The 450,295-nt window shown below is 66.3% G+C and carries 416 protein-coding genes, 4 tRNA genes and 4 pseudogenes (1 of these 424 cut by a window edge); 198 read left to right on the top strand and 226 right to left on the bottom strand.

Annotation, left to right across the window (positions count from 1 at the left end; genetic code table 11):
- Window positions 1-1,005: pseudogene (locus VXJ37_RS02120) on the top strand (MFS transporter); it begins 234 nt to the left of the window's first position.
- Between the two features lie 19 nt (window positions 1,006-1,024).
- Here the strand turns inward: VXJ37_RS02120 and VXJ37_RS02115 are convergent.
- From VXJ37_RS02115 to VXJ37_RS02095, 5 genes are all read right to left on the bottom strand, one after another.
- On the bottom strand, window positions 1,025-1,579 hold the full coding sequence (locus VXJ37_RS02115; RefSeq protein ID WP_331321417.1) for a dihydrofolate reductase family protein: 555 nt from the start codon (window positions 1,577-1,579) through the stop codon (window positions 1,025-1,027).
- 150 nt (window positions 1,580-1,729) lie between these two features.
- A tRNA-Met gene (locus tag VXJ37_RS02110) sits at window positions 1,730-1,803 on the bottom strand.
- Window positions 1,804-1,863: 60 nt separating this feature from the next.
- Window positions 1,864-1,935, bottom strand: a tRNA-Thr gene (locus VXJ37_RS02105).
- A 300-nt stretch (window positions 1,936-2,235) separates the two neighbouring features.
- Window positions 2,236-4,221, bottom strand: coding sequence for a DEAD/DEAH box helicase (locus tag VXJ37_RS02100; RefSeq protein WP_331321416.1), 1,986 nt, complete (start codon window positions 4,219-4,221; stop codon window positions 2,236-2,238).
- 394 nt (window positions 4,222-4,615) lie between these two features.
- On the bottom strand, window positions 4,616-5,269 hold the full coding sequence (locus tag VXJ37_RS02095) for an MOSC domain-containing protein (RefSeq protein ID WP_331321415.1): 654 nt from the start codon (window positions 5,267-5,269) through the stop codon (window positions 4,616-4,618).
- Window positions 5,270-5,448: 179 nt separating this feature from the next.
- Here VXJ37_RS02095 and VXJ37_RS02090 point away from each other — a divergent pair, with 179 nt between their 5' ends.
- Genes VXJ37_RS02090 through VXJ37_RS02075 form a run of 4 tightly spaced genes read left to right on the top strand, consistent with a single transcriptional unit; the run spans window position 5,449 to window position 9,988 of the window.
- Window positions 5,449-6,051: a Tat pathway signal protein gene (locus VXJ37_RS02090; RefSeq protein ID WP_440589765.1), complete on the top strand. Its 603-nt coding sequence runs from the start codon at window positions 5,449-5,451 to the stop codon at window positions 6,049-6,051.
- Window positions 6,052-6,054: 3 nt separating this feature from the next.
- Window positions 6,055-7,266 (top strand): glutathionylspermidine synthase family protein, encoded by a 1,212-nt coding sequence (locus tag VXJ37_RS02085; protein WP_331321414.1) that lies wholly within the window; start codon window positions 6,055-6,057, stop codon window positions 7,264-7,266.
- Window positions 7,263-8,756: an APC family permease gene (locus tag VXJ37_RS02080; protein WP_331321413.1), complete on the top strand. Its 1,494-nt coding sequence runs from the start codon at window positions 7,263-7,265 to the stop codon at window positions 8,754-8,756. The genes VXJ37_RS02085 and VXJ37_RS02080 overlap by 4 nt, the downstream gene beginning before the upstream one ends.
- A 26-nt stretch (window positions 8,757-8,782) precedes the next feature.
- Window positions 8,783-9,988 carry an acyl-CoA dehydrogenase family protein gene (locus tag VXJ37_RS02075; protein ID WP_331321412.1) on the top strand — a complete coding sequence of 402 codons (1,206 nt, stop codon included), beginning with the start codon at window positions 8,783-8,785 and terminating at the stop codon, window positions 9,986-9,988.
- 10 nt (window positions 9,989-9,998) lie between these two features.
- Here VXJ37_RS02075 and VXJ37_RS02070 read toward each other — a convergent pair whose 3' ends face one another.
- Genes VXJ37_RS02070 through VXJ37_RS02050 form a run of 5 tightly spaced genes read right to left on the bottom strand, consistent with a single transcriptional unit; the run spans window position 9,999 to window position 15,312 of the window.
- On the bottom strand, window positions 9,999-10,769 hold the full coding sequence (locus VXJ37_RS02070) for an SDR family oxidoreductase (RefSeq protein WP_331321411.1): 771 nt from the start codon (window positions 10,767-10,769) through the stop codon (window positions 9,999-10,001).
- A 35-nt stretch (window positions 10,770-10,804) separates the two neighbouring features.
- On the bottom strand, window positions 10,805-12,181 hold the full coding sequence (locus VXJ37_RS02065; protein ID WP_331321410.1) for an MFS transporter: 1,377 nt from the start codon (window positions 12,179-12,181) through the stop codon (window positions 10,805-10,807).
- On the bottom strand, window positions 12,178-12,684 hold the full coding sequence (locus tag VXJ37_RS02060; RefSeq protein WP_331321409.1) for a winged helix-turn-helix transcriptional regulator: 507 nt from the start codon (window positions 12,682-12,684) through the stop codon (window positions 12,178-12,180). The genes VXJ37_RS02065 and VXJ37_RS02060 overlap by 4 nt, the downstream gene beginning before the upstream one ends.
- Before the next feature lie 51 nt (window positions 12,685-12,735).
- Entirely contained in the window at window positions 12,736-13,899 is a 1,164-nt protein-coding gene (locus VXJ37_RS02055) for a cystathionine gamma-synthase (protein WP_331321408.1), read from the bottom strand.
- Window positions 13,900-13,926: 27 nt separating this feature from the next.
- Window positions 13,927-15,312, bottom strand: a complete 1,386-nt coding sequence (locus VXJ37_RS02050) for a cystathionine beta-synthase (RefSeq protein WP_331321407.1) — start codon at window positions 15,310-15,312, stop codon at window positions 13,927-13,929.
- Window positions 15,313-15,371: 59 nt separating this feature from the next.
- Between VXJ37_RS02050 and VXJ37_RS02045 the strand changes: the two genes are divergently transcribed.
- Window positions 15,372-16,559, top strand: coding sequence for an SLC13 family permease (locus VXJ37_RS02045; protein WP_331321406.1), 1,188 nt, complete (start codon window positions 15,372-15,374; stop codon window positions 16,557-16,559).
- A gap of 12 nt (window positions 16,560-16,571) precedes the next feature.
- Here VXJ37_RS02045 and VXJ37_RS02040 read toward each other — a convergent pair whose 3' ends face one another.
- On the bottom strand, window positions 16,572-16,976 hold the full coding sequence (locus tag VXJ37_RS02040) for a VOC family protein (RefSeq protein WP_331321405.1): 405 nt from the start codon (window positions 16,974-16,976) through the stop codon (window positions 16,572-16,574).
- A 156-nt stretch (window positions 16,977-17,132) separates the two neighbouring features.
- Here VXJ37_RS02040 and VXJ37_RS02035 point away from each other — a divergent pair, with 156 nt between their 5' ends.
- The 3 genes from VXJ37_RS02035 (at window position 17,133) to VXJ37_RS02025 (ending at window position 20,339) form a co-directional block, all read left to right on the top strand.
- Complete coding sequence (locus VXJ37_RS02035) at window positions 17,133-18,119, top strand: DNA-3-methyladenine glycosylase family protein (protein ID WP_331321404.1); 987 nt, start codon at window positions 17,133-17,135, stop codon at window positions 18,117-18,119.
- Between the two features lie 151 nt (window positions 18,120-18,270).
- Window positions 18,271-19,341, top strand: a complete 1,071-nt coding sequence (locus VXJ37_RS02030; protein ID WP_331321403.1) for a glucose 1-dehydrogenase — start codon at window positions 18,271-18,273, stop codon at window positions 19,339-19,341.
- Entirely contained in the window at window positions 19,338-20,339 is a 1,002-nt protein-coding gene (locus tag VXJ37_RS02025; RefSeq protein ID WP_331321402.1) for an aldose 1-epimerase family protein, read from the top strand. The genes VXJ37_RS02030 and VXJ37_RS02025 overlap by 4 nt, the downstream gene beginning before the upstream one ends.
- Window positions 20,340-20,439: 100 nt before the next feature.
- Here VXJ37_RS02025 and VXJ37_RS02020 read toward each other — a convergent pair whose 3' ends face one another.
- On the bottom strand, window positions 20,440-20,934 hold the full coding sequence (locus tag VXJ37_RS02020) for a MarR family transcriptional regulator (RefSeq protein ID WP_331321401.1): 495 nt from the start codon (window positions 20,932-20,934) through the stop codon (window positions 20,440-20,442).
- Window positions 20,935-21,028: 94 nt separating this feature from the next.
- Here VXJ37_RS02020 and VXJ37_RS02015 point away from each other — a divergent pair, with 94 nt between their 5' ends.
- The 7 genes from VXJ37_RS02015 to VXJ37_RS01985 all read left to right on the top strand — a co-directional run bounded on the left by VXJ37_RS02015 (window position 21,029) and on the right by VXJ37_RS01985 (window position 29,371).
- On the top strand, window positions 21,029-21,496 hold the full coding sequence (locus VXJ37_RS02015) for a hypothetical protein (RefSeq protein ID WP_331321400.1): 468 nt from the start codon (window positions 21,029-21,031) through the stop codon (window positions 21,494-21,496).
- The gene (locus tag VXJ37_RS02010) at window positions 21,493-22,134 is read left to right on the top strand and encodes a gluconate 2-dehydrogenase subunit 3 family protein (protein WP_331321399.1); all 642 of its coding nucleotides are present in this window, start codon (window positions 21,493-21,495) and stop codon (window positions 22,132-22,134) included. The genes VXJ37_RS02015 and VXJ37_RS02010 overlap by 4 nt, the downstream gene beginning before the upstream one ends.
- Window positions 22,131-23,786 carry a GMC family oxidoreductase gene (locus VXJ37_RS02005; RefSeq protein WP_331321398.1) on the top strand — a complete coding sequence of 552 codons (1,656 nt, stop codon included), beginning with the start codon at window positions 22,131-22,133 and terminating at the stop codon, window positions 23,784-23,786. Before VXJ37_RS02010 ends, VXJ37_RS02005 begins: the two co-directional genes overlap by 4 nt.
- Before the next feature lie 2 nt (window positions 23,787-23,788).
- Window positions 23,789-25,579: a thiamine pyrophosphate-requiring protein gene (locus VXJ37_RS02000; RefSeq protein ID WP_331321397.1), complete on the top strand. Its 1,791-nt coding sequence runs from the start codon at window positions 23,789-23,791 to the stop codon at window positions 25,577-25,579.
- Between the two features lie 3 nt (window positions 25,580-25,582).
- Complete coding sequence (locus VXJ37_RS01995) at window positions 25,583-26,701, top strand: enolase C-terminal domain-like protein (protein ID WP_331321396.1); 1,119 nt, start codon at window positions 25,583-25,585, stop codon at window positions 26,699-26,701.
- A gap of 31 nt (window positions 26,702-26,732) precedes the next feature.
- The gene (locus VXJ37_RS01990; RefSeq protein WP_331321395.1) at window positions 26,733-28,532 is read left to right on the top strand and encodes a glycoside hydrolase family 15 protein; all 1,800 of its coding nucleotides are present in this window, start codon (window positions 26,733-26,735) and stop codon (window positions 28,530-28,532) included.
- A 230-nt stretch (window positions 28,533-28,762) separates the two neighbouring features.
- The gene (locus VXJ37_RS01985; protein WP_331321394.1) at window positions 28,763-29,371 is read left to right on the top strand and encodes a hypothetical protein; all 609 of its coding nucleotides are present in this window, start codon (window positions 28,763-28,765) and stop codon (window positions 29,369-29,371) included.
- Here the strand turns inward: VXJ37_RS01985 and VXJ37_RS01980 are convergent.
- Window positions 29,368-31,044, bottom strand: coding sequence for an AMP-binding protein (locus VXJ37_RS01980; RefSeq protein WP_331321393.1), 1,677 nt, complete (start codon window positions 31,042-31,044; stop codon window positions 29,368-29,370). The two genes, VXJ37_RS01985 and VXJ37_RS01980, sit on opposite strands and share 4 nt — an antisense overlap.
- A gap of 102 nt (window positions 31,045-31,146) precedes the next feature.
- Between VXJ37_RS01980 and VXJ37_RS01975 the strand changes: the two genes are divergently transcribed.
- Window positions 31,147-31,425 (top strand): putative quinol monooxygenase, encoded by a 279-nt coding sequence (locus tag VXJ37_RS01975; protein WP_331321392.1) that lies wholly within the window; start codon window positions 31,147-31,149, stop codon window positions 31,423-31,425.
- A gap of 68 nt (window positions 31,426-31,493) precedes the next feature.
- On the opposite strand, the gene VXJ37_RS01970 is transcribed toward VXJ37_RS01975, so the two are convergent.
- Both VXJ37_RS01970 and VXJ37_RS01965 read right to left on the bottom strand, forming a co-directional pair.
- Window positions 31,494-31,931, bottom strand: a complete 438-nt coding sequence (locus tag VXJ37_RS01970) for a thioredoxin family protein (protein WP_331321391.1) — start codon at window positions 31,929-31,931, stop codon at window positions 31,494-31,496.
- 93 nt (window positions 31,932-32,024) lie between these two features.
- A complete protein-coding gene (locus tag VXJ37_RS01965; RefSeq protein ID WP_331321390.1) occupies window positions 32,025-32,579 on the bottom strand; it encodes an acyl-CoA thioesterase in 555 nt (184 codons plus the stop codon).
- Window positions 32,580-32,651: 72 nt separating this feature from the next.
- Between VXJ37_RS01965 and VXJ37_RS01960 the strand changes: the two genes are divergently transcribed.
- Entirely contained in the window at window positions 32,652-33,440 is a 789-nt protein-coding gene (locus VXJ37_RS01960) for a potassium channel family protein (protein ID WP_331321389.1), read from the top strand.
- Between the two features lie 291 nt (window positions 33,441-33,731).
- Window positions 33,732-34,709, top strand: coding sequence for a LysM peptidoglycan-binding domain-containing protein (locus tag VXJ37_RS01955; RefSeq protein ID WP_331321388.1), 978 nt, complete (start codon window positions 33,732-33,734; stop codon window positions 34,707-34,709).
- 201 nt (window positions 34,710-34,910) lie between these two features.
- On the opposite strand, the gene VXJ37_RS01950 is transcribed toward VXJ37_RS01955, so the two are convergent.
- Window positions 34,911-34,992 (bottom strand) — tRNA-Tyr (locus tag VXJ37_RS01950).
- Window positions 34,993-35,158: 166 nt separating this feature from the next.
- A complete protein-coding gene (locus VXJ37_RS01945) occupies window positions 35,159-35,413 on the bottom strand; it encodes a hypothetical protein (protein ID WP_331321387.1) in 255 nt (84 codons plus the stop codon).
- A 186-nt stretch (window positions 35,414-35,599) separates the two neighbouring features.
- On the opposite strand from VXJ37_RS01945, the gene VXJ37_RS01940 reads away from it, so the two are divergent.
- The 4 genes from VXJ37_RS01940 to efeB all read left to right on the top strand — a co-directional run bounded on the left by VXJ37_RS01940 (window position 35,600) and on the right by efeB (window position 39,744).
- Window positions 35,600-36,091: a YajQ family cyclic di-GMP-binding protein gene (locus tag VXJ37_RS01940; protein ID WP_141942870.1), complete on the top strand. Its 492-nt coding sequence runs from the start codon at window positions 35,600-35,602 to the stop codon at window positions 36,089-36,091.
- 211 nt (window positions 36,092-36,302) lie between these two features.
- Window positions 36,303-37,163 carry an iron uptake transporter permease EfeU gene (gene efeU / locus VXJ37_RS01935; protein ID WP_331321386.1) on the top strand — a complete coding sequence of 287 codons (861 nt, stop codon included), beginning with the start codon at window positions 36,303-36,305 and terminating at the stop codon, window positions 37,161-37,163.
- 29 nt (window positions 37,164-37,192) lie between these two features.
- Window positions 37,193-38,392, top strand: a complete 1,200-nt coding sequence (efeO, locus tag VXJ37_RS01930; protein WP_331321385.1) for an iron uptake system protein EfeO — start codon at window positions 37,193-37,195, stop codon at window positions 38,390-38,392.
- Window positions 38,389-39,744 (top strand): iron uptake transporter deferrochelatase/peroxidase subunit, encoded by a 1,356-nt coding sequence (efeB, locus tag VXJ37_RS01925; RefSeq protein WP_331321384.1) that lies wholly within the window; start codon window positions 38,389-38,391, stop codon window positions 39,742-39,744. The genes efeO and efeB overlap by 4 nt, the downstream gene beginning before the upstream one ends.
- A gap of 188 nt (window positions 39,745-39,932) precedes the next feature.
- Here the strand turns inward: efeB and htpX are convergent, their stop codons facing one another.
- Window positions 39,933-40,799 (bottom strand): zinc metalloprotease HtpX, encoded by an 867-nt coding sequence (htpX, locus tag VXJ37_RS01920; protein WP_331321383.1) that lies wholly within the window; start codon window positions 40,797-40,799, stop codon window positions 39,933-39,935.
- 28 nt (window positions 40,800-40,827) lie between these two features.
- Complete coding sequence (locus VXJ37_RS01915; protein ID WP_331321382.1) at window positions 40,828-42,099, bottom strand: MFS transporter; 1,272 nt, start codon at window positions 42,097-42,099, stop codon at window positions 40,828-40,830.
- Between the two features lie 80 nt (window positions 42,100-42,179).
- On the opposite strand from VXJ37_RS01915, the gene VXJ37_RS01910 reads away from it, so the two are divergent.
- From VXJ37_RS01910 to VXJ37_RS01900, 3 genes are all read left to right on the top strand, one after another.
- Window positions 42,180-42,665, top strand: coding sequence for a Fur family transcriptional regulator (locus VXJ37_RS01910; protein ID WP_142133005.1), 486 nt, complete (start codon window positions 42,180-42,182; stop codon window positions 42,663-42,665).
- 7 nt (window positions 42,666-42,672) lie between these two features.
- The gene (locus VXJ37_RS01905) at window positions 42,673-44,169 is read left to right on the top strand and encodes a catalase (RefSeq protein WP_331321381.1); all 1,497 of its coding nucleotides are present in this window, start codon (window positions 42,673-42,675) and stop codon (window positions 44,167-44,169) included.
- 140 nt (window positions 44,170-44,309) lie between these two features.
- Window positions 44,310-44,945, top strand: a complete 636-nt coding sequence (locus VXJ37_RS01900; RefSeq protein ID WP_331321380.1) for a DUF2461 domain-containing protein — start codon at window positions 44,310-44,312, stop codon at window positions 44,943-44,945.
- Between the two features lie 139 nt (window positions 44,946-45,084).
- Here the strand turns inward: VXJ37_RS01900 and VXJ37_RS01895 are convergent, their stop codons facing one another.
- The 9 genes from VXJ37_RS01895 to VXJ37_RS01855 all read right to left on the bottom strand — a co-directional run bounded on the left by VXJ37_RS01895 (window position 45,085) and on the right by VXJ37_RS01855 (window position 55,892).
- Window positions 45,085-46,638: an amino acid permease gene (locus tag VXJ37_RS01895; RefSeq protein WP_331321379.1), complete on the bottom strand. Its 1,554-nt coding sequence runs from the start codon at window positions 46,636-46,638 to the stop codon at window positions 45,085-45,087.
- Window positions 46,639-46,812: 174 nt separating this feature from the next.
- Complete coding sequence (locus tag VXJ37_RS01890) at window positions 46,813-47,220, bottom strand: DUF779 domain-containing protein (protein ID WP_331321378.1); 408 nt, start codon at window positions 47,218-47,220, stop codon at window positions 46,813-46,815.
- The gene (gene adhP / locus VXJ37_RS01885; RefSeq protein ID WP_331321377.1) at window positions 47,220-48,242 is read right to left on the bottom strand and encodes an alcohol dehydrogenase AdhP; all 1,023 of its coding nucleotides are present in this window, start codon (window positions 48,240-48,242) and stop codon (window positions 47,220-47,222) included. The genes VXJ37_RS01890 and adhP overlap by 1 nt, the downstream gene beginning before the upstream one ends.
- Before the next feature lie 39 nt (window positions 48,243-48,281).
- Window positions 48,282-49,805, bottom strand: coding sequence for an acetaldehyde dehydrogenase ExaC (exaC, locus tag VXJ37_RS01880; protein WP_331321376.1), 1,524 nt, complete (start codon window positions 49,803-49,805; stop codon window positions 48,282-48,284).
- A 169-nt stretch (window positions 49,806-49,974) separates the two neighbouring features.
- On the bottom strand, window positions 49,975-51,354 hold the full coding sequence (locus tag VXJ37_RS01875) for a GAF domain-containing protein (protein WP_331321375.1): 1,380 nt from the start codon (window positions 51,352-51,354) through the stop codon (window positions 49,975-49,977).
- Window positions 51,355-51,435: 81 nt separating this feature from the next.
- The gene (locus tag VXJ37_RS01870) at window positions 51,436-52,710 is read right to left on the bottom strand and encodes a glycosyltransferase (protein ID WP_331321374.1); all 1,275 of its coding nucleotides are present in this window, start codon (window positions 52,708-52,710) and stop codon (window positions 51,436-51,438) included.
- Complete coding sequence (locus VXJ37_RS01865) at window positions 52,710-53,330, bottom strand: TetR/AcrR family transcriptional regulator (protein WP_331321373.1); 621 nt, start codon at window positions 53,328-53,330, stop codon at window positions 52,710-52,712. The genes VXJ37_RS01870 and VXJ37_RS01865 overlap by 1 nt, the downstream gene beginning before the upstream one ends.
- A gap of 60 nt (window positions 53,331-53,390) precedes the next feature.
- Window positions 53,391-54,851, bottom strand: a complete 1,461-nt coding sequence (locus VXJ37_RS01860; protein WP_440589764.1) for an FAD-dependent oxidoreductase — start codon at window positions 54,849-54,851, stop codon at window positions 53,391-53,393.
- Between the two features lie 45 nt (window positions 54,852-54,896).
- On the bottom strand, window positions 54,897-55,892 hold the full coding sequence (locus VXJ37_RS01855) for a DNA topoisomerase IB (RefSeq protein WP_331321477.1): 996 nt from the start codon (window positions 55,890-55,892) through the stop codon (window positions 54,897-54,899).
- A gap of 118 nt (window positions 55,893-56,010) precedes the next feature.
- Here VXJ37_RS01855 and rarD point away from each other — a divergent pair, with 118 nt between their 5' ends.
- Window positions 56,011-57,036, top strand: a complete 1,026-nt coding sequence (rarD, locus tag VXJ37_RS01850) for an EamA family transporter RarD (protein ID WP_440589763.1) — start codon at window positions 56,011-56,013, stop codon at window positions 57,034-57,036.
- Window positions 57,037-57,115: 79 nt separating this feature from the next.
- Here the strand turns inward: rarD and gabT are convergent, their stop codons facing one another.
- Window positions 57,116-58,486 carry a 4-aminobutyrate--2-oxoglutarate transaminase gene (gabT, locus tag VXJ37_RS01845; protein ID WP_331321372.1) on the bottom strand — a complete coding sequence of 457 codons (1,371 nt, stop codon included), beginning with the start codon at window positions 58,484-58,486 and terminating at the stop codon, window positions 57,116-57,118.
- 76 nt (window positions 58,487-58,562) lie between these two features.
- Entirely contained in the window at window positions 58,563-59,993 is a 1,431-nt protein-coding gene (locus VXJ37_RS01840) for an aminobutyraldehyde dehydrogenase (protein ID WP_331321371.1), read from the bottom strand.
- Between the two features lie 167 nt (window positions 59,994-60,160).
- Between VXJ37_RS01840 and VXJ37_RS01835 the strand changes: the two genes are divergently transcribed.
- Window positions 60,161-61,597 (top strand): PucR family transcriptional regulator, encoded by a 1,437-nt coding sequence (locus VXJ37_RS01835; protein WP_331321370.1) that lies wholly within the window; start codon window positions 60,161-60,163, stop codon window positions 61,595-61,597.
- Between the two features lie 29 nt (window positions 61,598-61,626).
- Here the strand turns inward: VXJ37_RS01835 and VXJ37_RS01830 are convergent, their stop codons facing one another.
- Window positions 61,627-63,228, bottom strand: a complete 1,602-nt coding sequence (locus VXJ37_RS01830) for a CYTH and CHAD domain-containing protein (RefSeq protein ID WP_331321369.1) — start codon at window positions 63,226-63,228, stop codon at window positions 61,627-61,629.
- A 135-nt stretch (window positions 63,229-63,363) separates the two neighbouring features.
- Here VXJ37_RS01830 and VXJ37_RS01825 point away from each other — a divergent pair, with 135 nt between their 5' ends.
- Both VXJ37_RS01825 and VXJ37_RS01820 read left to right on the top strand, forming a co-directional pair.
- Window positions 63,364-64,650 (top strand): MFS transporter, encoded by a 1,287-nt coding sequence (locus VXJ37_RS01825; protein WP_331321368.1) that lies wholly within the window; start codon window positions 63,364-63,366, stop codon window positions 64,648-64,650.
- Between the two features lie 4 nt (window positions 64,651-64,654).
- Window positions 64,655-65,335 (top strand): FadR/GntR family transcriptional regulator, encoded by a 681-nt coding sequence (locus tag VXJ37_RS01820; RefSeq protein WP_331321367.1) that lies wholly within the window; start codon window positions 64,655-64,657, stop codon window positions 65,333-65,335.
- Between the two features lie 73 nt (window positions 65,336-65,408).
- Here VXJ37_RS01820 and VXJ37_RS01815 read toward each other — a convergent pair whose 3' ends face one another.
- A complete protein-coding gene (locus VXJ37_RS01815) occupies window positions 65,409-65,948 on the bottom strand; it encodes a hypothetical protein (RefSeq protein WP_141942913.1) in 540 nt (179 codons plus the stop codon).
- A gap of 159 nt (window positions 65,949-66,107) precedes the next feature.
- Here VXJ37_RS01815 and VXJ37_RS01810 point away from each other — a divergent pair, with 159 nt between their 5' ends.
- The 3 genes from VXJ37_RS01810 to VXJ37_RS01800 are packed head-to-tail and all read left to right on the top strand — an operon-like array spanning window position 66,108 to window position 68,496.
- On the top strand, window positions 66,108-66,398 hold the full coding sequence (locus tag VXJ37_RS01810; protein WP_331321366.1) for a hypothetical protein: 291 nt from the start codon (window positions 66,108-66,110) through the stop codon (window positions 66,396-66,398).
- Window positions 66,399-66,401: 3 nt separating this feature from the next.
- Window positions 66,402-67,229: a DUF1206 domain-containing protein gene (locus tag VXJ37_RS01805; protein WP_331321365.1), complete on the top strand. Its 828-nt coding sequence runs from the start codon at window positions 66,402-66,404 to the stop codon at window positions 67,227-67,229.
- A gap of 28 nt (window positions 67,230-67,257) precedes the next feature.
- A complete protein-coding gene (locus VXJ37_RS01800) occupies window positions 67,258-68,496 on the top strand; it encodes an SRPBCC family protein (RefSeq protein WP_331321364.1) in 1,239 nt (412 codons plus the stop codon).
- 94 nt (window positions 68,497-68,590) lie between these two features.
- Here the strand turns inward: VXJ37_RS01800 and VXJ37_RS01795 are convergent, their stop codons facing one another.
- The 7 genes from VXJ37_RS01795 to VXJ37_RS01765 form a co-directional block, all read right to left on the bottom strand.
- Window positions 68,591-70,057, bottom strand: coding sequence for an FAD-dependent oxidoreductase (locus VXJ37_RS01795; protein WP_331321363.1), 1,467 nt, complete (start codon window positions 70,055-70,057; stop codon window positions 68,591-68,593).
- An 87-nt stretch (window positions 70,058-70,144) separates the two neighbouring features.
- Window positions 70,145-71,407, bottom strand: coding sequence for a uroporphyrinogen-III C-methyltransferase (gene cobA / locus VXJ37_RS01790; RefSeq protein WP_331321362.1), 1,263 nt, complete (start codon window positions 71,405-71,407; stop codon window positions 70,145-70,147).
- Between the two features lie 74 nt (window positions 71,408-71,481).
- On the bottom strand, window positions 71,482-71,940 hold the full coding sequence (locus tag VXJ37_RS01785; RefSeq protein WP_331321361.1) for an SRPBCC family protein: 459 nt from the start codon (window positions 71,938-71,940) through the stop codon (window positions 71,482-71,484).
- Window positions 71,941-72,146: 206 nt separating this feature from the next.
- Complete coding sequence (locus VXJ37_RS01780) at window positions 72,147-73,106, bottom strand: ABC transporter permease (RefSeq protein WP_331321360.1); 960 nt, start codon at window positions 73,104-73,106, stop codon at window positions 72,147-72,149.
- Complete coding sequence (locus VXJ37_RS01775) at window positions 73,096-73,821, bottom strand: ABC transporter ATP-binding protein (RefSeq protein WP_141942926.1); 726 nt, start codon at window positions 73,819-73,821, stop codon at window positions 73,096-73,098. The genes VXJ37_RS01780 and VXJ37_RS01775 overlap by 11 nt, the downstream gene beginning before the upstream one ends.
- 27 nt (window positions 73,822-73,848) lie before the next feature.
- The gene (locus VXJ37_RS01770) at window positions 73,849-74,979 is read right to left on the bottom strand and encodes an ABC transporter substrate-binding protein (RefSeq protein WP_331321475.1); all 1,131 of its coding nucleotides are present in this window, start codon (window positions 74,977-74,979) and stop codon (window positions 73,849-73,851) included.
- Between the two features lie 130 nt (window positions 74,980-75,109).
- Complete coding sequence (locus VXJ37_RS01765) at window positions 75,110-76,276, bottom strand: RtcB family protein (RefSeq protein WP_331321359.1); 1,167 nt, start codon at window positions 76,274-76,276, stop codon at window positions 75,110-75,112.
- A 75-nt stretch (window positions 76,277-76,351) separates the two neighbouring features.
- Here VXJ37_RS01765 and VXJ37_RS01760 point away from each other — a divergent pair, with 75 nt between their 5' ends.
- Complete coding sequence (locus VXJ37_RS01760) at window positions 76,352-76,789, top strand: SRPBCC family protein (protein ID WP_331321358.1); 438 nt, start codon at window positions 76,352-76,354, stop codon at window positions 76,787-76,789.
- 82 nt (window positions 76,790-76,871) lie between these two features.
- Here the strand turns inward: VXJ37_RS01760 and VXJ37_RS01755 are convergent, their stop codons facing one another.
- The 5 genes from VXJ37_RS01755 to VXJ37_RS01735 are packed head-to-tail and all read right to left on the bottom strand — an operon-like array spanning window position 76,872 to window position 82,661.
- Window positions 76,872-78,281: a sulfate adenylyltransferase subunit 1 gene (locus VXJ37_RS01755; protein ID WP_331321357.1), complete on the bottom strand. Its 1,410-nt coding sequence runs from the start codon at window positions 78,279-78,281 to the stop codon at window positions 76,872-76,874.
- Window positions 78,281-79,249, bottom strand: a complete 969-nt coding sequence (gene cysD, locus VXJ37_RS01750; RefSeq protein WP_331321356.1) for a sulfate adenylyltransferase subunit CysD — start codon at window positions 79,247-79,249, stop codon at window positions 78,281-78,283. The genes VXJ37_RS01755 and cysD overlap by 1 nt, the downstream gene beginning before the upstream one ends.
- Window positions 79,246-80,040: a phosphoadenylyl-sulfate reductase gene (locus tag VXJ37_RS01745; protein ID WP_440589762.1), complete on the bottom strand. Its 795-nt coding sequence runs from the start codon at window positions 80,038-80,040 to the stop codon at window positions 79,246-79,248. The genes cysD and VXJ37_RS01745 overlap by 4 nt, the downstream gene beginning before the upstream one ends.
- Window positions 80,004-81,749 (bottom strand): nitrite/sulfite reductase, encoded by a 1,746-nt coding sequence (locus VXJ37_RS01740; protein ID WP_331321355.1) that lies wholly within the window; start codon window positions 81,747-81,749, stop codon window positions 80,004-80,006. Before VXJ37_RS01740 ends, VXJ37_RS01745 begins: the two co-directional genes overlap by 37 nt.
- Before the next feature lie 54 nt (window positions 81,750-81,803).
- Window positions 81,804-82,661: a sirohydrochlorin chelatase gene (locus VXJ37_RS01735; RefSeq protein WP_331321354.1), complete on the bottom strand. Its 858-nt coding sequence runs from the start codon at window positions 82,659-82,661 to the stop codon at window positions 81,804-81,806.
- 61 nt (window positions 82,662-82,722) lie between these two features.
- On the opposite strand from VXJ37_RS01735, the gene VXJ37_RS01730 reads away from it, so the two are divergent.
- Both VXJ37_RS01730 and VXJ37_RS01725 read left to right on the top strand, forming a co-directional pair.
- Window positions 82,723-83,376, top strand: a complete 654-nt coding sequence (locus tag VXJ37_RS01730; protein ID WP_331321353.1) for a trimeric intracellular cation channel family protein — start codon at window positions 82,723-82,725, stop codon at window positions 83,374-83,376.
- A 52-nt stretch (window positions 83,377-83,428) separates the two neighbouring features.
- Entirely contained in the window at window positions 83,429-83,857 is a 429-nt protein-coding gene (locus VXJ37_RS01725) for a hypothetical protein (protein WP_331321352.1), read from the top strand.
- 111 nt (window positions 83,858-83,968) lie between these two features.
- Here the strand turns inward: VXJ37_RS01725 and VXJ37_RS01720 are convergent, their stop codons facing one another.
- The 4 genes from VXJ37_RS01720 to VXJ37_RS01705 all read right to left on the bottom strand — a co-directional run bounded on the left by VXJ37_RS01720 (window position 83,969) and on the right by VXJ37_RS01705 (window position 88,461).
- Entirely contained in the window at window positions 83,969-84,808 is an 840-nt protein-coding gene (locus VXJ37_RS01720; protein WP_331321351.1) for a type IV toxin-antitoxin system AbiEi family antitoxin domain-containing protein, read from the bottom strand.
- Window positions 84,809-85,198: 390 nt separating this feature from the next.
- On the bottom strand, window positions 85,199-86,299 hold the full coding sequence (locus VXJ37_RS01715) for a polyprenyl synthetase family protein (RefSeq protein ID WP_331321350.1): 1,101 nt from the start codon (window positions 86,297-86,299) through the stop codon (window positions 85,199-85,201).
- The gene (locus VXJ37_RS01710; RefSeq protein WP_331321349.1) at window positions 86,296-87,681 is read right to left on the bottom strand and encodes a geranylgeranyl reductase family protein; all 1,386 of its coding nucleotides are present in this window, start codon (window positions 87,679-87,681) and stop codon (window positions 86,296-86,298) included. The genes VXJ37_RS01715 and VXJ37_RS01710 overlap by 4 nt, the downstream gene beginning before the upstream one ends.
- A 3-nt stretch (window positions 87,682-87,684) precedes the next feature.
- Entirely contained in the window at window positions 87,685-88,461 is a 777-nt protein-coding gene (locus VXJ37_RS01705; RefSeq protein ID WP_331321348.1) for a demethylmenaquinone methyltransferase, read from the bottom strand.
- 124 nt (window positions 88,462-88,585) lie between these two features.
- On the opposite strand from VXJ37_RS01705, the gene VXJ37_RS01700 reads away from it, so the two are divergent.
- From VXJ37_RS01700 to VXJ37_RS01685, 4 genes are all read left to right on the top strand, one after another.
- Window positions 88,586-89,986 (top strand): isochorismate synthase, encoded by a 1,401-nt coding sequence (locus VXJ37_RS01700; protein ID WP_331321347.1) that lies wholly within the window; start codon window positions 88,586-88,588, stop codon window positions 89,984-89,986.
- Window positions 89,987-90,175: 189 nt separating this feature from the next.
- On the top strand, window positions 90,176-91,129 hold the full coding sequence (locus tag VXJ37_RS01695; protein ID WP_331321346.1) for an ABC transporter substrate-binding protein: 954 nt from the start codon (window positions 90,176-90,178) through the stop codon (window positions 91,127-91,129).
- A gap of 35 nt (window positions 91,130-91,164) precedes the next feature.
- Window positions 91,165-92,121, top strand: coding sequence for an amino acid ABC transporter permease (locus VXJ37_RS01690; protein ID WP_331321345.1), 957 nt, complete (start codon window positions 91,165-91,167; stop codon window positions 92,119-92,121).
- Window positions 92,118-92,894, top strand: a complete 777-nt coding sequence (locus VXJ37_RS01685; RefSeq protein ID WP_331321344.1) for an amino acid ABC transporter ATP-binding protein — start codon at window positions 92,118-92,120, stop codon at window positions 92,892-92,894. The genes VXJ37_RS01690 and VXJ37_RS01685 overlap by 4 nt, the downstream gene beginning before the upstream one ends.
- Window positions 92,895-92,992: 98 nt before the next feature.
- On the opposite strand, the gene menD is transcribed toward VXJ37_RS01685, so the two are convergent.
- From menD to VXJ37_RS01635, 10 genes are all read right to left on the bottom strand, one after another.
- Window positions 92,993-94,726 carry a 2-succinyl-5-enolpyruvyl-6-hydroxy-3-cyclohexene-1-carboxylic-acid synthase gene (gene menD / locus VXJ37_RS01680; RefSeq protein ID WP_331321473.1) on the bottom strand — a complete coding sequence of 578 codons (1,734 nt, stop codon included), beginning with the start codon at window positions 94,724-94,726 and terminating at the stop codon, window positions 92,993-92,995.
- A gap of 153 nt (window positions 94,727-94,879) precedes the next feature.
- Window positions 94,880-96,946 (bottom strand): PhoX family protein, encoded by a 2,067-nt coding sequence (locus VXJ37_RS01675; RefSeq protein WP_331321343.1) that lies wholly within the window; start codon window positions 96,944-96,946, stop codon window positions 94,880-94,882.
- Window positions 96,947-97,035: 89 nt separating this feature from the next.
- Entirely contained in the window at window positions 97,036-97,392 is a 357-nt protein-coding gene (locus VXJ37_RS01670) for a hypothetical protein (RefSeq protein ID WP_331321342.1), read from the bottom strand.
- Between the two features lie 78 nt (window positions 97,393-97,470).
- Window positions 97,471-98,502 (bottom strand): o-succinylbenzoate synthase, encoded by a 1,032-nt coding sequence (locus tag VXJ37_RS01665; RefSeq protein ID WP_331321341.1) that lies wholly within the window; start codon window positions 98,500-98,502, stop codon window positions 97,471-97,473.
- A gap of 31 nt (window positions 98,503-98,533) precedes the next feature.
- Window positions 98,534-99,994: an aminotransferase class I/II-fold pyridoxal phosphate-dependent enzyme gene (locus tag VXJ37_RS01660; protein ID WP_331321340.1), complete on the bottom strand. Its 1,461-nt coding sequence runs from the start codon at window positions 99,992-99,994 to the stop codon at window positions 98,534-98,536.
- 85 nt (window positions 99,995-100,079) lie between these two features.
- A complete protein-coding gene (locus VXJ37_RS01655; RefSeq protein ID WP_331321339.1) occupies window positions 100,080-101,432 on the bottom strand; it encodes an Nramp family divalent metal transporter in 1,353 nt (450 codons plus the stop codon).
- 111 nt (window positions 101,433-101,543) lie between these two features.
- Window positions 101,544-102,560 carry a magnesium/cobalt transporter CorA gene (gene corA, locus VXJ37_RS01650; RefSeq protein ID WP_331321338.1) on the bottom strand — a complete coding sequence of 339 codons (1,017 nt, stop codon included), beginning with the start codon at window positions 102,558-102,560 and terminating at the stop codon, window positions 101,544-101,546.
- Entirely contained in the window at window positions 102,557-103,051 is a 495-nt protein-coding gene (locus VXJ37_RS01645) for a GbsR/MarR family transcriptional regulator (RefSeq protein ID WP_331321337.1), read from the bottom strand. The genes corA and VXJ37_RS01645 overlap by 4 nt, the downstream gene beginning before the upstream one ends.
- Entirely contained in the window at window positions 103,048-104,670 is a 1,623-nt protein-coding gene (locus tag VXJ37_RS01640; protein ID WP_331321336.1) for an ABC transporter permease, read from the bottom strand. The genes VXJ37_RS01645 and VXJ37_RS01640 overlap by 4 nt, the downstream gene beginning before the upstream one ends.
- Window position 104,671: 1 nt before the next feature.
- Window positions 104,672-105,661, bottom strand: coding sequence for an ABC transporter ATP-binding protein (locus VXJ37_RS01635; protein WP_331321335.1), 990 nt, complete (start codon window positions 105,659-105,661; stop codon window positions 104,672-104,674).
- A 53-nt stretch (window positions 105,662-105,714) separates the two neighbouring features.
- Between VXJ37_RS01635 and VXJ37_RS01630 the strand changes: the two genes are divergently transcribed.
- Together VXJ37_RS01630 and VXJ37_RS01625 are read left to right on the top strand one after the other, a co-directional pair.
- Window positions 105,715-106,899, top strand: a complete 1,185-nt coding sequence (locus VXJ37_RS01630) for an MFS transporter (RefSeq protein WP_331321334.1) — start codon at window positions 105,715-105,717, stop codon at window positions 106,897-106,899.
- Between the two features lie 36 nt (window positions 106,900-106,935).
- On the top strand, window positions 106,936-107,841 hold the full coding sequence (locus VXJ37_RS01625) for a phosphatase PAP2 family protein (RefSeq protein ID WP_331321333.1): 906 nt from the start codon (window positions 106,936-106,938) through the stop codon (window positions 107,839-107,841).
- Between the two features lie 185 nt (window positions 107,842-108,026).
- Here the strand turns inward: VXJ37_RS01625 and VXJ37_RS01620 are convergent, their stop codons facing one another.
- The 3 genes from VXJ37_RS01620 to VXJ37_RS01610 all read right to left on the bottom strand — a co-directional run bounded on the left by VXJ37_RS01620 (window position 108,027) and on the right by VXJ37_RS01610 (window position 111,176).
- Window positions 108,027-108,410 (bottom strand): VOC family protein, encoded by a 384-nt coding sequence (locus tag VXJ37_RS01620; protein ID WP_331321332.1) that lies wholly within the window; start codon window positions 108,408-108,410, stop codon window positions 108,027-108,029.
- 464 nt (window positions 108,411-108,874) lie between these two features.
- Entirely contained in the window at window positions 108,875-109,543 is a 669-nt protein-coding gene (locus VXJ37_RS01615) for a response regulator (protein ID WP_331321331.1), read from the bottom strand.
- Window positions 109,536-111,176, bottom strand: coding sequence for a sensor histidine kinase (locus VXJ37_RS01610; protein ID WP_331321330.1), 1,641 nt, complete (start codon window positions 111,174-111,176; stop codon window positions 109,536-109,538). Before VXJ37_RS01610 ends, VXJ37_RS01615 begins: the two co-directional genes overlap by 8 nt.
- 186 nt (window positions 111,177-111,362) lie before the next feature.
- On the opposite strand from VXJ37_RS01610, the gene VXJ37_RS01605 reads away from it, so the two are divergent.
- The 3 genes from VXJ37_RS01605 to VXJ37_RS01595 all read left to right on the top strand — a co-directional run bounded on the left by VXJ37_RS01605 (window position 111,363) and on the right by VXJ37_RS01595 (window position 114,292).
- Window positions 111,363-112,217, top strand: a complete 855-nt coding sequence (locus VXJ37_RS01605; RefSeq protein WP_331321329.1) for an ABC transporter ATP-binding protein — start codon at window positions 111,363-111,365, stop codon at window positions 112,215-112,217.
- Window positions 112,214-113,098, top strand: coding sequence for an ABC transporter permease (locus VXJ37_RS01600; RefSeq protein WP_331321328.1), 885 nt, complete (start codon window positions 112,214-112,216; stop codon window positions 113,096-113,098). The genes VXJ37_RS01605 and VXJ37_RS01600 overlap by 4 nt, the downstream gene beginning before the upstream one ends.
- Window positions 113,099-113,176: 78 nt before the next feature.
- Window positions 113,177-114,292 carry an ABC transporter substrate-binding protein gene (locus tag VXJ37_RS01595; protein WP_331321327.1) on the top strand — a complete coding sequence of 372 codons (1,116 nt, stop codon included), beginning with the start codon at window positions 113,177-113,179 and terminating at the stop codon, window positions 114,290-114,292.
- An 83-nt stretch (window positions 114,293-114,375) separates the two neighbouring features.
- On the opposite strand, the gene VXJ37_RS01590 is transcribed toward VXJ37_RS01595, so the two are convergent.
- The 4 genes from VXJ37_RS01590 to VXJ37_RS01575 all read right to left on the bottom strand — a co-directional run bounded on the left by VXJ37_RS01590 (window position 114,376) and on the right by VXJ37_RS01575 (window position 117,640).
- Window positions 114,376-115,077, bottom strand: coding sequence for an esterase/lipase family protein (locus VXJ37_RS01590; RefSeq protein ID WP_331321326.1), 702 nt, complete (start codon window positions 115,075-115,077; stop codon window positions 114,376-114,378).
- Between the two features lie 107 nt (window positions 115,078-115,184).
- The gene (locus VXJ37_RS01585; protein ID WP_331321325.1) at window positions 115,185-116,402 is read right to left on the bottom strand and encodes an MFS transporter; all 1,218 of its coding nucleotides are present in this window, start codon (window positions 116,400-116,402) and stop codon (window positions 115,185-115,187) included.
- Window positions 116,403-116,505: 103 nt separating this feature from the next.
- Window positions 116,506-116,952, bottom strand: a complete 447-nt coding sequence (locus VXJ37_RS01580) for a hypothetical protein (protein ID WP_331321324.1) — start codon at window positions 116,950-116,952, stop codon at window positions 116,506-116,508.
- 73 nt (window positions 116,953-117,025) lie between these two features.
- Entirely contained in the window at window positions 117,026-117,640 is a 615-nt protein-coding gene (locus VXJ37_RS01575) for an ANTAR domain-containing protein (protein WP_331321323.1), read from the bottom strand.
- Window positions 117,641-117,827: 187 nt separating this feature from the next.
- Between VXJ37_RS01575 and VXJ37_RS01570 the strand changes: the two genes are divergently transcribed.
- Window positions 117,828-118,169 carry a hypothetical protein gene (locus VXJ37_RS01570; protein ID WP_331321322.1) on the top strand — a complete coding sequence of 114 codons (342 nt, stop codon included), beginning with the start codon at window positions 117,828-117,830 and terminating at the stop codon, window positions 118,167-118,169.
- Between the two features lie 51 nt (window positions 118,170-118,220).
- Here VXJ37_RS01570 and trxB read toward each other — a convergent pair whose 3' ends face one another.
- The gene (gene trxB, locus VXJ37_RS01565; protein ID WP_331321321.1) at window positions 118,221-119,198 is read right to left on the bottom strand and encodes a thioredoxin-disulfide reductase; all 978 of its coding nucleotides are present in this window, start codon (window positions 119,196-119,198) and stop codon (window positions 118,221-118,223) included.
- 317 nt (window positions 119,199-119,515) lie between these two features.
- On the opposite strand from trxB, the gene VXJ37_RS01560 reads away from it, so the two are divergent.
- On the top strand, window positions 119,516-119,839 hold the full coding sequence (locus tag VXJ37_RS01560) for a hypothetical protein (protein ID WP_331321320.1): 324 nt from the start codon (window positions 119,516-119,518) through the stop codon (window positions 119,837-119,839).
- Between the two features lie 174 nt (window positions 119,840-120,013).
- Here the strand turns inward: VXJ37_RS01560 and VXJ37_RS01555 are convergent, their stop codons facing one another.
- Window positions 120,014-120,454 carry a hypothetical protein gene (locus tag VXJ37_RS01555; RefSeq protein WP_331321319.1) on the bottom strand — a complete coding sequence of 147 codons (441 nt, stop codon included), beginning with the start codon at window positions 120,452-120,454 and terminating at the stop codon, window positions 120,014-120,016.
- A gap of 62 nt (window positions 120,455-120,516) precedes the next feature.
- Window positions 120,517-121,035: a MarR family winged helix-turn-helix transcriptional regulator gene (locus tag VXJ37_RS01550; RefSeq protein WP_331321318.1), complete on the bottom strand. Its 519-nt coding sequence runs from the start codon at window positions 121,033-121,035 to the stop codon at window positions 120,517-120,519.
- 226 nt (window positions 121,036-121,261) lie between these two features.
- Here VXJ37_RS01550 and VXJ37_RS01545 point away from each other — a divergent pair, with 226 nt between their 5' ends.
- Both VXJ37_RS01545 and VXJ37_RS01540 read left to right on the top strand, forming a co-directional pair.
- Complete coding sequence (locus VXJ37_RS01545; protein WP_331321317.1) at window positions 121,262-122,014, top strand: ANTAR domain-containing protein; 753 nt, start codon at window positions 121,262-121,264, stop codon at window positions 122,012-122,014.
- A 325-nt stretch (window positions 122,015-122,339) separates the two neighbouring features.
- The gene (locus tag VXJ37_RS01540; RefSeq protein ID WP_331321316.1) at window positions 122,340-122,486 is read left to right on the top strand and encodes a hypothetical protein; all 147 of its coding nucleotides are present in this window, start codon (window positions 122,340-122,342) and stop codon (window positions 122,484-122,486) included.
- Here the strand turns inward: VXJ37_RS01540 and VXJ37_RS01535 are convergent.
- Entirely contained in the window at window positions 122,483-123,754 is a 1,272-nt protein-coding gene (locus VXJ37_RS01535; protein WP_331321315.1) for an MFS transporter, read from the bottom strand. The two genes, VXJ37_RS01540 and VXJ37_RS01535, sit on opposite strands and share 4 nt — an antisense overlap.
- Complete coding sequence (gene ftsW / locus VXJ37_RS01530; protein ID WP_331321314.1) at window positions 123,744-125,024, bottom strand: putative lipid II flippase FtsW; 1,281 nt, start codon at window positions 125,022-125,024, stop codon at window positions 123,744-123,746. The genes VXJ37_RS01535 and ftsW overlap by 11 nt, the downstream gene beginning before the upstream one ends.
- 202 nt (window positions 125,025-125,226) lie before the next feature.
- Here ftsW and VXJ37_RS01525 point away from each other — a divergent pair, with 202 nt between their 5' ends.
- The 3 genes from VXJ37_RS01525 (at window position 125,227) to VXJ37_RS01515 (ending at window position 127,896) form a co-directional block, all read left to right on the top strand.
- Entirely contained in the window at window positions 125,227-126,762 is a 1,536-nt protein-coding gene (locus VXJ37_RS01525) for an LCP family protein (RefSeq protein ID WP_331321313.1), read from the top strand.
- Window positions 126,763-126,850: 88 nt separating this feature from the next.
- The gene (locus VXJ37_RS01520) at window positions 126,851-127,177 is read left to right on the top strand and encodes an ArsR/SmtB family transcription factor (protein ID WP_331321312.1); all 327 of its coding nucleotides are present in this window, start codon (window positions 126,851-126,853) and stop codon (window positions 127,175-127,177) included.
- A complete protein-coding gene (locus VXJ37_RS01515; protein ID WP_331321311.1) occupies window positions 127,174-127,896 on the top strand; it encodes a cation transporter in 723 nt (240 codons plus the stop codon). Before VXJ37_RS01520 ends, VXJ37_RS01515 begins: the two co-directional genes overlap by 4 nt.
- A 17-nt stretch (window positions 127,897-127,913) precedes the next feature.
- On the opposite strand, the gene VXJ37_RS01510 is transcribed toward VXJ37_RS01515, so the two are convergent.
- Window positions 127,914-129,119 carry an acyltransferase family protein gene (locus VXJ37_RS01510; RefSeq protein WP_331321310.1) on the bottom strand — a complete coding sequence of 402 codons (1,206 nt, stop codon included), beginning with the start codon at window positions 129,117-129,119 and terminating at the stop codon, window positions 127,914-127,916.
- 142 nt (window positions 129,120-129,261) lie between these two features.
- Between VXJ37_RS01510 and VXJ37_RS01505 the strand changes: the two genes are divergently transcribed.
- Both VXJ37_RS01505 and VXJ37_RS01500 read left to right on the top strand, forming a co-directional pair.
- Window positions 129,262-129,999, top strand: coding sequence for a GAF and ANTAR domain-containing protein (locus VXJ37_RS01505; protein ID WP_331321309.1), 738 nt, complete (start codon window positions 129,262-129,264; stop codon window positions 129,997-129,999).
- A 633-nt stretch (window positions 130,000-130,632) separates the two neighbouring features.
- Window positions 130,633-131,049, top strand: a complete 417-nt coding sequence (locus VXJ37_RS01500) for a VOC family protein (protein WP_331321308.1) — start codon at window positions 130,633-130,635, stop codon at window positions 131,047-131,049.
- A 46-nt stretch (window positions 131,050-131,095) separates the two neighbouring features.
- Here VXJ37_RS01500 and VXJ37_RS01495 read toward each other — a convergent pair whose 3' ends face one another.
- On the bottom strand, window positions 131,096-132,553 hold the full coding sequence (locus VXJ37_RS01495) for an FAD-dependent monooxygenase (RefSeq protein ID WP_331321307.1): 1,458 nt from the start codon (window positions 132,551-132,553) through the stop codon (window positions 131,096-131,098).
- 200 nt (window positions 132,554-132,753) lie between these two features.
- On the opposite strand from VXJ37_RS01495, the gene VXJ37_RS01490 reads away from it, so the two are divergent.
- From VXJ37_RS01490 to VXJ37_RS01480, 3 genes are all read left to right on the top strand, one after another.
- Window positions 132,754-133,089, top strand: coding sequence for a YciI family protein (locus VXJ37_RS01490; protein ID WP_331321306.1), 336 nt, complete (start codon window positions 132,754-132,756; stop codon window positions 133,087-133,089).
- On the top strand, window positions 133,065-134,363 hold the full coding sequence (locus tag VXJ37_RS01485) for an RNA polymerase sigma factor (protein ID WP_331321305.1): 1,299 nt from the start codon (window positions 133,065-133,067) through the stop codon (window positions 134,361-134,363). The genes VXJ37_RS01490 and VXJ37_RS01485 overlap by 25 nt, the downstream gene beginning before the upstream one ends.
- A gap of 283 nt (window positions 134,364-134,646) precedes the next feature.
- Window positions 134,647-135,753, top strand: a complete 1,107-nt coding sequence (locus tag VXJ37_RS01480; RefSeq protein ID WP_331321304.1) for a glycosyltransferase — start codon at window positions 134,647-134,649, stop codon at window positions 135,751-135,753.
- A gap of 103 nt (window positions 135,754-135,856) precedes the next feature.
- Here VXJ37_RS01480 and VXJ37_RS01475 read toward each other — a convergent pair whose 3' ends face one another.
- Window positions 135,857-137,248, bottom strand: coding sequence for a polysaccharide biosynthesis tyrosine autokinase (locus VXJ37_RS01475; protein WP_331321303.1), 1,392 nt, complete (start codon window positions 137,246-137,248; stop codon window positions 135,857-135,859).
- Window positions 137,249-138,318: 1,070 nt separating this feature from the next.
- Between VXJ37_RS01475 and VXJ37_RS01470 the strand changes: the two genes are divergently transcribed.
- Window positions 138,319-138,897, top strand: coding sequence for a sugar transferase (locus VXJ37_RS01470; protein ID WP_331321302.1), 579 nt, complete (start codon window positions 138,319-138,321; stop codon window positions 138,895-138,897).
- 46 nt (window positions 138,898-138,943) lie between these two features.
- Here the strand turns inward: VXJ37_RS01470 and VXJ37_RS01465 are convergent, their stop codons facing one another.
- Genes VXJ37_RS01465 through VXJ37_RS01450 form a run of 4 tightly spaced genes read right to left on the bottom strand, consistent with a single transcriptional unit; the run spans window position 138,944 to window position 143,276 of the window.
- Window positions 138,944-140,326, bottom strand: coding sequence for a hypothetical protein (locus VXJ37_RS01465; RefSeq protein WP_331321301.1), 1,383 nt, complete (start codon window positions 140,324-140,326; stop codon window positions 138,944-138,946).
- Window positions 140,323-141,264, bottom strand: coding sequence for a glycosyltransferase (locus VXJ37_RS01460; RefSeq protein WP_331321300.1), 942 nt, complete (start codon window positions 141,262-141,264; stop codon window positions 140,323-140,325). Before VXJ37_RS01460 ends, VXJ37_RS01465 begins: the two co-directional genes overlap by 4 nt.
- Window positions 141,261-142,154, bottom strand: a complete 894-nt coding sequence (locus VXJ37_RS01455; protein ID WP_331321299.1) for a glycosyltransferase — start codon at window positions 142,152-142,154, stop codon at window positions 141,261-141,263. The genes VXJ37_RS01460 and VXJ37_RS01455 overlap by 4 nt, the downstream gene beginning before the upstream one ends.
- Before the next feature lie 27 nt (window positions 142,155-142,181).
- Window positions 142,182-143,276 (bottom strand): glycosyltransferase family 4 protein, encoded by a 1,095-nt coding sequence (locus VXJ37_RS01450; protein WP_331321298.1) that lies wholly within the window; start codon window positions 143,274-143,276, stop codon window positions 142,182-142,184.
- Between the two features lie 445 nt (window positions 143,277-143,721).
- Here VXJ37_RS01450 and VXJ37_RS01445 point away from each other — a divergent pair, with 445 nt between their 5' ends.
- Both VXJ37_RS01445 and VXJ37_RS01440 read left to right on the top strand, forming a co-directional pair.
- Window positions 143,722-144,114: a GntR family transcriptional regulator gene (locus tag VXJ37_RS01445; protein ID WP_331321297.1), complete on the top strand. Its 393-nt coding sequence runs from the start codon at window positions 143,722-143,724 to the stop codon at window positions 144,112-144,114.
- Window positions 144,111-145,193 (top strand): DUF1648 domain-containing protein, encoded by a 1,083-nt coding sequence (locus VXJ37_RS01440; protein ID WP_331321296.1) that lies wholly within the window; start codon window positions 144,111-144,113, stop codon window positions 145,191-145,193. Before VXJ37_RS01445 ends, VXJ37_RS01440 begins: the two co-directional genes overlap by 4 nt.
- 173 nt (window positions 145,194-145,366) lie before the next feature.
- On the opposite strand, the gene VXJ37_RS01435 is transcribed toward VXJ37_RS01440, so the two are convergent.
- From VXJ37_RS01435 to VXJ37_RS01425, 3 genes are read right to left on the bottom strand one after another with little or no spacing between them, the layout of a single operon-like run.
- Window positions 145,367-146,884, bottom strand: coding sequence for a dihydrolipoamide acetyltransferase family protein (locus VXJ37_RS01435; RefSeq protein WP_331321295.1), 1,518 nt, complete (start codon window positions 146,882-146,884; stop codon window positions 145,367-145,369).
- Between the two features lie 2 nt (window positions 146,885-146,886).
- A complete protein-coding gene (locus tag VXJ37_RS01430; RefSeq protein WP_331321294.1) occupies window positions 146,887-148,011 on the bottom strand; it encodes an alpha-ketoacid dehydrogenase subunit beta in 1,125 nt (374 codons plus the stop codon).
- Window positions 148,008-149,234 (bottom strand): thiamine pyrophosphate-dependent dehydrogenase E1 component subunit alpha, encoded by a 1,227-nt coding sequence (locus tag VXJ37_RS01425; protein ID WP_331321293.1) that lies wholly within the window; start codon window positions 149,232-149,234, stop codon window positions 148,008-148,010. The genes VXJ37_RS01430 and VXJ37_RS01425 overlap by 4 nt, the downstream gene beginning before the upstream one ends.
- A gap of 160 nt (window positions 149,235-149,394) precedes the next feature.
- Between VXJ37_RS01425 and VXJ37_RS01420 the strand changes: the two genes are divergently transcribed.
- Window positions 149,395-149,856 (top strand): Lrp/AsnC family transcriptional regulator, encoded by a 462-nt coding sequence (locus VXJ37_RS01420; protein ID WP_141946154.1) that lies wholly within the window; start codon window positions 149,395-149,397, stop codon window positions 149,854-149,856.
- A 28-nt stretch (window positions 149,857-149,884) separates the two neighbouring features.
- Here VXJ37_RS01420 and VXJ37_RS01415 read toward each other — a convergent pair whose 3' ends face one another.
- On the bottom strand, window positions 149,885-151,381 hold the full coding sequence (locus VXJ37_RS01415) for a DHA2 family efflux MFS transporter permease subunit (protein ID WP_331321292.1): 1,497 nt from the start codon (window positions 151,379-151,381) through the stop codon (window positions 149,885-149,887).
- A 41-nt stretch (window positions 151,382-151,422) separates the two neighbouring features.
- Between VXJ37_RS01415 and VXJ37_RS01410 the strand changes: the two genes are divergently transcribed.
- The 3 genes from VXJ37_RS01410 to VXJ37_RS01400 are packed head-to-tail and all read left to right on the top strand — an operon-like array spanning window position 151,423 to window position 153,845.
- Complete coding sequence (locus tag VXJ37_RS01410; RefSeq protein WP_331321291.1) at window positions 151,423-151,941, top strand: MarR family winged helix-turn-helix transcriptional regulator; 519 nt, start codon at window positions 151,423-151,425, stop codon at window positions 151,939-151,941.
- 37 nt (window positions 151,942-151,978) lie between these two features.
- The gene (gene lgt / locus VXJ37_RS01405) at window positions 151,979-152,872 is read left to right on the top strand and encodes a prolipoprotein diacylglyceryl transferase (RefSeq protein ID WP_331321290.1); all 894 of its coding nucleotides are present in this window, start codon (window positions 151,979-151,981) and stop codon (window positions 152,870-152,872) included.
- Window positions 152,873-152,930: 58 nt separating this feature from the next.
- The gene (locus VXJ37_RS01400) at window positions 152,931-153,845 is read left to right on the top strand and encodes a DMT family transporter (RefSeq protein ID WP_331321289.1); all 915 of its coding nucleotides are present in this window, start codon (window positions 152,931-152,933) and stop codon (window positions 153,843-153,845) included.
- A 48-nt stretch (window positions 153,846-153,893) separates the two neighbouring features.
- Here the strand turns inward: VXJ37_RS01400 and VXJ37_RS01395 are convergent, their stop codons facing one another.
- The 4 genes from VXJ37_RS01395 to VXJ37_RS01380 all read right to left on the bottom strand — a co-directional run bounded on the left by VXJ37_RS01395 (window position 153,894) and on the right by VXJ37_RS01380 (window position 159,399).
- Entirely contained in the window at window positions 153,894-156,122 is a 2,229-nt protein-coding gene (locus VXJ37_RS01395) for a transglycosylase domain-containing protein (protein WP_331321288.1), read from the bottom strand.
- Between the two features lie 176 nt (window positions 156,123-156,298).
- Window positions 156,299-157,126 carry a hypothetical protein gene (locus VXJ37_RS01390; protein WP_331321287.1) on the bottom strand — a complete coding sequence of 276 codons (828 nt, stop codon included), beginning with the start codon at window positions 157,124-157,126 and terminating at the stop codon, window positions 156,299-156,301.
- Window positions 157,127-157,137: 11 nt separating this feature from the next.
- On the bottom strand, window positions 157,138-158,733 hold the full coding sequence (locus VXJ37_RS01385) for a hypothetical protein (protein ID WP_331321286.1): 1,596 nt from the start codon (window positions 158,731-158,733) through the stop codon (window positions 157,138-157,140).
- Window positions 158,734-158,739: 6 nt separating this feature from the next.
- Window positions 158,740-159,399, bottom strand: coding sequence for a peptidoglycan-binding protein (locus VXJ37_RS01380; protein WP_331321285.1), 660 nt, complete (start codon window positions 159,397-159,399; stop codon window positions 158,740-158,742).
- Window positions 159,400-160,291: 892 nt separating this feature from the next.
- Here VXJ37_RS01380 and VXJ37_RS01375 point away from each other — a divergent pair.
- Window positions 160,292-161,911: an alkaline phosphatase family protein gene (locus VXJ37_RS01375; protein WP_331321284.1), complete on the top strand. Its 1,620-nt coding sequence runs from the start codon at window positions 160,292-160,294 to the stop codon at window positions 161,909-161,911.
- A gap of 32 nt (window positions 161,912-161,943) precedes the next feature.
- On the opposite strand, the gene VXJ37_RS01370 is transcribed toward VXJ37_RS01375, so the two are convergent.
- Window positions 161,944-162,456, bottom strand: coding sequence for a hemerythrin domain-containing protein (locus VXJ37_RS01370; RefSeq protein WP_331321283.1), 513 nt, complete (start codon window positions 162,454-162,456; stop codon window positions 161,944-161,946).
- Between the two features lie 168 nt (window positions 162,457-162,624).
- Between VXJ37_RS01370 and VXJ37_RS01365 the strand changes: the two genes are divergently transcribed.
- Window positions 162,625-163,689, top strand: coding sequence for a sodium:calcium antiporter (locus VXJ37_RS01365; protein WP_331321282.1), 1,065 nt, complete (start codon window positions 162,625-162,627; stop codon window positions 163,687-163,689).
- Window positions 163,690-163,829: 140 nt separating this feature from the next.
- A complete protein-coding gene (locus VXJ37_RS01360; protein WP_331321281.1) occupies window positions 163,830-165,257 on the top strand; it encodes an FtsW/RodA/SpoVE family cell cycle protein in 1,428 nt (475 codons plus the stop codon).
- Here the strand turns inward: VXJ37_RS01360 and VXJ37_RS01355 are convergent.
- Window positions 165,168-165,665 (bottom strand): DUF2127 domain-containing protein, encoded by a 498-nt coding sequence (locus VXJ37_RS01355; protein WP_331321280.1) that lies wholly within the window; start codon window positions 165,663-165,665, stop codon window positions 165,168-165,170. The two genes, VXJ37_RS01360 and VXJ37_RS01355, sit on opposite strands and share 90 nt — an antisense overlap.
- 121 nt (window positions 165,666-165,786) lie before the next feature.
- Here VXJ37_RS01355 and VXJ37_RS01350 point away from each other — a divergent pair, with 121 nt between their 5' ends.
- Window positions 165,787-166,338, top strand: coding sequence for a phosphatase PAP2 family protein (locus VXJ37_RS01350; RefSeq protein WP_331321279.1), 552 nt, complete (start codon window positions 165,787-165,789; stop codon window positions 166,336-166,338).
- Between the two features lie 122 nt (window positions 166,339-166,460).
- The gene (locus tag VXJ37_RS01345; protein ID WP_331321278.1) at window positions 166,461-167,174 is read left to right on the top strand and encodes a hypothetical protein; all 714 of its coding nucleotides are present in this window, start codon (window positions 166,461-166,463) and stop codon (window positions 167,172-167,174) included.
- Window positions 167,175-167,195: 21 nt separating this feature from the next.
- Here VXJ37_RS01345 and VXJ37_RS01340 read toward each other — a convergent pair whose 3' ends face one another.
- The 5 genes from VXJ37_RS01340 to VXJ37_RS01320 all read right to left on the bottom strand — a co-directional run bounded on the left by VXJ37_RS01340 (window position 167,196) and on the right by VXJ37_RS01320 (window position 172,781).
- A complete protein-coding gene (locus VXJ37_RS01340) occupies window positions 167,196-168,065 on the bottom strand; it encodes a class II glutamine amidotransferase (protein ID WP_331321277.1) in 870 nt (289 codons plus the stop codon).
- A gap of 24 nt (window positions 168,066-168,089) precedes the next feature.
- Window positions 168,090-169,490 (bottom strand): glutamate decarboxylase, encoded by a 1,401-nt coding sequence (locus VXJ37_RS01335; RefSeq protein WP_331321276.1) that lies wholly within the window; start codon window positions 169,488-169,490, stop codon window positions 168,090-168,092.
- Between the two features lie 384 nt (window positions 169,491-169,874).
- Window positions 169,875-170,879, bottom strand: coding sequence for a glycoside hydrolase family 26 protein (locus tag VXJ37_RS01330; RefSeq protein ID WP_331321275.1), 1,005 nt, complete (start codon window positions 170,877-170,879; stop codon window positions 169,875-169,877).
- Window positions 170,880-170,991: 112 nt separating this feature from the next.
- Entirely contained in the window at window positions 170,992-171,330 is a 339-nt protein-coding gene (locus VXJ37_RS01325) for a hypothetical protein (protein WP_331321274.1), read from the bottom strand.
- Between the two features lie 23 nt (window positions 171,331-171,353).
- Window positions 171,354-172,781 carry a glycosyltransferase family 2 protein gene (locus tag VXJ37_RS01320; protein ID WP_331321273.1) on the bottom strand — a complete coding sequence of 476 codons (1,428 nt, stop codon included), beginning with the start codon at window positions 172,779-172,781 and terminating at the stop codon, window positions 171,354-171,356.
- A gap of 612 nt (window positions 172,782-173,393) precedes the next feature.
- On the opposite strand from VXJ37_RS01320, the gene VXJ37_RS01315 reads away from it, so the two are divergent.
- The 5 genes from VXJ37_RS01315 to VXJ37_RS01295 all read left to right on the top strand — a co-directional run bounded on the left by VXJ37_RS01315 (window position 173,394) and on the right by VXJ37_RS01295 (window position 177,346).
- Entirely contained in the window at window positions 173,394-173,849 is a 456-nt protein-coding gene (locus tag VXJ37_RS01315) for a hypothetical protein (RefSeq protein WP_331321272.1), read from the top strand.
- 75 nt (window positions 173,850-173,924) lie between these two features.
- Window positions 173,925-175,061: a COG1470 family protein gene (locus VXJ37_RS01310; protein WP_331321271.1), complete on the top strand. Its 1,137-nt coding sequence runs from the start codon at window positions 173,925-173,927 to the stop codon at window positions 175,059-175,061.
- A 1-nt stretch (window position 175,062) separates the two neighbouring features.
- Window positions 175,063-175,566, top strand: coding sequence for a hypothetical protein (locus VXJ37_RS01305; protein WP_331321270.1), 504 nt, complete (start codon window positions 175,063-175,065; stop codon window positions 175,564-175,566).
- On the top strand, window positions 175,563-176,828 hold the full coding sequence (locus VXJ37_RS01300; protein ID WP_331321269.1) for an OmpL47-type beta-barrel domain-containing protein: 1,266 nt from the start codon (window positions 175,563-175,565) through the stop codon (window positions 176,826-176,828). Before VXJ37_RS01305 ends, VXJ37_RS01300 begins: the two co-directional genes overlap by 4 nt.
- Window positions 176,829-176,902: 74 nt before the next feature.
- A complete protein-coding gene (locus VXJ37_RS01295; RefSeq protein ID WP_331321268.1) occupies window positions 176,903-177,346 on the top strand; it encodes a YdeI/OmpD-associated family protein in 444 nt (147 codons plus the stop codon).
- A 6-nt stretch (window positions 177,347-177,352) separates the two neighbouring features.
- Here VXJ37_RS01295 and VXJ37_RS01290 read toward each other — a convergent pair whose 3' ends face one another.
- The 3 genes from VXJ37_RS01290 to idi form a co-directional block, all read right to left on the bottom strand.
- On the bottom strand, window positions 177,353-177,565 hold the full coding sequence (locus VXJ37_RS01290) for a hypothetical protein (protein ID WP_331321267.1): 213 nt from the start codon (window positions 177,563-177,565) through the stop codon (window positions 177,353-177,355).
- 890 nt (window positions 177,566-178,455) lie between these two features.
- The gene (locus tag VXJ37_RS01285) at window positions 178,456-179,388 is read right to left on the bottom strand and encodes a lipid kinase (RefSeq protein WP_331321266.1); all 933 of its coding nucleotides are present in this window, start codon (window positions 179,386-179,388) and stop codon (window positions 178,456-178,458) included.
- 165 nt (window positions 179,389-179,553) lie between these two features.
- The gene (gene idi / locus VXJ37_RS01280) at window positions 179,554-180,120 is read right to left on the bottom strand and encodes an isopentenyl-diphosphate Delta-isomerase (protein WP_440589761.1); all 567 of its coding nucleotides are present in this window, start codon (window positions 180,118-180,120) and stop codon (window positions 179,554-179,556) included.
- Window positions 180,121-180,283: 163 nt separating this feature from the next.
- On the opposite strand from idi, the gene VXJ37_RS01275 reads away from it, so the two are divergent.
- The 3 genes from VXJ37_RS01275 to VXJ37_RS01265 all read left to right on the top strand — a co-directional run bounded on the left by VXJ37_RS01275 (window position 180,284) and on the right by VXJ37_RS01265 (window position 182,294).
- The gene (locus tag VXJ37_RS01275) at window positions 180,284-180,868 is read left to right on the top strand and encodes a hypothetical protein (protein WP_331321264.1); all 585 of its coding nucleotides are present in this window, start codon (window positions 180,284-180,286) and stop codon (window positions 180,866-180,868) included.
- Window positions 180,869-180,989: 121 nt separating this feature from the next.
- Window positions 180,990-181,724 (top strand): YcnI family copper-binding membrane protein, encoded by a 735-nt coding sequence (locus VXJ37_RS01270; protein ID WP_331321263.1) that lies wholly within the window; start codon window positions 180,990-180,992, stop codon window positions 181,722-181,724.
- Between the two features lie 12 nt (window positions 181,725-181,736).
- The gene (locus VXJ37_RS01265) at window positions 181,737-182,294 is read left to right on the top strand and encodes a copper resistance CopC family protein (RefSeq protein WP_331321262.1); all 558 of its coding nucleotides are present in this window, start codon (window positions 181,737-181,739) and stop codon (window positions 182,292-182,294) included.
- A gap of 279 nt (window positions 182,295-182,573) precedes the next feature.
- Here the strand turns inward: VXJ37_RS01265 and VXJ37_RS01260 are convergent, their stop codons facing one another.
- The 13 genes from VXJ37_RS01260 to VXJ37_RS01200 form a co-directional block, all read right to left on the bottom strand.
- Window positions 182,574-182,696, bottom strand: a complete 123-nt coding sequence (locus tag VXJ37_RS01260; RefSeq protein WP_331321261.1) for a hypothetical protein — start codon at window positions 182,694-182,696, stop codon at window positions 182,574-182,576.
- A gap of 834 nt (window positions 182,697-183,530) precedes the next feature.
- Complete coding sequence (locus tag VXJ37_RS01255; RefSeq protein WP_440589768.1) at window positions 183,531-184,793, bottom strand: MinD/ParA family ATP-binding protein; 1,263 nt, start codon at window positions 184,791-184,793, stop codon at window positions 183,531-183,533.
- Window positions 184,794-185,136: 343 nt separating this feature from the next.
- Window positions 185,137-185,289: a hypothetical protein gene (locus VXJ37_RS01250; protein ID WP_331321259.1), complete on the bottom strand. Its 153-nt coding sequence runs from the start codon at window positions 185,287-185,289 to the stop codon at window positions 185,137-185,139.
- A 349-nt stretch (window positions 185,290-185,638) separates the two neighbouring features.
- On the bottom strand, window positions 185,639-186,778 hold the full coding sequence (locus VXJ37_RS01245; RefSeq protein ID WP_331321258.1) for a glycosyltransferase family 4 protein: 1,140 nt from the start codon (window positions 186,776-186,778) through the stop codon (window positions 185,639-185,641).
- 587 nt (window positions 186,779-187,365) lie between these two features.
- Window positions 187,366-188,193 carry an MBL fold metallo-hydrolase gene (locus tag VXJ37_RS01240; protein WP_331321257.1) on the bottom strand — a complete coding sequence of 276 codons (828 nt, stop codon included), beginning with the start codon at window positions 188,191-188,193 and terminating at the stop codon, window positions 187,366-187,368.
- 551 nt (window positions 188,194-188,744) lie between these two features.
- Window positions 188,745-189,917, bottom strand: coding sequence for a glycosyltransferase family 4 protein (locus tag VXJ37_RS01235; RefSeq protein ID WP_331321256.1), 1,173 nt, complete (start codon window positions 189,915-189,917; stop codon window positions 188,745-188,747).
- A 537-nt stretch (window positions 189,918-190,454) separates the two neighbouring features.
- Window positions 190,455-191,510, bottom strand: coding sequence for a glycosyltransferase family 4 protein (locus VXJ37_RS01230; protein WP_440589767.1), 1,056 nt, complete (start codon window positions 191,508-191,510; stop codon window positions 190,455-190,457).
- Window positions 191,511-191,994: 484 nt separating this feature from the next.
- The gene (locus VXJ37_RS01225) at window positions 191,995-193,041 is read right to left on the bottom strand and encodes a glycosyltransferase family 4 protein (RefSeq protein WP_331321255.1); all 1,047 of its coding nucleotides are present in this window, start codon (window positions 193,039-193,041) and stop codon (window positions 191,995-191,997) included.
- Between the two features lie 5 nt (window positions 193,042-193,046).
- A complete protein-coding gene (locus tag VXJ37_RS01220; RefSeq protein WP_331321254.1) occupies window positions 193,047-194,507 on the bottom strand; it encodes a hypothetical protein in 1,461 nt (486 codons plus the stop codon).
- Window positions 194,508-194,515: 8 nt separating this feature from the next.
- Window positions 194,516-196,006 carry a lipopolysaccharide biosynthesis protein gene (locus tag VXJ37_RS01215; protein WP_331321253.1) on the bottom strand — a complete coding sequence of 497 codons (1,491 nt, stop codon included), beginning with the start codon at window positions 196,004-196,006 and terminating at the stop codon, window positions 194,516-194,518.
- Window positions 196,007-196,123: 117 nt separating this feature from the next.
- Complete coding sequence (locus VXJ37_RS01210; RefSeq protein WP_331321252.1) at window positions 196,124-197,221, bottom strand: glycosyltransferase; 1,098 nt, start codon at window positions 197,219-197,221, stop codon at window positions 196,124-196,126.
- The gene (locus VXJ37_RS01205; RefSeq protein WP_331321251.1) at window positions 197,218-198,204 is read right to left on the bottom strand and encodes a GDP-mannose 4,6-dehydratase; all 987 of its coding nucleotides are present in this window, start codon (window positions 198,202-198,204) and stop codon (window positions 197,218-197,220) included. Before VXJ37_RS01205 ends, VXJ37_RS01210 begins: the two co-directional genes overlap by 4 nt.
- Before the next feature lie 9 nt (window positions 198,205-198,213).
- Window positions 198,214-199,197 (bottom strand): GDP-mannose 4,6-dehydratase, encoded by a 984-nt coding sequence (locus VXJ37_RS01200; protein WP_331321250.1) that lies wholly within the window; start codon window positions 199,195-199,197, stop codon window positions 198,214-198,216.
- 463 nt (window positions 199,198-199,660) lie between these two features.
- Here VXJ37_RS01200 and VXJ37_RS01195 point away from each other — a divergent pair, with 463 nt between their 5' ends.
- From VXJ37_RS01195 to VXJ37_RS01170, 6 genes are all read left to right on the top strand, one after another.
- Window positions 199,661-201,139 (top strand): polysaccharide biosynthesis tyrosine autokinase, encoded by a 1,479-nt coding sequence (locus tag VXJ37_RS01195; protein WP_331321249.1) that lies wholly within the window; start codon window positions 199,661-199,663, stop codon window positions 201,137-201,139.
- A 67-nt stretch (window positions 201,140-201,206) separates the two neighbouring features.
- Entirely contained in the window at window positions 201,207-202,640 is a 1,434-nt protein-coding gene (locus VXJ37_RS01190) for a sugar transferase (protein WP_331321471.1), read from the top strand.
- 44 nt (window positions 202,641-202,684) lie between these two features.
- Complete coding sequence (locus tag VXJ37_RS01185) at window positions 202,685-203,998, top strand: UDP-glucose dehydrogenase family protein (RefSeq protein WP_331321248.1); 1,314 nt, start codon at window positions 202,685-202,687, stop codon at window positions 203,996-203,998.
- Between the two features lie 32 nt (window positions 203,999-204,030).
- Entirely contained in the window at window positions 204,031-205,869 is a 1,839-nt protein-coding gene (locus tag VXJ37_RS01180; protein WP_331321247.1) for a DUF4012 domain-containing protein, read from the top strand.
- Between the two features lie 169 nt (window positions 205,870-206,038).
- A complete protein-coding gene (locus VXJ37_RS01175) occupies window positions 206,039-206,632 on the top strand; it encodes an LPXTG cell wall anchor domain-containing protein (protein WP_331321246.1) in 594 nt (197 codons plus the stop codon).
- 359 nt (window positions 206,633-206,991) lie between these two features.
- Window positions 206,992-207,393, top strand: coding sequence for a VanZ family protein (locus VXJ37_RS01170; protein WP_331321470.1), 402 nt, complete (start codon window positions 206,992-206,994; stop codon window positions 207,391-207,393).
- Window positions 207,394-207,403: 10 nt separating this feature from the next.
- Here the strand turns inward: VXJ37_RS01170 and galU are convergent, their stop codons facing one another.
- The 7 genes from galU to paaA form a co-directional block, all read right to left on the bottom strand.
- Window positions 207,404-208,294: a UTP--glucose-1-phosphate uridylyltransferase GalU gene (gene galU / locus VXJ37_RS01165; RefSeq protein ID WP_331321245.1), complete on the bottom strand. Its 891-nt coding sequence runs from the start codon at window positions 208,292-208,294 to the stop codon at window positions 207,404-207,406.
- Window positions 208,295-208,367: 73 nt separating this feature from the next.
- Window positions 208,368-209,156 (bottom strand): enoyl-CoA hydratase/isomerase family protein, encoded by a 789-nt coding sequence (locus tag VXJ37_RS01160; RefSeq protein ID WP_331321244.1) that lies wholly within the window; start codon window positions 209,154-209,156, stop codon window positions 208,368-208,370.
- 27 nt (window positions 209,157-209,183) lie between these two features.
- Window positions 209,184-210,410 carry a 1,2-phenylacetyl-CoA epoxidase subunit PaaE gene (gene paaE / locus VXJ37_RS01155; protein ID WP_331321243.1) on the bottom strand — a complete coding sequence of 409 codons (1,227 nt, stop codon included), beginning with the start codon at window positions 210,408-210,410 and terminating at the stop codon, window positions 209,184-209,186.
- Between the two features lie 9 nt (window positions 210,411-210,419).
- Entirely contained in the window at window positions 210,420-210,950 is a 531-nt protein-coding gene (paaD, locus tag VXJ37_RS01150) for a 1,2-phenylacetyl-CoA epoxidase subunit PaaD (RefSeq protein ID WP_331321242.1), read from the bottom strand.
- Entirely contained in the window at window positions 210,947-211,867 is a 921-nt protein-coding gene (gene paaC / locus VXJ37_RS01145) for a 1,2-phenylacetyl-CoA epoxidase subunit PaaC (protein ID WP_331321241.1), read from the bottom strand. The genes paaD and paaC overlap by 4 nt, the downstream gene beginning before the upstream one ends.
- Window positions 211,864-212,244, bottom strand: coding sequence for a 1,2-phenylacetyl-CoA epoxidase subunit PaaB (gene paaB / locus VXJ37_RS01140; protein ID WP_331321240.1), 381 nt, complete (start codon window positions 212,242-212,244; stop codon window positions 211,864-211,866). The genes paaC and paaB overlap by 4 nt, the downstream gene beginning before the upstream one ends.
- The gene (paaA, locus tag VXJ37_RS01135) at window positions 212,241-213,236 is read right to left on the bottom strand and encodes a 1,2-phenylacetyl-CoA epoxidase subunit PaaA (protein ID WP_331321239.1); all 996 of its coding nucleotides are present in this window, start codon (window positions 213,234-213,236) and stop codon (window positions 212,241-212,243) included. The genes paaB and paaA overlap by 4 nt, the downstream gene beginning before the upstream one ends.
- A 300-nt stretch (window positions 213,237-213,536) precedes the next feature.
- Here paaA and VXJ37_RS01130 point away from each other — a divergent pair, with 300 nt between their 5' ends.
- The 13 genes from VXJ37_RS01130 to VXJ37_RS01070 all read left to right on the top strand — a co-directional run bounded on the left by VXJ37_RS01130 (window position 213,537) and on the right by VXJ37_RS01070 (window position 224,253).
- Entirely contained in the window at window positions 213,537-215,120 is a 1,584-nt protein-coding gene (locus VXJ37_RS01130) for a S53 family peptidase (protein WP_331321238.1), read from the top strand.
- Between the two features lie 79 nt (window positions 215,121-215,199).
- Complete coding sequence (locus VXJ37_RS01125; protein WP_331321237.1) at window positions 215,200-215,961, top strand: phosphatase PAP2 family protein; 762 nt, start codon at window positions 215,200-215,202, stop codon at window positions 215,959-215,961.
- A 9-nt stretch (window positions 215,962-215,970) separates the two neighbouring features.
- Window positions 215,971-216,666, top strand: coding sequence for a DedA family protein (locus tag VXJ37_RS01120; RefSeq protein WP_331321236.1), 696 nt, complete (start codon window positions 215,971-215,973; stop codon window positions 216,664-216,666).
- 5 nt (window positions 216,667-216,671) lie between these two features.
- Window positions 216,672-217,343 carry a response regulator transcription factor gene (locus VXJ37_RS01115; RefSeq protein ID WP_331321235.1) on the top strand — a complete coding sequence of 224 codons (672 nt, stop codon included), beginning with the start codon at window positions 216,672-216,674 and terminating at the stop codon, window positions 217,341-217,343.
- Window positions 217,340-218,353, top strand: a complete 1,014-nt coding sequence (locus tag VXJ37_RS01110) for a sensor histidine kinase (protein ID WP_331321234.1) — start codon at window positions 217,340-217,342, stop codon at window positions 218,351-218,353. The genes VXJ37_RS01115 and VXJ37_RS01110 overlap by 4 nt, the downstream gene beginning before the upstream one ends.
- Window positions 218,354-218,523: 170 nt before the next feature.
- Complete coding sequence (locus tag VXJ37_RS01105) at window positions 218,524-219,339, top strand: alpha/beta fold hydrolase (protein ID WP_331321233.1); 816 nt, start codon at window positions 218,524-218,526, stop codon at window positions 219,337-219,339.
- Window positions 219,340-219,610: 271 nt separating this feature from the next.
- A complete protein-coding gene (locus VXJ37_RS01100; protein ID WP_331321232.1) occupies window positions 219,611-220,213 on the top strand; it encodes a signal peptidase I in 603 nt (200 codons plus the stop codon).
- A 48-nt stretch (window positions 220,214-220,261) separates the two neighbouring features.
- Window positions 220,262-220,936: a TasA family protein gene (locus tag VXJ37_RS01095; RefSeq protein WP_331321231.1), complete on the top strand. Its 675-nt coding sequence runs from the start codon at window positions 220,262-220,264 to the stop codon at window positions 220,934-220,936.
- A 5-nt stretch (window positions 220,937-220,941) separates the two neighbouring features.
- Complete coding sequence (locus VXJ37_RS01090) at window positions 220,942-221,541, top strand: hypothetical protein (protein WP_331321230.1); 600 nt, start codon at window positions 220,942-220,944, stop codon at window positions 221,539-221,541.
- 39 nt (window positions 221,542-221,580) lie between these two features.
- A complete protein-coding gene (locus VXJ37_RS01085; RefSeq protein ID WP_331321229.1) occupies window positions 221,581-221,976 on the top strand; it encodes an Hpt domain-containing protein in 396 nt (131 codons plus the stop codon).
- 274 nt (window positions 221,977-222,250) lie between these two features.
- Window positions 222,251-222,631 (top strand): hypothetical protein, encoded by a 381-nt coding sequence (locus tag VXJ37_RS01080; RefSeq protein ID WP_331321228.1) that lies wholly within the window; start codon window positions 222,251-222,253, stop codon window positions 222,629-222,631.
- A gap of 218 nt (window positions 222,632-222,849) precedes the next feature.
- On the top strand, window positions 222,850-223,215 hold the full coding sequence (locus VXJ37_RS01075; RefSeq protein WP_331321227.1) for a DUF7793 family protein: 366 nt from the start codon (window positions 222,850-222,852) through the stop codon (window positions 223,213-223,215).
- A 66-nt stretch (window positions 223,216-223,281) separates the two neighbouring features.
- The gene (locus tag VXJ37_RS01070; RefSeq protein ID WP_331321226.1) at window positions 223,282-224,253 is read left to right on the top strand and encodes a type IV toxin-antitoxin system AbiEi family antitoxin domain-containing protein; all 972 of its coding nucleotides are present in this window, start codon (window positions 223,282-223,284) and stop codon (window positions 224,251-224,253) included.
- Window positions 224,254-224,392: 139 nt separating this feature from the next.
- Here the strand turns inward: VXJ37_RS01070 and VXJ37_RS01065 are convergent, their stop codons facing one another.
- From VXJ37_RS01065 to VXJ37_RS01045, 5 genes are all read right to left on the bottom strand, one after another.
- Entirely contained in the window at window positions 224,393-225,157 is a 765-nt protein-coding gene (locus tag VXJ37_RS01065; protein ID WP_331321225.1) for an SDR family oxidoreductase, read from the bottom strand.
- Between the two features lie 207 nt (window positions 225,158-225,364).
- Window positions 225,365-226,255 carry a helix-turn-helix transcriptional regulator gene (locus VXJ37_RS01060; protein ID WP_331321224.1) on the bottom strand — a complete coding sequence of 297 codons (891 nt, stop codon included), beginning with the start codon at window positions 226,253-226,255 and terminating at the stop codon, window positions 225,365-225,367.
- 94 nt (window positions 226,256-226,349) lie between these two features.
- The gene (locus VXJ37_RS01055) at window positions 226,350-227,636 is read right to left on the bottom strand and encodes an ABC transporter permease (protein ID WP_331321223.1); all 1,287 of its coding nucleotides are present in this window, start codon (window positions 227,634-227,636) and stop codon (window positions 226,350-226,352) included.
- Window positions 227,633-228,331, bottom strand: a complete 699-nt coding sequence (locus tag VXJ37_RS01050) for an ABC transporter ATP-binding protein (protein ID WP_331321222.1) — start codon at window positions 228,329-228,331, stop codon at window positions 227,633-227,635. The genes VXJ37_RS01055 and VXJ37_RS01050 overlap by 4 nt, the downstream gene beginning before the upstream one ends.
- Before the next feature lie 70 nt (window positions 228,332-228,401).
- Window positions 228,402-228,992, bottom strand: a complete 591-nt coding sequence (locus VXJ37_RS01045; protein WP_331321221.1) for a TetR/AcrR family transcriptional regulator — start codon at window positions 228,990-228,992, stop codon at window positions 228,402-228,404.
- A gap of 125 nt (window positions 228,993-229,117) precedes the next feature.
- Here VXJ37_RS01045 and VXJ37_RS01040 point away from each other — a divergent pair, with 125 nt between their 5' ends.
- From VXJ37_RS01040 to VXJ37_RS01015, 6 genes are all read left to right on the top strand, one after another.
- Window positions 229,118-230,662 (top strand): MDR family MFS transporter, encoded by a 1,545-nt coding sequence (locus VXJ37_RS01040; protein ID WP_331321220.1) that lies wholly within the window; start codon window positions 229,118-229,120, stop codon window positions 230,660-230,662.
- Window positions 230,663-230,677: 15 nt separating this feature from the next.
- On the top strand, window positions 230,678-231,262 hold the full coding sequence (locus tag VXJ37_RS01035; RefSeq protein WP_331321219.1) for a hypothetical protein: 585 nt from the start codon (window positions 230,678-230,680) through the stop codon (window positions 231,260-231,262).
- A 77-nt stretch (window positions 231,263-231,339) separates the two neighbouring features.
- On the top strand, window positions 231,340-232,221 hold the full coding sequence (locus VXJ37_RS01030; protein ID WP_331321469.1) for an aldo/keto reductase: 882 nt from the start codon (window positions 231,340-231,342) through the stop codon (window positions 232,219-232,221).
- A 9-nt stretch (window positions 232,222-232,230) separates the two neighbouring features.
- A complete protein-coding gene (locus tag VXJ37_RS01025) occupies window positions 232,231-233,259 on the top strand; it encodes an aldo/keto reductase (RefSeq protein ID WP_331321218.1) in 1,029 nt (342 codons plus the stop codon).
- 47 nt (window positions 233,260-233,306) lie between these two features.
- Window positions 233,307-234,134: an oxidoreductase gene (locus VXJ37_RS01020; protein ID WP_331321217.1), complete on the top strand. Its 828-nt coding sequence runs from the start codon at window positions 233,307-233,309 to the stop codon at window positions 234,132-234,134.
- A 137-nt stretch (window positions 234,135-234,271) separates the two neighbouring features.
- The gene (locus tag VXJ37_RS01015) at window positions 234,272-234,706 is read left to right on the top strand and encodes a hypothetical protein (RefSeq protein WP_331321216.1); all 435 of its coding nucleotides are present in this window, start codon (window positions 234,272-234,274) and stop codon (window positions 234,704-234,706) included.
- 172 nt (window positions 234,707-234,878) lie between these two features.
- Here the strand turns inward: VXJ37_RS01015 and VXJ37_RS01010 are convergent, their stop codons facing one another.
- Genes VXJ37_RS01010 through VXJ37_RS00995 form a run of 4 tightly spaced genes read right to left on the bottom strand, consistent with a single transcriptional unit; the run spans window position 234,879 to window position 237,714 of the window.
- The gene (locus VXJ37_RS01010; RefSeq protein WP_331321215.1) at window positions 234,879-236,246 is read right to left on the bottom strand and encodes an FAD-dependent oxidoreductase; all 1,368 of its coding nucleotides are present in this window, start codon (window positions 236,244-236,246) and stop codon (window positions 234,879-234,881) included.
- Between the two features lie 12 nt (window positions 236,247-236,258).
- Window positions 236,259-236,669, bottom strand: coding sequence for an arsenate reductase ArsC (locus VXJ37_RS01005; protein WP_331321214.1), 411 nt, complete (start codon window positions 236,667-236,669; stop codon window positions 236,259-236,261).
- Complete coding sequence (locus tag VXJ37_RS01000) at window positions 236,666-237,367, bottom strand: aquaporin (protein WP_331321213.1); 702 nt, start codon at window positions 237,365-237,367, stop codon at window positions 236,666-236,668. Before VXJ37_RS01000 ends, VXJ37_RS01005 begins: the two co-directional genes overlap by 4 nt.
- Entirely contained in the window at window positions 237,364-237,714 is a 351-nt protein-coding gene (locus tag VXJ37_RS00995; RefSeq protein WP_331321212.1) for a metalloregulator ArsR/SmtB family transcription factor, read from the bottom strand. The genes VXJ37_RS01000 and VXJ37_RS00995 overlap by 4 nt, the downstream gene beginning before the upstream one ends.
- Window positions 237,715-237,856: 142 nt before the next feature.
- On the opposite strand from VXJ37_RS00995, the gene map reads away from it, so the two are divergent.
- Window positions 237,857-238,630: a type I methionyl aminopeptidase gene (map, locus tag VXJ37_RS00990; RefSeq protein WP_331321211.1), complete on the top strand. Its 774-nt coding sequence runs from the start codon at window positions 237,857-237,859 to the stop codon at window positions 238,628-238,630.
- Between the two features lie 58 nt (window positions 238,631-238,688).
- Here the strand turns inward: map and VXJ37_RS00985 are convergent, their stop codons facing one another.
- Window positions 238,689-239,588, bottom strand: coding sequence for an SGNH/GDSL hydrolase family protein (locus tag VXJ37_RS00985; protein WP_331321210.1), 900 nt, complete (start codon window positions 239,586-239,588; stop codon window positions 238,689-238,691).
- Between the two features lie 97 nt (window positions 239,589-239,685).
- Window positions 239,686-240,204, bottom strand: coding sequence for a GNAT family N-acetyltransferase (locus VXJ37_RS00980; RefSeq protein ID WP_331321209.1), 519 nt, complete (start codon window positions 240,202-240,204; stop codon window positions 239,686-239,688).
- 158 nt (window positions 240,205-240,362) lie between these two features.
- Here VXJ37_RS00980 and VXJ37_RS00975 point away from each other — a divergent pair, with 158 nt between their 5' ends.
- Window positions 240,363-240,821 carry a hypothetical protein gene (locus VXJ37_RS00975; protein WP_331321208.1) on the top strand — a complete coding sequence of 153 codons (459 nt, stop codon included), beginning with the start codon at window positions 240,363-240,365 and terminating at the stop codon, window positions 240,819-240,821.
- Here VXJ37_RS00975 and VXJ37_RS00970 read toward each other — a convergent pair.
- Window positions 240,790-242,766 carry an amino acid transporter gene (locus VXJ37_RS00970; RefSeq protein WP_331321207.1) on the bottom strand — a complete coding sequence of 659 codons (1,977 nt, stop codon included), beginning with the start codon at window positions 242,764-242,766 and terminating at the stop codon, window positions 240,790-240,792. The genes VXJ37_RS00975 and VXJ37_RS00970 overlap by 32 nt on opposite strands.
- A 176-nt stretch (window positions 242,767-242,942) precedes the next feature.
- Window positions 242,943-243,521: a TetR/AcrR family transcriptional regulator gene (locus tag VXJ37_RS00965; RefSeq protein ID WP_331321206.1), complete on the bottom strand. Its 579-nt coding sequence runs from the start codon at window positions 243,519-243,521 to the stop codon at window positions 242,943-242,945.
- Window positions 243,522-243,653: 132 nt separating this feature from the next.
- Here VXJ37_RS00965 and VXJ37_RS00960 point away from each other — a divergent pair, with 132 nt between their 5' ends.
- On the top strand, window positions 243,654-244,331 hold the full coding sequence (locus VXJ37_RS00960; RefSeq protein WP_331321205.1) for an NADPH-dependent F420 reductase: 678 nt from the start codon (window positions 243,654-243,656) through the stop codon (window positions 244,329-244,331).
- A 36-nt stretch (window positions 244,332-244,367) separates the two neighbouring features.
- Here VXJ37_RS00960 and VXJ37_RS00955 read toward each other — a convergent pair whose 3' ends face one another.
- Both VXJ37_RS00955 and VXJ37_RS00950 read right to left on the bottom strand, forming a co-directional pair.
- Window positions 244,368-245,051, bottom strand: a complete 684-nt coding sequence (locus tag VXJ37_RS00955) for a response regulator (protein WP_331321204.1) — start codon at window positions 245,049-245,051, stop codon at window positions 244,368-244,370.
- Window positions 245,048-247,624 carry a DUF4118 domain-containing protein gene (locus tag VXJ37_RS00950; protein ID WP_331321203.1) on the bottom strand — a complete coding sequence of 859 codons (2,577 nt, stop codon included), beginning with the start codon at window positions 247,622-247,624 and terminating at the stop codon, window positions 245,048-245,050. Before VXJ37_RS00950 ends, VXJ37_RS00955 begins: the two co-directional genes overlap by 4 nt.
- 167 nt (window positions 247,625-247,791) lie before the next feature.
- Between VXJ37_RS00950 and VXJ37_RS00945 the strand changes: the two genes are divergently transcribed.
- Window positions 247,792-247,992, top strand: a complete 201-nt coding sequence (locus VXJ37_RS00945; protein WP_331321202.1) for a DUF2795 domain-containing protein — start codon at window positions 247,792-247,794, stop codon at window positions 247,990-247,992.
- 47 nt (window positions 247,993-248,039) lie between these two features.
- Window positions 248,040-248,786 (top strand): ABC transporter permease, encoded by a 747-nt coding sequence (locus VXJ37_RS00940; RefSeq protein ID WP_331321201.1) that lies wholly within the window; start codon window positions 248,040-248,042, stop codon window positions 248,784-248,786.
- Between the two features lie 27 nt (window positions 248,787-248,813).
- Here the strand turns inward: VXJ37_RS00940 and VXJ37_RS00935 are convergent, their stop codons facing one another.
- Window positions 248,814-249,359 (bottom strand): YceI family protein, encoded by a 546-nt coding sequence (locus VXJ37_RS00935; protein WP_331321200.1) that lies wholly within the window; start codon window positions 249,357-249,359, stop codon window positions 248,814-248,816.
- 144 nt (window positions 249,360-249,503) lie between these two features.
- Between VXJ37_RS00935 and VXJ37_RS00930 the strand changes: the two genes are divergently transcribed.
- Together VXJ37_RS00930 and VXJ37_RS00925 are read left to right on the top strand one after the other, a co-directional pair.
- Window positions 249,504-249,932: a hypothetical protein gene (locus tag VXJ37_RS00930; RefSeq protein WP_331321199.1), complete on the top strand. Its 429-nt coding sequence runs from the start codon at window positions 249,504-249,506 to the stop codon at window positions 249,930-249,932.
- A 42-nt stretch (window positions 249,933-249,974) separates the two neighbouring features.
- Window positions 249,975-250,718 (top strand): CDP-alcohol phosphatidyltransferase family protein, encoded by a 744-nt coding sequence (locus VXJ37_RS00925; protein WP_331321198.1) that lies wholly within the window; start codon window positions 249,975-249,977, stop codon window positions 250,716-250,718.
- Between the two features lie 32 nt (window positions 250,719-250,750).
- Here VXJ37_RS00925 and VXJ37_RS00920 read toward each other — a convergent pair whose 3' ends face one another.
- From VXJ37_RS00920 to VXJ37_RS00905, 4 genes are read right to left on the bottom strand one after another with little or no spacing between them, the layout of a single operon-like run.
- A complete protein-coding gene (locus VXJ37_RS00920) occupies window positions 250,751-251,422 on the bottom strand; it encodes a haloacid dehalogenase type II (RefSeq protein ID WP_331321197.1) in 672 nt (223 codons plus the stop codon).
- Between the two features lie 54 nt (window positions 251,423-251,476).
- Entirely contained in the window at window positions 251,477-251,863 is a 387-nt protein-coding gene (locus tag VXJ37_RS00915; protein ID WP_331321196.1) for a DsrE family protein, read from the bottom strand.
- Window positions 251,863-252,279, bottom strand: coding sequence for a DUF302 domain-containing protein (locus VXJ37_RS00910; protein WP_331321195.1), 417 nt, complete (start codon window positions 252,277-252,279; stop codon window positions 251,863-251,865). Before VXJ37_RS00910 ends, VXJ37_RS00915 begins: the two co-directional genes overlap by 1 nt.
- A 56-nt stretch (window positions 252,280-252,335) precedes the next feature.
- Window positions 252,336-252,593 carry a metal-sensitive transcriptional regulator gene (locus VXJ37_RS00905; protein WP_331321194.1) on the bottom strand — a complete coding sequence of 86 codons (258 nt, stop codon included), beginning with the start codon at window positions 252,591-252,593 and terminating at the stop codon, window positions 252,336-252,338.
- Between the two features lie 124 nt (window positions 252,594-252,717).
- Here VXJ37_RS00905 and VXJ37_RS00900 point away from each other — a divergent pair, with 124 nt between their 5' ends.
- The 7 genes from VXJ37_RS00900 (at window position 252,718) to VXJ37_RS00870 (ending at window position 258,148) form a co-directional block, all read left to right on the top strand.
- Window positions 252,718-253,335: a rhodanese-like domain-containing protein gene (locus VXJ37_RS00900; RefSeq protein WP_331321193.1), complete on the top strand. Its 618-nt coding sequence runs from the start codon at window positions 252,718-252,720 to the stop codon at window positions 253,333-253,335.
- Complete coding sequence (locus tag VXJ37_RS00895; protein ID WP_331321192.1) at window positions 253,332-254,090, top strand: sulfite exporter TauE/SafE family protein; 759 nt, start codon at window positions 253,332-253,334, stop codon at window positions 254,088-254,090. The genes VXJ37_RS00900 and VXJ37_RS00895 overlap by 4 nt, the downstream gene beginning before the upstream one ends.
- A gap of 22 nt (window positions 254,091-254,112) precedes the next feature.
- Window positions 254,113-254,454: a rhodanese-like domain-containing protein gene (locus tag VXJ37_RS00890; protein WP_331321191.1), complete on the top strand. Its 342-nt coding sequence runs from the start codon at window positions 254,113-254,115 to the stop codon at window positions 254,452-254,454.
- 44 nt (window positions 254,455-254,498) lie between these two features.
- On the top strand, window positions 254,499-254,795 hold the full coding sequence (locus VXJ37_RS00885) for a rhodanese-like domain-containing protein (protein WP_331321190.1): 297 nt from the start codon (window positions 254,499-254,501) through the stop codon (window positions 254,793-254,795).
- Between the two features lie 61 nt (window positions 254,796-254,856).
- Window positions 254,857-255,219 (top strand): thioredoxin, encoded by a 363-nt coding sequence (gene trxA, locus VXJ37_RS00880; RefSeq protein WP_331321189.1) that lies wholly within the window; start codon window positions 254,857-254,859, stop codon window positions 255,217-255,219.
- Between the two features lie 110 nt (window positions 255,220-255,329).
- Window positions 255,330-256,730, top strand: coding sequence for an MBL fold metallo-hydrolase (locus VXJ37_RS00875; RefSeq protein WP_331321188.1), 1,401 nt, complete (start codon window positions 255,330-255,332; stop codon window positions 256,728-256,730).
- Between the two features lie 140 nt (window positions 256,731-256,870).
- The gene (locus VXJ37_RS00870; protein ID WP_331321187.1) at window positions 256,871-258,148 is read left to right on the top strand and encodes an MFS transporter; all 1,278 of its coding nucleotides are present in this window, start codon (window positions 256,871-256,873) and stop codon (window positions 258,146-258,148) included.
- A 5-nt stretch (window positions 258,149-258,153) separates the two neighbouring features.
- Here the strand turns inward: VXJ37_RS00870 and VXJ37_RS00865 are convergent, their stop codons facing one another.
- The 9 genes from VXJ37_RS00865 to VXJ37_RS00825 are packed head-to-tail and all read right to left on the bottom strand — an operon-like array spanning window position 258,154 to window position 267,221.
- Complete coding sequence (locus tag VXJ37_RS00865) at window positions 258,154-258,396, bottom strand: acyl carrier protein (RefSeq protein ID WP_331321186.1); 243 nt, start codon at window positions 258,394-258,396, stop codon at window positions 258,154-258,156.
- 43 nt (window positions 258,397-258,439) lie between these two features.
- Complete coding sequence (locus VXJ37_RS00860; RefSeq protein ID WP_331321185.1) at window positions 258,440-259,906, bottom strand: 2-oxo acid dehydrogenase subunit E2; 1,467 nt, start codon at window positions 259,904-259,906, stop codon at window positions 258,440-258,442.
- On the bottom strand, window positions 259,899-260,879 hold the full coding sequence (locus VXJ37_RS00855; RefSeq protein WP_331321184.1) for an alpha-ketoacid dehydrogenase subunit beta: 981 nt from the start codon (window positions 260,877-260,879) through the stop codon (window positions 259,899-259,901). Before VXJ37_RS00855 ends, VXJ37_RS00860 begins: the two co-directional genes overlap by 8 nt.
- Entirely contained in the window at window positions 260,876-261,943 is a 1,068-nt protein-coding gene (pdhA, locus tag VXJ37_RS00850; RefSeq protein WP_331321183.1) for a pyruvate dehydrogenase (acetyl-transferring) E1 component subunit alpha, read from the bottom strand. Before pdhA ends, VXJ37_RS00855 begins: the two co-directional genes overlap by 4 nt.
- The gene (gene acsA, locus VXJ37_RS00845; protein WP_331321182.1) at window positions 261,940-263,790 is read right to left on the bottom strand and encodes an acetate--CoA ligase; all 1,851 of its coding nucleotides are present in this window, start codon (window positions 263,788-263,790) and stop codon (window positions 261,940-261,942) included. The genes pdhA and acsA overlap by 4 nt, the downstream gene beginning before the upstream one ends.
- Before the next feature lie 19 nt (window positions 263,791-263,809).
- Complete coding sequence (locus VXJ37_RS00840; protein ID WP_331321181.1) at window positions 263,810-265,156, bottom strand: erythromycin esterase family protein; 1,347 nt, start codon at window positions 265,154-265,156, stop codon at window positions 263,810-263,812.
- A complete protein-coding gene (locus tag VXJ37_RS00835; protein ID WP_331321468.1) occupies window positions 265,153-266,493 on the bottom strand; it encodes a phosphoribosyltransferase family protein in 1,341 nt (446 codons plus the stop codon). The genes VXJ37_RS00840 and VXJ37_RS00835 overlap by 4 nt, the downstream gene beginning before the upstream one ends.
- Before the next feature lie 5 nt (window positions 266,494-266,498).
- On the bottom strand, window positions 266,499-266,849 hold the full coding sequence (locus tag VXJ37_RS00830; RefSeq protein ID WP_331321180.1) for a CU044_2847 family protein: 351 nt from the start codon (window positions 266,847-266,849) through the stop codon (window positions 266,499-266,501).
- Between the two features lie 15 nt (window positions 266,850-266,864).
- Window positions 266,865-267,221, bottom strand: a complete 357-nt coding sequence (locus VXJ37_RS00825; protein ID WP_331321179.1) for an SPW repeat domain-containing protein — start codon at window positions 267,219-267,221, stop codon at window positions 266,865-266,867.
- Between the two features lie 254 nt (window positions 267,222-267,475).
- Between VXJ37_RS00825 and VXJ37_RS00820 the strand changes: the two genes are divergently transcribed.
- Both VXJ37_RS00820 and VXJ37_RS00815 read left to right on the top strand, forming a co-directional pair.
- Entirely contained in the window at window positions 267,476-268,732 is a 1,257-nt protein-coding gene (locus tag VXJ37_RS00820) for an alkaline phosphatase family protein (protein ID WP_331321178.1), read from the top strand.
- Between the two features lies 1 nt (window position 268,733).
- Window positions 268,734-270,416 carry an alkaline phosphatase family protein gene (locus tag VXJ37_RS00815; RefSeq protein WP_331321177.1) on the top strand — a complete coding sequence of 561 codons (1,683 nt, stop codon included), beginning with the start codon at window positions 268,734-268,736 and terminating at the stop codon, window positions 270,414-270,416.
- A 38-nt stretch (window positions 270,417-270,454) separates the two neighbouring features.
- Here the strand turns inward: VXJ37_RS00815 and VXJ37_RS00810 are convergent, their stop codons facing one another.
- A complete protein-coding gene (locus VXJ37_RS00810; RefSeq protein WP_331321176.1) occupies window positions 270,455-271,600 on the bottom strand; it encodes a carboxylate-amine ligase in 1,146 nt (381 codons plus the stop codon).
- Between the two features lie 298 nt (window positions 271,601-271,898).
- On the opposite strand from VXJ37_RS00810, the gene VXJ37_RS00805 reads away from it, so the two are divergent.
- Window positions 271,899-272,156: a hypothetical protein gene (locus VXJ37_RS00805; RefSeq protein WP_331321175.1), complete on the top strand. Its 258-nt coding sequence runs from the start codon at window positions 271,899-271,901 to the stop codon at window positions 272,154-272,156.
- Between the two features lie 58 nt (window positions 272,157-272,214).
- On the opposite strand, the gene VXJ37_RS00800 is transcribed toward VXJ37_RS00805, so the two are convergent.
- Complete coding sequence (locus tag VXJ37_RS00800; protein WP_331321174.1) at window positions 272,215-273,576, bottom strand: phenylacetate--CoA ligase family protein; 1,362 nt, start codon at window positions 273,574-273,576, stop codon at window positions 272,215-272,217.
- Window positions 273,577-273,755: 179 nt separating this feature from the next.
- Between VXJ37_RS00800 and VXJ37_RS00795 the strand changes: the two genes are divergently transcribed.
- The 8 genes from VXJ37_RS00795 to VXJ37_RS00760 all read left to right on the top strand — a co-directional run bounded on the left by VXJ37_RS00795 (window position 273,756) and on the right by VXJ37_RS00760 (window position 282,329).
- Complete coding sequence (locus VXJ37_RS00795; RefSeq protein ID WP_331321173.1) at window positions 273,756-274,478, top strand: VIT1/CCC1 transporter family protein; 723 nt, start codon at window positions 273,756-273,758, stop codon at window positions 274,476-274,478.
- Window positions 274,478-274,963: a hypothetical protein gene (locus VXJ37_RS00790; protein ID WP_331321172.1), complete on the top strand. Its 486-nt coding sequence runs from the start codon at window positions 274,478-274,480 to the stop codon at window positions 274,961-274,963. The genes VXJ37_RS00795 and VXJ37_RS00790 overlap by 1 nt, the downstream gene beginning before the upstream one ends.
- Window positions 274,964-275,226: 263 nt before the next feature.
- Window positions 275,227-276,084 carry an aa3-type cytochrome oxidase subunit II gene (ctaC, locus tag VXJ37_RS00785; protein WP_331321171.1) on the top strand — a complete coding sequence of 286 codons (858 nt, stop codon included), beginning with the start codon at window positions 275,227-275,229 and terminating at the stop codon, window positions 276,082-276,084.
- A gap of 14 nt (window positions 276,085-276,098) precedes the next feature.
- Entirely contained in the window at window positions 276,099-277,853 is a 1,755-nt protein-coding gene (gene ctaD, locus VXJ37_RS00780) for an aa3-type cytochrome oxidase subunit I (RefSeq protein WP_440589760.1), read from the top strand.
- Window positions 277,854-278,144: 291 nt separating this feature from the next.
- Window positions 278,145-279,197: an iron ABC transporter substrate-binding protein gene (locus VXJ37_RS00775; RefSeq protein ID WP_331321170.1), complete on the top strand. Its 1,053-nt coding sequence runs from the start codon at window positions 278,145-278,147 to the stop codon at window positions 279,195-279,197.
- A 4-nt stretch (window positions 279,198-279,201) separates the two neighbouring features.
- On the top strand, window positions 279,202-280,791 hold the full coding sequence (locus VXJ37_RS00770; protein ID WP_331321169.1) for an ABC transporter permease: 1,590 nt from the start codon (window positions 279,202-279,204) through the stop codon (window positions 280,789-280,791).
- A complete protein-coding gene (locus tag VXJ37_RS00765; RefSeq protein WP_331321168.1) occupies window positions 280,788-281,945 on the top strand; it encodes an ABC transporter ATP-binding protein in 1,158 nt (385 codons plus the stop codon). Before VXJ37_RS00770 ends, VXJ37_RS00765 begins: the two co-directional genes overlap by 4 nt.
- 120 nt (window positions 281,946-282,065) lie before the next feature.
- Window positions 282,066-282,329: a hypothetical protein gene (locus VXJ37_RS00760; RefSeq protein ID WP_331321167.1), complete on the top strand. Its 264-nt coding sequence runs from the start codon at window positions 282,066-282,068 to the stop codon at window positions 282,327-282,329.
- 46 nt (window positions 282,330-282,375) lie between these two features.
- Here the strand turns inward: VXJ37_RS00760 and nhaA are convergent, their stop codons facing one another.
- Window positions 282,376-283,728, bottom strand: a complete 1,353-nt coding sequence (gene nhaA, locus VXJ37_RS00755) for a Na+/H+ antiporter NhaA (protein ID WP_331321166.1) — start codon at window positions 283,726-283,728, stop codon at window positions 282,376-282,378.
- Window positions 283,729-283,813: 85 nt separating this feature from the next.
- On the bottom strand, window positions 283,814-284,494 hold the full coding sequence (locus VXJ37_RS00750; protein WP_331321165.1) for a PAS and ANTAR domain-containing protein: 681 nt from the start codon (window positions 284,492-284,494) through the stop codon (window positions 283,814-283,816).
- Window positions 284,495-284,762: 268 nt separating this feature from the next.
- Between VXJ37_RS00750 and VXJ37_RS00745 the strand changes: the two genes are divergently transcribed.
- The 9 genes from VXJ37_RS00745 (at window position 284,763) to VXJ37_RS00705 (ending at window position 294,283) form a co-directional block, all read left to right on the top strand.
- On the top strand, window positions 284,763-285,119 hold the full coding sequence (locus tag VXJ37_RS00745) for a heavy-metal-associated domain-containing protein (protein WP_331321164.1): 357 nt from the start codon (window positions 284,763-284,765) through the stop codon (window positions 285,117-285,119).
- Window positions 285,120-285,189: 70 nt separating this feature from the next.
- A complete protein-coding gene (locus VXJ37_RS00740) occupies window positions 285,190-287,334 on the top strand; it encodes a heavy metal translocating P-type ATPase (RefSeq protein WP_331321163.1) in 2,145 nt (714 codons plus the stop codon).
- 32 nt (window positions 287,335-287,366) lie between these two features.
- Entirely contained in the window at window positions 287,367-287,792 is a 426-nt protein-coding gene (locus tag VXJ37_RS00735; protein WP_331321162.1) for a hypothetical protein, read from the top strand.
- A 54-nt stretch (window positions 287,793-287,846) separates the two neighbouring features.
- Window positions 287,847-288,470: a DUF305 domain-containing protein gene (locus VXJ37_RS00730; protein WP_331321161.1), complete on the top strand. Its 624-nt coding sequence runs from the start codon at window positions 287,847-287,849 to the stop codon at window positions 288,468-288,470.
- A 140-nt stretch (window positions 288,471-288,610) separates the two neighbouring features.
- On the top strand, window positions 288,611-289,339 hold the full coding sequence (locus tag VXJ37_RS00725) for an arsenate reductase/protein-tyrosine-phosphatase family protein (protein WP_331321160.1): 729 nt from the start codon (window positions 288,611-288,613) through the stop codon (window positions 289,337-289,339).
- Between the two features lie 141 nt (window positions 289,340-289,480).
- The gene (locus tag VXJ37_RS00720) at window positions 289,481-290,614 is read left to right on the top strand and encodes an LCP family protein (RefSeq protein WP_331321159.1); all 1,134 of its coding nucleotides are present in this window, start codon (window positions 289,481-289,483) and stop codon (window positions 290,612-290,614) included.
- A gap of 91 nt (window positions 290,615-290,705) precedes the next feature.
- Complete coding sequence (locus VXJ37_RS00715) at window positions 290,706-292,388, top strand: alkaline phosphatase D family protein (protein ID WP_331321158.1); 1,683 nt, start codon at window positions 290,706-290,708, stop codon at window positions 292,386-292,388.
- 172 nt (window positions 292,389-292,560) lie between these two features.
- A complete protein-coding gene (locus VXJ37_RS00710) occupies window positions 292,561-293,352 on the top strand; it encodes a histidine phosphatase family protein (protein ID WP_331321157.1) in 792 nt (263 codons plus the stop codon).
- Window positions 293,336-294,283, top strand: coding sequence for an NAD(P)H-hydrate dehydratase (locus VXJ37_RS00705; RefSeq protein WP_331321156.1), 948 nt, complete (start codon window positions 293,336-293,338; stop codon window positions 294,281-294,283). Before VXJ37_RS00710 ends, VXJ37_RS00705 begins: the two co-directional genes overlap by 17 nt.
- Before the next feature lie 175 nt (window positions 294,284-294,458).
- Here the strand turns inward: VXJ37_RS00705 and VXJ37_RS00700 are convergent, their stop codons facing one another.
- The 3 genes from VXJ37_RS00700 to VXJ37_RS00690 all read right to left on the bottom strand — a co-directional run bounded on the left by VXJ37_RS00700 (window position 294,459) and on the right by VXJ37_RS00690 (window position 297,678).
- Window positions 294,459-294,881, bottom strand: coding sequence for an Hsp20/alpha crystallin family protein (locus VXJ37_RS00700; protein WP_331321155.1), 423 nt, complete (start codon window positions 294,879-294,881; stop codon window positions 294,459-294,461).
- A gap of 573 nt (window positions 294,882-295,454) precedes the next feature.
- Window positions 295,455-297,101, bottom strand: coding sequence for an FAD-dependent monooxygenase (locus VXJ37_RS00695; protein WP_331321154.1), 1,647 nt, complete (start codon window positions 297,099-297,101; stop codon window positions 295,455-295,457).
- Window positions 297,102-297,114: 13 nt separating this feature from the next.
- A complete protein-coding gene (locus VXJ37_RS00690; protein WP_331321153.1) occupies window positions 297,115-297,678 on the bottom strand; it encodes a hypothetical protein in 564 nt (187 codons plus the stop codon).
- A gap of 145 nt (window positions 297,679-297,823) precedes the next feature.
- Between VXJ37_RS00690 and VXJ37_RS00685 the strand changes: the two genes are divergently transcribed.
- The 3 genes from VXJ37_RS00685 (at window position 297,824) to VXJ37_RS00675 (ending at window position 301,593) form a co-directional block, all read left to right on the top strand.
- Window positions 297,824-300,040 (top strand): S9 family peptidase, encoded by a 2,217-nt coding sequence (locus VXJ37_RS00685; protein WP_331321152.1) that lies wholly within the window; start codon window positions 297,824-297,826, stop codon window positions 300,038-300,040.
- A gap of 145 nt (window positions 300,041-300,185) precedes the next feature.
- Window positions 300,186-300,392, top strand: coding sequence for a DUF2945 domain-containing protein (locus tag VXJ37_RS00680; RefSeq protein WP_331321151.1), 207 nt, complete (start codon window positions 300,186-300,188; stop codon window positions 300,390-300,392).
- 4 nt (window positions 300,393-300,396) lie between these two features.
- Window positions 300,397-301,593 carry an NAD(P)/FAD-dependent oxidoreductase gene (locus VXJ37_RS00675; protein WP_331321150.1) on the top strand — a complete coding sequence of 399 codons (1,197 nt, stop codon included), beginning with the start codon at window positions 300,397-300,399 and terminating at the stop codon, window positions 301,591-301,593.
- Here the strand turns inward: VXJ37_RS00675 and VXJ37_RS00670 are convergent.
- Together VXJ37_RS00670 and VXJ37_RS00665 are read right to left on the bottom strand one after the other, a co-directional pair.
- A complete protein-coding gene (locus tag VXJ37_RS00670; protein ID WP_331321149.1) occupies window positions 301,590-302,156 on the bottom strand; it encodes a GNAT family N-acetyltransferase in 567 nt (188 codons plus the stop codon). The genes VXJ37_RS00675 and VXJ37_RS00670 overlap by 4 nt on opposite strands.
- 5 nt (window positions 302,157-302,161) lie before the next feature.
- On the bottom strand, window positions 302,162-303,322 hold the full coding sequence (locus VXJ37_RS00665; protein WP_331321148.1) for an acetate kinase: 1,161 nt from the start codon (window positions 303,320-303,322) through the stop codon (window positions 302,162-302,164).
- 139 nt (window positions 303,323-303,461) lie between these two features.
- On the opposite strand from VXJ37_RS00665, the gene VXJ37_RS00660 reads away from it, so the two are divergent.
- Window positions 303,462-303,752 carry a hypothetical protein gene (locus tag VXJ37_RS00660; protein ID WP_331321147.1) on the top strand — a complete coding sequence of 97 codons (291 nt, stop codon included), beginning with the start codon at window positions 303,462-303,464 and terminating at the stop codon, window positions 303,750-303,752.
- Window positions 303,753-303,820: 68 nt separating this feature from the next.
- Here the strand turns inward: VXJ37_RS00660 and VXJ37_RS00655 are convergent, their stop codons facing one another.
- The 4 genes from VXJ37_RS00655 to VXJ37_RS00640 all read right to left on the bottom strand — a co-directional run bounded on the left by VXJ37_RS00655 (window position 303,821) and on the right by VXJ37_RS00640 (window position 308,801).
- On the bottom strand, window positions 303,821-305,029 hold the full coding sequence (locus VXJ37_RS00655) for a fumarylacetoacetate hydrolase family protein (protein ID WP_331321146.1): 1,209 nt from the start codon (window positions 305,027-305,029) through the stop codon (window positions 303,821-303,823).
- Window positions 305,026-306,570 (bottom strand): aldehyde dehydrogenase (NADP(+)), encoded by a 1,545-nt coding sequence (locus VXJ37_RS00650; RefSeq protein ID WP_331321145.1) that lies wholly within the window; start codon window positions 306,568-306,570, stop codon window positions 305,026-305,028. The genes VXJ37_RS00655 and VXJ37_RS00650 overlap by 4 nt, the downstream gene beginning before the upstream one ends.
- Window positions 306,567-307,913, bottom strand: a complete 1,347-nt coding sequence (locus VXJ37_RS00645; protein WP_331321144.1) for an L-fuconate dehydratase — start codon at window positions 307,911-307,913, stop codon at window positions 306,567-306,569. The genes VXJ37_RS00650 and VXJ37_RS00645 overlap by 4 nt, the downstream gene beginning before the upstream one ends.
- Before the next feature lie 165 nt (window positions 307,914-308,078).
- Window positions 308,079-308,801 (bottom strand): GntR family transcriptional regulator, encoded by a 723-nt coding sequence (locus VXJ37_RS00640; protein ID WP_307308435.1) that lies wholly within the window; start codon window positions 308,799-308,801, stop codon window positions 308,079-308,081.
- Between the two features lie 243 nt (window positions 308,802-309,044).
- On the opposite strand from VXJ37_RS00640, the gene VXJ37_RS00635 reads away from it, so the two are divergent.
- Entirely contained in the window at window positions 309,045-310,376 is a 1,332-nt protein-coding gene (locus VXJ37_RS00635) for an MFS transporter (protein WP_331321143.1), read from the top strand.
- 117 nt (window positions 310,377-310,493) lie between these two features.
- Here VXJ37_RS00635 and pta read toward each other — a convergent pair whose 3' ends face one another.
- The gene (gene pta / locus VXJ37_RS00630; protein ID WP_331321142.1) at window positions 310,494-312,581 is read right to left on the bottom strand and encodes a phosphate acetyltransferase; all 2,088 of its coding nucleotides are present in this window, start codon (window positions 312,579-312,581) and stop codon (window positions 310,494-310,496) included.
- 269 nt (window positions 312,582-312,850) lie between these two features.
- Here pta and VXJ37_RS00625 point away from each other — a divergent pair, with 269 nt between their 5' ends.
- From VXJ37_RS00625 to VXJ37_RS00605, 5 genes are all read left to right on the top strand, one after another.
- The gene (locus VXJ37_RS00625) at window positions 312,851-313,321 is read left to right on the top strand and encodes a hotdog fold thioesterase (protein ID WP_331321141.1); all 471 of its coding nucleotides are present in this window, start codon (window positions 312,851-312,853) and stop codon (window positions 313,319-313,321) included.
- 7 nt (window positions 313,322-313,328) lie between these two features.
- The gene (gene paaK / locus VXJ37_RS00620; RefSeq protein ID WP_331321140.1) at window positions 313,329-314,714 is read left to right on the top strand and encodes a phenylacetate--CoA ligase PaaK; all 1,386 of its coding nucleotides are present in this window, start codon (window positions 313,329-313,331) and stop codon (window positions 314,712-314,714) included.
- 61 nt (window positions 314,715-314,775) lie between these two features.
- Window positions 314,776-315,447 (top strand): TetR/AcrR family transcriptional regulator, encoded by a 672-nt coding sequence (locus tag VXJ37_RS00615; RefSeq protein WP_331321139.1) that lies wholly within the window; start codon window positions 314,776-314,778, stop codon window positions 315,445-315,447.
- 102 nt (window positions 315,448-315,549) lie between these two features.
- A complete protein-coding gene (locus tag VXJ37_RS00610; protein WP_331321138.1) occupies window positions 315,550-316,692 on the top strand; it encodes a S1C family serine protease in 1,143 nt (380 codons plus the stop codon).
- Between the two features lie 13 nt (window positions 316,693-316,705).
- A complete protein-coding gene (locus VXJ37_RS00605) occupies window positions 316,706-317,011 on the top strand; it encodes a hypothetical protein (protein WP_331321137.1) in 306 nt (101 codons plus the stop codon).
- Window positions 317,012-317,097: 86 nt separating this feature from the next.
- Here the strand turns inward: VXJ37_RS00605 and VXJ37_RS00600 are convergent, their stop codons facing one another.
- From VXJ37_RS00600 to paaZ, 3 genes are all read right to left on the bottom strand, one after another.
- On the bottom strand, window positions 317,098-317,466 hold the full coding sequence (locus VXJ37_RS00600) for a hypothetical protein (RefSeq protein WP_331321136.1): 369 nt from the start codon (window positions 317,464-317,466) through the stop codon (window positions 317,098-317,100).
- Window positions 317,467-317,499: 33 nt separating this feature from the next.
- On the bottom strand, window positions 317,500-317,895 hold the full coding sequence (locus VXJ37_RS00595; protein WP_331321135.1) for a VOC family protein: 396 nt from the start codon (window positions 317,893-317,895) through the stop codon (window positions 317,500-317,502).
- Between the two features lie 159 nt (window positions 317,896-318,054).
- Window positions 318,055-320,166: a phenylacetic acid degradation bifunctional protein PaaZ gene (gene paaZ, locus VXJ37_RS00590; protein WP_331321134.1), complete on the bottom strand. Its 2,112-nt coding sequence runs from the start codon at window positions 320,164-320,166 to the stop codon at window positions 318,055-318,057.
- A 144-nt stretch (window positions 320,167-320,310) separates the two neighbouring features.
- Here paaZ and VXJ37_RS00585 point away from each other — a divergent pair, with 144 nt between their 5' ends.
- Entirely contained in the window at window positions 320,311-320,754 is a 444-nt protein-coding gene (locus VXJ37_RS00585) for a PaaI family thioesterase (RefSeq protein WP_331321133.1), read from the top strand.
- 23 nt (window positions 320,755-320,777) lie between these two features.
- Here VXJ37_RS00585 and VXJ37_RS00580 read toward each other — a convergent pair whose 3' ends face one another.
- The 3 genes from VXJ37_RS00580 to VXJ37_RS00570 all read right to left on the bottom strand — a co-directional run bounded on the left by VXJ37_RS00580 (window position 320,778) and on the right by VXJ37_RS00570 (window position 324,856).
- A complete protein-coding gene (locus VXJ37_RS00580) occupies window positions 320,778-323,366 on the bottom strand; it encodes a S1 family peptidase (protein ID WP_331321132.1) in 2,589 nt (862 codons plus the stop codon).
- A 59-nt stretch (window positions 323,367-323,425) separates the two neighbouring features.
- Window positions 323,426-324,136: a tyrosine-protein phosphatase gene (locus tag VXJ37_RS00575; protein WP_331321466.1), complete on the bottom strand. Its 711-nt coding sequence runs from the start codon at window positions 324,134-324,136 to the stop codon at window positions 323,426-323,428.
- A gap of 99 nt (window positions 324,137-324,235) precedes the next feature.
- Complete coding sequence (locus tag VXJ37_RS00570) at window positions 324,236-324,856, bottom strand: GNAT family N-acetyltransferase (protein ID WP_331321131.1); 621 nt, start codon at window positions 324,854-324,856, stop codon at window positions 324,236-324,238.
- A 72-nt stretch (window positions 324,857-324,928) separates the two neighbouring features.
- On the opposite strand from VXJ37_RS00570, the gene VXJ37_RS00565 reads away from it, so the two are divergent.
- Window positions 324,929-325,162, top strand: a complete 234-nt coding sequence (locus VXJ37_RS00565) for a DUF6480 family protein (RefSeq protein WP_141940277.1) — start codon at window positions 324,929-324,931, stop codon at window positions 325,160-325,162.
- Window positions 325,163-325,171: 9 nt separating this feature from the next.
- Here VXJ37_RS00565 and VXJ37_RS00560 read toward each other — a convergent pair whose 3' ends face one another.
- From VXJ37_RS00560 to VXJ37_RS00545, 4 genes are all read right to left on the bottom strand, one after another.
- On the bottom strand, window positions 325,172-326,044 hold the full coding sequence (locus VXJ37_RS00560; RefSeq protein ID WP_331321130.1) for a 3-hydroxyacyl-CoA dehydrogenase family protein: 873 nt from the start codon (window positions 326,042-326,044) through the stop codon (window positions 325,172-325,174).
- Between the two features lie 4 nt (window positions 326,045-326,048).
- Window positions 326,049-326,852, bottom strand: a complete 804-nt coding sequence (locus VXJ37_RS00555) for an enoyl-CoA hydratase/isomerase family protein (RefSeq protein WP_331321129.1) — start codon at window positions 326,850-326,852, stop codon at window positions 326,049-326,051.
- Window positions 326,852-328,078 carry a thiolase family protein gene (locus VXJ37_RS00550; protein ID WP_331321128.1) on the bottom strand — a complete coding sequence of 409 codons (1,227 nt, stop codon included), beginning with the start codon at window positions 328,076-328,078 and terminating at the stop codon, window positions 326,852-326,854. Before VXJ37_RS00550 ends, VXJ37_RS00555 begins: the two co-directional genes overlap by 1 nt.
- Before the next feature lie 118 nt (window positions 328,079-328,196).
- Window positions 328,197-328,871, bottom strand: coding sequence for a pentapeptide repeat-containing protein (locus VXJ37_RS00545; protein ID WP_331321127.1), 675 nt, complete (start codon window positions 328,869-328,871; stop codon window positions 328,197-328,199).
- Window positions 328,872-329,002: 131 nt separating this feature from the next.
- Here VXJ37_RS00545 and VXJ37_RS00540 point away from each other — a divergent pair, with 131 nt between their 5' ends.
- Entirely contained in the window at window positions 329,003-329,179 is a 177-nt protein-coding gene (locus tag VXJ37_RS00540) for a CsbD family protein (RefSeq protein ID WP_331321126.1), read from the top strand.
- Between the two features lie 177 nt (window positions 329,180-329,356).
- Here VXJ37_RS00540 and VXJ37_RS00535 read toward each other — a convergent pair whose 3' ends face one another.
- The gene (locus tag VXJ37_RS00535; RefSeq protein ID WP_440589759.1) at window positions 329,357-330,427 is read right to left on the bottom strand and encodes a DNA polymerase IV; all 1,071 of its coding nucleotides are present in this window, start codon (window positions 330,425-330,427) and stop codon (window positions 329,357-329,359) included.
- A gap of 99 nt (window positions 330,428-330,526) precedes the next feature.
- On the opposite strand from VXJ37_RS00535, the gene VXJ37_RS00530 reads away from it, so the two are divergent.
- A complete protein-coding gene (locus VXJ37_RS00530; protein ID WP_331321125.1) occupies window positions 330,527-331,252 on the top strand; it encodes a dienelactone hydrolase family protein in 726 nt (241 codons plus the stop codon).
- 88 nt (window positions 331,253-331,340) lie between these two features.
- Here VXJ37_RS00530 and VXJ37_RS00525 read toward each other — a convergent pair whose 3' ends face one another.
- On the bottom strand, window positions 331,341-332,801 hold the full coding sequence (locus VXJ37_RS00525; protein WP_331321124.1) for an amino acid permease: 1,461 nt from the start codon (window positions 332,799-332,801) through the stop codon (window positions 331,341-331,343).
- A 207-nt stretch (window positions 332,802-333,008) separates the two neighbouring features.
- Here VXJ37_RS00525 and VXJ37_RS00520 point away from each other — a divergent pair, with 207 nt between their 5' ends.
- The 5 genes from VXJ37_RS00520 to VXJ37_RS00500 all read left to right on the top strand — a co-directional run bounded on the left by VXJ37_RS00520 (window position 333,009) and on the right by VXJ37_RS00500 (window position 337,423).
- Window positions 333,009-333,770, top strand: a complete 762-nt coding sequence (locus tag VXJ37_RS00520) for a CPBP family intramembrane glutamic endopeptidase (protein WP_331321123.1) — start codon at window positions 333,009-333,011, stop codon at window positions 333,768-333,770.
- A gap of 54 nt (window positions 333,771-333,824) precedes the next feature.
- Window positions 333,825-334,265, top strand: coding sequence for a VOC family protein (locus VXJ37_RS00515; RefSeq protein WP_331321122.1), 441 nt, complete (start codon window positions 333,825-333,827; stop codon window positions 334,263-334,265).
- A 22-nt stretch (window positions 334,266-334,287) separates the two neighbouring features.
- Window positions 334,288-335,241 carry a 1,4-dihydroxy-2-naphthoyl-CoA synthase gene (locus VXJ37_RS00510; RefSeq protein WP_331321121.1) on the top strand — a complete coding sequence of 318 codons (954 nt, stop codon included), beginning with the start codon at window positions 334,288-334,290 and terminating at the stop codon, window positions 335,239-335,241.
- A gap of 12 nt (window positions 335,242-335,253) precedes the next feature.
- Window positions 335,254-336,465, top strand: coding sequence for an AMP-binding protein (locus VXJ37_RS00505; protein WP_331321120.1), 1,212 nt, complete (start codon window positions 335,254-335,256; stop codon window positions 336,463-336,465).
- Window positions 336,466-336,541: 76 nt separating this feature from the next.
- Window positions 336,542-337,423: a 1,4-dihydroxy-2-naphthoate polyprenyltransferase gene (locus VXJ37_RS00500; protein ID WP_331321119.1), complete on the top strand. Its 882-nt coding sequence runs from the start codon at window positions 336,542-336,544 to the stop codon at window positions 337,421-337,423.
- Here the strand turns inward: VXJ37_RS00500 and VXJ37_RS00495 are convergent.
- On the bottom strand, window positions 337,420-337,728 hold the full coding sequence (locus VXJ37_RS00495) for a DUF4229 domain-containing protein (RefSeq protein ID WP_331321118.1): 309 nt from the start codon (window positions 337,726-337,728) through the stop codon (window positions 337,420-337,422). The genes VXJ37_RS00500 and VXJ37_RS00495 overlap by 4 nt on opposite strands.
- Before the next feature lie 64 nt (window positions 337,729-337,792).
- Between VXJ37_RS00495 and VXJ37_RS00490 the strand changes: the two genes are divergently transcribed.
- Both VXJ37_RS00490 and VXJ37_RS00485 read left to right on the top strand, forming a co-directional pair.
- On the top strand, window positions 337,793-338,182 hold the full coding sequence (locus tag VXJ37_RS00490; RefSeq protein ID WP_307308498.1) for a PLDc N-terminal domain-containing protein: 390 nt from the start codon (window positions 337,793-337,795) through the stop codon (window positions 338,180-338,182).
- A gap of 4 nt (window positions 338,183-338,186) precedes the next feature.
- Window positions 338,187-338,753: a hypothetical protein gene (locus VXJ37_RS00485; RefSeq protein ID WP_331321117.1), complete on the top strand. Its 567-nt coding sequence runs from the start codon at window positions 338,187-338,189 to the stop codon at window positions 338,751-338,753.
- A 10-nt stretch (window positions 338,754-338,763) separates the two neighbouring features.
- On the opposite strand, the gene VXJ37_RS00480 is transcribed toward VXJ37_RS00485, so the two are convergent.
- The 10 genes from VXJ37_RS00480 to VXJ37_RS00435 all read right to left on the bottom strand — a co-directional run bounded on the left by VXJ37_RS00480 (window position 338,764) and on the right by VXJ37_RS00435 (window position 352,660).
- Window positions 338,764-340,257 carry a dynamin family protein gene (locus tag VXJ37_RS00480; RefSeq protein ID WP_331321116.1) on the bottom strand — a complete coding sequence of 498 codons (1,494 nt, stop codon included), beginning with the start codon at window positions 340,255-340,257 and terminating at the stop codon, window positions 338,764-338,766.
- The gene (locus VXJ37_RS00475; protein WP_331321115.1) at window positions 340,254-342,161 is read right to left on the bottom strand and encodes a dynamin family protein; all 1,908 of its coding nucleotides are present in this window, start codon (window positions 342,159-342,161) and stop codon (window positions 340,254-340,256) included. The genes VXJ37_RS00480 and VXJ37_RS00475 overlap by 4 nt, the downstream gene beginning before the upstream one ends.
- A gap of 26 nt (window positions 342,162-342,187) precedes the next feature.
- Complete coding sequence (locus VXJ37_RS00470) at window positions 342,188-343,225, bottom strand: IniB N-terminal domain-containing protein (protein ID WP_331321114.1); 1,038 nt, start codon at window positions 343,223-343,225, stop codon at window positions 342,188-342,190.
- A 164-nt stretch (window positions 343,226-343,389) separates the two neighbouring features.
- Complete coding sequence (locus tag VXJ37_RS00465; protein WP_331321113.1) at window positions 343,390-345,477, bottom strand: LuxR C-terminal-related transcriptional regulator; 2,088 nt, start codon at window positions 345,475-345,477, stop codon at window positions 343,390-343,392.
- 1 nt (window position 345,478) lies between these two features.
- Entirely contained in the window at window positions 345,479-347,557 is a 2,079-nt protein-coding gene (locus VXJ37_RS00460; RefSeq protein ID WP_440589766.1) for an Hsp70 family protein, read from the bottom strand.
- A gap of 183 nt (window positions 347,558-347,740) precedes the next feature.
- Window positions 347,741-348,829 (bottom strand): c-type cytochrome biogenesis protein CcsB, encoded by a 1,089-nt coding sequence (gene ccsB / locus VXJ37_RS00455; protein WP_331321111.1) that lies wholly within the window; start codon window positions 348,827-348,829, stop codon window positions 347,741-347,743.
- Window positions 348,829-350,592 (bottom strand): cytochrome c biogenesis protein ResB, encoded by a 1,764-nt coding sequence (resB, locus tag VXJ37_RS00450; RefSeq protein ID WP_331321110.1) that lies wholly within the window; start codon window positions 350,590-350,592, stop codon window positions 348,829-348,831. The genes ccsB and resB overlap by 1 nt, the downstream gene beginning before the upstream one ends.
- On the bottom strand, window positions 350,592-351,347 hold the full coding sequence (locus VXJ37_RS00445) for a cytochrome c biogenesis CcdA family protein (protein ID WP_331321109.1): 756 nt from the start codon (window positions 351,345-351,347) through the stop codon (window positions 350,592-350,594). The genes resB and VXJ37_RS00445 overlap by 1 nt, the downstream gene beginning before the upstream one ends.
- A 15-nt stretch (window positions 351,348-351,362) precedes the next feature.
- Window positions 351,363-351,923, bottom strand: a complete 561-nt coding sequence (locus VXJ37_RS00440; RefSeq protein WP_331321464.1) for a TlpA family protein disulfide reductase — start codon at window positions 351,921-351,923, stop codon at window positions 351,363-351,365.
- A gap of 56 nt (window positions 351,924-351,979) precedes the next feature.
- On the bottom strand, window positions 351,980-352,660 hold the full coding sequence (locus tag VXJ37_RS00435) for a histidine phosphatase family protein (RefSeq protein ID WP_331321108.1): 681 nt from the start codon (window positions 352,658-352,660) through the stop codon (window positions 351,980-351,982).
- Window positions 352,661-352,860: 200 nt separating this feature from the next.
- On the opposite strand from VXJ37_RS00435, the gene VXJ37_RS00430 reads away from it, so the two are divergent.
- Both VXJ37_RS00430 and VXJ37_RS00425 read left to right on the top strand, forming a co-directional pair.
- The gene (locus VXJ37_RS00430) at window positions 352,861-353,409 is read left to right on the top strand and encodes a YceI family protein (protein ID WP_331321107.1); all 549 of its coding nucleotides are present in this window, start codon (window positions 352,861-352,863) and stop codon (window positions 353,407-353,409) included.
- 220 nt (window positions 353,410-353,629) lie between these two features.
- Window positions 353,630-354,454: a hypothetical protein gene (locus VXJ37_RS00425; protein WP_331321106.1), complete on the top strand. Its 825-nt coding sequence runs from the start codon at window positions 353,630-353,632 to the stop codon at window positions 354,452-354,454.
- A gap of 74 nt (window positions 354,455-354,528) precedes the next feature.
- On the opposite strand, the pseudogene VXJ37_RS00420 reads toward VXJ37_RS00425, so the two are convergent.
- Both VXJ37_RS00420 and VXJ37_RS00415 read right to left on the bottom strand, forming a co-directional pair.
- Window positions 354,529-355,232 (bottom strand): annotated as a pseudogene (locus VXJ37_RS00420) (redox-sensing transcriptional repressor Rex).
- A 9-nt stretch (window positions 355,233-355,241) separates the two neighbouring features.
- A complete protein-coding gene (locus VXJ37_RS00415; protein ID WP_331321105.1) occupies window positions 355,242-355,496 on the bottom strand; it encodes a glutaredoxin family protein in 255 nt (84 codons plus the stop codon).
- A 78-nt stretch (window positions 355,497-355,574) separates the two neighbouring features.
- Here VXJ37_RS00415 and VXJ37_RS00410 point away from each other — a divergent pair, with 78 nt between their 5' ends.
- Complete coding sequence (locus VXJ37_RS00410; RefSeq protein ID WP_331321104.1) at window positions 355,575-356,393, top strand: HAD family hydrolase; 819 nt, start codon at window positions 355,575-355,577, stop codon at window positions 356,391-356,393.
- Between the two features lie 102 nt (window positions 356,394-356,495).
- Here the strand turns inward: VXJ37_RS00410 and VXJ37_RS00405 are convergent, their stop codons facing one another.
- The 8 genes from VXJ37_RS00405 to VXJ37_RS00370 form a co-directional block, all read right to left on the bottom strand.
- Window positions 356,496-356,594, bottom strand: coding sequence for a 30S ribosomal protein bS22 (locus VXJ37_RS00405; protein ID WP_003792170.1), 99 nt, complete (start codon window positions 356,592-356,594; stop codon window positions 356,496-356,498).
- A 151-nt stretch (window positions 356,595-356,745) separates the two neighbouring features.
- Window positions 356,746-356,958 carry a helix-turn-helix domain-containing protein gene (locus VXJ37_RS00400; RefSeq protein ID WP_043452394.1) on the bottom strand — a complete coding sequence of 71 codons (213 nt, stop codon included), beginning with the start codon at window positions 356,956-356,958 and terminating at the stop codon, window positions 356,746-356,748.
- A gap of 156 nt (window positions 356,959-357,114) precedes the next feature.
- On the bottom strand, window positions 357,115-358,236 hold the full coding sequence (locus VXJ37_RS00395) for a 3-deoxy-7-phosphoheptulonate synthase (protein ID WP_331321103.1): 1,122 nt from the start codon (window positions 358,234-358,236) through the stop codon (window positions 357,115-357,117).
- Window positions 358,237-358,478: 242 nt separating this feature from the next.
- Window positions 358,479-359,498 carry an acetylxylan esterase gene (locus VXJ37_RS00390; RefSeq protein ID WP_331321102.1) on the bottom strand — a complete coding sequence of 340 codons (1,020 nt, stop codon included), beginning with the start codon at window positions 359,496-359,498 and terminating at the stop codon, window positions 358,479-358,481.
- 73 nt (window positions 359,499-359,571) lie between these two features.
- A complete protein-coding gene (locus VXJ37_RS00385) occupies window positions 359,572-360,996 on the bottom strand; it encodes a rhamnulokinase (protein ID WP_331321463.1) in 1,425 nt (474 codons plus the stop codon).
- Between the two features lie 26 nt (window positions 360,997-361,022).
- Window positions 361,023-363,059 (bottom strand): bifunctional aldolase/short-chain dehydrogenase, encoded by a 2,037-nt coding sequence (locus tag VXJ37_RS00380; RefSeq protein ID WP_331321101.1) that lies wholly within the window; start codon window positions 363,057-363,059, stop codon window positions 361,023-361,025.
- A gap of 7 nt (window positions 363,060-363,066) precedes the next feature.
- A complete protein-coding gene (gene rhaI / locus VXJ37_RS00375; protein WP_331321100.1) occupies window positions 363,067-364,233 on the bottom strand; it encodes an L-rhamnose isomerase in 1,167 nt (388 codons plus the stop codon).
- A gap of 66 nt (window positions 364,234-364,299) precedes the next feature.
- Window positions 364,300-364,653 carry an L-rhamnose mutarotase gene (locus VXJ37_RS00370; RefSeq protein WP_331321099.1) on the bottom strand — a complete coding sequence of 118 codons (354 nt, stop codon included), beginning with the start codon at window positions 364,651-364,653 and terminating at the stop codon, window positions 364,300-364,302.
- A gap of 151 nt (window positions 364,654-364,804) precedes the next feature.
- On the opposite strand from VXJ37_RS00370, the gene VXJ37_RS00365 reads away from it, so the two are divergent.
- Window positions 364,805-365,827, top strand: a complete 1,023-nt coding sequence (locus VXJ37_RS00365; protein WP_331321098.1) for a LacI family DNA-binding transcriptional regulator — start codon at window positions 364,805-364,807, stop codon at window positions 365,825-365,827.
- Between the two features lie 16 nt (window positions 365,828-365,843).
- Here VXJ37_RS00365 and VXJ37_RS00360 read toward each other — a convergent pair whose 3' ends face one another.
- Window positions 365,844-366,221, bottom strand: coding sequence for a DUF7793 family protein (locus VXJ37_RS00360; RefSeq protein ID WP_331321097.1), 378 nt, complete (start codon window positions 366,219-366,221; stop codon window positions 365,844-365,846).
- A 275-nt stretch (window positions 366,222-366,496) separates the two neighbouring features.
- Here VXJ37_RS00360 and VXJ37_RS00355 point away from each other — a divergent pair, with 275 nt between their 5' ends.
- From VXJ37_RS00355 to VXJ37_RS00310, 10 genes are all read left to right on the top strand, one after another.
- Entirely contained in the window at window positions 366,497-367,063 is a 567-nt protein-coding gene (locus VXJ37_RS00355) for an ABC transporter substrate-binding protein (protein WP_331321096.1), read from the top strand.
- Between the two features lie 645 nt (window positions 367,064-367,708).
- A complete protein-coding gene (locus VXJ37_RS00350) occupies window positions 367,709-369,010 on the top strand; it encodes an ABC transporter substrate-binding protein (protein ID WP_331321095.1) in 1,302 nt (433 codons plus the stop codon).
- Entirely contained in the window at window positions 369,007-369,948 is a 942-nt protein-coding gene (locus VXJ37_RS00345) for a carbohydrate ABC transporter permease (protein WP_331321094.1), read from the top strand. The genes VXJ37_RS00350 and VXJ37_RS00345 overlap by 4 nt, the downstream gene beginning before the upstream one ends.
- Entirely contained in the window at window positions 369,938-370,888 is a 951-nt protein-coding gene (locus VXJ37_RS00340) for a carbohydrate ABC transporter permease (RefSeq protein WP_331321093.1), read from the top strand. Before VXJ37_RS00345 ends, VXJ37_RS00340 begins: the two co-directional genes overlap by 11 nt.
- A 36-nt stretch (window positions 370,889-370,924) precedes the next feature.
- A complete protein-coding gene (locus VXJ37_RS00335; RefSeq protein WP_331321092.1) occupies window positions 370,925-372,130 on the top strand; it encodes a Gfo/Idh/MocA family protein in 1,206 nt (401 codons plus the stop codon).
- Window positions 372,127-375,444, top strand: coding sequence for a family 78 glycoside hydrolase catalytic domain (locus VXJ37_RS00330; protein ID WP_331321091.1), 3,318 nt, complete (start codon window positions 372,127-372,129; stop codon window positions 375,442-375,444). Before VXJ37_RS00335 ends, VXJ37_RS00330 begins: the two co-directional genes overlap by 4 nt.
- 62 nt (window positions 375,445-375,506) lie before the next feature.
- On the top strand, window positions 375,507-377,531 hold the full coding sequence (locus VXJ37_RS00325; protein ID WP_331321090.1) for a beta-galactosidase: 2,025 nt from the start codon (window positions 375,507-375,509) through the stop codon (window positions 377,529-377,531).
- A gap of 100 nt (window positions 377,532-377,631) precedes the next feature.
- Window positions 377,632-378,753, top strand: a complete 1,122-nt coding sequence (locus VXJ37_RS00320) for an acetylesterase (RefSeq protein ID WP_331321089.1) — start codon at window positions 377,632-377,634, stop codon at window positions 378,751-378,753.
- Between the two features lie 34 nt (window positions 378,754-378,787).
- Window positions 378,788-380,827: a DUF6807 family protein gene (locus VXJ37_RS00315; protein ID WP_331321088.1), complete on the top strand. Its 2,040-nt coding sequence runs from the start codon at window positions 378,788-378,790 to the stop codon at window positions 380,825-380,827.
- Complete coding sequence (locus VXJ37_RS00310) at window positions 380,824-381,939, top strand: M24 family metallopeptidase (protein ID WP_331321087.1); 1,116 nt, start codon at window positions 380,824-380,826, stop codon at window positions 381,937-381,939. Before VXJ37_RS00315 ends, VXJ37_RS00310 begins: the two co-directional genes overlap by 4 nt.
- Window positions 381,940-382,016: 77 nt before the next feature.
- On the opposite strand, the pseudogene VXJ37_RS00305 reads toward VXJ37_RS00310, so the two are convergent.
- The 5 genes and pseudogenes from VXJ37_RS00305 to VXJ37_RS00285 form a co-directional block, all read right to left on the bottom strand.
- Window positions 382,017-383,477 (bottom strand): annotated as a pseudogene (locus tag VXJ37_RS00305) (aldehyde dehydrogenase (NADP(+))); the annotation flags it as partial.
- A 28-nt stretch (window positions 383,478-383,505) separates the two neighbouring features.
- Window positions 383,506-384,609, bottom strand: a complete 1,104-nt coding sequence (locus VXJ37_RS00300; protein WP_331321086.1) for a mandelate racemase/muconate lactonizing enzyme family protein — start codon at window positions 384,607-384,609, stop codon at window positions 383,506-383,508.
- On the bottom strand, window positions 384,609-385,514 hold the full coding sequence (locus VXJ37_RS00295) for a 5-dehydro-4-deoxyglucarate dehydratase (RefSeq protein WP_331321085.1): 906 nt from the start codon (window positions 385,512-385,514) through the stop codon (window positions 384,609-384,611). The genes VXJ37_RS00300 and VXJ37_RS00295 overlap by 1 nt, the downstream gene beginning before the upstream one ends.
- On the bottom strand, window positions 385,511-386,470 hold the full coding sequence (locus VXJ37_RS00290; RefSeq protein ID WP_331321084.1) for an NAD-dependent epimerase/dehydratase family protein: 960 nt from the start codon (window positions 386,468-386,470) through the stop codon (window positions 385,511-385,513). Before VXJ37_RS00290 ends, VXJ37_RS00295 begins: the two co-directional genes overlap by 4 nt.
- Window positions 386,471-386,480: 10 nt before the next feature.
- A complete protein-coding gene (locus VXJ37_RS00285) occupies window positions 386,481-387,893 on the bottom strand; it encodes a Gfo/Idh/MocA family protein (protein WP_331321083.1) in 1,413 nt (470 codons plus the stop codon).
- Window positions 387,894-388,177: 284 nt separating this feature from the next.
- Between VXJ37_RS00285 and VXJ37_RS00280 the strand changes: the two genes are divergently transcribed.
- Complete coding sequence (locus VXJ37_RS00280; protein WP_331321082.1) at window positions 388,178-389,212, top strand: LacI family DNA-binding transcriptional regulator; 1,035 nt, start codon at window positions 388,178-388,180, stop codon at window positions 389,210-389,212.
- A 63-nt stretch (window positions 389,213-389,275) separates the two neighbouring features.
- On the opposite strand, the gene VXJ37_RS00275 is transcribed toward VXJ37_RS00280, so the two are convergent.
- Window positions 389,276-389,995 (bottom strand): FadR/GntR family transcriptional regulator, encoded by a 720-nt coding sequence (locus VXJ37_RS00275; protein WP_331321081.1) that lies wholly within the window; start codon window positions 389,993-389,995, stop codon window positions 389,276-389,278.
- A gap of 66 nt (window positions 389,996-390,061) precedes the next feature.
- Between VXJ37_RS00275 and VXJ37_RS00270 the strand changes: the two genes are divergently transcribed.
- Complete coding sequence (locus tag VXJ37_RS00270) at window positions 390,062-391,399, top strand: alpha-hydroxy acid oxidase (protein WP_331321080.1); 1,338 nt, start codon at window positions 390,062-390,064, stop codon at window positions 391,397-391,399.
- A 65-nt stretch (window positions 391,400-391,464) separates the two neighbouring features.
- On the opposite strand, the gene VXJ37_RS00265 is transcribed toward VXJ37_RS00270, so the two are convergent.
- On the bottom strand, window positions 391,465-392,100 hold the full coding sequence (locus VXJ37_RS00265; RefSeq protein ID WP_331321079.1) for an ArsR/SmtB family transcription factor: 636 nt from the start codon (window positions 392,098-392,100) through the stop codon (window positions 391,465-391,467).
- Window positions 392,101-392,175: 75 nt separating this feature from the next.
- Window positions 392,176-393,387 carry an acetoin utilization protein AcuC gene (locus VXJ37_RS00260; protein ID WP_331321078.1) on the bottom strand — a complete coding sequence of 404 codons (1,212 nt, stop codon included), beginning with the start codon at window positions 393,385-393,387 and terminating at the stop codon, window positions 392,176-392,178.
- Window positions 393,388-393,492: 105 nt separating this feature from the next.
- Between VXJ37_RS00260 and VXJ37_RS00255 the strand changes: the two genes are divergently transcribed.
- Window positions 393,493-394,926, top strand: a complete 1,434-nt coding sequence (locus VXJ37_RS00255) for a TrkH family potassium uptake protein (protein WP_331321077.1) — start codon at window positions 393,493-393,495, stop codon at window positions 394,924-394,926.
- Window positions 394,927-394,966: 40 nt separating this feature from the next.
- Complete coding sequence (locus VXJ37_RS00250; RefSeq protein ID WP_018761823.1) at window positions 394,967-395,605, top strand: potassium channel family protein; 639 nt, start codon at window positions 394,967-394,969, stop codon at window positions 395,603-395,605.
- Between the two features lie 44 nt (window positions 395,606-395,649).
- Here the strand turns inward: VXJ37_RS00250 and proC are convergent, their stop codons facing one another.
- The 5 genes and pseudogenes from proC to VXJ37_RS00225 all read right to left on the bottom strand — a co-directional run bounded on the left by proC (window position 395,650) and on the right by VXJ37_RS00225 (window position 402,744).
- Entirely contained in the window at window positions 395,650-396,483 is an 834-nt protein-coding gene (proC, locus tag VXJ37_RS00245) for a pyrroline-5-carboxylate reductase (RefSeq protein ID WP_331321076.1), read from the bottom strand.
- 255 nt (window positions 396,484-396,738) lie between these two features.
- Entirely contained in the window at window positions 396,739-397,728 is a 990-nt protein-coding gene (locus VXJ37_RS00240; protein WP_331321075.1) for a Ppx/GppA phosphatase family protein, read from the bottom strand.
- Between the two features lie 7 nt (window positions 397,729-397,735).
- Window positions 397,736-398,155 (bottom strand): SseB family protein, encoded by a 420-nt coding sequence (locus VXJ37_RS00235; protein ID WP_331321074.1) that lies wholly within the window; start codon window positions 398,153-398,155, stop codon window positions 397,736-397,738.
- A gap of 52 nt (window positions 398,156-398,207) precedes the next feature.
- Complete coding sequence (gene topA / locus VXJ37_RS00230; protein ID WP_331321073.1) at window positions 398,208-400,934, bottom strand: type I DNA topoisomerase; 2,727 nt, start codon at window positions 400,932-400,934, stop codon at window positions 398,208-398,210.
- Window positions 400,935-401,057: 123 nt separating this feature from the next.
- Window positions 401,058-402,744, bottom strand: a pseudogene (locus VXJ37_RS00225) (DUF7059 domain-containing protein).
- Window positions 402,745-402,788: 44 nt separating this feature from the next.
- Here VXJ37_RS00225 and VXJ37_RS00220 point away from each other — a divergent pair.
- Both VXJ37_RS00220 and VXJ37_RS00215 read left to right on the top strand, forming a co-directional pair.
- Window positions 402,789-403,274 carry a hypothetical protein gene (locus VXJ37_RS00220; protein WP_331321072.1) on the top strand — a complete coding sequence of 162 codons (486 nt, stop codon included), beginning with the start codon at window positions 402,789-402,791 and terminating at the stop codon, window positions 403,272-403,274.
- Between the two features lie 51 nt (window positions 403,275-403,325).
- Window positions 403,326-403,889, top strand: a complete 564-nt coding sequence (locus tag VXJ37_RS00215; RefSeq protein WP_331321071.1) for a hypothetical protein — start codon at window positions 403,326-403,328, stop codon at window positions 403,887-403,889.
- A 75-nt stretch (window positions 403,890-403,964) separates the two neighbouring features.
- On the opposite strand, the gene trhO is transcribed toward VXJ37_RS00215, so the two are convergent.
- Complete coding sequence (trhO, locus tag VXJ37_RS00210) at window positions 403,965-404,861, bottom strand: oxygen-dependent tRNA uridine(34) hydroxylase TrhO (protein WP_331321070.1); 897 nt, start codon at window positions 404,859-404,861, stop codon at window positions 403,965-403,967.
- Between the two features lie 131 nt (window positions 404,862-404,992).
- Here trhO and VXJ37_RS00205 point away from each other — a divergent pair, with 131 nt between their 5' ends.
- Window positions 404,993-405,685: a GNAT family N-acetyltransferase gene (locus VXJ37_RS00205; protein WP_331321069.1), complete on the top strand. Its 693-nt coding sequence runs from the start codon at window positions 404,993-404,995 to the stop codon at window positions 405,683-405,685.
- 85 nt (window positions 405,686-405,770) lie between these two features.
- Entirely contained in the window at window positions 405,771-408,146 is a 2,376-nt protein-coding gene (locus VXJ37_RS00200; RefSeq protein ID WP_331321068.1) for a DEAD/DEAH box helicase, read from the top strand.
- A gap of 54 nt (window positions 408,147-408,200) precedes the next feature.
- Here VXJ37_RS00200 and VXJ37_RS00195 read toward each other — a convergent pair whose 3' ends face one another.
- The 7 genes from VXJ37_RS00195 to ssd all read right to left on the bottom strand — a co-directional run bounded on the left by VXJ37_RS00195 (window position 408,201) and on the right by ssd (window position 413,485).
- Window positions 408,201-408,641 (bottom strand): Rv3654c family TadE-like protein, encoded by a 441-nt coding sequence (locus tag VXJ37_RS00195; RefSeq protein WP_331321067.1) that lies wholly within the window; start codon window positions 408,639-408,641, stop codon window positions 408,201-408,203.
- Window positions 408,638-409,015: a TadE family type IV pilus minor pilin gene (locus tag VXJ37_RS00190; RefSeq protein WP_331321066.1), complete on the bottom strand. Its 378-nt coding sequence runs from the start codon at window positions 409,013-409,015 to the stop codon at window positions 408,638-408,640. The genes VXJ37_RS00195 and VXJ37_RS00190 overlap by 4 nt, the downstream gene beginning before the upstream one ends.
- 158 nt (window positions 409,016-409,173) lie before the next feature.
- Window positions 409,174-409,584, bottom strand: coding sequence for a DUF4244 domain-containing protein (locus VXJ37_RS00185; protein WP_331321065.1), 411 nt, complete (start codon window positions 409,582-409,584; stop codon window positions 409,174-409,176).
- Between the two features lie 169 nt (window positions 409,585-409,753).
- Window positions 409,754-410,356 carry a type II secretion system F family protein gene (locus tag VXJ37_RS00180; protein WP_331321064.1) on the bottom strand — a complete coding sequence of 201 codons (603 nt, stop codon included), beginning with the start codon at window positions 410,354-410,356 and terminating at the stop codon, window positions 409,754-409,756.
- On the bottom strand, window positions 410,353-411,150 hold the full coding sequence (locus VXJ37_RS00175; protein ID WP_331321063.1) for a type II secretion system F family protein: 798 nt from the start codon (window positions 411,148-411,150) through the stop codon (window positions 410,353-410,355). Before VXJ37_RS00175 ends, VXJ37_RS00180 begins: the two co-directional genes overlap by 4 nt.
- Window positions 411,147-412,448, bottom strand: coding sequence for a TadA family conjugal transfer-associated ATPase (locus VXJ37_RS00170; protein WP_331321062.1), 1,302 nt, complete (start codon window positions 412,446-412,448; stop codon window positions 411,147-411,149). The genes VXJ37_RS00175 and VXJ37_RS00170 overlap by 4 nt, the downstream gene beginning before the upstream one ends.
- Window positions 412,445-413,485 (bottom strand): septum site-determining protein Ssd, encoded by a 1,041-nt coding sequence (gene ssd, locus VXJ37_RS00165; RefSeq protein ID WP_331321462.1) that lies wholly within the window; start codon window positions 413,483-413,485, stop codon window positions 412,445-412,447. Before ssd ends, VXJ37_RS00170 begins: the two co-directional genes overlap by 4 nt.
- Window positions 413,486-413,759: 274 nt before the next feature.
- Between ssd and VXJ37_RS00160 the strand changes: the two genes are divergently transcribed.
- Both VXJ37_RS00160 and VXJ37_RS00155 read left to right on the top strand, forming a co-directional pair.
- Window positions 413,760-415,496: a bifunctional 3'-5' exonuclease/DNA polymerase gene (locus VXJ37_RS00160; RefSeq protein ID WP_331321061.1), complete on the top strand. Its 1,737-nt coding sequence runs from the start codon at window positions 413,760-413,762 to the stop codon at window positions 415,494-415,496.
- A gap of 160 nt (window positions 415,497-415,656) precedes the next feature.
- Window positions 415,657-415,845: a YegP family protein gene (locus tag VXJ37_RS00155; protein WP_141945963.1), complete on the top strand. Its 189-nt coding sequence runs from the start codon at window positions 415,657-415,659 to the stop codon at window positions 415,843-415,845.
- Window positions 415,846-415,848: 3 nt separating this feature from the next.
- Here the strand turns inward: VXJ37_RS00155 and VXJ37_RS00150 are convergent, their stop codons facing one another.
- The 3 genes from VXJ37_RS00150 to VXJ37_RS00140 are packed head-to-tail and all read right to left on the bottom strand — an operon-like array spanning window position 415,849 to window position 418,806.
- On the bottom strand, window positions 415,849-416,526 hold the full coding sequence (locus tag VXJ37_RS00150; protein WP_331321060.1) for an NUDIX hydrolase: 678 nt from the start codon (window positions 416,524-416,526) through the stop codon (window positions 415,849-415,851).
- Entirely contained in the window at window positions 416,523-417,317 is a 795-nt protein-coding gene (gene nth, locus VXJ37_RS00145) for an endonuclease III (RefSeq protein ID WP_331321461.1), read from the bottom strand. Before nth ends, VXJ37_RS00150 begins: the two co-directional genes overlap by 4 nt.
- Before the next feature lie 43 nt (window positions 417,318-417,360).
- Window positions 417,361-418,806 (bottom strand): NADH-quinone oxidoreductase subunit J, encoded by a 1,446-nt coding sequence (locus tag VXJ37_RS00140; protein ID WP_331321059.1) that lies wholly within the window; start codon window positions 418,804-418,806, stop codon window positions 417,361-417,363.
- Window positions 418,807-419,211: 405 nt separating this feature from the next.
- Between VXJ37_RS00140 and acs the strand changes: the two genes are divergently transcribed.
- The 7 genes from acs to aroQ all read left to right on the top strand — a co-directional run bounded on the left by acs (window position 419,212) and on the right by aroQ (window position 428,417).
- Window positions 419,212-421,233: an acetate--CoA ligase gene (gene acs / locus VXJ37_RS00135; protein ID WP_331321460.1), complete on the top strand. Its 2,022-nt coding sequence runs from the start codon at window positions 419,212-419,214 to the stop codon at window positions 421,231-421,233.
- Window positions 421,234-421,439: 206 nt separating this feature from the next.
- The gene (locus VXJ37_RS00130; protein WP_331321058.1) at window positions 421,440-422,750 is read left to right on the top strand and encodes an ABC transporter substrate-binding protein; all 1,311 of its coding nucleotides are present in this window, start codon (window positions 421,440-421,442) and stop codon (window positions 422,748-422,750) included.
- Window positions 422,751-422,837: 87 nt separating this feature from the next.
- Window positions 422,838-423,803, top strand: coding sequence for a carbohydrate ABC transporter permease (locus tag VXJ37_RS00125; RefSeq protein ID WP_331321057.1), 966 nt, complete (start codon window positions 422,838-422,840; stop codon window positions 423,801-423,803).
- The gene (locus tag VXJ37_RS00120; RefSeq protein WP_141945954.1) at window positions 423,800-424,714 is read left to right on the top strand and encodes a carbohydrate ABC transporter permease; all 915 of its coding nucleotides are present in this window, start codon (window positions 423,800-423,802) and stop codon (window positions 424,712-424,714) included. Before VXJ37_RS00125 ends, VXJ37_RS00120 begins: the two co-directional genes overlap by 4 nt.
- A gap of 58 nt (window positions 424,715-424,772) precedes the next feature.
- Window positions 424,773-425,561, top strand: a complete 789-nt coding sequence (locus VXJ37_RS00115) for a DeoR/GlpR family DNA-binding transcription regulator (RefSeq protein ID WP_331321056.1) — start codon at window positions 424,773-424,775, stop codon at window positions 425,559-425,561.
- A 99-nt stretch (window positions 425,562-425,660) separates the two neighbouring features.
- Window positions 425,661-427,871, top strand: a complete 2,211-nt coding sequence (locus tag VXJ37_RS00110; RefSeq protein WP_331321055.1) for an alpha-galactosidase — start codon at window positions 425,661-425,663, stop codon at window positions 427,869-427,871.
- 81 nt (window positions 427,872-427,952) lie between these two features.
- Complete coding sequence (gene aroQ, locus VXJ37_RS00105; RefSeq protein ID WP_331321054.1) at window positions 427,953-428,417, top strand: type II 3-dehydroquinate dehydratase; 465 nt, start codon at window positions 427,953-427,955, stop codon at window positions 428,415-428,417.
- Window positions 428,418-428,428: 11 nt separating this feature from the next.
- Here the strand turns inward: aroQ and VXJ37_RS00100 are convergent, their stop codons facing one another.
- Window positions 428,429-429,613: a MarP family serine protease gene (locus VXJ37_RS00100; protein ID WP_331321053.1), complete on the bottom strand. Its 1,185-nt coding sequence runs from the start codon at window positions 429,611-429,613 to the stop codon at window positions 428,429-428,431.
- A 196-nt stretch (window positions 429,614-429,809) separates the two neighbouring features.
- Between VXJ37_RS00100 and VXJ37_RS00095 the strand changes: the two genes are divergently transcribed.
- Window positions 429,810-430,487 (top strand): Crp/Fnr family transcriptional regulator, encoded by a 678-nt coding sequence (locus tag VXJ37_RS00095; RefSeq protein WP_013602309.1) that lies wholly within the window; start codon window positions 429,810-429,812, stop codon window positions 430,485-430,487.
- Window positions 430,488-430,548: 61 nt separating this feature from the next.
- Here VXJ37_RS00095 and VXJ37_RS00090 read toward each other — a convergent pair whose 3' ends face one another.
- The 3 genes from VXJ37_RS00090 to VXJ37_RS00080 are packed head-to-tail and all read right to left on the bottom strand — an operon-like array spanning window position 430,549 to window position 432,169.
- Window positions 430,549-431,460: an NUDIX hydrolase gene (locus tag VXJ37_RS00090; RefSeq protein ID WP_331321052.1), complete on the bottom strand. Its 912-nt coding sequence runs from the start codon at window positions 431,458-431,460 to the stop codon at window positions 430,549-430,551.
- A 15-nt stretch (window positions 431,461-431,475) separates the two neighbouring features.
- A complete protein-coding gene (locus VXJ37_RS00085) occupies window positions 431,476-432,012 on the bottom strand; it encodes a RidA family protein (protein ID WP_331321051.1) in 537 nt (178 codons plus the stop codon).
- Between the two features lies 1 nt (window position 432,013).
- Entirely contained in the window at window positions 432,014-432,169 is a 156-nt protein-coding gene (locus tag VXJ37_RS00080; RefSeq protein WP_009359196.1) for a DUF4177 domain-containing protein, read from the bottom strand.
- Between the two features lie 37 nt (window positions 432,170-432,206).
- Here VXJ37_RS00080 and VXJ37_RS00075 point away from each other — a divergent pair, with 37 nt between their 5' ends.
- The 5 genes from VXJ37_RS00075 to VXJ37_RS00055 all read left to right on the top strand — a co-directional run bounded on the left by VXJ37_RS00075 (window position 432,207) and on the right by VXJ37_RS00055 (window position 439,511).
- Window positions 432,207-434,564 (top strand): transglycosylase domain-containing protein, encoded by a 2,358-nt coding sequence (locus VXJ37_RS00075; protein ID WP_331321050.1) that lies wholly within the window; start codon window positions 432,207-432,209, stop codon window positions 434,562-434,564.
- A 6-nt stretch (window positions 434,565-434,570) separates the two neighbouring features.
- Window positions 434,571-435,515, top strand: coding sequence for a metallophosphoesterase (locus VXJ37_RS00070; RefSeq protein ID WP_331321049.1), 945 nt, complete (start codon window positions 434,571-434,573; stop codon window positions 435,513-435,515).
- 194 nt (window positions 435,516-435,709) lie between these two features.
- On the top strand, window positions 435,710-437,518 hold the full coding sequence (locus VXJ37_RS00065) for an ABC transporter ATP-binding protein (RefSeq protein WP_331321048.1): 1,809 nt from the start codon (window positions 435,710-435,712) through the stop codon (window positions 437,516-437,518).
- Window positions 437,515-439,341 (top strand): ABC transporter ATP-binding protein, encoded by a 1,827-nt coding sequence (locus tag VXJ37_RS00060; protein ID WP_331321047.1) that lies wholly within the window; start codon window positions 437,515-437,517, stop codon window positions 439,339-439,341. Before VXJ37_RS00065 ends, VXJ37_RS00060 begins: the two co-directional genes overlap by 4 nt.
- A 93-nt stretch (window positions 439,342-439,434) precedes the next feature.
- Window positions 439,435-439,511: transfer RNA gene (locus VXJ37_RS00055), tRNA-Pro, on the top strand.
- Between the two features lie 135 nt (window positions 439,512-439,646).
- On the opposite strand, the gene VXJ37_RS00050 is transcribed toward VXJ37_RS00055, so the two are convergent.
- On the bottom strand, window positions 439,647-439,874 hold the full coding sequence (locus VXJ37_RS00050) for a hypothetical protein (protein WP_141945931.1): 228 nt from the start codon (window positions 439,872-439,874) through the stop codon (window positions 439,647-439,649).
- Between the two features lie 128 nt (window positions 439,875-440,002).
- Between VXJ37_RS00050 and VXJ37_RS00045 the strand changes: the two genes are divergently transcribed.
- On the top strand, window positions 440,003-441,268 hold the full coding sequence (locus tag VXJ37_RS00045) for a helix-turn-helix domain-containing protein (RefSeq protein ID WP_141945930.1): 1,266 nt from the start codon (window positions 440,003-440,005) through the stop codon (window positions 441,266-441,268).
- Between the two features lie 51 nt (window positions 441,269-441,319).
- On the opposite strand, the gene VXJ37_RS00040 is transcribed toward VXJ37_RS00045, so the two are convergent.
- Together VXJ37_RS00040 and purD are read right to left on the bottom strand one after the other, a co-directional pair.
- Complete coding sequence (locus tag VXJ37_RS00040; RefSeq protein WP_331321046.1) at window positions 441,320-442,258, bottom strand: phosphoribosylaminoimidazolesuccinocarboxamide synthase; 939 nt, start codon at window positions 442,256-442,258, stop codon at window positions 441,320-441,322.
- 1 nt (window position 442,259) lies between these two features.
- The gene (gene purD / locus VXJ37_RS00035; RefSeq protein WP_331321459.1) at window positions 442,260-443,576 is read right to left on the bottom strand and encodes a phosphoribosylamine--glycine ligase; all 1,317 of its coding nucleotides are present in this window, start codon (window positions 443,574-443,576) and stop codon (window positions 442,260-442,262) included.
- A 99-nt stretch (window positions 443,577-443,675) separates the two neighbouring features.
- Here purD and VXJ37_RS00030 point away from each other — a divergent pair, with 99 nt between their 5' ends.
- The 3 genes from VXJ37_RS00030 to VXJ37_RS00020 all read left to right on the top strand — a co-directional run bounded on the left by VXJ37_RS00030 (window position 443,676) and on the right by VXJ37_RS00020 (window position 446,776).
- Entirely contained in the window at window positions 443,676-445,271 is a 1,596-nt protein-coding gene (locus tag VXJ37_RS00030; RefSeq protein ID WP_331321045.1) for a molybdopterin-dependent oxidoreductase, read from the top strand.
- 73 nt (window positions 445,272-445,344) lie between these two features.
- Window positions 445,345-446,361: an asparaginase gene (locus tag VXJ37_RS00025; protein ID WP_331321044.1), complete on the top strand. Its 1,017-nt coding sequence runs from the start codon at window positions 445,345-445,347 to the stop codon at window positions 446,359-446,361.
- A gap of 37 nt (window positions 446,362-446,398) precedes the next feature.
- Complete coding sequence (locus VXJ37_RS00020) at window positions 446,399-446,776, top strand: sterol carrier family protein (protein WP_331321043.1); 378 nt, start codon at window positions 446,399-446,401, stop codon at window positions 446,774-446,776.
- A gap of 24 nt (window positions 446,777-446,800) precedes the next feature.
- On the opposite strand, the gene VXJ37_RS00015 is transcribed toward VXJ37_RS00020, so the two are convergent.
- Genes VXJ37_RS00015 through VXJ37_RS00005 form a run of 3 tightly spaced genes read right to left on the bottom strand, consistent with a single transcriptional unit; the run spans window position 446,801 to window position 449,938 of the window.
- On the bottom strand, window positions 446,801-447,562 hold the full coding sequence (locus VXJ37_RS00015; protein WP_331321042.1) for an SDR family oxidoreductase: 762 nt from the start codon (window positions 447,560-447,562) through the stop codon (window positions 446,801-446,803).
- A gap of 13 nt (window positions 447,563-447,575) precedes the next feature.
- Window positions 447,576-448,319, bottom strand: coding sequence for an aspartate/glutamate racemase family protein (locus tag VXJ37_RS00010; RefSeq protein WP_331321041.1), 744 nt, complete (start codon window positions 448,317-448,319; stop codon window positions 447,576-447,578).
- A gap of 50 nt (window positions 448,320-448,369) precedes the next feature.
- Window positions 448,370-449,938 carry an NCS1 family nucleobase:cation symporter-1 gene (locus tag VXJ37_RS00005; protein ID WP_331321040.1) on the bottom strand — a complete coding sequence of 523 codons (1,569 nt, stop codon included), beginning with the start codon at window positions 449,936-449,938 and terminating at the stop codon, window positions 448,370-448,372.
- Between the last annotated feature and the right edge of the window lie 357 nt (window positions 449,939-450,295).

Below are 450,295 nucleotides of genomic sequence, written 5' to 3'. Positions count from 1 at the left end.
ACGGACAAGTACGGGGGCCGGGCGATGTTCACGTTTGTGCTGCTGGCCGCCATCCCGCCCATTCTGTTGGTGTCCGTGGGCGGCCTCCTCAGTTCCTTCGCCCTGGTGCTGGGCGCCGGGCTGCTGCTCGGCGTGGCAGGGACCGTCTTCGCCGTCGGGATTCCGTTCGTCAGCGCCTGGTACGTACCCGCCCGGCGCGGCTTCGCCACCGGCGTCTTCGGGGCGGGAATGGGCGGGACGGCGCTGGCGGCGTTCCTCAACCCGCGGCTTGTCGCGGGGATCGGCTACTTCCCCACCCACCTGCTCATCGCCGTGGTCCTGGCCCTGATGGCGGCACTGGTCTGGTTCCTCATGAAGGAGCCCCCGGACTGGACACCCAACCACTCGCCGGTGCTGCCCAAGCTCCTGGACGCCGCCAGGACAGCAGTCACCTGGAAGATGTGCTTCCTGTACGCGGTGGTCTTCGGCGGCTTCGTGTCCTTTGCCACCTACCTGCCCACCTACCTGCGCGACGTCTATAGCTTCGACCCCGCCGGTGCCGGTGCCCGGACGGCGGGGTTCGACCTTGCCGCCGTCCTCGCCCGTCCCGTGGGCGGGGTGCTGGCCGACAAGCTCGGCCCCAAGCCCGTGGTGCTGCTTGCCCTGGGCGCCGTGGCCCTCCTGGGCTGGCTGGTCACCCTGCGGCCCGACGGCGAGGTTCCGGCAGGTGCCACCTTCGTTGCGATGGCTGCCGCGCTGGGGCTGGGAACGGGCGGCGTGTTCGCATGGGTCGGCGTCCTCTCGCCGGCAGGAAAAGTGGGCAGCATCACTGGCATCGTGAGCGCCGCCGGCGGCCTGGGCGGCTACTTCCCCCCACTGGTCATGGGCGCCACGTACGACGCGGCGACGCGCAGCTATTCCATCGGGCTGCTCCTGCTGGTGGGCACCGCACTGGTGGCCCTGGTGTTCACCCTCTTCGCAGTACAGCCCCGGGCCGGGGCGCCCGCGGTCCAGCGGGCCCACTGATGCCCCGGGGTCGGGGGGCTTAGCGGGTGCGGTAGCGCAGGTACACCACACCGTTGCCGAACCGCCGCTCGTCCAGCAGGTCCAGCCGGTACTCCAGCCCCTCCGGCAGGAAGCGGAGGCCGCCGCCCACCGTGACGGGATTGATGAACAGCTGGCACTCGTCCACCAGTCCGGCCTTGAGGGCGTGCGCGGCAAGGGTGGGGCCGCCAATGCTGATGTCCTTTTCTGCGGACTCCTTCAGCTTCCGCACCCGGTCCGGAAGGAACTGCCGTTCCAGCCGGGTCCGGGCGGTGGCCACGCTCCCCAGCGAGCCGGAGTACACCAGCTTCTCCGCCCCACGCCAGATGGCGGCGTAGTCCTTGATCACCGGGGGCTCATCCTGTGTCTCCATGGTTTCCCAAACGGACATGACCTCATACATCCGGCGCCCCAGCAGGTACGTGCCCACGTCCCGCTCCAGGTCGTTCACGAAGGCGTGGATCTCCTCGTCCGGCGCCGACCAGTTGAAGTTGCCGTCCCTGTCCGCCGTGTAACCGTCCAGGGACATGATTGCGGAGTAAATCAGCTGTGCCATGGGCCCATTCTTCCGCCGGGCATCGCGTCTGGATAGGTGTCCGGCGCCGCCGACCTTGTTCGCCGCCTGCTGGCCGGGTGAGAGGAAGGACAGTACGGGAATCAAACAGGAAAGCCCCCGGAACCAATGTGGTTCAGGGGGCTTTGCCTGTAGCGGTGGGGAGGCTCGATCTCCCGACCTCACGATTATGAGTCGTGCGCTCTAACCAACTGAGCTACACCGCCACGAATGAGAAAAACCTGTGTCAAGCCGGTCAAACCGCCTTGACACAGGCCCTCACTCAGAGCCCCCCACCGGAATCGATCCGGTGACCTCGTTCTTACCAAGAACGCGCTCTACCACTGAGCTAGGGGGGCAACGAGTAAATACTCTACCGGAAGATTTACGCACCAACAAATCGGCGCCCCAAGCATTGAGAGGGCCGCCTTATGCCGGGTTCCGCCTGGCGCGGGGAGCGCATTTTCCCCGGAATTCCGGGGCTTTAGGGGCCGCGCAAGGGGAACGCACGACGCCGGGGGGCGCCTTCATTGGGTCCCCCGCCACCCTGCCGGGCAAAGAATGTGTCCAGCCCCACATTCCCGCCCGGGTTAAACGCCGATGGGCCGGCTCGAAAGCCGGCCCATCGTCGTCGTCAGTTGGTCAAACTGCGCGGAGGTTTACCACTTGTTCTTGCGGCTGAAGTCGCCGCCGGTGCGTGGCTTGCGGGAACCGTCCCCGTGGCCGCTGAAGGAACGCTCGGAACGGTCGCTGTACGAACGTCCGCCGCGGTCGGCGGAGGACCGCTCGCCGTCGTTCTTCCGGAATTCCTTCTTGAACCCGCCGTTGCCCTTGAAGTTGCCGCCGCGGCTGCCCTGGTAGGCGCCACGGTCACCGGAAGGCCTGCGGCCGTTGTCCAGTTCGAGGTGGATCAGCTCGCCGCCAATCCGGGTGCGGGACAGGGCACGCAGCTGGTCCTGGCTCAGGTCCGCGGGCAGCTCCACCAGGGAGTGGTCCGAGCGGATGTCGATGCCGCCGATCTGCGAGGAGGAAATGCCGCCCTCGTTGGCGATGGCGCCCACGATCGAGCCGGGCATGACGCGCTGGCGCCGGCCCACGGCGATGCGGTAGGTGGCGTTGCCTTCGGTCAGCTGGCGGCTGGGGCCGCGTGAGCCAAAGCCGTCCTTGGCGCGCTCGCGCTTCTGGAACTCGGGAGCAGCGGGCAGTTCCTTGACCAGCAGCGGCTGGCCGCCCTGGGCCATGACGGCAAGTGCCGCAGCGATTTCTGCTGCCGGCACCTTGTGCTCTTCTTCGTAGGAAGCGATGAGGTCGCGGAACATCGCGACGTCCTCGGAGGCGAGGGTCTCGGTGATCCGGTCCGCGAACTTGCCCAGGCGCAGCGTGTTCACGGTCTCCGCGGTGGGCAGGTGCATCTGCTCCACCGGCTGGCGGGTAGCCTTCTCGATGGCACGCAGCAGGTACTTCTCACGCGGCGTCATGAACAGGATGGCGTCACCGTTGCGGCCCGCGCGGCCGGTACGGCCGATGCGGTGCACGTAGGACTCGGTGTCGTGCGGGATGTCGTAGTTCACGACGTGGCTGATGCGCTCCACGTCCAGGCCGCGGGCGGCGACGTCGGTGGCCACGAGGATGTCGATCCGGCCTTCCTTCAGCGCGTCAACGGTGCGCTCTCGCTGCTGCTGCGGGATGTCGCCGTTGATGGCGGCAGCCTGGAAGCCGCGGGCCTTCAGCTTGTCCGCGAGGTCCTCGGTGGCCATCTTGGTACGCACAAACGCGATGACGCCGTCGAACTCTTCCACCTCAAGGATGCGGGTCAGCGCGTCCAGCTTCTGCGGGCCCATGACCTGCAGGTAGCGCTGGCGGATGTTGGTGCCCGTGGAGGTCTTGGTCTTGACCGAGATCTCGGCGGGATCGTTCAGGTACTGCTTGGACATGCGGCGGATCTGGCCCGGCATGGTGGCGGAGAACAGCGCCACCTGGCGGTCCTCGGGGGTCTGCTGGAAGATCTGCTCAACGTCCTCGGCGAAGCCCATGCGCAGCATTTCGTCGGCCTCGTCCAGCACCAGGTACTGGAGCTCGGACAGGTCCAGGGAACCCTTGGAGATGTGGTCGATCACGCGGCCGGGGGTACCCACAACCACCTGGGCGCCGCGGCGCAGGCCGGCGAGCTGGGGACCGTAGGCGGATCCGCCGTAGACCGGCAGGACGGTGAAGTCGTCGATGTGCTTGGCGTAGGAGGTGAACGCCTCCGCCACCTGGAGGGCCAGCTCGCGGGTGGGGGCCAGCACCAGGGCCTGCGTCTTGCGGGAGGGGCCGTTGAGGTCGTGGAGTTCGGCCAGGCGGGACAGTGCCGGCACTGCGAATGCTGCAGTCTTGCCGGTACCGGTCTGCGCCAGGCCCACTACGTCGCGGCCTTCGAGCAGCAGCGGGATGGTGGCTGCCTGGATGGGGGACGGCTTTTCGTACCCAACATCCTGCAGGGCGGCCAGGACGCGGCCGTCAATGCCGAGGTCGGCGAACTTCACAGTGTTTTCGTCGTCGTTCTGCTCTGCGGCAGGGGCGGCAGCTTCAGCGGCAGCGTCCGTCGCGGCAGCGGCGGGTGCTTCCTCAATGACGGCGGTGGTTTCGTTCAGGTTTTCGGGCATAGGGATATTCCTCATCCATAGGGGGCCAGGCGGCACTACCCAAGGTGAGCGGAGCCGCAGTACACGTGCCGATGGTGCCGGGCAAACGTTGACCGGCCGGTCACAGAAGTCCGGCGCTTTCGCAATCCCATGGCAGGACTTCGCGCTGCATCTCTTGGCTGCTATCCCAGCAGTCTGTACAGCGTTTTCTTTAGCCGGCTCTCCCTATGAAAATGCCCGCATCGCTTGCGCGGGCCCCAACACTTGCCAGTCCTGCCTCAAAAATTGGGCAGGAATAAGGGATTTCCGGAGTGGGGGATGTTTCCAGTGTAGGGCACGGAGGTGCTGGAGCGTTAATCGGAACGGCCGACTGCGGCGGTGAGCTTGCGCACACGGGCCCGCCACGGCCGCGCTGCTACTGCCCCAGGCGCCGCAGCAGTGCCTGGAACTTGGTGTGGTATTCCTCCTGCAGCCTGATCTCGCCGTCGGCCTCTGCACGGCGGAGCGCCTCGATGACGCCGGCGTCCGGCTCGCTGAACCACTTTCCGATGGTGATGCCGTGGCGCGGAACGAAGGTGCGTTCAATGGTGTCCCCGGCCTGGATGCTGCCGGTACGTATGACCCGCAGGTACGCCCCCACCCGGCCCTCCTCCGTGAACCGCTTCACCCACTGCGGTTCCTTCATCCGCCGCTGGAACGTGGCGCAGGGGGTTCGCGGGGACGTGACTTCGAGTTCGACGCCGGATCCCACCTTCCAGCGCTCCCCAATTACCGCGTTGGTGGCCTCGATACCGGATACCCGCAGGTTCTCACCGAAGATGCCCGGCGGCAGGTCCCGTCCCAGGGCGGCCGCCCAGAAATCGGCGTCTGCCTGGGAGTAGGCATAAACGGCCTGGTCCAAACCGCCGTGGTGGGCCCGGTTGGCCTGGATGTCCCCGCGCAGGCCCAGCTTGTGCACCTTCACCGGACCAGCGGCCGGACGCTTGTCGATGGCCGTGACGCCCACGTTTCCCTGGTCCCCGACAAGCTGGTGGACGCGGCAGACGGCAAGGACGGAACCTGTTTGCATGGCATCAGTCTAGGGTTCTTCCGGCAGGGTGCCCGGGCACCGGGTGATGGGCAGTTCTCCCCCACCGCAGGGAAGGGTTTGGGCTCGCAGGCGGAACCCGCAGGGACTACGCTGATTCGAGACTTGCATTGGGGGTGCAGCGCTGCGCCCAGTTCGCGTGGACAAATGAGGGGGACGCCGTGGACTCGAACCAGAAAGACCCGGAAGAAGGTCCCGGGAATGGGGCGTTGCCCGGGCCGGCCGGCGCCGGCAACACTGCCAAGCCGCCGCCCTGGCAGGTACCCAAGCCGGTCCTGCGTCCTGAGCTCCTCAATGAACCAGTTACCCCTGTAGACCCGTTTGCCCGTGAACGGGAGAAACAGCTCAACGATGCAGCGGCCCGGAAGAAGCGGTCCCAGCGGCGGACAGTGGTGGTGGGCCTGGGTGTCACCGCGCTCCTGGCCGGCACCATCACCGCGGTGGTGGCCAGCACCGGGGACGACCCCGAATACGCACAGGTGTGCTTCAACGACGACACCGGCGAGCGCGTGGCGGACACCAACTGCGACAGTTCCGCCGGCCGCAGTGGCGGCATCTACGCCTGGTACTTCTACTCGCGCGGCGCCAGCGTTCCGTCCATCGGCCAGAACCGGGCCTCAGCCCCCAACTACACAAGGACCATCCCCAGCGGGGCCAAGGCCGCCACGGGATACAGCAGCAAGGGCGGCACGGTCAGCCGCGGCGGGTTCGGCACCAGCGCAAAGAGCGGCTCCAGCGGCGGCGGCAAGGTTTCGGGAGGCTGACGGATGAAGAGACTCTTGTCTGAGCCCCGTCCGGGCTGGAAACAAAAGATCGAAGAGCAGGGCCTGGTCTTCTCCACCACGACCATGGATGACGGCCGCCGCATCGAGTACTGGAACGAGTCGGCGTACTACGAGTTCACCATGGATGAGGTGGAGACCCTCGAAGTGGTGGCCGAGGACATGCACCGGATGTGCCTGGAGGCTGCCAGGTTCCTGGCCACCGGGGCCATGGGCAGCATCGGCATCGGGCCCCAGGCCCTGGAGCTCGCGGCAGCATCCCTGCAGGCCGGGGACGTGGACGTGTACGGCCGGTTCGACTTCATCTATGACGGCCAGGGCGGCCCGGCCAAGATGCTCGAATACAACGCCGACACCCCCACCGGCCTCATCGAAGCCGCCGTCGCCCAGTGGTTCTGGCTGCAGGACGCCTTCCCGGAAAAGGACCAGTGGAACGGCATCCACGAGGCGCTGATCCGGCAGTGGAAGAAATTCCAGTACCGCACCGGCATGAGCACCCTGCACGTTGCCCACTCCGAGGTGGAGGAGTCCGGCGAGGACTGGATGACCGCGGCGTACATGCGGGACGTGGCAAGCCAGGCGGGCTGGACCACCATCGGCATCAACATGTCCGATATCGGGTGGGATCCCAACCTGAACCGCTTCGTGGACCTGGACAACTTTCTGATCAGCACCATCTTCAAGCTCTATCCCTGGGAGCTGATGATGAAGGAGCCCTTCGGCCAGCGCCTGCTGCAGCGCGCCCACAACCCGCGCTGGGTGGAACCTGCCTGGAAGATGCTGCTCTCCAACAAGGCCCTGCTCGCCGCGCTGTGGCACCTCTACCCCAACCACCCCAACCTGCTGCCGGCCTACCTGGGGGACCCGGGTCCGCTGAAGGAATGGGTAGGCAAGCCCCTGCATGGCCGCGAGGGCGACAACATCCGCATCCACGCCAACGGCATCAACCTGGAACAGCCCGGCGGGTACGGCCGCGAGGGCTGGTGCTACCAGCAGTACCAGCCGCTTCCGGACTTCGACGGCAACCGCCCGGTCCTGGGCCTCTGGGTGGTGGACGGCGAATCCGTGGGCTGCGGCATCCGTGAATCGGACGGGCCGGTCACGGACTACTACTGCCGTTTCGTCCCCAACACCATCGACGCGCCGGCGCCGCTTTCAGCGGTGGCCGGCTCCACCAAGGCAGGTATCGCCCTATGAGCACAGACATGACGACGACGGGAGGCTCCGGAGGCGGTCCGGGCACCCCGGTGCCGGCCAAGGGGTTGCGGTCCGGGATCCTCGACCTGGGTGACTCGGTCATGCTGGGGCTGGCCTCCACCGCACCCGTGTACTCGCTGGCGGCCACCCTGGGCCTGATCGTTGCGGTCAACGGCAACTACACGCCCCTGATCCTCCTGCTGGGCTTCATCCCTGTCCTGTTCATCGCCTACGCCTTCCGGGAGCTCAACAGCGCCATCCCGGACTGCGGCACCACGTTCACGTGGTCGCGCGAGGCCTTCGGCCCCTGGGCAGGATGGCTGGGCGGCTGGGGCGTGGCGCTCGCCGGCATAGTGGTCCTGGCCAACCTGGCGCAGGTGGCCGGCCAGTACCTGTGGCTGCTGGTGGGCGATGGATCGCTGGCGCAGAACAACGTACTGGTCACCGGCACCGGCCTGCTGTTCATCGTGCTCATGACGCTGGTGAACTACCGCGGGATCCGGCTGGGCGAGCACGTTCAGCGGGTCCTGACCTACGTCCAGTACATCGCGCTGGGCATCTTCGCACTGGCCATTGTGGTGCGGATCGTGGCTGGTGCACCGGAAGGCCAGGCTTTCGACTTTGAGTGGTTCAACCCCGTGGGGGCCTTTGCGGACCCGGGAGCAGTGGTGCACGGAGCACTCCTGGCCCTGTTCATCTACTGGGGCTGGGACACCTGCCTGGCCGTGAACGAAGAGACTGAGGAACCGTCCAGGACGCCGGGCCGCGGCGCTGTGATCTCGGCCTTCATCCTGGTGGCGATCTATGTTTCCGTGGCGCTGCTGGTGATGATGTACGCCACCGTGGGCTCGGAGGGTATCGGCCTCGGTAACGAGGCGAACAAGGACGATGTCTTCCTGGCCATGAAGGACGTGGTGCTGGGCCCATGGGGCTGGCTGATCGTCGTCGCGGTTTTGGCGTCCGTGCTGTCCTCCACGCAGACCACCATCCTGCCCACCGCCCGCGGCACGCTGTCCATGGGCGTCCACGGCGCACTCCCCGCCAAGTTTGGGGAGGTGCACCCGAAGAACCAGACCCCCGGATTCTCCACGCAGGTGATGGGCGGCGCGGCCGCCGCCTACTACGTGGCCATGAGCTTCCTGAGCGAAAACCTGCTGGCGGATTCCATCAGTGCCATCAGCCTGTTCATCGCGTTCTACTACGCCCTGACCGGCTTCGCCTGCTTCTGGTACTTCCGCGGGACGCTCCGGGATTCGGCACGCAACCTGTGGTTCCGCGGCATCCTTCCCCTCGCGGGTGCATTGCTGCTGACCGCCGCATTCTTCATCTCGGCGATACAGATGTGGGACCCGGCGTACGGTGACACCCGGATCTTCGGCGTCGGGGGCGCCTTTGTGAGCGGCGTGGTGCTGCTGGCGCTGGGCGTGGTGCTCGCCGCCGTCTGCCGGTTTCTGCCTGCCACCCGGGGCTACTTCCTGGTGACCAAATGAGCAGCGAAGAAATGAAGGATGGCAAAGTGACTGCTGAAGAAGTGACCGTTGACGTCCTGGCCGCGGGCCCGTCGGACGTCCTGGACCTGGACTCCCTGCTGTCGGCGGAGGAACTGGAGCTCCGGCAAAAGGTCCGCGACTTCACCCGGCAGCGGATCAAACCCGGCATCGCCCGCTGGTATGAGGATGCCGTCTTCCCCCTCGACCTGGCGACGGAACTGGGTGAGCTGGGCGTCCTGGGCATGCATCTGGAGGGCTACGGCTGCCCGGGCCGGTCCGCCGTCGAATACGGCCTGGCAGCCATGGAGTTGGAGGCCGGCGACTCCGGAATCCGTACCTTTGTGTCGGTTCAGGGATCCCTGGCCATGACCGCTATCCACACCTGGGGCTCGGAGGAGCAAAAGCAGGAGTGGCTGCCCCGGATGGCCGCGGGCGAGGTGATCGGCTGCTTCGCGCTGACTGAACCGACCGCCGGTTCAGACCCTGCCTCCATGGCCACCTTTGCGCGGCGGGACGGCACCGGGGACGACGCCGGCTGGGTGCTGAACGGGGCCAAACGCTGGATCGGGCTGGCCTCCGTTGCCGGCGTGATGGTGGTGTGGGCCATGACGGACGACGGCGTGCACGGTTTCCTGGTACCGGCCGGAACCCCGCGCGTCACCGCGACGCCCATCGCGCAGAAGCTGTCCATGCGCGCATCCATCCAGTGCGATGTGGTGTTCGACGACGTCCGGCTGGGTCCCGAGGCCCTGCTGCCGGCGGCGCGGGGGTTGCGCGGCCCGTTCACCTGCCTGAATGAGGCGCGGTACGGCATCGCGTGGGGTGCCATGGGTGCGGCCCGGGATTCCTACGAGGCCGCACTGGCCTACTCGATGGACCGGCTGCAGTTCGGCAAGCCGCTGGCCGGCTACCAGCTCACTCAGGAGAAGCTGGTGAACATGCTGCTGGAAATCCAGAAGGGCACCCTGCTGGCGCTGCACCTGGGCCGGCTGAAGGACGCTGGAACCATCCGTCCGGAGCAGATTTCGCTGGGCAAGCTGAACAACGTCAGGGAGGCCATCGCGATCGCGCGGGAGGCGAGGTCCATCATGGGCGGCAACGGCATCACCACCGACTACTCACCCCTGCGGCACGCCGCAAACCTCGAGTCGGTCCGGACCTACGAGGGCACCGACGAAGTCCATACCCTGATCCTGGGCCGGCACATCACGGGCCTCGACGCCTTCCACTGACGCCGGGCACTCAGGCGGAGAAGCCGCCGTCGGCCTTGATCAGTTGGCCGGACACCCAGCGGCCGGCCGGCGAGAGCAGGAAGGCCACGGTTCCGGCGACGTCGGCAGGGGTGCCCAGCCGGCCGGTGGGCTGCTGCCCGGTGAGCTCGTCCCGGACCTCCGGGGTCATCCACCCGGTGTCCACGGGGCCCGGGTTCAGGACGTTCGCGGAGATGCCCTGCGGTCCCAGTTCGCGGGCGGCCGCAATCACGATCCGGTCCAGGGCTCCCTTGGAGGCGCCGTAGGGAAGGTTGAACGCCGTGTGGTCACTGGTCAGCGCTACGATCGCACCGCCGTCGTCCGTGGCCTGCCGTGCGAAGGCGGCGATCAGCTGCCAACTGGCGCGCGTGTTCACCGCAAAATGCCGGTCGAAGGATTCAACGGTGGTGTCCAGCACTCCGGAATCCACCGACTCGGCATGGCTGAGCACCAGGCCCTGCAGGGCGCCGGCCGCCTGCGCTGCCTCCGCCACGAGCCGGTCCGGCACGCCCGGATCCTGCAGATCGGCCGACAGGACGTGGACCTTGGCGCCGATGGCTTCGAGCTCCGCAGTCAGCCGGACCACGTCTTCGGGTTCACTCCCCCACGGCATCCGGGCGTCGTAGTCGGACCAGTAGGACAGCACCAGGTCCCAGCCGTCGGCGGCGAGTTGGCGGGCGATGCCCGCGCCGATGCCCGCCATCCGACCTACGCCGGTGACCAGGGCAACGGGGCGCGCGGGGGCAGGTGCGTCGGGTTCCATCGGACCAGCCTAGCGGCCGGCCGGAGCCCCGGCGCTCAGGCGGCCGCCGGCTCCGCGTCCCCCGCCGTGGCAGCCTCTGACCGCTGCCTGCGGATGGTGGCGCTGATGACCGCGGCGATGGTGCACATGGCCGCAGCACCGAACCAGGCGTACGTGTAGTGCCCGGTGGCGTCGCGCAGGGCCCCCGCGGCGATGGCGGCCGCCGCGGCTCCGAGCTGGTGGGCCGCGAAGACCCAGCCGAAGACCACGCTGCCGTCCGCGCCGAACGTCTCGCGGCAGATGGCGGCAGTGGGGGGAACGGTGGCCACCCAGTCCAGGCCGTAGATCACCACGAACACGATCATGCTGGGCTGCACCTCGGCGTTCAGCAGCAGCGGGAGCACCAGCAGGCCGATCCCGCGGAACTGGTAGTAGACGGCCAGCAGGACCCGGGGGTTGAAGCGGTCGGTCAGCCAGCCGGAGGCGATGGTGCCGATGATGTCGAAGATCCCGACGACGGCGAGCAGCCCGGCAGCTGTGGTTTCGGGCATGCCGTGGTCGTGTGCCGAGGGGATGAAGTGGGTGCCGATCAGGCCGTTGGTGGTGGCGCCGCAGATGGCGAACCCGGCGGCCAGGGCCCAGAAGGTCCGGATTTTGCTGGCGCGGCGGAGTACCTGGAGGGCGCGGACGGCTGCGTTGGTGCGCGGCTGGTCGTCCGGAACGGCCGTGGTGGCTCGTGGCTGCTCCTCAGGGCCGGCCTCCACGGGCGCACCGTAGGGCAGCACCCCGACGTCGGCGGGCGAGTTCTTGAGGAACTTCAGCACCAGCGGGACAACGGCCAGGGCGCCGGCGGCGATCAGCAGGGACGCCTGCCGCCAGCCGGGGTCCTGGGCCAGCAGGGCGATGAACGGGAGGAAGACGAGCTGCCCGGCGGCGCTGCCGGCGGTAAGGATGCCAATGACGAGCCCGCGGCTTTTGGTGAACCAGGTATTGGCGATCGTGGCGGCGAAGACCAGGGCCATGGAACCGGTCCCGAGTCCGATCAGCAGCCCCCACGTCAGCAGGATCTGCCAGGACTGGTTTACCAGCACAGTGAGGGCGCTGCCCATGCCGATCAGGACCAGGGCGGTCGCCGTCACTGCCCTCACCCCGAATCTTTCCATCAGGGCCGCGGCGAATGGGGCGGTCAGGCCGAAGAGCACCAGGTTGATGCTGACTGCCGCCGACAAAACGGTGGTTGACCAGCCAAACTCCTGCTGGAGCGGGACCATGAGGACGCCGGGGGCGGCACGGAAGCCGGCGGCGCCTACGAGGGCCAGGAACGCTACGGCGGCGACGATCCAGGCAGGATGGAGCCGGCGGCGGGAAGTGCGAGGGCCGCCTGTTTCGGCCTGGCGGGCGGGGACTGCTGCTTCATCGGGCAACGTGCTCATGCGGCGGGCTCCTTGCCGGATGCGGTGGACAACGGGATGGGCTGTTCTGACCTGGAGCGGCTGTGCCAGCTGGTGTTCGCGGCGGTCAGCCGTTCCCCGCACCAGGAGCAGGTGTCGGCCGAGGTGGTGGACTTCCCGCAGCCCGAATGGATGACGTACAGGTGGGCCTGGGCCGAGGGCGCGGGCAGGTGCTTTTCCGCCCAGATGGTGACCGCATTCAGGACCGGGAGGGCATCTTCGCCCATGGGAGTGAGGACGTATTCCTGGCGGGTGCGGCCGCCGTCGTCGTACGCCTTCTTCTCCAGGAGCCCGGACTCCACCAGGCCCGCAAGGCGTTTGGTGAGGACCGAGTCGGCCACCTCGAGGCGCGCCTTCATGGCGTCGAAGCGCCCGTTGCCGAAGAAAACCTCGCGCAGGACCAGGACGGACCAGGGGTCGCCCAGGATGTCCAGGCCACGAGCCATGCTGCAGCTGCGTTGGGACCAGTCGGATCGAAGAGGCATAGGGGAACCCTAGCTGACTTCTTTCAAGAAAGCCAGGGGTCCGGGGTGACGTTACGGGATGTTGGAGAAGGCCTGGTCCAGGTCCGCGATGAGGTCCTCGGCGTCCTCGATGCCGCAGGAGAGCCGCAGCAGGTTGACCGGGACGGCCAGCTCGGTGCCTTTGACGGACGCGTGGGTCATCTCCGACGGGTAGTTCATCAGCGATTCGATCCCGCCCAGGGACTCCGCCAGCGTAAACACGGAGGTGGACTCGGCCACCTTGCGGGCAGCTGCTTCGCCTCCCTTGAACTGCACGGAGACCATGCCGCCGAACTTCCGCATCTGGCGCTTGGCCAGCTCATGGCCAGGGTGGGTGGGCAGCCCCGGGTAGAGCACGGCCTCAACCTCAGGGCGTTCCAGCAGCCACTCGGCCACCGCCTGGCCGTTCTCGCTGTGCCGGTCCATGCGGACGCCCAGCGTCTTCAGTCCGCGGGTGGTGAGGAACGCGTCCATGGGACCGGACACTGCCCCAACGGCGAACTGGACGAAGCCGATCTTCTCCGCCAGCTCTGAATCCTTGACCACAACGGCGCCGCCCACCACGTCGGAGTGGCCGCCGATGTATTTGGTGGTGGAGTGGACCACAACGTCGGCACCCAGGGCGAGCGGGTTCTGCAGGTAGGGGGACGCAAAGGTATTGTCGACCACCAGGAGGGCGCCGGCGTCGTGCGCTATGTCAGCGAGCGCCACGATGTCGGTGATCTTCATCAGCGGGTTGGACGGCGTCTCCACCCAAACGAACCGGGTCTTGTGCGCTGCCACGGCGTGGCGGACCCGGTCCAGGTTCGCCATGTCCACCGGGGTGTTGCCGATCCCCCAGTCCCCCAGCACCCGGCTGATCAGCCGGTAGGTCCCGCCATACGCGTCGTTCCCCAGCACGATGTGGTCTCCGGGGCGGGTCAGTGCACGGATGAGGGCGTCCTCGGCGGCAAGGCCGGAGCTGAAGCTGTACGCGTGCGTACCGAGTTCCAGCGCGGCGAGCTGTTCCTGCAGGGCATCACGGGTGGGGTTGCCGCCGCGGCCGTACTCGTAGCCGCTGCGCAGGCCACCGATGCCGTCCTGGGCATACGTGGAGCTGAAGTGCAGCGGCGGGACCACGGCGCCGGTACGGGGCTCGAACGCCTGGCCGGCGTGCACGGCGCGGGTGTTGAAACCCTGATTTTCAGAGGCAGTCATGGGTGCTCCTTTACGGGGTAGCGCAAATTAGTTGCTGAGGTAGGCCAGCAGGTCGTGCCGGGTGAGGATACCCACGGGCGCGCCCACGAACGTGACCATCAGGGTGTCCGCGTCAGAGAGCAGTTCCCTGGCCGCGGAGATGGTTTCCAGCGATCCGATCACGGGCAGCTTGGGGCCCATATGCTCGGAAATCTTGTCTGTCAGCTTCGCTTCGCCGCGGAACAGCTTGGCGGTCAGCGTCCGCTCATCGACTGCGCCGAGGACTTCGCCCATGACCACCGGCGGCTCCTGCGACAGGACCGGGATGTGGCTGACGCCGAACTCGTTCATGATGTTGATGACGTCGCGGACGGATTCGTTGGGGTGGATGTGCACCAGGTCCGGCAGTTCGCCGTTCTTGGATTTGATGACCTCCCCTACCGAGGTTTCCTCGCCCCCGGAGAGGAAACCATAGGAGCGCATCCACTGGTCGTTGAAGATCTTGGCCAGGTAGCCGCGGCCCGAGTCGGGCAGGATGACGACGACGACGGCGCTTTCCGGCAGGTCGCGCGCCGCCTGCAATGCGGCTACTACGGCCATCCCTGAGGAGCCGCCCACCAGGAGGCCTTCTTCGCGCGCCAGCCGGCGCGTCATGGTGAAGGAGTTGGCGTCGCTGACGGCGATCACTTCGTCAGGGACGGACTTGTCATAGTTCGCCGGCCACATGTCCTCTCCGACGCCCTCGACAAAGTAGGGGCGCCCGGTGCCGCCTGAGTAGACCGAACCTTCGGGGTCCGCGCCGATGATCCTGACCACCCCGCCGTCGGACTCCGGCCGGTCAGCCGAAACTTCCTTGAGATACCGGCCAGTGCCGGTGATGGTGCCGCCGGTGCCGGCGCCGATGACCACGTGCGTGACTTTGCCATCGGTGTCCCGCCAGATCTCGGGGCCGGTGGTCTTGTAGTGGCTGCCCGGTGCTGCCGGGTTGGAGAACTGGTCCGGCTTGTAGGCGCCGGGCGTCTCCCGGGTAATCCGGTCCGAGACGCCGTAGTAGCTGTGCGGGCTCTCCGGCGGGACTGACGTAGGGGTGACCACCACTTCGGCGCCGTAGGCCTGCAGCACGGCCCGTTTGTCCTCGCCCACCTTGTCAGGGACCACGAAAACGCACTTGTAGCCCTTCTGCTGCGCCACCAGCGCCAGCCCCACACCGGTGTTGCCGGAGGTCGGTTCCACGATGGTGCCGCCCGGCTTCAGCTTGCCCTCGCGTTCGGCGTCCTCGATCATCTGCGCCGCGATGCGGTCCTTGATGGAACCGCCCGGGTTCAGGTACTCCACCTTGACCAGGACGGTGGCCTTGATGCCTTCCGTCACGTGGTTGAGTTTGATGAGCGGGGTGTTGCCGATGAGGTCCAAAATGGACTGGGCGTACTTCATAGGTACAAAGCTACCGCTTCCTGCACACGCTTCCCCGTCCGGGGTGCGAGGATAGGCCGGTGAAGCAGTTCGCATGGCTGAAAGCCGCCCGGAGCTACCTGCTGCCTGGCGTGACCCTGGCGGCAGGTTTGGCCACCCTGGCCGTCGGCGCCCTCCCCGTCCCGGCCTTCAGCGAGTTGGCCGGGCGCACCATTCCCATCCTGGCCTTCGTCCTGGCCATGTCCTTGGTCACGGAACTGGTGGATGAGGCCGGACTGTTCCGGGTGGTAACCGACAGGCTTGCCGCCCTGGGCCGCGGACGGGTCTTCCTGCTGTGGCTCCTGGTAGTTGCGGTGGCCACGGTGTCCACGGTGTTCCTGTCCCTGGATACGACGGCGGTGCTGGTGACGCCGGTGGTGGTCCTGCTTGCCGTCCATGCCCGGATCCCGCCGCTGCCATTCGCGATGACCAGCATCTGGCTGGCCAATACCGCCAGCCTGCTGCTGCCGGTGTCCAACCTCACCAACCTCCTGGCACAGGACCGGCTGGGCCTGAGCCCGTGGAGCTTCGCGGGACTGGTGTGGGCTCCAGCCCTGGTTGGCCTTCTGGTTCCCCTTGTCCTGCTGTGGGCGGCGTTCCGGGGCGACCTGCGCGGGACCTACGGGCCGCAGCCGGCGCGCCCCGTCCGGGACCGCACCCTGCTGAAGGCTGCGGCAGTCACACTCCTTGTCCTGTTGCCTGCCCTGGTGTCCGGCTTGCCGGTCCAATATCCGGCCCTGGCAGCCGCCGCCGTCCTGCTGGCGGTCTTCCTGCGCCGCCGGCCCTCCGCCCTGCGGTGGTCCATGGTGCCCTGGCGGCCGCTGATGCTGACGGTGGGCCTGTTCATGCTCATGGAAGCCCTGCACTCACATGGCCTGACGGCGTTGCTGGCAGGCGTGGCGGGAACCGGGGACGGGCTGCCAGCCCTGCTGCAGCTGGCCGGCCTGGGTGCGGGCGCGGCCAACGCAGCAAACAACCTTCCCGCCTACCTGGCGCTGGAACCCGTGGCGGGGTCACCGGCCAGGCTCGCCGCCCTTCTGATCGGGGTGAACCTCGGCCCGCTGGTGACTCCGTGGGCGTCCCTGGCCACGCTGCTGTGGCATGAGCGGCTCCGCGTGCTGAACGTCCCCATCAGGTGGGGCGGGTTCGCGGTTGCGGGGATGGTGGCCGTGACACTGACGCTGCCGCTCGCCGTCCTGGCTCTTTGGGCGGCATCCGGTATGCCCTGACGGGGCCGCGGGTCAGCTGCCTGCGGCCTGGTCGCCGCCGGCAGGCAGGTTCTGCCAGAGGCCCATGACGTTGCCCTCGGGATCCCTGAAGTAGGCGGTGTAACCCATGCCCGGAATTTCGTTCCTGGGCATGACCACCGAGCCGCCCTGCTCCTCCACGCTTCTAAGCGTGGCGTTGATATCCGGCACATCGACCGTCACAACCGGGCCGGTGATCTGTCCTTCCCTGGCCATCATGCCGCCGTTGATGGCACCCGGCGCAGTGGGCTGGCCGGCATCATCCATGTCCGTGGTGATGACCATGCTGTAGTCCATGCCCGGGACGGGCTCAATCCGCCAACCGAGCACCTCCCGGTAGAACTTCCTGGCCCGTTTCTGGTCGTCCGCGGGGATCTCGAAATGCACTACGCCGCCCATGGCTGCCCTCCGTGTTTCTGTGGGTCGCGGTTCTTTTGGAGCACCCCTGCGTGCCGGCTGCCCGGGTGCCACACGCGGCGATCCTAGCGCGGGGACGGGATGCGAATAAGGGCCCATGGTCCCGGCGCTGTCACGGGGCGTGGGACGATGGAAGGCATGACGATCGCAGAGGCACCTCCCCGGCTGGCAGCCGCGGCGGACATGTCCCTGCGCTGGTATCCGGAGGCGCCGTACAGCCTTTCCCGCACCCTGGCGCCCCTCCTGCGGGGCCACAGCGATCCTTCTTTTTGCGTGCAAGGGGACGTCATCTGGAATGCGTTCACCACGACGGACGGTCCGGCCACCATGCGGCTTGCGCCCGCGGGCGGCGGGGACGCGGGTGGCCCGTTCGTGGACGTCCAGGCGTGGGGCCCGGGTGCAGCAGCCGCCACCAGGACGGCGCCCCGGCTGTTGGGATCCGACGACGACTGGCAGGATTTCGATGATCCGGCTTTCCATGCCACGCTGCCGCGCATGGTCCGCGAAGCCCGGCGCCGCAGCCTGGCCGTCCGGCTGCCGTCCAGCGGCCGCATGGTGGACCAACTGGTGCCGATCATCCTGGAGCAGAAGGTGACGGTCATTGAGGCGCGGCGCGCCTACCGCTACCTGGTGCACCGGTTCGGGACCCCCGCACCCCGCGCCGGAATATCCACGCCGCCCGGGCTGGTGGTGGCACCAACGGCTGCGCAATGGCTGCAGGTCCCCAGCTGGGAGTGGCACAAGGCGGGCGTGGGACCCCAGCGCTCGGCCACGGTAATGCGTGCGTTGCGCTCCGCCGCGGCGCTTGAACGCCTCGCTGCGGTGCCTGCGCTGGAGGCAGCTGCGAAGATGCAGGTGATCCCGGGCATCGGGGTCTGGACCGTGGCCGAAGTGGTGCAGCGTACCCACGGCTGCCCCGATTCGATTTCGGTGGGCGACTACCATCTCGCGGCCTACGTGGGGGCTGCGCTCACCGGGCGGCGGACCGACGACGCCGGGATGCTTCGGCTGCTCGAACCCTGGCGCGGGCACCGGCAGCGCGTGGTCCGGATGATCCAGGCCACGGGCTTCCGCAAACCCACGTTCGGCCCGAGGATGACCATCCAGGACCACCGGGCGCACTGACCTGCTTCCGGCGCGTTGCCGGAGCGGGCACCCCCGGACCATGCATCCACCCCTCCCATGAATGCCGGGCCGCCCCAACCCTCCCGAAACCGTTGCGTCTGCGCAAGTAATGAAAGAGACTGGCAGTACGGCTTCTGCTTGAGGAGAAACGATGCGTGCATTGACGGTAACTCCCGGAAAGAAAGACTCACTCAACCTGCGCGAGGTTCCGGAGCCCACAGAGGGCGACGGCGGCGTGCTGGTGGAGGCGCTGGCCGTGGGCCTGTGCGGAACCGACAGCGAAATCATCGCTGCGGATTACGGTGAGGCGCCCCCGGGCCAGGACTATCTGGTGCTGGGGCACGAGAACCTGGGCCGGGTGCTGGACGCTCCCCCGGACTCGGGACTGGCCAAGGGGGACCTGGTGGTGGGCATCGTCCGCAGGCCGGACCCGGAGCCCTGCAAAGCCTGCGCCGCCGGGGAATGGGACATGTGCCTCAACGGCAACTACACCGAGCACGGCATTAAGGGCCTCGACGGTTTTGCCCGGGAACATTGGCGGGCGGACGCGGAAGCAATGGTGAAGCTGGACCCGGGCCTGGAGGACGTGGGCGTCCTGCTGGAGCCCACCACCATTGTGGCCAAGGCCTGGGAGCAGATCAACCGGATCGGGAAGCGGGCCTTTTTCGATCCCCATACTGCCGTGGTGACCGGGGCCGGACCTGTGGGGCTGCTCGCCGCCCTGCTGGGGGTCCAGCAGGGCCTGGACGTCCACGTCTTCGACGTCGTCACGGACGGACCCAAACCGCAGCTTGTCCGGGACCTGGGCGCCACCTATCACAGCGAACCGCTGCCGGATTCCGGAATCAAGCCCAACGTCCTCGTGGAGTGCACCGGCGTCACTCCGGTGGTGCTGGAGGCACTGACGTGCCGGGCCCAGGACGCCGTCACCTGCCTGACCGGAGTGTCCGGAACGGGCAAGCAGACAGGGGTGGACGTGGGCGCGCTCAACCGTGAGGAAGTGCTGATGAACGGTGTGGTGTTCGGCAGCGTCAACGCCAACCGCCGCCACTACGACGCGGCCGCACAGGCACTGGCGGCGGCGGACCGGGACTGGCTTCGCCGCCTGATCAGCCGCCGCCTTCCGCTGGAAAACTACGCGGATGCTTTCAAACACCAGTCCGACGACGTCAAGGTGGTCCTGGACCTAAAGGCCCCCGGCCTTGGAAACCAGCAGCCATGACCACCCCGGCCGACTCCCGGCAGACCGGCGGAACGCCCCTGCTCCCCTCCGGCCGGCAATACCGCATTGCCTTTGGCAGCCAGACCGCCACGGTGACGGAAGTGGGCGGCGCACTGCGGGAATACCGGCAGGACGGGAGGGACCTGGTGGACGGATACGGCCCGGAGGACGTCTGCACCGGTGCCCGGGGGCAATCGCTGATCCCCTGGCCCAACCGGATCAGGGGCGGCAGCTACCAGTGGGAAGGCCAACGCCTCCAGCTGGACCTGAGCGAACCGGACAAGGGCGGGGCGATCCATGGACTCACCCGCTGGCGGAACTGGAGCGTCCTGGAACATACCCCTGACGCCATTTCCTTGGCGTACACCCTGCATGCCTGCCAGGGCTGGTCCTGGGTGCTTGACTGCCGGCTGGACTACCGGCTTGGCCCCGAGGGGCTCAGCGTCCGGACGACCGCGGTGAACCGGAGCCCCACGCCCTGCCCCTACGGCACAGGCGCGCATCCATATTTGAGCCTGGGTGTGCGGGGCGGGACCCCAGGCCCCGCTGCAGTCACCGGAGCGATCGACGCCGGCCTGGTGCAGGTGCCGGGGCGCACCTTCCTGCCGGTGGACGGGCGCGGCATTCCAACGGGACACGAGCGGGTGGACGGCACGGAATACGACGTGAGGGAACTGCAGCAGCTGGGTGGCCGGCACATCGATGTGGCCTACACGGACCTGCTGCGGGACGAGGACGGGGCCGCCCGGGTGAAGCTGGTACACGCAGACCGGTCGGCAGGCGTGGAACTCTGGGTGGACAGGGCCTACCCCTACCTGGAAATCTTCACCGGCGATACCCTGCCGCAGCCGGACCGGCGGCGTACCGGGCTGGGAGTGGAACCCATGACCTGCGCCCCGGATGCCTTCAACTCCGGCGAAGGCCTGATCACGCTGCAACCCGGCCAGTCCCACAGCGCGGCCTGGGGCATTAACCCCAATCCGGCGCTCCAGCCGTAAACGAACTTCGCTCCGTTCCGTAGCACCATAACTATTGCGCTAACGCAACTGCAGGCGTTGAATGATGGGTATGGGGTTGCCGCACCGGATGCCGGGCAGTTTAAATCCCGGCTCCCAACGTAAAGCGACCGTCGGAGGTCCCCTGACCCCCGGCGGCGGCCGCGAAGGCCTCCAGGGCCGCGGCCAGCGCAGGGCGGCGGCCGGCAGGCATCCTCGACACCACCTCGGCAATAGCCTGCCGGCGGTGCTCCAGCACGGTATTCACCAGATCCCTGCCCTTCCTGCTCAACTCCAGCCGGATGTACCGGCGGTCAGCCGGGTCCTCCCGCCGCTCGAGCAGCCCGGCCATCACCAGCCGGTCACAAATGCGGGTGGCATTGGACGCATGCACGCCGAGTTCGGCGGCCACTCCGCCAAGGTTCTGCGGACCCCGGGAGTGAATCAGCACCAGCACCCGCAGTTGCGGGGTACTCACGACGTCCTCCACCTCAGCAACCGAGTGGGCCACAACCCGCAGGAGGACATCCGCCGCGCCCATCACTGCTTCGACCTCGCGGCTGGAGGGCACTCCGTTGGTTGCTGGGGAAATATCCATGACACCAGTTTCCTCCGATAGTTGATGCTCCGCAAAGGTTGCGGGTGCGCACGCGGTCTGCGGTAACGGGACCGCCCGGCAGAAAGGGAAAATCGTGAGAACACACCCCGCACAGCGAACCGTGGCGGAGACCGTCCACGGTGTCGACCGGCTGGTCAGGAACGTTCAGACGGGCCGGTTTGAACGCTCGCTGTCGGCCCTGACCGCCGTCGGAGCCTTGGTCACGGCGGCGGAAATCTTCCTTGAGCATGACAAGGCGAGCTTCGGCAACAAATGGATGTGGGCCCCGGTTGCCCTGGGCCCATTGGGTGCAGCAGCGGGGGTGGCCGGAGTTTTCAGCCGCCGTATGGCCAAGACAGCCCTGCCGCTGGCCAGCGCGGCGATCGTGGCCAACGGGCTGCAGGGCACGTGGCTGCACCTGCGGGGCATCCGGCAGAAGCCGGGTGGCCTGTCCAACCTGCGCTACAACCTGGAGATGGGGCCGCCGCTGTTCGCACCGCTGCTGGTCACGATGGTAGGCGGCATGGGCTTGCTGGCGTCGGTGCTGAGGAGGGAACCGTGACCGGCCTCCCCCTGGCAGATGCCGATGGCGGCGGCCGCTACCCTGGCTTCAGTGCCCTCGCCCAGGCGCCGCACTGGGACCCGGTGACGGCCGCCGTCGTGCAGGGCAGGATGGCCCTGCCTCCGGACGTCCGCTTCTTCACCCCTGCGGAGGAAGCCGCGGCGCGGGCCCTCTTCGACCAGTTGCTGGACCAGCATGCCGAACCAAGGGTGCCGGTGGTGAACATGGTGGACGCGCGGCTGGCGGAAGATGAAACCGACGGCTGGCACTACGACAACATGCCGCCGGACGGTGCGGCCTGGCGCGCATCCCTCGGTGCACTCGACCGGGAGGCGCAGTCGCGGGAAGGCTGCACGTTCGCGTTGCTCGCACTGGACGGGCAGGCCAGGCTGCTGCAGGACATCTGCGACCTCGGCCAGGACCTCTGGCACGGCCTGCCGGCTGACCGGGTGTGGGGGTTGTGGACGCGGTACGCCTGCACCGCGTTCTACTCCCATCCCCTGGCGTGGGACGAGATCGGCTTCGCCGGTCCGGCCTATCCCCGCGGCTACAAGAACCTGGGTGTGGACCGGCTGGAACCGTTCGAAGTGCGGGACGTGCGGCCTGAAGCGGATCCGACCCGTGGGGCTGACAGATGAGCAGCCTCCGTGAGCGGAACGAGTCTGCCTGGCTGCTGCCCGCGGGTCCAGGCACGAACCCGAAACTGCGGGACCGGATGCGCCGGTATGCCGACGACGATGAGGTGGACGTGGTCATTGTGGGCTGCGGTGCCGGGGGCGCCACCTTGCTCCAGCGCCTTGCACGGGCAGGCTGGCGGGCGGTGGGCCTGGACGCGGGCCCGTTCTGGGACCCCGAGCAGGACTGGGTGAGTGACGAAGCGGGCTCGCACCACCTGTACTGGACTGAGCCGCGGGTGATCGGCGGCTCAGACCCCGTGCCCCTGGGGTCGAACAATTCGGGCCGGGGCGTGGGCGGATCCATGGTGCATTTCGCCGGCTACACACCACGGTTCCATCCCAGCGATTTCCGTACCTTCAGTTGGGACGGAGTCGGGGCCGACTGGCCGCTGGAGTACGGGGAACTCCGGCCGTTTTACGAGGACATCGAGGCCGAGCTTCCAGTCTCGGGCGAACGCTGGCCCTGGGGCGATCCGCACGGCTATCCCCACCGGCCGCACCCCGTCTCCGGGAACGGGGAACTCTTCCTGAGGGGCGCCAACGCCTGCGGGATCACCGCAAAGGTGGGTCCGGTGGCCATCGCCAACGGCCGGTTCGGCAACCGGCCGCACTGCATCTACCGGGGCTTCTGCCTCCAGGGCTGCAAAGTCAATGCCAAGGCGTCGCCGCTGATCACGCACGTCCCGGACGCCCTGGCCCACGGCGCCGAAATCCGCCCCGACTCCATGGCCACGCGGATCGGGTTCGACGAGCGTACCGGCCTGGCCACCGGCGTTGAATATGTCCACGAAGGAATAAACAGGTTCCAGCGCGCCCGCATTGTTGCCGTGGCAGGGTATTCGATCGAAACACCACGGCTCCTGCTCAACTCCACCTCGCCGCGCTTCCCGGAGGGCATGTGCAACGACTTTGACCAGGTGGGCCGGTACCTCATGGTGCAGGGCGCACCCCAGACCGCCGGGCGGTTCCAGGCCGAGGTGCGGATGTGGAAGGCCCCGCCACCTGAAGTCAGCACGGAGGACTTCTACGAAACTGACCCGGCGAAGCCTTACAAGCGGGGATTCTCCATCCAGTGCGTTTCCCCGCTTCCCATTACGTGGGCGGAGCACGTGGCAGCACAGGGACACTGGGGCGCCGCGCTTCGGCGCTACATGAGCGACTACCCGCACTGGGCCTGCCTGGGCGCCCTCTGCGAGTTCCTCCCCCTTGGGGAGAACAGGGTGACGCTGGCGGAGGAAACGGACCGCCATGGCATTCCCGTGGCCCGCTTCAACTACACCCAGTGCGACAACGACAGGCAGCTGATGTCTGCCGCGCAGCAGGTCATGGAGCGGATCCTCACCGCCGCGGGGGCCCAGGAAGTGATCACGATCAACCGCTACGCGCACCTGGTGGGCGGTGCACGGATGGCCACGGGCGAGCAGGACGGGGTGGTGGACCGCAACCTGCGCAGTTTCGCCGTACCCAACCTCCTGGTCACCGACGGCAGCGTGCTGCCCACCCAAGGCAGCGCAAATCCCGCCCTGACCATCATGGCGCTTGCGGCCCGTGCCGCGGGCGTCCTGGTCCAAGGCGCCCGCAGGGGCACCCCGATGAGCACGAAGGAAGACTGATCATGGCAACTACAGTGGCTGACTACCTGCTTTCCCGGCTGGGTGAGTGGGGCGTGGACAAGGTCTTCGGGTTCCCCGGAGACGGCATCAACGGCATCCTCGCAGCCTTCGGCAAAGCGGGAAACCAGCCGAAATTCATCCAGGCCCGGCATGAGGAAATGGCCGCGTTCGAAGCAGTAGGTTACGCCAAATTCGGCGGGCGGCCGGCCGTCTGCATGGCCACCTCCGGCCCCGGGGCAATCCACCTGCTCAACGGGCTGTACGACGCCAAGCTGGACCATGTCCCGGTGGTGGCCATCGTGGGACAGACAGCCCGCAGTGCCATGGGCGGCTCCTACCAGCAGGAGGTTGACCTGCTGACCCTGTTCAAGGACGTGGCCTCCGACTACGTCCAGATGGTCACGGTCCCGCAGCAGCTCCCCAACGTCATAGACCGCGCCATCCGGATTGCCGATGCGCAGCGGGCCCCCACCGCCATCATCATCCCGGCCGATGTGCAGGAACTCGAATACGCCGCACCCACCCACGAATTCAAGATGGTCCCCTCCAGCCTCGGCATCAAGTGGCCCGATATCGAACCCGACAGCGCTGCCATCCGCGGGGCCGCCCAACTCCTCAACGAGGGCTCCAAGGTGGCCATCCTGATAGGCCAGGGTGCCCGGGAGGCGGCCGCCGAGGTGCGGGAGGTGGCGGAACTGCTGGGCGCGGGCGTAGCCAAGGCCCTGCTGGGCAAGGACTCCCTCCCCGATGACCTGCCGTACGTCACGGGCTCCATCGGGCTGCTCGGCACCAGGCCCAGCTACGAAATGATGCGTGACTGCGACACCCTGCTCACGGTGGGATCCAGCTTCCCCTACACCCAGTTCCTTCCCGAGCCGGGACAGGCCCGGGGCGTGCAGATCGACGTGGACCCAAAAATGATCGGGCTGCGGTACACGAACGAATTCAACATCGTGGCCGACGCCCGCACAGCGTTGCGGGCACTGATCCCGCACCTGGACCGGAAGCAGGACCGCTCCTGGCAGGAGGGCCTGCAGTCCTCCATCAGCCGGTGGTGGGAAACCATGCATGACGAGGCCATGGTCAGCGCGGATCCCGTCAACCCCATGCGCCTCTTTGCCGAGCTCTCCACCCGCCTGCCCATGAATGCCATGCTGAGCGCGGACTCGGGGTCCTCGGCAAACTGGTATGCGCGGCAGCTGAAGTTCCGCGGCGAAGTCCGGGGTTCACTCTCCGGAAACCTGGCCACCATGGGCCCCGGCGTTCCCTATGCCATCGGGGCGAAGTTCGCCCACCCCGGCCGCCCCGCCATCGCTTTCGCAGGCGACGGGGCCATGCAGATGAACGGCCTTGCCGAGTTGATCACCGTCAAGCACTACTGGCGTGAGTGGGACGATCCCCGCCTGGTGGTGGCCGTCCTCCACAACAACGACCTCAACCAGGTCACCTGGGAAATGCGGGCCATGGGCGGGGTTCCGGCCTTCCGTGAATCCCAGGCCCTCCCGGACGTGGACTACGCCGGGTTCGCCGAAAGCCTGGGCCTGCAGGGCATCCACGTGGACAACCCCGACGACGTCGGCCCGGCCTGGGAGAAAGCCCTCGCCGCTGACAGGCCAACCCTCCTGGACGTCCGGACCGACCCCGACATCCCGCCCATCCCGCCGCACGCCACCCTGGAGCAGGCACGGAAGACGGCAGAAGCCATGGTCAAGGGCGATGACAGCGCCTGGGGCGTGGTGAAGGAAGGGGTCAAGACCAAGATCCAGGAATTCCTGCCGCACAAGGAGGGCTGAACCATGAGGCCGGCCAAGGCCACTGCGGAGGCTCCCGTGACCGCCATCCAGGCGGCCGCTTACACGGTCCCCACCGACGGTCCCGAAGCGGACGGAACCTACAGCTGGGACTCCACCACCATGGTGCTGGTGCAGGCCGCCGGCGGCGGGAAGACCGGCCTGGGCTGGACCTACGCGCCGGCCGCGGCGGCAGGCCTGGTGGAAGGCCTCCTCGGTCCCGCCGTCCGCGGCGTGGATGCCCTTGACGTCCCGGCTGCTGCCGCCGCCATGGCCAGGGCGGTCCGCAACCCCGGAAACACGGGGCTGGCCTCCTACGCGGTGTCCGCCGTCGACTGCGCCCTCTGGGACCTCAAAGCCCGCCTCCTGGACCTGCCGCTGCACAAGCTGCTGGGCAGCGTCCGGGACAAGGTGGCGGTCTACGGCAGCGGCGGCTTCACCACCTACACGGCCGACCAGCTGCGCAGCCAGCTCGAAGGGTGGGCCCATCGCCAAGGCATCCCGCGGGTGAAGATCAAGATCGGCCAGGACAACGGAACGAACGTCCCTCGCGACCTCGAACGCATCCGCCAGGCCCGTGCCGCCGTCGGACCCGGAACTGAACTGTTCGTCGACGCCAACGGCGCCTACACCGCAAAGCAGGCGGTCCGCGTCATGAGAGAGGTGGGCGCCGAAGCCGTGACGTGGTTCGAGGAGCCCGTCTCCAGCGACCACCTGGCCGGCCTGCGGGTGGTGCGGGACGCGGTGGACGCGGACGTGGCAGCCGGTGAATACGGCACGGGCCTCCCCTACTTCCAGCGCCTGTGCGCGGCCGATGCCATCGACTGCCTCCAGGCCGATGTCAGCAGGTGCGGCGGGATCACTGAATGGCTGCGCATCGCCGCGGTGGCCGCAGCCCACGGCCTGGAACTCTCCGGCCACTGCGCGCCCCAACTCAGCGCCGCCGTCGCCGCCGCCACACCCAACTTCCGCCACCTGGAATGGTTCCACGACCACGTCAGGATCGAGAACCTGTTTTTCGACGGAACGCTGGACCCCGACGGCGGGTGGCTGCGGCCCGGTGCTGCGCCCGGAAACGGGCTGTCATTCCGGACCTGGGAGGCCGACAAATACCAGGTCCGCTAATGCTGACCACAACGGATCAGGAAGGGGAACAATGTCAGAGATCAGTGATTACGCACTCGTGGGGGACCTGCACACGGCCGCGCTGATCGGCACCAGCGGGTCAATCGACTGGATGTGCCTGCCGAGGTTCGACTCCCCCGCCTGCTTCGCTGCCTTGCTGGACTCTCCCGCCGCGGGCCGGTGGCTCCTGGCGCCGGCCGGCGCACAAAAGTGCACCCGCCGGCGGTATCGGCCCGGCACGCTGATCCTCGAAACCGAATGGGAAACATCCCAAGGCAGTGTCAAGGTTACGGATTTCATGCCCATCCGCGACGACGCTGCCGACATGGTGCGTATTGTGGAAGGCCTTACCGGCACCGTTCAGATGTACGGGGAATTATGCCTGCGCTTTGACTACGGGCGCATCGTGCCATGGGTGAGGCGCGGTGAGCACGGCCTCAGCGCCATCGCCGGCCCTGATGCGGCCTACTTCAACACCGCGGCGCCGCTCGAGGGCCGGGACATGCGAACCATCAGCGAGTTCACTGTCCGGGCCGGGGACCAGGTGCCTTTCGTGCTGAGGTGGTTCCCCAGCAGCAAACCGGCCCCGCAAAAGACCGACCCCCACCAGGCGCTGCAGGTAACCGAAGAGTTCTGGCAAGGCTGGAGTGCCCGCAGCAGGATTGAAGGTGAATACAAGGATGCCGTAGAGCGTTCCCTCATAACCCTCAAGGGGCTGATCTATGCGCCGACCGGCGGCATCGTGGCAGCTCCCACCACTTCCCTGCCGGAGGATCCGGGAGGAACACGGAACTGGGACTATCGGTTTTGCTGGCTCCGCGACGCGACGCTGACGCTTCAGTCGCTGCTCGCCGCGGGCTATGTCGATGAAGCGGCGGCCTGGCGGGAATGGCTGCTGCGGGCCGTCGCGGGCGACCCGGCCGACCTGCAGATCATGTATGGGATTGACGGCACCCGCCGCCTTCCCGAAACAGAACTGCCCTGGCTCGCCGGATTCGAGGGATCCAAACCCGTCAGGACAGGAAACGCCGCGGCTCCGCAGCTGCAGCTGGATGTATGGGGCGAGGTCCTGGACGGGCTTTCCCTGACCCGCGCCGCCGGGCCGCACGGAGCGGGAGACGATTCCTGGGATATCCAGGTCGCCTTGATGGAATACCTCGAGGGGGCCTGGGACCAGCCCGACAACGGACTCTGGGAAATGAGAGGTCCCCGCCGCCACAACACCCACTCAAAGGTCATGGCCTGGGTGGCAGCAGACCGCATGGTCAAGGGAGTCCAGCATTACGGCCTGCCCGGCCCGGCGGATCGCTGGTCCAAGTTGCGCGACACCATCCATAAAGACGTTATGACACATGGCTTCGACAGCGACCGCAACACTTTCGTCCAGTCCTACGGGAGTAAGGAGCTTGACGCCAGCCTCCTGTTGATTCCCCGTGTGGGATTCCTGCCGCATGACCATCCGAGAGTGATCGGTACCGTGGACGCCATCCAGAAGCACCTCACGGAGGATGGCTTCGTCCTTCGGTACCGTCCGCAAGCCAGTAACGACGGCCTGCCCGGGACGGAAGGCGTCTTCCTCGCCTGCTCCTTCTGGCTTGTCGACGCCCTGCTGGGCATAGGACGCCAACGTGAAGCCGAGGAACTCTTCGAGCGCCTGCTGGGCCTCCGCAACGATGTCGGTTTACTGAGCGAAGAATGGGATCCCAAGAACCAGCGCCAACTCGGCAACACTCCCCAGGCCTTCAGCCACTTCCCCCTTATCCACTGCGCCCTGCAGCTCCAGCACGGGCGGTCCAAACAAAGCAACAAGCCCCTTCCCAGCCCAACCTGACGCCCGCCGCCACGGCCAACTTCCGCCACCTGGAATGGTTCCACGGCCACGTCAGGATCGGTAACCTCTTCTTCGACGGAGCGCTTGAGCCGGACTGTGGATGGGTACGGCCCGAAGACAGACCCGGTAACGGACTGAGCCTGCGGGCCGCCGACGCTGACCCGTTCCGGGTCCGCTGACATTGGCCTCATGCCCGGCCACCCGGGGCATGACGTACTGAAAGGGATCCATTGAGCACCAACGAACGCAACGCAGATCCGGCCGCTTCGGAGCTGCTGTCTGTCACACCCGACGCACAGGATCCCACCGGGCAGGACGTCACAAGCCTGGACCCGTCAGCCACGGACCCCATGGCGGATGAAAAGGTGCGGCTTCAGCTGGCCATCTTCGAGGTCACCCGGGACGCCGACGGCAGAAGCCTGGACGAAATCCAGGAGATGCTCCGCGCCGCCTTTGCCCGGCACCGCGTGGCGACACCCCCGGGCACCTGGCTTCAATCAGTGGCCTCCTCGGCGTACTACGGCGAGCCCTACATCGTTGACCTTTCGGTCGCGGTCATCGCTGACACCATCGTGCCCGCGCCGAACGATGAGGTCCGCGAGCGCCTCGCTGCACGGCGGCAGCTGCAGCAGGAAAAGCTTCCGGCAGGCATCTTTCCCGCCCCGTCCGATTGGAACATTCCGGGCAATGACGCGGCCGTCGGCAGCAGCCGGAACCCATCCCAGGACCGGCGGAAGGGAAGCACTGTCCTGGCCGTGGCGGCGCTGGCTGCGGTTGCCCTGGCCGCCGTCCTGGTGGCCAGGGCGGGGACGGGCCGGCGCCGCCGGCTGGATACCTAGAGTCCCAGCCGGGCCACTGCTTCCTCGCGCATCTGGACTTTGCGGATCTTCCCCGAGACCGTCATGGGGAAGCTTTCGCGGACCTCCACATAGCGGGGGATCTTGTAGTGCGCCAGCCGCCCGCGGCAATACTCGGCAAGCGCCCCGGCGTCCAGCGGTTCCGCGCCGGGCTTGAGGATGATGCACGCCATGAGTTCCTCGCCGTACCGGGGATCCGGTACGCCAATGACCTGGACGTCCTGGATGGAAGGGTGGGTGTAGAGGAACTCCTCGATCTCGCGCGGGTAGATGTTCTCGCCGCCGCGGATGACCATGTCCTTGATCCTGCCTTCCACCACCACATACCCGTCCTGGTCCATCCTGGCGAGGTCGCCGGTATGCATCCACCCGTCGGCATCGATCGCCTCGGCCGTTTTCTCCGGCTGGTTCCAGTAGCCCGCCATGACGGCGTAGCCACGGGTGCAGAGCTCGCCGATCTGCCCGCGCTCCAGTTCCTCCCCGGTGGCGGGGTCCACAATGCGGCTCTCCAGCTGCGGCATGGTGCGGCCCACGGTCTCGGTGCGCTGCTGGAGGGTGTCCCCCTTGCGGGTCATGGTGGACACCGGAGAGGTCTCCGTCATGCCGTAGCAGATGGCCACGTCCACCATGTGCATCTCGGAGATCACCCGGTTCATCACCTCGATGGGACACAGCGAACCGGCCATCACCCCGGTGCGGAGGGTGGACAGGTCATACGAGCCGAAATCGGGCAGCGCCAGTTCGGCGATGAACATCGTGGGCACGCCGTACAGGGACGTCCCGCCGAAATCCTGCACTGCCTCCAGCGCGGCGGCGGGTGAGAAGCCCCGCCCGGGGATGATGGTGGCGGCGCCGTGGCTGAGCGCGTTGAGGTTGCCGATCACCATTCCAAAGCAGTGGTAGAACGGCACGGGTAGCACCACCCGGTCATGCTCGGTGTAGCCGAGCAGCTCCCCGATGGCGTAGCCGTTGTTCAGGATATTGTGGTGCGTCAGCGTGGCGCCCTTGGGGAAACCGGTGGTGCCGGAGGTGTACTGCAGGTTGATGGGATCATGCGGCCGGAGTTCGGCCATGCGGGCTTTGAGGACGGAATGTGCCACGCCGTCCGCCCGCCTGAGCAGCTCGGCGTAGGTCAGTTCCGCATCGCTTTGGGGGTTGCCGGCATTCAGTGCGTCCAGTCCGTGGTCCGGCAGGAACACGAGCCCGCGCAGGTCCGGGCAGGTCAGGAGCGCCTGGCGTGCCATGGACACGTAATCGCTGTTGGCATCTGACGGCGCCGTGACCAGCATGCGCATCCCGTTCTGCTTGACCACGAACTCAAGTTCATGGCTGCGGTAGGCCGGGTTGACGTTGACCAGGATGGCGCCGATTTTCGCGGTGGCGTACTGGAGCAGCGTCCATTCGGCGCAGTTGGGACTCCAGATGCCCACCCTCTCCCCTTTGCCGACACCCATGGCGAGCAGTGCGCGTGCCAGCCGGTCGACGTCGTCGTTCATCTTGGTGTAGCTCCAGCGGCGGGCATCACCGCCAGGCACCGGCGCGGCCTCGATCAGTGCGTCGTGGAGCGGGAAGCGCGCAACAGTGCGCTCAAAGTTCTCGCCAATGGTTTCCGCCAGGAGCGGGACGTCAGTGTCCCCGGCTGTATAAGCACGCATGATGGCACGCTACCAACAGGAACGGCGCTGGAGAAGGAGGACGGGGCCGGGAACGGGCGCAGCGGAACGGGACGGCAGGCGGCGCCCGGTATTGTGACATCCATGAGTGCACCCATTGACCTGATAGCAATGTTCATCCCCAACGAAGGCGAGTTCCACCGCGTCAAGCTGGCCCTGGAAATCGCGATCGATGAGGTGGTGAAGGAACCAGGCTGCATCCAGTACGAACTGACTGAAGCCACCGAGGAAAAGCTGGTCCTGACCGAACAGTGGGCGTCCGAGGAAGACCTGGACAGGCACTCCAAGGGCATCGCCGTCCAGGACCTGAACGAGTCTCTGAGCGCGCTGCTGGCCGAACCCGTCAAGGTGGAACGCGTCTAGCCCACCCGTTAAGCGCAAAATGCGGGGCCTCCCTGTCGGAGGCCCCGCATTTTTGCGTCTACTGGGTTTTAGAAATCGGGGATCTGCGTGCCGTCCTGGGCACCGCCCTGGGGGCTGGCCGGCTTGCCCGCTGCCGCGGCTGCTTCTTCCTGCTGGCGGGCCACGTGGGCGTGGACCTCATCCATGTCCAGGGCCTTCACCGCGTCCACGACCTGCTCCAGTTGCTGGGCGTTCAGCGCGCCGGGCTGGGAGAACACCAGCACCTTTTCACGGAACGCCATCAGCGTGGGGATGGAGGTGATACCGGCCTCCGCCGCGAGCTGCTGCTCCGCTTCCGTGTCCACCTTGGTGAAGAGGACGTCAGGGTGCTTTTCGGAGACTGCGGAATACGTGGGGCCGAACTGCTTGCAGGGGCCGCACCATTCTGCCCAGAAATCGACCAGGACAATGTCGTTGCCTTCGATCGTGGATGCGAACTTTTCACCTGTGATGTCAAGGGTAGCCATGTGTCCACGCTACGCGCCGCGGCCCCGCCTGTCGCCCCTGTTCGCTCCCCGCGTCATTAGGAATAGCGGGGAGTACGACGGCGCCACACGGCTTCAGGCGTTGGTTCCCCACAGGTGCGGGGCCGGGGTGCGGGTGCCGGGAAGGGCGCTGGAGGCGCGCCACCCGTGGATCCACTCGGGAAGCACAAGGTCCGCCGGCGGAGTCCCGAACTCGGTGAGGATGTCCTCCTGGCTGACCGGCCCGGCCTTGGTGACCAGCCGGGTGGCGATGTAGGCACGGGCGTAAATTTCGCCGTCGGCCACCATGCGCTGCTCGAAGAAGATCGCCTTGGTGTCCAGTCCTATGATCCGCGTCTCAATGGTGTAGTCCTGCCACAGCTGCAGCGATTTACGGAAGGAGATGGTCTCGGCCGACACGACAGGGCTCCAGCCGCGGCGGCGCATCCGCTGCCAGATGCCGCTGCGGACCATAAGGTCGAACCGGCCCAGGTCCATGAGGGACAGGTACATGCCGTTGTTGACGTGCATGGCAATGTCGATGTCCGTGGGCAGGACGCGCAGCGGCAGCGACGACGCCTCCCACACCGTGAGGGCCGGCCGCCGTTTCGACCGGAAGAGCAAAAGCAGGGTTCTCAGTAGCAGGTGCATGGACCAATGCTACCCGCGGGTAACATCCTGCAGGCTGCTGGCCGGCACGCCAACCGCCGTAGGATTTCCTCCATGACGCAGCAACGCTACCGGGCCCTCGCAGAGTGGCCCTTGATGGCTACCGCGCTGGTGTTCCTGGGCGCGTACGCATGGCAGGTCATCGGCAGGGTTGAAGGCAGCGGGGCTGACTGGCTTGAGACCGTCATGTGGGTGACGTGGTGCGTCTTTGTCCTGGACTACGTGGCGAACCTGTGGCTGGCCGAGAACCGCCGGCAGTGGTTTGTCCGGAACCTGCACGAGCTGGTGATCGTGGCCCTGCCGTTCTTCCGGCCCCTGCGGCTGCTGCGGCTGGTGACGCTGCTGTCAGTCCTGCACCGGACCGTGGGCGAAACGCTGCGCGGCCGGGTGGTGACGTATGTGGCGGCGTCCGCGGCGCTCCTGGTCTTTGTGGGCTCACTGGCCGTGCTGGATGTGGAACAGTGGGCGCCGGATGCCAAAATCACCACGTTCGGTGATGCCCTCTGGTGGGCCACGGCCACCATTACCACTGTGGGCTACGGGGACATGTATCCGGTCACGCCCATAGGCCGGCTGGTGGCCACGGCGCTGATGATGAGCGGCATCGCGGTGCTCGGTGTGGTCACCGCCTCCATCGCGTCCTGGCTGGTCCAGCGGGTTGAGGATACCGCCGAGACGGTGGCGGAGGCCGTGGAGGAACCTGTCCGGGTCGAGCTTGCGGAGCTCGTGGCCGAGATCGCACTGCTGCGTCGTGAGATCGCAGACCTGCGGGAACACCGTACGCAGTCGCCGCAAGTATCGGGCCGCCCTGGCTTGAGTAGCGGGGCCGGGGCCAGCGAGTAGCGGACCGCAAAATTCGGGTAATTCCTACTGGTGCCGCCTGCTTGGCGTGATTCCTAGACTCGGGATTCCTAGGACCGACACGTCTGGCAGGTTCTCCCGGGTGGCTTCCGGGAAACCGGCCTTCATGCGGAGCTCCGTATCTTCTGGGTATGCGGAGGCCTCCATCCAACGCCGCCTGCGGCCACCGGCAGCTGTGCCGGTGCCCGCGGCGCCATAACATCTCGATCCGTCCGGCGACCTGGCGTGCCCTGAAGGCAGCGCCTGGCCGGACCGTCCCCGGATGGGCTACCCATGAACCAGAAGATTTCCACCTCCCCCGACGGCTCCAGCCGGAGTTTCGTCACCGACGAACCTCGCACGGACCTCAGCACCGGCCGTCCACTCATCAGCAACAAATTGTGGGCCGGCATGGCCACGGCGGCGGTTGTGGCCGCTGTGGGTGTGGGCGCCATCGCCGCACCGCCTGCCTCCCTCAGCGCAAGCACGACGCCGGCAGCCCAGGTTGCAGAGACCGCCGCACCACCGGCGCCAAGTTCCGCCGCCCGCGACGACGCCGTGGCCGCGGTGGCGGCCCAGGGAGCCGCGCCAGCTGCCGCACAGGCTGCCGAGGCAGCCCCTGCGCCGGCGGTCGAAGCGCCACCCGCGCCACCGGCACCCGAACCCGCTCCGGCACCTGCGCCGGCACCCGAACCTGCAGGTGATCCAAACCTGTACACCGTGGTGCCCGGCGATACCGTTGGTGCGATAGCCGCCAGCCATGGCGTGGACATGAACGGCATGCTTGCCGCGAACGGGCTCTCCGCCTACAGCATCATCTATCCCGGCCAGACCCTCCTGCTGACCGGCCCGGCTGTCGCCATGTCCGCGCCCGACCCCGCCCCGGCTCCGGCTCCCGCTGCTGCGCCGGCTCCGGCTCCCGCGGCCGTGCCCGCGGCGCCAACGGTACGGACCATCTACGTGGCGGGCTCCGGCGGCCAGTCCATGGTGGACGCCTGCATCGGGCCCATCCATTTCACCCCCAATGACGGCTACTCGCTGTTCATCACCGAGCATGATTTCTGCGGCGGATGGGCCCGGTTCTCCGGAATCAGCGTGGGTGAGACCGTGAGCATCCCCGGCTACGGAACCTTCACGGCCACCGGCCGCGGCACCGTCCCCAATCCCGGCACCACCAACGACGTGATCAGGGTCTTCGGCGGCTTCCCCCGGGCAATCCTGCAGACCTGCATCCCGGGCACCAGCCAGATGCTCCTGATCGCACTGAACTGACCCGGATGGGATGAAGCCGGCATTCCCAAGCGTGGCCGCGGGCCCGGACCTTCAAGGCCTGGATCCGCGGACATGGCCATGACGCGCTGCTCGGAGCAGTTGCGGGCAATGTCGCCCTGGCTTACGCCAAGTAGGTGATGGCGGGTCGCCGGGCAACGAAAAAACCTCCGGAACCTTATGGTTCCGGAGGTTTTCCGTGGGTGGCAGATGAGGGATTCGAACCCCCGTAGGCGTTGCCAGCTGATTTACAGTCAGCCCCCTTTGGCCGCTCGGGTAATCTGCCGAACTTCAAAAGAAGTACCCGCCGATGCAGTGTTGGGAAGCATCCGTTTCCGGCGCTTTCCGCTTCAGTAACCGCGGGCAAGACAACTTTACAGAACTTCCGGCGAAGAATCGAATCGGGCCCCACACCGTGCCAAATGCCCCGGAATGTCGGCCAAAGTCAGGCCCTACGCCCCTCCAAGAATGCGCCCGGCCAGCTTGGCTTCGAAACTGATCGCCTGCTCCTGGGTGATCTGGTTCAGCTGGACCGCCCTCTGCAGGTCTGCCCGGACGCCATCCAGCCGGGAAGAGGCATCGGCCACCGGGCTGAGAACGATGGAGGCCGCCACCGCTGCCGCCGCCACCGAGGTTGCTGCCGTGGCCATCACTCCCGCCGCTGCGGTTGTGGTCCGGGTGACGTAGTGGGCGGCTTTGCGGTGCATGGGGTTCCCTTCAACTGCGGTACTGCTGGTCCAACTCTCGCCACCCCTCCTTCATTCCGCCCTTGCGTCCGCTGAGAGGGAACTGTGAATCCTGCACCCCCGCGCGGCAGGGCATCCGTACTAGGCTGGATGGCAGAGATCCCGGCCCTGTCCCCGCACAGGGCTCCCATCAACGAAAGGAGAGTCATGGCAGGCGAGTCAACGTTCGACGTCGTAAGCAAAGTGGACAAACAGGAGGTGGCCAACGCGCTCAACCAGTCGCAGAAGGAAATCGCCCAGCGCTATGACTTCAAGGGCGTGGGCGCCGAGATCGACTTCAGCGGCGAGAAGATCCTGATGAAGGCCAACTCGGAGGAGCGCGTCAAGGCTGTCCTGGACGTCTTCCAGTCCAAGCTGATCAAGCGTGGCATCTCACTGAAGTCCCTGGACGAGGGCGAGCCCTACGCCTCCGGCAAGGAGTACCGGCTGGAGGCCTCCATCAAGGAAGGCATTGCCCAGGACCTGGCCAAGAAAATCAACAAGCTGATCCGCGACGAAGGCCCCAAGTCAGTCAAGTCCCAGATCCAGGGCGATGAACTCCGGGTCTCCTCAAAGTCCCGCGACGACCTGCAGGCCACAATGGCCCTCCTCAAGGATTTTGACGAAGCAGACCTGCAGTTTGTGAACTTCCGCAGCTAGCCTCTGCCTCCGCCGTCGTTTTCGACGCGCGCGAGGATTCCCGCTACGTAGAAAGGCTGGCGCACCTGAAATCCCAGGTGCGCCAGCCTTTTTGCGTGTCGCGGGCGTAACGGAAGACAATTACGGCACAGTTGTTTTGCGTAATAGCCGACGCCGGGTAATCTCTTTCTTAGGCCTTCCTAAGTAAGGCTTACCTGAGTGAAAGAACACCATGACTGCCAACTTCCTGATCGGCCTGCGCGAAGGACTCGAAGCCACCCTGGTGGTGGTCCTCCTCATGGCCTACCTGGCGAAAACGGACCGCCGCCACCTCATCCCCCGGCTCTGGGTGGGCGTGGCAGCAGCGGTTGCAGTGTCCGTTGCCTTCGGCGCCCTCCTCACCTTCGGGCCCCGGGGCCTCACGTTTGAAGCGCAGGAGGCGATCGGAGGCACCCTGTCCATCGCCGCCGTCGGCCTCGTGACATGGATGGTCTTTTGGATGGCCCGCACAGCGAAGACCCTCGGCAGCGACCTGAAGACGCGGGTCGACAGATCCGCCGGTGGGGCCGGTTGGGGCCTGGCATTGGTGGCTGCCATCGCAGTGGGACGTGAAGGTTTGGAGACAGCGCTCTTCCTCTGGGCGGCAGCCAAGGCCACGGGCGAATCAACGCAGCCGCTCGCCGGCGCCCTCCTGGGCCTGGCCGCCGCCGCCGGCTTTGGCTACCTGCTGCACCGTGGCGTCCTGAAAGTGAACCTTTCCCGGTTCTTCACCTGGACCGGGGCCGCCCTGATCGTCATCGCCGGCGGCGTCCTGTCCTACGGCGTCCATGATTTGCAGGAGGCCGGGCTGCTTCCGGGCCTGCATTCCCTGGCTTTCGACATCAGCGGCGCCGTCCCGCCGTCGTCCTGGTACGGCACGCTCCTCAAGGGCACCCTCAACTTCTCCCCCGCCACCACGTGGCTGGAAGCCGCGGCTTGGCTCCTCTACGTGCTGCCAGTGCTCTTCCTGTACCTGCGCACCAACCGCAAAGCACCGTCTGCCCCTGCCGGCTCCGCCACCACGGCTCCCGTCAAGCCTGTGGCCGCCGCCTAAATCCCCTCACCCGCACCAAAGGAATCCCCATGCCTGGCCTCACCCTGCCCAAAATTAGCCCCTACGCCTTCAGCACCAGGCTTCCGGCCCTGGCTGCCGCCGCCGTCGTCACCGTCCCGCTGGTCCTTACCGGGTGCACTGACAACACCAAGGCGGCGGACACCTCCGGAGGCACCATCGGCGTGGTCAGCTCAAACACCGAATGCAAGGCCTCCGCCACGACCGTGCCCAGCGGCAACCTCACGTTCTCGGTCAAGAACGAAGGCACCGAGGTCACGGAGTTCTACCTCCTGGCGGCGGACGGGCTGCGCATCCTGGGCGAGGTGGAAAACATCGGCCCGGGACTGAGCCGCAACCTGGTGGTCACCGCCCCGGCCGGGACGTACACCACCGCCTGCAAGCCGGGCATGGAGGGCGACGGGATCAGGGCGGCGCTGGAAGTGACCCCGTCAAAAGACCAGCCGACGGCGGACGCGGACTTCCAGAAACTCCTGGACACGGCCAGCACGCAGTATGCGTCCTACGTCAAGGACCAGGGCGAGCAGCTGCTTGCAGGCACCGGGCAGTTCGCCGCGGCCTTCGCCGCCGGCAACGCCGACCAAGCCCGCTCCCTGTACGCGGCAACGCGGCAGCACTGGGAACGGATCGAACCGGTCGCCGAGTCCTTCGGCGACCTCGACCCGAAACTTGACGCACGTGAAGCGGACCTGGAACCCGGCCAGGAGTGGACCGGCTGGCACCGCGCCGAAAAGGACCTGTTCCCGCCGGCCGGCTACACCGCCCTCACCGCCGCCGGGCGCTCGGCCATCGCGGACCAACTGGTGGCCGACACCAAGGACCTGGTGGAACGCACCCGCACCGTGGAGATCTCCGCTGACATGCTGGGCAACGGCGCCAAGGAACTCCTGGACGAGGTCGCCACCGGAAAAGTGACGGGCGAAGAGGAAATCTGGTCCCACACGGACCTCTGGGACTTCCAGGCGAACGTGGACGGCGCCCGCATCGCGTTCGAGAACCTCAAGCCGGCCCTGCAGCAGAAGGATGCCGCTCTTGCCGCCTCGCTGGACGGGAAGTTCGCCGCGCTGCAGGCCGAACTCGCCACGCACGCCCAGGGGGCGGGCTTCACGTCCTACGACAAGCTGTCCCCGGAGCAGGTCCAGCGGCTCGCCGCAATGGTGGACGCCCTCGGAGAACCGCTGTCCCGGCTGACCGCGGCGGTGGTCCTATGACCGGCTGCCCCTTTGGCGCTCGACCGCCGGAGGCACAGGCTGAGGCACCTACGGACGCTTTGAAAGGGGAAAGCCCGACGCCGGGAGGCCGCCTGAGCAGGCGCGGCCTGTTTGGAATCGCCGGGCTGGGCGGCGCCGCCGCCGGGCTCGCCGCGGGCTTCCTGGGGCATGACGCCGTCGCGGCTTCTGCCGCCCCGGCGCCAGACGGGGACAGCCCTGTTGTCCCCTTCCACGGTGACCATCAGGCGGGCATCACCACTCCCGCCCAGGACCGCCTGCACATTGCCGCGTTCGACGTCACCACCACCAAGCGTGAAGAGCTTATCCAGCTGCTCAAGGACTGGACGCAGGCGGCCGAAGCCCTGACGGAGGGCCGCCCGGCCGGAGCAACCGGCGCCGTGGATGGCCCCTACGGCGGCCCTCCCGAGGACACGGGCGAGGCCCTGGACCTGAACGCCGGGAAACTGACCCTGACGTTCGGATTCGGCGCCGGCCTGTTCGAGCAGGACGGAGTGGCCCGGTTCGGCCTGGACGGCAGGCGGCCCGAGGCCCTGATCGACCTGCCGCACTTCCCCGGCGACGATCTGGACCCCGCGCGCAGCGGCGGCGACCTGGTGGTCCAGGCCTGCGCCGACGACCCACAGGTGGCCGTCCACGCCATCCGGAACCTTGCCAGGATCGGTTTCGGAAAGGTCCGGGTCCGCTGGTCCCAGTTGGGCTTCGGCCGGACATCCTCCACCTCCCGCGCGCAGCACACCCCGCGTAACCTCTTCGGCTTCAAGGACGGCACCGCCAACCTGAAAGTGGAAGATGAGCGCCTGCTGGACCAGCACGTGTGGGCCCGGGCGTCCCGGCCGGAGGACGCCTGGATGACGGACGGCAGCTACCTGGTGGCGCGCCGGATCCGGATGCACATCGAAACTTGGGACCGGACCTCGCTGGGCGAACAGGAAGGGCTGATCGGCCGGACCAAGGGCACAGGAGCACCACTGTCCGGCGGCGAGGAATTCACCGAGCCGGACTTCAACCGGCAGGGCAAGGGCGGCAAACCGCTCATCCCCCTTGATTCCCACGTCCGGATGGCCCACCCCACCCAGAACAGCGGCGTCCGCATGCTGCGCCGGGGCTACAACTACACCGACGGTTCCGACGGCGTGGGCCACCTCGACGCCGGGCTGTTCTTCATCGCCTTCGTCACCGATCCGCGGACCCACTACGTCCCCATGCAGATGGCGATGGCAAAGGGCGACACCCTGGCCGTGGAGTACCTGAAGCACACAGGCTCGGGGCTCTTTGCGGTGCCGGGCGGCGCGAAGCCGGGCGGTTTCGTCGGCGACGGCCTTTTCGCGTGACGCCGGGGCCACGCTGCCCGGGCCCGAGCCGCCGTCGTTCCCGACGCGCAAAAGATCCATCGCGGCGCAAATAACCCGGCGCACCCGGAATACCAGGTGCGCCGGGGATTTTGTGCAGCGAAAGCGAAGATGCGCGTCGCAGGAGAGGGGGCGCGTCGCCACGCAGGCGTCCGACGGCGGGATCCCGCCTACACCTGCCGGCCGGCCATCCGCTCCAGACGGACGATGCGGTCCCGCATGGGCGGGTGGGTGGCGAACAGCCTGTTCATGGCGCCGCCGCGGAACGGGTTGGCGATCATCAGGTGCGAGGCGTTGACCAGCCGCTGGTCCTGCGGCAACGGCGCAAGGCTGACGCCGCGCTCAATCTTGCCCAGGGCTGAGGCGAGTGCCAGCGGATCCCCGGTGAGCTGCGAACCGTCCTCGTCGGCGTCGTACTCCCTGGTGCGGGAGATGGCCATCTGGATCAGCGACGCCGCGAAGGGCGCCAGCAGGGCCATGGCGATCATCGCCAGCGGGTTGGCGTTGCGCCGGTCCCCGCCGCCGAAGAACAGCAGCATCTGGCCAACCGAGGTAATGACGCCGGCGACGGCGGCCGCAACAGATGAGGTGAGGATGTCGCGGTTGTAGACGTGCATCAGTTCGTGGCCCAGGACGCCGCGGAGTTCCCGGGCGTCCAGGAGCTGCAGGATGCCTTCCGTGCAGCAGACGGCAGCGTTTTTCGGATTGCGGCCGGTAGCGAAGGCATTGGGGTTCATGGTGGGCGAGACATAGATGCGCGGCATGGGCTGGTTGGCGCGCATCGAGAGCTCGCGGACGATCTGGTAGAGCTGCGGGGCCTGGGCTTCGGTCACCGGGAAGGCCTGCATGGACCGGATGGCGATCTTGTCGCTGTTCCAGTAGCCGTAGAAAGTGGTGCCGACGCCGATCAGCGCCATGATCCAGATGGGCGCGGAGCTGCGGGTACCGACGCCGATGAGGCCGCCGAGGCCGAGCAGTACGGCCCAGAGCACCCCGAACAGTGCTGCGGTCTTCAGGCCGTTGTGATGGTTGTGCACGTTTCCTCCTTACTAAGGGAACGGCCGGCTAGGGCACCGGGTTCCGGGCATCGTATTTCCGGAAGCCCGGCTGTAGCTTCGCCGCCAGCCACGCCCCCGCGATGCACAGCACACCGCCGACCAGCAGGACCCAGCCCTCACTCAAAATCTTAGTCGCGCCGCCGGCCAGCAGGTCGCCGATCCGCGGTCCGCCGGCCACCACCACGATGAACACGCCCTGCAGCCGTCCGCGCAGGTGGTCCGGGGCTGCCGCCTGCAGGATGGTGTTCCGGAAGACGCTGCTGATCGAGTCGGCGATCCCGGCCAGGGCGCAGCAGAGTGCTGCGGGCAGCAGCCACACTGTCACCGTGCCGTCCGGCGCGCTGCCGGCAAGCAGCACCACCAGGCCGAACGCCGCAATGGACCCGCCCCAGCCCATCACGGAGATGACCACGGCGGTCCCCTGGCGGCGCACCATGCCCAGCGGACCGGAGAACAGGCCGGCCAGGAAGGCCCCGACGGCGGTGCTGGCCAGCAGGATGCCCACGGTTGCCTCGCCGCCGCCGATCATGAGTGCGGCCACGGCGGGAAGCAGCGCCCGCGGCTGGGCAAGGACCATGGCCACGATGTCGATGATGAAGGTCATGCGGAGGTTGGGCCGGGTCCCCAGGAAACGGAACCCCTCAATGACGGAGCGGAGCCCTACCTTGCTGCGCATGCCCGCGGGCGGCATGGGCGGGAGGCGGTAGACGGCCCAGAGGACGAAGGCGAAGCTCACAAAGTCGACGGTGTAGGTCCAGCCGAACCCGACCCACGCCACCAGGAGCCCGGCCAGCAGCGGCCCTGCCGTCATGGCAAGGCCCATGGAGAGCATGCTCAGCGCGTTGGCGGCCGGCAGGAGTTCCTTGCGGATGAGCGTGGGGATGATGGCGCTGCGGGCGGGCTGGTTGATGGCCTGGGCGCCGCTTTGCAGTGCCACCAGGAGGTACAGCACCCAGATGTTGCCCAGCTGCAGCCAGGCCTGGAGCGCAATCAGCCCTGTGGTCAGCCACAGCACCAGGGAGGCCAGCAGGGCGATGCGGCGGCGGTCGTGGGCGTCGGCGATGGAGCCGCCCATCAGTCCGCCGATCACCAGGGGAACCAGCGCGAAGATGCCCAGCAGGCCCACGTAGAAGCTCTCCGAGGTCAGGCGGTACACCTCGAGGCTGACTGCCACCAGAGTGAGTTGGCTGCCGACGGCGGACACTGCCGATCCGAGCCACAGCCGGCGGAATGCGGGGCTTTCCTTGAGCGGCGTGACATCGGCAAGTAGTTTTCCCACCCGGTAACACTAGCGGGCGACACGGGAAGGTAAGCCAAGCCTTATTGTGAGTTAGTAATAATAAGTGCTTCAATGGTGCCATGACGGAGCACTTTGACGGCCAGGAAGCATGGGCTGCAGCCCTGCGCGCCCACGGCCGCAGGGTGACCAAGCAGCGGCTCGCTGTCCTCGCCGCCGTCGAACGCCACCCGCATTCCCCTGCCGAAAGCATCCTTGCCGCCGCCCGCGCCGAGCTGCCGGAGCTGACGGCCCAGTCCGTGTACGTGGTCCTCGGCGACCTGACGGACCTGCACATGCTGCGCCGCTTCGAGCCGCCGCACTCCCCCGCCCTGTATGAGACGCGCGTGGGCGACAACCACCACCACGCCATCTGCATCAGCTGCGGCCGGGTGGAGGACGTGGACTGCGCCGTCGGCCATGCCCCGTGCCTCACGCCGCACTGGAACCCCGACGCCAAGCCCATGACCATCCAGATCGCGGATGTCATGTATCAGGGCATCTGCCAGGAATGCCAGCAGGCCCAGCAACTTCCTCCCCACAGTCCCTCGCAAGAAAAAGAGAAATAGGAGAACAATGACTGCCGTTTCCACAACCCAGTCAGGCGCGCCGGTTACGTCCGACGCACACTCGAAGTCAGTTGGTGCCGATGGTGCCATCATTCTGACCGACCACTACCTGGTGGAAAAGCTCGCCCAGTTCAACCGTGAGCGGGTCCCGGAGCGCGTAGTGCACGCCAAGGGCGGCGGTGCATTCGGCACGTTCAAGACCACCGAGGACGTCTCCAAGTACACCAAGGCAGCATTCCTGCAGCCCGGCGTCGAGACCGAAATGCTCATCCGCTTCTCCTCCGTGGCCGGCGAGAACGGCTCCCCGGACACCTGGCGCGACCCCCGCGGTTTCGCCGTGAAGTTCTACACCACCGAGGGCAACTACGACCTGGTGGGCAACAACACCCCCGTCTTCTTCATCCGCGACGGCATCAAGTTCCCGGACTTCATCCACTCCCAGAAGCGCCTGCCGGGCACCCACCTGCGCGACGCCGACATGCAGTGGGACTTCTGGACCCTGTCCCCCGAGTCCGCACACCAGGTCACCTGGCTCATGGGCGACCGCGGCCTGCCCGCCTCCTGGCGTGAAATGCAGGGCTACGGCTCGCACACCTACCAGTGGATCAACGCCGAGGGCGAGCGGTTCTGGGTGAAGTACCACTTCAAGTCCAACCAGGGCGTGAACTCCATGAGCTCCGAGCAGGCCGAACAGCTTGCCGGCTCGGACGCGGACTTCTACATCCGCGACCTGTCCGAGAACATCGAGGCCGGCAACTTCCCGTCCTGGGACCTGCACGTCCAGGTGATGCCCTACGAGGATGCCAAGACCTACCGCTTCAACCCGTTCGACCTGACCAAGGTGTGGCCGCACAGTGACTACCCGCTGATTAAGGTTGGCACCATGGAGCTGAACCGCAACCCGGAGAACTACTTCGCGCAGATCGAGCAGGCCACCTTCGCGCCGTCGAACTTCGTGCCCGGCATCGCTGCCTCCCCGGACAAGATGCTGCAGGCCCGCATCTTCTCCTACGCGGACGCACACCGCTACCGCGTGGGCACCAACCACGCCCAGATCCCGGTGAACCAGCCCAAGAACCAGGTGAACAACTACAGCCAGGACGGCCAGGGACGTTTCCTGTTCAACGCCCCCTCGGTTCCGGTCTACGCCCCCAACACCTTTGGTGGACCGGCTGCACTTGAGCCGCAGAACCCGGCCGGCGGCTGGGAGAACGACGGCGAGCTGACCCTTTCCGCGCACTCCCTGCACGCCGAGGACGGCGATTTCGTCCAGGCCGGTGCGCTGTACCGCGAGGTCTACAACGAAGCCGAGAAGGCCCGGTTCCTGGAGACCATCACCGGCGCCGTGGGCGGCGTGAAGCGCTCCGACATCAAGGAACGCGCCATCCAGTACTGGACCAATGTCGACGCCGAACTGGGCGCCAAGCTCCGCGCCAACCTGGGCGCAGCCGATGCACCCTCGGCTCCCACCTCGGACGCTGAGTCCGCCAACAAGGTTGGCTGACCAGGCTTCCTGTCCGTTGAACTGAAAGACCACCCCGTCACGGGTTTTCCGTGGCGGGGTGGTCTTTTTGCTGCCGTGTTTTTGCACATACGGTCCAGGTTCCCTGGCCTGCCCCCGGGCCCGGTCCTAGGCTCCATTGCATGGACACATTTGCAGGCATTCCCCCGGAAGCCTTCCGCTTCTATGAGGAGCTGGAAGGCAACAACAACCGCGAGTGGTGGCTGGCGCACAAGGACACGTACCAGGCCGCCGTCAAGGAGCCCCTTGTCCGGCTGCTTACTGGACTGGAGCCGGAATTCGGGCCGGCCAAGCTGTTCCGCCCCTACCGCGACGTCCGGTTCTCCCAGGACAAGTCGCCTTACAAGACCGCCCAGGGCGCCTTCGCCACCCGGCAGGAAGGGGTGGGCTATTACCTTCAGGTCAGCGCCGACGGCCTGCTGGTGGGCGGCGGCTACCGCTCCCACACGCCGGCGCAGCTTGCCCGGTTCCGGGCTGCCGCCGATGCGTCCGCAAGCGGCGCAGCGCTGCAGGAAATCGTGGACTCGATCGCGGCCGCGGGGTTCAGCATTGAGGGCGAAAAACTCAAGACTGTTCCGCGCGGGTTCGACCCCCACCACCCCCGCGCCGAACTCCTCAAGCACAAGACCCTGTACACCGGATCGCACTTGGGCGTGCCCGGGTGGGTGTCCTCCGCTGCGGCCACGGAGGAGATTGCTGCCCGCTGGCGGCAGGTGCGTCCGCTGGTGGAGTGGGTGGGCCGGAATGCGGCGCCGTGACCGCCCCGGAACGCTGAATCAGCGGGAACACCGCGGGGGCGAACTGCGCGGCCGGGCCGGCACTGCGGACCGGCCGGAGATGCTGCTGCCCGCCCGGCACAAGCCGGACGGGCAGTTCAACAGCAGGAGCTGCGGGCCGTCAGGTGCGGCTCAGCTCATCCTCGTCCTCAGACTCGGCGGCCGCGCGGGGAGCGGTGCCGTTGACGCTGGCCTTGGCGCCGGCGAAGCGCTCATTGAGCCGTGAGTGGCGCTGGCCGTAGGCGAAGTAGATCGCCAGGCCCAGGACCAGCCAGAAGGCAAAGAAGATCCAGGTCTCCACGGCCAGGTTGGTCATCAGGTACAGGCACAGCACGGCAGAGACGATGGGGAGCACCTTGCCGAACGGTACGCGGAAGGCAGGCTTCAGGTCCGGCCGCTTCTTCCGGAGCACCAGGATGCCCAGGCTGACCACCACGAACGCGGAGAGGGTGCCGATGTTGATCATTTCCTCGAGCAGGTCCACGTTGGTAAGGCCGGCCACCAGCGCAACTGCGGCACCGCAGATGATCTGCAGGCGCACGGGGGTCGAACGCTTGTCGCTGGTCTTGGACAGCGCCCGCGGCAGCAGGCCGTCGCGGCTCATGGCCAGCACCACGCGGGACAGGCCCATGAGGAGCACCATGATCACGGTGGTCAGGCCCACCAGGGAACCAAAGGCGATGACCTTGGCGGCGGACGTGTCACCCACGGCTTCGAAGGCGGTGGTGAGGGTGGGGCTCTTGGCTTCGGCCAGCTTGGTGTAGGAGACCATGCCGGTCAGGGCCAGGGAGACGAGGATGTACAGCAGCGTCACCAGGGCCAGGCCGCCGAAGATGCCGCGCGGCAGGGTTTTCTGCGGGTTCTTCACTTCCTCGGCTGAGGTGGCCACCACGTCGAAGCCGATGAAGGCGAAGAACACCAGTGCGGCACCGGCGAAGATGCCCATGGTGCCGTACTGTGCGGGGGCTGCGCCGGTGAGGAAACCGAAGAAGGACTGCTTCAGGACGTCCGCGGCGCCGGTGCCGGCGGTGGGCTCGGCAGCGGGAACGAACGGCGTGTAGTTCTCGAACTTCACGTAGGTGAAGCCCACCACGATCACGAACAGCACCACGGCGATCTTGATCAGGGTGAAGATGTTGCCCACGCGGGCGGACAGCTTGGTGCCCAGCACCAGCAGCACGGTGAAGATGGCCACGATCAGGAAGGCGCCCCAGTAGAGGTCCACCCCGCCCAGCGAGATGGACGGCGGGACGTCGAGTCCGGTGAGGGCGAAGACCTTGCTCAGGTAGATGCCCCAGTACTTGGCGATCACGGCCGCGGCGGTGAACAGCTCAAGGATCAGGTTCCAGCCGATGATCCAGGCAAGGAGTTCGCCCATGGTGGCGTACGTGAAGACGTAGGCGGAGCCCGCCACGGGGATGGCGGTGGCAAACTCGGCGTAGCACATGATGGCCAGCGCACAGGTTACAGCTGCGATGGCAAAGGAGAGCGTCACGGCAGGGCCGGCGAAGTTGGCCGCGGCCTTCGCGCCAACCGAGAAGATGCCGGCACCGACAGCAACGGCGACGCCCATGATCATGAGGTCCCAGGTGCTGAGGGAACGCTTGAGTTTGCGTCCGGGCTCATCGGCGTCGGCGATCGACTGCTCGATGGATTTTGTCCGCAGAAGATTCATAGGGGGTCACAATCCTGGTTTGTGAGGGAAACAGACCTATCAACGATAGTGTCCATCCACTGGACGGCCCCAATCGTCCCGAATAGTGAGACGGTCCCTTTGCCGAACATTCTTCTGCCAGCGCACTCGGGGCCCTCCGAATGGAGAGCCCCGAGTGGCCGTTGATCGAACTTCCTAGGCAGGCCAGTCCATCAGTGTTGACCGGATCAGGAAGCGTTTACCTTCAGGCGCTTCAACGGAAAAGCCGCTCCCCCTGCCGGGCACCACGTCAACCGTGAGGTGGGTGTGGCTCCAGTAGTTGAACTGCTCCCTGGACATCCAGAACTCAAGCGGCATGGGCTGGATGCCGCCGGACAGGTCGAACAGCCCCAGCAGGACATCCGAGTCGCCCGTGATGAACTCCCCGGCCGGGTAGCACATGGGCGAGGACCCGTCGCAGCAGCCGCCGGACTGGTGGAACATGAGCGGGCCGTGCCGGTCCCACAGCATCCGCAGCAGGTGCACCGCGGCCGGCGTGAGCGCAACCCGGGAAAAATCTTCCCCGGTCAGCGTCACGGCGGCGTCGAGTCCTTCCGCCGGCATCAGAACCTCAGCACCACGCGGCCGTCGATCTTGGCGTGCTTCATCTCATCGAGCACGGCATTGACCTCCGACAGTTCCCGCACGGACACGGTGGGGTGGATCTTCCCCCGGGCATAGAAGTCCAGGGCTTCCTCCATGTCCTGCCGGGTGCCGACGATCGAGCCGCGGACAGTCAGTCCCTTGAGCACAATCTCGAAGATCGGCGCCGGGAAATCCCCCGGCGGCAGTCCGTTGAACACGATGGTGCCGCCGCGGCGGGCCATCCCAATGGCCTGTCCGAACGCTGACGGGTGCACCGCAGTGACCAGAACTCCATGGCAGCCTCCTGTCTCCCGCTGGATCACCTCCGCCGGGTCCTCATGCAGGGCGTTGACCGTGAGTTCAGCACCGTGGGCCTTGGCCAGGGCCAGTTTGTCGTCGGCGATGTCCACGGCCGCAACCCGGAGTCCCATGGCCACGGCATACTGGACGGCGATGTGGCCCAGGCCGCCGATGCCGGAAATGGTGACCCACTGGCCCGGCCGGGCCTCGGTCATCTTCAGGCCCTTGTAGACGGTGACGCCGGCGCAAAGCACCGGCGCCACTTCGACGGGGTCGGATCCCGCCGGTATGCGCGCCGCGAAACGGGAGTCCACCAGCATGTACTCCCCGAAGGAGCCGTCCACGCTGTACCCGCCGTTCTGCTGCGCCTCGCAGAGTGTTTCCCATCCGGTGCGGCAGTACTGGCAGTCGCCGCAGGCTGACCACAGCCACGCGTTGCCCACCAGGTCGCCGACGGCGAGGCCGGAAACCCCCTCACCCAGGGCCACCACTTCACCCACGCCCTCGTGCCCGGGCACGAACGGAGGGGAGGGTTTGACCGGCCAGTCGCCTTCCGCCGCATGGAGGTCGGTGTGGCAGACCCCGGTGGTCAGGACCTTGACCAAGGCCTGACCCGGCCCCGGCGTGGGGACGTCGAGGGTCTGGACCTGCAGGTCCTTGCCGAATTCGGTTACTACTGCTGCTTGCATTGTCGTCGTCATTGGCGAAATCCTTGCGTCGTTGTAGTGGTACGGGCCGGCCTAGAAGAAGCCGAGCTTGTTTTCGTCGTAGCTGACCAGGAGGTTCTTGGTCTGCTGGTAGTGGTCCAGCATCATGGCGTGGTTCTCACGGCCGATGCCGGAGGACTTGTAGCCGCCGAACGCGGCTCCTGCCGGGTAGGCGTGGTAGTTGTTGACCCAGACGCGTCCGGCCTGGATCTCGCGGCCGGCGCGGTAGGCCACGTTGCCGTTGCGGGACCAGACGCCGGCGCCCAGACCGTAGAGGGTGTCGTTGGCAATGCCCATGGCGTCGTTGTAGTCGCTGAACTTCGTCACCGCCACCACCGGGCCGAAGATCTCCTCCTGGAAGATCCGCATCCTGTTGTGGCCTTCGAACACGGTGGGCTGGACGTAGAAGCCGCCGGCGAGGTCGCCCGGCAGTTCTGCACGCGCGCCGCCGGTGAGCACCTTGGCACCTTCCTGCTTTCCGATGTCGATGTAGGACAGGATCTTTTCCAGCTGGTCGTTGGAAGCCTGCGCACCCACCTGGGTCTCGGTGTCCAGGGGGTTGCCCTGGATCATCTTCTCCACCCGTGCCACGGCGTCGGTCATGAAGGACTCGTAGATGTCCTCCTGCACCAGCGCCCGCGACGGGCAGGTGCAGACTTCGCCCTGGTTGAAGGCGAACAGCGCGAAGCCCTCCTGCGCCTTGTCATAGAAGGCGTCGTTTTCCTGGGCAACGTCGTTGAAGAAGATGTTGGGGCTCTTGCCGCCCAGTTCCAGGGTGACGGGAATGAGGTTCTGGCTGGCGTACTGGCTGATGAGACGGCCGGTGGTGGTTTCACCGGTGAAGGCAATCTTCCGGATCCGGGAGCTGGACGCCAGCGGCTTGCCGGCCTCCACACCGAACCCGTTGACCACGTTGATGACGCCGGCGGGCAGCAGGTCCCCGATCAGTTCCATCAGCACCAGGATGGACGACGGCGTCTGCTCTGCGGGCTTGAGGACCACGGTGTTGCCGGCGGCGAGCGCGGGCGCAAGCTTCCAGACGGCCATCAGGATGGGGAAGTTCCAGGGGATGATCTGGCCCACCACGCCGAGCGGTTCGTGGAAGTGGTAGGCGGTGGTGTTGTCATCGAGCTGGGACAGGCTGCCCTCCTGGGCGCGAACCGCTGAGGCGAAGTAGCGGAAGTGGTCCGAGGCCAGCGGCAGGTCGGCGTTGAGGGTTTCCCGGATGGGCTTGCCGTTGTCCCACGTTTCGGCCACGGCGAGCATCTCGAGGTTTTCGTCGATGCGGTCGGCGATCTTGTTCAGGATGGCGGCGCGTTCCGCCACGGAGGTCTTGCCCCAGGAGGGTGCGGCCTTGTGTGCCGCGTCCAGGGCGAGCTCGATGTCCTCGGCCGTGCCACGGGCCACCTGGCAGAACGCCTTGCCCGTCACGGGGGTGACGTTTTCGAAGTACTCGCCCTTCACCGGGGCCACCCATTCGCCGCCAATCCAGTTTTCGTACCGGTCCTTGAAGGTGACCTTCGAACCGTCGGTTCCCGGCTGTGCGTAAACGGTCATTGCTTAGCTCCTTTGCTGTGCAGAAGGCTGGCCCGTAGGGGCGCTCGCCAATGAAGCCAGCGTAGGAGCGGGGAGGTTGCAGCAAGGTTGCAACGGTGAGAGCTGAATCACAACACGTGGTTGAGCGTGCCGGAACCTGGTCCCTACAAGCTCAAGCACCGGTCGCCGGTCAGGCGCGCTGTTCGGCTTCCAGCCGTTCCAGGTCGGCCACGACGGCGGCCCGCTTGGGTGAGCGCGGCGGCAGGAGGCGGAGCGCCGCACGGCGGATCCCGACGTCGTCCCTTGCCTCGGGCAGCGCGGCGAATTTGAGCAGGGACTCGGCACTGCCGTCGGTGAGGACCGCTTCCCGGAGCAGGGATGAGACCCTCCTCCGCAGCTCCACGATGCCAGGCGCCTCAGAGCGGGGCAGCACCTCGCCGCGGTAAATCTCCAGGGCGATCCGGTGCGCGCCGCGCTGCAGGCAACTGAGCACCTGGCCCGTGTCCGGCACCAGGTCCAGCGGCAGCCGGTACGGCCGCGAACCGGGAACCGCGTCCGGGCTCAATTCCTGGATGACTTTGCGGAGGCGCACCATCTCGGCCCGGAGCGTGATGGTGGAGCCCTCCCCCGGGTACAGCAGCGTGCCAAGCTCCTCGGCGCTAAGCCCTTCCGGGTGCGTGCTGAGCAGGGCAAGGATCTCACTGTGCCGGGCGGACAGGGACACTGTCCGCCCTCCCAGGCTCAACAGCGCCTGGTCGCGGCCCAGCAACTGCAGGCTGTTCCGGTACAGGCTGCCTTCCCTGGCACGGCTGCCTGCCCCGGCACTCCTGCCCTGCGTGCCGGCGGCAGCCGGGGTCCGGCGTCGTACGGGCTTCCTGGCCAGCTCCGCAGCGTGCTGCAGCCGCTCCACCCGCAGCTGGGCCTGGGCTGCGGCCACTGTGGCCTCCACCAGCGACAGGGTGTGCGGCGCCACCGCCGTGGCCGTCCCGGTGATGTCCACGACGCCGAGGACCGCACCGGAATCCGGATCGTGGAAGGGGACGGCGGTGCAGCTCCAGGGATGGACAGCCCGCTGGTAGTGCTCCGCTCCGGCGATCTGGATTCCCCGGCCAAGGGCAAGGGCGGTGCCCGGCGCGCTGGTGCCTACGCTGGCCTCGGACCAGTCTGCCCCGGGAACGAACATCATGCCTTCTGCCCGGCGCTGGAGGGCGGGGTCGCCGTCCACCCACAACAGCCTGCCCACTTCATCACCCACGGCAACCAGGAGCCCGCTGTCATGGCTGGGCTGGACCAGGAGTTTGTTGATGACCGGCATGATCGCAGCCAGGGGGTGGCGCCGGCGGTAGTCCTCCAGCTCGTCCCAGTCGAAGGCGAGCGGGGCGGCCGCGTTGTCCGGGTTGGCTTTGAAGCGTGCGGAACGCTGCCAGGACTCCCGGATGAGGTTACGGAGGCCGGGGATTTCCGGGGTGGCATCGCCACGGCCCGCAGGTTCGTAAATGGCACCGTCCAGGCGCTCATGGCCCGCCAGCGCGGCGCGCTGGCGGGGTTCAGGATGGAGCAGGTTCGTCATCGAACTCCCGGTCCGGAATTTTTGCCCTGCTTTGCAGGGCTGGGGGTGGCCAAGCAAGCATAGCCGGACAAAAACCCGGTGTCATGGGTGTACGCCAACCAGCGCCTCCAAGGCATCCGCTCCTGCTGCCGCACCGCCTGCCGCAGAGTAGCCCCGGGCAACCCGCCGCGCGCCCGGGGCTTTGGTCCGCGCCTGGTGAACGGCGGCCCGGAGCCGCTCGGGAGTGAGGTGTTTCCGGTTGAGCCGTACCCCGGCGTCTGCGGCCACCACCCGTGCCGCAACCTCGTGCTGGTCGCGGCCGAAGGGAACCACCACCACGGGCACCCCTTTGGAGAGTGCCTTCTGCGTTGCCCCCATCCCGCCGTGGGTGATGGCGACAGCGGCATGGTCCAGGACCGGGCCGTGGGAAACGAAATGCTCCAGCCTGGCATTGGAGGGAACCGGCCCGAAGCCGTCAGTCCCCGATGCCCGGTTCGCACCGGCCGATCCGGCTTCCGCCGCCGGCACGGTGGCAACCACGGTGAAGGGTTCGGCAGCAAGGCCGGCCAGCGCGGCCCTGACAATGGCTTGGTCCGCCTGGTATTCGGAGGAGGTGGTCACCAGCACGAAAGGCTCCGCTCCCTCCCGCAGCCACGCGGGAGGTTCCCCGGCCGGCTCCCACTGGAGCGCGCCGATCATGCGCACGTCCGGACCCCAGTCCGGATGCGGGTACTCGAATGGTTCGGATGTGGCAACGAGCATGAGCGGGGCAGTCCGGAACATGTCATCCGCACCGCTGACCGGACGAAGGCTGCCGCCGGCCAGGTCCGCCCGCAGGGAGTTGATGCGCGGCAGCATCAACTTTTCGACGGCGCCAATCACCAGGCGCCGCACCACCGCATCGCGGACCATGCCCAGCGGACCGGACATGGGGGCGAGCCCGGGGCCAAACGGGGGTGTCCCCCGTGACTGCAGCGGCGGCGTGTACGGACTGAAAGTGGCCCATGGCAGGCCGGAGGACTCAGCCTGGATGCGGGCACCCCAGGCGTTGATGTCCACCAGGAGCAGGTCCGGACGAACAGCGTCGATGGCCCTTTGGAGGTCAGGTGCATCAAAGCGTGCGCGGGCCGTGAACGTTTCCACACTGGAAGCGAGCGCCGCCTTGGAGTTTCCGGCACGGTAGTCGGTGGCTTCGATCGCCAGGATGCGCTCATCCACGGGTTCGGCCTGGAACCCTTCCTTCCGGAGCACGGGAACCTGCCGGCGGAGGGTGCGGACGTGGACTGCGTGGCCCCGGGCCTTGAGCTCCTGGAGCAGCGGAACCATCGGGAACAAGTGGCCGATGGCGGGTGAGGTGTAGGCAAGGACGGTGGACATCAGGACCTCCGGGTGAAGGGTTCCAGCATTTCGAGCAGGGACTGTTCCACCTGGTCGCGGCTGAGCCCTGCGTCGAGGCGGAGCAGCTTCCAGGTGTAGACGTCGCAAAGCGCGACGAACTGGGCCAGCCGGCGGTCGCGGTCCGGACTGCCCTCCGGGCTTGCCAGGAACACGGGGTCCAGGAAGGGGGCGAAGACCCGTGCGCACCACTGGCGGTGCAGGTTGCGGCCGCCCTCGGTGATCTGCGCCAGCTCGGGTGAAGCCTGCTCCTCGGCCAGGAGCTTGAGGGCCAGGCTCCCGGTGGTTTCGTAGTGTTCCAGGAGATTGTCGACGGCGGTGGGCACGTCGCCGGGAGGAGCAGCGTTGCGCTGGCTGCCCACCCGGTCCATCGCGGCCTTGGCGCAGGCGCCGATAAGGCCTGCCCGGTCACCGAACCTGCGGATGACGGTCTGGACCGTCACGCCGGCCCGTTCCGCCACTGCATTGAGCGTGACCTCGCTCAGCGGCCGCTCAACGAAGAGGTCTTCGGTGGCCTGCAGGATCCGGCGCCCGGTTTGGGCGGCGGAAGAAGCCCGCTTGGGCGAATCGTAGGCTCGGCTCTTTGCCGCGGCCATATTCATGTTAATCAGATTAACTCGAATACGGCTCACGGGACAGGGCACAAAGTCCCGGGATAGGGCTCAGTCGCGCGAGATGCGGATCATGTCCTCGCGCGGCACCACCTTGATGCGTTCGCGCACCACATGGTCCAGGCCCTCAGGCCCGGTCCAGGCCGCGCCGAGCCCTGCCTCATGGGCATCAAGCTTGTTCCAGCCTTCCCAGGTGGTGTACTGGATGCCGCGTTCCTCGAGCAGGTCGATAATGGCCTGCGGGTCCGGGTTCTGCGCGGCCGGGAGGTTCAGCCGGTCCTCCAGCAGGAAGCCGATGGTCTCCAGCGCATCACCCTTGGTGTGGCCGATCAGCCCGACCGGACCGCGCTTGATCCACCCCGTGGTGTAGATGCCGGGAACCGGGTTGCCCTCGGCGTCCAGGACGCGGCCGCCCTGGTTCGGGATGACGCCGCGCTTGGCGTCGTACTCCAGTTCATCAAGGGCCGAGCCATGGTAGCCAATGGCACGGTATACGGCCTGGACCGGATACTCGACGTACTCACCCGTCCCCTTCGCATTGCCGGTCCCGTCCAGTTGCATGCGCTCAAACTTGATGCCGCCCACCTTGCCCGCGCCGTCGTCGAGCACTTCAACGGGGCTGTGCAGGAAGTGCAGGTGCAGCCTGCGGGAGGAAGGGTTTTCAGACTCGGCGTGTTCCTCCACCAGCCAGTTGGTGAGGGTGTTCACCATGGTCTTGACCTGGTTGTTAGTGCGGATGGCCTCGTCCGAGGCCTCGTCGAATTCAAAATCCTCCGGATACAGGACGATGTCCACGTCATCCATGTGGCTGAGCTCGCGCAGCTCCAGCGGGGTGAACTTGACCTGGGCCGGCCCGCGGCGGCCGAAGACGTGGACATCGGTGACCGGCGAGGCCTTCAGGCCCTGGTAGACGTTGTCCGGGATCTCCGTGGTAAGCAGTTCTTCGGGGTGCTTGACCAGCATGCGGGCCACATCCAGCGCCACGTTGCCGTTGCCGATGACGGCAATTTCCCTGGCCTCCAGGGGCCATTCGCGCGGGACATCCGGGTGGCCGTCGTACCAGGACACGAAGTCCGCGCCGCCGAAGGAGCCCTGCAGGTTGATGCCCGGGATATCAAGGTCCGCGTCCTTGATGGCGCCGGTGGAGAAGATCACGGCGTCATAGAACGCGCGGAAATCGTGCAGCGTGAGGTCCCGGCCGTAGGTCACGTTGCCCAGGAAGCGGATGTCACCCCGGTCCAAAACCTTGTGCAGGGCGTTGACGATGCCCTTGATCCGGGGATGGTCCGGGGCAACGCCGTACCGGATCAGGCCATAAGGCGCCGGATAGGCCTCGAAGAGGTCGATGCTGACCTGGAAGTCGCCGTCCTTCACCCCGCTGGATTTGGTGAGGATGTCCGCAGCATAGACTCCTGCCGGTCCCGCGCCGACAATGGCGACGCGGAGGGGACGGTTGGCGGCGGTTTCGCTGTGGTTGGACACCGGGAGCCCTTCTGAACTGGTCCTGCTCATGATCCATGAGGGTGCGCAGCATGGTGCCCCGCACAGTCCCCCATTCTAGTTGGCGGCAAGCGCCACCACCTTGCCTTCGCGGTACAGCAGCGCCCGCAGTTCCGCTTCCGCCGAGTCAAGCCGTTTCGGATCAATGGTTTCGCCGTCCTGGTAGTGGTCCACCACCCGCGGGTCCACGTAGCTCTTGCGCGCAATGGAGGGCGTGTTTCCCAGCGTCTCCGCGGCGTCGTACATGGCGCGGCTGATGGCCCGCTTCCGCTTGGCCGCCGTCCGCTGGACTCCGGTCCGCGCCAGGCTTTCCGCGGCCGCGACGGTCCCGCGCAGGGTCCGGAAGTCCTTGGCCGTGAAATCGGAGCCGGTACGCTCCTTCACATAGGCATTGATGTCCGCGCTGGTGACCGGCCGCCACCTCCTGCCCTCCTTGTAGGCAAGAAGCCGGGCGTTGGGCCCGCGGCGCTTGAGCAGCCGCAGCAGGACGGCGAGGTCGGGGTCGCGGATTTCGGATTCCCAGTCCTTGCCGCTCTTGGCCGGGAACCGCAGCGTAATCCGGTCCTTCCGCACCTGGACGTGTGCGCACAACAGGGTGGCCAGCCCGCGGCTGCCGTTCTCATTGGTGTACCGTTCCGACCCCACCCGGAGGGAGCCACTGTCCAGCATCCGGAACGCCCCGGCCAGGACGCGCTCCCGGGTGAACCCGTCGCTGCGAAGGTCCATCGTGACGCGGCGGCGGGCTGCGGGCAGGGATTCGGCCAGCTGGAGGGACCGGTCGAACTTCACCCGGTCCTTACGCTCGCGCCATTCCGGATGGTAGATGTACTGGCGCCTGCCCACGGCATCCACGCCCGTGGCCTGGATGTGGCCGTTCTCGAACGGGGCAATCCAGACGTCGGTCCATGCCGGTGGAATCCCGATGCTTTCCAGCCTGTCCCGGACGGGGCCCGGCGGCAGGGTGGACCCGTCCAGGTCCCGGTAGCTGAACCCCGTGCCGGCCGGCACCCTGCGGTAGCCGCGGCCGGAGGCGTTGCTGCGCCGGAGCCTCATGGGGTGGGCTCCGGGAAAGGCGCACATGTCATGAAAGCAAGCCTACTGATTATTTTCCGGATTGCCGCCTGCCTGGTGGAATACCTGCCCGCCGGATGCTGTTATTGAGAGCGTGCCCATGCCAGAAGGAACCTCCCCAGCCACCCGCGTCGCCACATCCGCAGCCTCCTCCCCTGCGGCCACCTCCAGGGCAGGCGGGCCGGCTTCGGGCCCCAAGCCCGCGGGTGGGGACACGACGACGGGAATGCTGTTCGGCATCGGCGCGTACGTTTTGTGGGGGCTGCTGCCCCTGTACTTCTTCATCCTCATGCCCGCAGGCGCCGTCGAAATTGTCGCCAACCGCGTGGTGTGGTCCTTGCTGTTCTGCGCGCTCCTGATCACAGTCACCAGGACGTGGCGGGTGCTGGCCGCGGCGCTGAAGGACCGGCGGGTCTTTGGTTCCCTGGCGCTGGCCGCCTTCCTGATCGCCATCAACTGGCTGACCTACACCTATGGGGTGACCACCGGCCAGGCCGTGGAAACGTCACTGGGCTACTTCATCAACCCGCTCGTCTCGGTCCTGCTGGGCGTACTCGCCCTGAAGGAAAAACTCCGCCCGCTCCAGTGGGCCGCGGTCGGCGTCGGCTTCGTGGCCGTGGGCGTCCTGACCTATTCCTACGGAAAGCTGCCCTGGATCGCCCTGACGCTGGCGTTCAGCTTTGGCCTGTACGGTTTCGTAAAGAACCGGGTGGGGTCGAAGGTGGATGCCATCACCAGCCTCAGCGTGGAGACCATGGTGCTCGCCCCGCTGGCCGCCGTGGCCATGGTGGTCCTGGCGGCCGGGGGCACTTCAACCCTGACGTCGCAGGGTGCGGGACACTTCTGGCTGCTGCTGGCCTCGGGCGTGATCACCGCTGTGCCGCTGCTCTTCTTCGGCGCGTCCGCACGGCGGCTGCCCATGACCACTATCGGGCTCCTCCAGTATTTTGCTCCCGTCCTGCAGTTCCTGGTGGCCCTGCTGGTGTTCCGAGAGTCAATGACCGTTGAGCGCTGGATCGGGTTCGGGGTGGTGTGGCTGGCGCTGTTGCTGCTGACCCTCGACATGCTGGGGGCCGCCCGCAGGAACTCCCTGGCGCGCAGGGCCGCGCTGCGCCGGGCCGACTGAATAGAAGCGCTTAGAGCAGGAGGGCGGCCCCGCATCTGCGGAGCCGCCCTCCTTATGCTGCCGGGAGGAGTCGTCCCGGTTAGGCGTGGGCCTTGATGGCGGCGGCGAGGACTTCCAGGCCGTCGGAGAGCAGCTCATCGGTGATGACCAGCGGCGGCAGCAGGCGGATGACGTTGCCGTAGGTGCCGCAGGTGAGGATGATGACGCCTTCCTTCAGGCAGGCGGCGGCCACGGCCTTGGTCAGGTCCGGGTTCGGTTCCTTGGAGCCGGCCTGGACGAGTTCGACGGCGAGCATGGCACCGCGGCCGCGGACGTCACCGATCACAGCGGTACCGGCGCCGGCCAGTTCTGCCTGCAGGTCGCGGAGGCGGCCCAGTGCAAGTTCCTCGATGTGGCGGGCGCGGCCGTTGAGGTTGTACTCCTCCATGGATCCGATGGCGGCCAGCGCAGCGGCGCAGGCTACCGGGTTGCCGCCGTAGGTGCCGCCCAGGCCGCCCGGGTGGACAGCGTCCAGCAGGTCGGCGCGGCCGGTGATGGCGGACAGCGGCATGCCGCCGGCGATGCCCTTGGCCATGGTCATGATGTCCGGGACGACGCCTTCGTGGTTGACGGCAAACCATTCACCGGTGCGGCAGAAGCCGGACTGGACCTCGTCGGCGATGAAGACGATGCCCTTTTCCTTGGCCCAGGCGGCCAGTGCGGGCAGGAAGCCCTCGGCCGGGACGATGAAGCCGCCCTCGCCCTGGATGGGTTCGATGATGATCGCGGCAACCTGGTCGCCGCCGATCTGCTTCTCGATCATGGTGATGGCGCGCTTGGCTGCCTCGGCACCGGTGATGGCCGGGTTTTCCTCGCGGTACGGGTAGCTCATCGGCATCCGGTAGACCTCAGGGGCGAACGGGCCGAAGTTGGTCTTGTACGGCATGGCCTTGGCGGTCAGCGCCATGGTGAGGTTGGTGCGGCCGTGGTAGGCGTGGTCGAAGGCGACGACGGCGTCCCGGCCGGTGGCCAGGCGGGCCACCTTGACGGCGTTCTCCACTGCCTCGGCGCCGGAGTTGAAGAGGACGGTGCGCTTTTCGTGGTCGCCCGGGGTGAGCCGGTTCAGCTGCTCGGCGACGGCCACGTAGCCTTCGTACGGCGTGACCATGAAGCAGGTGTGGGTGAAGTGCTCCACGGCTTCCTTGACGGCGCCCACGACGGCGGGGTCGGAGGCACCCACGCTGGTCACGGCGATGCCTGAGCCGAGGTCGATGAAGGAGTTGCCGTCGACGTCGTGGATGATTCCGCCGTCGGCGTCCGCAACGTAGACCGGGACGCTGGAGGCGACGCCGGCTGCCACCACGGACTTGCGGCGTTCGGTCAGTGCCACGGACTTGGGGCCCGGGAAGTCGGCCTGGACGTTGCGCTTCTGCTCCAGTCGGTACGTGATGTCTGATGCTGTGGTGGTCATTGCGGTTACTTTCTTTTGCTGGTGGCTGGGATTGCCGGAACCCCGGGTTTCGACAGGCTCAACCGGCGGGAAACGGTCAGGCGTCGAGGGCGGACATGACGTGCTTGATGCGCGTGTAGTCCTCCACGCCGTACATGGAGAGGTCCTTGCCGTAGCCGGACTGCTTGAAGCCGCCGTGCGGCATTTCGGCGGTGAGGAGGATGTGGGTGTTGATCCAGACGGCGCCGAAGTCCAGGTCGCGGCTGAGCCGCATGGCGGTCCCGTGGTTGGTGGTCCAGACGCTGGAGGCCAGGGCGTAGTCCACGTCGTTGGCCAGGGCCACAGCTTCTTCCTCGGTGCTGAACTTCTGGACGGTGATGACGGGGCCGAACGTCTCCTTCTGGACGACGTCGTCGGTCTGCTTGGCACCGGTGATGATGGTGGGTTCGAAGAAGAAGCCCTTCTCCCCCGCCCGGTGGCCGCCGGTTTCGATCCGGCAGTTGGCGGGCAGGTTCTCCACCACGGAAGTGACGGCGTTGAAGTGGTTGACGTTGTTCAGCGGGCCGAAGTAGTTGTCTTCGTCGTTCTGCGAGCCGGTGTGCAGGGTCCGGGTGTGCTCCACCATGGCGGCCACGACGTCGTCGTGCACGGATTCCTCCACCAGCACGCGCGTGATGGCGGTGCAGTCCTGGCCGGCGTTGAAGAACGCGAACTCGGCGATGGCCGCGGCGCTCTTCTTGATGTCGGCGTCGGCGAACACGATGGCCGGCGCTTTGCCGCCCAGCTCCAGGTGTGCGCGCTTGAGGCCCTTGGCTGCACCGGAGGCCACGGCGATGCCGGCCCGGACCGACCCGGTGATGGATACCAGGCCGGGAACCTTGTGCTCCACCATCATCGCGCCGGTTTCGCCGGTCCCAAGCACCACGTTCAGGACGCCGGCCGGCAGGATCTCCCCGGCCAGGCGGGCCAGCACCAGGGTGGATTCGGGGGTGGTGTCGGAGGGCTTGAGGACCACGGTGTTGCCGGCTGCCAGGGCGGGGCCGATCTTCCAGATGGCCATCAGGAACGGGTAGTTCCACGGGGCCACCTGGGCCACCACGCCGATGGGTTCGCGGCGGACGTAGGAGGTGTGGCCCTCGAAGTATTCGCCGGCGGACTTGCCTTCCATGATGCGGGCAGCACCGGCGAAGAAGCGCAGCTGGTCGGCGCCGGCGGCCACTTCCTCGGAGGCGATGAGGGACCGGACCTGCCCGGTGTTCCGGTGCTGGGCCTCGACGATTTCGTCGCTGTTGGCCTCGATGGCGTCCGCGAGCTTGAGCAGCATCAGCTGCCGCTGGCCGGGAGTGACGTGCTTCCAGGTCCTGAAGGCGTCCTTCGCCGCGGCCATGGCCGCGTCCACGTCGGCCTGCGCCGAGACGGGGGCGTGTGCCACGACCTCGCCGTTGGTGGGGTTGACCACGTCCAGCAGGGCGGTGCCGGAGGGGGTGACAAACTCCCCGTTGATGAAGTTCTGCAAGGTTTGGACCACGGTGTGCAACCTCTTTCGTAAGGGCCATCGGGGCCGGGCGGAGACCGGGACGGATGGATGGAACTGCCTTGAGCCTATGCCAGCGCCCAAGCCGGGTGAATAGCCACCTGCACACCCTTGCCAAAGGGGTTTAGTGCGGTTGCCCAGCTCACGTTTATCCTTGCTTCATGGCCATTTCCCTTGCTGCCCTGGTGGGCGTGACCTCCTTGAAGCTGTCCAAGGCGGGCGTGGCGGAAACCACCTGGAACCAGGACATCAACTGGGTGGCGGTGACCGAACTGGAGGATCCACAGCGGTTCCTCAATGGTGGTGAACTGGTCCTCACCACCGGCCTGCGGCTGCGGTCCGCCCCTGAGCAGCGCCGTTTTGTCCGCCAGGTGCAGCGCGCCGGCGCGGTAGGCATCGGGTTCGGTGTGGGCCTTTCGCACGAGACGGTACCCCCCGCCCTCCTGGCCGAGGCCAACCGGTGGGGCCTGCCAGTGGTGGAAGTGCCCTACGAAACCCCCTTCATCGCCATTACCAAGCTGGTGGCGGATGCCCAGTCGGCGGACCACTATGCCAAGCTGGAGCGGTTGATCGCCGGGCACCAGGTGCTGGCCCGGGCACTGCTGACCGGCGGCGGGCTGGCGGAGCTCCTCAAGAACCTGGGCGGCATGCTGCGCACGGACATTGCCCTCACCCAGTTCACGGCGCAGCTGTACAACAGCAGCACCGCCCACCCGTCGGCGGATACCTGGTCCAGCTACCCAGTGCCCACGGGACGCCGCGACGCCTGCACCCTGTGGGTGCGCCAGCCTTTCGAGGACACCGGCATCATCGGCTACGCGCAGAACCTGATCAGCGTGGAGCTGAACAACATGGTCAAGCAGCGGCAGGCCCAGCGCGCACTGTGCGGCCAGGTGCTGGAGGACGTCATCCACGGCGCGCTGGAAACCAGCGAGGCGCAGCGCCGCCTGGCAGGCGTGGGGGTGAACAGCACCCGGAAGAACGTGGTGCTGCTGGCCGTGTCGGCCGCCCACGGCAAGGCCCTGGGGAGCACCTCGGTGCCGCAGGAACTGGAGAAGGCGGTTGCCGCCGTCGTGGGCAAGGACCTGGTGCTGGTGGTCAATGACGACGGCGGGACGGCACCTGCGCTGGCACGCAAGCTCAGCGACCACCTCGCCGAAGCCGGCATCCATGCCACGATCGGCATCGGCGGGGCGTACACGAAGCCGAACGGCCTGCGCTGGAGCTACTTCGAGGCCCGCGACGCCGCCAGCCATGGCCTGCCGGTCAACGAACCGGAGCGGCTGAGCCTGACGTCGCTGCTGCTGGCCAGCGAGGATGTCCCGCTGGCCGACATGGCGCACGAGTCCCTGAACCCTTTGCGGGCCTTCGATGCCGCGCACGGCTCGGAACTGATGGCCACGCTGGAGAGCTACCTGAACAACAACGGGTCCGTGGCGGCGGTGGCGGAGGAACTCACCCTGCACCGCAACACCGTACGGTACCGGCTGGCGCAGATCACCGAACTCACCGGCTACGACCCCGCCGTCACCGCGGACCGGGTGCAGCTGTGGCTGGCCCTGGCCGTGGCCCGGTTGTCCGCGCGGCAAGGCAAGTAGGCCCTGCGCCCGGGGCGAAACCCGCCGGCTCAGATAACGCCGTGGCCCAGCAGGTCGCGCGACTTCTTCCATGCCTTTCGGTGCCCGGCCTGTGCGGCCACCATCCGTTCCTCCTGCTGGTTGAGCAGTTGCGCGTAGATGCCCGCGGTGGCCGGGTCGCTGTACTCGCCGGCGATGGCGGCCAGCAGGTCGCGGGCCACCACTGCGTCCTGGAACCTGCCCAGGATTTTTTGCTGCCGGCGGGCGGCCTTTGCCACCTTGCCGGCGCGCTTGCCATGGACCATTGCTGCGGACTCGGCCACGTAGCGGAGCCGCTTTGCATCCTTGCGCACCCGGTGGAGGGCCAGCTCCTGATCCGTGCCCCGCCGCGCCGCCTTGGCCGCCTTGTGCGAACGCCGCAGCCGCTTGGCGGCCTTGTCCACCGGTTTCGCTGCCACCCGCCGTCCCTGCGCCACCGCCTCAGCCCGCACCGGCGGGTTGTCGCGGAAGTCCTCGAGCTTGTCCAGGAGCCGGAAGTAGCGCGGCGACTGCAGCGCTTCCTGCAAAAGCCGGTAGCCACCGTCGTAATCCCCGCCGGCGCGCTCTTCAATCCTTGCCGTGGCAGCGGCAACGCCGTCATCGCCCGGCAGCAGTCCAGCCAGTTGTTCGCGCAGCTCCACCCGCAGGACCTCGGCGTCCCGCGGCTGCCCGAGCAGCTGGCCCAGCCACTTCAGCTCGCTCCGCAGCTTCCGTACCGGAGAGGCTCGGTAGAGCTTGCCGTAGGCGGCCAGGACGGAGCGGATGCGGCGGGTGGCGGACCGCATGGCGTGCACGGCGTCCAGTTCCTCCAGCCGGACGGCGGCGTCTCCGGCGAGGATCTGGTCGATCTGCGCGGCAACATAAACGGTGACGACGGCGGCTGCGGGGGCACGTTTTCCCGCCAGGAGCCCGGGGCTGCCTTCGTCCTCGGCAGCGCCGTTGCCGTCCCCGCCGGGCGCCCCCAGTTTCCGGGATGCCTTTCCGGTGCCCAGGGCACGGGCCAGCTTGGAGGCGTGCCCGGCGGGCCGGGCCCCGGCGGCGGCCAGCAGTTCCTCCACCGGCCCGAAGATTTCCGGGTCACCGTGGACCAGCTCCAGCTCCCATTCGCGCCATTCCTGCCGCGTTGCCTCGTCGTTGTGCCCGTCCTCCAGCCGCACGGCGGTGACCTGGTCGTCGGCAAGGTCGGCGAGGTGCACGCCGTCATCACCGTAGAGGGGGTAGGTGGTGCGGCGCGTTTCCAGGCGTACCACCGGCACCGGGTCCGCCCCCCGGAGGTAGGCATGAAGGTGCAGGAGCAGGCTGTCCGGGACGACGTCGGGCCGGCCAAGGGGTGCGTGCAGTTCCGTCCGCTGCTGGGGCCCCTCCCCCGGGACGGGCACCAACGGCGGCAGCTTCAAGTGCCATCCGGCGTCTTTGCCGCCGGTGCGCCGGCGGAGCGTGATGCGGCGGGCAGCCAGGCCATGCTTGGGCGTGTCGAAGTACACGGCCTCGAGGAGGTCGGTGTGCGGATTGCCGGCGCGGGCCACGCCTGCGGCCTGCTCCAGGGCCGGCACCTCGGCGCCGGTGTCGACGTCGTACTTCTTCTCAATCTCGAGTCCCCGGGAAGCCTCCACAGCCGTCCTTCCGCCCTGCCTGGTCTGCGCCAGGCCCTCTGACAGTCCGTTGGCAGTCTATTCCAGGAGGGGAACCTGCGAGAGGTTGCCCACAAAACCCGAAACATCAAACGTCTAACCTTTAGGGTGGAGGGTATGCCTGCAACTCCCCCCGCCTCCGCGCCCGCATCAGTGGCAGCCCACGCCGCCCCCGCGCCGGCGGCCACCGCCAAGCCCCGGTCTGCCGTCGTGTCCGCAGTGGTTGCGCTGGTGCTGATCGGGCTGAACCTGCGTGCCGGCATCACTGGAGCCTCCGCCCTGCTGCACGACCTCCAGGAAGTGCTGGGCTACGGGGCACTGGTGGCAGCAGTGATCCCGTCCATCCCCACGCTTTGCTTTGCCGTTGCCGGCGCTGCCACCTCCTGGCTGACCGGCAAGCTCGGCGTGGAGAAGGCCATCCTGCTGTCCCTGGCGATGCTGGCCGGCGGGCTGCTGCTGCGCGGCATTCCCGCCACCGGGATGCTCGTGGCGGGCAGCGTGGTGGGGATGTCCGGACTGGCCATCTGCAACGTGGCCATGCCCTCCTTCATCCGCGAGCACTTCGCCGCCCGCACCTCGCTCATGACCGCCGTCTACACGGTGACCATGACCACCGGCGGCACCCTGACCTCGGTCATGGTGGTACCGCTGGCACAGGCACTGGGCTCCCCGTCCGCCGCAGTGGGCGCCGTGGGCATCGCGGCGGTGGCAGCCTTCCTCGGTTTCCTGCCCGTGGCGCTGCAGGCGCACCGCAGCACCGTACCGGGTCCGGCCACGCACGTGTCCCCGTGGCCGCTGCTGCGCACCCGGAAAGGCCAGCTCCTCACCGCAATCTTCACCCTTCAGGCCCTGCTGGCCTACGCCCTGCTGAGCTGGTTTCCGTACATGCTGACCACCATGGGGATGGACGCGTCCTCGAGCGGGCTGATGTTCGGCCTGATGCAGCTGGTGTCCGTTCCGGCAGGAATGGTCTTGATCGCCATCGGCGCCCGGCCGGGAATGCTGCGCCCCGCGTTCTACCTGGTGAGCATCACCATGGTCCTGGGGATCGCGGCACTGCTGGCCCTCCCCGTGGCGCTGGCCGCCATTCCCGCTGTCCTCCTGGGCTTTGGGCTGGGCATCTTCCCGCTGGTGATGGTAATGATCAGCCGGAGCGGTACCAGCACCGCCGAGACCACCGCCCTGTCCACGCTGGCCCAGTCCTCGGGTTACCTGCTGGCCACCGCCGGACCGTTCGGCATGGGCCTGCTGCACAGCGCCACCGGCGGCTGGGCCCTGCCGCTGGTGCTGCTGCTGGTGCTGTCACTGGCCCAGGTGGTGGTCTCCCACTTGATCACCGGGCCCCTGATGCCCGGCAGGCCCGCGGGCGCCGCTCCCGGCCGTACTGCTTCGAAGGGGAAATAGCGCCATGTCCCTAAGTCCTTCCGTCCGGCCGCCGCTCGCCGCCGAAGTAACGGCAAAGCTGCGGGAAATGGTCCATTCCGGCGAGTGGCCGCTGGACCAACGCATCCCGCCCGAACCCGAGCTCGTGGCCACCCTGGGCGTCTCCCGGGGCACCCTCCGCGAGGCAGTCAAAGCCCTCGCCCACGGGGGCATGCTGGAGGTACGGCGCGGGGACGGCACCTACGTTCGCGCCACGAGCGAGATGTCCGGCGCGGCCCGCCGCATGTACCAGGACCACACGGAGCAGCACATCCTGGAGGTGCGTCTGGGCCTGGACACCCAGGCCGCTAGGCTCGCCGCCCGGGCTGCTACGGACGACGACGTCACGGCCCTGCGCGCCCTGCTCACCGCCCGGGACCAGGCCTGGAACAGCGGGGATTTCGAGGCCTGGGCGGACGCCGACTGGCACTTCCACGAAGGGGTGGCCCGGGCGTCCGGCAATCCGCTGCTGCACGAGCTCTACGCGAGCTTCGGAACGGTGTTCCACCAGGACCTGCTCAAACAGCAGCGCCGGCCCGGCTTCAACGGGCTGCCCCGGGACGGCCACGAAACCCTGCTGGCGGCCATCGAACAGCGGGACCCGGAAGCTGCCGTGGCCACCGTGAACCGGAACCTGAACTCCTGCGCGGAGTGGCTGGCGGAGTAGCCCCGGGGACACGACGGCGGCCCGGCACTTTCGTACCGGGCCGCCGTCGTAAGCGCTGTGTTCCTGACCCGCCCTAGTCGCGGCGGAGGCCCACCAGGACGTTCTTGGGACGCTGCATCTCGCCGTGCTTGGCGCCAAGGATGATCACCAGGGCAGCGAAGCCGGGGATGGCCCACTGCAGGAGCTTCAGCTGCTGCTGGGCGCTCTTCAGCTCATCCGAGGCCGCGGCGTGCGGCTCCGTTGCACCTTCGGCGCCTTCACCGGCAAGCTTGTCCACCTTCTTGCCCAGGATGCCCGAGTACAGGGTCACTGCGGCTCCCACCACGGTCACCGCCGTCTTGATGACGGTATCGCGGGCAACGCCTTCCTGCTTGGCGATGCGGCCCTTGTTCTCCCATGCGATGGCGAGGTCCGCCACCAGGTGGGAGGCGAACGCCGCGGTCTGGATCGGTGCCCACTTCATCCAGCCGGCGCTGGACAGCCGGGTGCGCTCGGCGGGGTCCTTGGCCTGGGCCGCTGCCCCGTTAAGCCCAATGGCGCCCATCAGGGATCCACCAAACCATGCTGCCGCCGTCAGGTCGTGAACTGAACGGGCAATGAGATTTCCTGCCATGATGTGCATTCCTAACGTAGTGAACTGGATCCGGTTGCCGCTGTGCTGCGGACTTCGCTTGCCGTGTTCCATCGAGGTATGGTGCGCCCATGGTAAGCACACTTACTAATATTACGAAAGCCCGCCCCCGCGCCGGGCGCAACGCGTAATATCGTCGCCATGGGAAACACAGGGACATTGTTCGGCTGGGCTTTCGGCAACCCGGCCCGGGAAAGCGACAGCGGCTACGTGGACGGCCTGGAGCGCGAGGCGCTGCGGAATGCCCGGGAAACGGCGAAGGCCAAGGGCGTGGAAGTGGTGGCAGGGTCCGAGGTGTTCACCGTCCTCAGCGCGGACGAGTCCCTGGTGGAGCTGGACAACGCCCCCGGGCAGCTGGTGGTCCGCTGCACCGTGCACGTCCAGGGCCCCGGAGCGGAGAAGCTGCGGGCCGAAGGGCCCATGAACGGCTAAGAGATGTCCGACGGCGAATCCACCCTCAGCCAGGCAGCGGACGTTGTCGAGGAGGCGTCCAACGCGAAGGCCCTGGACATCCTGGCCCGCGCGGGATTTGCCGTCATGGCACTGCTCCACATCATTGTCGGCGCCATCGCCGTTGCCATCGCTTTCGGCCATCCGGGCGATGCGGAACCCACCGGTGCCATTGCCCAGCTGGCAGACAACGCGTGGGGCCCCGCCGTGATGTGGTTCTGCGTGGTCTCGTGCCTCGGCCTGGCAGTGTGGCAGGCCAGCGAAGCCACGTTGCGCGCCCGAAGCCTTCCGCGCAAGGAGCGGCTGGCCAAGCTGGTGTCGTCAGGGTTCCTCGCCGTCGCCTATGGCAGTGTGGGGCTGACCTTCGGGGGGTTCGCCCTGGGGCAGCGCAGCGACTCCGGCGAGAACACACGGGACTTCAGCGCGCGCCTGATGGCCAACCCCTTGGGGCCGTGGGTCCTCGTGGCCCTGGGCCTGACCGTCCTGGGCATTGGCATCTACTTCGTGGTCAAAGGATTCCGGCGGGGCTTCAAGGAGGAACTGTTCCGCTTCGAGGGCACCCGGCGCGGCAGGCTTATCGACACCCTGGGGGTCACCGGCCACGTGGCCAAGGGTCTTGCGCTGGACCTCACCGGACTGCTCTTCATCGTTGCCGCCGCCAAGCACCGGCCGGATGAGTCCACCGGGCTGGACGGCAGCCTCAAGGCCCTGCAGGGCCACCCTTTCGGGCCACCCCTGTTGACGCTGATCGGCGCCGGTTTCATCGCCTACGGCATCTTCGCACTGATCCGGGCCCGGTTCGGCCGCATGTAGTCCCGGGGTTTGTGGGTAGGAAGGAAGTATGACCCAGCAGCTGCGCGTGAATTCCGCCGTCACCGGAAGTGCCGGGCAGGCTTTTGCTGCCCTCTTCCGGCTTTTGAAGATTGTCAGGCCTGACCGGCCGATCCATCCGCAGGGCCTGGGTCTCACCGGGACCCTGGACAGGACCGGAAACCCTGCGGTGGCCAGCGGCATCGACTGGCTGGACTCCCCCGGCACCGACCAGGTGGTGGCGCGGTTCTCCAGGTCTTTGGGTTTGCCGCAGGCGCTGCCGGACATCCTGGGCCTGGCCCTCCGCGTTTCGCCGTCGGGCGCTGCATCCGTAGGCCCTGGCTCCCCTGGCTCCGGGTCCGATGGTTCCGGGTCCGCAGACGTCCTTTTCGCCTCCACCGGGTGGGGGCTGCCCGGCCGGTTCCTGCTGGTGCCGCGGCTGGATGTCGCCGGAGCCACCATGACCACGCTCATGCCGTACCGCGGCCGGCGGGGTCCCGTGCTGCTGGGCCTGCGCACGCGGAGCCTCCCGGCAGGGTCACTGGCTTCCGGGGAGTGGGTCCTTGGGCTGCATTGGGCCACGCCAGGCGGCGCCTGGCGGGAGTGCGGCGAGCTGCGGCTGCACGCGGGCCCCCATCCCGGTGACATCCCGCTGCGCTTCGATCCGCTGGCGAACCAGCCGGCCGGCGCAGAGACCTACGGGTGGACCCGGCGCCTGCGGAAGCCGTCCTATCGGGCGGCCCGGCAGCCCGCACCTCCAGCCGTCGTACCCCACCCGGGCTCCCCTGCGAAGCACGGGGAAAGCACACCCGGAACCGGAAGGAAGCCCATGTCCACTGTCTCGCTGCTGTTCAATTCCTCCGCCGCCGACGTCTGGCGCGTCATCGCCGACGGCTGGCTGTACTCCGGGTGGGTGGTGGGCGCGTCCCGGATCCGGGACGTGGACGCCGAGTGGCCAGGGACCGGAGCGCAGCTGCACCACTCCGTGGGTGCCTGGCCGCTGGTCATCAACGACAGCACCCGCGTCACGGCCGTCGAACCGGGCCGTTCCCTTGAGCTCGTGGCGCGCGGCTGGCCGATGGGCGAGGCCAAGGTGGACATCAGGCTGGAGGACCGGGGCAACCAGTGCCGGGTAACCATTGCCGAGGACGTCATCCGCGGGCCCGGCAAGCTGATGCCCAAGTTCCTGCGCGACCCCGTGATTTCGGCCCGCAACCGCGAGACATTGCGGCGCCTGGAACTCATGGCCATCGGGGGCGCGGGCAAATAGCGAGGTCGGGTTAACTAGCCGTCAAAGCGAAGGAACCCCGGGACCATCGGCCCCGGGGTTCCTTCGCTTTTAGCTGCTGACCGGCTTTCAGGTCCTAGACCTGGGCGGAGACGCCGTCGCGGGAGATGTCCACCATGTCCCCGCGCGGCACCACCTTGATGCGCTCACGCTTGACCTCGACGCCGTGCGAGCCGCCGGCCTCGGTGGCCGCAGCACCCAGGGCGAGCTCGTGGGCATCCAGTGCCAGCCAGCCTTCCCAGCTGGTGAACTTCACGCCGCGGGCATCGAGCAGTTCAACGACGGAGTCCTCCTGCGGGGCGGAAGCCACCGGAAGGTTTTCGCGGTCTTCCAGCAGGTAGGTCACGGTTTCCAGGGCGTCGCCCTTGGTGTGGCCGATCAGGCCGACCGGTCCGCGCTTGATCCAGCCGGTGGCGTAGAGGCCGGGCACGTGCTGGCCGTCGGCATCCAGGACGCGGCCGCCGTCGTTCGTTACCACGCCCTTCTTGTGGTCGAACTCGACGTCCGGCAGGGCGGAGCCGAAGTAGCCGATGGCGCGGTAGACGGCCTGGACGGGGTAGTCCACGAATTCGCCGGTGCCACGGGCGTTGCCGGTGCCGTCCAGTTCGGTGCGCTCGAACTTGATGCCCGCCACCTTGCCGGGGGCCTCGGCGTCGTCGTAGATCTCCACCGGGCTGTGCAGGAAGTGCAGGTGCAGGCGGCGGGAAGCCTTCAGCTCGGAGAGGTCCTCCGGCTGCTCGGCGATCCAGTTGGTGAGGGTGCCCACCATGGTCTTGGTCTGGTTGTTGGTCTGGATCTGGCGGTCCGATTCCTCGTCGAACTCAAAGTCCTCCGGGTACAGGATGATGTCCACGTCCTTGGAGTGGGACAGTTCGCGCAGCTCCAGCGGGGTGAACTTGACCTGGGCGGGCCCGCGGCGGCCGAAGACGTGCACGTCGGTGACCGGCGAGTTCTTCAGGCCGGCGTAGACGTTGTCCGGGATTTCGGTGACCAGAAGGTCATCGGCGTGCTTGGACAGGACGCGGGCCACGTCCAGTGCCACGTTGCCGTTGCCGATGACCGCGATTTCCTTGGCCTCCAGCGGCCATTCGCGTGGGACGTCCGGGTGTCCGTCGTACCAGGAGACAAAATCAGCGCCGCCGAACGAGCCCTCCAGCTCCACGCCGGGGATGTTCAGGTCAGCGTCCTTGATGGCGCCGGTGGCGAAGATGATGGCGTCATAGTGGGTGCGCAGGTCCTCGATGGTGAGGTCAGTGCCGTAGTCCACGTTGCCGAAGAAGCGGATGTCGCCGCGGTCCAGCACCTTGTGCAGGGCGTTGACGATGCCCTTGATGCGGGGGTGGTCCGGGGCCACGCCATAGCGGATCAGGCCGTAGGGTGCCGGGTAGCGGTCAAAGAGGTCGATGCTGACGGTCAGCTCGCCGCTCTTGACGGCCTCGCTCTTGGTGAGGATGTCAGCGGCGTAGACGCCGGCCGGGCCGGAGCCCACGACGGCGACGCGCAGCGGACGTTCGGCAGAACCTACGGTAGTGCTGGATGACACGGCTGTGTTCCTTTTCTTCTGCATCGATTGCTGAGTATTTGTCGTTTTGAACGCTCATAACGACAAATACGGAGCAGTCGATGGGTTTCAGGGGGTAAGGGCGGTCTTGCGGGGGCTGTTCGGGGTGGTGGTGCTGTAGTCAGCGGTTTTGAAGTGCGCCGGCGCGAACGGGCTTACGCGCACCACGTCACCGATGACAATAACGGCAGGATTTGCGACGCCGGCGGCCTGGGCCTGGTCGGCGATGGAACCGAGCGTGCCGATGGTGACGCGCTGGTCCGGCAAATAGCCGTTTTCCACGATACCAACAGGGGTGTCCAGGGGCAGTCCGGCTTCGCCCAGCGCGGACGCGGATTCGCGGAGCTGGCCGACGCCCATGAGCAGGACGATGGTGTGGTCTGCGCGGGCCGGAATTTCGGACAGTTCCTCGTGGCCCGTGACCACGCTGAAGCCCTTGGCCAGGCCGCGGTGCGTGACCGGAATTCCGGCAGCGGCGGGAACGGAGATGGCTGAGGTGACCCCAGAAACCACTTCCACTTCGACGCCGTGCTGCCGGCAGTATTCGGCTTCCTCGCCGCCGCGGCCCAGGACGTAGGGGTCCCCGCCCTTGAGCCGGACCACACGGTGGCCATGAAGGGCCTCCTCAACGAGGATCCGGTTGATCTCCGCCTGCGGCACAGGATGGTGGCCGGGCGTCTTGCCGACCTCGATGACGCGGACGTCGGGGGCGAGTTCGTTCAGGAGTTCACGGGGGCCAAGGCGGTCGGCCACCACGACGTCCGCCTGGCCGAGGAGCCGGCGGCCGCGGACGGTGATGAGGCCGGTATCGCCGGGACCGCCGCCCACGAGCGCCACGCTTCCCTGGTGGGCGCGGCGGCGGCGCAGCGGGAGATCGCCGGTTTCCAGGGCGGTGGCCACCGCGTCCCGGACGGCCATCGCCCGGCGGGGGTCTCCCCCGGCGTTGACGGCGATCTTGACGTCGTCCACCTCCGCGACGGCGGGGGTCCAGGCGGCTGACGCTTCATGGTTGGAGGCGTTGACGCACCAGACCCGCTGGGCCTCGGCGTCGGACGAGACCTGCGCATCGACCTCCGCGTCGCCGGTGGCGGTCTGGACGAACCAGGCGCCGTCGATGTCAGTTGAAAGGTAGGGGCGCGCTTCCCAGGCGAGCAGGCCGGCGTCGGCCATCTCCTGGACCGCGGGCGAGGCAACCGGGGCCACGACGGTGACCACGGCACCGGCGTCGAGCAGTCCCTTGGCACGGCGGGCAGCGACGGGGCCGCCGCCCACCACCAGCACCGGGCGGCCGAGCAGCCGCAGCGCGGTGGGATAAATGTCCTGAATTGCCATGGATCAACGGTATGGCCGCGTCACATTGGCCAACAAAGGCCGAGCAACACCAGTTCACGTAAGGTAACGCTGCGTCACAAAGGGTTTCCTGCTCCCCCGGCGAGGAACCGGCCCCTGGTGGTGATGAGCCGTTCCAGGTAACGGGCCAGGACCAGGCGTTCGACGGCGGCGCCCACGACTCCCAGCGGGGCGGTGAACTCCACCCGGTCCGTCATGACGCTGCCCGTAGCTGTTGGTTCGAACTCGTGGACATGGCGGAAGGCCTTGAACGGGCCACTGACTTGTTCGTCCGTGAAGTTGCGGGGGAAGTCCAGCTGGGTGATCCGGCTGGTCATGATGAGCGGGATGCCGAAATGCCTGGCCCGCCACGTGACCTCCTGGCCGTCCCCGATCAGGCCGCTGGTCACCCCTGCCACGGCCCGCTCCCCCGAGTCCTTCTGGGAGTCCAGGTGCAGGTCGATGCTGCGCGCCCTATCGAACAGCTCTTCCATGGGCAGCGGAGACTCGGTGCGGCATACGAAGCTGGCGGTCATGCGGCCAGTCTGCCACGGGGACGGTGTGGCCTGCCCCGGGCAGCCGTCGCGGGGCACTTTGGCTAGCGCCGTCGTCGTACACGCCTCGTCCCCCGGCGTGTCCGCGTCGAAGTGCCCCGGGACCGCCCCTGACGCGCCAGGGACGGCAAAGGCCCGACGGCGGAAGGTCGCCGTCGGGCCTTAGCGGTTCGTTTGGAGGGGCTGGCTCAGCGGGTGCTGCCGGCCAGCAGGCCGCGGCGGCGCAGGAGGCGCTTCTCGATGGGCCCGAAGACCAGCAGCTCAATGAGGATGCCAACGCCGAGGATCAGCAGGATGGCGGCCATGACGATGGTCATGTCGGACAGATCGCGGCCCTGGTCCAGCAGGGAGCCCAGTCCGAAGCCGATGGTGCCGCCCACCGCGATGATCTCCGCCGCCATCAGGGAGCGCCACGAGAAGGCCCACCCCTGCTTCAGCCCGCTGAGGTAGCCCGGCAGCGCCGCGGGAAGGATCACCTGGAGCGCCATCTGCAGCCTGGACGCACCCAGGACTGTCCCTACACGCCGGTACTGCGGCGGGATCTGGTCCACGCCGGAGATGAGGCCGTTGATGATGGACGGGATGGCTCCCATGAACACCACGAAATATACAGTGGCGTCCGTGAGGCCGAACCAGATGATGGCAGCCGGAACCCACGCCACGGAGGGCAGGACCTGGAGGCCGGAAATCAAGGGGCCAAACGCACGCCGCAGCGGCGCGACCTGGGCCAGCAGCAGGCCGACGGGGGTGGCGATCGCCACCGAAATGAGGAAGCCCACCACGCCGCGCTGCAGCGAGGTCCACATGGCTCCCTGCAGTTTGCCCTCGCCCCAGAGCAGCCCCATCTGACCGACCACGTCCAGCGGCCCGGGAACCAGGTCCCGCCGCTTCACCCCGAGGGACACGTAGAACTGCCAGACGAGCACCAGAACCACCAGCGCAGCCACAGGCAGGAGGATGCGGCTCCAGTCAATGCGGTGCTTGCGGTCGGCGTCGGACTGCAGCGAGTCCAGGCCGGATTCGAGCTCCCGCAGGTCCTCGGTCCCGGTGGAGGTGCGGGTCAGCGCGGCATGGACATGGGCGGCAGGTTTGGTATCGGCGGGCTGAACCACCGGCTCCTCCTCAACCAAAGGCGGGTTACTTGGCATGGCGGCGAATCTCCTCCCGCAGCCGGGCGGTGATGACCCCGGTCAGCTGGCCGGCGAGCCCGGCGTCGGTTCGGTGTTCCTCGGTGACGGCCCATTCCTGGACCACGCGGCCGGGCCGGGAGGACAGCAGCAGGACGCGCTGGCCCAGGCGCACGGCCTCGCGGACGTTGTGGGTGACGAAGACGATGGTGCGCCCGGTTTCCTTCCAGATGCGTTCGAGTTCGTCGTGCAGCAGGTCGCGGGTGATGGCATCGAGCGCGGCAAAGGGTTCGTCCATGAGCAGCAGCTGCCGGTCCTGGGCCAGTGAGCGGGCCAGGGACACACGCTGCCGCATGCCGCCGGACAGTTCGTGCGGGCGCTTGTCCCCGGCGGAACCCAGATGCACCAGTTCCAGGAGCTCTTGCGCTTTGGCGCGGCGTTCGGCCTTGCCCACGCCGCGCAGCTTCAGGGCCAGCTCGATGTTCTCCCGGGCGGTCAGCCAGGGAAACAGAGCCGCGTCCTGGAACATGAAGGCCGCACCGTCGCTGGGCACTTCCAGGGCGCCCGACGTCGGCGCTTCAAGTCCCGCGATGATGTTCAGGAGGGTGGACTTGCCGCAGCCGGAGGCACCGAGGAGGGCAACGAACTCGCCCTGCCGGATGTTGGCGTTGACGTCGTCCAGGACCGGGGCGCCGTCGCCGAAGCGCTTGCCCAGGTGTTCCAGTACCACTGGCATGGTGGCGTCCTTAGCTAGTTGGGTGGGTCAGTCCTGGCCGAGGCCGGCTGCTGAAATCTTGTTGGCGCTGCCGGTTACCTGGTTGAGCGCGCGGAGGTCGAAGAGGCCGTTGATGTCGGCCTTTTTGGTGGTGCCTGCGTCCACGCCGTCCTGCAGCAGCTTGGAGTAGCTGCCGGCCAGCGGGTCGAGGGTGAAGGTGATGTTGGCGAGGGACCGGGCCAGGACGTCGCCGGGCAGGGCTGCCCCGGCGGACTCCTGCAGGGCCGCGTTGATGATTTCGGCTTTCTCATCCGCGGGCGCCGAGTTGAGCCAGGCCACGGAGTCAGCGTTGCCCTTGATCAGAGCCTTGACGGCGTCCGGGTGCTCCGCGGCGAACTTCTGGTTCACGATCAGGATGGTAGTGGGGAACTCGCCGGGCTTGCCCGTTCCGGTCCCGTCCCACAAGTCCTTTTCGTCCACCAGCACCTTCGCTCCGGCCTGGAGCACCAGGCGGGAGGCCCACGGCTCAGGCAACCACGCGCCGTCGATCTTTCCGTCCTGGAACAGCTTCAGGGTCTGGGCGTTGTCCGTGGGGTTGATGGCAACGTCGCCGCTGCCGTCCACGCCGGTCTTGTAGCCCTGTTTGGTGAGCCAGGCGCGGAGGGCGACGTCCTGGGTGCCGCCCAGCTGCGGCGTTGCGAGGGTCTTGCCCCGAAGGTCCGCGGCCGAGGCGATCCCGGGTTTGACCACCAGCTGCGCACCTCCCGCAGCGGCACCGGCAACGACGCGCACCGACTGGCCCTGGCTCTTGGCGAACGAGTTGATGGCCGGGTTGGGGCCGATGTAGGCGGCGTCGATGGCTCCGGCGTTGAGGGCTTCGATCGCGGCCGGTCCGGCGTTGAAGGTCTCGGTGCTGAGTTTGGTGCTCCCCAGGGCTTCGGCCAGGAAGCCCTTCCTGACGCCCACCAGGGCAGGGGCGTGCGTGACGTTGCCGAAGTAGCCAAGTTTCAGCTCCGCTGCCGGGGTGGGCTCGGCGGCCTGGGCTTCAGAGTTGCGCGAGATATTCGAGGCCACAACCGCACCGACGGCGATCAGCAGGACAAGCCCGAGGGCCAGGGCAGCCTCGATGGCGCGCTTGCGCTTCGGGACCGCGCTTTCGCCTGCCACGATGCGGGTCATCCCGGGCTTGGAACTAGTCATTGTTTCACCATAGGGAGTGGTCCAAACCCGTTCAATGACGCGGAAACGGGGGGTCACGCACGTTCATCTAGCGTCACATTTGGCCGCGCTGCCATCCGGTTTCATGCCTTCAGTTGCCTTTGACGTTGACCAGCTGCCGCAGCTTGTGCCGCACGGTGACCAGGTCCGCGGCGTCCTGCATGACCTGGTCGATCGGTTTGTAGGCGGCCGGGATTTCATCGATGAAGGCCTCGGACGCGCGGAACTCGATCCCCCGCATGGCGCGCTTCAGTTCCTCCAGCGTGAAGGTCTTCCGGGCGGCGTTGCGGGAGTACTCCCGGCCGGCGCCGTGCGGGGAGGAATTCAGGGACGCCGGGTTGCCGCGGCCTTCCACCACGTACGACGCCGTCCCCATGGACCCGGGGATGAGCCCGGGATCGCCGGGGCCGGCTTTGATGGCTCCCTTGCGGGACACCCATACCGGCTTGCCGTAATGCGTCTCCTGCTCCGTGAAGTTGTGGTGGCAGTTGATCCGTTCCAGTTCATGGACCTTTCCGCCCACCCAGCGGCTGAACTGGGCAGTCACGCGGTCCACCATCTCCTCCCGGTTCAGGAGCGCAAAGTGCTGGGCCCAGCGCAGCTCCGCGATGTAGCGCTCGAACTGGGGCGTGCCTTCGTCCAGGTACGCGAGGTCCGGGTCCGGGAGGTAAACCTGGTTCTTCCGGCTGACGTGCCGGGCCACCCCGATGTGGTGCTGGGCGATCCTGTTGCCGATGCCCCGCGAGCCCGAATGCAGGAAGAGCCACACGCCGTCGTGCTCATCCGCAGAAACTTCGATGAAGTGGTTGCCCGAGCCCAGGGACCCCAGCTGCAGCTCCCACTTGGCCACGTACTGGGCGGGATTGAAGCCGGCTTTCGCGGCGCGCCGCTTCAGCTCGGCGATGCGGGGCTCCGCCGTGGGCAGGACGGTCCTGTTGTTGTGCCCTGCGGACAACGGAATGACCCGCTCGATATCCTCGCGGAGGCCCTTGCGGTCCTTCGGCAGGTCCTTCACCGAGTACTGGGTCCGGACCGCGATCATGCCGCAGCCGATGTCCACGCCCACCGCGGCCGGGATGATGGTGCGGAGCGTGGGGATGACCGACCCCACGGTGGCGCCCTTGCCCAGGTGCGCGTCCGGCATCAGCGCCAGGTGCGGGTAGATGAACGGCAGGGCCGCCGTCCGGACCGCCTGTTCCCGGGTCTTGTCATCCAGGATGGACGCCCAGTTGAGGAGCGTTGGGGTGATGGTTTCCATTGCCGCCTCCCGCGCCGGTGACCAGGACTAGGGTAAGTCCTAGGCTAACCCCCGCCTTCGAGAGGAGATGCAGCCATGGTCAATGTCCAGACGGAGATCCACATCAACCGGCCGCGCGCGGAAGTGGCGGACTTTGCAGCGAACCCGGAAAATGCGCCCCGCTGGTACGTCAACATCCACAAATCGCAGCGGCTGGACAGCGGCCCCCTTGGCCCGGGCTCGAAGGTGGCGTTCACGGCGAAGTTCCTGGGCCGGGAGCTCAAGTACACCTACGAGTTCGTCGACTACGTCTCCGGCGAAAAGCTGGTGATGCGGACCGCCCAGGGGCCCTTCCCCATGCAGACCACCTACACCTGGACGGACGACGCCGGCGGGACGCGCATGACGCTTGGCAACAGCGGGAGCCCCTCAGGTTTCTCCCGGCTGGCCGGCCTGGTCATGGAACCTATTATCCGCCGCGAAACCGGCCGCGACCTGGAGAAGCTCAAGTCCATCCTCGAGGCGCGACGGTAAGCCGTTAACCACGAAATCGCCGTAAGAGTGCGAGGCAGCCGTAGCGGCTGCCTCGCATCGTTTCCGGCGACTTCGGCGAAGACTAGATGCTGTAGCGCTCGTCCTCGTGGTCGCCCGGGTGGTCCTTGACCAGGCCCGCGGCCAGCGTGTTGCCGTCCAGCGGGTCGATGACCAGGAACGCGCCGGTGCGGCGGTGGTGCAGGTAGTTCTCCAGCGGCAGCGGCGCGGCGAGCCGGAGCTGCGCGTGGCCGATGTCGTTGAGCTCCAGGCTGGAGGCGGCCTCCAGCTTGAAGGTGGCCAGATCCAGCTTCCCGGACACGCTGCGGACCATCGCCTGGACGGTGCGGGTGCCGTGCTTGACCAGGACCTTCTGGCCTTCGCGCAGCGGCTTGGGCGAGAGCCAGCACAGGGCGGCGTACAAATCGGCGGAGGCTTCGCGGACGGTGCCGGCGGCGGCGATGGTGTCACCGCGGGCGACGTCGAACTCGTCTGCGAGGCGGATGGCCACGGACTGCGGGGCGGCGGCTTCCTCCAGCGAGGCACCGGCAAAATCGATGCCCACTACGGTGGTGGTCCGCGGCGCCTGGCCGGGGGTCAGCACGGAGACCTGGTCCCCCACCTTCACGGAGCCTTCAGTGATCTGCCCGGCGTACGCGCGGTAATCGCGGTACGCTTCCACGTCCAGGCCTGCGGCGACGGCGTCGGGAGCCAGGGCGCCCTGCGGCCGGATGACCAGCTGGACGGGGAAGCGGAAGCTTTCCAGGTGGCTTTCGAGTTCGTCGGCAGCGGGCAGGGTCTCGAGGACTTCCAGCAGCGCGGGCCCGGTGTACCAGGGGGTGCGTTCCGAGCGTTCCACCACGTTGTCGCCGTCGAGCGCGGAGACGGGGATCACCAGCAGGTCGCTGATGCCGTCGGAGCCGAGGCCCAGTTCACGGCCCACCTGCTGCACGTCGGCTTCGATGTCGCGGAACACGGACTCGCTGAAGTCCACCAGGTCGATCTTGTTCACGGCCACGATCACGTGCGCCACGCGCAGCAGCTGCAGCACGGACAGGTGGCGGCGGGTCTGCTCAAGGACACCCTTGCGGGCGTCAATGAGTACGACGACGGCATCCGCAGTGGATGCGCCCGTCACCGTGTTCTTGGTGTACTGCACGTGCCCGGGGCAGTCGGCCAGGATGAAGCTGCGCCGGTCGGTGGCGAAGTAGCGGTAGGCCACGTCGATGGTGATGCCCTGTTCGCGTTCGGCGCGCAGGCCGTCGGTCAGCAGGGCCAGGTCGATGCCGCCCTTTTCGCCGCCGAAGCCACGGTCCGCGGAGGTGCGGGCGACGGCGTCGAGCTGGTCAGCCAGGATGGCCTTGGAGTCGTGAAGGAGGCGGCCCACCAAGGTGGACTTGCCGTCGTCGACCGATCCTGCGGTGGCAAAACGGAAGAGGGTGGTGGGCAGGGCTTCGTTGATGGAGCCCGCCGGGCTCTCGGAAATCGTGGTCATTAGAAGTACCCGTCCTTCTTTCGGTCTTCCATGGCGGCCTCGGAGATGCGGTCATCTGCACGGGTGGCGCCACGTTCGGTCAGGGTGGAGGCGGCAACTTCAACCACGACGTCGGACACCGTGAAGGCGTTCGACTCGACCGCGCCGGTGCAGGACATGTCACCCACGGTGCGGTAGCGGACGGTCTTGGTGATGACCTCTTCGCCCTCGCGGGGCTGGGAGACTTCACCAACGGCCCGCCACATGCCGTCGCGGGCGAAGACCTCGCGCTGGTGGGCGTAGTACAGGCCGGGCAGTTCGATGTTTTCGCGCTCGATGTAACGCCAGATGTCCAGCTCGGTCCAGTTGCTGATGGGGAATGCGCGGACGTGCTGGCCCACGGTGTGGCGCCCGTTGTAGAGGTTCCACAGCTCGGGCCGCTGGTTGCGCGGGTCCCACTGGCCGAATTCGTCGCGGAGGCTCAGGATGCGCTCCTTGGCGCGGGCCTTGTCCTCATCGCGGCGGCCTCCGCCGAACACGGCGTCGAACTTGTTCTGCTGGATGGCGTCCAGCAGCGGGACGGTCTGCAGCGGGTTGCGGGTGCCGTCGGCGCGCTCTGCCAGCTCGCCGCGGTCGATGAACTCCTGCACGGAACCCACCACGAGCTTCAGGCCCAGGCGCTCAACGGTGCGGTCGCGGAACTCGATGACCTCGGGAAAGTTGTGGCCGGTATCCACGTGCAGCACGGGGAACGGAACCTTCCCGGGCCAGAACGCCTTGGTGGCCAGGTGCAGCATGACCACGGAGTCCTTGCCGCCGGAGAACAGCAGCGCAGGCTTCTCGAACTCGGCAACCACCTCGCGGATGATGTGGATGGCCTCGGACTCAAGGGTGTCCAGGGAGGAAAGGCGGGTTGGGATTTCGACCGGCTCAATCACCGGAACGTTGGCTGAGCGTGTCGAAACCAAAGTGTCATTAGGAGTGCTCATACGTGAAGTCCGCATTCTGTCTTGTCGGATCCTGCCCAGCGGCCGGCGCGGGGATCTTCGCCGGGCGCCACCTTGCGGGTGCAGGGCTGGCAGCCAATGGAGGGGTAACCCTGGGAAAGCAGCGGGTTGACGGGCAAAAGGTTGTCGTCCGAGTACTGGACCAGCTGGTCGAACGTCCACGCAGCCATCGGGTTGACCTTGACCAGGCCGTTCTTCTCGTCCCAGCTGACCAGCGGAGTGTTGGTGCGGGTGGGCGCCTCGTCGCGGCGGACGCCGGTGAACCAGAGTTCGTAGCCGGCCAGGGTGCGCTGCAGCGGTGCCACCTTGCGGAGGGCGCAGCACTGGGCGGCATCGCGGGCGAAAAGGTCCTTGCCCAGGAGCCGGTCCTGCTGCTCCACGGTGGTTTCGGGCAGCACGTCCACCACGTTGACGCGGAGGTTTGCTGCCACCTCGTCGCGGGTGGCGTAGGTTTCGGGGAAGTGGTAACCGGTCTCCAGGAACAGGACGTCGACGCCGGGCATCTGGTCAGCCACCAGGGCCGGCAGGACGGCGTCGGCCATGGAACACGCGACGGCGACGGCGGACAGGTCGAAGTTGCGCGCCGCCCAGGCGATCACGTCGCGGGCGGGAGCGTCCCAGCCGAGCTCGGCGGCGCCGGATTCAGCCAGGGCCTTTAGCTCTTCCTTGGAACGGAGGGTTCCGTTGGTCGGGCTTGCGGGGGCTTCGACAGGCTCAACCACCGGGGTTTCGTTGCTCACTGGAGTGCCTCCTCGTCTGCTGCGTGGGCCCATTCGGCGAAGGTCTGGCCGTCGGCGCGGTCGGCCACGAACCGGCGCACCACGCGCTCCACGTAATCGGGCAGGTCGTCGACGTACACCTTCAGGCCGCGGACGGTGCGGCCCAGGCCTGCTTCCTCGCGGTCATTGTTCGCCAGCCCGCCGCCCAGGTGGACCTGGAAGCCCGGGGAGGGATCGCCGTCGGGCGTTGGCAGCATCATGCCCTTCAGGCCGATGTCCGCCGTCTGGATGCGGGCGCAGGAGTTGGGGCAGCCGTTGATGTGCAGGGACAGGGCTGCGGGCAGCTGGCCGGAGTCGGCGAGGTCGGCCAGGCGGCGCTCCAGCTCGGCAACGGCGCTGGCGGCGGTCATCTTGGTTTCGACGATGGCCAGCTTGCAGTACTCGATTCCGGTGCAGGCGATGGTGCCGCGGCGGAACACGGACGGCCGGGCGGACAGGCCCAGGGCGTCCAGCTCGGCGATGAGCGGCTCCACATGCTGCTTGTCGACGTCCAGCACCACGATCTTCTGGTGCGGGGTGGTGCGCAGCCGGTAGGAGCCGCGGGCCTCCAGGGTGTCCGCGAGCTTGACCAGGCCGGAGCCGGACAGGCGGCCGCCCAGCGGGGTGGCGCCGATGAAGAACTTGCCGTCCTTCTGTTCGTGCACGCCCACGTGGTCGCCGGGGGTAGCGGGCTTGGGCGCGGCCGGGCCGTCGGCCAGCTTGTAGCCCAGGTATTCGTCCTCCAGGACCTGGCGGAATTTCTCCGTGCCCCAGTCGGCCAGGAGGAACTTCAGGCGGGCCTTGGTGCGCATGCGGCGGTAGCCGTAGTCCCGGAAGATGCTGGTGACGCCCAGCCAGACGTCGGCGGCCTGGTGGGGTTGGACGAAGGCGCCAAGGCGCTTGCCGAGCATCGGGTTGGTGGACAGTGCGCCGCCCACCCACAGGTCATAGCCTGCGCCGAGTTCCGGGTGGCGGACCCCTACTAGGGCGATGTCGTTGATCTCGTGGACCACATCCTGGCTGGGGTGGCCGGTGATGGCGGTCTTGTACTTGCGCGGCAGGTTGGACACGATCGGGTTGCCGATGAACCGCTCCCCCAGCTCCGCGATGAGAGGGGTGGGGTCGATGATCTCGTCCTTGGCGATGCCGGCCACGGGCGAACCAAGGATCACGCGCGGGACGTCGCCGCAGGCCTCGGTGGTGGACAGGCCAACCGCTTCGAGCCGGCGCCAGATTTCGGGGACGTTTTCCACCTCGATCCAGTGCAGCTGGATGTTCTGGCGGTCGGTGACGTCGGCGGAGTCGCGGGCAAAGTCCACGGAGATCTGGCCGATGACGCGCAGCTGCTCGGTGGTGAGCGCACCGCCGTCGATCCTGACGCGGAGCATGAAGTACTTGTCTTCAAGCTCGTGCGGTTCCAGCGTGGCGGTCTTGCCGCCGTCGATCCCCTGCTTGCGCTGGGTGTACAGGCCCCACCAGCGGAACCGGCCGTGCAGGTCCTGGCTGGGGATGGCGTCGAAGCCTTCCTTGGCGTAAATGGACTCGATACGCTCGCGGACGTTCAGGCCGTCGTCTTCCTGCTTCCAGGTTTCGTTGGCGTTCAGCGGCGTCTTTCCGTCCACTTTCCACTGCCCGTGCGGCTTTGCGGCGGGGCGGGACGGGCGGGCGGGGCGCTTGGGAGCAGCGGAGTCCGCGGACGCTCCGGCTAGAGCTGTATCAGTCATGCATCGACTGTAGGGCGGCGCCGAATACCGTCACAAAGGCCCGGAAACGCTAAGTCACCTAGGGAAATATTTCGTCACGAAACGCCGGACGGCCTTGAAGAACCCACCCTGCTGTGCATCGGCAGGGGCTTGGTTTTGGGGCGCGGAAGGCACATCCGGAGCCGGGGCCACGGGAGCCTGGTTCATGGTGGCGACGGCGGCGTCGTACCTGTCCAGCGCAATCTCCGCGAGTGCGGGGGACGGCAGCAAGGGTTCGGTCACGACGTCGGCACCCGCCTTGGCCAGCTGGTCGTGGAAGAAGCCCGGCGCCAGGAGGTACGAGGCAATCACCACACGCCCGCCGACGTCGACCGCTCCGGCGGACTCCCCCGCGCCGGCACCTCCGGCGAGCTCCTCGCGGAGCATGGCGACTGCGTCGGGCACGGACGGCTGGGCGGAGGCACCATAGGCTGCCACTATCCGGTTGGACCGGAGCTGCTGAAGCTGGCCCAGCAGCTGCTCGACGCTGATGGCAGCGTTGGGGTTGGACGAACCCGCTGCAGCCAGGACAATCACGTCATTGTCCGTGGTGCCGGCCTCGCTCAGCCGCTGGTCCAGGAGTTTGGCAAGGCGCGGGTCGGGGCCGAGCGGCGCGGCGGCGGCGCTGCCCGGCCGGCTCTTCACCGCACGGGCGATGTCCACCTTCACGTGGTAGCCCACGCTCAGGAGGAGCGGAACAACAACGGCGGCCTCCCCCTCAGGCAGGCCTGCCACCACATCCACCAGGTCCGGCTGCTGGACGTCCACGTAGGCTTCGCGGACATCGAGCCCGGGGCGCAGTTCCGCAATGGCGGCCCGCAGGGCGTTGACCTCGGCAGCTCCTTGTGTGTTGGACGTCCCATGGGCGCAGGCGATCATGATGGGGCTGTTCATAGGGGCTAGCGTAACGTTGGAGCCGCCCTGTCCGCCCTCTTTGAAATACCCGGGACGCCCCATGACATTCGCCTTTGACAACTCCCCGGTGTGGCTGGATCTGCTGGGCGTGTTCTTCTTTGCCGTCTCGGGCTCGCTGCTGGCGGCGCGGAAGCAGATCGACATTGTCGGATCCCTGCTCCTGGCCTCCCTGGTGGGCCTGGGGGGCGGCGTGATCCGCGATGTCATCCTCGTCATCGTTCCGGCGGCCTTCACCAATCCCGCATACCTGGCACCGCCGCTGCTGGCCACGGTCCTGGTGTTCTTCCTCTTCTCCAGCGTCCAGCGGTACACGTCCCTGCTGATCCTGTTCGACGCCGCAGGCCTGGCCCTGTTCTGCATGACCGGCACCCTCAAGGCCCTGGCCACCGGACTCAACCCTGTGGCGTCGGTGCTGCTGGGAGTGACCACGGCCGTGGGCGGCGGGCTGCTGCGCGACATCACGGCCAACGAGGTTCCGGAGCTGTTCAACCCAAAAGACATCTACGCGGTGCCGGCGTTCCTGGGTGCCACCTTGACCGCGGTGCTGTGGGTCCTGGGCGTGTTCAACGTGCTCACCGCAGCCGGTATCGCGGCACTGGTGTTCACGTTCCGGGTCCTGGCATGGCGCCGGTCCTGGCAGGCACCGCTTGCCGTCCGGGGCTGGCACCGGCGGGCGACCGATTCGGGGCTCTGAGAGTTATCCTCCCTGTCATTTTGGGGTGGTCCGGATTGGCTAGGATATGAGCATGACTGACATGTTCCTCGAGAAGTTCAAAGCGCTTGTTCCGAAGTATCTCGAGGATGAATGGCAGGAAGAGGACGGCCTGACCCCCGAGGAACTGGACAAGGCCCTTGCCGACCACCAGTTTGAGATTCCCCTGGTTCTGCGCGAGTTCTACCTGGCCCTGGGCGGCTGCGAGGACCTCATGGAGGCGTACCACTACTTCTGGGACCCCGAGGAACTCGAAGTCGATGACGAAGGCTTCCTCATGTTCCTCGAGGATGAAGAGGAACAGTTCACCTGGGGCTTCCGCATAGGCGACCTCAGCGTCCCGGACCCCATCGTGTACCGCCGCAACAATGCCCGCGGCCAGTGGAAGTCCGAGGAAGGCACTTTCTCCGAGTTCGTGTTCGACATGTTCGAGTGGGCGTTCGAGGACGAAGAGGAAGAGTAGGCCCCGCTGCCTTCCGGCGCCTACCGTCGTGGGGCACATTGACACGGACACGCCGCAAACCGGGCTGTGAGCCGCGGCTGCGCGGTCCAAAGTACCCCACGACGGCGGCACTCACCCGGCGCTGAACGCTCCCCGCCGGCTGTGCTCAAGTACCGCCAGGACCTGGGCCACCATCTGCCCGGGGTGGTGGACGACGTCGGCATAGCCGAACCTGAGGCACAGGCGCCCGCCAACCACTGTGGCGTTATTGCGGGCCCGGTCCTTCTTGACCTGCTTCGGCTCCAGGTGGGTCTGACCGTCAGTTTCCACCACCAGGCAGTCCTCAATCAGGAAGTCCACCTCGCCCACACCGTCGAGTTCCACGTGCCGGCGGACACTCAGCCCGGCATGGCGGAAGTTGTAGTTGGCCAGTACCTCCAGCACAGAGTCGGCCCGGGGGATGACAAAGTCCAGGACGGACCTGGCGCGGGCGTTGCGGTTCCCCGGGAGTTTACTGCGGAGGAAGTCCAGCGTGATGTCTCCCCTCTGCGTGGCGCACTGGACCATGACCAACGCTTCCAAAGTTGGGAGGCAGTGCAGGGCGTGGATCAGGACGTCCGCCAGGCCGGCCACGGGCAGTGAAGGGTGGACCTGGTGGCGGATCCTGCCATGCGTCAGGGTTCCCGGCACAGTCCTCTTGTGGCCAGGGGTGAGGTGCACCAGGGCGGCCTTCTGCAACGTCCACAGTTGATACACCGGGGCGGCTGAGGCGCAGGTCAGGAGCGCGTTGTGCTCCAGCGCCAATCTGACCTCCCCCGTTTGATGCGGCAGCCCATACACACCCCGCCGCACCCGGACAATGCGCCCGTCGGCCAGTGCCCTGTCCAGCCGAGAACGCGGGAATCCCGCCTTACGGAGGCTGGCGGTACGGGCCGTGCCTCCCCTGTAGCGAAGAAAAGCCTCGATATCCATGGCTCCACGGTGGCGCGGGCCTGCTGGGACAGGCACTTCGTGGCTTCGCTATGTGGAGAACACCGCCAAACTGGGGCACTTTGGCACGACTCGCCGGACCGCTGGGACAGTGAGGGCCGCATACTGCGCCAATCTGCCCCACGACCGGGCATGCGCGCCCCGAAAAGCCGATGACACGTCCGGTAAAGAGGGACTTGCACATTGTGACAAAGCTGTCATAAGCTATTCACGGATCCGCTAAACGCCTCCGGCGGGTCTGATGCGAACGGAGAGATAGCCCCGGTTCACAGCAACTTCGGATGCTGGGAACCGGGGCTATCCCGTTAAAGCAGGAAGCCCGGCACCGGGCGGCAAACTCCCACCAGCGGCACCGGGCTCCCTGCCTGAAAATCAGCTGGCGCGGTCCACCACTGCCATCGCGAAGTTGGACAAGGACTCCTTGACCACGCCGTCGGGCAGCGGGGCAAGGGCGTCGATGGCTTCCTTGGCCCACTGCCGTGCCACTACCCAGGATTCGGCAGTGACAGGGTGCTCGCGCAGGCCCGCAACGGCGGCAGCCAGGGCTTCGTCGGAGGAGAGGTCACCGTCGATGAGCGTCAAAAGGTCGACGGCGGACTGGTCGCCATCCTCGGCGGCCTTACGCAGGAGCAGCACCGGCAGGGTGGGCACCCCTTCGCGGAGGTCCGTCCCCGGCGACTTGCCGGACTTGACCTTGACGCCGGTGACATCAATGACGTCGTCCGCCAGCTGGAACGCCACGCCCACCTTCTCGCCGTACTCCACCAGCACGTCTTCATACGCGGCGTCGGCCCCGGAGAAGATGGCTCCGAACTGTCCGGAGGCAGCCACCAGCGAGCCGGTTTTGTCAGCGATGACGGACAGGTAGTGCGCCACCGGATCCTCGCCGGGGCGGGGACCGACGGTCTCGTGCAGCTGGCCCAGGCACAGCCGTTCGAACGTGCGGGCCTGGATGCCGAGCGCCCGGCCGCCCAGTTCTGAGACCAGGATGGAGGCGCGGGCAAAGATCAGGTCACCGGTGAGGACAGCCACCGAGTTGCCCCACACCTCGTGCGCCGTGGGGGCTCCGCGTCGCAGCGGGGCGGAGTCCATGACGTCGTCGTGGTAGAGGGTGGCCAGGTGGGTCAGTTCCACCACGACGGCGGCCTGCACCACGGCGGGCAGCGACGCGTCACCGAGGTGGGCGCAGAGCAGGGTCAGCAGCGGGCGGATGCGCTTGCCCCCGGCTTCCACCAGGTGGCGCGACGTTGCGTCAGCCAGGGGATCCGAGTTGGCGATGGCTTCGCGGAGTTTCTTCTCCACCTTGGCCAGGTTGGTGGTGATGGCCGGGCCCAGCTCGGCATCCCCCGCGATGGCCGCGAAGCCGGCCGGCAGCTGGAGTCCGGTGGCGATCGCCGTGGTGTTGAGGCTGGGTTCGGAGTCCGGCAGGCCGTGCCCGGCGTGCGTCCAGCTGTGGTCTGCGGATTTGGTCACGGGTTAACCCTAACTTTTTGTTGCGGATACCGCTGGTTCGGAGCTGACGGGGTATTGGATGTGGCTGGAACCAGCGCTTCCAGGACCCGGATCACCCGGTCCTCGAAGCCCTTCGCGGCGGGGTCCGTGAGGTTGGCCAGCAGCCGCACCACGAACTTCATCAGCACCGGAATCGGCATGCCGGTCCGCAGTGCGAGTTTCATGACGGCGGGCTTCCCGATCAGCACGGCGAAGGCCCGGCCAAGGGTGAAGTGGGATCCCCACTGGTCCCGCACGTAGTCCGCGTAACGCGCAAGGTGCGCGTCGGCGTCGTACGTTCCGCCCGAAGCAGCCGTGCGCGAGGAGGCGTCGATGATGAATTCCGCGGCGAAGCGCGCCGATTCCATGGCGTAGGAGATGCCCTCGCCGTTGAACGGGGACACCATGCCGCCGGCGTCGCCGAGCAGGAGCAGGCCCGGCGAGTAGTGCGGGGTGCGGTTGAAGCCCATGGGCAGGGCGGCGCCGCGGATCTCGCCCACCTGGTTCTCCGGCGTGAAGCCCCACTCGGCCGGCATGCCGGCGGTCCACTCGCGCAGGACCTGCTTGTAGTCGAGCTTGCCGAATTCCTTGGAGGAGTTCAGGATGCCCAGGCCAACGTTGGAGGTGCCGTCGCCAACGCCGAACACCCAGCCGTAGCCGGGCAGCAGCTTGCCGTCGCGGCCAAGAGAGCCGGCGCGGGTCCCGCGCCGAGCTTGCGAGGCGTGGGGAGCCGGCGAACGCAGCTCGAGCCAGCCTTCCATCCAGTCGTCGTCGGTCCGTGGCGAGGTGAAGTAGGTGCGGATGGCGACGCCGAGCGGGCGGTCGTCACGCTTCTGGATGCCCAGCGAAACGGCGGTGCGGGTGGAGTTGCCGTCGGCAGCGAGGACGACGTCGGCGGGAAACTCGTGCGTCTCCCCCGTCTTGCGTCCGGACTCGTCAAGGAGCGCTGCGCGGACTCCCGTGACGCGGCCGGCGTCGTTCCTGAGGGCCTCGGTGACGCTGTGCCGCTCGAGGATGGTGGCGCCGGCGGCCTGCGCGTGGCGGGCCAGTTCCTCGTCAAAGCCCAGCCGGGTCCGGATGAGCCCGTACTGCGGGAAATCGGACACCTCGGGCCAGGGCAGCTCGATGGTGCGGCCGCCGGCGATCAGGCGCAGGCCCTTGTTCCGCCGCCAGCCGTCGTTCTCAGGGTGCGGCAGGCCCAGCTTCTGGATCTCGCGGACGGCGCGCGGGGTCAACCCGTCGCCGCACACCTTCTCGCGCGGAAACGAGGTTTTCTCCAGGACCGTGACGTCGATGCCGGCCTTGGCCAGGTAGTACGCGGCGGTGGATCCGGCCGGACCCGCGCCAACAATCAGTACCTTCACAGGTCAGCGGACGATGTTACGGCGCAGCTTGGCCACCGGGCCCTTGTGCGCGGCGATGGCGGCAGCGGCGCCGTTGGCCGCGGAATCGGCGGGTTTGAACGCGCGGTGGACGGCCACGATGCCGCCGGTGAGGTTGCGGTACGTGACCTTCTCCCAGCCGCTCTCCTGCAGCCACGCGGCCAGGTGGTCCTGGTCCGGCCACGCGCGGATGGATTCGGCGAGGTAAACGTAGGCGTCCGGGTTGGAGGCTACCTTGGTGGCGATCGCGGGCAGCGCGCGCATCAGATATTCGGTGTACATGGTGCGCCACAGCGGAACCACGGGCTGCGAGAACTCGGCAATGACCACGCGGCCGCCGGGCTTGGTGACGCGCAGCATCTCCTGCAGCGCCTTCCTGGGCTCGTTCACGTTACGCAGGCCAAACGAGATGGTGCTGGCGTCAAAGGTGTTGTCTGCGAAGGGGAGGTTGGTGGCATCCCCCGCGACGAAGTTGATGTCCGGGCGGCGGCGCTTGCCCACCTTGAGCATGCCCAGGGAGAAATCGCAGGCCACCACATCTATGCCGGCATCGGCATACGGCTCGCTGGAGGTGCCGGTTCCGGCTGCGAGGTCCAGGACCCGCTGGCCTTTGGAAACTTCCATGGCGTCCACCACGATCTTCCGCCAGCGGCGGGTCTGTCCCAGGGACAGGACATCGTTGACGACGTCGTATTTCGGTGCGACGTCGTCAAACATCGTGGCTACTTCGTCCGGACGCTTATCCAAGGATGCTCGGTTCACCATGACATTGTCTCAAATCTTCGGCAGCCTGCTGACCAGCCCTGCTTCACGGCGGAGGCACCGTGCGGGCGTGCCGGAGGCACAGGGAAGGCCGCGGTGTACGCGGGAGTAGTGTTGTCTCATCATGACGAGCACGTTCCGCACCCTGACGGTCCCCCTGGATGGCAAAGCATTCCCCGGGGGACTGCCTTCGTTTCTGGTCCGGGACGATGTCCTCTGCTGGACCCGCCGCGAAGCCGGACTGGCGGGTTTCGGAGAGATCGCGCGCTTCACGTCCACGGGGCCGGAACGCTTCCTGGAGGCCGACATCTGGTGGCGGCACCTGGTCCTTGAAGCCGAGGTGGCGGACTCAGTGGAGCTCCCCGGCACGGGTCCCGTGGCTTTCGGCTCCTTCGCTTTCTCAAAGACGTCCGCCCACGAATCACGGCTGATCGTCCCCGAGATCGTGGTGGGCGTGCGGGACAACCAGGCATGGCTCACCCAGTTAACGTTCGACGGCGGCCCGCTCACCGGAGAGACTGCCCACGCCGCGCTGGACCGCTGGCTGGGCAGCAGTTCCGCCGGCGCCTCCGCCACGGAAGGCACGACGACGGCAGCGGGCCCCGCCGGGGACGCTCCCGCTGGTGACGTCCCCGGCCAGGTGGGCGGCGCCGTCGTGCGACCCCTTCCGCTGGCTGCCGGCGCAACCCTGCATACGGGCTCCCTGAGCGAGGAAGCCTGGATGGAGGCCGTTGCCGCGGGTGTTGCCGAGATCCGCACGGGCGCCCTGGAGAAACTGGTGCTGGCGCGCGACGTCGTGGCAACTATTCCTTCCGGCGTCCATGCCGCAGACGTGCTGCGCGAGCTCGCCGCCAGGTACCGGGAATGCTGGACCTATGGCGTGGACGGGCTGGTAGGGGCCACGCCCGAGATGCTCATCCAGGTGGAGGGGCGCACCGCCCAGGCCCGCGTTTTGGCCGGCACCCTGGACCGCCGGGACGCGCATGGCGAGGACGGGCCGCCGATGGACTACGCAACGCGCGTGCTGGCCGGCTCGGAAAAGCAGCGGCACGAACATGAGATCGCCATCCAGTCGCTGACAAAGCAGCTGGCACCGTTCTCGGAGGCGATGAATGCCCACGATGAGCCCTTCATCCTGGAGCTGCCCAACGTGTGGCACCTGGCGTCGGACGTCAAGGCCGAACTCACCGAGGTGGAAGGCCACGTGCCCACCTGCCTGGCCCTGATCAACGCCCTGCACCCCACCGCGGCGGTCTGCGGTACCCCGACCCTGGTGGCGGGCGAGCTGATCCGCAAGCTGGAGCATCTGGACCGCGGCCCGTATGCAGGGCCGGTGGGCTGGCTGGACGCTGCAGGAAACGGTGAGTGGGGCATCGCGCTGCGCGGCGCCGTGATTGAAGCTGCGGACACCGTACGGCTGTATGCCGGCTGCGGCATCGTGGATGGCTCCCAGCCGGAGGCCGAACTTGCGGAGACCTGGGCCAAGTTCCGGCCGATGCTCGAGTCCCTGGGCATCAGCAGCTGACGTTCCCTTCTTGCCCAATTGGGCAAGAAGTCCGGGATGCCAGACAAGTCTGTCGCGGAAAGGGTTGATTTTCACCCCGCTACAGTTATCCAATAGTGAAACTTAGTTGCGTGTGACGTACCTCTCTTGTTGAGCGTTACACTATAAGCCGCGTTAGTACCTCATAGCCCCTGCAACAAAAGGTAAGAAATGCAGACTCCCCGTACCCTCCTGGGCACCACCAAGCTGACTGCCGCCACTATGATCGCCATCAGCGCCCTGGCCCTCTCAGCGTGCACCAACGCCTCGGAAACGGGTCCCTCCAGCGCGGCCTCCTCATCGGCCAGCGCCAGCACCAGCTTTGATCCCAGCACGGTCAAGAAGGACGATGCCCTGGCCGCCATGGTCCCGGACGCCATCAAGTCCAAGGGCACCATCACCGTTGGCTCCGACACCAGCTACGCCCCCGCCGAATTCCTCGGTCCGGACGGCCAGACTCCCGTCGGCTACGACGTTGACATCGCCAAGGCCATCGGCGCCACCCTGGGCCTGAAGGTACAGGTCCAGACCGCGGAGTTCACCGGCATCCTCCCGGCACTGGGCCCCAAGTACGATCTGGGCATCTCCTCCTTCACCATCAACCCGGAGCGCCTGGGCGCGGTGAACATGGTCAGCTACTTCAACGCGGGCACCGCGTGGGCCGTGAAGAAGGGCAACCCCAACAAGTTCTCCCTCGACGACGTGTGCGGCAAGTCCATCGGCGTGCAGACCGGCACCGTCCAGGAAGACCCGGACCTGGCCGACCGCAACAAGAAGTGCGTCGCTGACGGCAAGAAGCCGATCGACATCGTCACCCTGAAGAACCAGACGGACGTCACCACCCGCCTGGTGAACGGCAGCATCGACGCCATGGCCGCCGACTCCCCCATCATCGGCTACGCACTCACCCAGACCAACGGCCAGCTGGAGAAGCTGGGCGACGTCTACGACTCCGCTCCGCAGGGCATTGCCGTGGCCAAGGCTGACACCGCCTGGGCAGACGTCATCCAGAAGACCGTCACCAAGCTGATGCAGGACGGCTCCTACAAGAAGATCCTGGACGGCTGGGGCAACTCCGAGGGCGCCATCAGCAAGTCCGAGGTCAACCCGGCGGTTAAGTCTTGAGTTTTCGCGTTACCGACGACAAGTCAGGCGTGCACATGGAACACCAACATCGGGATGCACCGGTACTGAACAACCCGGTACCGGTGCGCCACCCCGGCCGGTGGGTCAGCGCCATCATCATCCTTCTGCTGGTTGCAGGATTCCTGCAAAGCCTGTTCACCAACCCCAACTTCCGCTGGGACGTTGTGGGGACCTACATTCTGGACGTAAAAGTCGTCCAGGGTGTGGGATGGACCCTCCTCCTGACGGTTGCGTCCATGGTGCTGGCCATCGTCCTCGCCATCCTGCTGGCCGTCATGCGGCAGTCGGACAACCCCGTGTTCCGCTGGACCAGCTGGGTGTGGGTGTGGTTCTTCCGGGGCACGCCTGTCTACACACAGCTCGTGTTCTGGGGCCTGGTGACGGTTCTCTACCCCGCCATTACCCTGGGCATCCCGTTTGGACCGGAGCTCTTCAGCTACGCGCTGTCGGATCCCAGCAAGGGGCTGATCCCCGCGATCCTCGGCCTGGGCCTCAACGAATCCGCTTACCTCGCGGAGATTTTCCGGGCCGGCCTCAAGTCCGTGGACAAGGGCCAGCAGGAAGCCGCCGAGGCGCTGGGCATGTCCAAGGGCAAGATCATGTGGCGGATCATCCTGCCGCAGGCCATGCGGATCATCGTTCCCCCCACCGGCAACGAAACCATCGGCATGCTGAAGACCACCTCGCTGGTCCTCGCGGTTCCGTTCACGCTGGACCTGACGTTCGCCACCAACGCACTCGCCAACCGTATCTACCTTCCCATCCCGCTCCTGATCGTTGCGGCGTTCTGGTACCTCCTGGTCACCAGCGTCCTGATGGTGGGCCAGCACTACCTTGAGGCCTACTACGGCAAGGGCGTGGACAACGCCGCCCCCGCAGCGGTGAACCCGGCTGCGGCGAAGGCGGCAGGTGCCGGCGCCGACGCACAACGCTCAATGAAGACGGATTTCCCCGAGGAGAGTGCACGATGACGATCACAGCAGTAAAGCCGCTGGTCAAGATCGAAGGCCTCCACAAGTACTACGGGCACCACCATGTGCTTCGGGGCATCGACATGACCGTCAACCAGGGCGAGGTGTCGGTGGTGATCGGACCTTCGGGTTCCGGCAAGTCCACCATGCTGCGCTGCGTGAACCTCCTGGAAACCATCAGCGCCGGCCGGATCTCAGTGGGCGGTCAGCTGATCGGCTACCGCGAGGTTAACGGCAGGCTCCACGACCTGAAGACCAAGGAGATCGCCGCCCAGCGCCGCGAGATCGGCATGGTCTTCCAGCGCTTCAACCTGTTCCCGCACAAGACCGCGCTGCAGAACGTCATGGAAGCACCCGTGCACGTGAAGGGCCAGTCCAAGTCGGAGGCACAGAAGCGTGCCCTCGAGCTGCTGGACCGGGTGGGGCTCGGCGACCGTGCCGGACACTACCCGTCCCAGCTCTCGGGCGGCCAGCAGCAGCGTGTTGCCATTGCCCGGGCACTGGCCATGGAGCCGGAGCTCATGCTCTTCGACGAGCCCACATCGGCGCTCGATCCGGAGCTGGTAGGCGATGTCCTGAACGTAATGAAGGACCTGGCAAAGTCGGGCATGACCATGATCGTGGTGACCCACGAGATCGGCTTCGCCCGCGAAGTCGGCGATACCCTGACCTTCATGGACGGCGGTGTGGTGGTGGAATCGGGCGATCCGCGCGAGATCATCGCCAACCCGCAGCACGCACGCACCAAGGAGTTCCTGAGCCGCGTGCTCTGACGCCGTTCCACACTCGCGACGTGCAAATGCCCTGTCGCTGCCGGTATTCCGGCAGCGGCAGGGCATTTCCGCGTCATGGGGAGTTTTGCGCCTCGCCGCTACTGGCCGGAAAGCACGGCCCCCACGGCGGCGGAAACGGCATCCTTGATCCTGGCGTGCAGCTGCCGCAGCGACTGGCGGTCCGTGCGGACCTCCACAATGCTGCGCCCCCGGACGGGGAGGGCCAGCGCTTCGGCGAGGCCCGCCGTCGTACTTACCAGCGAATGTCCGACGCCGTACGCTGCAGCGAGTGCCGCGATGTCCACGGAGTGCGGGGTGCCAAAGAGGCGTTCGACGGCGTCCCCGTAGCGTCCGCCTTCCTCCACTCCCCCGTGTTCGAGCAGCCCGAAGATGGCGCCGCCGGCATCGTTGAGGACCACGATGCGCAGGTCCGGCTGCTCCTCCCCCGCGCCGAGGAGGAGGCCGCCCGCGTCATGCAGGAAGGTGACGTCGCCCATCAGGACGGTGGTCTCCTGCCGGCCGCCCAGCGCAATGCCGGTGGCGGTGGAAATGGTGCCGTCGATCCCGGCCAGGCCCCGGTTGGCGTAGACGGTGGCGGCGGGATCCGGGGCGGGCAGGCCGGCCAGGTCCACGTCGCGGATGCCGTTGGAGGAACCGAGCAGCAGCTGGCCGCGTGCGTGCTTCCACACCAGTGAAGCGACGGACGGCCCCGTGGCGGCGGCTTCGGCGGACAGCACCTGGTCCAGCGCATGCTGCGCCGCAGATCCGGCCAGGAGCCACGTGTCCAGCCACTCCGAGGTCCCGCGTCCGGCAAAATCTGAGAGGTCGGCGAGGTTCTCCAGCGGCAGCTCGGTGCGGCGGCCGGGCTCATACCAGGCGACGGGAACCGGCTGGTACAGCGCTGCCTCCACATCGGCGCGGGCCAGGAGGTGGGCTACGGGCCGGGACAGTGTGGGCCGGCCGAACAACACCACGCGTTCGATCGGCTGCTGCGAGCCCGGCCCAAAATGCTCCAGCAGCAGCCGGTACGGGCCTACCGCGTTTGGGCCGAAGCGGGAATTGGAGGACGGTTCGGCCAGCAGCGGGAGGTTATGGGCGCGCGCGAACGCTTCGGCGACCGGGCCGGCATCATGCCCTGCCAGGACTACGGTCCGCCGCTCAGGCAGGGTCTCCGGTGCCGGCGGCAGGTTCATGACCAGCGGCTCGGAGCCAACCCGGTAGTGCTGCCGCTCCACGGCCTCCGGCAGGCCCTCTTCCGGAGCAGGAACCAGGGGGTCGCGGAACGCGAGGTTCAGCTGGACCGGGCCCGGGGGCAGGTCGGGGAACGCGCCTGTGGCCGCGGATAGCCCGGTCTGGATGGCCCGCTCGGGGCTGCTCCCGGCGGGAACATCCGCGGCGAACCTCACCTGCTCACCGAACAGGTCCGGCTGCACCGTGGTCTGGTTGGCACCCGTCCCCCGCAGTTCCTCGGGCCGGTCCGCAGAGAGGACGATCAGCGGAACGGCGGCGTGGTTGGCCTCCATCACCGCCGGCATCAGGTTCCCGACGGCGGTCCCGGACGTGGTGAGGACTGCCGCCGGGGAGCCGGTGGACAGGGCGAGGCCCAGGGCTGTGAAACCCGCGGACCGCTCATCGATCCGGACCAGCAGGTCCACCCGGCCGCCGGTGGACGCCTCGGCCAGGGCGTAGGCCATGGGGGCCGACCGGGAACCGGGAGACACCACCACGTGCCGCACGCCGCCGTCGAGCAGGACTTCGACGGCGATCCGCGCCGCAGCAAGCGCGCTCAACTCAGGCGCGGCGCCGGCAGGTTCGGTGGAGCTTCCGGGCACGGTGTCGGCGGGGGCGTCCGGTACAGGTTCGTTCGGCAAAGTCACCCAACCAGTCTGCCACCCCCGGCGCCCGCCCCCGCCCCTGATGCCCTATCACTTATGGTCCCTAAACCGGGGTTTTGGGGACCATAAGTGATAGAGCAACGAAGGGGACTAGGCGCGGAACACCTGGACCACCGAGGGACGGGGCGCGCGCACCTTGCCCGGAGCCGGCGTCGTACCTGCCGGGACGTAGTCCGGGAAGAAGGAATGCGGCGCCTCGAAGGTGCCTTCCTCGCCGGGATGCTGCACGGAGACGAACACGGTCCGCTCGTCGTCGTGGATGACCGGGCCGCAAGTCTCGGCGTCGCGCGGGACGGAGAGGAACTGCTCCACCTTGCCGCGCTCGGCGCCGTCCAGCGTGACCTTGAAGAGGCCGTCGTTGTAGCCGATGCCGGAGGGGGCGCCGTCCGTGGAGATCCAGAGGTTGCCCACGGAGTCGAAGGCCACGTTGTCCGGGCAGGAGATGGGCGAGACCTTGTCCACCGGGTAGCCGGAGAAGTAGGTGGCGTCGCCCTGCGCCGGATCACCGCAGACCATGAGGAGGGTCCAGTTGAACTTGGTGGAGGCCTGGTCCCCGGTTTCGGTGATCTCAACGATGTGCCCGTCGCGGTTCTGCGTGCGCGGGTTGACCTCGGTGGGGCCTTCCTTGGTGCCGGTGCCGCGGTCCGAGTTGTTGGTGCAGACCACGTAGACCTTGCCGGTGTGCAGGCTGGGCTGGACGTCCTCGCAGCGGTCCATCTTGGTGGGGCCCACCTTGTCAGCGGCCAGGCGGGTGTACACCAGGACCTCTTCGACGGACATGCCGGGAACGGCGGACTTGCCGCCCACCACCAGGGGCAGCCATTCGCCGGAGCCGTCAAACGCGCCGTCGGAGGGCAGCGCGCCGGTTCCGGTGATCTCCGCGGCCGGTGAATTGCCGCTGAACTTGGCGACGTACAGGTCGCCCTCGGACAGCAGGTTCATGTTGTGCCTGCGGTCGCCCTCACGGTACTTCTCCGCCGAGACGAACTTGTAGAGGTAGTCGAACTTCTCGTCGTCGCCCATGTAGGCCACCACGTGTCCGGATTCGGCCACGATCACGTTGGCGCCCTCGTGCTTGAAGCGTCCCATCGCGGAGCGCTTCCTGGGGGTTGAGGTGGGGTCGAACGGATCCACCTCCACGATCCAGCCAAAGCGGTTGGACTCGTTCTCGTAGCCGGGGTTGCGGGTGTCGAAACGGGGGTCGTCCAGTTCCCACTGCCGGGCCGTGGGCTTGGCGGTGAGGCCGTAGCGCTTGTCGCCTGCGGAGGTGCCGCCGGAAACGAAGTAGCCGTTGAAGTTCTCCTCGCCGGAGAGGATGGTGCCCCAGGGGGTGGTGCCGCCGGAGCAGTTGCCGAACGTGCCCTTGATGAAGCGGCCGGAAGGGTCCGCCACGGTCTTGACCAGGGCGGAGCCGGCGACGGGGCCGGTGAGCTCGTAGGTGGTGTCGGAGAGGTAGCGGCGGTTCAGCGGCGCGCCCTTGACGTAGCTCCACGGCTTGGTGGTGTTTTTGCGCTCCAGTTCCACGACGGCAAGGCCGTGGGCGGCGCGGCCGATGGCCCGGGTTTCGGCGGCGTCGTAGCCGGCGGGAACCATGATGTTTTCGTTGGTGTACTCGTGGTTGGTGAACAGCACGGCGCGGCGGCCCTTGCTGCCGGGGATTTCCACGATGTCCGTGTAGTCGTTGTTGTAGCCGAACTGGCGGGCCTGCGCTGCCGCGGTCTGCTTGTTCAGGTCGAAGTCCGGGGAATCGTTGAACAGCGGGTCGCCCCAGCGGATGATGGGCTGCCAGGTGAAGCCTTCCGGCACCGTGAACGCGTCAACGGCCTTGTCCACCGGCTTGATGGCCGTGAACTGCAGCTTGGAATTGCCGAAGCCTTCCTTGGCGGCCTTGGACAGGCCCGCGGCGGAGGCAGGTTCCGCGGAGGACACCGCTGAACCGAGGGCGACGGCGAGGGCACCGGCGGCGCCCAGGCCCAGGGCGGCGCGGCGGGACAGGGTGGCGGAGGCGATGTCGCGGAAGTAGCTGTTGGAGCTGGTGTTGCAGACCTCGCCGGCGCAGGCGTTGTCGCATTTGAGTGCGCATGTGACGGGGCTGCGCTTGCCCTTGGTATGGCCGAGCATGGGCAGCAGGGTGAATTTGCGGGCAGTTTCAGACATGGGGAACCTTTCGAAGGAATGTCTTTTGGGTGCCCGTTCACCCTTCCAGCCCGTTCCTACCGAAAACCGTCCGTTCGGTGAAGTTACGGTTAACCGCCTGTGACCTGCGGGAAGAACGCGCGGGCCGGCAGCAGGAGGCCGATCAGTGAGAGCGCGATGAAGACCACCTGATGGATGTGGTCATTGCCCGGAGGGAGGTTCCCCAGCAGGTGCAGTGCCCAGAAGAGCGGGTAGAACCAGAGCGCATACCAGGCCCACCGTTCGCGCCGCCGGTAGGGCACCAGCACCATCAAAGTACCGAAAAGGCCCAGCCCTGCCGAGGCCAGTCCGTCCGCGCGGTAGAGGGCGGCATCCCCGTCGGGCGGGAACACGGCCACCAGCACACCGAATCCCAGGATGCCCAGGCTGACGGCGGCGAGGCAGAGCCACCCTATCCGCATTGACATCTTCATCCCCCGCACGAGGCCACCCTACCGCCTCATCGATTGCCGGGTAATTGTCGTTTTGGGGCCTGAAAACGACAATTACCCAGCAATCGATGGGGTGAGGAGGGCGTGGACGCGGCGGAGCCGGTCCAGCCACCAGTCCCGGCGTTCCGCGGGAGCCGCAAACCGCTCAAGCAGCCCGGCGTCGGCCGCCACGTCCCGGAGGCGGATGGCGCCGTCGTCGGCCACCAAGGGGTCCAGGGTGATGTCCGATTCGAACAGGGAGACCGTTCCCAGGCCGCAGGCGTAAGGCAGGTCGGGCAGGGCGGCGGCGAGCGCCAGGCCGGCGCGGATGCCCACGGACGTGTCCAGGGCAGAACTGACGACGGCGGGAAGTCCGGCCTGTGCCACGATGTCCAGGGCGCGCCGCACTCCCCCCAGCGGTGCCACCTTCACCACCAGAAGGTCGGCGGCGCCGGCCCGGGCCACCTTGAGGGGGTCGGTTTCCTTGCGGACGCTCTCGTCCGCCGCGATCAGGACGGGAGTCCCGGCGGCCCGCAACCGGGACCGGACCTCTGCCAGGCCCTCAATGGACGGGACCGGCTGCTCGGCGTACTCAAGCCCCGCGGGCGCCAGCCGGGTCAGGGCCGCCACGGCGCCGGGCACGTCCCAGCCCCCGTTGGCATCCACCCGGATGGCGGCCGCCGGCAAAGCGGCACGGACCGCGGTGACCCGGGCGACGTCGTCGTCCAGTGACTGTCCCTGCTCGGCCACCTTGACCTTCACCGCGTCCACCCTGCCGAACCTGGCCAGAACCTCCGGCACCCGGTCCGCGGAGACGGCGGGCACCGTGGCATTCACGGGAATGCTGTCACGCAAAGGGACGGGGAAGCCCAGCCACCCTGCCTCGATGGCGGCGGCCAGCCAACGCGAGGCCTCGGCGTCGCCGTACTCGGGGAACGGGCAGAACTCCCCCCACCCCACCGGGCCGCGGAGCAGCAGGGACTCGCGCTGCATGATGCCGCGGAACTTTACGCGCATGGGCAGGCTCACCACGTGCGCGCCCGCCAGCAGTTCCTCGAGCGGCGGGGCGGGCAAACCGGGAGCAGGCGGAAGACCGGTGTTGGGCATGCCGTTTACTGTACGCCGGGGACGCCGGCCCCTACTCCCGCACCACCCGGATGGTGCCCAGCGACGGATCGGCAGGGTCGGGCAAAACCATGCCCGCCTTCAGCCCCGATTCCAGGTATTCCACGATGGCCTCGTTGATCCGCTCCCCCGGCACGACGACCGGGATGCCCGGCGGGTACGGGGTGATCTGCTCCGCGGCGATCCGTCCCACAGCCTCCCGTGCCGGCACATCCTCCCGGGGCCCGAAGAAGGCGTCCCGCGGCAGGGCCACGGTTTCCAGTTCCAGGTCCGACGGCGAGGGCAGGGAAACCTGCGGAGGGGCCGGAAGTGACGGGGCGGCGTCGATGAGCGCGCGCAACGCCCCCATCAGGCGCTCCGCCGAGGCGTCATCGTCGGCCATGGACATGGTGGCCATGATGCGGCGGTGGTCACTGAGCCCCATGTCGATCCGGCAGTTTTCCCGCAGCCAGTCCGCCGCCTGGTAGCCGCTGATCCCGAGTCCCGAAACGTCCATCAGGATCTGCATGCGGTCCAGGTCGTGGGAGGACTCGGCGGCGAGGAGCTCATCCTCCAGCACATGGATGCCGGGGAGCGCGTCGATGTCCCCACGCAGCCGCCGGGCCAGGTCCAGGGCGTTGCCAAGCAGTTCGGTCCCGTGCTGGACCATCTGGCGGCGCCAGCCATCGATGGCCGAGTACAGGATGGCGTTGGGGCTGGTCGTCATCAACAGGTCCGCGCACTGGGACAGGTGCGCGGCGTCCACCAGGTCCCCCTGGAGGTGGTAGACCGAGCCCTGCTCAAAACCGGCACCCATTTTGTGCACCGACACCACGCATACGTCGGCGCCGGCGCTCATCGCCCAGGTGGGCAGGCCTTCATGGAAGGGCAGGTGTGCGCCCCAGGCCTCATCAACGATCAGGGGTTTCCCGCGGTCGTGGCAGATCTTGGCGATGGCGGCGATGTCCGCGCACGTGCCGTAGGGTGTGGGGCTCACGATCAGCGCGCCGGCGGCATCCGGATACCGCTCCCACATTTCCTCCACGTCCGCGGGGGACGGCGGGTGGGCAATGTGCAGGTTGGGGTCACAGCGCGGCCGGATCCAGCGCGGCTGGATGCCGGAGAACACCAGCCCGGCGGTGATGGATTTGTGTGCATCGCGGCTGACCAGCAGATCACCTTTGCCGGCGGCCACGGCAATGACGGCTGCCTTCACCGACAGTGAGCTGCCGCAGGTGGAGAAGAAGGCCTGGTCCGCACCCACGGCATCGGCCATGAGCTGTTCAGCCTTCTTCAAATACCCGCCGGATGACGAACGGTCATCCAGGCCCGCCGAGGCGAGGACGTCGGCACGGAAGGTGTCCGGCCCCAGGATGTCCCGGACGCGCGGGTCAGCCCCGCGCCCCTGCCGGTGGCCGGGCGGGGTGAAGCCGTAGCGGTCCAGCTGGTGGTAGCGGTCCAGGGCATCCAGCAAGGGAGCTTCATTGTGGTCCACGGTCTCTCACTTTCGGTAGGGGTAGGTCGGGTTTCGTTGTGTGCTGCTCGTAAAGGCGGACGACGACGGCAGTTCCGCCAGGCGGTCAGGCTCCGGTAAGGGTGGTCCAGACGCCGACGCTGCCGGCCACCAGCATCACTGCCGCCGTGAACCAGCCCAGGGTGGCGGCCAGCCGGCCGTTCCTGTAATCGCCCATGATCTCCTTGTCCCTGGAGATCAGCATGGTGACCACCAGGAAAGGGGCAGCAGCGATGCCGTTAACGGTGGCGCTGAAGACCAGGAGCCCGATGGGGTCGTTTGAGAAGAAACTGATGAGGACGCCGGCAACCATGCCCACGCCCAGCAGGGTGTAGAACAGCGGAGCGCGCCGGGGGCTGAGGTCCAGGCCCCAGTCCTTGCCCAGCAGGCCGGCAAGTCCCGCGGCGCCGGAGGCTGCCAGCACCGGCACGCCAAGGATGCCGGTTCCGATGAACCCGGCTGCAAAGAGGAACGTGGCGGCCGGCCCCACTACCGGTTGCAGGGCTTTGGCAACATCGGCCGCGGTATTGACGTCCGTGCCGTCCTTGCCCAGGGTGGCTGCCGTGGCCGCCATGATCGAGAACATCACCAGGACGGAAAACACCATGCCGATGAACACGTCAGCCCGTGCTTTCCGCAGGGTATGGGCAGCGGCAGCTGCGTCCGGCCGCTCCTTCAGCCCCACCGCCTCCTCGCCGCCATGGTCCTCGGCCCGCAGTTCCTGGACGCGGTGGGCACTTTGCCAGAAGAACAGGTACGGCGAGATGGTGGTGCCCAGGACAGCCACGATCAGCCCCAGGTACTCCGGGGCGAAACTGAACTTCAGTCCCAGCAGGCCTTCCAGGACGTCGGGCCAGTCGACGTTGGCGACGAACAGTACCGCCACATACGCCAGCAGCGTGACGCACAGCCATTTGAAGACTTTGGCGATGGCGGCAAACGATCCGCTCATGAGCGCAACCGCGATCCCAACCCCGGCGATGGCGCTCCACAGGTGGTCGGGCCCGGCGCCGAGCATCTGCATGCCCTGCCCGATCGCCATCAGGTCCGCCGCCGCGTTGAGGATGTTGCCTACCAGGAGGGCGACGATCAACACGGCAATCACCACCCGGGGGCGGCGGGAGAACTTGCGCCGCGCCAGCTTGCCCAGGCTCTCGCCGGTGGCCAGCGCCGTGCGGTCGCAGATCTCCTGGACTGCCATCATCATGGGCAGCGTCACCGGTACGGTCCACAGCATTCCGTTGGAAAACGTTGCACCGGCTTTTGCGTAGGTGGCAATACCCGACGGATCGTCGTCAGCGGCGCCCGTCACCAGTCCGGGACCGAGCAGCGACCCGAAGCGGCGCAGGCGGGACTTCCGCACTCCGCCGGCTGCGGCCCCGGCGGGTTGGGGCGGTCGGGTCGTTTCGGCCTTGCTCATGCAGTTTCTCCACTCACAGTCGGCTGCTCCACCTGCCCAACTAATAAGCAAGCTTAGGATTAACAGCCCATGGTAGGGCATGAAACTGGGAGGACGGCTCCGGAGGGCGGCTCAGATCCACTTGTTGTGCTTGAACGCCAGGTAGAGGACCACTCCCATGGCCACCATCACGCCCAGCGCATACGGGTAGCCGTAGGTCCAGGCCAGCTCCGGCATATTGGTGAAATTCATGCCGTAAATGGAGGCCACCAGGGTGGGGGCGAACAGGATGGCCGCCCAGGACGAGATGCGCTTGGTCTGTTCGTTCTGTTCCAGGCTGGACTCGGTCATGCGCTGCATCTCATCGTTTTGCCGCTGGGCCACCAGGGCCGCGTTGACGGCGAGCGCGTTCTGGAGCAGTGCCCGGAAGGAGGCTACGCGCTCGTTGAGCCGGATCACGTGGTCCAGGACATCCCGGTAATGGTCCCTGAGCTCGTGGGCCTGCTCGCGGTCCGGGGCTCCGGCCATAAGGGCCTGAAGGATTCCCGAGAGCGGACTCGTGGCCCGCTGGAAGGTGATGACCTGCCGGGACAGTTCGTAGATCCTTCGGGAAACGTCCGGATCGGCCCCGAACAGGTCGTCCTCGATTTCGTCGATGTCGTTTTCCAGGCCCGCCACCACCGGCTCGTATTCATCCACCACCTGGTCCAAAATCCCGTAGAGCACGGCGTCCGGCCCCAGGGCCAGGAACTCCGGCATGGACTCCATGCGGCGGCGGACCTTGGCCAGGTCCGGGGATTCGGCGTGCCTGACGGTGACCACGTACTCGTCGCCGGCAAAGACGTGGATCTCGCCGAAGTCCACTTTCTCCTCGTCGTCGCGGTACCGGGCGGGGCGGAGCACCAGGAACAGGCACCCGCCGTAGTGCTCCAGCTTGGCCCGCTGGTGGCCGGCAAGGGCGTCTTCAATGGCCAGGGCGTTGAGATCGAATTCCTCACCCACGGACTGCAGCTCCTCGGGGTCAGGCCGGTACAGGCCTATCCATGCCATTCCCTCACGCTGGCGGAGCAGGAAGTAGGTCTCGTCCAGGTCCTCCGGGTCCTCGGTGCGCAGCCCGTTGACGTAGACGGCGTTGTCGATGATGGTCATGGTCCGGCCTCCCGCTCGTGTTCCCAGTCGTCCAGCAGTGCCGGCAGCCGGGAGTTGAGGAAACGGTAGAACCGCGCCATTTCCGCTACCCGTTGGCGTGCCGGCGAGCCTTCCGGGAGGGTGCCTGCCGTGGCGTCGGTCAGTTCCGCGAGTTTGTCGTAGATGGGACTGTTCCGCATGGACGCCACGTACCACTCATCCTCGTGCAGGGCGTAGAGGTCACGGCGGCTGCCCGGCCGGGAGACCCGGTGGATGAACCCCACAGTCTGCAGGTAGCGCACGGCTCCCGACACGGCAGCGGGGCTGGCGCCCAGCCGCTCCGCGAGGTCCGCGGCCGTGAGGCTCCCCTGTTCGGAGGACACCAGCGCCAGCAGCGCCCGTGCCGGCATCTTGGGGAAGCCGGCCGCGGCGAAGGCAGCCGCGGTCCTTTCGGCAGCGGCGGCGGTCAGTTCCGGAGCCTGCGTGTCGGCGACGCCCGTGTCCGTGCTCATTCCGAGGCAACCTCCCGCCGCCGCATTGCTGCAACCGCCAGCGCGGCAGCAGCCGCGGCAATCAGCAGCATCCACCACGCACCGCTCCAGTCCGTGGCGTCACCGCGCGGGACCGGCGTATGGGCGAATGGGGACAGGTCGCGCAGTCTTTGGTCAATGCCCAGCATGGCCCCCAGGATTCCCAGCACCACGCCAAGGGACAGCAGCGCCCAACTGGCCGGAATGGTGGCGGCGGGCCAGAGGACAAACACCAGCGCCGGAACCGAAAGATAGATCAGCGCGGCAGGCAGTTGGGCCACGGCGGTCTGCCAGAGCGCGTCTGCCGGCATGCTTTCGTCGCCGGAGCCGGCGAGCGTGGCCCAGGCCCCGACGCCGGCCAGGCCCACCACCAGCACCACGGCTGCCGCGCCCAGCACCAGGTACCCCGCCAGCCACCGCACCCGCCCCACCGGGGCGGACAGCAGGAGTTCGGCGGTTCCGGCCGCTTCCTCCTGGCGCAGCCTGATGACGGCCTGGAGTGCGCAGGCCGCGGCCAGGACTCCGGCCATGGAGAACAGCACCGAAACCATGAGCTGGGTGAGCGAGGTCCCCTGGGACTGGAGCATGGCGCGCAGCATGGCGGTGATGTTGGTGTCCGGGGTGTCGACGGCGGCAATGGCCTTTCCCAGTGAGCCCGCCAGCAGCCCCAGGGCCAGCCCGCTCAGGCCCCAGCCGATGATGGATCCTGCTTGCAGCCGCAGGGCAAGGGCCACCGGGCTTCGAAGTCCGGAACGTGCGGCGGGCCGTCCCGGCCTGGTTCCCCACACGCTGGCCGCGCTGTCCCGGGCGCGGAGGATAACCCACGCTCCCCCCATGCAAGCGGCGCCCAGGGCGAGGGGCAGCAGCAACGGCCAAACCCTGTCTCCCGAGAAGGCGAACGTCTGCTGGCCCCAGCCAATGGGAGAGAACCAGCTGGCAGCCCCCTCGGTCATGGTGGTCCCGGCGGCGCCCGGCGTGCCCGTCGCGTCGCCGATCCCGCGGAGGACGTAGGCCAGGACCACCAGGGCGGCCGACACGCCGTTGGCACCACGGGAGGTCCCCATGAACTGGGCCACCAGCAGCCCCACGCCAAGGAAGGAGAGGCCGACGGCGCCCGTTGCGGCTCCGGCGATCAGGGAACCCTGGGGATCCAGCCCCTGCGACATGAAGCCGGCGTAGACCGCGAGTGCCACGAGGAGGTTGGCGGTGATGCCATGGAGCAGGGTGGCGGTGTTGGGCAGCAGGCGGCCCGCGGGAGTAGAAGCGACCAGTTCCGCTGCACCGGATTCCTCGTCCGCCCGTGTGTGGCGCACCGCCAGGAAGGTGCTCATCAGGCCGGCCAACAGTGCCAGGAACGCATAGATCAGGAAGAAGGTGAAGGCCCCCTGGTCCGCGCCGCGGGGCAGGCCGCGCAGCATCAGGATGGCGGGGGTTGCGATGGCCACCTGCAGGATCTCGGTGCGGCTGGCCACGCTGCCGTAGGTCTGGGTGACAGCGGCGGCCGCGAACAACGCGAAGGCTCCGATGGCCACCGCCCAGCTGAGCAGCTGCCAGCGGTCCCGGCGCAGCCGTTGCCCCCACAGGACCAGGAGGACCGTCATGTCAGCTCCGCCCCCTTGCGCCCAGCAGGTGCCGGCGGCCGCCATGGTTGCCTTCAGCCACCGGTTCGGCGGGGGCTTCAGCGCTGACGGACCCGTCGCCGTAGTGCCGCAGGAACAGCTCCTCCAGCGACGGCGGCACGATGGTCAGGCCCTGCACGCCCAAGGCGCCCAGGGCGGGGAGCACTTCCGCAATCCGGTCCGAATCGGCACTGAACCGGACCCTGCCGGCGTCGACCGCCAAGTCGTGCACCGCGGCAAGGCGGGCCAGGGCCTCCGGATCCAGGCCGTCCGCGGCGAAGGAGACCTCCGATCTGGTGAGGTGGCGCAGGGACTCCAGCGTGCCGCCGTCGACGATCCTGCCGGCACGGATGATGCTCACCCTGTGGCACAACACTTCCACCTCGGAAAGGATGTGGCTGGAGAGCAGCACGGTGGCCCCGCGGTCGACGGCGGCCAGCAGCTCCCCGCGGAAGACCTCCTCCATCAGGGGGTCAAGGCCGCTGGTGGGCTCGTCCAGGAGGTACAGCTCGGCTTCGGTGGCAAGGGCTGCGATCAGGGCCACCTTTTGCCGGTTGCCCTTGGAATAGGCGCGCCCCTTCTTGGCGGGGTCGAAGTCGAACACCCGGCAGAGGCGGTCCTTGCGGCGCCGGTAGGCGGGGCCGTCCGCCGTCCCGCCGCGCAGCCGGGAGAGCAGGTCAATGGTTTCGCCGCCGGAAAGATTGGGCCAGAGCCGGACGTCGCCGGGAACATAGGCCAGCCGCCGGTGCAGCTCTGCCGCCTGTGTCCACGGCTCGAAGCCAAGGACGCTCACCGACCCGGAGGTCGCCCTGGCCAGGCCCAGGAGAACGCGGAGGGTGGTGGACTTCCCCGCCCCGTTAGGCCCCAGGAAGCCATGGATTTCGCCGGCCTTGACCTCCAGGTCCAGTCCGTCCAGGGCCCTGACGTGGCCGAAGTGCTTGTGCAGGTTTGCTGTCTGGACAACCGTGTTCATCCTTCAAGTCTTCGAAGTTTTCACAATATTGTGAAGGTACTAAAGTCCCACCTATGACCCCCGACAAACCGATGCCCGGCGCACAGGCCACCCGTCAGGCCACGGCGCCGCTCTATGCGGCAGGGTTCGTCACCGCGTTCGGTGCCCACAGCATCGCCGCAGGTCTGGGCGCGCAGAGCGGCAACATCGGCCTGACCCTGCTCAACCTCGGTATCCTGCTGGCCCTCTACGACGTGGCGGAGGTGTTCCTCAAACCAGTCTTCGGAGCACTCAGCGACCGCATCGGGACCAAACCTGTCGTCGTCGGCGGACTCGCTGCCTTCGCCGTGCTGTCCCTGATCGGCCTGGGGGCGGCGGACCCCCTGGTCCTTGCCCTGGCCAGGCTGGGACAGGGGGCGGCCGCCTCGGCGTTCTCGCCGGCGTCGTCAGCGATGGTGGCCAGGATGGCGAGGGGCGGCAAGGCGGGGACCTACTTTGGCCGCTACGGATCGTGGAAGAGCCTGGGCTACATCATCGGGCCCCCGCTGGGGGCCGGCCTGATCCTGGCGGGCGGCTTCCCGCTGCTGTTCGGCACGCTGTCGGCGGTGGCAGCCGCGACTGCGCTGTGGGTGCTGGTGTCCGTGCCGCACCTGGCGCCGCTGCCCCGGAAACGGTATACGGTGATGGACCTCGCCCGGCAGGTGGGCGAACGCCGGTTCCTGGTGCCCACGCTGGTACTGGCCGCCTCCACTGGCGCCCTGGGTGCCGCCGTCGGCTTCCTTCCGGCGCTGGCCACCCGGCACGGGATGGACGCCCTGGCGGGGACTGCCGCGGTGAGCGTGGTGGCGCTGGGCTCCGTGCTGACCCAGCCGTGGATCGGCAGGCTGCGGGACCGGAACGCCGTCACCGACAATAAAGGCACGACGACGGGCCTGCTGCTGATTGCCGCCGGCATCGCCCTGGTGGCCGCCGCCCCCGGCGTGGTCACCATCTTCGTCGCCGCAGCGTGCATAGGAACCGGCATCGGCGCGGTCACGCCCCTCGGCTTCGCCCACCTGGCGGACACCACGCCGCCCGACCGGATGGGCCGCACCATGGGCTCCGCGGAACTGGGCCGGGAACTGGGCGACGCCGGCGGACCCCTGCTGGTGGGCGGCATCGCCACGGCCACGGCGCTGCCGTTCGGGCTGGGCGTCCTGGCGCTGCTGGTGGCCGCGGCAAGCATCCCCCGCCTGGACCCCATCAAGCCCGCTTCCTGAGCGGCCTTCCAGTTTTTTGTGTCACCCTTAACCGCGATGACTTCTTCACGGCAACTGCCCACCAGGACTCCGGCCCGGCCCGCCCCGGGCTCGGCGTTCCTGTTCGTGCTGTCCACCGTGGCGTGCGTTGCGGGCCTGGTTGCCACCTATTGGTTCTTTGTCCAGACGGCCACCGGACAGTTCATCGATGAGTCGGCCCTGGTGGAAGCCGTGGACATCCATGGGCCTGCCGGCAAGGCTGCCACCCAGTTCCTCGATTGGCTGCCCACCATCTCTCTGGTGATGGCCGCCGTCGTGGTGCTGTTCGTCACGGTGATCCGGCGGCACTGGGCCGAGGCAGGGATTGCCGTGGCCGCCTGCATAGCGGCCAACGTGGCCACCCAGGTGCTGAAGGACCTGCTGCCGCCGCGCCCGGACAAAGGCGTGCTGACGCTGGAACTGAATTCGCTGCCCTCCGGGCACACCACCCTGGCGGCGTCGGCTGCGGCCGCCGTGTTCCTCATGGCGTCCCCGCGCTGGCGCCCGATGGCGGGCTTCGTCGGGGGGACCTTCGCCATCGCCTCGGGAGCGTCCACGCTGATCAACCAGTGGCACCGTCCGGCCGACGTGGTGGCCGCTTTCCTGCTGGTGGGGGCCTTCATGATTCCGGCCGGCTGGCTGATCCTTCGCCGCGGTTCCTGGAACGAGTGGGACGGCTTCGGCCAACACCTCGGCTCCGCCCGGATCTGGCTCGCGCTGCCGGTGCTGATCGGGCTCGCCTCGGCCGGCGTCGCGGTGTATTCGCTGATCCGGATCGCGCCAAGCCCCTGGCAGGAGACCAGCACCACCAACTACTTCTGGGCCGGCATCTCACTGATTGTGATCGCGGGATACCTGGCCACCGTTGCCACTACGTCGCTGTTTGCGTTCGCGGCGCGACGGCGGGACGCACCGCGCCGCTGACCGGTCCAGCTATGTGCCACCGATGTAACACGAAAATACCCGGCGCAGGGAAAGCTTGATCAGACCTTGAGCAAATCGAACCCCATAGCTTGAGCCGCGGTCTGGATAGTTGCAGGTGCCCGGGCGGCGTCTTGAAGCAGGCGCCGCCGGGTACTCCCTCCCGCTTCCCGGGCTTCCTTCCTGCCTTACGGCAGGGGATCCAGCCGCTTGCGCAGGAGGCAGAACTCATTGCCTTCCGGATCCTGCAGGACGTGCCACTGCTCGTCCCCGGTCTGCCCCACGTCAGCCGGCCGCGCTCCAAGAGCCAGCAGGCGTTCCAGCTCGGCGTCCTGGTCCCGGTCCACCGGGTTGACGTCGATGTGCAGCGGAAGCCGCCCCGTCCGCGGATTGCTGCTGGGGCTCAGGAAGATCGTTGCCTGCGCTCCCCCGAATCCGGCGTCCGGCGGCCCGATCTCGATCCCGCCGTCCTCCCGGTCGAGTTCCACGTAGCCAAGGACCCCGCACCAGAACCGCGCGAGCAGTTCGGGGTCGGCGCAGTTCAGGACCAGTTCGCTGATTCGGCATGACATGGTGCCAGTGTACGGAGGGGCTGCTGGTGGCCGCCGCCGGACACGGAAGCAACGTGCACCAGCCCCGCCGACGCAGATATTTGAACTCGAGCCGCGTGTTACTTTTCGTGGCCCGCATGCCGGCAGCGGAAATGCATCGGCGCGTCGGAAATGAAGATGCGGGTCGCCAGCTCGGCGGGAGACGGTGCCACTGCATGGGGGGAGGCAGCGGCACCTTCTTCCGCCGAGCTGGCCGGACGGGTCACGGGCTACCGATTTGCCCGCCTGTGCCTGCGGTGCTGTTCTTCATCGTGGGTACCCCGGACTTGTGGGTTGGGTTTGTCCAGCTGCGGACAACAATGCCCGGGCAACCTCAGGAAGCGCGGGGGTAAAGAGTCAACAAACGCTCAAGGTATTTGAAAGTTAAACCAGTCCTGGGCTGGGCTGATACCGGAAGCCTGGACTGGCCAGGCCTGCCTCCGCCGTCAGGAAACCGTGTAGGAGTTCAGCGGCCGGCCCGTGCTGCCGTAAGTGAGGTCCAGGACCAGGAGGCCCTTGCGTTCCAGGGCACTTAGGTAGCGCTGGGCCGTTGGCCGGCTGACCCCGAGCTGCTCCGCAATTTCGGCGGCGTTGACGGGCTTGCGTGCTGCCCGGACCGCGTCGAACACTTTCTGCATGGTTGGCTGCAGGCGTGGTGCCGGGGCCGCTGCCTTGATCCCTGCAAGCCGCGCTTTGTACAGGTTGTCGATGGTTGCCTGGTTTGCCGTCGACACCGAATCCAGCTCTTCCCGCCACCTCCGGTAAGCCTCCAGCTGGGTGCGAAGACGCTCGAAGCCGAACGGTTTGACCAGGTAGTAGACGGCTCCGCTGGCCATCGCGGACTTTACCGTGGCCAATTCCTGGGCGGCCGTGATCACGATGCAGTCAACCTGCGTGCCGGCCGCCTGCAAAGACCGCAGGAGGGAAAGCCCGTCCTCGTCCGGCAGGTGGATGTCCAGCAGGAGCAGGTCCGGGGCCAGGCGTCCAATTGCCTCGCGCGCTGCGGCCGCGCTGTACACCTGGCCGACGCACTCGAACCCCTCCACCCGCGCCACCCGGGACGCATGAATGCCCGCAACCCGGAAATCGTCGTCCACTACCAGCGTTTTAATCAACGCCTGCGCTCCTGTCATCAACCGTTGCCTGCGTCTTTGCCGGCAGCCATACCTCAAAGTTACCGCCCGGCCCCGGGAACACATCCAGCGTCCCGCCTGCCCTGCGCACAATCCTGCTCACCAGGGCAAGCCCGATGCCCCGCCGCATTCCCGGCCGGGAATCCTTGGTGGAGTAGCCGTCCACCATCACCTGGTCGATCTTGTCCGCCGGGACGCCGGGCCCATTGTCCCTGACGGCAATGAAGACTCCGTCCGCGTCGTCGAACTGCACCGTCACCACGCGCGGCCTGGGCGTATTGGCGAGCGCATCCACGGCATTGTCCAGGAGGTTCCCCACAATGGTCACCAGCTCTGCATGGTCCACTTCCGGATGTTCCAGACGGGAGTCCTCGGTCACGTCCATCTGCACGTCCTGCTCGGCGGCAACCGCCACCTTGGCCAGCAGCAGCGCGGCGAGCTCCGGCGGGGCGATCGTGGCGCGCAGCCGTTCACCCAGCGACCTGGACATCGCCGACACCTGCGAGACATACCTCTTGGCCTGCTCCAGGTCCCCCATCTCCAGCAGCCCGTCAACGATGTGGAGCCGGTTGGCGTACTCGTGTTCCAGGGCACGCATCGCTTCCATCAGGCCTTGGATGGAATGCAGGTCCCGCACCAGGCTTTCGATCTCGGTGCGGTCCCGCAGCGTGACCACGGAACCGATGCTGCGGCCCGCGGTGGAGACAGGCATGCGGTTGACAACCAGCAGGGCGTCATCGGTCAGCGCCACCTGGTCGGCCCCCGGAAGCCCGCCCGCGAGCAGGTCCCGGAGCCGGCCGTGCGGCAGCAGATCTGCAATGGGCTTCCCCAAAGCTTCCCCCTCCAGGTGGAGGAGGCGCCGGGCCTCCTCATTGATCACCGTCACCTTGCCGTGGTCATCGAGCCCGACGACGGCCTCCCGGATACCGTGCAGCAGCGCCTCACGTTCCTGCAACAGGGAGGCGATCTCGGCCGGCTCCAGGTCGAAGGTGACACGTTTGATCCGGCGTGAAAGCAGCAGCGACCCCGCCACCCCCAGGGCCAGGACCAGCGCGGAGAATCCCGTGATCAGCCAGATGTTCTGCAACTGGTTGCTGAGGACCTGCGTGTCCTCGATACCCACGGACACCTGGCCTATCACTGAGCCGTCCGAACCGAAGACGGGAGCCTTGGCGTTGGCGGACCGGCCCAGGCTGCCGGGGTCGAAACCAACGTGGGTTTGGCCATCCAGGACCGCCACCGGTTCCTCCAGCCTGCGCCCGATCAGGCTGGGGTCGGGGTGCGAGAACCGGATGCCCTCCGTGTCCGTCACCACCACGTAGTCAGGGCGGGCGGCGGTCATGACCTGGCTGGCGATTCCATTGATGACGTGGTCGGGATCCCCTGCCGGGAGGGCGGAGCGGATTTCCGCCATCTGTGCGGTGGTTGTCGCAATGCCCAGCGCCCGCAGCTGGTACTGCTGGTCCAGGGTCTGGTTGCTGACCATCGAAAACAGGAAGCCGCCCAGGGCCACCGTGAAGAGAAGCAGCGACAACGAGGCCAGGAGGATTTGGGCCGTCAATGTGGAAAATCGCCGGCCGGTCCGGAACCGCCGGGCCCAGGATCCCTGGCTCATTCCGGCCCCTGCCGCCGGGTCTTGATTGGGGAGCAGAAAATGCACAAAACGTGCACTTTTGCGGCTAAAGCACACATCTTACTGAAGTCTTTCTGGCCGGAATGATCACTTCCTAAGCTTCACACAGTTCCAGTGATGCACATCACGAACCTGAACTACATGAACAGAAGACAGCGAGGTCTTGCGATGAAGACACCCCACACAGCCCGGCCGCCCGGCCTGCCCCATATAGCCGGGGAAGGAGCCCGCATTGAGGTCGCCGGCCTGACCAAGCGCTACCTCACGCCGAAGGGCGAAACCTTCACCGCCATCACCGACGTGAGCATGTCCGTCGAAGCCGGTCAGTTCTGCTCCATCGTCGGACCGACGGGCTGCGGCAAATCCACCACCCTGGCCCAAGTCTCGGGCCTTGAGCACCCCAGCGCGGGATCGGTGAAGGTCGGCGGAAACCTGGTCGAAGGCATCACCAACGGTGTGAGCTATATGTTCCAGGCAGATGCGCTGTTTCCCTGGAAGAGCGTCCTCAGCAACGTCATGATGGGACCCATCCTGCTGGGAATGCCAAAGCGGGAGGCCACCGACCTTGCCCGGGACTGGCTGCGCCGTGTCGGCCTGGCCGGATTCGAGGACCGCTACCCGCACCAACTCTCGGGCGGCATGCGCAAGCGCGTCGCCATGGCGGCTGCCCTGATCAACAATCCCCGGATCCTGCTCATGGATGAACCGTTCGGAGCATTGGATGTGCAGACCAAGGCCATCATGCAGAACGAACTGCTCAAGCTGTGGGAGGAACTGCGCCCGTCGGTCCTGTTCATCACCCACGACCTGGACGAGGCCGTGGCCCTCTCCGACCGGGTGGTCATCATGACCAGCAGCCCCGGCTCGATCAAGGACGTCTTCGACATCGATCTCCCCCGGCCCCGCGGCAACGTCCAGGAAATCCGCCACGAGGAGCGGTTCCTTGAACTGCAGGGCCGCATTTGGGAATCCCTCAAGGATGAGGTCACACGCGCGTACGCACTGACGGCAGGTGCGGCATGACGGCCCTTACCCACAATGAAACCCGCAAAGGCGAAAAGGCAGTGGACACAGAGGCAGCAGCGAAGGATGCGGGCCGGCTGAAAGCGCGCCGACGCGCCACGTCCATCTGGATTGGCCGGATAGCCCTCGCCGTCGCAGTGGTCGGCGGCTGGCAATGGTTCACCACTGAAGGGTGGGTGGATAAGTTCTTCTTCGGCCAGCCCTCCGAAATCTGGGACAGCCTGGTCCGGCTCTTCACTGAGGGCACGGCCTTCGGCACCATCTGGGAGAACCTGGGGGTCACTGCACAGGAGGCTTTCCTGGGTTTCCTGCTCGGAACCACCGTGGGCGTGGTTCTCGGCATCCTCCTGGGTTCCAACAAATACCTGTCCGCCGTCGTGGGCCCCTACATCAGGATCGTGAACTCCATTCCGCGCATTGTGCTCGGCTCGATCTTCATCGTGGCATTCGGCCTGGGCGTCTTCCCGAAAATCCTGCTCGCGGCCGTACTGGTCTTCTTCGTCGTGTTCTTCAACGCCTTTCAGGGCGTCCGTGAGGTGGACCAGAACCTGGTGGCGAATGTCCGGGTGCTGGGCGCCTCGCCCTACCAGGTGGCGATGCACGTGACTATCCCATCCGCCATGACGTGGATTATCGCCAGCCTCCACACGGCCTTCGGGTTCGCGATCATCGGCGCCCTCGTTGCCGAGGTGCTCGGCGCGCAGAAAGGAATCGGCCTCATCATCAGCCAGGCACAGGGAACGTTCGACCCCAACACTGTCTTTGCCTGCATGGTGATCATCGCCGTCGTCACCCTGTTTGCCGAATCCCTGATCAACATGCTTGAGCACAGGCTCCTCAAGTGGCGGCCGCCGAACCGTTCCGAGGCCCAGGCGATTTGAACCCGGAACAGCCTTTCCACCGCAGTACCAACAAAACCCATGTCCCTGACGGGGACCAACACAAGGATGCGTACAACAATGATGATGAAGCGCCCTATCTTTGCCGCCGCAGCTGCCGGAGCCGTAGCCCTCAGCCTGGCAGCGTGCGGCAACAGCTCCACCCCCGCTTCCAGCGGCAGTTCAACTGGCGGCAGTGCGTCCGCCGACACCAGTTCGATGCCCACGGTAAAAATGATGGTGGGCGGCATAGACAAGCAGATCTACCTCCCCTACCAGCTGGCGCAACAGCTGGGCTACTACGAGAAGTATGGGGTCAAGATGGAACTCTCCACCGAGCAGCAGGGCGGCGTTGGTGCTGAGGAAGCCATGGCGTCCGGGCAGGTGGACATGGCCGGAGCGTGGTACATCCACACCGTGGACTTCCAGGCCAAGGGCAAGAAGGTCACCAACCTTATCCAGCTCTCCGGCGCCCCCGGCGAGCGCATCATGTGCAGCCCCAACGCCAACGTCCACTCCGGCGCCGACCTCAAGGGCAAGACTGTCGGGGTGACGGACCTCGGCTCAGGGACGGATGAACTCACCCAGTTCATTGCTTCAAAGGCCGGCCTGTCCAAGAACGACTACCACACCATTGCCGTGGGCGCCGGTGCCACGGCCATCGCCGCCATCCAGCGCGGCTCGGCGGACTGCGTGATGACCACCCAGCCGACGGTCGGCGCGTTGGAATCGAAGAACCTGGCAGTCCCGGCCATTGACCTTGCGTCGGCGGACGGCGCCAAGGCGGCCCTCGGCAGCACGCTGCCGTCGGCGGGTTTGCTCGCCCAGACTGACTGGGTGAACAGCCACCAGGATGAAGCCCAGAAGGTAGTGGACGCACTGGTGGACACCATGCACTGGATCAGCACCCACTCAGCCCAGGAGATTGCGGACAAGCTGCCGCCGGCCTTCGTCCAGAACAGCACCATCAGCAAGGACGATTACGTCAAGGCCCTCGACCAGGACAAGGGCCAGTTCCTCCCGGACGGCATCATGCCCGCCGGCGGCCCGAAGACGGTCTTCGATGAGGAGAAGACCATCGGGGTGGACACGTCCAAGGTCAACATCGCGGACACGTTCGACCAGAAGTACGCGCTGGCGGCACTCAAGCTTGAGGGCTACCCGGCCACCACCACCCCCGCAGGTGCTGACGGCTAGGAAACTATATGCCATGCTCCCCCGGTAAGCCCGCGCTTTCGGGGGAGCCTGGCTTTTAACGCGCGCCCGGCCAAGCGGCGCCGTCAGGCAGGAAGGTCCAGCTGCTCCACGATGATCCGGGCCGTCCCGGGGTCCCCCAGGATACGAAAGTGCCCCGCTACCGGCAGTTCGATGTTCGTGGCACCGGTAAGGACGCTGCCTTCCGGGATGTGGGGATCGAACGGACCGTACAGGGACGTGATGCGGCTGTTGATGGTCAGTTCGCGGGACATCTGGAGCGTCAGCGGGTTCCGGGGGGAGAAGATCCGCAGGCTCGGCAGCAGCATGTAGCGGGCGTAGCGTGACCCGGAAAAGGGGGCGCACACGGCAATCATCCGGTCGATCCGGTGCTCGGGGTCCAGGGACAGCATGGTGTATTTGCCAATCAGGCCGCCCTTGCTGTGCGCCACCAGGATGGCATCGTGCAGCCCGGCCTCCTCCACGTGCTGGGCCACCAGCTTGGCGGCGTCCGGCACCTTGAGCTTGTTCCGCTGAAGCACCGTCACCACGTGCACGGGATGTCCGGCATCGTGGATTGCCTGGATGAGCGGCATCATGAACTGCCAGTTTTCGTACACCCCGGGGATGATCAGGACGGGCGCCTTGGTGCCGTTGCGGAAGGACTCCGGCTGCACGCGCGACAGGAATCCACGGACTTGCCAGCCCGCGGCGTACACATAGTCCTGTGCCCACCACACAGCCTTCTGCAGCGGACTGATGCGGGCGGCGGCGCCGGGATCACTCATGAGTCGAGAATAGCCTCGGCCAACGCACTACCCACCGAACACGCCCGGTTGCTCTATCAGATATGGTCCCTAAGACGCCCGCTTAGCGGCCATATCTGATGGAGCAACTAGTAGTTGCGGCGGTGCTTCAGGCGGGGAATCACGACGGCGAACACGGCCGCCGCGGCGAACCCCAGGATGCCCGTGGCTGAGATCCCCGGGCCCAGGGAGGCGAGCGCCGTCACCCCGGAGAGCAGGACTGGGCCGCCGGTGGAGCCCGCGTCCGCCATGAACCGCCAGAGGCCCAGGAACTGGCCACGGCCCCTGTCGGGTGAGAAGTCGGCGCCGAGGGTCATCACCAGCCCGGAGCTGATGCCGTTGCCGAAGCCGATCAGCAGCGCCGCCAGCAGCAGCCCCACAAAAGAGCCGGTGAGCGGGATCAGGAGCAGCGCGGTGCCCATGATCAGCGTCGACGGCACGGCCACCCACTGCCGCCCCTTGCGGTCCATCAGTCTTCCGGCCGGATAGAACACCAGCATGTCGATGGCGCCGGACAGCCCGTAGATAAGGGACGCGGAGGTGGCGTCCATGCCCAGGTGGTCGGACCAGAGCGGAATCACCACCTGGCGCGAGGACCGCAGCGCGCTGAGCAGCAGAATGCCCATGCCGAGCGAAAGGAACACGCCCGCATGTGAGACGGCGACGCTCCGCAGCGTGGGCTGGGGGCCGGCGTCCCCGCCTGGCTGGACATCCGGCGTCGTAAGATCGGGGATGGTGAGGGACAGCAGCGCGGCGGCCGCCATCGCCGCCACCCCCACCCAGTAGGCACCCGCGATACCAAGGAACTGCATCGCAGCGGCCCCTGCGAACGGGCCGATGAACACACCGATCCGGTTCACGCCGCCCAGGGTGGACAGCGCCCGGGCGCGGAAGGGCACGGGCACGGCCTCGGTGAGGTACTTCTGCCGGGCCAGGCCAAACACCGCCCCGGACATCCCGACGACGGTCATCGCCGCGGCGAGCAGCCACAGCCCGTTCGGGGCCAGGGCTGACACGGCGGCGGCGGCCAGGGCCAGGCCGGCTGCCACGGCGGCGCCCACGATGGACCAGCGCTCACCGAAACGAAGGGTCACCAGGGACGCAGGGAGGTTGAAGAACCAGGACCCCAGTCCGATCAGGGTGACGATCAAAGCCGCGACGGCCACGGAGGCACCCAGCTCACGGGCAGACAATGCCACAACCGGGAGGATGGCACCCTGCCCAATGCCGAACAGGAGCGTGGGACCAAAAGCGGCCACGGCAATTCCGCGCAGGCTGAAGGGCTGTGAGTCATTCGGGGAAGTCATCAGATTTATCCTATGGCCGCCCGTCGTGGACCCCCTGCATCAGGGAGGGGGTCCCACCCGGGGTGGCTCCAGGCACCGCGGAAAGGCCGCCATGGAGAGGTGGTCAGTTGCGCCGTTGCTGCCGCGGGCGCGGCCCGAAACCGGCAAGGGCGCGGAACAGGTTGATAACCTCCACCACAGCACCGATGATCGAGCCCACGATTCCAAGCACCAGGAAAACCCGTACCAGCACCGGCCAGCCTGACCAGCCGGCGCCGAAGTCAAAGGGAAAAACCTCCCACAGCCGCAGGAGCGCGGCCAGGCCAATGCCCATGACCACCAGGTTGCCTAAAGCGAGGAGAGCCCTGGAACGGATCACCGCGCAGACCAGGTTCACGATGATGCCCGCGATCAGGGAGGCGTTGATGAGGTCCAGCACGCGGGGCATGCCTGCCGTCAGGAAAGGCAGCACCTGCCAGCCGGGCCAGACGTTGATCCCGACGAGCAGCAGGGCGTTGACCACGGCGGAGCCAACGCTGCCGCGGGGGCTCGCCGGGGTCCTGTCCACCATGGCAACCAGCCTCACCTGCGGCCATGCAGGACGGAAAGTGCCGAAGGTCCTGCCGGCACGGGCCGGCCGGGCCTCAGTAGCCTGCCAGGACTTCCTGGACTTTGCCGTTCGCTGCGGCGTTGACCAGTTCTTCTGCCACCAGGTGCAGTTTGACGTTTGCGTGCTGGCTCCTGGTGGCCAGGACCTGGAAGGCTGCCGGCCCGTCCACGCCCCGCAGTGCCATCACTATCCCCTTGGCCTGCTCGATCAGGGCTTTATGCTCATACACGCCCTCGATTGCCTCGGAAGCCGCGTGCTGGGACTCGATGCGCAGGCTTTGGGTCACGTCCACCATGAAGCCGCTGATATGTTCCACCGCATCTGAGGCCCGGGCCACGGCCTGGACCGCCGAAAACACACGCCGTTCCCTGCCCCTGACATCGATCACCCGGTGCAGCAGTGCGCCCTGGCCGCCGCCAATCAGAAGGTCGGCCCAGAGAGCCCGCACGGGCTCACGGTCCAGCGGGTGTTTGTGGGCCATGAACAGCTCGAACGTGGGCACCACTTCGCCCCGTTTCAGGCCGTGGATGCCGAACATGCCCTCGGACCACTCCATTTGCCCGGTCACCACATTCAGGTCGAAGGTCCCGGACGGACACACCGTAGAGGGCTCAAGTGGAAACAGGTACGTATCCAGCTTCGACCACATATTTTTCTCCAAAGTCGGCTACACCCCCAGTCGGCTATCGGCATCACAATAGCTCAACTTTTCCGGGGAAAGCAGCCGGAAACTATGGTAGGAAAAGACCGGGGGTCACAAACCCGCCGCCGAGGAGTAGCGTTCGCCTTATGGGGCGTCTATGATCTGCGCCCCCAGCCAAGGGGAGGTCATTTGTATGGGTGAAGTGTGGATCCGCACGCTGGGCAACGGGCTGGTCCGGGCAGACCGAATCACCGAAATTTCATCGACCCGGGGGTCCCTCTACGAGGACCGCGGGTATTCACTGAAGGTCATCGTGGACGGCAAGGGCCACGTATTGATTGACGACGGCGACCTGCAGGGTTCGCTGCCCGAGCGCCTGGAATACGCGAGGCACATGGAGGACGCCCTGCTCCTGGCCATCGACGAAGCACGCGGGAACGAGGCCTCCATAGTGATCTCTTACGAGCCCGAGCGCGAGCGGTGGTCGGCTGCACCCGTTTCCGTATTAACGGGAAGACTCCCCGAGGTCGTCTGAACCGGGGAGTCTTCGTCCAGCCCGGGTGCGGTTGGTACCCGGGCAAGCACCCTAGCTGTGCGTCGGTTCCTCCACCAGCGCGGTGGCGATGCTCGCGGCATCCTCCAAAGCCGCGAGGAACCGCTCGGCATCCAGGGCCGCAGCGCAGCCGGTACCGGCGGCGGTAATGGCCTGGCGGTACCGGTGGTCAACGGCATCGCCGCAGGCAAAGACTCCGGGCAAGTTCGTGCATGTGGTGGGCGAATCCACCTTGATGTAGCCTTCCTCATCCAGGTCCACCTGGCCGGCAACCAGCTCGGTGCGCGGCAGATGGCCGATGGCAACGAAGATGCCGGTGGCGTCCTGGTGCCGGGTTTCGCCGGAGCGGGTGTCCGTGAGGGTGACGCCGGTGACCTTTCCGTCGCCGTGGATGGCGGTGACGGCGGAGTTCCAGGCGAAGCGGATCTTGGGGTTGTCCTTGGCGCGTTGGGCCATGATGCGGGAGGCGCGCAGTTCACCCTTACGGACCACCACGGTCACGGACTTTCCGAAGCGGGTCAGGAAGGTGGCTTCCTCCATGGCGGAGTCGCCGCCGCCCACCACGATGATGTCCTGGTCGCGGAAGAAAAACCCGTCGCAGGTGGCGCACCAGGAAACACCGTGGCCGCTGAACTTCTTCTCCTCCGGCAGCCCCAGTTCCTTGTACGCGGACCCGGTGGCCAGGATGACGGCCGGGGCCTCGTAAGTCTCCCCTCCCCCGGTGACCACGCGCTTCACGGGACCCTTGAGGTCAACGGACGTGGCGTCGTCGTACTCGATCCGCGCGCCGAACTTCTCGGCCTGCTGCTGCAGGCCGTCCATCAGTTCCGGGCCCTGGACTCCGGCGGGGAAGCCGGGGAAGTTCTCCACCTCGGTGGTGTTCATCAACGCGCCGCCGGCCGTAACGGACCCCGCCAGGACCAAGGGGTTCAGGCCGGCGCGGGCGGCGTAGATGGCGGCGGTGTAGCCGGACGGGCCGGAGCCGATGATGATCAGCTGTTCTTTGCTCATTGGGTGTCCTTCGGTGGCGGTACTGCGGGGGCGTGCCCGCGCTGCTCGGGCGGGGGTTCGATGACTAGTCAATCACCAGGTCCGATTCTTTCACTGCTTGCCGGTGGACGCCCCTGCAAGCTGGGCGGTGAAAGCGGCCCGGGATCGTGGTTCCAACCCATCCAAGGCTGGCCAACTGAGAGGAAACTGCACTCGATGTAATAAACGTCACTGTGTTGCGCACATCACATTGGTTGCCTAATCTAATGGAGGCTTAAGCAAACAGGCCATGCAAGAAGCTGCAGCGTCGCAGCCAATGCCGGGGAAGGCTTTACAACTTGAATTCCAAGCTAAACATCGTGGTCCGGGTTGATCTGGACCACAGCAAGGCCCAGGTGATTGCAAAGGGGCATATCACCATCCACAGCGTCAACGCCCTCTATGTCGTGGCTAAGCGTGCCAACTCCCTCAAGGGAGGACTGGACCTGGAACTTGATGTCTCCAGCGCCCTGGTGGACCAGGAGGCGCTGGACATGCTCCGCGCCGCCTCGGAAACAAGGCACCTGCCCGCCAAAATCGATCCGGCCCAGGCGCCCTGCACCATCAGTGTGCTGGCCGGGCGCCGACATCCTCGTCCAACGGCAGGCCGCCTGGCCGCCTAGAAGTCCCGGCCACTCGCCGCGCCCACTTTTCGGGCCAGAGCCGGCCGTCCACTCTTTCCTTATCCACTCCAGACGACCCGGAGTGCCGCTGCATCTGAACAGACGGATGGCTGCACTTCGGGGACAAGCGGACGCTGCAGTCCCCGGCCCGCCGGCCGGGGGCTGCAGCCTCATTTAGGCCAGCGGGCCGCCGGCCAGGAATTCCTGGAGTTCCAGTGCACTGAGGCCGGCCGCCCTGCCCAGGGCCTCCTGCCCTGCGCCTGCGCGGGAGGCGCCCCGGACAGCGGATTCGAACCGTTCCTGCGCCGCGTCAAGCTCCCATTGAAGGCTCTCCAGCCGGGCCGAGGCCAGGCGGACGGCTTCGAGGGGCTCACCGGCGGTCTCCCCGTCCACCCTGTGGCCGCACGGGCAGATCCATTCGGCTGAGCCCAGCTCCAGCGGCGCCCAGCCCAGTTCGGCTATGGGAACCGGGGCGGCAGTCATGGCCGCGCCGCAGTGGAAGGGAGCATCCGGGTCCTCAAGCGCCATGGGCGCTGATGACTGGGGCGAAACTTCATCATGCCCCAGGAGGGGGAGGGACTCTCCCGGTGCCTGGGGTTCAAGTACTGCAGTCATGCGGGCCGCCATCCGATAGTTAAGTAACAATGTAGCTAGTCTAACTAGGATTACGGTCTTGTCTACCTGCGGGTAGGTCCAGACGCGGCATTGACGGCCTCCACCGCTTCCCGCATCCGCATCAGGAAATTCAGCACCGCTTGGATCTCGTCCGGAGTCAGCGACTCGGCTGCCTCCAGCATGCGTTTGTGCATTTGGTTGAGGTTGTGCCGGACCTCCTCCTCCGCACCGGGAGTGGGACGGAGAATGACGGCCCGCCGGTCCGAGGGGTGGGGCTCACGGGTCACATGGCCACTGGCGACCAGCCGGTCCACCAGGCTGGTCATGGACGCGGACGTAACGCCGAGGCGGGCGGCGAGCTCCGTGGGACGGATGCCTGCACCGGAAGCATCTGCATCGATGAGGTAGCGCAGCGCCAGGAGATCGGTCTCCCCCATGGCAACAGAGGAACGCGTGCGCCTGCGCATGGCGCTTTCTGACGTACGGAACTCCCGGAGGGCGTTGATGATATCGACGGGCCCTGGCTGGGCGCCTTCCACAGGTGGGTAGCTGTGGCCTTCGCTTGCACCGTGCGGGTTCATGCGAATTCCTTCGATATCCTACTTGCTTGGCTGTCTAACAAACCTATGGTAGCTCATTCGGAGGGAACCAACCTCCACAACGGTGAAAAGCCCGTACAGGTACTCGCGCAGGGCCCGGGGAAAAGTAGAGTACCTGCTACTCGTGCCGCCACCACCCGCTCGCCAATAAGTTTCTAGGAAACCCGCGGCAGACGGCTGACGGGGTATGACCGGACGGGGGTGCAGGGTGACGGTTGGCCCGGTAAACAACAAGGGGCCCGAGCGGCAGGGTTTCCTGCTGGACCTGGTGACAGGGGCCGACGGGGAGGCAGGATCATTGCAAAAGCTCGCCGACGGTGCCGCTCGCTGGATCAGTACCACGGCCGGCACGGCCGTCGAGTGTGCCGCGGTGCTGCACAGGCAACGGTCATTCCCTTCCACCGCCGGAAGCACCCCGCAGGCCGCAAGCTTTGCATCGGCCGAGGACGAGCACGCGGACGGACCGTCGGCGCTCGGCACGGCACTCGCTGCACCCGCCGTAATCAACGCGGCCGGTTCACGCTGGCAGGCGTACCGCCGGCGACTCCTGGAAAAAGGCTTCGGTTCGGCACTCGCCGTTCCCCTGGAACTCCAGCCGGGCTCCGCCGGCGCCATAATCTTCCTTGGTCCGCCAAACTTCGGCTTCAACGCCAGGGTGGTCCATGAGGCGTCCTGGTTCGCGGGAGTCGCCTCACAAAGCCTGAAACTGGCCCTTGACGTGCATGGCGTCATCCGTGCCGGGGACAACCTCAAACAGGTGCTGGAAAGCAGGACAAGCATTGACGTTGCCTGCGGAGTGCTGATGGCGCAGAACCGCTGCTCCTATTCCGAGGCATTCGGCAAGCTCGCAGGTACCTCCAGGAACCGGAACCTGAAGGTACGCAGTGTGGCGGACAGCATCCTGAAGGCGATGCCCAGCGGCGCTCCCGGAACCCGGTTCGAGCCTCCGGCAATCGCCTGATACAGCGCCGCGATGCCTTAGTCGCCTGATACAGCGCCGCGATGCCTTAGTGGCGTGCCCGCGCCCGGATAAGGCCGGCCGCCACCAGTCCTGCACACCCGAGTGAAGCCAGCATGCCGCCGAGAGCCATGAAGTAGTCGGTAATGGTCATTGTCCTGCGCTCCTTCCGTCCTGCCTGATGAGCCCAAGCTACGCGGCGAAACTCAGTGTTGGCTGAAGGATCGCCAGCAGGTTCGGTCAAGATCCGGTAAAGGAAGAATGCGGGGATCCACATATTTGGTCACTGTGATCTTTCCTTTGTCATGGCGTTCCGTATTATTCATGCATGTGGACTAAACAAAGCCAGAGTTTCTGCCCCACCTGCGGCAGGACCACCAATCACGTCACCCACTTCCAAAAGGACGACGCCGGCTCCCTGGTTGCGGACGTCCACTGCGCCGAGTGCCCCGAGGCTGCGGCGGCTGTTGCCTAGGCAGTTCCGGTGGACGGAGCGTGCGGACGGAGGACCGCGAAGACTCCCAGTGCGGCTGCCTGGATGACCGTGATGGTGATGGCCAGTGTCGGAATTGAGCGCTCGTAGAGCAGCCCGATGACAAAGCTTCCGGCCAGCCAGGCCAGGCCGTAGCAGGCGGTGAACATCCCGTAGGCGCTCCCCCGCCGCGCTGCGGGGGCGAGGGCCGCTACCCCAGCCCGCATGGTGCTTTCCTGCACCCCCATAGCGGTTCCCCACACCAGGACCCCCGCGACGGCTGCCGCGGTGTTGTTGCTGAAACCGAGCCATGGGACCGCTGCGGCCAGCACCGGCAGCGCCAGCAGGACCTTCAGCCCGATGCGGTCGAAAAGCCAACCGGATACCAGTGCTGCCACCGCGTCAACCGCCATGGCACCGGCGTAGAGGACCGGGACCAGCGCCGGCGGCAGGAGCCCGGCAGCCACCAAATGGAACGACAAAAGCCCGAACGTTGCGTACCCGAACATGGTCAGGCTGCTGAACGCGGCGTAGACCCAGTACTGGCGCGGCATGGGCGGAACGTCCCCGGGGACGGCCTGGGCAGGATCGGTGCCGGGCGTTGCCGGCTGCGGGCCGGAGGACGCAGCGGCGGACTGCACGATGGCGGACTCGTACACAGCAGGATCAGGGGCTCTGCGGCGAAGCCAGAACAGAATGAGCATGGCTGCGATCCCGGGAACGGCCAGCAGCAGGAATCCGGGCCCATAGCTGCCCGAGAGCGCCAGGGCAAGCCCCACGAGCAGCGGCCCCACCAGGGCCCCCACCTGGTCCAGCGCCTCATGCAGGGCGAATGCCTTTCCCTGGCCCAGCGCGGAACCGGCCTCCGCGAGCATGGTGTCCTTCGCCGGGCTCCGCACCGCCTTGCCCAGCCGCTCGGCCAGGACCAGGAGGCAGGCAATCCACAGGGCATCTGAAATTCCCAGCAAGGGGACGGAAACGGCGGTCAAGGCATACCCGCTGATGGCCAGCGCCCAGCGCAGCCCGGGACGGTCGGCCAGCCGTCCGAACACCAGCCGGAGAACCAGTGCAACCGCTTCGCCGGCACCGGTGACCACGCTGATCAGCAGTGCAGACGCCCCCAGGGCACCAAGGTAGGGTCCGGTGACACTCCGGGCGCCCTCGTAGACCATATCCATGAGCGCACTGACAATCCCGAAAACCAGGATGAAGCGGATGGCAGTCAGGGACGACCCGGGAATCGTCCTGCCGGCGCTGCCGCTAGTGCGCATGCTCGCGTGCCTGTTTCGGGACGGCGTTGGGGACGGCCGGCCCCGGCAGGCTGCGGCGACGGCGGAAGACACGGAAACGGAGAGGGTGCGGAACCTCGCCTTCAGGGCGGGTGACCGCCAGGATCACCCCAATTCCTGCGAGCGAGGACACCATGGCCGAGCCGCCATAGGAGATGAATGGCAGTGGCACGCCGATGACCGGAAGCAGCCCGCTCACCATGGCGATGTTGACCACGGCCTGCCCAAGGATCCATGTGATCACACTGCAGGCGACGATCCGGGAGAAGGTGTCAGTGGTCCGGGCGATGGTCCTGAACACCGCAACGGCCAGGGTGGCGAACAGGCCCAGCACCAGGAGTGTGCCGGCCAGGCCAAGCTCCTCGCCGAGGATGGAGAAGATAAAGTCGTTGTGGGCTTCCGGGATCCAGTTCCACTTCTGCCGGCTCTGTCCCAGGCCCACGCCGAACCAACCGCCGGAGGCCAGGGCATAGGCACCGTGCTGGGCCTGGTAACCCATGCCCTGCGCGTCCTCGTCGGACCCCATGCCCAGCCAGGATGAGATGCGCCCCATTCTGTTCCCACTGGTAGCCGCGAGCGCCAGGGCCGCTACCGCGCAGATCAGGCCCGCAACGGAGAACACCTTCATGCGCACTCCGCCATAGAACATGGTGGCGGCAAGGATCATCATGATGATCATGGTGGTGCCCAGGTCATGCCCCAGTGCCACGATGATCATGATCAGCCCACCGGCGGGCCCCAGCGGAATGACTGCGTGCTTCCACTGGCCCAGCAGCGCCTGCTTGCGGTCCAGGATTGCGGCAGCCCAGACAATCAGCGAGAGTTTGGCAAACTCGGACGGCTGCGCAGTCAACCCACCCACGCTCAACCAGTTCCGGTTGCCGTTCACTGACATGCCCAGGGGTGTGAACACCAGCACCAGGGCAACCAGGGAAGCGATCAGCAGCGGCCAACCCAGCTTCCGGATCCGGGGGACGGGCATCCGCGCCAGCACCAGCATGATCACCACGCCGGCCACGGTCCACATGGCCTGCTTCAGGGGAAGATCGTACGGATTGTTTCCCGCCGCCACCGATTCCACTGACGACGCCGAGGCCACCTCCACCAGTCCGATCGCCGAGAGCGTGAGGACCACCGCGACGATCAGCGGCCGGAGGCGTCCGGGCGAATCATCTTCCAGCCACACCGCCAGCTTGCCCAGCCCGCGGCGGGCAGGACGTCCCCCCGCGCGCTGCTTTTGTCCTGTTTTCATCCGTCCGTTCCTCAGCCTGCACACCCGGGCTTCCCGCATGGTCGGGTCCGTCGCCGGGGGCGGGTACCGCCGAGAAAAAACAGTACGCCTCCGCCGGCGCATAGGGCGTCGGCACACGCGCCGCGCCCCCAGTTCTAGGGAAATTGCCAGCTTCGGCATGTAGGGTATCGGAAACCTGTCCCCTTCCGAAGGTCATTTTGTCGTGTTCGGTTCCAGAAAATCCCCAAGCCCGGAACAGGAAGGCGCCAGCCCCGCAGCCTATCCGGGCCAAGGCCAGCTGTACGCCGCCAGTTCGCGCCACCTCCGGTCTTCCCGCCGTGCCCCGCGGTGGGTCAAGATCATCACCGGGGTGGTGTCCGTGCTGCTCCTGGGCGTGCTGGCGTTCGGCGGTTATTGGGTGTGGCGGCTGCAGTCCAACATCAGCACCTCCCAGCTCTCGGCAGGCGGACAGCGGACCGAAGGGGCCGTCAATGACAGCACGGACCGTCTGCAGATCCTGGTCCTGGGCTCGGACACCCGCAGTGGCAACAACAGCCAGTACGGTTCGGCGGACGACTCCTCCGGATACGGACAGTCGGACGTGATGATGCTGCTGGACATCTCAGCGGACAACAAGCACGTCAACGTGGTCAGCTTTCCCCGGGACCTGCTGGTGGACGTCCCTGCGTGCACGGACTCCAAGACCGGCCAGAAGTACCCGGAACAGCAGGATGCCATGATCAACAGCGCCATGAAGCAGGCTGGCATCGGCTGCGCCGTGGATACCGTTAACAAGCTCACCGGGTTGGAAGTGGACCACTTCATGATGGCGGACTTCAACGCCGTCAAGGAGCTGTCCAACGCCGTGGGGGGCGTGGATGTGTGCGTCAGCTCAGCGGTGGACGATCCCGATTCCGGGCTGCACCTGCCGGCCGGCACGTCGCAGGTGCAGGGGGAACAGGCCCTGGCCTTCCTGCGCACCCGGCATGCGTTCACCAACGGCGGGGACCTGGGCCGGATCAAGGCCCAACAGGGCTTCCTCGCCTCGCTCACCCGCAAACTGAAGTCCGAGGGCACGCTGGGCAACCCGGAGAAGGTCCTGACCATCGCCGATGTGGTCACCAAGAACCTGACGGTGGATCCGGGACTGTCCTCGGTTCCCTCGCTGCTGACCATCTCCAACCGGCTGAAGAACATTGATCCCGCCAGCGTCAACTTCATCACCGTACCCACGGTTCCGGCGCCGCAGGACCCCAACCGGCTTGCCTTGGATGAACCGGCGGCGTCCAACTTCTTCAAAGCGCTGCGCAACAGCCCGGACCTGAGCCAGCCCGCCCCTGAGGCCCCCGCCAGCACGCCTGCAACACCCGCGGCGCCTGCCTATGACAAGGCACTGCAGCCGGTTTCCATTGCCAACGGCACAGGCGTATCGGGCCGCAGCAACGCGATCGCCGGAATGCTGTCCGACGCCGGATTCACCAAGCTGACCAAGCTGCCGGCCCAGACGCAGGGCCAGACCATGGTCTACTACTCCGCCGGGTTCGAAGATGTCGCCGCGGACGTGGCGTCGCTGTTCGGCCTGCCGGCCAGCAGTGTCCAGAAGGTGGCGAACATCCAGGGCGTGCAACTGTACGCCGGCACGGACTTCGCCACGGGCACCAAACCCGCCGCTCCGCCGTCGCCCGCAGACTCCTCCGGCGGCGTGGTGGCGCAGACAGGCAGTGACCAGACCTGCGAGTCCACCAACCCGCTGGGATAGAAAACCGCTCGCGGACTGTGGATTGTGGGCCCCCGGCGGCCCACAATCCAGGTTTGCGTGAATACAGCATCAGCTGTACTTTCGATTCATGCAAACCCTCACCCATGCCCCGGTACTGGCCCGCTTCGGCCACGCCGTCGCGGATCCCACCCGCGCCCGCGTGCTCCTGGCGCTGGCAGAGGGCGCGTCCTATCCCTCCGATCTTGCAGAGAGCGTGGGAGTGTCAAGGCAGAGCATGTCCAACCACCTCACCTGCCTGCGGGGCTGCGGGTTGGTGGTTGCCGTTCCGGACGGGCGCCGCAGCCGGTATGAACTCGCTGATGCCGCGATCGGCCACGCCATAAGGGACCTGATCACCGTTGTCCTTGCCGTGGACCCGGCCTGTTGCGCCCCCGATGGAGAGTGCCTGGCATGACCGCAATGCATGCACCTGCCACGCGGCGGCAGGTGCTGACACGGCGGATCAGGATTTTTGCGGCAGCCACCATCAGCTACAACATCATCGAGGCGGTTGTGGCGTTGTGGGCGGGAGGCACTGCGGACTCCTCGGCGCTGGTCGGGTTTGGTCTGGATTCGGTGATCGAGGTGGCCTCCGCGGTGGCCCTCTCCTGGCAGTTTTCGGCCAAGGATCCCCAGCGGCGGGAGCATCTGACGCTCCGGATCATCGCCGTGTCGTTCTTCGCCCTGGCGGCCTTCGTCGCCGCGGACTCCATCCGTTCCCTGGCCGGCGGCGGTGAAGCGCAGCACTCGGCGCCGGGCATCGTCATCGCAGCACTGAGCCTGGCCGTCATGCCCGTCCTGTCCTGGGCCCAGCGCCGGGCCGCCCGCGAAATGGGTTCCAGAACTGCAGAAGCGGACTCGAAGCAGACCCTGCTGTGCACCTACCTGTCCGCCGTACTGCTGGTGGGACTGGTCCTGAACAGCACCCTGGGCTGGTGGTGGGCCGATGCGGGAGCGGCCCTGGTAATTGCGGCCATCGCCGTCCGCGAGGGCATCAACGCGTGGCGCGGCGATGCCTGCTGCGGTGTTCCAGGGGCCGCCGGCAGCGACACGGAGGATGCTGCGTGCTGCCCGGGATGCTCAGCGACGGCGTCTCCGGACGGGGTCGGCATGCCCGGCATCAGGGAGGGCTAACGGGCAGGCTGCTTGTATCAGCTGGCCAGTTGTCCCTCAGGCTCACGTTCCGGCGTTGCCGGTTTGGCTGGCCCGGTGCCTGCCTGCGGGGAAGGCACGACGGCGGGATCCAGCCTTTTGTTCGCCCAGCGCCGGAGTGGCCGCTCCACAAAACGGAAGGACGCGTAGGCCAGCAGCACGGTAAGCGCTGCAGTCAGGGCGATGCGAACGGGCAGGGACGGAATCAGCCGCATCAGCAGCAGGTAAACGGGCAGGTGCCACAGATACATGCCGTAGGACAAGTCCCGGCCAGGACGGGACAGCCAAGGGTGGCTGAGGAACCGCGAGAGGAACCCGGCGGGCTGCAGGACCAGGGATCCGATCAGCACGGCGGCCAGCATGGCCAGCGCCGTGGGACCCACGCTCCAGAACGTGTTGAACCAGGCACCCGGGGCGTCCGGTTCCTTGAGCAGGAACAATGCTGCCACGAGGGCGGCGCCCGCAACCGGGGCGGCCCAGCGGGCGGCGGACGCCAGGGCGTTGTGGAGCCGGGAGCCCTTCCGCACCGCGGTAAACAGCAGGGCCAGCGCGCAACCGGCCAGCAGTTCGTCGGCCCTGGTGTCCGGTCCGTTGTAAATCCGGGCCAGCGGCTGGCCGGCATTGACCAGCAGGAACCGGTTCAGCACGAAAACGGCGGCCACGGCTGCAGTAGCCACCGCTGCGGTGCGGACCCTCCAGAAGCGGAGCATCGCCAGCAGGAGCAGCGGCCACACAAGGTAGAACTGCTCCTCGACGGCGAGCGTCCAGGTTGGGCCGAGGGTTTCACCGGCGATGGACTGGCCGAATGCGCCGAAGTGCGCCAGATTCATCACGTAGCCGGCGGCCGGAAGGACGAACCCCGCCTGGCCGGCCCAGCCTGAGGCCGGGAACACGAGGCCAACGGCCACGATCACCGCACAGAGTGCCAGCAGCGCGGGCCAAAGGCGCGCCAGGCGCTTGGCGTAGAAGATGCCCAGGTGGAGCCGGCCGGTAGCCGTCCATTCCTTCATGATCAGCAGGGTGATGACAAAACCGCTCAGCGTGAAGAAGACGTCGACGCCGATGGAGCCACCCGGCATCGACTCGGTCGCCGTGTGAAAAAAGAAGACGCCTGCCACGGCGATAGTGCGCAGGCCGTCCAGGGCGTGCTTCCGCCCCGCGATGAGTCCTGTTCCGGGCATAGCCTCGCCGTCCGGTGCTGACATAGTTCCACTGCTTGACCTCAAAACCACTACGCAAGCATATATAACGTTTCCATAACCGGGCTGTGTGCCGGCTGGGAGAAACGTGGGTGTGGGCACTGAACTGCCGCTTGTGGGAGGTCCCCGGCGCTCCTAGATTGAAGACATGCTGGAACCACAGATCACGGACGATTTTGAAGGCATTGTCGACCTGATCGCCCGCACGGAGGACATCAAATCTGTGCTGGACGGCATCACGGACTATGCGGCTGCCACAATGACCGGCAGCATCGGTGTAGAGATTGAATGCGCCATAACGCTGCACCGGCGCAAGCACACAGCCACTATCGGAGGCAGCAGCGGCAAGGCCGTGGTACTGGACCGGATCGAGCAGACGCTGGGTGACGGCCCCTGCGTGGAAGCCCTGCAAACCGGTGTCCCCGTCCTCATGGGCGATGTGTCATCAGACCGGCGCTGGCCCGAGTACCGCAGCGCGCTGGCCACCGCCGGCGTCGCCAGCGCCCTTGGCATCCCCATGGCACTGGACGGTGATTCTGGTGCTGTCCTGGATTTTTTCGCCCCCGTCGGAGGACTGTTCGATGAGCAGGCGGTGGCCAGCGGAGTGAGGTTTGCCGACATGGCGGGCAAAGCGCTGCGCCTTGCCATCCGGATCGCCTCCGCGGACCAGCGCGCCGAGAACCTGAAGGCGGCCATGGACACCAGGACCGTCATTGACCTGGCCTGCGGCATCATCATGGCCCAGAACAAATGCAGCAAAGACGCGGCCTTCGACCTGCTGCGCAGCGCTTCGAACACCCGTAACCAGAAGCTCAACGAGCTTGCCCAATCGTTGGTAAACCGGTTTTCAGGCCCCGCCGACGCGACGGCGCACTTCGAAGACTGAACGGTTGCGCGGGACGGCTGCATCTACTGAACGGGCTCCGGGAGCCAGCGACGCTGGTGGCTCCCGGAGTATGGGGCGCGGATGTGGCCCACCCCCGAAATATGGTTTCCCTGGGCCACACCCGAGCCAGCTAAAAGGGCGGCGGCGCGCCAGAGGGAAGTTGAGGTGGGGATGGGGCTGTCAAGGGGCGGTTTCCTCCGAAGGCAAAATTCGGGCCACCTGCCTGACCTTCAGCCAGCCTAACAGTGGCCTGCCATCCCGCGTAGGGACTAACTACCCAATTTTGCTCAATTTCCCCCATTTAATGGATTTGTAGCGTGAGGCGCTTGACCGCGGGGCGGAACGGGTTTGTATCGTCGACGCAGGTCAGACAGCAGGCTCCTGGATACAAGATGCGCGAGCGCCTACCGGCACCGGCTTGAGCAGCATGAGCAGGCAGCGGCCCACCGTGGCCGGAAAGTCGGTACCGGCCACAGCCGCCGGCTACGGGACCACAGGAGGCACTGAGGAGGCAGCTGAAGGCGCATCCTGCAGGAACAGCGGGGGTCAGTGCTCTGCCCCCTTCTATGTCCGCACATCGCGCTGCTAGCATGGCCGGTGCCGACACCGACGTCAGTTGAAAAAGGAGCCCCCATGGCCACGCGTCTCAACCCGTACCTGAGTTTCCGCAACAACGCCCGGGAGGCGATGCAGTTCTACAAGGACGTCTTTGGCGGCGAGCTGAACGTCAGCACCTTCGCCGATTTCCACGCAAGCCAGGATCCCTCCGAAGACAACCTGGTCATGCATGCCCAGCTCGACAGCCCGTCGGGGCTCACCCTGATGGGCTCGGACACGCCGGCGCGCATGGACTACACCCCTGGGAACACTTTCAGCGTTTCCCTCAGCGGCGACGACGAAGCCGAACTGCGGGGGTACTGGGACAAGCTGTCCGACGGCGGCACGGTCACCATGCCACTGGAAAAAGCCATCTGGGGCGATGCCTTTGGCATGTGCACGGACAAGTTCGGCATTCCCTGGCTGGTCAACATCGCGGGCCCGAAGCAGTAGCGCGGCAGCAGCTGTCCGTACCGGCGCGTCCGCAGGATGGCGGCGTTCAGGGGATCCGCGGCGGCACGTCGCCACACCATGATGTGAGTGCCTCGGCAAGGCCGTCCGCCGAGCCTTCACCCACCCAGGCGACGTAGCCGTCGGGCCGCACCAGGACCGCCGTCGGTGCCACCACCGACCCCAACACCGGAAGCTGCCATTCGCCGTCGTACGCTGCCGGCAGGTAGCGCGCGTGTCCGGCCCGGCCAACTTCCAGGGCCGGAAAGCCGAAATCCAGCAGCACTGGCCGGCCCTGGTGCAGCAGCGAATACACCCGGACCGGGCCATCATCAGTGGTGATGTCCAGATCCGGCATGCGCCGGCCCAGCAGCGGATGGCCCGGTCCAAAGTAATAGGCCACGTCCAGCCCGGTGATGAGTGCGGCGATGGGCGTGCCGGCAGCATCAATGCGGAGCACTTCGTCAAGCAGGTCACGCAAGGCTTCCTGCCGCGGGTCCGACTTCTGGAACAGGGACTGCGCCATGGTGTATTTGAGGGCCCGCGCCCCTGCCGGGTGGCGCTCGGCGTGGTAGGTGTCCAGCAGCTCCTCTCCGGAGCCGCCCCGCACCACTTGCCCCAGTTTCCAGCCGAGGTTGACGGCGTCCTGCAGCCCGAGCCCGATGCCCAGGCCGCCCGTGGGTGAGTGGACGTGCGCGGCATCGCCGGCCAGCAGCACCCTGCCTTTCCGGTAGGACTCCGCCTGCCGGGTGCCGTCCGTGAACCGCGAGAGCCAGACCGGACTGTGCACGCCGAAGTCCGTCCCGAACACGTCGGTCAACGCCTGCCTCAACTCCGCCAGGGTGGGTTCGGACGCCTGCCCAAGCGAGGCCTCCGTGACCACCACCCGGACCACACCGTCACCCATCGGGTAGAGCCCATGGATCCCCCGGCTGTCCACCTTCCCCTGCTGGACCGGCTCCCCCGCCACCCTCACCTCCGCAATGAGGCTGCTGCGGGTGGCACCCGGGCCCGCCATCGCAATTCCTGCCGAGCGCCGCACCACGCTGCGGCCACCGTCGGCGCCCACAACATACCTGGCCCGCACCGCCCCGCCGCCTGCGAGCCGCACCTCCACGCCGGCGTCGTCCACTGAAATTCCCGCGACCTCCACGCTGCGCCGGATCTCCACCCCCAGCTCCTGGACCCACTCCAGCAGCAGCCGCTCGATGTGGTTTTGGAAGAGCGCCAGCGTATAGGGGTGGCGCGTGGGCAGGCCGGCCAGGTCCAGCTGGGTGCCGCCGAAGGTCGCCGTCTGGATTGTCCTGCCCTCGGCCAGGAACCGGTCCGCGATGCCGCGCTGGTCCAGCAGCTCAATGGTCCGCGAATGGATTCCGCCGCCCCGGGACCCGGCCAGCTCCTGGGACCGGCGCCGCTCCAGGACCAGCGCGTCCACACCCGCCAGCCGCAGTTCCCCGGCCAGCATCAATCCCGTGGGCCCGCTGCCCACAATCACTACATCGTGCATGTTGTCCCCGTCGCCCATCTGTTGTGGACCGCCAGTATGGGGCAGCCCGTGGGGCTTGCGGCAAGGCCCCCACTGCGCGGTATCTTGAAAATGCAGGAGGAATCCGCGGGCTGATGTCGATTTCCGCTTCCCGTGTGCGTCGTATGGGTAGGAGCTTCTTTCGATGAGGAGCCCTTGACCACGACAGAAGGGAGCATGACATGTCCAAGTACCTGATCCTGATCTACCAGGACGAGGCGGTGGCCAGGCAGGCCGAAGGGGAATCCATCAGCGCCAGCTACCAGGAGTTCCAGCGGCGGCACGGCTCTTCCCTGCTCGGCGGAGCCGCCCTGCACCCGTCCTCCACGGCGACGTCAATCCGGCGTGATGGGTCCGGCGGATTCACGGTGACGGACGGACCCTTCGCGGAGTCAAAGGAGACCTTGGGCGGCTACTACCTGATCGAAGCAGTCGACCTTGACGAGGCCCTTGAGATCGCCAAGGAGGTTCCCGCCGGCGTCGGAGTCGAAGTATGGCCGGTGCGGGTGGCCAGCTGATGCCGGGGGCCGCCAGGACAGAAGTTGCTGCCGCGGTTGCGGATGCGCACCGCCGGGAGTGGGCGTTCGTGCTGGCGGCAACGGTACGGGTTGCCGGTGACATCGACGCCGCGGAGGAGGCTGTGCAGGACGCGTACGCCAGTGCGTTGTCCACGTGGGGCAGGAGCGGGATCCCGAGGAACCCCGGGGCATGGCTTACGGTGACTGCCCGACGGCGGGCGCTGGACGTTCGACGTCGGGCAGCCACGGCCGAGCGTGCCCTGCCCAAGCTGGTCAGCACCGGAGAGCCCGGCGTTGACCAGGCCGTTGTGGAAGGAGCCGGCCCGGAAAGGGAGGACATCCCGGACGACCGGCTCCGGCTCATTTTCACCTGCTGCCATCCGGCCCTGGCACTCGAGGCCCAGGTGGCCCTGACGCTGCGGCTCCTGTGCGGGCTCTCCACCGCCGAGGTGGCCCGGGCGTTCCTCGTCCCGGAGGCCACCATGGCGGCCCGTCTCACCAGGGCCAAGAAAAAGATCGCGGCCGCGCATATCCCATACCGCGTGCCGGGGGCGTCGGAGCTGCACGAGCGGGTTGATGGGGTGCTGGCGGTGGTGTACTTGGTCTACACCACGGGGCACACGGCTCCGTCCGGAGAAGACTTGATGCGCAGGGACCTGGCCGGGCGCGGGCTCGAGCTGGCCCGGATGCTGCGCGTTCTCCTCCCCGGGGACCACGACGTGGCGGGGCTGCTGGCGCTGATCCTGCTGACGGAGGCGCGCGCCGGCGCCCGGTTGGACGGACAACGGGATCTGGTCCTGCTCGAGAACCAGGACCGGTCGATGTGGGACCGGCAGGCCATCGAGGAAGGGGTGCGGCTGCTGCGTGCGGCCCTGGCTTCACGGCCGCCGGGCCGGTTCGCACTGATGGCGGCAATCGCGGCGGTGCACGATGAGAGCCCGTCCTGGACCGGCACCGACTGGCGCGAGATTCTGGGCCTTTACGATTTGCTGATGGAGAGGTGGCCCTCCCCCGTGGTCAGGCTCAACCGGGCCATCGCCCTGGGCTTCGCGCTGGGCCCCGCGGAGGCCCTCGGGGAACTGGACGCCCTCGGGGCCGACCCACAACTGGCCCGGTACCCGTACTTGGCCGCGGCCCGGGGCGATTTCCTGGCGCGGCTAGGCCGTGAAGAGGAGGCCCGGCTGGCTTTTGAAGAGGCCCTGATCCTCACCGACAACCAAGCGGAACGGCGGTTCCTCCGGTCCCGCCTGGATGAACTTGCAGGCAGTCCCTGAACAGCGCCGTTGGGTGTACGACGGCGGGGCCGGCCCCCTTCCCGAGTGTCTGCAGAATGCGGGACTACGCATGGCAGATGTGGGGACCCGCATTTCTGGGCCGGGACAAACGCTTACCCGGGTTCGCCCCGATAGCCTTCCCCTAGGCCGGCGGGGCAGTTTCGCGATGGGGAGTACGCGGAGATGCAGATTCCTCCGGGAACTGGGCAGTCATGGCAAAGGTTGAACCGGACATATGCGTGCGGGGTCTCTTCAGCTGAATTTCAGCTTAGTGAGGACGATCTTGGCCGGTTTGATTGTGCAGGAATGGATATCGCCGCATGGCGGCTCCGAAAAGGTGGTGGAGGCCATGCTTTCCGCCTTTCCCGCGGCCAAGCTATTGACACTGTGGAATGACGCGCCGGACAAATACGCTGCCACAGACGTCCAGGAGTCGTGGCTGGCGAAGACACCGCTGCGGCGCAGCAAAGCAGCTGCCCTGCCGTTCATGCCTTATACGTGGAGGCATCTCAAGCCCAGGGATTCAGTGGAATGGCTCCTTGTGAGCTCCCACCTTTTTGCACACCAAGCCCGCGCGTGTTCCCCCTACAGTGACGTCGAAAAGTATGTGTATGTGCACACTCCGGCGCGCTATATCTGGACTCCGGAACTGGACGCCCGGGGGCAGGGACCCATCCCTGCGCTGGCTTCCTCGGTATTGCGGCCGCTGGACCGCAAACGTGCCTCGGAACTTCGGCATGTGGCGGCCAACAGCGCATTCGTGCGCCAGCGGATACGTGACACGTGGGGCATCGACGCGGAGGTGATCTATCCGCCCGTCAACGTGGACCCCATCGAGGCGAAGGAAGAATGGGGCGCGGAACTGACGCCCGGCGAAGCTCAGATACTGCGCTCGCTGCCGCGACCTTTCATCCTGGGCGCTTCCCGCTTTGTCCGCTACAAGAGGCTGGATGCCGTCATCAGGATTGGGGCCGCCGCCGGCCTGCCCGTGGTCATTGCGGGCAGCGGCCCCGACGAGGCCACACTGCGGGCTATGGCAGACAGCGCCGGCGTACCCGTGACCTTCATTCCCAGCCCGGGCGACAACCTTCTCTACGCGCTGTACCAGTCCGCGTACGCTTTCGTTTTCCCTCCCGTTGAGGACTTTGGAATTATGCCGGTTGAGGCAATGGCCACCGGCACTCCTGTCCTGGTCAACCATGTGGGGGGCGCGTCCGAGTCCGTGCTCCACGGGAAGACGGGGATGCATATTGATCCCGACGATTTGGATTCCGCGGTAAAGGCGCTGGAATGCGTCTCGGGCATGGACAGGGAAACCGTCGCGGCCAGGGCCAGGACCTTTTCAACGGACGTATTCCAGCAGAAGCTGCACGCGTGGATGGAGCGCTGACGCAACGGCGCCGGCGGAAGCAGCATGCCGGGCATCAGGCCTGCGGGCGCTTCAGGTCCGATACCGGTTACTGGCCTGGCCGGGGTACAGGCCCAGTGGGGCTTTAAGCGCGTTCCGGTGCCCTTGCCTGGGAACCGAGGCTGATTTTGGACGAACCTCCCACGTTGTACTGGTAGGCGTCCGGCCCCTTTGCCGGGAGTCGGTTCAGAATCACGCCCAGAAGCGTTGCGTCCACCATGACAAGCATCCTGAGCGACTTGGCAAGCTCCTGATGCTTGATCTTCTCAGCCCCGATGACAAGTGCCACCCCGTCCACATGCTGCGAGAGTACAGCAGCGTCCGTCACCGGCAGCAGGGGCGGCGAGTCGATGATCACGGTCTGGAAGTCCCGCCGGAGGCGGACCACCAGGTCCTTCATTTCCTCGGATCCGAGCAGTTCGCTGGGGTTTGGCGGAACCTGGCCTGAGGTGAGGACAAAGAGTCTGTCGCTGCCCCACGACTGAATCGCTTCCGCCAGCGGCGTTGTCCCCATCAGCGCGGTGGTGAGTCCGATGTCTTTGGGAAGGCCCAGATAGTCATGGATCATGGGACGGCGAAGATCAGCGTCAACAAGGCAGACCCTTTGGCCGACCTGCGCAAGCGTGATGGCCAGGTTTATGGCCGTGGTGCTTTTGCCTTCCCCGGGCACGGAAGAAGTTACCAGTACGGCGGTCCTCTGTCCGGACACATTGGTGAACTGGAGGTTGGTTCGAAGCTGCCTGTAGGCCTCTGCCCGGGAACTTTGGCCCCCGACTTCGGTAAGGAGCGGTTTCTTGACCGCCTGGTGATCAAAGGGAATGGCTCCCAGCAGGGGGGCATCCGTTGTCTTCCTCAGGTCGGCTTCGCTGTGGACCAGGTTGTCAAGTGCCGCCCTCAGGAACGCGGCCGCGAGTCCAGCCAGGAGGCCCAGGAACAGCCCAAGGGCCAGGTTCCTTTTGGTGTCCGGCGCGGTGGGCGCATCGGGCGGAACGGCAGGGGTGACCACGGACAGGTTTACGGGTGAGCTTCCCGCATTTTTGGGTTTCTCCAGTGCGTCCACCGCAGCTATTAGGCTCTCACCCACCCCTTTGGCAATGGCAGCTGCCTGATCAGGCGACGAATCAACAACCGAAATGTTGATGATCACCGTGTTTAGGTCCGCACCGGCCGTGACTTTCTTGGCCAGTTTTTCCGGCGTGGTGTGCAGTCCCAGCCGATCAATGACCGGTTGCAGCACAATAGGGGTTTCGACGGTCCGGACATAGGACTGCACGCGGGCCTCAGCGAACGTGTTTCCCTGCTGCAGCTCCTGCACGGACCCGGAGTTCTGCATCGAGGCGAACAGTTGGGTGCGTGCCGTGTAGGTGGGCTGTATCAGCATGGATAAGCCGCCGCCAACCATCAGGCCTAAAAGGGCGCCGGCCACAATCAGGATCCATTGACGACGGAATATTCCCAGGTAATCAGTTGTGGTCAAGTCGGCACCTTTAAATCAAACGGCAGAAGGTTGTCCGCAGACGGTTCTAGCCATATTGCAAGGTATGTGCGGGCGGGTCAACGCGATTGCGGATTTTATGTGGAAATTGCGGAGCGGCTGAGTCGGCAGGAGGGATCACGGCCTTAAACCCAGCGTTGAAGCTTGTAAGAACTGAGTACCTGGAAGGGCATGGGGTAGGTGAACATCCGGTGAATTGGGGGGTTTTAAGCAGTACCCGCATCGGTTGATCGCCCATGGCCGTGGTGACAGGATTTCACTCCAAGCAAGTACGGAACACAGCCAGGAATTACTACGGCCAGCGTTCCTGTCGGATATTTTAGAGCTTTTTGGTAAACCGACTGATTTCAGGACTTAGGTCCCTAGTATAAACCCACTTTTGCCGCCGCATAAAGCCTGGAGATGCTCATGAGCGAACGCGCCGCCGGTAGGAAAAGTATTACAAGAAACAATACCGGGAGCTCCGCAGACCCGGGCGGCCGGCAAACAGGGCAACGTCCGGATGGTCGTCCCTGAGGGCGACTGCAACTGGGGTTATGCAGCCGCATTCATAGAAAGCGTTTGGTCAACGCCATGGGCCCATCGGGCCTGCCGCTTCGTCGTGCCACCCGCGCAAGGAGTCATGTCCGGGTCCCGAATCGGAACCCGCTGCCGCAGCGCGCACTTAGGCCGGCAGGCAACGCCTAATTCACTGCGGGAAGAGATGAGGCATTCCATGCCCTCGACCGCCGCGGTGACCTCTCACCCAACACCCCCGAAGCCGCCGAACGCGACGGCCAACCCACGAGTGCCATGAAGGGCAGGGAACTATGACCAGAGGAATGACGAGGGCCGCTTCCACGACTCAACTCAAGTCAACAGTGCGAAGCTGGAAATTCCCCCCAGGAGGACCCCACCACACAGCACGCCTGGCTCCACCGCGCAGGTTCTATGTAGCCGCGCTGCCAAGAGGAACCGCCAGGCTGGGCAGGCATCCACTGGCCCGGGCCACTCCACACGCCATTCTGCCGTCCGCCGGCTACAGCCCCCTGGCCATGTTGGGCAAGAGGGCCATGGACATCTGTTTCGCACTGCTTTTGCTGATTTTGCTGTCGCTGCCGCTCCTCATGCTGGCGCTGCTGGTCAAGCTCACCAGCGAAGGACCGGTCTTTTACCTGCAGGAGCGGGTGGGCCAGCACGGCCACCCATTCCGGATGTACAAGTTCCGTTCCATGAAGCTGAATGCGGACGCCGAGCTTATGGCGCTTCTCCAGGCCCAAGGCACTGACAAGACGCCGTTCTTCAAAGTCCACAAGGACCCCCGGCTGACTTCCATCGGGGGTTTCCTCCGCAGGTACTCCCTCGATGAACTTCCCCAGCTGCTGAATGTCCTGGCCGGGAGCATGAGCCTGGTGGGCCCCCGCCCCCAACGCCCGCATGAGGTGGCCCTGTACGACGACCACGCCAGGCGCAGGCTTACTGTTCCCCCCGGTATGAGTGGACTTTGGCAGGTCAGCGGACGCTCCAGCCTCAGCTGGGAGGAGAGCCTGCAGCTTGATCTCCGCTACGTAGACAACTGGTCCTTGCTGGTGGACATCCTGATCCTCCTGCGGACGTTCAAGGCAGTCTTCGCATGCACCGGCGCGTTATGAAGCGCTACGCTCCCTGAGCTGTTCGACGGATGCCGGCTCCCTGCGCTCACACCGGGTGGGCGCGGGGAGCCGGCGTTTTGAAGTTCGAGGGCAGGGCGGTGGAAAAGTCCACGAAGATCTTGACCAGCAGCGAGACGTAGACGCCGAAGAACGCCATGGTCCAGAAGTCGCTCCGGCCGTAGACGAGCATGAGACCGTAAAAAATGCAGGTCATGAGGGGAAGTCGCTTCGACGCCAGGACCATAATGGCGGCCAGGAGGACGTACAGCAGGACAAATGACAGGTAGGGGCTGCCGAAGAAATTGTTCAGTTCCGCTTCCGCGAAAGGACTCGCCCCAACGCCAACGCCGGTGATGTGGAGGGCGAAAAATTCGCGCCCGATGTCCGTGATGCGGCTGAGGCGGAGAAAACTGGGGAGGAGGAACTGCGCCCTCTCAATGAATGATCCGCCCAGGCCGGGCGGGACCAGACCCATTCCGATGGCGAAATGCATGTACTGGGGCAGGATGAATTCATGCAGGGATGCATACCAGTTTCCGGTTTTCAGCGCGGGCAGTCCGAGGCTTCCCAGAAACCCCAGACTCAGGACCACCGCACCTCTTACGTTGATTTTCGTAGCCAGAATCACCACACTGATGGCTGCCACCGTTATGGCCTCCTTGCGGCTCCCCACAAGAAGGAACGGCAGCCACGCCGCGGTCAACGCAACCACCGGGAGCATTCCGGTCCTGACGAGGACAACCCGGATAATCAGGAAGACGCTCGCCGCGATGCCAAAGACCTGCACGTTGTGGTTGGAAGCAAGCAGCAAATCCTTGGCATACTCGCGCCGTTCCCCTGACAGCACGGTGCCAAGTCCGATGGTCAGGATTTTGTAGGAATCAAGCATGCCGATGCCCAGCATGGCAAAGGACAACAGCGCATCGGGTACCGGGGAACTAAGGTTTGAGAAAGCGTCCTGAACGGCCTTCGCGGAGCGGCGGACCGCTCTGTCAATCGCCTCGGAACCAATAAGTATTTCAGTGGCAAGACCCGCGAGGAGGACGCAGGTGACGTCCATGAGGGTGACCTTTTGAACGACATCAAGCTGCGGCCAGGGATCGAAGTTCTGCCTGCCGTATTTCATCGCCAGCCAGGCGGTGGAGGCATACAGCGTCAGGGAAAACAGCAGGAGCGAGGAAAGCCTGACTTTTCTGAAGAGGACCGCCTGGGCAAGGGGCACCAGGAGGGTGCAAAGTACCAGGACCTCAAGCGAAACCGTATCCCGCAGCAGGAGCAAAGCGCTGTAGGCGACTATCGCCGCAACGCGCCGCAGCACTGTACCCAGCGGATCAGCCCGCCTGTCCCGGCGTCGAGGGAGACCTCTGGCCGGGGCAGGGATGTTGCCCTGAACTGAGAAGTACCCGCCGCTCATTCGGATATTTGTCATCGGTGTTCCGTTCCCGTCCCAGGCTGGGTGCGCCCGCTGTCTGGGCGGCGGCGGCGCTCGCGTGCGCCTCCGATAACGCCCTCCAGGCGTCCGGTGGAAGCGTAAAGCGAGTCGAACAGCGCTTTCCCCGAGTTATTCAAGGCGGCCCTCAGGATGGGGCCCCCGATGGCTTTTACCCGTCTGGTCAAGGGGTAGTTCCATGTGGACAGCACGTATCCGTAGCCGCGTCCGTAGGCCCTCAACTTTGCCCGCCGTTCGGTTGCGGTGAGGGAATAATCCTCCGGGACGCCCAGGACTGCCAGGCCAGGGTCCCAGTGGACCGTGAGTGGCCTGCCGCGCAGACCCAGCAGCAGATGGGTTCCTTCACCCGACTGCCAAGGAGAGGGGGCGCCCGTTCCCAGATCCTCATCGAAAGGGCCGCCAATTTCGAGGGCGGTCCGCGAAAGAACCATGCCCGGTTCGATAATCTGCCACACGTTTTCCGCATCCAGAGCCGCATGGGAGACCGAGAAAGCGCGCCTCGGGACCCCGCCGTCCAGATAGCTCACCGCCAACACATCGGCGTCCTGGTGGCGCTCGTACAGATCCGCCACAAACGTTTTGGGGAGAGTTGATGTGTCATTCGGAAACATGAAATGGGTGACGCGGGGATCAGCGTGCCGTATCACCTCATTGCGGCCGCGCGAGAGGCCCCTGCCGCTGGCCACCGTGAACATTATGAGGTCCCCGCCGAACTCCCGGACGGCAGCGGTGACTGACCCGTCCGAGCTCTGATCGCAGACCCCTACCACGAAATCGTGTCGCGTTTGGGCTGCCAGCGAAGCCAGGAGCAGCCGGAAACGGTCCGTCTTTCCCAAGCTGGAAATCACCACGCACAACAGCATGTTGCCGCCCCCTGCCGCAGCTCCGCTCCCGGAGCCCCCGGTAGTCCGCTTCATATCGCCCACTTCCTGTACTGGACCGATCCCCGGACCCTTCCCACGAACATGCCGGCACGTACCGCCACCTTCCGGACCAGGCTCGGCTGAAGAGGGGTCCGCAGCAGTGCCAGGACGATCGCCGCTGCTTCTGCCACGGTGTCAGCCAAAGGGCGGCGTGCACCGAACCGGGCGTGCCGGCGGAGCAGCAAGGCGTCGCTGGTTCCATAGGCCACCGATTGTTTCCAAATCGACTTCACGTCCGCCCGCAGCCGGTATTCCACCCGTGCCTCCGGCACAAATGCCACGGTAAACCCGTGGTACTGGGCACGCCAGCAGAAGTCGATGTCCTCCCCGCAGGTGAGCCGCTCATCAAAGCCGCCCATTTGCTCCAGGACATGCCTCCGTGCGCCGAAATTGCTGGACGCCACGAACTGCAGGTGCCGGAACTTTCGCGGAAGCGCAACGGTGGACTGACGGTTCCAAGCCACATCCTGCGCATCGTTCAGCGCCTCGTAGCACAAACGGCCACCTACAAGAGGGCTCGCTTGAAGCCCCCCAACCATAGCGCCAACCCAGTGCGGATCAACCCGGTCATCCGCATCACAAAACAGGACGGTATTCGTGGAACAGTGCCGCCACCCGATGTTCCTGGCGTGCGAAGGTCCCTTAACGGATGTGGCATCGAGGACGGTGAGGGCTGTCCGGGGCGGCAGTTCCGGAAGGTCCAGGCCGGCGAGGTCCATCATCTTGGAATTGCAGGCGATGACCACCTCAACCTGCCCCGGATAGTCCTGGTCCAGGAGCGCCAGAAGCTGCACGCGGAGGAGGTCTGGGTTGCCTCCGAATGGGACCACAACGGAAGTGGCCTCTGCACCAGAAAGCAGAGGGTGATCCGGGAAAGAGCTCATGGGTCCACAACTTCCTTCACTCAGGCACTACACGCGCTCCTTGGCAGCCACACGCGCGGCGGAAGCGGAAGACAACGTTTCGATGCCTTCGACTATCGCGTTGACTGTCATCTCCCAGGAGAAACGGAAGGCCACATACTGTCGGCGCGCTGCGCGGTCCTCCGCGCTTCCCGGGGAGACAGAAATGGCCTGCTGAAGCCCCCGTGCTATCCCATCCACGGACAAAGGGTCAACGTAAGAGGCAAACTCCCGGCAGACCCAGTGCATGACCGGGATGTCGGAGACCAGGAGGCTGGCACCTGCCGCGAGTGCCTCCACGGCAGGGAGCCCGAATCCCTCATCAAGGGTGGGGAAGGCAACCAGGGAGGACGTCGCATACAACGTGGCAAGTTCCTGGTCACTGATACGGCCCAGCAGCCTGATGTCCGGAACTTCGGGCAGCGACACCTCTCCCGTGGCAGGGTTCCTGCCACCCACGATGACCAGTGGATGCGAGGCCCGCACCCGGGCCGGCAATGTCATGTGGGCTTCAACCAACCGCTCCAGGTTCTTTCGCGGGTCAAGGCTTCCCACGGCCAGAATAAACTGACCGGCTTTGAGCCCCAGCCGGTCCAGCGTCGGTTGGGGGTCGTCGTGCGGAGTGAGGTCCTGCAGGAAGACTTCCGAGGGTGCATTGGGCGCGACAAATACTTCCTTCCGGCCTTTGGTGAGCGCCTGCACCTGCTCTGCTACGGGACCGCTCACGGCCACAATCGCGTGGGCCGTGAAAATCTGCAGCCAAAGAACCGGGATGTGGGACCACACGTAACGGCGGGAAAACCATTCCGGGTGCGTGAAGACAAACAGGTCGTGCACCACTATGACGTGCCGCCGCGCAGCCAGGGGGCCGCGGCTGCTGAGGGTGAGGAGCAGTTCTCCGCTACTGCGGCCCACCCCCACTGTTTGGGACCACAACCAGGCCCGGAGGGACTTGGCGGACCACCAGGGCCCGGGCCATCGCTCGTAGGCAGAGCCCGCTTTCACGGTAACCAATTGCCGGGCCACTTCAGTGGCATACCGCTGCTGGCCTGTGACAGTTTGTCCGTGGAAAGCGCCGTTGATGCGGATGCGCGCCGGGGTCACGGGCCCGCCCCCCGTTGCGGCGCCAGGAACGGTTCGACGGTTGCTTGCAAGGTAGACCTCCCCAATCCCCGTATGTCGGCCCAGTCTAGGAACCGGTGGCGGGTACGTCTTGAGTAGGGAGTACTCGCTTTTTGAAAGGACCAACCCTCGGTAGTTCTGCTGGCAAGGGGAAAGCCCCTCCTAGGAGGGGCTTTCAACGTAGTTGTCAATTGTCATCAGGTAACGGTCAGTGGTGATGCACTCCCCCTTCCCGGACGCTCCCCGGCGCCCATCCGGACTATGACGCCTATCACTTTAATAACCTGCAGCTTGGGCGTAAAGACCCTGGCGAAAAAAACCGGACCCAGCACCGGCCTCCAGTCGTTTCCCTCCATTCTGAGACCTCTGGCGGCAGCCCCAGCTTTGTTCTATAACTAATAGAACAAAGGCAAGGGTTGGAGGTGCGTTGATCCTCAACGTGGACCTGGGCGCCGACGTCCCGATCTACCAGCAGATCCGGGACCAGATCGTGGAAGCGATCGCGCACGGCGCCCTGACGGAAGGCAGCCCGCTGCCGCCCACCCGCACGCTCGCCGCTGATTTCGGCGTCAACTTCCATACGGTCAACAAGGCCTACGACCTCCTTCGGCAGGAAGGGCTGATCCGCCTTAGCCGCGGGACCGGGGCGGTGGTAACCGCGGCTGCCACGGATCAGGTCCTCCCCTCCGACTGGACCGCCAGAGCCCGGACCCTCCTGGCCGAGGCCGTGGCCCGCGGAATACCTCCCGACGAGGTGCTCAGGACCTGCCAGGCACTGCTCACTTCCTTTGGTCCCGCAACGCAGGAGGACACGCGATGATTGTTTCCGTCATTCTGGGTTTCGTGCTGCTGGGACTGGTACTGCTGCTGGCCCTGGTGCTGCCATCGGTCACCAGTGACACCATTCCCTTCGGGGTCCGCGTCCCGGCACAATACGCTGCCGACCAGGTGGTCACCAAGCAAACGCGCATCTACCGGCGGCGGGTCCTGCTGTGCGGTGGTGTCATCGCCGCGGCCGGTGTGGGCAGCGTGGCAGTAACCGCGCAACCATTGCTGCTGCCGTTGTCAGTGCTGGTGCTGGTTGGTACCTGGTACGGCTGCTTCTTCCTGGCCCATCAGGCAATCCGGGCAGCGAAGCTTGCCGGTGGCTGGTTCGAGGGGCTGCACCAGGGCATTGCGGTGGACACGGAGCTGCGGACCAGTCCTCCGCGGTTCCCCTGGCGCTGGGTGGCACCGGCGGGGATCATCACGGCAGCGACGGCCGTCATCGGCGTTGTGATGTACCCGTCCATGCCCCAAACCCTCGCAGTGCATTATGGGGCCAACGGTCTCCCCAACAGGCTCGAAGTGAAGTCAGTCGGCTCGGCTTTTTCGCTGGTCTTCCTGCAGCTTGGCCTCACAGCGCTGATGGCAGGAATTGCGGCGGCGATCGTCCGCAGCAGACCCGATCTGGACCCGGCCCGCCCCGTGGGATCCTCGCGCTGGGCCCGGCACTACATGACGCTAAGTGCCAAGGCGCTGCTCGGGCTGGTCGCCATGATCGATCTGGGCTTGATGGGGTCGTCGCTGTTGATGTGGACCGGGACAGTTACCCGGTGGGCGCCCCTGGTGGTCGTGGTCCCCGTCCTGGCTTCCGTGGCGGCAGCCGTCGCGGTGCTGGCCAGGAACAACAGGGACCGCGGCGGAAACGGGGAGGACACGGGGCTTACGCACCGCGACGATGACAGGTACTGGCGCGGCGGGGTGATCTACATCAACCGGGAAGACCCGGCACTGCTGGTCCCCCGCAGGTTCGGCATCGGGTGGACCTTGAACTTCGGTGACCCCCGGGCAGCGATGCTGCTCTCAGGAATAGTCGCGCTGATCGGCTTGGTGATCACGCTCCGCTTTGAAGGATGAGCACGTACGACGGCGGCAGGCGTCCGCCGTCGTTTTCCTGCCAACCGCAGGGCGGGCTACCCGGGCGATACCCCAACGAAGTTTCGAGGCGCAAAAAGGCCGGCGCTGCCCGCATTTGGGTGCGCCGGCCGCTTTGCGCCTCGGGAACAGTTATGTGCGTCGGCAGGACGAGGTTAGATGTCTGCCAGGAGCGACGTGGGGTTTTCAATGGCGTCGGCAACGAAGCGGAGGAAGCCGCCGGCCGTGCCGCCGTCGCAGACCCGGTGATCGAACGTGAGCGTCAGCTCGGTGACCTTTCGGACAGCCAGTTCACCGTTGACCACCCATGGTTTGTCGATGATCCGCCCCACACCGATGATGCCCACCTCAGGGTGGTTGATGATCGCCGCTGAGCCGTCGACGCCGAACACGCCATAGTTGTTCAGCGTGAACGTGCCGCTGCCCAGCTCGGCCGGGCTCGCCTTGCCGTCGCGGGCCACCTGGGTGAGCCGGCGGATCTCCGCGTCCAACTCCCTGGCGCTGAGCTTTTCTGCCCCGCGGACGGAGGGAACCACCAGGCCCCGGTCGGTCTGCGCCGCGAAACCCAGGTTGATCCCGTCGAACGACACGATCTCCTGGGACCCATCCTCCGCCGTCTCGATGCGGGTGTTCAGCTCCGGATACTTCTTCAGGCCTGCCGTGACGAACCGGGCAATGAACGCCAGCAGGCCGGGGACCGCGGTGCCGCTCGCCTTCAGCCCCTCGCGCAGTTCCATCAGCGCGGTGGCATCCACGTCCACCCACACGGTGGCTTCCGGGATCTCGGAACGGCTGCGGACCATGTTGGTGGCCACAGCCTTCCGGACCCCGCGGACCGGGGTGCGGGCCGAAACGGCAAGGCCCGTGCGGGCATCGCGTCCCTGGGGTGCGACGGACTCAACAGGACGCTCCGGCGCTTCAACCGGCTTGGCTTTCGGAGCTGCAGCCGGCTCAACTTCCGGTGCAGCACTCCGCAGGGCAGCCTCGACATCGCGCCGCATGATGAGTCCGCTGTCACCGGACCCGGAGATGTCGCCCAGGTCCACGCCGTGCTCGCGCGCCATCCGCCGGACCAAGGGAGAGATCACAGCACCAAGCTTGCCGGGGACGCGGGTGCGCAGGAGGGTGAGGTCGTCCTCGGTGGGCTTTGGTGCAGCGGGCTCAGCCAGCCCGACGGCGGCCTTCGGGGCACGGGTGCGCCGGGCAACACCGTGCCCACCGGGCGTGCCGTAACCGATCAACACATTCCCGGACCCGGCCTTCTCCTCTTCGCGGTAAGCCTCGGCTTCCGTCGACGCAGCCGACGCGGATGATGCCGCCCCGGGAGTGGCTTCGGGCCTTCCTGAGCCGGCAGCATCGTCCGCAGGACGAATGCTGTCCGGCGAAGGTGCGGGGGCGGCATCATCCGCGGCACCCACGGGAGCGGAACCAAAGGGCGTCACCGAGATCAGCGGCTTCCCCACGTCCAGGGTCTCCCCCGGCTTCCCGTGCAGCTCGGCCACGATCCCGGCGTAAGGGGACGGCACCTCCACGGCGGACTTGGCGGTCTCCACCTCCGCGATGGGCTGATCGACGGAAATCTCGTCACCGACGGCAACATGCCAGGACACCAGCTCGGCTTCGGTGAGGCCTTCGCCGAGGTCCGGCAGCAAAAACACGCGTGGTTCGCTCATGGTCAGTTCTCCCACTGAAGATCGTCAACGGCGTCGAGGATGCGGTCCACGCCGGGCAGGTAGTACTTCTCGAGTTTGGGTGCGGGGTACGGGACGTCGAACCCGGTGACGCGCCGGATGGGGGCAGCCAGGTAGTGGAAGCAGCGCTCCTGCACCCGGGCCACAATCTCGGAGGACACGGACGCGAACCCGTGCGCCTCGGCGATCACCACGGCCCGGCCGGTCTTCCGCACCGACTCGCAGACAGTCTCGTCGTCGAACGGAACAATCGTCCGCACGTCGATGACTTCCAGCGATCGCCCCTCCAGAGCTGCAGCCTCGGCGGCAGCCAGCGCGGTGGGGACGGACGGACCGTACGCAACCAGCGTGGCGTCGGTGCCGGGACGCGCGACGGCGGCACGGCCCTCAGTGCCACGTCCCGCCGTCGCGCCTTCCGCACGGGGGTCCTCGTGGAGGCGCCGGAGCTCCGAAAGGTCCACGGAGTCCTTGGTCCAGTACATTTTCTTGGGCTCCATGAAGACCACCGGATCGTCGGAGTCGATGGCCTCGCGAAGCATCCGGTATCCGTCCGCAACGGTGGCCGGGGTGTAGACCTTCAGGCCGGCGGTGTGGGCGTAGTAGGACTCTGAGGAGTCGCAGTGGTGCTCTACTCCCCCGATGCCGCCGCCGTAAGGGATGCGGATGACCAGGGGCAGCTTCACGGCGCCCTTGGTGCGGTTGTGCATCTTGGCCACGTGGCTGACGATCTGTTCAAACGCGGGGTACGCGAAGGCGTCGAACTGCATTTCGATGACCGGGCGCATGCCGTTGATGGCCATGCCCACGGCCATGCCCACGATGCCGGATTCGGCCAGCGGGGTGTCGAAGCAGCGCTGCTCACCGAACGTGGCGGTGAGGCCGTCGGTGATGCGGAAGACGCCGCCCAGCATGCCCACGTCTTCGCCGAACACCAGGACGGAGGAGTCGGCGGACATGGCGTCGGCGAGCGCGGTGTTCAGTGCCTTGGCCATGGTGACCGGCTGCGGGCCGGTGGCTTCGGCGGACGCGGCGGCTGAAGCTGCCGCGCGGGCGGTGGCGGCGGAGACGTTGCCGTTGGCCTCGGACGAGGTGGTGATGGTGGGGCTCACTTGCCGGCCTCCTTCGAATCAGTAGCTGCGGCATCGCGGGCCAGCTCGTCGGCGAGCATGGCGGACTGTTCCTTCAACTGGGGCGTCTGTACGGCGAACACATGCCGGAAGAGCTCCTGCGGGTCCACGGGCACGTCCTCGCCCAGGCCCTCGCGCAGCTGCGCGGCAACCGCCTCGGCGTGGTCGCGGATCCGGGCCTCGCCGTCGTCGTCCAAAAGCCCCCGCCCCGTCAGGTAAGTGCGCATCCGGTTGACCGGGTCCTTGGCCCGCCACTCCACAACCTCACTGTTTTCCCGGTAGCGGGTGTCGTCGTCGGCGTTGGTGTGGGCCTGCATACGGTAGGTGTTGGCCTCCACCAGCAGCGGTCCGGAGCCTTCACGGGCCAGCTTCACGGCCCGGTCCAGGACGGCGAGGAGCGCCACCACATCGTTCCCGTCCACGCGTTCGCCCGCCATGCCGTAGCCCACGGCCTTGTGCGCCAGCGACGGCGCCACGGACTGGTGCGCCAGCGGCACCGAGATGGCGTACTTGTTGTTCTGGACGAAGAAGATGACCGGCAGGTGGAAGACGGCGGCGAAGTTGAGCGCCTCGTGGAAGTCGCCTTCGCTGGTGGCGCCGTCACCGCACATGGCCAGCACCACGGTGTCCTCGCCGCGGAGCTTGGCGGCATGGGCAACGCCGACGGCGTGCAGCAGCTGGGTGGTCAGCGGCGTGCACTGGATACCCACCTTGTACTTGAGGGGGTCGTAGCCGCCGTGCCAGTCGCCGCGGAAGATGGTCATCACCTGGACGGGGTCAACGCCGCGGGTCATCACGGCCACAGCATCGCGGTAGGTGGGGAACATCCAGTCACCCTCGGAGAGGCACAGCGCGGCCGCGACCTGGCACGCTTCCTGGCCATGGCTGGACGGATACACCGCCATGCGTCCCTGCCGGACCAGAGCGGAGTTTTGGTCGTTGACCCGGCGGCCGACGACGAGCTGCTCGTACGCTGCCAGCAGTTCCTTGTCGCCGGGCACGGGGTATTCGTGGCCGGGCTGGGTGCCCTGCTCCCCCTCGGGGATGAGCCGGCCGTCCGGGTCCACCATCTGGATCTGGTGCCGGGCGGGGAGCATGTAGTCCTCCACCGTGATGCCGAACTTCTTCACAGCCTCCGTGAGCGCATTCTCTGCCCCTGCGGTGCTGGTGGTGTCCGGCGCGGTGTGGTCTGCGGAGATCGTCATTGGTCCGTCCTTCGGTAGCCACTATTCCCTCCCAGTATTGTCCCGGCGGCTGTTTCGTATCCAGTACCTGCGCGAATCGTGGAGAAGCTGTTCCGAAGCACCTAATATGGAAGACGATTTGTAACTGTGACGTGGATTACCGACGGGAGTCGTGGACAAAATGCCGGGCAAGGATGCTGCTGCCGAGGTTCCGCTGGATGAGATTGACCGCCGCATTATTTCGGAGCTGACCAGGGACGGCCGGATGTCCGTGACGCAGGTGGCGGAAAACGTGCATATTTCGAGGGCGCACGCCTACTCCCGGATTTCCCGGCTGACTTCTGACGGGGTGCTGACCCGGTTTACCGCTCTGGTGGATCCCATCAAGGCGGGGCTGAAATCCTCCGCCTACGTCACGCTGAAGCTGAAGCAGGATTCCTGGCGTGAACTGCGCGACCAGCTCGGAGCCATTCCCGAGGTGCACCACATCGCGCTGGTGGGCGGCGACTTCGACGTCATCCTCCTGGTCCGCGCCGTGGACAACATCGACCTGCGCCGGGTCATCTTCGACCAGCTGCAGACCATGCCGGGCGTGCTGGACACGCAGACGTTCCTGGTGTTCGAGGACGTGGATACGCGGTAGGAGGCGGTGCCGCCGCTGGCCGGCTCCCTTACTTCCTGGGACGTGACGAGGCCGGCGCGGAGGGCCGTCCGAGTAATGACAGGACAGCCGCCACGGCAGCAAGGACGGCCAGGAGTGCGGCGGCCATCTGGAAACCGAGCCCGGACCCTCCCTGCACGCCTGCACTGTCTGCAAGGGCAGGGGCGAGCGAATATGCTGCTGCCCCCAACGCCACGCCCAGAGAGGTTCCCACTCCCCGGGTCATGTTCATCACGCCGCTGACCATGCCTGCCTGGTGGTCCTGTCCGGCTGCCGCCACCGCAGCGTTGTTTGCCGGCGTGAAAAGGCCCAGTCCCAGGCCCAGGGCAGCCAAGCCGGCCGCAGTAATCCACAGACCCGAGGAAGGCCAAACCAGGATGGCCAGGGCGGCCGCGGCCAGCCCCATACCAGCCGAAGTGGGCAGCCGGGCTCCGGAACGGTCCGCCGCAAAGCCCGCAACGGGAGCCACGAGTCCAAGAGCCACTGGAAGCACCGTCAGCAGCAAACCTGCCTGGGCCGGCGGCAGGGAATACTCGGACTCCAGGTGCAGGGGCGTGACGAACAAAACCCCGAAGAGCACGAGATAGCTCAGCAGGCCGGTCGCGATGCCCCGGCTGAAGGTCCCCGCGCGGAACAGTGAGAGATCCACCAAGGGATGCCGCGCGCGGCGTTCGAGCAGGACGAACACGACGAGCAGAACAGCTGATGCTGCCAGCAAGCCCAGAACAGGGGGGTTGCCGAAACCGGACCTGGAGGCCTCGGACAATGCCAGGAGGAGGGCACCAACGGCCGGCATCAGGGCCAGGAGTCCTGGCCAGTCCAACCTCACCAGGGGAGCCTTGACCCGGGTTCGGGGCAGCAGCAAACAGCCCAGCACCACTCCGATGACACCTGCTGGAATATTGACGAAGAAAACCCACCGCCAGCCGCCCAGGCCAATGAGGATGCCGCCCACGGAAGGACCCAGGGCCAGGCCAACGGCCTGCGCGGCGCCTTGAAGCCCGATGGCCTTGCCGAGCTTCCCGGCGGGCATGCTGGTCCGGATCAGCGCGACACTGTTCGCCTGAAGCATGCTCGCCCCTACCGCCTGAATCCCCCTGGCCACCAGGAGCCATGTTATGTCCGGCGCCAGCGCGCAGCCCAGGGAAGCGAGGGTAAACAACGCGAAGCCATAGGTGTAGAGCAGCTTCCGCCCCACCATGTCTGCGAGCCGGCCTACGGCCGAGATGCTGCCCACCAGCACCAGCAGGTAGATCAGGGCAACCCATTCCACCTGCGCGAGCGAAGCGTTCATTTCGGTTCTGATGCTTGGGACCGCCAATGTCACGATGCTGGCGTCCAGCTGGCCCATGAAAGCACCAATGCACACGGTGGCAACCACCAGCCAGGCAGCCCGCGGCCGCCTTCGGACCCAGTCCGGCCGGGCCGGTTCCCGCAACAGTTTCCCCCACCCGACGGCTGAACCCGGGGCTAAGGCGGCTCCCTTATGGGCCTCTTGTTCTGACACAGAACTATTCTAAGGCGGAACTAAAAGGATAAGCTCACGGTATGAACACGACGGGTGTCCCCTCCTCCCCCGCTGCGGCACCGGCGCCTGACCCTTCCGGGGCGGACGCGTGGTCGCTGACGGGCGTGATAACGCGCCTTCGCCGGGTCCTGCGCTCGAGCGTCCGGCAGGATTTCCCCTGGGAGTCTTTGCCCATGGCACAGGTGGAGGTCCTTCAGCGGCTGGCCGATGAGCCGGGCATCGGAGTCCGCGACCTGGCAGAGCGTCAAAGGCTGGCCACCAACACCGTCAGCAGCCTCATCCAACAAATGGTGACATCAGGGCTGGTCACCCGAACCCCACGGCCCGGAGACCGCCGGGCCGTGGCCCTCAAACTCACCAGCGCCGGAGCGGAAGTCCTCTCGGCGTGGCAGGCAGCGAACCACCGAAGGCTGGGACAGGCACTGCGGCAACTCACTCCAGCAGAGCAGCAGGCCATAGAAAACGCCGTCCCTGCCCTCGCCGCCCTCGCCGCGCTGCTGGAATTGGAGGACGAACTCCAAGGCCAGAACCACAGCTGAAAAGAACTACCGCAGCAGACCCCCAGAACAGGACTCCATGACCGACAACGGCTCATTCATCCCCTCCCCGACCGTTAGCGCTTTTCACGTCGGCCCGCTGACCATCCATTTCTATGCGCTCTGCATCATGGCCGGCATCGTCTTTGCTGTCTGGCTGACGTCCCGGCGCTGGCGCGCGCGCGGCGGCCATGCCGAGCAGGTCCTGGACATCTGTGTGTGGGCGGTCCCGGTCGGGATTATCGGGGGGCGCGCCTACCACGTCATCACCGACCCCGAGCTGTACTTCCAGCCAGGCAGGAATCCCTGGAACGCCTTTGCGATCTGGGATGGTGGACTGGGGATTTGGGGTGCCGTGGCGTTGGGTATCGTCGGCGCCTGGGTTGGCTGCCGCAGCAAGCGCGTCTCCTTGGTGGCATTCATGGACGCTGCGGCGCCGGGCCTGGTGTTCGCCCAGGCCCTGGGCCGATGGGGAAACTGGTTCAACAACGAACTGTACGGGGACCCCACCACACTCCCCTGGAAGCTTCAGATCCATCAGATGGATCCCGCTACCGGTTCCGCCGTTATGGGCCCCGCGGGGACTCCCGTGGTCATCGGCTATTTTCAGCCGACCTTCCTTTACGAATCGATCTGGTGCGTAGCGGTCGGAGCCGCCCTGCTGTATCTGGACCGGCGCTTCGTTCTGGGTGCGGGCAGCGTGTTCGCACTCTACGTTGCCGGCTACACAGCGGGACGCTTCGCCTTTGAATTGATGAGGTCCGACTACGCCAACGTGATTCTGGGCCTGCGGGTGAACACCTGGGTGGCAGGACTGATATTCCTGGCCGGCGCTGCTGCCTTCGCCCTGTTGTTCCGGCGCAGACGGTCGACGGCCGTGAATACAGTGCCCGTTCCGGCGCCGGGAAGAATTTCCCACAACGAACTTTCCTAGACTTTCAGCGGGCCCCGGGATACCGATGTGACCCCGCAGGCTTGGGTAAGGTCTGATCATGATCCAGGCAGCGTCGGTGTCCGCCCTCACGTCCTACCACTGGCTCGGGATCCCCATCGCGGTGGCCGGCGCCATCCTGCTTGCGCTCGGAACGTTGTTCCAGCACCGGGCTGTGGAAGACCAGCCCGCCGCTTCCGGGCGTGCTGTCGGAAGCATGGGCGGAGGACGCCTCCATGCCCTCATTCGAAATCCAAAGTGGCTTGCCGGGACAGCGATGCTGGGCGGCGCCATCCTCCTCCAGCTCACCAGCCTCCGGTTCTCCCCCCTGATCGTGGTCCAGCCCATCGGTGCGGTGGCCCTGGTGGTCACCACGCTGGCCACGGCGCGGATAACCCGCAGATCCCCCGGGCGCCGGTCCCTCACCGCCGTCGGGTTGTGCATGGGCGGTGTAGGGGTGTTCGTTGCGGTAGCGGCGCTGTCAGCACAGGACGTGGAGATCAGCGACCGGCACCTGGTCACCATCCTCATCGTTTTGGCCACGGTCCTTGCCTGCGTGGCCGTCGCCTTTATGCTGTGGCGCCACCGGGCGGGCGCGGTGGTCTTTACTGCCGGCGCCGGGATCCTGTTCGGGTTCGTCGCGGCCCTGGCAAAGACCGTGATCGGCCGGCTGTTCCAGGGCGATTTCGAGTGGCTGTCCCTGACATGCCTCGCAGGGCTGGTCGTTGCCGGCCTGGCAGGCAGCTTCCTGGTCCAGAACGCCCACAGCCGGGGAACGCCAGAACTTGTGGTCGCCGGGCTCACCGTCATCGACCCCCTGGTTGCCGTGGCGATCGGTGTCACGATCCTCGGCGAGGCGGACACGGCACCCCCGCTTGCGATTGTCCTGTTCCTCCTGTCCGGTGCAACCGCGATCGCCGGGGTCTTCCTGCTCGCGGGGGTCAAGAAGCCGGCGAGGCCGGGAGTGAAAAGGTAACGCCGACTTCAAGCCGGCCCGTCAACCGGGCAGGCTACCGACCGGCGTTTAGTGGCCTGCCGCCGGTGAAGCAGTCTTCCCGCGCTGGTCTGACGGGCCACTGATGAGGTTCTGCGGCGGTGCGTCGAAGTTGCCATGGTCGTAGAGGCCCACGGCCGCCTGCATGTACTGGGCCCACTGCGGGCCCGCGATGAAGGCTCCATCGACTGCCGGGTAGAACTTGCCGTTGATTGTGACGTTCCGTCCCAACCGGTCCGGTCCACCGCTGAAGGGGTCCCCGAAGAAGGACGCAGTGGCCAGGCCCTTGGTGTAACCCACCACCCAGGTCTGGTTGTTCCATTCGTTGGTACCGGTCTTGGCGGCATCCGGCACCCCGAGTTTCTGCGGAATCAACAGGCCGGAGCCTTTCGTGAGGACGTCCTGGAGCACGTTGGTGACCGCCTTGGCCACATCCGGTTTCAGGGCGCCGGCCTGGCAGGAAGATGTTTGGCCGCCGATCTTGTTGCCCTGGGCGTCATCGACTTCCGTGATGGACATGGGGGCGCAGTAGGTGCCGTTTGCCGCGAACGTAGCGAATGCGTTGGCCATGGTCATCGGGGCCACGTTTTGGCTGCCCAGGATATTTCCCAGGGTTGAGAGGTCGATCTTTTCGTCTTTTCCGCTGCCCAGGTGCAGGCCGATGGCATCTGCGGCGCGTTGGACGTCGCAGACATCGTTGAGCCCGGCGAGCGAGGCGAACGTGGCCGTGTTGATGGACTGGTAGATGCCTTCACGGACCGTCATGGGCCGGTACCAGTTGGGCTCGTCGTTTTGCAGGTCCGCCGATTGCGGCACGGTGCTGTCGAACCAGCCCTGGACGGGATGGCAGGTGGTCTTCCACGGATAGTTGATGCCATAACGACGGCGGGAAGCGTCAACAACCTGGTTGGTGGACTTCCCCTCACCAAGCCAGGCGGCCAGCGTGACGGGTTTCATCGTCGAGCCCGGCTGCATGCCACCCACACCGCCCAGGCTGTTGCCGGCCGCGTCAGCGCTGTCCACGTTGAAGTTGTAGTCGGACACAAAATCGGTGCCTTCGCCCGGCAGCTTCCGCGAGTTCTGTGCCATGGCGAGGACTTTCCCGGTGCCCGGTTCAATGGTTACCAGCGAGGTGCCCCACTTGTCCGGGTTCGCGCCTGTCGTGGCGTCCACCTGGGTCTGGGCCGGCCCCTCCAGGCGCGGGTCCAGCGTGGTCTTGATGGTCAGGCCGCCGGCCATGATCTTCTGGTCCCGCTCGTCCTGGGTGGCCCCGTAGGACGGGTCATTTTCGATCTGGTGCAGGACGTAGTCACAGAAGTACTGCGCCTGGGAAGCGTAGGCACAGCCCTGTTTCGGCGGATTGACTTTGAGCTGGATGGGGGTGTTCACAGCGTCGTCGTGCTGCCGCTGGTCGATGTAGCCGTGTTCCAGCATTGCGTCCAGCACCAGGTTCCGCCGGGATTTGGACGCTTCCGGATGCACTGTCGGATCGTAGAGCGAGGGGCCGTTCACCAGGCCGGCCAACAGCGCGGCCTGGGGCAAGGTGAGATCCTTGGCATCCACGGAAAAGAAGTACTGGCTCGCCGCCTGGATCCCGTAAGCGTTGGCGTTGAAACCGACCACGTTCAGGTATCCGGCAAGGATCTGGTCCTTCGAGTACTGCTCCTCCAAACCGATGGCGAGCTTCATCTCCTGGATTTTTTTGTTCATGCTCTTCTGCCCATTGAGCACTACCTGGGCGTCCTTGCCCTGGGCGATCAGGTTCTCGTTGAGCATGTTGGTCACATACTGCTGGGTCAGTGTCGAAGCTCCCTGGTGGCCGCCGGCGGCGTCAATCATCGCGGCCCGCAGGATGCCCGCAGGGTCAATACCGCCGTGCTGGTAGAAGCGGTAGTCCTCGATTGCCACGATCGCATTTTTGATGTTGGGGGACATCTGATCCAGCGTTATCCGGGTCCTGTTCTCGCTGAAGAGAGTGGCAATCTGGGACCCGTCCGCTGCAAGCACACGCGTCATCTGGGCCGGCGGCGCCGCGAACACATCCTTGGGGAGGTTGGTGGACAGCGCAGCAGTGCTGCCCGTAACCGCCGTCTCCGCCAGTGCTGCGGCCGGAACCATCAAACCAGCCACAAGGGCGCCGCACAGTGCGCTCACACCAATGAAGCCCAGGAACCACCCCAGCGTTATGCCGGTGGCACGGAACAGGTTCCGGCCCCGCTGCGAGTTTGGCGTGGATGTGGAAGAGACTCCCTTGGACATGCGTATCTCCGGTTCCCGACGTCGTATTACTGCAACGGTTGCCTTTCCCGGACTTGTCCCCGTCACGGGCGTCGCACACCTGCGTCCATGCCGGCAACCGTGCCTTCACCCTACTCTTCGAACCTGATAGGCCCCGGTTAGGCTCCCCGCAGACGGGCACCGGCGGGTCATCCTGCTTAACCTGCCCCGGATGACGGCGTCGCCGCGAGGGTCTGCTCCGTACCGGTATCTGATGTAGGCGCCGGGGTGTCAGAGTCAACAGACGACGTCGGTTGCCCCCCTTCCATGCTCCCGCCCGCCGGGGCAGTGCCCATGTAGGTCTCTGCCGGAGCAGATGCCTCGGCGGGAGCGGACGGCCCATCCTGAACAAGGGACGAGGTGGGACCAGGAGTCGGTCCACCGCTGGGACCATTTGTGGCGGGGGACGTCGCTACAGAGGTACCCCCGGACGCCGAAGAGCCCTTGACGATGGCCGCGATCTGTTCCTTGTACCGATTAAGGGTGGACTGGATGTCAGAGAGCGGAACGTTCTGGATATTCCGCCCGTATTCGGCGATTTGCGCCCACAGGGCCTCGAGTTGCTGCTTACTGTCCCCGTCCAGCGGCCCGTCGAGGGTCAGGACCAACTGGCTGGCCAAGGCGTACGTGAGGCAGTCCAGGCAGTTGTAGTTGGCCGCCGCGGAGAGGTTCTGCGGCACGATCACGTCAGTTTGCCCTACCACCAGGACCACTTGGAACCCCACGGCCACCGCCGCGCAGCCCGAACAGCTGGCGAATGCGTAGGCCTCATTATCGGTGGTGACAGGCCCGCCGTCGTCCGCCCACACCAGCGCGAAGGCCACGCTGTACTTCACCGAGCCGTCGGTGGTGTTGACGGCAAGCGCCTGGTTTCCGTCCGCGGCCGGGGCAGCCGGCCTATCGAACGGGAACACCCAGGACGGAGCGGCAGCAGGAGGGGTGTTGCCACCACGGGAGGCGCCAGGCGATGCCTCCTCAGCAGGCACCAGCACCATGCTCAACTGCGGGTTCTCCCGCGTAGGCTTGGGGGCGCCGGCCGGCCACAGCGCAACGGTCCGTCCAGCAACACCCTGGCGCAACGCCCCGCCGTCGCGAGCGGGAAGAATTGCCCAGGTGGCATCCCCCAGCGTCCCGCGTTCGTAGGCCTGGACGGGACGGTAGGTCCCGCCGTCGGGCCACCACGCCCAGGCGAGCCCCGCCAGCAGGACCCCCACGGCCCCATTGCAGTGATCCGCTGGGCAACCTTCCCCCGGGTCTTTTGCCAGACTCCGGTGACCAGCTGCCGCAGCAAGCGGACCACAATGTACAGCACACCAAGCACTGGAACCGCCACGACCACCATCGCCAGCGCCCGCACGGCCACACCCAGGACATCCCCGGACGCAAGGCTCGACGCCAGAGCTTCCTGCTGTTTCCCCACGCCGGCCCAGCCGGTAGCCAGCAGCCGCGGCAGTGACAGCACCATCATCACCATGCTGAACAGCAACACCGGGACTGTCACCAGGACCCAGGCCGTGACCACAGCCCGGGCCCACGGCTTAAGCACCTTGTTTTCCGGGTTTCCCCAACGCCAGGGAAGAATCCCCAGAAGGGTGGGCTTTATCCGCTGGAACAGGTCCGGCACCCCGGTGGCGTCGGCCAGGATGTGGTAGCCGTCGTACTTCACCAGCGGGATGAGCTGGCGGACCATCTGCAGGATCTGCGTGACCACCACCAGCAGGAGCGCATCAAAGCCGGTGGCCCACCACAAGCCCATGATGGCCACAGCCACGATGGCGTTGAAGTACAGGCCGCCCAGATCCGTCCGGATCCGCCCGCCCCGGCCCAGCCGGTAGGAGTCGGTGACATCCGTGAAGAACGCCGGCCACAGCAGGTACAGCCCCGCACCCATGGCCCCGGGGGTCGCCCCTCCCCTGCGGGTGGCGGCGGCGTGGCCGAACTCGTGGAAGCCCGCGGAGAGGATGGTGACGGCGAGGATCAGCAGCAGGAGGGCGGGCTGGGCAAAGGCCTCGTGCGTTGCCGAGCCCAAGCCCTTGACCATCAGCACCCACCAGCAGGCCGCCAGGAACGCCGCCGTCACAGCCGCCACGATCAGCGGATTGAACAGCACCGCGAACGGCGCCGTGATCCTGCGGGTCCGCTCGGGATCGGACACGATATAGCGGAACCGCAATCCCAGGAGCGGATTCGACTTCTTGACCTCGGGCTGGGTGCCGTCGGCGAGCCGAAGCAGGCCCATGGGCAGCAGCTGGGAGTCCATCAGGGTACGCACGTTGTCTGCGCTGACCAGCCGCCCGTATTCCTGGCTGACGTGCCGGGCGATGCCTTCAAGACCGTTCGTGCCGTCGGTGGCCTCCAGCACCAGATACAGGAGCCTGGTCAGTTGGAGGGTCTGGCCGTCTGCGCGGCGCACCAGCGACGGCGGCTCGCGATATCCGGAGCCTTCTGCTGCGCCGAGCAGCTGTACGCCGTCAGCCAGCGCTGGAATGTTGGCTTCCGCCGTCGTACTGCCTTGGCCCGCTTCCTGTGCAAGGGAAATGCGTGACGACGGCGGGGCCGCCTCAGGAGGCGGCCCGCCGTGGGTTTGGGTCATCTTGGTTTACTGCTGCAGGTTGGACTGCTGGCCGGCTGTGGCGTTGGCCGCACCGTCGATGTGCTGCGATATAGCGGCACTCTGGTCCGAGATGGCGTAGGACTGGCTGTCGATCGAACCGATGTTCGCGGCAACGGCTGCGTCGATGGGAGCGGCTACGTTGGCGTTTGCGGCCACGGCACCGTTGATCGGGGCGGCGATGGCGGCGTCGGCGTTCAGGTTCACGTCCACGTTCAACAGGTTGCCGTTCAGGGCACCCGCTGCGTCCGTCACGCCACCGGTGCCCGTGGGAGCCGGAGCCGTTCCGGTGGTTGCATCGGTGGTTCCGGTGTCCGTGGTTCCAGCGCCAGTACTGCCGTCGCCCTGTCCGATCACGCTGTCCTGTGCAGAGTTGGCATTGGCGTCGGCCACGATCCCCTGGTCAATGGCAGCATCCTGGTGGGAAAGTGCCTGCGCGTCAGAGCCAAAGGAGAGGATGTTGGCCGAGGCCGCGGCGTCGATGGGGGCCGCCACGTTCGCGTTGGCGGCGACGGCCAGGTCGATCGGAGCCGCTGCGTTGATGCCCAGGTCCAGGTCGGCGTTCAGGTCCAGGACGGACGCCACTTCCTTGTCCGGCAAGGCAGTGGCCTGCTCCGACATCAGTTCTTCGTCAGTAAGGGGACGCATGTCATTGTCCATGGTTGAGACCTCCGGTGCGGCGCGGGTGCTCTGCCCCCAGCGGACAGCCCGCGCCACACAATAGTAAGCATGATTAGTAATTTTGCGAAGCATTATGTGGCCGGCGGCCTTGCCGATACAGCACCTGGGTCGGGAGGAGGGACGCAGCACCGAAAGCGGGCGTTAATCTTGGTGGCATAACTTGGATCCATGAGCCTTCTGCCCCTGGTGCCCCGGCCTCTTCCGTCCGTCCAGTGACCGGCCTGCTGCCCGCGTGGATGGATCCAAACGGGATCCTGCGTGATCCGGCCCTGGCCCCCTGGCTCGTCTTAGTCATGTGCGCCTTCCTTTTTGTGGAGACAGGCCTTCTGGTGGGGTTCTTCCTCCCCGGGGACTCCCTGTTGTTCACGTCGGGTCTGCTGGCAGCAACAGGCACTATTCAGGTCCCCATCGGGGTGTTGGCTGGCGCTGCGTTTCTTGCCGCGTTTGGGGACCAAACCTGGGTGCCCTGCTGTGGGGCACAGGCGTTACGCTCCTCGGTTTCTGGTAGGGCAGGTCTGCCTGGATCGGGGCCAACATCGACCTGATTTTCGTAATGATCGTCGTGGTTCCATTCGTCCCGGTTGGCGTTGAACTTCTGAAGACCCGGCGGCAGAAACGCGGCCAGTAGGCCTGCCTGCCAGAGTGATGCAGCGAGCCGGAAGCATTAATGGCATTTTCCAAGCCAATTCCCATGGCGCTCCCCAGCGGCACCTGCAAGAGTATGCGCAGTTGGCCGCCCGGAAGGAGAACGTCATGTTCAGCAGGCGCCAAGCCTACCGAAGCGGGATCCAGCCAGCGAGTGCCGAGGGCCATGCCTAGCGCCGGCCGCAGGCACGGCCGGCGCGGTTACACAGCCTGGTTGTTGCAGCGGAAGTTCGCGGGCGGCCCGGCGGGCTGGGTCGCTTTGGCCATCGGCATGCTCTTCGCCTTTGCCGGCAGTATTTCAGGAGGGGGCCCTGTCAGCGCAGGGTCAGGGATTTCCAAAATTCGGCACGTTGTTATCATCACGCAGGAAAACCGGTCCTTCGACACCTACTTCGGCACTTACCCCGGGGCGGACGGCATCCCCATGAAGAACGGGCAGCCCTCAGTATGCCTTCCCGACCCCGCCCACGGCGGATGCGTCAAGCCGTTTTACAACCCTGCCGACAGCAACGTCGGTGCACCCCACACCCACAATGACGAAGTTGCCGACCTGGACAACGGAGCGATGGACGGCTTCGTGACGCAGGCTGAAAAAGGGGCGGCCGGTTGCGCCGCCAAACAACCCCATTGCTCCTTCGTCGCCACCAAAACGGACGTCATGGGCTACCACGACGGACGGGACCTGCCCAACTACTGGGACTACGCCCGCAATTTCACCCTCCAGGACCATATGTTTGCGTCTGCCTCGGCCTGGAGCCTGCCCGCCCACCTCTACTTGGTCTCGGAATGGTCAGCCAAGTGCGCCACCCCGGGTAACCCTGCATCGTGCACCAACGAACTGCAAAACCCGGACTCGGGACCGGATCCGGAAGTCATCGCCGGCACCCTTATTGGCAAATGCCAAACAGCGGCAGATCTCGCTCCCTGCCAGCAGGCACTCAACGCCGCAGGCATCAGTGCGGACCTGGCTGCCGACGTCGACAACATCATCAACGCCAGCTGCAAACCTACTGACACCTACCCCGCCTGTCAGGCCGCCGTTGATGCCGCGAAAGTCCCCACGGCGCTGAAACAACAACTCGCCGAGGCAGCCAAACACCTCCGCCAGCCCGACTATGGCTGGACAGACCTCACCTACCTGCTCCATCAACAGCATGTCTCCTGGGCTTATTACGTCTTCAAGGGCACGGAGCCGGACTGCCGCAACGATGCAGCCACCTGCGCACCCGTCAAGCAGGACGCGAAGACGCCGGGCCTGTGGAACCCACTACTCGACTTCGATACCGTCAAACAAGACGGGGAGCTGGGCAACATCCAACCCCTTACCAACTTCTACGACGCCGCCAGGCGGGGCGCCCTTCCCGCCGTGACCTGGATCGCTCCCACCGACAAAGTCAGTGAGCATGCGCCCGCGAAAATCAGCACGGGGCAGCAATACGTGGCCGGACTCATCAACGCAATCATGAGCGGCCCCGACTGGAACAGCACCGCGGTCCTCCTGAACTGGGACGACTGGGGCGGGTTCTACGACCACGTAAGGCCCCCCACTGCGGACAGCAACGGGTACGGCTTCCGGGTCCCGTCCCTGATCATCAGCCCCTACGCCAGGAAGGGCTACATTGATCACCAAACCCTGAGCCAGGACGCCTACATCAAGTTCATCGAGGACGACTTCCTCCACGGGCAACGCATCGACCCCGCCACCGACGGCAGGCCCGATCCGCGTCCCGACGTCAGGGAAAACAGCCCGCTTCTGGGCGACCTCAGCCAGGCCTTCGATTTCAACCAGGCACCCCTGCCTCCAGACATACTGGCCAACGCCAGCACCTACTGACGCCGGCGGTGCCGTACAGGCCGGTCCTGGCCCTATTCGTGCTCGCGGACGTACTCTTCCGGGTTGACATCCTCGGGTTCAATCCCCGCGGCATGCCTGGATTCAAAAATGCTGAATGACAGGCCAAGGCGATGCCGCAGCTCAAGGGACGCGTGCTGCCGAAAGTCGGTCAGGCCTTCGCGTTCCTCCTCCGCCATGTGGTCGCCGTTGGCTTCGTTGAGCTTCGCTATCCCGGCCCACCAATCGGGCGTGCCTGCCGCGTGCCGGTCCACCTCGCTGACAGCGTCCCGGATCTCGTTGTGGTCGTGGATCGCGTCAGTGGTTTCGTCCGCGGCGGAATCCTTTCCGCCTGCGCCCTTCCCCAGTTCCATCAGCTCGGGATAGAAGAGCTCTTCTTCTGCCTTGGCATGGACTTCCAGCAGGATGCGAAGCTGCTTCCATACGGCTTCCAGGCTGGACGGTTCGCTGCCGTGCATCTCATCAAGCAAGGCGAACCGGCGCCGCTGCTCGTGGTGGTCGCTCAAAATCACTTCGACAATGTCCATGGTGGTCCTTTCAGCAGGGGCGGTATCCCTATAACCCTTACCCTCAAAGCGGCCATCCACCACCACAGCAACTGCCAGACCTCGATTCCCAGCTTGGATTCAGGGTTCCACCCCCGTTACTGGGTAGGGGTTTTCTTGGAAGAGGACAAATACCCAGGAGGGGAAGGCATGGAGACTCTGCCCGTGGCAGTTCTGATCCTTATTTTCGCGGCTGCCGCGGCGGTGATCTGGGTGGCCGGAATCCAACTCTCCAAACAGACTGACGTTCTTGATGACAGACTGCACCTGGGTTCGGCGCTGGGCGGCCTCATCCTGCTTGCCCTCGCCACCAATCTGCCGGAGATCGCCATTACGGTCAGCGCGGCGGCATCCAACAACATCGGGGTGGCCGTGGGCAACATCCTGGGTGGTATCGCCATCCAGACCGTCGTGCTGGTCATCCTTGATGCGTTCGGCACCAGGGGGAAAGATCCCCTCAGCTACAAGGCCGCGTCCCTGACCCTGGTCATCGAAGCCGTCATCGTCATCGCAGTCCTGGGCGTGGTGATCGCCGGCAGCCAGATGCCCGGCTCGCTCGTAGCCTGGCGCCTGACTCCCGCCGCAGTGCTGATCGCCGTCATCTGGGTGCTCGGGCTGATCCTCGTCCAACGTTCGCAGAAGGGCCTTCCATGGCACCAGCAAGGGGACGCGCCTGGAGGCCAGGACAAGCCCCAGGGCCATTCCAAAAAGAAGTCCGGTCAACAGAACCGGCACATCAGCACGGGCAAGTCCGTCCTGATCTTCAGCCTCGCGGCCCTGGCAACCCTGGCCGCCGGCGTCGTACTGGAGCGCAGCGGGGACGCGATCGCCGGGCACATCGGCTTGTCCGGGGTCCTCTTCGGGGCGACCTTCCTGGCCCTGGCCACGTCCCTGCCCGAAATTTCCACCGGCCTGGCCTCCGTAAAACAGGGCGACTACAAACTGGCCTTCAGCGACATATTCGGCGGCAACGCCTTCCTTCCCGTCCTGTTCCTGGTGGCGGTACTCATCACCGGCAAGCCGGTCCTGCCCCAGGCACAGGCCACCGATATCTACCTCACCGCCCTGGCGATCCTGCTGACCCTGGCCTACCTCCTGGGCCTCCTTTTCCGGCCAAAAAAGAAACGCCTCGGCATGGGCACGGACTCTCTGGTGGTCCTGGTCCTTTACCTCGTTGGCGTCGCCGGTCTTTTTGCCGTGGCCACGATGTCCTGAGGCACCGCGGGTGCAATTCACAGGTCTTTTTTCGGTTATTCCACGCTTTTTCCCAGACTGCGGGCGTGAAGTGGACAATCGGTTCCCGTGCGCCGTTCAAGGCCAGAACCACCCCGGGATCTATCTGAAGAGAGCATGCAATGAGCGGTGGCCAGGCTGGGAACGCAACCCGTAGCCGGGACGTAGAGGCACTGCTCCTGGTACTTGCCCTGATGATCGGTGCGGGGGCCAGTGCAACCGTTTCCCTGGACAGGAATCAGCCGCTGGGGCAGGACTTCTGGGTCCAGGTTGCCATCCAGGCAGTCCTCGCGGCCGGAATCCACATAATTCTGCGGCTGCGCGCCAAATACGCTGACCCGCTGATCCTCCCCATCGTGGTGGCTTTGAACGGGGTGGGCATCGCCGCCATCCAAAGCCTTGACCAGGCAGCCGGAAGCGACGCCGGCACGAACCAGCTCAGGTGGACAGCGCTTTCGATGCTGGTCGCGGCCATCGTGGTGTGGTTCCTGCGGGATCACCGGAAGCTGGGCCGGTACACCTTCATCGCGCTGGCCGTCAGCGTCCTCCTGCTGGTCCTGCCGCTGGTGCCCGGCATTTCCGCCGGCGATATCAACGGTGCCAGCGTGTGGATCCGGCTTGGCCCCATGACGTTCCAGCCCGGCGAGATCGCCAAGATCACGCTGGCGGTGTTCTTCGCAGGCTACCTGTCCACCCACCGGGACTTGATTCTGCTCGCCGGCCGGAAGATCGGGCCCCTGCAGTTCCCCCGGATGAAGGATCTGGGGCCGATGGTGACCGCCTGGGCCGCTGCCGTGGGTCTGCTGGTCTTTCAGCACGATCTGGGCATGTCCATCCTGTTCTTCGGGCTGTTCATGGTCATGATCTATGTCGCCACCAGCCGCGTCACCTGGCTCGGGCTGGGCCTCGTCCTGATGGCCGCCGGCATGTACGGGGCTGCGAAGATCTTCCCGCACGTCGCGCTGCGCATCGACGCCTGGCAGAACGCGTTCGATCCTGCCGTGTACGGGCGCTTCCCCGGCGGAAGCTCCCAGGTAGTCCAAGGCCTGTTCGGCATGGCCTCGGGGGGTCTGGTAGGTGAAGGACTGGGCCTGGGCCGGCCGGACCTGGTGCCGTTTGCCAACAGCGACATGATCGTGGCATCACTGGGTGAAGGGCTGGGCGTGATCGGGCTCTTCGCCATCGTGCTGCTCTACCTGTTGCTGTTCACCCGCGGGTTCCGGGCAGCGCTGGGAACAAAGGATGCGTTCGGAAAGCTGCTGGCCTGCGGACTGTCCTTCGCCATGGCGCTGCAGTGCTTCATCATTATTGCCGGGGTGACACGCCTGATCCCGCTCACGGGGCTGACCACTCCCTTCCTCTCCGCCGGCGGCTCCTCCCTGCTGGCCAACTGGGTCATCGTGGCGCTGCTGCTGGGCATCAGCCATTCGGCCCGGGAACCGGGGCCGCAGGGAACCGGATCAGCCCACGGGCACCCGGCTCTGCGCGCGCCTGAGCCGGTACTCGTGCCACGTAATCCACACGATAAAGATGTCAAACGCGGTGAGTAGGACCATGCCCCATGAGAAGGCCACTGAAATCCTGTACGCCTGGTACACGATGAAGACGAGCAGGAACGCAATCATCCACGGGTAGGCCCAGAGCTTTTCCTTCAGGACAGCCCAGACCAGGACAATCTTCACCACGCCGTGCAGAAGCAGGTAGACAGCGCCGAACAACGACGCCGACCCCGAGAGTTTGGCGGTCAGGTGCAGCACGCTGTTGGCCACGACGTCGCGCGGATCCTGGGCGAGTTCGTGCTGGGTGAGGAACCTCGCCAGGGCTCCGATCTGCTCTGGGGTGACCAGCAGGAGAAGGAGGCCCCCGATCAGTTCCAGGACTCCGTCCAGCCCTTTGAGGATGAGGGAGACACGGAATGTCCTGCCAAGCGCAGTGTTTTCCGGTCGTGATTCTTCCATTGGCTCTCCCTTCGACGCGCCCCGTGCAGTCTATGCGGGTGACCGGCACGGCCGAAGGGTTACCGGAATATTCCCCACCTTTTCAGCCGTCGCACCCAGCATCGTTGCGTAGGATTCCCGGATGCAGCGCAGCGGACAGCGTGCCGGTCTCGAGTTCCTGGACAGAAGCATTGTCAAGGGCGTTAACCGCCACTCACCCAGGACACTTGATTCCGGACTGCACGGGCTTTCCGTCAGCGCCAATAAGAGCCTGCTCTGGCTGGGCCTTGCAGGCGGTATGGCCATGTTCCGCGGGACTCCGCGGAACGCCGCCTTGCAGGGGCTCGTAGCGCTTGGGACTGCGGCAGCGGTCAACGGAAGCCTCAAGGTCCTCCTTCCTTTCAGGACGCGCCCGCAACAGTTGCCCGCCTTTCTTTCCTGGGCCCCCGAATACGATGGTTCGTCCTTGCCCTCCGGCCATTCGGCCGCGGCAGGAGCATTTGCCACCGGGGTGGCCCTTGCCAGCCCGGCCCTGGGCGCCGTCGTGGTACCACTGGCCGCCGGCGTGGCCTATTCACGGGTGCATATCGGAGCCCATTGGCCTACGGATGTTGTCCTGGGAACGGCGCTTGGCATCGGAGCCGCCCTCTTGAGCAGGAACTGGCTCAAGGACCTGGCGGGCAGCCGGACCTGATTGGCATCCAGCTTTTCCCCAGCCTGAGCTTCTACAGTGAACGCGTGCCCGTCCATGCGGTCAGGTGTGGAGGCACGGGATCTTTGGAAGGACACACCGTGGTGAAGCCATCAATTCCGTCAATGAAAACCCGCATCGGCGTCGGCGCGGCAGCTGTGCTGGCGGCCGGTGCCATGGCCGTTGCGGGCGTGGGCGCAGCATCCGCATCATCGAACGCGACACCGGCCTCGGCAACCTCGCCCTCCCCCACCGCCACCGCGAAGGCCCACACGGCGAAGGGCTTCGGCGGCCTGCAGGCTTTCCTCAGCCTGACGGCGAACAGCCCGCAGGCTGCCGGGGACCGCGCGGCGAAGGCAGCTGCAGCCCTGGTCAACCACCCGCAGGTATTCGCCAAGCTACCCGCTGCCCTCCAGGCGGACGTGACCACCCTCAAGGATGCGGCTCCGGCTGACAGGGTGAAGGACGCATACAAGATCAAGACCACGGCACTGTCCGGCGGTTACGGCGCGGAGATCCAGAAGCGCGGGGATGCCGTGGAGAAGGCCGCCACCAGCATGGCCGGCCTGCGCCAGGAACTGCGCACCGCTTTCAACTCGGGTAACCCGGGGGCAGGTCTCCAGCAGGTGGCGGACCAGCTCATCAGCCACCCGAAGGTATTCGCCAAGCTGCCCGCAAACCTGCAGTCGGACCTGACGGCCCTGAAGAACGCCGCCCCGGCCGACCTGGATGCCCAGGCGAACAAGATCAAGGACACCGCGCTGAACGGCGGCTACGGTGCCAAGGTGCAGAAGATGGCCGAGGCGCTGCAGAAGAAGGCTGCAACGCCAGCCACGTAAGCACCAGCCGGACGCGTGCCGTCAGGACATTTGCGACGCCGCCGCGGATGGTTCCAGGTCAGCGAGCGTGAGCAGGTGTTTGGGTTGGTCCGGGAAGGGAAAGGTGCAGGCCACCTCCAGGTCCGGACCAACGTGCACCAGCTCCCCCGGCGCCATGGGCCGCCATCCGGGGTTGTGGTTCATGGGTTCGGTGGCAAAGAGGACGGAACGGGAAACGGACAGTTCGGTGCTTCGAGACCGGATCCGGTGGCTCCTCGCGTCAAGGGGCGCGGCCGGGGCAGGCTCGTCTGAGGGATCCCTTTCCAGGATGTACAGCGGGTGGGTGGCCGGGTAGCGGAGCGCCCAGAGGTCTGTTGCTGTTGTCACGATGATGTTCAGTGCCAGGACGGGCAGTTCGGCGGCCACCCAGCCCACCGCACGGGTGATGGCCTCGCCAACGTCCCCGTCCGCCCGCCGGCTCTCCGCCGTGATGAGGGCGAAGAGGCGTTCACTGTCGGTTTGGCCGCGCACCAGTCCGGCCACGCCCAGCTCCTCCAGCCGCTGGTCGATCCGGTCCAGCCCGTGGAAGGCGCCGTTGTGGGCGAAAAGCCGCCCGTCCTGATCGAAAGGGTGGGTGTTCACCATGGTGTGCGCGCCCGTGCTCGCATACCGGACGTGGGCCAGGAAAGTGGTGCTGGTCAGCTGCCGCGCCTCCCGGGCGAAGGCGTGGTCTTCCCACGCGGCGAGTGGACGCTTGGTGACCCGGGCGCCGCCGTCGTCATCAAACGTGCCGATCCCCGCGCCGTCGGGTTCCCGCCTGCTTTGCTCGGACAGGCTGTCCGGGGCGTCCAGGAGCCAGAAGGTGGCACGGACCGGGCGGGACCCGGCGTGGAGTCCAAACAATCGACACACGGGACACTCCCTCTGCAGGACCGGCTAGTGGTGGAACGCCTGTTTCTGTTTTCCGTCGGGCATGGGCGCTGTCAGGGCATCCAGGTAAGCCACTTCCTTCTGAAGATCGGCCAGGAAGCTGGAGGCCAGGTCCCGGGTGAAGCCATTGCGGACCACGATCCGTTGCACCGTGATGTCGCTGAGCCCTTCGGGCAGAGGGTAAGCCGGGACCAGCCAGCCGCTCATGCGCAGCCGCTCCGAGAGGTGGTGCAGGTTCCAGTTCCGGGTGTGGCCGTCGGTAAGCTGCCACGCAAAGACCGGAATGTCTGACCCGTCGCTCCAGAGGGTGAACGCGTCCATGGCACCGATCTCGTGCGAGAGGTACCGGGCCACGTCGCGTGAGCTTGTCTGCACCGATTTGTAGCCGGCAAAGCCCAGCCTAAGGAACAGGTAGTACTGCAGCAGCACCTGGGCCCCGGGCCTGGAGAAGTTCAGGGCGAAAGTGGGCATGTCACCGCCCAGGTAACTGACGTGGAACACCAGGTCTTCCGGCAGGGCGTCCGCGTCCCGCCATACGATCCAGCCAAGCCCCGGATACACCAGCCCGTACTTGTGGCCGGAGGTGTTGATAGATGCCACCCTGGGGAGCCGGAAGTCCCACGCCAGTTCCGGCTGCAGGAACGGCGCCACCATCGCCCCGGAGGCGCCGTCCACGTGGATGGGGATGTCCAGTCCTGTTTCGTCCTGGATCCCGTCCAGCGCGGCGGAGATCAGCTCCACGGGCTCGTAGGCGCCGGTGTAGGTGACCCCCATGATGGCCACCACGCCGATGGTGTTCTCATCCACGTAGTGGCCGAGGTTGTGCCCGTCCAGGGTGGGATGGTCGGTGGAGACGGGCACGTAACGGGCTTCCACCTCCCAGTAATTGCAGAACTTCTCCCAGCAAACCTGCACGGCGGAGCTCAGGACGATGTTCGGCGCGTCCGTGGGTTTTCCCTCAGAACGACGGCGGTGTTGCCACCGGCGCTTCAGCGCCAGGCCGGCGAGCATGCACGCTTCAGAGGAGCCCACGGTTGACGTGCCGATGGCCTCCGATGGATCCCGCGCGTTCCACAGATCCGCCAGCATCCGCCAGCACCGGGTCTCGATCAACGCTGTCTGAGGGTATTCGTCCTTGTCGATCATGTTCTTGTCGAACGTTTCCGCGTACAGCTGGGAGGCCTCCTTTTCCATCCAGGTCCCCACGAAGGTTGCCAGGTTCAGGCGGGAATTGCCGTCCAGCATCACCTCGTCGTGGACTACCTGGTAGGCGGTGGCGGGCAGGGATTCGCCGTCCGGGATGGTGAAGCGCGGAAAGATGGTGGACTCCCCCGGCCGGCTGAACAAGGGGTTTAGCTCAATGCTCGTTTCGGGCTCGTGCCGCATGCTCCGGTGTGACCTCTTCATGTCCCGTTCCTTAGCTGTCATAGGGGCGCGCGCCTGCGCTGGGCTCCACGGTCCAGCACTCCGTATTATTCATGCACCAGGGACAAACGGCACCAGTCGTTAACAGGATGGGGCCGATTGCTCTCCGGGCTAAGGTATTCCTTGGCCCGGGGAGCAATCGGCCCGCCCTTTACCTGCCGGTCCGTGACCGGTTCGCCGGCGGCGGCCATGCCGCCGGACGTTTTCACGCGCTGGATTTGTAGCTTTCCGGGGGACTTGCGGCGGCTGTGGCCTCTCGCCTTCCGCATGCCGGGAGCACTATCCAACAGTTACGCCTGTTCGTGGACAGGCACAAGGCCCTTTTTGAAAAACGGTTTGCAGGTTGGGGCATGGTTCACGTCGGCGTCAGTGCAGGGGCGCGGTCATGAAGCTGCGCGGGATCGCCTTGGTGAAGCTGTCCTTGATGCCAGGACTCACTGTGGTCCGCCAGTCGATCACTGGGGTGCCCGGTTGGTTCTCCTCTTTGGAAAATTCGAACCAGAGTGCCATTTTGAGTCGTGGGAACCTCTGCTGAAGCCCCGGATCGAAAAGCTGGTTCCACCAGGCTTCCTTGATCGCCAGTTCGGATGCACCGTCGCTTCGGGAGGGGTTGTAGAACGCCCCTGTTTCCGAGATGGCGAAGGGTTTTTGGTGGCCCTCCGCGTATTCCTGGTAGAAGTTTGGGACAGCTTTATCGTCCACCAGGTCGTTTTTGAAGTCGCCGGTGATCTTGTCCGCCAGCTTTCCGGGTTCCGGCACCACGTTCTCGCCCCACGGATATGCCTGGCCGAAGTGGTAGACGGAAAGCCCCACCCAGTCCACGGCGTCATCTCCCGGCCAGTAGGGCGCGTAGGGATCGTCCTCCTCCGTGAGTTGGCCGTCATGGTTGGTGTCCATGGCCGCCGCATCAGCACTGCCCTTCTGTACTTCGTGTTCCCCGCCGGCGAAGGGATACCCTGACCCTTCGTTCGGCGACCACAGCATTGCCGCTTGTGGGGCCTTATGGACCGCCGCGGCCACCTGACGGAATTTCTGCACGTACAAGGCCGGTTGCTGGCCCCAGGGATACCAGGCGCCGTTCATCTCATGCGCGAACCGCACCATTACGGGGACGCCAGCCTTATTCCATGCGATGAGGTTCTCGGTCAGCACCTGCAATGACCCATCATCGACCGCCTGGAGGTCCTCCCGCGGTTCCAGGGTGAGCATGAGGGATGACTTCTGCGTCGAGAGTTCCTTGACGTCGGCAGCTATGACGCCCTGGTCGGCCTGGGATAAGGGGAAGTCCACGTAGCGCCCGTAGATGGCGGGCGTGAAACCGATGCGGCCCGCGTAGCCGGAGATGTCATCAAATTCGTGGTCCAACTGCACGCCGAAGAGGGTATCCCCGGAGGCCGGAAGCGGAAAACGTGGGGGTGGATTGTGGAACGCAGCGAGTGACGCTCCGGCTGCCACCGCCGTGGCCGCCATCAAGAACCTGATGCTACGGAACAACCCGGCGCGCTGCACTGCCACCCTCCTGGCCTTCGGTCTTGAGCACAATGAATGCGGTAAGGAGGAAGATCTCGAGCAGGATGGCGCCGGAAACTCCCCACGCCAGGGCCGCAGCGGACACTACGGTTTCGACGGCGACGGCCAGGGGAACCAGTACGTATGCCGCCACCAGGATCAGGGCGGCTAAGCTCAGGGCCAGGCAGCGCACCATGGACCGCACCGCTGAGGGGTAGATGCCGGCGCGTACTGCACCAAGGGATGTATGCGTTCCGCCGAGCCGCCATGTTGGGCGGCCTGTCTGTGCCGGTGCCAGAGCGTCCTCTGTCACCGCGGTAATGCTGTTTGTCACTCTTATTCACCGCTCTCAATGGTTGCCAGATCTGCTTGTTTGGTTTTGGGCGTTGGAACCCACGCCACCTCGCGTTTGCCGAGGGCCCAATCTTTGACCGCCCACAGTGCAGCGGAGCTCTCGATGATGCCTGCCACGGGGGCGACGAGGACGGCGAGGGCAATTTCCGCCGCGCGGTTCCACCGGTCCAGCCCGGAATCCGCAAGGTTGTGCCATGCCCCGATGAAGGTTGCCCCCAGCCACATGGCCCCGAGGAAGGCCAGCCACGCACTGCCGAGGCCCATCAGCGGAGCCTCACGCCCTGCCACCAAGTAGTCCAGCGCCTGGCTGAGGAACACCGGAAACACCAGTGCGGAGAGAACTCCGGCAACCGATCCAAGTGCGAAGGTGCCAATCCTGAACCGGGTCCCCCATTCAAGGCTGAGCCTGGTCCGGCGTGGAAGGGACAGATAAATCAGGTTGGTATTCATGGCGCTTAGACCCTGCAGGACGCCGAAGATCCAGCGGTAGCGCTGCTTGAATGCGCTCCGGACCGAAAATGGCGGCTGTTCCAGCATGACGCACCCGTGCCAGCCGAACACTTCTTTCCCGTACTTGACGAAGGCCTTCATTCCAAAGACGTAGTCCTCTGCGATGAAGGGCTGCCCGTCCAGGCACCCGATATCCCAACCGATGTCGTTTTCGAGTGATTCCTCAATCACCAGGTTGGAACCGTGCAGGTGCAGCGGGGCCCCGGATTCCATGACGTGGCGGCATTCGTAGCAGCCGATCGGCCTGTTCGCTTCCATCGCCCGGCAAAGCGACGAAGCATCCATGTACTCCAATGGGTAATAAATCGGACCTTCGAGGATTTTCTTGGTTGTCAGGGAAAGGCAGTGAATGAGCTTGCGCATTTCAGCCGGGGCCATGACGCTTTCCTCGTCGTAATGCACGATGAAGGTCCGGCGAAGCTTTTGGTTCCACCCGTTGCGCCGCTGCTCCACCGCGTAGTGAAGGCCGCGTGCCTTCAGCATGGTGGCGTTGGGCGGCCGGTAGCCCTCAGGCACAATCAGCGCATCCACGGGGATGTCCGATCCCAGAAAGCGCTCCTGGAGAATATGCCCCTGGGCTGCGGACTCCGTCACCACCTCTACGGACAAGACCCGGGAGTAAAATCGGGGATCTTCACTCGCCAGGGCCAAAACATTATTGATTCCGCGTTCGATGACTTCCGTGCTGCCAGCCGACCCGCGGGTGGTTATTTGGACCTTGATAAATGGCACATCCAGGCGCTGCAAATCACTTGTAGAGATCGCGTTCAGAACTCGGTAACGCTTCCAGTGAAAGAGAAAGCTCCACCAGTAAAAAGCCATGCGGATGCCGATGAGGGACACCGCGATGAAAACAATTGGACCTAAAATGGACAGGACAGTATGGACTGAAGTGGGCATACAAAAACCGTTCGGGACGCAGGCAGGTTACAGGGCGGATACAGACTCCTGCGCCACAGCCGGATGGCCGCCGGCTGCGGTAAGAATCAGGAATCATGGATCATGGGTGGCGCTGCCAAAGAAGGAGCAATCGCATCTTGCAGCCGCTTTCACGCGCGGCGAAGCTGCCCACCAACTTTGGTCGGGCGTTTGCTTAACCCAGTGCCCTAAACCCTAAAAAGACCCTGTGGATCCCACACCAGTAGCCACTACTCGAATAATCCATTCGGTAGTACTTACATAACGCCGGCCCGTATGGGCCAAAAGTCCCTAGGGATCCTTTGAGTGGTACAGGGGCCGCACCCACCGCGACTACTTGTTCCGGCCCTCTCCGCCGCGATTTCCCGCGCTTCAGCAATATCTACGCAGGTCAAGCGCGTGGGAATTTGCTGAGTAATGGCGCCCCAATCCAAGTAGCGGATATCGCAACGCATCTGAAAATCGGGTACCGGTACGTGTTGTTGGGCCGGCCAGCAGCCGAAAATATTGGCTCATCGATCCACCGGAAGGCACCTCGATGGAGCCACCTATGGGGGAACGGGTTCTCAAACACATTTCGAAGGAGTCTTTTCCATGCGCAAAATGACGAAGAAGTCCAAGATCGCAGCCGTTGCCGCTTCCGCCGCCCTGCTGGCTGCCGGTGGCGGAGCGGCGTACGCATACTGGACCACGACGGGTTCGGGCAATGGATCGGCTGCCGCATCTGCCGGCACCTCGCCGATCACGATCAACGTGACAGTCGCGCCAGGCGTTGCCCCCGGCGCCCCCGTTGGCATTATTTACACCGCCGACAACCCCAACTCCAGCAAAACTCCAGTGACGCTGTCCGCCCCCGTTGTGACAACCGACGTTTCGGGTTGCATGCCGGGATGGTTCACCGCAACGGGGCCAACCGGCACCACTACCATCGACGGCAATTCCACCGGTACCTCTTTGGGCACCGGAACCCTCACCCTGAATGACAGCGCGACCGTCAACCAGGATGCCTGCAAGGGCGCCAACGTCACGGTAAGCGTCACCAGCAAGTAGGAAGCGGGCGGGCCGGGGGCGGCAGCAAACCGCCCCCGGCTTGCCGTCATCTGCACCAAAAAGAGGGGGTCCAGGGTGCACAACCAGGACGGACAGCCACAGCGCGCTACACGCATCGGCTTCAAGGCGACGATCATCGCACTGATGCTGGTGCTGGCGAGCGCAGGGGCGCTGATCGCTGCGGCGAGCAATCCAAAACCGGGCATTACCGTGCAGGTCTCCCCTGCCAGCCAGTCGGTCCAGCAGGGGCAGTCAGCCTCCTTCACGGTGACCGTCACATCGGCGGGCGGCTTCAGTGGTGCCGTCAACCTGACCACGGCGGGACTGCCGGCGGGGGCAAGCGGTGCCTTCTCGCCGTCGTCCGTCACCCTCAGCTCCGGGACCAGCGCAACCAGTGCCCTGACCGTTACCACTGCGGCGGGCACCCCTGCCGGCACCAGCACCCTGACCATCACGGGCACCGGCGGCAAGGTCTCCGGCAGCACCACCGCCAGCCTCACCGTGAATTACAAGGTCTCCGCCTCGTTTTCCGTCAGCGCCACCCCGGACTCGGTCACCATGCCGCCGGGCGCCACCGCCGTCTATACCCTGCAGCTGAGCCGCAACAACTTCACCGGACCTGTCAGCTTCAGTGTCATGGGCGGGTTGCCGGCCGGTGCGACGGCGTCGTTCTCGCCGAACCCCGCAACGGGTAACTCCACCACGCTGCAGGTAGCCACCACGGCGGCCTCCCCCACCGGAACCTCCAGCCTGTACCTGGTGGGAAGCGGCACGGACTCCACCGGGAAAACACAGTACGCCTACGCCAACGTCCAACTGGTCCTGGACTCCACCATCAAGCAGTTCACGCTCTCGGGGAACGTCCCGGGAACGCTGTCCCCGGGCACGTCGGCCGGGCTGGACCTGCAGATCAGCAACCCCACCGGCAAGTCCCTTTCCCTCACCAACCTGTCCGTAGCCATCACGGGGGTTGCCAGGACGGCGGACGCCGTGGCGAAAAACCTCGCCTGCACCGCGCAGGACTTCACCGTCACGCAGTTCAGTGGCGCGTACCCGGTGGCTGTTCCGGCCGGAAGCAGCTCCCTTTCCAGCCTGGGCGTCGCCCGGGCGGCGTGGCCGCGGGTGGGCATGCTGGACACCTCCACCAACCAGGACGGCTGCAAGGGCGCAACCCTCCAGCTCGCATACTCCGGATCAGGACAGGGGAACTGAGATGACCAGCACCGCAAGGACGGTCCGCACCAAGCGCGGCATCGGGGGTGCAGCCCTGGCCGCACTCCTGGCGACGGCGGGCACCGGAACCGCGTATGCCTACTGGAGCGTGGCAGGGTCCGGGGCCGGGTCGGCAACAGCGGGCACCATGCAGACCGTCACCGTGAATGCCCTGGTAGCCGGAGACACCCCCAAGACGACGCTCATCCCGGGCGGGAGCGCCGACGTCGTCCTCCGCCTCACCAACCCCAACCCCTACGACGTCCAGGTCTACAGCGTTGCCCCCAACGGCCCCGCTGCCGCGGATGCAAACCACCCCGGCTGCACCACCACCGGCGTCAGCTTCACAGGGACCGCTGCCCCGCTGTCGCCCGCAACGTACGTTGCCGCGAACTCGTCAGCACTCATCACCCTCCCCGGAGCGGCCGCCATGGACACCACCTCTCTCGCAGCCTGTCAGGGCGCCACCTTCAGCCTGCCCGTCACTGTGGAGGCACGGAAATGAGCTCAACCACCCGAAGCCAGCAGTCCACGTGCGGCCGCCGGCAGCGCAGGCTGCCGTGGATCGCCGCCACCCTGACGCTCCTGCTCGGCGCGGGCACCCCGGCCTACGCCTTCTGGGCTGCCACCACCAGCAGCAACAACGCAGCCGCCGTTGCCGACGCCCTCCTGGCGGGCTCCAAGCCAACCGCGGCCGCCACCGGCACGTCCGTGGCCGTCAGCTGGCCCGCCGGGAGCACCGGCAACGGCCGTCCGGCCACCGGATACCTGATCTCCCGCTACTCCACGGCCACGGGCGGAACCGCGACGGCGGCCACCGGCGGCTGCGCGGGGACCGTCACCACGCTGAACTGCACCGAATCGAACGTGCCCGGCGGCGTCTGGTACTACACGGTCACCCCCACCATCGGCCTTTGGACCGGCGCGGAAAGCCCGCGGAGCACCGGTGCCAGCATCGACACCACCGCGCCGACGGCAACCGCGTCGGTCTCCCCCGCGCCCAACGCCGCGGGCTGGAACAACACCAGCCCGGTCACCGTCACCATCACGGCCGACGACGGGACGTCAGGTTCCGGCGTCGCCTCCATTTCCTACACGGTGGACGCCAACCCGCAGCAGACAGTGAACGGCGCCATTGCCTCTGTCCCGGTGACCGGACAGGGGACACACACCGTCTCCTACTTCGCCACCGACAAGGCGGGCAACTCAGGGACTCCCCAGAGCCAGGCGGTCAAAATCGACACCGTCCCACCGGCGACGAAAGCAGTGACTTTTGCGAGCGCAACCACCGGCGGGGCGAAACTTGGCACCATTGACCCTGGTGACACAGTCAACATCCCGTTCACCGAGGCCATGGACCTCACCAAATTCTGCCCGGGCTGGACCGGCTCAGCCATGAACGGCACGGCCACGATCACCAACGGTACGGATGCCACCAAGGACACCATCAGCTTCACCACCACCGCTTGCGCCGGGCTTACCATCGGGACCATCAACCTGGGCGCGGATTATGTTGCCGGAACGGCCGCCGTCTTTGCCGGCACCTCCAACGGCAACAGTTCCACCATCAAGAACCCGTCCACGCTCAGCTGGGATTCCACAACCAACTCGCTGGTCATCACCCTCGGAGCCCTGTCCACAGGGTCGGTGCCTGCGTCCTCTCCGCAGAGCTTCCCGGTTTACACTCCCTCCGCGGGCCTGGCCGACCCCGCAGGGAATGCACTGCCCACGACGGCCAGCCCCGCCTCACCGGGGACACGCTTCTGACGGGACTGGCGGCGCGGAACCCGCATCCGCGCCGCCTGCTCCACCCCCGAAAGGCAGGGCTGCATACTGTGGGAATGAAGTTCACCACCACGATCCAAGGCAGCGGCAACAAGACAGGCATCGAGGTACCCGAGGACGTTGTCCAGGCCCTTGGCGCCGGACGCCGGCCGCCGGTGATCGTCACGATGAACGGCGAAAGCTACCGCAGCAGCGTGGCCGTGATGGGTGGCAGGAACATGGTCAGCGTGAGCGCCGCGAACCGGGAGCTTACGGGAGTAGCCGCCGGGGACACCGTTGAGGTGGACCTGGAACTGGACACGGAACCGCGGACCGTCGAGATTCCCGACGACCTCGCCGCCGCCCTGGACGCCGAACCCGAAGCGAAAGCCTTCTACGGAACCCTGAACTACAGCAGCCAGCGCCGCTACGTGGAGCCCATCACCGATGCGAAAACGGCGGAAACCCGTTCACGGCGGATCGCCAAGGCGGTGGAAGACCTCAAAGCGCAAAAGAAGTAGGACGCGCTACTTCTGCTCAGGTATCCAGAACGGCGCCTCCACTCCGGCGCCGGTGAGGTTGTCGCAGCGGACCAGTTGGGTGCCGATGCGCTCCAGCTGGCAGTCCACGTAGGTGTTGAGGGCCTCGTCGTCAGACGCGGCGGTGGCGGTTGCCGGTGCTGCCGAAAGAAAGAGTGCGGGGAAGACGGCGGCAAGGACCGGGAGGTTGCGCTTAAACACGGTTGGCTCCTTGGATAGGGCAAGGAAGGGAGGAGGGCAGCCAGCCCAGGACCTGGGCGGGCGCAACTGGGTCCCCCAGCCGATTCCCCAAAATGTGGGTCCCGCCAGCACGGAACTCTCCGGCAGTTCCACACGCTACGCCGGCGCCGGCAGCGGCATAAGGGTAGCCGTTACCCCTCGGGCCACTGCGGCTACCCAATTGCGGAGCCGGCCCAGGCAGGGGCACGCACCCCAGGCATCCCCCATAGGCCCGCCCCGGCAGCGAGGGCGGGTGGCCGGGGCCTCCCCTGCGCTGAGGTGCAGCCGGTTCTCTGGGCGGGGAGGCTCGGCGTTGGCGACGCGCAAATCAGCGCGGGACACGCAAGTGCATTTTCGCGGCCCGGATAATAGCCGCGCCAAGGAATGTGCGTGTCGGGAATGCAGCAGCGCGTCGAGAATCCAGAAGCCCATAGATGCCGGCAACCAAATTTGCGCCGACCTTGATGCATTCTTGATCGAATCCGGGCAGGACCTTGAGGTGGTCCATCCAAAGTGATGCGTGAAGGACGGGACGCAGCCTTAATGCACCTGGGAACTGGGCCCAGTCAACCCGCGCCTGCATCGGATAATACCGATGGTCTCAGACGCCTGGCGGCGCTAAGAAGCGGCGCCGCCAGGCGACCCCTTCCACACTTCCTCACAGACCAGGGGCCGACGGCGGAGGCACGGATCAGCGTCGATCCGAAAAAAGCCGTCGGTCCCCTTATCTTTAAGAAAAGTACGACGCCGGCAAGCCTCAGCCGTCGAAGGCGCGGCTTGGTTGCAGGGTTTAGGAACACCCCCGGTGGGTAGGGATGCACCTGAGGAGCCCCGCGGACGAGATATCCCCCGTGGGGCTTTTCATTTGCCCGCTACGCGTCGAGCCGCGCGGCGTTGCTGTGGTGCGGCACCACGACGCGCACGGCGTTGCGCTCGATGGTGAAGTCCGTGGGCGTGACCGTGGCGATCTCGCCGTCGAGGTTCACCGGCAGCGGCGGCTCGGTCACCAGCCGGACATGCTGCGTGCTCAGGTGGTACACGCCGTCGCGCTCAACAAAGCTGCCGTCCTTCAGCATGCGGGCGATCCTTAGATGCTCACGCAGCGGCGCGCCCGGGATGGCATTAATATCGAGGGTGTGGTCGTCGATTCCCGCGGTGGGCGAGACCGCGTTGCCGCCGCCGTAATGCCGGCCGTTGCCCACGGCCACCTGCAGCATGTTCTCCAGCTCGAGCGTCTGGTGGTCCCCCGCCGGAAACTCAAGCCTTGCGCGGAACGGTTTGTGCCGGGCGTAGGCGCGGACTGCGGCAACGCCGTAGGCCAGCGGACCCAGGGACCGCTTCAGGCGCGGGCTCAGGCTCTCGGTCACGCCGACTGACAGCCCGACCGACGCAACGTTGAGGAACGGCTCTCCGTTGGCCCGTCCCAGGTCGATGTCCACCACTTTTCCCTCCGCCAGCGCAGCACAGGCCGCGTCCAGGCCGGACGGGATCTCCAGGGTCCGGGCAAGGTCGTTGGCCGTCCCCAGCGGCAGGACCCCCAGCACGGTTCCGGTTCCAGCAAGCCGCCCGGCAGCGTAGGACACGGTGCCGTCACCGCCGCCTACAACCACCAGGTCATATTCCGCGGCAAGCACCCGGTCCAGTGCCCCGGTCAGTTCCGTGCCCGTCCCCACGTAGTGCACGGAGGAGATGGGCAGCCCGGCCTTCTGCAGCTTGCCCACAGCCAGCTCCGGGCCGGCCGCGGCAAGGCGCGCGCCGGCGTTGATCACCAGCGCAACGGAGTGCGCGTCCCGGGCAGCCTTCATGGGGACCATCCTAGGTGGCGGACCGGGAGCGGCACCGGGGCTCACTTCCTGCGGCGCACCACCAGCACGATGTACAGGGCAACGCCCACTGCCACCAGCGCCCCAATGTTGATACCTATGTTTGAACCGTTCAGCACGCCATCAGCTTACGTCCGGCGTCGTACATCAACCCAGGGGTAAGGGCGCCGCGCCGAACCGGTCCGGGTAGAGCAGCGGCAGCTGCAGGGTCAGCCAGGGACTGAAGGCCCAGGGTGTTGCGGCCACGGCGGCGGTGATGAGGGCCGGGTCGGTCCACTGCCACTCCATGACCTCGTCGGCGCGGGGGTTCAGCGCTGATGCAGCCAGTGCCGTGAAGACCGGGCAGATCTCGTTCTCCACCATGCCGGAGGCATCAACGGCGCGGTACCGGAAGTCGGGTACCTTCAGTTCCACCTGCTCCAGGCGGAGGCCCAGCTCGTGCTCTCCCCGGCGCCGCACGGCATCCTCGAGGTCCTCGCCCGGGCCGGGGTGGCCACAGAAGGAGTTGGTCCAGACGCCGGGCCACGTGAGCTTGGTGAGGGCACGGCGGGTGAGCAGGATGCGGCCGTCGCGGTCGAACACGTGGGCAGAAAACGCCAGGTGCAGCGGTGTGTCCGCCGAGTGCACTGTGGCCTTGTCCTGGACGCCTACGGGTGTCCCGTCAGCGGCCGCCAGGACCACCTGCTCTGCGTTCCGGTTCAATTGCCCTCCCATGGTGCCCGTGTTTACTCTACCTACGGATATGGGGAGCCACGCTGGCGGGACTGCGGTCCGCCGTGGACTTTCCTGCAGATCACCACCTGCCGGATTACCTGCTGCCGCCCGGCTTTCCCTAAAGTGGAAGGTGGCAACAGCGGATGGAAGGGCGGCGAGTGGCATGAGTGCACCGTTCCGCCTCCCCCGCGCCGTGGCCTTTACCGCCGCGATGTTCGCCCTGGCCGCCTGGGCCCACGTGCTTGCCGGCGGGATACTGCCGCAGCCGGCCATCGTGGCAGGAATCGCGGCCCTGGTGCTGGCACCGGTTACCATCCTCTCGAAAACCAGGATCAGCGCGCCGGCGATGATCGGGCTCCTGGGGTCCAGCCAACTGGTCCTCCACTGGGCCTTCGACGCGCTCTCGGTGTCCGCAACCTTCACTCCCGCCGCGAACACCCACGTCCACGATGCATCCCCGGTTTCTGCCGCGGCCCTGATGCCTGAGCATGCCGCCGTTCCCGGGGCCCTGATGCTGGCCCTGCACGCGGCGGCAACCCTGGCCACCGCCCTGGTCCTTGCCAAGGGCGAGACTGCCGTGTGGGCGCTGGCCGCCTGGCTCCGCCCGCTGGTCCGCATCCTGACGGCCACCGCCGTTCCGGAATGGCCGCAAATTCCCGCGCCGGCCGCCGTCGTTATTCCTTTCCGGTGGCGGAACCTGCGCCTGCCTGCCCTGCGCGGGCCACCGGCCTTCCACGCCGCGCCCTAGCGGCTGCCGCTCTCTCCGCGCCGCCCCACCTGCCGACAGCAGGCAGGGGGCCGCCGCGTTGTCCCCATTTCTGCGCCGCCGCACACGCGGCCCTTGTGGCGCACCCCTTGGAAGGCTTGCTTTGAACACCTCATTCCGCCGTACCCTCAAAACCCTGTCAGCCGCCGCTGCCGCCGCGGGGCTGGTGGCCGCCGGCGCCACCGCCGCGTCCGCGCACGTCAGCGTGAACCCGGACGATACCGGCGCCAACGGCTACTCCCACCTGACGTTCAACGTCCCCAACGAGTCCCCCACCGCAAAGACCAGCAAGCTCGAGGTCACGCTGCCCACCGACACCCCCTTCACCTCCGTCTCCGTGAAGCCCGTGGAGGGCTGGACCGCTCAGGTGATCACCGGCGAGCTGCCCAAACCCGTCACCGTCGCCGGCACCACGGTCACCAAGGCGCCCACCTCCGTGGTCTGGACTGCCGATGAAGCCCACCAGCTGGGCCAAAACCAGTACCAGGCGTTCTCACTGTCCGTGGGCCGGCTTCCCGCCGAGGGCACAAAGGTCACCCTGAAGGCGGCCCAGACCTACACCGACGGCAGCGTGGTGAAGTGGGACGAGGAGAGCGCCGAGGGGCAGCCGGAGCCCCAGCATCCGGCGCCGGCGTTTGTGACAACGGCCGACGACGGCGCTGCCGCCGCGACAGCGTCACCGTCACCCAGTGCCGAGGCAGTGACCCGGACGGCCCAGGATTCCAGCAACGCAGCGTCCGTTTGGGGCGTGGTGCTGGGGGCCGCAGGCTTTGTGCTCGGTGCTGCGGCACTGGGCCTGGTTCTTGCAGGCCGCCGGACCCGCGCTGCCGGAAAGTAGGAGGGACGACTCGTGAAGAAGATTCAATCCCACAGCCCGACGGCGTGGCTGGCCCGCGTGCTGCTGCCGCTGGCCACCGCCGGTTTCCTGCTGTTTTCGTCGGCGCCGGCGCAGGCTCACGACGCCCTGGAGTCCAGCAACCCGGCCAACGGTTCCACGGTCAGCACCATGCCCGAGAAGATCGAGCTGACCTTCGACCACACCCCGATCGCCATCAACTCGATCGTGCGCGTGGAGGATGCCAGCGGTACCGACCAGGCGGACGGCCCGGTTTCGATCGTTGACAACCAGGTCAGCCAGGCGGTGAAGCCGGGCGCTCCGCAAGGAAAGTACACGGTGGTGTGGCGCGTGGTGTCCTCGGACGGGCACCCCATCGACGGGACCTTCACCTTCACCGCCGGCGGCCCGAACTCGGCGCCGTCGGCCGCGCCTGCTGCAGCCGCCGCTGACACCGGGCTTCCGGGGCAGCTGGTTTTAGCGGGGGTTGTTGGTGCGGTCCTGCTCGTCGGGCTGGTGGTGGTCGGGCTGCTGATCCGGCGCCGGCTGCGGAACTCGGAGGGCGAGGGGTAACACCCAATACGGTTGACGCCGGGACCCGATTAGCAACGGTTCTCCCCGGGGCTCCGCTCATGACCAACATGAGCGAAGCCCCGGAGTTTATCTCGCGTCCTTTACGCCAGGTCTTCGAAGCTGTCCTCGCGGGGGCGCTGAGCTCGGCAATTTCGACGAAGACCCCTTCCCTGGCAGGGTGGATACGATCGTGCGGTGTCGAGTTCGATGCGGATACCTTCGCACTTCTTTTCAGTAGTCGAAACCACGGTGCCCGTTTTGCTGAACGATGGGCCACACTTAGCTGTTGAACATGACGCGGCTTAGGCTCTCATCCCCGTCGAACCGGAACTGCGCGTAGTCATTGAGGACAAACTCCATGGAGCCGTGCTGCAAGGCGCTCCCGCCCCTCACTTCCATCATGATGGCAAAAAGTCTGGGGACCGGAGCCCAGTCACATGTACGGACCACCCATACCTGTGTCTGAGCACTATCGTGGCCGCAAGACACCATCTGCGATGGCACGTGGCAAACGCGCCCGCTCATTGTCGCTGCGAAGGTTCTTCGGCGCAGCCAGTATCGCGCGTCGGCTACCTCCTTGTAAGCCAAAGCCTCGGACTTTGAGCACCCCAGATCTGCCCAGCAACGAAGGGACAGCCGAGTCGAGAGCTCATCCGCAGACTCGAGGGGGCGTTAAACACTTGGTGTCGCGTAACTGAAATCTTCGGTGACATGATCGGGGTAGTCGGAGTTTTAACTCCGGGTTCTACGTCATAGCCACCCTCAAACAGGTCGCCCGTCTCTGCTGCCAGGAGCCAGACCGGTGGCATCACGGTGCCCGCCGGCGTCAAGAAGCCGATCCGGCCCGAGGCAACTGAAGGAGACTCTAGCGTCCGCGGTGGCGATGAGAGATGCAAAACCGGAAGCAATATCCACGTGACGTAGCTCCAGCTATTTCTGTCCTTGTTCTTCATGCGTCTGCTCGACTGCATCAGCGGCAAGTCTCAATAGCGCGCGTGCGCGTTTGCGGTACGCGTCCCTTACTTGGTCAGCGGGTGGCGAAGCGTCGTACTCGTCCTCACCGTACAGCGCCCGTGCTACCGCCTCCACTGCGTTCTCAGAAAGCGCTAACATCTCCAGATCACTGACACCCTCAAATTGTTCTTGTTCCCGCACAGATCTGACACTACGTACCAAGTACGCTTACTTAGCTCAAGACTAGATCAAGATACCGGAAGTTTTCTCGTATGCGCACGTCTACCGGTACCCGTCCACGATCGCTGCGGCGATCTCCTTGTAGGCCCGCCGCGTCTCTGGCTTCAGTACGTCCAGCGTGACCAAGTCGCCGTCCGCGACGCCACGGTCGTGCGGCACCGCGATCAGATCGCGGCAGATCCCAGACAGGTGTTCCTCGATGGCGTCCTTATCCACCCGGGAGGACACCTCGTCTTTGTCCGTGATGACCACGATCGCGTTGCGGGCCAAGTCGTCGTAGCCGTGGCTGGCCAGCCAGTGCAGGGTGCTCCGGGCACGCTTGGCGCCGGACACCGCGTACCCGGCGGCGATCACCAGGTTGTCGGCCGACTGAAGGATTCCGCTCATCGCGTTGTGGGTCACGCCGGTACCGCAGTCAGTCAGCACTACGGAGTAGTAGCTGGAGATAAGCTTGCGGATCCGCAGGTACTCTTCCGCCGTCAAAGAGTCCGAAACCTCTGGGTCTTGCTCCCCCGCGATGAGGTGAAGGCGTCCGGCATGGTGCATGTACCGGGCAAGCGAGGTCAGGGAATCGATTGATTCGATGTTTTCCAGAAGGTCGGTGATCGTCCGGGGGATCGACTGCTGGTAGATTCCCTCACCGAGGGCGCGTTCCACGAGGTCGCCGGAGTCCGGATTGGCATCGATGGCGCATGGAGCATCCCCACGGTATTCAGCGAGGGTAAGGCCAACACCCACAGTGGTGGACGTCTTGCCGATACCGCCCTTGAGACTCAGGACCGCAGTGTTGTAGCTGCCCTGGAGCTGTCGGGAAATGCGGCGCGCAAGTTCGTCCTCCTGGCGCTGTTTCGGTCCTGGGCCGAGGTTCCAGGCGCCGCCGGTCAGGTTGTAGAGCGCACCACGGAAACCGCCTACCGGCCGCGGCTTCTGTTCCTTGACGAACAGGCCCGGCGAGCTGATGAAGTCCGGCATGGGACTGTCGGCGATCTCGTCGGCCACGGTGGGCCGGCTGCGGCGAAAAGACGGAGTTTCGGCGGGAGCAGCAGCCGGCGGAACTGCAGTCTTGGAGGCCGTCTCACCGGGCGCGGGGGACGGAACAGATGCGATGGGTTCCGGCCCAGAATGAGGTCCGGGTTGTCTGGCTGGTGGCACAGGCTGCGCGGGAGCCGACGGTGCAGCAGTCGAAGGTGCGCGCGACGGTTTGGTGGCGTCAGCCGCAGCAGCCGCTTCTGCCCAAGAGGATCGGCGAGTCACTGGCTTGTCAGCGTCGTTGGATATGGACGTTTCGGGAGTTACGGCTGGCATGGTTCCTGTCCAGGCATCCTGAACTGAGCCGTCGGCACGACGAAGGTCGCGGCGCCGGCGCAGTTGCGGCTGCCCTGCATCCTCTGCTTGGGCGCCGGCATTCTGATCCGCCGGATCTGGCATGTCTGTCCCCTCGGACGTTTCGGCAAACGGTTCTGCGGCACTGGTTCAGTCTGTAAGTCTAGGGGGTCCAGAGGTAACTCGTGAGGCGTGGCCGTTGCTCAGCGGTGGATGAGTGCGGCAGAAACGACTGCGGCGGTGAGCACCAAGAGAACGGCAAGAATGGCGTAGCCAACCCATTTGGGGCGGCCTTTATGGGGGTTGATATCGACATACGGCATGGTCAGCGTTGCTTACCTCTGGGTGCGGGTGCGGGCCGGATGGGAATCCGGAGTGCGCGGCGCTTGAGCCGCAGCATTTGGTACAGGACGGCGAAGGGAACCAACAGGGTGCCGAGTAGCGCGCACAGCGCCAGAGCGTAGTCAGAAAAAGCCACAATAGCCTCCATTGATGATTGCGGGCCCCTGAACAGAGCCAACCACGAGTCAACAAAATTGACAAATCAAGTCAAAAGAAAGACTTCCTCAGACGGCTCCTTCTTCCTGCCTCGTCCTGAACAGACGCCAGTACAAGCCCCCGATAGGACGTAAGGGTGACACCATGCGGGCGTGTTGCGAGCAGATGTGTCCATGCTCAAACCGCATCGGTCCCTTAATCTCAGAAATGGCGGGACGGGTATCCGCTCCACCGCTACGGCCCGAGCGCACTGCTTTAGCAGCCTACTGCGCAAGTCATCCCGTGCAATGCCACGAGCCAGGTAGACGCCACCGCGACTCAAATTCTACTTACTGACCGCCGCCGTGCGCTTGGGCATTTTCGTTGGGTGAGGCGCGGTTCAACAACTCTTCCCACGCTCGGGCAACTACGGGCCAGGCGAAATTTGCAGCGAAGAGCTCCCGGCCAGCAGAATTTACCCGATTCCGAGCATCCTCGTCCAGGGCAAGACCGAGCACCATGTCTGCGAACCCTTGCGCGTCCCCGGCAGGCGACAGGGCAACCCCCTCAGATCCAAAGAGCTCGAAGTCTGTGTCCGGCCCTGCCGTGGTGGCTACGGTGGCGCCCATGGCCAACGCAGAGATCGCAGAGCTTCGCCGACCCGACATGCCGTCAGACAGCGGCAACGCGAATATGTCACCGGCCGCGAGCAATTGGGCCGCATCCTTGGAGGTCACATAGCCGAGATGGGTCGCTTGCGAGTGCTCGACCTTAAGGCGACCGGCTGTGACAAGCCGCGCGTCGATTCCCGCTTCACTTAGCGTGTCCAACACTAGCGGGAGCTGCCCAACCTCCTGTGTTGGGTGACCCAGGCCGAACGACGTCAGCAGAAACGCATCGGCTGGTACGTCGTGGCGCTCGCGCCACGACGGGTCCCCCTCGCGGGCCGCAACGGTGGGGCCAATCTGGATCACGTGGACCCTGTCAGCCCAAGGGAACGCGAGTCGCTGAAGGTCCTGCTGTCGACGCTTCACGGTCACAACAAATGCTGCCGTGGAAGAAACCAACAAGACGGCCCCCATGCGCTGCGCGATGTGCCAGGGCGCCCGTCTTATTGACTCACTCCACGCACCATATATCTCGTGGGCGTTGATGATGACCGGTGCTTCGATAGAGCGAGCCAGTCTACTCAGCATGGCTGCCACGGGAAGGCCGCTACCACGCGGGCCGTAAGCGTGAGGCACGTATTGCACCACGACAGAGTCGGGCTGTGAATCGAGAATCATGCGTCGAAGTTCGCGGGCACCAGCAAGAGACCACTTGCCAGGGAATGGCTGGACGGTAATTCCGGGCTCAAAAGCACCAGTCGCGGACGTTATGAGAGTCAGCTCGTGCCCCAGTTCGCGCATGGCCAAACACCAAGCCTGCGCGTAGTCCGCGACTCCGCCTGGCGTTGGCGGGTAGTGAGAGCTGACTACCGTAATCCTCACTGCGGGGTCTCAGACATGGCAAACGCCGGGTCAGCGTGCTCGGGGTTGCAGAAGGCAACGCCCTGCCGACCGGTGTTCTTATCGACGGCTCCCCATCCACGGCAGCCCTCATAGTCGCAGCGAGTCGGAAAGCGTTGCAAGAGTATCCCCATGGGGCAAGTATAAGTGCTCCCGCGCCCACTTCGCAGGCCGAAGAACATCCCATGCTTCCCACTGTTGCAAGAGCGACTATCAGTTATTGCGCGGATCCTTGCTGTCGAAATAACTGGCATATTCGTCATCTTTGAGCACCCCTCCACCATAAATCCGCCGGCTGCATGATTCGCCAGCGAGCTTCGACTCCTCAAACGACACGAGCGCCTCGTTAGGAGGCATCGAGCGCCTCTTATGAGGCATCGAGCGTATTGGGTGAAGGACTCAAGTACCCAGCAGAGCAGACAACGTGCGTTGGCGGGCACGCAGGAGTAACAGCGCCAATAATCTACAGCGGCAACAACGCCATGTTAGAAAAGCAGACTGGAATGACAAAGAGGGCAAGCACGCCAGCAACTCGCAGCTGAATACGCAGCCTCATCAATCTGGCTGCCCTACGAGTCAGGGCTCGTTTCCCCGCGGGTCTCCTGTAGGCGCTTGATGAACCAGCGGGATTGTTCAGGCCCGTATGGTAAAACGGGAATCGCCTTGGTGGCGTCGTTTGGTGTCTCCCGGATGGACCCAAGAGCCTGTCGAACGGCAGTAGTCATCGTGTTGGCCATGGTTTTGATGTACTCGTCGCTGCACGGCTGGCCATGACCGGGGATCAGGAATTCGTAGCGGTGGCGCAAAGCGGAAATGTGCCGGAGGGAGTCGGCCCACTCCTCAGGGTAGGAGTCCTCGAACGAGGGGCGGCCGCCCTGTTCCACTAGGTCACCCACGAAGAGAGTCGTGGGTGTTCCCACAAGGAGATCCCCATCAGTGTGGCCCCGGCCAAGGTAGAACAGGGTGGCTGTGAGTCCACCAAGGTCCACTAGGACAGGCTGGTCTTTGACAATAGCGTTGGGAACAACAAGGTTCACGCCTTCACCTTCACCCGCCGACATCTCAGGTTCGATTGTTCCGACGTGCCGGCGCTGCAAATCACCACGCTTGTCAATCTCCGCAGCACAGTTCTGGTGCGCCCAAAATTCCGTTACGCCGGATTTGGCGAAGACGGCGTTCCCGAAGAAATGATCATAGTGGGCATGGGTGTTGACGACGACAAGGGGAAGGTCAGTCTTCTCCCGGATCGCATACAGAATTTCGCGTCCCTGGCGGGGACCACAGCCCGTGTCGAGTACCATAGCACGCTTCGAGCCGACGATCAGGCCTGTATTCAGCCGGCATCCCTGAGTAACGAGAACATAGTTGTCCGCGCCCACTTCACGCCATTCCGACATTATTTCTCCGTCCCTTCGGCAAAGGAGTGTGCGTTAGTCTTGGTGACCGATTCTACCCATGCTGTGTGATCGCTCCATTGGAGTTGGCTCGATTCCATATGGAGGCCAGACAAACTGTTCCCGCTACCCGGAAAATTATCGGACCAGCCGAGTGCTTGCATGCTACGAAACGTTACAGAAAACAGAGCACCGACAGCGACCCGGTAACCGGAGTATTCTCCGTGGCAGAACCGCCTCGCTCAGCGCCGCGAGGCCTTCTACTCACGCTAAAGCCAAAAACCGCAGCTAGGGCCAGTACGCGGACGCGTAAAACCAACATTTTGGTTGTCTCGCGACCGCCCGCTTTCGCTGCGAGTGTCCGGTGCCGCCGGCGGACGAGAGAGGACGGTGAAGCATTGGCAGTTGTGGCCCCAGAGTGAGGCTCGACGCGGCCGCCTTCTCATTCAACACAACTAGTCTTCAATATAAGTAGGACGCAAGGTTGTTTTGAGGGCCCTCACCTCGACGGAAGAGCCAACGGACGCCCCTGTGAATCCACCTCGATAGAACAGTCAGCCTGTTTTGGGAGGGATACCCGATGTCACTTTGGGTAAAGGGCTGCGTGCTTGAACGCCGTCCAACCAGAGACTCATAGACTCTGCCAGGCGTTTGACGTCGAAGTCTCTAGATCGAATCGGGCCATTTCGTGCGAGCTTTTTGCGGAGTTCAGGATCTTCGTCAAGCTTTATTAAAGCAGACTCAAGGGAAACAGCGTCGTCACAGGGAATAAGAAGTCCGTCGTGACCGTGACTAATGACTTCCGATGGACCTCCCGGGCAGGTAGCAATAACCGCGCAACCTGCATCTAAACCTTCAACTACCACACTTCCAAAGGGTTCAGGGATAGTAGAGGCATGGACTAAGATTTGCGATTCCAACAGCACGGACCGGACGTCCGTTATAGCCCCGGTGAAACTGATCTGGTCAGAACTTTGACCTAGCTTCACCTTATCTCGCAATGCGTTAGCGTAATCTGCTTCTCCGAACAACGCATCACCGACTATCACGGCTTTCACCGAGGTGCCAGAGAAAGCTCGGTCGAAGGCCTCAATAAAGTGATGCTGGCCTTTCCATGGTGAAAGACGGCCGACCATTACTACCTGTTCAACACTTTCTTGCCGCTCAACCAACTCCACAGGACTGCCCACGTCTATGCCCGGAGGGCTAATTAGTACGGGCTTTCCTCCAGGCCAAATAGTCTCTAATGTGGCTCGACTGTTAACGATGTAGGCAGAGGCAACAAAGCGCCCAAGCAATCTAATTAGAAGGGCATGTGAGCGCCTAAAATAGTCATCAGAAATTCTGTCATGTACGCTCCAGACGATAGGCACTCGTGCTCTTGCCGCAGCCACGGCACCGTAGACCAAGGACTTTACAGAATTAGCAACCACAAGTGATATCTCGTTGCCTTTTACGTAGCTACCCAGCTGCCAACCGTAGCGGATATAGCTCACGATGGCGCCTGCTGCGCGGAGCACCGAGCGCTCGCCGCGTCCAACATTCTCAGCGGTGACTTCCCGTACCAAAACCTCCACCCCCGCCAGGCGATAGCGGTCTATCAATGGACCATCTTCAGCGAACATCACAACTGTCTTGGCTGCTGGTAGCTGCCGCGCTAACCTCAGCAAAGCAAGTTCTGCCCCCGAGGGGGCTGCCGAATGAGCCAAAAATAGATGCTTTTCCATAAGACTTTCCGTATCGCTGAACCGTGGATTACGGCGGTTCGGATCTTGCTATACATATCAGCGAGAGTCCTTCCGACCGTAAGGCAAGGACCGTTTCTCCGCTAGTTTATTGCACTTCGACTCCTAGTGCATTGATAGGCAGCTTTTACTGCAGTACATGCCGGCCAGCCTGGGGCTTCGCGACTCGAAGTCACTGACAACCCAGGCCTTAACGGCGTGCAAACTACATGCATATCCGACAGCACGGGGTCGGCGCGCTCGCGGTATTTGCCACACCATCAGCCTCAGCGAACCAAAAAACCGTTAGCTATGCGGGCCAGAAAAAGCTGGGACCCAAGGCAACCAAGCATCCCTTGATGCTAACGAAGACTTCGGGCAGCCACAGCTGGAAGTAACCGTGTTGGTCAGGCCGAAAAGATCCGCGGCTATGTCACCTGTGATTTCATAAAGTTGGGGTAAAAACTTAAGTCACTGTTCAGGTGGATGGCGAGCAGGGTGACAAACTGCATAGTTCAATTACTCAAGCAATCCGGGGATCTATTGAATACCTCGATATAACACTTCATGCTGCCGAGCGACCTCACTCCAGGAGAATTTTTCCGCATGGCGTCGGCATGCTTCCGCGCTGGGCCTCTTACCAGCAATGGCTGAAATTATCCGCTGTGCGAGTTCGTCTCTATTGTCAGGCTCAACAACAAGAGAGGGGTCCAACCCCAGAACCGCGTCAGGGAGACCCCCGCAGTCAGTCACGATCGGAGGTGTTCCAGTGGCTAGCGACTCCAACGCAATGAGCCCAAACCCCTCCAAGCTTATGGTCGGTACAACGGTCAACATGGAATCTTGATACAACTCGGCCAACTTCGAGTCCGACAGTCGCCCTTTGAACTCCACCGAGTCAGCTAATCCAAGCCTGCTAGATTGCTCCTTTAGTCTCAGCTCCTCGTTACCGGTCCCGACAATGCTTAGCCTCGCTTCCGGGACCGCCGAGACGACCTGGGCCCAAGCATCTAGTAGTACATGTATGCCCATCCGCCGCTCCAACCGACGTACGCACAAAACATTGGGATGGTCTGGAAGCACGGGCCCTACCCTGAACCTCTTCAAATCCACACCCGGAGGTACAATGCTTACCTTATCCGGGTCAACGCCGTAATCGTTGACGAGGATGCCTTTAAACTCGCCGCAGAGGACTACATAAGCCGACGCATCACGGTACCTAAATTTCTCGAAAGAACGCTTTAAGCGCACCCTTATCTCGGCTTCACCAGCAACAGCACTCTCTCGTGCCCACGGGCCCTGAAAGTGAACAAGCATAGGGGCCTTCTGCCACCCTTGAGACGGACGTGCTCCGTACAGGCAGAAATGACGGTCCATCACCAGCCCGGGTCGCCAGACAGGCCCAGTCCTCGAACGGACGGCCCTCTGAAGTGTTGATCCCGCAACCGAACCCCAAGTCGAGCCACCAGAGGGCGGAGCACCAAAGGCGTAAGCGGAAATATCGATTTGATCCGACGCAGCAAGAGCAACGAAGAGGTCCTCAAAATAACGATTGAGACCGCCAGCTCTCGTGTTGAACCACTCGCTGCCGGCCATGTAGACGCTAATCGAATCGTTACTAGAAGATCTCGGAGATCGATTCATACAAAATTCCATTTCAGATAAACTCACCAAAACCTGGTACCGATACTACAACACGAACAACGGTGAGTGATCAACAGGGTAGGAGCGGGGTTCAAGAAACTAGAAAAAATTAGACCCAGCGCATGAACAGATAGACGCCATCCACAATATGACGACCAATAGTCAAACCGTTGTTTCGACACCTACTGCTTCCACGCAGGCCGAACCCACTACCACGACACTTTGAACAGGCGTAAAAAGGGAACGAAATGGGCAGCTCTAAAGTCCGTTAGGCGCTCGCACACATCAAAACAGTACTGCCCTGAACACCTCAACTATTCGAACCTTTCAAAAATGCCAAGGCCAGAGCCGCCAGAATGAAGATCAGTAAATGCCGTAGATGTCAGAAACAAAACTCTGAGAAACCGAGCGGCCGAGTCGCGAAAATTACCAATCATTAACTGTTGATAATAAGGGGACCATAAACGTCGCGTACGAGTCGAGGAACCGACGCCATATTCAACAGCGCATCGACAGCCGTGCGAGCGGCTGCACTAGCCTCGTCAGTAAGCATGGGACCGCGAGATATACGTTGTTCCAGCATCAACATAAAGTCATGGTCAGATTCTGCGAGCGCAAGCGCGTCCCCTTGTCTGACAAGGCCAGCTAAGTAGGAACTCCCGGGGTTAGCTGTCGCGAGAGTTGGAACACCCAGAGATAGGGCCTCAAACATTGGAATGCCAAAGCCTTCGTACGAGGACGGAGACACGAGCACCCACGACTTGCTGATGAGTCGTTGCACCTCGATATCGGATGCATTGGAAAGGTGAACTGTACTCTTGTGCCAATACTTCTTGTCGTCCGCAGGTCCCACAACTGTAAAAGTGACGTCCCGACCAAGCCTGTGACTCACTTCTCTAACCGCTTGTTCCGCAAAACTTCCTCGTTTTCTTCCGTTGAACGATCCAATAAAGACCACACTGGGGGAACGAGTAGGCTCGCGGACAAGCTGGGGGACAGGAGAAACCGGAGGCATAAGCATATGGCAATTGAAAACATCTACAGTTTCAGGAGCAATAGCAATACGGAATGAGCTTCGAGCCTCTGTATACTTTTCCGTCAGAGCGAGAACGGAATGATTAATCCGACGAAGCCCTCTCGATGACTTCGCCTCCGACCAACTGCTTCCGAAGAAGGAACGAACAATTGGAGTGCCATCCCGCTTAATGAGAAAATCATCACCGAACGAATGTATCAAGTCAGGCGACTGACGCTTCACGATATCCCGCAGCACGGCGGGAAGTAAGTAAAACCTATCAATGCGGGATCTAGGCTTTCGGACTGGAACGATTCTTGCACCCGGCAAATCCCGCCCCCCTTCAGGCGTGACAATTGTCAAATCGACTAGTTCAGCCAGCTGAGATGCCATGCGATAGGCGTACCTCGCGACACCCCCCGTATGAGTATCACTCGGCCACTCCAAACAGAGCATAGTGATGCGCATCGTAGTTAATCTCCTTCTGTAACTCTAATAATTTTACCCATACCCCGCGAAACCGGTAACGGCGCCAGCGGGTAGGTGAATCGAAGGCCGGTCTCTATTGGTGGTTGAGCATCAGAATTGGACCTTGATTGACGATCGTCTCCCGAAAGGCGCAATAGAGCGCCGAAAGCGAGACCAACAATAATTCCGAAGGATGACAAGAACAAATTTCCGGCAATCCCGAGAAATATCAAATACAAGACCACGAAGGCCAAGGGCGACTTAGAACCGCTTCTAAGAAACTTTAGACACCGAAGTAACAGAAACACGATAAAAGCACTAAACAGAACAAATGGAACAAGTCCGTAAGCGCGCATAATATCGACCAGCAAGTTATCAATAGTTGGTCCCGAAGGGTTTCCAAGAACATGGGGCAAGGGGTTGGTTAAGTAGTCAAGGATCCCCAGACGCGCTTGAATGGAATTATCCTGGCTCGGATCGAAGGAAGTATAACGATCGGCCGTCAAAATTGTGGAGCTACCGCCGAAAGTGCTCACGATCTTATCAACGCCTACACCCACGAGGACGAAGAACAGAACCGGAAGCACACGCCCCATGCCTCTTCCCCTAACCAGAACGGCCAAGGCAGCACAAACAAGCACGCTCAATAGTGACGAGCGTACACCGGAAAGCAGCAGGGGTACGGTCATTAAAGCACAAAAGAGAAAAAACAAAACGCGTGATATCCCATGGCTATTGATTCCGCGAACAAAGCACACGATAACCACAAGGCCCATAAAGGCCGCATAGGGACCAGGCGACTCGGACGCTCCAAATACCCGCACAGCCATCGGAAGCGCTTGGCCGATGCTCTCTAGCCCGGAATTCAACATCCAGCTTCTATCCCACTGCGGCAGGAAGAAAAACTGATAAACGCCATAGCAGCCCACAACTAGGCCAATTCCGGGGAGGAGTCGCTCGAAAGTTTCCCATATATCGGGCACGGAAGCGATCGCGATAAATACGGTGAGCAACACGGGAACAATGAGAGCCATCGCAAAGTAAATCACGTTTGGGCTAAAGGCTCCATTGGCAGCCAAAGCTAAACCGACGAAAATGGAAAAAATGACAGCGAACCAAAGCAAACGCCGGTCCGTATCCGACCTCCGCTGACCTCCTACCGAATCAAAGCGCGCAAGGCAAATAAGAAGGGCAACAACGACGAGGACCATAGGAAAGAGGATCAATGGATCGAAGTCGACGCGGGCATCGGGACCGGCAGAAAGTCGGCGGATCAAGCCGAGCACCGGGGCGCTGCAACCAGCTATTATAAGTATGAACGGAACGGATTTGGCACTAAAAGACAGAATTAGCATGCAGACTAGCAATGTCATCTGAATAGCGACATGCGCTGCAGTATAAGCTGAAACCATAACGAAAAACGCCAAAAAACAAACAACACTCGAGCGAATGATGTTAGGACTCAAAACCAATCTCATCGATTACCAGCTATCCATGCCACAGAAATAACTAAGACTAAAGCTAACGCCGCTGGCCAAAATATCCTGGCTGAGGCGTAAAGGCCAAGATCAGAACGCATAATCGGCCCCCATATGACTACGAACGTGAGTAATGAGGCAGCGGCAAGAGCCCATATTGCTCCTGCAACTCCCAGCTGAGGTAGTAGCGTGAGGTTCAGCAGGATACTTACCGCTGCAGCGAATATTGACACGACCCCAATTGCCATGCTCTTACCTCGCGTGATTGAAAGATACTCAACCCCGAGACTATTCAGACCAGAGAAAACCAATGGAGCCGTCATAAGGGCACTAAGAAGACCCAAACCAGCAAATGCGTGACCAAAAACCATCGGTGCAACGAAAGCTCCTAGCACGGCGGTCAGGGTAGAAACAAGAGAAATCAGAATTACCTGCCGCGGCGCAACAGACCTGATAATTTGAGAGGAATCGGTTTCCGGTGCAGGCGCCAAGTGCGGCTGAATATACTTAGTTAACTCAGTGATTACTACGCTGCCAAGGGTGACCACTTGAGCGGCCAACGCATATCTCCCTGCCATAGCAGTTCCCAAGAACGCCGCTATCAAAATTCTGTCGAATGAGCCCGTCGCCCATAGGGAGACAGAGTTAACAACCAAGGGGGCGCCCAGTCTAACTGCAGACCGAAAAGGAGCGGCCTTGCGATCAGGAGGAAGACAACGTTTCAGAAAGGGAAGAAAAACAGGAAAGGTAAGCGCTAATAGAACGAGGGAACCCGCCAGGTCGGCCATAACCCACCCAAGAACGCCAAGGTCAAGAATCAAAACGAACACCAACTTAAATGCAGCCAGAAAGGAACTGTAGGTGATCGCATAAACAACATAACTTTGGAACTTGCCCTTAACTCGCGCCAATGCTGCAGGAAGCTGCCAAGCGGAGCAATAGATCGACGCAGAAACTACAGCCATACCAATGTGGAGTGGTGCTGCCCCGCCGATGCCTATATTCAGAACGTAAACAGCCCCGGCAATCCCGAGCCCGAGGAAGACGGGGAAAAAGCGCTGGATTAAGGCCACGCCGGTCAAGCGATTGAGGGAGTCTTCATCATCTCCTTTACCGTATCTATAGATAATCGTCTCGAGACCGAGCCCGAAAGTCATGGAAACGAGTGTAAAACAGGAAATGAGAACCGCGACTTCACCATATCTTGCCGCACCCAATGTCGCGGTCAGAAAGGGCAAGATAATAAACGGCAGGGCCTTCTGGATTGCCGAGACACCAAGGTAAGCAAAACGTCCGTTGATAAAGCGGTGGACCAGAGTTTTAGTTGTAGCTTTATTGGTCAGTGCCGCGCTCGTCCCAACATGATCGCTGCTAAAAAGCGATGACCTAAATCTCGCACTAGGGCATGGGCGCAGCGGCTTCCGCCTAGTGGAGCGATAGTGGCGACCGATCATGTCTCCGGCTCGTTTTCGAGTTATCTGCATCATGCCAATATCAGCCGATAACTCTTCAGGATTGATTCAAACATCAGCTCACCATCCATTTTCGGAGCCGAGATGCATTATTGTACATTTTCAATGCCTCACGCAGCGTTGCTACGGCAGTCAGCTACCAATCCAGTTTAGGATCCTCATACGGAAGATAGAGTTGTCAAATTCATGGGCGCGCCGTACGCAGTCCTCAGGGAGGTAACTCTGGACCGCTTGCAACGCATCCTTCGCTTCGCCTCGACTTCGAAAGTCAATCAAGCGTCCAGTTCTACCACCTACGACGGTTTCCGCAGCGCCACCTATTCTGCCAGCGATAACAGGTGTACCGGCGGCCATAGCCTCGACGGGCATGATCCCGAAGTCTTCCACTGCTGGGAAAATGAAGGACATCGCACGCACATATAATTCTCTGAGCATTGCCCTCGAGGGATTGTTAATGAAGATCACCGGTACCTTCGTTTCGGCCGCTAACCCTCGAAGCATCCCCTCCTCAGGCCCTCCACCCGCAAGAACAACCGGGACGCCGGCTGCTTCTCCGAGTTCGATAACTTGATCTAAGCGCTTGTATGGAATGAAGCGCGAGGCACCCAGAACATAGTCTGAGGGCAGGGAATCTAAAGTCGCCTGTTCACTACCAGTGAGATCTGCCATGTGACTTTTCGTATAGAATTTAACATCGACTGGCGGATAGATTACATCACAAGATCTTTCCCAGTGCTGTTGGATCCGCTCGCGGACAAACTGGCTGATGGCCACAACGGAAGTTGCTTCTTGAGCCCGTCGTCGGTCAATCTTTTGAATGCTCCTGGACGCGGCGCGGGCAAACCAAGTGTCACCCCTTTGATCAAGCTCGGGATTCCATATATACCTTGCAGGGGTGTAAGCGTAGACGTATTTTCTGACGTCTTGATTTGGAGAACGAAAGCTCGCATGGTGCGCAAAAAGATGAGAACTGCACAAGACCCAGTCTATTTCAGAGAAAGTCAATGAGCGCCACGCTTGCAACATGAAGGGTATGGCTAGGGCCTTATGCCGCCTAAGCGGCGTTTTTGAAATCCAAGTTTCAAGCACTCGATCCGAGTCAAACCGATCAGGAGCATCGTTCCATGCCGCGAGAATTAGTTCTTCGGGAAAGATATCCGCTAGCTGCTCAACTACCTTCTCGGCGCCACCAAGCGGCTCTAGCCACTCGTGCACTATGAGCCCACTCATTGAAGCTGCTCAGTACTCGGTTCACTGCCATTAACTTCCTGCAGCAGGTGGAGGTCGTAATAAACCATTTTCTTTACAATCTCCTCAAAAGGCATTAGCGGCTGCCACCCTGTGGCTTCATGCAAACGTGAGTTATCGCCGCATGTTTCTACGGCGTCAACCGGACGGAGGAAACGATCATCTACCTCGATATGTTCTTCCCAATCAGGTATTCCAGCAGCTTGTAACGCTGCCTTCGCAAATTCCCTTACAGAATGCATGCGCCCCGAGGAGATTACGAAGTCCGAGGGGTCAGCGAGTGCAGACACCCTAACCATGGCATCGACATAGTCCGGCGCCCAACCCCAATCTCTCCTACTGTCCAAGTTACCCAGGTAAATCTTGTCCTGTCGCCCAGAAGCAATACGCGCAGCTCCCATTGTGATCTTGCGCGTAACAAAGGATTCCGGGCGCCTCGGAGATTCATGGTTGAAAAGAATCACATTAGATGCCCAAAGGCCGCGCGACCTATAGACGCTCGTAAGTTGGTGGGCGAGCGCTTTAGCAACGCCGTATGGGTTCGTGGGAGCAATGGGTGTCAGCTCATTTTGCGGGGTTTCTTTTGCGTGACCAAATATCTCCGAGCTGGAGGCCTGAAGAAACCGGACCCTATGGCCTTCCTTCTCTTGAAGCTGCCACGCCGCCTCCAAAAGTGTACCCACCGCTGCCCCGGACACAGATGTAGTCAGTTCAGGGCTCTTCCAAGACTGAGCTACCGAACTTATACCGCCCAAATTGAAGATAACGTCAGGCATCACCTCGGATACGACAGATCTCAGTCGATCCGCATCCCCCAAATCGCCATAATGAACTAACATCTCCGAAACGGCCAATATCTTGTCCGGCCTGCGGGTTAGACCGTGGACTTCCCAGCCCAGGCTTAAAAGTTGCTCAGCAAGGTAACTGCCGTCTTGTCCGGTCACACCTGTGACTAGCGCACGCATTCTATGCCTCTACTTGGAGAACTGAGACTCGGCCTTCAAATCACTTTCCACCATCATCCCCACCAGCTCAGGGAATGAGACCTGCGGCTTCCAATCCAAAACATTTTGGGCCTTGGTTGGATCGCCGATGAGCAGGTCGACTTCTGCAGGGCGCATAAATCTCGGGTCTTGACGGACGTACGGAGACCAATCGCTAATACCAACAGCGTGAAAGGCAATATCCAAAAGATCACGAATAGAATGGGTTTCACCTGTAGCGATGACGTAGTCGTCAGCCACCGGTTGCTGCAGCATCCGCCACATTGCTTCCACGTAATCGCCCGCGAATCCCCAGTCGCGCTGCGCATCCAAATTTCCGAGTGAAAGCTCTTTTTGCCGACCAAGCTTAATCCGCGCAGCCGCACTGGTGATCTTCCGCGTTACAAATTCGGGGCCACGTCGAGGCGATTCATGGTTGAAGAGAATTCCGCTGGATGCATGCATTCCATACGACTCGCGGTAGTTGATGGTCATATAGTGACCGAATACTTTGGCAACTCCATACGGTGAGCGAGGCCAGAGTAGCGTGTCTTCTCTCTGGGGAACTGCCTGCACCTTCCCAAACATCTCCGAACTTGATGCTTGATAGAAACGGACTTTCCCTAAGTCCTCGCCGGCCCACAAACGTATCGCTTCCAGGATATTCAGAACACCTTTACCGGTGACATCGGAAGTAACTTCGGCATTATCCCAGGAATAGGCAACGAAGGAAATTGCCCCCAGGTTGTAAACCTCGTCAGGATTTGAATCGTTCAAAGCTCGAACTAGACTCGAAATATCCGTGAGGTCGCCAGTCAAAAGCTGCACGCCCGGCACTTCCCTTTGCACCATTGCATACTTTGGATTATTTTGGCCACGAATAAGGCCAAAAACTTCGTAGCCTTTCTTCAGCAACAATTCGGCCAGATAAAGTCCATCCTGCCCAGTAATGCCAGTGATCAGTGCGCGCTTCATATAGTTATCCTTTACTTTGTGCCAAGCTGGCTGCTGGGCGAAGCGCGAGACCGCAAGTGCGGTCCTTGGCCGACGTTGATGACTAGCCGCGCCCCCAGACGCTGGACCAAGAGTACTAGGTGTACGCGTCTGCTAGCGAAACCGCGAATTGTTAGATTGTGCCGTCGCTGCGGGGGTCTCTATTACTAGCCGACCGGCTGCTGTGCTACAGCCTGCATTCAGCAGCAGGCCGTCGCCCCTGCTCCAGCGGATCGAGGCCACAACCGTAACCTTTGACCAAAGTAGTGTGGCCTTAGCGCCTGCCCAACTTCAGGCGTAGATTGCGTTGAGTCTCGAAAGTCCGGGTAGCATTACCCTGACCCGTACAGGTTCGTGCAATGCCACCATCGGGTTTTAAGTGTTGTCTCATCTGCCCTAGTCCGCTACGTCGCTCTAGGCTGGCCATAAGCGAGAGGTATCGAAGTTGGATCTGAGCGACTATGTGCGAATCATTAGACGAAATTGGATTGTGATAGTTGCCTGCTGCTTGCTCGGGCTTCTCGGCGGAGCTGCAGCGTCCATGCTGACAACACCTACCTATAATGCTAAAACAAGGCTTTTCGTCGCAATCCAGAGCTCCGGTTCGGCCTCTGATCTCCAGCAGGGCAACACATTCAGCCAAGCCCGCATGGAGTCATATGTCGAGACTGTGGGTACGCCCGCGGTTCTTCAACCTGCGATTTCAAGTTTGGGACTAAAACTTTCGCCGGACGAGCTGGCGAAAAAAGTCCAAGCCAGCGCAGATCTCCACACAGTGATCATCACGATATCCGCTGCAGACCCTTCTCCCGTCCAAGCGGCCGCTATAGCCCAGGCGGTCAGTGACAGCCTGATCCAAGTTGTTAACAAGCTAGAAAGCCCCTCTCAGGGCGGATCGTCGCCTGTAAAGCTTTCCGTTGTTACGCCAGCGAGCGCCCCTGAAATACCGTCGGCTCCTAATACACGACTAAATATTGCTTTAGGCGGTGTTATCGGACTCTCTCTCGGTATAGGTCTGACGGCCTTGAGGACTGTGCTCGATACCAAAGTCCGTGGTGAAGCCGACCTGGTAAGGCTTACACCCATTGCTGTTCTAGGGGGCATCTCATTCGACGCTGACGCGGCGAAAAAGCCCCTGATAACTCAAACCCCAGCACAAAGCCCACGTGCAGAATCCTTTCGACAGGTTCGAACCAACCTGCAGTTTGCTAACGTGAGCAAACAGTCCAAGTCAATTCTGATTACGTCTTCCTTGCCTGGGGAGGGAAAGAGCACTACAGCAGCCAATCTAGCCATTTCCCTGGCAGAAGCAGGCCAAACAGTTGCCCTTGTGGACGCTGATCTTCGTCGACCTCGGATCAGTGAGTATCTGGGACTGGACCGGAACGCCGGCCTTACCACGGCACTGATAGGTCACGGAGAAACGGAGGACCTCCTACAGCCTTGGGGCGAACACAATCTCTACGTCCTGACCTCGGGGCAGCTTCCGCCCAACCCGAGTGAACTTCTTGGCTCGGAGTCAATGAAGGGAGTCGTACATGAACTTGAACGTTCCTTCGATGTCGTTGTAATTGATGCCCCCCCTCTGCTCCCCGTAACGGATGCGGCGGTGCTTGCCCAGCAAGTGGGGGGCGTCGTGATGGTTGTGGGATCTTCTAGAGTCAAGGTGCCGGATCTCCAAAAAGCGCTGAAAGCGCTCGAGCTGGTTCAGGCGAACGTTCTTGGCGTCGTGCTCAACCTTCTTCCGGTCAAAGGTTCCAATGCCTACTCCTATAGCTACTATGGCCAAGAAACGACCGGTCAGCATGCGATAGATTCGGCAGGTCTTCCCTCATCAGAGAACAAGTCAACCGCTCTTGACTTCGATTCCATTGTTTACAACGAGCACCCGTTGAGGAATAACAGCACATTTGACCGTCGTTAGAATTTTATTAGCAGTCTGGAATCATTAGCTTGGCGCATCAGCTTTTGCGTAGAAGGGTGCGGTTGTGTTGGGGGCAAACGAAGATTGGCGAGTTCGCGCTTCTCGCCTGCTGAAGGCTGTGGACCTACTTGTCATTCTATGGGCGGTGGTTGGTGCGTATGTGGTGCGCTTCGGAGTAGAAGCAGGCGGTTCGGAAATAGGCGGCCAGAATGCTTACCTACCGCTTTCTATTTTCCTGGTTTTTGCATGGTGGATTATGCTCGGTGCGTGGAACAGTAGGCAGAGCCGAGTCCTTGGTGCCGGCCCAGACGAGTACAAGAGGGTTGCCGCCGCCTCGCTATGGCTTTTTGGCTTGATAGCTATTGTCTCGTACGTGTTCAGGGTGGACACCGCGCGCGGCTACGTTGGTGTAGCTCTGCCCTCAGGTCTTGTTGGGCTGCTTTTGGCGCGATGGCTTATTCGGCAGCATCTCAACGTCAACCGACAATTGGGCCAAAGCATGTCTCGTCTTCTTCTACTGGGTGGTCCAAGTGCTGTGGCGCATCTTGCCGGGTCCCTGCGAACCGCCAAATATGCTGGCTATCTTCCCGTTGCCGTGTACATACCGAACACCTCGCACCTTGACATAGAGCCCGAGTCCGGGCTTCCGGTCGTGGGCAATTCACCAGATGCAAACTCCATCGTGGAGGCTATACAGGCGTGCCGAGCTGATGCTGTAGCTATATCCGCGGGCGTTCAATTGCACCCCCAGACGATCCGACATCTTGGGTGGGAATTGGCCTCGCGAAACATCGGTTTGATAATGGCCCCAGCTCTGACTGACATAGCCGGGCCGAGAATTCACACCCAACCAGTTGCGGGCCTTCCCCTTATTCACGTGACTACACCGACTCTAGAAGGAGGTCAACGAGTAGCGAAACGTCTTTTTGACTTAGTCATTTCCGGCGTGCTTATCATCTGCTGTTTGCCTGTCATGAGCATCGTCGCCCTAATCATAAAGTTGGATGATCAAGGCCCCGTCCTATTCAAACAGAGCCGTGTGGGAATAGAGGGTATCCCTTTTCAAATGCTGAAGTTTCGATCGATGGTGGTTCATGCAGAGGAGATACTGGAAGATCTCCGGCACCAGAGTGACGGAAGCGGATTGCTTTTCAAGCTCAAGGATGACCCTAGAGTCACCAGAGTTGGCCGGGCCCTTCGAAAATTCAGCTTGGACGAGTTACCACAGCTTTTCAATATCTTTTCCGGGTCGATGAGTCTAGTCGGGCCTCGTCCTCCGCTTCCTTCCGAAGTTGAGGCTTACGAGCACGACGTTCGACGCCGTCTTTTGGTGAAGCCCGGACTAACCGGTCTGTGGCAGGTTAGTGGTCGATCTGATCTATCTTGGCAGGACTCGGTCCGCCTCGATTTGTACTACGTGGAAAACTGGTCATTGGCCGGTGACATGCTCATCCTAATAAAGACATTCCGCGCCGTCTTCAAAGGTGCGGGAGCGTACTAACTCCCGACCAGCCTATTGACAGCTTGGGCGCAAGAAGGACACACATGCAAATCACCGTTATCGGGTGCGGCTACTTGGGCGCTGTTCACGCCGCTTGTATGGCTAAGCTCGGACACGAGGTACTGGGGGTCGATGTTGATGCGAGAAAGATTGCCCAACTTTCGACTGCTCGCGCCCCATTCTTTGAGCCTGGCTTGGAACAATTACTTGGGGAAGTACAGGGAGCCGGGCGCTTAGCATTTACAACGGACATGGCGAGAGCCAAAGGACGAAGCGTACATTTTATCTGCGTTGGTACCCCCCAGAAGAAGGGCGAAAACGGCGCGGACATGACATACGTCGATGAAGCCGTCGCCGCCCTGCTGCCATATTTGTCGCCCAACGATCTCGTTGTCGGTAAATCCACAGTGCCAGTCGGTACCGCAACTCGGCTACATAAAGTCATCAAGGAAGCTGAGCCCACGGCAGAATTATTGTGGAATCCAGAGTTTCTTCGTGAAGGTCACGCGGTGTCAGACACGCTGCAGCCTGACAGGCTCGTGTACGGCGTTCTCGGCGGGGCTGTCGACCATCCTGCAGTCGACACACTGGACACAGTTTACGCCGCACCTCTGAGGACTGGCACCCCGCGCCTGGTCATGGACCTGCCAACCTCAGAATTGGTGAAGACAGCTGCAAACTCCTTTCTTGCAACGAAAATTTCTTTCATCAACGCAATGGCCGAACTCTGCGATGCTGCCGGAGCGGATGTCACCCTCCTGGCGGACGCCATCGGTATGGACGACCGAATTGGGCGCAAGTTCCTAAACGCCGGAATCGGGTTCGGGGGTGGCTGCCTTCCAAAGGACATTCGGGCGTTCATGGCACGAGCCGGCGAACTAGGTGCCGATCAAGCCTTGACTTTTTTACGGGAGGTCGACGCGATCAATATGCGTAGGAGGACGCGGGTGGTCGAGGTGACCCGTGAACTTTGTGGCGGTTCGCTCTTGGGGCAGCGCATCACAGTCCTCGGGGCTGCGTTTAAACCTGAAAGCGATGATGTTCGCGACTCTCCTGCGCTAAGCGTCGCAGCGCAGTTGCAACTACAAGGTGCGGTTGTGACGGTCACGGACCCGCAGGCTCTGACCAATGCCGCGCGCCGCTTCCCCGAGTTGCAGTATGACACTTCCACTGATGGCGCTTTGCAGGCAGCGGATGCCCTTCTGCTCTTAACGGAGTGGCAGGAGTATCGAGACCTAGATCCGTACGCGGTTGCAGCACTTGTGGCTACGCCGAGAATATTGGATGGCAGAAACGTCTTGGACTCAACCAAATGGCGAGCAGCCGGTTGGACATACTACGCACTCGGCCGTCCCTGACTATGGCTACTCAGAAACGCGAGGGGAAAACAATGTCGGCGAAGCCAGACAAAGCCGGGCAAAGGCCAAGGAAGAGGCTAAGACCGCTTTTTGCGGTCCCAACTATCCTAGTGGTTTCCATCGTCGGTATAGGAACTACTTGGTTCGCAACCAGAGCCAACACGGTAAAGACCGAACTGGAGGCGGCGGCAGCACTTATCCCCCAGCTCAAGCAGGAGATACTGGTCTCGGACGAAGGATCTGCCGCCAGAACAGTCGTAAGTCTCCAGAAGCACACCTCCAACGCTCGCCAGGCTGCGAACGATCCAATATGGACGCTGGCTTCGGGGCTACCACTAATCGGCCCTAATGTGAGTGCCATTGCCGAAGTAGCAAGATCGGCCGACGACGTCGTGAACCTCGGCTTATCCCCTCTAGTAAGCGTCTACAAATCCCTGAACTGGGACACCTTGTTGCCCAACAGTTCGGGCAGCAACCTTGACCCTTTAAGGACCGCGGCGCCTGATGTCGTCTCAGCGGCCTATGCGGTTCGAAGCTCGTCAGCGCGGCTCGATTCAATCGATACTTCACAACTCCTGCCACAAGTTGCGGCGCCACTGACCGAAGCAAACTCAGAACTGAAACAAGCAGCGGACGCTCTTGACTCGGCGGCAGATGCAGCCAAGATTGCGCCAGCAATGCTTGGGGCGGACCGCACTAAGAACTACTTACTCGTTATACAGAATAATGCGGAAGCGCGTGCATCAGGCGGCATACCCGGTGCTCTCGCTATTCTGGCTCTCCAAAACGGTAAATTGTCCCTGGGTGCACAGAGTAGCGCCAGTGAGATTGGACCTATGTCTCCGCCTGTCGCAGTTGAAAGCGAACAGCAGCAGATCTACACTTCACGGCTTGGTAAGTACATGCAGGACGTCAATCTGACACCAGACTTTCCGACCGCTGCTGCCACTGCAAAGGTAATCTGGGAAAAGAAGACCGGGCAGCATGTCGACGGTGTCATCTCAATTGATCCCGTAGTTCTCAGCTACATTCTTGAGTCGACAGGACCCGTATCGGTCAATGGGCCTGAACTGGCAGCAGTCAAGGCGGCAGGTCTGCCGACGAATCTCACTGGCGACAATGTGGTCTCCACTCTGCTCTCGGACGTCTACGCTAAGATCCAACAGCCGAAACTGCAAGACGCATACTTTGCCGGCGTGGCCAAGGAAGTTTTCTCTGCCCTTTCCAGCGGAAAGGGAGAAGCCAAAGGCCTCATCACCGGTATTACGCGGGGAGCGGAAGAAGGACGTGTGCTTGTTTGGTCCGCCGACACTTCCGAACAGTCCGTAATTGCAAAGTACGCCTTGGGGGGCTCGATATCCGGGCCGAGCGTGTCTCCCGCCCAATTTGGCGTGTACTTCAACGACGGGACGGGCGCGAAGATGGACTACTACGTCAAGCGCTCAGTCCAGCTTGTCAAAGAGTGTGCTGCAAACGGATACGAACAAACAATTGTCCGGGTGACTAGCACCAACACGGCTCCGATTGACGCCGCCACCTCTCTGCCGACGTACGTCACCGGAGGAGGCGCCTTCGGTGTTGCTGCGGGAACCGTACAAACCAACATAGTCGCTTACGGACCTTCACAAGCAGATGTGGAATCAGCCGCTGTTGATGGTCAGAAGACTTCCTTTGCCTCATACTTGCATGCCAGCAGACCAGTGGGCGTGGTTGCTCAGCAACTTGCACCCCACGAGACTGGAACGGTGGAGTTCACTTTCGGAAAGATCGTCCAGCGTGCCGAACCTAACGTTGTTGTCACACCCACTGTTCAGCCTGTAAAGGACGTTGTCCTTCCAACGCAGAATGCGTCCTGTGAACAAGTACAGTGACTGTCGCGTTAACACTATGTAAACCGACTGGATAGAGGTTGGTTACAAGGCAAGCCGGATGATATCTTCTATCTGGGATATCTATCCGTAGTTCTGCACACGGTCTCGTGCGGAGGGGGCATCTCCCTAAATCGGGTATCAAAACTTAAACGTCTCCGGGGGGACACAAATGAAAAAAACACTCGCTGCACTTGCACTCGCAGGCTCGATCGCACTCGTTGGTTCCGCACCTGCTGTCGCCGCAACCTACCCGGCACTTCCGCCGCAGGCCGCTGTGTCCGACGGCACCGTTGGCCCGGGTGAAACTTTCGTCTTCCGCGGCCAGGGCTTCCTTGCAGGGGAACGGCTGATCATCCGTGTCACGCCCGGCCAGGCACCGGCCTCCAACGGCGCCAACATTGCCGGTAGCCGCGCTGTGGCAGGGCGCATTGCTGTCGTGGCCGAAGCTCAGACCCTGTCAGCAGTTGCTGACGCGCAGGGTGCCGTCGCTCTGCCGATCGCTATCAACGAACCAGGGACCTACTCCATCACGGCGACCGGTGAAACGTCCGGCGTGACGGTTGGCCCAGTCATCGTCAAGGTCACGCCTGCAGCACTGGTTGCTAACGGGAATTCGGCTCTCGCCAACACGGGCAGCCTGGCCAGCACCGGCGTTGACTCCGGTCTGATCCTGTGGACCCTGGTGGGCGCAGGCGCACTGGCCGCCGGCGCAACCTCCGTTGTGGTGGTTCGGCGCCGCGCCAAGGCTGAGGTTTCCGCCTAAGCAGAAGGCTTCATAGCACCAGCGAAGGTGGGTGCATCTCCGGAAGCGGAGATGCACCCACCTTTTGCTTTGGGGTTGATGCTGCGGGTTCCCGCAACCTTGATGCCGGCAAGCTCAATCACCAGCGCATTTGTGGTAACTATTAGGGCTATGGGGAGACATTGGCGCAGAACACCACGCGAGTACGACTTTTCCGTACCACTCCCCCGGCCACAGGTGCTCGCCTATGCCCTCCTGATCCTCCTGGCGGTAAGCGCCCTGGCAACAGCCGCATTCGCCCTTCTCCGCACGTCCTGAGGCCCTTTTTGAGACACCTTCACAACCACCGGCTGTGGCGGCTGATCCTCGCAGCCATGGCGGTGCCCTTGGCCCTGATCGCATTCTGGCCAACGCCCGTGGACCAACCCGTCTCCGGGCAGCTCGGCGCCGTGTTGAATTTCCTCCACCACCACGGAATTCCGTGCTGGTTTAACTACGACTTCGTGGAAAGATCCGCCAACGTGGGCCTATTCCTTCCCGTTGGCTTCGTGGCCGCACTGGCATTTCCCACCAAAAAATGGTGGCAAATCGGCGCCTTTGGAATGCTTGTGTCCGCCTGCATCGAGCTGGGGCAGTTTCTGTTTCTTCACAGCCGTTTTGCAAGCCCGTCAGATGTCATGACCAACACGTCAGGTGCTGTCATCGGCGCCCTGGTGGCCCTCTTAGCCACCAAAAAAGGGAGGCCTGCCGCCTTCCGGCAACGGGCCTCCCAAAGTCAATAGAGCGTCAGGGCTACCCCACGAAGCCCTTCATCCAGGTCTTCAGATCCTCGCCAAACTCCACGCGCTCAGAAGCCAGAGTGATCACGGCCTTGAGGTAGCTCAGCTTGTCACCGGTGTCGTAGCGGCGGCCCTTGAAGACCACGCCGTACACGCCGGAGCCCTCGCCCTCGCCGGCAGCGAGGGTCTGCAGGGCGTCGGTCAGCTGGATCTCGTTGCCGCGGCCGGGAGCGGTGTTCTCCAGGACGCCGAATACCGAGTGGTGCAGCACGTAGCGGCCGATAACGGCCAGGTTGGACGGTGCATCAGCCACGGCCGGCTTCTCCACCAGGCTGTTGACGCGGACGTAGTCCTCGCCTTCAACAACCGAGATGTCCGCACAGCCGTAGGCACTGATCTGCGACGGATCAACCTCGATCAGGGCGATAACCGAACCGCCTGTCTTCTGCTGCACCTCCATCATGGTGCTCAGCAGGTCCTCCGCCTCGTCGATGAGGTCGTCGCCCAGGAGTACGGCAAACGGCTCGTCGCCCACGTGCTGCTTGGCGCACAGGACCGCGTGGCCCAGGCCCTTGGCCTCGCCCTGTCGGACGTAATGGATGGGACCCAGGTTGGAGGCGTACTCCACCAGGCCCAGCTTGTCCTTGTCGCCCTTGGCCTCCAGTGCAGCCTCAAGACCGGGCTCGCGGTCGAAGTGGTCCTCCAAAGCGCGCTTGTTGCGGCCAGTGATCATCAGCAGGTCCGAGAGGCCGGCATCGATCGCTTCTTCCACCACATACTGGATGGCAGGGCGGTCGACCACCGGCAACATTTCTTTCGGCATTGCCTTGGTGGCGGGCAGGAAGCGTGTTCCCAATCCGGCAGCAGGAATGACGGCTTTGGTGATAGCTTTCCCCATAGTCATAGCTGAACCTTAACAAATTTGGTGGGCTAAACGGCAATTGGGATGGACTGGAGCGGTCCAGGTTTCGATGAGCTCAACCGACGTTTCCCGTGAACTTCGGCTCGCGCTTTTCCTGGAACGCCCGGAAGCCCTCCGCGTAGTCCTCTGTCTTGCAGAGGCGCGCCTGCTCGTCGTTTTCCTCCTGCATGGCCTGCCACAGGCCCAGGCGCTGGTCGCGGATGTGCGCCACCAGCTCCTTGGAGGCAACGAACGCGCCGGTCGCGCCGGCAGCCACCCGCGAGACGATGGCCCGCGTCGATTCGAGCAAAGACTCTGCAGGCATCGCCCGGCTGAACATCCCCTGCGCCACCGCCTCGGCGCCGGAGATCAGGTCTGCCGTGTAAATCAGGTCCAGCGTCCGGTGCATTCCCAGCCGCTCCGTGAAGTACCAGTGGCCGCCCGAATCCAGTGTGGCCCCCAGCTTGGCGAACGGCGAGCCGAACTTCGCGTTCTCCGCCACGTACACCACGTCCGTGGCGAGCAGGAGCCCCAGCCCCACGCCCAGGCAGGCGCCCTGGGCCGCGGCGAAGGTCGGCGCCGGGAATGCAGCCATCTTCTTCAGCAGCGGCTCCACCAGCCCGCCCAGGTACGCTGCGGCGTCGTCGTTCTCCGGCGTCACCCCTGCGATGTCCCGGCCCGCGCAGAAGGCCCGGCCCTCTCCCCTCAGCAGCAGCGCCCGCACCTCACCGCGTGAGGCGGCGGCAGCAGCGTCGTCGTACGCCTGTGCTAAATCCCGCAGCGCCTGCTCATCCAGCGAGTTCAGCTTGTGCGGGGCGTCCAGCACTACCTTGGCGATGCCGTTGCTGATGGAAAGGGAAATCATGGGGCTCCTTGCGTAAGAGGGAAAGACTTAGACGTCGAAGTCGACCGTGACTTCCTTGCTGGTCGGGTGGCTCTGGCAGGTCAGGACGTAGCCCTTGTCCAGCTCATCCTGCTCCAGCGCGTAGTTCTCGTCCATGGTCACGCTGCCGGTGACCACCTTGGCCCGGCAGGTGCCGCACACTCCCCCGGCGCACGCGAACGGCACGTCCGGGCGCACCCGCAGCGCCGCGTTCAGGATCGACTCGCGGGCGTGCGTGGGGCTGGCCACCTCACCCTGCAGGCCGTCCAGCTTGAACGTGATCTTGTACGTCTCCTTGGACTCGTCCACCACCACGGGACGGCCGGCATGCCCCTCCGGACGGTCCGGCTTGCCGGAGGTGAACAGCTCGAACCGGACGTTCTCCGGCTTCACCCCGCGCTCGGCCAGGGTGTCCCGGCACAGCTGCACCAGCTCGAACGGCCCGCACAGGAACCACTCATCCACATCGTCCGCGTGCAGGGCGGTGCCCAGCAGCTGCTGCAGCTTCTCCGAATCAATGCGCCCGGACAGTAGCGGCGCGATCCGTTGCTCGCGGCTCAGCACGTGGTGGATGGCCAGCCGCTGCGGGTACTTGTCCTTCAGGTCCGCAAGCTCCTCCAGGAACATCACGTCCATGGCGGCCTTGTTGGCGTAGATCAGGTCGAACCGGGTGTCCGGGTTGGCGGCCAGCAGCGTCCGGGCGATCGCGATCACCGGGGTGATGCCGGACCCCGCCGCGATGGCCACGAAGTTGCCCGCCTCCCCCGCGAGTTCCTCCGGGTGGTTCATGGAGTTCATGACGTTCTGCTCCACGGCCTGCCCGTCCCGCCCGTGCTTGGACACGAACGCGCCCATGGGGCTCATCACGTCCAGGGTGTCCCCGGCCTTCAGCTCGGCGTTGGCCCACGTGGAGAACAGCCCGCCCAGGTCCTTCTTGATGGCCACGCGGATCTCGCTGGTGCCGTCCGGGAAGCTGCGCGGCTCGGCGCAGATGGAGTAGCTGCGGCGGATTTCCTTCGGCTCGCCGTTCTCATCCGGCAGCGTGGTGCGGAGGGCCACGTACTGGCCGGGAAGGTAGTCGAACTTGCCGGCGAGCTCGGCCGGCACATGGAAGCTGACCTCGATGGCATCGTCGGTGAGCCGGCGCACCTCCTTCACCTCGAGGGTGTGGAAGGACGGACGACGGCGGCCGGTCACCTCAGCCTCTTCGGCGGCGGTCTGGCGGACAACAGGCATGGGGTTTCCTTACAGGACTTTGAAGTAGTCGAACGGTTCCTTGCAGTCCTGGCACACATAGAGCGCCTTGCAGGACGTGGAACCGAAGCGGGTGAGTTCCTTGGTGTTGAGGCTGTTGCACTGCGGGCACTTCACGGCCAGGCTCAGCCGGATGGGACCGGAGTGGCCGCCGGCTTTGGAGTGGCCGCTGGGCGGGGCGATGCCGTACTGCTGCAGCTTCTGCTTGCCGGCCTCGGTCATCCAGTCCGTGGTCCATGCCGGGGCCAGGACCAGGTCCACGTGCACGTCCCCATAGCCTTCCTTCTCGAAGGCCTTGTAGAGGTCGTCCCGGATGGCGTCCATGGCCGGGCAGCCCGAGTATGTGGGCGTGATGGTGACCGTAACGTGCTGGCCCGCGACGTCCACCTTCCGGAGGATGCCCAGGTCCGCGATGGTGAGCACCGGGATCTCCGGATCCACCACGGTGGCCGCGACGTCCCACGCCTGCTGCTCCGGGGTGCGGGTCCGGGACTCGAAATCCGAGATGTACACGGCAGTCACCAGCTGGCGCCGGGATGCTCGCGGGCCAGCACCTGCATCTCCGCGAGGATGTAGCCCAGGTACTCCGAGTGCTTGCCCTGCCGGCCGCCGCCCGGTGCTGCGGGCACGTCCGGGACCTCCAGTTCGGCCTCTTTGAGGACGTCTGCGACCAGGCGGTCAAAGTCTTCCCGCAGGCTGGAAGGCGCGACGGCGGCACCCGCCTCAGCGAGGCGCTGCGTCAGGTCATCGTCCTGGAACAGTTCGTTGACGTACGGCCACATGGTGCGCAGGCCGTGGATCATCCTGGTGCGCGATTCCTCGGTGCCGCCGGCCAGGCGCAGGATCCACTGGACGCTGTGGTCGCGGTGGTAGTCCACTTCCTTCACGGCCTTGGCGGCGATGGCGGCCAGGGTGGCGTCCGTGGACCCGGTGAGGCGGCGGTAGAGCTCGTACTGGTAGTAGCTCACCACGAACTGGCGGGCGATGGTGGCCGCGAAGTCCCCGTTGGGCTGTTCGAACAGCTGGACACTGCGGAACTCGTGCTCCCGGCGGAAGTAGGCCAGGTCATCTTCGGATTTGGCCGTGCCGTCCTGGTTGGGCATGCCGGCACCGGCGTAGGTGAGGAAGCTGCGGGCGTGGCCCAGTTGGTCCAGGGCAATGTTGCCCAGGGCGATGTCCTCCTCCAGCTCCGGGGCACGGGAGATCCAGTGGCCCAGGCGCTGCGCGAGGATGAGGGCGTCGTCACCGAGCCGCAGGGCGTACTCTGCGACGTCCTCTGACGGCTTGGCCAGGCCGGTCCGGACCTCGAGGGCGATGTCCTCCGGGCGGAGGGCGTTGCCCGGGGTGATGCGGGTGGCGCTGGCGTTGGAGTCGCCGCCGGCCACGCCGGTGGAGATGTCGCCGTGGCCTGTTGTTTCCGTTGCTTCGGGGGTGCTCACAGGTGCTTCACTCCCTCGCTCTTGGTGTAGTACGTGGCGTGCCGGTAGTCCTTGCCCTGCGGGCTCTCGAAGAAGGAGCCCTTGGAGTCGGGGTCGCTGGCGGCGATGGCGTCCGCCGGGACTACCCAGATGGAGACGCCCTCGTTGCGGCGGGTGTAGAGGTCGCGCGCGTTGCGGAGGGCCATGGCGGCGTCCGGGGCGTGCAGGCTGCCCGCGTGGACGTGGCTCAGGCCGCGGCTGGACCGGACGAAGACCTCCCAGAGGCCCCAAGCGCTCCTGTCATGGTGCTGTTCGGGTGCCGGGGAAGCCTTCGGGGCTTCGCGGTTGATCTCGGTGGCCGAGCTGGCCGGGGTTTCCGGGTTGCCGTGCGGGCTCATGCTGCGTATTCCTTCTGCTGCTTTGCTGACTGTTTTGCTGCGTAAGCCGCCGCTGCCTCGCGGACCCAGGCGCCGTCGTCGTGCGCCGCCCTCCGGCGCTCCAGGCGCTGGGCGTTGCAGGGACCGCGGCCGGCCAGGACTTCCTGGAACTCGTGCCAGTCCAGGGGGCCGTGCTCCCACTTCTTGGTGTCCTCGTTGAAGCGGACCTGGTCATCGGGGAGGGTGAGGCCCAGGACCCGGACCTGCTCCACCATCATGCCCACGAAGCGGCTGCGGAGCTCGTCATTGCTGAACCGCTTGATGTTCCAGGCCATGGACTGCTTGGAGTTGGGGGAATCGTCATCCGGCGGCCCGAACATCATCAGGGCCGGGGCGTACCAGCGGTTCACGGCGTCCTGGGCCATCTGCTTCTGCTCGGGGGTGCCGTTGGAGAGCTCCAGCAGGATCTCGAAGCCCTGGCGCTGGTGGAAGGACTCTTCCTTGCAGATGCGGACCATGGCCCGGCCGTAGGGGCCGTACGACGCGCGGCACAGCGGGACCTGGTTGCAGATGGCCGCGCCGTCCACCAGCCAGCCGATGGCGCCCATGTCCGCCCAGGTCAGCGCCGGGTAGTTGAAGATGCTGGAGTAGCGGGCCTTGCCGGCGATGAGGTCGTCCATCATCTTGTCCCGGGACTGGCCCAGGGTTTCGGCGGCGGAGTAGAGGTAGAGCCCGTGGCCGGCCTCGTCCTGGACCTTGGCCATGAGGATGGCCTTGCGCTTCAGGCTGGGCGCGCGGGAGATCCAGTTGGCCTCCGGCTGCATGCCGATGATCTCCGAGTGTGCGTGCTGGGAGACCTGGCGCAGGAGGGTCTTGCGGTAGGCGGCGGGCATCCAGTCGCGGGGCTCGATCCGTGAGTCCTCGGCGATGATCCGGTCGAAGTGGGCCTGGCCTGCCGCATCCTCTTCCGGGGTTAGCTCAGCCGGCACTGACTGCAAGTTCTGCGCTGCCATGGTTGCTCCTATGCAAAGACCTGATGGGCGGCTCGGAATTATTTACCGACCGTTCGTTCAGGATATGTTGGCGCGCCGGACCTCGTCAAGCTTGCCGCCCACACCCCTTCCGACGCGCAAATCGGTTTTCGACGCAGGTGCTCCCCTACGCACCCCATATAACGGGCGCGGCAAGGAAAGTGAGCGTCGGAAGGGAATGTGCGCGTCGCCAGCCACACGGCGGGCAAGCAATGTCCCCTGTTCATTGTCAGTCCTCCGGAGCACAATGGGCCTTCCCAGCACCAGGAACGGAGCCGTCCCATGTCCGAGCACCCCAACGCCACCCCTGAGCAGGCCGAACGCAGCGTCCCCCTCCCCGGCTCAGACCGTCCCACCGCGGCAAGGATCCAGTCTGTCCTGGGCCCCGCCGATCCCTCGCACCGGATCCAGGTCACCGTGATCCTGCGCCGCCGGGAGCCGCTGTCAGAGCCCCCCACCCAATTCCTGACCCGCGAAGAACTGGCGGCGCAGCATGGCGCCTCCGACCAGGACCTGCGTCTTGCCACCGACACTTTCACACGGCTCGGGGCCGAAATCGTCGACGCCGACGCCGCCTCCCGACGCATCCGGCTCGCCGGGACGGTGGAGCAGCTGAGCCGGATCTTCGGCACGTCCCTGGAGGAAGTCACCAGCAGCGGTCCCCACGGCCACGATGTCACCCACCGGCACAGGACCGGCGGACTGCAGGTCCCTGCAGAGCTGGACGGAGTGGTCACGGCAGTCCTGGGCCTTGATGACCGCCCCCAGGCCCGCACCCAGTTCAGGCTGATCCCGCTGGCTGCAGCCCCTACCAGCTACACGCCACCCGAGCTTGCCCGCATCTACAAATTCCCCGCCGGGACTGACGGCACTGGGCAGGGCATTGCCATCATCGAACTCGGCGGTGGCTTCGCCCAGGCCGACCTCGACGCCTATTTCTCTGGACTTGGGATCGCCGGACCCACAGTCCGGGCCGTGGGGGTTGACGGCGGCGCGAACCACCCCGGACAGGACCCGCAGGGAGCGGACGGCGAAGTGCTCCTCGACATCGAAGTGGTGGGCGCGCTGGCGCCACGGGCGGACATTGCCGTCTACTTCGCGCCCAACACCGACGCCGGCTTCCTCGACGCCGTCATCAACGCCTCCCACGCAACCCCGGCACCCGCGTCGATCAGCATCAGCTGGGGCCAGAATGAGGACGAATGGACCGCCCAGGCCCGGACTGCATTCGATCAGGCCCTGGCCGACGCATCGGCGCTCGGCGTGACCGTCACGGCAGCAGCAGGAGATAACGGCAGCGCAGACGGCGCCACGGATGGCAAGGACCACGCCGATTTCCCTGCCTCCAGCCCCCACGCCCTGGCCTGCGGCGGAACGCGCCTTGATGCGGACCCCGCCACGGGAACAATTGCATCCGAAACCGTCTGGAATGACGGACCGCATTCCTCCACCGGAGGCGGCTACAGCGACACCTTTCCGGCCCCCACCTGGCAGTCCGGCAAGTTGTCCCACACCGGCGGCCACAAGCCAGTCCACGGAAAGGGCCGCGGCGTGCCGGACGTCAGCGGCGTGGCGGATCCCCAGACCGGCTACAAGGTACGGGTTGACGGCAAAGACATGGTCATCGGAGGCACCAGCGCCGTCGCACCGCTCTGGGCGGCACTCATCGCCCTCATGACCCAGTCCACGGGGCGCCCTTTCGGACAAATCCAGCCACTTCTCTACAGCAACAAGGCGGCCTTCCGGGACATCACCCAGGGAAACAACGGTACGTATAAGGCCGCTCCCGGCTGGGACCCGTGTACCGGCCTGGGCAGCCCGGACGGAACGGCACTCCTCCAAGCGCTCAACGGACGAAATTCTTAAGCCTTTCTTAAAGCCCGGCGGGGAGAGTGGAAGTACGGGCCGAACAGCGGCCCCATGCCACGCCTCCCCAAAGGAAGAAATGCACGGATCAGCCCATGATGACCGCCTGAAGCAGTACACAGCACCCGCGGCTCCCCCGGCCGCCGGCACCCAGTTCAGGGCACTCCCCCAGCCCCGACACTGGCTGCCGCTGGGCATTTTGCTGTGTGCCGCCGTCGTGGCGCTGGGCCTGACCGTGCAACTGGTCCCCGGCGACGCGGCCGCAGAGCTGGGTGTTGACCAAAACCTCAGCCTGCACCACGTTGCCGCACTGACCGCCGTGGCCATGGGGATCAACCTGCTGTTCGGCCCGGTAGTGGGCCTGGCCCTCATCGCCGCCGCAGCCCTGGCCATCTGGCTGTTCCGGCGCGACCTGGTGACCGCCGTGGCGTTCGGGCTCACCGCGTGCTCGGGCTGGGTGGCGAGCGAGGCCTTCAAGCTCCTGTTCGCCCGGCAGCGGCCAAACCCCGCGCTGCTGTTCGACCCCCTGGCCCCGGAAACAGGCTCCAACAGTTTCCCCAGCGGCCACGTCAGCTTCGCGGTAGCCCTGGCCTTCGCACTGTACTTCCTGGCCCGCGGCACCCGCTGGGCCAAGCCTGTCGTGGTGGCGGCCGCCCTCATCGCGCTGATCGTCGCATGGTCCCGGCTGTACGTGGGGGTCCACTACCCCACCGACGTGACGGCGTCCTTCTTCGCCGCCAGCGCTGCCGCCATCCTGCTCGCCGGGCTCTGGAACCGGTTCGCGCCCGCGCTGGTGGAACGCGTTCCCGCCAGGATCCTCCGCCCCTCCCGCCGGGCGTAAGGAGCAGTCATGCACACCCTTCTGATGTCCCTGGCACCGGCCGCCGGTCCGCCGTCGCTGCTTGACCCCGCAGGCCTGCTGGAGGGCTTTGGCCCGGCCGCACTGGGGGTCATCGCCGCGATGGTGTTCATCGAATCCGGTGTCCTGTTCCCCTTCCTGCCCGGCGACTCCCTCCTCTTCACCGCCGGCCTCCTGCACCAGCAGCTGAACCTGGCGCTCCCCCTGCTGATTGGCGTCATCACCGCGGCTGCGATCGGCGGCGACCAGGTGGGGTACCTGCTGGGGCGCAAGTTCGGCCGCCGCTGGTTCAAGGACGATGCCCGCATCCTCAAAACCTCCCACCTGACCGTCACGGAGGAATTCTTCCGCCGCCACGGGGGCGCCGCCGTCATCCTGGCCCGTTTCGTGCCCATGGTACGGACCTTCGCGCCCGTCACCGCCGGCATAGCCCGCTACGAATACAAGGCGTTCACGCTCTGGAACATGGTGGGGGCTTTGGCGTGGGCGACGTCGGTGACCCTCCTGGGCACCTGGCTGGGACACTACGAGATCATCGCCAGGAACATCGACGTGATTGCCGTGGTGATGGTCCTGGTCTCCGTGGTGCCGTGGATCGTGGAGTATCTGAAGCGCCGGCGGAAGAACCGGCTGGCGGCCGCGGAACAGCCCGTGGACGAAGGTGTTGAGGCGCCTGCGGAAGAATAGGTGGCATGACGACAGGTGAGGGGCTGGCCCTGCTGCTGGTGGAGGACGATCCGGTCCTGGGCCCGCTGATTGCCGAGCTGCTGGAGCCCGATTTCACGGTGCGGCTCGCGGCTAACGGGCAGGAGGGCCTGCACCTTGGGCTGACGCAGCCGTGGGACGCGATGGTGATCGACCGAGGCCTGCCCGTCATGGACGGCATCAGCGTCATCACCGCCCTGCGGGCCAAGGGCATCGGCACCCCCATCCTGATCCTCACCGCGCTGGGCGACACCGCAGAAAAAGTCCGCGGCCTGGATGCCGGTGCCAATGACTACCTGGCTAAACCGTTCGACGGCGGCGAGCTGGCTGCGCGCCTGCGCGCACTGACGCGAACCTATGGGCCGCCCGCGGGGACGGTGGGCATCGGCACCTGGGAATTCCACCCGGCGTCGCGCGCTGTCCGTTCCCTGTACGGCGCCACCGTCACGCTGACCGCAAAGGAAACCGAACTGCTGGCCGCGCTGGCGTCGGAGCCGGACCGGGTGTTCACCAGGGACGAACTGCTCGTCGCGCACTTTCAGGAGACGGACCAGCCCGGCGTGATCGACACCTACGTCCACCACCTGCGCCGCAAGATCGACAGGAGCGTCATCCGCACCGTCCACGGCGTTGGCTACCAGATCGGCGACCCCTCATGACTGCTTCCGGACCAGGCACCTCCCCTGCTGCCGCCGGCGACCCGGACCGGGAAATCCTGCGCCGCGCCTCGCTGAAGGTGGCACTGCGGATCAGCGCCGGCGTGGCTGCACTGGTACTGATCCTCCTCGCCGCCGCCACCGCCTTCCTGATGTACAAACTCGCCCACCCGGTCCCGCCCGGGGCCACCGAGTCCGGAAAACCGTACACCTACCTCGACTCGCGGGACCTGATCGAGGGGATGATCCTTGCCGGCCTTGGCGGCGTGGTGCTGGCCGGGCTGGTGGGGTGGCTCAGCGCGCGCAGCGCCATCCGGCCCCTGGGGGAAGCGCTGGCCCGGCAACGGCGGTTCGTCCAGGACGCCAGCCACGAACTGCGCACCCCCCTTGCCATCCTCGACACCCGCATCCAGCTGGCCCAGCGCAAAGCCGAACCGGGATCCGAACCGGCGCAGGCCCTGGCGAAGATCCGCGAGGACGCGTCCACGCTGACCGGAATCGTCAACGAGCTGCTCCTGGCGGCGACCGCGTCGGCGGGAGTGCCGGACCTGGAGCCGGTGGACGTCGCCCAGGCTGCCGGGTCCGTGGCGGGGAGCCTACAGGACCTTGCCCGCCAACAGGGCGTCCAAGTCGCGTTCGACGGCGGCGGCCCGGCTTTGGTGCGGATCGATCCCAGTTCGTTGCGGCGGGCGGTGCTGGCCCTGGCGGACAACGCGCTGGGGCATACGCCCCCGGGAGGGAGCATCACCATCACCGCCCTTACCGAGGGCTCCCGGGCGGTCATCAGGGTTTCCGACACCGGATCCGGGATCACCGGCGTAGACCCGGACCGGATCTTCGACCGCTTTGTCCGGGCCGGCGGGACGGGCGAGGCGCAGGGCCGGCGGAGCTTCGGGATCGGCCTGGCCCTGGTCCGCGAGATCGCGTCCGCGGCCGGCGGCACCGTGAGAGTGGTCCACACCGGGCCGGACGGAAGCACCATGGAGCTCGCGTTGCCCCTGGCCCGGGACTGACCGCCTCTGTTTGGTGCGGACAGGGACGCCTCCTGCACCGTTTTGCCGACACGTTCCACCTGGCGGCCTGACACGGTTTTCCACACCCCTGACCCGAAAACCCTTGACTCGGCACGCATGACCCGGGAAGCTGGGCTGCGCCTTGACCCACCGTTGAATGGAGCGCCGCCATGACCAAAACCCAGGAAACGGGCACCGTGACCACCGTGCTGTCGCCCGACGGCACCTCCCTCAGCGTCGAGCGGATAGGTACCGGACCCAGCCTGGTCCTGGTGGACGGAGCCTTCTGCGGCCGGAACTTCGGGCCTGCACGTGCCCTGGCGAATGAACTGAAGGACGCCTTCACGGTCTATTTTTACGACCGCCGCGGACGCGGTGGCAGCAGCGAAACTCTGCCCTACGCCACCGAACGCGAGATCGAGGATCTCCAAGCCGTGCTGAATGAGGCCGGCTCCAGCCCCTACGTTTACGGGATCTCCTCCGGCGCCGCCCTGGCCCTCGAGGCCGCCGCCGCGGGAGTTCCCATGCGGCGGCTGGCCACCTACGAGGTGCCCTACACCGGCGTCCAGGGCGCGGACGGCACACCGGGAAGCCACCGGGAGCACCTGGAGGCCCTTCTCAGGGAAGGCAAGCGAGGCGGCGCGGTGTCCTATTTCCTGGTCAAAATGGTCGGCGCGCCGCCCTTCCTCCCTTACCTCCTGCGCCTCATGCCCGGAGTGTGGAAGAAGCAGGTGGCGGCAGCGAACACCCTGCCGTACGAAACCCGGGTGACCAACAACTTCACGGCCCCGCTGGAGAGGCTCCGCACCATTACCGTGCCCACCCTCGTCATGGTGGGCGAAAAAGCCGCCGCCCCTATGGTCGAAGGGCAAAAGGCGATCGCCGGAGCCATAGCGGGCAGCGAATACCGCGTCCTCGACGGCCAAACCCACCAGGTCTCCGCCGCCGCCATAGCCACCCAGCTCAGGGGTTTCCTCACCGCCTGAACCGGCCCCACGCCGTCGGCCTTCCCTGAGGGGAGGTTGACGAGGCAGCTTTGCTCTCTTTTGGAGAGTTTGGGCTGCCGGCCTCGGAGTTTGCCGGTGGCTTTCCAGTCACCTCACTTTTCAGCATTCCTCAAGTTTCGCTCAAGCTTTCCGTGAGGTCTTGACTAATTCTTGTCGTGAGAAGCGGGCTTCTCTTGAGATTGGTCCGGCACTGTGGGCGTTGTTCCTGCTGCAGGGTCTCAAACGAAACGGCAACGTCATGGACGCTCCATTGAACTCAAGCACGGGTCCCCGCCGGGGGGCGGTGGCCCGTCGATCTCTCTCCGCACTGCGTGTGCTGGGCACGGTCACCGCCGCTGCCGCAACTCTGGTGTTCCTGGCTGTCGGCGTCGTGGCTCCGCTGCTCCACGTTGGCTTCTCCCCGGTGCTGACCGGCAGCATGCGCCCGGCTTATGCCCCCGGCGACCTCCTCATCACGGTCCCCGCGGATGTGTCCAGCCTGCAGCCGGGCCAGATCCCCGTTTTCACTCCGCCGGGTGAATCCGTCCCGTTCGCCCACCGGATCACTTCAATTGCCGGCACTCCGGACCATCCGGCGCTCACGACCAAGGGCGATGCCAATCCGGCCCCCGATAGCTGGCGGGCGGTCCTGAACCAGGCCCAAGTACCCGTGGTTGTCCTCACGGTCCCCTCGCTCGGCATCCCTCTGCTCTGGATCCAGAACCCGTTCCAGCGGGCTCTGCTCACCGGTGTGTTCGGCCTGAGCATTACCGGATCCGCCGTCCTATGGATCCTTCGCAGCGCCTCGGCTTCCACCGGACGCCGTGCAGTATCAGGCGCTTCCGGGCGCCGCAGCGCCGCCGCCACCAACTAGAACCACCCCTCACCGCTCATGTACTACTACCTTCGTAAAGGATCCGTCATGTCTGCAATCACTTCCCGCCGCGCCGCCCGTCCCGTCCGCCGCCCGGCCCCGGCACTGTTAGCCGCGGGCGCCGTCGCCGCTGCCGGTCTGGCGATCACCGGCGCCGGCGTATTCGCTGCATTGAACGCCACCGCAACCAATACAACTGCCCAGGCCGCCACCTCAGGAGTCCTGAGCCTGCAGATGAGCCCTAACGGTGCCGGCTTCACCCAGGCCGTCTCCAACCTCGCCCCGGGCGACACCGTCAACCGTTACGTCACCTTGACCCAAGGCGCGGACCTGGACGGGAAGGCCCTGACCCTGGCCGTCACCGACGCGACCCCGACGCTCCTCACCACCAGTGCCACAAAGGGCCTGAAGGTCACTGTCACCCAGTGCTCCGTTGCTTGGACGGTCAGCAGCGGAACCTGCGGAAGCGGGGGCACCTCCACCGTCCTGGGCACCGCTGGCACGGCGCTCAGCGCCATCCCCACCGCAACTCCGGAACAGCTGGTTGCTGGCGCTGTAGCGGCCGGTTCCACCCTGAACCTGCAAATCTCCCTGGCCCTGCCGGACCAGACGGAGACCACGGTCAACGGCAGTGCCCCCACCGGTACGATCCAGGGTCTGGCCTCGGCACTGACCTGGACCTTCAGCGAAACCCAGCGCACCGCCACCACCACCGGAAGCTAATCCGGGTGAACGTGCTCTCTTACACCGGCAGGGCCGCCGTCGCCATCGCGGCCGCAGCCCTGCCGGTGTGCACGTTCACGGCCGCCCACGCCGCCACTACTGCCACCGCCCCGTCGGCGTCCCAGTCCGTGGGCAGCGGCTCCTGGGGAGCCGTCGCAACACTGAGCACCGCCGCCCCGTACGGCACCGGCGCGCTGAAACTCACGTTCACGAACCAAGGCACGCCCGGGCAGCCCACGTTCGCACCCCAGTTCTTCACCGTCGGGAACACAGGCACCCTGCCCATCACCCAAGCCACGTACACCGGCACAGCGGTCGCCCCATCCACCGTGCAGTACATCGTCGAATCCTGCAGCACCACATGGAATGAATCCACCGGCGCATGCACCAGCGGAACGACGACACAAGTCCTGGCAACACCTGCTGGATCCTCCACCGTCTCAGTGACTTCCGCAACCGTCCCGACAAAGCCCGGCGCCAACCTCCGGCTCCGCGCAAGACTCGCCAGCACAGGCAGCGTCCCCAATAACTCCACAACTACGCTGACCGTAGGCATCGCGGTCGACCGCACCCAAGTCCGGACCGCGACGACCACCAGCGGGTGACCGGCGATGAACCGGACAACCCCATAAAAGGCTCGAATCATGAAAGAACACATGGCAATCCACGCCGGCGGACAGGTCTTTGACACCGCCGCCCTTACCAACCTCGCCGAGCAGCTGCAAAGCGTCACCGCCGCCAGAAACTATGCCGAGGCATTCGTGGACCTGCTCCCGGAACGGTACGAACACATCCTCGACGCCCTCGGCAACGACGACATCCCCGCGTCCCTGAACGCCGTCTTGAGCCTCAAGGCCAATGCACACATGGTCGGATCCCTCGCCATGGAACAGACATGCCAGACCCTTTACAGATACGTCCGCGCCGGCGATACCTCAGCCGCAGCACAATATGCGCCGTTACTGTCAGCGGACATCCACGCCGCTACAGAAGCCATTGCGGAATTCCTCAACGCAGTTCCCCGCTGGCACGACAAATAGCGCCATCAAAAGGCCGCCGATCACCGCCGAAAGCCACACTTCTTTGCGATTGTGGCTTCAATCTCGGGCGTCACCCGGACCAGTTGACAATCTGGGCATTTTCATGCTACGCCGAAATTGTCCTTGGGTAACAGTCCGAAACCCGACCGACGGGCGGCCCTGCAACGGCGCCCGATTCCGCAGGCACGGAGCCGCGTTCCGCCCGACGGGCGGCACCCCGGCAGGCTCCGAATTGCACCTTAGGGACGTGGAGTTCGTTCGGAAAGGCACGACCATGAACGACAACGGCACCATTGAAAACACCCCGAACGCCGCCGGTCCGGAACACACGCCCGAGGAATCCGACCTGCGCGGGCGGTACGTCAAAGGCAACTTTGGCAAAGCAGGGGCACAGCGCGGCCGCCATGCGGAGGACGAGGAAGGCCAGTACATCGCCGGCAACTACGGCGGGGCCGGCAGTGAAGGCGGACTGCCCGAACCCCTGGGCGACAAGACCGTAGGATCCGGACGGTACGTCAAGGCCGACTACGGCGAAGCAGGTGAAACCACAGGCCGGACAGCCCAGTCCGAAACCGGGCGGTACCCCAAAGGTGATTACGGCAAGACCGGCACCGTGGATCCCACGCGCAAGCCAGGCACCGGTGCTGGGCGCTAGGCCCGCACGCACGGTGGCGGCCTCACTGAGGTGGGCCGCCACCGTGCGTGCTTTTGCGCGCGGAATCGCGGGGCGTTGGCGAAGCGCTTGTGCACCCTGGACGCGCACCCTCCCCGCGCGGCCCAAATCCGCGCAGCGAAATGGAACCTGCGCAGCGGAAAGAAGAATGCGCGTCGTGCTTTTGGCGTGTTCCGGGAAACGGAAGCAAAGTAGGAGTCATGGAAGACGTCACCGGGACCATCGAGCTTTCCGGGGAGATGCTGCACCTGAAGTGGGCGCCCGGGGACGTGGTGACGGAGCACGATGCGGTGGCGCTGATGGAGCGCGCCAGGGCCCTTAGCGGTGGGCGGCCCCTTCCGCTGCTGGTGGAAATGACCGGTTTGGCGTGGGTCGACCAGGGGGCGTTCACCGCGTTCGCCGGTTACTGGCCGCTGACGCGAACGGCCGTGGTGGGCACGTCGCCCGTGGACCAGACGCTCGCCGATTTCTACAGGGGACGGCACAAGCCGATGCATCCCACCCGGTTCTTTACGTCCGTGGACGAGGCGACGGCGTGGCTGATGGAGGATCCGGCGGTCCCGTAGGCGGGGTTTTCCACATAGGAGTGGTCGCCTCTTCAGGTGCCGGAACGCCGGGGGCACCGTGGATGCATGGCCGACCTTCCGCCGCTTTTGTTGTCCCGCGAGCGTCTGCTGCATGGGTTGAGTGCCAACGATCTCGCCAAGCGGGTGCGGGCAGGTGCGTTGGTGCGCGTCCGGCACGGTGTTTACATCGACGGGCCCACGTGGCGGGAGCTGAAGCCATGGGAGCAGTACCGTATCGGCGTGCAGGCGGCTGCGGAAACGTTCGAAAAACCGGTCATCTTCGCCCGGCATTCCTCAGCGAGCGTGTGGGGAATCCCCACTGTTGGAAGCCACCCAGTGCGGGCCCTGACATTGAAGAACGACGGCGGCCGCTCGCGTGCCGGGGTCAGCCGCCACTTCGCGGCGCGGGCCGGCTTGAATGTGGTCAGGTTGGAGGGGCTCCTTGTCACGGACCGCGTCCGGACCGTTTTGGACCTGGTGGCCTTCAGCCCGTTCACCGAGGCGGTGGTGCCGCTGGATCATGTGCTGCGGCCCGACCCGCATCGGCAGTTGCCGGCGCTCACCAAAGCTGAGCTGGAGGCCGGGATCGGCGCCCTGTACTCGGCTGCTGCTGCGCAGCGGATCCGGGCAGCAATCGCCTTTGCCGATCCCGCTTCGGGCTCGCCCGGAGAGTCGTGGAGCAGGGCCCTGATCCATGTGGCGGGGTTCGAAGCCCCAGTCCTTCAGCAACCCTTTACCGATTCCAGGGGGCTGGTGGGCTACACAGACTTCTATTGGAAGGAGTCCAGGGTGGTGGGCGAATTCGATGGCGAGGAGAAGTATGTGAAGCCCGAGTTCCGCGGCGGTAGGACCGCTTCGCAGGTGGTTGTGGAGGAGAAGAAGCGCGAGAACCGGATCCGCGCTATGGGAATCAACGTGGTGCGGTGGGACTGGGCTGAACTCACGGCGCCGGGGACCCTGGAACGGAAGCTGACAGCGGCAGGGGTGGCCCGGCGTCGTACGCGTTCTGCCGTCCTCGACGCGCAAAACCGCCTGTGACGCGCATGGTCCCTCTCGCGGCCGAGATACCAGTAGCGGCAGGGAATGTGCGCCGCGACAATGAATTAGCGCAGCGCGGATCCCAGTCCTTCGATGGGTGGCACGGTTCCTGAAGCCTAACTGGCCCGGGTTCCGGGAGTTACGGCCAGCCCTTTTCGAGCAGCGGCGTGACCGTGACTTCGTTGAGGACCATCTCCCGCGGCGACTGCGCTATCCAGGCAATCAGGTCCGCCACGTGGCCCGGTGGCAGCGACTCGTTGGCCGGTGCGGCGGCTGCGGTCTCCTGGTCCCGGTCATCAGGAGTCCATGCTCCCCACTGCGTGTCCATTGCTCCCGGGTAGAGCAGGCAGGCCCGGATGCCATGGTCCTTGCCCTCGGCTGTCAGCGACTGGGTCAAGCCGGTCAGCGCGAACTTGGAGGCGCAGTATGCTCCGGCGTTGGCCCAGCCGCGGCGCCCGGCCACCGACCCGATATTGATGATGGTTCCCCCGCCGGCCCGGCGCATACCGGGAAACACCGCCTTGGCCAGGAGGAAGACCGCCCGGAGGTTGACGTTCATGACCCTGTCCCATCCGGCGGCGTCGATGTCCTCGACCGAACCGGGAACATCGGTTCCGGCGGCGTTCACCAGGATGGTGACCGGTCCAAGATCCTCCTGGACCTCATCCACCGCGCGCGCCACTTCGGGCGCGTCGGCCAGGTCAAGTGGCAGGGCCACTGCACGAACGCCGTCACCTGAAGCATTGATCTCGGAGACAGTGGCCTGCAGGTCATCAGCCGACCGGGCAATGACCGCGACGTCGGCGCCTGCCCCGGCCAGCGCCAGTGCCGCTGCCTTGCCAAGTCCGCTGCTGCCTCCGGTAACCAGTGCCACCTGCCCGCGTAAGGGCTTGTTGTTTGCCATGCCATCTCCCCGAGCTCACACGCCGCCGGAAGGGCGGCCTGTTGTGGCTCCATGGTAAGCAGGGCACCCTACCGTTGGCCCGGCGTCGTACGCGTTTGCCATCCTCGACGCGCAAAACCGCCTGTGACGCGCAGACTCCGTCTCGCGGCCGAGATACCCGCAGCGGCAGGGAATGTGCGCCGCGAAAATGAGTTCGCGCAGCGCCGGTCAGCCCTCCCGGGCGGGTACCTCTGCGGCCGTCTGCCCGGTTTCACGCTGCGTGGCCGCCCAACTGGCCAGCATCTTCAGCGCATCCCCGGACGGCGTGCCCGGCTCGGCGGTGTAGATGTTGATCCGCAGGCCCGGGTCCGCGGCGAGCTCCAGCGCCTCGTAGGTCAGGTCCAGGTCCCCCACCACCGGATGGTGCAGCCGTTTCCGGCCGGTGCGGTGGTACTTCACGTCGTGCCGGGCCCATCGGACGCGGAACTCCTCGCTGCGGGTGGACAGCTCACCCACCAGGTCGGAGAGGTCCTTGTCGAACGGGTTCCTCCCGGCGGTGGAGCGCAGGACCGCCACAATGTCATCCGCGCTGCGCTCCCAGTCCCGGAAGAACTCCCGCGCCTTGGGATTCAGGAACGTGAACCGCGCGCTGTTGGGCGGCGTGACGGGCTCGGCCATCATGTCCTGGTACAGCGCCCGGCCCAGCTCGTTGGCGGCCAGCACGTCACCGCGGTCGTTGCGGACCCAGGCCGGCGCCGTCGTAATCGCATCGATGACCCGCTGCACGCTGGGGCGGACTGTCAAGGGGCTCCGCTTCCGGCGCACGCGCGGTGCAGCCGTGGCCGCGCGGGCCAGGTCGAAAAGGTGGGCCGTCTCGGCGTCGTCCAGCTGCAGGGCCCGGGCCAGCGCCTCCAGGACGCTGTCCGACGCGGCGGACAGGTTCCCCCGCTCCAGCCGGATGTAGTAGTCGATGCTCAGGCCCGCGAGCATGGCCACTTCCTCGCGCCGAAGCCCGGCCACCCGCCGGTTGCCGCCGTAAACAGGCAGCCCGGCGTCCTCGGGCGTGAGCCGGGCGCGGCGGGAGGTAAGGAACTTCCGCACGTCGTCACTGTTGGTCATGCCTCCACGCTACGCCGCCGCCACCCAGCGGAGGAGGCACTGGCAGTACCCGGCAGGAGCGGGTACTGCCAGTGCCTCCGGGGGCCGGCGTCGCCTATTCGTAGCGGAGGGAGTCGATCGGGTTTTGACGGGCAGCGCGCCATGCCGGAAGCGTTCCGGCGATGAACGCGATGGCCATTACCAGGACGATGACCACCGCAACGGATCCAGGGGCGAAGCTCAGGATCTGCAGGCCGGCCAGGTCGCTCAGGGGGCCGCGGGCCAGGGCGTGGCTGACCACGGTACCCAGGGCTATGGCGGCGCCGGACCCAATCAGGCTGCCGAGCAGGCCGATGAACGCGGCCTCGGTGCTGAAGAGGGCAAAGACCGATCCGCTGCCCATGCCCATGGCCTTCATCAACCCGATCTCGCGGGTGCGTTCCTGCACGGACATCAGCAGGGTGTTCACGATGCCGAACCCAGCGGCCACCAGGGCGATGACCGCGAACGCATCGAGGACGCCGATGATGCCGTTGATGACGGTCTTCACGGTCCCGATCCGGTCATCAAGTGTTTGCGCCGTGTAGCCCGCCGCGGAGAGCTGGCTCTTCATCCCGGATATCTGCGAGTCCGATGAGGGGGCGAAGGTGGCGGTGGCCGCGGTGTACACCGGGGTGGAGCTGGCGGGGGTCCCGGTGGCCTGGGCCTGGGTGAGGGCGGTGGAGAGCGCCTTGTTGATGAACGCCCCGCCCGAGCTGAGGAGCGCGCTTTGTTCGATGCCGTTGATTCTGGCAGTCACGGTCCGCATGGTGCCCGTGGCGTCCGGGATGCCGATGGTTGCGTCCTGGCCCACCGCCTGGGCGCTGTCACTGAACCCCAAGGGGGCCACGTAGCTTGAGGGAAGGATGATCTGCGGCGCTGGGGACCCGTCGTCGAGGTTCTGGCCCGCGTCCAACTGCGGCTGGGCACCCGCCAGCACACTCACGGACAGCTGGTACTTGTCCTGGTTGTTCCACTGGATGTAGGCCGTATTCAGCCGCGTGACCGGGGAGACCCCTGTGATTCCGGGGACGGCCCCGATTTTGTCCAGGTCGGCCTGGGTGAGGGCCACCTGGGTGGAGCCCGGGCGGCCGCCGCCGGCGAGCACCTTGGTGTTGGGGTCGTACTTCTGCGGTCCGGAGCCCAGGCCGGAGCCGGTGTCGGTCCTGGTTACCGTGAAGGCATTGCTTGCCCCGACGGCTGCCACCTGGCTGTCGATGTAATTGGAGATTCCCGTGCCCAGCCCGTTGGTGATGGTGAGGGTGAAGGCCCCGACGAAGATGGCCAGCACCGTCAGGGTGGTGCGCAGCTTGCTGCGGAAGCTGTTGGTGATGGCGGTTTTCAGGGTTTCCAGCGGTTTCATGCCGCGTGCTCCTCGTCGGTGGTGATGAGCTGCCCGTCCCGGATGTAGACGCGGCGGTTGAAGCGGGCGGCAAGGTCGTGGTCGTGCGTGACCGTGATCAGGGTGATTCCGTGGTTTTGGTTGAGGTCGAAGAGGATGTCCTCCACGATGCGGCCCGTGGCGGAATCAAGGTTCCCGGTCGGTTCGTCGGCGAAGAGAACGCGCGGGTTGTTGGCAAGCGCGCGGGCGATGACCACGCGCTGCTTCTGGCCGCCGGAGAGGTTCCCGGCCTTGTTGCGCGCCTTGTCCGCCAGCTCCAGCTGTTCCAGGACGGCCATGCCGCGGGTCCGGCGTTCCCGGGCGCCCATGCCGGCGATCTTCAGCGGAAGCACCACATTGTCCAGCACGGTGGTGGAGTGGTTGAGGAAGAACTGCTGGAAGACGAAACCGAACATCTGGTTGCGCAGGGCGTTCAGCTTGCGCCCGCTCAGGCTTCGGGCATCGGTTCCCTCCACCTGGACGGAGCCGCTGCCCGGGGTGTCCAGGAGCGCCAGCAGGTGCATGAGGGTTGACTTGCCGGACCCGCTTTTACCCACGATTGCCACGGAGTCACCGCGGTCAATCTCCAGGGAAACACCCCGGAGGGCGTCAAAGCGGTCGGGGCCGCGGCCGTAGGTTTTTGTCAGGTCGCGGGTGGACAGGATCGGCACAGGCATTTGGAGTTCCCATCAGGAATTACGGAAGCGGGACGTGCGGGACGGTGAGGGGAGTGAAATTGTGGCGTTCTCAAAATCCGGGCGGGAGCAGGCCGGCAGAGATGCGTGCCGCCGCTTCAAGGATCTCGTCCTCATCGGCGTCGATGTCCCTGGCGGCCAGGCCCAGCATGTTGATGGTGAGCAGCGCGAAACGGACCCGCAGGCGGTCCTCCACGCCGGCCCCGGGCGGTGTGACGATGGAGAACAGCTCGGACACCGCCGCCGCCATTCCGCCGTGCTGGCCGGGTTCGGACTTGATGTCCCTGAGCAGCCGGTAGTTCGAGCCCAGGAAGCGGAACATGCGCAGGCCCTGGGCCTGGACAATCCCGGTCCACCGGGCAATGACGGTGCGCCGCAGCTCCGGTCCTGGTTCCTGGGTGCGCGCCCATTCCAGCAGGTCGGTGATCTGCGAGCGCATGGCCTCCATCAGGGCGCGGAGGATGTCTTCCTTGCTTTTGAAGTGGTAGTACAGGGCCGCTTTGGTGAAGCCTAGTTCCTCGGCGATCTGGCGCATCGACGTCGATTCGTAGCCCTGTTCGGCGAACAGGCGCAGGGCAACGGCCTGGATGTTTTCGCGGGTCCCGCCCTCAGCGGGGGCGGGGGCATCACTGGTGGATCCCATGTGTTTGCATTCCTTTCGGTCCGGCGTGCCAGCGCGCTGCTCTTGCTAACTAACCGGCCGGTAAGTACCATACTAACCGCGCGGTAAGTGAACCCCAAACCAAGAATCGCTAGGACGAAATTCGCATGACAGACCAGGACGCCGGGCAGGCCAGGCTCTCACCCCGGCAAATCATCACGGCAATGAGCGGACTGGTCATCGCCATGCTGCTGGCCCAGCTGGACAACATGATCGTGGCTCCGGCGCTGCCCACCATCGTGGGCGAACTGGGCGGAATGGACCACCTCGCCTGGGTCACCACCGGGTACGTCCTGGCCTCGACGGTGGCCACGCCCATCTGGGGCAAGCTCGGCGATATTTTCGGGCACCGCCGCACCTTCATGGCCTCGATCGTGGTCTTCCTGGCCGGTTCCGCCCTCTGCGGATTAAGCCAGGACATGACCGAACTCATCGGGTTCCGGGCCTTCCAGGGCCTGGGTGCCGGCGGCCTGATGGTGGGCATCATGGCGGCGATCGGGCTGATGGTGCCGCCGCGGGAGCGCGGCAAGTACCAGGGCATCATGATGGCCGTCATGCCCCTGGCCATGATTGGCGGCCCGCTGCTGGGTGGTTTCATCACCGACAACGCCTCCTGGCGCTGGGCGTTCTACGTCAACCTTCCCCTGGGCCTCCTTTCCCTGGTGGTCTGCTGGTTCACCCTCAAGCTGCCCCGCCGGGAGCGGACCGCCAAGGTCCGCATCGACTGGTGGGGATCCGCCGTCCTGACGGCCTGGATCACGGCCCTGGTACTGATGCTCAGCTGGGGCGGAAGCCAGTACGACTGGAACTCCCCGGAAATCATCGGCCTTGGCGCCGTGGCCGCCGTCGGCCTGGTGCTCTTCCTCTTCATCGAACGGCGGGCGGCGGAGCCCGTCATTCCGCTGCGCCTGTTCAGCAGCCGGAACTTCTCGCTCGCCAACTCGCTGGGCTTCATCGTTGGCTTCGCGATGTTCGGCGGCATCACGTTCCTGCCCCAGTTCCAGCAGTACGTCCAGGGCCAGTCGGCCACCAGCAGCGGCCTGCTCCTGATGCCAATGATGATTGCTGCCATGGTGGTGTCGCTGAGCGGCGGCCTGCTGGTCAGCCGGACAGGCCACTACAGGGCACTGCCCATCATCGGGTCGGCACTGATGGCCACGGGGCTGTTCCTGTTCTCCACCATGGGCCTTGACACTCCCGCCTGGCAGTCCGGCGTCTACATGGCAGTCCTTGGGGCAGGCATGGGCTGCATGATGCAGACCACCAACCTCATCGCCCAGAACAGCGTCCACATCCGTGACATCGGTGCCGCCACCGGCACCACCACCTTCGCCCGCAACATGGGCGGTTCCCTGGGAATCTCGGTCCTGGGCTCGATCTACGCAGGCCGGCTTTCCGACGCCATGGGCGGCGGCGGGCTGCACCAGAGCGGACAGATCACCCCGGCGGCGCTCCAGTCCCTCCCGCAGGCGGTCCGGGACCTGTTCAAGACTGCTGTGACCGACGGAATCCAGTCCGTCTTCTTCTGGGCGTCCCTGGTGGCCGCGGCCGGCTTTGTCCTGGCCCTGTTCATCCGTCACGTCCCGCTGCGCGGGCATGCACCCTCTCCTGCCACAGCGGCCGAACAGACGGCTGAAGAACTTGCTGTCTGACGGTAAGGTGGCCGGGTGATCGCTGCCGTAGCCGGAGCGGCCGCACTGGCCGCGTTGCCTTCCGTCCGTGACCCTTCATGGTCTGTGGGGCCGCACTTTGTCGGGCTCAAAATTGGGCTGGTCCTCCTGGCCATCCTGTTGGTCCTGCGTGTCCGCAGGCGGATCCTGGTGCGGCTCCGGGGTCTGGGGTGGCGCCGGACGGCCATCGCCAGCGGCGCTGCGGCAGTGCTGTTCTACGCCGTCTGGATCTTCTATCTGAGCGGCACCATGCCGTCCGTGACGGTGGCCTACAACTGGAGCACGGCGTGGCTCGCCCTGGACGGATTCGAAGCCCTCGCGGCATTGCTGACGGCGGTCTTCCTCTTCAGGGGCAGCATTTATGCGGCGCTTACCGCGGCCGCGTTCTCAACGAGCCTGTGCATCGATGCGCTCTTCGACGTGACAACCGCCGCCCAGGGGGCGCCGCTGGTTACGGCCATCCTGGAAGCTGCCCTGGTTGAGCTGCCCTTCGCCGCCATTTCCGGGATGCTGGCCATCAAGCTCCTCACGGCGGGCAGGCCACAGCAGGGTGCACCATCCACAGAAAGCCGCAGCGCCTGAACCACCGCCGGCCTCCAAGGGGGCCCTGGCAAGCCCTCCCATAAACCCCCGTGCCCGCATAGCGTGAAGGCATGGATATGGAACTCAAACTCAACAACGGCGTCACCATGCCCGCGCTCGGCCTGGGCGTTTTCCAGAGTCCGCCGGAAGAGACGACGGCGGCGGTCCAGACAGCGCTCGAGGTGGGCTACCGGCACATCGACACCGCCGCCGCGTACGGCAACGAGCGCGAGGTGGGCGAAGGGATCCGCCGCTCCGCCCTGGACCGGTCCGAGGTGTTCATCGAAACGAAGGTCTGGGTCAGCGACTATGGCTATGACGAGGCCCTGCATGCGTGGGACAAGGCCGTGGGCAAGCTGGGCGTGGAGCAGCTGGACCTGCTCATCCTGCACCAGCCCGCGCCGGACCGGTTCGACAAGACGGTTGCGGCATACAAGGCCCTGGAGACCCTGCTCAAGGACGGACGGGTGCGGGCTATCGGCGTCAGCAACTTCATGCCGCACCACCTGCAGCAGCTCCTTGCGGAAACCAGCATTGTCCCGGCAGTCAACCAGATCGAACTGCACCCCTATTTCCAGCAGGCGGCTGTCCAGACGATTGATGAAGACCACGGCATCCTCACCCAGGCGTGGTCGCCGATCGGCGGCATCACCTTCTACCCGGGCTGGGGCGAGAACCGGAAGAACGTCATGCGGGACCCGGCGATTGCCGCCGTCGCGCAGGCCCACGGCAAGACGCCGGCCCAGGTGATGCTGCGCTGGCACCTGCAGCAGGGCCGCTCCGCCATCCCCAAGTCCACCAACCCGGCACGGATCGCGGAGAACTTCGACGTCTTCGACTTCGAACTCACCGCCGCCGAGCTCACGGCCATCGACGCCCTGGACAGCGGCGTCCGCAGCGGCCCGGACCCGGATGTGGCCCGCCCCGAGCGGTTCGCCATGGTCATCCCGGAAGCCTAAGGAGAAGCAATGGAATACCGCCCGCTTGGCCGCACCGGCGTCAAAGTCAGCCCCCTCTGCCTCGGCGCCATGATGTTCGGCCCGTGGGGCAACGACGACCGGGCCGACGCCACCCGCATCATCCACCGCGCCCTGGATGCCGGCATCAACGTCATCGACACCGCGGACGTCTACTCCGGCGGGGTCTCGGAGGAGATCGTGGGCGAGGCGCTCGCCGGGAAGCGCGACGACGTCTTCCTGGCCACCAAGTTCTTCATGCCCATGGACGAGGGGGACCCGAACCAGCGCGGCGGCTCCCGCCGCTGGATCATCCGCGAGGTGGAGAACTCGCTGCGCCGGCTGAACACGGACTACATCGACCTCTACCAGGTGCACCGCCCCAGCCCGGACACCGACGTGGAGGAAACGCTCGGCGCGCTCACCGACCTGGTCCGCCAGGGCAAGGTGCGCTACATCGGCTCCTCGTCCTACTCCGGCTCGCAGATCGTGGAGGCACAGTGGGCGTCCCGCGAACGCAACCTGGAGCGGTTCGTCACGGAGCAACCGCCGTACTCCATCCTGACCCGCGGCATCGAGGAGGACGTCCTTCCCACGGTCCAGCGCCACGGAATGGGCACCCTCACGTACAGCCCGCTGGCCGGCGGCTGGCTTTCCGGGCGGTGGCGGAAGGACTCCGCGTCCCGGCCCGCCTCGAGCGCGCGGCCCAGCGCCCGGTTCGACATGAGCCAGCCAGCCAACCAGCGCAAGCTGGACATCGTGGAGGAGCTGGCGCAGGTGGCCGAATGGGCCGGGGTCACGCTCATCGAAATGGCCATCGCGTTCGTGATCAACCACCCCGGCGTCACCTCGGCCATTGTGGGCCCGCGCACCATGGAGCAGCTGGAGTCCTACCTGCCCGCCGCCAACACCGTCCTGGCGCCCGAGGTCCTGGACCGCATCGACCAGCTGGTGGCCCCCGGCGTCACGGTCAACCCGGACGACAACAGCTACGGCGCCCACGAACTGACAGCCCACGCACGACGGCGGCAGCGGGCTTAGGCGCCCGCCGTCGCCTGCTTCCCACTCCCCCACGAAAGGAAATACCCATGGCAACGTGGCTCATCACAGGCTGCTCCACCGGACTTGGCCGCGCACTCGCTGAAGCCGTGCTCGCGTCCGGCCACAACGCCGTCGTCACCGCCCGGAAGGTGGAGACCGTCCAGGACATCACCGCCGGCTTCCCGGACACTGCCCTGGCGCTCCCGCTCGACGTCACGGACAAGGCGCAGATCAGCGCGGCGGTGAAGCAGGCGGAAGAGAAGTTCGGCAGCATCGACGTGCTGGTGAACAACGCCGGCTACGGCTACCGGGCCGCCGTGGAGGAAGCGGACGACGCCGACATCCGCCGCCTCTTCGACACCAACTTCTTCGGCGCGGTGGACATGATCAAGGCGGTGCTGCCGGGCATGCGCGCCGGCAAGGCCGGATCCATCCTGAACATCTCGTCCATCGGCGCCCGGATCACCCCGGCCGGTTCCGGCTACTACGCGGCCACCAAGGCAGCGCTGGAGGGCATGTCCGGTTCGCTGCGCAACGAGCTGAAGCCGCTGGGCATCAACGTCACCGCCATTGAACCGGGCGGCTTCCGCACCGACTTCGCGGGCCGCTCGCTCACCCAGTCAGCCACCGCGATCGGGGACTACGCGGACACGGCCGGCAAGCGCCGCAAGGAACACGACACGGCGCACGGCAACCAGCCCGGGGACCCGGACAAGGCAGCCAGGGCGATTCTCGCCGTCGTCGAATCCCCCAACCCGCCGGCCCTGCTGGTCCTGGGGACCGATGCGTTCGGTGCCTTCGGCATGGTGGCGGACGCGCAGCGCGCCGAGCTGGAACAGTGGCAGGAGCTCAGCACGGGCACCGACATCGACTAGGCCCCTGAGGTCCGGACGGCACGCCGGCCAGGCTGGTCGGCAAGGCATCAAATTCGGGTAGCCAATACCCATGACATGGCGGCCCCCTGGTGCGAGAGTGGATTCCTAACGTTCCATCAGTCGCTGGAGGAACCGGCATGGCAGCAAAACGGCGCCGCTCAGGAGGCAAGGGCGGCGGCACTCTGGGGTGTGCCCCCTTCCTCGTCCTCATTGTCATCGCCCTCATCATCCAATACTGGTGGGTCCTGCTCATTGCCGTGGGCGCGGTTGCCGTGACCGTGGCGCTTGTCCGCTCCGCGAATGCCCCGGCACGGCCAGCCAGGGTTCCCCCGCCGCGGCCGCAACCCGCGGTGGCTCCGCCCCGTCCGGTCCTCGGCGGTGACGACCTGACAGCCCACGTGCGCGCGGCCAAACGGGCGGGCCGCGTACGCGAGCTGCAGGAGTGGGACTACGAGTGGATCCGGCTGAGCCACCCCGGAAAGAGCCTGCACGAAGTCAACAGCATCGCGAACACCCATTTCGCGCGGGGCCGCTCCATCGGAATCAACTCCGGGGACCCGTCACTGCCCTGAAGTCCCGGCGGGCGGCCATGGTGTCCCCGCGGCCACGGCTTAGCGACGCGCAAATGCATTTTCGCGGCGCACATTCCACAGCGAAGCCGACATTTGCGCAGCGCAGCGGAGGATGCGCGTCGGGGACGAACCGGCGCATCGCCGGCCGCACCCGGCACCCCTCAGCCCCGCGCTACGGGTTCACCGACTCGCTGGTGCGGCCGTGCTGCAGTCCGGTGGGGAACCCGATGGTCACGGAAACCGGCGCCGGGGCGGAGCAGCAGGCGTCTGCGGCAGCGTCACCAGCCTCCTCGGGAATGCTCGTGGAGCACACCCCTGTTTCCGGCAGTTCGAGTTCGACGGCGTCCGCGGCTTCGGTGTCGCCGGCCAGGGCGGCGGCGATGGAGCGTACCTGCTCGTACCCGGTGGCCATGAGGAACGTAGGCGCGCGGCCGTAGGACTTCATCCCGGCCAGGTAGAAATCCTTTTCCGGCTGCTCGAGGATCCGTGCGCCGTGGGCCGGGACCGTGCCGCAGCTGTGGAAGTCCGGGTCGATCAGCGGGCCCAAAGCCTTGGGGGCGTCCACCGCGGGGTCCAGGTCCAGCCGCAGCTCCGAGAGCATGGCCAGGTCCGGCCGGAATCCGGTGGCGGGAATGACGCGGTCCACCGATACGGACCGGCCGTCCGCGGCGTGCACGGTGACGGCGTCTGCCTGGGTTTCGAGGGAAGCAGTGTGGAAGTTGGTCAGGAGCTGGACTGCCCCGGTGTCGACGGCGGTGCGGAGCCGGGCCCCGAGCTGGCCGCGGGCGGGCAGTTGGTCGGCGTCTCCCCCGCCATAGGCCCGGGCGGGGGTGGCGGCGAGGATTGCCCACAGGACTTCGGTGCCGGGGTTGGCGCGGGCCACGCGGGCCAGGTCAAGGACCATGTTGGCGGCCGAGTGTCCGGAACCGATGACCAGGGTGCGGTGGCCGGCGAAACCGCCAGCGGAAACGTCCGGCAGCGGACCGGTGACCAGCCCGGCGGCCCGTGCTTCGGCTTCGCCCGGAACCGCCAGCCCGGAGGATCCCAGCGGCGCCGGCGTGCTCCACGTTCCGGAGGTATCGATGACGGCGCGGGCCAGCACCTCGGTGACCTGGCCGCCGTCGTGCCCTATGCGCAGGAGGAACGGGGCACTGTCCCGGCCCTGGCTGCGGCCCTTGTCCATGCCCTGCCGGGTGACGGAGAGAACCCGTGACCCGGTCCTGATCCGGTCCTTGAGTTCGGGTGTGGCGGCCAGCGGCTCCAGGTATTCGGAGACGATCTGGGCGCCGTATGGCAGCGCGGTGGGCCGGGGCGCTTCCCAGCCGTTGCGTTCCAGCAGCCGCACCGAGGCGGGGTCGAGGTTGTATTTCCAGGTGGAGAACACGCGGACGTGCCCCCATTGCCGGATGGCAGCCCCAACGGCCGGGCCGGCCTCGAGGACCAGCGGTTCCAGCCCGCGTTCGAGCAGGTGCGCGGCCGCGGCGAGGCCCACGGGTCCGGCGCCGATCACGGCAACCGGCAGGGAGTCCTTGGATGGCATGGTGTCCGCCTTTCAGCTCTCAACGGGGACAAGGGAGGCGATCAGGGCTTCCACGCGGCCCTTGATCTGGTCGCGGATGGGCCGGACGGACTCCACGCCCTTGCCGGCGGGGTCTTCCAGGACCCAGTCCTCGTAGCGTTTGCCCGGGAAGTACGGGCATTCGTCGCCGCAGCCCATGGTGATCACCACGTCCGAGTCCTTGACGGCCTCCGTGGTGAGGATCTTGGGGATCTCCGCGGACATGTCGATGCCCACCTCGGCCATGGCCTCGACGGCGGCCGGGTTGACCTTGTCCGCAGGCTGGGAGCCCGCGGAGCGGACCTCGATGGCGCCCTTCGAGAGGCTGGTGAGGAACGCGGCGGCCATCTGGGACCGGCCGGCGTTGTGGACGCAGACGAACAGGACGGAGGGCTTCTGGCTCATGAGAGCACCTTTCGGTCAGCGGGGACGACGGCGGGAGTTGCGAGGGTTGGGTAGAGGAACCGGACCAGGAGGTACCCGGAGGCGCCGCCAAGCAGCTGCGCCAGGATGAAGGCCGGGGCCGACAATGGTGCGATGCCGGCAAAGGTGTCCGTGACGGTCCGGGCGATGGTCACCGCGGGGTTGGCGAAACTCGTGGAGCTGGTGAACCAGTATGCGGCCGTGATGTAGCCGCCCACGGCGAACGCCACCCGGTCTGCCCGGCCCGAGCGGACGGTGCCGAAGATGACCACCAGCAGCCCCACGGTGGCGATGACCTCAGCCAGCCAGAGCGCGGGACCGCTGCGTTGGTGGGTGGAGAACGTGACGGCGTCCAGCCCGAACATCAGGTTCGCCGCGACGGTACCGGCCAGGCCGCCCAGGACCTGTGCGGCGATGAGGGCTCCCGCCGTGGTGGTGTCGATCATCCCCAGCGCCCGTTCCACCAGGGTCACCACGGGATTGAACGACGCCGAGACTGGCTGCAGGGCCACAATCAGCGCCACCAGCGCGGCACCCGTGGCGAGGCTGTTCTGCAAAAGCTGCAGCCCGGCGTCGCCCGGGGACAGCCTGGATGCCATGACGCCGGAGCCCACCACGGCCATGACCAGGAACGCGGTGCCGGTGAATTCGGCGGCGGCACGCCGGCCCAGCACGCTCACTGGGCCTGCCCGCCAATCAGTGCGGCCAGGTTCTGCAGCGCCGCGGTCCGGGCGCGGTAGTAGACCCAGACGCCGCGCTTCTCCCGGTCCAGCAGGCCGGCCTCGTGGAGGATCTTCAGGTGGTGGCTAATGGTGGGCTGGGACAGCTCGAAGGCATCGTTGAGGTCGCAGACGCAGGCTTCGCCGCCCTCGCGCGAGGCGACCAGGGACATCAGCCGCAGCCGGACCGGATCCGCCAGCGCCTTCAACAGCGGGGCAATCCCTTCCGCTTCCGCTTCAGACAGGGGTTCCCGGGCCAGAGGGGGACAGCACGCCATAGCTTCAACCGGGGTCAGCTCCAAAGACATAGACACACGTAAATATTTACACCTATCTATGTCCTTGGCAATCCACACATATTCCGCAGTCACGCCCGTTCCTTGCAGCCGCCCATGGAAGGACAAATAGGATGACCCCAACAGCTATCGGCCGGCAGATGAAGGGCACCCCATGATCGAGATCCTGACCCCCGCTGAAGTGGACCGCGCGCGGGAAACCGGTGCACTGGTGGCCAACATCCTGCAGGCGATGAAGAGCCGCGCCACCGTGGGGACCAACCTGCTGGACATCGACCAGTGGACCAAGGAGATGATCACCGAGGCGGGGGCTGAATCCTGCTACGTGGACTACGCGCCGTCGTTCGGCCGCGGCCCTTTCGGCCACTACATCTGCACGGGCGTCAACGATGCCGTGCTGCACGGGCTGCCCCACAACTATGAACTGGCCGACGGGGACCTGCTGACCCTGGACCTCGCCGTCGTCAGGAACGGGGTAGCCGCGGACGCAGCCATCAGCTTCCTGGTAGGGGAATCACGGCCGGCGGAGAGCGTGGCGATGATCGAAACCACCGAACGGGCACTCGCCGCAGGGATCGCCGCCGCCGGTCCGAATGCCAAGATTGGCGACATCTCCTACGCCATCGGCCGCGTCCTCACCGATGCGGGCTACCCCATCAACACGCAGTTCGGCGGCCACGGCATCGGCTCCACCATGCACCAGGACCCGCACGTGCCCAATATGGGACGGCCCGGGCGCGGCTTCAAGCTCCGGCCCGGGCTGCTGCTGGCGCTGGAGCCGTGGATCATGAAGGACACGGCGGAACTGGTGACGGACGACGACGGCTGGACCCTGAGGAGCGCCACCGGCTGCCGGACGGCCCACACGGAGCACACCATCGCCATTACGGAGAACGGCGCCGAGATCCTGACCCTGCCCTCACAGTAGGGGCTATCCAGTCCCTACCGCGGAGCGCCGGCGTGGCGCCTCTTGCCCGTGGGACGGGTCAGCCCTTCGCCAGCTGGGCAGGTTTGATCGCGCTGACCATGGCCGGGTAGTAGCCCTGCGCATACCCGTCATAGGTCGGGTGGAAGTTGAACTGGGCGTAGGGGCCCAGGTTGAACCAGGAGGCGGAGGAACCGATTTCGTGGCCGTTGAACTTGGGGGACACATCCACGAACTGCGCACCGGCGTCCCGTGCCTTGCCTGCCAGGACCGCGTTGAGCTGGTCCGTCCCCTTGTCGAAGACGGCCGCGGCCGCCGCGGACATGACACCACCGCCGGCGGTGACGGTGGTGGATTCCCCGGCCGTCGCAAAGAGTCGGGGGTACCCGAGCCAGGCGATCTTGGCATTGCCTGCGAAGCCGCGGATGGTTCCGACTGTTCCGGCGACATCGACATTGTTGGCGAGGCCAAGTCCGTATGCTGTGGCCGCCTGGCATTCGGTGGCTGTTGGCGACGTATCCGCGGCGCAGGCTGCGATGAGCTGGCCGAAGTTGACGTCGTTTCCGCCGGCCGTGAGGGTCACCAGTCCTGTGGTGCTGTTGAGCGCACCATCAAGGGACGCCTTGGCCGCCTGCTGGGCGATGGTGGGAATACCCGAGGTTGTTGCTCCGACAGTCGCGCCTGCACACGCATAGTCACCGGTGAGGGCCACCGACTGGAGCTGGTCGAACAACGCCACGTCGTCAGGTCCGCCATGCAGGCAGGCCGGGCTGCCGAACGCCGGATTGGCGTCGGCGGTTGGCGCAAAGGAGCCCCAGCCGCTGGAGTAGGAGTCCCCGAGATTGACGTAGTTGACGGGGTTCTGGGCGGCGAAGGCCGGCGTGGATGCCCCTGAGAGGATGAGTGTTGTGGCGGCGGCGAAAGCCGCTGCACTGCGGCGGTAGGCTAAGGGAAACTGCATGATGTACTCCGTACTGTCCTCGAGTAAGCGTGTCTCACGACGCTAGGGCTTGGGCCGGAAGCACAAACAGGGTCATTGGACTCTCGCAAAGCAGGAACTATTCAGTTCCCGCCACGGTGCTGCGGCGCTCCAGCAGCAATGTGTCCTGCCAGTGCCCGGCTTTGGGTCCGTTGCTGATCCTGGCTATCCGCTCCCTGGTCCCCACTACCCGGAACCCCAGTTTTTGGTGCAGCGCCAGGCTCGCCGTGTTCTCCGGGAAGATGCTGGACTGGATGGTCCAGATGCCCGCGGCCTCTGTGGAGTCGATCAGCGCACCGAGCAGGCGCCGGCCCACGCCCAGGCCGTGCGTCTGCGGCGCCACGTAAATGGAGTGCTCCACGAGGCCCCGGTACACCTCCCGGGACGAGACACGGGACACCGCGGCCCAGCCCAGGACCCGGCCCGCGTCCTCGGCGATGAGCCGGTGCTCAGGCAGCCGGCCGGCGTCGAACGCTTCCCAGGTGGGCGGCTCGCTCTCGAAGGTCGCCTCCCCCGTGGCGATGCCGGCGGCGTAGATTGCGTGCACGGCCTCCCAGTCGTCGGGGCACATGGGGCGGACGGTCACGGGGCGGCGCATGGATCCCATTATGGTGCCGCTGCCGCGCTCATCCCTTCCGCGGCGGCGCGGTGCAGGGTGTAAATAATCCGTCAATTAATCGCCCCGCCCACCCCGTTCAGGCCACGGCGGCCCTTTGATTGAGGCAAAGGCAGCACAGGCGGAGACAGGGAGCGACGATGCGGTGGGATGAGGCGCCGGAGGACCGCGGCAGGGTCAAGTTTGCCGCGGCAGCCGAGGCCGTGGAGGGCTACGGCGGACGCGGACTGAACGGCCGCGCCCTGCAGTCGGCCAGCGGCTACCTTTTCCCGGACCAGGACGGCGAGGCGTGGTGGGTCATCTTCCAGCCCTGGCCGGCGGCGGGCCCGCAGGGACACAAAGTTCCCGGCGACATCCTGGCCTGCAACGATTCCTATGGCGACATGGTGCACGTGGTGGTGCTGGCGGCGGGTGTCCGGGAGGACGACGCCGAGGCCGCCTTCCGCACGAACGTCCCGTTGACCCTCGCGGACGCCGCCCGGGTGGCCGCCGTCGTCCCGCACGTCGCGGCGCCGGCGAACCCCGCCGGCACCGCGCCCCAACCCGGCACGCCGGCGAAACCGCCGGTCAGCCGACGTGGACCCAGGGCCGCTGGGTGACGTCGGGGACGGCCTCGCGCAGCACTTCACGGGTCACGGGCGCAATCTCGCCCTCACCGAGGAACAGGAACCGCACGAGGTTGGTGATGGGATTGCCTTCGGTCCAGCGGAAGTAGATGTGCGGCATCAGCCCGGTCACGTCCCGGATGTGCAGCAGCACGGAGGCGATGGTGTTCGGAACCACCGGTCCGTGCACTTCGAGGACGCGGTAGCCGTGGCGGTTCACACCGTGGACGAACAGCTCGGTTTCGAAGTCGGAGGAATCGTCCACCACCACTTCGAGGAACAGGGCCTCCCCCGCCAGCGGCAGGTGGCTGACCTCGATGGCCGATTCGAGCTTGTCCCGGTAGGCCTCCGCGGTCATCCGCAGCGGTTCGTGGGCGATGATCGCGATGGGCCCGTCCAGGGTGCTGGACATGAATTCCAGCGCCTGCTGGTCCAGGTGCACCCGGGTGGCGTGCAGCTCGAAGGAACGCCGCACCCGGGACAGCAGTGAGATGACGATGATGCCCAGGATGAAGATTGCGGCGATCCTGATGCCTTCCGGGCGTTCGAAGATGTTGGCCACCGTGGTGTACGCGAAGACCACGGAAATGGCGCCGAAGCCGAAGGTGAGGTTCCGTTGCCTGCGCCGGCGGGCGGACAGCGTCACCGCCACGGCGGCGGAGGTCATCAGCACCAGCACGCCGGTGGCGTACGCACCGCCCTGGGCGTCGACGTCGGCGTTGAAGATAAAGGTGATGGCAAAACCGATCAGGGTGAAGACCAGCACCAGGGGCCGGACGGCCTTGGCCCATCCGGGGGCCATGCCGTAGCGCGGCAGGTACCGGGGAACCAGGTTCAGCAGGCCGGCCATGGCCGAGGCGCCGGCGAACCAGAGGATGCCGATGGTGCTGATGTCGTAGACGCTGCCGAAGCCCACGCCAAGGTATTCGTGCGCCAGGTAGGCCAGGGCACGGCCGTTGGCCTGTCCGCCGGGCTGGAATTCCTGCTCCGGGATGAGGACGACCGTAATGAAGCTGGTGGTCAGCAGGAACACGCTCATGATCACTGCGGCGGTGGTGAGCATGCGCCGGGCTCCGCGGATTCGGCCCGCCGGGTTCTCTTCTGTATCGTCCGCGGCCCCCTTGACCTGCGGCATCACGGCGACGCCGGTCTCAAAGCCGGACAGGCCGAGGGCCAGCTTGGGGAACACCAGCAGCGCGATGGCCACCGCCATCACGGGATTGCCGTGCGATACCCACAGATTGGTCCACCAGTCGCCCATGGCTGCGGGATGGGAGATCACCTGCCCCAGGGTGGCAACCACCACCACGGCATTCAGGCCCAGATACAGGACCACCAGGACCACGGCAACGCCGATCGCTTCCTTGAATCCGCGCAGGAACACGGCCGCCAGCAGCGCCAGGAGGAACAGCGTGACGGGGACGTTCTGGTCCTGGAGCCACCCCGGAGCGACGGGGTTGCCGAGCAGGTGCGCGCTGGCGTCGGCTGCCGAAAGCGTCATGGTGATCATGAAGTCGGTGGCGGCGAACCCCAGCAGGACCAGGACCAGGAGCTTGCCGCCCCAGCGCGGAAGGAGCCGTTCCAGCATGGCAATGGAGCCTTCACCACGGGGGCTTTCCCCGGCCACCCTGCGGTAGACAGGGAGTGCTCCCAGCAGGGTCACGGCCACCAGCACCAGGGTGGCCAGCGGCGAGATCACGCCGGCGGCGAGCGCGGCAATGGCGGGCTGGTAGCCCAACGTGGAGAAGTAGTCCACGCCCGTGAGGCACATGACCTGCCACCACGCGTGCTTCTTTTCATGGCTGGTGGGGACACCGCCGGGCCCGGGGTGCGCACCCTTGCTGTCCTGCAGTCCGAACAGCAGCCAGTCCTTCAAGGCCTTCTGGCCGCGCGCGTGGGGCGCCGATGGATCCGCCGGGGGCCTGCTTAACGTGGTCATGTCCGCCTTCCCGCGCTGCCCTCTGCAACGCGACCACTGCCGAAGCTAGCACCGGCGAAAAGGGCCGGCCTGCGTAAAGGGCCTTTATTGACGAATCCTTTACGCGTGATTTACGACGCCGGCTGCCGCACCGGATGCCCGCGTGCCGCCCGGCCGCGCCCTGTACGCGCAGCTGGCTATGGGAGCGGGCAGGCCTCGTCGACCAGCCGCCGTGCAAGGGCCAGGGCGCGCCGCCCGTACGTGCCGCCGTCGAGCACGGCCGCAGTGGCGTAGGCGCCGTTGAGGACAATCAGCAGCTCCTCGGCGAGCTGGTCCGGGGAGTCTGCCCCGGCGGCGGCCGCGAGCGAACGGAACCAGTCGCGTACCTGCTGCTTGTGGCCCACCGCTGCCGTGTGGGCGGGATGCTGGCCGTCCGGGAACTCGGTATTGGTGTTCAGCATCGGGCAGCCGCGGTAGGTCTCCCCGGCGCAGTCCGTCGCGAGAACTTCGAAGACGGCCAGGAGTTTCCCGCGCGGTTCGGGCTGGTCGCCGGCGGCCTGGAGCATCCGTTCAAACCAGGCGTCGGCCCGGCCTTCCACGTAGGCAGTGGCGAGGGCGTCCTTGGTGGGGAACTGCCGGTAGACGGTGGCGTTGCCCACCCCGCACGCCTTGACCACGGCATCCATCCCCACGGCCCGGATCCCCTGCTGATAGAACAGCCGGGTGGCCACGTCAAGGACATTGCGCCGGTTCTCCTCGCCCGTCCTGCGCACCACAAAAACCACACTCCTTCAAAACTTTCCACGTCCTGTCTCAGCTCCAGTTTGACAGACGGAACGATCCGTCACAAAGTTATGAGAACGATCCGTCACAAACTGGACGGGCCCCGCAGACCCCAAGGAGCATCCATGAACACCGCCGTCCTCGGAACCGGCATCGTCGGCCGGACCATCGCAGCGCGCCTCGCCGAACTCGGCCATGCCGTCACCATCGGCACCCGGGACCCGGAGGCCAGCCTCGCCCGCACTGAGCCCGACGCCATGGGCACTCCCCCCTTCGCCGAGTGGGCCGCCGAGAACCCTGGTATCGCCGTCGCCGGTTTCGCCGATGCTGTGGCCGGAGCTGAACTCATTGTCAATGCAACCAACGGCGGCGCCTCCCTGGACGTACTGTCGGCGGCCGGCGCCGGGAACCTGGACGGCAAGGTCATCCTGGACATCGCCAACCCGCTCGACTTCAGCAAGGGCATGCCGCCCACCCTGTTCGTCAAGGACACGGACTCGCTCGGCGAACAGATCCAGCGCGAGTTCCCCGGGGCGCGGGTGGTGAAGGCGCTGAACACGCTCAACGCGGACCTTATGGCACAGCCGGCGCAGCTCGCCGACCCCGGCACGGTCTTCGTTTCCGGCAACGACGCGGACGCCAAGAACACCGTCACCGTGCTCCTGAAGGAATTCGGCCACCAGGACGTCATCGACCTCGGCGACATCACCACGGCCCGGGGCACTGAAATGCTCCTGCCGGTATGGCTGCGCCTTTGGGGCGCGCTGGGCACCCCCGCGTTCAACTTCAAGATCGTCCGCTGACCCCGGTCCAGCCGGGGACTGCCGGATTTTGGCGGCTCAGGGTTCGAAGCGGTAGCCCATCCCGGCTTCCGTGAGCAGGTGGCGCGGCCGGGCCGGATCAGCCTCCAGTTTGCGGCGCAGCTGCCCCATGTAGACGCGGAGGTAGTGGGTCTCGTTGTCGTAGCCGGGACCCCAGATGGTGGCGAGCATCTGCTGCTGGGTGATCAGCCGCCCGGGGTTCTTCACCAGCAGCTGGAGGATGGCCCACTCGCGGGGCGTGAGCCGGACCGGGGCGCCGTCGCGGGTCACCTTCCGGTTGGCCAGGTCCACCTCGAAGTCCCCCGCGTCGACGGCGGGACCGGGGTCCGGCGCTTCAGGGGTGGTGCTCCGCCGCCCCGCCACGCGCAGCCTGGCCAGCAGCTCGTCCAGTCCAAACGGCTTGGTCACGTAGTCATCGGCCCCGGCATCCAGGGCACGGACCTTGTCCACGGACCCGTGCCGTGCGGAGAGCACGATGATCGGCGTGCTGCTGGTCCGGCGGATCCGGGTGATCACGTCCACACCGTTGATGTCCGGCAGGCCCAGGTCGAGGACGATGGCATCGGGATGTCCGCCCTCCGCGTGCTTCAGGGCGGTGGCCCCGTCCAGTGCCGTCAGCACCTGGTAGCCCTCGGCCTGCAGGTTGACCTGCAGGGCGCGCAGCAGCTGCGGCTCGTCGTCGACGATCAGAACAGTTCTCATGCTTTTCTGCTGCCTGCTTCCTGGCGAAAGCCTGGTGCGTAGTGGCCGGTGGAAAGCGGGAGCCGGATCACCATGGTCAGGCCGCCGCCGGGGGTCGGCTCGGGTACCAGCTGGCCGCCCATGGCCTCCGTGAAACCTTTCGCCACGGCCAGGCCCAGCCCGATGCCCAGCCCGTCCGGCGCATCGTCGAGCCGCTGGAACGGCTGGAACATTTCCACGACGGCGGCAGCGGGCACACCTGCGCCGTGATCGACGATCCGCAATTCGCCAAAGGGCGTCGCGCCGTCGTCCCCTGCGTTCGCCACGCCGGTAACGCCCACGATGACCACATCGGAGCCCGGGGCATACTTGAGCGCATTTTCCACGATGTTGGCGATGACTCTCTCCAGCATTCCCAGGTCAGCCTCAACGGGCGGCAGGTTGGGGGCGAGCTCAACCCGGATGTGCTCCGGGGGAATGCCCCGCAGCGCGTCCTCAATGGCATCGCGCCATGTGACCGGCGCCAGGTGCGGGGCGGCGGAACCGCTGGAAACCCTGGACATGTCCAAAAGATTGGAGATGAGGGCCTCCAGGCGCTCCGAGTAGGACTCGATGGTGGCCAGCATCTCGGCCTGCACTTCTGCCGGCAGCCTCCGGTTTTGACGGCGGAGTGCGGTCACGGCGAGCTTGATCCCGGCCAGCGGGGTGCGCAGGTCATGGCTGACCGCGTTGAGGATCGCCGTCCGGACGCTGTTGCCCTCCGCCATTTTCGTGGTGCTCTTCAGCCTGCGCTGCAGGGTGTCGTGCTGCCGCAGCAGCAGGAGGTGGGCGCCGTGCGCCGTTAGGAGGAGCCTGTCCCCGGACGTGAGCGTGCGTCCGGATAGGACCAGGGCGGTGCGTGGATCGGCCAGTTCCACGTTGTCCGTCAGGGAGGATGCCCTGTCCGGGGCGGGTGGTGCCGCATCTCCGGAATAGGCCTGGAGTTCCCACCCCGCCTGCCTGTCGCCGGACCGGGTGAAGAGGCCGGCGGCCCGGACCTGGAAGGTTTCGCGGGCCTTGTCCAGGAAGCCTGCCACGGTATCGTCCGCCAGCAGGGCGTCCCTGGCAAGGTCCGCCAGGGTGGCTGCTTCGGCACGGGCACGGCTGGCCTCCTGCGCCCGCCGTTCCGACAGGCCCACCACCAGTGACACCGCAACCCCGGCTCCGAGGAATACCAACAGGGCAAAGACGTTTTGCGGGTCGCTGATGTCCAGCGTGCCCACGGGATCCGTTTCGAAGTAGTTGAGCAGCAGCGAGGCCAGGACTGCGGCGAGCACGGCCGGCCACAGCCCGCCAACGAACGCCACCGCCAGCACTCCGGTCAGGTGGACCAGCGCCTGGGTGGCGAGGTTGAGTGCCTGGCCCAGAGACAGGGCCGCGGTTGCCAGGACGGGAAGGAGCACAGAGAGGATGTAGCCGGCAACGGTGCGGGCACGGCCCAGCGCGGCGGGGGCCTTGCGGGGCAGCCCGCGCCCGGCCTGCGGATGGGAAACCAGGTGCACGTCGATGTCCCCGGATTCCCGCACCACCTTGGCGCCCACGCCCATCCCCAGAATGCGGCTCCACAGGTGCCCGGGCGACGCGCCGATGACGATCTGCGTTGCGTTGGTGCTCCGGGCGAACTCCAGCAGGGACTGCGCCGGATCATCTCCCGAAACTGTGTGGCACGTGCCACCCAGGTCAGTGACGAGCCGCCGCTGCGCATCCAGCCCCTGTTCGGAAGCCCCCTTCCGCGCCCGGGTGCCGCGCACATGGACGGCCAGGAGTTCACTGCCGTTCGACTTGGACAGGATCCGGGCTGCCCGCCGGATAAGCACCTCGTCTTCCGGGCCGCCGGCAAGCCCCACCACCACCCGCTCACGCGTGGGCCAGGTGGCGGTGATTCCCTGGCTTTCCCGGTAGGCCGCCAGGCCTTCATCCACCCTGTCTGCGAGCCAGATCAGGGCGATCTCGCGCAGCGCGAAGAGATTTCCCAGCCGGTACTCATTGGCCAGGGCGGCGTCAACCTTGTGTTTCGGAAACACCTTGCCTTCGGCGACCCGTTGGCGCAGGAGTGCCGGGGAGATGTCCACGAGTTCAATGTGGTCGGCCCGCCGGACAATCTCATCCGGCACCGTCATCTGCGCTGCTTCGTCGGTGATTGCGGCGACGGCATCCTTGAGCGACGCCAGCTGCTGCACGCAAAGGGTGGACAGCACGTCGATGCCGGCGGCCAGCAGCTCCTCGATGTCCTGCCAGCGCTGGCTGTTCCTGCTGCCCGGGCTGTTGACGTGGGCGTAGTCATCCACCACGGCCACGTCCGGCCGCCGCTCCAGCAGCGCACCGGCATCCAGCTCATCTGCCTGCGCCCCGGCGGCGGTCTGCACCCGGTGCGGCGCCACGGCGTGGAGCCCCTCAAGGAGCTGCTGCGTTTCCGGCCGCCCATGCGCAGCGGCAATGCCGACGGCGACATCCCTGCCCCCGGCCTGGAGCCGGCAGGCTTCCCGCAGTGCGGCGTACGTGGTGCCGGCCCCGGGCGCCGCGCCCAGGAAGATCCGAAGCGTTCCACGTCCCATACCCACAGTCTTATCCCCTCCTGCCACGGGAACAAACCCAGGGGAGGACAGGCCGGATCATGGCGGCATTCCGCAGGGCCGGGTGCAGGACTACGATGGCTCCACCGCAGCCCGAACCACGTGGGCAACGGCGAACAGCCGGCCGACATCGAAAGGAAACCGGTACCATGGCGGACACCCCCAACCCGATCCAGATCCAGAAGTTCCTGGGCGGCATCGACTACCCGGCCAAGCGCGGGGACCTGCTCTCCCGCGCAAAGGACTCCGGGGCGGACAAGAACGTGATGGACGCCCTCGAGGCCCTTCCTGACCGGGAGTATGACAGCCCGACGGCGGTCAGCTCTGCGATCGCGGACAGCAACTCCTAGGCGCAGCCCTGCCGGGCGGGCGGCCGCCCGGCCGCTAAGCTGGCGGCATGCCCGCCCTTGCCGCACTGCTGCCCACCCTGGCGGCCGTTGCCATCCTGGCGGCGCTCACGGTAGGCGTCCTCTGGGGCGCGCGGACGCCGTCGTACCTCTCCCCCGCCCTGGCCATCCTCCGCGGCGCGGCGCAGCTCGCGGTCATCAGCCTGGTGCTGGGCGGGGTCATCTCCAATCCGCTGTGGGTGGGGGCGGCGCTGGCGGTGATGTTCAGCGTGGCGTCCGTGACCGCCACGCGCAGGCTCACGTGGTCCTGGCGGCGGTTCGCCGTGGTGGCCGGGACCATGGCCGCGGGCATCCTGGTGACGGTGGCCATCGTGTTTGGAACAGGTGCCATTGAGTTCTCGCCGCGGTATGCGCTGGCGGTGGGCGGGATCGTGATCGGCAACTCCATGACCATCGCCACCCTGGCCGGCCGCCGGTTCGTCGAGGCCATCATTGAACAGTGGGACCAGGTGGAGGGCTGGCTGGCCCTGGGCGCAACACCCCGGCAGGCCACCCTGCTGCAGGCCCGGCAGGCGGTGCACTCGGCCCTGATCCCGTCCACGGACCAGACCAAAACCACCGGCCTGGTCACCCTTCCGGGAGCGTTTGTGGGTGCGATCTTCGGGGGCGCCTCACCCCTGGAAGCCGGGCGGTTCCAGGTGGTGGTGCTGGCGTCCATCATGGCCGCGGGGTCCATCACCGCCGTCGCCCTGATCCGCTCCCTGGGGAACGTGAAGGTGCGGCCCGCGGCGCCCTGAGAACCGGGCGCCGCGGAACTTGCAGCGTCAGGCCTCTTTGACCAGCGCTGCCTCGAGGTTGATCTTCACCTTGTCGCTGACCAGCACGCCGCCGGCCTCCAGGGCTGCGTTCCACGTCAGCCCGAATTCTTTGCGGCTGATCTCGGTTTCGGCGGAGAACCCGGCGCGGGTGGCGCCGAAAGGATCCACGGCGACGCCGGTGAACTCGACCTCCAGTTCCACGGGCCGGGTGACGCCCTTGATGGTCAGGTCGCCGGTAAGCGTGTACTCCTCGCCGTCACCTTCGATATGGGTGCCGCGGAAGGTCATTTCCGGAAACTGTTCCACGTCGAAGAAGTCCGCCCCACGCACATGGTTGTCGCGGTTGGCGTCGCCGGAGTCGAAGCTGGCGGTGGAGACGGTGGCGTGCACCGACGAATCGGCCAGGGACTCGCCCACCCGTGCCTCGGCCTGCGCCTGGGTGAAGCGGCCGCGGACCTTGCTGATTCCGGCATGGCGGACGCTGAAGCCGATCTCGCTGTGCGCCATGTCCAGGGTCCATGTTCCCGGCGTGATTTCCTTGGGAAGGGTCATCGCAGTTCTCCTTACTGGTAGGGCCGCAGGCTTCGCTGCCTGCTAATCGCGCAAGCCTGGGCGGACTCTAAATATTCCCCATAAAACCCACATTCCTGCCAGTACCGGGTGAACCGGGAGGGAACATCCGGCGTATACATAAGCGTGGCACTACGATTACTGACCGCTCTGGCGCTGTTCATTGATGCCGGCGTCCATCTTTTCCTGGCCCCGGGCTACCCGTACGCGCAGCCGGGCACCGTCAGCCAGGGCACGCTGTTCCTGCTTGAGGCCGCGGCCGCGCTGGTGGCCGGCGTCTATGTCCTGGTCCGCGGCAGCAGGGCGGCCTATGCCGTGGCCCTGGTGGTGGCCTTCAGCGCGTTCGCCGCCGTCATGCTGTACCGGTACGTGGACATCCCCGCCATCGGGCCCATCCCGGCCATGTACGACCCCGTCTGGTTCTTCTCGAAGACCCTCAGCGCCGTTGCGGAGGGAGCCGGCGCCCTGTTGGCCGCCGTAGGCTTGATCCGTTCCGGCCGCAGGGGAAAGTCCGACGACGGCACCCGGGTCACGGCCGGACGCCGCCGCCGGTGAGGATCACCGCAGCCGGTGCCGGCGTGCGAGGGGAGGTGGCAGATGGGCGCAGCTGAACGGGCACTGCCCGATGCGCTGGGCACCCTCGCCGTCTACGGACTCGCTGCCTTGTGGCTGACATCGGCGTCACCATCCGGACCGGCGCTTCAGCTCGCCGGAGTGTGCGCAGGGGCCCTGGTGGCCGGTGCCGCCGTCGGATCCGTCCTGCGGCGCATCCCGCGCTTCTCAACGCCGGCAGACCGCGTCACCCTGCTGCGGGCGGTCCTCGTGGCCCTGTGCGCGGTCCTGGCGGTCCCCCAGCTGTTCACCGGCGGCCGCGCGAACCTGCTTCTCCTGGTCCTGGGCGGCGCCGCCTTCCTCCTGGACGGGCTCGACGGTGCCGTGGCGCGGCGCACGGGAACCTCGTCGGCGGAAGGGGCACGCTTCGATGCCGCCACCGATGCCGCCCTGGTCCTGGTGCTCTCCGTCGCATCCGCCGCGGTGGTTGGCCCCTGGGTCCTGGGCATCGGTGGCATGTACTACGCCTTCGTGGCCGCGGGGTTTTTCCTCCCCCACCTCCGCGCCACGCTGCCGCCCCGGCCGTCCCGCAGGCTGATCGGGGCATGCCAGCCGTTTGCACTGCTGGTGAGCCTGGTCCCCGCCGCCCCATCTGCTGTTGCTGCCGCGGCTCCGGCGGTGGCACTCACACTGCTGCTGTTCTCGTTCGGGCGCGACGTCGCAGAACTCGAACAGCGGCACCGCGCGGAACTCCCCTTGGCAGCCCGGGTGCGGACCATCGTCCGCTAGCGAGGTGCTCCAGGATGGCCTTGGCCACGCGCTTATGCAGCGAGGACCGCCGCCAGTCCGGTCAGTGCCGGGATGACGATGTCCGGGGATTGGAAATAGGCGGGGTACCGGCCGCCGGTCCGGTTGATCCACGCCGTCCGAAGTCCGGCCTTGGCTGCGCCGTGGATGTCCCAGGGGTGCACGGCAACCAGCAGCATGTTGTCAGGCTCAACTCCCGCCGACGTCGCCGCGTGCTCATAGGCTGCCCTGGCCGGCTTCCACGCAGGTGCGTCCTCGACGGAGAGGAGCATCTCGAACTTGTCCCGGACGCCGCCGGCAACCAGCAGCTTGTCCGTGTTGGCTGTTGCCCCGTTCGTCAGGGTGATCAACCGGTGGCCGGACGCGGCCAGGGCACGGACGCCCTCAGGCACATCAGGGTGGAGGGACAGGTTCTGCATGGCAGCCATGATGCGTTCGACGGCGGTGTCCAGATTCCCGGAGATCCCTTCGGCTTCCAGCAGGGTGCGGAGGGCATCGGTGCCGATGGCGGCAAAGGCCTGGTTGTCACGGCAGGCGGCGAGGGCGAAGCCGTCGCGCAGGAGCATGGCGAACCAGAGTTTTGCCAGCCCTCGTGGCGCGCCGATCTGCGCGAACGCTTCGCCAAGCGGGGCCATGTCGGACAGGGTCTCGTTCACATCGAAAACGATGACCAGGGGTTGGGCCATGATCTTCCCTTTCGTTTTTCCGGCTCTGTTCCGGTGCCTTACAGGGCGGGGTGCTCAGAGGCGGGCGTAGGCCCATCCATCCCACTGGCGCCGGGCCAGGTGGGCGATGGCCGCAGGCACTGTTTGCACCCCTGCCGTGAGGTCTGAGCCCTCGAGCCCTGCCGACTGCAGGCTGTTGCCGCAGGCGAGGAGCTGCACCCCCAGCTGCCGGGCGTCGCCCACTGCCTCGTTCAGGGCCGAGCCTTTGGAGAGGAGTTGAACGCCGGGGCCCTGGACCACTACTTCAATGGCGGCAGCGGCACCCAGCGCGGCACGGGCGTTGGCGGCGCTGCGCAGGATGCCGGTGAGCGCGTCGTGCCCAATCGGGCCGGCGGCATGGATGAGCAGCCCACGGGCGCCTTCATCCGGGGCGTCCACCGCGGGTCCGCTGTCCGAAGCCATCAGTTGCTTTTCCCGCCAAGGCTGGCGAGGGCCTTGCGCAGGCGCGTGCCGGCGTCGTCCGCCACTTCCTTGACCGAGGGGGCGCTGCTGAGCCCCACCATGGTCTGGGGGTCAATGGCTTCCACCGTGGTGACGTCCGCCGACGCGTTGCGGCGTACCACGACGTTGCAGGGCAACAGGGCGCCCATTTCGGGTTCGGCGGCCAGGGCGCGGCTGGCAAGGGCCGGGTTGCATGCGCCGAGGATGACGTAATCCCCGACGGCGTCCGCGGCTTCAGCGCCGAGCTTGGCTTCGAAAGTGGAACGGACGTTGATTTCGGTCAGGATTCCGAAACCCTGGGCGGCAAGGGCTTCACGGGTGCGGTCCACGGCTTCCGCCCAAGGGAGGGAGACGGTGGTGGCCAGGGTGTAGGTCATGCTGCTCCTTAGAGTTGCCGGATGGTCCGCTGCCTTTGGGCTGCCGGGGCGTCGAATTATGCCAGGGAGAGGAAGAGCTTCTCCAGGTCTTTCCGGTCCATGGCCTCGTCCTTCTGGACGATGCACTGCTCCAGTCCGGTGGCGATGATGGCGAAGCCGGCCCGGTCGAGGGCCTTGGATACGGCCGCCAGCTGGGTGACAACATCCTTGCAGTCCCGGCCTTCCTCAAGCATCCGGGTGACGGCGGCGAGCTGGCCCTGCGCGCGCTTGAGGCGGTTGATCACGGGCGTGAGTTCGGTTGGGTTCAGTTCCATAAGGGGTCTCCATTGATGGGGGGCTTGCCGTCAACTATATACCCCCACGGGTGTTTTGACTACCCCCGGGGGTATCTGTAATACTCGGTGGGGTATCCACCAGACCCCTTCCGAGAGGCTACTTATGACTTCCCCTTCCAAAGCAGGCGCCGTGACCGCACTGGCTCCCGAGACCCTGCAGTCCTGGATCACAGAGCACCAGGACCTCGTGGTGATCGACGTGCGTTCTGCCGCAGAATTCGAGTCCATGCACATCCGCGGCTCCTACAACGTGCCGCTGCCGCTGCTTTCCGAGCACACCGATGAACTGGCCGCCCGGCTGGGCTCACGCGTGGTCCTGGTCTGCCAGTCCGGCGTCCGCGCCGAACAGGCCCGCCAGCGCATGGCCACCGTGGGCCTGGACACCGCCTATGTCCTCACCGGCGGGGTTCCCGGCTTTGCCGCTGCGGGCGGCGACGTGGTCAAGGGCAAGGACCGCTGGGACCTTGAACGGCAGGTCCGCCTGGCAGCCGGCTCCCTGGTGATACTCGGCCTGGCCGGAGGCAAGTTCGTCTCCCCCAAGGTCCGCATGCTGGCAGGTGCCATCGGCACCGGCCTGACCTTCTCGGCCGCCACCAACACCTGCGCCATGGGCAAGGCCCTGTCTGCCATGCCGTGGAACAAGGCCGCCAAGGAGCCCACCCGCGAGAGCGCCATCCTGCAGCTTCCCGTGCAGCCGGCTGAAGAGGGCGCTGCAGCATGATCGCGGCCCTGGGTCTGGGGCTCGTCGTCGGCGTCGTACTGGGCGTAGTAGGCGGCGGCGGGTCCATCATTGCCGTTCCTGCCCTGGTGTACGGCGTGGGCATGAGCCCCGCCCAGGCCATTCCCACCTCGCTGCTGGTGGTGGGAATCTCCTCGCTGGCGGCCCTGTTCCCCCGCATCCGTGAGGGCTTGAACTGGCCTGTCATCGCCCTGGTCGGGGCGGCCGGCATCCCGGCAGCCTGGGCAGGCGCGGCCGTGGGCAAGCTGCTGGATCCGAACATCCTGATGCTGGCCTTCGCCGCGATCATGGTGATTGCGGGAATCCGGATGCTCAGCAAACCCCGCGAAACCGAGGGCTCCTGCAGCATCGGCCCGCACCGGGCATTCCGGTCCTGCGCCCCAAAGGCCGTGGGAGTGGGCCTGCTCGTCGGGTTCCTCACCGGGCTCCTCGGTGTGGGCGGCGGCTTCCTGATCACCCCTGCACTGACCATCTTCCTGGGCCTGCGGATGAAGCAGGCCGTGGGAACCTCCCTGGCCATCATCGTGGTCAACTCGGCTGCCGGGTTCAGCGCCCACGCGGCCGGCTACACCATTGACTGGGCCACCACCCTGGCGTTCGCCATTCCCGCGATCGTGGGATCACTGGTAGCCGCCCGGTTTGCCCGGCACCTGCACGACAAGCACATCCGCATCTCGTTCGCGGTCCTCATCTTCGCCGTCGCGGCGTGGGTCACCGCCGGCACGGTCACCGCCTGACCCATCCACAGAGGAGAACACCATGGGATTGATCGATTCCCTCAAGAAGGCCTTCAGCAAGCCCTACAAAACCATTTCAGTGGCCCAGGCCAAGGAACTCCTGGGTTCGGGTGCCACGCTGATCGACGTCAGGTCCGCCCAGGAATGGCGGACCGGCCGGGCACCGCAGGCCAAGCACGTCCCCCTGGACCGGCTGCAGACCAGCACCGCCGGTATCCAGAAGGCCCGCCCGGTGATTGCCGTCTGCGCCTCCGGCGTCCGGTCCGCCTCCGCAGCCCGGATGCTGGCCGCCAAGGGCTATGACGCCTACTCGGTGCGCGGCGGCATGGCCGCCTGGCGCCAGGCCGGCGAACCCGTCCGCTAGACACATCACCACCAGCCGACAACCACTTCGAAGGAGAAACCACCATGGCTGAAATCACCATCACCGAAACCGACCAGCGCCGCTCCACCGCGCGCATCCTTGACGTCCGCGAGGACTTTGAAGTCGCCGAGGGCATGATCCCCGGCGCCCTGCACATCCCCATGGGCCAGCTGCAGGCCCGCCTGGGCGAGCTTGACCCGGCCGTCCCGGTGATCGCCGTCTGCCGCAGCGGCAACCGCAGCGCCGCCGTCGCCGATGCCCTCAACGGCGCCGGCTACAAGGCTGACACCATGGCCGGGGGCATGACCGCCTGGACCCGCGCCGGACTCCCCACCGCCTAAGCCCCGCCCCGCGCGGCACTGGGCAAACCAACAAGATTCGCCCGAAAGGACTCGACAGACCATGGCAACCATCGACATCACCCAGCAATCCTTCGCCCAGACGCTGGAGGACAACGACATCGTGTTCGTTGACTTCTGGGCAGCCTGGTGCGGCCCCTGCCGCATGTTCGCCCCGATTTTCAGCGCGGCCGCGGAACGCCATCCGGACATCACCTTCGCCAAGGTTGACACTGAAGCCGAGCAGGCCCTCGCCGCGGCAGCGAACATCACGGCCATTCCCACCCTCATGGCCTTCAAGGACAAGACCCTGGTCTTTTCCCAGCCCGGCGCCCTCAACGCCACCGGCCTGGAGGAAATCGTCCAGGCCGTCAAGAACCTTGACGTGGACATGCTTCGCGCCGAGGCAGCCCAACAGCACGCCTGACCTGTCGGTCCAAACAGCCGCATACCCCTCGTTGCGGTATACCCCCCGGGGTATCTATACTGGATTCAGAACAACTTCCCATCCCCTTTCAAACTGAAGGAGAGCACCACATGCTTATCGAGCGCATTTACGACGAAGACCTCGCCCAGGCCAGCTACCTGATCGGCTGCCAAGCCAAGGGTGAAGCCATTGTGGTGGACGGCCGCCGCGACATCGCCGTCTACCAGGACCTGGCTGCCAGGAACGGCATGAAGATCGTGGCCGTCACCGAGACCCACATCCACGCCGACTACCTCTCCGGCACCCGCGAGCTCGCAGCCGCCACCGGCGCCAGGATCTACGTCTCCGGCGAAGGCGGCCCGGACTGGCAGTACGAGTTCGACGGCGAGCGGCTGTACGACGGCGACACCATCGCCCTGGGCAACATCAGCATCAAGGCGGTCCACACCCCAGGCCACACCCCCGAGCACCTGTCCTTCCTGGTCACCGACGGCGCGTTCAGCGACAAGCCCGGCTACCTGCTCTCCGGGGACTTCGTGTTCTCCGGCGACCTGGGCCGTCCCGACCTGCTGGATGAAGCCGCAGGCGGCATCGACACCCGCTTCGGGGGCGCCAAGCAGCTCTTCGCCAGCCTGCGCGACAAGTTCCTCACCCTCCCGGACTACGTCCAGGTGCACCCCGCGCACGGCGCCGGCAGCGCCTGCGGCAAGGCCCTCGGCGCCATCCCGTCCTCCACCGTCGGGTACGAACGCCTCTACGCCTGGTGGGGCCCCTACCTCGCCGCCAACGACGAGCAGGGCTTCATCAACGAACTCCTCGACGGCCAGCCGGACGCGCACGCCTACTTCGGCCGCATGAAGCGCGAAAACCGCGTGGGGCCTGACGTGATGGGTGAACGTGCCCCGCTGAAGGAGCTGGACACCGCCGCCGTCGCCGCGGGCCTGGCGGAGGACACCCTGACCTTCATCGACACCCGCTCCAACGGCGAGGTCCACGAGGGCACCGTGGTCCGCTCCCTGAACGTGCCGGCCGGCAAGTCCGTTGCCAGCTACGGCGCCTGGGTGGTCAACCCGGAAACGGACAAGAACCCGCTGGTACTCCTGGCCAAGGACCAGGAACAGGCCCAGGACATGTGGGACCACCTGGTCCGCGTGGGCATCGACAATGTGGCCGGCTACCTGACCAGCATCGAAGGCCTGCCCACGTTCACCCCGAAGCTGATCCAGCCCGGAGAGCTCGAGAACTTCGACGCCGCCATGGTCCTGGACGTCCGCAACAAGACCGAACACAAGGCGGGACACGTGCCGGGCTCGTACCAGCTCAGCGGCGGCCGCGTCATGTGGCACCTGGACGAGCTGCCCATCGGTGGAACCATCGTGAGCTACTGCCAGTCAGGCGTCCGGAACTCCGTGGCCGCGAGCGCCCTGCGCCGTGCCGGCTACGACGTCGTCGAACTCGACGGCAGCTACGCCGGCTGGAACGCCTGGCGGAACAGCGTCCCCGCAGCCTGACCACGGCTGAACTACCCCGAGACCGCCCGGACATGACCCCCCTCCTGCCCGGGCATCCCGGCCCGGGCGTGCCCCCGCACGCCCGGGCCACCTTTATGTCCCGGAAACACCCGATGTCCCCACCAGGAACGGAGCACCCGATGCAGGGCAGTACCCTCCCCCGCCCCACCGCCGGACCAGCCGGGACTGTGCTGGGCCTGCAGCAGAACCTGGCGCAGTTCATGCTGCTGGTTGCCGTCAACGCCCTGGTGGGCGGCACCCTGGGGCAGGAACGCACCGTCCTCCCCCTGCTCGCGTCCCGGACCTTCCACCTGGACCTTTACACGGGGGCGCTGACCTACATCCTGGCCTTCGGCCTGTCCAAGGCGGCGATGAACTACTTCGCCGGGACGCTCTCCGACCGGTACGGCCGCAAGCCTGTCCTCGTGGCGGGCTGGGTGGCTGCGGTGCCGGTCCCGCTCATGCTCATTTTCGGCACGTCGTGGGGCTGGATCGTGGCCGCCAACGTGCTGCTCGGCATCAGCCAGGGCCTCACCTGGTCCACCGCCGTGATCATGAAGATGGACCTGGTGGGCCCGAAACAGCGCGGCCTGGCCATGGGCTTCAACGAAGCGGCCGGCTACCTGGGCGTCGCCGTGACGGCGCTGGCCACCGGCTACCTCGCCACGGCCTACGGCCTGCGCCCCGCCCCGTTCCTGCTGGGTGCCGCGTATATCGCCCTCGGCCTGGGACTGACAGTCCTGGCCGTGAGGGAGACCCACCACCACGCCAGGACCGAGGCCGCGCAGCATGCCAACGGGCGGCACACCGCCCATGCCGCCCTCACCACCGGCCAGGTGTTCACCCTGACCAGCTTCAAGGACCGCTCCCTCTCCGCCGCGAGCCAGGCCGGGCTGGTCAACAACCTCAACGACGGCCTGGCCTGGGGCCTCTTCCCGGTCCTGTTCGCCGGCGCCGGGTTGAGCCTTGGCCAGATCGGCATCCTGGCCGCCGCCTACCCCGCCGCCTGGGGAGCCGCGCAGCTGGTCACCGGGGCCGCCTCCGACCGGTGGGGCCGCAAATGGTTCATCGCGGCCGGCATGCTGGTCCAGGCAGGCGCCCTGGCAATCATCGCCTCAGCGCACGGCTTCGGGCCCTGGCTCGCCGCCGCCGTCGTGCTGGGCCTCGGGACCGCCATGGTCTATCCCACCCTGCTGGCCGCCATCGGCGACGTTGCCCACCCCGCCTGGCGGGCCCGCTCGGTGGGGGTCTACCGGCTGTGGCGCGACGGCGGATTTGCCGTGGGCGCGCTCCTCTCCGGTGTCCTCGCCGACCTCTACGGCATCCCCGCCGCCATTGCCGCCGTCGCGGTCCTCACCGCGGTTTCGGGCGTGGTGGTTGCCGTCCGGATGCGCGGGCAGGACCACGCGGCGGGATAGATCCGCTATCCGTGCCCGGCGACGTACGTGACCAGGCCGTCCACGGTGGCCACCGCGGGATAGTCCGCCTCCGGGATATCCACGCCGGTACTTTCCGCGATGACCTCCACCAGCCGGAGGAAGTCCAGCGAGTCCAGTTCCAGGTCCTGGCGCAGCCTGGCCCCGGGGACCAGCTCTTCGGGTTCGACGTCGGGGGCTACTTTCCCGATCGCCGCCTCCACCGCCTGGCGCGCGTCCTGTTCGTTCACGGCTCCTCCTCGCTTACGGGTCCAATGGGTCACGGGCGCCGGGTCACAGCCTGTCCGGCGCCTGCAGCAGTTCGTCGATGCGGGCCAGGAACCGTCCACCGCGCAGCCCGTCGCTGACCCGGTGGTCCGCGGACAGCGTGGCGATGGCGGCCTGCCGGATGCCGAGCATCCCGTTGTGCGCCCACGGCTGTTCCAGGACCTTGCCAAAGCCCACCATGGCCACCTGCGGCGGATAAATCACCCCGTACACGCTTTCGACGCCGAGGTCGCCCAGGTTGGTGACGGTGAGGGTGGGGTCCGCCATCTCGGCGCGCTGCAGCCGGCCCGCCCTGGCGCGGGCCACGAGGTCGCGGAGCTGGTCCATGAGCTCATCGAGGGTCAGGGTGTCGGCGTCGTGCAGGGCCGGGGCCACCAGTCCGCCGTGCCGGAGCGCCACCGCCACGCCCAGATGCACCTCGCTGCTGGGATGGAACGCGCCCTTGGTGAAGAAGCCGTTCATGTCCGGCACTTCCTTGGCCGCGAGCGCCGTGGCCTTGAGCAGCAGGGCGGACGGCACCAGCCGTGACGAGACCGGCCGCTGCTGGTTGGCGGCCTGCATCCACGCCATCGCCGCCGCGAGATCCAGGGTGGTGGAGAGGTAGTAGTGCGGGATCTCCTTCTTGGACCGGGACATCAGGGCCCCGATGGCCTGCCGCAGGCTCTCCGCCTTGCTGCCGGCTTCCCTGCGGCCGCGCCGGGGCGCTTCCTGCGGTTCCACGCGTTCAGGTCCCGAGGGTTCCGCGGCTTCCAACGGCTCCGCCGGCGGTGCTTCCGCCGGCTTCTCCGCGCTGACTGGGCTGGCCGGCTGCCCCCTGGGCGGGACGGCCGAGAGCACGTCGTCCTCGGTCACGGCACCCCCGGGACCGGTGCCCGCGATGCCCTGCAGGTCCACGCCGAGTTCCGCGGCCAGCCGCCGGGCCAGCGGCGAGGACCGGACGCGCCGCGTTTCCGGGGGTGTGGGCCGCGCTTCGGGTTGCTCTTCCGCCTTGCGCTCCCTGCGTGGAGGCGCCCCGGTGACGGACGCGGCCGCAGCGCGTTCGACGTCGGCCCTGCTCACTTCGCCGCCGGGACCGCTGCCGCTGATGCGTCCGACGTCGACCCCCAGCGTGTGCGCAAGGTGCCTGACAGGCGGCGGGACCTTTGCGCCCGGCTCCGGAAGGCCACCCGCGGCGCCCGGGTGTTGGGCGGGCGACGGTTCCGGTGGCGGTACTTTCGCCGGGGACGGGACTTCGGCGGGGGTGGCGGTGATCCGGGCGATGGGGGTGCCCACCTCCACGGTGTCGCCGATGTCCACCAGGAACTCGGCCAGCACGCCCTCCTGGAACGACTCGATATCCATGACGGTTTTATCGGTATCCACGGCGGCCACCAGGTCGCCCTTGTGGATGTAGTCCCCGGGTTTGACCAGCCACTCCACCACCTTGCCGTGCTCCATGTCCGCGCCCAGGGACGGCATCCGGAACTCAGCCACCGGCACCCACGGCCCTTCGGGCGCCGGCCATGATCCGCTCCACCGACGGCAGTGCCGCCTGCTCCAGGTGCTTGGCGTACGGGACCGGGACCTCTGCGCTGCACACCCGCTCCACCGGCGCGTCCAGGTCGTAGAAGGCCTTCTCCGCGATCCTGGCCGTGATCTCCGCGGAGATGCTGCCGCTGCGCCAGCCCTCGTCCACCACCTCGGCCCGGTGCGTCCTGGCCACGCTGTCCAGGATGGTGTGTTCATCGAGCGGGCGGAGGCTCCGCAGGTCGATCACCTCGGCCTCGATACCCTCGCCGGCCAGCTGTTCCGCGGCGTCCAGCACCATGGGCAGCGTCCCGCCATAGGTAATAAGCGTCAGGGCGTCCCCCTGCCGCAGGACCGCGGCCTTGGCGATGTCCACCGCGCCCGCGTCGTCGTCGAGCTCCCCCGCCACGTTGTACAGCGAGCCGTGCTCGAAAATCAGCACGGGGTCCGGGTCCTGCAGCGAGGTCCACAGCATGCCGCGGGCGTCCGCCAGGGTGGCCGGGGCCAGGATCCGCAGGCCCGGAATGTGCGCGTACCAGCCCTCCAGGCTGTGCGAGTGCTGGGCGCCCAGTTGCCGGCCCGCGCCGGTGGTCATCCGGATGACGATGGGCACGTTGAACTGGCCGCCGGACATGTGCAGCAACGTGGCGGCGTTGTTGATGATCTGGTCCAGGGCCAGCAGGCTGAAATTGACGGTCATGATTTCGACGATGGGACGCATGCCGCCCAGCGCCGCGCCGATCCCGGCTCCCACGAAACCGGATTCGGAGAGCGGGGTATCGCGGATCCGTTCCGGCCCGAATTCCTCCAGCAGGCCCAGGCTGACGGCGAAGCTGCCGCCATACCGGCCCACGTCCTCGCCCATGAGGAACACCCGGTCGTCGCGCTGTATGGCGTCGCGGAGGGCCGCGCGCATGGCTTCCCGGTACGTGGTTTTCATCCTGCTGCCCTGCCTTTCCCTGTCGCTTCTGGATTCCCTGTCACCTCTGGATTCGCGGTCCCGCCGTTGCCGTCGTCGGGCCGGTCGCTGTAGACGAAGCGGAGCAGTTCGGACACCGGTTCCGGCGTTCCGTTTTCGGCGAATCCGACGGCGGTGCTGATCTCCTCGTCCACGTTCGCCTGCAGCGCAGCCCAGTCCTCCGCGGGCAGCTGCCCCGCCGCCTCCATGGCGCCCTGCAGCAGGCTGATGGGATCGCGTTCCATCCACTGCGCCACCTCGGACTTTTCCCGGTAGAGCTCCGGATCGAACATGGAGTGGGCGCGGAAGCGGTAGGTGCGCAGTTCCAGGAAGTGGGGTCCGCCGCCGGACCTCACGGCATCCACGGCGCGCCTGGCGGCCTCCTCGACCGCGAGCACGTCCATGCCGTCCACCGCCCAGGCAGGGATCTCGTACGCGGCGGCCTTGAGCGCGATGTCCGTCTGGGATTCGGAGCGGCCCAGCGCGGTTCCCATCGCGTAGAGGTTGTTCTCGCAGCAGAACAGCACCGGCAGCTGCCACAGCGCGGCCAGGTTCATGCTTTCGTGGAACTCCCCTTCGGCCACCGCGCCTTCGCCGAAGAAGCACACCGTCACCCGTTGGCGCCCGGCCATCCGGTCCGCGAGTGCCAGTCCGACGGCGAGCGGCAGCCCGCCGGCCACGATCGCGTTTCCGCCATAGAAGCGGGTGGCGGCGTCGAACAGGTGCATGGAACCGCCCCGGCCCCTGCAGCAGCCCTCGGCATGGCCGTACATTTCGGCCAGGATGGCTCCCGCCGAGACCCCGCGGAGGAGGGCGTGCCCGTGTTCGCGGTAGGTGGCCACCACAGCGTCATCGGGTGCCAGAATTTCCATCACCCCCGCGGCCACGGCTTCCTCGCCGATGTAGACGTGCAGGAAACCGCGGATCTTGGCGGCGCTGTAAAGCTCGATGCACTTTTCCTCCAGCCGGCGCACCCGCACCATCTGGCGCAGCAGGTGCAAGGCATGCCCGGCGTCCGGGACGCCCTGGTTCCTGAGGGTGCTCATGGCCGGTCCTGCCCTGCCGCGGCCGGCGCCGCCGGGGATTCCAGGGTGGAGGTATCGCCTTCCGGCAGCCCGAGCTCACGGGCTTTCAGCAGCCGGCGGAGGATCTTGCCGCTGCGGGTCTTGGGCAGGGTGGCGGTGAAGTCCAGCAGCCGGGGTGCCACGGCGGCGCCCAGCCGCTTCCGTGCGAACCCGATGATGTCCAGCTGGAGTTCCTCGCTGGGCTCATGGCCGGCCTTGAGTTCCACGAAGGCCTTGACCACTTCGCCCGCCACGGGGTCCGGCACCCCGATCACTCCTGCCTCGGCCACGGCCGGGTGCTCCATGAGGCAGCTCTCCACTTCAAAGGGGCCGATCAGGTGGCCGGAGGACTTGATGACGTCGTCGCCGCGGCCAACGAACCAGAAGTAGCCGTCGCCGTCGCGCTTTGCCAGGTCCCCCGTCAGGTACCAGCCGCCGGCAAAGCAGCGGCGGTACCGCTCTTCCTCGTTGAGGTAGCCGCGGAACATGGACGGCCAGCCGGGGCGCAGCGCCAGCTCCCCCATGGTGTCCGGGTCGGTGACCAGCACCGCCTGCCCGTCGTTGATGACCGCCTTGCCGTCTGCATCGCGGACCACAAGAGCGGCCTCGATGCCCGGAAGCGGGCGGCCCATGGAACCTGGCCGGATGTCCATGGCCGGATAGTTGGCGATCATGATTCCGCCGGTTTCGGTCTGCCACCAGTTGTCATGCACGGGAAGGCCCAGGACGTCCTGGCCCCACACCACGGCCTCCGGGTTCAGCGGCTCCCCCACGCTGGCGATGAACCGCAGCGCGGAGAGGTCATGCCCCGCAGCGCGCTCCGCGCCGGCCTTCATGAGCATCCGCAGCGCCGTGGGAGCGGTGTACCAGACGGTGACGTGCTGCCCGGCGAGGATCCGGTACCAGCGGTCCGCGTCCAGTTCCTCCTCATCCACAATGGCGGTGACCCCGTGGACCAGCGGCGCGATGATCCCGTAGGACGTCCCGGTCACCCAGCCCGGATCCGCAGTGCACCAGTAGATGTCCTCCCGGTGCAGGTCCAGTGCGAAGCGGCCGGTGGCGTAGTGGGCGGCGACGGCGTCGTGGACATGGATGGCACCCTTCGGCGTGCCCGTGGTGCCGCTGGTGAAGTGCAACAGGGCCATGTCCTCCGGCTGGGTGTCCGCGATCTCCTCGATGGGGTCCACCTGCGCCAGGAGTGCGGCCAGGTCCAGGGTTCCCGGCTCGCCGGGTCCCTGTTCCCCGCCGCCGTCCGCGTCCACGAGCAGCACGTGGCGGAGGTCCGGCAGGGAGTCCCGCATGGGCGCCACCTTCCTCCGGTACAGCGCCCGTGTGGTCACCAGCACCCGCCCGCTCCCCAGGTGCAGCCGCTGCCGCACGGGTTCTGGGCCGAAGGCGGAAAAGAGCGGGCAGAAGACGCTGCCGTTCTTGAAGGTGCCCAGGACCGCCACATACAGCTCCGGGCTGCGGCCCAGCAGCGAGAACACGCGTTCGCCGCGCCCTACGCCCAGGCTCCGCAGCACCGCCGCGAACCTCCCGGACGCCTCCGCAAGGCCTCCGTAGCTCAGGGACCGGATGCCGCCGTCGGCCCTTACGAAGCGCAGCGCCTCCTTGGCGCCGCGGCCTTCCGCCACGTGGCGGTCCACGGCCTCGTAGGCGATGTTCAGGCCCCGGCCGCCCGGCAACCCGGCCAGCGCCTGCCTCGCCTGGTCCCAGCTGAAGTCCCTGCGGGCGGCGCCGTAGTCCAGCAGGTTTGGCTGCACCGGGAAGGCGGCCACGTCCTTGGTGATGGCAGGCCAGCGGGTGGAACCCTCAACTCCTGTGGTCATGGTGCTCCTCCGGTCATGGCTAGAAGCCCGTGGGCTCGGTCTCCAGCTCGGGTTCACCGGGCTGGTATTCGTGGTGCAGCGGCCGCAGCGACTCGGTCCGCGGATGCCAGAACAGTGCGTCGTAGCGTTCCCCCATCCGGGTGGGCACGTAGTTGCCCCTCTCCCGGTGCGGGTTGTACACCACCCCGATGGCCCGGTGGCCGCGCCAGGACTCCAGCCAGGGACCGGTCCTGTCCGGGCCGAACACCAGCACGGACGGCTCCGCCAGTGCCTCATTCAGGAGGTCCTCGTGGCTCCCATGGACAGCGGCCGGAACGTCCATCACCCATTCCGGGGAGCCCCACGACTCGGCGGCGGTGACTGATCCGGCGTAGGAGGCGAACCCGGCCAGCACCACCTCGCCCTGGTGCCTCTGGCGGACCAGCTGCCCGATGTTGACCATGCCGTCGCGGGCCATGTCCGTGGCCCGGGCGTCCCCCACGTGCGTGTTGTGCGCCCACACCAGGCCCTTCGATTCCGGCCCGTGGTGCCGGGCGATCCGGTCGATGGTGTCACTCATGTGGTGGTCGCGGATGTTCCAGGACTGCTGGTCGCCGCGCACCATGGTCCGGTAGTAGCGTTCGGCGTTGGTGGCCACGATGGCGTTCTGGATGGCGTCGAAGGCGGCCGGGTCGTCCTGCATCCGGTGCAGTGTCCGCCGCCGGACTTCGGCCAGCAGTGCCACCACGTCAGCTTCACAGGACTGCGGCACCAGACGGTTGCTCAGGGCATACCGCTGCGGGTCCTCGCGGAACGGGATGAAGCAGTGCCAGGCCTGCAGCGCCGCGGGGAGGGACTCGCTGGCGTTCTCCTCCAGCCAGGAGAAAATTTCCCGCAGTGAATCCCACAGCGAGTAGACGTCCAGGCCATAGAAGCCCGTCCGCTGGTGTTCGGGCAGGCGCAGGTTCCACGAGCGCAACCAGGCCAGGAAGTCTGCCACCTCCTGGTTGGCCCACATCCAGGTGGGCCAGCGTTCAAAACCGGCCAGCAGTTGGCGGGCGTCCATGTCCTGGCCGGTTTCCCCCCTGACCCAGCGGTTGATGCGCCAGCAGTCCGGCCAGTCGCCCTCCACGCCGATCCAGGTGAAGCCATACTCCTCAATGAGCCGCCGGCTGAGCAGGGCCCGCCAGTGGTAGTACTCCCGGGTGCCGTGCGATGCCTCGCCCAGGCAGACGAAGCGGGCCGGGGCGGCGAGGCGGACGAGGGGTTCGAGGTCGTCAGCGGTGGCGAGCTGGTGGGCGAGCCTGCGGATCTGGCCGGCTTCGGCAGCACGTTCGGCGCTGCGCTCGGCCCACCGGCCGCCGGTGTTCCCGGGGAGGGCGTTCATCCCCTGGCCTCCGGCATGGACCGCCCCACCGGTGCCGGCAGGAGGTAGTGCCGGAACCAGTCCGCGGCAAGGGTGGCCGCAGTGGCAAGGGTGCCCGGTTCCTCGAAGAGGTGGGTGGCGCCGGGGACGATCTCCAGCCGGGTGGGTGCCTGCATGCTGGCCATCGCCTGGCGGTTGAGGGCCAGCACCTGGGTGTCGGCGCCGCCTACGATCAGGAGGGTGGGGGCCTTCACGGCCGCAAGACGGGGGCCGGCAAGGTCGGGTCGTCCGCCGCGGGAAACCACGGCGGCAATCTGGGCGCCCGGCTCGGCAGCGGCCCACAGCGCCGCCGCTGCGCCGGTGCTGGCCCCGAAGTAGCCGATCCGTCCGGCGGAGCCGTCATGGCGCGCTTCCAGCCAGTGGGTCGCGGAGGAAAGCCGCTGCGCCAGCAGGCCGATGTCGAACACGTTGGCGCGGTTGACCTCCTCCTCCGGAGTGAGCAGGTCAAGGAGCAGGGTGCCAAGGCCTGCGCCGTGCAGCACGGAAGCCACGAAGCGGTTGCGCGGGCTGTGCCGGCTGCTGCCGCTGCCATGGGCGAAGAGGACGGTTCCATCGCACCTGGCCGGCAGGTAGAGGCTGCCCCGCAGCACGGCCATTCCCGACGGGATTTCCACCTCGTCCTCCAGGCTCCCGTCGCCGCCTTCCTCACCGCGGGAGTGCGGCGGGGCCGCCGCGGCGTCCAGCAGCTGCACCACCTCACCATCCTCCGTGGGCGAAAAGTCGTGGTAGTAGTAGCCCACCGCCTGGAATTCCTGGGGCGAGAGCAGGCAGACGACGTCGTCCGGCTCCTTAAGCTCCACGATGGCGCGGGCGGGGGCAACAGGCACAGCGAGGATCACCTTCGCCGCGCCGAGGTGGCGGGCCACCTGGCAGGCTGCCCTGGCGGTGGAGCCCGTGGCAATGCCGTCATCCACAATGACCACCGTGCGGCCGGCAAGATCAATGCGTGGGCGTCCCTGGCGGAACCGGGCCACCCTGTTTTCCAGCAGCTCCCGTTCCTGCCGTTCCACCTGCTGCAGGTCCTCCTGGGACACGCGGGCCATGGAGATGGTGCGCGGATCAAGGACCCGGACGTTGCCTTCCCCGATGGCCCCCATGGCCACCTCCGGCTGGAAGGGAACCCCCAGTTTCCGGACCACAATTACGTCAAGCGGCGCTTCCAGGGCTTTGGCCACCTCGAACGCCACGGGAACGCCGCCCCGGGGCAGGCCCAGCACCACCACATCCCGTCCGCGCAGCGCGGCGAGCCGTTTGCCAAGCCGCCGCCCGGCGTCGGCCCTGTCATGAAACGCAACCATCGCTGTCACCCGCCATGTGTGATTTCTTCTTCACCGGGCGGGACAGCCGCCGCGGGAGCCCAGGACATGCGGAGGACGAAGTGGGCATCGGAACTGCTCCTGGCAATCACCGCCCCTGCGTCCCCCGCAAGTTTTACCCCGAACTCGATCTCGATGTGTTCGGGGGTAAGTTCCGCCATGGCCTCCAGTGCCGCACGCGCCGCCGGACGGACGCTGGCAAGAGCGTCCTCCAGCCGCCGACCCGTGTCCAGGATCCCCTGCTCGTTCCGCGCCGGATGGTCCACGCCGTAGCTGTTATCGGCGGCCTCAACGAGAACGGTGCCGGATCCCACTTCGTAGCGCAGCACTTCGGTCATGGCGGATTCCTTGTGTTAATGCGAGACGCGGTAGGTCCGGCGGACGTCGGTGCTGGGCTTAATGGCCACTGCTGTTACCACCAGTGCCACCGCCCCTGCGATCCAAGACGTCCAGGCCGCGCCCGTTGCGCCCGTGTACGAACCGAGCCATGGCGAGAGGACCAGTCCTGCTGCGAGGACGGCCTGCACGTATTCCATGGCCGGTGTTCCCGGCATGGCCAGGTTGATGATGCCGCTGACCACCATGAGCCCGCCGAAGACGAGCATGAGGGTGGTGGACATGTTTTGCTGCCGCGTGAACAGGACCGCCACCGCGGTAAAGAGTCCGGCGGCAACCGTTGCGTAGTCCTGCCACCGATACCACTTCTTCACTGAACTTTCCTTTCTTGGTTCAGGCGACCGCCCAGTGCGGCTCCGCCCGGCGGGCCTTGGGTTCCCGCGATATAAGTCAACGCCTGCCGGCACGGACCTTGTAGGGCAGAAAGACCTACGGCCAAGGGCGTGTCGCACTGCCCTGATTCACGGCCAACTCACAGCTTCTCCCCCTGCAAAACGGCGTTCGGGTGTGCAAGAGTGTGCCCAACGCTGGGGCGTAAATTTTCGGTATCGGACAGCAGGGGCCGCGCGTGAACCCAGGAACAGCCCGCACATCCGCCAGGAGGCGATGGCGCACCCCGCGGCGCCTGCTGCCGTCGCTTACGGCGCTCCCCGTGCTGGCCCTGGTGCTGGCCGGACTGGTCGCCTGCCAGCCCCCCGCTCCCCCGCCGCCTCCCGCCCCGTCCGACGGTGCCACGTCCAGCGACACGTCCACACAGGCTGTGACCTCGCCACCGGGCAACGGCGCCTCCCCAGGCTCCGCAGCCGTGGCGGGCACCGGCACCAACACCGCGGACGCAGCAAAAGCCGCCGGGACCCCCCAGCACATTTTCGTCATCAACCTGGAGAACAAGGGGTACTCCAGCGTTTGGGGCGACAACTCCGCGGCACCGTACCTGTCCCAAGCGCTCCGGAAGAAAGGCGTACTGCTGACGAACTACTACGCCGTAGCCCACAACTCACTGCCCAACTACCTGGCGCAGATCTCCGGTCAACGCCCCAACGACAGCACCGCCAATGACTGCCACACCTACACGGAATTCAATGCCACCGGCACCGACGCGGACGGCACCCTGCAGGGCGACGGCTGCGTCTACCCCCAGGACACCCAGACCGTGGCCGGCCAGCTGGCGGCACAGGGAAAAAAATGGAGGGCCTACATGGAGGACATGCAGCAGCCGTGCGAGCACCCGGTCCTGGGTGAGGTGGACGACCATATCAAGGCCAGCCCTGACACCCAGTACGCCACGCACCACAATCCCTTTGTCTACTTCCATTCCATCACTTCGTCCCCGGACTGTGCCGCCAACGTGGTCAACTTCTCCGCGCTCCAGGACGACCTGAAGAGCGTAGCCACCACCCCCAACCTGGCCTACATCTCGCCCAACCTGTGCCATGACGGACACGACGGCACCTGCATCGACGGCTCGGAGGGCGGCCTGGTGGCGGCGGACAACTGGCTTAAGGAGCAGGTGCCAACCATCCTGTCGTCGCCGGCCTTTAAGCAGGACGGGATGCTGGTGATCACTTTCGACGAAGCCGACGGCAACGAAGCGGGTTCCACCGAGCCGGGCAGCAGCACCCCTGCAGGGGGCACGGCAGGAGGACAGGTGGGGGCGCTGGTCCTCTCCCCGTTCAGCAAGGCAGGCACCTCCTCGGCCAGACCGTATAACCACTACAGTCTGCTGGCCACCATCGAGGACTTCTTCCACCTCCCCCGCCTGGGACTGGCCGGTGACCCCGGCGTCCGGACCTTCGGCGGCGACGTTTACCGAAAGGAGTCCTGAGGTGAAGTTATTGCAGAACGGACGACGGCGTCCCGTGCTGGCAGGTGCTGCAGTGCTCGCCTTGGCGGTTCTCGCCGTCGTCCTTCCCAGCGCCTTTCACGACAGCCTTCCGGGGTCACCTGCGCCGGCCAGCGTGGCACCCGCCGCCCCCGCAGGTGACGGGGATCCCGGCGCCGGGATCGCCAAGATCAAGCACGTGGTGATCATCACCCAGGAGAACCGGTCCTTCGACAGCTATTTTGGAACCTATCCGGGCGCCGACGGGATCCCCATGAAGGACGGTACTCCCACCGTTTGCCTTCCCGACCCTGCAAACGGCGGCTGCGCCAGGCCCTTCTACAACTCGGCGGACAGCAATGCCGGCGCACCGCACAGCCATGCCGACGCCACGGCGGACATCAACGGCGGAGCCATGGACGGATTCGTGGCGCAGGCGGAGAAAGGCCTGTCCGGCTGCCCCGCCAGCAGCACCACGTGCCAGTACTCCCTCACCATGCCCATCGACGTTATGGGCTACCACGACGGGCGGGACCTGCCCAACTACTGGGCCTACGCGCAGAACTTCACCCTCCAGGACCACATGTTTGCCTCCGCCGCGTCCTGGAGCCTGCCCGCGCACCTCTACCTGGTCTCGGAATGGTCAGCCAAGTGCGCTAAAGCCGGGGACCCGTCGTCGTGCGTGAACGCCCTGCAGGACCCGGACCCCGCGCCGGAACCGCAGATAATCAAAGACACGCTGATCGGCAGATGCCAGGCCGGGATGGACCTCGACCCCTGCCGGGAGGCGCTGGAAGCCGCCAACATCGACCCGGCCCTCGCGGCGCAGATCGACCAACTGATCGGCACCAGCTGCAAGCCCACCGATTCCTACGCGGTCTGCCAGGCGGCAGTGGATGCCGCACCCATGTCGGCGGACCTGAAGAAGAAGCTCACCGAGGCAGCCAAGAAGCTGGACCTGCCGGACTACGCCTGGACTGACCTGACCTTCCTGCTCCACAAGCACCAGGTGTCCTGGGCCTATTACGTGTTCAACGGGACCGAACCTGACTGCCGCAACGATGCCGCCACCTGCGACCCCGTCAAGCAGGACGCCAAGACCCCGGGCCTGTGGAATCCGCTGCTGTACTTCGACACGGTCAAGGAGGATGGCGAACAGGGCAACATCCAGCCGTTGAGCGGGTTCTACGACGCCGCCCGGAAAGGCACGCTGCCCGCCGTCACCTGGGTGTCGCCCACGGACAAAGTCAGCGAACATCCCCCGGCCAAGATCAGCACCGGCCAGGCGTACGTGGCGGGGCTGATCAACGCGGTCATGAGCGGGCCGGACTGGGACAGCACCGCCATCTTCCTCAGCTGGGACGACTGGGGCGGGTTCTACGACCACGAAACCCCGCCGGTGGTGGACAACAACGGCTACGGGCTGCGCGTCCCGGCCCTGGTCATCAGCCCTTACGCCAGGAAGGGGTACATCGACCACCAGGTCCTCAGCCAGGACGCCTACTTCAAGTTCATTGAGGACGACTTCCTGGGCGGCGAGCGCATCGATCCCGCCACCGACGGCCGGCCGGATCCCCGCCCGGACGTCCGCGAAGCCAACCCGCAGCTGGGCAACCTGGCCAAATCCTTCGACTTCAACCAGGCACCCCTGCCGCCGCTGATCCTGCCCAACGCCACCACGTACTGAGCGTTGCCCAGGTTTGGTCCCTGGGTTGGTTGGGTGGTTCAGGTCCTTGAAACCGTGCAGTCCGCCGCGTCCTCCACCACCCGCTGCAGGTCCCCGGTGCGGTGCAGCACCTCCATCTGGCGGACTGCGCCGGTGCCGTCGGCGAGCAGCCGGTCCACCAGGTCCTCCACGCGGTGCAGGTCCCCCATTTCCTCCAGCGCCCCGCGGATATGGTGCAGCAGCGAATTCACGACGGCGAGCGCGGGCGCCGGGCGGTGGGTGTGCGGATCCAGCAGGTCACCCCGGAGGCCCCAGCGGCCGGCTTTCCAGCCCGCCAGCCGGAGCAGGGCGGAGGGCACGGACACCGGTTCCATCCCTTCCCGCCATTCCCGGGCGGCGGTTTCCACCAGGGCCCTGGCCACCCCCGCCAGGAGCACGGTGTTGTCCGGCCGCAGGCACACATCGGCCACCCGGATTTCCACGGTGGGATAGTGCCGCGAAAGGCGGGCGTCGAAGTAGACCATCCCTTCATCCAGGGCGACGCCGGTGCTCACCATGTCATGCACCAGCTGGTGGTAGGAGTCCGGGCTGCCCAGGACGTCCAGCGGCCCCGCGGACGGCCAGCGGTTCCACACCTGGGAGCGGTAACTGGCATAGCCGGTGTCCTCGCCATGCCAGAAGGGGGAGTTGGCGCTGAGCGCGATCAGCACCGGCAGCCAGATCCGCATCCGGTCCAGCACCGCCACGGCTTCCTCCTGGGACTCCACGGAAACGTGGATGTGGCAGCCGCAGGTGAGCTGTTCGCGTGCCGTCAGCCCGTATTCCTCCGTCATGGCCTTGAACCGCCTCAGCTGCACGGGGTGGGGGTTGGCGGGCAGCGGTGAGGTGCCCAGCGCCGCCACCCGGACGCCCACGTCCTCGGCGGCCTGGTGGGCGATGGCCCGGCCGGCCACGATGTCCTGCCTGAGTTCCGCCAGGGTGGCGTGCGGCGGGGTGACCACCTCGATCATCTCCTGCTGGAACTCCGCTGTCAGGACCGGCCCGGAGGCGGCCTCAAGGGGCCGGACGTAGAGGTTCAGCAGCTCGCGGGCCATGGGCACGGCCTCCCCGTTGGCCGGATCAACCAGGAGCAGTTCCTCCTCTATGCCGAACGTCCGCCTGCCTGCTCCTGCGCCGCCGGTGCCGTCATTGCCGTAGGTGTCCATCGCCGTCGTCCCCTCTCCCTTGCTTCCCTGCAAGTGCGTGCAAACGGGCTGATGCCGCCTGCCCAGGGGACTCTGCTCACCACCAAAGGACCATCATGATAGGCACGCTTGTAAACACGTGGAAAGCAGTGGGCCGCACTGCCGGCCCGACCCGTTGTACTTCACTCCTACTCACAGGTAGATTTGGGGATGTGACGGGCGCCATGCCCGTCCTCCCGGGCCCTTCTGCAAAGGCCCAACGGGAGCAGCTGCTGTAGCCGAACGGCAGCATATTTTGCAAGAGCGAAAGAGCCAAGGCATGCCTGCCTCGCATTTCCAGCAATTCCTGAATGAAGCAACCACTCCCGACCCCTCCGGCGATTCCCCCTTGGGCCCCGATTGCCTTTACGGCCTCTATGTCAGCTGGGCAGCGCTGCACGGACTGGCCCCCAAGCCGGACCAGGCCTTCCGCGCCGGAATGCTGCGCTGCGGCGTGGACATCCGGAACTCCCGGCTGCGGATGACCGGCCCCGCCGCGGCCGACTACATCCTCAGCAGCTACCCGGCCGTGGCATGATTCCGGAGCAGGACAGCCCGGTCCCGGGGTGAGCCCTGGCTGTGGCCATAGTTCATGGTCATGGCCGGGGCCGGAATGCCCGGACAAAAGGCGCCTTGCCCAATGCAGTCCGTTCGAGCCGATCCACCACCTGCACATCAATCCGGAGGGGTGACGCCCCTGCCCCTGCCAGTGCTGCTGCCACTGCCGCCTCGATGCTGCCGGGCGCACGGCCGGGCAGGAGCCCCGCGACGAGAATGCGCAGGGCGGCTGCTTCCTGGATGACCTGCCAGCCTGAGGAGGCGACGTCGTCGAGCACCTTGTGGAACACGTTGGGGTGGACCGGGACAAGACCGTTATTGCCTTGCAGCTGGAGGACGTCCTCCATGCGGCCCTCGACGTCCTCCAACAGGGTGAAGGACCGGCCGCAGGGGCAGCCGCGCCCGTCCAGCCTGATCGTGTCAGACATCTCGTAGCGGATCAGCGGCAGGGTACGGGAGAACAGCACGGTCACCAGCAGCTTCGCGCCGGTTGTTCCCGGCGGGACCGGGCTGCCTGCGCTGTCCACCGGCTCCACGATGACCAGGTCCTCATAAACGTGCCGGTTCCGGTAGGTGCACGGAGAGGCGATCACCGCCGTCTCGGTGGCGGCGTAGACGTCGAACGGGGCAGTTCCCCACGCATCCTGCATCTCGACGGCCGCCTGGGCGGTGAGTACTTCGGAGGCCGACATGACGCCCGCGGGGGCGATGTGCAGCCGCCCCTCCCGTTGTTCGGCCGCGAGCGGCCTCAAGGCCGAGGCGTAGCCCACCAGCACCCGTGGCTGGAAGGCATTCAAGGCGTTGACGGTTTCATCCGTGGGCGCGGTGACATCAAGACGCAGCGTCGGCACGAAGGGTGAGGCCACGGATGCACCGACGACGGCGGACTGGTGGGTGGGCACCCTGGAACTGACCAGCGCCATTTTGACTGGTCTGCCCGGGAAGGCGGCCACTCCCGCCCAGTCATTGGCGCGGGCGTACGATGCCAGGACGGACGCCCACTCGGAGCGGTTCCAGGCGAATATTCCACGCCGCCCGGAGGTTCCGGCTGTCGCGGCAACACGCCATCGCCCCCTGAACGGGCGGGCGGGGTCACCTCCGCTCCGGGTGACGAAGCGCAGATGGGCTTCGAGATCAGCCAGCCTCAAGTCGGGCGTCGTGACCGCTTCGTCGAAATTCTCCATCAGGTCCGTTTTGGTAACGGACGGCAACTCGTTGAGCGGCGCGTCATGCAGTCCGGCATGACGGCGGCGGTAAAACTCCGATCCGGCATACGTGGCGGCGCGAAGCCGCTGGAGCGCCTGTTCCTGGTGGGCGGCGATGCGGACATTGTCCCACCTGTCCCGCCGGCGCCACGTTGCCCGCAGGTACAGCACCTGGGAGAGGATGCGGACGTCCATGGCAGATCCTTCAATCGGAACGCCTCCAGCTTCTTGCGGGCAGGCACGCCAACGCAAGGGCCGAAAGTCAGCTCCCGGACAAGAGCCCACGCCCCGGCCTGACACCTCCATCCGGCCACGGCTGTTAGGGGATGCAAACCTTCGTGGCAAAGGAAATCCCGCGGTGGTTAACTGCCAACATGTCTGAAACTCTCAAGCTGAGCCGCAACGAGCCGCACGACAGCAGCGTGGCAGCGCGCCTGAACTGGCTGCGCGCCGGCGTCCTGGGCGCCAACGACGGCATCGTCTCCGTGGCGGCCACAGTGGTGGGCGTCGCGGGCGTGACCAACGACCTCGCGCCCATCCTGGTGGCGGGCACCGCCGCGGTGGTGGGCGGTGCGGTGTCCATGGCCCTCGGCGAATACGTGTCCGTGAGCAGCCAGAGCGACAGCCAGCGGGCCCTCATTGAGAAGGAACGCCAGGAACTCCGGGACGATCCGGAGGGCGAACTCGAAGAACTTGCCCACATTTACCAGGCCAAGGGGCTCAGCGAAGCCACCGCCCGGACAGTGGCCGAAGAGCTGACCGCGAAGGACGCCCTGAAGGCGCACCTGTCCGCGGAACTGAACATTGACGAAGAGGAAGTGGTCAGCCCCTGGCATGCGGCCCTCGCCTCCGCCATCGCCTTCACCGTCGGTGCCATCCTCCCTATGCTGGCCATCATCTTCCCGCCCGAACAGGCGCGCATCCCGGTCACCTTCGTCGCCGTCATCCTGGCGCTTGCCCTGACCGGCACTGTCAGCGCCAAGATCGGCGGCAGCTCCAAGCGCAAGGCCACGCTGCGCCTGGTGGTGGGCGGCGCCCTGGCCATGGCCTTCACCTTCGCCGTGGGAAGCCTGCTGGGCACCACGGGAATCGCCTGATGGAGATCGCCGGCCTCCCGGCCCACATCCTGCTGATCCACGGCGTGGTGGTCCTTGCCCCGCTGGCCGGCCTGTCGGCAGTGGTTTTCGCGCTGGTACGGCGTGCCCGGCGCTACCTGGCCTGGCCCCTGGGAATCCTGGCGCTGCTGCTGGTCCCGCTGTCCGTCCTCACTGCGGAAGCAGGGGAACAGCTGGAGAGGGCAAGGCCGGTGTCCCCCCTGATACAGGAGCACGCCGAACAGGGAAGCTTCCTGCGGTACGTCACCGTGATCTTCCTGATGGTGGTGGCCGTGCAGATCGCCACAGCCTTCCCCTCGATCCTGACGCGCTTGCCCGCCTTCCGGAGCCTGCCGGGACTCCTGGAGTCACCGTGGGTGCTCCCCGCGGCGTCGGTGCTGGGCGTCCTGGCGGGGCTGTTCCTGGTGTACCAAAGCATCGCCACCGGGCACTCCGGGGCGGTGTCCGTCTGGGCCGCGTCCCGCTAGCTGTTTCCGCGGTGCCAGGGCCCGTGCTGAACTGCCCTGCCGCGACAATCCTGTCCGCTCAGCCCGGGGCTGTCCTTCCCCTTGGCGGGGCCGCTCCCAGCCAATTCCCAGGCGCAGCCAAACCTCTTCCCATCAGCATCCTCCACGCGTAGGGTGGGGCACACAACCGCTGCCCCCCGGGGCTGTGGTGGGCTCATGCAGTTGGGCTTCGGGAGCATGCCGGAGGGACCATTGTGGGTAGAAGACCATCCAAAAACCACAGCATGCGGCGCTTCGCGGCACTGGCCGCGGGCCTTCTTTCCCTGCCGGCACTGACCTCCTGTTCGGACCTGGTCTCCCGCGGCTTCCTGCCCGGAGACCGCGGGACCACGGATAAAACGCCCCTCATCATGGACCTGTGGGTCAACTCCTGGATCGCCGCACTCACGGTGGGCATCATCACGTGGGGTCTCATGATCTGGGTCATCGTGGCCTACCGGCGCAGGAAGAACACGGTGGGCTTTCCCGCACAGTTGAGCTACAACCTGCCGCTGGAAGTGTTCTACCTGGCAGTCCCGCTGATCGTCATCGGCGTCCTGTTCGTTTTCACCGACCGGGATCAGCGGGCCATCGATGACCGCTACCCCAACCCTGACGTGGTGATCGACGTTTTCGGCAAACAGTGGTCGTGGGATTTCAACTACGTCAAGGAACAGGTCCATGAGGACGCCGGCCAGCAGGCCCACCTGACGGGCGACTACGGCGCGGCGGACCGGCTTCCCACCCTGTACCTGCCGGTGGGGAAGAAAGTGGAACTGCACCTGCAGTCCCGTGACGTGCAGCATTCCTTCTGGGTGGTGGATTTCCTGCAGAAGCGCGACCTCTACCCGGGCCACGAACAGTACAACCCCTACATCGACATCACCCCCAACCGCACGGGCGAATACATGGGCAAGTGCGCCGAGCTGTGCGGGGAGTACCACTCCGAGATGCTCTTTAAAGTCAAAGTGGTCAGCCAGCAGGAGTATGACAGCCACATCGCCGACCTGAAGGCAAAGGGCAATACCGGAAGCCTCGGCAGCGACCTCGTGAGGCAGCCGCAGTCAGCCCCGGCACCGCAGCTTCCGGAACCAGCAGAGTAAAGGACGGCACCGCAATGACCACCACAGGCCAGAGAATGGGCGGAACCGCGGCCACGGCCGCGCCGGCAGTGGTTCGGCGCCCCAAGGGCACCATTGTGGTCAACTGGATCACCTCCACTGACCACAAGACCATCGGCTATATGTACCTGATCGCGTCCTTCGTGTTCTTCTGCGCGGGCGGCGTGATGGCGCTGCTGATCCGTGCCGAGCTGTTTGAGCCCGGCATGCAGATCCTGCAGACCAAGGAACAGTACAACCAGCTGTTCACCATGCACGGCACCATCATGCTGCTGATGTTCGCCACCCCGCTGTTCGCCGGGTTTGCCAACGTGATCATGCCCCTGCAGATCGGCGCCCCTGACGTTGCGTTCCCGCGCCTGAACGCGCTGGCGTTCTGGTTCTTCCTGTTCGGCTCCACCATCGCCGTGTCCGGATTCATCACCCCCCAGGGTGCTGCGTCCTTTGGCTGGTTCGCCTACGCACCGTTGTCCAACACCACGTTCACCCCCGGCATCGGCGGTGACCTGTGGGTCTTCGGCCTGGCGCTGTCCGGCTTCGGCACCATCCTCGGTTCGGTCAACTTCATCACCACCATCATCTGCATGCGGGCCCCGGGTCTCACCATGTGGCGGATGCCCATCTTCACCTGGAACACCCTGGTCACGGCCATCCTGGTACTCATGGCCTTCCCGCCGCTGGCCGCCGCCCTGTTCGCCCTGGGTGCGGACCGCAAGTTCGGTGCGCACATCTTCGATCCCGCCAACGGCGGAGCCATCCTCTGGCAGCACCTGTTCTGGTTCTTCGGCCACCCCGAGGTGTACATCATCGCGCTGCCGTTCTTCGGCATCGTCTCGGAGATCTTCCCGGTCTTCAGCCGCAAGCCCCTCTTCGGCTACAAGGGCATCGTCTACGCCACCATCGCCATCGCCGCCCTGTCAGTGACCGTTTGGGCGCACCACATGTACGTCACCGGCGCCATCTTCCTGCCGTTCTTCGCCTTCATGACCATGCTGATCGCGGTGCCCACGGGCGTGAAATTCTTCAACTGGATCGGCACCATGTGGGGCGGATCGCTGACCTTCGAGACCCCCATGCTGTGGAGCATGGGCTTCCTGGCCACGTTCCTCTTCGGCGGCCTTACCGGCATCATCCTGGCCTCGCCGCCGCTGGACTTCCACGTTTCGGACTCCTACTTCGTGGTGGCGCACTTCCACTACGTGGTGTTCGGCACCGTGGTGTTCGCCATGTTCGCAGGGTTCTACTTCTGGTGGCCCAAGTTCACCGGCACCATGCTCAACGAGCGGCTGGGCAAGATCCACTTCTGGATGCTGTTCCTGGGCTTCCATGCCACCTTCCTCATCCAGCACTGGCTGGGTGTCCTGGGCATGCCCCGCCGGTACGCGGACTACATGCCGGAGGACAACTTCACCTGGATGAACCAGTTCTCCACCATCGGCTCCTACCTGCTGGGGGCGTCCCTCATCCCGTTCTTCTGGAACGTCTACATCACGTGGCGGGCCGGAAAGAAAGTCACGGTGGACGACCCCTGGGGCTTCGGCGCCTCACTTGAGTGGGCAACGTCCTGCCCGCCGCCACGGCACAACTTCACCTCGCTCCCCCGGATCCGTTCCGAGCGCCCTGCCCTGGACCTGCACCACCCGGAGTTGAGCGTGCGCGTGCATCCGTCCGGGGACGCTCCCGCAGAGGGGCTCCTGGGCGCGGCCGATATCGGCGAACACGACCTCCACGACCCCAACCCCAACAAGTAGCGGAGCTGCTTCGCGACGCGGCAACTACTTTTCGACGAGCAAAAGCACCGGCGCTGCCCCAATCAGGGCAGCGCCGGTGCTTTTGCGCGTCGCCGACCATTTCCTCGGTCACCGGCACCTAATTACGTCACACTCGGTTTTCGTAATTGATGTGAACCTCGTCACTTAAAGCGCTTTCCGGCTTGGTGCTTAGGTTTGCCTACCCTACAGTTTCCTGACATAGGCAACATTCATGTTGCCTAATAGGACCTAGGTTCAAGCAGACTTTTTTCCCCACCGAAAGCAGCCTCAATGAAGATCCGCAACAGCGCGCTGGCAGGTATCGCACTCGCCGCCACCGCAGCTCTTGGCCTGACCGCCTGCGGCGGCGGAACCCCGGCCGGCGACAACAGCGCCGCTTCCAATGGCGCCCCCTCCGGCGAGATCACGGTGTACAACGCCCAGCACGAGAGCCTCACCAAGGAATGGGTGGACGCCTTCACCGCGGAAACCGGCATCAAGGTGACCCTCCGCCAGGGCGATGACACCGAGATGTCCAACCAGATCATCCAGGAAGGCCAGGCGTCCCCCGCGGACGTCTTCCTGACCGAGAATTCCCCCGCCATGACGCAGGTGGAGAACGCCGGCCTGTTCGCCGACGTCAACAAGGACACCCTGGCCCAGGTCCCGGCCCAGTTCTCGCCGTCCACCCGCAAGTGGACGGGCATCGCCGCCCGGTCCACCGTCCTGGTGTACAACAAGACCAAGCTCACGGCGGACCAGCTGCCCAAGTCCATGCTGGACCTGGCCAAGCCCGAGTGGAAGGGCCGCTGGGCTGCCTCGCCCACGGGCGCCGACTTCCAGGCCATCGTCTCGGCCCTGCTCGAACTCAAGGGTGAGAGCGCCACCGAGGACTGGCTGAAGGCCATGAAGGACAACTCCAAGGCGTACAAGGGAAACAGCACGGCCATGAAGGCGGTCAACGCCGGCGAAGTTGATGCTGCGCTGATCTACCACTACTACTACTATGGCGACCAGGCCAAGACCGGCGAGAACTCGAACAACGTCACGCCGTACTACTTCAAGAACGAAGACCCGGGCGCGTTCCTGTCCGTCTCCGGCGGAGGGGTGCTCAAGTCCTCCAAGAACGCTGCCGCTGCGCAGGCATTCCTGAAGTTCATCACCGGCAAGAAGGGGCAGGAAGTGTTGAAGAACGGAACGTCCTTCGAGTACGCCATCGGATCCGATGTGCCCGCCAACGACAAGCTGGTTCCCATCAAGGACCTGCAGGCCCCCAAGGTGGACGCAGCCAAACTCAACTCCCAGAAGGTCAGCGATCTGATGACCCAGGCCGGACTCCTCTAATTCCGTGACCACCGATCTATCGGCTCCCTCCAGGCGGAGCACGACGACGGCGGGCCGGGGCACCAGCCCCCGCCCGCCTTTCGGCGTTTCCGCGGTGTCCGTCCTGGCGGTGCTGATCGCCCTCTTCTCCCTCGTCCCCCTGGGGTACGTGGTCTACATGACGGTGGCAACCGGGTGGGACACCGCCGTCGGCCTCATCCTGCGGCCGCGCGTGGGGGAACTGCTGGCCAACACCCTGCTCCTGATGGCCGCCACCATCCCGCTGTGCCTGCTGCTTGGCGTGGCGGGGGCGTGGCTGGTGGAACGGACCAACCTCCGCGGGCGCCGGATCTGGGCGGTCCTGCTGGCCGCACCGCTGGCAGTCCCGGCGTTCGTGAACAGCTACGCCTGGGTTTCAGCCATCCCGTCGTTGGGCGGATTGGGCTCGGGGATCCTGATCTCCACGCTGTCCTACTTCCCGCTGGTGTACATCCCGGCGGCAGCCACCCTCAGCCGGCTGGACCCCGCCATCGAGCAGTCCGCCGCCGCGCTCGGGCTGGGCGCCTGGCGGGCCTTCTTCCGGGTGGTGCTCCCCCAGATGCGCATCGCCCTGACGGGCGGTGGCCTGCTGGTGGGGCTGCACCTGCTCGCCGAATACGGTGCGTTCGCCATGATCCGGTTCGATACCTTCACTACGGCCATCATGACCCAGTACCGGTCCACTTTTAACGGGGCCGCCGGGAACATGCTGGCCAGCGTTCTGGTGTTCTTCTGCCTGCTCCTGCTGGTGGCCGAGGTCCGCAGCCGCGGCACGGCCCGGTACGCGAGGATCGGGTCGGGTGTCCAGGGCAGGGCGTTGCGGCTTCCGCTGCACGCCTACCAGGCGCCGGCCCAGATCTTCCTGCTGGCGCTGACGGCCCTCGCGTTCGGCCTTCCCCTGTATTACGTGCTGAAGTGGATCCTGGCCGGTGGGGCCGAGGTCTGGACGGCTGCCGAATTCCTTCCGGCCCTCCTTGCCACCTTCGGCTACGGGATCGCCGGGGCCGTGGCCACCGTCGTGGTGGCCTTCCCCATGGCGTACCTCGCGGTCCGGAAGCCCGGCTGGTTCAGCAAGTCACTGGAACTGTCCAACTACGTCACCAGCTCCATGCCCGGCATCGTGGTGGCGCTGGCCTTCGTCACCGTCAGCATCCGGGTTATGCCGGGGATCTACCAGACGGCCGGCGTGCTGGTGGCAGCCTACGTGCTCCTCTTCCTCCCGAGGGCACTGGTGAACCTCCGTGCGGGGCTGGCACAGGCCCCCAAGGAACTCGATGAGGCAGCCCAGGCCCTGGGCAAGCCGCCACTGTTGGCCTTCATCCGCGTCACCCTGCGGCTCACCGCTCCGGCCGCGGCCGGCGGCGCGGCCCTGGTGTTCCTGGCCATCGCCAACGAACTGACCGCCACCTTGCTGCTGTCCCCCAACGGCACCAAGACCCTGGCCACGGAGTTCTGGAGCAAGAGCAGCGAAATCGACTACGCCGGCGCCGCGCCCTATGCCCTGCTGATGATCCTGCTTTCCGCCCCCATGACCTATCTCCTCTTCCAACAGTCCAAGAAAGTAGCCGGACAGTGACAGCACCATCAACCCGCAGGCTGCCCGAGCCGCGGGTGGCACCCTCCGTGGCAGCAACCACCAACAGCCACCTGCAGATTACGGACGTCACCAAGAACTTCGGCCCCCAGGCGGTCCTGAAGGGCGTCAACCTGTCCGTGGCCAAGGGCGGGACCACCGCCATCGTCGGCCCGTCCGGTTCCGGCAAGACCACGCTGCTGCGCCTGATCGCCGGGTTTGAACACCCGGATACGGGCAGCATCTCCCTCAACGGAACGGTAGTGGCCGGTGACGGGGCCTGGCTTCCGGCGCACAAGCGGCAGATCGGGTACGTGGCCCAGGACGGTGCCCTGTTCCCGCACCTCACGGTGGGCCAGAACGTTGCCTTCGGCCTGGACCCTGCCAAGCTCGACGGCGGCCGCCGCGCCGTTGCCGCCCGCGTGTCCGAACTCCTGGAGATGGTATCGCTGGATGCATCCATGGCCAAACGCCGGCCGCACCAGCTCTCCGGCGGCCAGCAGCAGCGGGTGGCCCTGGCCCGCGCCCTGGCCCGTGAACCGGAACTGATGCTCCTGGACGAGCCGTTCTCCGCCCTGGACGCGGGCCTGCGCGTTGCCACCCGCCGCGCCGTGGCCAAGGTCCTGGCAGAGGCGGGCGTCACCACCATCCTGGTCACGCACGACCAGGCTGAAGCCCTCTCCTTCGCCGACCAGGTTGCCGTGATGCGCGGCGGCAAACTGGCGCAGATCGGCAACCCCTTCGTGGTCTACACCCGCCCGGCAGACCGGGCCACCGCCGAGTTCCTGGGCGACGCCGTCATCCTGGACGCATGGCTGGAAGGCTCCCTGGCCACCTGCTCCCTGGGCGGCATCCCGGTCCGCCGGCCGCCGGCCCAGGGGCGGGTGCAGCTGATGCTGCGGCCTGAACAAATCCGCATTGCCGAGGACGGCCCCATCCGCGGCGTGGTGGTGGATACCGACTACTTCGGGCCCGAAACCACGGTGCGGCTGAAGCTCAACGTGCCCCAGGAAGTGGCAGAGCACGCCGACCACCGGTACCCGGGCGGCGGAGAAGTCATCACCATCCGGCACTGGAACGCCTCGATCGCCCGGCCCGGCATGGAGCTGTGCCTGCGGGTTGTGGGCGAAGCCGTCGCCTTCCCGGTGGAGGACTGACCGCGCCGACGTCCCTGCCCCGGCACCGCCGACACAGAAAAATCACCGCGCGGAAACACACCGGCAACCTGCCCCCGGCAAGCTGTGCTTACGGGGATACAACAGCAGGAGGCAGCCCACATGGAGGCACAAGGAGTACGTACGGCCCAGCTCCGCATCGGGGACCAGATCGAGGCGTGGCACCGCGGCAGGCTCTTCCACAAGGGCCGGGTGACCGACGTCGTCCCGGCCCTGGAACTCTTCTGGATCCTGGACGCCCGCACCGGCACGCGCAAACTGCTGGATCCGGAGGCCCTGGAAATCCGCCATGTGGAGCCTGCCCCGGTCACGGTGGAAGTCTCAGCCAAGCCTCAGCCCCCGGCGAAGCCGCTCGCCCCCGCCTGACCAGCCGGGACCTGACCAGCCGGGGACCTGACCAGCCGGCGAGGCGTCAGGCGCGTTCCTGGTAGACGTCCGGGACGCCGTCCTGGTCCGAATCCACCCGCTCCAGCTCTTCGGCGGCCCGGTACTGGTGGTTGCGGGTGCGCAGCACGGCCGTCGCGAGCAGCGCCGCGATCAGTGACGCGGCCAGGATGCCCACCTTGGCGTGGTCGTCATGCAGGCTGCCGTTGCCGAAGCTGAGCTCCGCCACCAACAGGGAGACGGTGAAGCCGATGCCTGCCAGCAGGGCAACACCGAACACGTCGATCCACTTGAAGGAGCTGTCCAGGGTGGCCCTGGTGGCTTTGGTCAGGACCCAGGTGGTGGCCAGGATTCCCACCGGCTTGCCAAGTACCAGGCCCAGGATGATGCCCAGTGCCACCGGATCGGCCAGGGCCGAGCCCAGGCCCTTCCAGCCGCCCACAGCCACGCCCGCCGAAAAGAACGCAAAAATGGGCACGGCCACGCCGGCGGAAATGGGCCGGAACCGATGCTCGAAGATTTCTGCCAGCCCAGGACCGGCGTCGGGCCCGCCGGAGGCCTGCGACCGGATCACGGGAACGGCGAAGCCCAGCAGGACCCCGGCCACGGTGGCGTGGATGCCCGAGGCGTGCACCAGCGCCCACGTCACCGCACCCAGCGGGAGCAGGATCAGCCAGGCGGCAGCTGCGTGGCGGCCAAAGAAGCGGCGGTACTTTTGCGCGAGGAACGCGTAGATGGCCAGCGGGATGAGCGCCACAAGCAGGGGCGTGGCCTTGATGTCGCTGGAGTAGAAGAACGCGATGATGGTGATCGCGATCAGGTCATCCACCACGGCCAGTGTCAGCAGGAAGATCCGCAGCGCGCTGGGCAGGTGGGAGCCGATGATCGCCAGGACGGCAACAGCGAACGCAATATCCGTGGCGGTGGGGATGGCCCAGCCGCGCAGTGTCCCGGGGCTGGAGAGGTTCACGACGGCGTAGATCACCGCCGGGACGGCCACGCCGCCCACGGCCGCGGCAACGGGGACGATCGACTTGCTGATTTGGCGCAGGTCACCGGCAACGAATTCGCGTTTGAGCTCCAGGCCCACCAGGAAGAAGAAGATGGCCAGCAGTCCGTCTGCCGCCCATGCCCCCAGGCTCAGTTCAAGGTGCCATGGTTCGTAGCCCACGGTGAAGTCGCGGAGGGCAAAGTAGCTGTCCGACGCCGGGGAGTTGGCCCAAATGAGGGCGATGACGGCGGCAAGGACCAGAAGGGCACCGCCCACGGTTTCCTTGCGGAGGATCTCGCCGATGCGCAGCGCTTCGGCGTAGCTGCCGCGCGAAAAAACGGTGGAACCAATAAACCTGTTCCGGCTGGGAGGGGGCGTTGCGGAGTTCATGCAGGCGTCCTTAAATCCGGGTTCGACAAATCCATGCCGACCAGACTTCCCGGCGCACCTCCACCCATCTTACGGGCCACAGGGCCTAACCGGCGCGGCGGTCTCCGGCGTGCTCCGCCCGGCCGTGCAGCTGGATGGCCCGCACTGCCCGGTCCAGGTAGTTCCGCGCCTCCGGCGAGTTGGCCAGCTGCACCAGCTCAGCCGCCACCACCACCAGCTTGACGTTGCGGTGGCTGCTGGTGCTCACCAGCATCTGGAAGGCATCGTCAGATCCGAGCTTCAGCTGGCCCATGAGGATGCCGCGGGCCTGGTCGATGACTGTCCTGGTCGCCGTGGCGCCTGCCACCGCGTCCCGGGCCGTCGCCTCGGTTTCGCGCTGCAGCGTCCGGCTGAGGTCCACGGTCACGCCTTCGAGCGCCGCCACGGAGCCGTCGGCACCAAGAACCGCCTCGCCCGAGGTCAGCACGCGCCGGGTCCTGCCCCGTGCATCAACGATCCGGTGGTACATGCAGAAAAACCCGCCGGTACTGGAAACCTGCGCCATGATTTCCTCGCACCGCTCCCGGTCATCGGGATGCTTGTGGGCGAAGATCAGCTCCAGGGTGGGGACCACTTCCCCGCGCTGGTATCCGTGCAGCCGGTACATGCCCTCGGACCAGTGGAACGTTGGGCCGTCAGGCCCCAGGTCCACCCTGAAGATGCCGGCATCGCTTTCGCTGTCCCCGAGGGCGCTCGAATAGACATACAAATCACTGAGCTCCGTCACAGGTCCACCTCCCGCGCAAAGGCCAGCCCCCAGCGGGCGGGCTCTGTCCTCGCTACTTCCAGTATGGTCGCCCGGGACAGCAGAAGGTAGTGCGGGAGGACCCATGGAATTTAAGTAGGGAATGCAGTACGCGCTTGACGCCTATACCCCTAGGGGGTATATTGGCCGTGTTGTCAGTGAAGTGGTATGTCCCGGCCGGTGCCCGCACCAGCCTTCACAGCCGTTCAACCCCAGCACCCCTTGATTCCTTCAACGGATTGGAACTGACATGAACATCGGGAACCGCCCCCAACTCCCCCTCGCTTCCTCCGGCTGCAGCTGCTGCTCCCCATCCAGCGCCGCGGAGCCGTCCCGAAGCCTGCCTGCAACCGCGCCACGGGACGCAACTGCCGGCGTCGTACCTTCCGACGCCGCCGCCTCCACCCTGCGGAACTTCGCCGTGGAGGGCATGACGTGCGGGCACTGCGTCCGGTCCGTTGAAACGGCTGTGTCCGCGCTTGCCGGCGTGACGTCGACCTCCGTTGACCTGGTACCCGGCGGCCTGTCCCGGCTTGCCGTCACCGGTCCGGCGCCTGATGCCGACGTCCGCGCCGCCGTAGCGTCCGCCGGCTACACCCTCGCTTGAGACTGGCGGCACCGCCCACACTTTCCGCAGGCCGGCCGACGCCGGCAGCGATTGCCTCCAAGGAGGAACAATGCAGGACCATCACGACACGCACCACCCGGACGGCTCCCACCAGCCGCCCAGCGGCACCCTGACCGAGCCTCCGGCCCACGGCGCCGCCCACGCCCAGCACACCGGGCACGGCCACGCCGGACCCCACGCCGACGACGACCACACCGTCCACACCCACGGCCAGCACGCGGGGCACAGCACGGCCATGTTCAAGAACAGGTTCTGGCTCACCCTGGCCCTTTCTGCGCCCGTGGTCTTCTTCAGCCCCATGATGGCCCACCTCCTGGGCTACATGCCGCCGGAGTTCCCCGGCTCCGCCTGGATCCCGCCGGTCCTGGGCACCGTGATCTTCTTCTACGGCGGCCAGCCGTTCCTCAAGGGCGGCCTGCAGGAGCTCAAGGACCGTACCCCGGGCATGATGCTGCTGATCGCCATGGCCATCACCGTGGCGTTCGCCGCGTCCTGGGTCACCAGCCTGGGGATCGGCGGCTTCGACCTGGACTTCTGGTGGGAGCTGGCACTCCTGGTGGCCATCATGCTGCTGGGCCACTGGATCGAAATGCGCGCCCTCGGCTCCGCGCAGGGTGCCCTTGACGCCCTCGCCGCGCTGCTCCCGGACGAGGCCGAACGCATCACCGACGGCGGCACCGAAACCGTCCCGGTGTCCGAGCTCAACCCCGGCGACCTGGTCCTGGTCCGTCCCGGCGCCCGGATGCCGGCTGACGGCAACGTAGTGGACGGTCAAGCGGAGTTCGACGAGTCCATGATCACCGGCGAATCCAAGACCGTGGCCCGCGGCGCCGGAGACCCCGTGGTGGCCGGAACCGTAGCCACGGACAGCAGCGTGCGCGTCCGGGTCACGGCTGTGGGCGACCAGACCGCCCTGGCCGGGATCCAGCGGCTGGTGGAGGAGGCACAGGCATCGTCGTCCCGGGCCCAGGCGCTCGCCGACCGCGCCGCGGCGTTCCTCTTCTACTTTGCCGCCGGCGCCGGTGTCCTGACCTTCATCGCCTGGACCCTGCTGGGAAGCGTCCCTGATGCCGTCACCCACACTGTCACCGTGCTGGTGATCGCCTGCCCGCACGCCCTTGGCCTGGCCATTCCCCTGGTGATAGCCATCTCCACGGAACAGGCAGCACGGGCCGGCGTCCTGATCAAGAACCGGATGGCGCTGGAGCGGATGCGCACCATTGATGTGGTCCTGTTCGACAAGACCGGCACCCTGACCACCGGCGAGCCGGAGCTGAAGGACGTCGCCGTGGCCGAAGGAGCGGATGCCGGCGTAGTCCTTGCCCTGGCCGCCGCCGTGGAGTCCGACAGCGAGCATCCCGTGGCCCGGGCCATCGTGCGGGCAGCCAAGGCACGCAACCTGGCGCTGCCCGCAGCCGCCGAATTCACCTCGCTGACGGGCCGCGGCGTCCGGGCCAGCGTGGACGGCCGCACCGTGCACGTTGGCGGCCCTGCCCTCCTGCGCGAGCTCGGCGTCGTCGAACCTGATTCCTTGGCTGCCAGCACGCGCACGTGGATGGACCGCGGCGCTGCCGTGCTGCATGTGGTCGACGACGGCACCGTCCTGGGTGCCGTGAGCATGGAGGATGCGGTGCGGCCGGAGTCGCGGCAGGCCGTGTCCGCCCTGCAGCGGCGCGGCGTCAAGGTGGCCATGGTCACCGGCGACGCGCACCAGGTGGCGCAGGCCGTGGCCGCGGACCTGGAGATCGACGAGGTCTTCGCCGAGGTGCTGCCGGCGGACAAGGGCAAGAAGGTGGCCGAGCTGCAGGGCCGCGGACTGAAGGTGGCCATGGTGGGCGACGGCGTCAACGACTCCCCCGCCCTGGCCCGTGCCGAAGTGGGCATCGCCATCGGTGCGGGAACGGACGTGGCGGTGGAATCCGCCGGCGTGGTGCTGGCAGGGAACGATCCGCGCGCCGTGCTGTCCATGGTGGACCTGTCCCGGGCCAGCTACCGGAAGATGTGGCAGAACCTGGTGTGGGCCACCGGCTACAACATCCTGTCCGTCCCGCTGGCCGCCGGCGTCCTGGCGTTTGCCGGAGTAGTCCTGTCCCCCGCCGCAGGTGCCGTACTGATGTCCGCGTCCACCGTGGTGGTGGCGCTGAACGCCCAGCTGCTCCGGCGCCTGAAGCTGAACCCGTCCGAGGTGCGTTGAACACCGTGCACCGAGTGGAAGGAGGCGCCGCCATGACCACCCGCGCCGTGGCGGCCCTCCTTCACAGGGCGTGGCTGTTCGCCGCCGCCCTGACCGTGATCGCCGGACTGCTGGGCATGCACGTCATGACCTCCGGCCACGCCTCGCACGGGGCACCTGCCGGGCACACCGTCGTCGCGCATTCTGCCGGCGCCGCCCATGCCGGACACACGCCGGGCGCCTCCGCCACGGACAGGCAGGGACTTGCCCCTTCTGTCTGTGGGGATTCCTGCCCCGGCGCGCAGGAATCGGGGGCGCCGTGCATCCCAACGGCACCCAGCGGTCCGGTTACCGTTGCCCCGCCGCAGGCAACGCAGGCCGCCCTGCCGATGCTGCCGGCAGCCGGGCACGCCGGTGCCGCTTACGCTTACCTGCCGCCCAGCCCCACCCCCTGCGAACTGTCCATCAGCCGGACGTAAACAGGACTGCGCCACCATCACGGCCCAGTTCCATTACCTCCCTGAAGGACAATCATGAACACCACTTTTAAGACCCTGTCCATTGCTGCTGCCCTGGCTGCCTCGCTTGGCCTGGCCGGATGCGCCGCCAACGCCGGTTCCGGCAACAGCATGCCGATGGACCACGGCAGCTCCGGCGCCATGTCCAGCACCGGCAGCATGTCGCCCGGCGCCACTGCTGACCATAACCAGGCAGACATCATGTTTGCCCAGATGATGATCCCGCACCACTCGCAGGCAGTGGAGATGAGCGACATCATGCTGGCCAAATCCGGCATGCCGGCAGAGGTGACCGCGCTTGCCACCAAGATCAAGGCCGCCCAAGCACCGGAGATCGAGCAAATGACGGGCTGGCTGACGGGCTGGGGCGCCCCCACCGCCATGAGCGACAACTCCGGCCACGGCATGACCGGCATGGTGGACGACTCCGGCATCGAAAAGCTCAAGTCCGCCACCGGGACCGATGCCGCCAAGCTGTTCCTCGAACAGATGATCGGCCACCACGAGGGCGCCATCGAGATGGCACAGCAGGAAATCAGCGCCGGCAAGTCCCCGGACGCGGTGAAGCTGGGCCATGACATCGTGGACGCCCAGCAGGCGGAGATCACCCAGATGAAGCAGCTGCTGGCCACGCTCTAGCCGGCAAACCCGCCGCCCGGCGTCTGCGCACGGCGCGGCGGCGGCACCCGCAAGGGAGTCCCCGCCGCGCCGCTGCGTGTTAAGTTGAAAGGCACGGGTCCGAACGGATCCGCCACCAGCTGGGAAAAGAGAACATCTCCTTGGACACTTCCGCACCAGTACGAATCCTGACCGTCTGCACCGGAAACATCTGCCGGTCCCCGGTGGCCGAACGGCTGCTGCAGGCAGGACTGGACCAGGTGGTCCCGGGCGGTTTCCACGTGGCCAGCGCCGGCACCCGCGCCATGGTGGGCGAGCCCATGCAGCCCATCTCCGCGGACATAGTGCGGACCTACGGCGGCAACCCGGACGGCTTCGCTGCGCGGCAGCTTACGCCAAAGATCCTGCGCGGCGTGGACCTGGTGCTGACCATGACGTCCGGGCACCGCGGCGAGGTCCTCCAGCTGGACGCCTCCCTGCTCAAACGCACGTTCACCATCCGCGAGTTCGCACGCATGCTCGGTGTCCTGGACCAGCGCGCCGCCGAGGCCGCTGGCGCCCGGGAGCCCCGCGAAGGTGCCGACGGCCAGCCGGGAGCCGTGGCAGGGAGCCGGGGCGCCGCCGTCGTACCTTCCCATGGCAACGCGTCCGACGGCGACCCCCGGCTTGCTGCCAACGCCGCCTTATGGCGCGGCTTGCCGGCGCGGGCCGCGGGGGTACGGCATCTCTCCCTTCCGGGCGACCCGGCCGACAACGACATCGTGGACCCCTACCGCCGTGCGCCGGAGGTCTACCGGGACATGGAGGACCAGCTGGCTCCGGCGATCGTGTCCATCCTGCGCCATGCCCGCCTCAACGCCCCTGCCAGCCCGGACGCCGTCCGGCAATAAGAGGCAGCCGTAAAGGAACTGCCACCCAGGATCCCCGGGCCAGGACTGAAACCGGCAGGTGACGGTTTGGATACTCCTGTAGCCAACGGGGTCCTGCCCGACGCAGACTGATCCCACCAATCACAATGAGGTGGAGGCGTCATGAGCATTCCAGGCGGTTCTGATCCATCCGGGCCCGGCGGCGCCGGCAACCCCGGTTCCGGGCCCACCGGCGCATCCGGCCACCGGCCTGCCTGGATGGCGGCCCTGGGACGCAGGCGGTGGATTGCCGCCCTGCTGGCGCTGGTGGTCCTGGCGGCCGCCGGCGTGGCAATCTTCAGCCTCAACCGTGCGGACAAAGAAGCGCAACCGGCAGCCACCCAGACGCAGTCGCCCAGCGCCACGCCCACTCCCACTCCCACGCCGTCCGCAACTCCCCCGCCCCCACCGCCACCCCCGGCACCTATCCCCGAACTGCCCGCCACGGAGATGAACATCCTGGTCATTGGCAGCGACAGCCGCGACAACGCCCGCGATCAGGCCGCCCACACCGCGCAAACCGGCGAAGCCTCGGACCAGCGCTCGGACGCCCTGATGCTGGTCCATGTGCCCGCGGACCGGCACACCCTCTACGTCATCTCGATCATGCGCGACCTGTGGGTGGACGTCCCCGGCGTGGGCGGCTCAAAGATCAACGCAGCCCTGCAGTACGGCGGCATCGACCTCACCACGCAGACCGTGCAGCAACTGCTGGGCATCACCATCGACCACACGCTGATGCTCGACTTCAACGGCTTCAAGGCACTGACGGACGGCCTGGGCGGCATCGACGTCAACGTCCCGTTCGCTTTCCAGTCCACCATCGAAACCCAGCACTCCTTCACGCAGGGGATCAACCACCTTGACGGTCAGGCCGCCCTGGAGTTCAGCCGCGAGCGCTACGCCTTCACCGACGGCGACTTCCAGCGGGTCCAGAACCAGCGCACCATGCTCCGGGCCATCCTGGCCCGGCTCACCGCCGGGGGCGCCCTGAACGACGTCAACGCCGTCCGCTCGCTGGTGGACTACGCCGCCTGCTGCCTCACCGTGGACAAAGGCTTTGACCCCGTCCAGGCCGCGATCCTCGCCTACAGCCTCCGCAACCTGGACGTGAACGCGATCGGCACCATGACGCTGCCCACGGCCGGAACGGGAATGGTGGCGGGCCAGTCCGTGGTGTTCCCGGATTACGGCGGCATCAACGCGGTGGGCGCCGCGCTCAGGGAGGGCCGGATCGCCGATTTCGCCGTGCCGTAGCGGCAGGCGCCAACTCCCTGTTCAGCCCGGGCTTGCCTCCGGTTCACCGGCAGGATGATGTTTGTGCGTCCGCTGCCGGAAACCTGAGGGCATGACCTCCAACCTTCATGTTTCACGCCGCACCGTCGTTAAGGGCTCCGTCCTGGCCGCCGCCCTCGCATCCGTCCCCGCCGCAGCCCAGGTAAGCCAGGCCACCCCGTCGGGCGTCGCGCTGGTGCGCAACCGGCTCACCCTGCCCAGCGGCATCGCCACCGGCGACGTCACCTCCGACTCGGCCGTGCTGTGGTCCCGGGCCTCGGGCGCCGGCCGGATGACGGCGGTCCTGCGTGCGGTGGACGACGGCGGCGAGGTCCTGCGCGGGCGCGGCGCCTTTGAGCGGATCCTCCGCGGCCCCCGCGCCACCCAAGCGTCCGACTTCACCGCCAAGATCCACGCCGGGAACCTGCCGTCCAACACCAGGTTCGCCCTGGAGATCAGCTTCGAGGACGACGGCGGCGCGGCCAGTGAGACCGTCCGCGGCAGCTTCCGGACGGCCCCCGACGCCGGCACGGTCAACGGCAAGGGCCGCACCGGTGCCACGGGCAACAGCGGCGACGTCCCGGCGCCGTCAGGGCAAAGCTTCGTGTGGACGGGCGACACCGCCGGCCAGGGGTGGGGCATCAACGAGGAGATCGGCGGCATGCGCGGCTACCGGGCGATGCACCAGACCCGTCCGGACTTCTTCATCCACTCCGGCGACACCATCTACGCGGACGGGCCGATCGCCGAGTCGGTGGTGGAAAAGGACGGCCAGGTGTGGCGGAACCTGGTGACCCCTGAGGTCTCCAAGGTGGCCGAGACGCTGACCGAGTTCCGCGGCCGGCACCGCTACAACTCCATGGACGCGAACATGCGCGCCCTGTTCGCGGACGTACCCGTAATCGCCCAATGGGATGACCACGAGACCCACAACAACTGGTACCCGGGCCAGATCCTGGATGACTCCCGCTACACCGTCCGTGACGTGAACACCCTCGCCGCCCGCGGCCGGCAGGCATGGCAGGAGAACATGCCCATCGCGGACAGCTCCGCCATCTGGCGCCCGGGAACCTTTGACGACGCCGGCCAGTACCAGCCGGCGCGGATCTACCGGAAGATCTCCCGCGGCCCGCAGCTGGACATCTTCTGCCTGGACATGCGCACCTACAAGTCGCCCAACACCGATGGCAAGGAACCCTACGCCACCGCCATCCTGGGCCAGGAACAGGTGGACTGGCTGGTCAGCGAGGTCTCCAAGTCCAAGGCGACCTGGAAGGTCATCGCCAACGACCTCCCGCTGGGTGTAGTGGTCCCGGACGGCCCGGTGAACGAAGAGAGCGTTTCCAACCGCGACGACGGCGCCCCCTTGGGCCGTGAGCTGGAGCTCGCCGGGGTGCTGAGCGCATTCAAGCGCAACGGCGTGAAGAACACTGTGTGGCTGACCGCGGACGTGCACTACTGCGCTGCCCACCACTACTCCCCGGAGCGGGCCGCCTTCACCGACTTTGATCCGTTCTGGGAGTTCGTGGCCGGTCCCATCGCCGCCGGTTCCTTTGGCCCCAACAGCATGGACGGCACGTTCGGCCCCGAGGTGGTGTTCTCCAAGGCAGGGCGTTTTGCCGGTGAGTCCCCGCGTGACGGCGAAAACCAGTTCTTCGGCCACGTCCAGCTGGGCGAAGACAACAGCTTCACGGTGAGCCTCCGCAACGCCAACGGGGCGACCGTGTTCTCCCGGACGCTGACGCCCGAACGGTAGCCCGGGTTCGGGCCACTTTCTGTAGCCATCGCGACGGCGGCCGCGCACCCAGGGTGCGCGCCCGCCGTCGTCCGTTATTTTCCGCCGCCCCCTGGGTACGCCGTTGGTAGTGCTCCTGCATTCGGCACGGCATCGGGCACGGTTAGGTGAACGGCGAGGACGGGGTGGTTTTTTGACGGGCGGATCTTCGAACGACGACGGACTGACCGAAGCGGTCCAGGAGGCCGGAGCGGTGGAGCTGCTCCTCATCCGGCATGGTGAGAGTGAAGGCAACGTTGCGGCCACGGAAGCCCGCGAGGCCGGTGTGGAGGTCATCCAGGTTCCCGCCCGCGACGCCGACGTGGACCTGTCCGGAACCGGCAGGGACCAGGCCAAGGCGCTGGGCACGGCGCTGGGGCGGATTGCCCCGGACCTCCGCCCGGACGCGGTGGTGTCCTCCCCTTACGCGCGGGCCCGGCAGACGGCCGAGATTGCCGTGGAAACGGCCGGCTGGCCCCTCCAGGTGACCATTGATGAGCGGCTGCGGGACCGCGAGCTGGGCATCCTGGACCGGCTCACCCGGCTGGGCGTGGAGAACCGCTACCCCGAGGAATCCGAACGCCGGGAGTGGCTGGGGAAGCTGTATTACCGCCCGCCCGGAGGGGAATCGTGGGCGGACGTGGCGCTGCGGCTCCGGTCCGTGCTGGCGGAACTGAACAACCTTGGCACCGGCCACCGGGTGATGCTGGTATGCCACGACGCCGTGATCATGCTCTTCCGGTATGTGCTGGAAGGACTCAGCGAGGAGGAACTGCTGGACCTTGCCGCCAGGGAGGCCATCCTCAACGCCTCGGTGACCCGGTTCGTCCGGCCCTCCGGCGTGGGGCCGTGGACGCTTGAGAGCTTCAACGTGGCCGACCACCTGGCCGAGCAGGGCGTGACGGTCACCCAGCACGCGGGAGATACCAATGTCCGGCCGCGGTGATGCTTCCGGCGCCACCCTCGTGACGCCGTCCCTTTTGCGGGAGTGGCCGCTGCCGGCGCCGGGCGGGGACAAGTATTCCCGCGGCTCGGTCCTGGTGGTGGGCGGGGCCCGTGCCACCCCCGGCGCAGCCCTGCTGGCCGGGACAACGGCCCTGCGGGCAGGGGCCGGGAAACTCACGCTGGCCGTTGCAGAGTCCGTCTCCGCGCAACTCGCGGTGGCTCTTCCGGAATGCGGTTCCATCGGACTCCCGGAGACTGCCGGAGGGTCGGTCAAGGCGGATCTGGACCCCATGTCCTCCTACCTGGACCGGGCGGACACCATTCTGGTGGGGCCCGGCCTGGATGATCCCGACCTTGCAGGGGAACTGCTTGAGGCGATGCTCAAGCGCGAGACCGGCGGTGGTCCGGACGCTCCCGGCCGGAGCGGCGGCGACGCCGGGAGGGGAGGAGGGCCCACCGTCGTCCTCGATGCCTACGCCCTGGGCGCCCTGGTGCCGCTGGAGGACCAGCTGGATCCCTGGCGCGGCCGGCTGATCCTCACTCCGAACCCCACGGAGGCGGCCATCCTGCTGGGGCGGGACGTGGACGAACTCGAAAAAGACCTGGCCGAGATCTCCGAACGGTACGGTGCCGTGGTCAGCTGCCAGGGCCTCATCACCCAGCCGTCCGGACCGGACCGGGACGGTCCCGGGCTGTGGAAGATCACCACCGGGCACGGCGGGCTGGGCACCTCCGGCAGCGGCGACGTCCTGGCCGGAGCCATCGCAGGGCTCCGGGCCCGCGGAACCACCGGCGCACAGGCAGCATGCTGGGGAACCCACCTGCACGCAGCCGCAGCGGACCGGCTGGCCATCCGGCTGGGGCCACTGGGGTTCCTGGCCCGAGAACTTGCCGACGAACTGCCGGCGCTGATGCTGGAATTCAGCGTCTGACAAACGGGAACCGCCCCTTAACCGCGGACGGCCCCGGCCGAAGCCAGGGCCGCCGTGTCGGAAGGTTAAGGCCTTAGCTGCCGATGCGCTGTCTGGCGCTGTGGCGTGCACAGAATGGCGATTCGCCCCAAAAAGGCAGTCAACAGATCTGCCCGCCTTCCGAGCCTGTGTGAAACTAAGCGGCGATTTCCTGCTTTGCCCCCTTCGTTTCGATCTCAATCTTGCGCGGCTTGGCCTTTTCGGCGACCGGGATCCGCAGCGTCAGGACGCCTGCGTCGTAGCTGGCCTTCACATGCTCGGTGTCCAGCGTGTCACCGAGGATCAGCTGGCGGCTGAAGACGCCGCGCGGCCGCTCAGCGGCAATGAGTTCGGTGTCCTTGCCCATGGGATCAGGGCGCTCGGCCCGCACCGTCAGGACATTCCGTTCAACGTCCAGGTCCACCGATTCCACGTTCACGCCGGGCAAATCAAAGGCCACGACGAACTCCTGGTCCTCACGCCATGCATCCATTGGCATTGCCGCCGGGCGTGCAGCCGTGCCGAGGACCTGCTGGGCCAGCCTGTCCAGCTCGCGGAACGGATCGGTTCGCATCAACATGGCTTCCCTCCTCGTAAGAGACGGTCCAACACAATTTCCGTATCAGCCGATCTGTAGTGGCTGATACAGATTTTTTAGCACTGGTGAAGCAGGTCCGCAAGGGTCCGGAGGCCGGATTTCTCAAGAATTTCCGCCCCTCCCAGGACAGCGAAAAGGGGCCTTCCACCCCTGCCTGCGCAACGGTGGAAGGCCCCCTTCACTGGTTCGCGGTTCAGTCCCGCGTGGGGTCCGGGCGCAACGGGGCCGGGCCCGGATCGGGCACGGGCAGCGGACCCGGGGCCGGTGGTGCCGGGAACGGATTGGGGGACGGCGGACCGGGCGGCCGCGGCTGCGTGGGGTCCGGGGACGTGGGCTCCGGGCCGGGATCCGGCGGAAACGGCTCAGGTTCGTGCACTGGCGGGATGGTCATGGAACTTCCCCTCTCACACTGGGCGGATGTGCCTTGAACTGACCAGCCTACGCTTGCCGTCCGCCCGCAACCACCCTCCCCTCCCCCAGGTTGCTCCATCACATTTGGTCCCTAAAGGCCCGCTTTAGGAGCCATAACTGATGGAGCATCACGACGGCGGGGGGTTACCTCCGGTCCCCGGGCTCCGGTCCCTGGGCCACGCCCACCAGCCGGAGCCAGTGGTGCAACTGGCCTGCGTCCGCATCGCCGCAGCGGAACCCCACGTATCCGTCGGGGCGTACGGCGACCACCCCACGGCCGGGATGGCTGGTGAGCCGGTGGACGTGGAGCAGTTGCCCCTGCAACGGCGCCTGTCCCTCCGTGACCGGGACGGTGGGGCCGGCGCCCAGGGTGGCCGGGCCGGCGTCGCGCTCCAGGAAAAGGTGGATCCCCGGTGCGGCGGTGAGGTCGTGAAGGCGCGTGGGCCGGCCGCCCACGGCAGCCGGTGCATCCGGCAGCCGTTCCCCCGGCCGCGGCCATCCGGCGGCCCGGGGCGTTGCATCGCACGACAGGGGGCTGCCCCGGTAGTGCACGAACGGCTGGGCCAGCAGCCGGATCCCCTTGGACGTCAGCCACCGCTGCCGGAGTACCAGCGGCAGTGCCGGAGCAAGCACCGGCAGGATACTGCGCGCCAGGCGCGCCACCGGATAGGGCGAGGCCTCCCCAAAAAAGATGACGTGCGTCAGGGCCAGCACCCGCCGGGCGGCAGGGCGCCGCTCCTGCCCGTAGCTCCCGAGAAGCTCCGGGAGCGGCCTGCCCGCCGTCGAGGCGAACCCAAGCTTCCAACCCAAGTTGAGGGCGTCGAGGATGCCGTTGTTCATGCCCTGGCCCCCGGCCGGGGAATGGGCGTGCGCGGCGTCACCGGCCAGGAAGACGGGATCGTTGCCGAACGTACTGGCGATCCGGTGCTGCAGCGGCACCTGAGCCGACCACCGCACCCCGCGGACAACCGCGCCCAGCCCGGAATTATGCACCAGGCCCACCACCTCCTCCCCGGGGACAGCCGGGCCCAGCTGGCCGAAACGGGCACCTGGCGGCGGCACCGCCGGCCGGGTGGCCAGCATCCGCCACGCGGCCCCCTCCCCCAGCGCGAACAGGAAGACCAGCCCGGCGCTCCCCACCGCGACGTGCAGCAGCCCGGGGTCCAGGGGTCCGTCAAGCTCCAGATCGCCCATGACTGCGTCCACCCCATACGGGCCCCCGCGCCACCGTGCCCCGATGAGGCCGCGAACGGTGCTGGACTGGCCGTCACAGCCGGCCAGGAACCGGCTGCGGTGCTGTTCCCGCCCACCGTCCGCCCGGTGGAGCTCAGCGTGCACCAGCCCGGGTCCGGAGGCCACCGGCTTGTCCCGGTGCAGCCCGTGGAACCGGACGCCCCAGTCCACCCCCACGCCGCGGGCCTGCAGCGCCTGCCAGAGAACGTCCTCGACGTCGGCCTGCCGGACCAGGGTCAGGTGCGGGAACGCCGTATCCGGCAGGTCCGCGCGGCCCAGCCGGGCCTCGACAACGCGGCGGCCCACGTGGATGCGCGCTTCGGGGGTGGTATCCGCACGGTTGAGCAACTCATCGGTCACGCCCAGCGGGCGGAGCCCCTCCAGTGCCCGGGCGTGCATCATCATGGCCCGGGACGGCCGGATCCGGTGCTGCCGCCGGTCCACCACCCGCACCGACGCCCCGTGCGCATGGGCCTGGAGGGCGGTGGCGAGCCCGGCCGGACCGGCGCCCACCACTAAGACGTCCGAGTCCGTCGTCGTGCCCTTCGAGGCTGCCATTCGGGGCCGGCCGTCACGCCTGCGTGAGGAGACGCCACCAGGCGTGGTCGGACTGCGGCAGTCCCTGCATCCGCGCAGGATTGGCAACCACCTCGTCGCGGCGGAGTCCGGGCAGGACCTTGTAACTGATGGACCCGGGAACACTCACCAACTCCAGGACGCGCCAGAGGGCTGCAGCGTACCGGTGCGCCCGCTCGGCGCCATCCCATTCGTACAGCCCGCGGTAGGCGCCGAACGTGTCGTGGGCACACCAGAGCTTGGAGACATAACCCGGGAAGCCCACAAAGAGGGGAGTGTTCAGGATGCTTTCCGCTTCGAACAGGCGATGGGCGCTGCCCCGCACCCACCGCAGCGTGAAGGCCACTACAAGGACGCAGGGTTCGGCGGCCTGGTGTTCCACGGTGGTCTCCCGGTACACCCGCGACGTGCTTCCGTCCGCGAACCGCAGCACCCTGCCCACGTTGTCTTTCGGGAAGTGCACCTGCCTGCGGGCCAGCATTACGCAGGCCCTGCCCACGCAGCCGGCAACCGCCAGGCAGGCCTTGGCCCGGGGATCTGGTCCGGAGTCCGGGGTCATGGCGCTTCCTTTCATCACAGCTTTTGGAGTGCCTTCCCAGCCTGACGGGGACAGCGGACGCATCCCAGAGTCTTTCGGCCCGTCGCGTCTCCCCCGTCAGCGAACGCCCGGCCGACTTGTGCAGGGTGGTCTATATATTGATTCCATGACCTCCACATCCCTGCAGGACTCCCCCGGCACTGCTGTCCCGGTTCCCCCGGTTGCCAAGAAGATCCCCACCGAACGCACCCACCACGGGGAAACGTTCGTGGACAACTACGAGTGGCTGCGGGACAAGGAATCGCCGGAAGTCGTGGAGCACCTGCGCGCCGAGAACGCGTACCAGGAAGCTGTCACCGCGCACCAGGAACCGCTCCGCGAGGCCATCTTCCGGGAGATCAAGGGCCGCACCCAGGAAACAGACCTTTCCGTCCCGCACCGCAAGGATGGCTGGTGGTACTTCAGCCGCTCCGCCGAGGGCAAGGAGTACGGCATCCACTGCCGGGTGCAGGCGCAGGACAGCGGGGACAAGGTGGCCGACTGGACGCCGCCGGCCGTTGAGCCCGGAGTGGAAATCCCCGGCGAGGAGGTCCTGCTGGACGGCAACGCCGAAGCTGAAGGCAAGCCCTTCTTTTCCGTGGGCGGCACCGCCGTCACCGTCGACGGGAACCTCTACGCCTACGCCGTGGACAACTCCGGCGACGAACGCTTCACGCTCCGGATCAAGGACCTGCGCACCGGCGAACTGCTGCCGGACACCATCGAAAACATCTTTTACGGGGTTGCGTTCTCCCCGGACGGAAGCCGCCTCTTCTACACGGTGGTGGATGAATCCTGGCGGCCTTACCAGGTGAAGGCGCATGTCCTGGGCACCCCCGTGTCCCACGACGTGGTGGTGTACCAGGAGGACGATCCCGCCATGTGGCTGGGCTTCGAACTCTCCGCCGACCGGCGCCACCTGGTACTGGGGATCGGATGCTCGGAGTACAGCGAAACCAGGCTGCTGCGCTTTGACGACCCCTCCGGAACCATCACCACCGTCATTCCCCGGGACGAGCGCATCCTCTACGAAGCCGAGCCCTTCCTGCTCGACGGGCAGGAACGCATCCTGCTCACGCACAACCGCGGGGCCATCAATTCCATGGTCTCCCTGGCTGACCCGGCCGAGCTGGAAAAGCCGCTGGACGAACAATCATGGCAGACCGTCGTCGAACACTCCCGCGACGTCCGCGTCAACGGCGCCGGCGTCACCGCCACGCACCTCATCGTCTCCATCCGCAAGGACACCATCGAACGCGTCCAGGTGATGGGGCTGCCCGGACTGGGGACGCCGTCGCAGCAGGCGCCCGTGGAACCGGCCTTCGACGAAGAGCTCTACACCGCGGGCGTGGGCGGCTCCGACTACCACGCCCCCGCGATCCGGCTCGGCTACACCTCCTACTTCACGCCGTCGCGCATCTACGACTTCGTCCTGCCCACTCCCCAACTGCCCGCCGGCGAATTGCTGCTGCGGAAGGAGAGCCCCGTACTGGGCGGTTACGACGGCAGCGACTACATCGCCACCCGGGAGTGGGCGACGGCCGCAGACGGCACGCGTATCCCGCTGTCCGTCCTGCGGCACAAGGCAGTCAAACAGGATTCGACGGCGGCAGGCCTGGTGTACGGCTACGGTTCCTATGAGATGAGCATGGATCCGGGATTCGGCATCGCCCGCCTGTCCCTGCTGGACCGCGGCGTGGTGTTCGTGATTGCCCACATCCGCGGCGGCGGCGAGCTGGGCCGGCACTGGTATGAGGACGGGAAGAAGCTCACCAAGAAGAACACCTTCACCGACTTCGTGGACGCCACCGACTGGCTCGCAGCTTCGGGCTGGGTGGACCCCTCCCGGATCGCGGCCCTGGGCGGTTCGGCCGGCGGCCTGCTCATGGGCGCAGTGGCCAACATGGCGCCGGAAAAGTACGCGGCCATCGTGGCGCAGGTGCCGTTCGTGGATCCGCTCACCAGCATCCTGGACCCGGACCTGCCGCTGTCCGCACTGGAGTGGGAGGAATGGGGAAACCCCATCACAGACCCCCAGGCCTACGCCTACATGAAGTCCTACTCCCCCTACGAGAACGTGCGGGAGGTGGCCTACCCCAAGATCGCCGCCGTCACATCCTTCAACGACACCCGGGTCCTCTACGTGGAGCCGGCAAAGTGGGTGCAGGAACTGCGGAACAAGACCACAGGGTCCCAACCCATCGTGATGAAGATCGAGATGGACGGCGGCCACGGCGGTGCCTCCGGCCGCTACGTGCAGTGGCGTGAGCGGGCCTGGGACTACGCGTTCATCGCAGATGCCCTGGGCGCCACCGAACTGCTGCCGGGAGCGGGCGTGAAGTAACCCATCGATTGCTCCCTTGTTGTCCTTTTGGACCCGCTAAACGACAGGTACGGAGCAATCGATGTGAAACGTCGTACCCGAAAAAGCTAACCATGCTTACTATTATTGGGCACTTGTTTTCCGCAGGAATACCAGAGGAGCAGGCATGTCACTGAGCAAGGGAACCCGCGTGGAGTGGAACACTTCGCAGGGCAGGACGCACGGCAGGATTGTGGAAAAGAAGACCGGCGACTTCGAGCTCGACGGCAATACGCACCGGGCGAGCGAGGATGAGCCGCAGTACGTGGTGGAATCGGAAAAAACCGGGGCGCGTGCAGCGCACAAGGCGTCCGCGCTGACCGAGAAGAAGTAGCGCCATGGCTGCCCAGCATGAGGTGGTGATCATTGGCGGCGGCAACGCAGGGGTGTCGCTGGCAGCACGGCTGGAGCGGTACGGGGTCAAGGACGTTGCGCTGATCGAGCCCAAGGACCACCACCTGTACCAGCCCTTGTTCTCGCACATCGCCGGTGGCCGGGCACAGGCCCAGGAAGCTATCCGTCCGCAGGAATCGGTAACACCCAACGGCGTCACCTGGATCCGGGATGCCGCCGTCGACGTTGACGCCAATGCCAACACGGTCACCCTGGCGTCCGGGACCCGGGTGGGCTACGGCCAGCTGGTGGTATGCCCGGGGCTGCAGTACGACTGGAACGCGGTGCCCGGCCTGGCCGACGCCGTGCATTCCCCCTACGGCGCCTCCCACTACGAGTTCGACCTCGCCCCCAAGGCGTGGACCCTGCTCAGCGGCCTGACCTCCGGGACGGCCATCTTCACCATGCCTGCCGGCCCCATCAAGTGCGGCGGCGCAGCGCAGAAACCCATGTACCTTGCCTGCGACTACTGGCGCTCCCGCGGGGTCCTGGACAGGATCCGGGTGGTGATGGTCCAGCCGTATCCCACCGTCTTCGGTATTCCTGAGGTGGACCGGGAACTGGACCGCAAGATCGCCGAGTACGGGATCGAACTGCGCACCAACAGCGAATTGGTGGCTGTCAGTCCTTCCGGCCGGCGGGTCACCATCCGGGACAACGCCGCGAACACCACTGAGGACCTGACGTACGACGTCCTGAACGCTGTCCCGCCACAGTCCGCGCCGGACTGGCTCAAGGCCACCGACCTGCCGGCCCACGGGGACGCGGGCGGGTTCGTGGAAGTGGACCGGCAGACGCTGCGGCATCTCCGGTATCCCAACGTATGGTCCCTGGGCGACGCCGCCGGCACCACCAACTCCAAGTCCGGCGGCGCGCTGCGCAAGCAGACCAAGGTGGTGGCCAAGAGCCTGGTGGCAGCCCGCAAGGGCAAGCCGCTGCGCGCCAAGTACAACGGCTACTCGGTATGCCCGTTCACGGTGTCCCGGGACACGGTGGTGTTCGCCGAATTCGACGACCGCTACCGGCCCATGCCCACCATCCCGCGCGTGCCCACCTGGAACGAAAGCAAGCTGTCCTGGGTGGTGGACCGGGACCTGTTTCCCAGGATCTACTGGAACCTGATCCTCAAGGGCCGGGCTTAGGGCTGGCTGCGGAACCCGATCCGCCACTCATCGGCAAGGACGGCGTAGACCAGTTCGGTGGCCCACTGCCCTTTGTAGTGCCACTTATCGACGTGCCGCGCCTCCAGCCGCATGCCCAGCCGGGTGCACAACGACGCTGAGGCCACGTTGAGCTCATCCAGCCGGGCTTCGATCCGGTGCATGCCCAGGTCCTCGAAGCCCAGCCGCAGGACTGCCTGGGCGGCTTCCGTGCCATAGCCCTTGCCGCGGGCTCCGGGCGCCAGCGTCCACCCTACTTCGCCCTGCCCGCGTCCCGGCAGCCATTTGAGCACAACCTCGCCCTGCAGCCCGGGTTCATCGGCGGCCTCGATGGCGAGGGCCACCCAGTCCCCCTCCTTCTCGAAGACAAAGTTTGCATACCGCCCCACCCGCTCCATGGACTGGGTGTAGGTCTTGGCCGGGCCTGGAAGGTACCGTGCAGTGTCCGGCATCGAGTGGTATGCATGGAACGCATCCAGGTCGCGGCCGTCGAAGCGGCGCAGGACCAGCCGGTCGGTGCGGATGGGCAGGGAGATGGCGGGCATGCGCGTCAGCGGGCGGCGGAGACGACGGCGGCCGTCGCTTCCGCAATGGCGCGCTCCTCGTCCGTGGGAACCACCAGGACGGGGATGGCGGAGGACTTCGTGGAGATGACGCGCGGTTCCTTGGACCGCACGGCGTTCAGGCCGCCGTCGAGCTCGATGCCCAGGGCGCCCAGCCGGTCCGTCACCTGCGCCCGGAACTGCTGCGAGTTCTCGCCGATCCCCGCGGTGAACACCAGCGCCTTGGCCCCGCCAACGGCCACGTGGTAGCCGCCGATGTACTTGGCCAGCCGATAGGACGCGACGGCGAGCGCCATTGAGGCGCGTTCGTCGCCGGCCTCCGAGGCCTCCACCACGGAGCGCATGTCGTTGTTCCCGGCCAGGCCCTTGAGCCCCGATTCGCGGTTCAGCATGGTGTCGATGTCCTCGGGAGACCAGCCGGCCCGGCCCAGGAACACCAGGATGGACGGGTCCAGGTCGCCCGAGCGGGTGCCCATCACCAAACCCTCGAGCGGGGTGAAGCCCATGGAGGTGTCCACGGAGTGTCCGCCGCGGATGGCAGTGACGGACGCGCCGTTTCCCAGGTGGGCGATGACGGCGTCGAATTCCTCAATGGGGAGGTCCAGCAGCGCCGCCGACCGCCGCGCCACGTACTCGTGGGAGGTGCCGTGGAAGCCGTAGCGGCGGATGCCGTGGTTCGTGTAGAGCTCGTCCGGGACGGCGTAACGCCACGCGTGCTCGGGCAGGGTGCGGTGGAAGGCGGTGTCGAACACGGCCACCTGCGGCATCTTGGGCCACTTTTTGGTGATGGCGCGGATGCCCAGGACGTTGGCGGGGTTGTGCAGCGGCGCCAACGGGTTGAGCCGCTCAATGGCGCGGGTAATCTCGTTGTCCACCAGCACGGGCTCGGAGAACCGTTCTCCGCCGTGGACCACCCGGTGCCCCACCGCACCGAGCTCCAGGCCGCCCAGCTCGTGGTGGATGGCCGCGTCCACCTGCTCCAGGGCCTCCGCATGGTCCCGCGGGCCCACCGGCTCGCCGTCGCCACCGCCGCCGTTGCCCATGCCGATCTTCTCGATCAGTCCCTCGGTGAGAACCGTCCCGGCGGCCACATCCCTGACCTGGTATTTGAGCGATGACGAACCGGAATTGATGACGAGCACGAGCATGCGGTGGCCTCCTCAGCCTGGCGTCTGCAGTTCAAACCCCACTATATGTGGCCCGCTTCCCCTGCCGTTCCTTGCGGATGGGGACCAGCTGTGCCTATGGTCGGCGGACAAGGCTGGACCACGCCGAGAGGACAATTCCATGACGAACGAGCCCAATTCGATCGACGAGAACGACCCCACCAACACGGGATCCAGCAGCACCGCCCCGCTCAACGCGCAGCCGGACTCAGGCAGCAAACAGGATCCCACGGGGGTGGAGGGCGCCAACCCGGCCCTGGACGACACCGGCCACCTCAAGGCCGCCGAGACCGGGGAAGCGCCGGAAGCGCCGGAGAACCGGGAAGACCTGGACTTGACGCCGCAGGGCCTCTCCGGCGAACCGGCCAAGCAGGAGGACCCGGAGAGCCTGGCCAAGCCGGACAACAGCTGATTCCCCGCACTAAAAGGACGACGCCGGCACTCACCCGAGTGCCGGCGTCGTCCTCTTGCTGTGGCGGGCTAGGCCCGTGCTGCCTGTCGCTGCCTCGCCAGGTACTCGAAAAGGCGGCGGAGGCCGAAGGTCCATTCCGGCAGTTCCTCGCACGGGCCCACCGTATTGACGAGGGCACCGAGGTGGCGGCTGCGGATGGTGACGGTGTCGCCGTGCTTGTGGGTGAAGCCCTGTCCCGGCTCGTCCCGGTCCTGCGTGGGCGCAAACAGGGTCCCCGTGAACAGCGCGAAGCCGTCCGGATACTGATGGTGCTTGCCGTGGGTGGCGGCCACCAGCTCCTCGAAGGGCCTGCTGATCCGGGAGACGCTGTTCCGGCCCTCCAGCAGGTACCCGTCCGGGCCGTCCACGCGGAGCAGGATCTCCTCATCGCGCAGCATGTCCAGGGTGAAGTTCCCGTCGAACAGCCTGATGAACGGGCCCAGGGCGCTGGACGCGTTGTTGTCCTTGGCCTTGCCCAGCAGCAGGGCGCTCCTGCCTTCCACGTCCCGAAGGTTCACGTCGTTGCCCAGCGTCGCGCCCACCACGCGCCCGCCGGAGGTGGCAATGAGGACCAGCTCCGGTTCCGGGTTGTTCCAGGACGAAAAGGCCGGGATCCCGATTCCAGCGCCGAGTCCCACCGATGACAGGACGGGCGCCTTGGTGAAGACTTCGGGGTCCGGGCCGATCCCTACCTCCAGGTACTGGGACCACAGCCCTTCAGCGACCAGGATCCGCTTGGCTTCGGCCGCCTCCGCGGAGCCGGGCCGCAGGTCGGCGAGGCTTCCGCCCAGCGCCCTGCCCACCAGCTCCCGCACTTCCGCAGCCCGGCCGGCATCTCCCGCGCAGCGCTCCTCAATGACCCGCTCGATCATGCTGTCCACGAACGTCACGCCGCAGGCCTTGATGACCTGGAGGTCGATAGGCGCCAGGAGCCTGGGCGCGTTGCCCTCCACCGAAGCGTCCCCGGCCAGGGAGGCGTGGACGACGTCGGCAGTCGCCCAGCGCGGTTCGGCCAGGGTGGGATCCAGCAGGGCAGAGCGGACGGCGGCTGCCGGGTCCGGCAGTTCCATGAGCTCGGCAACGGTGGCCGCCAGCCGGTGCAGGTCGAAGACCGTGCCCCCGCTGACGGCGACCACGCGCGGGCCGCCCGTTTCCACATCCCAGACCCGGCCGATGAGCAGGGCCTGGTCCGCGTCCTCGGGAAGGACAGACCGCACTGCCTCGGACACCGGGCTCATGACTGCCCCTCCTTCCCGGCTTCGGCCCTGACGGCGCCTTCGACGGGGTGCTGCCACACGCCGTCGACCCTTTGCGGGACGCGCCAGGGGTTGCTGTCCTGCAGTGGCGCGGGCAGCCGCGACGCAGGGAATGACTGGTACGCCACCGGGCGGAGGAAACGGCGGATGGCCGCCGTCCCCACGGACGTGGTGTTCGAGGTGGTGGCGGGGTAGGGGCCGCCGTGGTGCTGGGCGTAGCTGACCGTGACGCCGGTGGGCCAGCCGTTCCACAGAACGCGCCCGCTGATGTCTGCCAGCCGGGCAGCGAGCTCGGAGACGTCGTCGTCCTCCTCGGCCTGGAGGGTGGTGGTCAGCTGCCCTTCCAGCAGCCCTGCCAGCCCGGGCAGCTCAGCCGGGTCCCGGTACTCCACCACCAGGCTGGCCGGGCCGAACATTTCCTGCCGCAGCAGCCCGGGGTTTTTCCGGACCTCCTCCGACGTCGTGTGCAGGACCGTGGGGGCCGGTTCCTCCGCGAAGTCACCTTCCAGCAGGACCCGCACTCCCCCGCTGTCCCGGAGTGCGGCCACGGCGTCGGCGTAACCGGCGTGCAGGCGGTCGCTGAGGAGCCGTGCGGGGGCGAACCCTGCCAGCGCCTCCGTAAGCTGGCCGTGGATGCCCTCCGCGTCGCCGGCAGGGACGAACAGCAGTCCCGGCTTGGTGCAGAACTGGCCCATTCCCAGGGTGAAGGAGCCGGCGTAGCCGTTGAGGATCTCCGCGCGCCGGGTTGCCCATGCCCTGGGCGCCACGAAGACGGCGTTGATGCCGCCCAGTTCACCGAAGAACGGGATGGGTTCGGGCCGGGCGGCGATCCTGTTGAGCAGGGCACGGCCGCCCGCGGTGGAGCCGGTGAAGCCGACCGCCTTGACCAGGGGATGGTCCACCAGGGCCTCACCCGCCTGGCGGCCGGTCACCATGGAGAAGAGGCCCGACGGCGCCCCGGCAGCTTCCAGGGCCCCGGTCACCACGCGGGCGGTGCGGGCGGCGAGTTCGCGGTGCGCGTCGTGGGCCTTGTGCACCACGGCGCAGCCGGCTGCCAGTGCCGAGGCGCTGTCCCCGCCCATCACGCTGAACGCAAAGGGGAAGTTGGAGGCGCCGAAAACCCCCACCACGCCGAGGGGTACGTTGTACCGCCGGAGGTCCGGGCGCGGGCCCATGCCCCAGGCGGGGTCGTCGTGGTCGATGGTGGCGTCGAAGTGCTCGCCGCTGCGGATTTCCGCCGCGAACAGCCGCAGCTGGAAGACGGTCCGCTTCAGTTCGCCCTCCAGCCGGGCGGTACCCAGGTGGGTTTCCCGGACGGCTGTTTCCACCAGCCCGTTGGCGTCCTGCTCCAGGCCTGCGGCGAGCGCCTCGAGCCACCGTGCGCGGGTGTCCGGGTTTGCCGGGCGGGCCTGGTCAAAGGCGGCTGCCGCGGCTTCCACGGCGGCGTCCCGGGCACCGGGGGTGGTGGGTCCGCCGGGATGCTCCGTGGCCAGGCCGACGGCGGCACCGGCTCCGGCGGTCATCGTCCGGCTCCGGCTGGGGCCAGGGCCGCGCCGGTGACGGCGGCGCGGTTGCCCACTTCCTGCCACCCGGCGCCGTTGGGGAATTCCCAGTGGGCGCGGGAGGTGCTGAACATCTCCGCGCCCGTGCCCGGCAGTTCGGGTGCAGCGTAGCGGCCGCTGATGATCCGGACGGGTTCGGCAAAGTGTTCATGCAGGTGGTCCACGAATTCGATCATGCGGTTTTCCTGGCTCCGGCCCACTACGGCGTAATCGAAGAAGGAGAAGTGCTGCACCAGCTCGCACAGGCCCACGCCTCCTGCATGCGGGCAGACCGGCACTCCGAATTTGGCGGCCAGCAGCAGGATGGCGATGTTCTCGTTGACGCCGGCCACGCGGGTGGAGTCGAGCTGCAGCACGTCGATTGCGCCGGCCTGGAGCAGCTGCTTGAAGACGATGCGGCTGGCTACGGCTTCACCGGTGGCAACCCGGACGGGTGCCACGCCCTTGCGGATTTCGGCATGGCCCAGGACGTCATCGGTGCTGGTGGGTTCCTCGATCCAGTAGGGGTCGAACTCTGCCAGCTGGTTGACCCACTCAATTGCCTCGGATACTTCCCACCGCTGGTTGGCGTCGATGGCGATGGGCAGGCCGCCCACGGCTTCGCGGGCCAGGGCCATGCGCCGGCGGTCATCGTCGATGTCCCCGCCCACCTTGAGCTTGATCATGGAGAAACCCTCAGCCGCAGCCTCCTTGCTCAGCCGGACCAGCTTCTCGTCGCTGTAGCCCAGCCAGCCAGGGGAGGTGGTGTAGGCGGGGAAACCGTTGGCCTTGAGTTCGGCAATGCGCTGGGCCTTGCCGTCCTGGCCGGCACGGAGGATTTCGAGCGCTTCCTCCGGGCTGAGGGCGTCGCGGATGTGGGTGAAGTCCACCACGCTGACCAGTTCCTCCGGTGTCATTTCGGCAAGGAGGAGCCACAGCGGCTTGTTGTCCCGGCGGGCACGGATGTCCCAGAGGGCACTGACCAGGGCGCCGCAGGCCATTTGCGTCACACCCTTCTCGGGGCCAAGCCAGCGCAGCTGGGAGTCGTGGATGAGGAGCCTGGACGCTGCGCCGAGGTCGCTGATCAGCTCGTCGATGTCACGGCCCACCAGCAAGCGGGCGTACGCGTCAATGGCGGCTGTCAGGATTTCGTTGCCGCGGCCGCAGCTGAAGACGAAGCCGTGGCCCTCGTCGCCCGCATCGGTGCGGATGACCACGTAGGCGGCGGAGTAATCAGGGTCTACGTTGACCGCGTCTGAACCGTCAAGCTCAAGGGACGTGGGGAAGCGGACGTCCTGGGTGGTGATGGACGTGATGGAAGGCATGGATCTCAACTTTCGGAGCAGAACTGGAGAAGGGAAAGATTCGATTCCTATACGAATTTATAAAATCATATAGGACAGGTGATTCAGGTCAAGCCCTTACCGGCTGCAGCCACTCCGGAAACGCGACAGCCCCGCCCTTCGCAGGCCGGGGCTGTTCGCCAATACCTAGGTGATGATGCGCCTGCGCGGCGGCCCGCTGTCCTCCAGCGGCGGCAGTTCACCCTCGAAGGCCTGGGCGAAGCGGTCGAACGAGTTGCGGATATGGGTGGTCATGGCCGCCTCGGCCCGCTCGGGATCACACGCCTCGATCGCTTCCCGGACGGCCGTATGCTCAGCCACCGTAATGGCGCCGTCAACGTCCGCCGGGTACAGCCGGAAGGTGTGCAGGTGGCAGTGGGTCTGCGCAAAGGCATGCCGGACCACGGGGTTGCCGGATGCGGCCAGAATGGTGTCGTGGAAACGGGTGTCATGGGCTACCAGGTCCTGCCGCAGGTCCTTGCTCCGCTTCATGACGGCCCGGAAGCTGCCCAGCTCCTTCTCCAGCGAACCGGCCGGATTGGCAAGGCGGTCCACGGCAGCGGCGCGGGCTGCCCACGGCTCCACCAGGAGCCGGAACTCAAACAGCGAGCGCAGCTCCGGCAGGTCCAGCAACGGGGTGGTGCTGTAGCCGCGGCCCGGGTTGTAGACCACCAGGTTGTCGCCCTCAAGCCGCTGCAGCACCTCACGGACGGGCGTTTGGGACACGCCCAGGCTGCGGGCAACGGCGTCGATGTTGATCCTGGTGCCGGGCGCAATCTCGCCTTCCAGGATGGAGGCACGCATCGCCGAATAGACATCGGGCACGGCTGCCTTGCCGCGGGAAGTTTCGGACGATTGACGTGGGGGCACGCGGTTACCTCTTGCACTGGGTTGGCTGGCACTGACGGGCGGGGAGTCGCTTGGGGGAATCATAAGCCACCGGGCGCCGCAGCCTTCACAGATGCATTTTTTCTGCCGGGGACTTGATCCGGATCACACTTTCTATATGATTAACCAGATTCCTATACGATTTCGGCGCCGAGCTCTTCTGCGCCTCCCCCTCCCACCCGTGCATCCCGCACCCGAAGCCATGTATCTGTCGAAGGAGACCGCATGACTACGCTCGGAAGTAAGACGTCCACCACCACCTCACCCCGGCAGCCCCGCCTCATGACCCGCAAACGCTGGGTGATCATCTGGCTTGCCTTCGTGGGACTCAGCATCAACTACCTTGACCGCTCCAGCCTCAGCGTCGCCCTGCCGTTCATGGGCAAGGACTTCCAACTCAGCGCCACCCAGCAGGGACTGATTTTCGCCGCCTTCTTCTGGGCCTACGACTTCTTCCAGCTCGCCGCCGGCTGGTACGTGGACAAGGTGGGTCCCCGCCGGTCGTTCTCGCTGGCGGCCCTCTGGTGGTCCGTCTTCACCATGGTCACCGCCGCAGCTTCCAGCTTCTGGTCCCTTTTTGCGGCCCGCTTCCTGCTGGGCGCCGGTGAAAGCCCGGCCCCCAGCACCGCCGCCAAAGTAGTGGCCACGTGGTTCCCGGTCCGCGAACGGGCGTTCGCCACCAGCATCTGGGATTCAGGATCACGGGTGGGAGCAGTGATCGCGCTGCCCATTGTCACCCTGATTGTCGCCTTCACGTCCTGGCATGCCGTCTTCATCATCATCGGCGTCCTCGGAATCATCTGGGCCGCCGTGTGGTGGAAGTACTACCGGAGCCCGGAAGAACACCCCAGCGCCAACGCTGCCGAAGTCAGCTACATCCAGGAGGGCGGTGCCCGCGGCTCGGCAAACGATGACGAAGGCGCAGCCAAGCTCCCCTGGCGTTCACTCTTCAAATACCGCGCCATCCTCAGCATGATGTTCGGCTTCTTCTGCCTGAACAGCGCCATCTACTTCTTCATCACGTTCTTCCCCAGCTACCTGGTCAAGGAACGTGGCTTCAATCTCCTCACGCTCGGCTTCTTCGGCGCCATTCCGGGCATCTGCGCCGTACTGTTCGGCTGGCTCGGCGGCTACCTTGCGGACCGTGCAGTACGGGCAGGATCCCCGGTCAGCAAGGTCCGCAAAACGGTCATCGCGGGCGGCCTGGCCGGCGGCTCGGTCATCATGTTCGCCGCGCTGGTCCCGGAAGCCTGGATGGCCCTGGCCCTGTTGTCCATCGCTTACTCCAGCCTCGCGGTGGCCGCCACCGGCATCTGGTCGCTCCCGGCCGACGTCGCCCCCAGCTCCCGGCACGTGGGCTCGATCGGCGGGCTCCAGAACTTCGCCTCCAACCTGGCCGGCATCTTCACGCCCGTCCTGATCGGTGTCCTGGTGGACCAGACGGGCTCGTTCGTCGCGCCGCTGGCCGTGATCGGGGCAATTTCCCTGATCGGCGCTGCCAACTACCTGTTCGTCATCGGCAAGATCGAGCCGCTGAAGGTCAAGGCAGCTGCCTAGGCGCTGTCCCAGCCCGCGAACAAGGACGACGCCGGCACCCACCCGGGTGCCGGCGTCGTCCGTTTGAAGTTTGCTGGTTGAGCGTGCCGAAACCCTGCAGGAAGGGTTTCGACAGGCTCACCCACCGATAGACGTGGGCGCCTGCGCCTGGATGGCCGTGATGGCCACCGTGTTCACGATGTCTTCCACGGTGCAGCCGCGGGAGAGGTCGTTGACCGGCTTCCGCAGCCCCTGCAGGACGGGCCCAACGGCCACGGCCCCGGAGCTCTGCTGCACGGCCTTGTACGTGTTGTTGCCGGTGTTCAGGTCCGGGAAGATGAACACCGTCGCCTGGCCCGCCACGGAGGAACCGGGCATCTTGGACGCGGCGATGGAGGCGTCCACCGCGGCGTCATACTGGATGGGACCTTCGACGGCGAGGTCCGGACGGCGCTCCCGTACCAGTTCGGTGGCCTGCCGCACCTCGTCCACGGCCTCGCCGGAGCCCGAACCGCCGGTTGAGTAGGACAGCATGGCCACGCGCGGCTCCACCCCAAACTGGGCGGCGGTCTCGGCGGACGCCAGGGCAATGTCCGCCAGCTGCTCCACGTTGGGATCCGGGTTCACCGCGCAGTCGCCGTAGACCAGCACGCGGTCCGGCATCAGCATCAGGAACACCGAGGACACGATCTTCACACCCTCACGGGTCTTCACGAACTCCAGGGCCGGCCGGATGGTGTGGGCGGTGGTGTGGGCCGCTCCCGAGACCATTCCATCCACCACGCCCAGCTGGACCATCATGGTGCCGAAGTAGCTTCCGTCCTGCATGATCTCCAGCGCTTTGGCCAGGTCCACGCCCTTGTGGGCCCGCAGCTCGGCATACTTCTCGGCGAACTTCTGCCGCAGGTCCGAGGTGGCGGGGTCGATGACATCGATGCCCGTGAGGTCGATGCCATTGGCGGCGGCCAGCTCCCGGACCTGGGACTCCGGGCCCAGGAGCGTCAGGTCGCAGACATCACGGCGGCGCAGGATCTCGGCCGCGCGCAGGATCCTGACATCGGTTCCCTCCGGCAGGACCACGTGCCGCCGCTGCGTCCGGGCGCGTTCGATGAGGTCGTGGAGGAACCGCAGCGGGGTCATCCGCTCCGCCCTGGGGAGGTGCAGGCGCTCCACCAGTTCGGCCTCGTCCACCCGGCGGGACCACAGTCCCAGGGCCGACGCCACCTTGCGCCGGTGGCCGGACCAGATCTCGCTGCGCACCTCGGACACCCGGCGGGCCGTCTGGTACGTATCCTCGTCCGCAGCGAACACCGGGAAGGGCGCCTGCGCCAGGAGCGGGTAGATGTTGGCGTCCGGGGCCAGGCCGCCGGTGAGGATAAGCGCCGATGCCACGGGAAACTCGGGCGAGAAGGAGGATGCCAGGCAGGCCACCATCACGTCGGCCCGGTCCCCGGGCACGATCACCAGCGCACCCTCGTCCAGGACGTTCAGGAAATTGCCCACATTCATGGCTGCCACCTTGATGTCCTTGACGTCGCGCTCCATGTCCGGGGTTCCGGCGATCTGCCGCACGCCCAGGGCCATGGCCACCTCGCCGGTGGTGGGCCGGGCGATCTCCTCCAGCTCGGGCAGGATGTACACAGGACGCCCGGAAGCACCTGGTTTCAAGGCAGCGGCGATGGCATCCAGGTCATCGGCATCCGCGCGGTTGACCATGATAGCCAGCAGTGCGCACTTTTCCGCGGCCAGTTCCTTGCGGGCAACCTCGACGGCGGCAGCGGTCTCGGGGACGGTCCTCCCCTTGGCACCCACCACGGCCACCACGGGCGTGGCGAGGTTGTTGGCCAGCCTGGCGTTGAGGTCGAACTCGACGGCGGCGTCCTGGCCCACCAGGTCCGTCCCCTCCACGATCACCACGTCGCAGTTGCGGGCGATGTCCGCGAAAATCTCCACGCACCGCGCATCGATCTCCGCCCGGTTCCCTTCCGCCAGCAGGGTCCGGACCTCGTCGTAGGTCAGGCCGCCGCGGCACCGGTCATCGTCCAGCGCAAACCGGGACCTCATCAGGGCCACCATGGGGTCATTGGCCGCCGACGGGCCGTGGACCACCGGCTTGAAGAAGCCGATCCTGTCCGCGTGCCGGTGCAGGGTGTCCGCCAGTCCCAGGGCGACCAGGGACTTGCCCGATCCAGGAGTGGTTGCGCTGACGTAGATGCCTTTGGCCATGGTCCGCCCTTTGCTGTTCTTGCCGGTGCCGGTTCCCCCATCCTTGCACTTCGATCCGCGCGCGGGGCACCTCTCCCCGCGTCGACTGCTCCGTAAACGTCGTTATGGGCACCGAAAAGGACGTTTACGGAGCAATCGATGAAGGGGGCCGGTCCATCCGCGGAAACGGTGCGACGCCGTCGCCGGTTATCCCCCGTCCCCTTGACAGCGGACCCCCTCATGGGATTACCTAATGAACATTCGGTAAATAAAGCTGGAGGCAATGACGCATGGCTGAGACCACCCTTTCCGGGGCCACCCACCCCATCCTGGAAAACGACTATGCCTCCGAATGGATGGGCATCGAGGTCCTCGCCGTCAGCGACGGCCACGCCACCATCCGGATGACCCTCCGGCAGGAAATGCTCAACGGTTTCGGCATGGCCCACGGCGGAATGATCTTCGCCTTCGGCGACACCGCGTTCGCCCTCGCGTGCAACCCCATCCAGCCTGCACCCGGCGAGGAAAACACCATCACCGTTGCCTCCGGCGTGGACATCAATTTCCTCAAGCCGGCGTTCCGCGGCCAGGTGCTCACCGCCGTCGCGGACCGCCGTTCCAGCGCCGGGCGCAGCGGCCTCTACGACATCCAGATCTTCGCCGCCGACGCCGGCGCGCCGGCACCCGCCAACCAGTCCAGTTCCCCGGGCGAGCTCATCGCCGAGTTCCGCGGACGCAGCCGCACCATCCCCAAGAAGTAGGAAAACCATGACCCTGCATGCCCCAGAATCCCCCGCCGCTGCCGTTTCCACCCCGGCGGACACCGAGGCGAACGCCGGCACCGACGCCGTCCTGGACCGCGAGGAAACCATTTCCCGCGACGAACTCGAAGCCCTGCAGCTCCAGCGGCTGCAGCACACCGTGGCCTACGCCTACGACCGCGTGCCGCTGTACAAGCGCAAGTTCGACGAAGCAGGCATCCACCCCACCGACCTGCGCGAACTGAGCGACCTTGGCAACTTCCCCTTCACCACCAAGGAGGACCTGCGCCAGGAGTACCCGTTCGGCATGTTCGCGGTGCCGCAGAACGAGGTGGCCCGCATCCATGCCAGCTCCGGCACCACGGGGCGGCCCACGGTGGTCGGCTACACCAAGCAGGACCTCGCCGACTGGGCCAAGCTCGTCGCCCGCAGCTTCCGCGCCTCCGGCATCCGTCCGGGTATGAAGGTCCACAACGCCTACGGCTACGGTCTGTTCACCGGCGGCCTCGGGGCCCACGCCGGCGCCGAAGCCCTGGGCTGCACTGTCATCCCCATGTCCGGCGGCCAGACCGAACGCCAGATCCAGCTGATCCAGGACTTCAAGCCGGATGCCATCCTGGCCACCCCCACCTACCTGCTCACCATCGCGGACGCCATGGCCCACATGGGCATCGACCCCGCCTCCACCTCGCTGAAGTTCGCCGTCCTTGGTGCCGAGCCGTGGACCCAGGAGATGCGGCACGAGCTGGAAGTCATGATGAACATCAAGGCCTGCGACATCTACGGCCTGTCCGAGGTCATGGGCCCCGGTGTCGCCGGCGAAGCTGTGGAGACCCAGGACGGCAGCCACATCTGGGAGGACCACTTCCGCCCCGAAATCATCGACCCCTTCAACCCGGCCCCGGGCAAGGAAAACGTCCTGCGCGACGGTGAACACGGCGAACTGGTCTTCACGTCACTGACCAAGGAAGCGCTGCCGATCATCCGGTACCGTACCAAGGACCTCACCCGGCTCCTGCCCGGCACGGCCCGCCCGGCACACCGCCGCATGGGCCGCATCACCGGCCGCAGCGACGACATGATCATCCTGCGCGGCGTGAACCTCTTCCCGTCCCAGATCGAGGAAATCGCCCTCCGCATCCCCGAGCTCAGCCCGCACTTCCAGCTCGAACTCACCCGCCCCGAAGGCCAGCGGATGGACCAGCTGACGGTGCGCATCGAGCGCCGGGACGCCGTCACCATCGAGCAGAGCACGACGGCGGCACGCACCTTGAAGGAACAGATCAAGATCCACGTGGGTTCTTCCTGCACCGTGGACGTGGTGGAGCCGGGTTCGCTGGAGCGGTCCAACGGCAAGCTGCGCCGCATCTACGACCTCCGCCCCAAGGCCTGAGTGTTTCGGTGGTGCTGCGCCGTCCCCGGACTTACCGACCGTTCGTGAGAAACTAGCCACTATGCCCAGCGCCAGCAGAACTGCCAGCACCACCGAAACCGCCAGCACCAACGGCAGCCCCGCCAACGGGACTGCCCTTAACGGCACGGCCAAGCGCGGCCGCCCCGGCTATGACCAGCAGTCGGTGCTCCGCATCGCCGTCGACGTCTTCAACCGGCACGGTTACGACGCCACCTCAATGGGCATCCTGGCCGAGAACCTGGGCATCTCCAAGTCCGCCATCTACCACCACGTGCCCTCCAAGGGCGACCTCCTCAAGCTCGCCCTCGACCACGCACTGGGCGGCCTCGAAGCGATCCTGGAGCAGCCGGAAGCCACCTCCGGGGCCGCTGACGCCCGGCTGGAGTTTGTGCTGCGCCAGACGGTGGCTGTCCTGGTGGACCGGCTTCCTTTCGTCACGCTGCTGCTGCGGCTGCGGGGGAACACCGAGATTGAACGGGACGCCCTGGAGCGGCGCCGCGCGTTCGACCACAAGGTGGCTGCGCTCATCTCAGCCGCCCGCGATGAGGGGTCGCTCCGCCAGGACATCGATCCGCGCACCGTCTCACGGCTGCTGTTCGGCATGATCAACTCGATCGTGGAGTGGTACAAGCCGGGCGGCCCCCTGTCCCCGGAACGGCTTGCCGACGACGTCATCACCATGGCGTTCGACGGCCTGCACGCGGACGCGTAGGCGGCCCCCTCCCGGAACGCCGGGCGGATAATAAGGGTGCTTGGTATTTTTCCCGCTCCCCCGCTACGGTGGTAGAAAGCCACCATCCGCAGGGAGGTCCTGATGAGCCAGGCCAGTGATCCGCAGCGTTCACGCCGCCTCCAGACGGTACTCGCCGCCGGGGTGCTCACAGCAGCCCTGGCACTGGGCGGATGCACCGGTACGCCAAGCCCTCCTGCACCCAGCGGCTCCTCCTCAAGCCCGGCGCCGTCGTCGGCCGCGGCCAGCTCCGCACCGGCGCCCGCCTCCGGTTCTGCCGCACCGGCAACCGGCGGGAGTGCTGACTCCGGCACGGCGTCGGGCAACCTGCCGCAACTCGTGGAGAACCTGTCGCCGTCCGTCGTCACCATCTTCACGCAAAGCGGCCTGGGCAGCGGTGTGGTGTACTCGGCGGACGGGCTGATCCTCACCAACGAACACGTCATCCACGGCGCCACCTCGGTTGAAGTGGGTTTCGCCGACGGGCAGCGCGTTGAAGGGACGGTGAAGGCCAGCGACGCCGTGACCGATCTGGCGCTGGTGCAGGCCAAGCGAACCGGCCTGCCGAAGCCCACGTACCAGAGCAACCTGCCCAAAGTGGGTGAGGGCGCCCTGGTCCTGGGCTCGCCCCTCGGCTTTGAGAACACCGCCACCGCCGGCATTATCTCCGGCCTGCACCGTTCCATCCCCGGCTCCGCGTCCAACAGCCTGTCGCTGGTGGACCTGATCCAGACCGACGCACCCATCAGCCCGGGCAACTCCGGCGGCGCTGTCATCAATATGCGCGGCGAGGTGATCGGCATCAGTGAGGCCTACATCCCGCCGTCCGCAGGGGCCGTTTCGCTGGGCTTCGCCATCCCCGCCGCCACTGCCGTGGACGTGGCGGAGGAACTGTTGGCCACCGGCACGGCCAAGCATGCCTACCTCGGCCTGACTCCCGGCGAGCTCACGGCGCAGATCGCCGCCCAGCTGGGCATCCAGGGAGGATCCGGGGTGGTGGTGCTCGCTGCCGACACGGACGGTCCGGCAGGCCGCGCGGGAATCCGTCCCGGCGACGTCCTGCAGTCCATGGAGGGCGTGCAGCTGACAACGCCTGAGACGCTCCTGACGGAACTGCGCAAGCACAACCCCGGCGACACCGTAGGCTTCAAGGTCAAGCGCGGCGACCAAAGCCTGGACATTAAGGTGGACCTCACCGACAGGCCCGCCACCACAACCACCCGATAGGAAGGAAAAGCACATGAGCCACCCCAAGGAAGAGCCCGAGGCAGGATTCATCATCCCGGACCCCTCAAAGATCCGCGAGGACGTCCCCGGCGACGCCGGCGACGAGGCCAACGTGATCCGCTTCAGCGAGGAACAGGCCCTGATCGAGGAGCAGTCGCACGGCATCCGCCCGGACACCTACAGCGTCCCGTCCGGCGGCCCCACCATGGATGAGGCCCGCGGCAACATGGACCTCTCCGACCGCAGCGAGAGCGGCCACGGCACCGGCCCCGAGGACGACAGCAGCGACGACGGCCTGCACGGCGGCGCCGAAAGCTGACGCCAGGCCGCCAGGACAAGCAGCAGGGGTTCCCCGATCCGACCGGGGAACCCCTGCTGCTGTGGTTTCAACGGAGCCGGGCGATCCTAGGTTCCCGGCACCCCGAACACGGAGGTGTACCAGCCCATGTAGGCGAGCACGGCAGAGAGCAGGACGGCGGCCAGCACCAACGCGATGGAGTGGTCCCTGGCGATAAGCAGGGCCACCAAATTCGTGAGGAGCCCAAAACCCGCCACCACCGCCTGCAAGAGGCTGTTCGCAGCTATGGCGCGGGGCGACTCGAACATGCCGCCTGCGCCGGCCAGGAAGGTCACCAGGTACCAGGACGGCAGGATCCAGAGCGGAAAAGCCGCCAGGAGGACATCGAGTATGAGCGCAGCTTTGCCAGTGCGGGTAGTGGGACGCCAGACGAACCTGCGCTTGGCAGGGACTGTGCGCCCGTGTGATGCGGACATGTCATCCTCGGCTTCCGTGCGTGGGCCGGTTGCCTAGACCTGGTATTCGAGCTGCCCGCCGAGGTTTTGATGGACGCACAGGATGTTGTGCTCGGTGTCCATGAACCACGCGCACTTCTCCGACTCCGTGGTGCAGATGTGGTTTTCTGTCTTCAGCGTGGGCAGGTCGTAGTCCTGGAACATCACGCCCCGGGCCTCCATGTCGCGGACGGTTTCCTCAATGTCCGTGACCTCGAAGCTTAGGGCGGTGTGCTCGGAATGCCTGCCGTCGGAGACCGGCATCAGCTGCAGCAGGGGACCGCCGTCCGTGCCGAGCAGTTCGCTGCCGTCGTCGGTCTTTCCACGATGCGGGAGTCCAAGCTTTTCCGTGTAGAAGCTGCGGGCGCGGGCTGGATCATCAACCGGCAGGATGGTTGTGGCTGTGTTCATTTTGAGGGTCATTGGGGCCACCTCCTACGGGCAGAATCTTACGCCCGGCGGACCCAAAAAGACCCGCCCCCAACGCCCCTGGTGCTCCATCACTTTTGGTCCCTAAAACCGGAGTTTAGGGACCAAAAGTGATAGAGCATCCGGAAATTCGAAAGGGGGTTATTTCTCCACGAGGGTGAGGACGTCGTAGGTGGCCACGATCTCGTCGTTCTGGTTGGTCAGGACGGCGTCCCAGGCAACCTCGCCGTATTCGTCGGTTTCACGCGGGGTGATCTTCTTGGCGGTGAGGGTCACCCGGATGGAGTCTCCGGCCGCGACCGGGGTGAGGAAGCGTGCGTTCTCCAGGCCGTAGTTGGCCAGCACGGGACCCGGCGCCGGCTCCACGAACAGGCCGGCAGCCCAGCTCAGCAACAGGTAGCCGTGCGCCACGATGCCTGGGAAGAACGGGTTGGCTTCCGCCGCCTCCTGGTTGGTGTGGGCGTAGAACGTGTCCCCGGTGGAGTTGGCGAATGCGCTGATGTCCTCCAGCGAGACCTGCCGAAGGTCCGAGCGGACGGCGTCGCCAATCCGCAGCGTCTCCAGCGACTTCCGGAACGGGTGCGTCCCTTCCGTTTCCTGGGTGAAGTTCCGGTCAGCCCCGGTGTGCCACACGCCGGTAACGGCGGTAAGCATGTTCGGGGAGCCCTGGATGGCGGTGCGCTGCATGTGGTGCAGCACGGACCGGATGCCGCCCAGTTCCTCGCCGCCGCCGGCACGCCCGGGTCCGCCGTGGACCAGGTGCGGGACGGGCGAGCCGTGGCCTGTAGAGGTGCGGGCGTCCTCACGGTTGAGCATCAGGACGCGGCCGTGGTGCGCGGCGATGCCGGTGACCAGTTCGCGCGCGACCCCGGGATCGTTGGTGCACACCGAGGCCACCAGGGAGCCGCCCCCACGGGCGGCGAGGCGGACGGCGTCGGAAAGGTCCTTGTAGCCGATGACGGACGACACCGGCCCGAAGGCCTCGAGGGAGTGGATGGCCTCAGCTTCCGGGTTGTCCCAGTTCAGGACGACGGGTGCCATAAAGGCGCCGCCGTCCACTACCCCGGTGGTTCCGTCGGCGGAGGTGACCGACGGCGAATCGAGCGTTCCGTACGCAAGCTCCCCGCCGGCGTCGAGCATGGACTGCACGGCGGCGCGCACGTCCTGAAGCTGCTCCACCGAGGCCAGGGCACCCATGGTGACGCCTTCGCCGCGGGGGTCGCCCAGGACAACGCGCTCCGCGATGCGCTTGCCGATGGCCGCGGAGACGGCGGGCACCAGTTCCTGCGGCACGATGGCCCGGCGGATGGCGGTGCACTTCTGGCCGGCCTTGACGGTCATTTCGGTCACCACGGACTTGACGAACGCGTCGAACTCCGGGGTGCCTTCCACGGCGTCCGGACCCAGGATGGCGGCGTTCAGCGAGTCGGTCTCCGACGTGAACCGGACGCCGCCCTCCACCACGTTCGGGTGCGCCTTCAGGGACTTGGCCGTGGAGGCGGAACCGGTGAAGGCCACCAGGTCGCGGTAGTCCAGCACGTCCAGCAGGCCGCGGACCGAGCCGGAAACCAGCTGCAGAGAGCCCTTGGGCAGGATGTTTGATTCGATGATCGCCTTCACCACGGCAGCGGCAACGTAGCCGGTGGGGGTGGCGGGCTTGACGATGGTGGGGACGCCGGCGATGAAAGCGGGGGCGAATTTCTCCAGCATCCCCCAGACCGGGAAGTTGAAGGCGTTGATCTGCACGGCGACGCCGGGGATGCGGGTGTAGATGTGCTCGCCGGCGAAGGAGCCGTCCTTGGAGAGCACCTCCATGGGGCCGTCCACCACCACCTGCGAGTTGGGCAGTTCGCGCCGGCCTTTGGACCCGAACGTGAACAGGACGCCGATGCCGCCGTCGATGTCCACCATGGAATCGATCTTGGTGGCGCCGGTCTGGAACGAGAAGTTGTAGAAATGTTCCCGGCGGACGTTCAGGTACTGCGCCAGCTCTTTGAGCTTGAGCGCCCGCTGGTGGAAGGTCAGCTTGCCAAGTTCAGCTTGGCCGGTGGTGCGGCCGTACTCCACGACCTTGGCGAGGTCCAGGCCTTCCGTGCTGACCTTCGCCAGGATCTCCCCCGTGCTCGCATCCCGGACCGGGACGGCGGAAGCCGACGCGCCGGCGTCGGGCGTCCACCAGGCATCCATGACGAAGCTGGGCACTGTCTCCACGGTGTCGACCGTGGCCTGGGGAGCTGTGGCTGTGGTGGTCATCGTTGACGGTCCTTCCAACAAGGGGGCAGGCAAGCGGGGCAGTCATTACTGACCGTCCGTTCGGTAATATATTCACCATACATGAAGTGCCGTGCTGCACACTAGAAGGCCAGGACCGAATCAGCCCACCTATAAGGAGATCCCATGAACGCCCCGTCGCCCACGGATGCCGCCGGCAACCAGCCCCCGGAGCACGAGCTCTGGAAGATAACCCTCGGTGAGCTGGACGAGAAGATGGGCGTGAAGATCCTGGAGGAGTCCGTGGAACGGGTGGTGGCCACCATGCCGGTGGAGGGAAACCGGCAGTCGTTCGGCCTCCTGCACGGCGGCGCCTCCCTTGCCGTGGGTGAGGCCGTGGGGTCCTGGGCCGCCGTCATCCATGCGAGCACCATGGGCAAGACTGCGGTGGGAGTGGACGTGTCCGCAACCCACCACCGTTCCGCGCGTGAGGGCCAGGTGACCATCACGGCCATTCCCATCCACCTGGGCGGCACCCTGACTACGCACGAGGTGCTGATCACCAATGAGGCAGGCCAGCGCCTGTGCACCCTGCGCATCACCAACCTGCTGATGAAGCGCCACAAATAGCGGTGGTTTGAGCCGGCTGAAACCTAGTCCGCGCGTCCCCTCCGGCGCCGGACCAGCACCATCAGGACGACCCCGACGGCGAGCGCGGCCGCCGCGGCAAGCGCTGCGGGAAGCAGTCCGGACGCGCCGGTGGCAGCGAGGCTGCCGGCCGAGATGTTTCCTGCGGGAAGCACCGGCGGCGGGGCGTCGATGGTGAATGTGAGCTGCGCCGGAGTGGAGGCTACTCCGTCAACGGCCTGCGTTACCGACACTGTGTGGGCACCAAGGGCCAGCCCGCCGGGGAACGGAACCGTCCAGGTTCCCCCGGCCACCAGGACCAACGGTGCAAGGCTGCTTCCCACTGAGCGGGATCCTGTTGAGCCCGGGCCGGCCGCTCCAGCAGTGCCGGGCAGCGGCTTCCCGTCAATGGATACCACCACGTCCGCGCCGTTGAGCCCGGCTCCCTGGAGGGATGCGGGGAGGGCCTCCTGCTTGAGGTGCTGCCCGTCCGCAAGGCTGGTGACGGACGGTTGCGGCGGCATGACGGAGAAGGCCACGCTGGCCGGCGGGCTGTCCGCCAGGCCCGGGTAGGACTGGACGGCAGTGACATTCACTTTTCCGGCTGGTGCCGGGGCCCGCAGGGCAACCGTCCAGCGGCCGTCTGCCCCCACCCGGGCCGTGCCGGCGACGTCACCGGACAGGGTAATGGTGGCCCCGGGCGTTCCAGTGCCGTCGACGCCCGTCAACCCTGGCAGCGGCTGGTTGGCCGCCGTGGTGATGGTGGGCGCGGGAAGGGACGCCGGCGAAATGACCGTGTCCAGCGACGCCGCACCGGAGCGGCTGAACCCGTTCACGGTCTCTGCCGTGAAGCTGAACGGGCCCGGTGCGTCCGGTGCCGTAAAGGACCAGGTGCCATCGGGCTGCACGGGCACGTCGAACGGCTGCCGGCCCGCGTACGTGATGCGCACCTGGGAGCCTTGGGCGACGGCGGAGGCGGGCGCAGCAGGAACGCGGCCTGTAATGCTGGTGCCGGCCCTAAACGTCCCGTCCGGCGGAGCGGCGAGTTGGGGCTTGTTGAGGAAGAGTTCAAGCTGGTAGCCGGGCAGCACCTTGAGGGAGTCATCCAGGGTGGCGGCGACGGCAAAGTTCTGTGTCCCGCCCCAGTCGCCCGCGCTGTGGGTTCCCACCGCGTAGTTCCCGCTGATCCAGGGGCCTCCGGAGTCACCGCCGTTGGACTGTACGTCGTACGACAGGAATCCGTTGAACGCCCGGATGTCCGTTGGGTCGGTGGGGTAATTGTGTCCGCCCACCAGGAAGACTCCCACGGCGCTGATGTGCCCGCAGGACCAGCCGGTCCGCCAGCCGGAGCGGCACACCGGCATTCCGATGACCGGGGCAGAGGTGCCAATGATCTTCACGTCGGGGCCCGGCTGGGACGGATCGCCGTAGGTACTCGCCGCCGGCAGCGGGTCCAGGCCCTGCTGGATGCTGCCAATGACGGCGATGTCGACGCCCACATTGCCGGGTTGGGGACTGTTGGGATTCAGGACGGTGGAGTTCCCCGGACCGCCAAACTGGCTGAATTGGAAGGAGCCGAGCCGGCCGTTGGGCAGCCCCTGGAACAGCAGGTCGGCGGTCTTCGCCGTGCCGTCTTCGGCGCAATGCCCGGCGGTGAGGACGGCGGGCAGGCCGGAGGGGTCGAAGGCAGAGTACCCGGTGGAGCAGATGGTCTGCCGGTCCGTCTGGTATCCCACTCCCCCGGGCACCTCAGCTGCTTCCGGCTTGAGGAGGGCGCCGCGGTCGAGTTCCACGTTGGCGTACCGCGAGACAAACTGCGACGGGGAGATCTTGCCGGGAGCCGCGGCATCTGCGGCCGCTGGGTTGGAAGCCGTTCCCGTGCCGCCCTCCGTCGACTGCGCGGAGGCGATGCCGCCCGTCCGGATCACGAATTTGCCGCTGGAGGAGACAACTACTGCCTGCAGCCCTGCCGTTCCCACGTCACGGACATACTCCTGGAAAAGCTCTTCGGTGCTGATTGCCAGCTGGGACCGCTGGCCCTCCGCAGATGCGGCGGCCGGCGCGCCGGCCTGTGCCGTGGCGGCAGGAGCAGAGGGCGACGGCGCCACACCCGCCGGCGCTGCTGCGGCAGATCCGGCAGGGGGTGCTTCGAGTGACAGCGCGTGGATGCTCCCCGCGAGCGCGGCTACCGCAGCCTGGAGTTGTTGTCCGGAGCCGGTGACCACAATCGAACTGCCCTGAATCCGGATGCCCACATATCCGGGGAGCTGGCGTAACTGGACCGCTGCAGCCGCTGCCTGGGCGCCCAGCTCGCCCGCGGCCGCGAACTGCTGCGGGGTGAGCTTCAGGTCCCGCTGCACCGCGTCGGCGAGCGCCGCCTCCGAAAGGCCGGAGAACGGCGAAGGACTGGATGCGGAGGGTGACGGGGAAACGCCGGCAGCCGGTGCGGGACTTGGGGTCTCGCCGGCGGCAAAGGCCGGCACGGCCACGTAGGCGGAGGATGCCATCAGGCCGGCCGCCGCGCCCAGGGCGAGCACCCGGCGCAGCTTGTCCGCGTTCGACCCCCGCCGGTGCTCGATGGAGGTCCTGGTCCTGGGTGCTGCTGTTCCGCTCATGTCCGTCTCTCTGCCGATCAACGTGACTGAGGAAACAAGCGCACCTCACGTCACACGCGTCACACTGGTCCCATTGTATCTACGCTTGGCCGGCATATAGCCAGGACGGCATCCAGTTCGGCGGGGCTGAGCCCGTTCGCCAGCAGGTAGCCGCGCGTGTCCAGCGTGCGGACGAACGCCACTACGGCGAGGCCGCGCCGCTCCAGCAGGGGCCCCAGTTCCGAGTCCTCGAGGTACCGCTCCCGGCTGTGTGGGGGCCCGTGGGTGCGGTAGCGCTCGTTGATGCCGCGGGCGGCACGGCGGTAGCCCTCGGCGATCGTTTCATCGGAGTCACCGGCCAGGTCCTGGACCATGGCCGCCACCATTCCACTGCGGTCGCGGCCGGCGGCGCAGTGCAGCAGCACGTCCCCCTTGGGCGCCGCGCAGGCGATGGCCCGAAAGACACCCACCAGCTTCTCCGGGAACAGGCGCGCATTCCCCGCGTAGTGGGCCGGATCGTTGAGGTAGGGGCCGGTCAAGGCCGCGAACCGCGGATCGTCCGGCTCCTCGGTAGGTGCATGGACCACATCAATGCCCGTCAAGGCAGCGGCAGGCACCACGGGATCGGTGTCCCGGCGCCGCCCCTCGCCAACATTACGAAGGTCCACCACGGTGCGGACGCCGTCGTCGAACGCCTGCTTCCACCCAGCCTCTGTCAACCACTCACGCCGCCCCATCCGGTAAACACCGCCGGCGACATGCCATGCGTTGACAGCCCCATCCCAGCTCATGGACCGGCCCCGATTGCTCACCCGCCCAGCTAACCACACGCTCCCCTGGACCGCACGCCACGAAAAGCGGCCAAGCCAGCGCAGCCGCCCTCCGCCGGATCAGCGCGTCCCCTGTCCGCGCCGGTCCAGGCGGTACTCGAGGCCGGCGCGGACAGCGGGCCACTCGTGGTCCAGGATGGAGAACACCACGGTGTCCCGGAGGTTCCCGTCCTTGGTGCGTGAGTGGCTCCTAAGCACGCCGTCCTGCTTGGCGCCCAGCCGGGCAATTGCCTCCCGCGACTGGTGGTTGAGCCAGTGCGTACGGAATTCCACTGCCGGGCAGCCGATGGTTTCGAAGGCGTGGCGGAGCAGCAGAAGCTTGGAGTCCGGGTTGGTGCCGGTCCCCTGCACCGATGCCGCATTCCAGGTGGAGCCGATCTCCACGCGGGGCGTGGCGGCGTCGATGTTCATGTAGGTGGTCATGCCGATGATGCGCCCCGGGGCGCCCGTGGCTCCATCGATCAGCCGGGTGGTGAACGGAAGCATGGATCCCTGCTCCTGGAGGGCCAGCCGGCGCCTGATTTCCGCCGCCATCGCGCCAGGCGCGGGCACCGACGTGTACCAGAGCTTCCACAGGCCGCCGTCCCGGGCGGCTTCCACCAAACCGTCATGGTGCTCCTCGGCCAGCGGCTCCAGGATTACGTAGCGGCCGGTGAGGGTAAGGGGTTCAAGGAAAGTCACCGCACCAGCCTAGGCCCGCCGAAGGGGCGGTTAGGCTGGGGAAGCACCGCGACGTCGAGCGAGGGAGTTATTGTGTCAGGACCCAACCCGGATCCCGAGGACGACAAAATCACCGGCCTGGAGCCTGGCGGGGGAGTTCCGCCCGGCGAAACCCCGCCGGGCGAAGCATCGACTGCCGGCCCGCAGGGTCACGAGGAGCACGGAACCAGGAAGGGCACGCAGTTCCTGTGGATCGGCATTATCGGCGTCGTGGTCCTGCTGTGCCTCCTGTACTTCATCGGCTACATTCTGCACTTCTTCGGCTAAGGACTGTTCCTAGCTGGGCCAGTCGAAGAAGCCCTTCCCGGTTTTGCGTCCGAGTTCACCGCGGGCCACCTTGTCCCTGAGGATCTGCGGGGGCGCAAACCGGTCGCCAAGGGTGGAGTGCAGGTATTCGGCAATGCCCAGGCGGACGTCAAGCCCCACGATGTCGGTGGTTTTGAGCGGCCCTGTGGGGTGTTTATAGCCCAGGACCATGGCGTTGTCGATGTCCCCGGCAGAGGCCACGCCTTCCTCCACCATCCGCATGGCTTCCAGCGCGATGGCCACGCCCAGGCGTGAGGACGCGAAGCCCGGGGCATCGTTGACGACGACGGCGGTTTTACCGAGTGCCTCCACCCAGGATTTTGCGGCGGCGGCAAGTCCGGGAGACGTTCGCTCCCCCAGCACCACCTCGATGAGCGTGGAGGCGGGCACGGGGTTGAAGAAATGCAGGCCCAGGAAGTTCTCCGGCCGCTTCAGCTCGCGGGCCAGGCCGTTGACGGACAGCGACGACGTATTCGACGCCACGTACGCGTCCTCTGCCAGCCGTTCCTCGATGCCCCGCAGTGCCGTGACCTTGAGGTCCCAGTCTTCCGGGACGGCTTCCACCACCAACTGGCGGCCGGTGAAGTCGTCGTAGTCGGTGCTGACGGCCAGGCGGGACGTGAGTTCCTCGAAGTTGGTGTCCACGGCCCCGCGCTCGATGCTCTTCGCAGCCGCCGATTCCACCCGTTCGCGGGCAGCCTCGGCGGAGACGTCGTCGCGCTCCACCACCAGGACGTCTGCGCCCTTGATCAGGAAGGCGTGGGCAATCCCGGCCCCCATGCGGCCGCCGCCCAGGACTCCGACGAGGGTGGGCAGGGCGGGGTTCACTGATGGATCACTCATGGGTCTACTTTCCGTCGGCAGGGTTGGCGGCGTTGGCCTTCCTGGCCGCGTTACGGTCCAGGAACGCCTGCATGCGGTCGAACTTGGCCTGGGATTCAAAGAGGATGCCCTGGGCCAGCTGGTCGATAAGCGGATGTGCTTCGGCAGGTGCGTGGAAAACCGACTTGGTGATGCGGACGGCCAGCGGGTCCTGGCGGCCGATTCTGTTGGCCAGGCTGTGCGCCGCATCCAGAAGCTCGGCGGGGTCGTGGATTTCGGTGATGAGGTTGGCGGCTTTGGCCTCGTCAGCACCGAGGACCAGCCCGGCCAGCAGGATCTGCTTGGCCAGCGGTTCGCCCACGAGTTCCTTGAGCCGCCAGCTGGCACCGGCGGCGGCCAGGATTCCCAGCCCCGTTTCCGGGTTGCCGATCCGCACATTGGGTGTCCCGATCCGGAAGTCGGCAGCGTACGCGAGCTCGGCGCCGCCGCCCAGGCAGTAACCGTCCAGTGCGGCAATGACCGGCATGGGCAGTTTGGCGATCCGGACGAAGATGGTGGAGTTGATTCCCTGCAGGGCGTCGTCCCGCCGCCGCTCGCGCAGTTGGGCGATGTCGGCTCCCGAAGCGAAGACTCCGTCCACCCCGGCGATGATCAGCACCTTGGGGTTCTGTTCCAGCGCGGCGCAGACGGTGTGCAGTTCGTCCACCATCTGCTGGTCGATGGCGTTCTTCACCTCGGGCCGGTTGAGCAGCACCACCACCCGGTCGTCCTTCTCGTCGACAAGGAGCGCGGAAAACTTCTCCGCCGAGAGGTCCACGGTGGCGGCCATCAGATCTTCTCCAGCAGCATGGCGGTGCCCTGCCCGACGCCCACGCACATCGTTGCCAGGCCGATCTTGGCGTCTTCGCGCTCCATCCGCCCCAGCAGGGTGATGGCAATCCGTGAGCCGCTGGAACCCAGCGGGTGTCCCAACGCGATGGCACCGCCGTCGCGGTTGACGATCTCCGGTTCCAGCCCCAGGCGCCGGATGCACGCCAGGGACTGGGTGGCGAAGGCTTCGTTAAGTTCGACGGCGGACAGGTCCCCCACGCTCAGGCCGCTGCGCTTGAGCACTTTCTGGGTGGCGGGGACCGGGCCGATGCCCATGATCTCGGGTTCGCAGCCCGCTGAGGCGCCATCGATGATCCGGGCGCGCGGGGTCAGGCCCAGCCGCTCGATCGCAGCTTCCGAGGCGATGATGATGGCGGAGGCGCCGTCGTTCAGGGAGGACGAGTTCCCTGCGGTGACCACTGATCCGCCGTGCGCCACCGGCTTCAGGCCTGCCAGGACGTCAAGGGTGGTGCCGGGGCGGGGGCCTTCGTCAGTGTCCACCACGGTTTCGGATTTGCGGGTCTTGACGGTGACGGGAACGATCTCGTCCTTGAACCGGCCGGCCTCGATGGCGTCCAGGGCCAGCTGGTGGGAACGGACGGCGAACGCATCAGCATCATCCCTGGAGATGTTGTCCACCCGCGCCACTTCCTCCGCAGTCTCCGGCATGGAGTATGTCATCTTGCCGTCCCGGGCCAGGGATCCGTGCTGGAAGTGGGGGTTGGTAAAGCGCCAGCCGATGGAGGTGTCGAAGATTTGGCCGGGCTTTGCGAACGCCGCGGTTGGCTTTTCCTGGACCCAGGGTGCCCGGCTCATGGACTCCACGCCGCCGGCGATCACGATGTCCGCGGCCCCGGCCTTGATCATGTGGCTGGCCTGGATGATGGCGCTGAGGCCGGACGCGCAGAGCCGGTTGACGGTGATGCCCGGGATGTGGAGCGGCAGACCGGCCAGCAGGGTGGCCATCCTGGCCACGTTCCGGTTCTCCTCGCCGGCGCCGTTGGCGTTGCCCAGGATGACTTCGTCGATGCTCTCCGGATCCAGCCCGGCGCGTTCCACGGCCTCCCGGACCACCAGGGCGGCAAGATCGTCAGGCCGGACTGACGACAGCGCGCCGCCGTACCTGCCCACGGGCGTTCGGACCCCGCCTACAAGGAAAGCCTGCGGACCTGCAGCTGCAGCCATGGAAACACCCTTCACGCGATAAACAGCATTGTCATCGGCGGCCGGCGCAGAGGAATCCTCCACTTACCGACCGTTCGTTCTGTAAATGGTACACGGCAGGGTCCAGACGCGCATCCGGTTACAGGACCGTGACCCCCAAATGTGCTGCGATGAGCGGCGCGAGCAGGCCCAGTTGGTAGTCGTCGATGACAAGTCCGGAAAGGCTGCCGAGTCCGCTGATCCTCCGGAATTCGGTGCCCCGCAGGTCGAAGTCCTTCAGCCTGGCGCCGCCCAGGTCCAGGGATCCCACCGTGCAGTCCTCCAGTTTCACCCTGGTTGCGGCAGCGCCTCCGAGGTCCAGTTCGTTGATAATGCAGCCGCTGATCAGCACGTCGGTTAGCTTTCCACCCCGCAGGTTCAGGTAGTCGATCTTGCCGCCGTCGATCCGGACAGACTGCCACCCGCTCTCATACAGTTCGGCCGAGCCCAGGCGGGGATTACGGAACTCCACCTCGCGCCAGGCAGTGCGGGCTGCGTGGAAGACCGGCGCGTATGCCTCGGCCAGGAGGCAGTCCCGAAACGAGGCGCCGCGGAGTTGGGCCTCGTTGAAGGAAGCGGCGTCGAAGCGGCACTCGGCAAACACGGCATCCACCAGGTCCAGTCCGTCCATGGCCGGACGGTTGAACCGGACATTTTCATGCCGCACGCCGGGATGGAAGGCCGGGTCCGGCAGGTCTTCGGGTTCCTGCAGCTGAATCCTGGAAAGCCGGGGCGGGGTCACCTTGGCCGGAGTCTTGCTGCGCGCTTTGTCCATGAACCTGAGCCTATCGCCGGGCCGGAGATGCCAGGACACCGGATCGCTGGCCGGGGCTTGAAATAGTAAGTAGGCTTTGTTTACCGTGAAAGAGCACGGTTGATCGAAGGAAACGAAAGGAGGCCGGAACCATGGGCCTCGGAGACAAGATCAGTAACGCGGCAGAAGGCCTTGGCGGCAAGGCCAAGGAAGCTGCAGGCAACGCCACCGACAACGACCGCCTGAAGGCAGAAGGCCAGGCCGACCAAGTGAAGGCGGACGCCAAGAAGGTGGGCGAAAGCGTGAAGGACGAGTTCAAGCGCGACTAGCTCTTGCCGGCGCAGCCGCAGCGAACGGCGTACTGCACCAGCCCCAAACGGCGGCGGATCCCACGGATCTGCCGCCGTTTCACTGCCCGCTCACACCGTCGATTGCTGAGTATTTGTCGCTATGGGGCCTCATAACGACAAATACTCAGCAATCGACGGAAGGGGAGGGGCCGAAAATCACCAGCCGCTGCGGGTGGGGGTGTGCCCTTTTCGGGAGTCTTCGGGCATGGTCATCTCTGCCCGAAGCCCCAGGAGCCGGATAGGCAGCCCGGGCTCGATCCTGGCCAACAGCTCAAGGGCCCTGGACAGCACTTCTGCGGGATCCGACGTCTCCGGGGTTTTCCGCGCGTAGGTCTTGGTGGTGAACGGGGCGTAGCGTACCTTCAGCGTCAGCCCGATGACGGGGCGCCCCTCGGCCGCGACGTCCTCCATCACCTGCGCTGCAAGCTCACGCACGGCGTCCTCAATGTGGGCAGCGTTGGTCAGGTCGCGCTGGAAGGTGGTCTCGCGGCTGTGCCCCCGGGCCACCCAGGGTGTGTCATCAACCACCCGCGCGCCATCGCCGCGACCCAGCTGGGCATACCAGGGCCCCATTTTTGGGCCGAACTCAGGGACCAGGTCCTCCGGGTTGGCCGCTGCGAGCTGGGCAACAGTCTTGATGCCCAGGGCGGCAAGCCGCCGCGACACCGCCTTTCCCACACCCCACAGTTCGATGGTGGGGCGGCTTCCCATCACCTCGAGCCAGTTGCCTTCCGTGAGCCGAAAGACGCCGGCAGGTTTACCGAAGGTGGTGGCCACCTTGGCCCGGAGCAGGGTGTCCCCGATCCCGATGCTGCAGTGGAGGCGGGTTTCGGCCAGGACGGCCTGCTGCAGCTGCCGGGCAACGGCTTCAGGATCAGCGGTCCGGACGCCGACGAATGCCTCGTCCCAGCCGAGTACCTGGACCACGGTTCCCGGCTGGGAGCGCAGGACAGCCATGACTTTTTCGGATGCTTCGAAATAGGCTTCCTGGTCCACGGGCAGGATGACCGCGTCCGGGACTTTCCGGGCGGCGATGCGCAGCGGCATACCGGAGCCCACGCCGTGAGCCCTGGCTTCGTAGGATGCGGTGGACACCACGGCACGTTCGGTGGGATCGCCGCGGCCCCCCACAATCACGGGCTTGCCCGCGAGCTCCGGTCGGCGAAGCACTTCAACGGCAGCGATGAACTGGTCCAGGTCCACATGCAGCACCCACGGTTCGCTCACAAGCCCCAGTCTGCCCGGGCCCGGGGCAGTGCACCAGCGTCCGGAGGTCCGCGGCAGAAATCCACACCGTTTACGCCCGCTGCCCGGTTAGCCTTAGCCATGACCTACGTTGACCTCAGCGCCGAAAGCAGCGACGCCGGCGGCTCCCCTTCCCTGCGCGGCTACCTCGCCACACCACAGGGCCAGGGCCCCTTTCCCGGCGTCGTGATGATCCACGAGGCCTTCGGCCTGACCGACCAGACCCGCAGGCACGCTGACAGGCTGGCGCAGGCGGGCTACCTGACGTTGGCCGTGGATCTGTTCAGTGAAGGCGGGGCACGCCGCTGCCTGGTCAGCACCATGCGCAGCCTGACCGCCGGCACGGGCCGGGCTTTCACGGACATCGCGACGGCGCGGAAGTGGCTGGCCGGTTCCCCGCAGTCCACCGGAAAGACGGGTGTGATCGGCTTCTGCATGGGCGGCGGCTTCGCGCTGATGGTGGCCAGGGACGGGTTTGACGTCGCCTCTGTGAACTACGGCCGCCTTCCCGGCAACCTGGAAGACGCCCTCCGCGGCGCCTGCCCCATCGTGGCCAACTACGGCGGCGCGGACAAGCCCCTGCAGGGCGCTGCCGCCCGGCTCGAATCGGCCCTGGACGGGCTGGGAATCGAGCACAGCGTCAAGGAATTCCCGGGGGCCGGCCACGCCTTCCTGAATGATGCGGAAGAAGGCCCCAGGTTCCTGCGGCCGCTCATGCGCGTCATGGGCGTGGGGCCGGATCCGGACTCCGCCCCCGAGGCATGGCAGCGGATCGAGGACTACTTCGCCCGGTACCTGAAGGACTGACCGGGCCGGGTGCCGTTAAACGCCGACGGCGGGCGTCCCCACCCAGGGGATGCCCGCCGTCGAACGTTGTTCAGGAAGCCGGGAAGGCTTAGGTGAACAGGGAGTTCTTGGGTTCGTTGTTCTTGACTTTCTGCCACCCGAGCCACAGGAGGACGGCGAAGAACGGGATGGTTCCCAGGGTCCAGAGGCCCAGGTAGAACACTTCACCATCCTTGCTGGTCATGGTGTCGAAACCGATGAGCACGGTGATCGCCAGCAGGCCCAGCAGGCCTGCCCAGCTGGTCCACGGCGAGCCGGGCATCGGCAGGCTGGAAGCGTTGCCTTTCTTCTTGCGCAGCATGATCTGGCTGGCGAAGATGGCACCCCAGCAGAAGATCACGCCGATGGACGCGGTGTTCAGCGCAAGGTCGAACGCGTGCGAACCGCCCAGCCAGATATTCAGCAGGATGCCCACCAGGTAGAACACCGCGATGGCCAGGATGGCTGCGTACGGAACGTGGCGCCGGGACATCTTGGTGAGCCACTGCGGGGCATGGCCGTTGTTGGCCATGGTGCGGAACACGCGGCCGATCGAATACAGGCCTGAGTTGCACGAGGACAGGGCGGCGGTGATGACGATCATGTTCATGACATCGCCCACCCAGCTCAGGCCCATCTGGCCAAAGACGGTAACGAACGGGGAGGTGCCGGCCTTGTACTGGTCTGATGGCAGCAGCATGGCCAGCAGGGTTACGGAACCTACGTAGAACACGACAATGCGGAGGACGACGGCGCGGATCGCCTTGGGAACTTCGCGCTGCGGATTCTCCATTTCACCCGCCGTGATGCCCACCAGTTCGATGCCGTTGTAGGCGAAGATCACGGCGTTGAGGACCAGGACCATGACCAGCGCGCCCTTGGGGAACATGCCGCCGTCGGCTGCGAAAAGGTTGGTCACCGAGGCATGGCCGGTGCCCACCTGGGCATTGGTGACCACCATGAACGTGCCCACGGCCAGGAAGATCAGGATGGCTCCGACCTTGAGGCAGGATGCCCAGAACTCGAATTCGCCGAAAGCCTTGACGCTGAGCAGGTTGACGGCCACCAGGAGCGCGAGGGCCGCGATGGCCGAGGCCTCCACCGGGACGTTGGGGAAGAAGAACTGGAAGTAGAGGCCGATGGCGATGAGCTCGGCAATGCCGGTCATGCCCCAGTTGATGAAATACATCCATCCGGACAGGAAAGCGCCCTTCTTTCCGAACATCTCGCCGGCGTAGCTGACGAACGAGCCGGAAGTCTGGCGGTACATGATGAGCTCGCCGAGCGCCCTCATCAGGAGGTAGGCGATGACACCGGCGATGGCGTAGGAGAACACCAGGGCCGGTCCGGTGGAGGCCAGGCGTCCGCCCGCTCCCATGAAGAGGCCCACGCCGATGGCGCCGCCCATGGCGATCATGGTGACGTGGCGGCGGCCCAGGGTCTTGCTGTAGCCCTCGGCGCTGAGGGAGGAGTCGACGGCGGAGGTGGGCGCCGTGCTGTTCTTTAGGTCTGTGGGGGTACTTTGAGGCACAACTGTTCCTTGTGGGTTGGGGGTTGGCCGCATCCGGTCTTCGTATGATCGAGCTCACAAAATTCGGTTCAGGGGCCTTTCGGCCTGCGAATGTGAGGGTGATCGGACGAACTGCCGAAGCTTCACGCGACCTGACCATCCTACAAGACGGTCCGGGGTGGTACGTGACGCGCGCTACACGCGACCACCCGACGATAGGGTGGGAGCATGGCAACAGCCCACCGCTTACCGCCCGCTCCGCAGCCCCAGCTGTACCGGTTCTCCCCCTTGGACCTGGCCACGTTGTGCCTCTACGTTGCCATCGCGGGTTTCTTCGCGGCCGCCGGGGACCTGGTGGCGCCGCTGCTCCGGCAGATTGCGCCCTCCCCCGCTGCAGCGTCCTACGCCGTGAACCTCCTCTTCTATGCCTCGGTGGGAATACTGGCGCTCATGGCTGCCCGCAAAGTGGTGGTCCGCGACCTCAAAGTCCTGGCCACCAGGCCGTGGTTCACACTGCTGATGGTTCCGGCCTCCGTGATCGCCATGATGATCCTCACCGCCGTGGTGGTGGCCGCGAACGGGCAGGTGGAAACATCCCGGAACCAGGCGGGGCTGCAGGCGCTGATGCAGCAGGTCCCGGCCTGGCTGATGGTTCCGCTTTTGGTGGTGGTTGGTCCCTTCGTGGAGGAATACATCTTCCGCCACCTGCTGATCGGCAAGCTGGGCCGCCGGGTCAACATCTGGATCTGCTGCATCCTGTCCGTGGTGCTGTTCGCTGCCCTGCATATCGTGGGGCAGGAAGCGCTCACGCTGACAGCCCTGCTCCCCTATCTGGCCATGGGCGCCACGCTGGTCTTCGTCTACATGTGGACCGGGCGGAACGTGATGTTCTCCTACTTCGTCCACGCCGCCAAGAACCTGCTGGCCGTGCTCCTGGTCTACGCCATACCGCCGGAGGTCTTCAACCAGATGCAGAACGTGCAGGCCTAGCTCTCCTTCACTGAGGACCTTCCGCAACGCCCCGGCCGCCCTTACCGTGGACGGATGGCACTGAATATCCAGATCGTCGTCGATTCCGCCAGGCCGCATGATCTCGCAGACTGGTGGGCGGAAACGCTGCAGTGGGCCGTGGAACCGCAGGATGAGGGTTTCATCCGCTCCATGATCGAACAGGGCTATGCCACCGAAAACCAGACCACTACCCACCGCGGCAGCCTGGTGTGGAAGGACGGGGCCGCCATCCGGCCGCCGGAGGAAATCAACTCCAGGAACCCCGAACGGCGCATCCTCTTCCAGGCTGCGCCGGAGGGAAAGACGGTCAAGAACCGGGTGCACTGGGACGTCCGGCTGGACGGCCGGGAGAAGGACGAGGTGCGGCGGGAACTGGAGGTCCGGGGCGCTTCCTTCCTCTGGTCCGCGCGGCAGGGCCCGCATTCCTGGCACACCATGGCGGACCCCGAGGGCAACGAGTTCTGCATCAGCTGACACCGATTACTAGACTTGGACGGTGAGCAACCAGATCCCCGCCCCGGTGTCCGATGTCTTCGATCCCATGCGCTGGCGGGTGGTCTCCGGCTTCGAGGACTTCCAGGACATGACCTACCACCGCCAGGTGGAACGGGATTCCGACGGCGGCTGGGTGCGTGACCTGCCCACGGTCAGGATTGCCTTCAACCGGCCTGAGGTCCGGAACGCGTTCCGGCCCGGGACCGTGGATGAGCTCTACCGTGCCATGGACCATGCCCGCATGACGCCGGACGTCGCCACGGTGCTGCTCACCGGCAACGGCCCCTCCCCCAAGGACGGCGGCCACTCCTTCTGCTCCGGTGGCGACCAGCGGATCCGGGGCAGGGACGGCTACCGCTACGCCGGCGGCGAGACCCAGGAAACCATCGACCCCGCGCGGGCCGGGCGGCTCCACATCCTGGAAGTCCAGCGGCTGATGCGCACCATGCCCAAGGTCGTGATCGCCGTCGTCAACGGCTGGGCGGCCGGCGGCGGCCACTCCCTGCACGTCGTGTCAGACCTCACCATCGCGTCCCGGCAGCACGGCAAGTTCAAGCAGACCGACGCCACGGTGGGAAGCTTCGACGCCGGCTACGGCTCCGCACTGCTGGCCCGCCAGGTGGGGCAAAAGACGGCCCGCGAGATTTTCTTCCTGGCCCGCGAATATTCCGCTGAGGACATGGTCCGCATGGGCGCGGTCAATGAGGCCGTGGACCACGAACGGCTGGAGGAAGTTGCACTGGAATACGCAGCGGACATCGCCCGGCAGTCGCCGCAGGCCATCCGGATGCTGAAGTTCGCCTTCAACCTTGCCGACGACGGCCTGGCCGGACAGCAGGTGTTCGCCGGCGAAGCCACCCGCCTGGCCTACATGACGGACGAGGCTGTGGAGGGCAAGGAGGCCTTCCTGCAAAAACGCGACCCCGACTGGTCACGCTTCCCGTACTACTTCTAAGGCAGGACGGCAATGAACAGCGAAACCTCCACCCCATCTGCCCAGGGCGGCCCCCTTAACATCGAACCCGCCCTGAACGCCCTCGCGGCCGCCCTCCACGGCGAGGGGCCCGCCGTCGAACTCTCCGTCGGTCCAGACGGCGGGCTCGTCGTAGGGCACGTGGAAACACCCGGATGCGATGATGCCGTGGCTGTGGTGCGCACGTCCGGCTCCACCGGAACGCCCAAGGCAACCCTGCTGACCGTGGAATCCCTTGCCGCCTCCTCGATGGCCACCGCCCTGCGCCTCAAGGGCGAGGGCCAGTGGCTGCTGGCGCTGCCCGTCCAGTTCGTCGCCGGCATCCAGGTGCTGGTCCGCTCCCTCTTCGCCGGCACCCGGCCCTGGGTGATGGACATGTCGGGCGGCTTCACCCCGGAGTCCTTCACCGCTGCCGCGCTGGAGCTGACGGATAAGATCCGCTTCACCTCGCTCGTTCCCACGCAATTGCAGCGCCTCCTGGACAATCCCTCGCCGGAAACGCTGGCAGTGCTCCGGCGGTTCAACGCGGTCCTGCTGGGTGGCGCGCCTGCGTCGCCGGCCCTGCTGGCAGCCGCCCGGGACGCCGGTGTCCGGGTCATCACCACTTACGGCTCCGCTGAGACCTCCGGCGGCTGCGTCTATGACGGCTACCCGCTGGAAGGCGTGTCGGTCCGCGTGGATCCGGACGGCCGCATCCTCCTGGGCGGGGACACGGTGGCCGCCGGCTACATCGAGGCCCCCGACGAGGAAACGGGCACGTTCTTCGAGGAGGACGGCGTGCGCTGGTACCGCACCAGCGACCTCGGCTCCATCGACGACGACGGCCGGCTCACCGTGCTGGGCCGCGCCGACGACGTGATCATCACCGGAGGCGTCAAGGTTTCCGCAGGGCACGTCCAGGAGCAGCTAGAACAGTCCGACGGCGTCGCGGCGGCTTTCGTGGCAGGGGTTCCGTCCGCGGAGTGGGGCCAGGCCGTGGCGGCCTACGTGGCCATCGTCCCCGCCGGCGGGGACGGCAGGGAAGGTGCAGCCCGGCACGAGGCCGGTGACGCCGCCGTCGCCCTCCAACGACAGTGGCAGGCCCAACTGGGGGTCCAGGCGCCCAAGACGGTCCTCGCCGCACCGGAACTGCTCATGCTGCCCAACGGCAAACCGGACCGGCTCGCCATGACCCACCAACTCAGCGCCCTGCACGGGGGAAAGTAGAGTTGGACCTGCACCACCGCGGCGGGTGCGCACGCATCATCCTGCCGTCTTACCGAAACAACACGAGGTACTAACCGTGGCCACAGCCGCCCAATGGATCCAAGGCGCCCGACTCCGGACGCTGCCGGCCGCAATCGCGCCGGTGCTGATCGGCTCTGCCGCCGCCTACGAGATGGACTCGTTCATCCTGCCCAACGCCATCCTCGCCGCGTTGGTGGCGCTCCTGCTCCAGGTGGGCGTGAACTTCGCCAACGACTACTCGGACGGCATCCGGGGAACCGACGATGACCGTGTGGGTCCGCTGCGGCTGGTGGGCTCCGGCGCTGCCAAGCCTGAGCACGTCAAGTGGGCCGCTTTCGGCGCCTTCGCCGTGGCCATGGTGTTCGGCCTGGTCCTGGTGCTGCTCACCCAGGCCTGGTGGCTGATCCTGGTGGGCCTGGGCTGCGTCATGGCCGCCTGGGGATACACCGGCGGCAAGAACCCCTACGGCTACAAGGGCCTGGGCGACCTTTTCGTGTTCGTGTTCTTCGGGCTGGTGGCCACGCTGGGCACCACGTTCACCCAGGCCGGCCACATCAACCTCTCGGCGGTGATTGGCGCCATCGGCACCGGGCTGATCGCCACGGCGCTGCTCATGGCCAACAATGTGCGGGACATCCCCACCGACATGCAGGCAGGCAAGAAGACCCTGGCCGTGCGCCTGGGGGACAAGCATGCGCGCGAAAGCTACGTCCTGATGCTCGCCGTCGCCATCCTGCTGGTGGTAATCCTGGCGCCGGGGCGGCCGTGGATCCTGATCGTGCTGCTGCTGATTCCGGCCTGCCTGATGCCGGCCTGGCTGATGATCAACGGGCGCAAGCGCAAGAGCCTGATCCCGGTCCTGAAGCAGACCGGCCTGATCAACCTGGGCTACAGCGTGCTGTTCTCACTCGGACTGGTCCTCAGCCACGGGTTCTAGCTGTTCTGGCTGCCCTTGGCGTTGTTGATGGTGATGTCAGGGTTGGCGTCCAGTAAGGCATCCTCGGCGTTGGCGTCCTGGACCTCGCCGGCTGAGCGCAACGGCTTGGCCTTTCCGGAGAACCGGTGCTGCAGGGCAGCTGCCGCAGCATCGCGCTGCTTCTGGAAGAACAGGTAGCTGATGGCGAAGGCAATGGCCGCAGCGCAGATCACGGACATCAAGGCCCCCAGCTGCAGCAGGGCGAACAGGATGAACAGGGGCACAAAGATCGCCAGGCGGATCAGGGAATATTTCAAAAAGGCCACTATTCAAGTTTAGCTGCCTCCGCCAACGGCCCCTGCCCGTCCTGACGATAGACTTAATAGCATGCTGCTGTTCCGTGTGGCGTTGGCCGTCGCAGTCCTCGTCATCTTCGTGTATGGCCTGGTGGACGTGATCCGCACTGAAGGCCGCCTGACCCGGGGTATTTCCAAGCCTGCCTGGATCATCGTGCAGATTGTCCTGCCTGTTTTGGGCGCCATCCTCTGGCTCTTGATCGGCCGCCCGCGGGGCACCGCGCAGCCGCGGCCCAGCTACCCGCACCCCGTTGCGCCGGACGATGATCCTGACTTCCTGCGCAACCTTGAGGCCCGGCGCCGGAACCAGGCAGAGGCCGACCGCCTGAAGAAGCTCCGCGATGAACTCGAGGCCAAGGCCAAGGAGGAAGGCGGCAAGGGCCGGCGCGGTACGGACGAACACGACGCCGACGGGCTGAAATAGGGCCATGGCGTCCCCGGCTGGCGGCGAAAAGCGGAACCTGTCCGCGCCCCCTCCCAGGCCCGGGCTGTCCTATTCCTCGCCGCCGCCCATTCCGGTGGTTCCCCCTGTCCCCCGCGCGGTCCGAACCGCCCGGACACTCTGGCTCCTCAGCTTCGCAGCGGGGCTTGCCGTCCTGTTGGGGTCCTTCGCAGCACGTGATTCGAACCTGCAGCGCCTGCGCGGGGTGGTGGCGGGCATGGCTGGGGGCAGCGGCGCCGGGGCGGCCACCACCGCCAGCGCCGTCTTTTGGGGAAGCATCGCTGCCCTGCTGCTGATGACCTTGCTGGAGGCGGCCGTCCTTGCCGCTTTGCTGGGGCGCCGGGCCTGGGCCAGGTGGACGCTGGTTCCCCTGCTGGCCAGCCATCTGCTCCTCCTCATTCCGGCGTCCGCCTTCCTGGTTCCCGGCGGTGCTGCGGGCAGCTACGTGGTGATGCTCTGGGCCGCCGGACTGCTCCTGGCCTTTGCCGGGCTGGCGCTCCTGTTCCTGCCTTCCGCCGGGGCCTGGGTAAGGCACGGGGGCACACGCGGCTGAGGCCCTGTTCCTACGCTGGCTGCCGTTGCCTCTCCCTGCCGTTGCAGTCCGCGAGGATTCCCTCACAGCTCCGGATGACAACCCGGCATGCCTCAACAGCGGTCCTTGCGGTCAGCGGGCTTTCCGCAACGGCACGCCATTGCACCAGGCAGCGCCTGGCCTCCGCCGCCACTTCCTCCGGGCCGGAACCCGCATCCAGGCCCAGCCGTGTGCAGGCATCCGGACCGTCTCCCCCCAACAGCTGTTCCGCCGCCGCCGCGAGGTTGGGCGGCAGGTCCGCCCCGGTGGTCCGCAGTGCCGCCAGCAGCCGGAGCTCCCGGAACTCATGCGCGCCGGCCTGCACCCGTTCCAGGGACGCCGCCAGGTGTTCCGTCCCCTGCCGGGGCCGGCTTTCCAGGAGGTTCGCCACCGCCGCGAGCGCAGTCCTGGCCTTGAGCGCTTCCGCCCGGGCCTGGAACTGCCGGTTCACCACCTCCAGCAGGGAATCCAATCCGCTGCGCCGGGCCAGCTCGTGCGCCAGCGGCGTGGGCTCAGGAAACCCGTTCCGGATCAGGACCACGGCAAGCCGGATGCCGAAAAGCCCGTAGCGCTCCAGCAGCGATGCACGGGCATCTTCCGTCAGTTCCTCAGGTTCCGTGGACCGGCGGAACCTGTCCGCCGACAGCATCAGGCGTTCCCGTGCTGTCCGGTCCATGGCTGCCAGCGACTGTAGGGCCTGGAAGTCCGGCTGCCGCAGGGTGCGGGCGCTTTGCGCCAGCAGCCCTGCCACGGGAACCACGCCCAGGGCCAGCTTCCGCAGCCCAGGGTCTCGGCTGTACCTTTCGGCAATCGTGGCCGCAGACAGGAGGGAGTCGATGCGTCCGGCCCCCACTTCGTCAGCCCGGGACAGCACAGCGACGGCGTTGACGGTGCCGGAGCGGGCGGCACCGGTATCGCGGAAGGATTCCAGGAACCGGAGGTCGGAGGCATGCATGTGGCGCATCAGGTAGATGACCGCGTCAGCTTCCGACGGCGAATCCTCCGGGGCCAGGAACCGTACCGACCGTGCGGAGACATCCCGGGAGATGGATGCGATCCCGGGAGTGTCAATCAGGGTCATCGCGCGCAGGGCCGGCGACGGCCATTCGACGTCGAGGTGCTCCACCTCTTCGGCCCGGATGCCGTCCAGGACGAAGGCCAGGCGGCCGTCCACTCGTTTCACCGGAAGGTTCCGGGGTTCCCCCGCAACGGGGTGCAGCCTGATACGGGGGGTGTGGCCGTGCCGGTACCAGGTGACAATCCGCGTGCATTCACCGGTGTCGGTGGGCGCAATTTCCTCGCCGATGATGGCGTTCAGGAGCGTAGACTTGCCCGCCTTCACCATGCCGGCGACGGCGACCCGCAACGGCTCAGCCAACCGCTGCGCATACTGCTGGAGCACGGCGGAAGCCTGCGGATCGTCAGCGTATGCCTCAAGCGCTTCCCGGATCAGCGCGGCGGCCCCCGCTGTGGTGGATGCCGTCATCCCACCCCCGCCGAAGCACGGGTGCCTGCCGCAATGGCCTCAGCGGAGACAGCTTCCGCGGCCCTGTGCAGGGCATCGACCTTTGTGAGCTGGGACCGGATGTCCCGGATCCTTCCTTCCCTCTCCTGGGTGAAGGAGTTTGCAGCCTTCTGGGCAGCTGCCACCGAATCGGACAGCGACCGGTGGTATTCATCCGCGATCTCCGTGAAGTGGTCGCGGATGGTCCGCTGGACCAGGCGGAGCCGGTCCTTCAGCTGCTTTCCCACCTGGAATATGACATCGTCCAGCTGGCGCCGCACCAGCGCCTTGGCTTCACCCTGGCGGCGCTTCAGGCGTGTTTCCCTGTCCTCACGGTAGGCCTTGCGCCCCAGCAGCAGCCCGGCCCCCACGGACAGCGGATTGATCAGGGCCATTCCGAAGATACCGGTCAGGAGGCCGAACATCAGGACACCGCCGTAGGATCCGCGCATTCCGATGAGGACTTTCTGGATCGGGTTCACGCGGCCGGGATCAAGCTGCGGCATCCGGTCCACCGGGTCCAGGGCGTCCCCTGAATCGGAAACCTGCAGGACCGGCAGGGACACCTCGTCAGCGGCGAAGTGCTCGGCCACCTGCGCCGCCAGCCACTGCGACCGCTCGCTGGTCCAGACGAAGGTGTCCGACACCGCCGCGGCAACGCACTCTTCCAGCCACTGCGTGAATTGTGGCCATACCGGCCCCGGATCACCCTGGCCGATGGCGGTTTCGGCTTCCTTTTGGATCCGGCGCAGCCGGTCCCGGAGATCGTACTCCAAGTCAGAGATGAGGTCGTTGATGCCATCGCTCAGTGTCAGCTGCCACCGTGCGGACCGCTTCCGCAGCTGGTCCGCCTCCGTCTTGGCCTGTTCCAGGGCCGCGAGCATCTGCGGCGTGCCGCCCGGGTTTTCCAGGGCGTCGAGCTCAGACTGCAGGGCCAGCCGCAGGTTGTCGGTAACGGACAGCAGGTCCTGGCTGGCGGAGCGCCGCTGGATGCGTTCCGCCTTGCCCACGATGTCGTTACGCAGGTAGGCCACCAGGGCAGGGAAACCGGATTCGGCGTTGAGCTCGCTGTCCTGCAGCCGTGACGCCTCCAGGCGAAGGTCCGCGGACAAGGGGAACAGCGGGATCTCCGGCGCCACCTGGTCCAGGTATCCCCGGTCAAGTTCCTGCACCCGGCGCCAGTCCGGGTAGAGGTCTGTCTTGGACAGGACGGCCGCAACGCTTGGGGTGATCCGCATGGCCTGGCGAAGGAACCGCAGTTCAGGTTCGGTGTATTCCTGTGAGGCGTCCGAGACCAGCAGCATGGCGTCCGCGGCGGGCAGGGCCGTGAGGGTGGTCAGCGCATGGGTGGAGTTCATTCCACCCACTCCCGGGGAGTCGATGATGGCCAGTCCCCCGGTAAGGATTCGGCGCGGCAGGCAGACCTCCACAGCCGCGAGTTTCCTGCCGTTTCCAGGGTTGCCCTGCTCGGAGACGAGCGCGGGCAGGTCCGCGAGCTCCACGGGGCGGCGTTCGATGGTGCCCTCGGCCCCGTCAGCGCCATCGCCGGCAGCGCTGGAATCTTTTACCCCGGGGACCAGGACCGTGGCGGAGGGTGTCTCCCCGTACCTGACGATGGTTGGCACGGATGTGGCAATGTCGTCATCCACGGGACACACCGGGGCGTTCACCAGGGCATTGATCAGCTTGCTCTTCCCCTGTTTGAATTCCCCCACCACGATGACCCGGATGCTGGGATCCTGCAGCCGGACCAGGGCCTGGTCCAGCCGTCTGCGCAGGTCAGCACGCTCCCCGCTGCCCACCAGCTCAACCCCCTGCTCCAGGAGCCTTACCAGTTGCCCGGCCGTCGTCGGCCCCTGCTGCCAAACCGGTCCTGAATCTGCCAAAGCATGTCCCCTGTTCCAGTCAGGTGTTAGAGCGCTGTCGCGTCGTCTATGGGGGCGTGGTGGTCCAGGTCCGCATCTGTGTGGGCGGAGTTATCCTCCGGGAGGCCGAGTTGGTTATCCGCCTCCCCCAGGTCGCCCTCCATGAGGCCGGTGGCCGCATGGTCGTGGAAGGAATCGTCCACGTGCATTTCCGCTGCCGTACCGGTGGAGGTGTCCGGGTTGTACGGGTCTCCGGCCTGGATGAAGGTGTGGGTGGAGTTGTCGCTGGACGAGTCACCGACGTCGGGGGCCGTATCCATGCTGACGGAGTGGCCTGCAGGGTCTGTGGTGTCCAAGTGGCCCTCCATGCCGTGGGCATGGTCCAGGTTGTCGTCGAAGGAGTTGTCCGTGTCCAGGGCCACGTCGGTGTCGAAGGAATCGGATTGGCCGCTGCCCATTCCAGCGTCTGCGCCCACGTGGGTGGACTGGTCCATGGAGTGGTCCGTGCTGTAGGAATCCCTGATGTTGCCGGCATCCCGGGCACCCGCTCCATCGCCGGCGGAAACCGCGTGGTCCCCGGTGGCAGCCGCCGCTGCGTTGTCGAACCACTGCTCCACGTCCCCGTGTGCCCAGATGTTCTGGCTGACGGACTGGTCCGTGAAGATTCCACGGTCATCCAGCAAGGTGGTGTTGGTGGTGTACGAGAAGTGGTTCACCACGTGGTGGAGCTGCTGGACTGCGTTGGCGTGGTCGTCATGGTCGTAGGTTCCGCCCTGTCCCGGGCCATGTCCGCCCGCGTACACCGCCGGCATGGCCCCGGCGTGCGCGGCGGTTGGGCCCGCCTGCCCACCCCATGCGCTGTGAACGCCGGCAGTGGGGGCGCGGTCAAGGGCTGACGCATTTACGGTGATGGGCGCGTAATCGAGGACAACGGGCATAGCGGCGTCAACGTCAGCGGAGCACACGTTGCCCAGGCCGTGTTCCGCGAGCGCCCTCTCGGGGTCGGCCAGGAACGCCCGGACCGCCTCCCGGTCGCCGAAAAGCTGCATGAGGAACTGGACAAGGTCGTTTGCGAGTGTTGGCATATGCGTGGTCCTCACATCTTCTTCGAGTTGCGATCATCCGGCGGCGTTCCCCCTTTTGCCTCAAACCTAGGTTCACTTCCCCTGCATGGCATCGGGCCCATTCCCCCTACCCGCTGGTTCCGCTCCGGGGTGACTGCCATGGCGCGCCTAGGGGCATTAGGGGCTCATTCCTGTTGCGGGTTGAGCTGCTGGGAACTCTCGACGCCGAGCGCAAGGCGCAAGCGTGCCAGGAGGTCAGAGCGGTTTTCGGCACCCAGCCGGCGCCGGATCCTGGCAATATGATGCTCTGCGGTCCGCGGTGAGATGTAGATCGCTTCCCCGATTTCGCGGTAGGTCTTGCCTTCCAGCACCAGCCGGGCGACTTCCTTTTCGCGCTCGCTCAGCCCGGATGCGTCCGGCTGCCCCGCTTTGCCGGTGCCGTCCGCTCCGTTTCCTGCCTGCACCTCGGCGGACCCCGGTGGCCCGGCGGCCGGAGGGCCCTGGGGATGGAGGTCCCGGGCACAGGAGAGCAGGCGCATCATGTCCCGGCGTTCGTCGGCCCGGGCGGCCGCGTGCCCGGCGAGCCGCGCGCCTTCCCAGGGCATTCCGACTGCTGCCAGCAGCCGGGCGGCGCCTTCCACGTCGGCGGTGCGGAACCGGCCGGCCAGCACGGACACCCAGGCTTTGCCGGCCGTGGCGAGGACCGCGGCAAGCTGGCTGTGGGTGGAGGCCTTGGCCAGTGCCGTTGCATGTGGAGCCAGGTCTGCGGGCCTCTCATTCAGCAGCGCGGCCTGGACGGCGGACCAGTGCAGGGGAACGGACCACAGGGCGGGTTCGCCGAGGCGGCCCAGCAGCTTCCAGGCGTCCTCAAGGTATTGCGCCACGCGGCGCGTCTCCCGCAACCGGGCGGCAGCGATCAGCAGTTCCCCCCATGGCAGCAGGTTGTAAAGGTCAACCGAGGTGTGCAGCATGGCCTCGCGGGCCCGCTCCCAAGCGCGGAGGAGCTCGGGCACGTTACCGTTCCGGCGTGCCAGGCCCACTTCCAAAGCGGCGGACATGAACTCATCGCGCGGGACCAGCGGCCAATGGTTGGCTTTGGCCGCCTCGGTGGCGGCAAGCCGGGCATCCTCGAGTTTGTCCTGCGTCATGGCTGCCCATGCTTGGAGCAACAGGAGCCTGGGTTGGGCCGCGTCGCCGCCCTGCCCCGCAGCTGCCGCCGCCCGGCAGACTGTCTCGGCCAGGTGCGGCTCACCGCTGTGCAGTGCCAGGAGTGCCGCCAGCGCGGCGGGTGTTTCCGGCAAGGGGAGGGCCGTCCCGGCCGAGTTCAGCATGTCCGAGGCATGGATCAGGATGGAAATGCCCTGCTGCGGCTTTTCGCCCAGGGACGCGAGGATCCCCTGTCCGGTCTGGACCAGTGCAGCGGCCAGGAGCGTCGGCGAGGCCGGGGGCGCGTCCGGCTGGAAGAAGGCCTCCGCTCCGGCCCGGTCGCCGGAGCCAACCATGGCGACGGCGGCAAGGGGTGCCGAGGCACCCACGCGGCCCGGGCCAAGCCAGTTGTAGACGTCCGCGCCGCGCGCCAGCATTCCCCGCTGTGCCCAGACGGAAGCGGCAACATCTGCCCCGCGGCGCACGTCAGGCGGCTCCGCGCTGACCAGGAGGGAGTCGATGGTGCGGGCGGCGGCATCGAGTTCCCCGTCCCCTGCTGCGGCCTGGGCGCGCCGCGCCGCGGTGGCCAGCGGGTCGGCGCCAGCCAGGAGCGCCTCCTCATAAAGCTGCCCTGCGAGCCGGGGATCGCGCTCCAGGGCAGCGTTCGCAGCCTGTTCCAGTTCCATCGCAACGCGTGGATCAGCCAGGCCGCCCCTGGCGAGCTCGCGGGCAAGGGCACCCAGGGGTTGTCCCGTCGAAGCGAAAACAGCCACCAGCTCACGCTGGAGGGCGTGGACCTTGGCGGCCGGGGTGGCCGCCAGCAGTGCGTGCTGGGCGGTGCCTACCACCGTGCCATCGGGCCTCAGCAGCCCGGCACTCTCGGCCCGGTCCACCAGCGCATCAAGATCTTCCACTGCTCCGCCGGCGAGTTTGTGCTGAAGATCCGCAGGAAGTGGCCCCGGCAGGGCGAAGCCCACCGAGAGCGCCAGCAGCAGCTCACGTACGGCCGCATTCGCCCCCTTGAGTTGATTGGCCATCAGCTCCGCGCCATGGGGCGGGTGCCCCTGGTGGTCCGGTGACGTACGCAGGGGAACGAAGTGCTCTGCCCGCTGGAGTTGTCCGTCCATATCAGGCCGCCGGCGCGGTGGTGGTCGGGTCCGTTGTTGCCACGGCAGTTTCAGTTGCCGTGGCAGTGGGCGCAAGCGCCGTGTCCTGCGGCGTCGGGCTGGCCTCAGCACTGAGCTGGGTGGGAGTGGCCCCCGGGTCCGGGCTTGCCGTGGCCGTTGGAGCATCCGTCTGCACCGGCGTGTCGGTGGTGCTGGCCGGCGTGGGCGAGGCCGTCGGGACAGGCGTTGCGGTGCCACCCGCGCCGGACCCGGTAGGAGTTGGGCTGGCGGTCGGCGTGGTGATGGTGGTGGTGGGCGGATTGGTCGGAACCGGCGAGGGGGTGCCGGTCGGTGTCGTGGCAGTTATGGGTGCCGCATCCAGGACGATCCCGCTACCGGCAGGGGCACCGTTGGCACTGGATGGTGCGGTGGCTGCAGGAGCTGCGCCGGCCTGCACAGGACTCCCTGAAGTGGGCCCGCCGACGGCCGCAGTCCCCTCGCCGCCGGTTGAATGGCGCCCGGTGGGCTGCGCAGACGCGCTGGCGGAGGCTTCCTGGCTGGCCTGCTTGCTGGCGCTGGCCTCGACGCCGGCCAGCGGCCGGGGCACGGCGGCTGCCGCTCCCCCTGCACGGGGCCCCTCCGTCCCCCCGGCTCCCACGGAGCCGCCCGTGGTACTGGCACCCGCCTGCGGGACGAACATTGCGGTCAGGCTCCCGAAACCGTCCGGACTCTGCGCGGCAGTGGCCGTGAGGATGGTCAGCACAGCGGCGGCTGCGGCCACGGCCGTGACCCGGACAGTGGGTTTCGGCGCGTGCGCGCCCCCCTTCCCCTTACCTTCCCCTGCCGCCGTCGTATATTTCCTTGACCAGCTGGGCATTACGGGAGCAACTGGGGCGGTGGGCACGGTTGGAGCGGGAGGCCCGACGGCGGCGGCCGCCTCAGCGCCGTCCGCCCGGGACCCGGGCGTTTCAGCCCCGTCCGCTGCCGCGGCCTCCGTTGCGGTGGCCTCCGCCGCGGCGGTGAAGGCGAGAAGCGCCGCCACGGCGGCTCCCAGGCAGATGGAGGATTTCGGGTCCGCGTCCACGGCGATGGGGCGGTCCAGCTGCTCCGACACCAGTTCGGCCACCAGCGGGATCCGGGAGGACCCACCGATCAGCAGCACGGTGGAAAGGTCGGCCGGCTCCAGGTGCAGCTGGACCAGGGAGTGCTGCAGCGCCTCTACTGTTTCCCGCAGGGGCTCCTCGATCAGTGCCTCGAACTCGGAACGCACCAGCCGTACCTGCTGCTGGACTCCCGGAAGGAGCACGGGGATATTGGCCTCGCTGTCCACGGACAACGCTTCCTTGGCCTCGACGCATTCGCGCCGGAGCCGGGCCAGGGCTCCCAGCACGGCGGGATCGGTGGGATCGAGGTCATGGAGGGCGGTCCCGGTGTGCGCGGCAACGTAGCCAAAAACGGCCGCGTCAAAGTCGGCGCCGCCCAGGTCCTCGATGCCCTCCGGGCGCCCCATCAGGTCAAAGCGGCTGCTGCCGGACTTCCTCAGGACGGCCGTATCGAAGGTACCCCCGCCAAGGTCGTACACCGCGATGGTGCTTCCCTCATCGACCCGGACCTGGGATGCGTAGTGAAGTGCCGCGGCCTCGGGTTCCGGAAGGAGCGTGACGTTTTCCAGGCCGTGGGCTGCGAGGGCGTTCCGGATGACGGACAGGCGGTGGTTTCCCCACGCGGCGGGGTGGGTCAGGAAGAGCGCCGACGGCGGTCCCCCTTCCCGTTCGGCAGCCCGGTCTGCCACCCACCGGGCCATGGTGGCGAAGACCTCCTCAGGCTGCAGCGCCAGGCTTCCCAGGATGATGGGTACCTCGTCACCGATCCTGCGCTTGAATTCCCGCACCACGCGTTCCGGCGAGTCCAGCCCGCGGCGCTCCGCCGCCTCGCCCACCAGGACGGCTCCCTCTTCCGGGAAGTACAGGACCGAAGGCACCGAAGCGCCCCGCGACCCCAGGGGCAGGCTCTCGGGCACAGGGGAGGCACCCTTGTGAAAACGAACCACGGCGGCTGCCGTGAAACTGGTCCCGACGTCAACGGCGAGAGCGTAGTTCATGGGTACCTCGAAAGGCTGGTGGTCCACATGCAAGCTTCATCACAGTGAACGTCACCAACGTAGCATCATCGAAGGACCGGGGAACACCCCTGTTGCTACATCGAATTGCCATTCAGCCCGTCCATGCCGCCTGGCGGCGGAAAAGGGGCCGAAAGTCCCGGGTGCCGGCCCCGGGGAAGGACCCTAGAGGCCGGAGTAGGAGTGGAGGCCGTTGAAGAGCGTGTTGACGATCGTGAAGTTGAAGATCACGCAGAGGTAGCCCACGATGGACAGCCATGCGGCGCGGGTTCCGGTCCAGCCGCGGGTGGCGCGGGCGTGCAGGTAGCCGGCGTAGACGACCCAGATGACGAAGGTCCACACTTCCTTGGTGTCCCAGCCCCAGAACCGGCCCCAGGCCTTTTCGGCCCAGATGGCACCGAACATCAGGGTGAAGGTCCAGCCGATGAAGGCGATGGCGTTGATGCGGTAGGACAGGTTTTCCAGGCTCAGCGCTGAAGGCACCAGGCGCATGAAACCGAGCTTGTCGGCGCCGCCGGCGGCAACCGTCTTCTGCCGGTGCGACTGCACCAGCTGCAGGGCGGACATCGCGAACGTCAGGGTGAACAGCGAGGAGGAAAGAACCGCGATGGAGACGTGGATAACGAGCCAGTAGCTCTGCAGTGCGGGAACCAGGTGGCCCACCGGGGTCCAGAACGCCACGGAGGCGGCAACCATCATGATGATCACCAGGCCCACTACGAAGGTGCCCAGGAAGCGGAGGTCGCGGCGGATCAGCGAAAGCAGGAACACGGCTGCCACCAGGAATGCGCCGGTGGTGAGGAATTCGTACATGTTGCCCCACGGCACGCGGCCGGCGCCGAAGGCCCTGGTGACGACGCCCGCGCCGTGGATGACTGCGGCAAGGGTGGTCAGGGCTACGGCGACCCGCGCCGGAACCCGGCGCTCCGCGGCGTACTTCATGTCTCCGTCGGCCGTCCTGACACCCCCGGCGCCTGCGCCGCCGGCCCGGGCGGCAGACGACGACGGACGCTCGGCCCGGTCGGCCGGCCCGTCCAGGCGGTCCCGGACAGAGCCCGCGGCCACGCCGGCAGCTACGGGGACCTTGGCGGGGGTCCCGGCCTGGGCGGCCTTGAGATCCACGGCCCGAAGTGCCTTGCTGCTCTTGGCAAGGTCCCAGGCGAAGGCGATGAAGGCCACGGTGTAGGTTCCCGCCGCCAGCAGCATGAAGAGTTCGCTGTACTGGCCCATGGTTTCGTTGATTCCAAATGGCATTACTGGTCCTTTTCGGGCCCTGTGGGGCCTGCTGGGGTGGTGGGGGAGCCTGCGGCATTGTCGACGGAGCCTGCGACATTATCGCTGATCCGGCTGGGAGTTTGCTGGGACGGAGCACTGTCTTCGGCGGCGGATTCTTCGGGCAGCTGCCACTCCGTGGAGAAAAGTTTCCGGAGGGCTGCCGCTTCTCCGGCCAGGCGGTGGTCTTCGCCGCGGGCCAGGAGCCCGTATTCCACCATGGTGCGGCCGTCGTCCGCGGTGCCCGTGCGTACCCAGACGCGCCTGCGGTTGACGTAGAGCGACAGGATCAGGCCGGCCACTGCCAGGAGTGCGAAGACCAGGGCGTACACCTGCCCGGGATTGTGGTGGATGTCCACGCCGATATAGCGCTTAACGCCATCGAAGCTGATGCTGCCCTTGCCGTCCGGCAGCGTGTAAGTGGAGCCGGGGGCAAGGGTGATGCCGCCGGCCGCCAGGTTGCGGGCGTTGAGCGGGGTCAGGTTCTTGACGTCGAGTTCGAAGACGTTCTGCGGAGCACCGGTGTCCAGGCCCAAGTTCCCGTAGTAGGAGTTGAGGGTCAGCTGCGGGTTGAACAACTCCGGATCGGCGCTGAACGAGACATTCTTGTCATTGACGAATGCGGTGGGCAGGAAGAAGCCCACAAACCCGAGCTGGTCCGGCTTGGCGTCCGGAACCTTGATGACCACCGAGGAATAGTAGTTCTGGCCCTGCAGTTTGGCCACCACCGGGCCCTGCATGGCGATGTTGCCATTCCCGTCCCGGATGGTTACCACCGGCGCGTAGCCGTTGCCGGTGAGGTAGATGCTGGTCCCCCCGAGGCTCACGGGGTCGTTCACCTTCAGGAGCTCCTGCTTGGGCGGGGCGTCCGGGTTTTCCTTGGTGGTCACGGTGGCGGCGAAGTCGATGGGCTGGCCGAACTTGCCCTTTGATTCGCGGTCGAACGTGATGTTGAACTTGTTCAACTGCAGGGAGTAAGGCTGCAGCTGGCTCGACTGGAAGTTGGTGCCCGGGCTGAACTGGTCGTAGCCCACCAGGGTGTTCACGAACGTGTCGCCCTCCACCAGGATGCGCTGGCCGCTGTAGCCAAACAGTCCGCCCGCGGCCACGGACACCAGCACGCCGATGAGCGAGGTATGGAAGACCAGGTTGCCCACTTCCTTCAGGAAGCCGCGCTCGGCACCCAGGGACGGAAGGGCGCCGTCGGCATCCCTCACCTCCACCCGGTAGCCACGCTTCCGGAGTATCCCGGCCGCATTGTTGATGGCTTCCGACGCCGGAATGCCGGCACCTGAGGGAATCACCAGGGTGCCGTATTCGGGCAGCCGGGAGAGGCGCTGCGGGGTCCGCGGCGGCTGGGAGCGCATGGCCTTGTAGTGGGCGATGGCGCGGGGAACCACGCAGCCGATCAACGAGATGAAGAGCAGCAGGTAGATGGCCGAGAACCAGACCGAGGAGTAGACGTCGTAGAGCTGCAGGCTGTCCAGCAGCTTGCCGTAGTCAGGGTGGTCCGTGATGTATTGGGTGACGTTGGCCGGGTTGGCGGGCCGCTGCGGGAACAACGAGCCGGGCACGGCGGCGACGGCAAGGAGCAGCAGGAGGAACAGAGCGGTGCGCATGCTGGTCAGCTGGGTCCAGGCCCAGCGCAGCATGCCCTTGGGCCCGAGTGCCGGAAGGGCAGCCTGGGCTTTTGCCTCCGCAATGGGGGCGGATTGCTTTTTCTTTACGTTCACGCGCTCGCTCATTAGATTGGCAACTTCACATCGGTTTGGAACCAGTACTGCAGCCCGGTCACCCAGGCACCCCACACGCCGGTGGCCATCAGCAGCCCGAGCACCACCAGGATTCCGCCGCCGGTCCGCTGGATGGCCAGCCGGTGCTTGCGGAAAAAGGCCATGACACCCATCCCCCGGCGCAGGGCCAGGGCGATCAGCAGGAACGGGATGCCCAGCCCCAGGCTGTAGACAAAGGCCAGGAAGGCGCCCTTGGCGGCAGAGGACCCACCGGACAGGCTGAGCAGCTGCACCGCGGAGTAGGTGGGGCCGATGCACGGCGCCCACCCCAGCCCAAAGGTCAGCCCCAGCAGGGGCGCGCCCCAGAGGCCTGCCGGCGGCTTGGCGTGGATTTTCGCGTCCCGCTGGAGCCAGCTGAAGCCCCCCATGAACACAATGCCCATGATGATTACCAGGAGCCCCAGGAGCTGGGTGATCCACGCGTTCTGGCTGCCCGTGATCAGGGTGCCCAACTGGCCGAACGCGCCGCCCAGCAGCACGAAGATCACGGAGAAGCCCAGGACGAACAGTCCGATGCCGGCCAGCATCCGGCCGCGTTTTTGCTTCTGCAGGTCCACACCACTCAGGCCCGTCACGTACCCCAGGTATCCCGGGACCAGCGGAAGGACGCAGGGAGAAAGGAAGGAAACCAGGCCGGCGAGCAGTGCCACCGGGATGGCCAGCAGCAGGGATCCGCTGAGGATGGCTTCTGCAAAGGGGCTGTTCACGGTCCCGGCCTGTCCCTACTCCGCCACGGCGGCGGTGATGAGGGCCTTCAGGGTGCCCTTTTCGATCTCGCCCAGGACGCGGGAGGCAACCCGCCCCTGCTTGTCCAGGACCAGGGTGGTGGGCACGGCGCCGGGGGGAACCAGCCCGGAAACGGACAGCAGGACGGCCCCGTCCTTGTCGTTGAAGCTGGGGTAGGTGAGGTTGAAGGTCTTCTCGAAGGCCTGGGCAGTTGCCTTCTCGTCGCGGAGGTTGACGCCGAAGAACTGGACGCCCTGGTCCTTGAACTCCTGGTGCAGCGATTCCAGGAGCGGCGCCTCCACCCTGCACGGGGCGCAGGCCGCGAACCAGAAGTTAAGGACGCTGACCTTTCCCTGGAAATCGGCCGGTGTCACCTTGGTGCCGTCAAACAGGGCCCCCTGGACCTGCACGGCTTCCTTGCGGTCCGCGGCAGCGAACTCCGTCACGGAGCCGTCCCCGGCAACGTAGTTCTTGTTGTCCCCGGCCTTGGCCTGCTTGGCCAGCGCATCCTCCTGGGCGCAGCCGGACAGGCCAAGGGTCAGGGCGGTCAGGGCCATGCCGCCGGCGGCCAGAAGGCGGCGGCGGGAAGGAAGGATGTGGTTGTTGCTCACTGCTAGGCTCCAGGGGTGCTGGCGGCACCGGGAAGAAGGGACGCCGCGGGTTCGCTGTACTCGACCCGCAGAAGCGAGCCGTCGTCGTCGAATACCAGGGACGTGACGGAGGTCAGGGTGCATTCGCGCTTGCGGGGGTCATGCCACAGGGGCCTGCCTTCGGCGCTCAGCCGGGTGGCCCAGATGGGCAGCTGGTGGCTGACCAGGATGGCCTCGGGACCGTCGGCGCCGAGGTCGCCCGCAGCATGTTCGATGGCCTGAAGCCGCGCATCCTGCACGGCAGCAGCCACCCGCGCAGCCTGCTGCTTGTACGGCTCACCCCAGGAGGGGCGCAGGGGATTGACCAGGCGCGGCCAGTGCCTGGGGCGCCTGAGTTCCGCCTTGGTGACTTTCATCCCCTCGAAGTAGTTTTCCGCTTCGATGATCCGCTCATCGGTGTGGATCTGCAGGTGCAGCGCTTCCGACGTCGGGCGTGCGGTTTCCTGCGCACGGTCAAGCGGTGAGGCGGCCAGGTAGGTGATGCGGGCGCCGCGCTCGGCGCGCTGCCGGAAGTGTTCGGCAAGCACGCGGGCCATCTCCTGCCCCAGTTCGGAGAGGTGGAAATCCGGGAGCCGTCCGTAGAGAACGCCGTCGGGGTTATGGACCTCGCCGTGGCGGAGCAGATGGACAGTGGCTTGGGGCATGTGTACCAGTTTCTCAAAGATGGCGTGCGATCCGAAATCTTCTACATCCAGTAGAACTTAAGTTTTTGAAGAAATGTTCCAAAGGCGGGAACAAAAGATGCAAATGCATGTTTATACTGGATGCAGCAGTTAGTTGAGACTTCAACCGATGAAGCTTCAACATCACGACCTCAACAGGTATCAACTCAAGGAGCAACATCATGACACTTCCCGCAGACGTCACCACCGGCACCTGGACCCTGGACAACTCCCACAGCGAGATTGGCTTCACCGTACGGCACGCAGGCATCAGCAAGGTCCGTGGCCAGTTCACCGAAGCCGCCGCCACCCTTCAGCTGGCCGAGGACGTGGCCGACTCGAAGATCAACGCCACCATCCAGACCGCCAGCTTCGATTCCGGTGATGCCAACCGCGACGGCCACGTCAAGGGCGGCGACTTCTTCGACGTGGAGCAGTTCCCGGAGATTTCCTTCGTCTCCAACGGCCTGGTGGCCAAGGGCAACAGCTACGAACTCACCGGCGACCTGACCATCAAGGGCGTCACCCGCCCGGTGACCCTGGAAACCGAGTTCAACGGTGTGGCCGTTGACCCGTTCGGCAACACCCGCGCCGGCGTCTCCGCTGAAACCACCATCAGCCGCAAGGACTTCGGCCTGACCTGGAACGCTGTGCTGGAAACCGGCGGCGTGCTGGTCAGCGACAAGGTTGCCATCAACCTGGAACTCGCCTTCATCGCTCCCGCAGCGTAATTTCCCCCGAACACCGCACCCCGGCACCGGCCCACGAGGCAGGCTCCGGGGTGCGGTGTTTAACGGGCGGAACCAACAGGCCCCGGCCGGCGTGAATAAGTTGTGAATCATCCACATCACCGACGGCCCGGGGTACGGTGGACGTAAGCCATGCTGGGGGGAAGGCTGAGGACCGATTCCCGGCAGCCCACCTGGATCCCGACCCGCAGAAGGAACGCCCATGAGCACCCCTCCCGTCCCGCCTCCCGCGCCCCAAGACCCCCACTCCGGCGACGGCCAGCCCGGGAACGACCAGTCCGGGTCCCAGCAGCCCCGCTACGGCCAGAATGCGCCGCAGTACGGACAGAACGCACCGCAGTACGGGCAGAATGCACCCCAGTACGGGCAGAACCAGCCGCAGTACGGCCAAAACCTGCCGCAGTATGGATCGCAGCCGCCGGCGGCGCCGCAGTACGGCCAGAACGCTCCCCAGTATGGCGGGCAGTACGGGCAGGGGCAGCCCCAATACGGGCAGTCTGCGTACGGCCAATCTCCCTACGGCCAGTACCCCTCCGAGCAGCCTCAGCCGGCCGGCAGCGCCGGGATCCCGCAACTGGTAAACATCTCCTTCTGGCTGCTCATCGCGTCAGGGGTCCTTTTTGTGGTCGGCATGATCCTGGGGCTCACCCAGCTTGATGACCCCCAGCTCCGGCAGCTCTTTGACCAGCAGATGAAGGCCGGCGGGGCAGACATCAGCTACGACAACATGAAGGGCTTCATTGCCGGCACCCTGGTGGTGTTTGCCATCATCGGGGCGGCCCTGTACCTGCTCGTGGCCTTCTTCGTCCGCAAGGGCAGGAACTGGGCCCGTATCCTGGGCACTGTATTTGCGGCACTGTCCGTCTTCGGCCTGTTCGGGGTTCCCAGCCTCTCGACGATTGGCACGCTCCTGGGGATTGCCGCCATTGTGCTGCTCTACCTGCCCGCAGCTGCTCCGTATTTCCGGAAACAGCAGCCGTTTACGAACCCCTATGGCGGCGGGTTCGGCAACCCGTACGGGCGGTAGCGGCTACGTCCGCTGACGTCATAACGGCCCGGGAGGCAGCAATGCTTCCCGGGCCGTTTGCGTTTAACCAGCTGCTACGCCGTCTGCCCTGGCGTCTGGGCCCGCTGGGCATGGTAGGCCAGGATCTGGAGTTCGGTGGCCATGTCCACCTTGCGGAGGTTTACGCCCTCGGGAACCTGCAGCATCACTGGCGCGAAGCTCAGCACGCTGCGCACTCCTGCCGCCACCACGCGGTCGCAGACGCCCTGGGCCACCGCGGCCGGAAGCGCCAGCACCACCATGTTGGCCCCGGTGCGGTGCAGGACGGTTTCAAGGTCCGCCACGTCGCTCACCCGGAGCCACCCCACCTCGCTGCCCACCACCATCTGGTCGGCGTCGAAGATGGCCACGACATCGAACCCGCGGGACTCAAAGCCGCCGTACCGGGCCAGGGCCTTGCCCAGGTTGCCGGCGCCCACGATGGCGACCTTCCAGTCGTGGGTCAGGCCAAGGGCCGCGGCAATGTGGCGGCTGAGGTACTGCACCTCGTACCCCACCCCCTGGTGCCGTACGAGCCCACATGGGAGAGGTCCTTGCGCAGCGTGGAGGAACTGACGCCGGAGGCTTCCGCAAGGGACTCGGAGGAGACACGTTCCACACCCTCGGCCAGCAGGGTGTTGAGGGCCCGCAGGTAGAGCGTCAGCCGGGCAACTGCGGCAGGCGGGATCTGTTTGGGCGGCGTGCCGCCGGCATTGGGAAGTTCCGGGACAGGCTGCGATGTTGAGTCCAGGGAGGTCACGGCGCTCCCCTACCGGGCCATGGCGCGCTGCAGCACGCGTTCCAGCCGGGCCTCGTCGATTTTCCAGAAGTCACGCTGGACCCCGTCCACCAGCACCACCGGAATCTCCTCGGCATAGCGCTCCCGGAGTTCCGGCTGGTTGTCCACCCGTTCCTCGCTCCAGGTAAGCCCCAGCGAGGCAGTGACCCGGCTGACGGCGTCGCGCGCCTCTTCGCAAAGGTGGCAGTCAGCTTTGGTGACCAGGACGACGCGGGGTGTAGCCATGGCTTAACGGTATCGCCGTTCGCGGGTTGCCGGTGACGCCGACGGCGGCAGGCCGGTGGATTGACTAGACTCGAGTCCATGCCCGAGGAGAAATACGTCGCCGTAGTCACGCGGCCGGTTGCTGCGCCGCAGCCCGGTGAGGCGGCGTTTTTCGACGTGGACAACACCTTAATGCGCGGGGCCAGCCTCTTCCACGTGGCGCGGAAGATGCACCAGCGGGGAGCGTTCACCCTGAGGCAGGCGGCTGGCATGGCCTGGAAACAGTTCAAGTTCGTGGCCCGCGGTGAAAACATGGATGATGTCCACGCCGTCCGGGACTCGGCCCTGACCCTGGCAGTGGGCATCAGCGTTGACGACATCAAGGCCCTCGGCGAAGAGGTCTACGACGAAATGATCGCTTCGCGGATCTGGCCCGGCGCCAAGGCCCTGGCGGAACAGCACCTGCGGGTAGGCCGGCGGGTCTGGCTGGTGACGGCCACACCCATCGAAGTGGCCACCGTGATCTCCACCCGCCTGGGCCTGACCGGAGCGCTGGGCACAGTCGGCGAGGTTTCGGACGGCATGTACACGGGACGCCTGGTGGGTGACATCCTGCACGGCTCCGCTAAAGCCGTCGCAGTGCAGGCCATTGCCGACGAGGAGGGCCTGGACCTCAAGCGCTGCTGGGCCTACAGCGATTCCTACAACGACATCCCGCTGCTGTCGCTGGTGGGACACCCCGTGGCCATCAACCCGGACTCCAGGCTGCGCCGCCACGCCCGCGACCGCAACTGGCCGGTCTACGACTTCCGCGCCGGCCGCCGCGCCGCCACCTTCGGCCTCAAGGCGGCAACCTTCGGTGGCGTCGTCTACGGCCTGTGGAAGGGCTTCGCCCGCTTCCGTGGCCCGCGCGCCTAGCGCTGCCGGCTCTCACTTCGCCCTGCCGGCACTACACCAGGACAAACGAAATGCCCGCCGCCTGGGAAGGCGACGGGCATTTCCACGCTGAACGAAGTATTGCTACTTCTTGTTGCGGCGCTGGTGACGGGTCTTGCGAAGCAGCTTGCGGTGCTTCTTCTTGGCCATACGCTTGCGACGCTTCTTGATAACTGAACCCACGAAAGTTCCTTACAAACTAGATGCAGTACCTGCCTGATGGGGAATGTCCGTGGACAAAGCTACGAACTGAACAACTGACAGATTCTTACAATGACGTAAAACGTTCCTTAACAGGGTACCGCCTATCGGGGGCGGCTCGGGACAGGCTGCCTCAGGCCGTCTCCGTGTGGCCGTCCACCACGGCACCCTTAAGGTACTGTTCAACGGCGTTTTCCGGTACCCGGTAGGAGCGGCCGAAGCGCACAGCCGGCATTTCGCCGGAGTGGACCAACCGGTAGACAGTCATTTTGGAGACGCGCATGACCTCGGCTACTTCAGCCACGGTCAGGAACTTCGCGTTGGAGAAGTTCTGTTCTGCCGACATTTCCCTATTTTCCTTTGCTGACGGATGGACAACAGTGACCCCAGGTACGTGCCAATGCGGTGTTCCGATGCTGAGCCATCCACCAACCACCTAAATAGATACTGTAGATGTTCATGTGGCAGATGTGAAAGTAGTGAGGCCCCCTATTTCGCTCCCCTATTTCGACTGACGCCGCTTCCGGGACGAGGCCGCCAGCTGCTCCAGCACTGACGCGGAAACCTCCCAGTCCATGCAGGCATCGGTGACGCTTTGTCCGTAGGCCAGGTCGGAGCGCCCCGCCGCGTGCTCGGCAACGTCCAGGTTCTGCGCCCCGCCCATCAGGAAGCTCTCCAGCATCACGCCGGCCACTGCCCGCGCCGCCGTCCCGCCGTCCTCCAGCTGGGCACCGATCTCCAGCGCAACCTCGGCCTGGCGGTGGTGGCTCTTGCCGCTGTTGGCGTGGCTGGCATCGACAATGAGGCGCGGGTTCAGCCCCTTGCCTGCCAGCTCGCTGGAGGCCCGCTCCACGTCCGCCGCTGAGTAGTTGGGCCCCTTGCGGCCGCCGCGCAGGATCACGTGGGTATCGGGGTTGCCGGCAGTGGCCACCAGTGCAGCCCGGCCCTCGCCATCGATGCCAAGGAATGCCTGCGCTGCCGCCGCGGCGCCGCAGGCATCGATCGCCACCTGCAGGCTGCCGTCGGTCCCGTTCTTGAAGCCGATGGGCATGGAAAGGCCGGAGGCAAGCTGCCGGTGGATCTGGCTTTCGGTGGTGCGGGCGCCGATGGCACCCCACGAGATGAGGTCAGCCATGTACTGGGGGCTGATCGGCTCCAGGAATTCGGTGGCGGTGGGCAGGCCCAGCGCCGTCACCTCCTGAAGGAACTTCCTGGCGGTGCGCAGGCCGGTGACCATGTCGTGGCTGCCGTCCAGCCGGGGATCGTTGATCAGGCCCTTCCAGCCCACCGTGGTGCGCGGCTTCTCGAAGTAGGTCCGCATGACGATCAGCAGGTCTTCCTTGTGCTTTTCGGCCTGGCTGACCAGCCGGCGGGCGTATTCCAGCCCCGCCTTGGGGTCGTGGATGGAGCAGGGTCCCACGATGACCAGCAGGCGGTCGTCCACGCCGTCCATGATGGCGCGCACTTCGTCCCGGCCCCGCTCGACGACGTCCGCCGCCCGGGCGTCCAGGGGCAGTTCGGCGAGGAGTTCGGAAGGAGTGGGCAGCGGCGTGAATTCACTGACCCGCAGGTTGGAGGTGGACTTGGTGTCGGCGGCGGGGGCTGCTGCTGTTGCGGTGCTCATGTTCGGGTCCTGTTCCAGATGGGAAGCGGGCCCGGATTTCAGAACCCGCCGGAGAAACGGCGAAGGGCAGAGAATCATCTCTGCCCTGTTGGCTCTGAAGGAAAGTTGGATGCGTGTCAGTTAGACGCGGGCTCCTCCAGAGCCAACGAAAAATACGCATACCAACGGTTAGTCATGGCAATGACCATAAGCCCGCGTCACCGCGTCCGCAAAATCAGCCTCCGTCACAATCCGGTGCCGGGCTACCCCAGCAGCTTGCGAAGGAACTGCAGTTGCCGGATCCAGTGGTGTTCCTGGCCACCTTCGTGGTTGTTGAAGCGGTACACCTCGATCTCCTTGGCGGCACCGGAGGCGGAAGACGCGTTGGTCCCGGAGCCGTAGGCGTTGTAGCTGGCGAACACCGTGGACGCCGGACAGATGTCGTCCATCAGCGCCGCCGAGTACAACGCTGGCGCCGTGGCGTAGCGGGCCAGGTTGACGCCGTCGAAATAGCCCAGGACTGCCAGCGCCGCGTCGTAACGGTCCCGGTGCCGCGCCAGGAACTGGGCGATCTCCGGGTAGGGCCCGCGCGGGGTGATGTCGATGGCACGGGGAAAGTCCTGCAGGAAGGGCACGTCCGGCAGCGCGGCGATGACGCCGTCGAGCCGTCCGGCGGTCAGCCCCGCGGTGGCCACCACCAGTCCGCCGCCCTGGCTGACGCCGGCCAGCACCACCTTGGCGGGATCGACGGCGGGGTGGGCCTGGGCAGCCTCCACGGCACGGACGGCGTCCACGTAGACGCGGCGGTAGTAGTAGTCCTCGCGGCTGGCGATGCCCCGGGTCATCAGACCGGCGTGCGCCACGTCACCGGCAGACGGGTGCGGGTCCGGCGTGTCGCCGACCAGGCCGCCGTAGCCCTGGCCGCGGGTGTCCATGATGAAATGCGCGTATCCGGCCTGGGCCCAGCGGGTGTCCTGGTTGACCAGGCCGCGGCCGCCCGAATAGCCGATGTAGTTCACCACCACCGGAAGCCGGGCCCCGGCATCCCGGTTGGCAGGCAGGTGCAGCCAGCCTTTGACCGGCGCACCCCCGAAGCCGGAGAACGTGACGTCGTAAGTGTCGATCACCGTGAGGTAGTTCTCCACCGGCTCAAAGGTCGCGTCCAGCGGAAAGGCGCGGGCTTCGTCCAGGGTGGCGTCCCAGAACGCGGCCAGGTCTTCCGGTGGAGTGACGTCGGAGGTGTAGCTGCGGAGCTGTGCAAGGGGAAGGTCGAAGAGGGGCATCGTTGTCCTTCTGGTTTCTGGTGGTTCGGCGGCCCGCGGAGGAGAAGATCTTCTATTTCTAGTGCATGAATCCTCAATGGACGATGAGGTCCACCGGTTCGTAGCGGCGAAGCGTGGTTCCTGCGGCGATGATTCGGCGCAGTTGCGCCAGTCCTCCTGCCGCGGCGCCGGCAGCGCGGGCCTGGACCAGCACGTTGCCCAGGGCGGTGGCTTCGACGGGACCGGCGATGACGGGCCGGCCGGTGGCGTTGGCGGTGAGTTGGCAGAGCAGGGTGTTCAGGGAGCCGCCGCCCACCACGTGCACCACGTCCACGGAGCGGCCGGCGAGGCCTTCGGCGGTGCTGATGGTCCTGGCGTAGCCTGCTGCGAGGCTGTCCATGATGCAGCGGGTGATGGCCGCGGGATCGTTGGGCAGGACATCGCCGGTGCGGCGGACCGCGGCGCGGATGCGTTCGGGCATGTTGTCCGGGGCGATGAAGTAGGGATCGTCCGCGTTGATCTGCGGTCCTCCGGCGGGCAGGGCGGCCGCGGCTTCCAGCAATGCCGGCAGGTCGGGCTGGAACCCTTCACCGGCCCAGGTCCGCTGGCACTCGCTCAGCAGCCACAGGCCGCCCACGTTGCGCAGGTAGCGGATAGTGCCGTCCACGCCGCGTTCATTCGTGAAGTTCGCTTCGCGGCTGGCTTGGGTCAGGACGGGGTGCTTGAGTTCCAGTCCCACCAGGGACCAGGTGCCTGACGAGATGTAGGCGAATGCGTCCTCCGTGGCAGGAACGGCCGCGACGGCGGACGCGGTGTCGTGGGAACCAACCGCCACCACGGGGGTTCCGGCGGGAAGTCCCGTGGCCGCGGCAACGTCCGGCAAAATGACCCCGTAAGCGTCGCCGGGCTGGATCAGCGGCGGGAACAGGTCCTTCCGCAGTCCCAGCGCGGTGAAGAATTCGGCGGCCCACTCCCCCGCCATGGCGTCGAAAAGACCCGTGGTGGAGGCGTTGGTGGCTTCGGTCCTGCGGACGCCTGTGAGCAGGAAGGCGATCAGGTCCGGGATGAGGAGTGCCTGCAGCCTGTCCAGGTCCTTCTCGGTGGCGAGCTGGTAGATGGTGTTGAACTGCAGGAACTGCAGGCCGGTCGTTTGGTAGAGGCGCTCAGGGTCCAGTGTGGCGTGGACGGGCGCGACGGCGGTGCGGCTGCGGTCATCGCGGTAGCTGTACGGCTGCGCCACGAGCGTCCCGGCGGCGTCCACCAGCCCGTAGTCCACGGCCCAGGTGTCGATGCCGATGCTGGCGATCCTTTCGCCTTGCCCGGCGGCCACCGCGGCGGCCGCCCGGAGGCCCGCAAGCACCTCCGCGAACAGGGCGTTGAAGTCCCAGCGGTGGCCGCCGTCGAGTTCCACCACTCCGTTGGGGAACCGGTGGACGGTCTCCAGCGCCACCCCGTCCGGGGAGACACGTCCCAGGATTACGCGGCCGGAGGAAGCTCCGATGTCGACGGCGGCAAACATGCCGCCGTCGACATCCTGCGAGGTGATCACCGGAGGAACGCTGCTGCGACGCCGGCGTCCACGGGGATGTGCAGGCCGGTGGTGTGGGACAGCTCGTTGCTGGTGAGGACGGCGGCGGCGTTGGCTACGTGTTCGGGCAGGACTTCACGCTTGAGCAGGGTGCGCTGGGCGTAGTACTCGCCCAGCTTCTCCTCGTCCACGCCGTAGACGGCGGCGCGTTTGGCGCCCCAGCCGCCGGCGAAGATCCCGGAGCCGCGGACCACGCCGTCGGGGTTGATGCCGTTGACGCGGATGCCGTACTCGCCCAGTTCGGCCGCGAGCAGGCGCACCTGGTGGGCCTGGTCTGCCTTGGTGGCGGAGTACGCGATGTTGTTGGGGCCGGCGAACACGGAGTTCTTGGACGAAATGTAGATGATGTCCCCGCCCATGCCCTGGGCGATCATGACCTTCGCTGCGGCCTTGGCCACCAGGAATGATCCCTTGGCCATGACGTTGTGCTGCAGGTCCCAGTCCTTTTCGGTGGTTTCCAGCAGCGGTTTGGAGATGGACAGGCCGGCGTTGTTGACCACCAGGTCAACGCCGCCGAACGCCAGGACCGCGGCGTCGATTGCTGCGGCGACCTGGGTTTCGTCTGTCACGTCCGCCTGGACGCCGACGGCGACGTCCGCGCCGCCGAGCTCTTCGGCGACCTTCTGCGCGTTCTCCAGGTTCAGGTCGGCAATGACGACGCACGCGCCTTCCGCGGCGAGCCGGGTGGCGATGGCTTTGCCGATCCCCGACGCGGCGCCGGTGACCAGGGCGATGCGGGTGGCGTGGGACTTGGGCTTGGGCATCCGGGCCAGTTTGGCTTCCTCCAGCGCCCAGTACTCGATCCGGAACTTCTCGGCTTCCTCGATCGGGGCATAGGTGGAGATGGCCTCCGCGCCGCGCATCACGTTGATGGCGTTGAGGTAGAACTCACCGGCCACGCGGGCGGTCTGCTTGTCCTTGCCGAAGGAGAACATCCCCACGCCCGGGACCAGCACGATGGCCGGGTCAGCACCGCGAAGGGCTGGGCTGTCCGCCTCGGCGTGGCGGTCGTAGTAGGCCTGGTAGTCCTCGCGGTAGTCCGCGTGGAGCTCCTGGAGCCGGGCGATCGAATCCTCGATGGACGCGGCCGCGGGCAGGTCCAGGATCAGGGGCTTGACCTTAGTGCGCAGGAAGTGGTCCGGGCAGGAAGTGCCCAGCGCACCCAGCCGCGGGTGCTCGGCGGCTTCGAGGAAGTCCAGGACGCAGGCGTCATCACTGAAGTGCCCCAGGACCGGCTTGTCCGAGGAGGCCAGGCCGCGGATCACCGGTGCGAGGGCGGCGGCCTTGGCACGCCGCTCGGCCTCGGGCAGGGCGCCGTAGCCCGGGAGCTTGGCTCCGAAGGGTTCGGCCTTGCCGTTCTCCCTGATGTATTTTTCGGCCTGGTCGATGATCCACAGCGAATTCTGCTCTGCTTCTTCGCTGGTGGCGCCCCAGGCGGTGATGCCGTGGCCGCCCAGTATGGTGCCAATGGCCTGCGGGTTGGCGTCCTTGATCGCGGCGATGTCCAGGCCCAGCTGGAAACCGGGCCGGCGCCAAGGCACCCAGACCACCTTGTTGCCGAAGATCTTTTCGGTCAGGGCCTCACCGTCCGCCGCGGTGGCGATCGCGATGCCGGAGTCCGGGTGCAGGTGGTCAACGTGCGCGGCGTCCACCAGCCCGTGCATGGCAGTGTCGATCGAGGGCGCAGCCCCGCCTTTGCCGTGCAGGCAGTAATCGAACGCGGCCACCATCTCGTCCTCGCGCTCCACGCCCGGGTACACGTTCTTCAGCGCGGTCAGCCGGTCCAGGCGCAGCACCGCAAGGTTCTGCTCCTTCAGCGTGCCCAGGTCCCCGCCGGAACCCTTGACCCACAACAGTTCGACGTCACCGCCCGTGACCGGGTCCTTCGCCATGCCCTTGGCCGAGGTGTTGCCACCGGCGAAGTTGGTGTTCCGCTTGTCCGCCCCCAGGCGGTTGGAACGGGCAATCAGGTCTTCAACAGTCTTGTTCGTCATAACTTCCTCAGGCGCCCCATCCGGCTTGCCGGCCGCCTGCGCGGTCCTCGTTGATCTGTTTCTGGTAGCCGCTGGCCTTGTAGGCGGCCATCGGGTCCGCGGGCAGGCCGCGGGATTCCCGCCACTCGGCCAGGAGCGGCCGGACGTCGGTGTAGAAGGCGTCGTTGAAGATGCCGTTGGCGGCCAGGACATCGCCGGCACGCTGGGCTTCACCGAGCGCAGCGGTGTCCACCAGCAGGGCGCGCAGCGTCATCTCCTGGACGTTGAGCACAGACCGGATCTGGCCCGGGATCTTCTCCTCCAGGTTGTGGCACTGGTCCAGCATGAGGGCAACGCCGGAATCCTTCCCGTAGCCGCTGCCCCGGATCACCTCATGCATGATGCGGAAGAGCTGGAACGGGTCCGCGGCACCCACGATCAAATCGTCGTCGGCATAGAAGCGAGAGTTGAAATCGAACGAGCCCAGCTTGCCCAGGCGGAGCAGCTGCATCACGATGAACTCGATGTTCGTGCCCGGGGCGTGGTGGCCGGTGTCCAGGCAGACAAACGCCTTCTCCCCCAGCGCCAGGGTCTGGGCGTACGAGGTGCCCCAGTCCGGAACATCCGTGTGGTAGAAAGCCGGCTCGAAGAACTTGTACTCCAGCACCAGGCGCTGCCCATCCCCCAGGGCCGCGTAGATCTCCTGCAGGGATTCGGCCAGGCGATCCTGACGCCCGCGCATGTCGTCCTGGCCCGGGTAATTGGTGCCGTCCGCCAGCCAGACCTTCAGGTCGCGGGACCCCGTGGCGTGCATGATGTCGATGCAGTCCAGGTGGTGGTCGATCGCCCGGCGGCGGACGGCCTCGTTGGAGGAGGTCAGTGAACCGAACTTGTACTCGTCATCCTGGAAGGTGTTGGAGTTAATGGTGCCCAACCCCACTCCCAGGCCGGCGGCATACTCCTTCAACGCGGCATAGTCGTCCACCTTGTCCCACGGGATATGGAGGGCAACGGTGGGTGCCAATCCGGTCAGCTCGTGGACCTTGGCAGCGTCCGCCAATTTCTCCTGGACGGTCCGCGGCGTGCCAGGCGTGCCGAACACCCTGAACCGCGTACCCGAATTTCCATAAGCCCACGAAGGGACCTCGATGGCAAGCTCCCCGAGCCTGCCCAGCGCCGTTGCTACGTCATTCATGATGGTTCTTTCCGGTGGTGGAGCGTCTGTTTGATGCGTCATGGTGGGTGCACCGCTGCTGAAGCGTTAGTGCTGTGGTTGCCGGGAACCGGCGGCTGCGAGCTGGCTCTCCAGGTCGAAGACTTCCTCAAGTACTTGGAACCCTTCATCCGGCGCCTGTCCGGAGTCCTCGAAAAGTTCCGCCATCTCCGCTTGCCAGCGGGCGTTCACCTCCGTCAGGGCCATGCGGGCACGGACGGCGTCAAAGTCGTCGCACTCCACGTACCCCACAAGGAGTCCGTCTTCCCCCAGGAACAGGGAGTAGTTGTGCCACCCTGCGTCCTTCAGGGCAAGGAGCATGTCCGGCCACACGGCGGCGTGCCGGCGCCGGTATTCGGCCATCAAAGCCGGCTGGACCGAGGAACGGAAGCAGACGCGCATGGGAACCCCTTTTGGAAACCACGATTTTTTGAATCGTTTCATTGGTACGATTCAAAGTACTCTTGGATTTGAGCAGGTGTCAAGCAACGGCAAAAACTTTTGATCCACCCCGCGGAGCCGACCTCCACGGGCAGACCGGCACGGAGAATTGATGAACCGCACAGCCAGCATCAAGGACGTGGCCACCCACGCGGGGGTGGCCGTGGGCACAGTCTCCAACGTCCTGAACTATCCGGACCGGGTTTCGGAAAGGACCAAGGAGCGGGTGCTGCGCGCCATCGATGATCTTGGCTTCGTGCGGAATGATGCCGCCCGCCAGCTCCGCGTGGGCCACAGCCGCACCATCGGGCTCATTGTCCTGGACGTCGGCAACCCCTTCTTCACCTCGGTGGTGCGTGCAGCAGAGGATGCAGCCGCGCTGCAGGGAAGCGCCGTCCTGCTGGGCGACAGCGGCCACGACGCAGGCCGGGAGGCCAATTACATCGACCTCTTCCAGGAGCAGCGCGTCCAGGGACTCCTGATTTCACCGGTGGGCGATGTGACGGCCAGGCTCGATCTCCTTCGCGAGCGCGGCGTGCCCACGGTGCTGGTGGACCGGCTGGCTGACGAGTCCAAATTCAGCTCGGTTGCGGTGGATGACGACGCCGGCGGGTACCTTGCCGCCCGGCACCTGCTGGATACCGGCCGCCGTCGGCTCGCCTTCGTCGGCGGCCCCACGTCCATCCGCCAGGTCGCGGACCGGCTTGAGGGCGCCCGGCGGGCCGTGAAGGAGGAACCGGACGCCACACTGGAAGTACTTGACGCGGAGGGCCAGACGGTCCTGGCCGGCCGCAGCGTGGGCGACATGCTGGTCCGGCGGGGCCGGGCGGACCTGCCGGACGGAATCTTCTGCGCCAACGACCTCCTGGCCCTCGGCGTCATGCAGTCGCTCACCATGACCCACACGTTCCGCATCCCGGAGGACGTGGCGCTGGTCGGCTACGACGACATCGACTTTGCAGCATCGGCAGTAGTACCGCTGTCATCGATCCGCCAGCCAACTGAATTGCTGGGCAGGACAGCCATTGAACTGCTGTCCGAAGAGGTGGAGTCCCAGAGCCCGGTCCACCGGGCCGTGGTGTTCACCCCCGAACTGGTGGTCAGGCAGAGCACAGCCACGCCCGCCGCAGGTTAGGGCAGCAAAGTAGCTGCTACTTTCCGTCCTGCCGCAGCCACTTCATGGACTCATTCCGGGACGTGAAGAATCGGGTAGGGCATGGCGGGACGTGGACGCCAAGGAAGAAGTTGGCGATGATCCGGTCCACGGGGCTCGAGCCCAGCAAGGCTATGCGATTTGCTGCACAGGGGATGGAGAACACCGACCGCGCCTGGATGCTGACGTTTTCGGTGGTGGCCATGTCTACCAGCATCGGGTAGTTGGCGTCACCGGCCAGGCGGTTCACGGCGGCCATGGCAGCCTGCGCATCCTCGGCTTCTATGCGGACCTTGGGTTCCCAGATGAGGTGGATGATCCCGTCGGCGCGCAGTTCCACGGTGCCTTTGCCGCCGTCAACCAATACGGGCTCCATATCCCGCCTCCCTCCAGTGGGCAGATCACCAACCCCTCTATCTTGCACCACGCCGGGAGTCGACACTCCACAGCTTGACTAATCAGCATACTTACTAATACGGTGGTCGGCGTGCCCGTGGCCTGGATCACTTCGGCGCCACGTGTCGCGGCCCGCCAGGGCTGCATCTGAAACAAGTGCATTTGAAATAACCAGTTCCGCCGGGGTTCTCCATGGGGGCGGAGCCTCGGGGGGTTCACTGCGCCGCAGCCCGGCGCTGAAAGGATTTACCGAAAATGCGAACAAAGGTCTCAGCTTCAGTCACCGCCATTGCCCTTTCCGGCGCCATGCTCTTCGGCATGGCAGGCCCGGCCACGGCAGCGGCGCCAGCGGCTCCTTCCACCGCCACCCAATCGACAAGGGTCGCCAACGTGACGGGAACCATCAACCAGACCATCGACGGCGTCGGCACCTTCGTGGGATCCTTCACCCCGTCAGGTTTCAGCACCCAAAACGGCCAGCTGACCGTCACGGGTCTCGTGCAGGGTACCTTCACGGACCTTAACGGCGTGGCCACCCCCGTCTCCCAGACACTGACCACCACTGCTGCAGCCGCGCCCTCCACAGCTGCCGCGCTCGCCTCCGGCGGCAGCTGCGACGTCCTTAACCTTGTCCTCGGGCCGCTGCACCTGAATCTCCTGGGACTCAACGTGGACCTGAACCAGGTGGTCCTGAACATCACCTCCCAGACCGGGGCGGGCAACCTGGTCGGCAACCTCCTCTGCGCCGTCACCGGCCTCCTCGATGGCGGCAATGGACTCAACGGCCTCACCAACCTGCTCAACCGACTCCTGGGGCTCTAGCTTCCGGTACGTCAACAACCCGAAAAACGATAAACACGGCGGGCGGTCCTTTCGGGCCGCCCGCCTTGCGTTGCTGCTAAAGCTTCTCCACCACCAGGTTGCGGCGGGCGGCCCCGAGCGGAGGCATCTGCCGGAAACCGATCCGGCCACCGCCAGCACCCTGGCTGCATACCCCCACTCGAAGAGGCACAGCCCATTGACGAAAAACGTCAGCGAGGGCCCGCCCTTCAGCACCTCCAGCAGGTACAGCCCACCCAGGCGGGACCCGGGCAAAAAGGGCGAAGGCAATCCACGGCAGGCTCGGGCGCGCAGTCCAGGCGAGGGTGTCGAGAAATGAGTAGGCACCCGCACTGAAGGTCCCCGCCGGCATGGCAGGGTTCCTTCCCCTGCCCCCGCACCGGCGAGACGCGACATAGTCCCCCATCGTGCGAGTAATCGGTTTCCCGAAAATCCGGACCAGCAGCAGCCCGCCGGCCGGGACAATTTTTGAATCGTTACATACCACGTGCCCGATGCGATGGAAAGGGCTTGCCAAGTTGTATGGAATGCGCTTTCCTTATACAAGAGCAACGTGGCGTAGGACACACGCCCTGGATCCGGACCCGGACCCCCTGCACAGCAACCCATGAACTCAAAGGAGAGACAATGACTACCTTGACCCGCCGATCGGCACTGGCACTCTTTGCGGGAACTGCTGCAGTGGGGGCCCTTTCCGCCTGCGGTACCGGGGGCGGCTCGAAGAACGCTGACGGATCCGTTACCTTGCGTGTCTCCTGGTGGGGCAACGATGTGCGGAACAACCAGACCCAGCAGGTGATCGATGCCTTCCAGCAGGCCCATCCGAACATCAAGATCCAGGCAGAGCCCGGCGTGTGGTCGGGATACTGGGACAAGCTGGCCACCCAGACGGCCGCAAATGACGCACCGGATGTGATCCAGATGGACCTGGCCTACATCGCCGAGTACGGCGGACGCGGCGCGCTCCTCGACCTCTCCAAGCAGAGCCAGCTGGACCTGTCCGCCTTCGACCAGAACACGATCAAGGCAGGCCAGTACAACGGCAAGCTCAACGGCATCAGCACTGGCCAGAACGCCCTGGCGGTCTTCGCCAACGTCAACGTGTTCAAGAAGGCCGGCGTCGCAATCCCTGACGACACGAAGTGGACTTGGGACGACTACCTGAAGACGGCCCAGGCTCTCGCGGCCGGCGCCGGCAACTATGGATCCTCGTACGCCCTGACGGACCAGAGCCTCAGCATCTGGCTGCGCCAGAGGGGAGAGCAGCTCTACACGCAGGATGGCCAGACCGGTTTCACCGTCGACGGCGTGGCCTCCTACATGGCCTTCCAAAAGAAGCTGATGGATTCCAATGCCGCGCCCCCGGCGAGCGTGGCACAGGAGGACATCGGCGCCCCGGTCGAGCAGACGCTGGCCGCGACGAACAAGACCGGTATGTCATTCTGGTGGACCAATCAGCTCGGCGCCATTGCGAAGGCCGCCGGCAGCGACATCAAGCTCCTGCGCGTACCGAGCCAGGACGGCAACCCCAAGGATGATGGGCTCTTCTACAAGCCCTCGATGTATTGGTCCGCGTCATCGCGTTCGAAGCACTCGGCCGAGGCGGCGACATTCATTGACTACCTGGTCAACAGCACCGACGCCGCCAAGATCATCACCACAGAGCGCGGTTTCTCAACGTCTTCGAAGATCCAGGACGCCATCAAACCCCTGCTCACCCCGACCGACAAGGCGGCGCTCGACTTCCTCACGGAGATCAAGCCCGAGCTCGGCGACGCGCCCGCCGTCCCGCCCACGGGCTCGAGCAAGGCCGCCGACGCCCTCGGCCGCCACACCACCGATGTCCTGTTCGGGCGTGCGAGCGTGCAGGATGCGGCCGCCGCGTTCAAGAGCGACGCGGACAACATGATCAAGAATGCCAAGAAATGAGCGCACTCGCTGAACTGGGCAGCCTCGGGAAGAAGTCCCGGGGCGGGCGCCCCAATGTCAAGCGGACCTACAAGGACAACCGCGCCGCCATGGTCTTCCTCGCCCCCTGGATTGTGGGCCTGGCAGCCATCACGGTCGGGCCGATGCTGATCTCGCTGTACCTGTCGTTCACGGATTACAACCTGATCCAGGACCCGAACTTCATCGGCACCGACAACTTCACCCGGATGATGCAGGACGACCGGTTTTGGAACTCCCTGCGGGTGACACTCACGTACGTGATCGTCGGTGTCCCGCTGCAGCTGGGGCTGGCCCTGGCCGTGGCGCTGGCCCTGGACAAAGGCCTCAAGGGCCTGCCGTTCTACCGCTCGGTGTTCTATTTGCCGTCCCTGCTGGGGTCCTCCGTGGCAGTGGCGATCCTCTGGAAGCAGATGTTCGGCACTTCAGGCCTGGTCAACCAACTTCTGGCCATGGTGGGAATCACCGGCCCCGGCTGGATCTCGGACCCCAGCACCGCCCTGGGCAGCATCATCCTGCTGCACGTCTGGACCTTCGGCTCGCCGATGATCATCTTCCTGGCCGGGCTGCGGCAAATCCCCACCATGTACTACGAAGCCGCCGCCGTGGACGGCGCAGGCCGGCCCACCCGGTTCCTGAAAATCACCCTGCCCTTGCTGAGCCCGATCATCTTCTTCAACCTGGTGCTGCAGATCATCGGCGCGTTCCAGTCCTTCACGCAGGCGTTCATCGTCTCCGGCGGCACCGGCGGCCCGTCCGATTCGACCATGTTCTTCACGCTCTACCTCTACCAGCGCGGCTTCGGCCAGTTCGACATGGGCTACGCATCGGCCATGGCCTGGGTCCTGCTCGTCATCGTCGGCGTCTTCACCGCCATCAACTTCTACGCATCGAAATTCTGGGTGTTCTATGACGACTGAATCAGCCCCGCGCGTCACCACCGACGCCACACCGCCCGTACCCGGCCCCGTCCGGGAACGCCGCCCGGCAAGCACCACCCTCACCCGGAGCGCCGGCTATGCCCCGAGTCCGAGGCAACGCGCCAAGAGCTTACTGAAACACGCGGTCCTGATCGCAGCCGCGATCATCATGATCTACCCCCTGCTGTGGATGATCGCCTCATCCTTCCGGCCCAGCGCGGACGTATTCCGTGCCCCGGGACTTTGGCTCACCGAGGTCCACACGGAGAACTACGCCACCGGATGGAACGCCCTGACCTCACCGTTCGGCACCTACCTGCTGAACTCGGCCCTCGTTGTCCTGGGCGCGGTCATCGGAAACCTCGTCTCCTGCTCGCTGGCCGCCTACGCCTTCGCCAGGCTGGACTTCCGCGGCAAAAAGTGGATGTTCGGCGCCATGCTCGTCACCATCATGCTCCCCATCCACGTGGTCATCGTGCCCCAGTACATCCTGTTCTCCCAGATCGGCTGGGTGAACACCTTCGCGCCCCTCATCGTGCCGAAATTCCTGGCCACCGACGCGTTCTTCATCTTCCTCATGGTCCAGTTCATCCGCGGCATCCCCCGGGAGCTGGATGAAGCAGCCAGGATCGACGGCGCAGGCCACCCACGCATCTTCCTGCAGGTCATCCTCCCCCTGATGACACCGGCCCTGGCCACCACCACCATCTTCACCTTCATCTGGACCTGGAGCGACTTCTTCAGCCAACTCATCTACCTCACCTCCCCCGACGTCTTTACCGTCCCCGTGGCGCTCCGCAGCTTCGTCGACGCCCAATCCAGCACCGACTGGGGTTCGATGTTCGCCATGTCGGTCGTCTCGCTCCTTCCCGTCTTCATCGCCTTCCTCGTCGGCCAAAAATTCCTGGTCAAAGGCATCGCGACAACGGGCATCAAGTAGGCACAGGCACCGCCCCGCGGGGCAGATCGGAGAACCATGGAAACGGCGATGGACGCCGCCGGCAGCAACACCGGAACAGCCTCCGCGGCAGCCGCGAAGGTTGCCCTGGTGGGAGTGCATGGCTTTGGCACCCACCACCTGCGGAACCTCGAACGCCTCCAGTCACAGGGACGCGTTGAACTGGTTGCCGTAGCGGATCCGCAGCCTCCGGCACCCGGCGCCGTCCCGCCGTCGGCCACTGTTTATCCGGGGCTCGAAGACCTCCTTGGGTCCACCCGCGACCTGGACGCCATTATCGTGGCCACTCCCATCCAGACCCACGCCCCGCTGGCGCTGGCCGCCCTGGCCACGGACGCGGAACTGTACCTTGAGAAGCCGCCCGTCGCGTCGCTGGCGGACTTTGACCGGCTGCTCGCGGCGGCCTCGGCATCAGGGCACGGAGTGCAGGTGGGCTTCCAGAGCCTCGGCTCGCACGCCCTGAAGGCCATTGAAGAGCTGCTGGCCGCCGGGACCATCGGCACGCTGGAAGGCCTCTCCGCCACGGGCCGCTGGGTCCGGGACAGGGCCTACTTCAAACGCTCCCGCTGGGCGGGAAAGAGGAGCATCAATGGCGTGGACGTGGTGGACGGCGTGGTCACGAATCCGCTGGCCCATGCCGTGGCAACCGCCCTCCGGATCGCCGGGGCCCGCACCACCGACGACCTGGCTTCGGTGGAAACCGAGCTGTACCACGCGAACGACATTGAATCCGATGACACCTCGGTGGTCCGGATCCGCACGTCCGCCGGGCTGCCCATCACCTGCGCCCTGACCATCTGCGCGTCGGACGCGGAGGAGCCGTACGTCACCCTCCAGGGCTCGGCCGGCACTGCGGTGTTCCACTACACGGAAGACAGGCTGACCGTCGAGGCAGCGTCCGGGCGCACCGAAGAAACCTTCGGCCGTGACGACCTGACGGAGAACCTCCTGGCCCACCGCGCCACCGGCGTTCCGCTCATCAGCAGCCTGATGGACAGCGGAGCCTTCATGCTGGTTCTGGAAGCCGTCCGCACGGCGCCCCCGCCAACCCGGATTGACCCCGCCCATGTTCGATGGGAAGGCGACGGCGACGCCGCCCACCCCATAGTGGCGGGCATTGAGGACGCCCTGGAACGCGCGGGCCGCCGGCATGCCACGTTCAGCGAACTGGGACTGCCTTGGGCCGTCTCCACCCCAACTGCATTCGAGCTGCCGCCCTCATGAACCGCGATGACACGGAACGCTTGGAGCCAGGCCTTCGGGAGACGGGGCTGCAGGAGGCAGCCGCCCGGGACGCCGCGGCCCTGGCCGGTGGCGCCGGCGCGCTGTACGCCGTCAACCTCCTGACGGACGGCGCCGCTTCCTGCCTGACGGCTGCCCCCTCGCCTGCCTTCAGCTGGGAACTGAACCTGGACGACGGCGGCGACCCCACCGTTGCCCGGCAGACCGGCTATGAGCTGGAGGTGCAGGACGCCAGGGGTTCCCTTTTGTGGGCTTCCGGGCCGGTGGGCCGGAACACCCAGCGCGGTGTCTCCTGCGGCGCCCTGGTGCTCGACGACGACGCGGACTACGCGTGGCGTGTCCGAGTCCGTGACGCAGCCGGTGTTCTGGGTGGCTGGTCAGCCCTGCAGCCGTTCAGCACCGGACTCGGTGACAGCTCCTGGGACGCCGCCTGGATCGGGCGTGCGCCGGGTGGACGCGCTCCCCTCGGGATCCTCAACAACGCTCTCCGCGTGGCGGCGTCGCCCTTCCTGCCCCTTCCCTGCCCCGCGCTCCACAGCTACCGGCTGGAGGCGCGGGTTCGTCCCGTGATGGGCCGCTCCGGCCTGCTCCTGCGCAGCAGCCGCGCCGGAACCGGCCTGCTGCTGGAGCTGGGCGCCGATGGAGATGTAGTGCTGCGCCGGGCACCGAAATGGGAGATCCCTTCCCCCGCAGTGCCGGAGACCGAGGTCCTGGCGTCGGCCCAGGCGGGGGAACAACCCTCCGGTACCTGGCGCGACGTCACCGTCGCAGATGACGGCCGGACCATCCGCGTCCATGTGGACGGAGCGGAACTGCTCGCCGTTGAAGCGCCCGGCGGCGCGGCGGAAGGCAGGCCCGCGCTGCACCAGGGCCCGCGCAGCCAGGCGGAGTATGCGTCGCTGCGTGTCACCGACGCTGCCGCCGGCAGGGCGGGGACCGTGCTGCTGGACCACCGCTTCAATGCGCGCGGGGAAGCGGCGGCCTGCCTGACGCAGTGGTCCCCGACGACCGAACACCGCCAACCCGACGAGTGGACCCTGTTCCGGACCACCCTCCAGCTCACCGGGACGGTCCGGCGGGCCCGCCTCTACGCGGCCGCCCACCACCACGCCCAGCTTTCCGTGGCTGGAAGGCACTGTCTCAGCACCACCTCCTTCGGCTATCCGGGCGAGGGGTATTACGACGCCGCGGATATCACCGATGCGCTCCGCGGGCACCCTGCGGACACGCCCGTGCCGGTCACCGCGTTGCTGCACTGGTACGGTCCCGGCCAGGGCCGCGCGGCCGGCATCCCGGGCCTCCTGGTCCGGCTCACGGTGGATTACGACGACGGCCGACGCGACGTCCTCACGTCGGGTCCGGGTTGGTCCGCTGTGGAAGGGCCCTACCGGCAGTCGGGGTACCGGAACGATGAGGGTGACCCGGTGGAGCACCTGGACGGCCCTGCCGCCGCATCCCTCTCAGCCGCCCGGGACCTTCCGCCCGCAATCAGCTCAGGCGCCCACCCGACGCCGGACTTTCCCGGACTGCACCCCCGCAGGACCTTCCTGTCAGGGGAATTCGTGCCCCCGGCGCAGTTCCTCACCGCCGGTGACGGCACCCTTGTGGCCGACTTTGGCCAGGTCCTTCCAGCGCGGCCGGAAGTGGATTTCCTGGACGGTGTGCCGGGGCGGACCGTGATGATGCGGGCGGGGTACGTGCTCAGCCCCGATGGCAGGGTGGATGCCGGAAAGACCGCCAGCCAGAACACGGACATGTCCTTCCCCTACACCCAGGCGTCCGGGCCCCAGCAGTACCGTGCCTCGGTGCACCTGGGCTTCCGCTACCTGGAACTGCCCGGAATCGAAGCAGCAGAGGTGTCCCGCGTTGGCGCCCGCACTGTCCACGCCGGCCACCCTGCCGAGGGGAGTTTCAGCAGTTCGGACCCCGTCCTGGACGCAGTGTTCCGGCTGCTCCGCGATTCTGCGTTCTATGGCGTGCAGGAGCAGTTCGTGGACACGCCCACCCGGGAAAAGGGCCAGTTCCTGGCCGATGCGGCGAACATTTCCTATGCCACCATGGCGCTTTTCGGTGAGCATGCCTATACGGCGCAGGCGCTCCGGGAGTTCGCCTGGTCCGCCCGCCGCTACTGGACACCGGCCAAAGAGAAGGGGCGCTACAACGCCGTCTATCCCAACGGGGACGGCAAGCGGGACATCCCCGATTTTTCCCTCATGCTGCCCGAGTGGGCGGAGGAATACCACCTCCGCACGGGCGACCTTGGCCTGGTGCAGGACCTGCTCCCCCACCTTCGCGACACTGCGGACTATGCCCTGCGGCACATTCCGGCGGAAGGCCCGACGGCGGGACTGGTCACCACACTGGGCGGCGGCTCCGGTCCCTACCTGCATGGAATCGTGGACTGGCCCGCGCCCGGCAGGTTCGGCTACGACATGGACTGCGCAGCGAAAACCACCGCCAACGCCCAGGCCTACTCTGCCATGGTGTCCACGGCGCGGCTCTGCAGCGCGGCAGGCGATCATGAAGCAGCGGTCCACTATTCCGCGGCGGCCCGCACCTTGGCGGAGGCGATCCGCGCACGGCTGCGGGTGGGCGGGGTCATGGTGGACGGACTCCACGCCGACGGGACACCCAGCTCCCACGCCTCCCAGCACGCCACCTCCTTCCCGTTGTCCCTGGGCATCACCGGGCCGGATTACGCTGCGGCGGATGCGGCCCGGATGGCCGGGATGGGCATGCGGCAGGGACCCATGACCGTGCACCGGCTGGTCCGCGCGCTGATAGGCCAGGGGATGACGGACGCGGTCCTGGACCTCCTCACCAACAAGGAGCAGCCCGGCTGGGCGCAGCTCCTGGACCGCGGCGGCACGTTCACGTGGGAGGCCTGGGACCTGGAGGAGGGAACGGACTACAGCCAGTCCCATGCGTGGTCCGCGTCCGTCATCAAGGAGATCCTGGAGCACCTCCTGGGCGTCAGGTACACCGCGCCGGGCGGCAACGAGGTGTTGGTCGAACCGCCGCTGTGCCGGCTGGAGCAGGCCGGCGGAAGCGTCCCGGCGGGCAACGGGTACGTGCGGGCCGGCTGGCGGCGGCGTGGCCAACGGGTGGAGCTGGAGTGCACCATCCCTCCGGGAGTCACTGCCACGGTCCGGCTGCCTGCCGGCTCCTACGCCGTGGAGGGCCCCAACCCGGATGCCGCCATGGCAAGCTCCCCTCCCGCTGGTGACAATGGGAAGCACCGGGCGTCCCGCGACTTCCGGGTGCACACCGGAACGTGGGCCTTTAGGCCCGTGTAGCAGGCCCCTGCTGCCGCAGGAAAGGCACGGCCGGAAACAGACAGAGACCAGAGGAGCCGGAGATGCAGGAAACCAACCGCCCGCCGAGTGTTTGGAGCAAGGTGGAGGGCATCGCCTTTGGCGGCGATTACAACCCCGAGCAGTGGCCGGTCGATGTCCGCCTGGAGGACCTGGACCTCATGCAGGAGGCCGGGGTGAACTTCCTCAGCGTGGGAATCTTCTCCTGGGCCCTCCTGGAACCGGCTGAAGGGCAATACGACTTCGGCTGGCTGGACGAGGTCATGGACAACCTCGCCGGGATCGGGGTGAAAGTGGCCCTGGCCACCGCCACGGCCGCTCCCCCAGCGTGGCTGGTGCGCAAGCATCCGGAGATCCTGCCGGTCACGGCTGACGGGACCGTGCTGGGACCGGGCTCGCGGCGGCACTATACGCCGTCGTCGGCCATCTACCGCCGCTACGCCACCGGCATCACCCGCATGCTCGCCGAACGGTACAAGGGCCACCCCGCCCTGGCCCTGTGGCACGTGGACAACGAATTGGGCTGCCACGTCTCGGAGTTCTACGGGGAGGAGGACGCCGCCGCCTTCCGGGCGTGGCTGCAGCGCCGGTACGGGAGCATCGAGGCGCTCAACGCCTCCTGGGGGACGGCGTTCTGGTCGCAGAATTACGGTTCCTTCGACGAAATCCTGCCACCCCGGGCCGCGCCCTCCACGCTGAACCCGGGCCAGCAGCTGGACTTCCAGCGGTTCAATTCCTGGGCGCTGATGGATTACTACCGGGAGCTCGTGGCCGTCCTGCGCGAGGTGACACCGGACATTCCCTGCAGCACCAACCTGATGGCCTCAAGCGCCACCAAATCCATGGACTACTTCGACTGGAGCAAGGACCTGGACGTCATCGCCAACGACCACTACCTGGTGGCGGCGGACCCGGAACGGCACATCGAACTCGCTTTCAGCGCGGACCTGACCCGGGGCATTGCGGGCGGTGACCCATGGATCCTGATGGAACATTCGACGTCGGCCGTGAACTGGCAGCCCCGCAACCAGCCCAAGATGCCCGGCGAGATGCTGCGGAACTCGCTGGCGCACGTGGCGCGCGGGGCCGACGCCGTGATGTTTTTCCAGTGGCGCCAGAGCTTCGCCGGTTCGGAGAAGTTCCACTCCGCAATGGTCCCCCACGGCGGACGGGACACCCGCGTGTGGCGGGAGGTGGTGGACCTCGGCGCCGCGCTGAAACGGCTGGAGCCCGTGAGGGGATCCCGGGTCCGGTCCCGCGCAGCCATTGTCTTTGACTACGAGGCCTGGTGGGCCAGCGAAATCGATTCCAAGCCCAGCGTCGACGTCAAGTACCTGGCCGTGCTGCGGGCCTTCCACCGCGCGTTGTTCCTCCGCGGCATTTCAGTGGACATGGTGCATCCGTCCGGCTCGTTGGAGGGGTATGACCTGGTGCTGGTGTGCACCCTGTACGCCGTATCGGATGAGAACGCGGCCACCATTGCCGCCGCTGCGCATGCCGGCGCCACGGTGCTGGTCAGCTACTTCAGCGGGATCGTGGACCTGCAGGACCACGTGCGGCTGGGCGGCTACCCCGGGGCGTTCCGCGAGCTCCTGGGCATCAGGGTGGAGGAGTTCCACCCCCTGCTCAGTGGGTCCCGGCTCAAGCTCAGCGACGGCACCGAGGCGTCGGTCTGGAGCGAGCACGTCCACCTCAAACGCGCCGAAGCGGTGCAGACCTTCACCCAATACCCCTTGGCGGGCGTCCCATCCCTGACCCGCCGGGCCGTGGGTTCGGGCACAGCCTGGTACCTCGCCACGTTCCCCCACCCGGACGGGATTGATGCCCTCCTGGACAAGTTGCTTGCCGAGTCCGGGGTTGCGCCGGCTGCGTCCGCCGGTCCCGGCGTGGAATTGGTCCGCCGGCATTCGCCCAACGGTCAGACCTTCCTGTTCGCCATCAACCACACACGCGCTGACGCCCCGGTTTCCGCCACGGGTACCGACCTGCTGACCGGTGCGCCGTTTCCCGGGTCCGTCCCTGCAGGCGGCGTTGCGGTGGTGGCGGAAACTCAGGACGGAGAGCATTGAGGATCAGTGGAAACGCCTCGTTGACGCCTGGCAACGCCTTTGTTAATCTGTGAGAAACCGTTTTCTGAGGACCGCCGAGCCTCGTGAAGGGAGGCCGTCGATGGTCGCGGCAGCACGGCCCAGCGCCATCGGAGGCTATGAAGACTGGCCCGCCTACGTCCGGGAACACCCGGTCCACCCCGCCGCCACACACCCGGCCCAGGAGCTTTCCGATGCCCTCGGCGTTCCCGGCGCCTCCGTGCCTCCCCACGCCACGGTGCACTGGGAGGAAACGTACGACGACGCCACCACCACCGAGCTCAGCTGGCAGTTGGGCTTCGGCCCACGGACTACGGGCTGGCTGGTAAGGCCGGCCGGAAGTTCCGGCTCCCTGCCCGGGGTGTTGGCGTTGCACTGCCATGGAGGTAACAAGTTCGGCGGAGCAGACCGCCTGGTGGCGCTGCCGGACAACCACCCGTCGGCGGCGGCCGCGCGCCCGGGCCTCTACGACGGGCACGCCCTGGCCACGGACATCGCACGCCGCGGCTTTGCCGTCCTGGCCCATGACGCCTTCGCCTGGGGAAGCCGGAAATTCGACCTCTCAACTCCCCCGTGGCGCACGGCTTCCGCTGCAGAAGCGAGGCAGGCGCAGTGGCGGGAGGACGGCGTCGTACCTTCCGAAGCCGAGCAATACAACGCCTCGGCAGGCTTCCACGAAGACACCATCGCCAAGGCGGCCGGCCTGCTGGGCACCAGCCTGGCCGGGATGGTCGCCCACGACGACCTCGCCGCCCTGGAGATCCTGGCCGCCCTCCCCGGGGTGGACCCTGAGAACCTGGGCTGCATTGGCTTCTCCGGCGGCGGTGGCCGGTCCCTGGCCCTCGCCATCCTCAGCCCCCGTATCCGGGCCTCGGTAGTGGCCTGCATGATGACCACCTTCGACTCCCTCTTTCCCTCCTATCTCGACGCCCACTCCTGGCTGCTGCAAACCCCCGGGCTCTGGAAGCTGGGTGACTGGCCGGAACTGACCATGCGGGCGGCAGCCGCGCGGTTCCTGGTGCAGTACGCCCTGGCGGATGAACTGTTTCCGGAGGACGGGATGCGTGACGCCCACAGGGTGCTGGAGTCCCTGCATGGCGGCACGGGCACCTATACCGGCAGCTTCTGGCCCGGCGGCCACGTCTTCACTGCCGCCATGCAGGACGAAGCCATCAATTTCCTGGCCAGGACACTGGGCCGATGACCACCGCCCAAACAACAGCTCCCCAAGGACCCACGTGACCACACAGCACCTCCCGGAATCCCCGCACCAGCAGGGCGCCCCAAGAGCAGTCCCGCGGATTGCCCTGGTGGGCGTCCACGGCTTTGGCGAGCGCCACCTCGCCAACCTGGCCCGGCTGGAGCAGGCCGGTGCACTGGAACTGGTGGCAGTTGCCGATCCCAACCCGCCAAGCCCCGGCACCCTGGCCAGGTCCGTCGCTGTGTTCGGCGACCTTGACGGCCTGCTGGCCGCCCGGCCGGGTGCTGACGTCGTCATTCTTGCCACTCCCATCCAAACCCACGCCCCGCTGGCCATCGCAGCACTTCAAGCCGGGATGGACGTCTACGTCGAGAAGCCGCCGGTGGCCTCCATGGCCCAGTTCGGGCAGGTCCTCGCCGCGGCCCGGGAGAACGGGCGCCTGGTGCAGGTGGGCTTCCAAAGCCTGGGGTCCCATGCCCTGCCCGCCATCACGGAGATGGTGGCGGCCGGGGACATCGGCACCGTCCTGGGCATCAGCACCACGGGCCAGTGGCTGCGCACCAAGGCCTACTTCAAGCGTTCACGTTGGGCGGGCAAGCGCAGCCTGGACGGCACCGACGTGGTGGACGGCGTGGCCACCAACGCGCTGGCGCACGCCCTGGCCACCGGCCTGTTCCTTGCAGGCGCACGCACCCGCGCCGACGTGGCCTCGGTGGACACGGACCTCTACCGGGCGCACGACACCGAAAGCGACGACACCTCCGTCCTCCGGGTGCGCACAGCCAACGGAGGCACCCTGCTGTGCGCCCTCACCCTCTGTGCCCCCGAACAGCTGGACCCCACCGTCACCGTGCACGGAACCCTGGGCGACATCACCCTCTCCTACACACGAGACGAAGTGCTCATCACCACCCCCGACGGCGAGCGCCGGGAAACCTACGGCCGCACCGACCTGCTGGAGAACCTGCTCGACGCCCGCGCCACCGGGGCACCGCTGCTGTGCGCGCTGGAGGATACCGGCGCATTCACCGCGGTCCTCGAAGCCATCCGCACCTCGCCCGCACCGGCCCGTATCAGCCCGGAGTACGTCTCCTGGGAAGGCGGGGGCGATGCCGCGCACCCCGTGGTCCGGGACATCACCAACCTGCTGGAACGGGCGGTCAAAGCGCAGGCAACCTTCGCCGAACTGGGCGTCCCCTGGGCCCGGCCCCTCCCCGCCGTCCGCACGCTCACCGTGGATGGCCACCCCGTGGCGGACTACCAGGACGGCAGCCATGTCCGCGCCGTCTCCTCGCCGCGCCCCTACCTGCATCCCGTCCGGACCTTGAGCGGAGTGGCGGTAACGGACCACATGCCGCTGGACCACGTGTGGCACCTTGGCGCCGGAGTGGCGCTGCAGGACGTGGACGGCGTCAACTTCTGGGGCGGGCGCACCTACACGCGCGAGGCCGGCCAATACGTCTGGCGCCCGGACCACGGCAGCATCAGCAGCACCGGCTCACACCTGACCCGCCCCGGCGGCGGCCAAGAGGGCCGGCTTCAGGAGACGCTGGCCTGGAACGGCCCCGACGGCACCACGGTCCTTGTGGAGGAGCGCGCCTGGGCATGGTCCGGCGTCGCGCCTTCCATTTGGCGGCTCTCCCTGGACTTCTCGCTGTCCCCCGCCGGGGACACCCCGGTCAGCCTGGGCAGTCCGGGATCGAACGGCCGCTTTGAGGGCGGATACGGCGGCTTCTTCTGGCGCCTGCCGGGGTGCGAAGATGCGTCCGTTTGGACGCCCGCCGGAGCCGGCGAGGCAGGGACCCACGGCAGCGTCACGCGCTGGCTCGCCTGGTCCGGAACGTTCGACGGCGGCCCGGCCACCTTGGTGTTCGTCGCCCCGGACGGCTCCACCGACCCGTGGTTCGTCCGGATGGAAGGCTACCCCGGGGTGGGCCGGTCGCTGGCGTGGGACAGCCCCGTCACCGCAGAACCCGGCAGCCCGGTCCGGCGGCAGGTGACCGTTTTCGTGGCCGACGGAATCCTTGCCACCGCAGACATCGAACGTTTGATCAACCAGCAGGGGGACCCGTCATGACGCAGGTAACGAACACAGCCGTTCCGCAGCGTGGGGCACGGGTAGCGCCGGGGTCACCGGCGGACCGTGCCGTCAAGCGCCAACGCGTGCTGGACATCCTGGACGCCGAGGGGCAGGACTCCCTGCTCCTCACCACCACCACCGCCCTGGCCTGGTACCTGGACGGCAGCCGCGTCCACGTCAGCGTGGCCGGCGACCCCATCGCGGCCCTGCTGGTGGACCGCGGGGGCGACCACCTGGTGACGTTCAGCAACGAAGCAAGCCGCATCGCCGCGGAGGAACTGCCGTCCGGGGTCAACCTGCACACCGTGCCCTGGTACGGCAACCTGCACCAGGCCGCTGCCGCCGTCGGAAACGCCTCCCGGCCGCCGCTGGCGGAAGCGGACGTCGCCGCGCAACTGCGGGCCGCCCGCCGGCAGCTCCTCCCGGCCGAGAGCGCCCGCTACTCACGGCTCAGCGCCGAACTGGCCGGCATCATGACGGACGTCCTCTCAACCGCACGGCCGGACACCACCGAATTCGGACTGCTCTCGGCGCTGGCCGCACGGGTGGTGGCCGCCGGCGCGGAGCCGCTGGTCCTCCTGTGCAACGGCAGCTCCCGCAGCACCTTCCGGCACCCACTGGCAACCCACGCACCCCTGGGCCGGCGCGCCATGGCCGTGGTGTGCGCCCGCCGGGACGGGTTGATTGCCAACATCACCCGCTGGATCAGGTTCGACGCCGGCACCGCGGAAGAGCGCGACGCCGAAGCCCGCATCGCGGCAGTGGAAGCGGACATTTTCGATGCCACCGTTCCCGGCGCCCGACTGGACCGGATATTCGCCGAAATCCAGGCCGCCTATGTCCGGCACGGGTTCGGGGCGGACCAGTGGGAGCAGCACCATCAGGGCGGCCCGGCCGGATACGCCGGCCGGGACCCCCGGGTCACGGCGGATACCACCGATACGCTGGTGCTGGGCCAAGCGTTCACCTGGAACCCGTCCGGTCCCGGCGTCAAGATCGAGGACACGGTCCAGCTCACGGAGTCCGGGCTTCGCGTCCTCACCGTGGACCCGCGCTGGCCCGTGACCACCGTGAACGGGCTGGAGCGGCCGGCGACGCTGCAGCTGTAGGAAGCACAAAGTAATCCCCCGGAGCCGAGAGGCCCGGGGGATTACTTGTCGGTGGTTGGGCTTGTCGAAACCGCGGCCTACGGAAGCTGCAGTTCCCCGTCCACGCGGCGCGGGATGCCCAGCGGATTGTCCTCGCGCAGCGCCGGGTGCAGCACTGCTTCCGGGGCGTCCTGGTAGGCAACGGGGCGCTGGAACCTGCGGACCGCCGTCGCTCCAACCGAGGTGAACAGCGAGGTGGTGGCAGGGTACGGGCCGCCGTGCTGCTGTGCCCAGTTCACAGCCACACCGGTTGGCCAGCCAGCGAACAGGACGCGTCCAGCGAGCCCGGACAGCTGCTCCACCAGGGCGTCAATGTCCTCTCCGGGCCCGGCGTGGAGGGTGGCGGTCAGGCTGCCCGGTACCTTGGCAAGGACGGCGGACAGCTCGTCCCGGTCCGCGTACTCGATGAGGATGGTGGTGGGTCCGAAGCATTCCTCCAGCAGCTTGTCCGGCTGTGCCATGACCGTGGCGGCACTCGTGGAGAACACCACCGGAGCGGCGCCATGGGCCACGGCGTCCTGGTCTACGCTGCCGCCCACCACGTCCACGCCGTCAACGGACGCGAAACTGCGCAGCCCGTCCGGGTAGGCCTCCGCGATGCGGGTGGTCAGCATGCCAAGGGCCGGCTTGTCCTTGCCGGCCTGGGCTACTTCCTGGGCAAACTGCGTCCCTGCAGGGATGAACACCAGGCCCGGCTTGGTGCAGAACTGGCCGGCGCCGAGGGTGAAGGACCCGGCAAGCCCGGCAGCGAGTTCAGCGGAGCGGGCCTGCAGGGCTGCCGCCGTAATGACCACCGGGTTGAGGCTGCCCAGTTCCCCGTAGAACGGGATGGGGTCGGGCCGCGAGGTGGCGAGGTCGAAGAGGGCACGGCCGCCCGGAATGGAGCCGGTAAAACCCACAGCCTTGATGGCGGGGTCCTGGACCAAGGCAGTTCCCACTTCGCGGCCGCTGACCAGGGCGAACAGGCCCTCCGGCGCACCCGCGCCGCGGAGTGCTTCCGCCACGATCTCCGCCGTGCGCTCGGAAAGCCGCAAATGGCCGGAGTGGGCCTTGACGATCACGGAGCAGCCGACGGCGAGGGCTGAGGCGGTGTCGCCGCCGGCCACGGAGAAGGCGAACGGGAAGTTGGAGGCGGAGAAGACGGCGACCGGACCGATGGGCTTGAGGATCCTGCGGAGGTCCGGACGGAGCGGGGTTGCGGCCGGGTCTGCGTGGTCGATGATGGCTTCCAGGTAGGAGCCCTCGGTGATCACGCGGGCGAACAGGCGCAGCTGGCCGGTAGTGCGGGCCACCTCGCCGGTCAGGCGCGCGGCACCCAGGCTGGTTTCGGCGTCCGCGATCTCCACGAGTTCGGCGGCGTTGGCATCCAGGGCGTCAGCCACCGCGTTCAGCCAGCCCGCGCGCTCGGCATCGGAGGCAGCAGCGGAGATGCGGGCTGCTGCAGTGGCGGCGGAAGTGATCCCTGTCAGGGAAAGCGTTGCAGTTGTCACGTCAGTTACCTGTTCGTCGTCGTGTAGAGATTCATGGTCACAGTGCGTCCCGGAAGCGGAATCCCAGGCCCGGCCGGCCCGCCAGGGTGACCCGGCTGTTCCTGAACCGGACCGGCGAGGGCCCGGCCAGGACGCCCAGCTGTTCGAAGGAGGCCTCCTCCACGTCCTCCACCATGGTGGGTTCCGCCATGGTGAGCGCCAACTGCCCGGACAGCTCCGGCAGCAGGTGCGGCATCACCTTGATGCTGTGGGTCCGGGCCAGTTCCACGATCCGCCGGAACGGGGTAATACCGCCCACCCGGATGATGTTGGGCTGGATGATGTCCACCGCCTCCGCCTCAATGAAATCGCGGAACCGGTAGATGGTGTGGAGGTTTTCGCCCAGGGCGATGGGCACGGGCGAGTGCTTCCGGAGCCTGCGGTAAGCCCACAGGTCGTCGGCCCGGACTGGCTCCTCCAGCCACTCCAGCCCGAATTCGGCCAGCACATCGAGTGCGCGGAAGGTTGTGGGCAGGTCCCACCGCTGGTTCGCGTCGATCATCAGCCGGCGGTGGGGGCCCAACACGGAGCGGACAGCTGCGACCCGCTCGGCATCCTCGCGGATGTCCGGTTTGCCCACCTTGATCTTGACCGCCTGGTGGCCGTCAGCGACCCAGCGTTCAGCCTGGGCCACCAGCTCCTCGAGCGTGTAATGCAGGTTCACGCCGGAGCCGTAGACTTCGGCGGACTCCTGCCGCTGCCCGATGAAGCCGGTAACAGACGTTCCGGCGCGGCGGGCCTCCAGGTCCCAGAGCGCAAGGTCCACCCCAGCCATGGCGATGGTGGTCAGTCCCCCGCCGCCGGCCTCGTGCAGGCGCTTCCAGAGCATGTCCCACACGGCTTCCGGGCTGGCCGGGAGCCCAGTGACGAAGGGCGCCACGTCGTAATCCAGCAAGGCCTTGACCGCCTGGGGGCCGATGGTGGGTGTCCATGAAAAGCCAAAGCCCGTGCCGCCGTCGTCCGTGTGAAGCTCGGTGGCGATCACGTGGTTTTCGGGCGCCTCCGCACCCCAGTGCCGGCGGAGCGGAACGGTGAGGAGCCGGCTGGACAGGCCGGTGATGCGGGGAATGGTGCGGACGGTTTCGGCCGCGGGCGCGCTCATCAGCGGCCGGCCAGCTCGTAGCCCTTGGCCAGGATGGCCTTCAGTTCCACCAACTGCTCCTCCGTGGGGTCCACCAGCGGCGGCCGCACGGAACCGACCGGGAGGCCGCCCAGCCGCAGACCGGCTTTGATCAGGGAAACACCGAAGCCGGGCGTCTGGTCGCGAAGCCGGACCAGCGGCGCATAGAAGCCCTCCAGGAGCGCGTTGCGGCGGTCCTCGTCGCCGGAGACGTAGGCGTCGTAGTAAGCCTTGGCGATCCCGGGGGCCATGGCGAACGCCGCCGAAGAGTAGAGCGGGATGCCCAGGCCGCGGTAGGCGCCCTGGGTCAGTTCCGCGGTAAGCAGGCCGTTGAAGAAGGCAAAGTCAGTCCGCCCGGTGGTCTTGACGGCGGTCACGATCTCCTGGGCCAGGCCAACGTCGCCCAGGCCGTCCTTGAAGCCGATGACCTTGGGGTTGGCGGCAAGCTTGGCCATGGCCGCGGCAGTGAACTTTGCGTTGCCGCGGTGGTAGACGATGACCGGCAAACTGCTGTTGTTCGCCACGGCCTCGATGTAGGCCACCAAACCGTCGGTGGGGCCGGTCACCAGGTACGGCGGCAGCACCAGGAGGGCATCGGCGCCTGCTTCCTCGGCGGCGCGCGCGGCCGCGAGCGCATGGCCCAGCGGTCCGCCCGCACCTGCCACCACCGGAACCTTGCCCGCAACAACGTCGACGGCCGCCGCCACCACCGTGCGGACCTCATCGATGCTCAGGGCGTGGAATTCTCCGGTCCCGCAGGCAGGGAAAACGCCGCCGGGTCCGAACGGCAGCCGGGAGCTGATGTGTTCCTTGAGCAGTTCCACGTCCACAGCCCCTTCGGCCGTGAACGGGGTGACGGGGAAGAAGAGTACGCCGTCGAATTTCATGATGCCTCCTTGCCCCGGTTGCCGGCGGTGACCAGTGTGGAGGCGTCGTCGTTGAGGATGGACTTGAGTTCAGTGCGCCAGGTGCGCTTGGGCTGCCAGCCGAGCAGTTCCTGCGCCTTGGCGATGGAGAAGGCCGGGCTGGTGCCGCTAAGGCCGGCGCTGAGGGCTTCGCATCCTGGCAGGAAGGTGGGCAGCAGCTCCGCCAGCGGACTCGTTGCCAGCGCATCCGCTGCCCCTACGAAGAAGGTTTCCCCGTTCGGGATGTCCGGCATCTTCTGCAGCAGCAGGTCCAGGAAGTCGGCCACGTCCCGCGCATCGACATAGTTGAACAGTGCCGGCGCGGAGAGGGCCGGGTCTGCCAGCCGTTCGGCCAGGGTGTGGGCCTGCTGGGTGGGGGCGCCCTCCCACTCCTCGGGGGATATGACGAAGCACGGCCGGAACGCCGCGTAGCGGATCTTCTCCCCCTGGGCTGCGGCGAACATCTGCATGGTCTGCTCTGCGATGAGCTTGGATAGGGCGTAGGCGTTCCAGGGCTTGGGCGGGGTCCGTTCATCCAGCGGGAGCGACGGCGGCAGCCAGCCCGCCGGGCAGCCGTAGCCAAGGACAGTGGGGCTGCTGGCAGTGACGATCTTCGGCACCCCCGCCTGCGTCGCCGCGCTGATCACGGCGAAGGCGAGCCGGGTGTTGGTGGTGAAGATGACGTCCTCCGGCGCGCTGAACGGTACCGCGATCGCCGCGAGGTGAATGACGGCGTCGGGCTTTGTTGCCCCGATCAGCCGCAGGGCCTCCCCCGGCGCGAGCAGGTCCGCGGTTTCCTGCACGACGCCGTCCGGAAGCAGTCCGGCGGGCACGCCGTCCCGGTCTACGGAGACCACCTGATGGCCCGCCTGTGCCAAGCCGGCCACCACGCTGCGGCCCAGGCGGCCGGAGCCGCCGGTGACAAGTATCCTGCTCATGGTTTGTCCCTTACTTGCCGCGGCGGAGGTCGGCGCCAAGATCCAGGTCCTCGACCCTGACGGGCAGGGACGTTTCCAGGGAGCGGTTGCCGGCGATGCCCACGGACACCGAGCGCAGCCCGTCCAGGTAGCCGGAGGGACGGCCCAGCGGATCCTCGCCCGGCCCGTTGAAAAGGTCCGAGAGCAGGAGCTCGTCGCCGCCGCCATGGCCGCCTTCGCCGTTGATGATGGGCACCTCGTACGCGGCCTCCCAGTGGCGCTGGACCACCAGTCGTTCGCCGTTGCGGCGCACCGCGTCCTCTTCCTCGATGGGGGTGGCACTGGGGTCAACGACGGTCTTCCGGTCCGCGCTGTGCAGGACGGCGGCACGCTCCACCACTTCAAGCTCTGCCCGGCCCTCGGTACCGTTGACGGCCACCCGGTAGCCCTCCCAGGGGCTGTGGGCGTTGAGGGAGTAGCTCAGCCGGGGCCCGCCCTGGTACTCCACCACCAGGGCCAGGTTGTCCTCGATGGTGATACCGCCGGTGAACACGTCCTGGTCGCGGCGGTAGCCGTCATAGTGCTCGTTGTCCAGGAAGAGGGCCTTGAGCCGCTCGTCCTCCCTCAGGTCAAGCGCAAAGGGATCCTTTTCACCGGCGGGGGCGCCGGCGTCGGGCGTTCCGCGCTCGGGGCGTGGACCCAGGCCGCGCTCGGCGGCGTTCTTGTCGCCGTAAAACTTCAGGCCGCCAGAGGCGAAGACGCGTTCCGGAACGTCGTCGATCCACCAGTTGACCAGGTCGAAGTGATGCGATGCCTTGTGGATGAGCAGGCCGCCGGAATTCTTCTTCTCACGGTGCCAGCGGCGGAAGTAGTCCGCGCCGTGGACGGTGTCCAGGACCCAGCTGAAGTCGATGGAGGTGACCTTGCCGATCACGCCGCTCTGGATGATTTCCTTGAGGGCGCTGTTCCGCGGGGAGTAGCGGTAATTGAACGTGACCACCACATTGCGGCCGGTTTCGTGGACAGCCTGGACGATGCGTCGGCAGCTTTCCGCGTCGATGGTCAGGGGCTTTTCGACGACGACATCGGCTCCCGCGCGCAGGCCCTCCACGATGTAGTCGGCATGGGTGTAGTCCGGGGTGGTGACGATGATGCGGTCGATGTTGTTTGCCTGGACGAAGGCGGTGAGGTCTGCAGGCTCGAACGACGCCACCGGCCCCGGCGAGCCCAGTTCCTGGATGAGCTTCTGGTAGAACTCCACGCGGCCCGGGTTGACGTCGGAGAAGGCGACCAGTTCGGCGGTGTCTGCGTGTTTTCCGAAGATGGCGCGGATGTACATCTCGGAACGGCCGCCGGTCCCGATGAGCGCGATGCGCGCCCTGCCCGAAGCCGTGCCGCGCCGGGAAGCAGCTGGGGCCGGCGTCGTTTGCGCTGTGTTGACCATGGGGGTCCCTTTCGAAAGCTCAGTGCCGGCCGCGGGAGGGCCGTTGGTGTTTCGTTGGCGTTTCTCGGCGCCAATGCCCGAGAAAGCGGTTTCTCGATCTGGTTATAAAGTTGTACCAACCCCAGAGGCGGTCCGTCAACCGTTCTCGCCACTAAGGGAAACCGGTTTCCCATGCAGGTGAGCCGGCGGTCCCGTCGACGCCGCGCGGGAAGGACGGGAAAGCGGGAGAAATCGCTTTCGTACTCCGTTATATGCTGTGGTTTCACGCTCAAGGAAGGGTTCCCATGGCCAGGAAATCGGCAAGCGGCCGGATCGGCATTGCGGATGTCGCCGTGAAGGCTGGAGTTTCCCATGCCACCGTTTCGCGGGTCATGAACGGGAATTTCACCGTGGATCCTGAAATCGCTGCCAGGGTACGTGCGGCTGCGGCGGAGCTGAAGTACCAGCCCAATCCGGTGGGACGCAGCCTGGCCCTTGGCAAAACGGACACCATTGGCATCGTGGTGCCGGACCTGGCCAACCCCACGTTCCAGGCCATTCTTCGCGGCCTGAGCCGGGCAGCAGCCCAGGACGGTTACCGCGTTCTCATCGCGGACTCGTTCGAAGTTTCCAGCGAGGAGTCCATCCTTGCCGGCGAGGCACGCCGGCGGTGCGACGGGCTGGTCCTGTGCGCCCCGCGAATGTCAGATGCCGAACTGGAGGAGATCGCACCGTCGCTGCATCCCCTGGTCCTGATCAACCGGACCACCGCGGCGCCGGGCGTGCCCAGCCTGGTGGTTGACTACGGCCAGGGCGTCCGGGACATTGCGGAGCACCTGGTGGAACTGGGCCATACGCGGCTGGCCTTCCTGGCGGGCCCACACGGGAGCGCCTCCAACGACATGCGGCTCAAGGGGCTGGAGGCGTTCATGGCCGCCCACCCGCACGTTGACGTAACCATGCTGGAAGGCGGCTCGGATTTCGACACCGGCCATGAAGCCGTCGATGCCGTCCTGGCCAGCGGGGCCACCGGAATCCTGGCCTTCAACGACCTGGTGGCCATGGGCCTGATGAGCGGCCTGCACGAGCGCGGGCTGGAGGTTCCCGGCGACATCTCCGTGACCGGCTTCGATGACATCCCCTTTGCCAGGTATACGACGCCGGCCCTCACCACCGGGGCGGTGCCCATTACCGAACTGGGCGAGCAGGCATGGCACCAGCTCCGGGCCCTGATCCGCAAGGACGGTGACGAGCCTCCCGGCGGCTGGTACCAGCCGCGCCTGGAAGTCCGGGCCAGCACAGGACCGGCGAAAGCGCCGCGGACCACAGTCCACGGCTGATACGGGCTGGGCGGGCTTCCGGCACGCCGAGGACGACTTCCAGGTTCTGGAAATCGAGGTCCGTTAGTTTCCGCGGCCGGGCTGGGCAGGATTATCGCCGCCCAGCCCGGCCTCTTTGTAGAACCCCTCGATGTGGGCAGCCACCAGCTCCGCGGCCCTGGCCCCATCACCGTTCCTGACCGCAGCAAGGATGGCGTGGTGCTCAGTGCGCAAACGCGACGCCGTGGCGCCCCAGTCCGGCAGGTGGGATGTCAGCTCGGCGGCGTATCCCTGGATTGATTCCCGCAGCGATCCCATCATGAGGCTGACCACCGCGTTCCCAGCGGCGTTGGCCAGGGCCAGATGGAACCGGACATCGAGGGCCAGGAATTCGCCCACGGGGATGCCTTCCGGCACATCCATGGCGGCCAGGAGTGCGGCGGCCTCCTCAAGTTCGGGCGCATCCCGGCGGGCCTGCGCGGCGGCCCAGGACTCCAGCAGGACGCGGGTCTGCACGATGTCCGCCACGGGAAGGTGCTGGGTGGCCACGTGCAGCCGAAGGGCCGAGCCGAGCGCCGCCGTGGGATCCGAGATCACCACCGTCCCGGCGTCGGGCCCGGAACCAACACCGGAGCGGACCGCGCCCATGGCTTCCAGAATCCGGATGGCCTCGCGGACGGAGGTCCTGGAGACTTTGAGCTGTTCCGCCAGGGCGCGCTCGGCCGGGAGCCTGCCCCCTACGGCAAGGTTGCCGGCCGACAGTTGATCCTCGATCCAGTGCAGGACCAGCTGGTGGGTTCGCATATCCAAATAGTAGTTGATGTGGTTGGACCATATGACCTAGAGTGTGGTTGGACCATAGGAGGAGCAATGACGCACACCATTCAGCCCAACAATCCGGAGGCTACCCCGGCCCCGGACGCCACGGACGTCCCCGCAGCCCCGGCACCTGCCAAGGCTCCGTCGTCGTCAGCCGTGCCAGACGCACTCAGACGCCGCGTTCCGAAGTACTCGGACCTCGCTCCCCTGATGCAGTTCAAGAAGCCGGAGTTCAGCAAGGAAGCGCGGCTGAAGCGGGCCAGCACCATCTGGGAGCTCCGCGACATGGCCAAGCGCCGCACGCCGAAGGCCCCCTTTGACTACACCGACGGCGCCGCGGAAGACGAGATCACCCTCCGCCGTGCGCGGCAGGCGTTCCTGGACATCGAGTTCCGTCCGGGCATCCTGCGCAATGTCTCCGCCATCGACCTCAGCACGGAGATCCTGGGCAAACCCTCACGGCTGCCCGTCGGCATCGCCCCCACCGGTTTCACGCGCATGATGCAGTCCGAGGGCGAGTACGCCGGATCGCAGGCGGCCGAGGCCGCCGGGATCCCCTACACGCTGTCCACCATGGGCACCGCCTCCATCGAGGATGTGGCCGCCGCTGCTCCCCACGGGCGCAACTGGTTCCAGCTGTACCTGTGGACGGACCGGGACCGCTCCCTGGAACTGGTCGAACGCGCCGCCAAGGCCGGAAACGACACACTCATGGTCACCGTGGACACCGCAGTGGCCGGCGCCCGGCTCCGGGACGTCCGCAACGGCATGACCATCCCGCCGGCGCTGACGCTCAAAACCGTGCTTGATGCCTCCTACCGGCCCGCCTGGTGGTTCAACTTCCTCACCCACGAGCCACTGACCTTCGCTTCGCTGTCCCGCTACACCGGCACCGTTGCAGACCTGATTAACTCGATGTTCGATCCCACACTGACCTTCGAGGACCTCGACTGGCTGCGCGAAACCTGGAAGGGCAAGCTGGTGGTCAAGGGCATCCAGACCGTGGAGGACGCCCGCCGCGTGGTGGACCACGGCGCGGACGGCGTAGTGCTGTCCAACCACGGCGGCCGCCAGCTCGACAGGGCACCCATCCCGTTCCACCTGCTCCCCGAGGTCAAACAGGCTTTCACCGCAGACAACAGCGATGCCGCCATCATCCTGGACACCGGCATCATGAGCGGCGCGGACATCGTGGCGGCCCTGGCCCTGGGCGCGGACTTCACCCTGATCGGCCGCGCCTACCTTTACGGCCTGATGGCCGGTGGGCGCGCGGGCGTGGACCGGACCCTGCAGATCCTGGAAAAGGATATGGCCCGCACCATGGCCCTGCTGGGCGCCAGCCGGATATCAGAGCTGACCCCGGACCACGTTCGACTGCGGGGAAACTAGGCGCGGACCCGTGGTTGGGCTTGTCGAAGCCTGGGTTTCGACAAGCCCAACCACAGAACTACGGCCTACTTCTTGCGCCCAAACTTAGGCAGGTTGGGCAGGTTGGCCAGCAGGTCCGCGGCCTTGGTGGCGGCGCGGCCAACGGTGCGGCCGATCTGCTGCGGAACGGTGTCATCGCTCAACGGGGCGGCGGTGCCGCCGGGAATCACGACGGCGGGACTCAGTTCCGCTCCTTCGCGCACTAATACGGCCGCCGGGACTTCGTCTTTGGTTGCCGCCGGTGGCGCGGGCGCCGGTTCCTGGGGCCGCGCGGCCGGCAGCGGCGCTGCCGCCGCCGCAACCCCCTCCCGGAGGTGGGCCGGGACTGCCTGGTCCGGTCCGGCGGCCGCCTTCCCGGGTGCTTCCGTGGCCGCAGCTGAGGCGGCCGCCCTGGCGCCCGAGCCGACGTCGAACGTTTCCAGCCAGCTGGCAATGCCTTCCAATGGCCCCCGGTTCAGGGCGTAGTACCGCTTCTGGCCCTGGGCGCGCATGCTGACCAGTTGTGCTTCACGCAGGACTTTCAGGTGCTTGGAAATGGTGGGCTGGCTCGCCGCCAGTTCCTCCACCAACTCCCCCACGGCTTTGTCCCCCGTCCGGAGGGCCACCAGGATGTCCCGCCGGGTGGATTCCGCTATGACGGCAAATACGTCGTCTGTCACCATGCCTCCCACCCTAGCGACATATACGCCGAAAGGCATCAACTATTTCGGCCGTCCGCGCTTCCCGCGGGCGGGCCGCTAATCGAACCAGGGGTCCAGCCCGTGCAGCGGGAACACGGCCTTGCGCGTCGCCATGACAGTGCGGTCCACGGCGTCATTGGGGTCGAAACCCACCTCCCACGACCGCCACCACAGTTCCACATCGTCCCCCATGAGCGCGGGAGCATCGACGCCGAACTTCTCCACCACGTACCGGCGCCAGTCCCCGGGCACCGGGGTCCGCAGCGGCACGGGGCGTCCCGCTGCGATGGCCACCAGGTGGCTCCAGGCCCGCGGCACCACGTCCAGTACGTTGTAGCCCCCGCCGCCCGTCGCGATCCAGCGGCTGCCGCAGTACCGCTCGGCGAGATGTCCGACGGCGTTCGCTGCCTCGCGCTGTCCGTCAACGCTGAGGTTGAGGTGCGTGAGGGGGTCGCTGCGGTGTGAATCGCAGCCGTGCTGGCTGACGATGACCCCCGGTTCGAAGGCACCCACCAGTTGGGGCACCACGGCGTAGAAGGCCCGCAGCCACCCGGCGTCAGCGGTGCCTGCGGGCAGTGCGATATTTACCGCCGTCCCCTCCGCTCCGGGGCCGCCGATTTCGTTGGCAAAGCCGGTCCCGGGGAAGAGGGTCAGGCCTGTTTCGTGCAGCGATATGGTGAGGACGCGGGGGTCGTCCCAAAAAATGTTCTGCGTTCCGTCCCCATGATGGGCGTCGACATCGATGTAGGCCACTTTGTCTACGCCGCCGTCGAGCAGTTTCTGCACCGCCATGGCCGCATCGTTATAGATGCAGAACCCGCTGGCGCGGTCCCTGGCGGCGTGGTGCATGCCGCCGCCGAAGTTCACGGCATGCAGGGCCGTACCGTCCAATATGCGCCCGGCCGCCATCACGGACCCGCCGGCCAGGCGGGCAGCCGCCTCATGCATGCCGGCAAACGCGGGGTCATCCTCGGTTCCCAGCCCCCGGGATTCGTCCGGCCGGGAGGGGTCGGCACTGACCCTGCGGACTGCAGCCACGTAGTCCGGTGAGTGGACGGACTGCAGGTCGGCGTCGGAAGCCACCTCCGGCGCCGCCACATCAACGTGCTCCAGATCGAACAGGCCCAGGCTGCGGGCCAGGCGGGCGGTCAGCTCCATCCGCTCCGGCGCCATGGGGTGCCCCGCGCCGAAGTTGTAGGCTGTCATGTCAGGACTCCACGCCACCACCGTAGGCGGCGAGGGCTGGCTGAGGCCTGGCAGGTATGTCATCAATCACAGGCTACCCGAGCCAGCACTGCCGTCCTCCCGGCCATGACCCGCGCTTTAGTGGTTTACTACTGGGGGAAGCCGTTTCAACCGAGGAAAAAGCCACACATGACGCAGAGCCAGTCAAGGCCCCGCACCCCGGCCACCTGGCACCCCCCGGCGCAGGAGCGGGAGGGCCTGTGGATCTTCACGCGGCTGCGCGACTTCATCGACGATATCGCCAACACCTCCCCCGCCCGCCTGGCCCTGACCGCGTTCGCCACCGTATGCATCGTGTTCACGTTCCTGCTGTCCCTGCCGGTGTCTTCGGCCGACGGGACTGCCACTCCCCTGGACGAGGCCCTCTTCACCGCCGTCTCGGCAGTCTGCGTCACCGGCCTTACGGTCGTGTCCACCGCCGTCCACTGGTCCTTCTTCGGCCAGCTGGTGATCCTGGTGGGCATCTTCATCGGCGGGTTGGGAACTTTGACGCTGGCGTCCCTGCTGGCGCTTATGGTCAGCAAACGCCTGGGCGTGCGCGGCAAGATCATTGCCGCCGAGTCCCTGAACAACGCCGGCCGGCTGGGCGAAGTGGGTACGCTGCTGCGGATCGTCATCACCACGTCCGTGGTCATCGAGGCAGTCCTGGCCCTTGCGCTGGTCCCCCGGTTCCTTACCTTGGGCGAGCCGTTCTGGCAGTCCGTCTGGCACGGCATCTTCTACTCCATCTCGTCGTTCAACAACGCCGGCTTCACCCCGCACTCGGACGGCGTCGTGCCCTACGAGACAGACCTGTGGATCCTCATCCCCCTGATGGTGGGAGTCTTCCTGGGCAGCCTGGGGTTCCCCGTGGTGATGGTTCTGCAGCAGAACGGACTGAACTGGAAGAAGTGGAACCTCCACACCAAGCTCACCATCCAGGTGTCCCTGATCCTGCTGTTTGCGGGGGCCTTCCTTTGGGCGCTGATGGAGTGGGACAACAGCCGGACCATCGGTTCCATGAGCGTGGGTGACAAAATCACGCACGCCCTCTTCGCCTCCGTGATGATGCGGTCCGGCGGGTTCAACCTGGTGGACCAGAACCAGATGGACTCCACCACCATGCTGCTCACCGACGCCCTGATGTTCGCCGGCGGCGGCTCAGCGTCAACAGCAGGCGGCATCAAGGTAACCACCATCGCCGTGATGTTCCTGGCCATCATCGCGGAGGCCCGGGGCGACGCCGATGTGAAGGTCTACGGCAGGACCATCCCACAGGGCAGCATGCGCGTTGCCATCTCGGTCATCGTCGCAGGCGCCACCCTGGTATCCGTATCGGCGTTCCTGCTGCTCCACATCAGCGGCCAGTCGCTGGACCGCGTTTTGTTCGAAACCATCTCCGCGTTCGCTACGGTGGGGCTCAGCACCAACCTGAGCGCAGAAATGCCTCCCGCGGGGGTCTACGTCCTCACGGTGCTGATGTTCGCCGGCCGTGTGGGTACCGTTACCCTCGCCGCTGCACTTGCCCTCCGCCAGCGCAGCCAGTTGTACCACTACCCCGAAGAGAGGCCGATCATTGGCTAGTTCCACAGACGCCCCCCGGCGCCCCGCCCACAACGCCCCGGTGCTGGTGATCGGGCTGGGCCGCTTCGGATCGTCCACCGCCGAGCAGCTGGTCAAGCAGGGCCGCGAAGTCCTCGCCATCGAGCGGGACCGGAACCTGGTGCAGAAATGGGCGCCGCTGCTGACCCACGTGGTGGAGGCCGACGCCACCAACATCGACGCACTCCGCCAGCTCGGCGCACAGGAGTTCAGCTCCGCCGTCGTGGGCGTTGGCACCTCCATCGAGTCTTCCGTGCTGATCACCGTCAACCTGGTGGACCTCGGCATCGAACATCTCTGGGTCAAGGCCATTACCCCGTCCCACGGCAAGATCCTCACCCGGATCGGCGCCAACCACGTCATATATCCCGAGGCCGATGCCGGCGTCCGTGCCGCGCACCTCGTCTCCGGGCGCATGCTGGACTTCATTGAGTTCGACGACGACTTCGCCATCGTGAAGATGTACCCGCCGCGCGAAACGGTGGGCTTCACCCTTGACGAGTCGAAGGTCCGTTCCAAGTACGGGGTGACCATTGTGGGCGTGAAGTCCCCGGGTGAGGACTTCACCTACGCCCGGCCCGAGACCAAGGTGTCCTCACGGGACATGCTGATCGTCTCAGGCCACGTGGACCTGCTGGAACGGTTCGCGGCCCGCCCGTAAGTGAGGACGGGCTCCACCACCGGTGGTGGAGCCCGTCGACACCCTTAGCCGAGCTGCTTGGTGATCTCCGCTGCCCGGTCCGCTGCTGCCCTGGCGCCGGCTGCGATGATTGCCGGGATGCCCTGTTCGTCAAAGGTGGCAATGGCGCGCTCGGTGGTCCCGTTGGGGCTGGTGACGGCCTTGCGAAGCGCTGCCGGGTCCGCCCCGGGCTGGGCGAGCATGAGGCCGGCGCCGGCGACGGTTTCGCGGGCCAGCAGCAGCGACAGCTCGTGGTCCAAGCCCAGCTTTTCGCCGGCCGAGGCCATGGCTTCGGCCAGGTAGAAGGCGTAGGCGGGACCCGATCCGCTGATGGCCGAGAGCGCGTCCACCTGTTCCTCCGGAACCTCCACGACCGTCCCGGCGCCCTGCAGGATGTCCTTGACCATTTGAAGCTGCTCTGGGCTGCAGTGGGTGCCGGGCGACACGGACACCACGCCGCGGCCCAGTTTTGCCGGCGTGTTGGGCATGGTGCGGATGACCGGCTGCCCTTCAGGGAGAGCGGCCTCCAGTTGGGCGATGGAGACGGCGGCAGCCACGCTGACCACCACGGTGTCCGGCGAAAGTGCAGGGCTGATCTCCCGGGCCAGGTCGGCGATGCCAACGGGCTTGACGCCCAGGATGACGACGGCGGACCCCTTGGTGGCTTGCCGGTTGTTGTCCGGTTCCTCCTCGCCGGCGATGGCGGTAATGCCTTGGTACCGCTCAGCCAGCTCGGACGCGCGCCCGGCGCGGCGGACGGTGGCCACCACATCCCCCGGATCTGTCCCTGCCTCCAGCAGGCCGCCAAGAATGGCTTCGTTCATGGATCCACAGCCAAGGAATGCGATTCGGTTGCTCATGCCTCCATCATTGCAGTTGGTACGCATTCACAGGCAACTCCCATCTTCAGCGCAGGCAGCGCACAAGTTGGGGTCCTAACGTAGTTATTACCTCATTGAGGGTGCGAGTGATGCGGCAGGCATGGGGATGCCTGCCAGGGCACCGGTGGCACGGCAACAGGTTTTCCCCCATTTTCCTGTTGCCGGCCCCGGTGCTTCCGCATTTAAATTGCAGTTGCCGGCCAACCGCCTGCCGGGACGCTGATTAGCAGGCAGCTAGACCGCTGCGTCCACCGAGGGTGCGGCGGTCACATGGGGCGCGGGTTCCAACGGCCCGGAAAATACCAGCTGGTCCAGGCGTCGGAGGATGAGTCCTTCACGCAGTGCCCATGGGCAGATGCGCAGTTTCTTGAACTTGAACATCTCCAGCGCAGCCTCGGCCACCAATGCGCCGGCCAGCAGCTGGTGGGCCCGGGCCTCTGAAACACCTGGAAGGTGGAGCCGGTCCTCGGAGCTCATCGCGGAGATCCGCTGGGTCCAAATGCCCAGGTCCGAGGCATGCAGTTCCCGTTTGACGTAGGGGCCTTCAGCGCTGGGGGCGGCTCCGGCGATCCGGGCCAGGGAACGGAAGGTCTTGGAAGTTCCGGCCACCACGTTGGCCCGGCCCAGGCCGTCGAATTCACGGACGGCGGGCTTGAGCGTTGCCCGGATGTAGCGCCGGAGTTCCTTGACGCTCTTGGCCGACGGTGGATCCTCAGCGAGCCAGTCCCTGGTGAGGCGGCTGGCGCCCAGCGGGACCGAGGTGGCCACCTCCGGAAGTTCATCCTGGCCGAATGCCATTTCGAAGGAACCGCCGCCGATGTCCAGGTTCAGGATGGGGCCGGCGCCCCATCCATGCCACCGGCGGACCGCAAAGAAGGTCATGGACGCTTCCTCGCTGCCGCTGAGTTCCTGAAGGGTCACGGTGGTCTCATGCTTGACCCGGGCCAGGACTGCGGGGCCGTTGGTGGCCTCACGGATGGCGGATGTGCAGAAGGCCAGCAGGTCCTCCGCCTTGTGCCGGGCAGCGAATTCCCAGGCCTCCAGGACAAACTCGGTCAGCTCATGCTGGCCCTCGTCGCTGATGCTGCCATCGGGCTCAAGGTACTGCACCAGGGACAGCGGCCGTTTGTGCGATGCGAACGGGACAGGCTGTGCACCGGGGTGGGCATCCACCAGGAGCAAATGGACAGTGTTGGACCCTATATCGAGGACGCCTAGACGCATGGGGACATTATTGCTCGTCGGCGCGCTTGAAGTCGCGCCTGATGTTGGCCACGCCCTCCGGGTTGATCTCAAAGCCGTAGGCTGCACCCGGATTGATCACCATGCCCAGTTCATCGCCGATGTTGGCGATGATGGCCGCTCCCTGGGTGCCCAGAACGTTCGGAGCCGCCTCCAGGTACTGCCGGTCCACCCTGCTGGGGTGCGAGAAGACGGCAAGGACGGGGTCGCCGTCGGCGTTGGCCAGGACCAGCGGCTCCACCTGGGAGTCGATCCCCTCCACCGTGTCCGAGCTGATGATGTAGACCTCGCTGTTGAGGAACGACAGGATGACGTCCACGGGGTTCGCGTCAGGCTGTCCGCCGGTGGCGAGCTTCTCCTCAAGGTCATTGAGCGGGTTGGTGTCGTCGATTCCCTGCTGTTCAGTCATACGCCTAGCCGATCACGATCCGGTGGCCGGCGCAAACGCGCCGGCCAGCCCGCTACTTCTTGGCCGCTGCCTTCTTCTTGGCCGGCGCCTTGCGGGTAGCCGTCCGTTTGACCGGACCCTTTGCTCGCTTTTCCGCCAGCAGTTCCACTGCCTGTTCGCGCGTGAGCTCCTCCAGCGAGGTGGCGCGGGGCACGGTGATGTTGGTGATGCCGTCGGTGATGTAGGGACCGAACCGGCCCTCCTTCACCACGATGTTCTTCTCCGACACCGGGTCCGGGCCGAACTCGGCCAGCGGCGGCACCGCAGCACGGGCGCCGCGCTGCTTGGGCTGCGAGTAGATCTCCAGGGCCTGTTCCAGGGTGATGGTGAAGATTTCCTCTTCGGAGCCGATGGAGCGGGAGTCCGTCCCCTTCTTCAGATAGGGGCCGAACCGCCCGTTCTGGACGGTGATGAGGTTGCCTTCGGCATCCTCGCCCAGGGCGCGGGGCAGGCTCATGAGCTGGAGTGCCTCGTCCAGGGTGACGGATTCGACGGTCATGGACTTGAACAGCGATCCCGTGCGCGGCTTGGCCTTCACCGGCTTCTTGGGCGGCTTGGGCTTGCCGTTCTTGTAGTACTCCACCGGCTGCGCCGCCAGTTCCTCGTCGGTCATCTCGGGAATGATCTCGGTGACGTAGGCGCCGTAGCGGCCGTTCTTGGCCACGACGGTGTGTCCCGTGTGCGGATCGGTGCCGAGCACGCGTTCCTCGGGTGCCGCCGTCTCCATCAGTTCGATGGCCTTGGCCGCGGTCAGTTCGTCAGGTGCCAGGTCCTCCGGGACGTTGGCGCGGGCCGATTCGACGATCTCGCCGGTTTTCGGGTCCACCACTGCGGCTGAGCTTTCCAGGTACGGCCCGAACTTGCCCACCCGGAGCGTGATCTCATCGGTGATGGGGATCGAGTTGATTTCCCGGGCGTCGATCTCGCCCAGGTTGTTGACGATGCTCAGCAGCCCGGGGTCGGAGTCCTCGCCGAAGTAGAAGTGGCGCAACCAGGAAGCGCCGGCCTCCTGGCCGTTGGCGATCTTGTCCAGGTCGCCTTCCATGTCGGCGGTGAACTCGTAGTCCACGTAGTCGGAGAAGTGCTGCTCCAGGAGCCGGATCACCGAGAACGCAATCCAGCTGGGCACCAGCGCGGACCCCTGCTTCCGGACGTAGCCGCGGTCCTGGATGGTGGAGATGGTGGAGGCGTAGGTGGACGGACGTCCGATGCCCTTCTTCTCCAGTTCCGCTGTCAGGGACGCTTCGGTGTAACGCGGCGGCGGGGACGTTTCGTGGCCCACGGCCTGGATGTCCGAAGCCGAAAGCGCATCATCTTTGGCCACGTTGGGCAGCCGGCGCGCCTCGTCTGAATCGTCGTCGCCGCGGGTCTCGTCCTTGCCTTCCTCGTAGGCGGCAAGGAAGCCGGGGAACGTGATCACGGTACCGGAGGCGGAGAATTCCGCATCGCGCCCGTCGGAGGACACGGCCCCCAGGCGAATGGTCGCCGTCGAGCCCTTGGCATCGCCCATCTGGGAGGCGACGGTGCGCTTCCAGATGAGTTCGTAGAGCCGGAACTCGTCCCCGGAGAGCTGCTTGGCAACCTGGGCCGGTGTCCGGAAAGAGTCACCGGCGGGGCGGATGGCCTCGTGTGCTTCCTGGGCGTTGGCTGCCTTGTTCGAGTACACGCGCGGGGACTGCGGGACATACTCGGGACCATAGAGTTCCGCAGCCTGCCGGCGGGCGGCCGTGATGGCTTCGTCGCTCAATGCGGACGAGTCCGTACGCATATAGGTGATGTAGCCGTTTTCATACAGCCGCTGGGCGATCTGCATGGTGCTCTTGGACGAGAAACGCAGCTTGCGGCCGGCCTCCTGCTGCAGCGTGGAGGTGGTGAACGGCGCAGCGGGGCGGCGGGTGTACGGCTTGGTGTCCACCGAGCGCACCCGGAAGTCCGCGTTCTGCAACCCGGCCGCCAGGGATGTCGCCAGTTCCTGGTTGAGATGGGCAACGTTGCGGGAGGTGAGCTCGCCGTTGTCATTAAAGTCGCGGCCCGTGGCCACCTTGGCACCGTCAACGGCGGCAAGCTTCGCCTTGAAGGAGCCTGACTCCGCGCCGAACTGGCCGGTCAGGTCCCAGTAGGACGCGGCCTTGAATGCCATGCGCTCACGTTCGCGGTCCACCACCATCCGGGTGACCACGGACTGCACGCGTCCTGCGGAGAGGCCGCGCGCCACCTTGCGCCAGAGCACTGGCGAAATTTCGTAGCCGTAGAGCCGGTCCAGGACGCGGCGGGTCTCCTGGGCGTCCACCAGGTCCTGGTCCACGTCACGCAGATTGCCCATGGCGCGCTGGATGGCTTCCTTGGTGATTTCGCCGAACGTCATCCGGTAGACCGGGACCTTGGGCTTGAGTACTTCCAGCAGGTGCCACGCGATGGCCTCGCCCTCGCGGTCCCCATCTGTTGCCAGGTAGAGTTCGTCGGCATCCTTGAGCGCGGCCTTGAGCTCAGTGACCTTTTTCTTCTTGTCCGGGGATACCACGTAGTAGGGCTTGAAGTCGTGCTCAATGTCGACGGCGAACTTGCCCACCGACGTCTTCTTCAGCTCGGCGGGGAGTTCCGACGGCTGCGGCAGGTCCCTGATGTGACCGATGGAAGCCTCCACGATGAAGCCCTCGCCGAGGTACTTGGCGATGGTCTTGCTCTTGGCCGGAGACTCCACAATCACGAGTTTCTTGCCGGTTTTGGCCTTGCTTGGCACGGTGCTCCTACAGAAAAGGGTTGCTGGGGCAGATGAGCCCATGTTCGCCTAGTTCACCATATTTTGGGGAATCGTGCGCATTCATGTGGAAAAGACGGGGCTCCGCTGCGGGACTGCGGGGGCCTACTCGTGGGCAGGAATCCCGGCCGGAATGAGGAAGCCGTCGCGGACCAGGTTGGCCACGTCGGCGAGCAGCGCACCCCGGAAAGTCCCGCCGTCGAACCCTTCCTCCGTGCCCTGCCCGACCTCCATGGCACCGTTCGGCCCACCGCCCAGGAGGGCCTCCAGGGCACCGGCGATCTGGCCGGCGGTGAGGTCGCCGTCGCACGCGGACACAAACCCGGCCAGCTCCGTGCTCATCAGGTTGGTGCGGCGCAGGCCGGCACCTTGCCTGAGCAGGATCACCCCCGGGGTGCTCGGCGCCGGGACGCTGGTGGCGTTCCTCGGTGACGTCGTCGGCAACGAGCAGGTGCGTCTGGGCAAGATCGTGCGCGGCGAGCCAGTCGCTGCGTTCGACGGCGGCGCCCAGGTGCGGGCCGATGGGCTGCTCGATGGGGTAGGTGATTTCCTCGAAGCGGCTGATGGTGGCCGGGCCGCCGTCAGCGGGGCGGCGCAGCCACACCATGCCGAAGCCGATTCCGGCCACGTTCCGTGAGGCGAAGTCAGCGAGGTAGGCGGCGTACGCGTCCCGGTAGTGCTTCCGGTCCCGGGACTCGGAGGCGTCCTGCAGCCAGGTTTCGGCGTATTGTTCCGGGCTGACCTGCTCGCGCTGGATGAACCAGGCGTCGGTGCCCGGCCCCACCCAGGACCTTGGCCGCCCGTCCCAGTCCGCGCCGTCGGGAACTTCCCAGTTCCCCAGCATCTGTGCCCATCCGCCGGGCGCCAGGATACCGGGCAGGTCCGCCACGAGGGATGCGACGATCTCGTCACCCGGCAGGCCGCCGTCGCGGTAGGTGAACTGGCCCGATGCCTCCTCGCCGGCGCTGCGCGGGGTGATGACGAACGGCGGGTTGGAGACCACCAGACCGAATTCCTCGCCGGCCACCGGTTCCAGGAGGGAGCCCAGGCGCAGGCTCACCCTGTCCTCCAGGCGTTCCGGGTCGACGGAAAGCTCGCCCGCATTGAGCAGGATGTTGAACCGCGCATAGGCAAGGGCGCGCTCGGAGATGTCAGTGGCCGTCACGTGCTGGCAGTGGTGCAGCAGGTGGAAGGCCTGGATCCCGCAGCCAGTGCCCAGGTCCAGGGCGCGCTCGGTGTGGCGGCGGATGGTGGTCTGCACCAGGGTGGTGGATGCCTGCCCGATGCCCAGGACGTGGTCGTGCCGCAGCACGCCCGCCTGCTGGTGGGCGGCAAGGTCGCTGGCGACCCACAGCTCGGCGCCGCCGCTGCCGTCGTCGTTCTTGTCCCAGCCGTACGGCCGCAGGTCTGCCCTGGCCGCCAGCAGGTCCGAGCCGGGAACGGGCTGCACCAGCCCCAGCTCCAGCAGGCCTGACGCGCCGGTGCCGGGCAGCGCGGCGTCGAGCGTTGCCCGGGCCTGCGGCTCGGCAAGGAGCCACAGGCGGACGACGGCGGCAAGCGGCGCCGCGCCTTTGTCCTTCCCTGCTGCCTGATCGGCAGCAAGCAGGGCGGGGATGATCTGGTCCCGGTTCAGTGCCGCAGAGGCCGCGGGTCCCAGAAGTCCGGCTACGCCGTCCAGCGTGTAGTCCAGTCGCCGCAGGTCAGCGGCCAGCGCGGCCAGCAGTTCCGGGAGGTCGCTGCGGGGCGCGTCGGGAGTATTGCCGGCGGTGAACTCGTAAGGGGATCTAGGCACCGCTCAAGTTTAGTCCGGCGTGCCGCCGGGGGTACGGTGGAGCCATGCCTTCCCGCCTCCCCGTCATGCCGCGCGCCCCCAAGGCCCCCAAGGCCCCCGCCGGAGCCCGGCGCATCCTGCCGTTGATGCTGGTTGCCACGGCGCTCGGGGTTGCAGTGGCGGGGTGCGCGCCGGTCAACTCGGTGGAAAACGCGGATGTTCCGAAGTGGCGGGCCACGGCCATGCCGACCACCGCGCCCGGGGTTGTGCTCCAGGATTCGGGAAAGATCCTCAACCGTGACCCCATCGTTCGGGAAGCCGCCAGGGTTCCAGCCGGCAAGTACATGATCACGGCCGTATGCGAGGGGACGGGCAAGGCCTTCTTCGCGGTATCGCTGGACGGCAAGCCGGTCGCGGAAGCCGGGGCAGCCTGCAACGGCCGGCAGGAAACCACCAGGATCACCCTTCCTGCAGCTGGCCGGGTGCAAGTCAGCGGTTCCAGCGTGGACGCACCGCTGCTGTACGCCTACCAGATGGCGCCTGCGCAATAACCCGCCGCTCCGGCTATGGCCCGGCGGCCCGGGCAGGCCTAAAGTCGAACTATGCCCAGCGGGCGGAGACTCTCCGCGGCCCTTTCGAAAGGGACAGCACGGGCGTGCCCGGCACCGAAGCCGGCTGCCGCCGTCGCCCTCGGACTTGTGCTTGCGGCAGGTGCACTTGCTGGCTGTGAATATACGTACGACGACGGCCGTGCCGCCAACGCGCAGGCCACCGCCAGCGTTGCGCCCGCTCCGGCCTTCTCCCGCGACCCGCTGCAGCAGGATCCTGTCAGCGACGCCGAGCTCGGCGACTGGGTGTCCCATGCACTCCCGGACAGCACCGGGCCCGTGGTCCAGGCCGGCGCCGGGCTCCTGGCTGCAGGGGAGGTGCGGAGTTTTTCGTCTCCGGTGCTGGGGACCGGAACCTACGTCCTGGCCATCGCCTGCCGGAGCCAGCGCCGCGTCACATTCACGGTGCGCAGCGACACCCTCACCCTGGTGGACCTGGCCCTGAGGTGCGGCGTCAACCGCGAAAACGTCATCTACCTGTCCACGGACAGTGTCCTGACCGTCAGGCTGGAGGCAAGAACCCCAGCCAACTATGCGTTCCGGGTGCACCGGCTCTAACGTGCTCCGCGCCTGTCACGTCCCGCGTCCGTCCGGCCCGTCCGGGTGGGGCAGGATTTCGCATCCGGGCCGCTGCTATGCTGCCGCGCAGCCTTCCGGGCAGCGGAGTGTTTCGGGGCTTGCGGCGCACCCGGCGCAGTACAGCGTCAACGTGCGGCAGCTGGGGTTGGAGCAGTTTTCGAACTTGCTGGTGGGCGCGGAGCAGCGGGCGCACTCGCCTATGGTCTTGGCGTCCTCGCTGAACTCCAGGTGCATGCGTTTGTCGAAGACGTAGAGCGAGCCTTCCCAGAGCCCCTGGTCCTTGAAGGCCTCGCCGTACCGCACGATGCCGCCGTCGAGCTGGTAGACCTCCTTGAAACCGCGGTTCACCATCAGGCTGGAGAGCACCTCGCAGCGGATGCCCCCGGTGCAGTAGGTGACCACGGGCTTGTCCTTCAGGGAGTCGTACTTGCCGGAGTCCAGCTCCTTGATGAAGTCATGGGTTGTGGCCACGTCCGGCACCACGGCGTCCTTGAACCGGCCGATCTGGGCTTCGAACGCGTTCCGGCCGTCAAAGAAGACCACGTCCTGGCCGTCCTGCTTCCTGGCGTCGATGAGCTCGTGCAGTTCCTGGGGTTTGAGGTGCGTCCCGCCGCCCACCACGCCGTTGCCGTCGACCCTGAGTTCCCCGGGTGCCCCGAAGGACACGATCTCGTCCCGTACTTTCACGCTGAGCCGGGGAAAGTCCTGCGCGCCGCCGTCGGACCACTTCACGTCAATGCCCCTGAATCCGGAGTACTCGCGCGTGGTCTTGACGTACTGCTTAACGGCACCAATTTCCCCGCCAACGGTGGCGTTGATCCCGTCCTTGGAGATGATAATGCGGCCCGTCAGGCCCAGCTTCTCGCAGAGGGCCCGCTGCCAGAGCCGTACTGCGTCCGGATCAGTGATGGGGGTAAAGCCGTAAAAGAGCACAATCTTGTTCAAAGCCACGTATTTAAGGGTACCGTCTGGGCCGCCGCCACCGGTCTGGCTCCACGACCCGGGCTGGGTACGGATCACAATTGCATAAGCACTCCACCACCCCCTGTTGCTGGCGATCGGGCTGGAATATTGTTCTTGCCATGAGCCCGGAAACCATGGTTGAAGACATCACTGGCCTGCTTGAAGTGTGGGTTGCCGGCTGGGCCGGATGCCGCGGCTACCGGACCTCCACAGAGGGCCGCTTCCCGTCCGCGCTCCGGGCCGACACGACCGGGGAGTGGGAAGTCTTCGCCTCCGAGCCCACTGATGACGAGTTTGCCGCCCTGGCTGCCAGAACGGCGGAGACACCCGCCCGGGTGTTGACCATCCTGACGAACGACCCCTCCCGCTATGCCGCCATGGCAGCCCGCCACGGGCTCAATGTCACCTCCAATACGCAGACCATGATGATCGTGGACATGGAGACGCAGGACGCCGAGGATCCCTGGCTTTCCGACGACGACCTGAAGCTCTTCACCTATGAGCAGGACGGGGTCCACTACGCCGAGGTCCGGTCCGGGGACGCCGTAGCCGCCGGCGGCCGTGTTTTCGTGGTGGGCGATACTGCGGTGTTCGACAAGATCGTCACCCAGCCCGCGTTCCAGCGCCGCGGCCTGGGCAGTTTCATCATGCGTGCGCTTGCGGCCCAGGCTTTCGGCCACGATGTCCGCACCGGGCTCCTGCTTGCTTCCATTGACGGCCAGAAACTCTATTCGCATCTCGGCTGGACCACCGTCGCGCAGGTCCTCATGCTCTCGGCATCGCACGACGGAACGGACCTTTCCCTGAGCTGAATTTGCCGGCCCCGTTCCACCGCCGAGGTTTTCCCATCGGCGAACCGCTGTCTTCCGGCCGGGCGCCGGATGAAAGAATGGTGGGGTGAACCCCCATGACTCGCTGATTCCTTTGCTGGGCCGCGGCCCGGACCCGGAACAGCTGCGTCATGTCCGCACCATCCCGGCGAGGGCCGCCGTCCACGCACCGTGGCCGGAGTGGCTGCATCCGGACATCGTGGAGGCGTATGCGTCCCTGGGTATCCGGGAACCGTACCGGCACCAGGTGGACGCGGCCCAGGCAGCCCACGGGGGCGAGCACGTTGTGGTGGCCACGGGAACCGCGTCCGGGAAGTCGCTGGCGTACCAGTTGCCTGCGCTGGACGTGATCCACCGGTCGGAGCTGCGGGTGCTTGCGGACCCCGGAAAAATCCACGACGACGGTGCAGTCACCCTTTACCTCTCCCCCACCAAGGCGCTGGCCGCCGACCAATTAAACGCGGTCCGTGCCCTGGGACTGTCCACCGTCCGCGCTGAGACGTACGACGGGGATACCGATCCCGCCGCCCGCCGCTGGATCCGGGACCACGCGAACTTCATCCTGGCCAACCCGGACATGCTGCACTTTGGCATCCTTCCCAACCATGCCTGGTGGGCAGCGTTCTTCCGCCGGCTGCGCTACGTCATCGTGGATGAGGCGCACAGTTACCGCGGCGTCTTTGGATCGCATGTGGCCAACCTGATGCGGCGCCTGCGCCGGATTTGCGCCTATTACGGGGCGGGAACCTCTTTTCCCGAACCCGTGTTCATTGCAGCGTCCGCCACAGCTTCCGATCCTGATGTGTCCTTCTCGCGCCTTATCGGCGCACCGGTGAAGGCGGTTTCCCGCGACTGTTCACCCCATGGGTCCACCACCGTGGCGCTCTGGGAGCCGGCGCTGACAGAGGTCCGCGGGGAGAACGGCGCCAAGGAACGGCGCACGGCCGTGGCGGAAACCTCCGACCTGCTGGCCAATCTGGTGTCCGCCCGAATCCGCACCATCGCCTTCATCAAGTCACGCCGGGGTGCCGAGACCATTTCCGCCATCACCAAGCGCCTCCTGGACGAGGTGGACCCCAGCCTCCCCCAACGCGTGGCGGCCTACCGCTCCGGATACCTGCCGGAAGAGCGCCGTGCTGTGGAGAAAGCACTGCGCTCCGGCCAGCTGCTGGGCGTTTCCAGCACCTCTGCCCTGGAGCTGGGCATAGATATCTCGGGCCTCGACGCGGTCCTGGTGGCCGGCTGGCCCGGAACCCGGGCATCACTGTTCCAGCAGATTGGCAGGGCGGGGCGTGCCGGACAGGACGCGGTCGCTGCGTTCGTGGCCAGTGACGACCCGCTGGACACGTACCTGGTGAACCACCCCGAAGCGATATTCGACGTATCGGTGGAAGCCACGGTTTTCGACCCATCCAACCCTTACGTGCTCGGGCCGCATTTGTGCGCGGCAGCCGCCGAACTTCCGCTGGGACCGGCTGAGTTGGACCTCTTCGGCGGCACAGCCGAAATGCTCCTGGACCGGCTGGTGGCGCAGGGCTATCTCCGACGCCGCCCCGCCGGCTGGTTTTGGACGCACTCCCAGAGCGCCGCGGGCATGGTGAACCTGCGCGCCGACGGCGGGGGTCCGGTCAGCATCGTCGACGCCGAAACCGGCTCCCTCCTGGGAACAATGGACTCCCCGCAGACCCACTACCAGGCGCATACGGGCGCGGTATATGTCCACCAGGGCGACACCTACGTGGTTGAGGACCTGAACGAAGACGACCACTGCGTGATGGTGCGCCGGGCGAACCCGGACTACTACACCACAGCACGCGACGTGACCCAGATCGAGGTCCTGGACACCCTGCGGACCATGCAATGGGGCGACGTTACCGTCCACTTCGGCGATGTGAAGGTCACTACCCAGGTTGTCTCCTTCCAGCGCAAGGCATTGATCTCCAATGAGGTCCTTGGCGAAGAGCCGTTGGAACTGGGGGCACGCGAGCTCTTCACCAAAGCGGTGTGGTTCGTGGTGGACAACCGCTCCCTCACCGGAGCGGGGCTCATCGAGGCGCAGTTCCCTGGTGCCCTGCATGCCGCCGAGCACGCCGCCATTGGCCTCCTGCCCCTCGTTGCCTCGAGCGACCGCTGGGACATCGGCGGCGTCTCCACGGCGCTGCACGCCGACACCGGGGTGCCCACCATTTTCGTATATGACGGGCACCCCGGGGGTGCCGGGTTCGCTGAGCGGGGTTTCGACAAGGCGAGGGTGTGGCTGGCGGCAACCCGGGACGCCATCAATGCCTGCGAGTGCGACTCAGGCTGTCCCTCCTGCGTCCAGTCGCCCAAATGTGGGAACAAGAACAACCCGCTGGACAAGGCGGCCGCTGTGACCCTGCTGGACGTCCTGCTCAAGGACGCCACGGAAGCCATGCCGGCGGGCCTGCACGCCACAACCTGACTCTTGCCCGGCGTGTCCCTGGTGCGCAGCATGTCCCTGCTGCCCGGTGTGCCCCTAGGGTGGAGGTCCTGCACGGGCATGACCGGTTGCAGTTCCCAGCAAGGGGTTGCCGTTCAGCCCGGTCCGCACCTCCACCGTCTGCCCCGGTCCCTCCGAACAGCTGAGGACCGTGGCCGCGTGGCGGGCGGCCACCTCCGCGGCTACCGTGCAGGGCTCTCCGGTCCTGATGCCACGGAGAGCGTCAGCTGCGGCAAGGGCTGCAAGGTCTGCCGCCGCTGCCGCCCGGCTTGCCAGCACGGCTGACTGGGCCAGCAGGAGCATGACGGCCATCGCGGTCATGACCACGAGTGCAACCCCTGCAGCCAGGACCGTCCCCGCCCCACGCTCGCGCCCGTCCCCTGTTTCGGGGCGGCGCCTTTTTCCGCGGTGCCGTCGGGGTTCAGCCTCCCGGGAGCGCCCGCCAGCACGGTTTCGGGGGTGGCCATTCCTCCTCATCCAGGGCCGCCACCGGTCAGGCCGCTGCCAGCACCAGGCACACCGGCTCCCGTCCCCGCCGTTTCGCTGCGGGTTGAGGCTCGGGCGGTGAGGACCCACGGAATGGCCGATCCCAAGGGCCCGGCCACGCGGTCGGTGACCGTGATGTTGAACCACTCGCCGTCGGCGGCAACAGACGCGGCGGCTGAGCCGCCGGCGAGCGTCCGGACCGCCCGTTCAACCGCAGCCGGGTTATCACCCCTTGCCAGGGCCCTGGCCGCTGCCCGGGCGCCTTCCTCGATGCGCAGCTGGGTCATGCCTGCCGCGGCTCCGGCCAACAGCATGGCCAACAACGCCAGGACGGCAGGCAGCGCGACAGCGAATTCGGCCGTCACCGTACCCCGGTCCGCGTCCGCCGTGCCAGTCGCTTCAGCAACTGTTCTGCTGCGTCGCGGCGGACCTGCGCTATGGCCGAAAGCAAGGTGCCTGCGTTCGGCGGAGCACGATGCAGTTGGCGGGGGCCGCCAGGGACAGGGCCGGCCGGCCCCACAGGTCATGGCAGCGCCAGGGCGGTACGGATAAGCGTGAGCAGGAAGCCGCGCACCTCATCACTGCGAAGAATGAACACGAGCAGCCCGGCGAAGCCGACCGCTGCCAGGGTGGCGATGGCGTATTCCGCCGTGGCCATCCCCGCTTCTGCTCCCGGAAGTGTTCGCCTGCGGCGGGACGCGGCCGGGACTGCGGCGGATCCTGGATACAGCTCCACCACGTTGCCGGGCACTGCCACGGCGGCGGCGCCGGGGACGGAGGGCTCCGCCAGGCTCCGGTTCAGGACGCTTTCCGGCCCGGAGGCGTATGGGGCGGCGCCGCTGCGGAGGCGCCCGTTCCGCGGCGCAGGACGCTGCCAGGAAGCAGGGGGCGCGGTGGTTCCTGCGAAGTAGTTGCGTTGGTGGTTCCTGGACATTGGGTTTTCCTTCCGTTGTTCGCCGGTGGTCGGTTTTGCCGGCTGCTTTGACTCTTCCCGGCCCGGCTGGCGCCGGTAAGGCATCAGGTGCACTAAGTGGAAAAGCCTGGGGTTTCTGCTTCGATGTGGAGGACGGGTTGGGTTCGGATGCAGGCAGGTGCCCGGTCTGCTAGGAACCGGATGGAACCATGGCGAGCAGGACCGGAACCACTCCCAGGCAGATGAAGGCAGGGAGCGAGCAGAGGCCGAGCGGAACCACGAGCTTCACCCCGAGCGACGCCGCCCGCTTTTCCGCTGCCCGGAACCGTTCCCGGCGAAGCCTTGCCGCCTGGGCGTACAGGATCGCGGACGACGGCGCCCCGGTCAGCGCAGCGAAGCCGAGGGCGTCCCGAAGTTCCAGGATTTCCGGACGGCGGACCGCTGAGCTGCGCCAGGCTGTATCCCAATCGGCTCCGATGGCCAGCGCTGAGACCACCGGCCGCAGGGACTCCCTGTACTGTGGTGCGGCCGAGGTGGCCACCAACTCGAGGGAACGACCAATGCCGGCTCCGGCATCCAGCATCGCCGCCACGAGTTCAAGCATCATGGCCGGATCGTTCAGGCCAATGCCAGGGTTCCCGCCCTGCGCGCTGCCAGGAGGCTTCATCCCCGGGCCCGGGCGGGGCAGGCGGCGCAACCGTTGCCGCGGCCGACCATGGGCCGAACATGAAAGCCAGGCGGCCGCCGCGAGCAGCAGGAACAATGACAGCCCGGGAGCCCAGCCCGGCGTCATGGGGTTCGTACTCCCGCAGCGGCCGAAACAAGACGGGCGGACCAGGCCCTGCCAGCCAGGGTGAGGACCACGCCGCCCATCAAAGCAGCCAAGCCGAGGGGCGTTCCCAGCAACGTGGCCAGCGGATCCACTCCCAGGGCCGCACCAAGTCCAAGACCCATCAGGGGGAGCCAGGTCAGGAGACGGACCGTGGCTTTGGGCCCGGCGAGGGCTGTTTGCCGGGCCGCGTCCGAGTCCTCCTCGGCTTCAAGCTGGGCCGCAAAACGGGTCAGCACGTCGGCCAGTGGACAACCGCTGGCTTCAGCGATGTCGAAACAGGCGGCCAACTGGAACCAGGTGCGGCCTTCCCCGTCCCTGTCCGCAAACACGGTGGAAACCGCGCGCCGGATGGACTCGCCAACCGGCGCGCCTGTTGCCGCGGCTGCCCGGGCCGATGCCAGGACAGTAGTTGAGCCCAATGACAGTGCCCCGGACCGGATCTGCCCGTTCGTCGGCTGCCTGTCTTGGCCCCCGGCACCGTACACGGTCCACAGCTCGTCCCACAGCCGCCCGGCCGTCCGTCCACCCTTCAGCAGCGCAGCCAACTGCTGCACCATCAGGGTCAGGGCCGGCCCCTGCTTCCTGGCCCTTCTTCCACCGGCAGTCCGGGCCACTGCCAGCCTCCGGCCCTTTCGTACGACAGGTGGCCCGGGGTGCCGGCCGCTTGCTGCCCGCAACCTCGAAGCAGCATCCAGAGGCGGCTTGAGGAGCAGCAGCACAGCGCTGCACAGGAGTCCGCTGAAGAGGAGGGTCACTGGATGTCCCCCGGGTCCATGTCCAACCGGGCGGCCAGAGCCGGCCACGCAGGACCGGGCGCGCCTGACTCCCCCAGGGCCGGCACCACGGTCAGGCCGTCCGGTCCGTCGTCGATCAGGCCAATGCACAGGACTTGCCTGCCCCGCGCCGTCCTGCCCACGTGGACGATGACGTCGAGCGCGCTGGCAGCCTGAAGCCGCACGGCTTCGGTGCCCAGGCCTGCGAGCGCGCCGAGGGCGTTCAACCGGGCCGGAACTGCTGCCGCGGTATTTGCGTGGATGGTGCCTCCGCCGCCGCTGTGCCCCGTGTTCATGGCGGTCAGTAGTTCCCGCACCTCAGCCCCGCGGCACTCCCCCACCACCAGCCGGTCCGGCCGCATGCGCAGCGCCTGCCGCACGAGTTCGCCCAGATCCACGGCGCCGCCGCCTTCAAGGTTTCCGTGACGTGATTCCAGGGCCACCACGTGGGGGTGGACGGGATTCAGTTCGGACGCATCCTCGATCAGGACCAGCCGCTCCTCTGCCGAACAGAGGCCCAGCAGCGTGGAGAGCAAAGTGGTCTTCCCGGAGCCCGTGGCACCGCTGACCAGGAAGCTGAGCCTCCTGGCCACAACTGCTTCCAGCACTGTCTGTACTTTCGCTTCGAACATGCCGCCCGAGGCCAGCTCCGCCATGCTGAAGACGCGCTCCCTCCGGATCCGGACACTCAGCAGGGTCCCGGATGTGGATACCGGCGGCAACACGGCGTGGACACGGTAGCCGCCGGCAAGCCTGACATCTACGCAGGGCGAACCGTCGTCGAGGCGGCGCCCGCCTGCCGCCACAAGCCTGCAGGCCAATGCACGCAACTGTGTTTCCCCATCGAACAGGACGGGAACGCGTTCGATGCCCCGGCCCCGGTCCACCCAGACGGAGTCGGGAGCATTAACGAAGATGTCCGTTACGCCAGGGTCCCGGGTGAGCTCCTGCAGGGGGCCCAGACCGTTGAGCTCGGCGCTGATCCGCTCCACGGCGGCAAGCGAGCCCGCAGTGCCCAACAGCTTCCCGGTGGCCTGGACGGCTGCGGCCACCCTGGAGGGCGTCACGGCTCCGGCCTCCGCCATCATGGACTCACGGACGGATTCGAGCAGCCCCGGGTCAACCGGCCTGCCTGTGCCGGCGGTGCCGCGGTCCTGGCGGTCGGCCCGGTTGGCTTCCAGGATGCGTGCGCTGCGCCGCCCGCCAACGTCCCTGCCCCCTGTTGCACCGCCCGCGTTCCGGGCCGCAGCATCCGTGGAACTGCCCGGCAGCCGCGTCATGTCAGTTCCCCTGCCTGCAGGTCCTCCCCGAGCCAGTCGAGCACGTTGGCACCGAAGTGCCGGATATTGCGGCGCTTTCCCAGATCCAACAGGCGTCCTGATTCCATGGCCCCCGCGACCGCACGCAGTTCCGGTATGCGGCCCTGCACGGGCAGCCCCACGGCATCGGCAATCAACGCACTGTCCAGCGCCGCGCTGGTCCGTCCCCGCACCAGCAGCGCCGCCTCCACCGGGGGAAGCTCCTGCAGCATGCGCACGGCCGCCACGGCCGACTTGAGCCGGGCCGGCACCACCACCATGATCCTGTCGCAGTCCCACGCGACCGTGTGGATGGGTGCCGCGCCGCGGCCCACATCGACAACCACCAGCTCGTAGCCGCGACGGGCGGCATCCAGCACACCGGCCGCGGCGGCTGCCGCCACCGGGAACGGCTTCTCGCGGGTGGCCGGCCAGGACAGGAAGGAGAAGCCGCCGGCGACAGGGAGGGAATCCGCAAGCTGCAGGGGGTCGATGCTGCCCCTGGCTTCCGCGAGATCCGGCCACCGGAGGCCGGGAGTTTCCTCAGCCGCAAGTGCCAGCTCCAGGCCGCCTCCCCAGGGGTCGCCGTCGACCAGCAGAACGCGGACGCCCAGCCGGGCCGCTGCCTGGGCTATCCAGATGGCCGCGGTAGTGGCCCCGGCACCGCCGCAGCCGCCGATGACGCCAAGGACCAGTCCGCCGGGACCGGGTGAACGCGACCTGCTGAGGTGGTCGGCCAGCCACGCGGCGGCATCGGGCAGCACGGCAACGCGTTCGGCCCCCAGTGCAGCCGCGAGATGCCACAGGCTGTCGCCCTCGCCGTCGGGGCCCACCATCACCGCGGGGGTTCGCCGCCGCGGCGGAAGCTCCCGGATATCACTGCCCACAAGGACAGCCGACGCGTCATCCCAGTAGCGTCCGGCCTCCACCGCATCGGGGACGACACGCAAATGGGCGCCTGCGGCCGCCACTATCCTCTCCACCTCGCCACGGAGGATGGTGGAGGCGCTGACCAGCAGGACTTCGCCTGTCCCGTCCGCAACTGATCTATCCGGGAGCCAGGCAGCACCGGACCCGGCGCCGCTGTCTGGCGGAAAGCTCCCGGGGGAAGGTGCCGCCGTTCCCCCGGGCGGCCAGGAGCCGGCCGGGCCTTCCGGCCCGGACGGTGATGCGTTCAGCTGGTGCCTGCTCATGGAGCCACTCTGCCGCGGAGGCGGAAGGCAGATAAGGGTGCACATCCCTTATGTGGACAACCCGGATCTGTACGCTCCCCGGACAGGGCAGAATGGGAGGATGTACCTGCTGCTCGCCGCCCACCCCCGCGGCGCGGCCATCCAGGAACTGACCCAGGGCGGCAGCGTCCAGCCAGCCAACTCCGAACCCAAAGTGGTGTCACTGAGCGACCTTGCCGCCGTCGTAAGCGAATTTGAAGCGCGGCGCCCCGGCACCCAGCCACCGCGCTGGATCTGGCACCGGACGCAGGACTGGTACCCCACGCTGCTCGCCTCCGGGGTGGAGGTGGAGCGGTGCTACGACGTCACGCTCTGCGGCAACATCCTGGCATTTTCCCAGTTCAGCGCCCACACGGACTACGCCCGGAACACCGAGCGGGTGCCCGTGGAGGATCCGGCGCTTCCCCCCAAAGCGCTGCTGCCACCCCGTCCCTCCGCAGACCAGGGCGCGCTGTTCGATGACCCCTCAGCCGGGACCGCGCCTGGCTGGTCCCTGGAGGACCTCCGGGGCGAATATGCCGCCCAGCAGGCCGCCGTGGCTGCCGTCGACACGGCGGACAACCGCCGGAACCGGCTGCAGCTGCTGCTCGCGGCGGAGTCTGCGGCCGCGATGGTGGCAGCGGAGATGCAGCACGCCGGCGTCCCGTGGCGCGAGGACCTGCACCAAAAGATACTGGCCGACCACCTGGGGCCGCGGCCGCCCGCCGGCCAGCGTCCGCAAAGGCTCGAAGCCCTTGCCGCGGAGCTGCGTTCCCTGCTTAACGCCCCAGGGCTCAACCCGGATTCGCCGCAGGACCTGATGCGGGCCCTGCACCGCAACGGAATCGAGGTGAAGAGCACCCGCAAGTGGGAGCTGAGGGAGTCCAGCCACCCGGCAATCGAGCCGCTTCTCGAGTACAAGAAGCTCTCCCGGTTGCACACCGCCAACGGCTGGGCCTGGCTTGAGGCCTGGGTGGATGGCGGCCGGTTCCGCCCCGAGTACGTGGTGGGTGGAGTGGTGTCGGGGCGCTGGGCATCGCGCGGCGGTGGGGCCCTGCAGATTCCACGGCAGGTCCGCGGTGCCGTGCACGCCGATCCCGGCCACAAGCTCATCGTCGCCGACGCCTCCCAGCTTGAACCGCGCGTCCTGGCGGCCCTCGCCAGGGATTCCACCATGGCGGAGGCGGCGCGGGACCAGGATCTGTACGCCGGCATCGCAGCAAAGGGCTTCGGCGGCGACCGGGCCAAAGCGAAGATGGCCCTGTTGGGAGCCATGTACGGGGCGACCTCCGGTGAAGCGGGCCGGCTGATGCCGCAGCTGGCGCGCACCTATCCACGCGCCGTCGACTTCGTGGAGCGGGCGGCACGGGCCGGTGAAGCAGGCCAAACGGTCACCTCGAGACTGGGCCGCAGCAGCCCTCCCCCAACGGATCGCTGGTTCCAAAGCCAGCGTTCCGCCACGGCCGAGGAGCAGCGGCGGGCTGAGTCGATCGCCCGGTCGCGGGGCCGCTTCACGCGTAACTTCGTGGTCCAGGGCTCGGCGGCGGACTGGGCCGCGTGCTGGCTTGCAGAATTACGACGGCGGCTGCGCACCTTCCGGGCGACAGTCGCCGGGGGCCCGGATCCAGTTGTCCGGCCTGAGCTGGTCTTCTTCCTGCACGACGAGGTGATGGTGCACGCGCCGTCGGCCAGCGTCGACGCCTGCATCCGTGCCATCGAAGAATCAGCCAAAGCTGCCAAGGAGCTCCTGTTCGGCCCCATCCCCGTGGAATTCCCGGTCAGCCTCGCCGTCGTCGACTCCTACGACCTGGCCAAATAGCAGGGTCAGGACGGGGCCGCTGCCGGATCCACGAGACGCAAAGTAACCTACCCGGCAGTAGCTGTACGGGCCCGGTGACGGACGTTACAGTCAAAGGCGGCGACTGAAGCAGACCGGTCCACACTGATGCAATGACGCATATCCAGGGAGGTCCCCGTCCATGGCGGGAAGATTTGAAATCCACCGTGCAGGCGACGAGTCGTACCGGCTGCGGCTCACCGACTCCGAGGGCAACACAGTTGCGGTTTCGCCAACCTTCAAGTCACTGAACCACCTCCGTGACGGCATCAGGGCCATGCGCGAGAACGCGGCTACCGGCATCGTGGTGGACTTGCGCCAGCAGGCCTGATACCTAGACCCCGATGGGATGGAGCCTGTTCCGGTCCCACGGGACGGACCAGCCCAGCTGGTCGAACAGGCCGCTCAGCACTATCCCGGTGAATCCCCACACCACCACCCCGTTCACGGTGAAGGCAGGACTGTCAAAGGTGCGGCCTGCCCGGTGCACGGTGGCCATCACCCGGTTGTCAGGGTCCAGCAAGTCCCGGACCGGGACGCGGAACACCTGTGAAGATTCGGCGTAGTCCACCACCCGGACCGGTGACGGGGAATGCCACCAGCCCAGGACCGGGGTCACCAGGAAGTTGCTGTGAGCCAGGCCGAGGTCCTGGAGCATGCCCAGCACTTCCACGCCTTCCGAGTCCAGCCCGGTTTCCTCCTCGGCTTCCCGGAGCGCCGCCGCGACGGGCGTTTCGCCCCTGTCGATGCTGCCGCCGGGGAACGCCACCTGCCCCGGGTGCGACCCCAGGGTGTGCGCGCGCTCCAGGAGCAGCACGTCGAGGTCCGCGGGCGCCAGCGGTTTGTCCGATTCAGCAGGGACGTCATCGAGTACGCCGAAGAGCATCAGGACGGCAGCCCTCCGGGCACGCGCAGCGTCCACGGTGAGTGCGGCCCACCGCGGGTCCGGTGGCCCGGCCGTTCCCGATTCCGCCCGCCGGACCAGCTCCGCCAGGTCGCGGCGCGCGCTCACGGAACCCTCTTTTGCGAAGCCATCCTGATCTCGGCAGCCCGGTGCTGTTCTGCCAGGTACTGGTCAAGCAGTTCCTCGCTGCCGGGGGCAAGCTCGTATTTGAGGAGTTTGGCGGCTTTGACGGGGTCGGTCTCCCCCAGCCCGTAACTGGGGCACCACGTAGCAACGGGGCAGGCACCGCAGGCCGGCTTGCGGGCGTGGCAGACACGGCGGCCGTGGAAGATCACGCGGTGGGACAGCATGGTCCAGTCTTTGCGTTCGAACAGCTCTGCCACGTCCTGTTCGATCTGCACGGGATCCCCGGACTGCGTCCATCCAAACCGCTGGGCCAGCCTGGCGAAATGCGTGTCCACGGAGATTCCCGGGATGCCAAAGGCGTTGGCCAGCACCACGTTGGCTGTTTTGCGGCCGACGCCTGGCAGCGTGACCAGGTCCTCCATCCGGCCGGGGACCTCACCGTCAAAGTCGTCCACCAGGCGGGTGCACAGCGCAAGGACGTTCCGTGATTTGGCGCGGAAGAACCCTGTGGGCTTGAGGATGGTCTCAAGCCCGGCGGGGTCCGCCTCGGCCAGCGAGCGCGCGTTGGGATAGCGCGCAAACAGCACCTTGGTGACCTGGTTGACGGTGACGTCGGTTGTCTGCGCCGACAGGACGGTGGCCACAAGCAACTCGAACGGGTTGCGGAAGTCCAGTTCCGCATGGGCGTAGGGGTATTTTTCGGCCAGGGCCCGGTGGATGCGCCGTGCCCGCCGCTTCAGGGCGAGGACGGATTCCGACGAGACCACCGGCATCCCGGCGGCCTGGCCGGCTTTGGAGCGGACCCCGGCCACGGCGTCAGCCGCGCTCGATGTTACTGAGGTCGCGCAGGACGCCCAGCCGTCCGTCAGTGTGCTGGACCAGGAATTCGTCGCCCCGGTCTTCAAGCGCCAGCACCCAACCGCCGGGTTCGATCACGAAGGCAGGCGCGCCGGTGCGGGGATCGAACGCGGTGCGGTGCTGGGCGACGGCGAACCAAAAGGCCTCGTGGATTGGATGGCCGTCGGTATCGTCGCTCCGGCCGGCCGGGTCCACCGTTGCGCCGATGGGCTGATCTGCACGGACCTGCTGGTGGACGGCGGTGGCAGCGGGCGGCTCCCACGCCGGCTGCGGAGCATTGCCTGCCGGGACGTCCCCGTGCCGGGTCTCCTCCACAGCGGGGGCTGAAGAAGGGCGTACGACGTCGGCTGCCTGGGTGGGCGGTCCGGCATCCACTTCGGGGGCGCGGTCGGAGACTTCGGGTGCGGTTGATACTGGCGCGGAAGCAGCCGGGGCCGGGGCGCCTGAGGTGGGCGAAGCTGCCGCAGGCGAAGATGCCGCAGAGGCAGCCGGGCTGGCAGGCGGTGCGGCTGCCTGGCCTGCCGTTGCCCCGGCTTCGGCCGCTGGGGCATGGCTGCCCTCGGCACCGGTGGCGGCGCCGGCAACCCCCGCGGTGGCCACGGGCACTGCTGCAGTGGCGGGCACGTGCGCGGACCTGGCACGCTCAGGGCCAGGTCCGGCAGCTCCCGGCTGGACGGCGGAGGAACCGGCACCGGCGCCCCCGAAGATACCGGCGCCCTTGAGGCCACCCTTTGGCTGGTTGGAGCCGGATTCGGGCTTAGGCGCTTTGGGAGCCCGCGGCTTCCGCGTGGGGACCGCAGCTTCCCGGGCCACGAGGTGCGCCGGGGCCTCTGGCCGGTCCTTGAAGTCGCCGGACAGATAGGGCAGGAAACGGCCCAGCACCGTGGCGGCGAACAGGACCACAGACCCTACGAGGCCCACCAGCAGGCTGGCCACGTAAGCCCCGGCCACCGAAAGGAAGAAGAAGGCCAGCGCAAAGGACGCCACCACGGAGGCGAACTGGTCAATCGAGAGCGAACCCACGCGGATTTTTGTGGCGGGCGCCAGGCGGCGTGCGGCGAACAGGGCACTGGCGATCAGCGGCAGGATGATGCCCAGTCCGAGGAAGAACAGGTTGTTCAGGTTCCACAGGTTGTACCTGGCACCGAAGAGGGGCAGCAGGGATGCGACGAACAGGATCAGGGTCCCGGCGAAGACGGCAAGGTCCCGGACAGTGAAGGGGCCGAGAACGGCCTGGTTGGCGTTGGGGTCGAGCTTTCCGGAGCCAGCCTTCTGCCCTGCGGCCTGTCCCTTGGCTGCGGCGCCGGCCTCAGCCGGTGCCGATCCCCCGGCGGCGGGTCCGTGGCTGCCGGCCCCCGCCCCGGTCTGCGGGCCCGATCGCTGGCCAAAGCTCTGCTGGTTCATTCTGCTCTCCTTAGCGTGGCGGCACCGGGCCCGTCCGGGCCCGAAAACTGTGCCGTCTTGACAAGCGGTCCGGGCCCGGCGAGGCACAGTTCGCCTGCTGCCGGAGCGGTCCGAAGTGAAGTCACAATTCCATCTCAGCCTAGTCAACAGCCAAGCTGATCACTAGCTGGCACAGGCCGCCGGGGCCGCCGGCAGCGTCATCAGCCCGCCATTCACCGCTTAAAAAATGCCGCTCGCTGGCGCATCTGTGACGCGGCGCACAGAGGCGCGCGGCAAGCATTAGGCTTGGTTGCGGAACAGCTCTTTGCGGTACGTCCGCCCCGGCTGGAGCCCGGCGCCGTGCAGGCGTCGGGCCCACCCCGGCGGTGTCCCGCGCAGCAAAGATCGATGAATGATGAGGTTCACATGTCCCAGGACACTCCCAGCTCCACGGCAACCGTTCCGTCCGCTTCCACCCAGCCGGCAGATCAGCAAGGTCATCAGGGCGACGCCTTTGCGAACCTCCTGCACGAGACGCGCGCATTCCCGCCCAGCCCGGAATTCGCAGCGAATGCGGTTGTCACCGAAGCCGAGTATGGGGAAGCCAATGCCGACCGTCCGGCCTTTTGGGCCAAGAAGGCCCGGGAGCTGCTGACCTGGAGCAAGGACTTCACGCAGGCACTGGACTGGTCGGATCCGCCGTTCGCCAAGTGGTTCGTCGGCGGTGAGCTTAACGCCGCGTACAACGCCCTGGACCGCCACGTTGAGGCCGGCAACGGGGACCGCGTCGCCATCTACTTCGAGGGCGAGCCAGGCGACACCCGGACCTACACGTACGCGGAACTGACCGCGGAGGTGAAGAAGGCCGCCAACGCCTTCGAATCCCTGGGCGTCACCAAGGGCGACCGCGTGGCCGTGTACCTGCCCATGATCCCCGAAGCCGTCATCACCATGCTGGCCTGCGCCCGCATCGGCGCGGTCCACTCCGTGGTGTTCGGCGGGTTCTCCGCAGAAGCCCTGCGCTCTCGCATCGACGACGCCGAGGCCAAGCTCGTGGTCACCGCGGACGGCACATACCGCCGGGGTAAGCCAAGCCCCCTGAAGCCCGCGGTCGACGACGCGCTGGCCCACGATGGCCACACCGTGCAGAACGTCGTGGTGGTCAAGCGCAACGGACAGGACGTGGCATGGCAGGAAGGGCGGGACCACTGGTGGGCCGACACCGTGGGCACGGCATCGGCCGAGCACGCAGCCGTGGGGCACGATTCCGAGCACCCGCTGTACATCCTGTACACCTCCGGCACCACCGGGAAGCCCAAGGGCATCCTGCACACCACCGGCGGCTACCTGACCCAGACCGCCTACACCCACAAGGCAGTCTTCGACCTGCACCCTGAAACGGACGTGTACTGGTGCACGGCCGACGTCGGCTGGGTCACCGGCCACTCCTACGTCACCTACGCGCCCCTCATCAACGGCGCCACGCAGGTGATGTACGAAGGCACCCCGGACTCCCCGCACCAGGGCCGCTGGTGGGAGATCGTGGAGAAGTACAAGGTCTCCATCCTCTATACCGCCCCCACCGCCATCCGCACCTTCATGAAGTGGGGCTCGGACATCCCCGCCAAGTACGATCTCTCCTCGCTCCGCGTGCTGGGTTCGGTCGGCGAGCCGATCAACCCCGAAGCCTGGATGTGGTACCGCAAGGTCATTGGCGGGGACAAGGCCCCCATCGTCGACACCTGGTGGCAGACCGAAACCGGCGCCCAGATGATCGCCCCATTGCCCGGCGTCACCGCCACCAAGCCCGGCTCGGCGCAGGTGCCGCTGCCCGGCATCGCCGTGGACGTGGTGGACGAGATGGGTGAATCGGTCCCCAACGGCCACGGCGGCTTCCTGGTGATCCGCGAGCCCTGGCCCTCCATGCTCCGCGGCATCTGGGGCGACCCCGAGCGGTTCAAGGACACCTACTGGTCCCGGTTCGAGAACATGTACTTCGCCGGAGACGGCGCCAAGAAGGACGAGGACGGCGACATCTGGCTGCTCGGCCGGGTGGATGACGTCATGAACGTCTCCGGGCACCGCCTCTCCACCGCTGAGATCGAATCCGCTTTGGTGAGCCACCCGGCAGTGGCTGAGGCCGCCGTCGTGGGTGCCACGGACGAAACCACCGGCCAGGCGGTGGTCGCCTTCGTCATCCTCCGGGGCGATGCCGCGAACAACGGCGACGAAACGGTGCAGGAACTGCGCAACCACGTGGGCAAGGAAATCGGGCCCATCGCCAAACCCAAGAACATCCTGGTGGTGCCTGAACTGCCCAAGACCCGGTCCGGCAAGATCATGCGCCGCCTCCTCAAGGACGTCGCCGAAGGCCGGGATCCGGGTGACGCCACCACCCTGTCCGATCCCACGATCATGCAGGAAATCGCACAGTCGCTCAGAAAGTAACATCGGCTTAGTATTCCGCCATCGGGCCCTAGTTGGCGCCGCTTGACCCGTGATAACGGGGAAGGCGGCGCCAACTTTGTTTGTGACGATTCAAAAAATTCGATGTCAGAAATGTTACTTGACGTTCTTCCATGTTCGCTTTTGCGAGGTTATAGTCATTGCATGTGAGGTGTCTCACACGCGGCTATTTTTTCAAGGGAGAGAACATGCCTTCAAAGTTCGATGCGTCGGCCACGGCATTGCCCAGCAGGCGGACCATCCTCAAGACCGTCGGTGTGGGGGCAGCAGGCCTTGCCGGCATCCCGTTCCTGGCGGCCTGCACGGGCGGCAGTGGCCCCTCGGCCTCGGGTTCGGCATCGTCCGGCCTGACATTCGGCTCGGGGGCCTCGGACGACGTCCCCAAGCGGGCATACCAGGCCGTCACCGACGCCTTCACCGCCAAGACCGGCAAGACCGTCACCACCAACGTTGTCCCCCACAACGATTTCCAGAACAAGATCAACTCCTACCTGCAGGGCTCGCCGGACGATGCCTTCACGTGGTTTGCCGGCTACCGGATGCAGTACTACGCCGGCAAGGGGCTGCTCGCCCCCATTGACGACGTGTGGCAGACCATCGGCGGCAATTTCTCCGATGCGCTGAAGAAGGCCTCCACCGGCCCCGACGGGAAGATGTACTTCGTTCCCAACTACAACTACCCGTGGGGGTTCTTCTACCGGAAGAGCCTGTGGGCCGAAAAGGGCTACGAGGTTCCGGAAACCTTCGACGCGCTGAAGACGCTCGCCGCCAAAATGAAGGCCGACGGCATCATTCCCATCGGGTTCGCGGACAAGGACGGGTGGCCCGCCATGGGCACCTTCGACTACCTGAACATGCGGCTCAACGGCTACCAGTTCCACGTGGACCTTTGCGCCCACAAGGAATCCTGGGACCAGCAGAAGGTCACCACTGTTTTTGACACCTGGAAGGCGCTCCTTCCGTTCCAGGATCCGGCCGCACTCGGCCAGACCTGGCAGGACGCGGCGAAGGCACTGGAAGCCAAGAAGACCGGCATGTACCTCCTTGGTTCCTTCGTCACCCAGCAGTTCACCGACCCCGCTGTCCTCGCCGACATCGATTTCTTTGCCTTCCCGGAAATCGCCATGGAAGGCCGCGACGCCGTCGAAGCCCCCATCGACGGGCTGCTGCTGTCCAAGAAGGGCGGCGACAACAAGGCGGCGCGGGACTTCCTGGCGTTCCTTGGCACACCCGAGGCCCAGGACGCCTACGCCAAGGTGGACAACTCGAATATCGCAACCGCAAATGGTGCGGACACCTCAAAGTTCACGCCACTCAACAAGAAGTGCGCGGACACCATCAAGAGCGCCAAGTACATCAGCCAGTTCTTTGACCGCGACGCCTTGCCGGCCATGGCCAACAACGTGATGATCCCTGCCCTGCAGAGCTTCATCAAGGACGGCAGCGTGGACGTCAAGAACCTTGAGGCCCAGGCCAAGACGCTTTACGCAGCGCAGTAGTCCCGTCAAAGGAAGGCCGACGGCGGCAGGGAACTTCCGCCGTCGTCCTTTCCACCTGCACCACGCCCCAGCAAGGGAAAGATTTCCATGAGCAGCACCGCACAAGAACTGATCCCGCCGGAAGCCCGGGAACCTGCCCGCCCCCGCGCCATCAAAGGAGGGCGCGTCCGCCGGCTGTCGGGACGGGACAAACTTGTCCTGTCCCTGATGGTAGGCATCCCCACCCTGATCGAGCTGGCCCTCGTGTGGCTGCCCACGCTGATGTCCGTGGGACTTAGCTTCACCCGCTGGAACGGGCTGGACCTGGCGGACATACACTCCGCAGGCACCGAGAATTACCAGTTCATCGCCCAGGACTACCCGCCGTTCTGGCCGGCACTCCAGCACAACATGCTGTGGCTCCTGTTCCTGGCCCTGATCGCGACCCCGCTGGGCCTGCTGCTGGCGGTGCTCCTGGACCAGAACATCCGCGGCAGCAAGATCTACCAGAGCATCTTCTTCGCCCCCGTCATGCTGTCCCTTGCCCTGATCGGCATCATCTGGCAGCTCTTCTACCAGCGCGACAACGGCCTCCTGAACTTCCTCCTGGGCACCGCCGGCACGCCGAACGCCGTGGACTGGTTCGGAGACTCCTCGGTCAACATCTGGGCGGCCCTTATCGCAGCCACCTGGCGGCATGCCGGCTATGTCATGCTCCTTTATTTGGCAGGGCTGAAGGGCGTCGATCCCAGCCTGAAGGAAGCTGCGGCCATCGACGGCGCCAATGCCGTACAGACCTTCTTCCGCGTGGTCTTCCCGGCCATGCGCCCCATCAACATTGTCATCGTGGTGATCACCATCATCGAGTCCCTCCGCGCCTTCGACGTCGTGTACGTCATCAACCGCGGCACCAACGGCCTGGAAATGCTCAGCGCCCTGGTGATCCAGAACCTGGTGGGCGAGGGACAAGTCATCGGTGTCGGGTCCGCCCTGGCCGTGGTCCTCCTGGTCATCTCGCTCGTCCCCATCGTCTTCTACCTCAGCCGGACCTTCGGCAAGGAGAACCAGCCATGAGCATTGCCACTGCCCGCACCGCCGGGAACGACACCACCATCCTGTCCCGCTCCGGCAGCCGGCCCAAGCGCCACTACGGGACACACATCTTCCTTGTGGCCATGGCCGTCATGTGGCTGGTTCCGCTGGGATGGGCCCTCTTTACCGCGCTCCGGCCCGTGGCCTCCACCAACGAACATGGCTACTTCAGCGTGGCGGGGGACTTCAATTTCGACAACTTCGTCCAGGCCTGGACCCAGGGCGGGTTCGCCACGTATTTCTGGAACTCGGTCATCATCACGGTGCCCGCCGTCCTTCTGACACTGTTCCTTGCTTCCCTGATGGCATTCGCCGTCAGCCGGGTGAACTGGAAATTCAACATCACCCTGCTGATCATGTTTACGGCCGGCAACCTCCTGCCCCCGCAGGTCCTGGCTGCGCCCCTCTTCGAGATGGCCAAACACCTGGAGGTGCCGTATTCGTTCAGCGACTCCGGCAACCTCCTGAACACGTACATCGTGGTGATCGCCATCCATGTCGCGTTCCAGATGGGGTTCTGCACGTTCGTCCTCTCCAACTACATGAAGGCCCTCTCCCCGGACCTGACCGAAGCTGCGCTGGTGGACGGTGCCGGCATCTGGCGGCAGTACCGCGAGATCATCATGCCGCTGTGCCGTCCCGCGTTCGCCGCGCTGGGCACCCTCGAGGTCATCTTCATCTACAACGACTACTTCTGGCCGCTCCTCTTCATCCAGAGCGGCAACCGGCTCCCCATCACCACCGCCATCAACAACCTGCAGGGACAGTTCCTGAGCAACTACAACCTCCTTGCCGCCGGCGCGGTCATCACCGTCATTCCCACCCTGGTGATCTATCTGCTCCTGCAGCGGCAGTTTGTGGCGGGCCTGACGCTGGGTTCCAGCAAAGGGTAGGTGAAGATGGACACTGACGGGGACGCACCTCCCCCAATCCCCTCCTGAAAGGATTTCAATGCTCCCCGCCGCACGACACCAGGCCATCGTGGACACAGTCCAACGGGAGCGGGTGGTCCGCGTGTCAGACCTCGCCCAGCAGCTGGGGGTCTCGCTCATGACCGTCCGCCGGGACATCGAGCTCCTGGAAGAAAGCGGAAAGGTGGAGCGGATCCACGGGGGCGCCAAACTTCCCGGCGGCGCCACCACCCATGAGCCCGGATTCGAGTTGAAGTCCACGCAGTATCCGGCCGAAAAGCGGTCCATTGCCGTCGAAGCCTCAGGGATGGTCCACGAGGGAATGGCGGTGGGCCTCAGCGCGGGCACCACCACCTGGGCACTGGCACAGGAACTGGTGAAGGGACCCCGGATCACCGTGGTGACCAACTCCGTGCGTATCGCCGATCTCTTCCACCAGGGCGCAGCAGCCGGGGCACCCTTCAGCTCCACCGTGATCCTGATTGGCGGCGAGCGCACGCCGTCGGACGCCCTCGTGGGACCGATCGCCACCGCTGCCCTGAAGCAGCTGCACCTCGACCTGTTGTTCCTTGGGGTGCACGGCATGGACCCCGACGCGGGCTTCACCACGCCCAACCTTCTGGAGGCCGAGACGGACCGGGCCTTCGTGGCAGCCTCACGCAAGCTCGTTGTGCTGGCGGACCACACCAAGTGGGGCACCCAGGGCATGAGCACCATCGCCGCCCTCGAGGAAGCGGACGAAGTGATCAGCGACGCCGGCCTGTCCGCCGATGCGCGCCGCATCCTCGAGGAGAGCGTCAGCCGGCTGCGGATCGCGGGCCAGCCCTAAGCGCTGCGGGCAGCCGCAGGACTTCGGGATCCTCGCTATCCCGGATCTTTCCCCTTGTTACAAGCCAGAACGCAACCCGAACGCTGAAAGAGGCCTCCTATGGATCCCCTGCACCTCCGTTCCGCCGGCACCAGCCTGCTGGTCAGCTTCGACAGCGGGGAGGCCGAGGTCATCCACTGGGGCGCGGACCTCGGTGCCGCGCTGCCGGATCTTGGCCTCCTGGCGGCCCCCGTGGGTCATTCCTCCATCGACGCGCGCGTCCCCGCCGGTCTCCTCCCCCAGGCGTCCTCATCCTGGCGCGGCCGTCCGGCCCTGAGGGGGCACCGGATCACGGGCGACGGCGCCGGCTACGATTTCTCGCCCCGGCTTCGCGTCACGTCGGTCACCGCCGAGGGTGCCGGCGCCACCATCGTGCAGGCCGACGCCGACGCCGGCCTGCGCGTCTCGTCCCACCTGGTGCTCCACGACGGCGGCCTGCTGGAACTGCGCCACACCCTCACCAACGACGGCAGCACGCCGTTCCAGGTCGATGAACTGGCGACCGTCCTGCCTGTGGCGCCGGACGCCGTCGAGCTCCTCGACCTCACCGGCCGGTGGTGCAGGGAACGCCACCCGCAGCGGCACAGCATCCAGCAGGGAACCTGGGTCCGGACCGGCCGGCATGGCCGCACCGGACACGACTCCTCCCTGCTCTTCGCCGCGGGCACCCCCGGTTTCGGCAACCGGCACGGCAAGGTCTGGGCCACCCACCTTGGCTGGAGCGGCAACCACGAACAGTTCGCGGACACCATCGGCGACGGCCGGACCATGATCGGCGGCTCCGAGCTGCTGGGGCCTGCCGAGGTCACCTTGGAACCGGGCGGCAGCTACACCACTCCCCCCCTGTTTGCTGCCTACTCGGACCACGGTCTGGACGGCATCACCGAAGCTTTCTACAGCTGGTTCCGGTCCCGCCCCCACCACGTCCTGCCCGCAGCGTCCACCGGGCTGCCCGCCGGCAAACCGCGCCCGGTGGTGCTGAACACTTGGGAGGCGGTGTACTTCGACCACAACCTGGACACCCTGATCGAGTTGGCCGAATCCGCGGCCGACCTCGGCGTGGAGCGGTTCGTCCTCGACGACGGCTGGTTCCGCGGCCGCCGCGACGACCACGCCGGCCTGGGCGACTGGTACGTGGACGAGACCGTCTGGCCCGAGGGGCTCACCCCGCTGATCGAGGCTGTCACTTCGCGCGGCATGGAGTTCGGACTGTGGGTTGAGCCGGAAATGGTCAACCTGGACTCGGACGTCGCCCGGGCACACCCGGACTGGATCGTGGGCCCCTCCGCCGCTGCGCACAAGGACGGCGGCCGGCTGCCCCTGGAATGGCGCCACCAGCACATCATCGACCTGGTCAACCCTGAGGCCTGGCAGTACGTCTTTGACCGGATCGATGCGCTCCTGGCCGGGAACAACATCAGCTACCTGAAGTGGGACCAAAACAGGGACCTGACGGAGCATGGCCATGCCGGCCGCCCGTCCGTCCACGCCCAGACCCTTGCCGCGTACAGGCTGTTCGACGAGCTCAGGAAGGCCCATCCCGGCGTCGAAATTGAAAGCTGCTCCTCCGGCGGCGCCCGCGTGGACCTGGGCATCCTGGAACGGACCGACCGGATCTGGGCGTCAGACTGCAACGATGCGCTGGAGCGGCAGACCATCCAGCGCTGGACGGGGGCGGTGGTCCCGCCGGAACTGGTGGGCAGCCACATCGGCCCCACCACCTCGCACACCACGGCCCGCACCCACGACCTCTCCTTCCGTGCCATCACCGCACTGTTCGGGCATTTCGGCATGGAGTGGGACATCCGGGGCGTCCAGGGCCGGGACCGCGAGGAGCTCCGCCGCGTCGTGGGACTGTACAAGGAGCACCGGCACCTGATCCACAGTGGTCGCCGCGTCCACGCCGATGTCACCGACGAGTCGTTGCTCCTGCACGGCGTCGTGGCGGGCACAGCTGCCGCCGAGGGCGCTGAAGTGCAGGAGGGCACGACGGCGGCGCTGTTCGCCCTGGTCAGCACGCGCACTTCGGCATCGGAAGTCCCCGGCCGGATCGGCCTGCCGGGACTCGACCCTGCAGGCAGCTACCGGGTGGAGGCCGTCTTCCCGACGGCGGACGATGCCGACTACCCGCACACCTTTACGCAGGTCCAGCCGCCTGCCTGGCTGGCCGGAGGCGCGGTGGCCAGCGGCAAGTTCCTTGCCGAAGTGGGGCTGCCCATGCCTATCCTCAACCCCGAGCACGCGCTGCTGCTGAAGGTTACGGCCGCCTAGACCAGCCACAGCGCCCTGCCTGCCGCGCATTTCCTGCGTAAGAATGCGCGGCTTGCAGGGGCAACCGATAGATTTGCTGGCATGACTGAAGCCTCCTCCACCGTTGAAGCCGGCCGCGGCACCATCCTTGTCATCAATGGCCCCAACTTGAACCTGCTGGGTACCCGGGAGCCGGAGAAATACGGCACCTCCACCCTTGCCGACGTGGAACAGCTGGCGGCGTCCGCTGCGGAAAAGCATGGCTTCGCCGTGGACTGCGTCCAGTCCAACCATGAGGGCGTCCTCCTGGATGCCATCCACGCGGCCCGGGGCAAGGCAGCCGGCATTGTCCTGAACGCGGGCGCCTTCACCCACACGTCCGTGGCTCTTCGTGACGCCTTGGCCGCCGTCCAGCTTCCCGCCGTCGAGGTTCACATCACCAACGTGCACCAGCGGGAGGAATTCCGGCACCACTCGTACCTGTCACCGGTTTGCTCCGCAGTGATCGTGGGCGCCGGAATCTTCGGCTACAAGCTCGCCATCGACTACCTGGCCGAGGTCCTGTAACGGAGCGGGTTCTACTTCTTGATGCACTGCCCGGAGGAAACGGGCGAGGACAGTGACGGGGCCTGCTGTGCGACGGGGTCCACGTCATTCATGGTGATGGCGAATCCAACTTCAGCGTCCGAGGTCGCCTTGGCGAAGACCACGCCGGCCACCTGGCCGTCGGTGGTGAGCAGCGGGCCGCCTGAATTCCCGGGCTGCACGTCGCCGGCCAGGCGGTAGATGTCCTCGGGCGAGGGGTTGTTGCCGTAAATGTCGGGTACCAGGACGGTGGCGATGTCCTGGACCGTGGCAGGTTTGGACTGGAAGGGACCGCCGTGGGGGTAGCCTGCGAACGCTGCCTGGCTTCCGCCGGGCAGGTCGCGGCTCAGCGGCAGCGGCTGGGTGGGCAGGTTGTCCACGGCCAGGACGGCCAGGTCCCGCTTGGTATCGAAGTAGACCACCCGCCCGGGCATCGCTCCGCCGTCGGGCATTTCCACCACGGGCTGCGAGACTCCCGCAACCACATGCGCATTGGTCAGCACCCGGTCCGGGGACACCACGAAGCCGCTGCCGGTCTGGTTCTGGCCGCACTCATAGGCCGTGCCCGCGATCTTCAGGACGGACTGGGCGGCCTTGTTGAGCGCCGGCGTATTGGTGCTGGTATGGGGGACCTGGACGGCCTGGCCCTGGTCAAGCCCTTCGATCAGGGTGGGGATGCCGTTGCCGATCACCGTGGACCGCAGCTGCGCCATGGTGGCCTTGACCGGCGTGGGGGTCAGCCCGTCGATGAAGCGGATCACCTTGGACTCCGCCAGCTGCTGTGACACCACCGGCACGCCGAGTGAGCTGACGCTGAATGCCAGCATGGACATCACCAGTGCGGATACCACCAGGTTCAGCGCCCCGCCCACGAGTCGGTCCACTGCCCGCAGCGGCCGCATCCGGACCACCCCGCGGAGCTGCCGTCCCACCATGGTGCCCAGGCCATGCCCCAGCGCCATCAGCACGACGGCGGCAGCGATGATGGCGGTCAGCCTCCACCCGGAGTCCTCAACGAAGGTGCTGACAAGGGGGACGGCAAAGAAGGCGGCGATGGCGCCGGCGGCAAAGCCCGCGAGGCCGCCGACAGTGACCAGGAACCCATTGCGGAGGCCGTAGATCAGGTATGACAGCAGCGCCAGGATCAGGACAATGTCCAGGACAGTCAGGCCGACCACAAAGGCTCCTTATTTACAGTTGAACCTCCATTCTAGGGGTGGCCGCTGACAATCTTCTGTGGGCTGCAGCGGCGTCCGGCCCACCTGCAGTCAGCTGCCTGCGGGTGTTTCGGGTGCCAAGTTCGTCACAGAACCTTGAAAATTCTGAAACAATGGCAAAAGCGCCCACAGCCGATACTTTTACTCAGGAGATTTCATGGACATCGAGGTACTGCGCCGAGCACCACTTTTCGCCACGCTTGACGACGACGCATTCCGACTGTTGACGGACGAACTGACCGAGGTGGACCTGTCCCGCGGCGCATCCGTGTTCCGTGAAGGCGACCAGGGTGACCAGCTGTACTTCATCGTCTCCGGCAAGGTGAAGCTCGGCCGCACCTCCCCTGACGGCCGCGAGTCCCTCCTGGCCATCCTCGGCCCGGGCGAACTCTTTGGCGAAATGGCCCTCTTCGATCCCAGCCCGCGCACCGCCACCGCCACCGCGGTGTCCGAGACGCGCCTGGCCGGGCTCAAGAACGAGAGCCTGAACACCCTGCTGCGCACCCGCCCGGAAGTTTCGGCCCAGCTGCTGCAGGCCCTGGCCCGCCGCCTGCGCCGCACCAACGATTCCCTCTCCGACCTCGTCTTCTCCGACGTCCCCGGCCGCGTGGCCAAGGCCCTGCTGGATCTTGCGGACCGCTTCGGCCGGCCCGCAACGGACGGCGTCCTGGTGGCACACGAGCTGACGCAGGAAGAACTGGCCCAGCTGGTTGGCGCGTCCCGTGAAACGGTCAACAAGGCCCTGGCCGAGTTCGTCCAGCGCGGCTGGCTGCGCCTGGAGGCGCGCGCCGTGGTGATCCTGGACATGCAGCGCCTGCGCCAGCGCTCCCGCTAGAAAGCACCAAAAAGGCCGCCCCGAGGGGCGGCCTTTTTCGTTCTCCGACCCCAGCCGGATCCTAGCGTTCGCGCTGGTGGTCTCCCGCTACGGTCTTGGCTGCCTCGACTTCGAGCATGAGCTTCCCGTCCTCGTTGACCAGTGACGCCTGGTAGACGTGGGGCTTGCGTTTGTAGCTCAGGTACGCGATGCATCCGTTGGCCGCGGCCATTTTCTCGAGCATGATCTCGGACCCGGGAACCAGCAGCTCTCCCAGCGTGCGGCCCACGGTGTTCTCCTGGCCTGCCTCGTCCCCAAGGGCGGCGGTGTCCCGTTCATGGACCGCCTGCGCCGCGTTCACCCAGCGGCCCCACACACCTTTGCCGTCCAACAGCGACGGCTCCTGGCCCAGTGGCAGGGTGGCAGCGAAGTAGCGGGTGTCGAACCGCCGGTGTGCAAAGTCAGGGCTGCGCCAGTTGACCAGGGACTTAAGCAGGTCGGTGCGCAGGGAGAGTCCGCGCTTGCCCAGGACCTGGGCAAGCGTCTTCTCCTGGTCCGCGACCGCCACCCGTGCGCGCATCCACTCGGAGGTGGACGTGGCTTCGACCGTGTTGGACATATCGGGGCCAGCCAGCAGCACACCGGTTTCTTCGAAAAGCTCCCGGATGGCGCCCACTACGTGGCGGCGGGCCAGTCCGACGTCGTCCGTTCCCATCTGCTCAGCCCAGTGCTGGGGCGATGGGCCAAGCCAACCCATGGGCTCGTCGTCGGCCGGGTCAAGGGAGCCGCCGGGGAAGGCGAGGACCCCCAGCGGCGAGGAGCCGGGCCGGTAGCCCAGCCACGTCTCCAGGCCGGTGGGGGAATCACGCAGGAGGACTACTGATGAGGCGTAGCGGGCGGCCCGGGGGGTCCGCTCGCCGTGTTCGAGCCAGCTTTGCGCTGCCCCTTCAAGGTCCTGGGGAAGTGCAAAAAGGCGTCGTGCGAGGTGAGGCAAGGGAAGTGTCCGGTCTTAGCTGAATTCGGCGATCAGCTCGACCTCTACGGGAGAGTCGAGCGGAAGAACGGCAACGCCGACGGCGGAACGTGCGTGCTGCCCGGCGTCACCGAGGACGCGGCCAAGCAGCTCCGACGCACCGTTGACGACGGCGGGCTGGCCCGTGAACGACGGGTCCGAGGAAACGAAGCCCACAACTTTGACGATGCGGGTGATCCGGTCGAGGTCTCCGATGACGCTCTTAACGGCGGCCAGGGCGTTGACGGCGCAGACGGCGGCGTATTTCTGGGCATCCTCCGGGGAAACGGTGGGTTCATCCGCGAACCCTTCGGTTCCGGCGGAGACCTTGCCCGTAGCTTCGAGTTTGCCGTTGATGAACGGCAGCTGTCCCGAGGTGTAGACGTGGCTTCCGGAGACCACTGCGGGAACGTAGGAAGCCACCGGGGCGGCTACCTCCGGGAGGGTGATGCCGAGTTCGGCGAGGCGCTGCTCGACCGCGGATACCGGCGCCGTTGCGGCACTGGACTGGGCTTCTGCGGGGGTGGTGCCCATGCTACTGCTTCTCCCTCTTGAGGTAGGCGACAAGGCCGTTGCCGTCGGGTCCCGGGACTACCTGGACGAGCTCCCAGCCGTCCTCTCCCCACTGGTCAAGGATCTGCTTTGTGGCGTGGATAATGAGCGGAATCGTCGCGTACTCCCATTTGGTCATGAGAGAAAGCGTAGCCCTTGCCGGTAAAGTGGAAAACATGGCGACTCGCAACAACCCCTTATTCGACACTGCCACCACACTGGGTAAGATCCTTCTTTTCCTTGGTGTGAGCGCGATTTGCGGTGTCCTCGTAGCGGGCCTGCTGGTCCCCGCCGCGGCCGTCTCCGGCAGCGCGGCGAGCGGTTCAATCAGCTTCTTCGATTCCCTTCCGGCGGAACTGAAGGTCGATCCGCCCAGCCAGACCACACGGATCCTGGCCGCGGACGGCAGCGAGATCGCCAGCGTCTACACGGAGAACCGCACCAAGGTTCCGCTGGACCAGATTTCACCGAACATGAAGAACGCCATCATCGCGGTGGAGGACAGCAGGTTCTACGAGCACGGCGGTGTTGACACCACAGGCATCCTGCGCGCCCTGGTAAGTACGGTGCGCGGCAACAAGCAGGGCGCTTCCACCATTACGCAGCAGTACGTCAACAATGTCCTCAACGCCAACCTTGCGGCCGCCGGCGAAGAGGACCAGATCAAGCTCAACGGTGTGAACAAGGGCGTGGGCGACAAGCTGCGCGAAATGAAGCTCGCCATCGCCCTTGAGAAGGAGTTCAGCAAGGACCAGATCCTTGAGGGCTACCTGAACATCGTCTTCTTCAACCGTGACGCGTACGGCATCGAGGCCGCCTCACGCTACTTCTTCAGCACCACGGCCAAGGACCTGACGCTCCCGCAGGCAGCGCTCCTGGCCGGCCTGGTCAACAGCCCCTCCGCCTTCGACCCCATCACCAATCCCGAGAAGTCCAAGCAGCGCCGGGACCTGGTGCTGGGCCTGATGAAGGACCAGGGCAAGATCACCGCCGACGAATACCAGGCCGCTGTGGCCACACCGGTGCAACCCAAGGTGACGCAGCCCAAGCAGGGCTGTGCCTATGCCGCCACGGCACCCTACTTCTGTGACTACGTTCTCCACTTGCTGGAAAACAACCCGGCCTACGGTGCGGACAAATCGGAACGGCAGCACGTCATTTACGGCGGCGGCCTCACCATCACCACCACTTTGGATCCCAAAGCCCAGGCCACCGCCCAGGAGCAGGTAGCTGCCGCCACCGGGGCAAATCCGGATAAATGGGGCTCCTCGATGGTGTCGGTCCAGCCCGGCACCGGCAAAATCATTTCGATGGCCCAGAACACTACGTTCCTGCCGGGCCAGGGCTTCGATTCCCAGTTGAACTTCAACGTGGACAAGCTGGACAAGGACGGCAACGACCTCAACGGCGTGGGCGGCTTCCAGCCGGGTTCCACAATGAAGCCGTTCACCTTTGCGGAGTGGCTCAATGAAGGCAAGACCATGAACACCGTGGTCAATGCCGCCCAGCGTGTCTATCCGATTGGCTACCCCTGGCGGGACACCTGCGGCAAGGTCAACGGTGCTTACAACACGGCGCAGAAGTCCTTGGGCGCAGCGGATGACCTCCAGAACGCTGAGCCCCAGTGGTACCGTCCGCTGACGGTCCTGGAGGGCCTCTACAACTCCATCAACACGGTGACGTTCGCCTCCGCGGCCCAACTGGACTTCTGTGGAATCCAGAAAATTGCCGATGCCGTAGGACTTCATGGCGGCCTCCCCCAGACGGATGGGAATGGCAACATCGTCCTCGATAACGCAGGCAACATTGCGGATCCCAACCCCAAGGTGGACATGATGACGCTGGGCAACCTGCTGGGCTCCACCCAGACGTCGCCGCTCACCATGGCCAGCGCATTTGCAACCTTCGCGAATGACGGAAAGTACTGCGAACCCATTGCCATCACCTCGGTAGTCGATGGCACCGGCAAACAGCTCCCGGCGCAGTCCAGCAACTGCCGTGACGCCATCAAGCCGGAGGTTGCCCGCGGTGTGAACTACGCGCTGCAGGAAGTGTTGAACAAGGGTTCAGGTTCGCTGATCAGGCCCCGGATCTCCACCAAGACCAGCTTCCCCATTGGCGCCAAGACCGGTACGTCCAACCTCAACGGCTCCACCTGGGTGGTTGGCCACACCACCGGCCTGGCCACCGCGGCCTGGTTCGGCGACCCGCTGGGGGGACAGACACGGGCAGGCCAGAACGTCACGATCAACGGCAAGTTCTACCAGGGCATTGACGGCTATATGATCGCCGGTCCCATGTTCTCCAACTACATGTCCGCGATCGCTCCCGCCTACGGCACCAATCCGTTCCCTGCACCGCCGAGCAACATGGTCAATGGAACTACCCAGACCACCACCCAGGCCCCTGCACCGGCACCGCAGGCAACCCAGGCCCCGCTGCCGACCCCACAGGCCACCCAGGCTCCCGCCACCCAGGCACCGGCTCCCACCAGCAATGGAAACGGAAACGGGAATGGAAAGGGAAACGGCTAAGCACGCATGAACATCGATAGCCTGGCAAGCCGCGCCCGATCGATCGGGCGCGGCTTTGCCGTCACTGCGGGCACCGCAGGCGCGGCCGGACTGGCCGCCCTGGGGTATGGCCTGTGGGAGAAGAACCAGTTCGTCCTCCGCGAGGAGACGCTGCCCATCCTCCCTCCCGGCCGCGCCCCGTTCCGAATCCTGCACCTGAGCGACATCCACTTTGTGCCGGGTCAGCGAAAGAAGGCTGACTGGCTGGGATCGCTGGCGGACCTCCGCCCGGACCTGGTAGTGAACACCGGCGACAACCTCAGCCACATCAAGGCTGTGGACCCGCTCCTGGACGCACTGCGGCCCCTGCTGCAGTTCCCCGGCGTTTTCGTTCCTGGCTCAAACGACTACTTCGCACCCACTCCCAAGAACCCTGCGTCGTACCTGCTTGGGCCGTCCAAGGCGAAGCCGAAGCCGGTTGTCCTGGACTGGGCGCGGCTGCGCTCGGGCTTCGGCATGCGCGGGTGGGTGGACCTGACCAACCGCCATCAGTCGCTGGTCCTGAACGGCATGCGTTTCGATTTCTCCGGGGTGGACGATCCGCACCTGAACCGTGAACGATACGCCGGCTGGCCCCGCGGAACGGTCAGCCAGGACGCGAACGACCACCTCAAGATCGCTGTCATCCACGCGCCCTACCAGCGGGTGCTGGACCACTTCACCGAGAGCGGTGCAGACCTCCTGCTGGCTGGCCACACCCACGGTGGACAGCTGTGCATCCCGGGCTACGGGGCCGTCGTCGCCAACTGCGACCTTCCCACCTGGCGCGCAAAGGGCCTGAACGACTGGTCAACCAACGGCAATACGACGCCGGTCAACGTCTCAGGCGGGATCGGCACCTCACGATTCGCACCGGTCAGGATCGCCTGCAAACCCGAGGCCGTCCTGCTGACCCTTACCTCTGCCGACTGACCTCTTGCTCCATCAGATATGGTCCCCAAAATGGGGTTTTGGGGACCATATCTGATGGAGCATCCCGCATTGCGGTACGCAATAACTGCGCGAGCTGTTCGTGGACCCGGTGATCCATGGGAGTGCTCCCCCTCCATGGCATAGGCTGGCTGCCAGAGGAAAACTAGATTCGTTTTAGAGCTTGAGAAGCGGGCATGGCCAAGCAGACTCCATTCTTTCGATCCATCAGCCGTCTTTATCCGCACGTCCGGCCCATCATCCCCAGGCTCCTGATGGGGCTTCTGAGCGCACTCCTGGCAAGCGTGGTGGCCCTGACCATTCCGCAGGTGCTGCGCGTCCTGGTCAACACGGCGCTCCAGCCGGGCGGAACACCCCAGGCTCTCTGGACGTCCACAGGCGTCGTCCTGGTGCTGGGCATCGCAGAGGCAGGGCTGGTGGCTCTGCGCCGGCAATTCGTCATTAACCCCGCAACCACCGTGGAGACCCGAATGCGGGTCTCCCTTTACGACCATCTGCAGGAATTGACGGTCTCCTTCCACGACCGGTGGGGGTCCGGCCAGTTGCTGTCCCGGGCCATGACGGATTTGAACTTCCTGCGCCGATGGATGGCCTTCGGCGCCATCATGCTGGTGGTCACCACGCTCACCGTGATCATCGGGATCGTGGCCATGTTCGCCATGAGCTGGCAGTTGGCGCTGATCTTCCTCGCTGCCGCCGTTCCCATCACCATCAACAGCTTCCGGTTCCGCACCCGCTTCAGCAAGGTTGCCCGGCGCAGCCAGGACCAGGCCGGCGACCTTGCCACCACCGTGGAGGAATCCGTCCACGGCATCCGCGTGCTCAAGGCTTTCGGGCGCAGCCGGGAGGCCCTGGAGAACTTCAATGAGCAGGCCGAGGAGCTGCGCCAGATCGAGATCGCCAAGGCGCGCCACCAGGCAACATTCACCATGGTGGTAACCCTGCTTCCTGAGCTTGCGCTGGGGACCGCGCTGGTGGTGGGCGTCATGCTCTGCGCCGGCGGCCAGCTGAGCATCGGTGCCCTGGTGGCGTTCTTCGCCACCGCGGCAGTCATTGCCTCCCCCGTGGAATTCTCCGGCATGCTGCTGGCCATGGCGCTCACGGCGAAGACCGCCGTCGACCGCCACTACGAAGTGATGGATACCCTGAACACCATCACCAGCCCCGCCGAACCCCGCCGTCCCGCGCAACTCTCAGGCGCGCTCCGCTTCGACAAAGCAACGTTCGCCTTCGAGGACGCGCCGGACAAGCCCATCCTCAAGGACATCAGCCTGGACATCTTTCCCGGCGAAACCATGGCCTTGGTGGGCATCACCGGCAGCGGCAAGAGCGCGCTGATCCAGTTGGTGCCACGCCTGTATGACGTCACCACCGGCGCCATCACCATCGACGGCGTGGACATCCGGGACTTCGACGTCGACGAGCTGCGCAGCATCGTGGCTGTGGCTTTCGAGGACACCACGCTCTTCTCCAATTCCGTGCGGGACAACGTCCTGCTGGGCGCGCCGGTCCGGACGGAGGAGGTGCTGGACGAAGCCCTCGATGTGGCGCAGGCGCACTTCGCGTATTCCCTCCCGGAGGGCGTGGACACACTGATCGGCGAGGAAGGCCTGAGCCTGTCCGGCGGCCAGCGGCAGCGCATTGCCCTGGCCCGTGCCATCGCTGCCCGCCCGCGCGTCCTGGTCCTGGACGATCCCCTGTCCGCCCTGGACGTCCACACCGAGGAGTTGGTGGAAGCCCGCCTGCGCGAAGTACTGAGGGACACCACCACCCTGATTGTCGCGCACCGGCCGTCCACGGTGGCCCTGGCCGATCGCGTGGCACTGCTGGAGGACGGCCGCATCACCGCCGTCGGAACGCACACAGAGCTGCTGGCGCACAACCAGCACTACCGCTACGTCATCGCCAGCCTGGAGCGGGAGCCCCGGGACCTGGACTCCGAACTGTCGGCGCTTGAGGACCATGCTGAGGAAGTGACCCGATGAGCACCGCGACGTTTGGCACCGCCAATGAAGACAACGCCCACCTCAGCAAGAGTGACAGCAGGGCAGTACGACGGCGGTCGCTCGCCCTGCTGGGCTCGCTGATCCGCCCGGTGCGCGTGCGGTTCTGGCTGACCCTCGCCATGGTGGTCCTCTCCCAGGCCACCAGGGTAGCCGGGCCGGCCTTGATTGCATTCGGCATCGACCACGCCTTGCCGGCCCTCCGGTCGGGGAACAACTTCCCACTGGTGCTCACCGGTGCCGCCTACCTTTTGGCGGCCGTTGCGACGGCGGGACTCACCGCCCTGTACGTCACTTCCACCGCCCGGCTCAGCCAGGCGATGCTGCTGGACCTGCGGGTGCGCGTCTTCAGGCACACGCAGCGGCTCAGCCTGGAGTTCCACGAGAAGTACACTTCCGGCCGCATCATCGCGCGGCAAACCTCGGACCTGGAGGCGCTCCGCGAACTCCTCGATTCCGGGGTGAGCTCGCTCGCCTCGGGAATCCTGTTCATGGCCTTCACAGCAGTCACTATTTTTGCCCTGGACTGGCGCAGCGGCCTGCTGGTACTGGCGGCGGGCGTCCCCATGTTCTTCCTCTCCCGCTGGTACCAGAAGCGCTCACAGATCGCCTTCCGCGAATCCCGCGTGGTGTCTGCCCGCCTGATTGTGCATTTCGTGGAGACCATGACCGGCATCCGTGCCGTCAAGGCCTTCCGGAAGGAGAAGGAAAACTCGCAGCGGTACGGGAAGCTCGCAGAGGACTACCGGCTGGTCACGGTCCGCTCCATCAACCTCAACGGGATCTTCCAGCCCGGCCTGGTGCTGATCGGCAACGTCTGCGTTGCGCTGGTGCTGCTCTTCGGCGGCTTTCGGGTGCTGGGCGGTGACCTCGCCGTCGGCGTCCTTCTGGCCCTCATCCTTTCCACCAAGCGGTTCTTCCAGCCCGTTGACCAGATGGCCATGTTCTACAACTCTTTCCAAAGCGCGCAGGCAGCCTTGGAAAAGGTCTCGGGCCTGCTCGAAGAAGTACCCACCGTCCGGCCACCGAGGAACCCTGTCGCCCTGCCCACCGCCGCGGGCCGGATCGACTTCAACGACGTGGAATTCCGCTACGGCGACGGACCCCTGGTGGTGCCCCGCCTGAACCTGCACATCCCGGCCGGCCAGACCATGGCGCTAGTGGGGCAGACCGGCGCAGGAAAATCCACGCTGGCCAAACTGATCGCCCGGTTCTATGACGTCACGTCCGGCACGCTCACCCTGGACGGCGTTGACCTCCGCGACCTGGCCACCAGCGACCTCCGCCGGAACATCGTCATGGTCACGCAGGAAGCGTTCCTGTTCAGCGGTTCCGTGGCGGACAACATTGCCCTGGGCCGGCCGGACGCCTCCCGCGCGGAGATTGAGGAGGCCGCCAAGGCGGTGGGCGCCCACGAATTCATCCTGGAACTCCCGGAAGGCTACGACACCGACGTCAACAAGCGCGGCGGCCGGGTTTCCTCCGGGCAGCGGCAGCTGATCAGCTTCGCCAGGGCTTTCCTGGCGCGGCCGGCGGTCCTGATCCTGGACGAGGCCACATCCTCCCTGGACGTCCCCTCGGAGCGGCTGGTGCAGGCCGGCCTGGCCCGGCTGCTGGCGGGAACGGAAGCTGCACGGCGAACAGCGCTGATCATTGCCCACCGCCTGTCAACGGTGGAGACGGCGGACAGGGTCCTCGTCGTGCATGACGGACGGATCGTGGAGGACGGCACCCCGGAAGAGTTGATCGGTGGCGGCGGCCGGTTCGCGGACCTGCACGGTGCTTGGAAGGATTCGCTGGTGTGAACCGGCGGCCGGCGGCGTGCCGGTTCACTGGGCCACGATTTCGCATCGGAGCCTGGAATCGGCTATCCTTGTAAAGTTGCTTTTGCAGCGGATCGGGATGTAGCGCAGCTTGGTAGCGCGCTTCGTTCGGGACGAAGAGGTCGCAGGTTCAAATCCTGTCATCCCGACCATAATGAAAAAGAGGGTCTCCTTGGAGGCCCTCTTTTTTCGTCCTCCAGTGACGCGTCTTCCCTTGGCCTTAAAGGGAAAAGCCCCGGAGCTGTTGCTCCGGGGCCTACCCTCGCCTCCCGATGTGAGGAAGCTGTTTATGCAGGATCGGGCCAGTTGCCGATGTAGGTGATGACGGTTGTGTCGGTGGTAGTGGTCTTCTTGTCCTTCTTGACCTTCGCGGAAGCGGGGTCAGGCCAGTTGCCAATGGCTACCGACGTACCCGAATTATCGGCGACGGAACCTGAAGCCAGGACAGCCGGAGCTGCCGCAGAAAAAGCCAGGGCCCCAGCCAAGGCGGCCGCGGTTGCGATCTTCTTCAACATATAAGTTCCTCAATACGAGTCGGATTCGTTACAAAGCCAGCACTGTCCTTGTTGACACACATTGTAAAATATTTTCCACAGGGCCTGTCAAGCATTCGGCGGCCCCAGTGTCCAGAAGGAGGAAACGCGTGGGCAACGGATTCGGAGAAAAGCTCCGGGCGGAGCGCCTTGAGCGTGGACTGACACAGGCCGAACTGGGCAAGGACCTGTATTCACCCAGCTACATTTCGCTTCTAGAGACCGGCCGCCGTGAACCGACGGCTGAAGTTATCGAAGAACTCGCCCGCAGGCTGGAGTTGGCACCCAAGGCACTGGAGGCTTGGAGCCAGCCAATTTCAGTTAGCGACGCCGAATATGTCCTGGCCGGGCTCTACGCCCGTCAGGCCTGGGACCTGCGTGACTACCCGCTGGCTGCCAGCCATGCTGCGAACGCGGCGCAAATTGCGCTGGACGGCAAGAACACCAGCGCCTGGTGGAACATGACCTACATGCAGGCCGAGTGCCTCATGAAACAGGGTGACCTCCAGGAATGCCGGAAGATCATCGAACGCCTCATTGAGCACCCCATGGCAACGGAGTCCGTTGGTCTTGGCGTCCGCGCCCGCCAAATGCTTGCCGCGGTTTGCCACGGCCAAGGCCAGCTGTCTGTTGCTGTGGAGCATGCGCTGGAAGCCGTCAGGCTGTCCGCCGGCCTCCCCCGGGGTTCAACCGTCCTCATCGGCGCACACCGCATCCTGATCGGTGCCCTGGCTGAAAGCGGACGGCTGGATGAGGCGTGGAAGTACTGCCAGGCCCTGCTCGATCAGGTGGACGAACATTCCATGTCCCAGCTCGCCGGCGAAGTCGCTTGGGTCATCGGCAACGTGGCTTTCATGCGGCACGACTACACGGAAGGCGTCAGGCATCACGAGCGGGCAGCGAGGTTGCTTTCCCCTGCCAATGATATTGAGCTGTGGGCGCGCTTCAACAAGGCGTCGGCAGCTGTCCGGCTTTCATCGGGCATCGTCGAGCCGGAGACGCTGGCAGCCATCGAACGGGCAGAACTGGCTTTCTCCATCGTTGGCGGAACCAAGAGCGACGAACTGGAAGTGGCCTTCATCCGGGCCCGCTGGCTGTATTTGACCGGGGATATTGTCGCAGCCGTAGAGAAGTTGCGGGAGATCCACACAGAGCGTGACGCGCTGGGCAAGCACACGGCGGGTGAGGTCTCGCTCCTGCTGGGCAAGTCACTCAAGGCCGCAGGCGACACGGATGAAGCACTGGTGCACCTCGAAGAAGCCCAAAAGGCCTTCGCCACCGCCGGCGCACAGGACCGGGTCCAGCAAGCGCTCGACGCGATCCTTGAGATCAAGTTGGCGCAGAAACGGGCCGCGGCCGCTGCCAAGGCCAGCTGACCAAAAAGCCAGGTAGGCGCGGAGGCCGCGCCTACCTGGCTTTGGTGTGGTCTACGAAAACGTCTTGCCGGTGATCTTTTCGTACGCCTCGACGTACCGGCTGCGCGTGCGCTCCACTACGTCCGCGGGCAGCGCCGGCGGCGGGTTGTCAGAGGCTTTGTCCCAACCGGAATCCGGCGAGGTCAGCCAGTCCCGCACATACTGCTTGTCATAGGACGGCTGGGCCTGGCCCGGCTTGTAGGTTGCGGCATCCCAGAAACGCGAGGAATCGGGGGTCAGCACCTCGTCCCCCAGCGTGATGGATCCGGACACGGCGTCATACCCGAACTCCACCTTGGTGTCGGCCAAAATGATGCCGCGCTCCCGGGCGATCTTTTCCGCCGTCGTGTAGATCTTTAGCGTCAGCTCGCTCAGTCGGGCGGCGATGTCGTCCCCCACGAGCGCCACTACGGCGTCGTAGGTGATGTTCTCGTCGTGCTCACCGATCAGCGCCTTGGCGGACGGTGTGAAGATGGCGTGCTCCAGCCGCGAACCGTCCACCAGGCCTTCGGGCAGCGGGATGTTGCAGACGGTCCCGGAAGCTTTGTATTCCTGCAGCCCGGATCCCGTCAGGTAGCCGCGGGCGATGCATTCCACCGGGAACATGTCCAGCTTCTTGCAGATCATGGCCCGGCCCACAACCTCGGCAGGCACGCCGTCCTCCGCCGTGGAACCAAGCACGTGGTGTTCCACGCCCAACTGGTCGAACCACCAGAGGCTCAACTGCGTCAGGATGCGTCCTTTGTCCGGGATTTCGCTGGAGAGCACGTGGTCGTAGGCACTGATACGGTCGCTGGCCACCACCAGGACGCAGTCCTGGCCCAGGCGCTGCACGATTGACGCGTCAGAGGGCTCGTAAAGGTCGCGGACCTTGCCGGAGTAGACGTGCGTCCAACCAGCCAGCTCAAGGGTTTCCGTGGCGTAGCCGCGGTTCTGGGAAGTTTCACTCATGTCAGGCCTTTGCTTTCACGATGGGCAGCGAGCCCGTGGCGCCATAGGGCACCTTGATTTCGCCGCGTGCGGCCTTGCGGGCGATGTCACTGCGGAATTGCGAGCCGTCCAACTGGACAAGCTCCACGCCGTCGTACGCCTTTTCGCGCGCCTCCACCAGGTCGCTGCCCAAGGCAACGACGGCCAGGACGCGGCCGCCGGCGGAAACCACTTTGCCGTCCCCGTCCAGGGCGGTCCCGGCGTGGATGACGTGCACGCCGTCGAGGGCTTCCACTTTCTTGAGCCCGCGGATCCGGCCACCGGTGCGGGGCGTGCCCGGGTAGTTCTCCGCGGCCACGACGACGGCGACGGCGGACTCCTTGGCCCAGCGCAGCTCTTCTGCCTTGTCCAGTTCGCCCTTGGCAGCAGCCATCAGCAGTGCACCGAGGGGGGTCTTGAGCCGCGCCAAAACGGCCTGCGTTTCGGGGTCGCCGAAGCGGACGTTGAATTCGATGACGCGGGTGCCGCGCGATGTGAGCGCCAGCCCGACGAACAGCACGCCGACAAAGGGGGTTCCACGGCGGGCCATCTCGTTGACGGTGGGCTGGGCCACCCGGTCAAGGACTTCCTGCACCAGGCCTTCGGGGGCCCACTCAAGCGGGGTGTAGGCGCCCATGCCACCGGTATTGGGGCCCTCGTCATTGTCGAAGATGCGCTTGAAATCCTGGGCAGGGGAGAGTGCCACGGTGTTCTGGCCGTCGCACAGGACAAACAGGGAAACTTCCGGTCCGTCCAGGAACTCCTCGATAACGACGGATCCGCCGGCATCGAAACAGGACTGGGCGTGGGGCAGGGCTTCGTCGCGGTCCTTGGTGACCACCACGCCCTTGCCGGCGGCCAGGCCGTCGTCCTTCACCACGTACGGTGCACCGAAGGTATCCAGGGCCGACGCTGCTTCGTCTGCGTTGGTGGCAACCATGGCCATCGCCGTGGGAACGCCGGCCTCCGCCATGACCTCTTTCGCGAATGCTTTTGAGGCCTCGAGCTGCGCGGCGGCCTTGCTGGGACCGAAGACGGGAATGCCCGCTTCCCGGACAGCATCCGACACGCCTGCTGCCAGCGGAGCCTCGGGGCCCACCACCACAAGGTCAACGCCGAGCCGTGTTGCCAGCTCCGCTACAGCCTCGGGATCGTTGCCGTTGATGTTGTAAGTGGGGACCAGCTTGCTGATGCCGGCATTGCCCGGCGCCGCGTGGACCTCGGACACGTTCGGGTCGGCAAGCAGGGAGCGGACAATGGCGTGTTCGCGGCCTCCGGGGCCAATGACGAGTACCTTCACAGTCTCCAAGGGTACTTTGTGCACCCTTCCCGCTCCTAAGCTGTGTCCTTCCCCTGCCCTCCGGTCAATCCGGGTCGCCTGCCGCTCCGAACCATACACATGACAAAGCTTCGGAACAGGATTACCGGCCCCGCCGCCTTGGCCGCGCTGGCAGGCGTGGTGGCGGCCGCCGTCGTGCTTGCCGTTGCGGAGCTGATCGGCGCGTTCTTCACTGCCAGGGCAACCCCGTTGTTCGCCCTGGGATCAACGTTCATTGACTTCACGCCGCCCAAGCTGAAGGACTTTGCGGTCACCACGTTCGGCACCAACGACAAGGCTGCGCTGTTCGTGGGGATGGGGCTGACCATTGCGATACTGGCCTGCGTCCTTGGCGTGGTTGCCTACCGGAAGTGGGTGCTGGGCGTTCTGGGGGTCCTGTTCATGGGGGCGGTGATCGTTGCCTGCGTGGTAACCCGCGCCGGTGTCAGCGCAGTGGACGCGATCCCGTCCGTGCTGGGGACCCTCGCCGGGCTGGTGGTCCTGCGCGTGCTTATGGCGCCCCTGTGGCGGTTGAAAGAAACCAAGCCCTGGCCGGAGTCGCCGGCGGACCAGGCAGCCGACGACGACGCGCGGCAGCAGGGCGCCGGCACCAGCCGCCGGAATTTCTTCACAGCCGCCGGGATCAGTGCTGTGGCCGCCGGCGTCGCTGCGACGGGCGGCCGGCTGCTCGGGGCCGCCCGCAACAACGTCGCCAAGGCGCGCGAAGCGCTATCGCTGCCGGTGCCCGCCAAGCCCGCAGCCGCGGTGCCGGCAGGCGTCCAGTCCCCTGTGCCGGGGGTTACGCCGTGGCTGACGCCCAATAACGAGTTCTACCGGATCGACACGGCCCTGAGCGTTCCGGAAATCAACGTTGACGACTGGGAGCTGCGGGTCCACGGGCTGGTGGAGCAGGAAGTAACGCTCAGGTTCAAGGACCTGCTGGACGCCCAACTGATCGAATCACACGTGACCCTTACCTGCGTGTCCAACCCGGTGGGCGGCAACCTGGCAGGAAACGCCAAGTGGCTGGGCCTGCCCATCCGCGAGGTGCTGGCCCGCGCCAAGCCGAAAGACGGTGCCGACATGGTGTTGTCCACCTCCATCGACGGGTTCAGCGCCTCCACGCCCCTTGAGGTCCTGCAGGACGGCCGCGACGCCATGCTGGCCATCGGCATGAACGGTGAGCCGCTTCCGCTGGAGCACGGCTACCCGGTGCGGATGGTGGTCCCCGGGCTCTACGGATTCGTCTCCGCCACCAAATGGGTGGTGGACCTGGAGGTCACCCGCTTCGCCGACAACAAGGCGTACTGGACCAACCGCGGCTGGTCCGAGCGCGGCCCCATCAAGACCATGGCGCGCGTGGAAGTGCCCAAGTCCTTCGCCAAAGTTCCGGCAGGGAAAGTCGCGGTGGGCGGCACCGCATGGGCTCAGACCCGGGGCATCGCCAAAGTGGAGATCCAGATCGACAACGGCGACTGGGTGGAAACCACCCTTTCCACCGAAGCCTCCACGGTCACCTGGCGCCAGTGGTCCTATGAATGGGATGCCACGCCCGGCCCGCACTACATCAAAGTGCGCGCCACTGACGGCACCGGTGAGGTCCAGACGGACAAGCGCGCCGATCCCGTTCCCGACGGCGCCTCCGGCTGGCAGTCCGTGATGGTCACCGTGCAGTAGGTGGTCGGGGTCAGCAGGTGGTCGTGTTCAGAGGATCCCCGTGCGGTAGCGGGCTGGCCCATAGACTGGCGGTATGCCGCATAATCCGCATGCAACCTTCACCGTGGACTCCGCCGTCGAACTGGCCGTGATCGAACGCAGCGGCTTTGTGGAGTCGCGCCATATTGGTTCCGCAGTCCTCATGTCCGCCGATGGGTCGGTCGTCACCGAGCTGGGCGACATCAATACCCCCATCTACGCCCGGTCCACGCTGAAACCGTTCCAGGCGCTGGCGTCCATGCAGTCCGGAGTTCCGCTGCGCGGCGCGCAGGTGGCCATCGCCTGCGGTAGCCATACTGGTTCGCTGGACCACATGGACGTGGTGGCCGGGATGCTCAAGGCAGCCGGAGTGCGTGAAGACCAGTTGCAGTGCCCTGAGGCGTGGCCGCAGGATGAATCGGCGCGGAACTGGCTGGTCCGCTCGGAAAAGGGCAAGTCGCGGCTGGCATACAACTGTTCCGGCAAGCACGCAGCGTTTCTTTGGGCCTGCACGGAGAACGGGTGGGACACGCACAGCTACCTGGAGCCGAACCACCCCTTGCAGCAGCGGGTCCGCACCGTTGTCGAGGAATACACCGGTGAAAAGATCGCGCACCTGGGGATCGATGGCTGCGGCGCGCCCGTGGCAGCCGTATCCCTGAAGGGACTGGCCAGGGCGTACTCGCAGCTGGCCAAGGCTCCGGGCGACCAGAGTTTCAGTGCCCGCGCCGCCACTATCGCCACCTCAATGCTTGACTACCCATGGGCAGTCCAGGGCCAGGGCGAAGCCAACACCGTGGTGATGGACGAGCTGGAGATCATCGCCAAATTCGGTGCCGAGGGTGTCCTGGCCATGGCCACGCCGCAGGGTGTTTCCGTGGCCGTCAAGATCCTGGACGGCAACGTCCGTGCCACATCGCTCGTTGCCCTGACCCTTCTGGCTGCGGCGGGGGCCGTCGAGATTCCCGGCGTGGCCAGCGCACTTGAAAAGGTGGTGGAACCTGTACTCGGCGGCGGCCGCCCCGTGGGCAAGATCCGGCTGGGCCCGGCGGTTTCGGCGCTTCTGGACTGACACTTACCTCCCCGATGCAAAAGGAAACACTGAACGCATGGCCGTAGCCCGCCGTCGTATTGACATCCAGGAAGGCAAAGCAGCGCTGAAGGCCTGGCTGGAAGCTGCCCAACCGCCGTCGGACACGCCCCCGCCGCGCACCGTCCTGGCAACTGCAGTGCGGTACTCCCTTGAGGAGCTGACCGCGCGTGCCCCGGGAAACTCGGTGGAAGTCCGCGTGCCCCCGTTTGGCGTCACCCAGTGCGTGGAGGGGCCGCGGCACACGCGCGGCACCCCGCCCAACGTGATTGAGTGCGACGCCGCCACCTGGCTCGCCATGGTCACTGGCAGGATTGACTGGGCAGACGCAGTCGCGGCCGGCAAGGTTGCGGCGTCGGGGCTGCGTGCCGACCTCTCGGCCCTGCTCCCGCTGTAGGCCGCGCCTTTCCCCTTTGCCTGCCTACCCGCGGCCGATGAATGGCATGCCGGCCGCGGTGACCACCACCGAGCCCACGCTGGCCGTTGCCGGCATGTTCGCCATCATCAGCACTGCCCGCGCCGCGTCCGCTACCGGGAACATCGGTTCCACCTTCCGGCTGCCGTCCGCCTGCAGCGCCCCCGAGCCCACGCCGATGGTGTCCATGATCTCCGTGGCGGTGTTGCCGATATCAATCTGCCCGCAGGTGATGCCGAATTGGCGGCCGTCCAGTTCGATGCTCTTGGTCAGGCCTGTCATGGCGTGTTTGGTGACCGTGTATGCCACCGTCCGCGGCCGGGGAGAGTGGGCCGAGATGGAGCCGTTGTTGATGATCCGGCCGCCTTGGGGCTCCTGCGCCTTCATGGTCCGGACCGCCTCGGCGGCGCACAGCATGGACCCGGTGAGGTTCACAGCCAGGGTGGCATTCCAGTCCGCCAGGCTGATCTCGTCAACGCTGGCTGCGGGGCCGAACACGCCCGCGTTGTTGAACAGCACGTCCACACACCCCCACTGCTGCAGCGCCGTCCGGAAGAGGCGTTCGACGTCGTCGGGCCGGGTGACATCGCAGGGCACCACGAGCGCGTCCGGATGGCCGTCAGCCGTTTCCTTGAGCTGTGCCTCCCGGCGTCCGGCCAGCACCACGCGGTAGCGGTCGGCCAGCATCTGCCGGGCAACCTCCCGGCCGATGCCGGACCCGGCCCCGGTGACGACGGCGACTCTTGCAGTGGGAGCGGGGATGTCCATTCTGTCTCCTGGCTTAGGTCTGTGCCGGCACAGCCGGCTTGTTCAGCGGCCAGCCTATGACGGTCTTGGGCCGGGGCGCAGCGAACGTCCGCACCTTTGAGGTGGAAAGCCGCATCCGCACCAGGGATTCGGCGATCGTTACCGCGGACGCCACGCCGTCCACCACGGGGACGCCGGCCCGCTGCCGGATCTGCTCGTCCAGGCCGGCCATCCCGCCACAGCCGAGCACAATAACCTCGGCCTTGTCCTGGGTGACGGCAAGCATCGCCTGGTTGATGATGGCTTCCACTGCCCGTTCGGGTTCCTCCTCGAGTTCCAGCACCGCCATGCCGCTGGCCCGCACGGAAGCGCACCTCGCATCCAGTCCGGCGAGCTTCAGCCGGTCCTCGATGAGGGGAACCGTCCGGTCCAGGGTGGTAACAACCGAATACTTGTGCCCCAGGAACATGGCGGTGCTGGCCGCGGCCTCGGTAATGTCCACTACCGGCACGTCCAGCAGCTCCTGCAACCCTTCGCGGCCGTGCTCGCCGTAGCCGGCCTGGATGACGGCGTCAAAGGGCTCGGGGTAGGAGCTGACGGCATCCATGACGGCGATGGCAGCCAGGTAGCTTTCAAAATTCCCCTCGCAGGAGTCAGCCCCGAACCTCGGGGTGACGCCGATGATCTCTGTGCCGTGAGCAGCCACACTGCGGGCCGAAGCGGCGATCGAGTCCGTCATCGACGAAGTGGTGTTTACGTTTGCGACGAGTATGCGCATGGGAAGGTCCTTAGTGCTGCGGTGCCTGTCTGGCCGCTTACGGGTTGGGCTTAGTGTGTGCTGACGAGGGCGATGGCCTCGCCGTCGTGGTCTTCAAGCCGTTGGTTGCGGTCGGCAATGAAGAAGTACAGTGCCGCGGCGATGCCGGCCGCAAAGAACCAGGCGAAGGGCGCTGCGGCGGCGAGTCCGGGGACGAAGGCGATGAGCAGAGCCAGGACCGCGGCCGGAACCATGGCGAAAATTGCCCTGGGGTTCACGCCCTTCCTGTAGAAGTACGCGCCGTGCGGGGAGGCCGTGTAGAGCTCCGGCACGTTGACCTTGCCGCGGCGGATCAGCCAGTAGTCGGCCATGACGACGCCGAACAGCGGGCCAAGCAGCGCACCGAGCCCCCCGAGGAAGTACACGATGACCAGCGGGTTGTTGTAGAGGTTCCAGGGCAGGATTACCAGTCCGATGGTCGCGGAGACCATCGCCGCCTTGCGGAAGTTCAGCCGCTTGGGGAACAGGTTGGTCAGTGCGTAGACAGGGGCCACGAAGTTGGCCATCAGGTTCACCGCGATGGTGAGGATCAGCAAAGCCAAGCAGGCCAGGACCAGGAAGAGCGTGTTGGGGATGGTCTGGACGATGTCCGAGGGGCTCTTGATGATGGTGCCGTTGATCTTGAACTGCCCGCCCGCCATGACTACTACGATGGCGCCGAAGACCAGCATATTGATGGGGATGCCCCAGAAGTTGCCGCGGACAACCGCCTTCTTGGAGACCGCCGAGCGGGTGAAGTCGCAGAAGTTCAGGACGAAGGTGCCGTAGATGGAGACCCAGAGCGCGCCGCCGGCGAAGATGGTAAGCCACATTTCCGGCCCCTCGAGCGCTTTATTGGAGGACCAGGCGATGGTTCCCCCTGCCTCGACGAAGATCCAAATGGCCATCGCGGCCATGGTGGCGAGGATGACCGGGCCGGCGAAGGCCTCGTATTTGCGGATCATTTCCATGCCGAAGCTGACAATGACCAATTGGACTACCCAGAGGGCCACGAATGCCATCCATCCCAGGGTGGAAAGGCCCAGGATGGAGTCCTTGTCCAAATCCGCCAGGGCAGGGAACATGGCCACGAGCATCACGCGGAACACCACGGAAGCAAGGTAAGTCTGGATGCCGAACCAGGCCACGGCCACTGCACCGCGGAGGAGGCTGGCAATCTGGGCGCCCCTGATACCGAAGCTGATGCGGCTCATCACCGGAAAAGGAACGCCGGTCTTGACGCCCATGAAACCGGAGAGCGTCAGGAGGCCGAAGAGCAGGGCGGCGCCGATGCCCAGCGCCATGAGGATCTGCCACCCGCCCAGCCCAAGTGCGAACAGGCCGATGGCGAAGGCGTAGTTCCCCAGGCTATGCACGTCGTTCGCCCACAGGGTGAAGATGCTGTAGCTGGTCCAGCTGCGGCCCGCGCGCTTGGTGGGGGCCAGGTCTGCGTTGTACAGGGAAGGGCTGATGTCTTTACCGGAGGCTGCGCTGGCTGTTTCGCAGAGCGCTTCGACGCTGCCTGGCAGGTGGGACGGAGCTACTGACGGCACTGTCAGGCCCTGCTCCGCAGCAACGCCCGCGGTTGGAGGGGTTTGCATAAGGGTCTCAATTCGTTGGGGATTCCGCGGTGGTGAGGCCAGCTGGACGCTGTTTCTGTTATTCCACATTGCGGAATCAAGATATTGAATAGTGAAATAAGAGTATGACTTGGGTCACTGCCCAGTCAAGCAGTGCACCCGCTGCGCGGCGGTCACAATGCGTTGATAGCGGGGCCGGGGCGATAGTCCGCGCCCGGGTGGCGGTCATCACGTTGACCGCAACCCACTTCTCTACCTAATCTCGTCTAGCAATAATGTTTTCTCACAATATGAAAACAAGAGCCCTAGCATTCAAAGATGAAAAGAGGCTGCCGTGGCTGCAGGAGAAGATACCTCCCATATCCTCAGCGGGTTGAC

The organism is Pseudarthrobacter phenanthrenivorans (genome assembly GCF_036455295.1).
GTDB classification, from domain to species: Bacteria; Actinomycetota; Actinomycetes; order Actinomycetales; family Micrococcaceae; genus Arthrobacter; species Arthrobacter phenanthrenivorans_C.
Note: the sequence above shows the minus strand (reverse complement) of the source record. Positions and strands in the feature narration are given on the sequence as shown.

What these genes read in the sequence shown, in the direction of transcription:
- VXJ37_RS01785 (WP_331321361.1), bottom strand. Translation starts at nt 71,940, where the DNA reads ATGACCGCCAGCTTCGTATGCCGCACCGAGTCTCCGCTGCCCATGGAA.
- VXJ37_RS01625 (WP_331321333.1), top strand. Translation starts at nt 106,936, where the DNA reads ATGACTTCTTCACGGCAACTGCCCACCAGGACTCCGGCCCGGCCCGCC.
- VXJ37_RS01755 (WP_331321357.1), bottom strand. Translation starts at nt 78,281, where the DNA reads ATGACCACGATTTCCGAGAGCCCGGCGGGCTCCATCAACGAAGCCCTG.
- VXJ37_RS00545 (WP_331321127.1), bottom strand. Translation starts at nt 328,871, where the DNA reads ATGGACAAAGCGCGCAGCAAGACTCCGGCCAAGGTGACCCCGCCCCGG.
- VXJ37_RS00775 (WP_331321170.1), top strand. Translation starts at nt 278,145, where the DNA reads ATGAAGATCCGCAACAGCGCGCTGGCAGGTATCGCACTCGCCGCCACC.
- VXJ37_RS01975 (WP_331321392.1), top strand. Translation starts at nt 31,147, where the DNA reads ATGAGTGCACCCATTGACCTGATAGCAATGTTCATCCCCAACGAAGGC.
- VXJ37_RS00805 (WP_331321175.1), top strand. Translation starts at nt 271,899, where the DNA reads ATGCCTGCCTCGCATTTCCAGCAATTCCTGAATGAAGCAACCACTCCC.
- VXJ37_RS02050 (WP_331321407.1), bottom strand. Translation starts at nt 15,312, where the DNA reads ATGAAGTACGCCCAGTCCATTTTGGACCTCATCGGCAACACCCCGCTC.
- VXJ37_RS01355 (WP_331321280.1), bottom strand. Translation starts at nt 165,665, where the DNA reads ATGGAAGAATCACGACCGGAAAACACTGCGCTTGGCAGGACATTCCGT.
- VXJ37_RS00115 (WP_331321056.1), top strand. Translation starts at nt 424,773, where the DNA reads ATGCTCCCCGCCGCACGACACCAGGCCATCGTGGACACAGTCCAACGG.
- VXJ37_RS00685 (WP_331321152.1), top strand. Translation starts at nt 297,824, where the DNA reads ATGACCTCCACATCCCTGCAGGACTCCCCCGGCACTGCTGTCCCGGTT.
- proC (WP_331321076.1), bottom strand. Translation starts at nt 396,483, where the DNA reads ATGAGCAACCGAATCGCATTCCTTGGCTGTGGATCCATGAACGAAGCC.
- VXJ37_RS01725 (WP_331321352.1), top strand. Translation starts at nt 83,429, where the DNA reads ATGACTGACATGTTCCTCGAGAAGTTCAAAGCGCTTGTTCCGAAGTAT.
- resB (WP_331321110.1), bottom strand. Translation starts at nt 350,592, where the DNA reads ATGAGCGAGCGCGTGAACGTAAAGAAAAAGCAATCCGCCCCCATTGCG.
- VXJ37_RS00380 (WP_331321101.1), bottom strand. Translation starts at nt 363,059, where the DNA reads ATGACGAACAAGACTGTTGAAGACCTGATTGCCCGTTCCAACCGCCTG.
- VXJ37_RS01295 (WP_331321268.1), top strand. Translation starts at nt 176,903, where the DNA reads ATGAAGTTCACCACCACGATCCAAGGCAGCGGCAACAAGACAGGCATC.
- VXJ37_RS02085 (WP_331321414.1), top strand. Translation starts at nt 6,055, where the DNA reads ATGAAGAGACTCTTGTCTGAGCCCCGTCCGGGCTGGAAACAAAAGATC.
- VXJ37_RS01345 (WP_331321278.1), top strand. Translation starts at nt 166,461, where the DNA reads ATGAAAACCCGCATCGGCGTCGGCGCGGCAGCTGTGCTGGCGGCCGGT.
- VXJ37_RS01955 (WP_331321388.1), top strand. Translation starts at nt 33,732, where the DNA reads ATGAACCAGAAGATTTCCACCTCCCCCGACGGCTCCAGCCGGAGTTTC.
- VXJ37_RS01535 (WP_331321315.1), bottom strand. Translation starts at nt 123,754, where the DNA reads ATGCGCACTAGCGGCAGCGCCGGCAGGACGATTCCCGGGTCGTCCCTG.
- VXJ37_RS01075 (WP_331321227.1), top strand. Translation starts at nt 222,850, where the DNA reads ATGGAAGACGTCACCGGGACCATCGAGCTTTCCGGGGAGATGCTGCAC.
- VXJ37_RS01005 (WP_331321214.1), bottom strand. Translation starts at nt 236,669, where the DNA reads ATGAGCCAGAAGCCCTCCGTCCTGTTCGTCTGCGTCCACAACGCCGGC.
- VXJ37_RS01175 (WP_331321246.1), top strand. Translation starts at nt 206,039, where the DNA reads ATGAAAAAAACACTCGCTGCACTTGCACTCGCAGGCTCGATCGCACTC.
- VXJ37_RS00605 (WP_331321137.1), top strand. Translation starts at nt 316,706, where the DNA reads ATGAGCCACCCCAAGGAAGAGCCCGAGGCAGGATTCATCATCCCGGAC.
- VXJ37_RS01960 (WP_331321389.1), top strand. Translation starts at nt 32,652, where the DNA reads ATGACGCAGCAACGCTACCGGGCCCTCGCAGAGTGGCCCTTGATGGCT.
- VXJ37_RS01640 (WP_331321336.1), bottom strand. Translation starts at nt 104,670, where the DNA reads ATGACGGTCCTCCTGGTCCTGTGGGGGCAACGGCTGCGCCGGGACCGC.
- VXJ37_RS00870 (WP_331321187.1), top strand. Translation starts at nt 256,871, where the DNA reads ATGCAGGGCAGTACCCTCCCCCGCCCCACCGCCGGACCAGCCGGGACT.
- VXJ37_RS01635 (WP_331321335.1), bottom strand. Translation starts at nt 105,661, where the DNA reads ATGAACACGGTTGTCCAGACAGCAAACCTGCACAAGCACTTCGGCCAC.
- VXJ37_RS00330 (WP_331321091.1), top strand. Translation starts at nt 372,127, where the DNA reads ATGAACCGCGATGACACGGAACGCTTGGAGCCAGGCCTTCGGGAGACG.
- VXJ37_RS00415 (WP_331321105.1), bottom strand. Translation starts at nt 355,496, where the DNA reads ATGGCTACACCCCGCGTCGTCCTGGTCACCAAAGCTGACTGCCACCTT.
- VXJ37_RS00285 (WP_331321083.1), bottom strand. Translation starts at nt 387,893, where the DNA reads ATGGTCAACACAGCGCAAACGACGCCGGCCCCAGCTGCTTCCCGGCGC.
- VXJ37_RS00600 (WP_331321136.1), bottom strand. Translation starts at nt 317,466, where the DNA reads ATGTCCGCATCACACGGGCGCACAGTCCCTGCCAAGCGCAGGTTCGTC.
- VXJ37_RS01180 (WP_331321247.1), top strand. Translation starts at nt 204,031, where the DNA reads ATGTCGGCGAAGCCAGACAAAGCCGGGCAAAGGCCAAGGAAGAGGCTA.
- VXJ37_RS00675 (WP_331321150.1), top strand. Translation starts at nt 300,397, where the DNA reads ATGGCTGCCCAGCATGAGGTGGTGATCATTGGCGGCGGCAACGCAGGG.
- VXJ37_RS01095 (WP_331321231.1), top strand. Translation starts at nt 220,262, where the DNA reads ATGTCTGCAATCACTTCCCGCCGCGCCGCCCGTCCCGTCCGCCGCCCG.
- corA (WP_331321338.1), bottom strand. Translation starts at nt 102,560, where the DNA reads ATGACCATCATCGACAACGCCGTCTACGTCAACGGGCTGCGCACCGAG.
- VXJ37_RS01335 (WP_331321276.1), bottom strand. Translation starts at nt 169,490, where the DNA reads ATGAAGAGGTCACACCGGAGCATGCGGCACGAGCCCGAAACGAGCATT.
- VXJ37_RS01370 (WP_331321283.1), bottom strand. Translation starts at nt 162,456, where the DNA reads ATGGACATTGTCGAAGTGATTTTGAGCGACCACCACGAGCAGCGGCGC.
- VXJ37_RS00645 (WP_331321144.1), bottom strand. Translation starts at nt 307,913, where the DNA reads ATGCCTTCCATCACGTCCATCACCACCCAGGACGTCCGCTTCCCCACG.
- VXJ37_RS00185 (WP_331321065.1), bottom strand. Translation starts at nt 409,584, where the DNA reads ATGTCCAGGAACCACCAACGCAACTACTTCGCAGGAACCACCGCGCCC.
- ftsW (WP_331321314.1), bottom strand. Translation starts at nt 125,024, where the DNA reads ATGAAAACAGGACAAAAGCAGCGCGCGGGGGGACGTCCTGCCCGCCGC.
- VXJ37_RS00050 (WP_141945931.1), bottom strand. Translation starts at nt 439,874, where the DNA reads ATGTTGAAGAAGATCGCAACCGCGGCCGCCTTGGCTGGGGCCCTGGCT.
- VXJ37_RS00730 (WP_331321161.1), top strand. Translation starts at nt 287,847, where the DNA reads ATGAACACCACTTTTAAGACCCTGTCCATTGCTGCTGCCCTGGCTGCC.
- cysD (WP_331321356.1), bottom strand. Translation starts at nt 79,249, where the DNA reads ATGAGCACTCCTAATGACACTTTGGTTTCGACACGCTCAGCCAACGTT.
- VXJ37_RS00970 (WP_331321207.1), bottom strand. Translation starts at nt 242,766, where the DNA reads ATGACCACGTTAAGCAGGCCCCCGGCGGATCCATCGGCGCCCCACGCG.
- VXJ37_RS01620 (WP_331321332.1), bottom strand. Translation starts at nt 108,410, where the DNA reads ATGTCATGCCGAATCAGCGAACTGGTCCTGAACTGCGCCGACCCCGAA.
- VXJ37_RS01655 (WP_331321339.1), bottom strand. Translation starts at nt 101,432, where the DNA reads ATGAGCAAGGCCGAAACGACCCGACCGCCCCAACCCGCCGGGGCCGCA.
- VXJ37_RS02030 (WP_331321403.1), top strand. Translation starts at nt 18,271, where the DNA reads ATGCGTGCATTGACGGTAACTCCCGGAAAGAAAGACTCACTCAACCTG.
- VXJ37_RS00335 (WP_331321092.1), top strand. Translation starts at nt 370,925, where the DNA reads ATGGAAACGGCGATGGACGCCGCCGGCAGCAACACCGGAACAGCCTCC.
- VXJ37_RS01670 (WP_331321342.1), bottom strand. Translation starts at nt 97,392, where the DNA reads ATGTCAATGCGGATAGGGTGGCTCTGCCTCGCCGCCGTCAGCCTGGGC.
- VXJ37_RS01380 (WP_331321285.1), bottom strand. Translation starts at nt 159,399, where the DNA reads ATGCGTCCCCTTACTGACGAAGAACTGATGTCGGAGCAGGCCACTGCC.
- VXJ37_RS00540 (WP_331321126.1), top strand. Translation starts at nt 329,003, where the DNA reads ATGGGCCTCGGAGACAAGATCAGTAACGCGGCAGAAGGCCTTGGCGGC.
- VXJ37_RS00180 (WP_331321064.1), bottom strand. Translation starts at nt 410,356, where the DNA reads ATGACGCCGGGCTGGGCTCCCGGGCTGTCATTGTTCCTGCTGCTCGCG.
- VXJ37_RS00325 (WP_331321090.1), top strand. Translation starts at nt 375,507, where the DNA reads ATGCAGGAAACCAACCGCCCGCCGAGTGTTTGGAGCAAGGTGGAGGGC.
- VXJ37_RS01160 (WP_331321244.1), bottom strand. Translation starts at nt 209,156, where the DNA reads ATGATTTCCCTTTCCATCAGCAACGGCATCGCCAAGGTAGTGCTGGAC.
- VXJ37_RS00875 (WP_331321188.1), top strand. Translation starts at nt 255,330, where the DNA reads ATGCTTATCGAGCGCATTTACGACGAAGACCTCGCCCAGGCCAGCTAC.
- VXJ37_RS00800 (WP_331321174.1), bottom strand. Translation starts at nt 273,576, where the DNA reads ATGGACGTCCGCATCCTCTCCCAGGTGCTGTACCTGCGGGCAACGTGG.
- VXJ37_RS00810 (WP_331321176.1), bottom strand. Translation starts at nt 271,600, where the DNA reads ATGGACACCTACGGCAATGACGGCACCGGCGGCGCAGGAGCAGGCAGG.
- VXJ37_RS01600 (WP_331321328.1), top strand. Translation starts at nt 112,214, where the DNA reads ATGACGGCCCTTACCCACAATGAAACCCGCAAAGGCGAAAAGGCAGTG.
- VXJ37_RS01275 (WP_331321264.1), top strand. Translation starts at nt 180,284, where the DNA reads ATGAGTGCACCGTTCCGCCTCCCCCGCGCCGTGGCCTTTACCGCCGCG.
- VXJ37_RS01440 (WP_331321296.1), top strand. Translation starts at nt 144,111, where the DNA reads ATGATTGTTTCCGTCATTCTGGGTTTCGTGCTGCTGGGACTGGTACTG.
- VXJ37_RS01970 (WP_331321391.1), bottom strand. Translation starts at nt 31,931, where the DNA reads ATGGCTACCCTTGACATCACAGGTGAAAAGTTCGCATCCACGATCGAA.
- VXJ37_RS00650 (WP_331321145.1), bottom strand. Translation starts at nt 306,570, where the DNA reads ATGACCGCCGGAGCCGGTGCCGCCGTCGGCCTGGCCACGGAGCATCCC.
- VXJ37_RS01665 (WP_331321341.1), bottom strand. Translation starts at nt 98,502, where the DNA reads ATGCCCAACACCGGTCTTCCGCCTGCTCCCGGTTTGCCCGCCCCGCCG.
- VXJ37_RS01470 (WP_331321302.1), top strand. Translation starts at nt 138,319, where the DNA reads ATGGACATCTGTTTCGCACTGCTTTTGCTGATTTTGCTGTCGCTGCCG.
- VXJ37_RS01945 (WP_331321387.1), bottom strand. Translation starts at nt 35,413, where the DNA reads ATGCACCGCAAAGCCGCCCACTACGTCACCCGGACCACAACCGCAGCG.
- VXJ37_RS01860 (WP_440589764.1), bottom strand. Translation starts at nt 54,851, where the DNA reads ATGAGCAGGACCAGTTCAGAAGGGCTCCCGGTGTCCAACCACAGCGAA.
- VXJ37_RS00345 (WP_331321094.1), top strand. Translation starts at nt 369,007, where the DNA reads ATGAGCGCACTCGCTGAACTGGGCAGCCTCGGGAAGAAGTCCCGGGGC.
- VXJ37_RS01500 (WP_331321308.1), top strand. Translation starts at nt 130,633, where the DNA reads ATGGCCACGCGTCTCAACCCGTACCTGAGTTTCCGCAACAACGCCCGG.
- VXJ37_RS00435 (WP_331321108.1), bottom strand. Translation starts at nt 352,660, where the DNA reads ATGCCCCAAGCCACTGTCCATCTGCTCCGCCACGGCGAGGTCCATAAC.
- VXJ37_RS01385 (WP_331321286.1), bottom strand. Translation starts at nt 158,733, where the DNA reads ATGACCCAAACCCACGGCGGGCCGCCTCCTGAGGCGGCCCCGCCGTCG.
- VXJ37_RS00735 (WP_331321162.1), top strand. Translation starts at nt 287,367, where the DNA reads ATGACCACCCGCGCCGTGGCGGCCCTCCTTCACAGGGCGTGGCTGTTC.
- VXJ37_RS01675 (WP_331321343.1), bottom strand. Translation starts at nt 96,946, where the DNA reads ATGTCTGAAACTGCCCGCAAATTCACCCTGCTGCCCATGCTCGGCCAT.
- VXJ37_RS01465 (WP_331321301.1), bottom strand. Translation starts at nt 140,326, where the DNA reads ATGACAAATATCCGAATGAGCGGCGGGTACTTCTCAGTTCAGGGCAAC.
- VXJ37_RS01855 (WP_331321477.1), bottom strand. Translation starts at nt 55,892, where the DNA reads ATGAGGCTCCGGCGCAGCAACGCCTCCGGCCGCGGCTACCGCAGGGTG.
- VXJ37_RS00895 (WP_331321192.1), top strand. Translation starts at nt 253,332, where the DNA reads ATGATCGCGGCCCTGGGTCTGGGGCTCGTCGTCGGCGTCGTACTGGGC.
- VXJ37_RS01125 (WP_331321237.1), top strand. Translation starts at nt 215,200, where the DNA reads ATGCACGGATCAGCCCATGATGACCGCCTGAAGCAGTACACAGCACCC.
- efeB (WP_331321384.1), top strand. Translation starts at nt 38,389, where the DNA reads ATGACCGGCTGCCCCTTTGGCGCTCGACCGCCGGAGGCACAGGCTGAG.
- VXJ37_RS00690 (WP_331321153.1), bottom strand. Translation starts at nt 297,678, where the DNA reads ATGACCCCGGACTCCGGACCAGATCCCCGGGCCAAGGCCTGCCTGGCG.
- VXJ37_RS00760 (WP_331321167.1), top strand. Translation starts at nt 282,066, where the DNA reads ATGGAGGCACAAGGAGTACGTACGGCCCAGCTCCGCATCGGGGACCAG.
- VXJ37_RS00260 (WP_331321078.1), bottom strand. Translation starts at nt 393,387, where the DNA reads ATGACATACCTGCCAGGCCTCAGCCAGCCCTCGCCGCCTACGGTGGTG.
- VXJ37_RS00110 (WP_331321055.1), top strand. Translation starts at nt 425,661, where the DNA reads ATGGATCCCCTGCACCTCCGTTCCGCCGGCACCAGCCTGCTGGTCAGC.
- VXJ37_RS01435 (WP_331321295.1), bottom strand. Translation starts at nt 146,884, where the DNA reads ATGAGCGAACCACGCGTGTTTTTGCTGCCGGACCTCGGCGAAGGCCTC.
- VXJ37_RS01025 (WP_331321218.1), top strand. Translation starts at nt 232,231, where the DNA reads ATGGAATACCGCCCGCTTGGCCGCACCGGCGTCAAAGTCAGCCCCCTC.
- VXJ37_RS01540 (WP_331321316.1), top strand. Translation starts at nt 122,340, where the DNA reads ATGTGGACTAAACAAAGCCAGAGTTTCTGCCCCACCTGCGGCAGGACC.
- VXJ37_RS00945 (WP_331321202.1), top strand. Translation starts at nt 247,792, where the DNA reads ATGGCGGACACCCCCAACCCGATCCAGATCCAGAAGTTCCTGGGCGGC.
- VXJ37_RS01365 (WP_331321282.1), top strand. Translation starts at nt 162,625, where the DNA reads ATGGAGACTCTGCCCGTGGCAGTTCTGATCCTTATTTTCGCGGCTGCC.
- VXJ37_RS01875 (WP_331321375.1), bottom strand. Translation starts at nt 51,354, where the DNA reads ATGACGAACCTGCTCCATCCTGAACCCCGCCAGCGCGCCGCGCTGGCG.
- VXJ37_RS00995 (WP_331321212.1), bottom strand. Translation starts at nt 237,714, where the DNA reads ATGTCTTTGGAGCTGACCCCGGTTGAAGCTATGGCGTGCTGTCCCCCT.
- VXJ37_RS00065 (WP_331321048.1), top strand. Translation starts at nt 435,710, where the DNA reads ATGGCCAAGCAGACTCCATTCTTTCGATCCATCAGCCGTCTTTATCCG.
- VXJ37_RS00680 (WP_331321151.1), top strand. Translation starts at nt 300,186, where the DNA reads ATGTCACTGAGCAAGGGAACCCGCGTGGAGTGGAACACTTCGCAGGGC.
- VXJ37_RS01020 (WP_331321217.1), top strand. Translation starts at nt 233,307, where the DNA reads ATGGCAACGTGGCTCATCACAGGCTGCTCCACCGGACTTGGCCGCGCA.
- VXJ37_RS01595 (WP_331321327.1), top strand. Translation starts at nt 113,177, where the DNA reads ATGATGATGAAGCGCCCTATCTTTGCCGCCGCAGCTGCCGGAGCCGTA.
- VXJ37_RS02035 (WP_331321404.1), top strand. Translation starts at nt 17,133, where the DNA reads ATGACGATCGCAGAGGCACCTCCCCGGCTGGCAGCCGCGGCGGACATG.
- VXJ37_RS00720 (WP_331321159.1), top strand. Translation starts at nt 289,481, where the DNA reads ATGAGCATTCCAGGCGGTTCTGATCCATCCGGGCCCGGCGGCGCCGGC.
- VXJ37_RS00130 (WP_331321058.1), top strand. Translation starts at nt 421,440, where the DNA reads ATGCCTTCAAAGTTCGATGCGTCGGCCACGGCATTGCCCAGCAGGCGG.
- VXJ37_RS01800 (WP_331321364.1), top strand. Translation starts at nt 67,258, where the DNA reads ATGACCCAGCAGCTGCGCGTGAATTCCGCCGTCACCGGAAGTGCCGGG.
- VXJ37_RS00835 (WP_331321468.1), bottom strand. Translation starts at nt 266,493, where the DNA reads ATGGTTGCGTTTCATGACAGGGCCGACGCCGGGCGGCGGCTTGGCAAA.
- VXJ37_RS01700 (WP_331321347.1), top strand. Translation starts at nt 88,586, where the DNA reads ATGACGAGCACGTTCCGCACCCTGACGGTCCCCCTGGATGGCAAAGCA.
- VXJ37_RS01730 (WP_331321353.1), top strand. Translation starts at nt 82,723, where the DNA reads ATGACATTCGCCTTTGACAACTCCCCGGTGTGGCTGGATCTGCTGGGC.
- ccsB (WP_331321111.1), bottom strand. Translation starts at nt 348,829, where the DNA reads ATGCCATTTGGAATCAACGAAACCATGGGCCAGTACAGCGAACTCTTC.
- efeO (WP_331321385.1), top strand. Translation starts at nt 37,193, where the DNA reads ATGCCTGGCCTCACCCTGCCCAAAATTAGCCCCTACGCCTTCAGCACC.
- VXJ37_RS00635 (WP_331321143.1), top strand. Translation starts at nt 309,045, where the DNA reads ATGACTACGCTCGGAAGTAAGACGTCCACCACCACCTCACCCCGGCAG.
- VXJ37_RS01230 (WP_440589767.1), bottom strand. Translation starts at nt 191,510, where the DNA reads ATGGCCGGCAGCGAGTGGTTCAACACGAGAGCTGGCGGTCTCAATCGT.
- VXJ37_RS00340 (WP_331321093.1), top strand. Translation starts at nt 369,938, where the DNA reads ATGACGACTGAATCAGCCCCGCGCGTCACCACCGACGCCACACCGCCC.
- VXJ37_RS01810 (WP_331321366.1), top strand. Translation starts at nt 66,108, where the DNA reads ATGGGAAACACAGGGACATTGTTCGGCTGGGCTTTCGGCAACCCGGCC.
- VXJ37_RS01420 (WP_141946154.1), top strand. Translation starts at nt 149,395, where the DNA reads ATGCCGGGCAAGGATGCTGCTGCCGAGGTTCCGCTGGATGAGATTGAC.
- trxB (WP_331321321.1), bottom strand. Translation starts at nt 119,198, where the DNA reads ATGAGCAAAGAACAGCTGATCATCATCGGCTCCGGCCCGTCCGGCTAC.
- ctaD (WP_440589760.1), top strand. Translation starts at nt 276,099, where the DNA reads ATGACCACCACAGGCCAGAGAATGGGCGGAACCGCGGCCACGGCCGCG.
- VXJ37_RS01070 (WP_331321226.1), top strand. Translation starts at nt 223,282, where the DNA reads ATGGCCGACCTTCCGCCGCTTTTGTTGTCCCGCGAGCGTCTGCTGCAT.
- VXJ37_RS00025 (WP_331321044.1), top strand. Translation starts at nt 445,345, where the DNA reads ATGCCGCATAATCCGCATGCAACCTTCACCGTGGACTCCGCCGTCGAA.
- VXJ37_RS01575 (WP_331321323.1), bottom strand. Translation starts at nt 117,640, where the DNA reads ATGTGGTCGAAGCTGGATACGTACCTGTTTCCACTTGAGCCCTCTACG.
- VXJ37_RS00160 (WP_331321061.1), top strand. Translation starts at nt 413,760, where the DNA reads ATGTACCTGCTGCTCGCCGCCCACCCCCGCGGCGCGGCCATCCAGGAA.
- VXJ37_RS01010 (WP_331321215.1), bottom strand. Translation starts at nt 236,246, where the DNA reads ATGCCATCCAAGGACTCCCTGCCGGTTGCCGTGATCGGCGCCGGACCC.
- VXJ37_RS01685 (WP_331321344.1), top strand. Translation starts at nt 92,118, where the DNA reads ATGACGATCACAGCAGTAAAGCCGCTGGTCAAGATCGAAGGCCTCCAC.
- VXJ37_RS01510 (WP_331321310.1), bottom strand. Translation starts at nt 129,119, where the DNA reads ATGTCAGCACCGGACGGCGAGGCTATGCCCGGAACAGGACTCATCGCG.
- VXJ37_RS00585 (WP_331321133.1), top strand. Translation starts at nt 320,311, where the DNA reads ATGAACGCCCCGTCGCCCACGGATGCCGCCGGCAACCAGCCCCCGGAG.
- VXJ37_RS00515 (WP_331321122.1), top strand. Translation starts at nt 333,825, where the DNA reads ATGGCACTGAATATCCAGATCGTCGTCGATTCCGCCAGGCCGCATGAT.
- VXJ37_RS00575 (WP_331321466.1), bottom strand. Translation starts at nt 324,136, where the DNA reads ATGAGCTGGGATGGGGCTGTCAACGCATGGCATGTCGCCGGCGGTGTT.
- VXJ37_RS00295 (WP_331321085.1), bottom strand. Translation starts at nt 385,514, where the DNA reads ATGAAATTCGACGGCGTACTCTTCTTCCCCGTCACCCCGTTCACGGCC.
- VXJ37_RS00240 (WP_331321075.1), bottom strand. Translation starts at nt 397,728, where the DNA reads ATGCGTCTAGGCGTCCTCGATATAGGGTCCAACACTGTCCATTTGCTC.
- VXJ37_RS00660 (WP_331321147.1), top strand. Translation starts at nt 303,462, where the DNA reads ATGACGAACGAGCCCAATTCGATCGACGAGAACGACCCCACCAACACG.
- VXJ37_RS01060 (WP_331321224.1), bottom strand. Translation starts at nt 226,255, where the DNA reads ATGACCAACAGTGACGACGTGCGGAAGTTCCTTACCTCCCGCCGCGCC.
- VXJ37_RS01040 (WP_331321220.1), top strand. Translation starts at nt 229,118, where the DNA reads ATGACAGACCAGGACGCCGGGCAGGCCAGGCTCTCACCCCGGCAAATC.
- VXJ37_RS00975 (WP_331321208.1), top strand. Translation starts at nt 240,363, where the DNA reads ATGCGGTGGGATGAGGCGCCGGAGGACCGCGGCAGGGTCAAGTTTGCC.
- VXJ37_RS01495 (WP_331321307.1), bottom strand. Translation starts at nt 132,553, where the DNA reads ATGCACGATGTAGTGATTGTGGGCAGCGGGCCCACGGGATTGATGCTG.
- VXJ37_RS00410 (WP_331321104.1), top strand. Translation starts at nt 355,575, where the DNA reads ATGCCCGAGGAGAAATACGTCGCCGTAGTCACGCGGCCGGTTGCTGCG.
- VXJ37_RS00270 (WP_331321080.1), top strand. Translation starts at nt 390,062, where the DNA reads ATGACGCACACCATTCAGCCCAACAATCCGGAGGCTACCCCGGCCCCG.
- VXJ37_RS00625 (WP_331321141.1), top strand. Translation starts at nt 312,851, where the DNA reads ATGGCTGAGACCACCCTTTCCGGGGCCACCCACCCCATCCTGGAAAAC.
- VXJ37_RS01745 (WP_440589762.1), bottom strand. Translation starts at nt 80,040, where the DNA reads ATGGGCCCACGCAGCAGACGAGGAGGCACTCCAGTGAGCAACGAAACC.
- rhaI (WP_331321100.1), bottom strand. Translation starts at nt 364,233, where the DNA reads ATGAATGACGTAGCAACGGCGCTGGGCAGGCTCGGGGAGCTTGCCATC.
- VXJ37_RS00715 (WP_331321158.1), top strand. Translation starts at nt 290,706, where the DNA reads ATGACCTCCAACCTTCATGTTTCACGCCGCACCGTCGTTAAGGGCTCC.
- VXJ37_RS01735 (WP_331321354.1), bottom strand. Translation starts at nt 82,661, where the DNA reads ATGAACAGCCCCATCATGATCGCCTGCGCCCATGGGACGTCCAACACA.
- VXJ37_RS00555 (WP_331321129.1), bottom strand. Translation starts at nt 326,852, where the DNA reads ATGGCCGCCACCGTGGACCTCTCGGCGGAGAAGTTTTCCGCGCTCCTT.
- VXJ37_RS01485 (WP_331321305.1), top strand. Translation starts at nt 133,065, where the DNA reads ATGGCCGGTGCGGGTGGCCAGCTGATGCCGGGGGCCGCCAGGACAGAA.
- VXJ37_RS02115 (WP_331321417.1), bottom strand. Translation starts at nt 1,579, where the DNA reads ATGGCACAGCTGATTTACTCCGCAATCATGTCCCTGGACGGTTACACG.
- VXJ37_RS02055 (WP_331321408.1), bottom strand. Translation starts at nt 13,899, where the DNA reads ATGACTGCCTCTGAAAATCAGGGTTTCAACACCCGCGCCGTGCACGCC.
- VXJ37_RS00695 (WP_331321154.1), bottom strand. Translation starts at nt 297,101, where the DNA reads ATGGCAGCCTCGAAGGGCACGACGACGGACTCGGACGTCTTAGTGGTG.
- VXJ37_RS01630 (WP_331321334.1), top strand. Translation starts at nt 105,715, where the DNA reads ATGACCCCCGACAAACCGATGCCCGGCGCACAGGCCACCCGTCAGGCC.
- VXJ37_RS02020 (WP_331321401.1), bottom strand. Translation starts at nt 20,934, where the DNA reads ATGGATATTTCCCCAGCAACCAACGGAGTGCCCTCCAGCCGCGAGGTC.
- VXJ37_RS01240 (WP_331321257.1), bottom strand. Translation starts at nt 188,193, where the DNA reads ATGTCGGAATGGCGTGAAGTGGGCGCGGACAACTATGTTCTCGTTACT.
- idi (WP_440589761.1), bottom strand. Translation starts at nt 180,120, where the DNA reads ATGGGAGGGCAATTGAACCGGAACGCAGAGCAGGTGGTCCTGGCGGCC.
- VXJ37_RS01645 (WP_331321337.1), bottom strand. Translation starts at nt 103,051, where the DNA reads ATGAGCACGGACACGGGCGTCGCCGACACGCAGGCTCCGGAACTGACC.
- VXJ37_RS00070 (WP_331321049.1), top strand. Translation starts at nt 434,571, where the DNA reads ATGAACATCGATAGCCTGGCAAGCCGCGCCCGATCGATCGGGCGCGGC.
- paaB (WP_331321240.1), bottom strand. Translation starts at nt 212,244, where the DNA reads ATGAGCCCGCACGGCAACCCGGAAACCCCGGCCAGCTCGGCCACCGAG.
- VXJ37_RS00365 (WP_331321098.1), top strand. Translation starts at nt 364,805, where the DNA reads ATGAACCGCACAGCCAGCATCAAGGACGTGGCCACCCACGCGGGGGTG.
- VXJ37_RS01990 (WP_331321395.1), top strand. Translation starts at nt 26,733, where the DNA reads ATGTCAGAGATCAGTGATTACGCACTCGTGGGGGACCTGCACACGGCC.
- VXJ37_RS00665 (WP_331321148.1), bottom strand. Translation starts at nt 303,322, where the DNA reads ATGCTCGTGCTCGTCATCAATTCCGGTTCGTCATCGCTCAAATACCAG.
- VXJ37_RS00400 (WP_043452394.1), bottom strand. Translation starts at nt 356,958, where the DNA reads ATGTCGGCAGAACAGAACTTCTCCAACGCGAAGTTCCTGACCGTGGCT.
- VXJ37_RS00215 (WP_331321071.1), top strand. Translation starts at nt 403,326, where the DNA reads ATGCCCAGCGGGCGGAGACTCTCCGCGGCCCTTTCGAAAGGGACAGCA.
- VXJ37_RS01760 (WP_331321358.1), top strand. Translation starts at nt 76,352, where the DNA reads ATGGTCAATGTCCAGACGGAGATCCACATCAACCGGCCGCGCGCGGAA.
- VXJ37_RS00885 (WP_331321190.1), top strand. Translation starts at nt 254,499, where the DNA reads ATGGCTGAAATCACCATCACCGAAACCGACCAGCGCCGCTCCACCGCG.
- VXJ37_RS01520 (WP_331321312.1), top strand. Translation starts at nt 126,851, where the DNA reads ATGCAAACCCTCACCCATGCCCCGGTACTGGCCCGCTTCGGCCACGCC.
- VXJ37_RS01210 (WP_331321252.1), bottom strand. Translation starts at nt 197,221, where the DNA reads ATGAGTGGGCTCATAGTGCACGAGTGGCTAGAGCCGCTTGGTGGCGCC.
- VXJ37_RS01255 (WP_440589768.1), bottom strand. Translation starts at nt 184,793, where the DNA reads ATGCCAGCCGTAACTCCCGAAACGTCCATATCCAACGACGCTGACAAG.
- VXJ37_RS00360 (WP_331321097.1), bottom strand. Translation starts at nt 366,221, where the DNA reads ATGGAGCCCGTATTGGTTGACGGCGGCAAAGGCACCGTGGAACTGCGC.
- VXJ37_RS01980 (WP_331321393.1), bottom strand. Translation starts at nt 31,044, where the DNA reads ATGCGTGCTTATACAGCCGGGGACACTGACGTCCCGCTCCTGGCGGAA.
- VXJ37_RS01490 (WP_331321306.1), top strand. Translation starts at nt 132,754, where the DNA reads ATGTCCAAGTACCTGATCCTGATCTACCAGGACGAGGCGGTGGCCAGG.
- VXJ37_RS01300 (WP_331321269.1), top strand. Translation starts at nt 175,563, where the DNA reads ATGAGCTCAACCACCCGAAGCCAGCAGTCCACGTGCGGCCGCCGGCAG.
- VXJ37_RS01775 (WP_141942926.1), bottom strand. Translation starts at nt 73,821, where the DNA reads ATGCCAGTGGTACTGGAACACCTGGGCAAGCGCTTCGGCGACGGCGCC.
- VXJ37_RS00030 (WP_331321045.1), top strand. Translation starts at nt 443,676, where the DNA reads ATGACAAAGCTTCGGAACAGGATTACCGGCCCCGCCGCCTTGGCCGCG.
- VXJ37_RS00980 (WP_331321209.1), bottom strand. Translation starts at nt 240,204, where the DNA reads ATGCGCCGCCCCGTGACCGTCCGCCCCATGTGCCCCGACGACTGGGAG.
- VXJ37_RS00350 (WP_331321095.1), top strand. Translation starts at nt 367,709, where the DNA reads ATGACTACCTTGACCCGCCGATCGGCACTGGCACTCTTTGCGGGAACT.
- VXJ37_RS01550 (WP_331321318.1), bottom strand. Translation starts at nt 121,035, where the DNA reads ATGAACCCGCACGGTGCAAGCGAAGGCCACAGCTACCCACCTGTGGAA.
- VXJ37_RS01115 (WP_331321235.1), top strand. Translation starts at nt 216,672, where the DNA reads ATGACGACAGGTGAGGGGCTGGCCCTGCTGCTGGTGGAGGACGATCCG.
- VXJ37_RS01225 (WP_331321255.1), bottom strand. Translation starts at nt 193,041, where the DNA reads ATGCGCATCACTATGCTCTGTTTGGAGTGGCCGAGTGATACTCATACG.
- VXJ37_RS00940 (WP_331321201.1), top strand. Translation starts at nt 248,040, where the DNA reads ATGCCCGCCCTTGCCGCACTGCTGCCCACCCTGGCGGCCGTTGCCATC.
- VXJ37_RS01570 (WP_331321322.1), top strand. Translation starts at nt 117,828, where the DNA reads ATGGGTGAAGTGTGGATCCGCACGCTGGGCAACGGGCTGGTCCGGGCA.
- paaZ (WP_331321134.1), bottom strand. Translation starts at nt 320,166, where the DNA reads ATGACCACCACAGCCACAGCTCCCCAGGCCACGGTCGACACCGTGGAG.
- VXJ37_RS00505 (WP_331321120.1), top strand. Translation starts at nt 335,254, where the DNA reads ATGAACAGCGAAACCTCCACCCCATCTGCCCAGGGCGGCCCCCTTAAC.
- VXJ37_RS00080 (WP_009359196.1), bottom strand. Translation starts at nt 432,169, where the DNA reads ATGACCAAATGGGAGTACGCGACGATTCCGCTCATTATCCACGCCACA.
- VXJ37_RS00560 (WP_331321130.1), bottom strand. Translation starts at nt 326,044, where the DNA reads ATGAGTGATCCATCAGTGAACCCCGCCCTGCCCACCCTCGTCGGAGTC.
- VXJ37_RS00430 (WP_331321107.1), top strand. Translation starts at nt 352,861, where the DNA reads ATGACACTTCCCGCAGACGTCACCACCGGCACCTGGACCCTGGACAAC.
- VXJ37_RS00920 (WP_331321197.1), bottom strand. Translation starts at nt 251,422, where the DNA reads ATGGCCCAACCCCTGGTCATCGTTTTCGATGTGAACGAGACCCTGTCC.
- VXJ37_RS01805 (WP_331321365.1), top strand. Translation starts at nt 66,402, where the DNA reads ATGTCCGACGGCGAATCCACCCTCAGCCAGGCAGCGGACGTTGTCGAG.
- VXJ37_RS00320 (WP_331321089.1), top strand. Translation starts at nt 377,632, where the DNA reads ATGGTCGCGGCAGCACGGCCCAGCGCCATCGGAGGCTATGAAGACTGG.
- VXJ37_RS01770 (WP_331321475.1), bottom strand. Translation starts at nt 74,979, where the DNA reads ATGACCCGCATCGTGGCAGGCGAAAGCGCGGTCCCGAAGCGCAAGCGC.
- VXJ37_RS01690 (WP_331321345.1), top strand. Translation starts at nt 91,165, where the DNA reads ATGGAACACCAACATCGGGATGCACCGGTACTGAACAACCCGGTACCG.
- VXJ37_RS00385 (WP_331321463.1), bottom strand. Translation starts at nt 360,996, where the DNA reads ATGTTTGCCGCCGTCGACATCGGAGCTTCCTCCGGCCGCGTAATCCTG.
- VXJ37_RS00705 (WP_331321156.1), top strand. Translation starts at nt 293,336, where the DNA reads ATGTCCGGCCGCGGTGATGCTTCCGGCGCCACCCTCGTGACGCCGTCC.
- ctaC (WP_331321171.1), top strand. Translation starts at nt 275,227, where the DNA reads ATGCGGCGCTTCGCGGCACTGGCCGCGGGCCTTCTTTCCCTGCCGGCA.
- VXJ37_RS00830 (WP_331321180.1), bottom strand. Translation starts at nt 266,849, where the DNA reads ATGACCGAAGTGCTGCGCTACGAAGTGGGATCCGGCACCGTTCTCGTT.
- VXJ37_RS00010 (WP_331321041.1), bottom strand. Translation starts at nt 448,319, where the DNA reads ATGCGCATACTCGTCGCAAACGTAAACACCACTTCGTCGATGACGGAC.
- nth (WP_331321461.1), bottom strand. Translation starts at nt 417,317, where the DNA reads ATGCCGGTGGTCTCGTCGGAATCCGTCCTCGCCCTGAAGCGGCGGGCA.
- VXJ37_RS02070 (WP_331321411.1), bottom strand. Translation starts at nt 10,769, where the DNA reads ATGGAACCCGACGCACCTGCCCCCGCGCGCCCCGTTGCCCTGGTCACC.
- VXJ37_RS01350 (WP_331321279.1), top strand. Translation starts at nt 165,787, where the DNA reads ATGCAGCGCAGCGGACAGCGTGCCGGTCTCGAGTTCCTGGACAGAAGC.
- VXJ37_RS01515 (WP_331321311.1), top strand. Translation starts at nt 127,174, where the DNA reads ATGACCGCAATGCATGCACCTGCCACGCGGCGGCAGGTGCTGACACGG.
- trxA (WP_331321189.1), top strand. Translation starts at nt 254,857, where the DNA reads ATGGCAACCATCGACATCACCCAGCAATCCTTCGCCCAGACGCTGGAG.
- VXJ37_RS00255 (WP_331321077.1), top strand. Translation starts at nt 393,493, where the DNA reads ATGACGCAGAGCCAGTCAAGGCCCCGCACCCCGGCCACCTGGCACCCC.
- VXJ37_RS00085 (WP_331321051.1), bottom strand. Translation starts at nt 432,012, where the DNA reads ATGGGCACCACCCCCGCAGAAGCCCAGTCCAGTGCCGCAACGGCGCCG.
- VXJ37_RS01505 (WP_331321309.1), top strand. Translation starts at nt 129,262, where the DNA reads ATGCTGGAACCACAGATCACGGACGATTTTGAAGGCATTGTCGACCTG.
- VXJ37_RS00900 (WP_331321193.1), top strand. Translation starts at nt 252,718, where the DNA reads ATGACTTCCCCTTCCAAAGCAGGCGCCGTGACCGCACTGGCTCCCGAG.
- VXJ37_RS02080 (WP_331321413.1), top strand. Translation starts at nt 7,263, where the DNA reads ATGAGCACAGACATGACGACGACGGGAGGCTCCGGAGGCGGTCCGGGC.
- VXJ37_RS00480 (WP_331321116.1), bottom strand. Translation starts at nt 340,257, where the DNA reads ATGACGGCATCCACCACAGCGGGGGCCGCCGCGCTGATCCGGGAAGCG.
- VXJ37_RS00170 (WP_331321062.1), bottom strand. Translation starts at nt 412,448, where the DNA reads ATGACGCGGCTGCCGGGCAGTTCCACGGATGCTGCGGCCCGGAACGCG.
- VXJ37_RS01815 (WP_141942913.1), bottom strand. Translation starts at nt 65,948, where the DNA reads ATGGCAGGAAATCTCATTGCCCGTTCAGTTCACGACCTGACGGCGGCA.
- VXJ37_RS01055 (WP_331321223.1), bottom strand. Translation starts at nt 227,636, where the DNA reads ATGAAACCGCTGGAAACCCTGAAAACCGCCATCACCAACAGCTTCCGC.
- VXJ37_RS00125 (WP_331321057.1), top strand. Translation starts at nt 422,838, where the DNA reads ATGAGCAGCACCGCACAAGAACTGATCCCGCCGGAAGCCCGGGAACCT.
- VXJ37_RS00470 (WP_331321114.1), bottom strand. Translation starts at nt 343,225, where the DNA reads ATGCCAACACTCGCAAACGACCTTGTCCAGTTCCTCATGCAGCTTTTC.
- VXJ37_RS00425 (WP_331321106.1), top strand. Translation starts at nt 353,630, where the DNA reads ATGAGCACCCCTCCCGTCCCGCCTCCCGCGCCCCAAGACCCCCACTCC.
- VXJ37_RS01455 (WP_331321299.1), bottom strand. Translation starts at nt 142,154, where the DNA reads ATGAGCTCTTTCCCGGATCACCCTCTGCTTTCTGGTGCAGAGGCCACT.
- VXJ37_RS01015 (WP_331321216.1), top strand. Translation starts at nt 234,272, where the DNA reads ATGGCAGCAAAACGGCGCCGCTCAGGAGGCAAGGGCGGCGGCACTCTG.
- VXJ37_RS00520 (WP_331321123.1), top strand. Translation starts at nt 333,009, where the DNA reads ATGGCAACAGCCCACCGCTTACCGCCCGCTCCGCAGCCCCAGCTGTAC.
- VXJ37_RS01360 (WP_331321281.1), top strand. Translation starts at nt 163,830, where the DNA reads ATGAGCGGTGGCCAGGCTGGGAACGCAACCCGTAGCCGGGACGTAGAG.
- VXJ37_RS00610 (WP_331321138.1), top strand. Translation starts at nt 315,550, where the DNA reads ATGAGCCAGGCCAGTGATCCGCAGCGTTCACGCCGCCTCCAGACGGTA.
- VXJ37_RS00020 (WP_331321043.1), top strand. Translation starts at nt 446,399, where the DNA reads ATGGCCGTAGCCCGCCGTCGTATTGACATCCAGGAAGGCAAAGCAGCG.
- cobA (WP_331321362.1), bottom strand. Translation starts at nt 71,407, where the DNA reads ATGGCAATTCAGGACATTTATCCCACCGCGCTGCGGCTGCTCGGCCGC.
- VXJ37_RS00195 (WP_331321067.1), bottom strand. Translation starts at nt 408,641, where the DNA reads ATGAGGAGGAATGGCCACCCCCGAAACCGTGCTGGCGGGCGCTCCCGG.
- VXJ37_RS01080 (WP_331321228.1), top strand. Translation starts at nt 222,251, where the DNA reads ATGAACGACAACGGCACCATTGAAAACACCCCGAACGCCGCCGGTCCG.
- VXJ37_RS01780 (WP_331321360.1), bottom strand. Translation starts at nt 73,106, where the DNA reads ATGCCAAGTAACCCGCCTTTGGTTGAGGAGGAGCCGGTGGTTCAGCCC.
- VXJ37_RS01215 (WP_331321253.1), bottom strand. Translation starts at nt 196,006, where the DNA reads ATGATGCAGATAACTCGAAAACGAGCCGGAGACATGATCGGTCGCCAC.
- VXJ37_RS00790 (WP_331321172.1), top strand. Translation starts at nt 274,478, where the DNA reads ATGGAGATCGCCGGCCTCCCGGCCCACATCCTGCTGATCCACGGCGTG.
- VXJ37_RS00550 (WP_331321128.1), bottom strand. Translation starts at nt 328,078, where the DNA reads ATGGCTGCAGCTGCAGGTCCGCAGGCTTTCCTTGTAGGCGGGGTCCGA.
- VXJ37_RS01590 (WP_331321326.1), bottom strand. Translation starts at nt 115,077, where the DNA reads ATGAGTGATCCCGGCGCCGCCGCCCGCATCAGTCCGCTGCAGAAGGCT.
- VXJ37_RS00275 (WP_331321081.1), bottom strand. Translation starts at nt 389,995, where the DNA reads ATGCGAACCCACCAGCTGGTCCTGCACTGGATCGAGGATCAACTGTCG.
- acsA (WP_331321182.1), bottom strand. Translation starts at nt 263,790, where the DNA reads ATGACCACAGGAGTTGAGGGTTCCACCCGCTGGCCTGCCATCACCAAG.
- VXJ37_RS00740 (WP_331321163.1), top strand. Translation starts at nt 285,190, where the DNA reads ATGCAGGACCATCACGACACGCACCACCCGGACGGCTCCCACCAGCCG.
- VXJ37_RS00485 (WP_331321117.1), top strand. Translation starts at nt 338,187, where the DNA reads ATGGCGTCCCCGGCTGGCGGCGAAAAGCGGAACCTGTCCGCGCCCCCT.
- VXJ37_RS01835 (WP_331321370.1), top strand. Translation starts at nt 60,161, where the DNA reads ATGGCCATTTCCCTTGCTGCCCTGGTGGGCGTGACCTCCTTGAAGCTG.
- aroQ (WP_331321054.1), top strand. Translation starts at nt 427,953, where the DNA reads ATGACTGAAGCCTCCTCCACCGTTGAAGCCGGCCGCGGCACCATCCTT.
- VXJ37_RS01130 (WP_331321238.1), top strand. Translation starts at nt 213,537, where the DNA reads ATGTCCGAGCACCCCAACGCCACCCCTGAGCAGGCCGAACGCAGCGTC.
- VXJ37_RS00670 (WP_331321149.1), bottom strand. Translation starts at nt 302,156, where the DNA reads ATGCCCGCCATCTCCCTGCCCATCCGCACCGACCGGCTGGTCCTGCGC.
- paaA (WP_331321239.1), bottom strand. Translation starts at nt 213,236, where the DNA reads ATGGCAGCGCAGAACTTGCAGTCAGTGCCGGCTGAGCTAACCCCGGAA.
- VXJ37_RS00985 (WP_331321210.1), bottom strand. Translation starts at nt 239,588, where the DNA reads ATGCAGTTTCCCTTAGCCTACCGCCGCAGTGCAGCGGCTTTCGCCGCC.
- VXJ37_RS02100 (WP_331321416.1), bottom strand. Translation starts at nt 4,221, where the DNA reads ATGCCCGAAAACCTGAACGAAACCACCGCCGTCATTGAGGAAGCACCC.
- VXJ37_RS01395 (WP_331321288.1), bottom strand. Translation starts at nt 156,122, where the DNA reads ATGTCCAAGGGAGTCTCTTCCACATCCACGCCAAACTCGCAGCGGGGC.
- VXJ37_RS00310 (WP_331321087.1), top strand. Translation starts at nt 380,824, where the DNA reads ATGACGCAGGTAACGAACACAGCCGTTCCGCAGCGTGGGGCACGGGTA.
- VXJ37_RS01085 (WP_331321229.1), top strand. Translation starts at nt 221,581, where the DNA reads ATGAAAGAACACATGGCAATCCACGCCGGCGGACAGGTCTTTGACACC.
- VXJ37_RS01720 (WP_331321351.1), bottom strand. Translation starts at nt 84,808, where the DNA reads ATGGATATCGAGGCTTTTCTTCGCTACAGGGGAGGCACGGCCCGTACC.
- VXJ37_RS01110 (WP_331321234.1), top strand. Translation starts at nt 217,340, where the DNA reads ATGACTGCTTCCGGACCAGGCACCTCCCCTGCTGCCGCCGGCGACCCG.
- exaC (WP_331321376.1), bottom strand. Translation starts at nt 49,805, where the DNA reads ATGACCGTTTACGCACAGCCGGGAACCGACGGTTCGAAGGTCACCTTC.
- rarD (WP_440589763.1), top strand. Translation starts at nt 56,011, where the DNA reads ATGCCAGAAGGAACCTCCCCAGCCACCCGCGTCGCCACATCCGCAGCC.
- VXJ37_RS00855 (WP_331321184.1), bottom strand. Translation starts at nt 260,879, where the DNA reads ATGAAAACCACGTACCGGGAAGCCATGCGCGCGGCCCTCCGCGACGCC.
- VXJ37_RS00890 (WP_331321191.1), top strand. Translation starts at nt 254,113, where the DNA reads ATGGGATTGATCGATTCCCTCAAGAAGGCCTTCAGCAAGCCCTACAAA.
- VXJ37_RS00905 (WP_331321194.1), bottom strand. Translation starts at nt 252,593, where the DNA reads ATGGAACTGAACCCAACCGAACTCACGCCCGTGATCAACCGCCTCAAG.
- VXJ37_RS00955 (WP_331321204.1), bottom strand. Translation starts at nt 245,051, where the DNA reads ATGAGAACTGTTCTGATCGTCGACGACGAGCCGCAGCTGCTGCGCGCC.
- VXJ37_RS01200 (WP_331321250.1), bottom strand. Translation starts at nt 199,197, where the DNA reads ATGAAGCGCGCACTGATCACTGGCATTACTGGGCAGGATGGACTTTAT.
- VXJ37_RS01285 (WP_331321266.1), bottom strand. Translation starts at nt 179,388, where the DNA reads ATGAAGGCTGCCCGGGACGCGCACTCCGTTGCGCTGGTGATCAACGCC.
- VXJ37_RS00615 (WP_331321139.1), top strand. Translation starts at nt 314,776, where the DNA reads ATGCCCAGCGCCAGCAGAACTGCCAGCACCACCGAAACCGCCAGCACC.
- VXJ37_RS01765 (WP_331321359.1), bottom strand. Translation starts at nt 76,276, where the DNA reads ATGGAAACCATCACCCCAACGCTCCTCAACTGGGCGTCCATCCTGGAT.
- VXJ37_RS00465 (WP_331321113.1), bottom strand. Translation starts at nt 345,477, where the DNA reads ATGGACGGACAACTCCAGCGGGCAGAGCACTTCGTTCCCCTGCGTACG.
- VXJ37_RS01605 (WP_331321329.1), top strand. Translation starts at nt 111,363, where the DNA reads ATGAAGACACCCCACACAGCCCGGCCGCCCGGCCTGCCCCATATAGCC.
- VXJ37_RS00935 (WP_331321200.1), bottom strand. Translation starts at nt 249,359, where the DNA reads ATGACCCTTCCCAAGGAAATCACGCCGGGAACATGGACCCTGGACATG.
- VXJ37_RS00140 (WP_331321059.1), bottom strand. Translation starts at nt 418,806, where the DNA reads ATGAACCAGCAGAGCTTTGGCCAGCGATCGGGCCCGCAGACCGGGGCG.
- VXJ37_RS00220 (WP_331321072.1), top strand. Translation starts at nt 402,789, where the DNA reads ATGCCTTCCCGCCTCCCCGTCATGCCGCGCGCCCCCAAGGCCCCCAAG.
- VXJ37_RS01890 (WP_331321378.1), bottom strand. Translation starts at nt 47,220, where the DNA reads ATGCCGGCGGAAGGACTCGACGCCGCCGTGACGCTGACCGGGGAAGAT.
- VXJ37_RS00390 (WP_331321102.1), bottom strand. Translation starts at nt 359,498, where the DNA reads ATGCCCCTCTTCGACCTTCCCCTTGCACAGCTCCGCAGCTACACCTCC.
- VXJ37_RS00580 (WP_331321132.1), bottom strand. Translation starts at nt 323,366, where the DNA reads ATGAGCGGAACAGCAGCACCCAGGACCAGGACCTCCATCGAGCACCGG.
- VXJ37_RS01580 (WP_331321324.1), bottom strand. Translation starts at nt 116,952, where the DNA reads ATGGTGGACAGGACCCCGGCGAGCCCCCGCGGCAGCGTTGGCTCCGCC.
- VXJ37_RS00460 (WP_440589766.1), bottom strand. Translation starts at nt 347,557, where the DNA reads ATGAACTACGCTCTCGCCGTTGACGTCGGGACCAGTTTCACGGCAGCC.
- VXJ37_RS01410 (WP_331321291.1), top strand. Translation starts at nt 151,423, where the DNA reads ATGAACACGACGGGTGTCCCCTCCTCCCCCGCTGCGGCACCGGCGCCT.
- VXJ37_RS01315 (WP_331321272.1), top strand. Translation starts at nt 173,394, where the DNA reads ATGCGCAAAATGACGAAGAAGTCCAAGATCGCAGCCGTTGCCGCTTCC.
- VXJ37_RS00910 (WP_331321195.1), bottom strand. Translation starts at nt 252,279, where the DNA reads ATGACCTACACCCTGGCCACCACCGTCTCCCTCCCTTGGGCGGAAGCC.
- adhP (WP_331321377.1), bottom strand. Translation starts at nt 48,242, where the DNA reads ATGACGACGACAATGCAAGCAGCAGTAGTAACCGAATTCGGCAAGGAC.
- VXJ37_RS01820 (WP_331321367.1), top strand. Translation starts at nt 64,655, where the DNA reads ATGTCCCTAAGTCCTTCCGTCCGGCCGCCGCTCGCCGCCGAAGTAACG.
- VXJ37_RS01940 (WP_141942870.1), top strand. Translation starts at nt 35,600, where the DNA reads ATGGCAGGCGAGTCAACGTTCGACGTCGTAAGCAAAGTGGACAAACAG.
- VXJ37_RS01695 (WP_331321346.1), top strand. Translation starts at nt 90,176, where the DNA reads ATGCAGACTCCCCGTACCCTCCTGGGCACCACCAAGCTGACTGCCGCC.
- VXJ37_RS01585 (WP_331321325.1), bottom strand. Translation starts at nt 116,402, where the DNA reads ATGACTTCCCCGAATGACTCACAGCCCTTCAGCCTGCGCGGAATTGCC.
- VXJ37_RS01260 (WP_331321261.1), bottom strand. Translation starts at nt 182,696, where the DNA reads ATGATGGAAGTGAGGGGCGGGAGCGCCTTGCAGCACGGCTCCATGGAG.
- VXJ37_RS01105 (WP_331321233.1), top strand. Translation starts at nt 218,524, where the DNA reads ATGACCAAAACCCAGGAAACGGGCACCGTGACCACCGTGCTGTCGCCC.
- VXJ37_RS00395 (WP_331321103.1), bottom strand. Translation starts at nt 358,236, where the DNA reads ATGAGCACCGCAACAGCAGCAGCCCCCGCCGCCGACACCAAGTCCACC.
- VXJ37_RS02025 (WP_331321402.1), top strand. Translation starts at nt 19,338, where the DNA reads ATGACCACCCCGGCCGACTCCCGGCAGACCGGCGGAACGCCCCTGCTC.
- VXJ37_RS01610 (WP_331321330.1), bottom strand. Translation starts at nt 111,176, where the DNA reads ATGAGCCAGGGATCCTGGGCCCGGCGGTTCCGGACCGGCCGGCGATTT.
- VXJ37_RS00040 (WP_331321046.1), bottom strand. Translation starts at nt 442,258, where the DNA reads ATGAGTGAAACTTCCCAGAACCGCGGCTACGCCACGGAAACCCTTGAG.
- VXJ37_RS00120 (WP_141945954.1), top strand. Translation starts at nt 423,800, where the DNA reads ATGAGCATTGCCACTGCCCGCACCGCCGGGAACGACACCACCATCCTG.
- VXJ37_RS00370 (WP_331321099.1), bottom strand. Translation starts at nt 364,653, where the DNA reads ATGCGCGTCTGCTTCCGTTCCTCGGTCCAGCCGGCTTTGATGGCCGAA.
- VXJ37_RS00060 (WP_331321047.1), top strand. Translation starts at nt 437,515, where the DNA reads ATGAGCACCGCGACGTTTGGCACCGCCAATGAAGACAACGCCCACCTC.
- VXJ37_RS00440 (WP_331321464.1), bottom strand. Translation starts at nt 351,923, where the DNA reads ATGGCCCTGACCGCCCTGACCCTTGGCCTGTCCGGCTGCGCCCAGGAG.
- map (WP_331321211.1), top strand. Translation starts at nt 237,857, where the DNA reads ATGATCGAGATCCTGACCCCCGCTGAAGTGGACCGCGCGCGGGAAACC.
- galU (WP_331321245.1), bottom strand. Translation starts at nt 208,294, where the DNA reads ATGACTATGGGGAAAGCTATCACCAAAGCCGTCATTCCTGCTGCCGGA.
- pta (WP_331321142.1), bottom strand. Translation starts at nt 312,581, where the DNA reads ATGGCCAAAGGCATCTACGTCAGCGCAACCACTCCTGGATCGGGCAAG.
- VXJ37_RS00205 (WP_331321069.1), top strand. Translation starts at nt 404,993, where the DNA reads ATGAGCCCGGAAACCATGGTTGAAGACATCACTGGCCTGCTTGAAGTG.
- efeU (WP_331321386.1), top strand. Translation starts at nt 36,303, where the DNA reads ATGACTGCCAACTTCCTGATCGGCCTGCGCGAAGGACTCGAAGCCACC.
- VXJ37_RS00155 (WP_141945963.1), top strand. Translation starts at nt 415,657, where the DNA reads ATGGCGGGAAGATTTGAAATCCACCGTGCAGGCGACGAGTCGTACCGG.
- gabT (WP_331321372.1), bottom strand. Translation starts at nt 58,486, where the DNA reads ATGACCACCACAGCATCAGACATCACGTACCGACTGGAGCAGAAGCGC.
- VXJ37_RS01740 (WP_331321355.1), bottom strand. Translation starts at nt 81,749, where the DNA reads ATGACTGATACAGCTCTAGCCGGAGCGTCCGCGGACTCCGCTGCTCCC.
- VXJ37_RS00095 (WP_013602309.1), top strand. Translation starts at nt 429,810, where the DNA reads ATGGACATCGAGGTACTGCGCCGAGCACCACTTTTCGCCACGCTTGAC.
- VXJ37_RS01865 (WP_331321373.1), bottom strand. Translation starts at nt 53,330, where the DNA reads ATGAATATGGCCGCGGCAAAGAGCCGAGCCTACGATTCGCCCAAGCGG.
- VXJ37_RS00745 (WP_331321164.1), top strand. Translation starts at nt 284,763, where the DNA reads ATGAACATCGGGAACCGCCCCCAACTCCCCCTCGCTTCCTCCGGCTGC.
- VXJ37_RS01905 (WP_331321381.1), top strand. Translation starts at nt 42,673, where the DNA reads ATGACTGCCGTTTCCACAACCCAGTCAGGCGCGCCGGTTACGTCCGAC.
- VXJ37_RS01995 (WP_331321396.1), top strand. Translation starts at nt 25,583, where the DNA reads ATGAGGCCGGCCAAGGCCACTGCGGAGGCTCCCGTGACCGCCATCCAG.
- VXJ37_RS00925 (WP_331321198.1), top strand. Translation starts at nt 249,975, where the DNA reads ATGGGCGCAGCTGAACGGGCACTGCCCGATGCGCTGGGCACCCTCGCC.
- VXJ37_RS01870 (WP_331321374.1), bottom strand. Translation starts at nt 52,710, where the DNA reads ATGTCCACCGTCCTTGCCTACACCTCACCCGCCATCGGCCACTTGTTC.
- VXJ37_RS01425 (WP_331321293.1), bottom strand. Translation starts at nt 149,234, where the DNA reads ATGACGATCTCCGCAGACCACACCGCGCCGGACACCACCAGCACCGCA.
- VXJ37_RS01305 (WP_331321270.1), top strand. Translation starts at nt 175,063, where the DNA reads ATGACCAGCACCGCAAGGACGGTCCGCACCAAGCGCGGCATCGGGGGT.
- VXJ37_RS00655 (WP_331321146.1), bottom strand. Translation starts at nt 305,029, where the DNA reads ATGAGCCCGGTGTCCGAGGCAGTGCGGTCTGTCCTTCCCGAGGACGCG.
- VXJ37_RS01235 (WP_331321256.1), bottom strand. Translation starts at nt 189,917, where the DNA reads ATGGAAAAGCATCTATTTTTGGCTCATTCGGCAGCCCCCTCGGGGGCA.
- pdhA (WP_331321183.1), bottom strand. Translation starts at nt 261,943, where the DNA reads ATGAGCACCCTCAGGAACCAGGGCGTCCCGGACGCCGGGCATGCCTTG.
- VXJ37_RS02060 (WP_331321409.1), bottom strand. Translation starts at nt 12,684, where the DNA reads ATGCCTCTTCGATCCGACTGGTCCCAACGCAGCTGCAGCATGGCTCGT.
- VXJ37_RS00915 (WP_331321196.1), bottom strand. Translation starts at nt 251,863, where the DNA reads ATGGCTTCGGACAGCGGACCCGCGGTGGACGCCCCGGATGAAGGCGCC.
- VXJ37_RS01555 (WP_331321319.1), bottom strand. Translation starts at nt 120,454, where the DNA reads ATGACTGCAGTACTTGAACCCCAGGCACCGGGAGAGTCCCTCCCCCTC.
- lgt (WP_331321290.1), top strand. Translation starts at nt 151,979, where the DNA reads ATGACCGACAACGGCTCATTCATCCCCTCCCCGACCGTTAGCGCTTTT.
- acs (WP_331321460.1), top strand. Translation starts at nt 419,212, where the DNA reads ATGTCCCAGGACACTCCCAGCTCCACGGCAACCGTTCCGTCCGCTTCC.
- VXJ37_RS01030 (WP_331321469.1), top strand. Translation starts at nt 231,340, where the DNA reads ATGGAACTCAAACTCAACAACGGCGTCACCATGCCCGCGCTCGGCCTG.
- VXJ37_RS00290 (WP_331321084.1), bottom strand. Translation starts at nt 386,470, where the DNA reads ATGAGCAGGATACTTGTCACCGGCGGCTCCGGCCGCCTGGGCCGCAGC.
- VXJ37_RS01045 (WP_331321221.1), bottom strand. Translation starts at nt 228,992, where the DNA reads ATGGGATCCACCAGTGATGCCCCCGCCCCCGCTGAGGGCGGGACCCGC.
- VXJ37_RS00075 (WP_331321050.1), top strand. Translation starts at nt 432,207, where the DNA reads ATGGCGACTCGCAACAACCCCTTATTCGACACTGCCACCACACTGGGT.
- VXJ37_RS00960 (WP_331321205.1), top strand. Translation starts at nt 243,654, where the DNA reads ATGAACACCGCCGTCCTCGGAACCGGCATCGTCGGCCGGACCATCGCA.
- VXJ37_RS00530 (WP_331321125.1), top strand. Translation starts at nt 330,527, where the DNA reads ATGACCTACGTTGACCTCAGCGCCGAAAGCAGCGACGCCGGCGGCTCC.
- VXJ37_RS02065 (WP_331321410.1), bottom strand. Translation starts at nt 12,181, where the DNA reads ATGAGCACGTTGCCCGATGAAGCAGCAGTCCCCGCCCGCCAGGCCGAA.
- VXJ37_RS01825 (WP_331321368.1), top strand. Translation starts at nt 63,364, where the DNA reads ATGCCTGCAACTCCCCCCGCCTCCGCGCCCGCATCAGTGGCAGCCCAC.
- VXJ37_RS01910 (WP_142133005.1), top strand. Translation starts at nt 42,180, where the DNA reads ATGACGGAGCACTTTGACGGCCAGGAAGCATGGGCTGCAGCCCTGCGC.
- VXJ37_RS01120 (WP_331321236.1), top strand. Translation starts at nt 215,971, where the DNA reads ATGCACACCCTTCTGATGTCCCTGGCACCGGCCGCCGGTCCGCCGTCG.
- VXJ37_RS01205 (WP_331321251.1), bottom strand. Translation starts at nt 198,204, where the DNA reads ATGCGTGCGCTAGTCACAGGTGTGACCGGACAAGACGGCAGTTACCTT.
- VXJ37_RS01400 (WP_331321289.1), top strand. Translation starts at nt 152,931, where the DNA reads ATGATCCAGGCAGCGTCGGTGTCCGCCCTCACGTCCTACCACTGGCTC.
- VXJ37_RS01320 (WP_331321273.1), bottom strand. Translation starts at nt 172,781, where the DNA reads ATGCCCACTTCAGTCCATACTGTCCTGTCCATTTTAGGTCCAATTGTT.
- VXJ37_RS01065 (WP_331321225.1), bottom strand. Translation starts at nt 225,157, where the DNA reads ATGGCAAACAACAAGCCCTTACGCGGGCAGGTGGCACTGGTTACCGGA.
- VXJ37_RS00265 (WP_331321079.1), bottom strand. Translation starts at nt 392,100, where the DNA reads ATGGTGACAGACGACGTATTTGCCGTCATAGCGGAATCCACCCGGCGG.
- VXJ37_RS02095 (WP_331321415.1), bottom strand. Translation starts at nt 5,269, where the DNA reads ATGCAAACAGGTTCCGTCCTTGCCGTCTGCCGCGTCCACCAGCTTGTC.
- VXJ37_RS01185 (WP_331321248.1), top strand. Translation starts at nt 202,685, where the DNA reads ATGCAAATCACCGTTATCGGGTGCGGCTACTTGGGCGCTGTTCACGCC.
- VXJ37_RS00950 (WP_331321203.1), bottom strand. Translation starts at nt 247,624, where the DNA reads ATGGGACGTGGAACGCTTCGGATCTTCCTGGGCGCGGCGCCCGGGGCC.
- VXJ37_RS02005 (WP_331321398.1), top strand. Translation starts at nt 22,131, where the DNA reads ATGAGCAGCCTCCGTGAGCGGAACGAGTCTGCCTGGCTGCTGCCCGCG.
- VXJ37_RS00700 (WP_331321155.1), bottom strand. Translation starts at nt 294,881, where the DNA reads ATGTTGATGCGAACCGATCCGTTCCGCGAGCTGGACAGGCTGGCCCAG.
- VXJ37_RS01900 (WP_331321380.1), top strand. Translation starts at nt 44,310, where the DNA reads ATGGACACATTTGCAGGCATTCCCCCGGAAGCCTTCCGCTTCTATGAG.
- paaK (WP_331321140.1), top strand. Translation starts at nt 313,329, where the DNA reads ATGACCCTGCATGCCCCAGAATCCCCCGCCGCTGCCGTTTCCACCCCG.
- VXJ37_RS00300 (WP_331321086.1), bottom strand. Translation starts at nt 384,609, where the DNA reads ATGAGCGCGCCCGCGGCCGAAACCGTCCGCACCATTCCCCGCATCACC.
- paaE (WP_331321243.1), bottom strand. Translation starts at nt 210,410, where the DNA reads ATGCCTGTTGTCCGCCAGACCGCCGCCGAAGAGGCTGAGGTGACCGGC.
- VXJ37_RS01460 (WP_331321300.1), bottom strand. Translation starts at nt 141,264, where the DNA reads ATGAAGCGGACTACCGGGGGCTCCGGGAGCGGAGCTGCGGCAGGGGGC.
- VXJ37_RS01050 (WP_331321222.1), bottom strand. Translation starts at nt 228,331, where the DNA reads ATGCCTGTGCCGATCCTGTCCACCCGCGACCTGACAAAAACCTACGGC.
- VXJ37_RS00005 (WP_331321040.1), bottom strand. Translation starts at nt 449,938, where the DNA reads ATGCAAACCCCTCCAACCGCGGGCGTTGCTGCGGAGCAGGGCCTGACA.
- nhaA (WP_331321166.1), bottom strand. Translation starts at nt 283,728, where the DNA reads ATGAACTCCGCAACGCCCCCTCCCAGCCGGAACAGGTTTATTGGTTCC.
- VXJ37_RS00595 (WP_331321135.1), bottom strand. Translation starts at nt 317,895, where the DNA reads ATGAACACAGCCACAACCATCCTGCCGGTTGATGATCCAGCCCGCGCC.
- VXJ37_RS02040 (WP_331321405.1), bottom strand. Translation starts at nt 16,976, where the DNA reads ATGGGCGGCGTAGTGCATTTCGAGATCCCCGCGGACGACCAGAAACGG.
- VXJ37_RS00235 (WP_331321074.1), bottom strand. Translation starts at nt 398,155, where the DNA reads ATGACTGAACAGCAGGGAATCGACGACACCAACCCGCTCAATGACCTT.
- VXJ37_RS00840 (WP_331321181.1), bottom strand. Translation starts at nt 265,156, where the DNA reads ATGAACGCCCTCCCCGGGAACACCGGCGGCCGGTGGGCCGAGCGCAGC.
- VXJ37_RS00015 (WP_331321042.1), bottom strand. Translation starts at nt 447,562, where the DNA reads ATGGACATCCCCGCTCCCACTGCAAGAGTCGCCGTCGTCACCGGGGCC.
- VXJ37_RS01895 (WP_331321379.1), bottom strand. Translation starts at nt 46,638, where the DNA reads ATGAATCTTCTGCGGACAAAATCCATCGAGCAGTCGATCGCCGACGCC.
- VXJ37_RS00355 (WP_331321096.1), top strand. Translation starts at nt 366,497, where the DNA reads ATGCGAACAAAGGTCTCAGCTTCAGTCACCGCCATTGCCCTTTCCGGC.
- VXJ37_RS02000 (WP_331321397.1), top strand. Translation starts at nt 23,789, where the DNA reads ATGGCAACTACAGTGGCTGACTACCTGCTTTCCCGGCTGGGTGAGTGG.
- VXJ37_RS00795 (WP_331321173.1), top strand. Translation starts at nt 273,756, where the DNA reads ATGTCTGAAACTCTCAAGCTGAGCCGCAACGAGCCGCACGACAGCAGC.
- VXJ37_RS01965 (WP_331321390.1), bottom strand. Translation starts at nt 32,579, where the DNA reads ATGCACCTGCTACTGAGAACCCTGCTTTTGCTCTTCCGGTCGAAACGG.
- VXJ37_RS00280 (WP_331321082.1), top strand. Translation starts at nt 388,178, where the DNA reads ATGGCCAGGAAATCGGCAAGCGGCCGGATCGGCATTGCGGATGTCGCC.